This window comes from Arthrobacter agilis (assembly GCF_030816075.1).
Classification (GTDB): domain Bacteria; phylum Actinomycetota; class Actinomycetes; order Actinomycetales; family Micrococcaceae; genus Arthrobacter_D; species Arthrobacter_D agilis_E.
In genome coordinates this window covers 2393699-2848512 of sequence record NZ_JAUSXO010000001.1, presented here as the reverse complement: position 1 = coordinate 2848512, position 454814 = coordinate 2393699, and the positions used below count along the sequence as shown (strand labels likewise).

The window sequence follows — 454814 nt, the reverse complement described above, 5'->3', positions numbered from 1 at the left end:
GGCGAGGCCCGGACCCACGAGGCCGCCGAAGGCGGGGTAGTGTCCGCTGCCGCCACCGATGACGAGCGACACCGTGGGCTCCGCGGCACGGCCTGCGCGCACCACTCCACCCGGGACCGGCTGCACCCAGCGCGATGCTGCGGCCGCGAATCCTTCGATCATCTCGTCGACGAAGTCCTCAGGCTGGTTGAACAGGCGCGTCATTGCGGTTCCTCCCGGTTGAGTTTCCTAGATTCTATAGGATAAGCACAACCGGTGGAGAGTCCATATCCTCAGTGGATCCGGCGTCGCCAGTCGGCCGGCACGCGTCCTGCGGGGCCGGGGACGGGCTGGTCCGCAGGGCGGCTGGTGGGCTCCGCGAGGGCCGCGCCCTCCGCGAAATCCTGGGCGCGGTAGTCCCAGAACCAGTCCTCGCCCGGTTCGAACGACATGGCCAGGGGATGTCCCGCCGTCGCGGCGTGCCCGGATGCATGGCGGCCGGGGGAGCTGTCGCAGCACCCCACCTGGCCGCACGCAGCGCAGCGCCGCAGGTGCACCCACCACCCGCCGGACGCGTCGCAGTCCCTGCAGCCGGTGCCGGAAGGGGGCACGCTCGTGTCGATGGCGTCCGTCATGGTCGTCCTTTCCGAGGTGGTTGTCCCCGGTGCGGGGAGAGGGCGGGTGCGGTACGGAACGCGGCGACCGCCTCCGCGGGAACGGCCGCACCGGCCACGAACCCGTCGGGTCGCACGAGGTACAGCAGGCCCGGCGTGAGCGGGGTCCGCCGGGTCGTCGCGAAGGCGGAGAGGGGGAGCCCGAGCTCGGCGGCGGCGCCCTCGGCCTCACGCAGCACGGCGTCGTCCGCCGCGTACAGGTGCAGCTGCCAGGCGGAGGCCCGGAGCGAGCGGAAGTTGTCGCCGGTCCAGGGCAGGCGGCGGCCGATGACGGCGTCCCGGCGCCGGCCCCCGGACGGTCCGTCGCCGTCCATGCGGTAGTGGATGCGCACCTGGCCGAGGTATCCCGCGAGGCGGCGGCCGATCGGCAGGCGGGGGAGCACCGTGACGATGACGGGCAGCACCACCCGCGGCACGAAGCGGCGCACCAGGACCGCACTCCGCGACGTGGACGTGAGTCCGCGGAACACGGTGTCCGTGGTCTGCAGGAGGCGCACGGCCACGGGCCGCCGCTCGGCCTCGTACCGGTCGAGGAACGCGTCCGGGGCGGTCCCGCGGATGACGTCGTCGAGCTTGAACGCGAGGTTGTGGGCGTCCTGGAGCCCGGTGTTCATGCCCTGGGCGCCGACCGGGGAATGGACGTGGGCGGCGTCGCCGGCCAGGAACACGGAGCCGGTCCGGAAGTGCGCCGCGATGCGGTGGTGCACGCGGTAGGTGGAGAACCACCGGGAGTCCTCGTACGTGACGCCGAACCCCTCGGCCATGCGGCGGCGCGCGACCTCCTCGGTGACGGTGGCGCCGTCGTCGTCGCCGGCGGTGCCGATGAGGCGCTGCCCGGTCCGGCCGTCACCGGCGGGCCGCATGGGGAACGCGAGGAGGAACGCTGTGGCGCCGAGACGGACGTTGATGGACGTGGGGGCGAGCCCGCGGACCCCCACCGCGTCCACGAGGTAGAAGCTCTGCCGGCTGGTCGTCCCCTCGAAGGCCGTCCCGCACAGCGACCGGACGGTGGAGGAGGCCCCGTCGCAGCCGACCGCGAAGCGCGCGCGCACGGTGGACGACCCGTCAGGGCCTCCGACGACGGCGAGGACGCCGCCGTCGACCTGCTCCAGCGAGGCCAGCCGGTGCCGCCACCGCACCGACCCGCCGAGGAGGCGGAGGTTCTCGCCGAGGATCCGCTCGTTGGCGCTCTGCTCGAGGACGTAGAGGCCCGGGTACGGCGTGATGCCCTGGCCCAGCCGGCCCAGCGGGACGGGTGAGAACCCGGCGTGCTCGAAGCCCTGCCGGATCGACTCGACGCGCACCGCCTCGCCCTGTACCCGGTCGATGACGCCGAGCTGGTCGTAGATCTCCATCGACCGCGAGTGCACGCCGAGGGCGCGGGACTCCACCGTCGGTCCGTCCTTGCCGTCGATCACGAGGACACGCCTGCCCAGCTTCACCAGCCAGTTCGCCAACATCAGGCCCGTGGGGCCCGCTCCCACGACGAGGACCTCGACGTCCTCCCGTGCCTCGCCCTCGTGGAGCATCGTCGCCTCCGGTCCCGTTCAGCGTTCGAGGATGGTGCAGACGCACGCCCGGTTGCCCTCGGCGTCCGCGAGCACCGTGAAGGAGGGTGCCGCGTCGTCGTCGACCACGGTCCCCCCGGCGGCGACGGCGGCGGCGATGCGTTCCTCCGCCACGTCGTGCGGTACCCACACATCGAGGTGGAAACGCTGCCGCGGGGTCTCGTGCGCGTCGGTGTGCTGGAACCACAGCAACGGCACGCGTCCACCCGGATCCTCGATGTCATCGCCGTCCGCCGCACCGGCGTCCCCCGTCAGCAGGGCCGCCCAGAACGGGGCGACGGCCGCCACGTCCGCGGTGTCGAGGGCGAGCTCGACGACGGCGGGCGCCGCCGGATCGGCGCTGATGCCCTGCTCGGCGGCGATCGCGCTGATGCGCCGTGCGAGGTCGACGTCGCGCTCCGTGACCCCCGACACGTCGTGGCTCAGCAGCTTCACGTCGACGTGCGGATAGGTCAGCGTCACGTCGGGATGATGACCCGCGTCCTCCGCGAGCCCACCGATCGCCGAGACGAGTGCGAGCCCGGTGGCGAAGTCCCGCGTGAGGAAACGGGCGTGCAGCGCCTGCGCCAGTTTCCGCCAGTCATCGAGCCCGGCGTCGAGGATGTCCTGCGTGCTGAGGATCGTCATGCGGCAAGTATGGCGCGGAGTCGGGGCATGGAGAAGGGCTCCGGGGCGTCCTTCCGCACCAGCGGCACAGGCGCTCCGACCGGTTGTCGACAGGGGATCGCCCGAGCGCGTGATTTGACTCACGCGCAGCGACCGTTCAGGGTTTTAGGTCTGTCCTCATCCCCACCCACGCGCGCGCAGCACCGCTGCCTGTCCTGCGCTCGCGGAAGGAATCATCACCATGCCTGAATCCGCTTCCCCGGCGAAGGTCTCCGCGGCCCACGCCGTCGGCGACCAGCACCGGTCCCCGCACCTCAGCCGGTCCCTGAGCAACCGCCACATCCAGCTGCTCGCCATCGGCGGGGCCATCGGCACCGGCCTCTTCATGGGCTCCGGCAAGACCATCTCCCTCGCCGGCCCCTCCGTGATCTTCGTGTACATGATCATCGGCTTCATGCTGTTCTTCGTCATGCGCGCCATGGGCGAGATCCTGCTCTCCAACCTCGAGTACAAGTCCTTCAGCGACTTCGCCGGTGACCTGCTCGGCCCGTGGGCCGGGTTCTTCACGGGATGGTCCTACTGGTTCTTCTGGGTGGTCACCGGCGTCGCCGACATCGTGGCCATCGCGGGCTACGTGGACATCCTCGCGCCGGGCACCCCGCTGTGGATCCCGGCGCTCGTCACCCCCGTGGTGCTGCTGCTCCTCAACCTCCCGACCGTGAAGGCGTTCGGCGAGGCGGAGTTCTGGTTCGCCATCATCAAGGTGGTCGCCATCCTCGCGCTGATCGTCACGGGCATCGTCATGATCGCCACGCGCTTCCAGTCGCCCGGCGGCCAGGTGGCGGACCTCGCCAACATCTGGAACGACGGCGGCATGTTCCCGCACGGGCTGTTCGGCTTCATCCTCGGCTTCCAGATCGCGATCTTCGCGTTCGCGGGCATCGAGCTGGTCGGCACCGCCGCCGCGGAGACGAAGGACCCCGAGAAGACGCTGCCCCGCGCGGTGAACTCCATCCCCATCCGCGTCCTGCTCTTCTACGTCGGAGCGCTCGCCGTCATCATGGCCGTCAACCCCTGGCGGACCATCGATCCGGCCAACAGCCCCTTCATCGGCATGTTCACGCTCGCCGGCCTCGGGATCGCCGCCGTCGTCGTGAACCTCGTGGTCCTGACCTCGGCCGCGTCGAGCGCCAACTCGGGGATCTACTCGACGTCGCGCATGGTGTACGGGCTGGCGCAGGACGGCAACGCGCCCGCCTCCTTCGGTAGGCTCAGCTCCCGCAAGGTGCCGCAGAACGCCCTGCTGTTCTCCTGCATCTTCCTGCTGGCCGGGCTGATCCTGCTCTACTCGGGCGATTCCGTGATCGGCGCCTTCACGATCGTCACCTCGGTGGCCTCGGTCCTGACGATGTTCGTGTGGTCCATGATCCTGCTCAGCTACCTGGCGTTCCGGCGTCGCCGGCCCGCACTGCACGAGGCGTCGTCGTTCAAGATGCCCGGCTCCTCGTTCATGCCGTACGTGGTCCTCGCGTTCTTCGTGTTCATGCTGGTGGCCCTCGCCCAGGCGGAGGACACCCGCCTCGCGCTGGTCGTGGCGCCGCTGTGGTTCATCCTGCTGGGCATCGCCTGGTCCATGAACCGCAGGACGCCGCTCCAGCAGGCGCGCATCGAGGAGCACAGGGCCCTGGTGCGCAGCGAGCAGGCCGCACGCACACAGCCCTAGTCGCTGTGCTCGCGCTGAAGGACCGTCCCGCCCGGGGCGGTCCTTCGTGCGTCCCGGCCAAGGGCCGCCGTCGCGCCGGGCCTCCGGCGGCCGAGGAGGGCCGCGTTGAGGCCGCCGATGGCCGCGGCCGTCACGAGGCCGAGGAGGACGGCGGTCTGCAGATCGCGGCCCGCCTCGGTATGGGCCGCGACGAGGATCGGCGCCACCACCAGCACGGTCACAACGAACCAGAGGACCCTGCTCTGCACGAACCGCATGGCTCCGCCTTCCGTCGACCCGTCCAGCCTAGGGATGACGCCCGCCCGGCGCGTCATCCCTGAGTAGGAACGGTCGAGCGCCACCCGCCGTCCCGGACGGCGGCCGCGGCCTGCACAGGGCGCTGTCAGGGGCGGCTGCGACACTGGACGGATGGCCGAGAACAGGATCAGGCGCGGCCGGCGCGTCCTCGCAGCCCGCTTCGACGACGATCTGAAGGACCGCCTGCGCTCGGCGGCGGTCAATCCCCAGCTCCTGCTCGCTGCCAAGGCCGCCGTCGCCGCGGCGCTCGCCTGGACCATCGCACTCGCCGTCCCGGGGGAGGCATCCCGGTACCCGTACTACGCGCCGCTCGGTGCGCTGCTCGCGATCTACCCCACGGTCGCGGGGACCCTGAAATCCGGGCTGCAGACCGTCGCGGGCCTCACGATCGGGATCGTCCTGGCCCACGTGGCGGTCTGGGCAGGGGAACCGGACTGGGCGACGATCGCCTTCGTCGTCGGGGCGGGCGTGCTCCTCGCGGGCGCCCTGAAGCGGACGGCGGGCGGCGGCTCCGGGATCGCCTCCGCCGGGCTGTTCGTCCTCGTCATCGGCAACGAGAACCTCGGCTACTCACTGGGCTACTTCGTCCAGACCGTCGTGGGGGTGGGCGTGGGACTCGCGGTGAGCGCGCTGGTCCTGCCGCCCCTCAACGTGGACGACGCCGTGGGCCAGATGAGCCGGCTCCGGAGGACCGCCGCCCGGCAGCTGCAGGAGATGGGCGAGGCCCTCGAGGAGAACTGGGCGGCGGACGACCCGCGCTGGTCGGAGCGGCGGGACGACCTCACGGCGTCGGCCAGGAACGCGCGGGACGCACTGCAGTACGCGGACGAGAGCAGGAAGGGCAACGTCCGACGGCGCTTCCACCCGCACGACGTGCGGCGGGACTACCGGCACGTCGAGGTCCTCGAGGTCGTCGCGTCGCACACCCTGAACATCACCAACATGCTGCAGGACGCCCTCCACGGGACGTCCGCGGAGCACCCCCTCCCCGCCGTGGTCCGGCCACCCCTCCAGGAGGCCTTCACAGCGGTCGGGGACGTCCTGGACCTGTGGACGGTCGAGGAGAACGATGCCACGACGCTTTGCGTCGCCGAGCAGACCCTGAAGACGCTCGAGACCGCAGCGTACGAGTCGTCGTCGGCGACCGTCCCCTTCGGTGCGGCGGCCGCGATCGGCATGAACCTCCACCGCATCCTCCAGGCCGTCAAGCCCGAGCTGCGCATCGAGGGTGCCGCCTAGGAGGAGGAGAAGGGGAGGAGCGACGCCCTGGCGTCCCTCCTCCCCGTGGAGCCGCGACGGCTCAGGTCAGGTCGCGGGTCTTCGCGAAGCGGGCGATCGCCTTCTGCGTGGAGCGGTTGGTGAGCACCTGGATGGTGGTGCTCACGGCACCCGAGATGATGGCGAAGATCAGTGCGGAACGGAGGGTGTTCTCGAGTCCGTCCTTGCTCTTCGGCGGGGCCTCGCCCGTGATCTTCTCCCACAGGAAGTCGACGAGCTTGGTCCCGACGAAGCCGGCGCCTGCGCTGATGCCGACACCGAGCAGCTTGAACACCACGTTCATGGTTTCTCCTTCTGGTCCGAATAGTCCTCCGCCCAGCCTAGCCGCGCTCCGCCCCCGGCGCAGGGGTGGCCGGGCGGGTCACGGTTCCGCGTGACCGGAGCCCGGGCCGATGACCGGCCGGTGTAGGATCGGTAGCGCTCAAGCAACACACGACAGGGGAGCGCCGGCCCGCAGCATGCTGCAGGACCGGGCGCTGAGAGTGCGGACCGCCGCAGACCCTCGAACCTGATCCGGTTAGTACCGGCGAAGGGAGTCGAGTTCTCAGAGTGCACGGACGTCGCCGCGGCGACGGTCCGTTCCTCTCCCCTCCTGTATCCCAGGAGGACCTTCCATGGCATCATCCACAGCCCTCAGGGGCACCCCCGGATCCACCCGGCAGTGGCGCGTCGTCGACATCGTGGTGGCCTCGGTCATCGCCGTCGCCGTCGGCGTCCTGTTCTTCGCCTGGTCCGCCGGCTACTCGGGCATCAGCGTCCTCACCGCCGGGTTCCCGCCGCTCGGCGGCCTGTACACCGGGGGCTGGCTCGTCGCCGGCGTACTCGGCGGGCTGATCATCCGCAAGCCCGGCGCCGCCATCTACTGCGAGACCCTCGCAGCGGCGGTCTCGGCCCTCATCGGCACCCAGTGGGGCGTCGGAGTGCTGCTCTCCGGCGCCATCCAGGGCGCCGGGGCCGAGCTCGTCTTCCTGCTCTTCCTCTACCGCCGGTGGAACCTCCCCGTCGCGCTCCTCGCCGGGCTGGGGGCGGGCCTGGCGCTCGCCATCAGCGAGAACATCCTCTACAACGCACTCTGGACGATCGAGTTCAAGCTCCTCTACGTGCTGTTCGCCGGGATCTCCGGCATCGTCATCGCGGGCCTGCTGTCCTGGCTGGCCATGCGGGGACTCGCGAGGACGGGCGTCCTGTCCGCCTTCGCCGCCGGCCGGACGGCGGACGTGTGACCGCAGCCGACGGACCGTCCCCGGGCGCGGTGCACGTCCGCGCCCGGGGATGGGGGTGGCGCCACGCGGGCCGCAGGGCCTTCGCCGCCCGCCACCTCGACCTCGACCTCCGGCCGGGCGAGCGCGTCCTGCTGCTCGGGGCCTCCGGTGCCGGCAAGTCCACCGTCCTGCACGGCCTCGCGGGACTGCTCGGGAGCCACGACGAGGGCGAGCAGGAGGGCGAACTCCTGCTCGACGGCGCCCGTCCCGCCGACGCGCGGGGGAGGGCAGGGCTCGTCCTGCAGGATCCCGAGACGCAGGTGGTCCTCGCCCGCGTGGGCGACGAGGTCGCCTTCGCCGCCGAGAACCTCGCCGTGCCACGGGAGGAGATCTGGCGCCGCGTCGGCCGGGCGCTCGACGACGTCGGCCTCGACCTGCCGCTCGACCATCCGACCACCGCGCTGTCCGGCGGGCAGAAGCAGCGCCTCGCCCTCGCCTCCGTGCTCGCGATGGAACCCGGGCTGCTCCTGCTGGACGAACCCACCGCGAACCTCGACCCGGACGGCGTCCTGGAGGTCCGCGACGCCGTGGTCCGGGTCCTCGAGCGGACCGGCGCCACGCTCGTCGTCGTCGAGCACCGCGTGGCCGTGTGGGCGGACGTCGTGGACCGCGTCATCGTGCTCGACGCCGCCGGCGGGATCCTCGCCGACGGTCCCCCCGGCACCGTCCTGGTGCAGGAGGGCACCCGTGCGCGCCTCGCCGCGGCAGGCGTGTGGGTGCCGGGCCGGCAGCCTGACGTCCGCGGCCCGTTCCCCTCCGCGCAGGATCCCGCCGGGGAGCCGCTGCTCTCGGCGCGGGCCCTGGCCGTCGCGCGGACCCGGCGCGGCCCGGTCGCCGTCGACGACCTCGACGTGCAGGTGCGGTCCGGTGAGGCCCTGAGCATCACGGGCCCCAACGGCGCGGGGAAGTCGACGGCCGCCCTGACGCTCGGCGGCCTGCTGCGACCGCGCGCAGGACACCTCGAGGCCTCGCCGACCCTGGCGGGAACCGCCGGTGGAGACCCGTTCCGCTGGCGCTCCGCCCAGCTCGTCCAGCGCATCGGCACCGTCTTCCAGGAGCCGGAACACCAGTTCCTCACCGCGACCGTGGCCGACGAGCTCGCCTTCGGACCCCGCCAGGCCGGCACCGCCGATCCGACGCGCATCGGCACCGTGGCCGAGCGGCTGCGCCTCACGCACCTGCTGCAGGCCAATCCGTTCACCCTCTCCGGCGGGGAGAAGCGGCGCCTGTCCGTGGCGACGATGCTCGCCACGGCCCCGCGCGTGCTCATCCTCGACGAGCCGACGTTCGGCCAGGACGCCCTGACCTGGGCCGAACTCGTCACCCTCCTGCGCGAGCTGATCCGGGACGGCGTGGCCGTCCTGTCGGTCACCCACGACGCCGACTTCATCGCGGCCCTCGGCGGTGCCACCCTGCACATCTCCGGCGGGGCGGGACGGCTGGTGTCCCGATGAGCAGCGACTACCTGACCCCGGTCCTCACCGGCAGGACGCTCCTGCGGGCCAACCCGGTGTCCAAGCTCTTCGCCGCCACCGTCATCACGCTGGCACTCATGGCGAGCATCGACTGGGTCAGCGCGGCGGTGGTCCTGGGCTGCGAGCTCGTGCTCATGCCCCTGCTGGGCATCAGCGTCCGGGGCCTCGTCCGGCGGATCTGGCCCCTTCTCGTCGCCGCGGTGGTCGGCGCCTACGGCACGGCGCTCCTCGCGGAGAAGAGCGGCGCGGTTCTGCTCGACGTCGGGCCGTTCCTGTTCACCGAGGGGTCCGTGGCCGACGGCATCGCCGTGGGGCTGAGGGGGCTGGCACTCGCGCTGCCGGGCATCTTCGTCCTGCTCACCACGGACCCCACGGATCTCGCCGACGCCCTCGCGCAGAAGCTGCACCTGCCGCACCGCTTCGTGCTCGGAGCGCTCGCGTCGCTGCGGCTCGTGGGGCTGCTGGTGGAGCAGTGGGAGATGCTGGGGCTCGCGCGGCACGCGCGCGGCATCGGCTCGGACGGTTCCGTCGTCGCCCGCACCCGCAACCTGCTGGGGCAGTCCTTCGGGCTGATCGTGCAGGCCATCCGCCGGGCCACCCGCCTCGCGACGGCGATGGAGGCCCGGGGCTTCGGCGGCGGCACCCGCACCTGGGCGCGGGAGAGCACCTTCTCGCCCCTCGACGCCGTCGTCGCCGCCGTCGGGCTGCTCGTCGCCGCGGGCGCCGTGACGGCCGCCGTCCTGGCCGGGTCGTGGGACTTCCTGCTGTCCTGACCGCTCCGGCGCTGCGGGAAACGGAACGGGGGCCCGCCGAAGCGGACCCCCGTCAGGACACTGGAACCGACGCGGTACCTAGAGCACGTCCGAGAGGAACGACTTCAGGCGCGGCGTCTGCGGGTCGTCGAAGACGGCGGCCGGAGGGCCGGTCTCCACGACCACCCCGCCGTCCATGAACGTCACGGTGTCCGAGACGTTGCGCGAGAAACCCATCTCGTGCGTGACGACGACCATGGTCATGCCCCCGGCCGCGAGGTCCGCCATGAGCGCGAGGACGCCCTTCACGAGTTCCGGGTCCAGGGCCGAGGTCGCCTCGTCGAAGAACATCACCTCGGGGTCCATCGCCAGGGCCCGGGCGATCGCGACGCGCTGCTGCTGCCCGCCGGAGAGGTTGCCCGGCCGGGCGTCGGCCTTGTGCTTCAGTCCCACGAGGTCCAGTTGCGCGAGGGCCTTCTCCCGGGCCTCGTCGGCGGACATCCTCCGGAGCTTGCGCAGCGCCAGGGAGACGTTGTCCAGCACCGTCTTGTGCGGGAAGAGATTGAACTGCTGGAACACCATGCCGATACGCCGGCGCAGCTCGTCCGGGTTGTCCTTGAGCACGGACCGGCCATCGAGCAGGATGTCCCCCTGGTCGGGTTCGATCAGGCGGTTCAGCACGCGCAGCAGCGTGGACTTCCCCGACCCGGACGGGCCGATGACGGACGCCGTCGTGCCCTGGTCCACGTGCAGGTCGATGCCGCGCAGCACGTGGTTGGACCCGAAGGACAGGTGCAGGTTCTGACCCGTCAGGGTCCCGGATTCCTGGATCTTCACGCCTTCGCTCCTTCACCGATCTTCGCGGCCAGTTCGTCCGGTTCGGGTTTCTGCTTCTTGCCCACGCGGAGCCGGTTGTCGATGAAGTTCACGAGGTGGGTCAGCGGGATGGTCAGGCACAGGTAGAACAGCCCGGCCGCGATGAGCGGTGACAGGTTGCCGGTGTTGCTCGCCGCGTCGTTGCCGACCCGGAAGAGCTCGCGCTCACTGGCCACGAGGCCGATGAAGTAGACCAGAGAGGACTCCTTGATGAGCGAGATGAACTGGTTCACCAGGGCGGGCAGCACGCGCCGCACGCCCTGGGGGACCACCACGAGCTGCATGGACGCGCTGTAGCTGAAGCCCAGGGCGCGCGAGGCCTCCAGCTGTCCCTTCTCCACGCTCTGGATGCCGGAGCGGAAGATCTCGCCGATGTACGCCGAAGCGATCAGCGAGAGGGCGAGGATGCCCAGCGGGTACGGACTGGTGCTGCCCGTGAGCTGCCGGAGGATCGGACCCAGTCCCAGACCGATGAGCAAGATGATCACGACGGCGGGGAGCCCGCGGAAGATGTCCGTGTAGATACGCGCGATCCAGCGGAGCACCCGGTTGCGGGAGATCCCCATGATCGCGAGGATCATGCCGACGATCGTTCCGATGATCCCCGAGGCCAGGGCGAGCATGAGCGTGTTCGGGAGTCCGACGGTCAGGAGGTCCGGCAGGACGGCGACCATCGCCTCCCAGTCGAAGAAGGTCTTTCCGAGTTGTTCCAGGGCGTCCATGCAGGGACCGCTACTTTACGTCCACGGCTTTGCTGCCGGGCTTCCAGTCGGTGGGCATCTCGCGGTCCGGGTACCACTCCTGGGTGAGCTCGGTCCACGTGCCGTCGGCGATCACGGCGTCGAGACCCGCGTTCAGGGCATCGATGAGCGGCTGGTTCTCGCTGTTCACGGCGTACGCGGTGAAGTTCTCGGTGTTGATGATGGTCTCGGCGATCGTGGTGTCGTCGCCCTCCTTCACCTGGCCGGTGGCCTGCTGCGACGGTGCCACCCAGGCGTCCACCTGCCCGTTCTTCACGTTGGCGTAGACGGTGTTGTAGTCCGGGAATCGTACGGGTTCGAGGCCCAGGGTGTTGGTGACGTAGTCGTCCTGGACGGTGCCCTGGACCACGCCGATGCGCGTGCTCTCGGACAGGGAGTCGAAGCCGGTGACGGCGGAGTCGGTCTTCGCGACGACGGCCATGTAGCCGAAGTCGTAGCCGTTGGTGAAGCCGACGTTCTCGCGGCGGGCCTCCGTCGTGGAGATCGAGGAGGATCCGACGTCGTACTGCTTGTTCTGCACCTGGGCGAGGAGCGCCGAGAAGTCGGTGGAGGCGAACTCCACCTCGAGGCCCAGCTTGTCACCGATGGCGCGCAGCAGTTCGTTGTCGTAGCCGGTGAAGACGCCGTCCTTCAGGAAGATGTTCGGCGGGGCGTCCGAGAGCGTGCCGACACGCAGCGTGCCGTCGGTGATCAGGCCGAGGCCCGCCGTGTCGATCTCCTCGATCGGGGTGGTGGTCTCGGTCGTGTACTGGTCGAGCGACTGCTGGTCGCTGCCGGCCAGGGCGTCGGTGGTCTCGGTGGGTTCGCTGCTGCTGCTGCTGCCGCAGGAGACGGTGAGGGCGAGCAGGGGGACGGCGAGGGCCGCGAGGACCTTGCGGGAGAGGTTCATGGTGTCCTTCGTGCTGGCGGGCCCGGATGCGGGCCCACGGGGTGGGGTGCTGGGCGACGCCGGAGACCGGCGGGAGGGGACTGCTGGCTGCTGGGTGACATGCTCGCTGTTCTGGGCTGTGCGCGTCTGTGGCGGGCGGCCCCGGACGACACACCGGGACAGGACCGCACGACGCCGTACTTGCCTACCGGGGGACTGGACCCGGCGGCCGAATCTTCACCTGGAGCACCCCACTACGGGAGAGGGTTGCTGTCCAGCCGGCCAGGGCCTGAGGGCTGGAACTCTTGATTTGAGCAAAACGCTAGGGCAGCACGGAGCGCCGGGTCAAAACGGGACGGCGGCCGATCCGCCCCTTGACGCGGAATTCCGCGCATCAGGGCGCGCGATGTGGCGGAAATTACACGAAACGGTCCACGAGGTCGGTGAGTTCGGCGGTCAGGGCGGCGGAGGTGCGGAGCTCCTGCCCGTCGAGGGAGAGGACGGGCGCGAGGAGCCGGATGCTCGAGATGAGCCACACGGCGTCGGCCTCGAAGAGGTGGTGCGGTTCGAGCGGTCCGTAGCCGAGCTCCCAGCCCTGCCCCTTCGCCGCAGCGAAGAGCGCCGCCTGCGACGTGCCGGCCAGGATGCCGCTCTCGAGCTGCGGCGTGACGAGCGTCTTCCGCCCGTCGCGCTCGCGGGCGAGCAGCACGGTGGACGTGGGCCCTTCGAGGACCTTGCCGTCGGAGGAGGTGAAGATGACGTCGTCGGCGCCGGCGGCCTTCGCGTGGCGGATCGCGGCCATGTTCACGGCGTAGGAGAGGGTCTTGGCTCCCATGAGCAGCCAGGGCGCGCGCTGCGCCACGGTGCTGTCGTACCCGCGTTCGAGGAGGAGGACCCGCAGGCCCGCCGCGCGCTGCGCCAGCGTCGCCGCCGGGACCGGAGCCACCTGCACCCACGCCGTCGCCCGCCCCGCCCCCTCGACGCCGCGCGTGGCGACGAGCTTCACGACGGCGCTGGTCCTGTCGGGCTCGGCCGCCGCGAACTCGCGCAGGGCCGTGCGGACCGCCCGGCCCCAGGCGTCGGCGCCGGGCACGGCCAGGTCGAGGGCGGCGGCCGACGACGCGAGCCTCGCCAGGTGCGCCTGCTCCTTGCGGGGGGTGCCGTCGACGGCCAGCATCGACTCGAAGACGCCGTCGCCGCGGGTGGCACCGAGATCGGTCGCCATCAGCTGCGGCTGCGACGCGTCGGCCACCCGTCCGTCGTCATGGCCTGGGTCGAGGAACACGAGAACGGTCATGGCCCCCAGCGTAGCGGGCGGCACCGCGACCTCAGGCGAGTCTCACCTTCCGGCTGAACAGCTTCTGCAGCAGGATGAAGGCGAGGAGCAGGGCGCCGATCACGATGCGCGTCCACCAGGAGCTCAGCGTGCCCTCGTAGGAGATGAACGTCTGGACGATGCCGAGGACGAGCACCCCGGTGAGGGAACCGAGCACGTAGCCGTACCCTCCGGTGAGCAGCGTGCCTCCCACCACGACCGCGGCGATCGCGTCCAGCTCCAGCCCCGTGCCCGCAAGGCTGTACCCGGAGAGGCTGTAGAAGGAGAACAGGATGCCGGCGATCGAGGAGCACACCCCGCTGATCCCGTACACGAGGATCTTGGTGCGCGGGACGGCGAGGCCCATGAGCATCGCCGAGGACTCCCCGCCGCCGATGGCGTACACGGTCCGGCCGAAGCGCGTCTGGTGCAGGATGTAGAACGCGACGACGACGACGAGCAGGGCGATCAGGACACCGGGGGAGACGAACAGCTTCCCCACCAGCGGGATCCGCGCCTGGGCCATCGCCGTGAAGAACGGGTCCGTCACGGTGATCGAGTCGACGCTGATCACGTAGCAGAGCCCGCGCGCCAGGAACAGCCCGGCGAGGGTGACGATGAACGGCTGGATCTCGAAGACCTGGATCACGAGGCCCATGAGCAGGCCGAAGGTCGCGCCCGTCAGGAGCACGAGGACGATCACGGCGAACGGGTTCCAGCCGGCCTGCAGGAGGGACGCGGCGATCATCATGGAGAGCGCGACGACGGAGCCGACCGACAGGTCGATGCCCCCGGTCAGGATGACGAACGTCATGCCCACGGCGAGCACGATCAGGAAGGTGTTGTCGATCAGCAGGTTCAGGAAGACCTGGCCGGACAGGAATCCCGGGTACATGGCGGCGCCCACGGCGAACATCGCGAGGAACAGGCCCACCGTCGCGAGGGTGGGGGCGTAGCGCGCCTTGTCCTGGAGGCGGCTGATGCGGGAGCGGTCGAGCGGTGCCGACGTGCGGGTGAGGACGGACATCAGACGGCCACCTTGATCTGGGACTGCTCGGGCACGGGCCGCCTGCGGCGCCCGAAGAGGGTGCGGGCCCTGGTCGACTGCAGCAGGCACACGATGATCACGACCAGCGCCTTGAAGACCAGCGTCGCCTCGGGCGGGATGCCCAGCGTGTAGACGGTGGTGGTGAGGGTCTGGATGATGAGCGCTCCGACGAGCGTCCCCACCAGGCTGTACCGGCCTCCGGCCAGTGACGTGCCGCCGATGACGACGGCGAGGATGGCGTCCATCTCGATGTACAGGCCGGCGTTGTTGGCGTCCGCCGCCGTGACGTTCGAGCTGATCATGAGGCCGGCGACCGCCGCGCACAGGCCGCTGAAGATGTAGACGGTCCACGTGATGGTGCGGGCATCGAGCCCGGCGAGCCGGCTGGCCACCGGATTGATGCCCACCGCCTCGATGAGCGTGCCGAGGGCCGTGCGGCGGGTGAGCAGGCCGGCGACGGCGAAGGCGGCCGCCGCGATGAGGATCGAGATGGGCAGGCCGAGGAAGAACCCGGCGCCGATCGCCTGGTAGGAGTCGTTGGAGACGGAGATGATCTGGCCGTCGGTGACCAGCTGGGCCAGCCCCCGGCCGGCGGTCATGAGCACCAGCGTGGCGATGATGGGCTGGATCCCGATGACCGAGACCAGGAACCCGTTCCACGCCCCGAGGACGAGGCCCGCGACGACGGCGATCGCCACCCCGGTGGCGGCCGTCCGCAGGGACGTCGGATCGGGCGAGCTGTAGATGTACATGCAGGAGATCGCACCGGCGATGGCGGCGACCGCTCCCACCGAGAGATCGATGCCGCGCGAGGCGATGACGAGCGTCATGCCGAGGGCGATCAGGATGGTGGGGGCGCCGTTGCGGAGGATGTCGATGAGGCTCCCGTACAGGTGGCCGTCCTGGACGCGCACCGAGAGGAAGTCCGCACGGAACAGCTGGTTGAGCAGGAGCAGGAGGACCAGCGCGAGGACGGGCCAGGTGAGCCGGTGCTTCAGCAGCGCGCTCATGGGTTCGTTCCCGCGATGACCGTCATGACGTCTTCCATGGTGACTCCGTCGTTGGGTATGTCCGCCACCATCTGCCGGTCCTTGAGGATGGCGATGTGGTCGCTGAGGCGCAGCACTTCCTCGAGTTCCGCCGAGATGAAGACGACGGACATGCCGTCGGCCGCGAGGCTGCTGATGAGCCTCTGGATCTGCGTCTTCGCGCCGATGTCGATACCTCGCGTCGGTTCGTCGAGGATGAGCAGTTTCGGATTCGTGATGAGCCAGCGGGCGAGCAGCACCTTCTGCTGGTTGCCGCCGCTGAGGTCCCGGATCAGCGAGTCCTTGTTGGACGGCCGGATGTCGAGGGTCCTGATGAAGCGCTCGGCCAGCTCGTCCTGGGTGGCGCGGGGGACACGCCGCCACCAGCCCTTGCCGGCCTGCATCGCCAGGATCAGGTTGTCGCGCACCGAGAGGTCGCCGATCAGGCCCTCCTCCTTGCGGTTCTCGGAGGAGAACGCGATACCGCGGTCGATGGCGGAGCGCGGGGTGCGCAGGGTGCGGGGGGCACCGTCGATGTCCAGGCGACCCTGGTCGGCCCGGTCGGCACCGAAGAGCAGCCGGGCCGTCTCGGTGCGGCCCGACCCGAGCAGGCCCGCGAGGCCGAGGATCTCCCCGGCATGGACGGAGACGGTCACGTCCCGGACCGAGCCCTTCCTGCCGAGGCCCTCCGCCCGCAGGAAGGGGACCTCCTGCGTCCGGTCGGGCTGGCGTCGGCTCTCGGCCTCCTCGAGTTCCGCCAGGGCATCGAGTTCCTTGCCGATCATCTTGGTGATCAGCCCCATGCGCGGCAGCTCGGAGGTCAGGTACTCGCCCACGAGCCGGCCGTTGCGCAGGACCGTCATGCGGTCGGACACCTCGTACACCTGCTCGAGGAAGTGGGACACGAACAGGATCGCGACGCCCCGGGCCCGGAGCGTGCGGATCACCGAGAACAGCTGCTGGACCTCGTCCGCGTCCAGGCTGGAGGTGGGTTCGTCCAGGATCAGCACCCTGGCCTCCACCTGCATGGCGCGCGCGATGGCGACGAGCTGCTGGATGGCGATGGAGTGCGACGACAGGATGGACCGGGGATCGATGTGTCCCAGCTGCAGCTGCTCGAGGACCTCCTCCGCCCTCCGGCGGACGTTCCGCCAGTGGATCCCGCCGCGCCGGCGCGGCTCACGGCCGAGCAGGATGTTCTCCTCGACGGAGAGGTTGGGACACAGATTCACCTCCTGGTACACCGTGCTGATCCCGGCCGCCTGTGCCTGGGCCGGGGTGCTGAAGCTCTGCCGGTCGCCCAGCACGGTGATGGTGCCGCCGTCGATCGCGTAGACGCCCGTCAGCGCCTTGATCAGGGTCGACTTCCCGGCACCGTTCTCCCCCAGCAGGGCATGGACCTCTCCGGGGAACAGACGGAAGTCGACGTCGTCGAGCGCCTTCACGCCAGGGAAGGCGATGGAGATGCCCTTCATGTCCACCACGGGGACGGTCTCGCTCATGGGTGTGCGCTCCTCTGCCGAGGTGCGGCGGGACGTGCCCGCCGCACCCTGCTGTCCTGGTGGTCCGGCCGCCCCTCGGGACGGCCGGACCCGGTTGCTAGTACTCGCGGCTGGCGAGGACTTCCTTGGCCTGCTCGGGCGTGAAGGTGGTCTCCTCGGTGACGACCCGGGCCGGCACCTCCTCACCCGCGACGACCTTGGCCGCCAGATCCATGAGCTGCTCACCGAGGAGCGGGTTGCACTCGACGATGTAGTTGATCTTGCCGTCCGCGAGGGCGGTCATGCCGTCCTTCACGGCGTCCACGGTGATGATCTTGATGTCCTTGCCGGGCACCTTGCCCGCGGCTTCGATGGCCTCGATGGCGCCGAGGCCCATGTCGTCGTTGTGGGCGTAGACCACGTCGATGTCGGGGGTGTTCTTCAGGAACGCCTCCATCACCTGCTTGCCGCCGCTCCGGGTGAAGTCTCCGGTCTGGGACTGGACGATCTTCAGGTCCGGATCTGCGGCGATGGCGGCCTCGAAGCCCTCCTTCCGGTCGATGGCCGGGGCCGCCCCGGTGGTTCCCTGCAGCTCCACGATGTTCACGGGGCCCTCGGTCGAGGCCGAGTCCTCCACGAGCCACTCGCCGGCCTTCTTGCCCTCCTCCACGAAGTCCGAGCCGAGGAAGGTCTTGTACAGCGAGGTGTCGGAGGAATCCACCGAACGGTCCGTGAGGATGACGGGGATCTCGGCGTCCTTGGCCTCCTTCAGCACCGTGTCCCACCCCGACTCGACCACGGGGGAGAAGGCGATGACGTCCACCTGCTGCTGGATGTAGGACCGGATCGCCTTGATCTGGTTCTCCTGCTTCTGCTGGGCGTCCGAGAACTTCAGGTCGACGCCCGCCGACTTCGCGGAGTCCTGCACGGACTTGGTGTTGGCGGTGCGCCAGCCACTCTCCGCGCCGACCTGGGCGAAGCCCATCGTGATCGTGTCATCGGCGCCACCATCGGAGCCGCCACCGGCGTCGGACCCACCGCCGCAGGCCGTGAGGGCGAGGGTTGTGGCGGCGATGACCGCCACGAAGGATTTCCTGAACACTGCTGCCTCCTTGGAATCGGAACCACAGCAAGGGGCTATCTGCACCGTCGTTGCTGCAGGGGCGGGGAGCCCTGCGGCAATTGTGAACGGTAACAAATAGCGGGTCAAGGGATTGCGGCCACAATCCGGTAGCGATCTGCACAGGGCGCGGCACGACGGAGGCCGGGCCGCGAGCGGCCCGGCCTCCGGTAGGGGATCAGCTACTTCTGATCGCCGTCCTTGCCGTCGACGGCGTCCTTGGCCTTGTCCTTGGCCTGGTCCACCTTCTCGGGATTGTCCTGTGCGTAGTCCTTGGCCTTGTCAGCCATTCCACCAATGTCCGCCATAGACTCTGCTTCCTGTCGAACCGGTCCGCGGCCCGCCGTGGCTGCCGCGGTCTGACGCCTTCATCCTCCGCCTTCCGGAGCCGGTGCGGTACGGGCAGGATCCGGTTGACAAACGCCCTCCGGCGGGAGCGGGGAGGTCCCGGGACGCACCCGCAGGGCCGGTGCGTCAGGAGTGGCGGGACATCCTGTGGAGGAGGTGATCACGCACCATCGGCCACTCGTGGGCGAGGATCGAGTAGACCACGGTGTCGCGCAGCTCCCCGTTGGCGGCCCGGGTGTGGCTCCTGAGCACGCCGTCCTGCTTGGCGCCGAGGCGGGTGATCGCCTCGCGTGACTGGTGGTTGAGCCAGTGCGTGCGGAACTCCACCGCGGGGCAGCCGAGCACCTCGAAGGCGTGGCGGAGCAGGAGGTACTTGGACTCCGTGTTCGTGCCCGTCCGCTGGGCCGACGCGGCGTTCCAGGTGGAGCCGATCTCCACCCGCGGGGTCTCCCGGTCGATGTTCATGTAGGTCGTCATGCCGATGACCCGGCCGGCTGTGCCGCCGTCCGCAGCGAGCCGCGCGGTGAAGGGCAGCATCGACCCGGCGTCCTGCAGGGCGAGACGCCGGTCGATCTCGCGTCGCATGCCCTCCGGTGTGGGCACCGAGGTGTACCAGAGCTTCCAGAGCTCGCCGTCGCGGGCGGCCGCGACCAGGGCGTCGTGGTGCTCCGGGGCGAGCGGTTCGAGGACGACGCGGGTACCGCGCAGGGTGACGGGCTGGAGGGCGCTCATGGATCGACCCTAGCCGCGGCAGGCGTGCGTCACTGCCCCACGCGGCCGTCGATGCATTCCCGCAGCAGGTCGGCGTGCCCGCAGTGCCTCGCGTACTCCTCGATCCGGTGCACCAGCAGTTCCCGGACGGCGATCCCGTCCTCGCCGACGCGCTCGCCCAGGTCGCCGTGGGCGGCCAGCAGCGCATCGGTGGCGGACTGCTCGCGCTCCAGGTCGGCAAAGGCGCCCCCGACCACCGCCTCGTCGGCGACGGCGCCCTCGAAGTCGCCGTCCGCACCGCCGTACAGGGGCGGGACCCGCTCGTCCGGGGAGATCCAGCCGCGCCAGTCGCGCTCCACCTCGGCGAGGTGGCGGAGCAGGCCCAGCAGGGACAGGGTCGACGGCGGCACGGACCGGCGCGCCAACTGCTGCGGGGTGAGGCCCTCGCACTTCATCAGGAGCGTGAGCCGGTAGTCCGCGAGGTACTCGTGCAACGTCGCCGCCTCACCGTCGGGGCTCACCCCGTCGCTGTTCCGCGGATCGTCCTCCGGGTCCACCCACATGTCCGGGTAGACGCTCGCCCTGCTCCACCTGCCGGTCTCCTCGCTCATGGGCGCCATCCTGTCCCACCGCCGCCGCGCGCGCCAGAGGCCGCAGCCGTCAATGCTCGAAGTGGGTCTCGACGGGCTCCGTCTGCCCGACCGACGCGAGGATGGACGCGGCGAGGTCCCGGAGCTTCACGTTCCGGGTGGACGAGGCCCGCCGGAGGATCACGAACGCCTCCTGCTGGGTGCACCTGTTCTGGGCCATGATCGCGCCGACGGCGGTGTCGATCGTGGTGCGGGACGCCATCGCGGCCTTGAGGTTCCGGCTGTCGTCACTCAGCGCCGCGATGCGCACGGCCAGCTGCAGGGACCGGGAGGCATCGCGGGCCAGGCCCTCGGCCACCGCGATGCCCTTCTCGTCGAAGGTGTCGGGGCTGGTCGAGTAGAAGTCGAGGCCGGCGCTGGCCCCGTTCTCGAGCCGGATGGGGATCCCGAGCGCGGAGCGCAGCCCGTAGGCGGCGACGGCCTCGCCGTACTCGGGGAAGCGCCCGTCGGCCAGGAGATCCCGGATGTGCACGGTCTCGCCCGTGCGGGCGGCCCGGAGGCAGGGGCCGTCGTCGAAGCCGTACTGCACCTCGTCGACCTCCCGGGCGCGGTCGCTGCTGCTCGCGACGGTGATCATGGATCGCGGGCGCAGCAGCGTCACCCCGCAGAACACCTCGCCGTACAACCCGGTGAATGCCTTCGACGCCACGGTGGCGAGTCCGGTCAGGAAACCCTGGACGTCCTCGCTCTCGAGGACCATGTCCTGCAGGAGCGCCATGACCGGGTCGCGCTCGGTCTCGTAGGCGAGTTCGTCTTCGTCGGGCATGGGGCACGTGTCCATTCGTCGTTCACGGAAGGAGGGGCTCCCTGCTGAGCCGCGGTCGAGGGCCCGCAACGGGTCCCACTGCCAAGAAGTGTACGACCGGTGGTCGCGGGTACGCCTGCCGTGCCGCTCCTGTCCACCCCGCGGATGTCCCGGCGGCAGCCGTGCACGGCCGGCCCCGGAGTCCTAGGATGGATGGCAGCCGTCGGCGGCTCATGGCTCAAGCGTCCTGTGCTCGCCGACGAACGGAAAAGGAACCACCAGTGACCGATGCGTACCTCCAGCAATGGACAGCCCTTGAAGCCACGCGGGCGGCCGGCATAGCGCTCGAGCAGGTAGCCAGGGGCTACACGGCACTGGGCGGCACCCACGACGGGTTCGATGTCGAGGGATATCTCCGGGGGCTCACCCGGCTGCCGCGCCGTGACCGGGACCTGATCGCCCACGCCATCAACGAGATCATCGACTCCACCGGGTCCATGGCCGACGGTGCGCACTACAGCACCGACCGGGCGGCGATCTCCTCCGGCTTCGAGGACTACCTCCGGCCGCTCGTCACCGATCCCGACGGGTACGGGTTCGACCGCCGCGCGCTCCGCCCCCATGTCCAGGCCGGCAACGGGTCCGACGGCGGCCCGGCGGACGGCTCGTCCGACCTGACGGAGGATCAGGAGTTCCGGCGGCTGCAGGCCCTGTACACATCGGGCCTCCTGGACACCGGGGCCGAGGAGCGGTTCGACCGCCTGACCGCCCGGACCCGCGAATGGTTCGGCGTGAGTTCCTCCTCGATCGCCCTCATCGCGGAGGACCGGCAGGTGATCAAGTCCCTGGCCGGACCCATCGGCCAGGACCTGCCGCTCGAACTGTCCCTCTGCGCGGTCACCGTCACCGCCGACCGCACCCTGGTGATCCCGGACGCGCTGCTGGACGCCTCCTACCGGGACCACCCCCTCGTCACGGGTGGCCCGAGGGTCCGCCTGTACGCCGGGCACCCGCTGACCACGCTGGAGGGGTGGCGCATCGGTTCGCTGTGCGTCATGGACGACAAGCCGAGGGACTTCACGGAGAACGACGTCCGTGACCTGCGCGCCTTCGCCCAGCTCGTCCAGGACGAGATCTGGCGGGGTCCGGCCGCCTAGCCCAGGGCGCGGCGCACCGGATGCGGTGCGCTCCGGATCCGCACCCCACCCGGACCCCACCCGGGCCGCCGCAGGCCGGCAGCCCTGCAGGATGTCATTTGTGACGTCACGGACGGCCCGGGTTTGTCCGGCACCGGTTCCTCACCTACCGTCAACTCAAGAATCAAGAGTTCCAGCCAACGGCCCTGGCCGGCTGGACAGCAACCCTCTCCCGTAGTGGGGTGCTCCAGGTGAAGATTCGGCCGCTGGGCCAAGTCCCCCAGTCGGCAAGTACGGCCCCTCAGGCGCTGCGTCCCGACCGGCGCCCCGGGGACCTCCTCACTCGTGGAGCGATCATGCACGCACCCTGACGGCAGTGCCGGCCGCCCTGTGGCGCGCGACCAGCGCCCGGCCCCGCACCTCCCTGCCCCGCCACCCCGGTCGAGCCGTCCGCTCGGCCTGTCCCCATCCGAAGGAAGAACCATGCCCGTATCCCGCAAGCTCCTGGCTGCTGCCGTCCTCCCGTTCCTCGCCCTGACCGTCGCGTGCGGCCCCTCGGATGCGAGCGCCGGAGGGGAGACCGAGAAAGTCCGGCTCGGCGTCGTCGGGGCCAGCGACCCCGAATGGGCGGTGCTGACCGACGCGGCCGCGAAGGAGGGCATCGACCTCGAGGTCGTCGACTTCGCCGAATACACGCAGCCCAACCCGGCACTGAGCGAGAGTGAGCTCGACCTCAACCAGTTCCAGCACCTCGTGTACCTCGCCCGGTACAACGTCTCGAGCGGCGAGGAGCTCACGCCCGTCGGATCGACGGCCATCTACCCGCTGGGGCTCTATTCGACCAAGTACGGCTCGGTGGAGGAGATCCCCGAGGGGTCGACCGTCGCCGTGCCGAACGACGAGAGCAACCTGGCCCGGGGCCTGCTCGTCCTCCAGTCGGCGGGCCTCGTCACGCTCAAGGACGGCGGCAGCGCCTTCTCGACCATCGACGACATCGACGAGGCCGCGTCGAAGGTCGAGGTCACCACCCTGGACGCGTCCCTGACGCCGACGTCCCTGCCGGACGTCGCGGCGGCGATCATCAACAACGACTTCGTGCAGGACGCGGGACTCGAGTTCGACGACGCCATCGCGAAGGACGACCCGTCGGACCCGGCGGCCGCCGCCTACGTGAACGTCTTCGCCTCCCGTGCCGGCGAGGAGGACAACGAGACCTACCAGAAGCTCGTCAGCATCTACCAGGACACCCAGGAGGTCCTCGACGCCGTGCAGGAGACGTCCGGTGGTACCGCGGAGTTCCTGAAGGTCCCGGCCGACGAGCTGAAGACGTCCCTCGAGACGGTCGAGGAGGACACCCGCGCCCAGGGCTGACCACCCCGTCCCCGGCCGGCCGGCGCCGTGCGTGTGCCGGCCGGCCGCACCTCCCCTGCAGCAAGGACACCATGCCTCTCATCTCTCTCCGCAACGTCAGCAAGACCTTCCCGCCCGCGCGGCGCGGGGATGCCCCCGTCCACGCCATCGACAACGTCAGTCTCGACATCGAGGCCGGCGAGATCTACGGGATCATCGGGTACTCCGGGGCGGGCAAGAGCACCCTCGTCCGGCTGATCAACGCCCTCGAGAAGGCGACCGCCGGGGACATCGTCGTCGACGGCGTCCAGGTCACCGGCGTGCCCGACCGCCAGCTGCGACGCCTCCGCCTCGACATCGGGATGATCTTCCAGCAGTTCAACCTGTTCAGCGCCAAGACCGTCTGGAACAACATCGCCTACCCCCTTCGGGTGGCCGGCAGGAGCCGCGACGAGATCGCCGCGCGCGTCACGGAGCTGCTCGAGTTCGTCGGGCTGACCGACAAGGCGTCGAACTACCCCGAGCAGCTCTCGGGGGGCCAGAAGCAGCGCGTCGGGATCGCCCGTGCCCTGGCGACCTCGCCGAAGATCCTGCTCGCGGACGAGGCGACCTCGGCGCTCGATCCGGAGACGACGCACGAGGTCCTGCGGCTCCTGCGACGCGTGAACGAGGAACTGGGTATCACGATCGTGGTCATCACCCACGAGATGGACGTCATCCAGACCCTCGCCACGAAGGTCGCCGTCATGGACGGCGGGAGGATCGTCGAGGAGGGCGACGTCTTCGATGTGTTCTCCGATCCCCGCGAGGCCTCGTCCCGGCGGTTCGTCTCGACCGTGGTCCGCGGCATCCCCTCACCGGACGAGCTGTCGGCACTGCGCGAGCGGCACCGGGGGAGGATCGTGACCTTCTCGTTCCGCGACGGCGATTCGTCCCAGGCATCCGTGTTCGTGGACCTGGCGGCGGCAGGGATCGAGTTCGAACTCGTCTACGGCGGCGTCAACGACATCCGTGGACGGGCCTTCGGGCACCTCACCCTCGCACTCACCGGGTCGGAGAGCGTCATCGACGCGACGCTGCAGTACATGGACGGCCGGATCACCGTGAAGGAGCTCGCCTGATGGAAGACCTCGTACCCCTGGCCCCGCAACTCTGGGAGGCGACGTACGAGACCCTCTACATCGTGGGTCTCAGCCTGCTCTTCGGCGGCGCCGGAGGCCTCCTGCTCGGCATGGGCCTCTACACCACGAGGGCCGGAAGCATCCTCGGTCATCGCGGTGTCTTCGGGACCCTGAACGTCATCGTCAACATCTTCCGGCCCATCCCCTTCATCATCTTCCTCGCCGCGGCCCAACCCCTCGCCCGGGCGGTCACGGGGACGGGCATCGGCAACAGCGCCATCATCTTCACGCTGTCGCTCGCGGCGGCCTTCGGTATCAGCCGCATCGTGGAGCAGAACCTGCTGACCGTCCAGCCCGGCGTGATCGAAGCGGCGCGTTCCGTGGGCGCGGGCCGCCTGCGCATCATCCTCACGATCCTGATCCCGGAGGCGCTGGGGCCCCTGATCCTGGGGTACACCTTCATCTTCGTGGCGCTCGTGGACATGTCGGCGGTGGCGGGGTCCGTCGGCGGTGGCGGGCTCGGCACCTTCGCCATCCAGTACGGCTACCGCCAGTTCAATCCTGTGGTCACGTGGGCCGCCGTCATCGTGGTCATCCTGATCGTCCAGGTCATGCAGCTACTCGGCAACGCCGTGGCCCGGAAGGTGCTGCGCCGCTGACCCGGCGCCCGCCGGCCAGGGGCGGCTGCGCGAGGAGCGCAGCCGTCCGGGCCGGAAGGGTCCCGGGACCGTGTCCCGCCCCTCCACGAGCGCCAGGGTCAGCTGCCCGAGCAGGGGCGCGAACTTGGCTCCGTGGCCGGAGCAGGCGGACAGGACGGTGATGCCCTCTGCCCGGTCGATCACGAAGTCCTCGGTCGGGGTGTTCGTGAACAGGCAGGTGGTCTCCGCGTACGGTTCGGGCACGAGGCCCGGCAGGTGGCGCTCCACGTACGCGACCACACGCCGGCGGTTGTCCCCGGAGACCAGGCCGTCCTGCGCCGCGGCCGAGCGGATGCGCCTGCCGCCGTTGTACTCCGCCACCTTCTGCCCCGACCAGCCGGCGTCCCTGCCGCCCGGCAGGCCGTAGACGACCATGTCCTCCGTCCTGTGGATGAACGTGGGCCACGCCGCGCCGGGCCCCTCCGCGTACGGGAAGTGGTAGGCCTGCTCCTGGCGTACCTCCAGGGCGGGGAGCGCGGTGACGAACGCCTCCGGCAGGTCCAGGTCGCCGAGGAGGTCCGGGAGCCAGCCGCCCGCCGCCACGACGACCTGCTCCGCGTCGACCCACCGGCCGTCCCCGGCGTGCACGCGGTAGCCCCGGCCACGGCGGCGCACCCCGGTCACGCGCCACCCCTGCTCCAGGGCGGCCCCGTGGGCGCGTGCCTCGTCGAGCATGGCGACGACGGCGGCCTCGGCGTCGAGCACGCCCGCGCCGGGATGCCACAGGACCGGGGTCTCGAACCGCAGGGGCCAGCGTGCGGACGCCTCGGCCGGCCCGAGCAGCGCATGCTCCACGCCAGCTGCCGCGAGGACCCGTGCGAAGCCCTCCGGATCATGGCCCGCGCCGTGGTCGAGTGCGCCGGTGCGCGTGAGGAGGCGTGTACTGCCGGCGGCCTCCAGCTCGGCCCAGCCGCGGGCCGCCTCCCGGACCAGGTCCACATAGAGCCGCTCGGCGTAGGCGTAGCGGAAGATGCGCGCCGAGCCGTGGGAGCTGCCCCGGCGGTGGGCCGGGGTGTCCTGTTCCAGGACGACGACGTCGTGCCCGGCCTGCGCGAGCCGCCACGCGGCGGACGAGCCGGCCAGGCCCGCCCCGATCACGGCGATGCCCGTCATGGCGTGCTCCCTTCCGGCCCGGAGGTCCTGCGCCGGCGGGCGCCTGCGGCAAGGCTACCGGGTCACGTGCGGGCACTCCGGCTCACGTGTCGGCCGGGAATCCGGTCCCCAGGGCCGAGAGGACGCCGCGCGCCTTCGTGCGCACCTCGTCCCACTCCTCCTCGGGGTCGGAGTCGGTCGTGATCGCCCCGCCCACGCCGAGGGTCAGGTGGGTGCCGCCGTCGTCCTCACGGAGCACGAGGGTGCGGATGACGACGGCGAGGTCGGTGGCGCCCGTGAGGCTGAAATATCCGGCGGCGCCGGAGTAGGGGCCGCGCGGCGCCTGCTCGAGGCGGTCGAGGATGGCCATGGTGCTGATCTTCGGCGCCCCGGTCATGGAGCCGGCGGGGAACGCGGATGCGACGACGCCGGCCCGCGCGCTCCCGGGGCGCAGCCGGGCATCGATGGTGCTGACCATCTGGTGCACGGTGGCGTACGTCTCGATGTCGCACAACCGGCTGACCGTGACCGAGCCCGGGACCGCGTGGTGGGAGAGATCGTTGCGCAGGAGGTCCACGATCATGATGTTCTCCGCGCGGTCCTTCGCCGACGTCCTGAGGTCGTGGAGCAGCGCGGCGTCGGCGACGGGGTCGGCCGAGCGTCCCCGCGTCCCCTTGATCGGTTCGGCCCGCATGTGCCCGTCCGTGGTGAGCCGCAGGAAGCGCTCGGGCGAGGTGCTCGCGACGGCGAACCCCGGGAAGCGCAGGAAATGAGCGAACGGAGCGGGGTTCGTCACGCGCAGGCGGAGGTAGGTGTCCAGCGGGTCGAGGTGCTCCCCGCGCGCCGGGCGCGCCGTCAGCGACGTCGTCAGGCACACCTCGTAGGTGTTGCCCTCGGCGATCTCGGCCTGGGCCTGCCGGATCTTCGCCACGTACGCGTCCCGCGGATCGCGCACCGCGAAGTGCGGCCCCGGGTGCGGGCCCGGTGTCGGGGCGGGACCCGGTGCGGCGACGGCCTCCCGCGCGCGCGCCAGCCAGGCGTCCCGGTCCGCGTCGGGCCGTCCGTCGGAGAGGGTCAGGAGGAAGACGGCGCCGTCGGCGTGGTCGAGGACGACGGCGCGGCCGGCGAAGAGGAGCGCGGCGTCGGGCAGGCCCGCAGCGGACGGGCCGTCGGCACCACCCGTCTCGCGCTTGAGCTCGTAACCGAGGTAGCCCAGCCAGCCCAGCCCGAAATCGCAGGCGAGACCGTCGGGCACCCGCACGGCCCGCCGCCCCCACACGTCGTCGAGCCAGCGGAAGAAGGGCTCCCGGATCCGGGTGGTCACCGGACCGGCCACGAGGTCCGTGACGCCGTCCCGGTGCAGGGCCAGTTGCCCGAAGGCGCCGCCGGCGTCAGCCATGATGCTGAAGCGGCTGCGCCCGCCGGGGAGGAGGCGGGTCGGCGGGGCGGCCACCGGACCCGCCCCGGTGTCCTTCGGGACCGCCGCCGCGTCCGAACTGTCGAGCCAGGCCGCCGCAGGCGCGTCACGGTAGAGCGTCGAGAACAGGGCCGCCGCGTCCGGGACCGCCTCGAGGCGCTCGCAATCCAGCACCAGGCCGCGCCGTCCTGCGCGCTCGGGCGCCAGCAGCACCGTGCAGGAGGGCAGCCCGGTGAGCGCGAGGCGCACGGCCTGCGGCGACGGCGGCCCGTGATGGCCCTGCACCACGACGTCCGCGGCGGTACCGGGGTCGTCGGCCGCGAGCCAGCGGTCCTCCTGCTCGGCCCAGCGCTGCCAGTACGGGGCGTAGGCGTCGCCGTCGCGCTCGATCGCCGTGCGCCGCCGGACCGCCGCGTCGGCCTCCACCCAGATCACGGCGTCGAGGCGGTCACGCGCCGCTGCCGCCGCCGCGCCCACACCCTCGAGCAGCACGATCTCCGCCGCCGCCGTCGTGCGTTCCGCGCCGTCCTCTCCGCGCACCCAGTCCCAGGCGTTCCAGCGTGCCGTCCGTCCCGCCCGCAGGGGGGTGAGCACCCGCTCCACGTAGCGGCCGATCCCGGCGTCGAGTCCGTCCCAGCCGGGGTAGATGTCCTCGAGGTGGAAGAGGCTCACGCTGTGGTGCTCGCGCAGGAGGGCGGCGAGTTCCACGGCGAGGGTCGTCTTGCCCGCACCCGACCGGCCGTCGACGGCGATCAGCAGGGGCGGGGTGGCGGGCGCGGCACCGTGCGGGGTGCGGGGTGCGTCGGGCACGGTTCAGGCCAGGGCGAGCAGGGCGCCGACGCCCACGAACAGGGAACCGAAGGTGCGGTTGAGGATGGTCTGGCCACGCTCGTCCTCGGTGAAGCGCCGGAACGAGCGCGCGGTGCCCGCGTAGAAGAACCACATGACGAGGACGTCGACGACGACCACGGTGGCGGCCAGCACGCCGTACTGGCGCAGCAGCGGCTCCTCGGGCCTGATGAACTGGGGGATGAGCGCGAGGAAGAACACGATCGCTTTCGGGTTGAGCAGGTTCACCCACACGCCGCGGCGGAACATCGAGAGGGCGCCCTCGCTGCCCTGCAGGGCACGCACCTCGCTGTGGTCCGGTTTCGCGAGGAATCTCCGCACCCCGAGATACACGAGGTACGCGGCACCGGTGTACCGGATGAGGTGGAAGGCGAGGGGGGAGTTCGCGACGAGGAGACCGACCCCCGCACCGGCGATGCCGATGTGCACCAGCAGGGCCGCCTGCTGCCCGAGGATGCCCCACACGGAGCGGCGGAAACCCACCGCGAGGGCGTTGCTCATCGTGTTCACCGCGCCCGCGCCGGGCATGAAGCTGATGAGCGTCTGGGCGCCGAGCAGCGCCAGCCAGAGGGAGGGATTCACCCGTTCATGGTAAGCACCGCGCGTCAGTCGTCCGAACGGTCGGCGTCGAGCTCGTGGCGCACGAACCGCACGACGCCGTCCACCGCACCGTCGACCATCCTCCAGGTGGCCTCGAAGTCGCTCGCGTCGCCGTACCAGGGGTCGTAGATGCCGAGCTGCTCGAGCTCCGTGTCCGTGGTCGAGGGATCGAACTCGCGCAGGAGGTGGATCCTGTCGCGGGCGTCGTCGTCGGGTGCATCCCGCCGCAGCTCACGGTAGTGGTCCAGGTCGAGGGCGAGGATGAGGTCGCGTTCGTGGTACCAGCCCGGCTCGAACATCCGCGCCCGGTGCAGGTGGCTCTGGATGCCGAGCTCGGTCAGCTTCGCCGCCGCGCGCTCGTCGATCGGCCTGCCCGCCTCCCAGTCGGTGGTGCCCGCGGAGTCGACCACGACGTCGTCCCCCAGGCCGGCCTGGCCGAACGCGTGGGTCAGCATGAGTTCGGCCATGGGGGAGCGGCAGATGTTCCCGGTGCAGACGGTGACGATGCGGTACATCACGCCAGCCTAGCTGCGGTGCCCCTCCCGGCTCGGCCGGACGTCGTCCGGGCTCACCGTCCCGGCCGGTGCAGATCGACCTCGTCCGGTCGCCGGTCGAACGGGGAGAAGCCGTACGCCTCCCTGAAACGCCGGATCCAGCGCAGGCGCGCCAGTCCGAGGCGCATCCCCCACACGCCGGTCCCTCCGAGCCCTACGAGCATCAGGGCGGCCACCCACAGGGCGGCAGCGTCGCCGTCGCGGGCGTAGCCGCCGACGGCCGTGATCGCCAGGAAGACTCCGCCGGCCAGGAGCGCCACACCGAACAGGAGGGTGTTGCGGGGATTCCCGAAGGGATGGAAGCTGCCCTTGTGGTTCGGATGCGCCCAGGGGTACGGCTCCTTCAGGTGCGGTGGTACGTGCGCGTCCCACTGCCGGGGGCGCCAGAGCGGCGCCGTCATGCCGGGGCCCTCGTCAGGTCCTCGAGGTCGGCCCTGAGGACCGTCTCACCCACGGACGGCTTGCGGTGCTGTTCGCCGTCGGGCGCGACATGCGCGACGTCCCAGCTGTCGTCGTCGTTCCGGCGGACGAAGTAGTTCACCTCGTCGGTGAGCGTCGAGGAGCCGAAGAAGACGGCGGCGAGCCCGGGCCCGGAGACACCCCGGTCGACGACCTGCCGCAGCATGTCCACGTCTCCGGCCTCCGGGTCCTTGATGACGGCGAACCAGCTGCCGAGTGCGGCCGGCTGCAGCAGGACGGAGACGTCGGGCGCCTGGAAGTACAGTGCGAACTCGGGCTTCCGATCGTTCTGCAGGCCGATCTCGGTCCAGCGGTAGGACGCGGCGAGCGCGAAGGCCACGTACTCGGCGCCCGCGTTCGGCAGCACGTCATCGCCCTCGACACGGACGAGTCCCCTGGCCAGCAGGGAGGATGCGCCCGCGGCCAGGAGGACCGGTGTGGACATCTCCGGGCCCACCGTCAGCACGGTACGTGACTTCTCGGCTGCCGGTCCCGTGCCGAGCGAGAGCAGGTACGCGATCTCGGCGACGCCGAAGCCGAGGACCGCGGGCTCGGTGGTTCCCTGCGGGGTCCGTGGGGTGGTGGCTGTGTCTGTCACTCGGATGTCCTTCGGTCTTCGGGCAGGGCAGGTCGGTCGGGGGTCAGAACGGCCACAGGTCCTCGGCCTTGTCGGCGATTCCCTCGCCGAGGTCCTTGATGCCTTCGCCGACGGCTTCGACGCCGTCGCCCACGGCGTCTGCGGTCCAGTCGACGGCGTCGTGGAACACCGGGATGTGATCGTAGGCCAGTTCGCCCAGGGCGAGTCCGCCGGCCGCGAGCCCGAGTCCCAGGTTCACGGGGGGCGGGGTCATGAGGGCGGCGGCGCCCAGGACGGTGGTCGTGCCGTGCAGGGCAGCCCTGCCGTAGTCCTCGTTGCGGATGTCCTGGTACGTCGTGAGGGCCCCGAGCCCCACGCCGATCGGGCCGAGGGCCTTCCCGATGGCACCCAGCGGCGCCGCGAGCGACCCGACCCGTCCGGACAGCCCCTCGGGGAGGATGTTGCTGAGGCGCTGCAGTTCGGCTCCCCACCCCTTACCGCCGATGATCTCCGCGATGCGCTTGAGCTGGGCGCCCTGGGATGTTGCGCGGAGCGCGTCGTCGAGGCTCGCGAAACTGCCGGCCAGGCGCAGGTGGCTGTACAGCCTCGCAGCTGTGACGGGGAGACCGAGCCTGCCGCGCCACGTGTTGGCAGTGGAGTAGGCGCTGACGAGGCCTCCCAGGAATCCGCCTGCTCCGGCGAGCAGGCCGCCGAGCAGCCCGCCGGCCCCATCCGGCGCTCCTTCTCCGCCCGGCGCACCGGGGCCCGGGACCCCGCCCGGGCCGCTGCCCGAGCCGCTGCCCGGGATGGAGCCGGACCCCTGGTCGCTGGCGCCCTCCTGCTCGTCGGCGTTGGCACGCAGGGTGGTGGCGCCGTCGGTCAGGAAGGACTCCGCAGCGAAGATCCGCATGCGGTGGTCGGAGTTCCAGGTGGCACGGAAGCGGTCCGCATCGGAACCGTTCCAGTAGCCGGGCGCATTGACCCGCGAGGAGATCATGAGCGAGATACCGGACAACTGCTGCTGGGCCTGGCTGAAGCTCGCGGAGAGCTCCCTGAGCGCGGCGAGATCCGCGCCGATCGTACCGTTCGTCATCGTATGTTCCCCCGTGCGGTTGAGACCTGGTCGTCAGCCTACCGGGACGGCGGAGTTACGCGATGGGGAGGACTCCCCATCGCGTGTCCCGCCCTTCATCCCCGCGCGAGGATCTCCACGCTCGGCATCAGGAACACGCCGTCGTCGAGCCGCGACCACCTCCGCCACCCCTCGGCCAGCCGGTCGAGGGTGCGCTGGTCGGCGAGGCCCCGCTCGAGGGTCTGCCCCGCGAACGCCGAGTGCAGCACACGCTCGGCCCAGGAGTCGGCGAGGAAGCGGCGGTCCTCGGCGGTGGCGTACACCCAGGTCGTCGACGACACCTCGATCTCCGCGAAGCCCGCCGCCGCCGCCCACCCGGGAAGGCGGCGTCCGGCGTCGGGCTCCCCGCCGTTGCCGCGTGCCAGCGTGCGGTACAGCTCCCGCCACTCGTCGAGTTCGTCGACCACAGGGAACCAGGTCATCGCACCGAAGTCGGCCTCGCGGGCCGCGACGATCCCGCCCGGCCGGACGACGCGGCGCATCTCGCGGAGGGCCGCCACGGGGTCGGCCAGGTGCTGCAGGAGCTGGTGTGCGTGGACCAGGTCGAAGGATTCGTCGGCGGCGTCGAGGTCGTACACGTTGCCCTCGCGGAATTCGACGTTCGCGAGATCGGCGTGTGCCTCGGCGGCCTGCGCGACGACGTCGGCCGAGCTGTCGATGCCCGTCACCGAGCCCGGTGCCACGAGGTCGGCGAACCCTGCCGTGATGCTGCCGGGGCCGCAGCCGACGTCCAGCACGTCCAGCCCTGCTTCGAGGAAGGGCTCGAGGTAGGCGGCCGACGACGCGACGGTCCGCGCTGCGTGCGCGGCCGTGACGCTCGGGTGGTGTCCGTGGGAGTAGACCTCGTCGTTCATGCTCCGAAGGCTAACCGGCGGGAGGCCCCTCAGCCAGCGTCCACGTCGTCCAGCGCCACATCACGCGCCGCGACCGTGGCGTCGGTGACGTCCTGCAGCATGTCGCGCAGGAGCGTCAGCTGCTCCTCGGAGTACCGGTCGAAGACGGCGTTGATGTGGCGTGCGAGGGGCGCGAACAGCATCGCGCCCGTGGAGCGCGCCTTCTCCGTCATCTCGAGGTGCACCTGCCGCCGGTCCACGTCACTGCGCCGGCGGGTCACATGGCCCGCCGAGTCGAGACGGTCGACGAGGGCCGTGGTGGCGGGCGAGCTCAGGTTCAGTTCCTCCCGCAGCATGCCGGGAGTGACGGTCAGCCCGGCACGGGCAGCACCCATCATGATGCTCAGGGCATGGAGATCGGTGCGGTAGAGGCTGTCGCGTTCGCTCGCGACGTCCACGTAACGGTCCGTCTCCACGGTGAACTGCCGCAGCAGTGCCATGAGTTCTTCCCTCGCGGCCATGGGCCCTCGCCTTCTTTCCCCTCCAGTTTAGGCCGGTTCGCATTATCTCCATGATAGATATACTTTGCTGCAGAGATAACTTCGAGAGGGCAGGGAACTCCATGAGGAACAGATGGTTGAGGGTGCTGTTGCCCGCGGTCGTGGTGCTGGTCTGGCTGATCGGGGCGGCCGTCGGCGGTCCCACGTTCGGGCGGCTCGAGGAGGTCTCGAGCAACGATCAGGCGTCCTTCCTGCCCGCGAGCGCGGAATCGACGGAGGCCGGTGAACTGCAGCGGCGCTTCAGCGACTCCGATGCCATCCCGGCGGTCATCGTGGCGGAATCGGACACCGCGATCGACCCGCGGGACCTCGGCCCCTTCGAGGAGCTCGCGGCCACGCTCGGGGACGTGGAAGGGCTCGAGCCGCCGGCCGAGGGTGCGCCGGCGGTCGCGGGGCCCATCCCGTCCGAGGACGGGATGGCGGTGCAGTACATCGCCTTCGTCTCCTCCGACGCCGAACTCACCGACGTCGTGGGTGGACTGCGCACCGTCCTGGACGACGAACTGCCCGACAACGTCACCGGGTACGTGACCGGCCCCGCCGGGCTCACCAATGACCTCGTGGCTGCCTTCGGCGGGATCGACGGCATCCTGCTCGCCGTCGCGCTCGGCGCGGTGTTCGTCATCCTCCTCGCCGTCTACCGGTCCATCGTGCTGCCGTTCCTCGTCCTGCTGACCTCGGTGTTCGCGCTGGCGACGTCGATCCTGCTGATCTTCGGTCTCGCGAAGCTCGACGTGATCCAGCTCAGCGGCCAGAGCCAGGGAATCCTCTCGATCCTCGTGATCGGCGCGGCCACGGACTACGCGCTGCTGCTCGTCGCCCGGTACCGGGAGGCCCTCGTCGGGAACGAGACGCGGTGGGATGCCATGCGCGTGGCGTACCGCAGCTCCGTGGAACCGATCGTGGCGTCCGGCGCCACCGTGATCCTCGGCCTCCTGTGCCTGCTCTTCTCGGATCTCAACTCGAACCGGAGTCTCGGACCCATCGCCGCGATCGGCATCGCCTTCTCGCTCGCTGCAGCGCTCACGCTTCTCCCCGCACTCCTGCTGCTCCTGGGCAGGGCGGCCTTCTGGCCGCTGCGTCCGCGCTACAACCCCGAACTGGTGAGCGTCGCCGCACCCCACCACGGCCGGCATGCAGCCCCGACCGGGGCGGGCGCAGCGACCGGGCTCGAGCGGCTCACGGGCCTCTGGCGGCGCGTGGCCCTGCTCGTGGCCCGCCGCCCGCGGGTGTTGTGGATCGCGTCCCTGCTCATCCTCGTCGCCGGCACGCTCGGGCTCACCCAGCTCCAGGCCAGCGGCGTCCCCCAGTCCGCGGTGATCCTGACACCCTCCAATGCCGTCGACGGCCAGGAAGCGCTCGGGCGCCACTTCGACGCGGGCTCCGGAAGCCCCGTCTACGTCGTCGCGCCCGAGGCGGACCAGCAGGCGGCGCTCGATGTCGTCACGGCGCAGGAGGGCATCTCCGATGCCACGCTGACCGCCGACCCTGCCGGTACCGTCCTCGTCGAGGAGGGGCGCGTGCTCATCAGCGGCACGCTCGGGTACCAGGCCGACTCCGAGCAGGCCGAGGGCGTGGTGCGGGACCTGCGCACCGCGCTCGACGACGCCAGCCCCGACGCACTGGTCGGCGGGGTCACGGCGGTGGCGATCGATACGAACGACACCGCGCTCGCCGACCTCGTCAAGATCATCCCGATCGTGCTGGCCGTGATCCTCGTGGTCCTGATCCTCCTGCTGCGCTCCGTCCTGGCACCCGTGCTCCTCGTCGCGAGCGTGGCGCTCTCCTATGCCACGGCCCTCGGCGTGTCGGCGCTCGTGTTCAACAACGTCTTCGGGTTCGAGGGAGCGGACGCGTCGGTGCCGCTGTTCGGCTTCGTGTTCCTCGTGGCGCTGGGGGTGGACTACAACATCTTCCTGATGACCCGGGTCCGTGAGGAGTCCCTGCGCATCGGCACCCGGCCCGGCATCCTGCGCGGACTCGGCGTGACCGGCGGCGTCATCACCTCGGCGGGCGTGGTGCTGGCGGCGACCTTCGCCGCGCTGGGCGTGATCCCGATCCTGTTCCTCGCGCAGATCGCGTTCATCGTGGCGTTCGGCGTGCTGCTGGACACGGTGCTGGTGCGCTCCCTGCTGATCCCGGCGCTGGCCTACGACATCGGGCCGAAGATCTGGTGGCCGTCGGCGCTCGGCAAGGTGCCGTCCCCGCGGTAGACCGCCGCATGCTGGGAGTTTCCTGCACAGCAGCCGCACAGCTTCCGGAAAGGCGCGGTCTAGGTCGGGACGGGATGCTGGAGGGACGACGCACCCGCCAGGAGGACACCATGATCAGCTACCGACCGACCCCCGAGCTCACCCCGGGACGCAGGGGTTTCCGGGCCGCCGTCGGCGCGATGGCGCTGGCGGCGGTCCTCGGCACCACGGCCTTCGCACCGATGGGTGCCGAGGCCGCCGCCCCGGGACCGGACACCCGGGCCGCCGTCGTCGGTGCCACGGTGCCCGCCGACCCGGCCCTCGTGCGCCGCCAGGGCGCGGGCGGATCGCTCGGGCAGGCCACCGCATCGCCGCTCCGGACCTGAGCCGGCCCCGGTCCGCCCTCCGGCGTGGGGGATACTGGACCGCAACGCCCCGCCCCGTGCGGCCCGCGCCGGTTCCCGGAACGATCCCAGAACGACCCAGGAAGACACGATGGCCGACGCCTCGCACCACTCCATGACCGACAACCTGCCGCGCCTGGCGCACCCCGACGGCAGCCCCATCCGGGCGCTCGTCGTCGACGACGAGACGAGCCTCGCCGAACTCGTCAGCATGGGACTGCGCATGGCCGGCTGGAGCGTGACGACGGCGGACGACGGCGCCGCGGCGGTGTCCGCCGCGCGGGACTTCCGCCCCGACGTGCTGGTCCTCGACGTCATGATGCCGGGCGTGGACGGCATCGAGGCGCTCAAGAAGATCCGCACGTTCGCCCCGAACGTCCCGGCGCTGTTCCTCACCGCCAGGGACGCCGTCCAGGACCGCATCTCCGGGCTCTCCGCGGGCGGCGACGACTACGTGACCAAACCCTTCAGCATGGAGGAACTCCTGCTGCGTCTCCACCGCCTCGTCCAGCGCTCGGGCGTGGCGGCGTCGGATTCCGCCGAGCTGGTGGTCGGGGACCTCGTGATGAACGTCGACACCCGCGAGGTCACCCGTGGAGGCCAGGACATCGTCCTGACCTCCACCCAGTGGGAACTGCTGCGCTACCTCATGGAGAACCCGCGCCGCGTGGTCAGCAAGTCCCAGATCCTCGACAGCGTGTGGCACTACGACTTCGGCGGCCAGGCGAACATCGTGGAGCTCTACATCTCCTACCTCCGCAAAAAGATCGACGCGGGTCGCACACCCATGATCCACACGGTGCGCGGCGCCGGGTACGTCCTCAAGCCCGCGGCCCCGTGACCGCTTCTGGCGTCGCTCGTGGCACCCCGACCGCAGGCCGCAGGCCCCTGCACCTGCGGACCAAGCTGATCCTCGTGACCCTGGCACTGCTCACGGCGATCTGCGTCGCGATCGGCGTGCTCAGCCACCTCGCGATGAGCACCTACCTCACCGGTCAGCTCGACGACGCCCTCCGGCCGGCGGCGGGAAGGGCGGGGTTCCCCGGCGGACGCCCTCCCGGGGACGACCAGCAGCGGCCGTCGCGCGACGTCGACCCCGAGAACGCCGCCGGGCAGCGCCCGGGAACCCTCAACGCGGTGTTCGACGACGGCGAGGTACGGACCTCCGCGCTCGTCCAGGACGACGGCACCACGGACCCCCTCACCGTCGCCGACCTCGATCTGCTGGCCGCCCTCGATCCCGTGGCCGGTCCCGAGGAGCTGACCCTGAGCACCGGCCACTACCGCGTCGACGCGGTCGCCCTCCCGGGCGACGCGGGGAACTCCGGGGGAGCCGTGCTCGTCACGGGTCTGTCCACGACCGAGCGCGACAGCACGCTCGTGTCCCTCGACATCACCGTCGCCGGTCTCTCGCTCGCCGGGCTGCTGCTCACGGGTCTCGCCGGAACGGTGATCATCCGCCGGTCCCTGCGCCCGCTCGAGGAGCTGTCCGCCGTCGCGACCTCCGTCTCGCAGCTGCCGCTCTCCTCGGGAGAGGTGGCCATCCCCGTGCGCGTCCCTCCTGCCGTCGCCCGGCCCGGCACGGAGGTCGGCACCGTGGGGCTCGCACTCAACGGGATGATCGACCACGTCACCAGCGCCTTGCGCGCCCGCCAGTCGAGCGAGATGAAAGTGCGCCAGTTCGTGGCCGATGCCAGCCACGAACTCCGCACCCCGCTCACCTCGATCCGCGGGTACACCGAGCTGGTCCTGCTGAGCGAGACGGTCAGCCCCTCCGGCCGGTCCGCGCTCGAACGCGTGGACAGCGAGTCCAGGCGGATGTCCTCCCTCGTCGAGGACCTCCTGCTGCTCGCCCGCCTCGACGAGGGCCAGCGCGGCGAGGCATCCGACGTCGACCTCACGGAACTCGTCATCGAGACCACCAGTGACGCCCGCGTCGCGGCGCCCGGGTACGCCTGGAGCCTCGAGCTCCCGGACGAGCCCGTGGAGGTGCACGCCGTCGAGGCCGAGATCCGGCAGGTACTCATCAACCTGCTCTCCAACGCCTCCAGGCACACCCCGCCCGGCACAGCCATCGCCACGGCCCTCACGGTCACGGGCAGCACCGTCGGTGTCACCGTCACGGACTCCGGGCCGGGCATCGATCCGGCCTTCCTCGACACCGTCTTCACGCGATTCAGCCGGGGCGATGCCGCCCGATCGGCGGACGCCGGGAGCACGGGGCTCGGACTCGCGATCGTCCACGCGCTCGTCGAGGCCAACGGGGGCACGATCGGCGTGACCAGCGAGCCCGGCCGCACCCGGTTCCGCGTCGACCTGCCGCTCGCCCGACCGCCGGCGCAACCCCTCGCCGAGCCGGCCCGCGCGTCCGACCGGGAGCTGTGAACCGGCCCTGCACGGAAGCTCCTGTCGGCCCGACCCCGGGCCGCCCCCGGCCCGACCCCGGCGCCACGGACGCCGTGCGACGCCCGTGGCCTCCCGCTCTCCGGCACCGAAGCTCGATACGATCTACCCATGAACGACATCGCCGCCTTTCTTGACGCACGTATCACCGAGGACGAGAATGCGGCCCGCAGGGGCAGCCTGCCCGAGGAGGTGTGGGGCGTCGGAGGGTGGTACGACCCCCAGCGCGTCCTCGCTGAATGCCGGGGCAAGCGGGAGCTCCTCCGCTACGCGGTCGCCGAACTCGGGGCGTCGCAGCGCTCGGATGTCCTCCGGCTCCTCGCACTCCCGTGGACGGGCCACGTCGACTATCGGGCCACGTGGCACGCCAGGGCGGACACCGGGATGAAGGACGAACTGACCGCCTGATGGAACGGCCGGTGCGGGGCGCCCGGTCCCGGCCGGCCCGGCCGGGCGGCTGACGGAGCGGTCGCAACCACGATCCGCCAGCCTTCCGCAAGCTTTGCGCAAGAACATCGAGGGACTGCGCCGCGCGGTGCGCCCATCACTACGCTTGACCTGTGCCCATCCATCCCACCCCGCCCTCCGCCGGCCAGCACCAGGATCGCGGCACGACACCCCTCGGGACCGACGCCGCCCAGGTGCCGGACGCTCCCGGCAAGGCAGCGCAGCTCCTCGATCCGGCGGTCCTCCGGGACATGCGGCGGGACTTCTCCGACCCTGCGGCCGTGCAGCGGTTCGCCCGTGATTTCTGCGCCGACCTTCCGGGGAAGATCGACCGGCTGGATTCCAGGCTCACGGACGGGGACGCGGCAGGTGCCGAGGACGCCGTGCTCAGCGTGACGACCTCGGCGGCCATGGCGGGCGCACTGCGTCTCGGCCAGGCCGGGCGTGCGACCCAGCGCCTGATCGCGACCGGGAACCTCGAGGGTGCCCGGCGCACCGTGACCCTGCTGCGCGCCTGCGCTGCAGACACCATCCGCGAGTTCCAGGACGACCGCCCCGAGCACCCCTGACGCCCGCTCAGCGCGAGGTGGCGCTCCGCGGTACGATCCGGAAGCCCACGCCGCGCACGGTGACGATGAGGTCCGGATCCCCCTTGGTCCGCGCCAGCTTCTGGCGGAGGTTGGCGATGTGCACCTCGATGGCCCGTTCGTCCGTACGGCTCACGAAGTTGTAGCCCCGGTAGTCGCGGCCGCGTGAGATCCGCACCAGCTCCTCCTTGGTCCGCACGGCGCCGTTGCTCCGCATCAGCTCGTGCAGGAGGTTGAACTCGGTCTTCGTGAGCGGCAGCTCGACGCCGGCGCAACTCGCCGTGCGGGCCTCACCATCGACGACGAGGACGCCGTTCCGCAGGAGCGTGTCGGAGGACTCGAGGCGTTCGTCCTCCACCGGGATGCCCGCGGCAGCGGGAGCCGCGGACCGGGCCGGCGGCTGCTGCGCCACCAGGCCTGCGCGGGGCCTGCGGAGCATCGCGTCGATGCGCGCCCGGAGCTCCCGCGGCCGGAAGGGTTTCAGGACGTAGTCGTCGGCGCCGGCCTGGAGGGCGGTCAGGATGTCCAGTTCGTCGTCGCGTCCGCTGATGACGATCACGTAGCAGTCGGTGGTCGAGCGGATCCGGCGGAGGACCTCGTACCCGTCAATGTCGGGTAGCCCGATGTCGAGGGTCACCACGGTCGGATGCTCCTGGCGGACGACGTCGACGCCCTCGCGGCCGGTGGCCGCGTCGGTGACCTGGAAGCCGCCCTGCGCGAGGATGGCGGAGACCAGGTTGCGGATGTCGAGATCGTCCTCGATGACGACGGCCGCCCGGACGTCGCCGGGTCCGGAGCTACTCATGACGAGGCATCCCGTGATGGCTGTCGGCGGCGGAGGATGCGTGCCCGACGGCAGGCCATCCGGCCGATCGGGGCGCGATATTGAATTGGGGTGTCCGAGGCATACTCGTGGACCTGTTCTCTTCGGCGGCCCGGCTGACCGCATGGGTCCCGTGGCTTTGCGTCCCCGGCTCGCACCGGGTTTGCCTTTATCGACGAGCGGTTGCCCGCCCGACGATACTAGCAACCCCGACCGACACATCCGTGACGGCACGGTGCGCGGTCCGTGGCGTGCCGGGCGCGGTGCCGCGCGGGCACCGTGTCCGCCGGAACGGCGGCCGGCGGCACGACGGTCCGCCTCCCTGCTCCTACAGTGGGGAGGTGATCGCTACCGCCGCCGTCGGGTTCGCCACCGGACTGACCCTGATCGTCGCCATCGGATCGCAGAATGCCTTCGTGCTGCGGCAGGGCCTGCGGCGATCCCACGTGATGCTGGTCGTGGCGGTGTGCGCCAGTTCCGATCTCGTGCTGATCGTGCTCGGTGTCAGCGGGCTCGGGGCGGTCATCGAGCGGGCACCGGGCGTCCTCGAGGTGGTGCGCTGGGCAGGAGCGGCGTTCCTCGCCGGCTACGGCATCCTCGCGGCGCGCCGCGCGCTCCAGGGGGAGCACCTCGACGCCGACGGCGGGAGCACCACGATGTCGTGGCGTGCGGCCCTCGGAACCTGCCTCGCCCTCACCTGGCTCAACCCGCACGTGTACCTCGACACGGTCCTGCTGCTGGGGTCACTGGCGACCATGCACGGCACGCCGGGCAAGTGGTGGTTCGCCGCGGGGGCCGCCCTCGGGAGCCTCGTGTGGTTCTCCGCCCTGGGGGTCGGGGCCCGCTTCCTCGCGCCCCTCTTCGCCCGTCCATCGGCCTGGCGGGTCCTCGATGCGCTGATCGCCGTCGTGATGCTGGGGCTGGCCGTGATGCTCGTGCTGCGCTAGCGTCCGGGAGCACTGCACAGCCCCTGCACAAGAAGGGCACACGGCTGCCATAGGGCCGCTCCGTAGAAGTGGAGTATGCCGATCCACTCCGGGCCCCGCAGACCGGGCCGTCTCCGAACCACCGTCCTCGCGTCCTCCCTCGCCCTGACCCTCGCCGCCGGCGGGACCACGGCCTGGGCGCTCGACCGCTTCGTCATCGACAGGGTCGAGATCAGCGATGTGTCCGCGTACGAGGCGGCCCAGGCCGCCTCCACCGCAGACGCCACCCCCACCGCTACCGCGACAGCCACCGAAGCCCCCTCTGCGGCAGCCGACGTCCTGACCGACACGTCGTACGTGTCGGCGGACAGCAGTATCGGGATCTCCACCGTCGTCACCGGGTCCGGCGACGAGACGGTGACCTACTACGTCGCCGACGTCGAGCTGACCGACGCGACGACGCTCCGCTCGGCGTTCGCCGAGGACAGCTTCGGGGAGAACATCACCGAGACCACCTCGGCCGTCGCCGAGGCCAACGCTGCGGTCTTCGCGATCAACGGCGACTACTACGGCTTCCGCGACACCGGGATCGTCATCCGCAACGGCGTCGTCTACCGCGACGAAGGGGCCCGCCAGGGCCTCGCCTTCTACCGGGACGGCACCGTCCGGGTGTACGACGAGACCACGACGACGGCGGACCAGCTGCTCGCGGACGGCGTCTGGAACACACTCTCCTTCGGCCCGTCCCTCCTGGCGGACGGGGAGATCGCGGCGGGTATCGAGGACGTCGAGGTGGACACCAACGTCGGCAACCATTCCATCCAGGGCGAGCAGCCCCGCACCGCGGTCGGCGTGATCGACGAGAACCACCTGGTCTTCGTCGTCGTCGACGGACGCTCCGACGGCTACAGCGACGGCGTCACGATGACCGGGCTGGCCGAGATCATGCAGGGCCTCGGCGCCACGACCGCCTACAACATCGACGGCGGCGGCTCCTCCACCATGTACTTCGACGGCGAGCTGGTGAACAACCCGCTCGGCAGGGGCGAGGAACGCGGCACCTCCGACATCCTCTACATCGGGCAGTAGGGGAGCGACGGTGATCATCCTCATCCCCGCCTACCAGCCCGGGACCGCCCTGCCGCAGCTCGTGACCGACCTGCTCTCCGCGGATCCACGCCTGATCATCCTGGTGGTCGACGACGGCAGCGGCCCGGCCTTCAGCGCGGTGTTCGACGACGCCCGCCGTGCCGGGGCGACGGTGATCGGCTACCCGCGGAACCGCGGGAAGGGCCAGGCACTCAAGACCGGGTTCGGCTACGCGGAACGCCATCACCCGGGCCAGGACGTGGTCTGCGCCGATAGCGACGGCCAGCATGCCGTGCCCGACATCCTCTCCGTGGCGGAGGAGGTCCGGGCAGGCGATGACCGCACGATGGTCCTCGGCGAACGACGGTTCGACGGCGCGGTCCCGGCCCGCAGCCGCATCGGCAACGCCCTGACCAGGGCCCTGTTCCGCTCGGCGGCCGGAGGGGACCTGCACGACACCCAGACGGGGCTGCGCGGCTATCCGGCGCAGCTGGTGCCGTGGCTGCGCTCGGTCGGCGGCGACCGCTACGAGTACGAACTGAACCTGTTGCTCCGTGCCGGCCCGGCGGGCCACCGGATCGGCAGGGTGGCCATCTCGACCATCTACCTCGCCGGCAACGGCTCCTCCCACTTCCGTCCGCTCGTCGACTCCGTGCGGGTCTACGCACCCTTGCTCCGGTTCTCCCTGTCGTCGCTCGCCGCCTTCGGGGTGGACCTGGTGGCGTTCGTGGCCCTCGGGCTGCTGACGGACTCGCTGGTCCTGGCCGTCGTCGGTGCGCGGGTCGTCAGTTCGTCCGTGAACTTCCTCGTCAACCGGCGCTTCGTGTTCGGTGCCGGCCGGCACGCGTCGCAGCCGGGTGCCGCCCGCCGGTACTTCGCGCTCGTCGTCGCACTGCTCGCCGCGAACTACGCGGGGATCTTCGTGCTCACCGACCTCGGGGTCCCCGACGTCGCGGCGAAGGTCCTCACGGAGGCACTCCTCTTCGCCGTCAGCTTCGCCGCACAGCGGCGCTTCCTCGCCGTCCGGATCCCGGCGGCCGGGCACGGCGCACCGCCAGACCACCACCCGAACCGGCTCATAAGCCGTGCTGTGCCGTGACACAGCACCGGCACAGCCTCCACCCGCACCGTGGATACAGACCTTCCCACCGAACCCCGGAGAACACCCATGAACATCCTGATCCTCATCGCCGCCGACCTCCTGGCGATCACGCTCCTGACCTTCGGCCTGTACCTGCGGCGCCACCGACGCCGTGACCTGGTGGTCTCCTACCTCGGCATGAACGTGGGTGTCCTCGCGGTCGCCACGGCCCTCTCCGGCTCGGCGGCCGGCGTCGGCCTGGGACTCGGACTGTTCGGTGTCCTGTCGATCATCCGGCTGCGTTCCACCGAGCTCGCACAGCACGAGGTGGCCTACTACTTCTCGGCCCTCGCCCTCGGACTCATCGCCGGGCTCGGCGCCGAGCCGCTCTGGCTTCCCCTGGCGCTCATGGGCCTGATCCTCGCTGTCATGGTCATCGGCGACCACGCCCGGGTCCTGCCCGCCTACCGGCACCAGATCGTGGTGCTGGACCAGGCGATCAGCGACGAGGGAGTCCTCACCGCACGCCTGGCGGAGGTCCTCGACGCCAGGATCCACTCCGCGACGGTGTCGGAACTCGACCTCGTCAATGACAGGACGGTCGTCGAGGTCCGCTACGAGGCCGCCTCCATGCCTCCCCGGGCAGTGCCGGCGCCGGCAGTCACCCTGCCCGACAGCGCGGCCGGTACCACCTATCACACCGATCTCCCCGCGACGACGCCCGCCGCCGATCCCGCGGCTGTCCCGGCAGACGGGCCGGCGTCGCGACGGGCGGCGGAGGACACAGCCGATGCGGCCGTCCCTGCCGGTCGTCCGGCGAGGGCCGCGTGAACGGCGGGGACTTCGGCGGACTGGCTGCCCGGCCGCCGATCGGTCTCGAGGAACTGACCGGCGCCGCCGCCCTGCAGACCAGGATGGACCGGAAGTACGTGGTGGGAGCCCGCCGCGCGGCCGGCCTCGTCCGGGCCTTCGACGCCGACGTGAGGGTCCTCGAGATGCTCGGCCGGCGGTCCTTCGCCTACGACTCCGTCTACTTCGACACGGCGGGCCTCGACAGCTATCTGCTCGCCGCCCACGGCCGCCGCCGCCGGTACAAGATCCGTACCCGCACCTACGTGGACAGCGGCACGAGCTTCCTCGAGGTGAAGACCGAGGGCGCACGGGCCGCGACCGTGAAGGAACGCATCCCCTACGACCCCGCCGACAGCCACCGGCTGACCGGCGAGGGCCTCGCCTATGTCAACGAGACCCTGGCATGCGCCATCGGGTCGGTGCCCTCCGGGGCACTGGGACCCGTCCTCCAGACGAGGTACCGGCGCATCACGCTCTACCTGCCCGGCTCCGGAAGCCGCGCCACCATCGACCTCGGCGTCACCTGGCGGAAGCCCGACGGCCAGGCCTACGAGCTCGATGGTGCCGTCATCATCGAGACCAAGTCCGGCAGCGCCGCGAGCGCCCTCGACCGCCACCTCTGGGCCTCCGGTGTCCGCCCCAGCCGGATCTCGAAGTTCGCCACCGGCCTCGCGGCGCTCGACCCGGCACTCCCCGCCAACCGCTGGCACCGCACGCTGTCGACGTCCCTCCCGCTCCGCCCCCTCGACCGACCCTGACCAAAGGACTCCCCATGCGCACCTCCCCCCTCCTCCACGACACCCGGCACGGCTCTCAGGACCTCCGTCGCCGCCCTGGCCCTCACCCTCGCCCTCGCCGGCTGCAGCACGGGCACGGGCAGCGCCGGCAGCACCGGCGCCGGTACCTCGGTCTCCACACCGTCCACGGCGGGCACCCCCGAGGCAACGGCCACCGCCGGGGCGACCGACACGACCGACACGACCGATGTGACCGGCGCCGATGGGACCGCCGCCGTCGCCGCCTCCGCCATCACGGAGGACACCCACTACGACGACGACGACCTCACCTGGGACGCCGCCGAGGAGGTACCGGTGACCCTCGCCGACGGTGCCAGTACCGCGACCGGCGACGGCGTGAGCGTGGACGGCGACACCGTCACCGTCACCGCCGCCGGGACCTACCGCCTGTCCGGCACCCTCACCGACGGCCAGCTGGTCGTCGCGGCGGGGGAGGAGGGCGTGGTCCGGATCCTCCTCGACGGCGTGGAACTGACGAGCAGCACCGGCTCGCCCTTCGTCGTTTCGGGCGCGAACGAGGTCCTCCTGTATCTCGAGGACGGGAGCACCAACACGCTCACCGATGCCGGTGCCTACGCCGATACCGGCACCGACGCCCCGAACGCCGCCCTCTACTCGATGGCCGACCTCACCATCGGGGGCACGGGCTCCCTGACCGTGGAGGGGAACGCCGCCGACGGGATCGTCTCGAAGGACGGCCTCGTCCTCGCGGCCGGGGACGTCACCGTCGACGCCGTCGACGACGGCATCAAGGGCAAGGACTACATCGCCCTGCTCGGCGGCACCTGGGACGTGACGGCAGGCGGGGACGGCGTGAAGTCCACCAACGAGGACGAGGACGGGCGTGGCTGGTTCACCGTGTACGGCGGGCAGCTCGTGGTCTCCTCGGGCGACGACGGCGTCAAGGCCGCCACGCTCCTCACGGTCGATGCCGGCACGGTGGACGTCACCGGCTCTGTCGAAGGCCTGGAGGCACAGCACATCACGATCAACGGCGGCACGGTCGGGGTGACCTCGAGCGACGACGGCGTGAACGCCGCGGGCGGCTCGTCCTCCGCCGGCGGGATGGGCGGGATGGGAGGGATGGGCGGCGGCTCCATGGAGGTGGGCGACTACACGGTCACCGTGACCGGCGGGACCCTGACCATCGACTCCGAGGGCGACGGACTGGATTCCAACGGTGACGCGAGCATCACCGGCGGGACGGTCACCGTGAACGGGCCGTCGGGCGAAGGGAACGGCGCCCTGGACGTGAACGGCACCCTGACGGTCGACGGCGGGACCGTCGCCGCCGCCGGCAGCGCCGGCATGGCCGTCACGCCGGACGCGGCCTCCGCTCAGTCCGGGGTCCAGGTCACGTTCGGCTCCGCGCTCCCCGCCGGCACCGCCGTCCAGATCGCGACGGCGGACGGCACCGTCGTGGGGGCCTTCGTGACCGGCAAGGACACGGCCTCCCTCGTCTACTCCTCCTCGGCGATCACCGCGGGCGAGACCTACACGATCTACGCCGGGGGGACCACCACCGCGTCGGCGGGCATCACCGAGGGGACCCTCGACGGGGCGCAGGAACTCGGCACCGTCGTGGCAGGGGAGTACACGCAGGCCGCAGGGCCCGGCCGCCGCTGACCGCCACCGCCCGGCGAGGAGTGCTAGCCCTCGCCGTTGGCGTGTTCCTCGATCCAGTCGGTCGCGGCATCGGAGAGGAACACGCCGTCGGGTCCGCGCTCACCCAGCCACCAGGGGTCGGAGGCCACGAGGCCGCCCGCCCTGCTGATGTCCGCCACCACCTCGGGGCTGAGCGCCTCGCCGTTGTGCGCGATCAGCCAGTCCCGGGTCTGCGGTGTGACACCGTTCCACCACTGTTCGAGGTCCATGCCGGACAGTATTGCACCGGAGGCCCCGCCCGGCCCGGCATCGGGCGGGCGGGCGTCCGGTTCGACACCGGTCGCGGTGCCCGCCATACTCGACAGCGGCCGGGACCGATGTCCGGCGCCCTGCCCCTCCCCCTTCCCCTTCCCCTTCCCCTTCCCAGGAGAATCCCATGACCGCACCGTCCAGCACGCCGGGTACCCCGAAGGCCGTGCCGGTGGCAGGAAGGCCGTCGGTCCTGTTCGTCTGCGTGCACAACGCCGGCCGCTCCCAGATGGCCGCGGCATACCTGGAGCACCTGTCCGAGGGCCGCATCGAGGTGCTGTCCGCGGGGTCGCAGCCCGCCGACAGGGTCAACCCTGCAGCCGTCGAGGCCATGGCCGAGGAGGGCATCGACATCACGGCCGGGACCCCGACGCTCCTCACACCCGACGCCGTGGAGGCGTCCGACGTCGTCGTGACCATGGGCTGCGGGGACGAATGCCCGTACTTCCCGGGGAAGCGCTACGAGGACTGGGTGCTGGAGGACCCGGCCGGCAAGGGTGTCGACGCCGTACGGCCCATCCGCGACGGGATCCGGGTCCGTGTCCAGCAGCTCATCACCGAGCTGCTGCCTGCAGGCGGTGCCACCGGCGCGTAGCTACGCGTGCCCGGCGTCGTCCTTCCATTCCTGGATGATGCGCGGCGACGCGTGGATGCACATCATCCGCAGCGGGCCGTCGCCGTCGTTCGTGAAGCCGTGCCACACGCCGGCGGGCGCCACGACGGTGTCACCCGCCGCGCCATCGAGCGCCGCCGTGCCGAGCGTGAACCGGACATGTCCCTCGATCACCACCCACGTCTCGGTGTACGGGTGCCGGTGCAGGGAGACGGTGTCGCCGGGGTCGTTGTCCACCGCGAAGTAGGACACGGCGGAACCGAACGCCTCGCCGTCGAACCGGCGCGTCCTGCTGCCCGGCAGCGCGAGTTCCTCCTTCCTGATGGTGCGTGCCGGCGCGGCAGTGGCGGCGGCCGGGCTCGTGGTCCGGTGGTCCATGGATGCCTCCTGGTTCGATGCGACAGCGGGTAGACGCCGCGGACGCGCCGATCTCATCGCGATGGGCGGCATCATTGTGCCTCTTGCTATAGTGTGCGACGCACACTATAGTTTCGGGCATGGCAAACGATGAGGACCTGATTGCCGGGCACCTGCAGGAACTGCGGCGCGGGACGGTCGTCCTCGCATGCCTCACCCGGCTGCGCACCCCCGACTACGGGTACGCGCTCCTCGAGTCACTCGACGGCCTGGGCATCCAGGTCGACGCGAACACGCTCTACCCCCTCCTGCGGCGCCTCGAGAAACAGGGGCTGCTGACGAGTGAGTGGAACACTGCCGAATCCCGTCCGCGGAAGTTCTACCGGACGAGCCCGGCCGGCGACGACCTCGCCGCCACCCTCACGGCCGACTGGGACCGGCTGACAACCTCGCTCCATCGCCTCGCCGAAGGGGAAGTGCCATGACCACGTTGACCGATCGCTATGTGTGGGCCGCTGTGCGGACCGTCCCGGAGTCCCAGCGCTCCGGCCTCGACCCCGAGATCAGGGAGCTGATCGGCGACGCCGTCGATGCCCGCCTCGCCTCCGGCGAGGACTCTGCCGCCGCCGAGCGCTCGGCACTGGTCGGGCTGGGGGACCCGGAGCGCCTCGCGGCGGACTACGTGGACCGGCCCCTCACGCTCATCGGGCCGCGCTACTACCTGGACTGGCTGCGGCTCCTGAAGACGCTCGTCGCCATCGTGGTCCCCATCGCCGCCGTCGTCGTGCTGGTGGTGCAGCTCCTCACCTCGGGGAGCGTCGGGGGAGCGATCGGCGGCGCGGTGTCGACGGCGATCACCGCGACGGTGCACATCGGCTTCTGGACCACGCTGCTCTTCGTGGTCCTCGAGCGCAGCGGAACCGCCGACACCGGCATGGGGTGGACGGTCGAGCGCCTCCCCGAGCTGCCGGACCGCACGCGCGACGGGCGCCTGACCGAACTCGTCGCCTCCCTCGTCTTCCTCGCGCTCTTCGCCGGAGCGATCCTGTGGCAGCAGATCCGGTCCGTCGCCCTCGCCGACGACGGCAGCGCGATCCCCCTGCTCGACCCCGCCCTGTGGTCCTTCTGGCTCCCGTGGTTCCTGGCACTGATCGTCCTCGAGGCCGGCTTCGCCCTCTGGCTGTACCTGCGCGGCTGGTCCTGGTCCGCCGCCGTCGTCAATGTCGTCCTCAATCTCGCCTTCGCGGTCCCTGCAGTCCTCCTGTGGTCCGAGGGGCGGCTGCTCAACCCGGACTTCGTCGACGCCGTCGGCTGGGATCCGGCGGTCGCGACAGGCGGTGGCTGGACCGTCGTGTCCGTCGTCACCGGGGGGACGGTACTGATCGCGGCCTGGGACGTGGTGGACGGCTTCCTGAAGGCGCGGCGGGCCACGGTCCCGGCGCTGCGGCAGCCGGTTCCAGCATCGCGCTGAGGCGACCGGGCCGCCCGGAGCGGCGCCGGGGGCGGCGTACCGTGGGCTGATGGCAGCCACCGATCCCCGTCAGCAGCACATCGTCAGTACCCTCGTCGACGCCCATCAGGACCTGATGGGCGTCGACCCCCTGGCCTTCCGTGCCCGGTTCCGGAAGATGGCCGCGGATCCCTACGCCTTCTACCGCGGGAGTGCGTCCCTGTTCTATACCGACATGGCGCAGCTCGAGGACGCCTGGGCGGACGAGCGGACGAGCCGGGTGTGGATCCACGGTGACCTGCACGCCGAGAACTTCGGCACCTACATGAGCAACCAGGGCCGTCTCACCTTCGACGTCAACGACTTCGACGAGGCGTACGTGGGCCACTTCTCCTGGGACCTGCGCCGTTTCGTCGCGTCGCTGACCCTGCTGTGCTGGCAGAAGGCCCTGCCGTCCCGGGCGGTGCGGGAGCTCGCCCGTGTCTACCTCGAGGCGTACCTCGGCCGGGTCGCGGACTACGTGGAGGACGAGCGGTCCACCTTCGCCTTCGGGCTGGAGAACACGGCAGGACCCATCCACCGGGTCCTGCAGCAGGCCCGCGCCGCGCGGCGCACCCGGCTCCTCGATGCGCTCACGCTCATCGAGGACTACGAGCGTCAGTTCAGGGACGACGGCTCGATCAGGACGCTCGGCGACGACGAGCGCGCCGAGGTGGCGGAGGCCTTCGAGCGGTACCTGGAGACCATCCCCGACAGCGAACGCTCGCGCCGGCGCGTCTTCTACCGGGTGAAGGGCATCGTGGGCAAGAAGGGCTTCGGGATCGGCAGCGCCGGCCTGCCCACCTACAACGTGCTGATCGAGGGCTTCGACGAGGCGCAGGAGAACGACATCATCCTGACGATGAAGCAGTCGACCATCGCCGCTCCGAGCCGGATCGTCGAGGACCAGCGGGTCCGCAGCTACTTCGAGGACGACGGACACCGGGCCGTCGTCAGCCAGCGGTCCCTGCAGTCCCACACCGATCCGTTCCTGGGCCACACCAGCATCCGCGGCGTCTCGTTCGTCGTGTCCGAACTCTCCCCCTACAAGCGGGACCTCTCCTGGGACGACCTGACGGAGCCGGAGCAGATGGAACCCGTCCTCGAGGCGCTGGGCCAGGCCACCGCGAAGATCCACTGCTCCACGGACGAGGACAGCGACCACGATCTGGTGCCCTTCCGCACCGAGACCGCCATCCTCGACGCCGTCGGGCGATCGCGCGCAGGGTTCATCGACGACATCGTCGGGTTCGGCGAGGCCTATGCGAACACGGTGCGGGAGGATCACGCCCTGTTCGTCGACGCCTTCCGGGAGGGTCTCATCACCGCTGTCCCCGCTACCTGAGGAGAGGAGTTGAGTCAAGAGGACTCAACTTCGTTTTGATCCTGGACATCTCACGGCTATACTTGAGTGCAGAACGCTCAATCTACGCGCCCGGCGGATGAGCGCCTCGCAAATCCCGGGCAGTCGAAAGGAAATTGCATGTCACGTGCAGTAGGTATTGACCTCGGAACCACCAACTCGGTCGTCTCGGTCCTCGAAGGCGGCGAGCCCACCGTCATCGCGAACGCCGAGGGCGCGCGCACCACGCCCTCGATCGTCGCTTTCTCCAAGTCCGGCGAGGTCCTGGTCGGCGAGATCGCCAAGCGCCAGGCCGTCAACAACATCGACCGCACCATCGCCTCGGTCAAGCGCCACATGGGCACCGACTGGACCGTCGCCATCGACGACAAGAAGTACACGCCGCAGGAGATCTCGGCCCGCATCCTCCAGAAGCTCAAGACCGACGCGGAGAGCTACCTCGGCGAGAAGGTCACCGACGCCGTCATCACGGTGCCCGCGTACTTCAACGACGCCGAGCGCCAGGCCACCAAGGAGGCCGGCGAGGTCGCGGGCCTGAAGGTGCTGCGCATCGTCAACGAGCCCACCGCGGCAGCCCTCGCCTACGGACTGGACAAGGGCAAGGAAGACGAACTGATCCTCGTGTTCGACCTCGGTGGTGGAACGTTCGACGTCTCCCTCCTCGAAGTCGGCAAGGACGAGGACGCGTTCTCGACCATCCAGGTCCGCTCCACCGCCGGTGACAACCGCCTCGGTGGCGACGACTGGGACCAGCGCGTGGTCGACTACCTGCTGTCCCAGGCGAAGGCCAAGGGCGCGGACTTGTCGAAGGACAAGATCGCCCTGCAGCGCCTCAAGGAAGCTGCCGAGCAGGCCAAGAAGGAACTGTCCTCGGCGACGTCCACCAACATCTCCCTTCAGTACCTCTCGGTCACGCCGGACGGCCCCGTCCACCTCGACGAGCACCTGTCACGCGCCAAGTTCCAGGACCTCACCAAGGACCTGCTGGACCGCACCAAGAAGCCGTTCCAGGACGTCATCGCCGAGGCCGGCATCAAGGTCGCCGACATCGACCACATCGTCCTCGTCGGCGGTTCCACCCGCATGCCAGCGGTCAGCGAGCTGGTCAAGGAGCTCGCAGGCGGCAAGGAGCCCAACAAGGGCGTCAACCCGGACGAGGTCGTGGCCGTCGGAGCCGCCCTGCAGGCCGGTGTGCTGAAGGGCGAGCGCAAGGACGTCCTGCTGATCGACGTCACCCCGCTGTCCCTCGGCATCGAGACCAAGGGTGGGATGATGACCAAGCTCATCGAGCGCAACACCGCCATCCCCACCAAGCGCAGCGAGACCTTCACCACCGCGGACGACAACCAGCCGTCCGTCGCCATCCAGGTCTTCCAGGGCGAGCGCGAGTTCACCCGCGACAACAAGCCGCTGGGCACGTTCGAGCTGACCGGCATCGCGCCGGCCCCGCGCGGCGTCCCGCAGGTCGAGGTCACCTTCGACATCGACGCCAACGGCATCGTGCACGTGTCCGCGAAGGACAAGGGCACGGGCACCGAGCAGTCGATGACCATCACCGGTGGGTCGTCCCTCTCCAAGGAGGACATCGACCGCATGGTGCGCGAGGCCGAGGAGCACGCAGCCGAGGACAAGCAGCGCCGCGAGGCCGCCGATACCCGCAACGGTGCCGAGCAGCTCGCCTACTCGGTGGACAAGCTCATCGCCGACAACTCGGACAAGCTGCCCGAGGAGGTCCGCAACGAGGTCCAGGCCGATGTCGACGCCCTGAAGAAGGCGCTCGAGTCGCAGGACAACGACGCCGAGGTGAAGTCGGCCTTCGAGAAGCTGCAGGCCTCCCAGTCCAAGCTCGGCGAAGCGATCTACGCCTCCGCCCAGCAGGACGCGGGCTCCGCAGGTGGCGCCTCCAGCGACGACCAGCCGGCCGCCGAAGGCACCGACGAGGACATCGTCGACGCCGAAGTGGTCGACGACGACATCAACGAGAAGAAGTAGCCATGCCGCACCACGGAAACGAAGAAGAGCACGCGTCAGAGCCGGTGAGCTCATCCGATAACCGGAAGATCGACCCTGAGACGGGCGACGTCCGTGGGCAGCAGAACGACGCCGGTACACCGGCCGCGGAGGAGTCCGCGGCCGGTGGGCAGGCCGGTCCTGCCGGCGACGCCTCCGAGGGGGACGCCCTGGCACAGGCCGAGGCGATCCTGAACGAGGCCGGCGCCGAAGGGGACAACCCGGCGGTGGACGTCGTCGCGGAACTCCGCAACGACCTGCTCCGCCTGCAGGCCGAGTACGTCAACTACCGGCGCCGCGTGGAGCGGGACCGTGATGTCGCACGCGATCAGGCGGTCATCGGCGTCATCAACTCGCTGATGCCCGTCCTCGACGACATCGACGCCGCACGCCAGCACGGCGATCTCGCCGAGGGACCCTTCGCGGCCATCGCGGGCAAGTTCGAGAACGCCCTCAGGACGTACGAGCTCACCCGCATCGACGAGGTCGGCGTCGCCTTCGACCCGAACATCCACGAAGCGCTCATGCAGCAGCCGAGTGCGGACGTCCAGGCTGATAGCGTCAGCCAGATCCTCCGCGTGGGCTACCGCAAGGGCGAGCGCGTCCTCCGGGCCGCGCAGGTCATCGTGGCGGTTCCGGAGTAACTGAAATGCCGGGTGGGGCAGTCTTCCCGGGCCAACGAAATTCCTGCGCTCGCAGAGCTCGCTACGGAATATTGAAGGCCCTACAGAAGACGGCCCCACCCGTCTGTCCGTGACTGACCCGGGTGTCGATAGGACACCCGGCACACGGCGGGGATTCGGCCGGTCGTCCCGGCCCCTATATCTTTAGCAACATCTACGGAAGGAGACGCCAATTGGCTAGTCAGGATTGGGTCGACAAGGATTTCTACAAGATCCTGGGTGTCTCCAAGGACGCGTCCGCCACAGATATCAAGAAGTCGTACCGGAAGCTGGCGCGCAAGTACCACCCCGACCAGAACCAGGGTGACGCCGCATCCGAGAAGACGTTCAAGGACGTGTCGGAGGCCTACTCGGTGCTGTCCGACGACGAACAGCGCCAGCAGTACGACGCCATCCGTGCGATGGGCGGGGGAGCGCGGTTCTCCGCCGGCGGTGCCGGTGGTGGTGCCGGTGGTGGCGCGGGCTTCGAGGACATCTTCGGGAACCTGTTCGGTCAGGGGACGGGCACGCGCCAGCGCACCGGCTTCTCCAACAGCAACCTGCCCCCCGAGTTCGCCGACCTGTTCGGCGGCGGCGGTGCCGGTGGCGGCTTCCCCGGTGGCTTCCAGTCCACGCGTCCGCAGAAGGGCGCCGACCGCACCGCCACCACCTCCATCTCCTTCGCCGGATCCATCAACGGGACCACCATCGGCCTGCGCGAACCCTCGGGAGAGCAGATCGACGTGCGGATCCCCGCGGGCATCCGGGACGGGCAGAAGGTCCGTGTGAAGGGCAAGGGGCAGCCGGGACAGGCCGGTCCGGGAGACCTGATGGTCACCGTCTCCGTCAAGGAGCACCCGCTGTTCAAGCGCGACGGCGACAACATCCGGGTGCACGTACCGGTCAGCTTCCCCGAGGCCGCGCTCGGGGCCCAGATCGAGGTCCCCACGCTCTCGGGCGAGCTCGTGAAGATGAGGGTTCCCGCCGGCACACCGTCGGGCCGGACCCTGCGGCTCAAGGGCCGGGGTGTGAAGACCTCCAAGGGCACGGGGGATCTGCTCGTGACCGTCGACGTCACGGTCCCGCAGAACCTGTCCCGTGACGCCGAGGCCGCCGTGGAGTCCTTCCGGGAGGCCACGAAGGACGCCGACCCGCGCGCCGGCCTCGCCGCGAAGGCGCGCCTGTAACAGTAGATCCGAGCGACCGCCGGCAGCCCCGGCGACGGAAGGAGGCAGACCGTGGACTACACGATGCCCATCTATGTCATCTCCGTGGCCGCCGAACTCGCCGACATGCACCCGCAGACCCTGCGCCAGTACGACCGGCTCGGTCTCGTGACGCCGAGCCGGGCGCCGGGCCGGGCGAGGCGCTACTCGCAGAAGGACGTCGGGACGCTGCGCGAGATCCAGCGGCTCTCCCAGGAGGGCGTATCCCTCGAGGGGATCCGCCGCATCCTCCAGCTCGAGAACCAGGTGGCGGCCCTCCAGGCGCGCGTCACCGAGCTGTCCTCCGAGCTGTCCTCCCGCAGGGCCCACGCGGAGTCGAGCCGCGTGTTCGCCGCCGGGCTCGCGGGCGACGTCGTCACCCTGTCCCGCGGTCAGCGCCCGCGACCGCGCAGCCAGGCGCTCGTGGTGTGGCGCCCCGATACCGCGCGCACCGCGCACTAGCCGCTCCCGCTCGTGGCGCCCGCCGTCGTTCCCGGTTTCCGCGGCCCGTGTGCCGCGCAGACGGCGAGTCGCGCCCGGACACACAGGGTCGAGGCTGAAAGCCGTGACCGACGACGACCCCGCCCGGGGTGCCCTCGCCGCCGATCCCGGGTGGAATATGTCAGGACGCCCGGGCAAACTGGAGAGATGGAATTCCTCCCGGAGTCACGCCATGTTTGAGCTCTTCGTCGAAGCCCTCGCGATCGGGGCCGGTGTGCTCGCCGTCCTCGGTACCGGTACGGGCGTGGCCGGGTGGCTCGTGGTGCGCAAGGTCAGGCGGTCGCACATCATCGAACGCACCCGGGACCGCGGCATGCTGGCTGCGCGCGCCTACGCGCCGGACCGGCTGACGCGGGAGCCCGCGCGGCTCATCGGTGACCTCAGGCGCTCCTCCCGCGCCACCCATCTCGCCCTCGCGGAGGCCACGGCGCAGCGGCGTCCCGTCGGGGACCTGCCGCGCGCCGCCGCCGAGATCGACCAGGCGGCGGCCTCGCTCGAGAACCTGCTGAGGGCCGCCGACCGCGAGCCCAACCGGGCGCTGAAACAGGAGTGGACCACCGATCTCGCAGCACAGGCCCGGGCGCTCGACGAGCTCTCCGCCGATCTGCGCCGCTGCCTGCTGCAGACCTCGCGGTCCATCGACACCCTCCAGCTCGAGCAGGCCACCCACCGCCTCCGCACCGAGATCTCCGCCATGGCCACGTGGCGGGACAGCTACGGGAACCGGCAGACCTGGTGACCGGTTGGACTAGGTAGCCGCAACCCACTCACCGACCCGGGGGTCCTCCAGTGACGATCAAGCGCCGCATCACGCGCATCGTGCAGGCCAACCGTTACGCTGCGGCCGAAGCGAAGGAGGACCCGCGGGTCCAGGCGCAGAACGCGCAGCAGGCGCAGCGTGCCCTCCTCGACCAGGCGCGCCGGGGAGCCGCGGACGTCGCGGCCCATCACCACCGGGTGGGCCTGGCCGCGAACGAGGCCGCCGACTACGTGAACCGCGTCGAGGCCGCTGCCGCCGCCGCCGTGCAGCGGGGGGACGACGACGCCGCCCGGGCGGCGATCCGCGAGTCGATGACGGCACGGAGGCGCCTCGAGACCCTCACCCGGCAGTTGCACGAGGCGGAGCAGCAGGCGCGCCGACTCCACGACGACGTGCAGCGGCTCGAGCAGCGCGTGCAGCAGAACGCCATGGAGTACGACGCCATGCTCGCCCGACGGGCGGCCGCGCAGGCGGCCATCGGCGTCCATGACGCGCTGGCATCGTCCTCCCGCGAGGCGGCGGCGATCGACGCCGCCCGGCGCAGGGCCGAACTCGAGGTGCGGCGCTTCGAGGCCCAGGCCCAGGCCCGCGAGGAACTGTCCTGGACCGATCCCTCGTCACCGCGTCTCCAGCAGGCCTTCGAGGAACTCGAGGCGGACGCCGCCGCCCAGCAGGAACTCGAGGAACTCAAGCGGAGGAACGGCCGAGGCTATCCTCCCGTGCAGCGCTGAGCGCCCGCAGGAGGGCGTCGTCGACGTCCTCCTCATGCGCGAGCCGGATGCGCCAGGCGAACGGATCCGTCGTGCGAACCGGTTCGAGGGCGGGCAGGTCCGGGACCGCCAGCCGGAAGAACAGATCCACCGCGGTCCTGGTGCTCGGTGTGAGCTGGGCGAACTTCCGTCGCGGTGTCTGGAGCGAGACGTAGGTCTTGCGCATCTGGATGGTCACCCCCGGTGTCTGCCCGGCCCAGAGCAGGATCCTGTCGGCGACCGGCCTGAGGGCGGGCCGGTCGGCGTACTGCGCGGCGTACAGCTCGTCGGCGGATTGCCGGAAGACGTCGGGGAGTCCGAAGACCTCCCAGTCGATGCTCATCCGGTTGTACCCGGTGACGCCCTGGTCCTGCAGCCAGCGGGAGAGGTCCTCGCGGGTGGTGATCCCTGCCGAGCGGGCGTCCGTGGCCCAGTCCGCCGGGGTCCGGCCCGTGGTGCGGAGCAGCCGCGCCGCGTTCGTCCCGACCATCGACTGCCAGCTCAGCATCTCACCCATGCCCACACTGTAACGGGACCGGTACGGCGCAGGACGTGCCCGGATGCCTGCCCGGATGCGCCCCGGAAGGCGTTGCTACACTCGGCGCATGACTGAGCTGAGCGGTGCCCACGTCCTCGTCGTCGGCGCTACCGGGGTCCTCGGAGCCGAGCTGTCCCGCCAGCTCGCGGCGCAGGGCGCGCAGCTCACCCTGTCCGGCCGGTCCGGGGACAAGCTGGACGGACTGGGAAAGGAACTCGGGGACGCCGTCGTCGGTCGGGTTGCCGCGGATCTGGGCAGGCCCACCGGCCCGGCCGACATCGCCGCGGCCGTCTACGGCCGTGATCTGGACGGGCTGGTGTTCGCCTCCGGCGTCGTGGCCTTCGGCCCCGCCGTCGAGGTGGACGACGACACCCTCGACGAGCTCGTGCTCGTCAACCTGCTCGGCTACATGCGGCTCGTCCGCGCGGTCGCCCCCTCGCTCGGGAAGGACTCGTTCATCGCGCAGATCAGCGCCGTCGTCGCCGAGAGCCCGACCGCGAACATGGCGGCGTACTCCGCCACGAAGGCAGGGCTGAGCGCGTACGGGAAGGCGCTGACGCTCGAACTGCGCCGGCAGGGCGTGCGGGTCATCGACGCGCGTCCGCCGCACACCGAGACGGGCCTTGCCGCGCGGCCCATCGCCGGCGCGGCACCGAGGCTGCCGCAGGGCAAGGACCCGGTGGCCGTCGCCGCACGCATCGTCGCGGCCATCCGCGACGGTGAGCGGGACCTGCCCTCGTCGGCCTTCTAGGGCTGCCCGCCCGACGGCGGACCGGTCCTGCCCCGTGCGCCCGCCACGGGTGCGAGGGCGCTCGCGGCACAGGCCAGGGCCGCCGCCGAGAAGGCGACGGCAGTGCTGCCCGTCTGCAGGAGGAGCCCCGTGAGGGTTGCCCCGGCCGCCTGCCCGAGCACGAGGGCGATGAACAGGATCGCTGTCCCGGCCGCGCTGTCCGTGGCCGCTGCCGACGACCACAGGATCAGGACGGAGGTCGCCGCGGTGTAGGCCAGGCCGAAGAGGGCCGCAGCGGTGTAGGCGGCCGGGAGGGAGCCGGGCGCTGCCCCGACGAGCGCCGTCGCCGCCGCCGTGACGAGGGCCGACACCGGCCAGGTCACGGAGACGGGATGGGCGGCGAGCCGGCCCGCCACCGCGGCAGCCGCTGCCCCGCCGAGTCCCAGGGCGATCCACGCGCCGGCCGAGAGCGTCACGTCCATACCACCCGCCTGCTCGAGCGTGGCCCTGCCGTGGACCCAGACGGCGGCGCACCCGATGCCGAAGACGAAGGCCCCGCCGAGCGGCCTGGCCAGTCCGTCGACACTCGAGCGCGAGAAGAGCCGGGGCGCGGCCCGATCCGCGGGAGGACGGGCGCCGGGTAGGCCGGTCCTCCTGTCCAGCCGCAGGACGGCGAGCATCGACCCCGCGGCGAGAACCGCCACCAGCACCCAGGCCAGGCGCCATGCCTCGCCGAGCACGAGCGACAGGACGCCCGCGAGGACCACACCGAAGCCCGTTCCCGCATTGACCACCGACTGGACCCGCGACTGTCCCGCGGGGTGGGTGTTGCGGCGGACCAGTTCCACCATGGCGGGAGAGGCGAAGCCGGCTCCCATGCCGGCGAGGAGCACCCCTCCCGCGAACACCGCGGTGTTCTCGGCGCCGGCGATACCGGCGCTGCCCGTCGCCGCCGAGAGTCCTGCGAGCAGGACCACCCCGCGGGGGTGGAGGGACGCATGGCGGAAGCCGATGCCGGCGGCCACGCAGTAGAGGATCGAGGAGCCGGATGCCAGCAGTCCGCCCAGGGCGGGCGTCAGGGGAAACGTCGCGGAGAACGCCGGCAGGAACAAGCCGTAGCCGAGGCGCGCCAACCCATAGGTCACGGCGATGAGAGCCACGCCGGAGGTCGCGAAGAGCACCCGGGGGAGTCGGGACGGTGACTGTAACGCTCGTTTCATTGAAACGAACGTTATACCCTTGTCCCATGGCATCACAACCAACTGCCCGGGACCGGCTCCTCGATGCGGCGGAAGACCTGGCAGCCACGCAGGGGGTGAACATCACCTCCGTCGACGCGATCCTCGACCGCGCGCGGGTGTCACCCGCCACCCTCTATGCGCACTTCGGCAACAAGGAAGGCCTGATCACCGAGGCCCTGCGCCGCAGGCTCGCCCGGTGGGACACCACGTGGCAGGAGTGCATCGACGACGCCGACAGCCGCGAGGAGAAGCTGCTCGCAGTCTTCACGGCCCTCTCCCGCCACCGGCGAGCGCTCACCCCCTCGCGGTGGTGCGTGTTCCTGGGCGTCGCTGCGGAGACCCCGCACCCCGGGCGCGACCTGCAGGACACGCTCGCCGCCGATACCCGGCTGCTCCTCGGCCGGCTCGAGGACCTCGCCGGGCCCGTCGTGGGCGCGGAGCAGGCACCCCTCCTGGCGCGCCGGATCGTCCTGGTCTACACCGGGGTGCTCGGGATGATCCTCCGCGGAGCGGATGTGGACGCGGCCACCGCAGAGGGCCGCAGCATCGCCGCCCTGGCGCTGCATGCCGTCGGGGCGGCGGCACCGGCGGTCCGACGCTGACGCTCCCGCCGGCCGGAGCGCGCCTCACGCGAAGTCCTGTACCTTCCTCCACCCGGGATCGAGCGCATGCCGGGCGGACACGGGTCGACGTTCGCGTGCGGCCGCGTCGAGGACGTCCCGCCCGTTCTGGTCCTCCGAGTCCGAGTAGAAGTGGAACGTCCGTGCGCCCTTCGAGGTCTCGACCGCGACGAGCATCCCGCGGGGGCCGAGGGCGCGCACGAGAGCCTCCTCGAGCTCGTCCAGCGTCGCCAGTGCCTCGGGCCGGGGGAGGCCCCGTTCATCGGCGTCGAACGGGACGCGCAACGCGGTGTGCAGGTCGAAGCGGGGGTGGTCGATCCAGCGCAGCGGACGCAGGACCCGCACGAGGATCGGGTCGCCCGCCCCGAGCGTCCCCTGCATCACGAGCCAGCCCGGAGCGGGCAGTGTCCGCGCCAGTCCGGCCACCCGGGACGGCAGGTCCACGGCCGGGACGCTGTCCACGACGTCGTTCACGATGCAGTCCACGCGGCGCACCCAGCGTTCCACGTCGTCCTCCCCGAGCAGCCATTCGAGCAGCAGCACGCACAGGCCGTGCTCGTCGTCCCACTGGCCGGTGAACCCGGGGTTGTACACGGAGACGATGAACCCGTCGCCCTTGAGCGTCACGGCAGCGTGCACGCGGGTGCGGCTCAGGTCGAACGTCCTGCCGCGGTAGGTGATGGTGGAGTCGAGCATGTCCGGCCTGGCGCTGCGAGCGGGGATGAACTCCCAGCGCCGGCTCGACGGCGGCGACGCCCGGTACCAGCGCTCGGCCACGGGGCGCAGGGCGGGATCGCCTCCGCTGGACACGCACAGCGTGTGCTCGGCGTCGACGCCGGTCCGGGTCTCCCACTCGAGACCGTGGGCGATCGCCCTCACCTTCCGGGTCATCACGTCGACGTAGGCCTCGAAGTCACCGGCCCGGGTCGCGGTGGTCAGCAGATCCTCGCCCTCCTCGGCCCACCACTGCCAGAACGCGACGATGGGGTCCCCGCGGTGTGCGCGTCCGGGCCGTGCGCGTCGGCTGAAGAGTGCCATGGTCCCCGTTTCCCTGGTGTCCTCGGGTCAGCGACGGCGGTAGGTGAGGTCGAAGACCATCCGTCCGGCCTTGATCGCCTTGTTCTCGAAACTCGTGAGGGTCCGGCCCTCGAACCGCGGTGCCCACCCGCCCAGTTCGTCGATGCCCTCGTTGACGCCCGTGTTCCCGGTGCTCACCGGGTCGCGGCCCTCGCGCACCGGCGCGCCGCCCACCACGGACTCCACCCCGCTCTCCCACACCTGGGTGAGGGGGCTGGCGGTGCCCGCACGTTCGCCGTCGTGCAGGTTCTCGAAGTGCGCGCTCGCGTCCAGGACGGCACGCATCTGCACGGCGTAGCTGGACCAGTCGGTGGCCAGGCGGAAGATGCCGCCGGGCTCGAGGACGCGTGCCGCCAGGTCCACGTAGTCCTCCTTGACGAGCCGGCGCTTGTGGTGCCGGGCCTTGTGCCAGGGGTCGGGGAAGAAGGTCCACAGCTCGGCGACGGAGGACGCGGGGATCATGCCCGCGAAGGCCTCGGTCGCATTGACCTGAGCGGTCCGCACGTTCGTCAGGTCCTTCTGGCTGATCCGCAGCATGGTCTGGGCGAGTCCCGGACGATAGACCTCGAGGGCCAGGTAGTCGCGGTCCGGGTCGAGCTCGGCGGCATGCGTGATGGCCTCGCCGAGTCCCGAACCCACCTCGACGACGAGCGGTGCGGTCCGCCCGAAGGCCGTGCCGGCGTCGAACACGAACCCCGGGGCCACGGAGGTGTCCGCGTTCGCGACGCGCGGCACGTCGACGAGGAAGTCCTCGGCGAGTTCGTCCCACGCCTCGCGCCGCCGGCCCTGGAGGCGCGAGCCCCGACGGACGAAGGACACGGGCTGCGTGCGGTGCGGCTGGTCGGGGGTGTGTGCTTGAGGCTCCATCAGTCCCAAGGCTACCGGCAGCTCATCGGCGGGCACTGCACCCGTCCCGCCCTCCGGGCCGGCAGGCGGTGCTCTGGTGTGAGCAGGAGGACGGTGGCAGAGTGAGGTCACGAACCCGAGGAGGCGCGCGATGAATACGGGTTTTGGTCCGGTGTCGGCGGGATCGGGACGCGGTGGGGCCACCGGTGACCTGGCGACGCAGCTGAGCGAGCTCGCACGGGACCTCCGGCGGCAACCGGACGTGGACTCGACCCTCACCGGGATCGTCCACGCGGCTCTCTCGCTGATCCCGGCGGCCACCGCGGCATCGGTCAGCCTCGTCCGCGCACGCCGCCGCGTGGAATCCCGGGCCGCGTCCGGGGAGCTGCCCAGGATCATCGACGCCCTGCAGACGGAGACCGGTCAGGGCCCGTGCCTCGATGCGGTCTTCAAACAGCGGATCGTCCGGGTCCCCAACGTCCGGGACGATCCCCGCTGGCCCGACCTCGCGCAGCGCGCCTGGGATGCCGGGGCGCGCAGCATGCTCTCGTTCCAGCTGTCCGTGGACCGCGACAATCTCGGCGCCCTCAACCTGTACGGGTCGGAGGTCGGTGAATTCGGGGAGGAGTGCGAGCAGGTGGGCCTCCTCGTCGCCGCGCACGCCGCGATCGCGCTCGCCGATGCCCAGGAGATCTCGAACCTCACCGCGGCGCTCGTGAACCGGGACGTGATCGGCCAGGCCAAGGGCATCCTGATGGAACGCCACAAGCTCACCGCCCACGAGGCGTTCCTCGTCCTGTCCTCGGCGAGCACCACGACGAACACCAGGCTGATCGAGGTCGCCGAGCAGCTCGCGGCCCGCGGCGACCTGGCGGTCCGGCACCGTCAGGGCAGGCAGCCCCCGCCCGCCCACCCGTAGGCCGGCCGTGCCGACGGTGCGCCTCCCGGCCGGAGCCGGTGTCGGTTCTGCACCCTCACGCAGGGTCACCGTCGCGGCGGGAGGTCGCACGGGCCCGTCACGGACCGGGTGTCTCCGCCGTGTGACCTGCGCCGATGCGGGATCGGGGGCGTTCTGCTGGTAAACTGGGAACACTTGCCTGCGCAGGGCGGATCGGTTCCGCCAGTGAGATGCGCAGCCTGCGTCGCTAGAACGCATTCTTTTGTCCCGCATCCAGCTCCCGGCATCCGGAAGCGCGGTGGACACTGTCTGACTTTTCTTCGGCGAACCCCCGCACCGACCGGTGCCGGGGAGTATGAGAAGAAAGCTCGTGTACTTCACATGACTACTTTTGCTGCCCTCGGTGTGCCCAAAGCGCTGGTCGAGAACCTCGCCGCGCAGGGCATCACCGAACCATTCCCCATCCAGGTCAAGTCCCTCCCGGACTCCCTGGCCGGGCGCGACGTCCTCGGCCGCGGCCGCACCGGCTCGGGCAAGACCCTCGCCTTCGCGCTGCCGATGGTCGCCCGCCTCGCCGAGCAGGAAGCGGCCTACCGCCGCAAGCCCGGGCGCCCCCTGGCGCTCGTGCTCGCTCCCACGCGTGAGCTCGCCACCCAGATCAACGCCACCGTCGAGCCGCTCGCCAAGGAGCTCGGACTCAACACCACGGTGATCTACGGCGGCGTGTCCCAGCAGCGCCAGGAGAAGGCGCTGCGCGCAGGCGTCGACATCGTCATCGCCTGCCCGGGACGCCTCGAGGACCTGATGCGCCAGAAGCTCATCACGCTCGAGTCCGTGGAGGTCACCATCCTCGACGAGGCCGATCACATGGCCGATCTCGGCTTCCTGCCCGTCGTGAAGAAGCTCCTCGACACCACGCCCGCCGACGGCCAGCGACTGCTGTTCTCGGCCACGCTCGACAACGGCGTGGACAAGGTGGTCAACCGCTACATGACCAACCCCGTCACCCACTCGGTCGACGATCCGCAGGCCGCGGTCACCACCATGGAGCACCACGTGCTCATGGTCGGCGACCAGACCCAGAAGAAGCAGCTCATCGTCCAGCTCGCCTCGGGCACCGGGCGTCGCCTGCTCTTCATGCGCACCAAGCACCACGCCCGGAAGCTCGCCAAGACCCTGACCGATGCCGGCATCCCCGCCGTCGATCTCCACGGCAACCTGTCCCAGAACGCCCGGGACAGGAACCTGGCCGAGTTCTCCTCGGGCGACGTCCGTGTCCTGGTCGCCACCGACGTGGCCGCCCGCGGCGTGCACGTCGACGACGTCGAGCTCGTGGTCCACGTGGATCCGCCCACGGAACACAAGGCGTACCTGCACCGCTCGGGCCGCACGGCCCGTGCCGGCTCCTCGGGAACGGTGGTCACCATCACCCTGCCCGAGCAGAAGTCGGAGGTGCACAAGCTGATGAAGGCCGCAGGCGTGGACGTCGCGTTCGAGACCGTCAAGGCGACCTCCCCGCTGGTGCTGTCCCTGACCGGCGAGCTCGCGGAGAAGATCGATCCCCGCACCCGCGCGGCGCTCCTGGCGTCCCGTGAGTCCGCCCGCGGCGAGGGCACCTCGACCGGCGCCAACGCCGAGCGCAAGCGCGCCCGTCGCGGTGCGGCCGCCCCTGCGGCCGGAGGCCGTGGTGGACGCGGTGGGCGCGGACGCGTGTCCGCTGATCCGCAGGCGTCCCAGGGCAACCGGGCCGACCGCCGCAAGGACCAGCCGCAGGCACCCCGCTTCGGGTCCGACGCCGGTACCGCTCCGAGGACCGGCGGCTCGCGCCGCCGGGCAGACGAGCCCCGCACCGCCTCGGAGACGACGACGCGCAGCCGCCGTCCCGCCTCCGGCCAGCGTGTCGGTGACGCCGTCCGCCGCACCGCTGCGGGAGCCCCCGCCGCAGGCGGCCAGCGCAGCCACGCGCCGTCGTCGGCCCCGCGGACCGAGGGCGCACGCCGCGCCCCCGGTTCCCGCAGGGCGAGCGCGCCGGCGTCGAACGATCGCCGCACCCGCTGACCGACCCCCGGTCCCGGCACGACGGAAGGACCCCTACCCGGACGGGTAGGGGTCCTTCCTTTTGTCCGGAGGTGGTGCGCCCGTCCGGCGGGTGGGGAACAATGGGCGGATGAGCGCAATCCTGAACGTCATCTGGCTCCTGTTCGGCGGCATCTGGCTCGCCCTCGGCTACTTCGCGGCAGGGATCATCTGCTGCCTGCTGATCGTGACCATCCCGTTCGGCGTCGCGTCGTTCCGGATCGGCATGTACGCGCTGTGGCCCTTCGGCCAGACCGTCGTGAACCGGGGTGCCCGCACGAACGGCTTCACCGCGGTGGGCAACGTCATCTGGCTGCTCGTCGCCGGGATCTGGATCGCCATCGGCCACGTGCTGACGGCCATCCCGATGTTCGCCAGCATCATCGGGATCCCGCTGGGGATCGCCAACCTCAAGCTCATCCCGGTATCGCTGGCCCCGCTCGGCAAGGTGATCGTCCCGTCGTCGGGCACCTACCTGCCCACCTACCGCTAGGCGCCGCCGGCTCGGGCACCCGCGTCCAGCCGGGGTGCCCGGGGTGGAGCGACGCGCCGGGAGGCGCCGGTGCGTTCGAAGGCGGCCGCGAGTTCGAGCAGGCGCGTGTCGGCGTAGGCGGGTCCGGCGAACGTCAGGCCGACCGGCATCCGCAGGTCCTCGAGCAGTCCCATCGGGACGGTGACCGTCGGGATGCCCAGATGCCGTGGGACGAGGTTCCCGTTGGAGACCCAGACGCCGTTGCGCCAGGCGGTGTCGGCCGACGCGGGGTCCCGGTCGCTGTCCGCGGGCCCGATGTCCGCAGCCGCCGGGAAGACCACGGCGTCGAGCCCGTGCACGTCCATCCACTCGTCCAGGTCCACCCGCCGTGTCTCCTCGAGCCCCCGCAGCCCCTCCGCCAGGTGGGGGATGTCCGCGAGCCCGCTGATGCTGCGCCCGCGGATGTGCGCCGGGTACCCGGTGATGTCGTCGTCGAAGCCGTGATAGCGGTCCGGGAGGGCTCCTTCCGGTGGCGGGAAGATCGCCGGGCCGTCGACGTCGGCGAGGCTGGAGAGCGTCGGGTCGCCGTTGGCCTGCAGGAAGTCGTGCCAGGCCCACGAGGTCAGGTCGGTGATCTCCGTGCGCAGGAAGTCCTGGCTCACGAGTCCGCGCGTGGAGATGGTCGGTGCTCCCGGGCGGTCGCCCTCGTAGTGGGAGACCACGGGGAAGTCGACGTCCACCACCTCCGCGCCGGCGTCCTCGAGGTCGCGGCGGGCCGCCTCCCAGAGGGTGATGACCGACGCGCGGGTGGCGATGCGCTGTCCGGTCGGTCCGCCGATCCCGGGTGTCTCGGACGTCCCGGCAGCGGGGTCGGCGTTGATGTACATGCGGGGGACGCCCAGGCGGATGCCCGCCAGCACCCCGCGCGCCGCGGTCGCCGTGGCCGGGCGGAGGGCCGTGTAGGAAGCGGGCCGGAGCGCCGATGCAGGGGGGATGGGGAGCCAGGGCTGCATCCGCCAGAAGTCCCCGCGCGTCTCGGTGTCGTCCGCGACGATCACGTCGAGGACCTCGAGGAGGTCCGCCATGGTCCGGGCATGCGGCACCACCACGTCCATGGTGGGGACGAGGGGCCAGTTGCCGCGGACGGAGATGACCCCGCGGGACGGCGTGTACGCGCACAACCCGTTGTTGGAGGCGGGCGCCCGGCCCGAGGACCAGGTCTCCTCCGCGAGTCCGAAGGCGGCGAAGCTCGCGGCGGTCGCGGTCCCCGACCCGTTCGAGGACCCGGAGGCGAAGGCCGCGGTCAGGTAGTCGGCGTTGTAGGGGCTCTCGGCCCGGCCGTAGAGTCCGCGCTGCATGCCCCCGTTGGCCATGGGCGGCATGTTCGTGAGGCCGATCAGGACAGCACCGGCGCCGCGGAGGCGCCCGATGGTGAAGGCGTCCTGCCCGGCGACGAGATCCTCGAAGGCGGGTGACCCGGCCGCGACGGTCAGGCCCTCGACCTTGTAGCTGTCCTTCGCCGTGTAGGGGATGCCGTCGAGCGGGCCCAGGACCCGCCCCTCGGCACGACGGCGGTCCGACGCGCGCGCCTCGTCGAGTGCGTCGGGGTTCAGCACGACGACGGAGTTCAACCGGGGCCCGCCCCGATCGAACGCCTCGATCCGGCGGAGGTAGCCGGTGACGAGCTCCTCGCTGGTCGCCGCACCCGTCTGCAGGGCGTCCCTCAGCTCCGCGATCGTCGTCTCCACCACGTCGAAGGCCATCAGGCGCCGCCGCCCGTGCTGCGCGGGGCGGACGCGCCGATGATCGTGCGGCCGGTGCCGTCCGCGGCCACGGCCTGTTCGAGGACGGTCTCGGGCAGGCGCGGGACCTCATGGTCCCGCGCCGCGGGCAGCCGCTGTGCCGGGGGGATCGCCCGTCCGGGGGCTGCCTCCGTCGCGAGGGTGGACGTGCTGTCGTGGGGTCGGTGATGCACGGGAGTCCTTCCGGGACCGGGGGTGTCTGGACGGAGCGGGCGGGCTGCCGGAGGTGTCAGTCGGGAATTACGAGCGACGACGAGTCGCTGGTCAGGGTCCGGCCGCGGAAGAAGCCGGGGTCCCTCCGACGGACGATGAGCATCACGACGACGCCGGCCACGAGGATGCCGATACCGATGACGAAGACGAGTCCCACCCCGAAGAGCTCCGAACCGCTGCCGAACGCCGGGTCCCAGCTGTCCACTGCGGTCTGGAGGAAGACGACGATCAGTCCGATCCCCCCGAGCAGAGGTGCGCAGAGCCGGTACACGACGTTCCGGACGCTGCTGAACAGTGTCGCCCTGAAGTACCAGACGCAGGCCAGGGCGGTCAGCCCGTAGTAGAAGCAGATCATGAGGCCGAGCGCCTGGATGGTGTCGTTGAGGACGTTCTCGCTGATGATGCGCATCAGGGCGTAGAAGGCCGCCGAGACGACGCCGGAGAACACCGTCGCATAGACGGGCGAGTTGAAGCGCGTGCTGACCCTGGCGAACCGGGACGGCAGTGCCCGGTAGTAGCCCATGGCGAGGAGCGTGCGGGCAGGTGACACGAACGTGGACTGCAGCGAGGCCCCGCAGCTCGAGAGGACGGCGAGTGACAGCAGGATCGCGAACGGACCCATCACGGGCGTTGCGAGGGAGGTGAACACGTTCTCGGAGTTGTCCGGATTGTTCAGCCCGATCCCGGTGTCGCCGACGCCGGCGAACATGACGGTCGCGATGGACCCGAGGAGGTAGATCACGAGGATGGCGACCGCCGCGACGGTCGCGGCCAGGCCCGAGGTCCGGCGGCCGTTGGTGGCCTCCTCGCTGACGGTGAGGCAGACGTCCCAGCCCCAGAACGCGAAGATGGAGAGCGACAGGCCGGCGGCGAAGGCGGAGAAGCTCTCGATGCCGAAGGGGTTGAACCACTCCCAGCTGAAGGCGAGGCCGGAGGCGTTGCCGGCAGCGATGCGGGCGAAGGCCTGGACGGTGTACCAGGTGAGGACGAGCAGCTGGAAGCCGACGAGGACGTACTGCACCGTGCGCGTGGTGCGGATACCCCGGCAGGACACCCACACCGCAGCCGCCATGAAGACCAGGCAGGTGATGATGTTGACGGTCTTGTTCGTGGTCAGGTCCGCGATGGAGGCGTTCCCGGTGAGCTGTCCGATGAACAGGTAGAAGAAGTCCACGGCCACGCCGGCGAGGTTGGACAGGACGATGATGTTCGCCGCGAGCAGGCCCCAGCCGCCCATCCATCCGACGAAGGGGCCGAAGGCCTTCGTGACCCACGTGAAGGTGGTCCCGCTGTCCGGGGAGTCGGCGTTGAGCTCCTTGTAGGCGAGGGCGACGAGGAACATGGGGACGAAGCCGACGATGAAGATGGCGGGTAGGTGGACACCGATCTCCGCGACCGTGAGGCCCAGGGTGCTGGTCAGGACGTAGGCGGGCGCGATCGTCGAGATGCCGATGATGACGATGGCGAGCAGTCCGAGCTGGCCACGGGCGAGGCCCTTCGGTGATGTCCCCGTCTCACCGACGGCGCGGGCACCGGGGAGCGTGGTCTGGCTGGGCGTGGTGTTGGACACGATGGCAGGCCTTCTTCAGCAGGGTGGACGCCTCGTCGTCGAGTCGCCCACCGGGTTGGATCCGGCCGGAACGGATCCCGGCCGCAGGTGGGCGTGACCCGCACCTCAAAATGAATGGCATTCATTTACTCGGACCACTGTAGGGCGTGCCGTCGGCTTTGGGAAGGGCCCGGAAGCACGGGATCGGCCCCGGACGGCAGGAAGGGCCGCCACCGCCGGAGCGGTGACGACCCTTCCCGGTCGCGCGGTACTAGGACCCGGAGCCGGTGGACCCGTTGGCTGCGGCGGACCCGCCGGAACCGTTCATCGAGGACGTGCCGGCGTTCTTCATCAGATCGCCGAGGAGCGCGATGATGTCGAGCCCCGTGGTGTCCTTCACCATCTGGGTGGTCTGGTGGACGCCACTCGACACATTCCTGCTCAGCTGGCTCGCACCGTCGTTGGAGACCACGGTCATGGTGTCGATCGCCGCCATTGGTGCTGCGATCTCACGCGCCATCGCGGGAAGGACCTCGAGGACCTTCGACAGGATGGCGGCCTGGTTGAACTTCTCGTAGGCCTCGGCCTGCGCCGCGATGCCTGCTGCCTCGGCCTTGCCGCGCGCCTCCGTCGATCCGGCCTCGGCGTCACCGCGGGAGGCGATGACGGCTGCGTCGGCGCGGCCCCTGGCCTCGTTGATCGACGCCTCGGCGGTACCGCGTGCGGTGTTCGCGGCGGCGTCCGCCTCTGCTGCTACGCGGTCGCCCTCCGCGACGAGCTTGCGGCGGGCGAGATCCACGCGCGCCTCGATCTCGCTGGCCTCGGAGGCCCGGCGCCGCTCCTCGAGCTTCGCGTCGGCCTGCTGGATGAGGCGGTACTTCTCGGCGTCGGCGGGCTTGCGCACCTCCGTGTCGAGCTCGCGCTCGCGGAGCTCGGCACGCCGCTGGGCGACCTGCTGCTCGCGCATGATGACCTGCTCCTGCTGTTCCGCCTGGGCGAGCGGCCCGGCGGCATCGGCGCGCGCCTGGCGGGCGTCCGCCTCCTCCTTCAGTTCCGCACGGCGGATGATGAGCTGCTGCTGCGCGAGGGCCACCTGCTCGTCGGACAGGGCGCGGGCCTGCTCGGACTCCTGCATGGAGCGGGCCTCGGCGATCTTGGCGTTGCGCTCGGCCAGCGCCGCCTCGGGCCGGCCGAGGTTCTTCAGGTACCCGGAGTCGTCGTCCACGGACTGGATCTGGAACGTGTCGATCTCCAGGCCCTGGTTGTGCATGGAGTGCTCCGCCTCCTCCTTGACGCTCTTCGCGAAGGTGGCGCGGTCCCGGATGATCGACTCGACCGTCAGGGTACCCACGATGGAGCGCAGCGAACCCGAGAGCGTCTCCTGCGTGTAGTGGTCGATGGCGTCCTGCTGGTTCAGGAAGCGCTGGGCCGCCTTGCGGACGGCGTCGGCGTCCCCGCCGACCTTCACCTGGGCGACGCCCGTCAGGTGCAGCTTGATGCCGTTCTTGGAGATGCCCTCGATGCGCAGGGACACCTGGCGTGAGGCGAGGGACAGGGGATAGGCGCGCTGCGCGAAGGGGTTGATGAAGATGCGGCCGAAGACGACGCGCTGGCTGTCGGGGTCCGGCTGCCCCTTGCTGTCCCTCGACGAGATGATGAGTGCCTGGTCCGGGCTGGCGATGTGCAGAGCCATCCGGGCGAGCACGATGACGACGACGATGAGAACGAGCAATACCACCGCGCCGATGATGAGCGGGATGAACGTGAGATCCACTGCGACCCTTTCAACGGTCTTCGAATTGCCTCCGGCGCACCTGGTGGCGCCGGAGGATGATCAAGCTGTCGTGTTCACTGTGCTGATCTGACCCCCATGTCATCGAAGTGGATTCCCGCCGTTCCGGCGGGCGGTGGCTGTTACCCGGCGGCCCCCGTGAGGAACGCCTGCATGAGGGGGCCGCCGGAGGTGGATCCGAGCTCACCCTCCTCGACGAAGACGGCCACGGCGAGGTCGCCCTGCAGGGCCACCACCCAGGCGTGGGTGCGCGGCGGTGTCTCGCTGCCGAACTCCGCGGTGCCCGTCTTGGCCAGGACGGGCGCGCCCGGCACGTCCTTCAGCAGCTGCGCGCCGCCCTGCGCGACGACGGCGGCCATGAGCGTCTTCAGCGTCGAGGACTCGGCCGCGGTGAGGGCGCTGGGCGCGGCCTGCGCGGACGGTGCAGCGGAGGCCGACGGCGAGGCGTCGGTGGTCGGCGCGGCCGTCGCCGCGGCATCCTCGGACCCGGGGTCCAGGTCGGTGGACTCGCCGGCCGCGAGGAGCGTGGGCGTCACGCGCGTCCCCGCGCCGACGGACGCGGCCATGGTCGCGAGTGAGAGGGGGGAGACGAGGACCTCGCCCTGGCCGATCATCGCGGCGGCGTGGGCGGTCCCCTCCGCCTCCGTGGGCACGGAACCGAAGAACGCGGGCGTGCCGATGCTCGCCTCCACCCCGATACCGAGGTCGGTGGCGGCGGCCGCGAGATCAGCCTGGGTGATCGTGTCCCGTGCCGAGATGAACCCCGTGTTGCACGACTGCGCGAAGGTCTCGAGGAGCGGGATGGTGCCGAGGAACTGTGCGGGGTAGGTGCTGGCGTTGTTGAACGTCCGGCCGTCCACCGTCACCTCCTCGGAGCACTCGGTGGGTGACTCCGGCGTGAGGCCCTTTCGGAGGAGCGCGAGGCTCGTGGCCACCTTGAACGTGGAACCGGGCGGGTACTGGCCCAGCAGCGCCGTCTGCAGTCCGTCACTGCCCGGGCCGTTGGCGGCCGCGAGGATCTCGCCCGTGCTGGGCCGGACGGCCACGATCGACGACGCCGAGGGCTCGTCCGCGAGCACCTCCTCGCCGAGGGTCTGCAGGCGGGGATCGAGCGTGGTCGCGAGATCGGTGCCGTCCACGGCCGGCCGGGCGAACAGCTGCTGGGTTGGAGTGCCAGGGGCGTCGACCGGGGCCGCGTTCACCTCCAGGCCGGGAGTCCCGGCGAGCTGGGCGTTGTGCTGCAGCTGCAGGCCCCCGAGGCCGGTGATGTCGCCCGCGGTGACGGCGCCGTCGGACTGCTCCACGAGTTCCTCGGTGGCTTCGCCGACGCTGCCGAGGAGTTCGCGGGCGAAGGTGCGGGTCGGCGCGAGTTCGAGGGTGTCGGCCTGCCGGAGGGCGCCGGGGATGGCGTCGATCTGGGCGTCGGTCACCGTGCGGCCGGCATCGTCGCGCAGCACGAGCCCCACCACGAACGCCTCGGCGCCCGCGTCCGCGACCTGCTGCTCGTACTCGGCGGGGTCGAGCTCGAGCAGCGTGGCGAGGGCCCGCGCGGAAGCGGCCTGCTGGTCGGCGGGGACGCTCGTCTTGTCGATCCCGACCCGGATGACGGGCCGCTGCGTGACGAGGACCTCGCCGCGCGCCCCGGTGATGTCGCCGCGGTCGCCCGGCACGCGGGTCAGCGTCAGCTTCTCCTCCGGCAGGAGGTTCGGGACGAACACGGACGGTTCCCAGGCGACCTGCCACACGTCCTCGACGCGCGTAAGGTCCGCCGTCGTGCTGTAGGTCCAGTCGGAGTCCGTGGCGTCGAGGTCCCAGACGTAGTCGAGGGTCGCCGTCGCGCTGTCCTCGCCCGTCTCCTCCACGTCGTCGACCGTAACCTGCGGCGCGCCGGGCGCGAATCCGTCCGTGATGGTCGCGAGCTCACCGGTCACGGCGGCCGGTTCGACGGACGTGAAGGCGGACTGCCCGACGTCGAGCCGGGCGAGGCCCTCGGCCAGCGTGCGGGCCGCGTCCTCGGCCGTCGGACGGTCGCCGGTGCACGCCGCGAGGCTCACGGCGAGGACAGCGGTGGTCAGCACGGTCATGGCGCCCTGAAATTTCCCCATACGCCTCATTATGTCCGAGACGACCCCCCCGCCCGGCGCTTCGCCTCTCCGGCACGTCTCGCCCGCCGGATGCAGGGGAATATCCGACCCCTCCACAAAGTTGAGTCGAGTACACTCAATGTATTCGCATGACCCCTGGATCAGGACAGAAAGGATCCGCGCGTGGACACCAATTTCACCACCAAGAGCCGTGAGGTGCTGTCGGCTGCCGCCATGAACGCCTCCACGGCGGGCAATGCCCAGATCGAGACCCCGCACTTCCTCAAGGCCCTGCTGGACCAGCGGGAAGGCATCGCCGTCGCGCTCCTCAGGGCTGCGGGCGCCGACCCCGACACCGTGAGTGTCCAGGCGAGCTCCGCCATCAAGGCCCTGCCGTCGTCGTCGGGCTCGTCCGTGGCGCAGCCGCAGTTCTCGCGGGGCGCCCTGCAGGCGGTCAACGCCGCGAAGGAGGAGGCCGAGACCCTGGGGGACCAGTTCGTCTCCACTGAGCACCTCCTGCTCGCCCTCGCCGCCGACGGCGGAGCCGCGGGCGGCATCCTCCGGTCCTCGGGGCTCACGCGCGAGGCCCTGGCCGCGGCGCTGCCCGGCGTGCGCGGGGACCGCCGCGTGACCACCCCCGATCCCGAGAACACCTTCCAGGCCCTCGAGAAGTTCGGCGTGGATCTCACCGAGGTGGCCCGCAGCGGCAAGCTCGATCCGGTGATCGGGCGGGACGCCGAGATCCGCCGCGTGGTCCAGGTGCTCAGCCGCCGCACGAAGAACAACCCCGTCCTGATCGGCGAGCCGGGCGTGGGCAAGACCGCCGTCGTCGAGGGCCTGGCGCAGCGCATGGTCGCCGGGGACGTCCCGGAGTCCCTCCGGGGGAAGAGCCTCATCAGCCTCGACCTCGGCTCCATGATCGCGGGCGCGAAGTACCGCGGGGAGTTCGAGGAGCGGCTGAAGGCCGTGCTTGAGGAGATCCGCTCGTCCAACGGCCAGGTCGTCACATTCATCGACGAGCTCCACACCGTGGTCGGCGCCGGCGCATCCGAGGGTTCGATGGATGCCGGCAACATGCTCAAGCCCATGCTGGCGCGCGGCGAGCTGCGGCTCATCGGCGCGACGACGCTCGACGAGTACCGCGAGAACGTCGAGAAGGACCCGGCGCTCGAGCGCCGGTTCCAGCAGGTCTATGTCGGTGAGCCGTCGGTGACCGACACGGTCGGCATCCTGCGTGGCCTGAAGCAGCGCTACGAGGCCCACCACAAGGTGTCGATCGCGGATTCCGCGCTCGTCGCCGCGGCCACCCTGTCCCACCGGTACATCCCGGGCCGGCAGCTCCCGGACAAGGCGATCGACCTCGTGGACGAGGCCGCCTCGCGCCTGCGCATGGAGATCGACTCCGCACCCGTGGAGATCGATGAGCTGCGCCGGGCCCTCGAGCGGATGCGCATGGAGGAGATGGCACTCTCCCGTGAGAAGGACGAGGCGTCCCTCGAGCGCCTGCAGGCCCTGCGCGCGGAGATGGCGGACCGCCAGGAGGACCTCGACGGGCTGAACGCGCGATGGGAGTCCGAGAAGGCGGGCCTGAACCGCGTGGGCGACCTGAAGGCGTCCCTGGACGATCTGCGCTCGCAGGCCGACCGCGCCCAGCGCGAGGGCGACCTCGAGACGGCGTCCCGCATCCTCTACGGCGAGATCCCGCAGGTGGAGCGGCAGCTGCGCGAGGCGCAGGCCGCGGAGGAGCAGACCGTCGGCGGACCGGAACTGATGGTGGCCGAGGAGGTCACCGCCAACGACATCGCCGAAGTGATCTCCGCCTGGACGGGCATCCCCGCCGGTCGCATGCTGCAGGGCGAGAGCGAGAAGCTGCTGCACATGGAAGAGGTGATCGGTGCACGTCTGATCGGGCAGCAGAAGGCCGTGGCAGCGGTGTCCGACGCCGTCCGCCGTGCTCGGGCCGGCGTCTCCGACCCGAACCGCCCCACCGGTTCCTTCCTGTTCCTCGGCCCCACGGGTGTGGGCAAGACGGAACTCGCGAAGGCGCTCGCGGACTTCCTGTTCGACGACGAGCGCGCGATGGTCCGGATCGACATGTCCGAGTACTCGGAGAAGCACTCGGTGGCGCGTCTCGTCGGTGCGCCTCCCGGCTACGTGGGCTACGAGGAGGGCGGACAGCTCACGGAGGCCGTCCGGCGCCGCCCCTACAGCGTCGTGCTGCTCGACGAGGTGGAGAAGGCGCACCCCGAGGTCTTCGACCTCCTGCTGCAGGTGCTCGACGACGGCCGCCTGACGGACGGGCAGGGGCGCACGGTCGACTTCCGCAACGTCATCCTCGTGCTGACCTCGAACCTCGGCTCGCAGTTCCTCGTGGACCCGTCACTCGACGACGCCACGAAGCGCGCCGCCGTGATGTCCGCCGTGAACGCGAACTTCCGGCCCGAGTTCCTGAACCGGCTCGACGACGTCGTGGTGTTCGACCCGCTGAGCCTCGACGAGCTCTCCCGGATCGTGGATCTGCAGGTCAAGGCGCTGGCGGACCGGCTGCACGACCGGAGGCTCGAGCTCGACGTCAGCGAGGCCGCCAGCGAATGGCTCGCCCTCACCGGCTTCGACCCTGCGTACGGCGCACGCCCGCTCCGCCGGCTCGTGCAGCGCGAGATCGGCGACCGCCTGGCCCGGGGCATCCTCGCGGGCGAGATCGTCGACGGCGACACCGTCGTCGTCGACCGTCCGGAGCCGGACGCGGACGCCCTCGGGGATGCGGCGGACGGGGAGGGCCTGCTCGTGCACGCCGCGCGGTAGTTCCCCCGCACAGGACGAAGGGGAGGAACCCAGCCGGATTCCTCCCCTTCGTCGTGCCGTGCCGGGTCAGGGGCCGAGGAGGCTCCGGCTCAGGGTGCCGTCGTTCTCGACGACGGCGAAGCAGTCCACCCGGCGGTCGCCGTCGGCCCACGTCTCCGTCGTCGGCGTGGCACGGAGCAGGGTGACCTGGAGGTCCTCGGTGACGGCCTCCGGATCGATGCCGGCCGAGGCGCTCTCGCACGCGGCCTCGGCGCGCAGGCCGAGCTGGTCACGGCCGGGGAACTCGGCGTCGTCGGGATAGCTCTCGCTCGCCACGAGCTGCGCGTTGTGGGGTTCGGAGCAGTCCACCCGCGCCGCGTCCTCCGTGATCGCCGTGAAGTCGGCCAGGCATTCGCCGGCCGCGATCGACGACGGGTCGGTGCGCCCCTCGTCGTCTGATCCGCCGAAGAGTGTCACGAGCAGCCAGACGAGCAGCCCGAGGAGCACGACGGCGCCCCCGATCACCAGCAGGAGCGGCGCCTTGCTGCTGCTGGTGCGGGTCCTGTCGCGCAGGGGGAGTCCCTCGGAGGGATCCTCCGTCCCGCCGGACGCCTCGGGAACCCAGCCGGCCCGTGCCGAGGTGGAGCCACGTCCCGCGGAGTCCTCGGAGGCTCCCGTGGTTCCTGCGCTGCCGGTGGCTCCCGTGCCCCCGGAACCGGCTGCTCCTCCCGCTCCGATGAAGGCCGGATCGGTGCCCGGGTACAGGCCCGGGTGCCCATCACCGGGCTCGCCGCCCTGGGGCTGGAAGGCATAGGGACCGCCGGCCGGTTCCCCGGCGTCGCTGCCGGGCGCGGGGCCGTCGCCCGGCCCGGACGCGCTGTGCGGCGCGGGGTCCTCCACCTCGGGGACGGAAGCGCCGGGGCTGCCGGCGTCGGCCCCGGCGACCGTGCCCGGTGCGGCGTCGGGCGCGGGATCGGGTGCGGGGCCTGTTGCGGCGTCGGTATCCCCGGCCGCACCCCCGGCGGGCGCCGTACCCTCCGGTGCGGCATGGACGAGGGGGGCGTCCGCGGGCATGGGCCCGCCGACCAGCGTCCCGGTCTCCTCCGCTTCGGCGGCGACGGCACGGGCCTCGGCCGCCGCCTCGTCCAGCGACGCGGCCGCCGCGGTGTCCGTGCTGATCCGCGCCGGTTCGAGTGCAGGTTCGTCCAGATCGAGGGTCTCGGGGGAGACCGACAGCTCCGGTTCGAGGGCGTCGACGGCGACGTCGCCGTCGTCGAGGACCGAGGAGCCGTCGTCGAGGACCACGTCGTCGGGATCCACCACCGCCGGGCCGTCCGTCCCGTCGCGCCTGTCGGGCACGGGGCCGCGTCCGGACTCCCTCTGTGCCTGCTCCTCGTTGCTCATGGTGGGCCGCTGTCTCCTTGCATTCCTGGTGGCTCGCCGCCGGGGCGCTCCGGCGTGGCTCCGACTCTATCCAACATCGTCCGCGCACGGGCCCGGCGCAGCGCGGGTGCTCCACGCGGACCGGAGCGCCGTCGCGACGGCCCGCGAGCCGCCGACCGGAACCGACTCGGACGCCGGGGAAAGCATGTAACCTGTAGTTACGACAATTTGACCAAATACTCCGGGGCCTCGCTGCAGCCTTGGGCCTCGTGCCCCAGTGACCACCTCCGGATCGACGCACAAAGGGGGTCACGCCATGGGGCGCGGCCGTCAAAAGGCAAAAGCTACCAAGCAGGCCAGGGATATGAAGTACTTCAGCCCGGCCACGGACTATTCGGCACTGCAGCGAGAGCTCACAGGCCCGGGTAGTCGTGCTTCCACCCGACGTACCGAACCTCTCGAGCCGGTTGAACCGGACTACTCGGAGTACGAGGACAAGTACGCCGACGTTGTCGACGACGACGGCGAGGAGAGCGGCTCACGCCGCACCGGCTGACGCCCGGTCCGCCGACCTCCTGTGCACCACGGCGCATCGACCCTGCAGGGACGATGCGCCGTTCTCTGTGCCTGCGGGCAGGCGGGACCCGGTAACCGGTCCGCGCCCCGCACTGCGCCTGTACCCGCGCCCCGCGCTTCCACCCCGCGTTCCCGCACCCTCCGGGATGCTCAGGACGGTGAGGCGAGCAGGGACTGGAACGCCAGTTCCGCAGCACCGACGAGCAGGAGCTCGGGGCCGAGCGCGGCGCGACGGACCTCCACGCGGCCGGCGAGCGATTGCGCGTTCACGACGTCGGTGAGTTGATCGCCCCGGAAGGCGACGAGGGAGCCGAGGAAACCGCCGAGCACGATCAGCTCCGGGTCGAAGATGTTCACGAAGTCCACGAGGGCGACGGCGAGCAGTTCCAGTTGGCGTTCCGCCTCAGCCTGCACGGCAGCGGAGGGCTCGTCCGACAGCACCTGCTCCAGCGCCTCGATGCCGCCTCCCTCGAGGCCCGCGGCCCCGAGCAGCCGTTCGAGCCGCACCTCGGCATCGAGGCAGCCCGACCGGCCGCAGTGGCACGGGAAGCCGCCCGGGCTGACGAGCGTGTGGCCCAGCTCGCCGCCGTACCCCCGGCTCCCCACCAGCTGCGCTCCTCCCGTCACGATCCCGCCGCCGATACCGCTCGCGCTGCCGTTGAGATAGACGGCGTCGTCCACGCCCAGTGCTGCCCCGAAGATGCTCTCCGCGAGGGAACCGAGGGCGGCGTCGTTCGCCGCGACGGCCGGGAGTTCCAGGGCGCGGCCGAACGGCCCGGTCAGGTCGGCGTCCCGCCAGCCGAGGTGCGGCGCGACGAGCACGCGGCCCGTGCCGGCGTTGACGAGTCCGGGGAGCGCGATACCGACACCGAGCACCCGGTCGAGGCCGGTCAGGACAGGCCGGAGATCGGCCACGATGTCGCGGGTGAGCTCGACGGCGTCCTCGAGGGACGGCACGCCGCGGGTCTCCCGGCGCACGCGCCGGTGGACGTGGCCACCCAGGCCGACGACCCCGACGGTCAGCGCGTCGATGTCCGGGTTCACGGCGAGGACGGCGACGCCCGGATTGGCCCGCACGATGGGGCTCGGGCGGCCGACCCGGCCACCGACCGCCGGGTCCGTCTCATGGACGAGCTGCTTCTCCGTCAGGGCGGACACGAGGGCGCCGACGGTCGAGCGGTTGAAGCCGCTGCGGCGGGTCAGTTCCGACCGCGACAGCGGTCCGTGCCGGTGGACCATCGTGAGGATCTGCGACAGGTTCTGTGTGCGAAGGCCTTCCGTGCCGTTCGTCGCACCGGGTGATGACCGCACGGCCCTGGGTTCTCCTTCGTCCTGCAGGAGCCCTTCTGCGCACCTGGCGTGGCCCCTATCGTATCCAGACCGGCCGTGGCCGGGCGGAGGCGGCCGGTCAGGCCGCCTGTCCGGCGCGCTCGGACGGCGCAGCCGTGCTCTGGCGGACCACGAGGCTCGTGGCGAGGTCCAGCCGGAGGTTGTTCGGGCGCTCACCGTCCCGCAGCCGCAGCACCATGCGCGTGGCCTCCTCCGCCATCTGGATGAGCGGCTGGTGGACGGTGGTCAGGGCAGGGCTGGACCACTGTGCCAGCTGCAGGTCGTCGTAGCCCACGATCGACAGCTCGTCCGGTACCCGGAGCCCGATCTGGCGGGCGGCGTCGAGCACGCCCAGCGCCTGCAGATCGCTGCCCGCGAAGATCGCCGTCGGGGGGTGGGGGCTGCGCAGCAGGGAGAACGCGTGGTCCCGTCCGCCGTCCACGTGGAAGTTCCCGTAGCGGATGAAGTCCGGATCGATCGGCAGGGAGGCCATGCCCATGGCGGAGCGGTAGCCGTCGATCCGGGCCAGGGAGCACATCATGTCCTCGGGTCCGCTGATCGCGGCGATCCTCGTGTGTCCGAGGTCGATCAGGTGGCGGGTCGCCATCATGCCGCCCGACCAGTTGGCCGAGCCCACGGACGGGACATCGGGGGAGGGGTCTCCCGCCGGATCGATGATGACGAAGGGGATGGAGCGGGCGTCCAGCTTGCTGCGGAAGTCCTGCGGGAGGTCGGAGAACACGAGGACGACGCCGGCGGGCCGCCGCGACATCACGCCCTCGATCCACTCGGTGCCGGGAGCATGCCGGGTGCCCGTCTCCGTCAGGACCACGCTCATGCCGTGCTCGCGTGCGACATTCTCGACGCCCCGGATCAGTTCGAGCGCCCAGGCGCTCTCCAGCTCGTGGAAGACCAGCTCCACGAGTGCCGCCCTGGCCGCGGACACCTTGCGGCGCCGGTAGCCATGCTCCTCGAGGAGCACCTCAACTTTCGCTCGCGTTTTCGGTGACACGTCGGCTCGTCCATTGAGAACCTTGGAGATCGTGGACAGGGAAACGCCCGCCGCCGTCGCGAGCTGAGCGAGGGTGACGCGCGGTTCTTCCGCCGGAATCGACATGCGGCCAGCTTACATGCGGGGTTTGACGGGCCACCGCCCGCGTCGGCCGCGGTTTGTGACGGGCCACACATCTCATGTTGCGCATCCGGAGCCGCACTACATACACTCAATCCACTACATAACTTTCGATACTATTATCGAAACTTTCGAGAGGCGTTCAACGATGAACAACCGAACCTGGATGTCCCGCAGTCTTGCAGGCACCGCGGTCCTGATGCTCGGCCTCACCCTCGCAGGGTGCGGCGGTGGAGGCGGCGACGCGTCCAGCCGGCCCGAGAACGAGCTGCACCTGGCCGTGTACGGCGATGCCAGCAACAAGGTCGAGCAGGCCATGGTGGACAAGTTCAACCAGACCTCCGACGTCAAGGTCGTGCTCGACACGATCCCCGGCGCGGACTACCAGACCAAGCTGCAGACCATCATCGACACCGATTCCGCTCCGGACATCTTCTTCAACTGGGGTGGGGGCAGCATCGCGAACTTCGTGAAGGCCGATCTGCTGATGCCCCTCGACGACCTGATCGAGGAGGACCCGCAGCTGAAGGACGCCTTCCTGCCGTCGGTCTTCGACACGGCCGTCATCGACGACAAGAGCTACGGCATCCCGATGCGCGGAACCCAGCCCGTGATGCTCTTCAACAACTCCGACGTGCTCAAGCAGGCCGGCATCGATGCCCCTCCCGCCACCTGGGACGACCTCCTGGACGACGTCGAGAAGCTGAAGGCGGCCGGCGTGACGCCGATCGCGCTCGGCGGCGCCGACCAGTGGCCCACCCAGATGTGGTTCCAGTACGTCTTCGACCGCGTGGCCGGTGAGGGCCTGTTCCAGTCGGCGCTCGACGGCGACACGGACGTGTGGGACTCCGAGGAGAGCCGCGAGGCGCTCGGCAAGCTGCGCGAACTGATCGACGCAGGTGCCTTCGGCACCAACTTCGACTCCGTCAAGTTCACCGACGGCGGGTCTCCCACCCTGCTCTCCAGCGGCCGGGCAGGCTTCGAGCTCATGGGTTCGTGGGCCTACGCGACGCACCTGGATGCCAACCCCGAGTTCGCGGAGAACGTCCTCGGCTACAGCGAGTTCCCCGCCATCGAGGGCGGGAAGGGCGACCCCGCCAACCTCGCCGGCAACACGAACAACTTCTACTCGATCACCAAGAACACCCGATACCCCGAGGAGGCCGGTGAGTTCCTGAAGCTCATGTACTCGGACGAGTTCGTGCAGGAGCAGATCGCCATCGGCAACCTGCCCACCACCACCAACACGGAGGAGTTCCTCGACGAGGCCTCCAACCCGGAGTACGCGAAGTACCAGTTCGACCTCGTGAAGGACGCGCCCCACTTCCAGCTCTCCTGGGACCAGGCCTACCCGCCCGAGGCAACGGTGACCATCCACACCGCCGTGGCCCAGTTCTTCAGCGGCCAGATCGATGAAGACGGCTTCATCAAGGCCATGCAGAGTCTCTAGGACATCCCCATGACAACGCTTGCAACGCGCAGGCAGGCCGGGCCGGGCGGCTCCACTCCGAGCCGCCCGGCCCGCTCGGGCGCCTCCTCCGTGGGGCGTCCGGGCTTCGCCTGGGCCCTGCCCGCCACGATCTTCTTCGCCCTCTTCGCCCTCGTGCCGCTGGCCGCGGTCGCCGTCCTGTCCTTCACCTCGTGGAGCGGCCTCGGCGATCCGGAGTTCGTGGGGCTCGAGAACTGGGAGACGCTCGTCACCGATCCGGTGATGGTCAAGAGCCTCTGGCTCAGCCTGCTCTTCATCGTCCTCGGGGTGGTCACCCAGACGCCACTGAGCATCCTGCTCGGCGTGTGGGCGGCAGGCAACCAGCGCAACCGCGCCATCCTCAGCGCCATCTACTTCGTTCCGCTGCTCCTGTCCTCGGCCGCCATCTCCGTGCTGTGGCGTGCGCTGCTCGATCCGAACTTCGGCATCCCGGGGCAGCTGTCCTGGCTCTTCGGCGACGGCAACCTGCTCGGCACCCAGTCGGGCGCGATCGGCGTCCTGATCTTCGTCGGCATGTGGCAGTTCACCCCCTTCCACACCCTGATCTACCAGGGCGCGGCCAAGGGCATCCCGACCGTGCTGTACCAGGCGGCGTCGATCGACGGCGCGGGTATGGTGCGCCAGTTCTTCTCCATCACCCTGCCCCAGCTGCGGAACACGGCCATCACCTCGATCATCCTGATGGTCGTCGGTGGTCTGACGACCTTCGAGACGGTGCTCATCCTCACCAACGGCGGACCGGGCACCGACACCACCATCACGGCCTTCTACATGTACCAGGAGGCGTTCCAGAGCTTCGACTTCGGCGTCGGCAGCGCGATCGCGCTGGTGCTCGTCGTCGTCGCCACCCTGATCTCCCTCGTGGTGGTCAAGGTGTCCGGCTACGACAAGATGAACAGCTCGCTGGAAGGACTCTGATGAAGACCCGCCCCAATTACCTCGCCGGTATCGGCTCCTTCATCTGGCTGCTGATCGTCGCGATCCCCCTGTACGTGATGCTCTCGGGCACCTTCCAGACGCGTGAGGAGTTCGGGGACAACGGCCCGCTGTCCTTCCCCTCGAGCTTCACGCTGCAGAACTACGCGGATGCCATCACCAGCGGGTTCGGCCGGTACTTCCTGAACACGGTGGTAGTGACGGTCGGCGTCGTCGCGATCGTCCTGCTGCTCGTCCCGCCGCTCAGCTACGCGATCGTGCGCAGCCGGAGCCGTGCGGCGTCGTTCGTGTTCCGCTTCTTCCTGCTGGGGCTCGCGATCCCCGCGCAGGCCGTGATCGTCCCGGTGTTCTACCTGATCAACACGGTGGGACTCTACGACAACCTGATCGGCGTCATCCTCCCGACGGCGGCGTTCGCCCTGCCCATCTGCACGCTGATCCTCAGCGGCACGATGCGCGACATCACGGGCGAGCTGTACGAGGCGATGGCCATGGACGGCGCCAGCCCCGCCCGGGCCTTCTTCCGGCTGGTCCTGCCGCTGTCCAAGGGCGGGATCTCCACGATCGCGGTCTTCTCCGCGCTCCAGGCGTGGAACGGCTTCCTGTTCCCCCTGATCCTGACCCAGTCCGAGAGCACCCGCGTGGTGACCCTCGGCCTCTTCAACTTCCAGACCCAGTACGGCATCAACATCCCGGGGCTGCTCGCCGCCGTGACCCTCTCGATGGTGCCCGTGCTGCTCGTCTACCTGTTTGCGCGCCGCGCGCTTGTCCAGGGCCTCATGGGCGCTGGCGGAAAGTGATCATGACAGAAACAACACTCAACGACGCCCCCTGGCGGAACACCGCCGCCGCACCGGAGGACCGCGTCGACTCCCTGATCGGGGCGATGACCCTCCGCGAGAAGGTCGCCCAGCTCGTCGGCGTCTGGGTCGGCGCCAACACCGAGGGTGGCGAGGTCGCCCCGCACCAGCACGAGATGAACGACGCGCCGGACCTCGACGAGCTCCTGCCGAACGGCCTCGGCCAGCTGACCCGCCCCTTCGGCACCGCACCCGTGGAGCCGGGACTCGGCGCCCTGTCGCTGCAGCGCACGCAGGAGCGGATCACCGCCGCCAACCGCTTCGGCATCCCCGCCCTCGTGCACGAGGAATGCCTCGCCGGCTTCGCCGCCTGGAAGGCGACGGCGTACCCCGTGCCCCTCGCCTGGGGCGCCACGTTCAACCCCGAGCTGGTGCGGACCATGTCCTCGGCCATCGGGGCGGACCTCCGTTCGGTGGGCGTGCACCAGGGTCTCGCGCCGGTGCTCGACGTCGTCCGCGACGCCCGCTGGGGCCGGGTCGAGGAGACCATCGGGGAGGACCCCTACCTCATCGGGACCATCGCGACGGCGTACGTCCAGGGGCTCGAGCGTGCGGGGATCGTCGCCACCCTCAAGCACTTCGTCGGCTACTCGGCGTCGAAGGCCGGGCGCAACCTCGCCCCCGTCTCGATCGGTGAACGGGAGCGGGCCGACGTGCTGCTGCCTCCGTTCGAGATGGCGATCCGCGAATCCGGCGTGCGCTCGGTCATGCACGCCTACACGGACATCGACGGCGTCCCCACGGCGGCGGACGCCTCGCTCCTGACCGGGCTGCTCCGCGACACCTGGGGCTTCGACGGCACGGTGGTCGCCGACTACTTCGGCATCGCCTTCCTGAAGGAACTGCACCGTATCGCCTCGACACTCGGCGAAGCGGCGGGGGCGGCGCTGAGCGCGGGCGTCGACGTCGAACTGCCCACCGTGCACACGTTCGGTGAGCACCTTCTCGCCGAGATCGACGGCGGACGGGTGGAGGAGGGGCTCGTGGACCGTGCGCTCCGCCGGGTCCTGCGGCAGAAGCTGGACCTCGGTCTCCTGGACCCGGACTGGTCGCCGGTCCCACCGGCCCTCCACACGACCGACGCGGGCACGCCCGTCGTCGACCTCGACTCTGCCGGCAATCGCGCCATCGCCACCGAGCTCGCGGAACAGTCGATCGTCCTCGTGGGCAACAGCGGGATCCTCCCCCTCACCGGCGCGCCGCGCATCGCTCTGATCGGCCCCAACGCCGACACGCACCGCGCCTTCTTGGGCTGCTACTCCTTCCCCGCGCACGTGGGCGAGCAGCACCCCGAGATCGCGATGGGCCTGTCCATCCCGACGGTCGCGGACGCACTCCGGCGCGAGTTCGCCGACAGCGACATCACCCTCGCCGCCGGCTGCACGATCGACGGCACCGCGACGACGGGCTTCGACGAGGCGCTCGCCGTCGCCGGTGGGGCCGACGTCGTCGTCGCCGTGCTCGGTGACCGGGCGGGCCTCTTCGGCCGCGGCACCAGCGGCGAGGGCTGCGACGCCGAATCCCTCGCCCTCCCCGGCGTGCAGCAGCAGCTCCTCGACGAGTTGCTCGCGACCGGCAAGCCGGTCGTCGTCGTCCTACTGACCGGACGCCCGTACGCCCTCGGGTCCGCCGCGGCGGAGGCCGCCGCCATCGTCCAGGGATTCTTCCCGGGCGAGGAGGGCGCAGCGGCCGTCGCAGGTGTGCTGAGCGGACGGGTCAACCCGAGCGGACGCCTCCCGGTCAGCATCCCCGGCTCGCCGGGCGCCCAGCCCTCCACCTACCTCGCGGCACCCCTGGCCCAGGCCAGCGGGGTGTCCAACATCGATCCCAGCGCGGCCTTCGCCTTCGGACACGGCGTCGGGTACACGGACTTCACCTGGACCGATGCGGGGTCGACGACGGACTCGGCGCCCACCGACGGCGAAGCCACCGTCCACGTGACGGTGACGAATGCCGGGGAGCGCGACGGCGTCGAGGTGGTGCAGCTCTACCTGCACGACCCCGTGGCGTCCGTCGTCCGGCCCGTGCAGCGCCTCGTCGCCTATGCGCGCGTGCCCCTGGCCGCAGGAGCCTCGGCGCGGGTGGCCTTCACCGTCCCGGCGGACGTCACGTCCTTCACCGGACGGGACGGGCGGCGGATCGTCGAACCGGGTGCGCTCGAACTGCGGCTGGGAGCGTCGAGCAGCGACATCCGCGCTGCCCTGCCACTCACCCTGACCGGCGGCGTGCGGTCCGTGGACCACACGCGCAGGCTGCACTGCGACGTGCAGGTGGATGCTGCCTGAGGTCCCCCGCACGGCACGACCTGCAACCCGCTCCCGTCCACGGGGGCGGGTTGCCGTGTTCCCGGGACCGGACACCCATACCCGGACAGCGAGGTCCGGGCAAACGGCGAATCGATCACGACCGGGGGCGGCAGCCCTGCTCCCGGTGTCCGGCCCGAGGCTGCACCGGCACGCAGCGGCGCACTTCCGCGGGATGGCGGGGGCGAGGCAGTCGCCGGACCACCGCGTCGTCGCCTTCCTGCACGGAGGGCAACTTAAGGTGCTTGCGCTCCTCCGTCCCGGCCTTCACGGTAGTAAGCAGGCTGATCTTTCGTGGCGGTACCGCGGTGGCACCACGAAGGGTCGTTCCCATCTACCGAGGAGCAGCACCATCATGGCAACAGAGAACACATCGGGTGCACGCACTCCGCGCGGTCGGCGCGACGACGTGGTGGCCGCGGAGAAGGAGCGGTTCGGCGGCATCAAGTTCGGCTCGGCGTTCTTCGGCTGGCTGACGGCGATCGGGCTCACCGTGATCCTCAGCGCACTCGCGGCGGCGATCGGTGTCGGCATAGGTGCGTCGACGTCCGGGACGGCGGGCGAGGCCGCCAACCAGGCCCAGGAGAATGCCCAGACCCTCGGGATCGTCAGCGGGATCGTCCTCGCGGTCATCCTGTTCATCGCGTACTACTGCGGCGGCTACGTCGCGGGCCGCATGGCCCGGTTCGACGGCGCCAAGCAGGGCATCGCCGTCTGGCTGTGGGGCATCATCGTCGCGATCGTCCTGGCGATCCTCGCCGCCGTCGCAGGCAACCAGTTCAACGTCCTCGAGCAGGTCCAGGGTCAGCCCGCCATCCCCGTCGACGGCAGTGCGCTGACGGCGAGCGGTCTGATCGGTCTCGCCATCGCGATCCTCGTCCCACTCATCGGTGCAGTCCTCGGCGGCAAGGCGGGGATGCGCTTCCACCGCAGGGTCGACCAGGTGGGCATCGACCACCAGGCCGGACTCTAGCGGGCCTGCCGTCCGCGCCGGCGGACGGGAGCACGGACGACAGGAGGCACCACCCCGCACGGGATGGTGCCTCCTGTCGTCCGATCGAGGGCGAGGGCCTAGAACGTCACGGAACCCACCGCAGCGCCGTACTGCTCGCGGATCACCGGCCGATGATCCGCGGCGCGGTCCTCGACGGTCTCGACCGCCCACTGCGGACGCGATCCCGTCAGGGTCCAGGCCGCCTGCACGGCGGCTCCCCGGGCCACGTATTCGCCCGGGGCGGGGATCCGGACCGGCAGGTCGAACACCTGTGCCGCGACCTCCTGGACGGCGGCGTTCTGCGCGGCGCCGCCGATGAGCAGCAGGTGCCGCGGCACCACGCCGGCCGCACGCACGGCGTCCAGCGCATCCGCCAGTCCGCACAGCATCCCCTCGATGGCCGCACGGGCCATGTTGGCCCGGGTTGCCGAGGCGATGCTCAGGTTGTGGAAGCTCGCCTTCGCCGTCGGGAGGTTGGGCGTGCGCTCACCCTCGAAGTACGGCACGAGGACGACTCCGCCGGAACCCGGCGCGGCCTCGCGTGCCAGGTCGGCGAAGCCGTCGTGGTCCACCCCGAGCACGCCCGCGACCGAGGACAGCACGCGGGCCGCATTGAGGGTCGCCACGAGGGGGAGGAACAGGCCGCTGGCGTCGGCGAAACCGGCCACCGTCCCGGACGTGTCCGCCACGGCGTCGGCGGCGACGGCGAAGACCGTGCCGCTGGTGCCGAGGGACACGACGACGTCACCCTCCTCCGCCCCGAGGCCCAGGGCCGCGCCGGCGTTGTCGCCGGCACCGGGCCCCAGGACGATACGGCGGTCCGCCGACGCGAGGAACGAGGAATGCACGGAGCCTGCAGCCGCATCCGCCCGCAGGACGCGGGGGAGCACCACCACAGCCGGGTCGGGCTCGCCGCCGAGCTGCGCCTCGCGGGCAGGACGGCCGAGCATCTGCTCGAAGAGCGCGACGTCGTAGGCGTCCGTCGCGGGGTTCCAGTACCCGGTCCCGCTCGCATCCGAGCGATCGGTGACCAGTTCCCCGAGTACCGGGCCCAGGGGTGATTCCCCGTTGGGCCCGAAGCCGCGCAGCCGCCACGTCAGCCAGTCGTGGGGGAGCGCCACGGCAGCGATGGCCGGCACGACGTCGGGCTCGGCGTCCCGCACCCACCGCACCTTGGTGCCGGTGAAGGACGCCACGGGCGCGGATCCGGTGCGGGCGACGAGCTCGTCGACGCCCAGCTCACCGATGAGGTCGCGGGCGGCGCCTGCAGACCGTGTGTCGTTCCACAGGAGTGCGTCCCGCAGGACGCGTCCGTCGCGGCCCAGCAGCACCATGCCGTGCTGCTGACCCGCTATCGAGAGGGCGTCGACGTCGTCCCCGAGTCCGTCAGCACCGGACAGCGCTGAGAGCAGTGCCTGCCACCACGCCTCCGGGTCCACCTCCGTGCCCTCCGGGTGGAGGGCACGGCCGGTGCGGACCTCGGCACCGGTGGAGGTGTCGACGACGACGACCTTGCAGCTCTGGGTCGACGAGTCGACGCCGGCAACGAGGGCCATGGGTCAGCGGGCCCCGAGCAGGTGCTCGATGAAGAGCTGCTGGAGCTTCACGAAGCCGAAGCCCTTGCCGTTGAAGTAGGCACCGGTGTCGAACTCCTCGTAGGAGGCGCGGTCCGCACGCAGTGCCTCGTAGCCCTCGCCCTCGTTGAGGGTGGGCTCGTTGATCTCGGACACGCGGGAAGCGGCCAGCGCGGCCTGGACCTCGGGATCGGCGCGGAATGCTGCAGCGCGTTCCTTCAGCAGCAGGTAGGTCTGCATGTTCGCCGCGGCCGAGTCCCAGACGCCGTTCATGTCCTCGGTCCGGCTCGGCTTGTAGTCGAAGTGGCGCGGGCCGTCGTAGGACGGACCGCCGGCGGGGCCGCCGTTCTCGAGCAGGTCCACGAGCGAGAAGGCGTTCTGCAGGTCGCCGTGTCCGAAGACGAGGTCCTGGTCGAACTTGATGCTGCGCTGGCCGTTGAGGTCGATGTGGAACAGCTTGCCCTGGTAGAGGGCCTGGGCGATGCCGTGCGTGAAGTTCAGCCCGGCCATCTGCTCGTGGCCGGTCTCGGGGTTGATGCCCACGAGTTCCGGGCGCTCGAGGGTCTCGATGAAGGCCATCGCGTGCCCGAGGGTGGGCAGGAGGATGTCGCCGCGCGGTTCGTTGGGCTTGGGCTCGATCGCGAAGCGGATGTCGTATCCCTTGTCGGTGACGTAGTCGCCGAGCAGGTTGACGGCTTCGCGGTAGCGCTCGAGCGCGCCGCGGATGTCCTTGGCGGCGTCGTACTCGCTGCCTTCGCGGCCGCCCCACATGACGAACGTCTTGGCGCCGAGTTCCGCCGCGAGGTCGATGTTGTCGAGGACCTTGCGGAGGGCGAAGCGGCGGACGCCGCGGTCGTTGCTCGTGAAGCCGCCGTCCTTGAAGACCGGGTGGCTGAACAGGTTCGTCGTGACCATGGGCACGATCAGGCCGGTGGACTCGAGGGCGCCCTTGAGCCGGTCGATCTGCGCCTGGCGCTCGCCGGCGCTGGAGCCGAAGGGGAAGAGGTCGTCGTCGTGGAAGGTGATGCCGTAGGCACCGAGGTCGCTCAGCCGGTTGACGGCCTCGACGACGTCGAGCGGTGCCCGGGTCGCCGAACCGAACTGGTCCTGGGCTTCCCAGCCCACCGTCCAGAGTCCGAAGGAGAATTTGTCATCGCGTGTGGGCTCGATCGCCATTGAGTGCTCCAGGAAGTGTGTGTGACCAATATGTTGCCGTTACAAACATATTAGGTTTACGCCCAGAGTCAAGCGGGACTTCTCCGGACCGTCAGCCACCCATGGCCTGGACACTCGCCCGCTGGACGAGCCGGGTGGAGAGCTCGATGCGCGGGCTCTCCACCGTCTCGCCCCGGATGAGCCGGACGAGCGTCCGGGCGGCGAGGCTCCCCATCTCGGAGAGCGGTTGGCGGACGGTCGTCAGGGGCGGCGACGCCCACCCGGCCTCGGGGAGATCGTCGAATCCGATCACGCTGAGATCGTCCGGGATGCGCAGGCCCTGCTGTCGGGCCGCCTCGTACACGCCGAGCGCCATCTGGTCACTGGCGGCGAAGATCGCGGTCGGCCGTCCGGGCAGTGAGAGGAGCTCGGTCCCGGCGGCGAAGCCCGACGCGTAGTCGAAGTCGCCGTTGATGACGAGCGCGGGATCGAAGGGGATCCCGGCGGCGTCGAGCCCCGCCCGGTAGCCGTCGAGGCGCGCACGGCTGCACCAGAGGCCCGGGCGGCCCGCGACGAACCCGATGCGGCGGTGGTTCTGCTGGGTCAGGTGCTCGGTCGCGGTGACGGCGCCGGTCCAGTTGGTCGCCCCGATGGTAGGGACCTCGAGGTCCGGGACGCCGGCGGGGTCCACGACGACGACGGGCAGGTTGAGCCGCTGCAGTTCCGCGTGGAGGAACGAGTCGAGGTCGGTCGTCACGAGGATGGCGCCGTCGCTCGTCCTGGCGCCGAGGGTGTCGAGCCACTTGCGGGTGGAATCGGCGCCGCCCCTGCGGTGGATCGCGGAGACCACCACGGACACGCCCTCGGCGTTGAGGGACTCCTCGACGCCGCGGATGATCTCCACCGCCCACGGACTGTCGAGATCGTTGAAGACGAGGTCCACGAGCCCGGACGGCGCGGACTGCGCCGCTCCGCGCCTCCGGTACCCGTAGTCGCGGAGCAGGGCCTCCACGCGCTCACGCGTGGCCGGGGCGACGTCGGACCGCCCGTTGAGCACGCGGGAGACCGTGGGGATGGAGACGCCGGCCGCCGAGGCGATGGCGGAGATCGTCACCGCGGGCTGGGTGTTCTCCTGCACAGGTCCTCCTCCGGGCACCCGGGATCACCACTGCGCCCCCGACACCATTCCGACATGCGCCCTTGACCTCAAGGGCGCGGTGTTCCTAACCTACAGCAACGGTATTTCCGGAAAGTTCCGGAAAAGTTCCGATCAGAGGATCGGACAACCGCACCTCAGGTACCTCAAAGGAGAGCTCATGAAGGTCCATCACTCCATCGCAGCGGCGGTCCTCGCCTCGGCGATGATCCTTCCCACCGCGGTCCCCGCCTTCGCGGCCCAGGACCACAGGTCCCAGGCACCCGGGATCGAGAAGCAGGACACCCTCCGCCGGGCCGCCCCACGGGATCTCAAGATCGGGACGGCCGTCGCCGGCGGAGGCCACCACGAGACCCAGCCGTATCCGGCCCCGTTCCCCAACGACAAGGAATACCTCCAGCACCTCGCCGCCGAGTTCAGCTCCGTCTCGCCGGAGAACCAGCTCAAATGGGAGTACGTGCACCCGGAACGCAACACCTACCGCTTCGCCGAGATGGACGCCATCGTCGAGTTCGCGCAGCAGAACAAGCAGGTGGTCCGCGGACACACCCTGTTCTGGCACAGCCAGAACCCGGCCTGGCTCGAGGAGGGCGATTTCTCCAAGGAGGAGCTGCGGGCGATCCTCAAGGAGCACATCCAGACGGTCGTGGGCCGGTACGCGGGCAGGATCCAGCAGTGGGACGTCGCCAACGAGATCTTCAACGACAACGGCACCCTGCGCACCACCGACAACATCTGGATCCGCGAACTCGGTCCGGAGATCATCGGCGACGCGTTCCGCTGGGCCCACGAGGCGGACCCGAAGGCCAAGCTCTTCTTCAACGACTACGGCGTGGAAGGCATCAATGCGAAGAGCAATGCCTACATCAAGCTCATCCCGCAGCTGCAGGCCCAGGGCGTCCCCGTGGACGGCTTCGCCATCCAGGGCCACCTGAGCACGCGGTACGGATTCCCCGGAGACCTCCAGGCGAACCTCCAGCGCTTCGACGACCTCGGGCTGGAGACGGCCATCACCGAGATCGACGTGCGCATGGACGTGGCCGCCGGAACGCAGCCGACGGCCGGGCAGCTCGCCCAGCAGGCGACCTACTACCAGCGTGCACTCCAGGCGTGCGTGAGCGTGGACGAGTGCAACTCCTTCACCATCTGGGGCTTCACCGACAAGTACTCCTGGGTCCCGGTGTTCTTCTCCGGTGAGGGCGAGGCGACCGTGATGTGGAACGACTTCACCCGCAAGCCCGCCTACTACGCCCTGCAGGACACCCTCGAGCAGGCGTCCCCGGGGCGCGGCAACCGCTAGGCAGCACGACCGGCACGACCACCCAGCAGGCCGTGGCCCGCCCGAACCGGGCGGGCCACACCATCAAGGAGAACCATGAGACAACGACGTCTGATCGCAGGCGCCACGGCCTTCGGCCTGATCACGGGAGCCGGCGTGCTGACGCTCCCCGCTGCCCAGGCGGACGGGCCGTCCGTGCTGCTGAACGAGGATTTCGAGGACGGCAGCTTCACCCCGCTGACCCTCAACGGCGGATCCGCGCTGTCGGTGATCGACGCCGACGGCGACAAGGCCCTGCTGGTGCAGGGCCGCGCCAACGACTACGACGGCATCAGGACGCCGGCCGGCCTCCTGCAGGCGGGAGGCGCCTACACGTTCTCGGCCCAGGTCCGGCTCTCGGCGGCTGCGGGCACGACGACGTCGGCCCGCTTCCTCGTCGAGCCCGCCTACACCTGGGTCGGCAACACCACGGTCTCGGCGGACGCCTGGACCACCGTGACCGGAACCTTCAACGCCCCTGCCGGGGCGGACCCGGCGACCCTGCGGGCCTACCTCGGAACAGGAGACCTCGGTGCACCCTACGACTACCTCATCGACGACATCGTGATCACCGGGACGGCAGCACCCGGCGACGGCGGGGCCTGGCAGCCCACCCCGGATCCGGCGTTCGTCCCCGGGGGAGCCGCCAACCCGACGGCCACCCCCGTGACCGCGGCCCGCGGTACCGGCAACGCCGTCGCGCTGACGTTCGACGACGGGCCGAACCCGGGCGAGACCGCGGCCGTCCTCGATCTCCTGCGCGACAAGGGCATCACGGCCACGTTCTGCATCATCGGGCAGAACGTCGAGGCAGCGGGCGGCGCCGACCTGCTCCGGCGGATCGTCGCGGAGGGGCACACGCTGTGCAACCACGGCACCTCCTACGACGACATGGGCCCGTGGACGCAGTCGCAGGTCGAGGCGGACCTCAAGGAGAACCTGCGCATCATCCGGCGCGCCGCCGGGGACCCGACGCTGGAGGTGCCCTACTTCCGTGCACCGAACGGCAGCTGGGGCGCCACCGGCGATGTCGCCGCAGCACTCGGCATGCAGCCGCTCGGCCTCGGCAACGTCATCTTCGACTGGGACGGCAACGACCTCAGCGAGGCGACACTGATCGCGAACCTCCGCAGGGCGTTCACACCCGGCGCCGTGGTCCTCGCGCACGATGGCGGCGGCGACCGCTCGAACACCGTCAGGGCGGTCACGACCGTCGTGGGCGAGAAGCTCGCGGAGGGCTGGACGTTCACCCTGCCGGGCGGTGGCGCGGCCCCCGCTCCGGTCGCTGTGACCTCCGGTTTCGAGACCGGCACCGACGGCTGGACGGCCCGTGGCGACGGCGTCACCGTCGCCACGAGCAGCGATGCCCGCACCGGTAGCGGCAGCCTGCTCGTCACGAACCGCACGCAGCCGTGGCACGGCGCCGCGCTCGACGTGACGGCGGGACTCCCCGTGGGGGTCGCGGTGGAGGTCTCCGTGTGGGCGCGTCTCACCCCGGGCCAGGCGCCCGCGTCGCTCAAGGTGTCCGTCCAGCGGAACAACGGCGGCGGAAGCGCCTACGACGGCGTGGCCGGGGCCGGTGCGACGGTGTCGGCCGACGGCTGGACGCAACTGAAGGGTACCTACACCCTCGGCGCCGCCGCCGACAGCGCCCAGGTGTACGTCGAGGGCCCGGTGGGCCTGGACTTCCTGCTGGACGACTTCAGCCTCGCCCCGTTCGCGGAGAAGCCGATCCAGACCGACGTCCCGGGGCTGAAGGACGTGCTCGGAGCCGACGGGATCGAGCACGTCGGCGTGGCGATCGATGCGCGGGAGACCGTGGGGACCGCCGCGGACCTCGTGCGCCGGCACTTCAACGCCTTCACGCCGGAGAACGCGGGCAAGCCCGAGAGCGTGCAGCCGGTCGAGGGGCAGTTCGCCTTCACACAGCTGGACCAGCTCCTGGACTTCGCGGACGCCAACGACGTGCAGGTCTACGGGCACGTGCTCGCCTGGCACTCGCAGACCCCGGCCTGGTTCTTCAAGGACGGAGCACGTGAGCTCACGAACAGCCCGGCGGACCAGGCACTCCTCAAGGCACGCATGAAAGCCCACATCAAGGGCATCGCGGACCACATCGATGCCCGCTACCCCGAGGGGAACAGCCCCATCTGGGCCTGGGACGTGGTGAACGAGGTCATCGCGGACGGCGACACGGCCAATCCGCACGACATGCGTGACAGCCGCTGGTTCCAGATCCTCGGCGAGGGCTTCGTGGACGAGGCGTTCCGCCTGGCGGACCGCTACTTCCCCGAGGCGGCACTGTTCATCAACGACTACAACACGGAGATGCCGGAGAAGCGGGCCGACTACCTCGACCTGATCCGCGCCCTGAAGGCCAGGGGAGTGCCGATCGACGGTGTCGGCCACCAGGCCCACGTGGACGTCGCCCGGCCCGTGCAGTGGCTCGAGGACTCCATCGAGGCCGTCGAGGCACTGGACCCGGCACTCCTGCAGGCCATCACGGAACTCGACGTCAATGCCTCCACGGAGAACCAGGGCGCCGATGTCAGCGGCGCTCCCGCCGATCCGTACAGCCCGGCGTTCGAGGACGACGCGGACGCCGCGGCGGAGGTCGGGTACTACTACCGCGACCTCTTCGCGATGCTCCGGGAGCACAGCGCCTCCGTGGAGTCGGTGACGTTCTGGGGGATCAGCAACGCCCGCACCTGGCTGCGGACGTGGCCCATGGCCCGTCCCTGGGAGCAGCCGCTGCCGTTCGACGACGAGTTGCAGGCCACGCCGGCCTACTGGGGCATCGTGGATCCGTCCAGGCTGCCCGCCCGGCCCGCCGATGTGCTGCCGCCGCGGATCGCCGACCAGACGGACATCGCCGCCGTCTCCAACGGAGCCAGCGGTGCCAAGGTCGCCTACACGCTGCCGTCGGCCATCGACACCCTCGACGGCGTGGTGCCGCTCGTCTGCGCCCCGGCGTCGGGAACCCGGTTCCCGGTGGGCACCACGATGGTCACGTGCACGGCGACGGACGAGGCCGGGAACACCCGGACCAGCTCGTTCGACATCGTGGTGACCCGGAAGCAGGCGGGCAAGCGCTGACCGGGCCGCAGTGACCACGGCGAAGCCCCTGTCCTCACCGGAGGGCAGGGGCTTCGTCGTGCCGTCGGACCTGCCGGCCGAAGCCGCCGGTCCCGGGTCAGGGTCCGGACAGCTCTCCTGCGAGAGCCACCAGGTCCGGGACCTCGATGTCCGGCCTGGCGAACGAGGAAGGGTAGGCAGCGCCCGTGCGGTTGATCCAGGCCGTTCGCAGCCCGGCAGCGCCGGCGCCGTGGATGTCCCACGGGTGCGCGGCCACGAGCAGCATCTGCCCGACGGTGTGCCCGGTGCGGTGTGCCGCATACTCGTAGGCCTCGCGTGCGGGCTTCCAGCGGGGAGCGTCCTGGACGCTCAGGAGGCGGGACAGCTCGTCCCGGATCCCCCCTCGCCGGAGGAGGGACTCCGCGACCGAGGGTGCCCCGTTGCTCAGCGTCACCAAGGGGGCGAGACAGCCGAGCGCCCTGAGCCCGGGCGCTGCATCCGGGTGCAGGGGGAGATTCCTGAACACAGCCATGATCGAGTCGACCTGCTCCGGATACCGTCCCGGTCCGCAGGTCTCGGCCAGGAGGCCGCGCAGGCCGTCCGCGGCGAGGTCGGCGAAGTCCGGGTTGGTCCCGGCCGCCGTGAGCGCGAACCCGTCGCGCAGTACTTCGGCGAACCACGCCCGGGTGAGCGTGGCAGGCAGCCCGGCCCGGGTGAACGCCTCCGCGAGAGGGCCCAGGTCGGAGAGGGTCCCGTTGACGTCGAGGACGATGACGGACGGCGCGGTGCTCATAGGTCCTGTCCTTCCCTGTTCCGGGCGGCGTGCTGACGCCGGCGTCCCTGGACGCGCTCCGCCCCTAGGCGTAGGCGCCGAGCAGCCGCACCGATCCGCCGTCCACGCCCTTGGCGCCCTGCACGTAGTCCGGTCCGTCGGTGCTGCCGCCGCTCGCGGCACGCACACCACCCATGACCCAGGAGGGGATACCGGCCGCGTTGAGCTGGGCGAGCGCGGCGTCGGCGCCCCCGGCCCCGACGATCGCGACCATCCCGACCCCGAGGTTGAGGGTGCGCTCGAGGTCCGGCAGCGGAACGGAGCCGAGTTGGGCGACGAGCGTGAAGATCGGCGGGAGCTCCCAGGTGGAGCGGTCCACCGTGGCTTCCAGCCCGCGGGGCAGCACCCGCGCCAGGTTCGCCGCGAGTCCTCCGCCGGTGACATGACTGAAACCGTGGACCTGCGCGGCGTCGTTGCGGGCCAGCGCCAGGCAGTCGGACGCGTACACGCGCGTGGGCTCGAGGAGTTCCTCGCCGAGCGTCCGCCCGAGTTCGGAGACCTGGCGGTCCAGGGCCCACCCGGCCTGGTTGACGACGCGCCGCACCAGGGAGTACCCGTTCGAGTGCAGGCCCGACGACGCCATGCCGATCACGACGTCGCCCTCGCGCACGCGCTCGGGACCGAGGACGCGGTCCGCCTCGACCACGCCCGTCGCGGCGCCCGCGACATCGTACTCGTGCTCACCGAGCAGGCCGGGGTGTTCGGCGGTCTCGCCGCCCACCAGGGCGGTACCGGCGGCCGAGCAGCCGGCGGCGATGCCGCGCACGATGTCCGCGATGCGCTCAGGGACCACCTTCCCGCACGCGATGTAGTCGGTCATGAAGAGCGGCTCCGCGCCGACCACCACGATGTCGTCGACCACCATGCCCACCAGGTCGAAACCGATGGTGTCGTGGATGTCCATGGCCTGCGCGATAGCCACCTTGGTGCCCACGCCATCGGTCGACGTCGCGAGCAGCGGCCGCGTGTAGGTCAGGAGGCGGGACACGTCGAAGAGCCCGGCGAAACCGCCGACCCCGCCGAGGACCTGCTCGCCGTGCGTCGCCCGCACGGCGTCCTTCATGAGCTCGACGGCGCGGTCACCCGCTTCGACGTCCACTCCTGCACTGGCATACGTGATGGGGTCGGACACGCTCATACCCGCTCTCTCCTGTCGTCGTCGGTCAGTACGGCTTCGAACTCTGCGTCCGGTCCGGGATCGCATCCCGTGGCGCCGGACTTGTCGGCGGGATTGGAGCGCTCGAGCAGGTTCTTGCCCAGGCGGTCGTCGTCGGGCAGTTCGATCGGGTACGTACCGGTGAAGCATGCGGTGCACAGGCGCTCGCGGGGCTGCTGGGTGGCGGCGATCATGCCGTCCTCGGAGATGTACGCGAGGCTGTCGGCGCCGATGGACTTGCTGATCTCGTCGATCGCGGCGCCGTTGGCGATGAGCTCCGCGCGGGAGGCGAAGTCGATCCCGTAGAAGCACGGCCAGCGCACGGGTGGCGAGGAGATCTTCACGTGGACCTCGGCGGCGCCCGCCTCGCGCAGCATCCGGACCACGGCGCGCTGCGTGTTGCCGCGCACGATCGAATCGTCGACGACGATGATGCGCTTGCCGCGGATGACCGACTCGAGGGCATTGAGCTTGAGCCTGATCCCGAGCTGGCGGAGCGTCTGGCTGGGCTGGATGAAGGTGCGCCCCACGTAGGCGTTCTTCACGAAGCCGTGGGCGAAGGGGATGCCGGACTCCTCCGCGAACCCGACGGCGGCCGGGGTGCCGGACTCGGGGACCGGGATCACGATGTCCGCGATCGCCGAGTTCTCGCGGGCGAGCTGCCGGCCCATCTCCACGCGGGACTCGTACACCGAGCGCCCGGCGATCGCGGCGTCGGGCCGTGCGAGGTAGACGTACTCGAAGACGCAGCCCGCGGCGGTCGGTGAGGCGAAGCGGCTGCTGCGCACGCCGTCCTCGTCGATGGCGATGAACTCGCCGGGCTCGATCTCCCGGATGTAGCTCGCCCCGACGGTTGCGAGCGCCGCCTGCTCGGAGGCCACGACCCAGCCCCGCTCGAGGCGTCCGAGGACGAGGGGGCGCACGCCGTAGGCGTCGCGGGCGGCGTACAGCGTCCCCTCGTCCATGAACACGAAGCAGAAGGCGCCGCGGATGCTCGGCAGCAGTTCCATCGCGGTCTGCTCGAGCGAGCGGTCGTCGTCGCCGGCGAGCAGCGCGGTGACGAGGGCGGTGTCCGTGGTGTTGCCCTGCGCGAGTTCCCCGGCGCGGGGCTTCCCGTGGCGGGCGAGGACCATCTGGTAGAGCTCGGCGGAATTGGTGAGGTTGCCGTTGTGGGCGAGGGCGACCGTGCCCGCGGCGGTGGCGCCGAGCGTCGGCTGTGCGTTGGCCCAGTGCGAGGAGCCGGTGGTGGAGTAGCGGCAGTGCCCGACGGCGATGTGGCCGGTCAGGGTGTTGAGCGTGGCCTCGTCGAAGACCTGGGACACCAGTCCCATGTCCTTGTAGACGTTGATGCGGCGGCCGTCGCTCGTGGCGATGCCCGCCGATTCCTGCCCGCGATGCTGCAGCGCGTAGAGCCCGTAGTAGGTGAGCTTCGCCACCTCCTCGCCGGGCGCCCAGACACCGAAGACGCCGCAGGCATCCTGTGGTCCTTTTTCGCCGGGGAGAAGATCGTGGGAGAGTTGTCCGTCGCCGCGCACCATGTGGTCATTCTCTCACGGTGGGCGAAGCCGCCGGCGCGGCGGACCGTCGCGCCTCACGCCGAGGGCGTGGCCTGGCCCGCGATCCTCCCGATCAGCCGCTCCATGCGGGCGATGCCGACGAACCGGCCGGCGTTGTCGGTCACGAGCAGGGGAGCGAAGCGGGTGCTCCGATCCCGGGTGATCGACCGCGTGAGCGCTTCGTCGACGGGAGTGTCGACATTCACCACCAGTCCGGGGTCGACGACCTCCAGGCGTGCCGCCTCCTCGGTCAGCACGGCCACCGGCCTGCGCCCGTCGAGCAGCACGACGTCGGTGAGGAACGGGTCCGCGACGAAGAGCTCGGCGGCGGAGCGCGGCGAGGCCGCGGTGGTGGCCGGTTCGACCACGCCCCGCACCGTGGACGCGGGCGCGGTGCTGGACCGGGCCGACAGGCGCAGGGCGAGGTCCACGTCGAGCTGTCCCCAGGGTGGGGCCGGGCGCCCCACGAGGTAGCCCTGGACGAGCGGGACCCCCAGTGCGGCGAGGGCGTCGAGTTCCTCCACCCGTTCGATGCCCTCCGCGAGGATCCAGGCGTCGACCCGGCTCGCGAACAGCCCGAGCATCTCGATCAGTGCGCGTTTGGCCTCGTCGACGTCGATATCGCGCACCAGCTCACGGTCCACCTTGATCAAGGCGGGCCGGAGCGCGAGCAGGTGCTGCAGCCCCGCATACCCGGATCCGGCGTCGTCGACGGCGATCAGGGCCCCGGCGGCGCGCAGGGAGTCCAGATGCGGTTCGAGATCGAGGTACGAGTCGATGGGCGTCTGCTCGGTGAGCTCCACGATCACGCCGCCGAGGTGTCCCTGCTCGGCCCACACGTCCTGCACGGAGGACGACGACAGCAGGTGCGGCGACACGTTGACGGTCAGGAAGCAGTTCGGCGGCAGGCTGCGGCGATGCGCGAACGCGGCGCGCAGGGCAGCGGCCTCGAGCTCGGCGGCGCAGCCGGCCCGGCGTGCCCGGGCGAACCACACCTCGGGATCCTGCTCCTCGAAGCCCGGGAAACGGGCGAGCGCCTCGTAGCCCACCACCGTGCCGCGCGCCGTGTCGACGATCGGCTGGTAGGCGGAGGCCACGCCCTCACCCGTGCAGGCCCGGGCCAGCTCGGCGGCCCCGTCGTCCTGACCCGGTGCCTGCACGGAGGCGGGAGGCAGCGGGATCAGGCCGCGACGATGCTGCTGCGGACCGCGCCGACGAGGTCGGGTGGAAGGTCCGTCAGGCCGTGGGCGGAGGCGGCGTGCGCGCCCACGGAGGCGAGGATCTCGTCCTCGGAGGAGCACACCCAGCGGGCGTCACAGCCCGGTACGACGTCCCCGCATGCAAAGGCCTTCATGTCTCTCCCTCTTTCCCGACGGCGGTCGAATTCCTTCCGCTACTATCGCCGGGCGCTGGGGCGTCGTTAGCATTCCGCGGCAGGTCCTCGGGAGGGAGGGCCGGTCTCAGGCCGCGTCGTCGTCGTAGGTGCGCTCTGCCCGGGCACGCTCGGCACGCCTGATGCTGCGCCGGTCGACGACGAGCACCAGCAGTGCCGCGAGCAGGAGTCCGGGCAGGGCGAAGGCCACGGTGAAGAAGCCGAGGATCGATGCGCGCGTGAGCGTGGGATCCTCCGGGCCGGTGTACGCGACGACGAGCGCGACGAGGAAGCCGAGGAAGGCGCCCAGCAGCATGAAGGGCACGAACTTCGGAGCCCTCCGGATGGTCACCTCCCGATAAGCGGGTGCCGCGGGTGCCGCGGGTGCCGCGGGTGCCACGGGTGCCACGGGTGCCACGGGTGCCACGGGTGGCTGGGCCCGGCCGGGCGCTGCGTGGTCCTCGGGGGCGGGCCGACCGTCCGCCGGCGCCCGATCACCGCGGGTGTCGGGCTGCTCGGAGGTGCTGTGCGGCTGCTCGGGGGCGCTGTCCGGCTGGTCGGAGGTCATGCTTTAAGGCTACCGGGCGTCAGCGGTCGAGCCGGACGAGCTGGTAGCCCGCCTCGCTGAACACGAGCGTGTAGTCGGTCCCGGGATAGTGCTGTTCGGCGTGGGCCTCGGCGTCGGTCGGTCGGACGGCGCCCCAGCTCCAGTCGTCCGCGTCGACCACCAGGTAGTCCGGCGCCGGGTTGGTGTTGCCCAGCCAGTACACGCGCGTCTCGGGGGCGAGGTAGGCCATGAGCACCACGCCGCTCTCGACCGTCGACCCGGCGGGGATGAGATCCATCATGCGGTGGGCGGCGTCCCAGCGCCCGGACGGCCGGTAGGTCCCCGGGTCGGCGAGGATGGCGAACTTCTGGGCGGGCAGCAGCAGGAGGCAGGCGGCGACGGCGACGGGGACGCCCGCGAGGGCGGCGGTGCGGATCCACGGGCGCGGGTTCCTTCGGAGGAGGTGGACGCCGTCGACGAGGCCGAGGAAGAGCACGGGCATGAGGACCGCGCTGTAGTGCCATTCGGGGCCCCAGTACCATTCCTCGCTCGAGGCGAACCTCCACAGGAGCGTCGGCACCAGCACGAGGCCGAACGGGGAGCGGAGGAACAGGAGTCCGCCGGCGAGCAGGAGCAGCAGGAGCGTCTCGTACTTCGCGGTGCCGGAGACGAGGCCGACGACGGCGCCGGCGGGATCGCCGATCATCGCGCCGAGGTCTATCCGGTCGGAGTAGTCGTACTGGCCCGAAGCGTTGAGCGCGGGCAGGATCAGGCCGACCGAGACGACCAGCCACAGCGCGCCCCAGGCGGCCAGCCACAGCCCTGCGACCGTCCGGAGCCGCCAGGCGAGGACCAGTCCCAGTGCCAGGACGGTCAGCCCGAGGTCCTCCTTCACGAAGACGAGCAGCCCTCCCCACACGACGGCGGGGACCACGCGCCGCCGCAGCACGGCCTCGAGGCTCAGGGCGAGGAGGGGGACGGCGAAGGCGATCTCGTGGAACTGCGCGGCGACGGCGGACTGGAGGCCCCAGGACAGGGCGTAGGCGATCCCGACCGCGACCCCCGCGACCGGTCCGATGAACCGCATGCCCGCCCGGGCGACGACGGCCACCGAGAGCCCGAAGAGGAGGTCCTGCACGATCAGGAGGGTGAGCCCCGACGGCGCGATCGCGTAGGCGGGGGCCAGCAGCACCAGCAACGGGTGGAAATGGTCACCGAGGAGGTTGAAGCCCTCGCCCTTGATGGGCACGATCGGGGCGCCGAGCCCGGCGTAGGCCTTCGCGAGCTGTGTGAAGATCCCGAGGTCCCAGGACGGCGAGCTGAGCTGGTTCCACTGGGTCACGGAGAAGACGATGTAGAGGGCGGCCGCCGCGAGCCCGGTCAGCCACGCCGCGGCGGGCTGGCGGCGGACCGCTGCCACGGTGCGGACGCGGAGCACCCGCAGGCGGTCCGCGGCTCCGGCGGCTCCGGCGCGGCCGGGCACCGCCGTCGACCCGGCGCGCGCCGTTCCGACGGCACCGTGCTCCGCCCCGGGACCGCGGGCGGGCGCCGTCGCCGGTTCCCGCGATCGTCCTGGCCCGGATCGGCCGACGCTCACGCGCCGTGCCTGAAGAGCGGAAGCCAGGCGCTGAGATCGGCGCGCTGGCCCGACGCCGCGACCTTGCCGGCCGCGACCGCCGTGGGCCAGTCCGTGGTGCCCGTGACGAGGGCGAGCCAGGTGGCGGCATCGGTCTCGACGACGTTCGGGGGAGTGCCCCGTGTGTGGCGGGGACCCTCGACGCACTGGGTCACACCGAAGGGCGGCACCCGGACCTCCACGCTGTTGCCCGGTGCCAGGTCGGCGAGCTCCTCGAGGGTGAACCGCACGGCCGCCGCGAGTTCCGGCCGGCCGGCCGATCCGTCGGCCACCTGCTCCAGTGCCCGGTGCCCGTCCTCGGCGCTGATGCGTCGCCGTGCCATGGTCCTGCCGGCCCTAGTCGAGCAGTGCCATGACGGGGGCGGCGAGCCGCAGGCTGCCGACGGGGCGGCCGCCGCCGAGGACCGGCCGGACGACCTTCGCCAGGACGTCGCCCACCTTCTCGGCGTCGATGGCGCCGGAGGCGGCGAAGAGGGTCAGCCCCACGAGGGTCGCGGCCCGGGAACTGCCGTCCAGCACCTTCAGGGCCAGGGCCGCCCCGGTCGGAGCGGCCAGCACGAGGACGCCCTCCGCCCCGCTCTTGGCGATGATGCCGAGGTCCTCCATGACCACCGAGTTCTCCATGCCGTTGCCGTGCACGGCCCAGGGGTAGTCGAGCATCGCGGTGGCGATCGTCGCGGCGCGGGCGTCGGCGTGCTTGTCGGAGGGCGCCTTGGCGATCCTGCCGATGCCGCGCGCGAGGCCCGTCAGTGAGACGGCGGCCACGGGCGCGCCGCAGCCGTCCACGCCCCACGCCGCCACCGACTCCCCGGTGTACTCCTCGATGACCGAGGCCACCGATCGCTGGAGCGGGTGCGTGGGTTCGAGGTAGGTCGCGGTGTCCCAGCCGTTCTCCGTGCAGGCCCAGAGGAAGGCGGCGTGCTTGCCCGAGCAGTTGAACGCGATGCGCTGCTTGCCCTTGCCGCCTCGGACGAGCTCGTTGCGGGCCTCCTCGTCCTGCGGCCAGTCCGCGGGGCACTGGAGATCGTCCTCGGTGACACCCGCGGCATCGAGCATGGTGCGGACCACGTCCATGTGCTCGGCACTGGCCACGTGGCTCGCCGCGGCGAGCGCCACCTGGGGGCCGCGCAGCGGGACGCCGGCCTTCATGCTCGCGAGTGCCTGGAACGGCTTGAGCGTGGAGCGGGGGACGATCGGGCTGGTGATGTCCCCGAGTTCGGTCACCACGGAGCCGTCGGCGGCGAGGACGACGGCGGCACCCACGTGGCGGGACTCGATGAAGCCGTTGCGTTCGAGGACGGCGAGATCCACGGCGTCGGCCGTGGTGAAGGTGGAGGGCATGCTTCCAGTATTCCCTACTCGTGGTACCGGCCCGGGGCGGCAGGGCGGGCCTTGTCCTCCTCCGGATCGCCGTGCACCGTGATCGTTCCGGCCGGCCGTCCGCTCGATCCGGTTGAACCGTTGACTATCGCGTCCCCAGCCACGACAGTAAGAACACTTAGCTTCGCCCCTCCGGGGGCAAGTCTGGTCGCCGCTGGAAGCGTCCCTTTCCTCACGGAAACACACCCACATATCTCATGGCGGTACCGGTGGACTTCAAGGGTCTCGGTCTCTGGCTGGTCAGCCTGATCGATTCTCAGGAGAGAAGCATGAGCAAGTCGAACCGTCGGAAGGCAGGATCGGCGGCACTCGCACTGCTGGCCGGTATCGCCCTGGCATCGGCCGTGGTGGCGCCCGCCCCGGCAGCGGAGGGTGTGCCGGCGGGGCCGACCGCCCAGGGGCTCGGGTCGCAGGCCCGCCCGGACGTGAAGGTCTCGGAGGACCTGCAGACGCGCACGGGGCAGGTGTCGGTCTTCGTCCAGTTCGAGGGCAAGGGAGCCTTCGAGCAGACGCAGCCGGCGGAGGTGCGTGCCGGGCTGGCCGCGCCGGTGCCGCAGGTCGCCGCCGTCCAGGGCATCCGGGCCGGCATCGAGGCGCAGGCGGCGCAGGCCACGGCCGACGCCGGTGCCACCAGCCTGTACACCACCACCAACACGATCCCGGGGGTGGCCCTCACCGGGGACGCGGAGCGGATCCGCGCCCTGGCGGCCCGTCCCGACGTCCGGAAGATCACGGGCATCGTCCCCAAGACGCTCGACAACAAGGGCGGAGTCATCGACACCGAAGCCCTCGCGTCGTGGGTGCAACGCGACCAGACCGGTAAGGGTGTCACCATCGCGGTGCTCGACACCGGGCTGGACTACACACATGCAGGCTTCGGTGGCCCCGGCACGGTCGAGGCCTTCGCCGCGGCCAAGGCGTCCCCCACCCTTCCGGACGCCGCCTCCGGCCTGTACGACCCGGCGAAATTCATCGGCGGCTACGACCTCGTCGGGGACGCCTACAACGCGGACCCCTCGTCGCCGACCTACAGCCCCGTGCCCGTACCCGATACCAACCCCCTCGACTGCGAGAGCCACGGCTCCCACGTCGCCGGCACCGCCGCCGGCTACGGCGTCAACGCCGACGGCACCACCTTCCGGGGCGACTACTCGACGCTCACCGCCGACCAGGTCAACGGCATGCGCATCGGTCCGGGGACGGCACCGGACGCCGGACTCGTCAGCCTGCGCGTCTTCGGGTGCGAGGGATCGAGCGACGTCGTCGGTCTCGCGCTGGACTACGTCCTCGACCCCAACCAGGACGGCGACTTCTCCGACCGCGCGAGCATCGTCAACATGTCGCTCGGCTCGGATTTCTCCGCGTACGACGACCCCGAGATCGACATCGTCAACAGCCTGACCGAACAGGGCATCCTGTCCGTGGCCTCGTCCGGCAACGGCGGCGACGTCTTCGACAACGGCGGTTCGCCGGGCAGCGCCGGATCGGCCCTGACCGTCGCCAACTCCGTCGGATCGCAGGTCACCCTGGACGGAGTCGACGTCCTCGCGCCGGCAGACGTCGCAGGGCGCGCCGCCGGCCAGTACAGCGTCAACTTCGGCTACGCCACCGCCACCGAGGAGCAGCTGACGGGTGATGTCGTCGCAGCACCCGCCACCAACGCGTTCGGCTGCCAGCCCTTCGCGGCGGGATCCCTCGCCGGCAAGTGGGTCTGGCTGCAGTGGGAGGAGAATGGGGCGTTCCCCTGCGGATCGGGCGTGCGGTTCGACAACGCCCAGGCTGCGGGGGCCACGGGCGTGGTGCTCGATTCCCCCCGCTCCGTCTTCGCCGCCGGCATCGGCGGCAACGCGGGCATCCCGGGCGTGCAGTTCAACGCGGAGTCCTCCGACAGGCTCCGCCCTGCCGCCGTCGCCGGCACGCTCCGGATCCGTCTGGCCGCCGGGCTCGTGGCCACCTCGGTGGGCGCCTCGAACGCACTCGACACGCTGAGCGCCAGTTCGTCGCGGGGCGTCCACGGCTCGAACGGCGTGGTGAAGCCCGACGTCGCGGCCCCGGGGACGTCCATCGGCTCGGTGCAGGTCGGGACGGGCAACAGGCCGTCGGCGAAGACCGGTACCTCCATGGCGGCACCCAACGTGGCCGGCATCGCGGCCCTCGTCGTGGCCGCGACGGGCTACGACCCCCACCAGGTCAAGAGCATCATCATGAACACGGCGATGCACGATCTGCTCACCGCCGACGGGATCGTCCACGCACCGAACCGCACCGGTTCGGGCCGCGTCGATGCCCTCGGTGCCCTGGCCTCGAGCTCGTTCGCCTACGCCACCGAGGACCCAGCGTTGACCACGGTCGGCTTCGGTGTCCTCGAGGTCGCCGCCGATCCCGTGTCGCTGACCCGGCAGATCACCGTCGAGAACCACTCCGACGCCGCGGTGAGCTACACCGCGGAGTACCTGGCGGCCACGACGATGCCGGGCGTCGACATCTCGGTCACCGCCACCGGCACAGACTCCGCCACCGCGGATATCCCCGCGGACGGTACGACGACCTTCGACGTCGTCCTGTCCATCGCGGACCCGACCGTCCTGGCCAAGACCCTGGACCCGGCCGCGGAGAGGGTGCAGCTCGGGCTTCCGCGCCAGTACATCGCGGACGCGTCGGGACGCGTGCAGTTCACCAGCGACACCGCCTCGACGCTCCGGGTCCCGGTTCATGCCGCGCCCAAGCCGACCGCCGACCTGAGTGCCGGGGAGGCTCTCGCCTTCGACACCGCAGCGGACCTCGAGAGCGAGCTCACGTTCACGGGCCGTGGCCTGCTGCAGGGCGGCGCCGACTCGCTGTACGCATCGGTCGTCTCGCCGTTCGTCCTCGGTGCCGAGAGCGAGCGCCAGGAGTCCCTGCCGCTCGAGTCGCTGTACTCCCTCGACCTGAAGGCGGTGGGGGCCTCCTCCACGGTCCCGGGGCTGGTGGCTGCCGGTGGGGACCCCCTGGGCGGCACGCTGTCCATCGGGATCAGCACGTGGGCCAACTGGAACACGCTCACGAGCGCCCCCCAGCTCCTGGTCGAGATCGACGTCGACGGCAACGACGAGGCCGACTTCATCGCGAGGACCGGCCGCGCGGAGAACCTCGACCTGGTCCTCGTCGATCTCTACCCCGTGGCCGACGACGGGTCGATCGGCGGTGCCGTCGGGGGCGGTGTCGCCAACAACGTGGCAGGCAACATCGACACCAACCTGCTGGACTCGAACGTCGTGACCCTGCCGCTGCCCGTGGCCGCGATGGGTCTGGATCTCGCGGCCGGCGGGGCCATCTCCTACCGCGTCAGTACGCAGAGCGCGTTCAGCGTCGACGAGCAGGGCCAGACCGTCCCGGTGGACACCACGGACTGGATCGACTTCAGCGTCGCTCAGCCGGCGCTCTGGTTCGCGGGGGATGTCGCCGACACCAGCTTCATCGTGGCCGACGGGTCCACCCTGCGGGTCCACCGCGCGGCGGGGGACACCACCAGCCGGGGCCTGTTCCTGCACCACCACAACGCGTCCGGCGAACGCGAGGAGATCCTCGCGATCGAGTCGGGCCGGTAGCGCCGGGCGGGAGCCCTGCACGGGCGATCAGCGGGCCGAACTGCGCCCACCGGAGGGAACGGTCATCCGGTGGGCGCAGACCTGACGGAGCGGCCGGCTCCGGGTCCGGGGGTTCACCGGACGGTGAACTGCACCGTCTGCCAGCCCGACGCACCGTCGGGGACGGTCTCCGCGCGTTCCTCGGTCTGGAGCCCGTCCACGCGGTCCGTCGCCCGCGCCCGGACGGTGTGCAGCCCGGATTCGAGGGTGAGCTCGTGGGACCACTGCCGCCACGTGTCCACGGACGCCTCGGCCGCGAGCGTCACGTCCTCCCAGCCGCCGCCGTCCACGGACACCTCGACCCGGGTGATGCCGCGCTGCTGGGACCAGGCGACGCCGCCGATCATGACGGAGCCCGCGTCCACCGACGCGAAGGACTGCGGCACCTCGACGCGGGCCATGGTCTTGATGGGGCCCTCCTCGGACCAGCCGCGGTCCGTCCAGTACGCCGTCCTGTCGGCGAAGCGCGTCACCTCGAGGTCCACCACCCACTTGGTGGCCGAGACGTAGCCGTACAGGCCGGGCACCACCATGCGCACGGGGAACCCGTGTTCCACCGGCAGCGGTTCGTCGTTCATGGCGATGGCGAGGATGGCGTCGCGGTCGTCCTGGAGCACGGGCAGCGGGGTGGAGGCGCTGAAGCCGTCGGAGCTCGTGGACAGGACCATGTCGGCACCGTCGAGGGGCCTGGCCCGGGCGAGGACCTCGCGGAGCGGGTAGCCGAGCCACTTCGCGGTACCCGCCAGGTACCCGCCCACCGGGTTGGAGACGCAGGTGAGTGTGACGTGGCGTTCGATCAGGTCTGCGTCGAGGAGGTCCTGGAACGAGAGTTCGAACTCCTCCTCGACCATGCCGTGGACGCGCAGCACCCAGTCCTCGGTGGTGAGCTGCGGGACGCTCAGCGCGGTGTCGATCCGGTAGAAGTCGCCGTTCGGGGTGACGAAGGGTGTCACGCCCGCAACGGGGGACTGCACGCCGGCCGGAAGGGCGGGGGCGGGACTGGCGGGAGCGGGGAACCGCAGGCCGTCCCGCACCGCGGCGATATTGGTGCGGGCTCCCGCGAGCAGCCGCCCGCCACCCGCGGCCGCCCCGGCGACGACGGCGGTGACGCCGACCGCGGCGAAGAACCCGCGACGCGAGGCGGTGCGCGGAACCGCAGTCGCAGCAGTCGCTGCAGTCGCTGTAGTCGCTCCGGGGCGCTCGCCGTCGGGCGTCACGGGCGTCACCGGCGTCACGGGCGTCACGGAAGCCGAGGGAGCCGGGGACGGTGCGACGGTGGCGTGGCGCAGCCGCGCGACGAGCCACCGGAGGGCGAGCAGGCCCGCTCCGGTGCCGACGACGGTCGGCACGGCGTCGGGCAGCGAGGCCCCGGCCCGCGTCAGGACGCAGGCCAGGATGATGGCGCCCATCGCGAGGACGCCCGCCACGCCCAGCGCCCATCGGCGGAAGGCCACGATGCCGAGGACGGCCGCCAGGAGTGCGATCGTGATGCCCATGCCGACCAGCAGCGCCAGCTTGTCGTTGGTGCCGAACGTGTCGATCGCGAACTCCTTCAGCCACGGCGGGGTGAAGTCGATGAAGGTGGAGCCCATCGCGACGATCGGGGTGGCGCTCGCGCGGAAGAAGGCGCCGGCGAGCTCGGCGATCCCCAGCACCACGCCCGCCGCGAGGATTCCTGCCAGGGCGGCGAGGAGGGACGTACCGCGGCGGCGCTCGGTGAGGTTGCTCATGGAAAGTATTCGGAGAGGGGTGGAGGGGGTATGGGTACCGGGGCCGCCGTAACAGTGGAACCCCTCGGTGTGCGTCCGGCACGAGGGCTGGGTAGGCACCCACCCCTCCAGTACGCTGTCCTACTGTGAAGGTTCTTGTGCTGGGCCCCGGCGGCCGCGAACATGCCCTCGTCCGGGCCCTGCTGGCCGACCCGTTCGTCCGGGAGGTGCACGCGGCTCCCGGGAACGCGGGCATCGCGGAGGACGTCCCCACCCACGACGTCGATGCGAGCGATCCCGCGGTCGTCACGGACCTCGCACGCTCGCTCGGCTCCGACCTCGTGGTCATCGGCCCCGAGGCTCCGCTCGCCGCGGGTGTCGCCGACGCACTGCTCGACGCCGGCATCCCCGTCTTCGGCCCCACGAAGGCCGCCGCCCAGCTCGAGGCGTCCAAGGCCTTCGCGAAGCAGGTCATGGCCGCAGCCGGCGTGCCCACCGCGATGGCCCGCGTCGCCGCGACGGACGAGGAGGCGAGCGAGGCACTCTGCACCTTCGGCGCCCCCTACGTCGTGAAGGACGACGGCCTCGCCGCGGGCAAGGGCGTGGTGGTGACCGACGACCTCGACGCCGCCCGTGCCCACGCCTCGGCGTGCTTCGAGGCCGGCGGGACCGTGGTCATCGAGGAGTACCTCGACGGACCCGAGGTCTCGCTGTTCGTCCTCTCCGACGGACACACAGTGGTGCCGCTCGCTCCCGCCCAGGACTTCAAGCGCATCCACGACGGCGACCAGGGCCCCAACACCGGCGGGATGGGCGCCTACTCGCCGCTCGAATGGGTCCCGGCGACGCTCGTCGACGAGGTGCTCACCCGCGTCGCGCAGCCCGTGATCGACGAGATGGCGCACCGCGGGACGCCCTTCGCGGGGGTCCTCTACGTAGGCCTCGCCCTCACCTCGCGCGGCATGCGCGTCATCGAGTTCAACGCACGTTTCGGCGACCCCGAGACCCAGGCCGTGCTCGCCCGCCTCACCACACCGCTGGGAGGCGTGCTGCTCGCTGCCGCGAAGGGCACCCTCGACCAGATCGACCCGCTCAAGTGGTCCCCGCAGGCGGCCGTCGCCGTCGTGCTCGCGTCCGAGAACTATCCCGACGCCCCCGCGACCGGCCGGCGCGTCCGCGGCCTGAAGAAGGCTGCGAGGGTCGACGGCGCCCACGTGCTCCACGCGGGCACCGCGCTCGAGGACGGCAAGGTGGTCAGCGCCGGCGGACGGGTCCTCGCCGTCGTCGGACTCGGGGACTCCCTGGGGGACGCGCGGGCGACGGCCTACGAGGGGCTCTCCCGCATCGAGCTGGAGGGCGGACAGTCCCGCACGGACATCGCCCTCCGCGCGTCACGCGCCGAGGTCTCCGTGAGCGGACCGGCGGGGGCCCCGGCATGAGCGGCTTCGCACCCCCGCATCCGGAGCTCCCGGGCTGGCGGCACGTCTACTCCGGCAAGGTCCGCGACCTGTACGAGCCCGAGGACGGAACCGACGACGTCGTGCTCGTGGTCGCGAGCGACCGCATCAGTGCCTACGACCACGTGCTCACCACGGAGATCCCGGACAAGGGGCGTGTGCTGACGCAGCTCAGCCTCTGGTGGTTCGAGCGCCTCGCCGGCATCCCGAACCATGTGGTCGCCGCCGACGTGACGGGCGGGGTACCCGCGGAGGTCGAGGGCCGTGCCATGGTCTGCCGGAAGCTCATCATGTACCCGATCGAGTGCATCGCGCGCGGCTATCTCACCGGCAGCGGGCTGCTGGAATACCGGGCGTCGCGGACGGTCTGCTCGCTGCCGTTGCCCGAGGGCCTCGTGGACGGCTCGCGCCTGGACCCCGCCCTCTTCACCCCGTCGGCCAAGGCCGAGGTGGGGGAGCACGACGAGAACATCAGCTACGACACCGTCGTGGTGACCGTGGGCGACGACGCCGCGGCCCAGCTCCGCGCGCTGACGCTCGACATCTACACGCAGGCCGAGGCCATCGCCCGGGGGCGGGGGATCCTCCTCGCCGACACCAAGGTCGAATTCGGCCTCGACCCCGCGACGGGTCGGATCACCCTCGGCGACGAGGTCCTCACCCCGGACTCCTCACGCTTCTGGGACGCGGCGCTGTACGCACCCGGGCAGGCGCAGCCCTCGTTCGACAAGCAGTTCGTGCGCGACTGGCTGACCTCCGATGCCTCCGGGTGGGACCGGCACTCCGAGCCGCCGGCACTGCCCGCGGACGTCGTCGAGCGTACGCGTGCCCGCTACATCGAGGCGTACGAGCGCCTGACGGGCCGCACCTTCGCCTGACGGGCAGTAGCTTGGCCCGGCACACCCGCCGTCGTTCATGGTTTTCACGGTCAGGGTGCCGCGTCGGCGGCGTGTCGCGGCCGGACACGCTTCTCCGGGCGCAAGAACCGGGACGTACGACGACCCCGGACAACGACAACGGCGACGGCCATCGGGCGACGCCGCGCCGCATCACGGGGACGATGCACGCGGGCGGATCGTTCTCGTTGCGGTCCGGCGTGCAGTCCAGCCGGCGCCCGGGCCCTCGAGCCCGCCTTCACGACGGATCACCTCATTCGGTCCAGCTTTCCATTCGACACAGCGCCGTGCGGATCCTCAGGGCGACGGGCGGCACCGAACCATCGAGGAGCACAGTGAACAGCACCCAGCACACCCCGCACCGCCCGACAGCCGCACGACGCACGGCACGTACCGTCGCCGTCGTCACCCTGAGCGCCCTCCTGCTGCCGGCGGCGGGCGCCGTGGCCGCACCACCGCCGTCGTCCCTCGCGGCCGCGGTGTCCTCCCACCGGCAGCAGGACACCAGCATCCCGCTTCCCGGCGCATCCTCCGCCGAGGGCATCGCCAAGGGGAAGGGCTCCGCCTTCTACGCCGGGGACCTCGGCCGCGGCGACATCTTCCGCGGTGACGTCCGCGAGGGCACCGCCGAACTGTTCATCGACGCCCCCGAGGGCAGGGCCGCCGTCGGCCTCAAGGCCGATGTGAAGCACGACCTGCTGTTCGTCTCGGGCGGAGCGACCGGCCAGGCGTACGTCTACGACACCCGCACCGGTGACGCCGTCGCTGACTTCCAGCTCGCCACGGGCGACACGTTCATCAACGACGTCACGCTCACACGGGACGGGGCCTACTTCACCGACTCACGGAGCGCGACACTGTACCTCCTGCCGGTGGACGACGACGGCGCACCCGGCGAGCCGCGGACCATCACCCTGTCGGGACCTGCGGCAGCGGTGACGCCGGGCTTCAACCTCAACGGGATCACCTCGGTGGATCGTGGCCGGACGCTGATCGTGGCGCACTCGGCGAACCAGGCCCTCTACACCGTGGATCCGGAGACCGGGGAGAGCGCGGTCATCGAGACGGATGCGTTGCCGAACGTCGACGGCATCCTCGCCAGGGGGGACACCGTGTACGCCGTCCAGAACCGGAGCAACCAGGTCAGCCGGATCGACCTGTCGAGGGACCTCTCCAGCGGGGAGGTCGAGGACGTCATCACGAGCCCGCTGTTCGACGTGCCCACCACGGTGGCACTGTTCGGCAGGACGCTGGCGCTCGCCAACGCGAAGTTCGGCGCCGTGGATCCCGGCGGCTACGAGGTGGTGACGGTCCCCGCCCGCTGACCGACGACGGACATGCAGGAGGCCCGCCGGCTGATGCCGGCGGGCCTCCTGCATGTGGTCGGGGTGACAGGATTTGAACCTGCGGCCTCGTCGTCCCGAACGACGCGCGCTACCAAGCTGCGCCACACCCCGGTGCTGCTCCCGGCAGGTCGAACCACCCGGACGCAACTGTCCAAGGATAGCCGAGGATCAGCGGCGAGGAAAACCGGCGGGACGGTTCAGACCAGCGAGTCCTTCCACGCCGCGTGCAGCGTCGCGAATCGTCCCGTCCCGCCGATGAGTTCGGCGGGGGTCCCGTCCTCCACCACGCGGCCGTCGTGCACCACGAGCACGCGGTCGGCGATGGCCACGGTGGAGAGCCGGTGGGCGATGATGAGCGCCGTCCGGTTGCCGAGGAGCTTCTGCAGGCCCTCCTGCACGAGCCGCTCGCTCGGGATGTCCAGCGATGACGTCGCCTCGTCCAAGATGAGGACGGCCGGGTCGGCGAGGAACGCCCGGGCGAAGCTGATGAGCTGCCGCTGCCCCGCGGAGACGCGGCCGCCGCGCTTGTTCACGTCGGTGTCGAAGCCCTCCGGGAGGGCGAGGATGAAGTCCTCCGCCCCCACGGCGCGTGCGGCCGCGACGATCTCCTCCCGGTCGGCCTCGGGCTTGCCGAGGGCGATGTTGTCCGCCACGGACCCGCTGAACAGGAAGGCCTCCTGCGTGACCATGACGACGGCACGCCGCAGGTCGGCGGGCGCGAGGTCCCGGAGATCCACGCCGTCGAGCGTCAGGCTGCCCTCCGAGACGTCGTAGAAGCGGGCGATGAGCTTGGCGAGGGTCGACTTCCCGGCGCCCGTCTGGCCCACGAGGGCGACGGTCTGCCCGGCCCGGATCGAGAGGTCCATCGTGGGCAGCACCACGGGGCCGTTCCCGTAGCGGAAGCTGACGTCCCGGAACTCGACGGCCCCGCGCGGATCGGGCAGTGACACCGGGTGCTTCGGCGGCCGCACGGTGGGCACCTCCTCGAGGAGTCCGGACACCTTCTCGAGCGCCGCCGAAGCGGACTGGAACGAGTTGTAGAACATGGCCATCTGGTCCACGGGCTGGAAGAAGCGCTTGCTGTAGAGGAGCAGCGCCAGGAGCGCGCCCACCTCGAGCGTGCCGCCGAGGACCCTGAAACCGCCGAACACCAGCACGACGGCGACCGTCACGTTGCCGATCAGGACGAGTCCGGGCTGGAAGATGCCATTGAGGTTGATGGAGCGGACGGTAACCCTGCGGTAGTCCTCCGCCAGCTCGTCGTACCGTTCCGCGTTGACCTTCTCACGGCGGAACGCCTTGACGGCCCGGATGCCGGTCATCGTCTCGATGAAATGGACGATCAGCTTCGCGGACACCACCCGGGACTCGCGGTAGGCGATCTGCGAGTGCCTCTGGTACCAGCGGGCCAGGAGGAACATCGGCACCGCGGCCGCCAGGATCAGGAAGCCGGTCCGCCAGTCGAGGGCGAAGATGGTGGCCGCCGTGAAGAACATGAAGATGGCACCGGAGGCGAGTGAGCTGACACCCGAGTCCAGGAGTTCACGCAGCGCCTCGAGGTCCGAGGTCTGCCGGGAGATGATGCGCCCGGACGTGTACTTCTCGTGGAACTCGAGGCTCAACCGCTGGGTGTGGCGGAAGACCCGCACCCGGAGGTCCAGCAGCATCGCCTGGCTGAGCTGGGCCGTCGCCCGCACGTAGCCCGCGGTCAGGACGGAGGCCAGGACCGCGGCCAGGAGGTACGTGCCGCCGGCGGTCCACAGCAGCAGCGGATCACCCGCGATGAGGGCGGGCAGGGCGCGGTCGATGCCGAAGGCGATGATCGCGGGCCCGGCCACCCGGGCGGCCTGCGAGACGACGACCAGCAGGACCGTCCAGATGAACTGCCGGCGGTTGGGACGGATCAGTGACCCGAGGAGCCTGAAGGACCGTGACCGGACGGATTTGCTCCGGGCCCGGTCGAGCAGGACGTCGTCCTCGTCGAGCACGCCGGCCGCGGCCGTTGCCGGCTCGTCCCGGTCGCGGGGGGTCCCTCCGGGGGCTGCGGTGGTGCGGCTCATGCCAGCGCCTCCTCGTCGTCGTGCACGGGGTGTGGGAGGGGCTGCGCCGCGCGGCCCAGCTGCGCGATCTCCTCGTCGTCCAGGCTGGCGATGACGTACCGGTAGTGGTCGTTGCGGGCGAGCAGCTCCGAGTGCGTGCCGACGTCGGCGATGCGTCCGTCCTGCAGGAGCGCCACCCGGTCCGCAAGGGCCACCGTCGAGGGCCGGTGGGCGACGATGAGTGTCGTCGTGGCGCTCAGCACGGCGCGGAGCCCTTCCTCGACCCGTTCCTCGGTGGCGACGTCGAGTGCCGAGAGCGGGTCGTCGAGGACCAGGACCGTCGGTCGTGCGGCGATCGCGCGGGCCAGGGCGATGCGCTGGCGCTGGCCTCCGGACAGGCTGAGCCCCTCCTCCCCGATGAGCGTGTCCAGCCCCTCGGGCAGGTCGTGGGCGAAGTGCGCCTGCGCCACCTCGAGGGCCTCGGTGAGGACACGGTCGGCCTCCGCGCCGGTGGCATCGGAGCCCATGAGCACGTTGTCGCGCACGGAGCTGGAGAACAGCGTGGTGTCCTCGAAGGCGACGGCCACGAGCGTGCGGAGCTCCCCGAGCGAGAACTCCCGCAGGTCCACGCCGTCGATGCTGATGGTCCCGCCCGTGACGTCGTAGAGGCGCGGGACGAGCTGGAGGAGGGTGCTCTTGCCGCAACCCGTCACGCCGACCAGCGCCATGGTCTCTCCGGCGCGCAGGGTCAGGTCGATCCCGTCGAGGACGTCGCCGGCGTCCTCCTGCGCGTCGGGGTAGCGGAAGTGCACGGCGTCGAACATGACGGTGCCGCGCGGCGCCTCGAGATGCACGGGGGTGGCCGGGTCGGTGATGGTGTTCTCGGACTCCATGACCTCGTAGTGCCGGTCGATGGCCGTCTTCGCCGTGAAGGTCATGGCCAGGAGCGGCCCGATGAACTCCACGGGACCGGCGACGGCGGCGGCCGTGGCGAAGAAGGCCACGAGGGCGCCGATGGTGACATCACCGCTCGCGGCCAGCGTCACGCCGACCACGAGGGAGGCGCCGAGGGCGAGTTCGGGCAGCAGGGTCACGATCATGGAGAAGTTCGCCAGGGACCTGGCCTTGGAGATCTCCGTGCGGCGGAGTTCCTCGGCCTGCTCCTCGAAGTCCTCGAGCGCCTCGCGGCTGCGCCCGAACGCCTTGAGGACGCGGATCCCGTGCACCGACTCCTCGACCGTGGTGGCGAGATCGCCGGCCTGGTCCTGGCTCTTCCGGGACACCCGGCTGTACGAGGTGCGGAAGCGGTAGCCGTAGATCATCAGCGGCACGGCGGCCGCGACGAAGATCAGGGCGAGGGCCCAGCTCGTCAGGAACATGACGGTCACGCCCATCACCACGGTCAGCGAGGTCACCACCAGCATGATGAGTCCGAACGCCATCCAGCGGCGCATCAGGTTGAGGTCGCTCATCGCACGGGAGAGGAGCTGGCCGCTGCCCCAGCGGTCGTGGAACTCGATCGTCAGGTTCTGCAGGTGACGGTAGAAGGAGGTGCGCATGGCCGTCTCCACCGTCGTCGCCGGCGTGATGACGAACTGGCGGCGCAGCGCCACGAAGGTGGCCTCGAGGACCCCGAGGAGCAGGACGACGCCGGAGGCGATCCAGACCGTGCGGGCGGAGCCGCCCTCGGCCAGGGCGTCGTTGATGAGGACACGCAGCACCTGGGGGATGGCGAGCGCCATGACGCTCGCACCGAGGGCGCACAGCAGGCCGAGGAGGAGCCGCGGGATGATGGGCCTGACGTGTGGATAGAGACGTCCGAGCGATTCCCACAGGGTGTTCTGGTTCTTCATGCCATCTTTTCGGTGATCGATGGATATTGGTGTCCCTCAGCAACCATCCTAGGTCAGGAGGGCTGTAACGCCGATCACGTTACGGGAACCCGAAGAAGCAGGAAGTGGTGGCTAGCGAGTGCTCCGGGGGGTAAGGGTCAGGAGCACGGCCTCCGGGCGGCAGGCGAACCTGATCGGGGCGAAACGCGAGGTCCCGATGCCGGCCGAGACGTTCAGGGGCACGGAGCGGCCGCCCTGCTCCCACTGCGTCAGGCCGCGGGCCCGCCAGGTGGGCAGGTCGCAGTTGCTGATCAGGGCGCCGTAACCCGGGACGCACACCTGTCCGCCGTGCGTGTGGCCGGCGAGGATCAGGTCCGCCCCGCCCTCCGTGAAGTAGTCGAGCACGCGCTGGTAGGGTGCGTGCGCGACGGCGACCCGGATGTGGGGCGCCTCCGCGGAGGTACTGCTGCCCGAGGGGTAGGGCGCGTACCGGTCGCGGTCGAGGTGCGGGTCGTCGACGCCCGTGAAGTCGATGCGGAGGCCGCCGAACCCGACGGACTGCGCCCGGTTGGTCAGGTCCACCCAGCCGGCAGCACCGAAGGCGCTGAACATGTCCGCCCAGGGCAGGTCCTGGGCCGTGGACTCCTTCGGGGCGATCGAGGGGCCGGCGAAGTACCGCAGCGGATTCTTGAACACGGGGGCGTAGTAGTCGTTGGATCCGGGCACGAAGACGCCGGGAACCTTCAGGAGCGGTTCCAGTGCTTCGAGCAGGGGCCCCACGGCCTTCTTGTGGCTCAGGTTGTCGCCGGTGTTGACCACGAGGTCCGGCTTCAGGCCGGCGAGGCTCGAGAGCCAGTCCGCCTTCGACTTCTGCCCGGGCACCATGTGGATGTCGGAGAGGTGCAGCACCCGCAGGGGCGTCGCACTCTCGGGGAGGATGGAGAGGGTCTCCTCCCGCACCTGGTAGAGCGTGCGCTCCACGGTCGAAGCGTAGGCGAGGGTTGCGGCCGCGGTGGTCAGGGCGAGCCCTGCCGCCCAGCCGAGCGGTGCCCCGCTCCGGGATGTGGAAGTCGATTTCACGCTAGCCGTTGCCTCCGTCGTCGCCACTGGTGTCATTGCCGTTGCTGCTGGAGTCGTCGCTGCCGGCGCCCCCTCCAGTGGTACCACCCGCGGGGGCACCGGTGCCAGTGTCGCCGGTGCCGGTGGCGCCGGTGTTCGTCCCGATCCCGCCGGTGTTCGTGCCCGTGCCGTTCCCCGGATTGCCGGGGACGGACGGCCGGGCGGGATTGGTGGTGCGCTGGCCGCCGTTGATCATGCTGGCCGGCGGAGCGGCGAACGGCGTGCCCACGTAGAGGCCGGGGATCTGCTGCATGAAGCGGGCCCAGGACGGACCGGCGATGAGCGAGCCGTCGATCTCCGGGTACACCCGGCCGCCGATCTGCAGGCCGCCCAGCGAGCTGCCCTCACCCTCGGCCTGCCAGTTGCCGACCCAGCTCGCGGTGACCATGCCCGAGTTGTAGCCCATGAACCAGGTCTGCGAGCGTTCGTCGTTGGTGCCGGTCTTGCCGGCCATCGGGATGTCGCCGTACTCGAGCTGCGAGCCCGAGCCGACCTTCATGACCTCCTGCGTGGCCGTGTTGACGCCGCGGGCGACCTCCTTGGAGATGGTCTGCCGGCAGGAGGGGGCGGGGACGGGGTAGCTCGTCCCGTCCACAGCGGTCACCTCGGTCAGGGCCCTGGGCTCGCAGACCGTCCCCTCGTTGGCGAAGCCGCCGAAGGCCTTGGCCATGGACATGGGGGCCGCGGCGACACCGCCACCGATGAGGGCCGGCGGGTTGACCGACGGCGGGTTGAGGGACCCGTCGCTGCTGCTGGCGTCGTGGACGCCCATGTCGAAGGCGATGTCGCGGATGCGGCACAGGTCCAGCTGGCGGGCCGTCGCCATGGTGACGGTGTTCAGGGACTGCGCCAGGCCGTCGAGGACGGTGGTGTACCGGTAGTTCTTGTCGCCGTAGTTCTGCGGCGTGTAGCCCTTGAGCTCCGGTGTCGAGATGACCCAGTTGCCGCCGTCCATGCAGCTCGCGCGCCAGCGGTCGCCTTCGGGGTACGTCTTCTTGGTGCCGTCCACCACCTGGTTCAGGGCCTTGCCGGACTCGACCCACGCCGCGACGGTGAACGGCTTGTAGGTGGAGCCGGGCTGGAAGCCGCCGCCGCCGCCGAGGCTCTTGGCCGGGTCGCCGCCGTCGTACTCGTCCACGTTGAAGTTGAGCACCGTGTTGCCCTGGGCGGCCTCCGGGTTGTACCGGGTGTTCTGGGCCATGGAGAGGATGTTGCCGGTCTTCGGGTCGAGGCTCAGCATGGTGTGGCCGACCGCGCCGTCGGTGGTGTCGGGGTTCGCGGTCTCGTTCACGGCTGTCTGGGCGGCGGCCTGGACACGGGAGTCGAGCGTGGTCTTGATCGTCAGGCCCGAGCGGTAGAGGACCTTCTCGCGGTCCTGGGGCGTTTCGCCGTAGGCCGGGTCGTTGAGGATCAGGTGCGTGACGTAGTCGCAGAAGTAGGGTGCCTGGGCGGCGCCCACGCAGCCGTTCAGGGTCGGCGTGATGGCCAGCCCGAGATCGGTGGCGACGGCGGCGTCGTGCTCCTCCTGCGTGATCTTGCCGTGCGTGAGCATCGCGTCGATGACCAGGTTGCGCCGCTCGAGGGCGGCCTCGGGGTTCTCCGTGGGGCTGTAGGCCGTCGGGCCGTTGACCACGCCCGCGAGCAGTGCGCTCTGCGGGATGGTGAGGTCCTTGGCGTCCACGTTGAAGAAGTACCGCGATGCGGCCTGCACGCCGTAGCTCGTGCCGCTGAACTGGACGATGTTGAGGTAGCCCTCGAGGATCTCGTCCTTGCTGAGTTCCTTCTCCACGGCGATGGCGAGCTTCATCTCCCGGAGCTTGTCGCCGACGTTCTTGTTGCCGCTGAAGGTCGCCGTCTGGTCGTTCTGCAGGGCGGAGTAGATCAGGGTGTTGTTCACGAACTGCTGGGTGATGGTGGAGGCACCACGCGTCCGGTCGCTCGTCAGGTTGCTGGCGATGGCACCGAGGATGCCCTCGAGGTCCACGCCGCCGTGCTCGTAGTACCGGTAGTCCTCGATGGAGATCAGGGCGTCCTGCATGGTCTGCGACACCTGATCCAGGGTGACCGGCTGGCGGTTCTCCTCGTACAGGGTCGCGATGAGCGAACCGTCCGAGGCCTCGATCTTGGTCGGCTGCGCGAGTGCCTCGCGCTCCAGCTCGACCGGCAGTTCCTCGAAGAACTGCAGCGAGGCGGAGGCGCCGGTACCGGCGGCGGCGGCCACGGGCACGAGGAGGCCCGCGGCGAGCACACCCGCAAGACCGCTGATTCCGAGGAATGCGATGATCTTGCCGAGGGTGGTTGCCGTGTCGAAGAGGGGTGATTTGCGCGCAGCCATTATTCCAGTTTACAAGCACGCGCTAGGCTTTCCCCATGACCAAATGGGAGTACTCTACGATTCCGCTCATCATCCATGCAACGAAGCAGATCCTCGACCAGTGGGGCGAGGACGGGTGGGAGCTCGTACAGGTGGTCCCCGGACCGGACGGAAATGGCCTCGTGGCCTACCTGAAAAGGGAGAAGAGCTAGCAGTGTCTGCAGGAAATACCGCGGTTTCCGCCGTCGAGGCACGCCTCGCGGATCTCGGCATCGCGCTTCCCGAGGTGGCCGCGCCCGTCGCGTCGTACGTCCCCGCGGTGATCAGCGGCAACCACGTGTACACCTCCGGTCAGCTCCCGTTTATTGAGGGCAAACTCACAGCCTCGGGGAAGGTCGGCGCGCCCGACGGCGTCGACGCCGCGACGGCGACCGCCCTGGCCGCGACCTGCGCCGTGAACGCGCTGGCGGCGATCAGGAGCCGGATCGGCGACCTCGACCGCATCACCCGGATCGTGAAGGTCGTCGGCTTCGTCGCGTCCGATCCCTCGTTCGCCGGCCAGCCCGGGGTCATCAACGGCGCGTCCGACCTGCTCGGTGCCGCGCTCGGCGAGGCCGGGGTGCACGCGCGCTCCGCCGTCGGCGTGGCCGTCCTCCCCCTCGACTCGCCCGTCGAGGTCGAGGTCATCGCGGAGTTCGTCTAGGCCGTGGACCGGCTCAGCACCCGGCTCTTCCCCGTCGCTCCCGACCAGCGCACGGCGGCGCAGAGCTGGATCGAACACGGGGAGCGCACCCCCCTGAAGGCCCGGCAGGCGTCATCGGTGGTCCTCCTGCGTGACAGCGCGATCGGCACGGAGACCTATCTCTCCTACCGTCGGGGCAATTCGCCGCTCGGCGTGCTCGGGTTCCCGGGCGGGAGCATCGAGGAGTCCGACGACGACGACCTGCCCTGGTTCGGTCCCACGCCGGCGATGTGGGCGAAGGCCCTCGGCCTCGACGACCACCGTGAGGCCCGCCGGCACGTACTGTGCGCCATCCGCGAACTGTTCGAGGAGACCGGGGTGCTGCTCGCCGGACCCGACGCCTCGTCGATGGTGGAGGGGACGCAGGCGAAGGAGTGGATGAAGGCGCGTGAGGCGATCAACGAGGGCGAGTGCCGCTTCACGGACATCCTCGTGCGCCGCGGCCTGGGCGTCCGGACCGACCTCATCAAGCCGCTCTCGCACTGGCTGACACCGGACTTCGCGCACCGGCGCTTCGACACCCACTACTTCGCCGCAGCGCAGCCCGTGAACCAGGAGCCGAGCATCCTCGCGAGCAAGGGGGTCTGGGGTCAGTGGCGCTGGGCCGCGCAGGAGATCGCGGACCGAGACACCACGAGGCTCGGCGACGAGGTGGGACAGCCGAACACGGTGGGCCGCACCCTGAGCGAACTGGCCGTGCCCGCCGTCGAGATCATCCTCGAGAAGATCGGCTCCTCCCGCGGCTGTATCGCCTACCTCTCCCACAAGCGCCCCGTGAAGCTCTACCACCCGCGGCTGGCAGAGCACGACGGCGACCTCGTACTGCAGGTCGAGTGCCCGAAGCTCACCGAGGGCGGCTCGATGCAGCGAGGGCGCTGACACCGCTCCGTCCACCCCCGGTGGCGGGTGGTGTGACGGGGTCAGCGGCTGCGCTGGCGCAGCCGCTGGATGTCGAGGATGACGACGGCGCGTGCCTCGAGGCGGAGCCAGCCGCGCTGCACGAACTCGGCCAGTGCCTTGTTGACCGTCTCCCGGGACGCCCCGACGAGTTGGGCCAGTTCTTCCTGCGTGAGTTCGTGCGCCACGAGGATGCCGTCCGTCGCGGGGCGGCCGAAGCGGTCCGCGAGATCCAGCAGGGCCTTCGCCACGCGCCCCGGGACGTCGGAGAAGACGAGGTCGGCGAGCGACTCGTTGGTGCGGCGGAGGCGGCGGGCGAGCGCCTGCAGCAGCTGGGCCGACACCTCGGGACGCGTCTCGAGGAGGGTCCGCAGGTCCTCGTTCTTCAGGCCGGCGAGGCGCGTCTCCGAGACGGCGGTCGCCGTCGCGGTGCGCGGGCTCGGGTCGAACAGCGCCATCTCGCCGAACAGCTCGCCGGGGCCGAGGATCGCGAGGAGGTTCTCGCGCCCGTCCTGGGCGGTGCGTCCGAGCTTGATCTTGCCGGAGACGATGAAATACAGCTGGTCGCCCTGGTCGCCCTCACGGAAGACCGACGAACCGCGGGGCAGATCCACCTCGATCAGCTCGTCCGTCAGCGCCGCGAAGACGTCGTCGCCCAGCGATGCGAAGAGGGGCGCCCGGCGCAGTACCTCGATGTCCATGAATTCTCCTGATGCAATTGCGTCGTTCCGCGGCGGTCCCCGCTGTCTTCTGCTGTCCATCTTGCCGTACCGGAGCTGTTGTGACGACAGCTACACGGTCCCCTGGCCGGTATTCCGGCACTTCAGGGTTCGTTCACATGGTCCTGCCATGCTTGTTCCCATGCTGCGCGGCTAGAATCGCTCGCAGTGTCCGGAGGTGCGCGATCCTCCCGCCGTCCAGAGCCAGGAGAACGTACGTGCCCGAATTCAGCCTCGCGGGGTTCACGTTCCTCGACCTCGTGCTGGTGCTGGTCCTCCTCGGCTACCTCGTGACCGGGATCCGCAACGGCTTCCTCGTGACCCTCGGCGGTATCGCCGGCTTCGTCGCCGGGGCCGTCGCGGCGTTCTTCGCGATCCCCCTCGTCAGCGCGTGGGTGCCCGACAACCCCTGGCGCCTGATCGCGGTGATCGGCACCGTGGTGGTCCTCATCATCGTCGGCCAGGCCGTCGGCTCGGCGCTCGGCGCCTCGATCCGCCGCTGGTCCGACGTCCCGCCCCTGAGGATCGTCGACCGCCTCCTCGGCGGTGCCGTGAACGTCGTCGTCGCCGCCCTCGTGCTGTCGATGCTCGCGTTCAGCGTCGGGACCCTGGGCGTGCCCTTCCTGTCCCAGCCGCTGGCGGCCTCGCGGGTGATCCAGGGGATCGACGCGGCCACTCCCGGTCCGGTGCGCACCTGGCTGGCGCAACTGCGGACCATCGCGGTCGACGACGGCATCCCGACCATCCTCGAGAGCGTGGGTCCTGCAACGCCGGCGGAGGTGCCCGACGCCTCGGTGGACACCCCCGAGCTGGCGGCCGCGGCCGCCTCGGTGGTCCGCATCACCGGCACCGCGTTCCAGTGCGGCCAGAACCAGACCGGCTCCGGGTTCGTCGTCGCGCCGGGCCGGGTGATCACGAACGCGCACGTCGTCGCCGGCGTGAACGAGCCCGTGGTCGAGGTGCCCGGCGGGGGTGCGCTGCCCGGCCGGGTGGTGCAGCTCGACACGGCCCGCGACATCGCCGTCATCGCCGTCGACGACCTCCGCGCCGCACCGCTGCCGCTCGGGGACGAACTCGAGCCGGGCACGACGGCCGCGTTCGCCGGTTACCCCGCGGGCGGCCCGTACCGGATCCAGCCCGCGAGCGTCCAGGGGCTCTCGCCCGTGCTCGTCAACAACATCTACGGCGCCGACCCCCGGCCCCTCCAGATCTACAGCCTCGCGGCCAACGTGCAGCAGGGGAACTCCGGAGGGCCCCTGCTCGACCTGCAGGGCCACGTGGCCGGCGTGGTCTTCGCGAAGTCGACCGCCGACGCCCCCGTGGGCTACGCGCTGTCCCTCGAGGAACTGCGTCCCATCGCCGAGGGCGCGCCGAACCTGGCCGACGCCGTGTCCGCGGGCCAGTGCACGCGGGGCTAGGGCGGCCCTAGAGCCACTCGATGGACTGCCCGTGCGGTCCCGTGCGTGCCACCGACCGGCCGTTGTGCTGCAGCACGAACCTCCCGTCCTCCTCGCCCGGCACCTTCTCCATCGCTCCGGGCACGCCGTCGAGCGTGCCGTACCCCTCGTGCGAGAGCCAGTGCACCGGGCGCCCGCGGTCCGACACCAGCCGCAGCATGGTGTCCCGGAACCGGCGCCGCCCGTCCGCGTCCAGGTAGGCGAGGACGGCGCTGTGGAACACCACGACGACGGCGTCCGACGGGGCGCGGTGGACGAGCGGGACGACCTGCTCGTTCAGGTCGCCGCGGACGAGCAGCGGAGGGTCCGCCCGGACGACGCCGAGCGCCGCCCTCAGGCGTTCGGCACGGAAGGTGTGCTCGGGCCAGACGAGCGCCTCGAGCCAGCGGACGTCGTCGTCGTCCCGCGCGTCGAGCGGGTTCAGGTCGATGCCCGCACGCCAGGCCACGGGAGGCAGCGCTGCGGGCAGCGGCACGTCGCCGGCCACGGAACAGGCGAGCGGGGGTACGGGGGAGCCACCCTCGGGCTCGAGCGAGGGGCCGGGGGAGTAGGCGTACGCGTACCGGTCCGGGTAGAGGCACGCGCCGGCCGACGCCCCGACCTCGATCAGGGCCAGCGGCCTGCCCTCCCGGGCGCTGATCGCCGCGAGGCTCGGCAGGAGGACGGCGCAGCGCCCTGCCTCGTTGGTCTGGGTGGTCCGGGTCTCCATGACGTGGCGGATGTCCTGCCAGTGCTCGACGACGAACGCCCGGAAGGCGCCGTAACCGCCGAGGGGAGCTCCCACGAATCGCACCGCACCCAGGAACAGGACGGGCTGGCGCCGCGCGGGCGGGAGGGTGTCCAGGAGGGCGAGGAGCTCGTCGTCGTCGCTGACGCCGGTGCACCACTCGTCGTACTGCGGCGAGTACCCGCGGGCATCGACCTCCGCGAAGCGCCGGTAGCGCACGGATGTTGCAGTTCCGGTCCCGCTCATGGTTCCTCCGGTTTCGCAGGTATTTCCCGGGTGTTACCGGCGACGGCCGTACCACCTGTGATGCCAAATCGTAACCACTGATGCCCCCGAAATACGGCTGGCGGGCCGCCCGGAAGTTAGGCTCGTCACACGGATCAGCGCGTTCGCCGTCGTGGTCCCATGGCTACCGGTCCATCCGGTAGGAATCACTCGTCCACCAGGAGTACTACATGACCAATCGAGGCACATCCGTGCGCGGCGCAGGTTTCGCGAGGAAACGCGCGGCGCTCACCGCAGGGATCTCCATAGCAGCGCTCCTCCTCACCGGCTGCGTGCAGAGCCAGCGTGAGGAGAACACCGGGGCCGAGGGCGACGCCGCCGTCGATTCCACCTTCGTCTTCGCCGCGTCCGCCGACCCGAAGTCGCTGGACCCGGCCTTCGCCAACGACGGCGAGTCCTTCCGCGTCAGCCGCCAGATCTTCGAGGGGCTGGTGGGCGTCGAGGCCGGTACCGCCGACCCCGCGCCGCTGCTCGCCGAGTCGTGGGAGACGGCCGAGGACGGTCTCTCCACCGTCTTCCAACTCAAGGAGGGCGTGACCTTCCACGACGGCACCCCGTTCAACGCGGAAGCCGTCTGCTTCAACTTCGACCGCTGGTACAACTGGACCGGCATCCAGCAGGCCGAGACGACGTCGTACTACTACGGTTCCCTGTTCCGCGGCTTCGCCGACAGCCCCGAGAAGGCCGTCTACAAGTCCTGTGAGGCCAACGGCGACAACGAAGTCACCGTCAACCTCGCCAAGCCGTTCGCCGGGTTCATCGCCGCGCTCTCGCTGCCCGCCTTCGGCATGCAGAGCCCCACGGCGCTGGAAGAGTTCTCGGCCGACGAGATCGGCGGCACCGCCGAAGCCCCCTCGCTCAGCGAGTACGCGCTCGGCCACCCCGTGGGTACCGGCCCGTTCAAGTTCGACGCCTGGAACGTCGGCCAGCAGCTCGAACTGTCGATCTACGACGACTACTGGGGCGACAAGGGGCAGATCACCAAGACGATCTTCCGCATCATCGACGACCCCCAGGCACGCCGCCAGGCCCTCGAGGCCGGTGACATCGACGGCTACGACCTCGTGGCGCCCGCCGACACGCAGTCGCTGAAGGACGCCGGCTACAACATCACCCCGCGCGATCCGTTCACCATCCTCTACCTGGGCATGAACCAGGCCGTGCCGGAACTCAAGGACCCGAAGGTCCGGGAGGCCATCGCGTACGCGATCGACAAGGACGCGCTCGTGGCGCAGACCCTGCCCGAGGGCACGAAGGTCGCCACCCAGTTCATCCCCGAGGTCGTCGACGGCTACAACGAGGACGTCACGACGTACGACTACGACCCCGAGCGGGCCAAGGAACTGCTGGCCGAGGCCGGCTACCCGGACGGCTTCGAGGTCACGTTCAACTACCCGACGAACGTCTCCCGCCCGTACATGCCGACCCCCGAGCAGGTCTTCACCAACCTGCAGGCACAGCTCGACGAGGTGGGCATCACGGTCAAGCCGGCTCCCGCCGCCTGGTCGCCCGACTACCTGAACCAGGTCCAGGGCACCCCGGACCACGGCCTGCACCTGCTCGGCTGGACCGGCGACTACAACGACACCGACAACTTCATCGGCGTCTTCTTCGGCCAGGAGAAGCTCGAATTCGGCTTCGACAACCCCGAGCTGTTCGCGGCCCTCGACGAGGCCCGCGGCATGAGTGACCGGGACAAGCAGACCGAGAGGTACAAGGAGATCAACGAGCAGATCGCCGAGTTCAACCCGGCCATCCCGCTCGCGCACCCGGCTCCCTCGCTGGCCTTCGCGCCCCGCGTCACCTCCTACCCCGCGAGCCCCGTCAACGACGAGGTCTTCACGGACATCGAGCTGAGCGAGTAGCAACGACACGCAGCACGGGCCGGCCACTGATCCCGGTGGCTGGCCCGTGCGTGTGCCACCCCTGCCCGGCTCTCGCCGGTCGATTCGGAAGGACCTCCAGTGTTACGCGTCATCGGTAAGCGGATAGCCCTGCTCATCCCCACCCTGTTCGGCCTGTCCATCCTGCTGTTCCTGTGGGTGCGCAGCCTCCCCGGGGGCCCGGCCACGGCACTGCTCGGCGAGAAGGCCACCCCCGAGGCCGTCGCCCGGGTCAACGAGCTCTACGGCTTCGACCGCCCCCTCATCACCCAGTACCTGACGTACATCGGCAAGCTGCTGCAGGGCGATTTCGGCGTCTCCATCAACACCGGACGCCCGGTGCTCGAGGAGTTCGCCACCCGGTTCCCCGCGACACTGGAGCTCACCGTCATCGCCCTGATCTTCGCGATCGGTGTCGGCATCCCGCTCGGCTACCTCGCCGCGCGGCACTACGGCCGGTTCCTCGACCACGGCTCGGTGGTACTGAGCCTCATCGGCATCACCGTGCCGGTGTTCTTCCTGGCCTTCATCCTCAAGTACCTGTTCGCGATCCAGTGGTCCATCCTGCCGCCGGACGGCCGGCAGAGCCCGCGCATCGACGCGACCCACTACACCCAGTTCTACGTGCTGGACGGCCTGCTGACGGGCGAGTACGACGCCGCCTGGGACGCCTTCCTGCACCTGATCCTCCCCGGCCTGGCACTCGGCACCATCCCCCTGGCGATCATCGTGCGCATCACCCGCGCCTCGGTCCTCGAGGTGCAGAACGCCGACTACGTGCGCACCGCCCGGGCGAAGGGCCTGCTGGAGCGCACCATCCGCGGCAGCTTCATCCTGCGCAACGCCATGCTCCCCGTCGTCACCACGATCGGCCTGCAGCTCGGCCTGCTCATCTCGGGAGCGGTGCTCACCGAGACGGTCTTCGCGTTCAACGGCATCGGCCGGTTCCTGCGCGATGCCATCTTCGGGCTCGACTATCCCGTGCTGCAGGGCTTCATCATCTTCATCGCGATCCTGTACGCGCTGATCAACCTGATCGTCGACCTGTCCTACTCCGTCATCGACCCGAGGGTGCGTGTGCAATGAGTACCATCCTGCCTCCCGCCGCCGGTGGTTCAGCGGCCCCCACCGATCCCGCGCTCGACACCGGGGGAGGGACCGGCCTGTGGAAGGACGCGTTCCTCCGCCTCCGCCGGAACCCGCAGGCGATCGTGGGCGCCGTCATCATCGGCCTGTTCCTGCTCGTGGCCATCCTGGCCCCGATCCTCGCGCCCTACGGCGGCAACGACCTCCCGGGCCGTACGTCGATCACCCCCACCACCATCCCCGGGCCCGGGGAGATCGAGGGGTTCCCGCTCGGACTCGACCGCTTCGGCGGGGACGTCCTCAGCAAGCTGATCTGGGGTGCCCAGGCATCCCTGCTCATCGGCGTCGTCTCGACGGCGCTCGGCCTGGCGGGCGGCATGCTCCTCGGCGTGCTGGCCGGAGGCCTCGGCGGCTGGGTGGACAACGTGATCATGCGCTTCGTGGACATCCTGCTGTCCGTCCCGAACCTGCTCCTCGCGGTCAGCATCGCCGCCGTGCTGGGGCAGAGCTCCTACGCCATCATGATCGCCATCGGCGTCTCGCAGATCCCCATCTTCGCTCGGCTCCTGCGCTCCTCGATGCTGTCCCAGCGGGGCGCCGACTACATCCTGGCGGCGCAGACCCTCGGCCTCAGCCGCCGCACCATCACGATGAGCCACCTGCTGCCGAACAGCATGGGGCCGGTGATCGTGCAGGCCACCCTCACGCTCGCCACCGCCGTCATCGACGCGGCCGCGCTGTCCTTCCTCGGCCTCGGCGGCGGGCTGCCCCAGGCAGCCGAGTGGGGGCGCATGCTCACGTACGCCCAGGCCGAGCTGGCGGTCGCACCGCAGCTCGCCTTCCTGCCGGGTGCATGCATCGCCATCACGGCGCTCGGCTTCACGCTGCTGGGCGAATCGCTGCGCGAGTCCCTCGATCCGAAGACGCGCCGGAAGTAGGCGACGTCCGGCGCTGAAGCGGCCACCAGCCTCCGGGCTGGTGGCCGCTTCCGTAGGCCCTAGTGTCGCCTGTGCGCCTCGAGCCGGTCCGGGTCGAGGAGCAGGCCCGGGTCCCAGTCGCCCGTGGTCGCCGCTGCGGCGTAGGTGGCCCGCAGGAAGGCGAGCAGTGCGGCGTCCGGGTCCTCCGCCGTGCGCACCGCCTCGTACGGCAGCAGGAACTGGCGGTACTCGGAGCTGTAGAACGCGCCCGGAACATCGATCACGGTGTCGCGGTACCCCTCCGGTTCGGGGTAGGCGTAGGAGTAGAAGGCTCCCTCCTCCCCGCCGCCCGGCCAGAACCCGCAGCTGGACAGCTCGTGCGAGTAGCCCTCCTGCATCACCCAGTCGGCACAGTTCGGTGCGCCTCCCGGGTGGAGGGGCGCGGGCCGGCCGGAGAAACGCGTGCAGGCGAGGTCCATGGCCCCCCAGAAGAAGTGCACGGGGCTCACCTTGCCCAGGAATTCCGCGCGGAACCGGGTGAGGACCCGCTCGGCCTGGACGAGCTGCCGCCAGAACGCCGTGACGGCGTCGGGGTCGTAGGACGCATGCTGGTGGTCCTCGGCGAACGGGACGGCGGGGTCCACCTCCGTGGGGACCGGCCGGATCGGCGCGTCGATGCCGAGGTCGGCCAGGGCCTCCATGGTGTGCGCGTGGAATGCGGCCACGGACTGCGGCCCGAGGGGCACGGTCCGGTCCTCGCCGGAACTGCTCCGGACCACCAGCCGGTGGTCCACGACGTCCACCTCGATGTCGAACATGCCGGTCCGGTACGGGATGGGGGAGGTACCGAGTCCGCGCGGCGTCACGTACAGCGGCACCTGCCACCAGTGGTTGACCAGCGGGGCGTGCGCCATGCGGATCTTGCCGACCACCTGCAGCCACATGTGCAGTGTGGCCTGCGTGTCCTGCCAGTCCGCGACGCGCAGGGCGGGCCAGCCGTCCGCCCACCTGTCCGACCACCTGTCCGTCGTCGTGCCGCCCCTGCCGTCCTGCTCACCCATCGTGCCTCCCGCTGTCCGGTCCGACTGCTGCTCCCGCCACTGTAGGCGCCGACCGACACGCGCGCAGTCCATGACGCCGCGGTGCCACGCTCGCCTTGCTAGGGTGGCCCGGACGGATCCCGGCCGAGGCGGTGCGCGTACGCAGTGCGCGTTCCTCTCCGGGGTTACCCCGGGGCACGCAGACCGACCAGCACAGGGCGCCTCAGGCACCCGACTGCGCTCCGCGCAGCTCAGTGCCCGAACAGCAGGACAGGTCGGCCGGGATCCGTCCGCACGGCAGCACGGGTCCGACGAGCCGAGGGGGAGCCACGGACGGCACGGCAGCAGACGGCAGGGGAACCACCGACGGCCGGCGCTCCACTGGGAGCGAGGTCCGGCGCCACGGGCGCGCCGACGCGCAGGCTCCGGGGAAGCGCACCCCCCGGCAGACCGCATCCCACCCGCCGACGCCGGCATCCCACGTCCTCGCCCGCATACCCGGTCCGGACGCCCCCGGACTCGCTCTCCTCCTCGCACACGCGTTCCTCGACGCGTCCGGCTGGCAGCGTGAGGACCTGGTGCGGGCGGGCGCGGCGGTGCTCGGCGCCCGCCGGCGGTGGCTCGGCCCGTTGGTGCGAGCGACGCTGACGGGGTATCCGCGGAGGCCGGGAGGGGCACCCCGGGAACTGGCCCGCTGGATCGAGGCGCAACCGGTCTTCACCGACGCCGTCTCGACGGCGCGGGCCGCCGGCCGGCCGATCGTCCCGGCGCAGTACCTCGTGCGGGAACCGGACGCACCGGCCGCTGCGCGCGGTCACGCACCCGCCCTCGAGGCAGAGGGCCCTGTGGAGCAGGAGTCCAGGGACCTCGCCTGGCTCTCCCGGGACCTGAGGCTGCCGCCGGGCGAGCTCGACTGGTTCGCCGATACGCGGCACTGGAACCACCGGGCCGGGCCGCCGCTGCAGCACTACCGGTACGTGTGGCGCTCCCGGCCGGGGCGCGTCCCGCGGCTCCTCGAGGTGCCCGGCATCCGGCTCCGGACGGTGCAGCGCCGCGTCCTCGACCGGCTGCTCCTGCCGATCCCGCTGCATCCCGCGGCCCACGGTTTCGTGCCCGGGCGCAGCGCGCGCACCGGGGCGACGCCGCACACCGGCTGCGCCGTCGTGATCACGCTCGACCTCGTCTCGTTCTTCGCCCGCGTCCCGCCCGGCCGGGTGTTCGGCGTGCTCCGGCAGGCGGGCTACCCGGAGGCCACCGCCCACGCCCTGACCGGGCTCTGCACCCACTCGGTGCCGGAAGCCGTTCTCCGGTCGATGCCCGACGGCGGCACCGCCGGGGAGCGCTCCGGTCTCGCGCAGGCACTCCGGGCAGCCCACCTGCCGCAGGGGGCACCGTCGTCGCCCGCCCTCGCGAACCTCGCCGTGCGACGACTCGATGCGCGGCTCACCGGCTGGGCCGAAGCATCGGGCGGGGTGTACACGCGGTACGCCGACGACCTCGCGTTCAGCGGTCCGGCGGCCTTCGCGCGGCGCGCCGACGCTTTCGTCCGGGGCGTGGAGCGCATCGTCACGGACGAGGGTCACGCGGTGAATCCCCACAAGACGCGCGTCCGTGGAAGCGGCGTGCGGCAGACCGTGACCGGCGTCGTCGTCAACGCGCATCCCAACGTCACCCGGACGGAGTACGAGGCGCTGAAGGCGATCCTGCACAACTGCACGCTGCACGGGCCGGCGTCGCAGGCGCGCGGCCGGAGCGGGTTCCGCGCCCACCTCGAGGGGCGTATCGCCTGGGTGTCCTCGCTGAACGCGTCACGCGGGCAGAAGCTGCGTGACGCGTTCGAGCGGATCAGCTGGTGAGCCGCCCTAGGACGCGAGGTCCTCGTCGATCTTGAGCTCGTTGCCCGGGATGGAGGCGAGCAGCCTGCGGGTGTACGGGTGCCGGGGGTTCTGGAAGACCTCCTCCGAGCTGGCGGCCTCCACCAGCTCACCGTCCTTCATCACGCACACGTAGTCCGAGATGAGGCGCACCACGGCGAGGTCGTGGGAGATGAACAGGTAGCTCAGGCCCAGCTCGGACTGCAGGTCGCCGAGGAGCTTGAGGATCTGCGCCTGCACGAGCACGTCGAGCGCGGAGACCGGCTCGTCGCACACGATCAGTTCGGGCTGCAGGGCGAGGGCACGCGCGATCGCGACACGCTGCCGCTGCCCGCCCGAGAGCTCCGCGGGGTAGCGCCGCAGGGCGTTCTGCGGGAGGGACACCTGGTCCATCAGTTCCCGCACCCGTGCCGCGCGCTCCTTCTTCGAGCCGCGCTTGTAGGCGTTGAGCGGTTCCTCGACGATGCGCTCGATCGTGAACATGGGATTCAGCGAGGAGTACGGGTCCTGGAAGATCGGCTGCACGCGCTGGCGGAAGTCGTTGAGCTGCGCCTTGTCGAGCGTGGCCACGTCCATGCCGTCGAAGGTCATGGTCCCGGACGTCGGCTCGATCAGCTTGAGCAGCATCCGCGCGGTGGTGGTCTTGCCCGAGCCCGACTCGCCGACGATCGCGACGGTCTGGCCGCGCGGGACATCGAGCGTGACGTTCTTCGCCGCGTAGAAGTCCTCCTTGCTCCCGCGCCGCTTGTAGATCTTCGTGAGGTCGCGGATCTCCACGATGTTCGGGGGCGCGGCGTGCACGGGCTGGCCGGCGGTCCCGGTGGTCCCGGCGGACCCCGTGGCCCCGGCGGCCCGGACCGGCCGGTCCGACGCCGACGTCGCTGCATGCGCGCCCGCCGCTGCAGGTCCGGCCTCATGCCCGCCGTCGTGCCCGGTTTCATGGGAGGCGTCGTGGGACGTTTCATGCCCGCCGTCGTGCCCGGCGTCGTGGGAGGTTTCGTGCCCGGCTTCGTGCTCGGCGAAGACGGCCTCGGCCAGCTTCAGGCGCGAGGCGGCATCCGCCGTGAAGGCACCGGGCCGCAGCCGCACCGCGGCGACGCTCGGCGCCGCGCGGACGAGCGACTGCGTGTAGGGGTGCTGCGGATCGTTGAGCAGCTGCTCGGCCGGTCCGGTCTCGACCACGCGCCCCCGGTGCATCACGACGAGCTGCGAGGCCCGCTCCGCGGCGAGGCCGAGGTCGTGCGTGATGAGCAGGACGGACGTGCCGAGCTGCTCGGTCATCGTCTCGATCTGGTCGAGGATGGTGCGCTGCACCGTGACGTCGAGGGCCGACGTCGGCTCGTCGGCGATCAGGAGCCGCGGCTGGCAGGCGAGGCCGATCGCGATCAGCGCCCGCTGCCGCATCCCGCCGGAGAACTCGTGCGGGTACTGCTTCGCGCGCTCGCCGGCGTCGGGCAGCCCGGCGGCGGTCAGGACCTCGATGACCCGCTGCTTGACGTTCTTCTTGGTGGCCATGCCGTGGACCAGGAGCGTCTCGGCGACCTGCGTGCCGATCTTCGTCACCGGGTTCAGGTTCGACATCGGGTCCTGCGGGACGAGCCCGATCGCGCGGCCACGGATGGAGCGCATCTTCGCTTCCGGCAGGGTCGCGAGGTCCTGGCCCTCGAACAGGATGCTGCCCGAGGTCACCCGGCCGTTGCCGGGCAGCAGGCCGATGCATGCCATCGCCGTCGTCGACTTGCCCGAGCCCGACTCCCCGACGATCGCCAGCGCGCTGCCGCGCTTGAGGCTGAAACTCGCGTCCTCGACCGCGCGGACCTCGCCGTGCGTGGTCCGGAAGCTCACCGCCAGGTTCCGCACCTCGAGCAGGGGTGCGTCGGGGTTCTCGGGCTGGGTGGCCGCGCTTCCGGCGGGAGTGATGTCCGTCATAGCACCATCGTGCCCTATGGGAGGACCCGGAGCCGTCCGTGCGGCGGCGGCCTACGCTAACTTTTCGGGAACGATGCGGCGCCCGTGTCGGCGTCCGTGGCGGCTTCGGCGGCGTCGGCGGCCATGACGAGCCGGCGGGCGAGGTGGTCGACGGCCAGGCGGTAGCCGTCGATCCCCGCGCCGACGATCACGGTGTCGGCCACGCCGGAGATGTAGGAGTGGTGTCTGAACCCCTCGCGCCGGTGCACGTTGCTGATGTGCACCTCGACCACCGGCAGCCCGACGCCGGTGAGGGCGTCCCGGATGGCGATCGAGGTGTGCGTGAAGGCGCCGGCGTTGATGACGATCCCGTCCGACGTCGAGCGCGCCGCGTGGATGACGTCGATGATCTCGCCCTCGTGGTTGGACTGCATCGCCGTGGTGCTGCACCCTCGCTCCCGCGCGGTGTCCGCGGCGAGGCGGACGACGTCGTCGAGCGTCGCCGTCCCGTACACGGCCGGCTCCCGCGTGCCGAGCAGGTTCAGGTTCGGTCCGTTGATCACGAGGATGCTGGGCGTGCGCTGGGTCATGCCCTAACTATGCCGCACGCGCAGGGGCGGCCACGGGACCGGCCAGCCGCGCCCGCAGCCGCACCGCGCCGAACGCGCCCACCGCCGTCACGAGGCTCATGACGGCGAGGACGACGCCGGGGTGCCACCACGCGCCGTCCGTCACGATGCCGAACTGCTGCGTGATGGAGGGCGCGAAGCCGGCGATGATCGCGGCGATGCTGTAGGCGAAGGACAGCGCGGTGAACGCCGTCTCCGGCTTGAAGATGTCCGCCATGAGCCCGCCCAGCGCGGCCCAGCTCGCCGTCGGGAGGATGCCGCCGAGGATGATCGCCGCGATGTAGAGGGGCTCGGTGGCGATGCTGATGACCCAGTAGAGCGGGAAGGCGATGAGGGCCGTCCCGAGCGCGCCGCCCGCCACCACCTTCGCCGAGCCGATGCGCATCGCCAGGTAGCCGAACGCCGGGATGGTGACGAGCTGCAGGAGGGAACCCACGAGGGCTGCGTTCAGCACCGTCGCCTGGGACAGCCCGAGGGTGTCGGTCCCATAGGCCTGCGTGTAGGTCACCATCAGGAAGTAGGAGCCGATGCCGAGCACGGCGGAGGCGATGGCGATCACGATGGCGGCCGGCTGGGACTTCAGGACCTCGAGGAAGGGGACGCGGGGGAGGGCGTGGCTGCGGCTCGTCTCCTTGAACACCGGCGTCTCGTCGATGGCGAGCCGCAGGTAGATCGCGACCGCGAGGAAGGGGAAGGCGAGCAGGAACGGAATGCGCCAGCCCCAGGTGGTCATGACCTCGGGGGCCACGACGGCGAGGACCAGGAAGATGGCCGAGATCAGCATGGTGCCCACGGGGGATCCGAGCTGGGGGATCGAGGCGTAGAGCGCGCGCTTGCGGGGTTCGGCGTGCTCGGTCGCGATGAGGATCGAGCCACCCCACTCACCGCCGAGCGAGAGGCCCTGCAGCAGCCGCAGCACCGTCAGGATGATCGGCGCCCAGACGCCGATGGTGTTGTAGTCGGGCAGCAGCCCGACGGTGCCTGTCGCCAGTCCCATCAGGGTGATGGTCCAGATCAGGGTGCGCTTGCGGCCGATCCGGTCGCCGAGGTGTCCGAAGAGGATCGCGCCGAGGGGGCGTGCGACGAAGCCCATCGCGAAGACCAGGAACGCCGAGAGCGTCCCGGCGAGCGGATCCTGCTCGGTGAAGAACACGGTGTTGAAGACGAGCGCGGCAGCGGTGCCGAACACGTAGAAGTCGTAGGACTCGAGGGCCGTGCCGACGAACGAGGCTCCGGCGACGCGGCGGGCCATGCGCGGATTCGAGACGGGGGGCTGCTGCACGGTAGTGGACACGCTGAAATCATCCTCCGTCGTCCTCCGGGGGGCCACTTTTCAGGACGAACGTCACATCGGAGGTTCGGCCTCCGGCGCCTGCCGGCGTCGTGGCCCCCGCCTCAGGCCGGCAGGGGCGTGCGGAGGTGTGCGGCGATGATGGCCCGCCCCGCGGTCGTGAGCTGTTCGGTCACGGCGCTCGGATCGCCCATGTATCCGTGGACCATGGCGCCGTCGCGCAGCATGATGAGCTGGTCCGCCACGGCATCGGGCCGGTCCACGCCCAGCTCCGCCAGCAGGCCGGCGACGACGCCGTGCAGCCAGGACCGGTACCGCTCCACGGCGGCGCGGACCACGTTGCCCTCCGCGGGGTATTCGGCGGCGGCGTTGATGAACGTGCACCCGCGGAATCCGGGCCGGCAGGCGGCGTCCCCGTTGGCGGCGGCCAGCCGGAGCAGCACGGCGCAGGCGTCCCGGCCGGTCTCCCGCTCGGTGTCGAGGGCGGACTGCAGCCGTTCGAGCTGCGCATCGAGGTACGCCACCACGAGCTGGTCCTTCGACCGGAAGTGCCGGTAGAAGGTGACCTTGGTGGTACCGGCGTCGGCGATGACCTTGTCGGCGGAGACCGAGCGGATGCTGTTCTCCTCGAAGAGCCGGGTGGCCGAGGCGAGGAGGCGTTCGCGGACAGGCAGGGGGGCGTCCATCATGCTTCCCATCTTCGTCGTCGGAGGACAGCCGGCGAATTGCGCCGCTGTAGAGTTACTAGTTAGTCTACTAGGAAGCGGGTGGCCGACCAAGGCACCCCCGGAGAAAGGTTGGATGCGCATGAGTGCTCTGTACACGGCAGTGGCCACGGCGACGGGCGACGGACGCAACGGCAAGGCGCACACCGACGACGGACAGCTCGTCGTCGACCTCGCGGTGCCCAGGGAGATGGGCGGCGCCGGTGGGGCGACGAACCCCGAGCAGCTCTTCGCCCTCGGCTACTCCGCCTGCTTCCACAGTGCCCTGAAGCTCGTCGCGGGCCGCAGCAAGGCGAAGATCAGCGACACCGCTGTCACCGCCGAGGTGAGCATCAACCCTGTCGACGGCGGCGCGTTCCAGCTCGCCGTCGCCCTGCACGCCGAGATCGGCGGGGTGGACCAGGAGACGGCCGACGCGCTCGTCGCGCAGGCACACCAGGTCTGCCCGTACTCCAACGCGACGCGCGGCAACATCGAGGTCACGGTCGACGCCACGATCGGCTGACCCCGTACGGACACGAGAGGCCCCCGCTTCCGCGGGGGCCTCTCGTGTCTCCGGCTCCTCCGGAGCGCGGTATGTCCGCTACTTGCGCAGCGAGACGGCGATCTGCTGCATGATCGTCGGATCGGACAGTGTGGTCGCGTCGCCGACCTCCCGGCCCTCCGCGACGTCCTTGAGCAGGCGGCGCATGATCTTCCCGCTGCGCGTCTTCGGCAGTTCGGGGACCACCAGGATGTTCCGCGGCTTCGCGATGGGGCCGATCTCCTTGGCCACGTGGTTGCGCAGGGTCGTGACGATGTCGTCGTCGTCCTTCGCGGAACCCCGCAGGATGACGAACGCGACGACGGCCTCACCGGTCGTCTCGTCGGTCGCTCCGACGACGGCGGCCTCGGCGACCGACGGGTGGCTCACGAGGGCCGATTCGATCTCGGTGGTCGAGAGGCGGTGGCCCGAGATGTTCATGACGTCGTCGACCCGGCCGAGGAGCCAGATGTCGCCGTCGCTGTCCTTCTTGGCGCCGTCCCCTGCGAAGTACATCGCGTCGAAGCGCGACCAGTAGGTGTCCTTGAAGCGCTGCGGGTCACCCCAGATGCCGCGGAGCATCGCCGGCCACGGCTCGCGGATGACCAGGTAGCCGCCCGAGCCGTCCGGCACCGAGGCACCCATCTCGTCGACGACGTCGATGGCGATGCCGGGGACCGCCACCTGCGCCGAGCCCGGCTTGGTCGAGATCACCCCGGGCATCGGGGCGATCATGTGCGCACCCGTCTCCGTCTGCCACCAGGTGTCCACGATCGGGGCCTTGCCGCCGCCGATGACCTCCCGGTACCACATCCACGCCTCGGGGTTGATGGGCTCGCCGACGGACCCGAGGACCCGGATCGAGGAGAGGTCGTACTTCTTCGGGATGTCGCGGCCCCACTTCATGAACGTCCGGATGGCCGTGGGCGCGGTGTACAGGATGGACACCCTGTACTTCTCGATGAGCTCCCACCAGCGCCCCTGGTGCGGGGTGTCCGGCGTCCCCTCGTACATGAGCTGCGTGGCGCCGTTCACCAGCGGCGCATACGCGACGTAGCTGTGCCCGGTGACCCAGCCGATGTCCGCCGTGCACCAGAACACGTCCGTCTCGGGGTGCAGGTCGAAGGTGTTGCGGTGCGTGAACGCGGTCTGCGTGAGGTACCCGCCGGTGGTGTGCAGGATGCCCTTCGGCTTCCCGGTGGTCCCTGAGGTGTAGAGGATGAAGAGGGGGTGCTCGGCGTCGTGCGCGACGGCGGTGTGCTCGTCGGAGGCCGTGTCCACGACGTCGTGCCACCAGAGGTCCCGGCCCTCGGTCCAGTCGACGGGCTCGTTGTTCCGCCGGACGACGACGACGTTCGTGACGGTGTGGCCCTCCCGCTCGAGGGCGCCGTCGACTGCGGGCTTGAGGGCACTGGGCTTGCCGCGGCGGTACGTGCCGTCGGACGTGACCACGAGCTTCGCCTCGGCGTCGTCGATGCGACTGCGCAGGGCGTCCGCCGAGAAGCCGCCGAAGACCACGGAGTGGACGGCGCCGATCCGTGCGCAGGCGAGCATCGTGACGACTGCCTCGGGGATCATGGGCAGGTAGACGGCGACCCGGTCGCCCTTCTGCACGCCCAGGGACTCGAAGGCGTTCGCGGCCTTCTTGACCTCGCGGGTGAGGTCCGCGTAGGTGATCGTGCGGGTGTCGCCGGGCTCGCCCTCGAAGTGGATCGCGACGCGGTCGCCGAGGCCGGCCTCGACGTGGCGATCGAGGGCGTTGTACGCGGCGTTGACCGTTCCGCCGACGAACCACTTGGCGAACGGGGCATCCGACCAGTCGAGGGTCTCCGTGAAGTCCTGGTCCCAGGTGAGCAGTTCGCGTGCCTGCCTGGCCCAGAATTCGGTGCCCTGCTCGCGTGCCTCGTCGTAGAGCGACGGCTGCGCGACGGCGTTCGCGGCGAACTCCTCGCTCGGCGGGAAGCGGCGCTCCTCGTGCAGCAGGTTCTCGAAGGCGTCGCCCTGGCGATCGGCGCTCATGTTCTACCCCTTTGTGACGTGATCGATGACGTGGTCGGTGACGGACGGGACGCACGACGCCGGGTGGGGCGACCGCGCGTCGGCGCGCTCGTCGGCACGCCTACCAGCGTGCTTCAAGGGAACACTACCGAGTTCTCCGTGCCCTGTGTGCCCGTCGTCACAGCCTCTAGCCGAGCTGGGGTGATTGTGCGGCGAGCGGTGCGGATCCCCGCCCGTCGTCGGTGGAGAAGGCGCGGGCCGGTGGCTAGGGTGGAAGGAGGTATCCACGACCTGCAGCCGATGGCTGCCGGCGATGAGCGCTACGAACGGGAGTACACCATGACCGAAGCATCCGAGGGGAAGCGCGCCACCGGCGTCGCATCGGCGGGAGCACGGCCCGGCTCCGTGCACGGCGACGGTGCGTCCGTGACCGGCACGACGGGGTCCGACCCATCGGCCTCGGGCACGACGGTCGCCGGGACTCCGGGGTCGGACACCACGACGGCGGACGCTCCGGAAGGCGCGAGCAAGGCCGTCGCGGGTCCGTTCACCCTGCGGGAACTGATCTTCGGGGGAGGCGTGGCGCTCGTCTTCATCGGCACACTGCTGCCCTTCATCGGGGGCAGGGTCCTCTACACCAACTTCTGGAGCAGCGCGTCCCTCTTCTTCATCGGCATCGGCATCCTGCTGCCCGTCATCGCACTCGCACTGCTCGCAGCCCGCCGGCTGGGGAGCTCGGGGCTCCGGGTCGGGTCGCTGTCCGTCGACCAGTTCGCCTCGGTCGCCTCGGTCCTGGCCGCGACCTTCTTCTTCCTGCAGACCGCCACCGCCTACCAGGTCGGGCCCCTGGTCGCGCTGATCGGGTCTCTCGGCATGCTGGCCGCGACCGTCGTCGCGCCGTTCCTGCCCGTCCTCAAGGACGACTTCGCGGACCGTCCCGAGGTTCCCGCCCGTACGGCGGCCCGTCCCATCACCCCTGCGCGCCCCCGTCCGCCGAAGCCGGCCAAGCCCGCGCCGCAGGGGGAGACCGGATCGGTTCCCGGTGACACGGACGAACCGAGCCCGGCCAAAGTCAACCCGGCTGCCGCGGGTGTCCGCCAGAACGGTGCCGGCCTGTACGGCGCGGGCGGGGCGGGCGCCGTGGGTGCCGGTGCCGCTGCAGCCGGCCAGTCCGGCATGGAACGCGGGACCTCGACCCCGATCGCGTCCGGTACCGCGACCTCGTCCGGTACTCCGGCAGGCGAGGCCCGGGCCGACGACCGGTCGGCGGCCGGCCAGACGGGCGCCCACGCCGTCGGCTCCTCCTCCGGTGACGGCGCTACCGACGGTTCCGCCGTCTCCTCCGCCACCTCCACCCCCGCGCAGCCCGATGCGGCCCGGTCCGAGGCGACGCGCGTCCACGAGGTCGTCCGGGACGACGCGACGCGGAACCACGCGGCTGCCGATGCGTCCGTCGAGGAGAAGTCCCGGCAGGAACCCATCACGGCGACCCGCTCGGCCGACGAGGAAGCGGTCGTCGAAGCGTTCTGGTTCGCCGTCGGCTCCCAGCGGCCGGTCTACGACGAGCAGACCGGCCGGGAGGTCTTCCGCCTGCAGCCCGGAGACTGGGAAGTGGGTATCGAGGATCGCGGCAGCGAGTTCCTGGTCCAGGACAAGCGCACCGGTGCCGTCGGCATCCTGCGGGACCTGCGCAACATCGAGCGTGCCCCCCGCGACTGAGCCCTGCCCCTGCCATAGCCCGGGGTGGTCCGAGAAGTACCGCTGAGAAGGAGACACGTTCGTGGCAGGCAGGAAACCCAGGGTCGAGGAGGAGTCACCGGTCGCGCTCAAGCGCAGGGCGCGGAAGATCAACAGGATCCTGGGTGAGACCTACCCGTACGCGGTGGCGGAGCTCGACTTCCGGAACGCGTTCGAGCTGCTCGTGGCGACCGTCCTCTCCGCGCAGACGACCGATGTGAGGGTCAACCTCACCACGCCGGCGTTGTTCGAGCGCTACCCGGATGCGCGTTCCCTGTCGGAAGCAGACGAGATCGAACTGCAGGAGATCATCCGGCCGACGGGCTTCTACCGCGCGAAGGCCAACAGCCTCCTCGCACTGTCCCGGCGCATCGTCGACGAGTTCGACGGCGTGGTCCCCGCCCGTCTCGAGGACCTCGTCACCCTGCCCGGTGTCGGGCGCAAGACGGCCAACGTGGTGCTCGGGAACGCGTTCGGTGTCCCGGGTATCACCGTGGACACCCATTTCGGGCGGCTGGCCCGCCGGTTCCGGTGGACCACCTCCGAGGACCCGGTGAAGGTGGAGATGGACGTCGCGGCCCTCTTCGACCGCAAGGACTGGACGATGCTGTCCCATCACGTGGTGTTCCACGGACGACGGATCTGCCACGCCAAGAAGCCGGCATGTGCCGTGTGCCCGGTCGCCGCCCTGTGTCCGTCCTTCGGGGAAGGGGAGACCGACCCGATGAAGGCCGCGAAACTGCTCAAGTACGAACTGGCGCCGGGCCGGGAGGACCTGCTGGAGCTCATGCGTGCCGGACGAACCCGTGCCGAACTCCGAGACGCCGGGCACGGCCTGGGTGCCTAGGCCCCCGGTCGGAACGGCGTACGACGAGCTGACCGCCTGGGTGACGGAGAAGGTCGCCTCCGGGTCGGCCCTCGTCCAGCCCGGGGGGTGGCAGTTCGCCAGGCTGGATCCCGCCAAAAGCCGCCGGGCCGCGGTGCTCATCCTCTTCGGCGTCCGCGAGGGCGCTCCATCCGCGCCCGAGACCGCGGGCTTCGACCGCGACGACCTGGACATCCTCTTCGTGATGCGATCGGCGTCCCTGTCCAACCACCCGGGCCAGGTGGCGTTCCCGGGCGGCGCGATCGACCCGGAGGACGCGGACGAGGGCGCGGCGGCCCTCCGCGAGGCGCAGGAGGAGACGGGACTGGATCCCGCCGGCATCGACATCGTGGGGGCGCTGCCGGAGGTCGGCCTCCCCGTGAGCAACTTCCTGGTCACGCCTGTCGTCGGCTGGTGGGCGGAGCAGTCACCCGTGCACGCGGTGAGCGCGGCGGAATCGGAGGCGGTCTTCCGGAGCCCCGTGAGCCTGCTCCTCGACCCGGCACACCGACGGACGGCCGTGGTGCGGCGGAACGGGTTCGTCAGCCGGACACCGGCCTTCATCACGCCGGACGCCGTGATCTGGGGGTTCACGGCGTTGCTGCTGGACGCGGTGTTCGACGGGCTCGGCTGGACACGGCCGTGGGACCGGTCGCTGGAGATCCCGGCACCCCTGTGAGCCGAGCCTCACTTCGCGTCGGCGTAGGAGGAGACCGTGACGGTCGTGATGGAGAACTCGAGCGGGATGTCCCCGAAGATCAGGAGGGTCGCCGCGCGGGCGGCATCGTCGAGGATGGCTCCGGCCTCCTCCGCCCGGTCCGCCGGGACGTGCAGCACCACCTCGTCGTGGAGGAAGAAGGCGATACGGCTCCGCGGCTCCGGGATGGTGCTCGCGGCGAGGCGACGGCGGACCTCGGCGAGCCAGCACAGCGCCCACTCCGCTGCCGAGGCCTGCACCACGAAGTTCCGCGTGAAGCGGCCGCGGGCCCGTGCTGCGCCGTCCGCCCTGCGCTGTTCCTCCGCCGTCGTCGTGCGCTGCCGGGCCCGCCAGTCCTCCGACGCGGGCGGGCATCCCCGGCCGAGGTGGCTCGAGACGCCCTCGCCCGCCTCCCCGGCCCGCGCCGCGGCCTCGACCACCCCGATGGCGCGCGGGTAGGCGCGGGTCAGTTGGGGCATCAGTCGGCCGGACTCGCCGCTGGTGGCCCCGTACATGGCGCCGAGCATGGCGAGTTTCGCCTTCGCGCGGTCACCACCGAATCCCTGGTCGGCGATGCCCTGGTAGAGGTCCCGGCCCCGGGCCGCGGAGGCGAGCGCCGAATCCCTGCCAAGGGCGGCCAGGACCCTCGGCTCGAGCTGCGCGGCATCGGCGACGATGAAGACGTGGCCCTCGTCCGGTCTCACCGCGTCGCGCACCTGGTGGGGGATCTGCAGGGCTCCGCCACCGCGTGATGCCCAGCGTCCGGAGACCACGCCACCGACCACGTACTCCGGACGGAAACGGCCGTCGTGTACCCACGTATCGAGCCAGTTCCAGCCGTTGGCGGTCAGGAGCCGCGACAGTTTCTTGTAGGCCAGCAACGGCAGGATCGCCGGGTGCTGCTGACGCTCGAGTTCCCAGGACCGGGTCGTCTTCACCTCGATCCCTGCCCGGTGCAGTGCACGGAGGACGTCCTGCGGTGAATCCGGGTTGAGCGCGGGGTTCCCCAGAGCGGCCCGCAGCTCGCCGGCGAGCCGCTCCAGCTCCGCGGGGCGGGCGCCGTCCGCCGGCCGCGGGCCGAGGCTCCGTTCCAGCAGCTCCTCATGGATGTCCCGGCGCCAGGGGAGGCCCCAGAACTCCATCTCGGCGGCGATCAGGGCCCCGGCCGACTCGGCCGCGACGAGCAGGTTGAGGCGCCCCGCGTCGGCGGCGCCGGCGACGGCGGCCAGCTGGTCGCCCAGCTGCCCGACGACGTCGTCGAGGAACGGACCCGCCACGCCCTGCGGCTCGTCGAACAGCGACTGCTGGTTCGGCGCGGCCGGAAGCGGCGGCAGCGAGACCCGCGCCGGTTCCGTCCCGTCGTCCGTCTGCGCCGTCGCCCGCAGGGAGTCGATGTACGGGGAGGGACGGCACGCCGGCGCGTGCGCGAGGATGGCGCGGGTCAGGGTCAGGTCCCAGCAGCGGTCCACCGTGACACCGCCCGAGAGCAGGTCGGGATACCAGCGGCGCGTGCCCTCCCAGACCCAGCGCGGCCGCCGGACCTCGGCTTCCGCGACGGCGGCGGTGAAGCCGGCCCGGTCCACCACCACCGGATCGCCGATCGGCGCACCGCGGGCATCCAGGCTCTGGAGCGCCACCATGCCCCCGCCCCGATGGGGCGGCATCGGTGCCACGGCGATGTACATGTCCATATTCTCGGCGGTGGCGGTGTCATTCCTTCAATCCGCTCCTTGTCCACATAGCGGCGGGCGCGGGGGACCGATGGAGCGGGTGTCGCGACGCTGGGTGCATGAGGGACCAGGCCTGGACACCGAACGCCCGACGGCGGCCCGTGGTCCTCGCGGGCGGTTCCCAGTACGTGCAGGACCAGGTGGCACGGGCGTGCGCGGCTGCCGGGGTCGCCCCGGCCTTCGTCGGCGGACTCGGGGAGGCCCTGTCCCTGGACCCGGCCGTGCTGCTCGTCGGGCCAGACCAGGCCGAGGGAGGGTCGACCGGGCACCGGGAGGTCATCGTGGTGGGCGCGTCCGACGACGAGCCGAGGATCTGGGGTGCCGCGGCGAACCTCGCGTCGTCGCGGGTGGTCGTCCTGCCGCAGGGCGCCGGCTGGCTCGCCGAACACCTCGCCGGACGCCTGAACCCCGCAGCCGGCGGATCGGTGGTCGGCTTCCTCGGCGCGGCCGGCGGGTGCGGCGCCAGCACGTTCGCCTTCTGGTGCGCGCGCAGCCTGGCGCAGCAGGGGAGAGCCACCCTGCTGGTGGACGGCAACCCGCTGGCCGGTGGACTCGATCTCGCCCTGGGTCTCGACGAGCGTCCGGGGGTCCGCTGGAGCGACCTGCGGGAGCTTCGGGGAACACTGAATGCGGCACAGCTGAGGTCCGCGCTGCCGGCCGACGGCAACCTCTCGGTGCTGTCCCACTCCGCCGGTGCAGCGGACGGAGGCGAGGGGATGGCATCCGCGACCGCCGTCCTAGACGCCGCGCGGGGCGCGTTCGACCTGAGCGTCGTGGACCTCGGCGGCAGGAACCCCGTCGACCGCTCGCTGTCGTCCTCCTGCGACCACCTCGTGCTGCTCGTGCCGTCCCGGCCACGCAGTGTCGCGGCCGTGGACGATGTCCTGTCCGCCTACGGCTCCGTACCCGTCACGGTGGTGCTGCGCGGCCCGGTGCTCGACGGGCTGGACGCATGGCACGTGGCCGAGCTCACCGGGAGGACGGATCCGCTGCCGTACCTGCCCGTCGTGCGCGGGGCCGCGGCGGCGGAGGCCGGTGGCAGCATGCTCGGCTTCGCCCTGCCACGCAGGGTACGGAAGGTCGTCCGTACCGTCTGCGCCGGGCTGGAGAACACAGGATGAGCAGCGACGGCGGATCGGACGGGACGACGCGGCGGCAGGTGCGTCTCCTCGGGATGACCCCAGCGCGATCCGGCGGAGGAGATCGGACCGGTACCGGCCCGCTGCCGTTACGCGACCCGGAGGCGGTTTCGATGGTGGACGCCGTCCGCAAGGCCGTCCTGGCCGGGGACCTCCGCCCGACAGGGGCTGCGTTCGCCGATGCGGTGGGATCCAGCGGACGACTGCTCGGTTCGGAGGGCGCGCTCTCGGCCGTCGACCGGGTGAGGGCAGAACTGAAGGGGCTGGGCCCGCTGGAGCACCTCCTCGCCGAGGAGTCCGTCACGGACATCCTCGTCAACGGCCCCGGCGAGGTGTGGGTCGACGGCGCCACCGGCCTCCAGCGGATCGGTCGGCTCTTCACGACGGACGAGGAGGTCCGCGCCCTGGCCGTCCGGCTCGTCGCCGCAGGCGGGCGGCGACTCGACGACGGATGCCCGGCGGTGGATGTCCGCCTCGACGGACTGCGTATCCACGCCGTCCTTCCGCCCATCTCGACGTCGGGCACCCTGCTGTCCATCCGGATCCGGCGTCCGCGGGTGTTCTCCCTCGCGGAACTCGCCGCGGGCGGAACGGTGGCGGCCATGACGGCCGAGGCCCTGACCCTGATGATGCGAAGCCGCCTCAACTTCCTCATCAGCGGTGCGACCGGAACCGGCAAGACCACCCTGCTCTCCACCCTGCTCGGACTGGCCGGCCCTCATGAGCGTGTCGTGCTGGTCGAGGATGCCGCCGAGCTCAACCCCGACCATCCACACACCGTGGGGCTCCAGTCCCGCCATGCCAACCTCGAAGGCGCCGGGGTTCTCGACCTCACCGAACTGGTCCGGCAGGCCCTGAGGATGAGGCCTGACCGCCTCGTGGTCGGCGAGTGCCGGGGTGCGGAGGTGCGCGAACTGCTGGCGGCCATGAATACGGGGCACGACGGCGGCGGAGCGACCCTCCATGCGAACTCCGCCGAGGCCGTGCCGGCCCGACTGAGTGCGCTCGCAGCGCTCGCGGGGCTGACGGCCGACGCCCTCGCACTGCAGGCCGCGAGCGCCCTCGACGTGGTGGTGCACCTCGTGCGGGATGCTCGTGGTCGGCGGGTGGAGAGCATCGGCCTGCTCGAGCTGGGGCGGGGTGCCGCACTGACCGTCCGACCCGTCCTGACGGACTCCGGAGCGGGTTGCCGTCGTGCTGCCGGCTGGGAGGATTTCGCCCGTCGGGTGGGCTGGACCGGGGTCGCGTCGGTACCCGGTGCGCGGCACGCTGCCCCTTCGGCGCCATGACCGGGGTGGTCGTCGCCCTCCTGCTGGCGGCCGCGTGCCTGATCCTCGCGCTGCCCCGGGCAGCGCCGGGCCGGGTGCCCGGGGTGGCAGTCGTTCGCCAGGTCGGATCCAGGCCTCCGTACGGTTCCGGGCATGGCCGCGGCAGGGCCCGCAATCCCGGCAGGGGACGTGCCGTCGACCTGCATGAGCTACCGCTGTTCGTCCACCAACTCGCAGGGCTCCTCCGGGCGGGACGCCCGGCGCACGTCCTCTGGGCGGACATGGAGCGGGTCTATGGCGATGCCCCGACCACCTTCGCGAGCGCGGCGCTCCCCGTGATCGCCACCGCGCGCCGGGCGGCCGAGCTGGGCCTGAGCGTTCCCGATGCCCTGCGCGAGGCGACGGGGCGGGTCACGGATCCGACCGCGCGGGGGCAGTCGCATCAACGGCTCGCCCGTCTGTGGGTCGACCTGTCGGGGTGCCTGATCGTCGCCGAGCGCAGCGGAGCACCCCTGGCGGGGATCCTCGAACAGTACGCCGCGCAACTCGATGCCGACCTCGATGGTCTGTCGGCGCGGGAGACGGCGTTGGCCGGGCCGCGTGCCACGGTCGTCCTCCTCGCGTGGCTTCCGGTCGTCGGGCTGGCACTCGGTTTCGCGCTGGGGCTGAATCCCCTGGAGATCCTTCTGGGGTCGTTCCCCGGGCGGTCGGCTCTCGCCGCGGGCGTCCTGCTCATGATGGCCTCCCGCATCTGGTCACGCCGCCTCGTACGCCATGCGGAAGGGGGTGCGCCGTGATGGCGGGGGTCTCGGTGGCCCTGCTGCTCGCCGCGGGATCGGCCGTCCTCATGCTTTCCTCGGGACGCGCTCCGGGGTCAAACCGGGCAGCCGAGGGCGGTGTGGAGGGGCAGGGTCTCCGCGATGCCCCCTTGATGCTCGACCTGCTCGGTGCGATGGTCGCCGCCGGAGCATCGGTCGAGAGCGCCCTGTCGGTCGTTGCCGACGCCTGCGAACCCGGCGTGGGGGCAGCCCTGGAGCGGGTCTGCGCAGCACGGCTCCTGGGGGCTTCGTGGGAGTCGGCGTGGGAGTCGGTGTCGGAGCCGGTGTCGGAGCCGATGTCGACATCGGGGGGAGTGCAGGCAGGGGGATCGCCGGGGAGTCCCGCCGGTGGCGCGTGGTCCGGCCACCGTCGCCGCAGGCCCGGCGAGGTGCTCTTCGTCCCGCGCCGTGGGTCCGGCGGGGCGCTGCACGTCCCGCGCCGCGGTCGCGCCGGGCACTCTCCGGCGCAGACCGTCGCGGCGATTCGGGAAGGTCTACGGTTCGCCACCACCACGGGCGCGCCGTCGGCGGCACTCCTGCACGCGCACGCCGCGCAGCTTCGACGACGGCGGAATCGCGAGATCGACAGGATGGCCGCCGCGCTGGGCGTGCGACTCGTGCTGCCGCTCGGGCTGTGCTCGCTGCCGGCGTTCATCTGCCTCGGGGTGATACCCGTCGTCCTCGGTCTCCTGCCGGTCTTCTAGCCCTACCTCAAAAGCGCTTCAGCGGAAGGTCATCCAGGGACATCGTCCGGACCTGCCTCGGTTGCTCCGCCGGCCGATTCCGGCCGGCCCCGGAGTTCTGCAGATTCCTCGGCTGCTCAGGCTGCTCTGGGTCCGCTGGTTCCCCGGCTGCTCGGGCTGCTCTGGGTCCGCTGGTTCCCCGGCTGCTCGGGCTGCTCTGGGTCCGCTGGTTCCCCGGCTGCTCGGGCTGTTCTGGGTTCGCTGGTTCCCCGGCTGCTCGGGCTGTTCTGGGTTCGCTGGTTCCCCGGCTGCTCGGGCTGTTCTGGGTTCGCTGGTTCTCCGGCGGTTCTGGTTCCCCGGATTCCCCGGACTCGCAGGCTGCTCGGGATGACGGATGTTTCTCCTGCCGATGCCGCGAGTGGCGGGGTTATCCACTTACCCGGATCCACCGCCCGGTGCCCGGCGTGACAGCGCCAGAGTAGGGGAGCGGCGACCGTCGCTCACCCCACGTGGATCAGGTTCCGCGTCGACGAAGGAGATGTCATGGCAATGCGATCGCGCAACGGGACGGTGGAGGACCAGTCCTTCGGGGATCCGAGTGGCGTCAGCGTCGGCTTCGGGGACGATATCCCTCGGACGACCGGCGCCCATCCGAGCGGAGCCGCAGCCGGCGATCCGGGTCCGATCGGAAGGAGCACGCTTCCACGACGGGGCGCGGCGCGGGCGACGCCGGGAGGAACACTCGACCACGCCGGAGGTGCCTGTCCCATGGCGCCCCTCTCGGTGGTCCCGCCGTCACAGGATCTCCCGGACGGGCTCCTCCCGGTTCACCCGGTCGGTGCAGGCGGCCGTACCGGAGGTGGTCGTGCAGGAAGTGGTAGTACGAGTGCGAGTGCTCGTGCAGGAGGGGAGCAGTGCCGCGGCTGGCAGTTCCGGAGGGGTCGGAGGGGTGTCGGTGTATGGCAGTGCAGGCGGGAGCAACCCCGCGGCCGGCACCGTCGAAGGGGCTGGCGGGGCATCCGCGTATGGCAGTGAAGGAGGGAGCAGCACCACGCGTGGCACCACCGCCGGGATCTCGCCGGGGGCGACACCTGTCGATGACCGTGCAGCCAGACGCGCAGAGACGCGGCGCCGGAGATCGAACCAGAGGGCGATCCGCCATCGGCGGGACCCGTCGGAGGCGGAAGCAGGAATGGCGACTGCCGAATATGCGATCGCCACACTCGCCGCGGTGGGGTTCGCCGCGCTTCTCGTCGCCGTCCTGTCGAGCGGGGAGGTCAAAGGACTCCTGATGTCCCTGATCACCTCCGCGCTGAACTTCGGCTGATGCACGGCGGCCCGGGCAGGTCCGTGCGCGAAGGTGACGCCGGTGCATCCTCTGGGCCGCAGCTCAGGCCGCAGCTCCGGCCGCAGTCGCAGCCGGAGCGAGGGCAGCAGGGCTCGGTGACCGCCGAGGTCGCCGTCGTGCTCCCCGTCCTGGTCGTCCTGCTCGCGCTCCTGATCGGCACCGCGCAGGTCGGTGCCGTCCAGCTCCGACTCGAGGAGGCAGCCCGTGCCGGCGCCCGGGAGGTCATGCGGGGCGAGAACAGCGAGTCCGTGGAACAGACGGTCCAGCGGCTCGCGGGACGTCATGCATCGGTCCGGGTCATGTCCGGATCGGGGTGGACGACGGTGGAGGTGCGATCGACGGTCGAGGGCCCTGTCGTCGAACTGCTGGACATCGAACTGCATGCCTCGGCATCAGGGAAGGAGGAACACCGTGGGTAAGCAGGCACCCCGGGGCGCAGGGAACCGGCCGGATCCGGAGCGAGGTGCGGGAACGCTGCTGATGGCGGGACTGGCACTGCTGGCGTTACTCCTGATCGCCTCCGCGGCCCTCCTGCTGCAGGCCGCCGCGGGTGCGTCGAAAAGCTGCGACCGCAGCGGACCTGGCGGCACTGGCGGCGGCGGACGTCGCCAGGGGCCTCACACCCGGTGACCCCTGCAGGGCCGCAGAGGTGGTCGCGCGGCAGCATGGTGCGGTGATGCGGGCGTGTTCTGTCGGGACCACGGGGTCCGGGACGGCCATGATCCGGGTCTCGGTCGACGGGCGCGGCCTGTTGCCGGACGCGGTCGGCGCGGCGAGGGCGGGGCCACCGCCGTGAACAGGGCGAGCGACGGGGCCGGCGCAGGGCCGTCGACCGGCCGAGGCGGCCCACGACGGACAGCCCACGGAACAGACCTGGGACGGCGAGGACGGCTGCGTCGATCGTCGCCGGGAGAAGGACTCAGCCGCCCGTCGATGCACCGCCGCGGCCAGCGGCGGCGGGCCGCGCAGCCGCGACGGAGGCACCCGCCCCGTCGCCGTCTCCCGGCCCCGGTGCGACGTCGGACAGGTCGCCGCCGGTGGAAGCACCCGCGGCCTGATTGAGGATGAGGGACAACACCGCGACGGCGCCACCCTTGCTCAGCGGATTGTTCCTGTTCCCGCATTTCGGTGACTGCACGCACGAGGGGCAGCCGGACTCGCACTCGCATGCCTCGATGGCGTCGCGCGTCGCCGACAGCCAGGTGCGGGCCGCCTCGAACCCACGCTCGGCGAATCCCGCGCCTCCCGGGTGCCCGTCGTACACGAAGATGGTCGGCAGGCCCGTGTCGGCATGCAGTGCGGTCGACACACCGCCGATGTCCCACCGGTCACTCGAGGCGACCAGCGGCAGCAGCCCGATCGCGGCATGCTCGGCGGCGTGGAGCGCTCCGGGAAGCTCCTCCGCGAGGATCCCCTCGGCCTCCAGCAACTCGGGGCTGATCTCGAACCACACACTCTTCGTGAACAGGTCCCGGGCCTCGAGCTCCAGCGGTTCCTCGCCCAGGATCTCGTTGGACGAGAAGGCCTTGCGCTGGAAGGACACCACCTGGGTGGTGACCTTCACGTCACCGAAATTCGCGAGGACACCTCCCCACAACGCACTGACATCCCGGCCGATCACCTCGATCTGCGTGACGTCCCGGGCCTGTGTGTAGTAGTCCGGATGGGCACGGGCCACCACGGCACAGTGGTCCTGCTCGTCGAGTTCCTGGACGACGTACGTACGCCCCTGATGGACGTACACCGCACCAGGATGTGCCTGGTAGTGGCTCTGGGGCGAGTCCATCGTCCCGAGCAGGGCACCGGAGTCCGCCTCCACGATGTTGATCGGCCCGCCGCCGTCGGCGCGCAGGTTCACCATCGCGGCGGCGCTCTGGGGGTGCGTCCAGAACCAGCCGGCGGGCCGGCGCCGCAGGAAGCCCTGCTCGCACAGGGTGCCGAGCAGGGCTTCGGACGTCGCCCCGAAGAGGTCGAGGTCCGCCTCCGTCAGAGGCAGCTCGGCTGCCGCAGCGCACAGGTGCGGACCGAGCACGTAGGGATTGGAGGGATCGAAGACAGTGGCCTCGACGGCGAGGTCGAACACGGCCTCCGGATGGTGCACGAGGTAGGTGTCGAGGGGATCGTCGCTCGCCACGAAGGCGGCGATGGCGTCCTGACCGGACCGCCCGGCCCTGCCGATCTGCTGCATGAGGGAAGCGCGGGTCCCCGGCCACCCCGCCACGAGGACGGCATCGAGTCCGGAGATGTCGATCCCGAGTTCCAGGGCGGAGGTACTGGCCACGCCCAGCAGCTCGCCGCTGCGCAGGGATGATTCGAGGGCCCTTCGTTCCTCCGGCAGGTAGCCCGACCGGTAGGCGGCGATCCGGTGCGGCAGGCTCGGATGCACGTCCTCGAGCATCCGCCGGGTGGTCTGCGCGATGCTCTCCGCCCCACGCCGCGACTTGATGAACGCGATGGTCCTCACCTGCGAGGAGACGAGATTCGCGAGCAGGTCCGAGGTCTCGGCGATGACCGTCCGCCGGGACGGGGCACCGTTCTCGCCCTTCATGCCGGTGAGCTGCGGCTCCCAGAAGGCCACCGTGGTGGAACCGTGCGGTGAGCAGTCCTCGTCGACGGCCCGCGCGGGAGCACCGATCAGCCGGCCGAAGGAGGCGGCGGGTGCCGCCGAGGTCGCCGACGCACCGATGAACACGGGGTGCGCCCCGTAGCTCGCGCAGATCCGGCGGAGCCGCCGCAGGAGGTTCGCGACGTGGGACCCGAACACCCCCCGGTAGCTGTGTGCCTCGTCGATGATCACGAACTTGAGCCGCCGGAAGAAACGCGCCCACCATGTGTGGTTGGGGAGGATGCCGTAATGGAGCATGTCCGGATTGGCGAGGACCAGGTTGGCGTGGTCGCGGATCCAGCGCCGCGCACCGGACTCGGTGTCGCCGTCGTACGTGTCGGCCCGGACGGTGGGCAGCTTCAGCGCGTTGATGGCCGACAGCTGGTCCGCGGCCAGCGCCTTGGTCGGCGCGAGGTAGAGCGCCACCGATCCGTTGGGCGCGAGGGTGGCCCTGTTGGCCAGTTCGCTGCGGTGGATCTCGTCGAGTACCGGCAACTGGTAGCAGAGGGACTTCCCGGACGCGGTGCCCGTGGCGACGATGGTGTGCACTCCGTCGTGGGCGGAGGTGGCGCCCTCCACCTGGTGGCGCCAGGGCTCATGCACACCGCGGGCCGCGAAGGCGGACACGACGTCGGGGTGGGCCCATTCGGGCCACGGCGCGTGCTCGGCATCCCGCGCCGGGATCTCGCGGACATGCAGCAGCTGCTCAGGGTCGGGTCCGCCCCCGAGCAGGGGAATCAGGGAGTCGTGCGCAGCCACGCCGCCATTCTCCCATCGGCGTGCGGGCAGGGACGCTGGAAACGATGCTTATCCTCTGATGACGAACACATCGATCAGGTGCTGCCACCCGAGGAACTCGTACAGCGCACGCCCGTCGGCGGAGGCCATGAGCAGCCCGGTGGTGACGTCGTCCTCCAGGACCCCGGCGGTGAGGGCGCGCATGACGTAGCTGCCGAGTCCTCTCCGCCGGAATTCCTCCTCGGTGACGATCCGGTCGTAGACCGCGTACTCGCCGACCGCGGACACCGATCCCCGGGCCGCGAGGCGCCCATGGGAGTGCACCGTGACGCGGCGGCACGCCCCGTCACGGATGCGCCCGAGGACGAAGTCGTCGCCGGGCGCCCTCGGGTCCTCGACGTCCTGCCCGTGCATGTCGACCCTCATCAGGGATTGCTGACGGTCGGTCACGCGCATCCGGAGCGGGGCGGCTGCATCGATCAGCTCCTGCATGCGGCTGGTGACGACGGTCAGCACCCGCATCGGGTCCTGCCGGGTCTCGGCGGCCACGTCGAGGAACTGCTCCGTGGAGGGCTCGAAGAGGAAGTGCTCCGTCTGGTCCTGCTGGTCCGTCAGGAGCACGGAGGTGGTGCGGCCGTCGTCGTGCGGCTCGTAGCCCCGGCATGCTGACCATCCTGTGATCCATGTCCGGAGGAGTTCTCGGTCTACTTGTGCGCCCATGTGCTGAACCCTAGTTCTCGGCGGGCGGTGAAGGACATAGAGGGCCGCGAGCCTGACCGTTTCGAGACGCAAAGTAGGCTTTAAGTCGTGTCGATGAACCGTATTGCCCTCTATTACGCCTTTACGCCGCTGCCCGACCCCGAGGCGATCCGGTTGTGGCAGCGCGCTCTCTGCGAGAAGTGGGGCCTGCGCGGAAGGATCCTCATCTCGAAGGACGGCATCAACGGCACGGTCGGCGGAGAGATCGGCGCCGTGAAGCAATACGTCAGGACGACGCGCGAATATCCGGCTTTCAAGGGCATGGACATCAAGTGGTCCGACGGCGGTGCCGAGGACTTTCCGCGCCTGAGCGTCAAGGTCCGCGACGAGATCGTCTCCTTCGGTGCTCCCGGTGAACTGAAGGTCGACGGGAACGGCGTGGTCGGCGGTGGCACCCACCTCACGCCCGAGGAACTGCACGCGCTGGTCGACGCCCGGCGTGCAGCGGGGGAGGAGGTCGTGTTCTTCGACGGCCGGAACGCCCTCGAGGCGCAGATCGGGCGGTTCAAGGGCGCCGTGGTGCCCGACGTGCGGACCACTCACGACTTCGTCCGCGAACTCGATTCCGGCCGGTACGACGACCTCAAGGACAAGCCCGTCGTCACCTACTGCACGGGTGGGATCCGCTGCGAGGTGCTCTCCAGCCTGATGGTCAACCGCGGCTTCCAGGAGGTCTACCAGCTCGACGGCGGGATCGTCCGCTACGGGGAGAAGTACCGCGACGCCGGGCTCTGGGAGGGGTCGCTGTACGTCTTCGACAAGCGCATGCACCTCGAGTTCAGCGACGACGCCGTCACCCTCGGCAAGTGCGTGCGGTGCCACGCGCCCACGAGTACGTTCGAGAACTGCTCCAACCCGGTCTGCCGGAACCTCACCCTGTACTGTGCCGGGTGCGCCGCCGATCCCGCCACGCTGCGCTGCCCGCAGGGCTGCGAGTCGGACGAGGCCGAGGCGACGGCGGCGGGTGCCGCATGACCACCGTGCAGAACCCCGAGTTCGGTGACGACGTCGAATCTGCCCCGTCGAGCCGCGACCTCGCGGCGCTCGAAGCCCTCGCCGCGGACCTGGCAGCGCTCGACTACACGGTGGACGGTGTCGGCTCGCTCCTCGGCGGCCCCGCCTACTCCGCCCTCGGCCGCGGCCAGCTCGCGCCCGCCCTCCTCGAGGCCCGGCGTCTCCTCGACGGTGACGGCAGCGCGGATGACGGCGGCGCGGATCACGGCGGCCGCCATGAGGCTGACGCGGCCGGCGCGGCCGGTAAGGCGGAGGGCGGCGTCGACGGCGGCCGCGAGGGTGCCGGCACCGGCACGGGCGACGGCAATGCCGCAGCCTCCGGTGGTGACACCCGCGCCGTCCCGGTGCTCCTGTGGCTCCTCGGGGAGGACGTGGCGGAGGACGATCTGCGGGCGGCGTTCCCCGGGACAGGGGTGGCCGGGCTCGAACGGCTCAGGCTCATCGAGCGGACGCACGCGGATCCCCCGACCGCGGAGCCGGACACGGGAGGTACGCCCGGCCATGTGGGGCGAGGACCGGTCGACGCGCCCGCCGGCCCCGCCGACACCGGCCAGGGGACACCGCCCTCCTGGCGCGCCGCCGTCGAGCTGCGCCCCTACGCCTCGGACGTCGGCGGCCACCTCTGGGTGGCCAGCGATCTCGGCTCGGAGCAGCGCCCGGGGCCCCTGCGCCACGACCACGTCCTGGGCATCGGCGGGGCGTCGCTGACCCTGGCGCAGGCCGTGATGAGGACACCCGTGGACCGCGCTCTGGACCTCGGCACCGGCAGCGGCATCCAGGCCTTCCACCTCCTCTCCCACGCCCGCCACGTCACCCTGACCGACATCTCCGAGCGGGCGCTCGCCTTCGCGCGCTTCAACCTCCTGCTGAACGCACCGGCCCTGGGCCTCGACGCGCAGCGGCCGGAGGAGCGGGTCAGCCTCCGCCGCGGCAGCCTGCTCGAGCCGGTCGAAGGGGAGCGGTTCGACCTCGTGGTGTCCAATCCTCCCTTCGTGATCACGCCACGCACGGGTGACCCTGCAGCGTCCTACACTTACCGCGACGGCGGCCTCGCCGGTGATTCCATCGTCGAGACCCTCGTCCGGGAGCTTCCCGGGATCCTGACCCCGGGTGGGGCGGCGCAGTTGCTCGGCAACTGGGAGATCACCGAGGGGACCGGCTGGGACCGGCGGATCCGAGGCTTCGTGGCCCCCGGTACCGACGCCTGGATCATCCAGCGCGAGCAGCTGACACCCGTGCAGTACGCGGAGACCTGGCTGCGGGATGCCGCCGAGAACAGGGACCGCGATACCTACCTGCGGAGCTTCGCGGCCTACCTCGCGGACTTCGCCTCACGGGACGTCGAGGGCATCGGCTTCGGATCGATCTGGCTGCGGCGCCCCGAGAACCCCAGCGACCTCGTCCGGGTGACGCTCGAGGAGATCACGCACGAGATCGAGCAGCCCGTGGGCCCCCACCTCGCTGCCGCCGTCGGGCGCGGCGACTGGCTCGCCGAGCACACCGAGCAGGCCGCGTCGGGCATCGGGATCGCCGACGAGTTCCTGCTCGTGGCCGACGACGTCACCGAGGAACGGCACCAGCGTCCCGGTGCGGAGCACCCCGGGGTCATCCTGCTGCGGCAGGGGGCCGGTCTCCGCCGGACCACCCTCCTGAGCACGGAGCTCGCCGGCTTCGTGTCCGCGTGCGATGGCGACCTCACCGCGGGGCAGATCGCGGGCGCCCTCGCGATGCTGCTGGACCGGCCGGATGCCGCGTTCACCGCGGAACTGCTGGTGGATGTCGAGCAGCTCATCCGCGAGGGCTTCCTGATTCCGGCCCCCTGAAACCAGCGGTTACCCTTGTGCAGGTACTCATGACGCATACTGTGAGGTGAGGCCGGCAGCGCGAGCCGGACCGGATGCCCGCGTTCCTGACCCGGCATCGCACCCGTATATATAGGAGAGAAGTGCCGACCAAGGCCACGGACAAGAAGCACGGCAAGAAGCTCGTCATCGTTGAGTCCCCCAGCAAGATCAAGAGCATTTCGGGCTATCTCGGTGAGGGTTTCCAGGTCGCGGCGTCCATGGGGCACATCCGTGACCTCCCGCAGCCGTCGGACCTCCCCGCGGAGTTGAAGAAGTCCTCCGTCGGCAAGTTCGCGGTGGACCTCGACAAGGACTTCGAGCCGTACTACGTGGTCTCCCCGGAGAAGCGGAAGACCGTGGCCGAGCTCAAGGCGGCCCTCAAGGACGCCGACGAGCTCTACCTCGCCACCGACGCCGACCGCGAGGGCGAAGCCATCGCGTGGCACCTGCTGCAGGTCCTGAAGCCGAAGGTCCCCGTCTACCGCCTGACCTTCGGCGAGATCACCAAGGAAGCCGTCACCCGCGCCCTCGGCGAACTGCGCGACGTCGACATCCCCATGGTCGACGCCCAGGAGACCCGACGCATCCTCGACCGCCTCTACGGCTATGAGATCTCCCCCGTCCTCTGGCGCAAGGTGGCCCGCGGGCTGTCCGCCGGCCGCGTGCAGTCCGTCGCGACCCGCCTCGTCGTCGAACGGGAACGCGAGCGCATGGCGTTCCGCGCGGCGTCGTACTGGGATCTCACCGGCACCTTCACGCCCGCCGACTCCTCCAAGGGCAGCGCCTTCCCGGCCAAGCTCGTCGCCGTCGACGGCAGCCGTATCGCCTCCGGCAAGGACTTCTCCGACCGCGGCGAGCTGAAGGCCGCCAACGCCGTCCGGCTCGACGAGGAGGCCGCCCGCTCCCTCGCAACGGGCCTGGAGAGCGCCGCGTTCGAGATCCGGTCCGTCGAGACCAAGCCCTACACCCGCCGTCCCGCCGCTCCGTTCACCACCTCGACCCTGCAGCAGGAGGCCGCCCGCAAGCTGCGCTTCAGCTCCAAGGTGACCATGCAGGTGGCGCAGCGGCTGTACGAGAACGGCTACATCACCTACATGCGTACCGACTCGTCGGCGCTCTCGGACCAGGCCATCAACGCCGCCCGCCGCCAGGCCTCGGAGCTGTACGGCCCCGAGTACGTGCCCGAGGCGCGTCGCGTGTACAAGGGCAAGGCCAAGAACGCGCAGGAGGCGCACGAGGCCATCCGCCCCGCGGGTGACTCGTTCCGGACCCCCGCCCAGGTGGCGAAGTCCCTCCGGGGCGACGAGTTCCGCCTGTACGAGCTGATCTGGAAGCGCACCGTCGCCTCGCAGATGGCGGACGCCAAGGGATCGACGGCGTCGCTGCGCCTCGGCGCGCGGAGCGCTGACGGCCGGGACGCCGAGTTCGCGGCCTCCGGCACGGTCATCACGTTCCGCGGCTTCCTGGCCGCCTACGAGGAGGGCCGCGACGCCGACCGCACCGAGGACGGGGCGGATGACGACGCGCAGGGCACGCGCCTGCCCAACGTCGCGAAGGGCGACCCGCTGGGTGCGACGGCGATCGAGGCCGTCGGCCACGAGACCTCGCCGCCCCCGCGTTACACCGAGGCATCGCTCGTGAAGGTGCTCGACGAGCGCGGTATCGGGCGCCCCTCGACCTATGCCGCGACGATGTCCACCATCATGGACCGCGGCTACGTCACCTCACGCGGGCAGGCCCTCGTACCGAGCTGGATCGCGTTCTCCGTGGTGCGCCTGCTCGAGGAGCACTTCAACGACTACGTCGACTACGACTTCACGGCGGAGCTCGAGGAGGACCTCGACCGCATCTCCCGCGGCGAGGCCGGCCGCGTGGAGTGGCTCAACCACTTCTATTACGGCGACCGCAAGGACACCGGGCTGCACACGATCGTCGAGGAGCTCGGCGAGATCGACGCGCGCCGCATCAACTCCGTGGAGATCGCGGAGGGCATCACGCTCCGTGTGGGCAAGTTCGGCCCGTACCTCGAGAAGCCGCTGCCGCCGGACGCCCCGGAGGGCACGGAACCGCAGCGGGCCAACGTCCCCGAGGACCTCGCCCCGGACGAGCTGACGGCCGAGAAGGCCCTCGAGCTCATGGAGGCACCCACCTCGCAGGAGCGCGTGCTCGGCACGGATCCGGAGACGGGCCGCACCATCGTGGCCCGCGACGGCCGCTACGGCCCGTACGTGATCGAACTGATCCCTGAGGTCACCGCAGAGGAGCTCGCCAGCCAGCCGGTCGAGTACTACAAGAACGGCAAGCCCAAGCCGCCGAAGAAGCCCGCGAAGGTGAAGCCGCGTACGGGCTCGCTCTTCAAGTCGATGTCGGTGGACACCGTCACGCTCGAGGACGCCCTCAAGCTCATGAACCTGCCGCGGGTCCTCGGGAAGGACGAGGACGGCACGGAGATCACGGTGCAGAACGGCCGCTTCGGCCCGTACCTGAAGAAGGGCAGCGACTCGCGGTCCATCGGCTCGGAGGAGGAGATCTTCACGATCACTCTCGACCAGGCGCTGGAGATCTACAAGCAGCCCAAGCAGCGTGGCGGACGGACGGTCACCCCGCCGCTCGCCGAGTTCGGCGACGACCCCGTGAGCGAGAAGCCCATCGTGGTGAAGGACGGCCGCTTCGGCCCCTACATCACCGACGGGACCACCAACATCACGGTGCCGGGGAGCATGGCCATCGAGGAACTGACGCGTGAGCAGGCGATCGACATGCTCGCCGAGAAGCGCGCCAAGGGCCCGGCGCCCAAGAAGACCACGCGGCGGGCGCCCGCCAAGCGCAAGGTCGCGGCGGGCAAGTAGCCTGCGACGGAGCGCGGAGACAGAAGACAAGCGGGAGTAGAGCTGGAAGCGCAGGGACAATGCGGCTAGGTGTACTGGACATAGGGTCGAACACGGTTCATCTGCTCCTCGTGGATGCCCATCCGGGTGGCCGCCCGGTGCCTTTCGCGTCCCACAAGAAGCCCCTGCAGCTGGTGGCGTACCTCGAGGAGGACGGCAGCATCTCGCGGAGGGGGCAGGACGAGCTCGTCGGGTTCGTCCGTGAGGCTCGCGCGTTCGCCACGGGGCACGACGCCGAGGACTTCCTCGCGTTCTGCACCTCCGCGATCCGCGAGGCCGCCAACGGCAGCGAGGTCCTGGCCCGCGTGCGGGAGGAGACCGGCGTCGACCTCCAGGAGCTCTCGGGCGACCAGGAGGCCGCGGTGACCTTCCAGGCCGTGCGCCGCTGGTACGGCTGGGGTGCGGAGTCCATCCTCAACCTCGACATCGGCGGTGGCTCCTTCGAGATGGCGATGGGTACCGACGAGCTCCCCGAGGTGGCACTGTCCGTGCCGCTCGGCGCCGGGCGGCTCACGCGGGACTGGCTGCAGGGAGACCCTCCCTCGGCCAAGAGCGTGAAGGAGCTGCGCCGCTACATCAGGGCGACGCTCCGTGAGGCCGTACCGCAGTTCGCGCACCTCGGGCAACCCCACCTCGTCGCGGGCACCTCCAAGACCTTCCGGTCCCTCGCCCGCATCGCCGGTGCTGCGCCCTCGGCCGCCGGTCCGTTCGTCCGGCGGGAACTGCGGCGTGAGGACCTCACGCTGTGGACCAAGCGGCTGGCCGCGATGAGCACCGCGGACCGCACCAACCTCGACGGCGTCTCCGAGCTGCGTGCGCCGCAGGTACTCGCCGGTGCGCTCGTGGCCGAGTGCGCCCTCGAACTGTTCGACGTGCCGTCCATGGACATCTGCCCCTGGGCGCTGCGCGAGGGACTCCTGCTGCGGCGGTTCGACACGAAGATGTTCGACGCCGACGAACCACTGCCGGGAGCCGGCGTGGGGCACGCCCAGCTCGACTCGATGCGCCGCACATCCCTGTCCAGGGGGGCCTGACATGGCGGAACCCGCCGGCGGTCTGCCCGCCATCCCGGTGGCCCTGTCCAGTGCCTCCGTGTATCCGCTCGCGGTGCACGACGCCTTCGCGCTGGCGCAGGACCTGGGCTACGACGGCGTGGAGGTCATGGTCACCAACAACTCCGTGAGCCAGGACCCGGACCAGCTCGCCGTCCTCAGTGAACGGTACGGCATGCCGATCTTCGCCATCCACGCGCCGACGCTGCTCCTGACGCAGCAGGTGTGGGGCAAGGCGTGGACGAAGATCGAGCTGTCCGCTGCCATGGCGGCCGAGGTCGGCGCCAGGACCGTGGTCACCCACCCGCCGTTCCGCTGGCAGACCGGGTACGCGGAGGAGTTCCCGGAGGGGATCGCGCGGGTCGCTGCGGAGTACGGCGTCGAGATCGCCGTCGAGAACATGTACCCGTGGAAGGTCCGGGGCCGCGAGGCGAAGGCGTACCTGCCGCACTGGAACCCGATCCCGGAGCCCTACGAGCGCATCACCTGGGACTTCTCGCACGCCGCGATCGCCGGCATGGACTCGTACGAGGAGATCCGCGCCCTCGGTAGCCGGCTCGCCCACGTGCACCTGACGGACGGCACGCCCAACGGCAAGGACGAGCACCTGCTGCCGGGCCAGGGGGAGCAGCGGTGCGCCGAGGCACTCGGTCATCTCGCGGCGTCGGAGTGGGACGGCGTGGTGGCCGTGGAGGTGAGCACCCGCCGTGCACGGGGCGCGGGGGAACGCGAGGAGTGGCTCGCGGAGACACTGCGCTTCGCCCGGGAACACCTCCGCCACTGAGGCTCCGCCGACGGATTAACGGACGTCCGCCAGGACGTCCATTAAAAGGAATGGCGCCGGTGGACAGTCCAGATGTTGGGGGAATCATCTGGTGCCACCGGCGCCCGACCGGATCAGGAATTCCGGTCTCACTCGCACCCTTATGAGGTACCTGCAACAGTAGGGCGCCTCCTTGTACCGCAGCACCGAGAACGCTGGGAGAAGGCTGGAAGCGGGTCGTGGCAGGATGGGGCCATGACACCTCCCGCGCAGCGCATCGCCTTCCTGGGATGCGGATCGATGAACGAGTCCATCCTCGCCGGGCTGCTGGCAGCCGGCCTCGACCCCGCACTGGTCACCGCCACCGTCCGCCGGTCGGCCCGGGCCGCCGAACTGGCGGAGCGCCACGGCGTGACGGCCCTGGCCACCGCCGACGACGACGCCGCGAACGTCACCGCGGTGCGGGACGCCGACGTCGTCGTGCTGGGCGTCAAGCCCGTGGGTGTCGTCCCGCTGGCCCGCGAGATCGCGACCGCCCTCAAACCGTCGGCCGTCGTACTGAGCGTCGCGGCCGCCGTGTCCATCGCGATGATCGAGGCCGCCCTGCCCGAGGGCCAGCCCGTCATCCGGTCCATGCCCAACACGCCGTCACGCCTCGGCAGGGGAGTGCTGTCCATCTCCGCAGGGTCCTCCGCGGGCCCCGCGCTCATGGCGCAGGCGCGCGACCTCCTGCGGCCCGCGGGCACCGTCGTCGAGATCCCCGAGGAGCAGGTCGACGCGCTCTCGGCCGTCAGCGGATCGGGCCCCGCCTACGCGTTCTACCTGGCCGAGGCGATGGCCGCCGCCGGCGTCGAGCTCGGGCTCGACGCCGGTTTGTCGGAGCTCATCGCCCGGGAGACGGTTGCGGGTGCGGGCTTCATGCTCGCCGAGGAGGGCGCCGACGCCGCAGCCCTCCGCCGGGCCGTCACCAGCCCCAACGGCACCACGCAGGCGGCCATCGAGACGTTCGAGGCGCGGGACCTGGCAGGGGTCGTCACCGACGGAGCCCGCGCGGCGACAGCGCGGGCCGCGGAGATCACCCGCGGGTTGGCGGCCCCGCCGTCGTCCTGACCTGCGGTGAGGCCCACACCGCCAGCAGGGCGACCGGGAGCACCACGCCGAGGCCCGTGAAGAGCCGCAGCGGCAGGGGCCCCTCGCCCGACACCGTGCCGGTGAGCGTCAGGGTCACGGTGATCGAGGAGAACAGCATCACCGGGACGAGGGCTGCGAGCAGCACCCGGCCCGTCCATCGCCGCGCTCCCGTATGCCGTCGGGCGTACACGTAGCCGACCGGGAACACGAGCGCGATCCACACCCAGTGGTGGAACCAGGAGATCGGCGAGATCGCGAGCATGACCACGGCGTTCGCGGTGATGGCGCGGAGGCCGTCGCCGTCCTGGCCGGCCCGCCGGATCGCCACATAACCGACGGCGACGACGGCCAGGGACGCCAGCAGCCAGACGGGCCGCTGCACCGCGGCGGCCAGCCCGGACTGCGCGACGAGCGAGTTGAGCGAGACGTTGTAGAGATCGGCCGTGGCCCCCACGCGTGAGGCGTCGAACAGCGCGTCCAGCCAGAAGGCAGCGGACTCCCGTGGCGCCAGGAGCCGCCCGACGGCGACGGTCCCGGCGAACGCCGCCGCCATCCAGGCCAGCGACCGCCAGTCGCGGCGGGCGAGGAACACCAGGCCGAAGGCCAGGGGCGTCAGTTTGATGCCGGCGGCGATCCCGACCAGCACGCCCGAGGGCAGGCGGGTGGACCGCAGCAGGTCGGCGAGGATCAGCACCATCAGGAGCGCATTGACCTGCCCGAAGCCGAGCCCCTCCCGCCACGGGCCGCTGATCCCGATGAGCAGCATCGCCGCGAGGACCGCCGCCGGAGTCCGCCAGGCGTGCCGCGGGCCGGCAGGGGCCGCGGCCTGCAGGTAACGCACGACCACGACGGCCACGCCGACGAGGCAGAGGCACGAGAGCGCCGTGACCACCCCGAGGGCCGCCGGCGCCGGGAGCAGCGCGAGCGGCACGAAGAGGATCGCGGCGAACGGTGGATACGTGAAGGGCAGGCCGCGCGTGTCCGTCTGGATGAGCGCGTCGTCGTAGAGTTCCTTGTCTCCGGCCCGCCCGAGCAGCGCGAGCGCGCCCTCCCGGTACACGGACAGGTCGAGCCCGTGGATCTGCGCCGCGAGGACGACCACGGCGAGGACGACGGCGCCGGCGAGCGATGCCGCCAGCCGCAGGGGCCCGGACCGTCCCTCGGCCGGCGTCGACGGTGCGGCTCCGGACCCGCGCGGGTGCGGCCCGCCGGGGCCCGGCGGCCGCGCCGCCTTCCGGGGCGCAGTACCGCGCACCCTAGGGCCGGCCGGCAAAACGCTCGAGGAGGTCCACGTGCCCGGACACGATCAGCATGTCCCGGCCGGAGACCTTCGTGTCCGGCCGGGCGTAGGTGAAGTCCTCGCCCGGCGACTTCACGCCCACCACGGTGACGCCGTACTTCGAGCGCACGGAGGACTCCGCGAGCGTGAAGCCCTGCGTCTCCTTCGGCGGGTACATCTTCACGATCGCGAAGCCGTCGTCGAACTCGATGAAGTCCAGCATCCGCCCGCCCACGAGGTGGGCGGCGCGCTGTCCGGCGTCGGCCTCGGGGTAGATGACGTGGTTGGCGCCGATGCGCTTGAGGATCTTGCCGTGCGACGGCGTGATGGCCTTGACCCACAGGTGGTCGATGCCGAGGTCCACGAGATTGGCCGTGATCAGCACACTGGACTCGATCGAGGTCCCGACCCCCACGACGGCGGCCGAGAACTCCTGCGCACCGAGCTGGCGGAGCGAGTCGATGTTCGTCGCGTCGGCCTCCACGACGTGCGTGAGGATGCTGGCGAACTTCTGCACGAGCTGCGGATCACGCTCGATGGCGAGGACCTCGCGGCCCTGCCGGACGAGCTGCTCGGCGGTGGCCGCACCGAACCGGCCGAGGCCGATCACGAGGACGGGTGCGTTGTGGGCGGGTCTTTCAGCCAATGATCGGCCTCTCGTCGGGGTAGCGGTACAGCGTGCTGCGTTGCCTCAGCGCGAGGGCCGAGGCGAGGGTGATGGTGCCCATGCGCCCTGCGAACATGAGCGCGGACAGGACGTACTTGCCCTCCGGCGGCAGTTCGGCGCTGAGGTTGGTGCTCAGGCCGACGGTCGCGAAGGCGGAGATCACCTCGAAGACCACCTTGTCGAGGGTCTCGCCGGAGATCGCGAGGATCAGGCCGCTGCCCACCAGGACGAGGGTGGCGCCCATGAAGATCACCGAGATCGCGACGCGCATCGCGCCCGGGGGGATGGTCCGGCCCCAGGCGCGGACGTCGCTGTCACCGCGTGCCTCGGCGACGATGGCGAGGAACATGACGGCGATCGTGGTGACCTTGATGCCTCCGGCCGTGGACGCCGAGCCGCCGCCCGCGAACATCAGTGCGTCCGTCAGGAGCATCGTCGTGGTGTTCATGTCGTTCTGGTCCACGAGGTTGAAGCCGCCGGAGCGCGTCATCACCGAGGCGAACAGGGCGTGGATAGTCTTGTCGGCCACGCTCAGGTTCGCGATGGTGCGCTGGTTCTCCCACTCGAGGAATCCCCAGGCGAACGTGCCGGCCACCAGGAGGATCAGGGAGACGAACACCGTGAGCTTGGCATGCAGCGTCCACTTCCTGAAGTGGTGGCGCACCTGCACGAGCACCATGACGACGGGGAAGCCGAGGCTGCCGAGGAAGACGCCGACCATGAGCGGCGTCAGGATCCAGAGATCCGTCTCGTAGGGCACCAGGCCGTCGCTGTGGGGGGTGAAGCCGGCGTTGTTGAAGGCGGAGATGGAGTAGAAGACGCCGTGCCACAGCGCCTGCCACCAGGGTTCGCCGAGCATCATGAACCGCGGGATGAGCACGACGGCGAGCACGATCTCGATGACCACGGAGGTGGTGATGACGATCCGCAGCAGCGTGCCGATCTCCCCGAGGCGGCTCGCGTTGTTGAGTGCCTCCTGGGCCAGCAGCTTGCCGCGTACGCCGAGCCGCTTGCTCACGATCAGGGCGAGGAGCGTGGCGAGGGTCAGGGTGCCCAGTCCGCCGATGAAGATGCCGAGGAGGATCACCAGCTGGCCGAAGAACGACCAGTGCGTCGCGGTGGACACGACGGTGAGGCCCGTGACGCAGACGGCGGACACCGCGGTGAAGAAGGCATCGTGCAGGGGCGTGACCTGCCGGCTGCTGGTCGCCACGGGCAGGCTGAGCAGCAGCGTGAAGAGCAGGATCACGGCGGTGAAGATGAAGAGGGCGAGGCGTGCGGGTGAGCTGTTCGCGAAGGAGTCGATGAAATCGCGGACCGAGGCCAGCAGCCTGACGTACCCGTTCCGATCGTCCTTCAGCCACCGTGGCTGTTGACTTAGCATTGACGCCCGCTCTGCCCCGTTTGCTGGTCCTTCCGCCGAAGCGGCACCGTGTCGACCCGTGCCGGTCCCGGTGGATCCGACAGGTCCTGATTGTCCCTTGCAGTAGTAAAGCATCCCATCGGGGTACGTCGTCGGAATATCGCCGATCGCGTACCCTTGCAGGGATGTCTACGCACTCCAGGTCAGCGGTGCCCCTCCAGGTCGTCTGGGCCGAATCGATGCTGGCCTACGACTTCGGCGGGCAGCACCCCATGAACCCGGAGCGGCTGCACCTCACCGCCCGCCTCGTGCGCGAGTGCGGCCTGCTGGACCTGGACGGCGTGACGGTCGCCGATCCGTTCGTCGCCTCCGACGAGGACCTCGCGACGGTCCACAGCGCCGAGTACATCAACGCCGTGCGGCAGGTGAGCCGCAACCCCGGGACCTCCGACGCCGCACGGGGGCTGGGCACCGAGGACAACCCGGCCTTCGCCGGCATGCACGAGGCCAGTGCCCGGCTCGCGGGCGGGTCGCTCGGCGCCGCGGACGCGATCCTCGGCGGCACGGCCGTCCGGGCCGTCAACTTCGGTGGCGGGATGCACCACGCCGCCCGGTCGAGGGCCAGCGGCTTCTGCATCTACAACGACGCCGCGGCCGCCGTGCAGCGCCTGCTCGATCGCGGAGCGCAGCGGGTCCTCTACATCGACGTCGACGCCCACCACGGCGACGGCACCCAGAGCATCTTCTGGAACGATCCCCGGGTGATGACCATCTCGCTCCACGAGACGGGCATGAGCCTCTTCCCGGGCACGGGCTTCGCCAGCGAGACCGGCGGACCGGACGCGGAGGGGTCTGCGGTGAACGTGGCCCTGCCCACCATCGCCGGGGACGCCGCCGTCCTGCGGGCCTTCCACGCCGTCGTCCCGCAGCTCGCCGCGGCTTTCGCGCCCGACGTCATCGTGAGCCAGCACGGCTGCGACTCCCACCGGGAGGATCCCCTCACGAACCTCCGGGTCAGCGTCGACGCGCAGCACGCGATGATGGTCGCCGTACGGGACCTCGCCGACCGCCTGTGCGAGGGCCGGTGGATCGCCACCGGGGGAGGCGGGTACGCCCTCGCCAGCGTCGTGCCGCGGTCCTGGGCCCTGCTCGTCGCCGTCGCGGCGGGGGCGGCCACCGGTCCGAGGACCCCTGTGCCGGAGGCGTGGCGCCAGTACGTCCTGGACCGGCACGGCGTGGATGCCCCGCACCTCATGGGTGACGGCGCCGACACGTGGTGGCGTTCCTGGGAGATCGGCTACGACCCCAACGACGAGCTGGACCGCACGGTGATGGCCACACGGAAGGCCGTGTTCCCCCTGCACGGGCTCGACCCCTGGTTCGACTGACCACGCGCCGCCACAGGATGCCGTGAGGCGCATATATCGCTAGGGTGGGCGAATGGGAATCGATGATGTATTCGCCGTCATCGCCGAAGGCACGCGCCGCCAGATCCTGCGGCACCTGCGCGACGGCGACAAGGCGGTGGGCGAGCTCGTGGTGGAGCTGCAGGTGAGCCAGCCGACGGTGTCCAAGCACCTGAAGGTCCTGCGGGAAGCAGGTCTCGTGACCATGAGGGCCCAGGGCCAGAAGCGGTACTACTCGCTGGACCCCGCACCCCTCGGGCACGTGCGCGCGTGGCTCGCCGGATTCGATCCGGAGGAGGTCCGGGAGTCCTCGCCGGCCGACGCCGTCCCGGAGCGCGACGTCCTGCCCGAGCCGGTGCCCGAGACCGTCTCCGACGCCCTCGACGCCGCAGGTCCGGAGCAGGAGGGGGCCGACGTGCTGGCAGCGGCGGTCCTCGCCGGACCGGGACCGGCGGAGATCGAGATCCCCAGGCCCCAGATCGGCAGGACGATGGGGCGCGCGGCCGAACGGGCTGCGGACCTGCTCTCGCAACTGCGTCGTCGTCGCGACCCGTCCTCGTAGGTCTCCTCCGAGGTCCGGTCGCAACGGCTCGCCGGTGCTGCGCAGGCCGCAGCGGGGCTTTCACTTCTGTCCCACCAGCCACTACAGTGGACCCTTAGACGGATAATCCTTTTGCTACAAGGCGCCACGCCGAACGGTCGCCCCGGGGTAAGCTTCTCGATGCCGGTCTCAGGGTGAAGAGCTGGCCTCCATGCAAAGGAAAAGTGGTGAGATGGCAGACGGGAAGTCCTTCTCGGATGTGCAGTTCCTGACGGTCGCCGAGGTGGCCGACCTTCTGCGCGTATCGAAGATGACCGTGTACCGACTCGTCCACGCGGGAGACCTTCCGGCGGTACAGTTCGGCCGCTCCTACCGCGTTCCCGAATCCGCCGTCGGGGATTTCCTGCGCAGCGCCCAGGTCGACGGGCAGTCCGCCAGCGCCTGAGCCTGCGGCGGTCCGGGCTGTTCGCCAAACGGATGTACCCTGTTAAGGAGCGTTTTGGGCGGGCTTTCGCCCGCCCGTCTGTGTGCATCAACCAGGGCGACTGCCATCAGGCACTCGCCATCCGCCACCAGTGCTGGCCCACCGGCTTCCGGCCGTGGTCCGTGCTGGCACCACGACAGTCTGTGAGGACTTTATGGGTTCAGTAATCAAGAAGCGCCGCAAGCGTATGGCCAAGAAGAAGCACCGCAAGCTGCTTCGCAAGACCCGCCACCAGCGCCGCAACAAGAAGTAGCCAGCCGTCCGGCCACGAGCCGGCGCGCCGACCGGCCCGGATCCCCGCCCTCGTGGCGGGGAGCCGGGCCGCTCTCGTTCCCCCTGGTGATCCGGTGCGGTGTCAGCGGCTCCTGAAACGGGAGAATCCGCGCCACAGGCCGTAGATCGACCCGGCGACGGTGGCCGCACGCAGCCCGAGCGTCGCGGCGCGCCGGCCGCTGCGGAAGTCGTACACGGGCCAGTTGTTCGCGCGGGCATGGCGGCGCAGCCTGCTGTCCGGATTGATCGCGACGGGGTGCCCGACGACGGTCAGCAGGGGGATGTCGTTGTAGGAGTCGCTGTAGCCCCAGCAGCGCGCGAGGTCGAGGTTCTCGCGTTCCGCGAGGACCAGGATGGCGGCGGCCTTGGCCGGTCCGTGCAGGAACTCCCCGACCAGCTTGCCCGTGTAGAGGCCGTCCGCCACCTCTCCCACCGTCCCGAGGGCGCCGGTCAGGCCCAGTCGGCTGGAGATGACTCCCGCCACCTCCACGGGTGTCCCCGTCACCAGCCAGACCTGCCGGCCGGAGGTGAGGTGCTGCTCGGCCAGGGCACGGGCGCCCGGCCAGATCTTCGACGCGATCATCTCGTCGTAGACCTCTTCGCCGAGCGCCAGGATGTCCTCGTGGGCGATCCCGATGGCGAAGGCGAGGGCCGCGTCGCGGACCGAGTTCACGTCGGTCATGGTCTCGCCGCGCATGATGAAGCGCAGCTGCTTCCAGGCCAGCCCCGCGGCGAAGCGCAGTGTGAAGGCTTTTCGCTGGTACATCTTCCGCGCCACGTGGAAGAGGCTCGCTCCCCGCATCAGCGTGTTGTCGACGTCGAAGAACGCGGCCTCGCCCTTAAGCGGTGCCGGAGGCTCTGGGATGGGCTGCGTGCCCCGGGCGGCGTCCGGCATGTTCGTAGTGTAGTTCTTCCCTCCCACCCTTCCCTCAGGCCCCTCGCGGCGGCGCGGCAGTACCGTGGAGGCATGGAACCACCAGTCGAGACGCCGGGTCCCGGCGTCGTGCTCCTCACCCGCCCCGAGTGCCACCTGTGCGATGACGCGCGGGCCGTGGTGGCGCGCGTGACCGCCGACTCCGGACTCGGCTGGCGCGAGCTCTCCGTGGCCCAGGCGCCCGCGCTCGGCGCCCGCTTCGCCGAGGAACTGCCCGTCCTGTTCATCGACGGCGTGCAGCGTGATTTCTGGTCCATCGACGAGGGCAGACTGCGCCGCCTGCTGTCCCGCACACCGGGTAGCTGAGCCGGGAAGAGGTGCCGGCCGCCGGCTTGGTGAGCCCGGACCGTCGGCATACAGTGGGGGTACTTCCGCCCCTCGACGACGAGGGACCGGAGGGTCCGCCCGCCCATCGCGGACGGTGGCGCTAGCAACGGAGCCGATGACAGTGACAACGCCGGACATGCCAGGCCTTCATCCCGTCGGGGACGGCCCGCGCCACATCCCGCCCGCGTCCGTGGCCCGCCTCACCATCTACCTGAGGGCCCTCAACGCGCTGCTCGCGGAGGGCATCGAACGCGTGTCCTCCGAGGAGCTGGCGGACGCCGCCGGCGTGAACTCGCCCATGCTCCGCAAGGACCTCTCCCACCTCGGGTCGTACGGCACGCGGGGCGTCGGCTACGACGTGCAGGTCCTCACCCGGCAGATCTCCATCGCCCTCGGACTCACGCTCGACTGGCGCGTGGCGATCATCGGGGCGGGAAACCTCGGCCGGGCGCTGGCAGGATACTCCGGCTTCGTCTCGCGGGGCTTCGAGATCGTGGCGATCTTCGACGCCGACCAGCTCGTCGTCGGAGCGGAGGTCGGGTATCTCCGGGTCAGTGCCGTGGACGACCTGGAAGCGGTACTGGAGCGGACGCGCACCAATATGGCGGTCCTCTCCGTCCCCGGACCGGTCGCGCAGGAGCTGTGCGACCGGCTGGTCGCGGCGGGCATCTCGAGCATCCTCAACTTCGCGCCCGTGGTGCTGCAGGTGCCGCCGCACGTCCAGGTGCGCAAGGTGGACATGGCCACGGAGCTGCAGATCCTGGCCTATCACGCGCAGAGGGCGCAGGAGCCGGACCTCGGTCCGATCTCCCGCGCCCAGTAGGAGGCGTGGGCCCCGCTCAGTACCCGAGCTTCTGCGGCGCGAAGTAGGGCCGCGCCGGCTTCAGCCACGTCATCGCGACGCCGGCGACGCCGAGGAGCATCACGATCACGCTGAAGGTCGTCGCGAGCCCGGAGGTCTCGGGGATCGTCTGACCGCTCGCCGCGACGGCCTCGCTCGCAAGGGGCATGAGCAGGAGGGTCGCGGCGACCCCCAGGACGTCGAGCACGGCCAGGACGGTCGCCGTGATGCGGGCCCAGTTCTGACCCCTCCGGATGAAGATCGCCAGGACCACGTAGACGGCGGCGAAGACGACGGCGACCACCAGTCCGAAGGCGATGCCGACGGACGCACCGGGCATGTCGGGCACCTGCGAGGTGAGTGACGAGATGATGGACGACACGAAGTACAGGGCGCCGGCGGCCAGGATCAGGTAGTAGGCCCGCATCACCTCCTTCGGAGCCGGTCCCTTGTCCGCCTGCTGCGACAGTGCTCCGCCGCCCGGATAGGCGTAGCCCGAGGGCTGGCCCGCCTGGGAGCCGTACTGGCCGGACTGCCCGTACTGGGTCGGCTGGCCGGACTGGCCGTACTGGCCCGGCTGTCCCTGCTGGCCGTACGGGCCAGGCTGTCCCGGCTGTCCCTGCTGCGGGTACTGGCCCGGCTGTCCCTGCTGCGGGTACTGGCCCTGCTGCCCGTGCGGGCCTGCCGGGTCCTGGCTGCTGCTGCTCGTGCCGGGCGGGTTCCAGGCCTGCCCCTCGCCCTGGCCTGTGCCCGGGTTGTCCTGTGGCGTACTCATGTCGGCGTCCTCCGATGCGCTCTTGCGCCGGTGCCCCCATGGACGTACCCGGCGTGGATGTGATGACTGCAAGAGTAGTTCGTCGGTTCCGGACCGGGACAGGCCTTAACGCCGACGGCCGGCACCGTCGGGGGAGACGGTACCGGCCGGGGTGGGGCGGCTGCGCCGCGCCGGATCAGACCGTGACGTCGGCGGGGGCCACGAAGGCGGCCTCGATGGTGATGGTCACCTTGTCGCCGACCAGGACGCCGCCGGCTTCGAGGGCCGCGTTCCAGGTGAGGCCGAAGTCCTTGCGGGAGATGGTGGTGGAGGCGGAGACACCGGCGCGGGTGGCACCGAAGGGATCCACGGCGACGCCGTTGAACTCGGCGTCGAGCACCACGGACTTGGTGATGCCGCGGATGGTGAGGTCGCCGTTGATGCGGTAGGTCTCGCCCGAGCCCTCGTGGGAGGTGGAGACGAAGGTCATCTCGGGGTATTCCTCGACGTCGAAGAAGTCGGCGCCCTTGACGTGGCCGTCGCGGTTCGCGTCACCCGAGGTGAAGGACGCCGTCCGGATGGTCGCGGAGATGCTGGAGTCCTCGAGGGTGGATCCGACGGTGAGCGAGGCGTCGACATCCCCGAAGGAGCCGCGCACCTTGCTGATGCCGGCGTGGCGGACGCTGAAGCCGACCTCGCTGTGGGCGGGGTCGAAGGACCAGGTGCCGGGGGTGAGGCTGGAGGGAACGGTCATGATGAGCTCCTGAGGTGGGCCGGAAGAGGTGTACGCCTTAGATAAGTATGCGTATGCATGATTTATTCCACGAATCAGTAAAATCTTCAACTAATGTGCCGGGAAGTCCGCTCAGGCACTGGAGCCGCCGATTCGCCGTCGTGCGCGCGTATGCGGGAAACTGGAGGAATGCAGCGATCAACCGTCCACCTGGTGCGCCACGGTGAGGTCTACAACCCCGAGGGTGTCCTGTACGGCCGGCTCCCCGAATTCCACCTCTCCGACCTGGGGCGGCGCATGGCCGAGCAGATGGCCGGCCACTTCGAGGAGCGGCTCCGCGGAGGGGCCAATATCGTGCACCTCGTCGCGTCCCCGCTGATCCGTGCGCAGGAGACGGCGCAGCCCGTGGCGGAGGCACTCGGGCTCGCCATCACCACGGACCCCCGCATCATCGAGGCGGAGAACCGGTTCGAGGGGATGTCCCGGATCAAGAGCCGGATCCGCCAGCCGCGCTACTGGCCGCTGCTGGTCAACCCCTTCCGGCCCTCGTGGGGAGAGCCCTACGCCCGGCAGGCCGAGCGCATGCTGGTGGCGATACAGGACGCGCGTCGCAGCGCGGTCGAGCTCGCCGGCGACGCCGAGGGCCGACCCGCCGAGGCGATCCTGGTGAGCCATCAGCTTCCCATCTGGGTCACGCGGCTCGCCGCCGAGCACCGCCGCCTGTGGCACGACCCGCGCCAGCGCGAATGCACCCTCACCTCGATCACCTCGCTCGATTTCGTCGGCGACACCATCGAGCGGGTCCGCTACGCGGAGCCCTGTGCCGACCTCCTGCCCGGTGCGGCGAATGTCCCCGGCGCGTAATAGAATTACTACACGTCGTAGAAAACAATGGAAGAAGCCGTGACCCGAAGCATCCGCTCCACGAAGCGTCCCCGCCTGCTCACACTGGGCATGGCGCTGGCTCTCGCCGTGCCGGTTTCGCTCGTGGTGACGTCGTGCGCGGCGGAGGACCCGCTCGCCCAGCAGGCGGCGGCGGGCGACGGCAAGAACTACATCGCCGGTGACGGGTCCGTCACCGAGTACGCGGAAGCGGATCGGGGAGAGCCCGTCGAGGTCTCCGGTGACCTGTTCGACGGCACGTCCGTCTCGAGTGCCGCATGGGACGGCCAGGTCACGGTCCTCAACTTCTGGTACGCCTCCTGCGCCCCCTGCCGCGAGGAGGCTCCGAGCCTCGTCGCGCTCCACGACGAGTTCGCACCGCAGGGTGCCGCCTTCTACGGCGTGAACATCCGCGACGAGCGGGCGACCGCCGAGGCCTTCGAGCGCAGCTTCGGCATCCCGTACGGCAGCTTCGACGACAAGGACGGCGGGGTGCTGCTCGACATGACGCAGTACGTGCCGCCCCAGGCCGTCCCCACGACGATCGTCCTCGACCGCGAGGGGCGGGTGTCCGCGCGGATCCTCGGACTGGCGGACCGCAGTACGCTCAAGGCCCTGATCGACGATGCCCTCGCCGAGTAGCGCGTCCGCCGCGCCGTGCCGATGAACCTCCCGACGATCGTGCCGGCGGGGCCACTGACCACGTCCCTCCCGCTCGCAGCGGGGAACGGCTTCGCCGACGCCGTCCTCAACGGCTCCATGCTCCTCGCCCTGCCGGTGGCCCTGCTGGCGGGGCTCGTTTCCTTCGCCTCGCCCTGCGTCCTGCCGCTGGTGCCCGGGTACCTCGGGTACGTCACCGGACTGACGGGGGTGGACCTCGAGAAGCAGAAGAGGGGGCGCATGGTCGCCGGGATCGGCCTGTTCGTCCTCGGTTTCTCGGTGGTCTTCATGGCCTACGGCACGCTGTTCGGTCAGCTCGGTGCGTTCCTGCGCGTCTCCCAGGGCTGGCTCATCCAGGTGTTCGGCGTCGTCGTGATCCTCCTCGGCATCGTCTTCATGGGCGGCCTGTCCTGGTTCCAGCGCGAGAGCCGGGTGCACGCGAGGGTACCGGCAGGGCTGCTGGGAGCCCCACTGCTCGGCGTGACCTTCGGACTCGGGTGGGCGCCGTGCATCGGCCCCACGCTCGGCGCCGTCCAGCTGCTCGCGATCTCCGGTGATGACGCCACGGCCCTCAAGGGTGCTGTGCTTACCTTCGTCTACTGCCTGGGTCTCGGCCTGCCGTTCCTGCTGATCGCGCTCGGTGTGCGTCGCGGGATGGGGGCGCTCGCCTTCTTTCGGAAGCACCGGCTGCTGCTGCAGCGGGCGGGCGGCGGGATGCTGGTGCTCGTGGGCGTCCTCATGGTCAGCGGCGTCTGGAACCTCCTCATCACCCAACTCCAGGACCTGCTGATCGGCACCGTGGTCCTGCCGATCTGACCGGGTGGTCCGCCACCCACCGACACGACACGAGCACCGACACGAGCACCGACACCAGCACCGACACGACGATGGAAAGGCCACAGTGAAGCAGGACGTTTCAGAGGACACGAGGGACGGGGCGGGCGCCACACGCGCCGAACCCGACGTCGTCCTGCCCTCGCTCGGATTCCTCGGCACCCTGCGGTGGGTCTGGACGCAACTGACGAGCATGCGGACCGCGCTGTTCCTGCTCCTGTTGCTCGCCGTCGCGGCCGTGCCCGGCTCGCTGTTCCCGCAGCGGCCCGCGAATCCCGCCGTCGTCACGCAGTACCTCCAGGACAACCCCGACACCGGGCCCGTCCTCGACTGGTTCCAGCTCTTCGACGTCTACTCGTCGGTCTGGTTCTCCGCGATCTACCTCCTGCTCTTCATCTCGCTCATCGGCTGCGTGATCCCGCGCGCCGCCGCACACTTCCGGGCCGTCCGCTCGAAGCCGCCGCGCACGCCCAAGCGGCTCTCCCGGCTGCCCGTGTACGGCACGCTCGAGGTGCCCGCCGGACAGGCGCGGGACACAGGACTCACCCCCGCCGCCGCTGCCGAGCAGGCCGCCGCGCTGCTGAAGAAGCGCGGGTACCGCGTGGACGTGCGCGACGCCGGGACCGACCGCCCGTCGGTCGGCGCCGAGCGTGGCCTCGCCAAGGAGTTCGGCAACCTCGTCTTCCACACCTCGCTGATCGGCGTCCTGGTCTCGGTCGCCGTCGGCGGGCTCTTCGGCTACAACGGGCAGAAGGTCATCGTCGAGGGCGACAGCTTCGTCAACACCCTGATCGGCTACGACAGCTTCAACCCCGGGTCCAACTTCTCGGACGATCAGCTCGCGCCCTACTCCATCCGCCTCGACTCCTTCGACGTCCGCTTCGACCGGGAGCAGGTGAGCCACTACGGCCAGCCACTCGACTTCACGGCCAAGGTCACCACCCAGGACGGCCCGGGCGAGGACGAGGAGCAGCAGGTCCTCAAGGTCAACGCGCCGCTCACCATCGGCGGCACGAACGTATACCTCGTCGGCAATGGTTACGCACCCGTCGTCACCGTCCGCGACGGCGAGGGCAACATCGCGTCCCAGGGGCCCGTCGTCTCGGTTCCGTCCGACGCCCTGTACACATCCCTGTTCGTCCTCAAGGCGCCGGACGCCAAGCCGGACCAGCTCGGCTTCGTGGGGTTCTTCCTGCCCACCGCGTTCGTGGACGAGGAGGGCGTCTCCTTCTCGCGGGACCCCGACCCGTTCAACCCGCAGCTCAACCTGAACTCCTACTACGGGGACCTGGGGCTCGATGACGGAACCCCCGAGAACGTCTACGTCCTCGACACCGAGGACCTGACGGAGCTCAACAGCCGGAACAACGACGCCGGCGGCATCGTGCTCGCTGTCGGCCAGACCTACGATCTGCCCGAGGGCAAGGGCTCGGTCACGTTCGACGGGCTCAAGCGCTACGTCGCGCTCGACATCCACCACGACCCGGGCGAGGCGGGTGCCCTCGTCTTCGCGACCCTCGCGCTGCTCGGGTTGACGGCGTCCCTGTTCATCGGGCGTCGGCGGCTGTGGGTGCGGACCGGGGAGCACCCGGACGGGCGCCTCATGCTGGAATACGGACTGCTTGCACGCGGCGAGGACCCCCGGCTCGTCGCCGAGGGCAAAGCCATCGAGACATTGCTGGCGGACCGCTTGTTGGTGCCGTCCGGCACCGCGGGGGACCATAGGGAGCAGGAGGCCGCGCAGTCGGCAGCAGGCTCCGGGCACGCGCCACACAACGCAAAGGACAACTGATGCCACAACCAGTCAATGCCGAGCTCGGGCAGGTCAGTGAGCTCTTCATGCTGCTGGCCTCCATCGCCTACGTGGTGGCCCTGATCTTCTTCGTGCTCGACCTCGTGAGGTCCAGCGCGACCATCGGTGCGCTCGAGTCCCGCCTCGCCGGTCAGGCCGCCCCGGCGCGGGCTCTCGCGGGAGTCGGTGCGCGCGGCGCAGGGTCGACGACGGACGCCGGTACGACGCCGACGACGGCCGACGATTCCATGGACTACGGCTCCGGACCCCGGCGTGGACGGGCCCGCGTGGCCGTCTCGCTGACCGTCCTGGCCGCGGTGATCCACGGTGCCGCCGTTCTCACGCGCGGCCTCGCGGCCCACCGTGTGCCCTGGGGCAACATGTACGAGTTCTGCACCACCGGTGCCTTCCTCGTCGCACTCATCTTCCTCATCACGCTCACCCGCAAGGACCTCCGCTTCGTCGGTTCCTTCGTAGTGGGGCTCGTGGTGATCATGCTCTGCGCCGCGACGGTCGGCTTCCCGACGCCCGTCGCCCGCTTGATCCCTGCCCTGCAGAGCTACTGGCTGATCGTGCACGTCTCCATCGCCGTCGCGTCCTCGGCGCTCTTCACCATCACGTTCTCCATGTCCGTGCTGCAGCTCCTGCAGACCTCCCGCGAAGCCAAGCTGCTCGCGGGCAAGACTGACAACGCCAGGTTCCTGCGCCTGGTGCCGTCCGCGCTCAGCCTCGAGAACCTGTCCTACCGCCTCAACGCCGTCGCGTTCGTCGGGTGGACCTTCACCCTGATGGCCGGTGCCATCTGGGCGGAGCAGGCCTGGGGACGTTACTGGGGCTGGGACACCAAGGAGGTCTGGACCTTCGTGATCTGGACGGTCTACGCCGGTTACCTGCATGCCCGTGCGACGCGCGGCTGGACGGGCACGCGTGCGGCCTGGCTGTCGATCGTCGGGTACCTCTGCATCGTGTTCAACTTCACGATCGTGAACATCTACTTCTCGGGACTGCACAGCTACGCCGGTGTCTAGCCGGACGGGCACCGGAGACACGAGAGAGCCCCGCGGCATCGGCCGCGGGGCTCTCTCGTGTCCTGGGGTCCTCCCGTGGCGGAGCCGCCGATGGGCGGGGCCGTCGAGCGTGGTGCCCGGGGGCGGACGCCACCGCGCGGAGAGCCACGGTGGGCGTCACCGGGGATGCGCGTCGACCCCGGCCAACGATGTCCATGGCCGTCAGCCGACCACCGTCAGCCACAGCCGTCCGTTGTCCACCTCAGCAGACCTCCGTCAGCCACAGCCGTCCGTTGTCCACCTCAGCAGACCTCCGTCAGCCGACGTCCGTCAGCCGGCCGGCGGGAGGATCGGGGCGGGGCGGCATCGAGGACTCCGGCCCCGGGGACGACGGGCGCGTCAGGGCCGGTGCACGCCGGCGGGGCCCGATCCGGCGTCGTCGTTGCCCTCGCCGTCGTGCTTGTCCTCCCGGGCGGGGGAGTCCTTGCCGGTCTCGCCGGCCTTCGCCTCGCGGTCCTTCTGCTCCTGCTCGCGCCGGCGCCGCTCCTCCTCGCGGGCCCGCTGCCAGCGCTGCGCCTCGAGGTTCTGCAAGAAGGCGGGGTCGTCGTCCGGAGCGGTGGGCTGGCGGGGTGCGGGCCGTCGTGGCCCGGACGGCCCCTGCTTGCGGGGGCGGCCGAAGAGGAACCACATCCCTGCGCCGATGATTGGCAGCACCAGGATGGTGATGAACCACGCGGTCTTCGAGATACTCCGCACCTCGTGTTTTCGGCTCATGACACAGTCGATCAGCGCGTAGATGACGACGGCGACCGCCAGGATCGCGGCGAAGAGCAGGAGGCGGGGCATGCGCCAATTGTAGGCGAGTAAACTTGGAGCGTGGCCTTCCTCAAATTCACCGCCCTGCGCCTGCTGCTGATCATCGTCTTCTACGTGGCGTGCGTGCTGCTGGGCCTCGGGCTGTTCCTCTCGGCGGTGGTCGCAGCGATCCTCGCCTGGTGTGTGACGTACCTCTTCGCCCGGAACCTGAGGGACGCCGCCGCGGCGACACTGCAGCGCCGCTTCACGCCGGGAGCGCCGCCCGTCCGCACGGCCGTGGAGCTCGACGACGCCGCCGCCGAGGACGCCCTGGACCCCAACACCCCCGTGAACGTGGACCGCAAGCCGCGGGGTACCGCGGCCTGACCGGTTCCTCCCCGGCGGGTGCGCCCGTCTAGGCGAGGGCCGTGGTCACCACGATCCCGGCGGCGAACAGGACGCTGAACGCGAGGTTGATCAGGCCCGTCTGCTTCAGGACGGGGATCAGGCTCTTGCGCTTCTTGCCCTTCAGCATCAGCCAGCTGGGCATCAGGCAGGCCGGGACGAGCAGCAGGACGAGCAGTACCCACGGGTAGTCGTTGATCAGGAACAGCGGCAGCAGGATGGCCGCAGCGAGCATCATGACGTAGCTGATGCGTGCCGGCGTGTCCCCGAGCCGGACGGCGAGCGTGCGCTTGCCCACCGCGCGGTCCGTCGGGATGTCGCGCACGTTGTTGGCCATGAGCAGTGCCATGGCGATGAGCCCCGTGCTGACGGCTCCGATCCACGCTGCCGCGCTCAGCCGGTCCGCCTGGGTGAAGGTGGTGCCCAGCGTCGCGACGAGCCCGAAGAACACGAAGACGAAGAGGTCGCCCAGGCCGAGGTACCCGTACGGGTTCTTGCCCCCGGTGTAGCCCCAGGCGGCGGCGACGCAGCCCACGCCCACGAGCACCAGTACCCACGCCTGCGAGAGCAGGATCAGCGCGAGGCCTGCGAGCACGGCGAGGCCGAAGCAGGCGAAGGCTGCGGCCTTCACCTGCTTCGGCCGCGCGACCCCGGATCCGGTGAGCCGCAGGGGTCCGACGCGTTCGTTGTCCGTGCCGCGGATGCCGTCCGAGTAGTCGTTGGCATAGTTCACGCCGACCTGCAGCAGGACTGAGACGATCACCGCGAGCACCGCGTTGAGGGGTTTGAACGAGCCGAGTCCGTACGCGGCGGCGCTTCCGATGATCACGGGTGCGAAGGCCATCGGCAGGGTGCGGGGGCGGGCTCCTTCAAGCCATTGTGCGGCAGTCGCCACGGAGAGGTCCTTGTCGTCGGGTCGGGCGGGCTACGGGTGTGCGTCGAACGCCTAGGCGCGTTCGAGGAGCGTGGAGATGGTGCGGCGGTCGGGTTTGCCGCCGGGCAGCAAGGGTAAGGCGTCCAGGGTGACGATGGCCTTGGGGACCGCGTGTGCCCCCAGTTCGACGTGGACCGCCTGCCGGATGACCTCGGTGTCGACGTCTCCGACGACCGCCGCGGCCACGGCGGTGCCCCACTCCTCGCTGGAGATGCCGAGGACCATGGCCTGCTCCACCCCGGGCAGCGCCTCGATGACGTCGGAGACCTTCGTCGCCGACACCTTCAGTCCGCCCGTGATGATGACGTCGTCGAGCCGGCCGTGCACGGTGACCGAGCCGTCGAGGGCCACCTCGCCGGCATCGTCGGTGACGAACCAGCGCTCACCCGCATTGAAGACGAACTTCTCCTCGGTGAGGTCCGGCGCATTGAAGTAGCCGTCGGCCAGGACGGACCCGCCGATGCGCAGGCGGCCGTCCACCGCACGGAGTTCGACGCCGTCGAGGGGCGTGCCGTCGTAGACGCACCCGCCGCAGGTCTCGCTCATGCCGTACGTCTCGACGACCTTCAGATCGTGGCTGCGGGCGAGCGAGCGCAGCGACGCACCGGCCGGTGCCCCTCCGAGGAGGATCCGGTCGAAGCGGCGCAGCACCCGGAGCGTCTCCGGCGACGGATCGGCCAGCAGCCGGTGGAGCTGCGTCGGGACGAGCGAGGTGAACCGGACCCGGTCGGTCAGCTCCGCCGCGGCGCTCGTGAAGGCCTCGGGCGTGAAGCCCGCGGAGGTGTCCATGACCCACGGTTGCGTCCCGGCGAATAGGGACCGCACGAGCACCTGGAATCCGGCGACGTAGTGCACGGGGAGCGTCAGGAGCCACTGGCCCTCCGCCTTGAGCGCGAAGGCCGTGCCCATCGCGGACGCGGCGAGGGCGTCGACGCTGAGCATCGTCTGCTTCGGGATGCCCGTGGATCCGGAGGTGCTGATCACGGCGGCGATCTCGTCGTTCGGCAGGGCGCCGTCGAAGGTCTGGTCCGCCCGCACGTGGGGTGCGACGGCAGGGCCCTCGCCCGCGAGCGCGGCGGCGAGGGGCTTGAGCAGTTCGAGGGGATCGAAGCCCTCGGGGGTGTGGACGGGCAGGAGTTCCACGCCGCTCCTAGAAGTAGTAGGGGAACGGGGACCAGTCCGGGGCGCGCTTCTCGAGGAACGCCTCCTTGCCCTCCACCGCCTCGTCCGTCATGTACGCCATGCGGGTCGCCTCGCCCGCGAAGACCTGCTGGCCCGCCAGGCCGTCGTCCGGCAGGTTGAACGCGAATTTGAGCATGCGGACGGCCTGCGGACTCTGGCGGGCGATGTCGGCAGCGTACTCGAGCGCCACGTCCTCGAGGGCCGCGTGATCCACGGCCTCGTTCACAGCGCCCATCTCCACCATGTCCTGTGCGGAATACTCACGCGCCAGGAAGAAGATCTCCCGCGCCTTCTTCTGCCCGATCTGCCGGGCCAGAAGGGCCGAGCCGTACCCGGCGTCGAAGCTTCCCACCGTCGCATCGGTCTGCTTGAACCGGCCGTGCTGTGCCGAGGCGATGGTCAGGTCCGCCACGACGTGCAGGCTGTGCCCGCCGCCGGCCGCCCAGCCGTTGACGACGGCGATGACCACCTTGGGCATGGTGCGGATGAGCCGCTGGACCTCGAGGATGTGCAGGCGACCGGCACGCGCCGGATCGATGGTCTCCGTCGTCTCGCCCTCGGCATACCGGTAGCCGTCCCGCCCCCGGATGCGCTGGTCACCGCCGGAGCAGAAGGAATGGCCGCCGTCCCGGGGGCTCGGACCGTTGCCGGTGAGCAGGACGGTCGCGACGTCGGGGGACATGCGGGCGTGGTCGAGGGCCCGGTAGAGCTCGTCGACAGTGCCCGGGCGGAAGGCGTTGCGCACCTCGGGGCGGTCGAAGGCGACGCGCACGGTGGGCAGGTCCCGGACCACTGCGCCCCCGGCGTCGCGCTCCACGGCCCGGTGGTACGTCAGGTCCGTGAAGTCCTCGAACCCCTGGACGACCCGCCAGCGGGTCGGGTCGAAGATGTCGGATACCTTGGCGGGAAGCTCTGAAGTCACCCGTCGAGTCTAGCCGCGCAGCACAGGGCGGCGGCCCCGGCCCCCGCCGTCACGCGATGCAGAACTCGTTGCCCTCCGGGTCGAGCATGACGTACCACGTATGGGGGCCCTGCGAGTGCCGTTCCACGTAGCGGGCGCCCCTCGCCTCGAGCCGCGCACGCTGTTCGTCCCGGTCCGAGCCGGCGAGGTTGATGTCGACGTGCATGCGGTTCTTGGCGGTCTTCGGTTCAGGGACCGGCTGGAAGAGCATGCGCTCGCGGCCCGGTCGCCCCACGTCGGCCGCTCGGCAGATCGCCGTGCCGTCCTTCCAGACACGCCTGCCGTGGCGTTCGATCACGTCGGACTCGCGGGCATGGCCCTCGGCGATCATCCTGTCCAGGAACGCCTCGTCGGTGGGCTCCACCACCCAGTCGAGGGTCTCCGCCCACCAGTCTGCCTGGGCGTGTGGGTCCTTGCAGTCGACCGAGATCTGGATGGAGAAGGGCATGGCGACAGGCTAGGTCCCACGGCACGGTTTCGGAAGGCCCGGAAGGCGGTGCTCCGCGCGGGCCGGGCCTAGCACCGGGGCCGGTCGAGGTCCACGGCGTTCCGCACGGCGGAGTAGTACCCGTCCCGGTAGCCCTCGGCCGTGGGATGCAGATTGTCGGTCGCCTCGGCACGGAGGGTGATCCAGGGCGCGGGGGAGCCGAGGCCGTGGCCCTCGAAGGCCCTGACGGCGTCGACGAACACGAAGCGGTGGGCCGCGGCCCGGTCCTGGATCACCGCATTGAGTTCGTCCGTCCCCGCGTTGAACGCCTCCTGGGAGGCCAGGGGGATGAGCGCGTTCCCGAACTCCGGCGAGAAGAGGTGCGGGTACCCGGTGACGAGGACGGTGGCGTCGGGCGCCGCGGCACGGATCTCCCCGTAGAGCGCGTCGAGGTCGGCCGCCAGCGCGGGCAACGCCGTCGTGTTCTTCGAGGCGATCACCTCCGCACAGGTCGCGGCCGGCTGCGAGGCGCAGGCCGAGGCAGCCTCGCCGAACCCGGCGTCGTTCCCGCCGGCCGAGATGCTGACCAGTCCGGTCTCACCGGACAGCGCGCCGGAGGCGACGACCTCCGCCAGCTGCTCCGGCAGGTCGACGGCCCCACCGGGGTCCGTGGCGGCTCGCGCGCCGGCGCACGTGACGTCGGCGGTCAGTTCCACCTGCTCCTCCCCATCGAGCAGGCCGGGCAGGCCGAACGGGGACCGGCCGCAGCTGCCGGTGTAGGACCCGGCGCCGAATCCCGAGGCGTAGGAGTCACCGAGGGCGACATAGGACAGGGGGACCTCCGGCTCGGCCGCCGCCGGGCCGGCCGCGCCTCCGAGCATCGCGCTCGCGGCGAGGGCGACGACGGCGAGGCGTAGCACGCGGAACCCGGACGGCGAGGGGGCTGGTGTCATCCCTCCACGCTAGCGGCCGGGATGGGCCTGTCGAGGAGCAGATTGGTGATGCGGAGTGTGCACAGCCGCTGCCCCGCCTCGTCGGTGAGCAGCACCTCGTGGGTGGTGAGGGTGCGGCCGAGGTGAAGCGGTGTCGCCGTGATGGTGACCGTCCCCTCCCGGGCGCCCCTGTGGTGTGTCGCCGAGACGTCCACGCCCACGGCCGTCTTGCCGAGCGTCGAGGCATGGATCACCGCGGCCCACGAGCCGACGGCCTCACCGACGGCCAGCGAGGCGCCACCGTGCAGGAGCCCGAACGACTGGCGGTTGCCGGCCACCGGCATGGTCGCCACGACACGCTCGACCGACTGTTCCAGGATCACCACGCCCATCTTCTCGTCGAGTTCGCCGAGAACGATGGTCCAGGGGGAGGGTTCGTGCGACATCGGGGAGGTGCTCCTGGTTCGGGAAAGGGGGTGGTCGTCCGTCACTCTAGCGGTGCGTCCGTTGCTCCCGGGGACGGGCTCCGGATAACAATCGGATCACGCGGAGCCCTGCAGGTAGCTTCTGACCTGCGGCGATGATGTGAGCAGTGGGAATTCCCGGGCCGTGGAAGCGCTCCCACTTGACAGTGCCGTGGGTCACAGTCAGGATGGTGCGACAGCGTGAGAGCGCTCCCATCGGAACTGATCTCCCGGTCGGATCCCGACCTCGGGCTGTGAACACCCACTCGCACCGGCGGTGGGTTCCGGGTGCTCCCGGAGCCCACCACCGCCACTCCAGTCCTGGCACAGGCCCGATCAAGGGCCCCAGCCGCGTCCCGTCCGGATACCGCGCCCAGGAAGCACCACCCAGACCCCGCTGCACCCGGCGGTGGGATCCAACCCTGACAAAGGAGTCATCCGTGCACAGCAGAGCACGTATCACCGCACTTTCCGCCGCGGCGGCATGCCTCGCCCTGGCCCTCACCGCCTGCGGATCCGGCGGATCGGACAATGCCGGCGTCGAAGGCGAGACCGGCACCGAGGACGTCACCCTGTCCGTCGGCACGTTCAACGAATTCGGCTACGAGGAACTCTTCACGGAGTACGAGGAGCTCAACCCGAACGTCACCATCGAGCACAAGAAGGCAGCGACCTCCAACGAGGCCCGCGACAACCTCACCACGAGGCTCGCCGCCGGCTCGGGCCTGTCGGACATCGAAGGTATCGAGATGGACTGGCTCCCGGAGCTGCTCGAGTACTCCGACCAGTTCGCGGATCTCAAGGATCCTGCCGTCGAGGGCCGCTGGCTCGACTGGAAGGAAGCCGCCGCCACCACCGAGGACGGGCAGCTGATCGGGTACGGCACCGACGCCGGACCCGAGGCCGTCTGCTACCGCGCGGACCTCTTCGAGAAGGCCGGACTGCCCAGCGACCGTGAGTCCGTCGCGAAGATGCTCGAGGGTGACTGGCAGAACTACTTCGACGCGGGCAAGAAGTTCGTCGCGGCGAGTGACGGCACCGCCTGGTTCGATTCCGCCGGAGCCACCTACCAGGGCATGATCAACCAGGTCGAGAACGCCTACGAGGACAAGGACGGTACGGTCATCGCGACCGATAACGCCGACGTCAAGGACATCTACGAGCAGGTCCTCCAGGCCTCGGTGGACGACGGACTCTCCGCGCACCTGACCCAGTGGGAGGACGACTGGACGGCCAGCTTCCAGTCCGACGCCTTCGCCACGAAGCTCTGCCCGGGCTGGATGCTCGGCATCATCGAGGGCAACGCCAAGGGCATCGACGGCTGGGACATCGCGGATGTCTTCCCCGGCGGCGGCGGCAACTGGGGCGGGTCCTACCTGACCATCCCCACCCAGGGCGCCCACCAGGCCGAGGCCAAGAAGCTCGCCGAGTGGCTCACCGCCCCGGAGCAGCAGATCAAGGCCTTCGAGTCGAAGGGCACCTTCCCCAGCCAGGTCGAAGGGCTCGAGAGCGACACGCTGCTGGGCCAGACCAACGCGTTCTTCAACGACGCCCCCACCGGTGAGATCCTCGCCAACCGGGCCAACGCCATCGAGGTCCGTCCGTTCAAGGGGCCGAAGTACTTCCCCATCAACGACGCCATGCAGCAGGCCCTGACCCGCGTCGACGTCGACAAGACCGACGACCCCGCCTCCTCCTGGGAGAAGTTCGTCACCGCTGTAGGCGCTCTGTAGCCCATGGCCGTCACGGACCGGGTCCAAACCCCACCTCCCAACACGAATCAGCCTGCCTCACGTGACAAGAGCGTGAAGCGGCTGGCCTTCTCCCAGAAGGTGTCGAAGTGGGACGTCAAGCTGTCCCCGTATCTCTACATCTCGCCGTTCTTCGTCCTCTTCGCGATCACGGGCCTGTTCCCCCTGCTCTACACGGCATGGGTCTCGCTCCACACCTGGAACCTCATCGGGGGCCAGGGGAAGTTCACCGGACTGGAGAACTACGAGTTCGTCCTCGCGCAGCCGTTCTTCTGGAACGCGGTAGGTAATACGTTCAGCATCTTCCTCCTCTCGTCCGTCCCGCAGGTCGTCCTCGCCATCGCCATCGCGGCGGTGCTCGATGCGAACCTCCGGGCCAAGACGTTCTGGCGGATGGGCGTCCTCGTGCCTTTCGTGGTGGCCCCCGTGGCCGTTGGGTTGATCTTCAACAACCTCTTCGCTGACCAGGCAGGCCTGTTCAACGAGGTGTTGACGGGGATGGGGCTGGACCCGGTCCGCTGGCACTCCGACTCGCTCGCGAGTCACACGGCGATCGCCACCATGGTGAACTTCCGCTGGACGGGCTACAACGCCCTGATCTTCCTCGCCGCCATGCAGGCCATCCCCCGGGACGTCTACGAGGCGGCGACGATCGACGGCGCCGGGCGGCTCCGCCAGTTCGTCTCGGTCACCGTCCCGATGCTCCGCCCCACCATCATCTTCGTGGTGATCACCGCCACGATCGGCGGCCTCCAGATCTTCGACGAGGCGCGCGTGTTCGACCAGGCGGGCCTCGGTGGCGCGGACCGCCAGTGGCAGACCCTCACCATGTACATCTGGGAGCTCGGCTGGGGCCAGCGCAACTTCGGCAGGGCCTCGGCCGTCGCCTGGCTGCTGTTCCTGATCATCGTCCTCATCGCGATGGCCAACTTCCTCATCACCCGCCGCATCGCTAGCCAGGGAGGCCGACGATGAGCTCCATCCCCATGATCGAACAGACCGCGGGCAAGGGGGCCGCACGCGCGGCCCAGCGGGGCCTCGGCTCCCGGCGCCGCGGCGCCCCCGGCGGCACCATGCGCCGGCCCGGGTTCCTGACCTACGGATTCCTCGCGGCGGTGATCCTCGGCTCGGTGTTCCCGCTGTGGTGGTCCTTCCTGGTGGGAAGCCATGACAGCTCGGTCATCAGCAAGGGCGTGCCCCTGGTGCCGGGCGGTAACTTCCTCGCCAACGCGGCCAGCGTGCTCGACACCATCCCGTTCTGGAAGGCGCTCGGCAACAGCATCCTCGTCTCCACCGTCACGGCGGTGTCCGTGGTCCTGTTCTCGACCCTCGCCGGATTCGCCTTCGCCAAGCTCCGTTTCCGGGGCAGCAAGGGCCTGCTGGTGTTCGTGATCGCCACCATGGCGGTCCCCACCCAGCTGGGTGTGGTGCCGCTGTTCATCGTGATGGCGAAGCTCGGCTGGACCGGATCGCTTTGGGCCGTCATCGTGCCCGGCGTCGTCACGGCCTTCGGGGTGTTCTGGATGACGCAGTACCTGCGGGACGCCCTGCCGGACGAGCTCATCGAGGCCGTCAGGATCGACGGCGCGTCCATGATCCAGGCGTTCTGGTACGTCGGCCTCCCGGCCGCCCGGCCCGCCGCGGCGATGCTCGCGCTCTTCACGTTCGTCGCGACATGGACCAACTTCTTCTGGCCGTTCATCGTGCTGGATCCGTCCAACCCCACCCTCCCGGTGGCACTGCAGCTGCTCCAGGCCGCGCACTTCGTCGACTACTCGATCGTGCTCGCCGGAGCCGTGCTCTCCACCATCCCCCTGCTGCTCCTCTTCGCAGTGGCGGGACGTCAACTCGTATCAGGAATCATGCAAGGAGCAGTCAAAGGATGAGCAGCACCGAGATCACCTTTCCCGAGGGCTTCCTCTGGGGTGCGGCGACAGCGGCATACCAGATCGAGGGCGGGGCGCAGGAGGGCGGCAGGGGGCCGTCCATCTGGGACACGTTCTCCCGCGTCCCGGGAGCAGTGGTGGACGCACACAACGGGGACGTCGCGTGCGACCACTTCCACCGTTCGGCGGAGGACGTCGCACTGATGAAGAGCCTCAACCTGCAGGCGTACCGCTTCTCGACGTCGTGGTCCCGCTGCATGGCGGACGGCGTCACGCCGAACACCGAGGGCATCCGCTTCTACTCGCGGCTCGTGGACCAGCTCCTCGAGGCCGGTATCAAGCCGTGGCTCACCCTCTACCACTGGGACCTGCCGCAGGCCCTCGAGGACAAGGGTGGCTGGACCAACCGCGACACCGCCTACCGCTTCGCCGAGTACGCCGCGGTGATGCACGAGGCCCTGGGCGACCGGGTGCGCATCTGGACCACCCTCAACGAGCCCTGGTGTGCGGCGTTCCTCGGCTACGCCGCCGGCGTGCACGCGCCGGGGCGCCAGGAGCCGACGGCGGCCCTCGCCGCCGCGCACCACCTCCTGCTCGGTCACGGACTCGCGACGCAGGAGCTGCGCCGCCGGGACGCGGACGCGACCCTCGGCATCACGCTCAACCTCACCGTGCCGGACCCCGTGGACCCGGACAGCGCGGAGGACCGCGACGCCGCCCGCCGCATCGACGGGCAGTTCAACCGCATCTTCCTCGACCCCGTGCTGCGCGGCGCATACCCGGAGGACGTCCTCCGGGACGTCGAGCACCTCGGGATGGCCGAGCACATCCGGAACGGCGACCTCGACATCATCGGCACGCCCATCGACGTGCTGGGCGTGAACTACTACCACGGCGAGGCCGTCACCAAGGCGCCGTCGGGCGAGGCGGCACCGCAGGAGGGCCACGCGCCGCTCGAGCGCCCGGTCTCCTCTCCCTACGTCGCGGCGCACGGTGTCCGTTCGGTACCGCGCGGCCTGCCCGTCACGGCGATGGACTGGGAGGTGCAGCCCGACGGGCTCCGCCGCCTGCTCAACTGGCTGCAGGACGAGTACACCGGGCCTGCCGGCATCCCGATCTACATCACGGAGAACGGTGCCGCCTACAATGACGCCCCGGACGACTCCGGTTTCGTGGACGACCAGGACCGCCTCGGCTTCTTCGACGTCCACGTGCGGGCCATGAAGGACGCGATCGACGACGGCGTGGACCTCCGCGGCTACCTCGCGTGGTCGCTCATGGACAACTTCGAGTGGGCCTGGGGCTACCACCAGCGCTTCGGCCTGGTGCGCGTGGACTACGAGACACAGGAGCGCACCCCGAAGGCGAGCGCCCTCTGGTACGCCCGCCTGGCGGCCTCCAACACGGTGCCCGACGCCTCGTCGCCGGACGCCGAGCGGGCGGGTGTCGTATTGTCGAGGTGATGAAAACGTCCCCACCCCGGCCGCTGCGCCAGGTCACCGCTCGCTCGAGCCCCACGCTCGAGGACCTCGCCGTGGCAGCCGGGGTGTCACGTTCCACCGCCTCCCGCGCCATCAACGGGGGAGACCGCGTCAGCCCCGAGGCCCAGGCGGCGGTGGACCGCGCGGTCATCGACCTCGGGTACATCCCGAACCGGGCCGCGCGCAGCCTGGTGACCCGCCGGACGTCCTCCATCGCCCTGGTCATCCCGGAGCCCGACGTCCGCGTCATGATGGATCCCTTCTTCGCCGTCGTCATCACCGGCATCACGGAGGCCCTCCGGGAGACCGACGTGCAGTTGGTGCTGCTGATGTCGAGGACCGACGACGACTCCTCCCGCACCCTGCGCTACCTGCGCGGGGGGCACGTGGACGGGGCGATCGTCGTCTCGCACCACAAGGCCGACTCCTGGGCGAGGTCACTCGCCGAGACCGGTCTTCCGACCATCTTCATCGGGCGCCCGTGGGACACCACGTTCGACGTGACGTATGTGGATACGGACAACGTCGGCGGCGGGCGGCTGGCCGCGCAGCACCTCGCCGGCATCGGCCGCCGTCGCCTCGCCACGGTGGCCGGACCCGCCGACATGACCGCCGCCGTCGACCGCCTGCGCGGCTGGAAGGCGGGCCTGGCGGAGGCCGGACTGCCCGAGGGGCCCGTGGTCCACGCCGACTTCACCACGGACGGCGCGGCCACCGCGGCGCGACAGCTCCTCGCCGAGGATCCCGAGATCGACGGCATCTTCGCCGCCTCGGACCTCATGGCGCTCGGTGTGCTCGAGGCGCTCCACGCCGCCGGGAAGACGGTGCCGGGGGACATCGCGCTCATGGGCTACGACAACCACGCCGTCGCCGAGACGGCGGCGACGCCGCTCACCACGATCACCCAGCCCATGGTCCAGATGGCCGTGAAGGCGGGAGCGATGCTCCTGGAGGAGATCGAGGCCCCGGGCTCGCACCCGGAGCCCGTCATCTACTCCACGGAACTGGTGGAACGCGCGAGCACCTCCGTGGCGCCCACGGCGTCCGCGGCGAACGCGTAGTCCCAGGCGACGTCGCGCCACCGGGAGTAGCGTCCGCTGGCGCCGCCGTGGCCGCCGTCCATCTCCGTCTTGAGGACGATCGGCTCGGTGCCCGTGGCGGTCTCGCGCAGCTGCGCGACCCACTTGGCGGGCTCCACGTACAGCACGCGCGTGTCGTTGTAGCTCGTGACGGCGGCGATCCTCGGGTACGCGACGGGGCGCACGTTCTCGTAGGGCGTGTACTCCTTCATGTAGCGGTACACCTCGGGGTCGGTGATCGGGTTGCCCCACTCCTCCCACTCGAGCGCCGAGAGCGGCAGGTCCGGGTCGAGGATGGTGGTCAGCGCGTCCACGAACGGGACCTGAGCCACGATCGCCCGGTACTTCTCCGGCGCCAGGTTGGCGACGGCGCCCATGAGGAGACCTCCCGCGGAACCGCCCATCGCGGCGATCCGTGACGGATCCGCCCAGCCCGAGTCGCCGAGGTACGTGGTGGCGTCGACGAAGTCGGTGAAGGTGTTCTTCTTGGCCAGCTTCTTGCCCTGCTCGTACCAGCTGCGGCCCATTTCACCGCCGCCGCGGATGTGCGCGGTGACGAACACGATGCCGCGGTCCAGGAGGGAGAGCCGGGCGATCGAGAAGGCGGGGTCCATGCTGACCTCGTAGCTGCCGTACGCGTAGACGACCGCCGGGTTGGTGCCGTCCTGGGCGAGGTCGGTCCGCCGGACGACGGAGAGCGGGATCAGTGTGCCGTCGGCTGCCGGTGCCCAGTGACGCTCGGCCACGTAGTCGGCGGGGTCGTACCCGCCGCGCACCTCGGTCTCCTTGCGCAGTTCCAGCGACCCGTCCTCGAGGACGTAGTCGTAGACGCGCGGGGGCGTGAGGTACGAGGTGTACGACAGGCGGATGATCGGGGAGTCGAACTCGGCGTTGGCGAGGTTGCAGGTGAAGAGCTCCTCGTCGAAGTCGGGTTCGGCGGGCAGCCCCTGCTCGGGCGTGCCGAGGCCGGCCAGCGGCAGGACCTGGACGCGCTCGATGGTGTCCTTGCGGACCGAGAGCACCAGGTGGGTGCGCGTGACGGAGACGCCGTTGATGCGGACGGCGTCGTCGTGCGGGATGACCGTCGTCCACTCCTGCTCGGCGAGCGGCCGGGAGAACTGGTCCTCCGGGACGAGGCTCACCATCGAGTTCCTCGCGTCGCGGTCGTGGGTCAGGAGGTAGTGCCGTACTCCGTCGATGGTGAGGGGTTCGGCGTCGTACAGGATGCGTTCGTCGCGGGAGATGAGCGGGGTCAGGCCGGCTTCGGGGTGCTCGAGGTCGAGGACGCGGTACTCGCTGTACTCCGAGCAGCCGATGCTGATGAGGAGCTGCGTGCGGTCGGCCGAGACCTCGAAGCCCGTCCACATGGCGACGTCGTCCTCCTGGTAGACGAGTGCGTCGTCGGCCACGGGCGTGCCGAGGACGTGGGACCGCACCTGGTAGGGGCGCCAGGAATCGTCGACGACGGTGTAGTAGACGCGGCTCCCGTCGGGGGAGAAGGACAGCCCGTAGAAGACGTCCGGGATCTCGTCCGGCAGGAGCTCCCCGGTCGTGAGGTCCTTGATGCGGAGCGTGAAGCGCTCGTCGCCCGCGTTGTCCTCGCAGTACGCCAGCAGCGTGCCGTCCTCGGTCACGGAGAGGCCGCCCAGGGAGAAGAAGGGCTTGCCCTCGGCGAGCTCGTTGCCGTCGAGCATCACCTGCTCGCCCGGCACGGGCTGCCCGGGGACCACCTCGGGCGGCGTCCAGTCACGGCGCAGGTCGCCCGTGTCCTCGGCGGCCACGCGGCACTGGATGCCGTACTGCTTCCCCTCCTCCGTCCGGGAGTAGTACCACCAGCCCTTCTTGCGGGCGGGGACGGAGAGGTCCGTCTCCTGCGTGCGGTCCTTGATCTCGTTGAAGATGGCCTCGCGCAGCGGTTCCTGGTGCCGCGTGACGGCCTCCGTGTAGTCGTTCTCTCGCTCGAGGTACCCGATCAGCTCGGGGTTCTCCTTCTCGCGCATCCACTCGTAGGAATCCACGAAGGTGTCGCCGTGGTGGGTGCGCTCGACGGGCACCTTCCTGGCCGGGGGCGGGACGGGGACTTGGAGCACGGTGGCGTCGACGGTCATGGCTCCCATCTTGCCACTGCCGCTCCGGGCGTCCGCCCCGGCGGCGCGGCCCCGGTCCTGCCGCGCCGTCCTGGTTGACCGTGCCGAACGGGCATGCAATTCTGGAGCGGGCCTTTACAGAACGAACGTTCGGTAATTCGGCCGGAGAACAGCGTGCGGGACCTGCGACGACGAGGGAGACGACCATGGCCGAGGCATTCCTGGTGGGGGGTGTCCGCACCCCGGTGGGCCGGTACGGCGGAGCGCTCTCCAGCGTCCGGCCCGACGACCTCGCGGCGCTCGTGCTCGACGCCGTCGTCCGGCGTGCCGGCGTGGACCCGGCGGTCGTGGACGAGGTGATCCTCGGCAACGCCAACGGTGCTGGCGAGGAGAACCGGAACGTGGCGCGCCTCGCTGCACTGCTCGCGGGCTTCCCCGACAGCGTGCCCGGCATCACGGTCAACCGTCTCTGTGCCTCCGGGCTCTCGGCCATCATCATGGCCTCGCACATGGTGAAGGCGGGGGCCGCGGACATCGTCGTCGCAGGTGGCGTCGAGTCCATGAGCCGCGCGCCCTGGGTCCTCGAGAAGCCGGACAGACCCTTCGCGAAACCAGGTGCCCTGCTCGACACCTCGATCGGCTGGCGCTTCACCAATCCCCGGCTCGCAGCGCGGGACAAGGCCACCTACTCCATGCCCGAGACGGCGGAGGAGCTCGCCGCACTGGACCGGATCACCCGGGACGACGCAGACGCCTTCGCGCTCCGCTCCCACCAGCGGGCGCTCGCGGCCATCGAGGCCGGACACTTCGCCGACGAGATCGTGCCCGTCCAGGTGAACCGCGGGAAGACGTCGTCCTCGGTGGACACCGACGAGGGACCGCGTGCCGACACGACCCTCGAGGTCCTCGCGGGACTCCGTCCCGTGGTCCGGCCGGACGGGATCGTCACGGCCGGCAACTCGAGTTCGCTCAACGACGGCGCCTCCGCCGTCATCGTCGCCTCGGAGGACGCCATCCAGCGGTACGGCCTGGCTCCGCGCGCCCGCATCCTCGACGGCGCCTCGGCAGGCGTCCCCCCGGAGATCATGGGTATCGGCCCCGTCCCGGCGACGCGGAAGGTCCTCGAGCGTGCGGGTCTGACGGTCGCGGACCTCGGCGCCGTCGAACTCAACGAGGCGTTCGCCACGCAGTCCCTCGCCTGTATCCGCCGCCTCGGCCTCGACGAGGGCGTCGTCAACCGTGACGGCGGGGCGATCGCCCTCGGCCACCCGCTCGGCTCGTCGGGTGCGCGCATCGCCGTCACCCTGCTGGGCCGGATGGAGCGCGAACTCCAGGGCCCGTCCCGGCGGCTCGGACTCGCGACGATGTGCGTCGGCGTCGGCCAGGGCACCGCGATGCTCCTCGAGGCCGTCTGATGCCGTCAGCACTGAAGCTCACCGAGGGCGCCGGCTCGAATGTCCTCGTCGTTGAGCTGCACCGCCCCGAGGCGCGCAACGCGATCGACCGCCGGATGGTCGACGAGCTGCACGCGGTCTGCGCCGACCTCGAAGCGGCGCCCCGCACCCTGATCCTGACGGGGTCCGACGGCGTCTTCGCCTCGGGAGCCGACATCGCCGAACTGCGCGAGCGCCGCCGTGACGACGCCCTGGCAGGCATCAACTCGACGCTCTTCGCCCGCATCGCGGCGTTGCCCATGCCGGTCGTCGCGGCCCTCGACGGCTACGCGCTCGGTGGTGGCGCCGAACTCGCGTTCGCCGCCGACTTCCGCCTCGGGACGCCGCGGCTGCGGATCGGCAACCCGGAGACGGGCCTCGGCATCCTCCCCGCGGCCGGGGCCACCTGGCGCCTGAAGGAGCTGGTGGGGGAGCCGCTCGCCAAGGAGATCCTGCTCGCCGGCCGCATCCTCACGGCCGAGGAGGCCCTGGCTGCCCGGCTCATCACCGCGATCCACGCACCGGAGGACCTCCTGCAGGCCGCGCACGAGCTCGCCGACCGCATCGGCCGACAGGACCCCCTGGCCGTCCGCATCACCAAGAGTGTGTTCCACGCACCGAGGGACGCGCATCCGGTGATCGACCAGCTGGCGCAGGCCGTCCTCTTCGAGTCGGAGGCCAAGTTCGACCGCATGCAGCAGTTCCTGGACCGGAAGAGGACCTCATGAGCGATCTCCCCCTCGGCGTGCCCGCGCGCGTCGGCGTGCTCGGTGGCGGACGGATGGGCGCGGGCATCGCGCACGCCTTCTGCCTCGCCGGCTCCGGCGTGGTCGTCGTTGAGCGTGACGATCCCGCCGCCACCGCAGGCCTGGACCGTGTCCGGCAGGCACTCGCGCGCAGCGTGGACCGCGGCACGACCGCGGAACCGCTGGCGGAGCTGACCCGCCGCGTGACGGTGTCCACCGACTACGGGTCGTTCTCCTCCTGCGACCTCGTCGTCGAGGCGGTCCCCGAGGACCTCGGGCTCAAGCGCCGGGCGCTGCGGGAGGTCGAGGACGTCCTCGACGGCGACGCGTGGCTCGCGACGAACACCTCCTCCCTGTCCGTCGACGCGCTCGCCGAAGCCCTGCGGCGCCCCGAGCGGTTCTGCGGCCTCCACTTCTTCAACCCCGTGCCCGCCTCGACCCTGATCGAGGTGGTCCTCGGCGCCCGGACGTCCCCGGAGCTCCAGGCCGCCGCGCGGTCCTGGGTGGATGCGCTCGGCAAGACGCCCGTCGTCGTGCGGGACTCCCCGGGCTTCGCGAGCTCCCGGCTCGGCGTCGCGATCGCCCTGGAGGCCATGCGGATGCTCGAGGAGGGCGTGGCGAGCGCGGAGGACATCGACGCCGCGATGGTCCTCGGCTACAAGCACCCGGTCGGGCCGCTCCGGACCACCGACATCGTGGGGCTGGACGTCCGCCTCGGGATCGCGGAGTACCTCGCCTCCACCCTCGGCCCGCGCTTCACCCCACCCGCGATCCTGCGCGAGACGGTGGCCCGGGGCGACCTCGGCCGCAAGAGCGGCCAAGGCTTCTTCACGTGGGACGACGCGCCGCCGTCGTCCGCTCCCTGACCCGAGCACACCCGTACCAGCACCAGGACAACCCAGCGAAAGGCGAGCGGACATGACCACCGCCCCGGAACGAGTACAGATCGACGTCGTCCCCAGCTTCATCGAGGACGCCTGGTGGACGCCGGAGAGGACTGCCGCGGACGACGACGGGACAGTGGTCCGCGACGCCAGCACGGGCGAGGAGCTCGCCGTCGTCAGCACGGCCGGCATCGACACCGCTGCCGCCGTCCGCTTCGCGCGGACCACGGGCCAGGCCGCACTCGGACGGTTCACCTTCCACGAGCGTGCCCTGAAGCTCAAGGAGCTCGCGCAGTACCTGAACGCGCACCGCGAGCCGCTGTACGAGCTGTCCGCGAAGACCGGGGCCACGAAGGTCGACTCGATGGTGGACATCGACGGCGGCATCGGGGTGCTCTTCACCTTCGGGTCGAAGGGGCGCCGCGAGCTGCCCAACTCCCACGTGATCGTCGACGGACCGCCCGAGGTGCTCTCCAAGGACGGTTCCTTCCTCGGCACGCACATCCACACGCGCATCCCCGGTGTCGCCGTGCAGATCAATGCCTTCAACTTCCCGGTGTGGGGCATGCTCGAGAAGCTGGCCCCCGCCTTCCTCGCCGGTGTGCCGACCATCGTGAAGCCCGCGACGCCCACCGGATTCCTGACCGCCGCCGTCGTGAAGCTCATCATCGGCTCGGCGATCCTGCCGGCCGGTTCGCTGCAGCTCATCTCCGGGCCGGCGCGCGACGTCCTCGATCACCTCGACTACCGGGACCTCGTGTCCTTCACCGGCTCGGCGTCGACGGCCAACCACCTCAAGTCCCACCCGTCGGTCGAGCGGGGCGGGGTGCGCTTCACCTGCGAGACGGATTCGCTCAACGCCGCGATCCTCGGCCCGGACGCGGCGCCGGGCACGCCCGAGTTCGACGCCTTCGTGAAGTCCCTGGTCACCGAGATGACGGTGAAGGCGGGCCAGAAGTGCACGAGCATCCGCCGGTCCATCGTGCCGCAGGCGCTGGTCGACGACGTCGTCCGGGCCGCCGGGGAGCGGATCCGCTCCCGGGTGAGGCTCGGTGATCCGCGCGCCGACGGCGTCACGATGGGCGCGCTCGCGTCGCTCGCACAGCTCGAGGGCGTCCAGGACGCGGTGCGGGAGCTGATCGCCGGCGGTGCGTCCGTGGCGTTCGGCTCACTCGACGCACCCGACGTCGTGCTCGCGGACAACACGTCCGGCAAGGCGCCGGGAGGGGCCTTCATGGAACCCGTGCTGCTCACGTGGAAGGACGTGGAGGCCGGCGCACTGCACTCGGTGGAGGCCTTCGGCCCGGTCGCCTCGGTCATCGGCTACGACGACCTGCCGCACGCCGTCCGCCTGGCCGCCCTCGGGTCCGGGTCCCTCGTCGCCACGGTCTGCACGAACGATCCGGCGGTGGCACAGGAACTCGTGCTCGGGATCGCCGCGCACCACGGCCGCGTCCTGATCCTCAACCGTGAGGACGCCCGCACCTCCACCGGGCACGGCTCGCCCGTCCCGCACCTCGTGCACGGCGGGCCCGGGCGTGCCGGCGGTGGCGAGGAGCTCGGCGGCATGCGCTCGGTGCTGCACCACATGCAGCGCACGGCCGTGCAGGGATCGCCGAACATGCTCACCAGCATCACGGGCGAATGGCACACGGGTGCCGACCGCCGGTTCGACGACGGGCACCCGTTCCGCAAGGACCTCGCCACGCTGCGCATCGGCGACGCGGTCCGCTCCGGGCTGCGGCGGGTCACGCTCGAGGACATCGCGGCGTTCGCCAAGACCACGGGCGACACCTTCTACGCCCACACGGACGAGGAGGCAGCCGCCGCCAACCCCTTCTTCCCGGGCATCGTTGCCCACGGCTACCTGCTGTTGTCCTGGGGTGCGGGGCTCTTCGTGGATCCCGCGCCCGGGCCCGTGCTGGCGAACTACGGCCTGGAGAACCTCCGGTTCATCACGCCGGTCGCCGCGGGGGATTCGATCCGCGTGACACTGACGGCCAAGCGGATCACGCCACGGGAGACGGACGAGTACGGCGAGGTGGCGTGGGACGCCGTCCTGCACAACCAGGACGACGAGATCGTGGCGACCTACGACGTCCTGACCCTCGTGCGGAAGTAGCGCCGAAGCAGCGCCGCCACTGCGCGTCCGGCGCTACCGCCGGACGCGCAGCGGTCCGCCCGTCGGGTGGCATGGTCGGCCCTGGCCTGCCCCGTAACGGAGCGGCGCCCGGCGCTGAGCGGCCGCCCTGCCCCGTGGCGGAGCGGTGCCCGGCGCTGAGCTGCTGGCCCACCCCGTGACGGCGTGGAGCTGCTGCCCCGCCCCGTGGCGGAGCGGTTACCGCCGGTGGAGCCCGTCGAACACCATGACGATGACGTCGTCGGCCAGCTTTTCGGCCGACAGGGGTCCGCCCGGCCGGTACCACTCGACGATCGAGTTGATGGTCCCGAAGATCAGGCGCGTGGTGGTGCGGGGGTCGATGTCGCTGCGGATGGACCCCTCGTGGCGGGCGGCGTCCACCAGGGCCGCCACCTCGCGGTCGAACGTGCGCCGTCGCTCCAGTGCCTCGCGCTCGATCTGCGTGTTGCCGCGCAAGCGCAGGAGCAGGGTCACGAAGGGGAGCCGTTCGGTCAGGACGGCGATGGTCCCGCGGAGGACGAACTCCAGGCGTGCATCGGCGGCGCCGGCAGCAGCCCCTGGCGCGGAGAGCACCGCCTCGAGACCGCCGAGCGCGTGGTCGAGGGCGAGCCGCAGCAGTTCGCCCTTGGACGGGACGTGGTGGTAGATCGCCGACTTGCTGATGCCGAGCTCCTCGGCCAGCATCCCCATCGACGTCGCCTCGTAGCCGTGACGGTTGAAGGCCGTGACCGCGACGGCCAGGACCGACTGCTGGTCGTAGCCCGGGCGCCCGCGGCGGGTGGGGGACGGCGTGGGGTCGGCGACGGTCATGCTGTCATTTTTGCACGACCGTTCGGTCGGCCGGCCGTTGACCCTCCGTGGCTGCCCTCCCTATACTGAACGAACGGTCGGTAAATAAACCGGGCGTCCAGACGAGCGAGGCAGGCACCATGACGACGACAGTGACGAACCCGGGAAGCCGTGTGGACGACGCCGCCGGGGAACGGCTCTTCAACGAGATCATCGCCCGGGACTCCCGGATCGAGCCGCGTGACTGGATGCCCGCGGACTACCGCAAGTCGCTGACCCGGCAGATCTCCCAGCACGCGCACTCCGAGATCATCGGCATGCAGCCCGAGGCCAACTGGATCACCCGGGCGCCGTCCCTCAAGCGCAAGGCCGTCCTCATGGCCAAGGTGCAGGACGAGGCGGGCCACGGCCTCTATCTCTACTCGGCCGCCGAGACCCTCGGTACATCGCGTGACCGCATGACCGAGGACCTGATCGCCGGCAAGGCACGCTACTCGAGCATCTTCAACTACCCCGTGCTGACGTGGGCGGACATCGGTGCGATCGGCTGGCTCGTCGACGGAGCGGCGATCTGCAACCAGGTGCCCCTCTGCCGTGCCTCCTACGGACCCTACGGACGGGCCATGGTGCGCATCTGCAAGGAGGAATCCTTCCACCAGCGGCAGGGCTTCGAGATCCTGCTCGAGCTCGCCAACGGCACCCCGGAGCAGCGCGCCATGGCACAGGACGCCGTCGACCGCTGGTACGCGCCGTCGCTCATGATGTTCGGGCCTCCGGACGAGGAGTCGCCCAACTCGCAGAAGTCGATGGAGTGGAACATCAAGCGCTTCTCCAACGACGAGCTGCGCTCGCGCTTCGTCGGCATGATGGTCGAGCAGATCAGGGTCCTCGGGCTGGAACTGCCCGACAAGGACGTCCGATACAACGAGGAGACCGGCCGCTGGGAGCACGGACCCCTCGACTGGAACGAGTTCAGGGAGGTCCTCGCGGGCCGCGGGCCGTGCAATGCGCAGCGCATGGAGCGGCGCCGGGAGGCCCATGAGGAGGGCGCCTGGGTGCGGGAGGCCGCAGCGGCCTATGCCGCGAAGCAGGCAGCCGGGCGCGCGACGGCGAAGGTGGCCTAGGATGACCGGCGGATCGACGACAGGTGACGACGGCGCGACGGCGCCGTCCACGGGCCCGCAGGAAGCGCGCGCCGCATGGCCGCTCTGGGAGGTCTTCGTGCGGTCCTCGCGCGGGCTCTCCCACGTCCACGCGGGATCCCTGCATGCCCCGGACGCCGAGATGGCCGTCCGCAATGCCCGGGACCTCTACACGCGGCGCAACGAGGGCGTGAGCCTCTGGGTGGTCCCGGCGTCGGCCGTCGTGACCAGCGACCCCGACGCGAAGGACGCGTTCTTCGAGTCGCCGCAGGGCAAGGACTACCGGCACGCCACGTACTACACGAAGAGCGAGGGGGTGAAGCACCTGTGAGCGAGGCGAATGCCAGCGCCACCCGCATCACCCCGGGCAACGCGCTGCGGCCCGAGGACATCGCGCTGCTGGAGGCCCGGCCGGACGACGCCGTGGCGCAGTACGCGCTGTGGCTGGGCGATGACGCCCTCATCCTGGCGCAGCGTCTGGGCTGGTGGATCTCCCGGGCGCCGGAGCTCGAGGAGGACGTCGCGCTCGCGAACATCGCTCTCGACCAGATCGGGCACGCCCGGTCCTTCCTGACCTACGCGGGACGCGCCTGGGACAGGACGGAGGACGACCTCGCCTACTTCCGGCGGGAGCCCGAGTTCCGCTCCGTGCACCTCGTCGAGCAGCCCAACGGCGACTTCGCCCGCACGATCGCGCGGCAGCTCGTTGTCGCCCTGTACCAGTGGGAGCTCTACTCGCGACTCGTCGGTTCGACCGACCCGACGCTCGCGGCGATCGCCGCGAAAGCCGTCAAGGAGGTCGACTACCACCGTGACCACAGCATCCAGTGGGTGCTCCGCCTCGCGCTCGGCACCGACGAATCACGCCGCCGCATGATCGCGGGCCTCAAGCTGACCTGGCCCTACGTCGACGAACTGTTCGTGGACTACCCGCTCATCGACGAACTCGGCGGCGCAGGGGTCCGGCCCAGCACCCTCCGCGCGCCGTTCGACGCGGCGATCGCGGCCGTCCTCGACGAAGCCGGGCTCGAGCTGCCGGCCGTGCCCGGGGCGGTGGGTGGAGGCCGCCTCGGCCGCCACAGCGAACACCTCGGCTATCTCCTGGCCGAACTGCAGGTGCTCGCCCGCGAGCACCCGGGAGCGTCGTGGTGATGGTCGCCGACCTGCGTCCCGCTGCCGGGACGGACGCCGCCGTCTGGGACATCGCGGCCACCGTCTGCGACCCGGAGATCCCCGTCCTCACCATCGAGGACCTGGGCGTCCTCCGCGACGCCCACGTGGCCGAGTCCGGCCAGGTGCTCGTGACGATCACGCCGACCTACTCGGGATGCCCTGCGATGGACGCCATCCGCGACGACGTGACGGCAGCGCTCCACCGTGCCGGGTACGACGACGTCGCCGTCCGCCTCACGCTCTCGCCGGCCTGGACCACCGACTGGCTCACCGACGACGGCAAGGCCAAGCTCGAGGAGTACGGCATCGCGCCGCCCACGGGGAAGGCGGCGGCCGGCCCCGTGCGGATCGGACTGAGCGTCAAGTGCCCCCAGTGCTCCTCGCTGGACACCCGGGAGCTGACACGCTTCGGATCCACCTCCTGCAAGGCGCTCTACGTCTGCACTTCCTGCAGGGAACCCTTCGACTACTTCAAGGTGCACTGATGGCCGTCGTCCTCGCCCCCTCGACCAAACGGCGTAGCGCCTTCCACGCCCTCACCGTCCGCAGCGTCCGCCGCCTCACGGAGGACGCCGTCGAGGTCACCCTCGACGTGCCCGCCGACCTGCAGGACAAGTACGACTACCTCCCCGGCCAGTACGTGGCCCTGCGCACCACGCTGGATGTCGACGGCGAGCCGAAGGAGGTGCGGCGCAGCTACTCGATCTGCGCCGACCCTCGACCCGGCGAACTGCGCGTCGCGGTCAAGCGCGACCTCGGCGGTGTCTTCTCCACCTGGGCCAACGAGTCGCTGAAGGCCGGGGACACCCTCGACGTGATGAGCCCGCTCGGGCAGTTCACGCCGCGGACGACGCCGGGGGAGCAGGCTGTCTCCCTGGTCGCCGTCGCGGCCGGTTCCGGCATCACGCCGGTGATCTCGATCGCCCGTTCGATGCTCGCGAGTGGTCCGCACGTCCGGTTCGACCTCGTGTACGCGAACCGCGCCGCGATGGACGTCATGTTCCTCGAGGAGCTCGCGGACCTGAAGGACCGCTACCCCTCCCGCTTCGCGGTCCATCACGTCCTGTCGCGCGAACAGCGCATCTCGCCGCTGCTCTCGGGACGCATCGACGCCGAGAAGCTGGAGAAGCTGCTCGGCACCGTCATCGCGACCGACCGCGTGGACGAGTGGTTCCTCTGCGGGCCCTTCGAGCTGGTCCAGCTCTGCCGGGACTTCCTGTCCGCGCGGGGTGTGCCGGCGGACGCCGTGCGCTTCGAGCTGTTCACCACGGGTGAGCCGGCCCGGCCCGAAGGCAGCATCGGCCGGCCCGTGGCGCCGGACGCCGGCGGTGAGAACTACACCATCTCGTTCAATCTCGACGGGCTCCAGGGATCCGTGCAGAGTCCCACGCATGCGCGTGAGTCGATCCTCAACGCGGCGCTCCGGGTGCGCCCCGATGTCCCCTTCGCCTGTGCCGGTGGAGTGTGCGGCACCTGCCGGGCGAAGCTCGTCCAGGGCACCGTGGCCATGGAGGAGAACTACGCCCTGGAACCCGACGAGATCGCCGCCGGCTATGTCCTCACGTGCCAGTCCCACCCGACCAGCGACGCCGTCACCGTCGACTACGACGCCTAGGAGCGCCTCCATGTCCGCACGACCGACGCCGTCGAGCAGCGACCCCACCTCCATGGTCCGGCTGACCGTCACGGACGGCATCGCCGAGGTGGTGCTCGACGCCCCGTACCGGCTCAACGCCGTGGACGAGGAGGCGCTCGCCGACCTCGCCTCCGCCTACGACGACGCCGCCGCCGGTGTGCGTGGGGGAACGGTCCGGGCCCTGGTGCTGCGGGGAGAGGGCCGTGCGTTCTGCGCCGGGCGGAACCTCGGCTCCATCGAACCCGGGTCCGACGACGCCCACGCCTTCCTCGATGCCGCGCTGACACCGCTGCTGCGGATGATGGCGGACTTCCCCGCGCCGACCTTCGCCGCTGCGCAGGGCGCCTGCCTCGGCGTCGGGCTCGGCCTGCTCCTCGCGACGGACGTGGTGTACGTGGCGGAGGACGCGAAGATCGGCTCGCCCTTCGCGAATCTGGGGCTCGCCCTCGATTCGGGCGGACACTGGCTGTTCACGGAGCGGCTCGGTCCGCACCGCGCCCTCGACCTCATGTACACGGGGGAGCTCATGAGCGGCGCCGAAGCCGTCGCGGGAGGACTGTTCAGCCGGGCAGTACCCGCGGCGGACCTGCTCGATTTCACCCGGTCCCGGGCGGCCCGGGCCGCGCAGGGGCCGCTGCAGGCCTTCGTCGCCTCGAAGCAGCTCGTCGGCCGGATCCGCGACGAGCGCCTCGGCCTGTGGGATGCCATCCGCGGGGAGAACGACGTGCAGGGCGTGCTCGGGGTCTCGGACGACTACCGCGAGGGCCTCGAGGCGTTCAGGGAGAAGCGGGCGCCGCGCTTCCGCTGACGGGCGCCCGGCTCACGACCTCCGGCGGACGGAGTGATGTCCACGCGCCCGGTGATCCCCGGTGCCGCGGGAACCGGTCCGGTCGTCACACTGCGAGATCGAGGGCCGCGCTGCTCCCCAGGGCGCGCGCGAGTTCACCGGCGGACCGGCGTGCACGCTCGTGGAGAGCGTGCGAATCTGCCTCGCCGGCCCAGTCGGGGGCCGTGGCGAACACCGACGTGGGTACGACGGCGGCCCGCAGGTAGGCGAACAGCGGCCGCAGCGCGTGATCCAGCATCAGCGCGTGGCGGAGGCTCCCGCCCGTCGCGCCGATGATCGTCGGGGTGCCCACGATCGAGGCCGGATCGAGCAGGTCGATGAACGCCTTGAACATGCCGCTGTAGGAGCCGGCGAAGACGGGCGTGACGACCACGAGGGCGTCGGCGGCGCCGACGGTCGTGAGCGCTTCCCGGAGGCGGTCGCTGACCGGGCCGGTGAAGGCCGCAGCGATGTCGCCGAACAGCTCACGGAGCTCGATCACCTCGGGTTCCACCTGCGTTCCGGTGGAGGCGAGCGCCGTCACCGCCTGGTCGGTGAGCAGGTCGGCCAGCAGCCTGCTGGACGAGGGCGTTCCCACCCCCGCCGCGAGGACCACGAGCCTGACCCTCTCCGGCGCCGGTCGGACGGTCCCAATTTCATACGTATGCATGTAGTGCTCAACGCGGCGCTGTCCGGCATTCCCTCGGAGGGCCGGGTCAGGGCGTCGGCAGGATGAACAGACCCTCGACGACCTGCTCGAAGTAGGCAGGATCGGCGGCAACCGCCGACGGGCAGGTGATGATGGTGCTCACCACGCCGCCGCTTGCCGGCATCGCCCGGGTGGCCACGAAGCGCACCCCCTCCTGCCCGTCGAGCGTCAGTCCGGGGAGGGTGGTCGTGGCGAGTTCCAGGGTGGGGGCGCCCGGGACATCGATGCCGAGCGGCACCGTGCCGGCGATGCCGTCCGTCCCCACGCCCTCGAGTTCCGCGAAGTAGTCCAGCAGGACGGTCATGTAGCTGAGTGTGGCCGTGGCATCGCTCGTGAGGTCCTCGTCGCCCTCGAGCGACTCCATGAACGCCTGCTCGAGTGTCATGTCGCACCCGTTCGCGTTGCTGAGGAACGAGATGCCCTCCGCGGGCAGTTCGTCGAGCACCCACGGGTCCGGGGGCAGGCTCCAGGACGGAGGCGTGGTGAAGGACGCCGAGACGTCGAGCGGCTGCCAGGCCGGGACGTCGATGGCGGCCCCGGCGGTCGGGTCGTCGACGCCGGAGTCGTCGGTGGACCGGGGGGCGGCGATCGCCGTCGGGCCCCCGGCTCGAATCCGTTGCCGGCTCCGGCGGTCAAGCCGATGACGACCAGCGTCACCACGATGCTGATCACGCCGACGAACAGCACGCCCCCTCCGATCAGCACCCAGCCCCAGACGGGCAGACCACCGCGCCGGGAGGCTGTCCTCCCGGGCGGCGGTCGGGTCCGCTGTAGGGGTCGGGCCCGTCGTAGGGGCCGGGCGCCCTGGATTCCGCCGTGCCGTAACGGTCGTGCGGCCGTGCGGTGCCCGACAGGTACGGGCTGGATCCGTCCGCATGGCCTGGCTGCCCTGCCGGCTGCCCGGAGGGGCGGTGCCGTGCCGGGGCGGCGGGCGCGGGTGCCTGGAACACGGGAACTGGGCTCTGTCGGGTCGGCTGGTAGGCGAACGGCCCCGGCGGGATCGGCGGGATCCCTCGGTATCCGTGTCCGTGTCCGGCGCGCCGTCCGTCGTCGTCCTCCAGGCCGCGCGAAGAATCGGTGTCCGTCATTGTTCCCCCAGTGAAGATGTCAGTTGTGCCGGCGCAGCGAGCCTGCCCCGTCATTATGCAGGCGCACCGGGGGGAACGCGATGGGTAGGACTGCCATGGGGTCCGACGGTCGGCGGCTCAGCGCGTGTCGAGGTCCTCGAAGACGAGGAAGGTCTGGGTGTCGAGCACACCCGGCATGGACTGGAGCTGATCGAAGATCACGCGGCGCAGCCCCACGTTGTCCTCCGCCCGCACCAGCAGGATCACGTCGAAATCGCCGCCGACGAGCGCGATGTGGTGGACCTCCGGGACGTTCCGGAGCTTCTCCCGGAGTTCCCGCCAGGAGTGCTGCCGCACTTTCAGGGTCACGTAGGCGGATGACCGGAGGCCCGCCTTCGCCGGGTCGATGATCGCCGTGAAGCGAGTGACGACGCCGCCCTCGGTCAGCCGCGCAATGCGCGAGTACGCGTGGGCGCGGGAGATATGCACCCGCTCGGCCACGGAGGTGACGGACTGTCGGCCGTCCCTCGTCAGTTCAGCGAGGATCTTCCGATCGACGTCGTCGAGGGTTCCGTCCATCACGTGTCCACGCTCCTTCGCGTAATCCAGCTCACACTGCCAATTCGTCCAAAGAATACCGTCAATCGATCGCAATCATCCAGAGTCCTGCAAGTTCATGGATACAAAAGGAGCCCGCTGACCATACTGGATCTACACAGCATCCAGCGCCGGAGCTACCGTTCCCTGCTGGAAGAGGCGCCGCCTGTGCGGCCCGTGATGGAGGCGGAATGAGTACGGCAACGAACGAAGGACGCGGAACCCTGATGGGCGGAGCGCCCGGCGGAACACCGTCGACGGCGGCGCACGCCCTGCTCCCCTCGGTGGATCCCGTGCAGCTCGTGGATCCCGACGGGCACGCGAGCCACGACGAGCGCTACCCCCTTCCGGACGGCCGACGGTTGCTGGACGCCTACGGTCGCCTGGTCGCGGGACGCCGGATCAACGACCAGGCCAATGCACTCGTCCGTCAGGGGCGGCTGGCGGTCTACCCGTCGTCGCACGGCCAGGAGGCGTGCCAGGTCGCGGCCGCCGTCGTCCTCGGGGAGGAGGACTGGCTGTTCCCCACCTACCGCGATACCGTCGCCGTCATCACGCGCGGCGTCGATCCGCTCGAGGTGCTCACGTTGCTGCGCGGCGACTGGCATGCGGGCTACGACCCCTACGAGCACCGCGTCGCGACGCAGGCGACGCCGCTCGCCACGCAGCTGCTGCACGCCGTCGGCGTCGCCCACGCCGCGAAACTGCGGGGCGAATCCACAGTCGTCCTGGCCATGTGCGGTGACGGTGCGACGAGCGAGGGGGACTTCCACGAGGCCCTGAACTTCGCCGCCGTCTTCCACGTCCCCGTGGTCTTCTTCATCCAGAACAACGAGTTCGCGATCTCCGTGCCGTTGAAGAACCAGACCGTGGCTCCCTCCCTGGCCCACAAGGCCATCGGGTACGGCATGCCCGGGGAGCGCGTGGACGGCAATGATCTCGCTGCGCTCCTCGCCGTGCTGGGCGCCGCCGTGGACAGGGCGCGCGACGGCGGCGGCCCCTCGCTGGTCGAGGCGCACACCTACCGCATGCAGGCACACACCAATGCGGACGACGCCACCCGGTACCGTTCCGCCGACGACGTCGAGCGCTGGGTACCGAAGGATCCCATCGTGAGGATGCGCGCCTACCTGCGCGGGCTGGACCTGCTGACGGACGAGGGCGAGCGGATCCTCGCCGACGAAGCGGACGTCGTCGCCGCCGCGATCCGCGCGGGGCTCAACACGGAGGTCGATGTGAACCCGCAGGAGCTCTTCGAGTACGTGTACACGGAGAAGACGTCGCAGCTGCGCGAGCAGGCCGCACTGCTGCGCGAGGAACTGGAGCGCGACGCGGACGCGGCAGCGGCCGGGACCGGCGGCTCGATGGAAGGGGACCAGCGATGACGCAGACCACGGAGGCTCCCGCGCCGGGCATCGGCGGCCGGGCGGGTGCCGGAGCAGTGCCGGCGCCCCGGGCCACGACGTTCGCCAAGGCACTCAATGCCGCCCTCGCAGATGCCATGGAGGCCGACGCCGCCGTGCTGATGTTCGGCGAGGACGTCGGCCCGCTGGGCGGCGTCTTCCGCATCACCGACGGCCTCACGGCACGCTTCGGCGAGGAGCGCTGCTTCGACACGCCCCTCGCAGAGGCCGGCATCATGGGCATGGCCGTGGGCATGGCGATGAACGGCATGAAGCCGGTGGTCGAGATGCAGTTCGACGCCTTCGCCTACCCGGCCTTCGAGCAGGTGGTCAGCCACGTCGCGAAGATGCCGAACCGCACCAAGGGCAAGGTGCGCCTGCCGATCGTCATCCGCATCCCCTACGCCGGAGGGATCGGCGGGGTCGAGCACCACTGTGACTCGTCCGAGGCCTACTACGCCCACACGCCGGGTCTCACGGTGCTCGCCCCGGCCACGGTCCGCGACGCCTACTTCATGCTGCGCGAGGCCATCGCGTCCCCCGACCCCGTCGTGTTCCTCGAACCGAAGAAGCTGTACTGGTCCAAGGAGGAGGTGGACCTCGCCGAGCTCCGACGCACCTTCGACGACGGAGAGGCACCGCGCAGGATCGGACGCGCCGTCGTCGCACGTCCCGGCACCGACGCGACCCTCATCAGCTACGGGCCCTCCGTCCCGACGGCGCTCGCGGCAGCTGCGGCGGCGGCCGAGGAGGGGCGCTCGATCGAGGTCATCGATCTCCGCTCCATCGTCCCGTTCGACGACGAGACGGTCTGTGCGAGTGTCCGACGGACCGGTCGTGCCGTCGTCGTCGCCGAAGCCCCCGGCTTCGCGTCGGTCGCGTCCGAGATCGTGGCTCGCGTCCAGGAGCGTTGCTTCCACTCGCTCGCCGCACCGGTGCTCCGCGTGACCGGTTTCGACATCCCGTACCCGTCGCCCAAGCTGGAGCACTTCTACCTGCCGAGCGTCGACCGCATCCTCGACGCCGTCGACGACCTCCAGTGGGAGGACCGGCCATGAGCGCGCCGACCATCGGTTCCGGACTCGTCGTCTTCGCCCTGCCCGACTTGGGTGAGGGCCTGACCGAGGCCGAACTCGTCTCCTGGCTCGTCGCCGAGGGTGACGCCGTCGCCGTCGACCAGCCGATCGCCGAGGTGGAGACCGCGAAGTCCGTGGTCGAGGTGCCGTCGCCGTTCGCCGGTACCGTCGCCGTCCTGCACGGCCGCCCGGGAGAGGTGCTCGATGTCGGGGCGCCGTTCCTGTCCGTGCGACCGGAAGGAACCGTTGCGGCCACGCTTGAAGGCGGCGCTGCAACCGGCCCTGTCTCCCGATCTGCTTCCGGGCCGGCCGGCCGGCCGAGCGCCGGGGCCCCAGCTGCGCCGGCCGCCGGGAACGCACCTGCCGTCGCGGACGCGGCGTCGGCGATGCGCGAGGACTCCGGCGTGCCGGTCGCGGCCACGCATCCGGACGGCGAGCCGACGGCGAATGAGGGTTCGGGCAATGTCCTGATCGGGTACGGCACGCCCGGTGGCCTCACGGGCGGACGGCGGCGTCCCCGCCGGACGTCCTCACGCTCCGGCGGAACGCCTCCCGCAGGCGCCGTCGGAGCGCCCGCCACTGCGGCAGCTTCCGGTCCCTCCAGCTCCGCTCCGGCCGGCGTGGACCGCACGGCGGTCGCCGCCCCCCTGTGCGTCTCACCGCTCGTGCGGAAACTGGCGCGCGACCACGGCCTGCGCCTCGAGGGTCTTCGCGGTTCGGGGGAGAAGGGGCTCATCCTGCGCCGCGACGTCGAGCAGGCCATCGCGGCACTGTCGCACGTCGGTGACGCCGCCCGACCCGTCGTGGAGCGCGCCGCCGCGTCTCGCGCCGACGGGGTGGAGACGGTTGCAGCGGCTGACTCCAGGTCGGGGCTGACGGTCCTCGAACGCATCCCCGTCCGGGGCGTCCGCCGGACGATTGCCGAGGCGATGTCCCGCAGCCGGCGCGAGATCCCCGAGGCGACCGTATGGGTGGACGTGGACGTGACGGCCCTCGTCGAGCTGCGCGAAGGGATGAAGCGGAAGACCCCCGACGCCGTGCCCGGGATCCTGTCCTTCGTGGCCCGTTTCGTCGTCGCCGGCCTGGCCCGGTACCCGGAACTGAACAGCAGGGTGGCGACGCTCGACGACGGCAGCCTGGAGATCGTCCGTGTCGAGGGTGTCAATCTCGGCATCGCCGCGCAGACGGACCGGGGTCTGGTCGTTCCTGGCGTCCGCCGTGCGGACACCATGTCCGCACGGGAGCTCGACGCGGAGATCCGCCGTCTGGCAGCCCTCGCCCGGAGCGGCAAGGCGACGCCCGCCGACCTGTCGTCCGGCACGTTCACCCTCAACAACTACGGGGTGTTCGGCGTGGACGGCAGTGCTGCGATCATCAACTACCCGGAGTCGGCGATCCTCGGCATGGGCCGGATCATCGACCGGCCGTGGGTGGTCGATGGGCAGCTCGCCGTGCGGAAGGTGACCGAACTGACGCTCGCGTTCGACCACCGCGTCTGCGACGGCGGTACCGCCGGAGGATTCCTGCGGTTCGTCGCGGACGCGATGGAGAACCCCGGAGCGATGCTCGCGGACCTCTGACCGGCGGAACGAATCGGAGAAGGCGGCTCAGGCGCCGTCGGGATCGCCCAGCAACCCCCGCTGGGCGAGGTCCGCTTCCGCCGACGATCCCTCCGGCAGGGGATCCGTGGCAGGCGGCACGTCGTCGGGCACATAGTCCTTGAGGCCGATCGCCACCTCCTCGCGCTCGGCGGCGAGGGCGAGGGCATCGTCGTCGACGTGGTCGTCGGACTTCCCGTGCGTCTGGCGCGAGGGGCGGGGCAGGGCGTCGTTGTCGGGGTTGAGATCGTCCAGCGTGGGGAACTCTTCGTTGATGTCAGCCATGCTTCCACCCTAGGAACGCGCGGCACAGGGGTCGAGCCGCAGTTCACGGAGCCACGAGCCTTTCACCGGGCGGTCCCGCGGCCTATGATCCATGCCGGTCCCGGTCCCGGTCCCGGTCCCGGTCCCGGTCCCGGTCCCGGTCCCGGTCCCGGTCCCGGTCCCGGTCCCGGTCCCGGTCCCGGTCCCGGTCCCGATGCGGATGCGGGCGTGCCTACGCTCCGTCGCGCGGTGGCGGTGCGTCGAGGCACAGCCGCACCTCCACCGGCGCACCGAAAGCGATCGAGCTGATCTCCCGGGCTATATCCAGTGCGCGCTGTTCGGTGTCGACGTCGACGATCCAGAAACCCTGGACCGAATCCGCCGTCCTGGCGTGGGAGCCCCGCCGCACGCTGTCGGTGACGACCCAGCCGTTCCCGGGCGCATCCAGTCCCTGCTCGACGACGAGCTCACCGGCACTGCGGAGCCGGACATCGATGTCCTTCATCTGCTGGATCATCCGGGCCATCGCATCGGCGGCAGGTGACGGCTGTTCCTCATCGGCGCCGAAGGTCTGGAGAAGATACTTCATAGTCCCGGGATCATAATCTGCGGCGGGGCGCTCTTCCAGGGGCGCGCTTTCAGGGGCGCGACCCGGAGGCCCGGACCAGGGCCAGGGCTTCGCTACCCCGCGTCCCACTCCGCGCCTCTTCGCTATGTCCGGTACCGAATCCGTGCCGCCGCGCCCTCACCCGCGGTGTCGTTTCCCCTGGGCCCGGACGAGGACCCGTCGTCGGTGGGGCGTCCGCTCCTCCTCACAGGGTGCCCCGGTCCCCGTCGCGCGAATGTCGGGGTCTGCGAGGGGACCGTTCGCCCTTCGCCCCGGCCGCTACCGATGCGCCCTTGTCGATGGGCGCGCCACACTGCACCAAGAGTGCACGCGCGTGCCCGGCTGTGATCGCCGACCGGCGCACGTGGTGAAGGTCATCGGCGCCGGGTGAGCATAGTGTGCCCATACTGGGAGTGTCGGAGCAGGCGCATCCCGGTGATGCGGCCGGTCCGGCAGAGCGGACACACCCGACGGTGGGGCCGTGGGCATCCCCTTGGCGGTCAAGCAGCCGGCCGCCGGAGGGGTGTCGCCCGTCCTGCCCGTGGCGCAGCCCGTGCGCGCCGTCCAGCACCTGCCCACCCGTGCCCGGGCAATCTTGAGGTGAGGTTCCGGGTGGACCTGGACCGCGGTGGTGCATAGTGGGAGCACCCGGGAGGATGTCCCCGAACCCGTTCGCGGACTCCGCCGGATACACCGAAGAGCCTCGTGCACGGACGTGGGAGTCATTCCGTCCGTCAAGCAGCCGGCGCGCGGGAGGACTTCGGCGGTTCCTCCTCCTTCGCGTGTATCGCTCCGGACGATGCCCAGGAATTGTAAAGACCGCCCAGCGGAACGGCAAGCACTGTCACCTGCCGCGACCGTGGGTGGAGGATGGGGAACGAGGAAGCTGCGCCGCGGTGAGGTCCCGATCAGGATCTGCTTGCTGGGAAGTGCACGTACGCGACGAAGCGCTCGAGCGAAACCCCCGCGGGTTCGGCTCCGGATCCGTACTCATCGCACAGTGAAGGATGTACATCCCATGAACAAGATGCGTCTGCTTGCAGTACCAGCCCTCGCCGTCGGCGCCGTCGCCCTGGCAGGGTCTCCGGCCATGGCCGCCGATGGCACCTACTCGTCGACCCTCGGCCAGCTCAACGGCACGACGGGAAGCGGCACCGTCACCCTCGACGTCGTGGGTGACCAGGCCACGATCAACCTCCAGGTGTCCGGCCTCGCCCAGACGTTCCAGGGCGCTCCGTACCCGCACGTCCAGCACATCCACGGCGGAGCGGCCGGTGTCTGCCCCACTCCGGCCAACGACGCCAACGGTGACGGCATCATCAGCGTCACCGAGAGCGCCCCCAGCTACGGTGGCATCCTCGCGACGGTCACCACCTCCGGACCGACCAGCCCGGCGGAAGCCCTGAACCTCCAGCTGGGCGGGCAGGGCGGGAACTACGCCATCCAGCGCACCTTCACAGTGGACGCCGCCACCCTGGCGGAACTCGACGCGGGCAGGGCCGTCTTCAACGTCCACGGACTCGATCCCGCCACCACGCCGTCGACGCCGGAGGCGTTCAACGCCCCGAGCGATCTCGACCCGTCGCTGCCTCTCGGGGCGACCTCGCCGGCGCTGTGCGGCACCCTCGTGAAGACCCAGATGGGCGCGATGCCGTCCGGCGGGGCCGATACGGGCGCCACTGTGGAGTCCTCCTCCAGCCAGCTCGGGATGATCGCCCTCGGTGGGGGCCTCGTGTTGGCGGCAGCGGCAGGTGGCACCTACGCGGTGCGTCGGAGCCACGCAAGGGCGTAAGGGCACAGCTCCGGGTCCTGCGGAGCCCCACAGGCAGAACGGAACCGGCTGGAGAACGGGTGCCGGCGGGGAAACGGGTCCGAGCAGGGCGGCCGAACGGACGGACAGCAGGGAGGACCGAACCCTGTAGGTCGAACGGAATCCTGCCGGTAGAACGGAGGCCGGCGACGACCGCATCCACTCACGGGTGGACGCGGTCGTCGCCGGCACCCCATGGGGCAGGTGGGCCGATCCGCCCCTCGTGTCATCCCCGCCCGTGGGCGACCGTAGGGTGGGGTTGGTGATCGAATCGATGAAAGCCGCCCCTTGGGAGACGAGCACCCGTGACGGCTTCGTCCGGGTCCGTGGAGCCAGTGAGAACAACCTGCGTGGAGTCGACGTCGACTGCCCCCGGGACGCCGTCGTCGCCTTCACGGGTGTGTCGGGTTCGGGGAAGTCGTCGCTGGCGTTCGGAACGATCTACGCGGAGGCCCAGCGCCGCTACCTCGAATCGGTGGCACCCTATGCGCGCAGGCTCATCCAGCAGGGAAACACACCCCACGTCCAGGCCATCACAGGGCTGCCGCCCGCGGTCGCCCTGCAGCAGCGCCGCGGCACCCCGAGCGTGCGCTCCACCGTCGGGACGCTGACCACCCTCTCCAATTCACTCCGCATGCTGTACTCCCGCGCCGGGACGTATCCCGCCGATGCCGCGGGCAGGCTGGAGTCCGACGCCTTCTCGCCCAACACGGCCGCGGGCGCATGCCCGCGCTGTCACGGGCTCGGCGTGGCGCGCGACGTCACCGAGGCGACACTCGTCCCGGACCCGTCCCTCACGATCCGTGAGGGCGCCATCGCCGCCTGGCCCGGTGCCTGGCAGGGCAAGAACCTCCGCGACGTCGTCAGCGAACTCGGCCACGACATCGACGTCCCCTGGCGTGAGCTCCCGGAGGAGACACGATCCTGGCTCCTGTTCACCGAGGAACAACCCGTCGTCCAGGTCACCCCGCAGCGCGACCGTGTGGCGAAGCCCTACAAGGGGCGGTTCTGGAGTGCGAAGAGCTACGTCATGCACACCCTGCACGACTCCCAGAGCCAGCAGATGCGCGACCGCGTGCTGCCGTTCATGGACTCGGGCCCCTGCGGTCTCTGCGGGGGCAGCGGACTGCGTCCCGAGGCGCTCGCCGTGACGTTCGGAGGCCTCACCATCGCCGAGACGAACGCGCTGCCGCTGGAGGACCTGGCCGCCCACCTCGAACCTGCGGCGACCCTCGAACATCCGACCGCGGCACACCGGTCGTCCAGTTCGGGTGAGGGCACGGAGGTGTCGGTCACCATCAGCAGGGACCTCGTGCAGCGGCTCGCCGTCCTGGTGGACCTCGGCCTCGGCTACCTCAGCCTCAGCCGGGCGACGCCCACCCTCTCGCCGGGCGAGATGCAGCGCCTGCGGATCGCCACACAGCTGCGGTCCGGGCTCTTCGGCGTGGTCTACGTACTCGACGAACCCTCCGCGGGCCTCCATCCGGCCGACGTCGAGCCGCTCCTCGCCGTCCTCGAAGCCCTCAAGGACGCCGGGAACACCGTCTTCGTGGTGGAGCACAACATGGACGTCGTGCGGCGGTCGGACTGGATCGTCGACGTCGGCCCTGCAGCGGGGGAGGGCGGCGGCACCATCGTGTACAGCGGGCCCGCCGACGGGCTCGCCGACGTGCCCGCGTCCGTGACGGCCCCCTTCCTCGCCCGAACAGCCCCGGCCACGACGGAAGAGGGCGAACCGCGGGAGCCCGCAGGCTGGCTGCGGCTCGAGGGTATCCACCGCCACAACCTGCGGGGGCTCGACGCCGACTTCCCCGTCGGGGTCCTGACCGCCGTGACCGGTGTCTCCGGTTCGGGCAAGTCCACGCTGGTGGGCAAGGTGCTCGCCGAAGCGGTCGGCGCCCATGTCCGGGATGAGACGCCGAGTGACGTCGAGGCGGACGACGACCCCCCCGGGGCGGCCACCGTCGTCGGACGCGTCCGGGGGCTCGAGGACATCGACCGCCTGGTCAGCGTGGACCAGAGGCCGATCGGACGGACGCCACGCTCCAACCTCGCCACCTACACAGGGCTCTTCGATGCGGTACGGAAGGCCTTCGCGGCGACTCCCGAGGCGAAGGCGAAGGGGTTCGGTGCCGGTCGGTTCTCCTTCAACGTGCAGGGCGGCCGTTGCGAGACCTGCCAGGGCGAGGGCTTCGTGTCGGTGGAGCTCCTGTTCCTCCCCGGGAGCTACGGGCCCTGCCCGGTATGCCATGGCGCCCGCTACAACGAGGAGACGCTGACGGTCACGCTCAGGGGGCGCACCATCGCCGATGTCCTCGGGATGACGGTCGACGACGCCGCGCTGTTCTTCGCGGATCTCCCGGGGGTGGCCCGTTCGCTCGCCACGCTCCGCGAGGTGGGGCTCGGGTACCTGCGGCTCGGCCAGCCGGCCACCGAGCTGTCGGGAGGTGAGGCGCAGCGGATCAAACTCGCCACCGAGCTGCAGCGCGCACGACGCGGGCACACGCTGTACCTGTTGGACGAACCGACGACCGGCCTGCATCCCGCGGATGTCGTCCTGCTCCTCGCGCAGCTGCGGAAGCTCGTGGAGGCTGGCAACACGGTGATCGTCGTGGAGCACACCATGGCTGTCGTAGCAGCGGCCGACTGGGTGATCGATCTCGGTCCCGGCGGCGGTTCGGCGGGCGGGAGCATCGTCGCGACGGGCACGCCGCAGGACGTGGCGGCGCTCCGGTCGGGTACGAGCGTCACGGCCCGCTACCTCGCGGCCCATCTGGAGGGCCGTCCGGTGGCGTGACACGACGTCGTGCCGCTGCGCCGTCCCTCCTGTGCCGCTGCGTCGAGCGTGCGCCGGAACGAGGGGCCTCCGGTGATGTGACACGACGTGCTGGTGCTGCACCTCGACGCGCGCCGGAACGAAGGCCGTCCGGTGGTGTGAGGGGTCTCGCCCCTGTTCCGCGGCACCAGGAGCGACCGCCTGAAGGCCGCCGACGCAAAGGTGCGCACCGCCGCCAGAGCTGCAGCAGCTACACGAGTGCCGTGGCAGCAGGCCACGCCGTGGCCAGAGCTGCAGCAGCTACACGAGTGCCGTGGCAGCAGGCCACGCCGTGGCCAGAGCTGCAGCAGCTACACGAGTGCCGTGGCCGGAGCCGCAGCAGCTACACGAGTGCCGTGGCAGCAGGCCATACCGTGGCCGGAGCCGCAGCAGCTACACGAGTGCCGGCGCGAAGTCGGTGCGCCCCGGTACCCTGTCGTCGAGCGACCGCCATGCGGCTTCGAGGATCCCGACCGCGAGGCGCGTGTCCTCGAGCGGGTAGCTGAACGGCACCCGGAGGAAGCGTTCGAAGACGCCGTCCATGCCGAAGCGCGGGCCGGCGCCGAGCAGCAGCCCCCGGTCGCGGGCGGCGAGGGCCAGTTGGGAGCTGACCGGCGCGCCGAGGTTCACCCAGGTGGAGAGGCCGCCGGCGACGTGCGGGACCTTCCAGTCCGGCAGCGCCTCGTGGAGGAGGTCCTCGAGCTGGCCACGACCCTCGGCCAGCTGCTTCGCACGGAAGCGCAGCAGCTCGTCGTAGCTACCGAGGAGTTCGAGGGCGATGAGCTGTTCGAGGATCGGCGTCCCGAGGTCCTGCGCGTACCGTGACTGGACGAGCCGGCGGATCAGGGCCTCGTCCGCTCGGATCCAGCCAATCCGCAGCCCGCCCCACACGGTCTTGCCCATCGATCCGATCAGGACCGCCGGTCCGTAGGCTGCCAGGGGCGGTAGGGCGTTCCCGTCGATCCTCAGTTCGGCCATCGTCTCGTCCGCGACGACAACGGTGTCCTGCCGCTCCGCCGCGGCCATCAGCCGTTCACGCTGGTCGACGGGCATGACGGCGCCGGTCGGGTTGTGGAAGTCCGGCATGACGTAGGCCATCGCCGGGCGACCCCGCCGGAAGGCCTGCTCGAGGCCGTCATCGTCCCAGCCGAGCGCGGTATCGACCGGGACGGGCACGAGGCGTCGCCCGGCCGAACGGAGCGCCTCGTAGGCGTGCGGGTAGCTCGGTGCCTCGACGAGCGCCGTGCCCCCCGGGGCGAGGAGCATGCGGGCGAGCAGCGAGATGGCGTGCTGGGCGCCGAGCGTCACCATGATCTGACCGGGCGATGTCGGGACGCCGCGCGCCGCATACCTGTCGGCAAGGGCCTGTCGCAGCCGGGGGAGTCCGAGCGGGATCGTAACCGTTGCCGTTCAGATAGGCGGGGAGCTCGCGGGCAGCCTTCGAAGCCGCCTCGCCCACCTGCGGTGCTGCGGGGAGGGCCGCCTTGCTGAGGTCCAGGACGATGCCGTCCCCGCCGTCGACGGTCGGCGCGCCGCGTCCGGGCATGGCGACGACGCTGCCCGAGCCCCGCGTGCTCTCCAGATATCCCGCGGACCGCAGGCGGGCATACGCCGCGGCCACCATGGTCCTGCTGACGCCGAGCTGCGTGGCGAGCTCGCGCTCGGCCGGCAGACGTGCACCCAGCGGGATCCGTCCGTCGAGGGCGAGCAGCCTGATGCGGTCGGCCAGAGCGCCGTAGGCGGGCCCGGACGTACGCCAGGCGCCGAGCTCCATCGTGAGTCGACGGGCCGGAAGAACGATCATAAGGCCACGATGACACAATTGGCTTCTTGAAGTAAGTCCAATCAGCCGATCTACTGGACTCATGACGTTCCTCGGTGCCCGGCGTGGCCTGCAGCTCATGATCGGTGTCTTCCTCTACGGGTTCTCCCTCGCGATGATGATCCGCGCCACGCTCGGTGTGTCACCCTGGGATGTCCTCGGCCAGGGCGGATCGCTGCGGACCGGCATCCCGTTCGGCTTCATGACCAACATCATCGGGCTGATCGTCCTGCTGCTCTGGATACCGCTCCGGCAGCGCCCGGGCGTCGGCACGGTGTTCAACGTCCTGCTGGTGGGGCCGAGCGCCGAGGTGGGGCTTGCGATCCTGACCGAGCCGGACCGGCTCTGGGCGCGGATCCTGCTGTTCACGGGAGGGCTTGTGCTGCTGGCAGTCGCGAGCGGGCTCTACATCGGTGCCCGCCTCGGCCCCGGACCGCGCGACGGCCTCATGACCGGCCTGCATACCCGGTTCGGCCTGCCGATCTGGCTCGTCCGCACTGCGATCGAGGGGACCGTGCTGGTGCTCGGCTGGCTGCTCGGCGGGTCGGTCGGTCTCGGCACCGTCGCCTTCGCGCTCCTCATCGGCCCGCTCATCAACATCGCGCTGCCGATCTTCCGCGTGCCCGAGCGTCCCGGCGCGAGGCCCAACGCCGCCGTCGCGTGAAGCCCGACGTCGTCAAGCCGACGTCGGTGTTCACAGCAAGCGTGGTGCCTGCGGTAGTCGTCCGCCCGCAGATGGCCGACGTCGGTGCCCACAGCAAGCGTGGTGCCTGCGGTTGTCGTCCGCAGGCATGGAGCCGATGCCGGCGCACGCAGCGCGGCCCCGGACCCGTCGCCCGGCCGACCCCGGCAGGAGGTAGGCGCACGCCGCGTCTCGTCGGCATCCGGTGCGGGCCGACCTAGACTGGAACCCCTGCCGTAAGCGAGAGGAATTCATGACCACCGACGTCCCCAGCGCCGACACCCGCAGCCCCTGGCGCGAGCTCGCACCGGGTATCTACATGCTGCGGGCAGGGTTCCGGATGAACGTCGGGCTCGTCGTCGGCACCGAGAGGGCCCTCGTCGTCGATACGGGAGCGGGGCCCATCAGCGCCGCGGAGGTGTACTCCCATGTTCGGGATGTCACCGCGCTGCCGCTGATCGTGGTCAACACGCACGCGCATGCCGACCATTTCTTCGGCAACAGCTACTTCGCAGCCCAGCGTGTGGAGGAGTTCTGGGCGACGTCGCGCTGCAGTGCGGTCCAGGCGGAGACCGGCGAGGAGCAGCGCACACTGGTCGCCGCCGTCGAGCCCGCCATGGCTGCAGGCGACGGCGCACACGCCGGCATCCTGCCTGCGAACCGGCTGGTGGAGGGTAAGCCCGTGGACCTCGACCTCGGCGATGTGTCCGTGACGCTGTTCCATCTCGGCCGGGGCCACACCGATCATGACCTCCTGGTCGGCGCGGGCAACGTCCTCTTCACCGGAGACCTCGTGGAGGAGGGTGCCGATCCGGTCTTCGAGGACTCGTTCCCCATCGACTGGGTGCGCACACTCGGCAAGATGGCAGCGCTCGAGGACCTCTACGACGTCTTCGTGCCCGGTCATGGCGAGCCCGTCGCCGTCGAGGAGGTCGTCACCCAGCTGAACAAGATGCGCAGCGCCATCCGTGTCACGAGGACGGCGATGGACGAGGCTTCGGTGGACATGACCAAGGCCATCCCGATCCTGCCGTACGGCCCGGAGCAGTCACGGGCGCTCCTGATCCGCCTGCGCACGCTCGCCCACTGGAGCTGGCTGACGCGCAAGCATTAGCACGCACAGCCGGGATCCGACGTGTGATCTCGATCGTACCGGCGGCGGTTGTAGCGGTCTCTGCCGTGTTCCTACGCTTGAACCATAGACGGACGGGTTAGCAGCGGCCCTTCGAAGTTCTCCTGAAGGAGCCGCTATGTCGGAACGCCCCATGCTCACACCCCTGCCCCAGGTCCTCGAGAACCCCGAGCACCACACCGCCGACCTGCCGGTGCAGCTCCCCGCCTACAACCCCGCCGACCTGCGCCACGGCGTCGTCCACTTCGGGGTCGGCGGATTCCACCGTGCCCACCAGGCCGTCTACTTCGACGAACTGGCGGGCAGGGGACTCGCCATGGACTGGGGCGTGATCGGTGTCGGCCTGCACCGCCGGGAGATGAAGGACGTGCTCGAGCGGCAGGACAACCTCTACACCGTCATCGAACGGGGGGCGGAGGAGGACTCCGCGCGCGTCATCGGCTCCATGGTGGACTACCTGTACGCGCCCGAGGACCCCGAGGCCGTCCTCGCCACGCTCGCGAGCGAACGCACCCGGCTCGTGACCCTGACCGTGACCGGCTCCAGCTACCACGTGGATCCCGTGACCGGGGAGTTCCAGGCCGAGGACGAGGACATCGCGGAGGACCTCGCGCACCCGGAGCGGCCCGCCACCGTGTTCGGCTACATCGTGGAGGCTCTGCGTCGTCGCCGCGAGCAGGGGCTCCCGCCGTTCACCGTCCTGCCGTGCGACAACATGCAGCGCGGTGGCGAGGTGGCGCGCACCGCCGTCGTCTCCCTCGCCCGCCTGCGGGACGCCGACCTGGCCGAGTGGATCGACCGCGAGGGCGCGTTCCCCTCGAGCATGGTGGACCGCATCACCCCGACCACGTCGCCCGGGGAACGGGACGCCATCGTGAACCGGTTCGCCCTCGACGACGGTTGGCCCGTGCTCACCGAACCCTTCGCACAGTGGATCATCGAGGACTCCTTCTGCAACGGGCGGCCTCCCCTCGACGAGGTCGGCGTGCACTTCGTGGACGACGTCGAGCCCTTCGAACTCATGAAGACCCGCCTGCTGAACGCAGGCCACTGCGCGCTCGGCTATTACGGCCTCCTCCTGGGGTACCGCACCACCGCGGAGGCCATGGCCGACGACGTCGTCCGCGGCTTCCTGACCGCGTTCCTGGACGAGGTCATCCCGCTCCTGCCGGCCGTCCCGGGGATCGACCTCGGGGAGTACCGCGACTCCCTGCTCGGCAGGCTGTCGAACGCCTCCATGGAGGACCAGCTGGAGCGGCTCACACGTCGCAGCTCCACGAAGGTCCCCGACTACGTGCTGCCGTCCCTGCTCGCGGCGCTCGATCAGAACAGCGCCCACCGCATGCTGCTGCTGACCATCGCAGGCTGGTTCCGCTACCTGCGCGGCGTCGACGAGCAGGGGGCCGAGTACGACGTGCAGGACGCCCGGGCTGACGAGATGCGCCCACTCGCCGAGGACGGACGGTTCGACGAGTGGATCGGCGACGCCTCGGTCTTCGCCGATCTCGCCGACCGGAAGGACGTCGTGGAGGAGTTGCAGGAGCTCGTGGACCAGCTGGACGCCCGGGGAGTGCGTGCCGTCCTCGACGCCGTGACCGGTGCGTCTGCCGGTACAGATGCCGACCCCGATGCCCACCCTGATGCCCGCCCCGACGCCGGGGCCGCGTCCGACGCGGGCGCAGCTTCTGCCCGTGCGGGGACCGCCCCGTCGCGGCTCGATCCGGCTGCTGTCCGCGTGATCCTGTGTGACGCGGACGGCAACCTGTTCCCCTCCGAGGACATCGCTTTCGAGGCGTCCACCGACGTCACGAACCGGCTCGCCGAGGACGTCGGCGTACCCGTCCGCTTCGAGCCGGAGGAACTGCGCCAGGCGACGCTCGGGAAGAACTTCCGGCGTGTGGCCGCCGAGCTGACCGAGCCGGACAGCGAGTGGCCCGGCCCGGCCCGACAGCTCGGCGACGAGGAGCTGGAGCAGTGGATCTCGGAGGAGAAGCACGTGGTGAGCGAGCACCTGCGCTCCACCCTCGAGCCCGACACCGAGATCAGTCACGCCCTTCAGGAACTCAGCCGCCACTTCGAGCTCGCAGTGGTCAGCTCGAGCGCCACCTCGCGGCTCCAGGCCTCCTTCGAGGCCACGGACCTGGGGCGCTTCTTCCCCGGGAACCGGGTGTTCAGCGCGGAGGACTCCATGCCGGAGCCCGTCAGCAAGCCCGACCCTGCGGTGTACCTGTTCGCCCTCGAGCAGCTCGGGGTGTCCGCCGACGCGTCCCTCGCCATCGAGGACTCGGTGACGGGTGCGACGTCGGCGGTCGCGGCCGGGTGTCCCACCATCGGCAATGTCTGCTTCGTCGCACCCGAAGAGCGCGAGGAGCGACGACGCCAGCTCGAGGACGTCGGAGTCGTCGCGGTCGTCGAATCCTGGTCCGAGGTGCTCGAACTCCTCGCACCGGAGCCGGCCGTCAGTGCCGGCGCCACCCGCTGAGCACCGGTAGCCCATATGCGAAGGGACCGGTCGGCTGCGTTCCGCGGCCGGCCGGTCCCGTGTCCGGGGTCTCCAGGTCAGGCCGGGACGGTGGAATCCCCGAACACGGTCCGGTCGAGGAACACGTTGCGGAACTTGCCCTCGGGGTCCATCCGCCGGGCAAGGGCCCTGAAATCCTCGAACCGCGGGTAGAGCGGCGCGAGCTGCGCGGCGTCCGCCGCGAACAGCTTGCCCCAGTGCGGGCGCGCACCGAACGGTGCCAGTGCGGACTCCACCTCGGGCAGGAGGGCTTCTACCTCCGGCTGCAGCGGCTTCCAGGTGAAGTGCAGGCCGATCCCGGCCCGCTGGTGGTTGTTGCTCATCCACAGGTCGTCCGCAGCCATCGACCGCACCTCGGAGACCTGCAGCAGCGGCGTGAGCCTGGGTGCGAGGGCACGCATGGCCTCGATGGCGGCGACGGCGTGCTCGCGCCCCACGAGGTACTCGGTCTGCAGTTCCTCGCCGTTGCTGGGGGTGAAGGCGAGGCGGAAATGGGCGAGACGGTCCGACCATGGCCCGGGCACACCGAGTTGCTGCGTGCAGTGGTCCGCGGCGACGCCCGGTACCGGATGGTACGCACGGTCCGCGGGCACGCCTCCGTAGAACGTGCGGGGTGCGGGCGTGCCGCTGTCCATCCTGGTCTTGAGCCAGGCCTGGCCGATCGTGTCGCCTGACCAGTCGGTGAACAGGCTGACGCTGTACGCGGAGGACGTCGCGGCGTCGTAGTCCGCGAGGACGGCGTCCCACGGCACGTCTGTGAACACGTCCTGGCGCACGTCGAAGGACGGTTCGATGCGCAGGGTCACGCGATGGACGACGCCGAGCGCGCCGAGGTTCACCACCATGCCGTCGAAGTCGGCGTCGCCCTTCGCCACCGTGAGCACGTCGCCGGATGCCGTGACGAGTTCGAGCCCGACGACCGCCGTGGCGAGGTTGCCGTTGGCGTCACCGGAACCGTGGGTGGCGGTGGCGATGGCACCGCCGACCGAGATGTGGGGGAGCGAGGCCAGGTTGTGGATCGCGAAGCCTCGGCGCTGCAGGTGTTCCGCGAGGACGCCGTAGCGCAGGCCCGCGGCGACCGTGACGGTGAGTGCGTCGTCGTCGATCTCGACGCCCGGATCGAGGACATCCAGGGACACGAGCGTCCCGGGGCTGTCGGCGATGTCGTTGAAGGAGTGGCGCGAGCCGAGGGCCCTGATGCGGGAGGCTCCGGCCACGGCGCGCTGCAGCTCCGCGAGCGAGGTGGGGTGTTCCATCGTCCGGGCACGGTACTCGTAGTTGCCCGCCCAGTTGAGCCGATCCCGTACCTGTTCCTCGATCATGGTGGTCCTTGCCTGCCCGGTGTCGCGACGATGGGAGAGATGCTGCACACTCCGTCCGTGGCGGGTGCCCGCCCATACTACAACGTTGTAGACTCACCTCACGCGTGGCGTACAGGGCATCACGGGTGGACTGAGGGAGCGGCATGGCGGCCACATTGAAGGACGTTGCGCTGGCGGCCGGCGTCTCGATCAAGACCGTCTCCAACGTCATCAACGACTACCAGCACATCCGCGCCGACACGAAGCAGCGGGTCATGGATGCCATCGCGGAGCTCGGGTACAGCCCCAATCTCTCGGCGCGCAGCCTGCGCTCGGGCAAGACCGGCGTGATCGGGCTCGCCGTGCCGGAACTCTCGCTGAGCTACTTCGCCGAACTCGCCGATTCCATCATCAAGGCCGCCGAGCGCCGTGGCCTCAAGGTCCTCATCGAGCAGACGGGTGGCGACCGGTCCGTCGAACTCGAGATCCTGTCCAGCCCGCGGCTGCAGATGACCGACGGCCTGCTGTTCAGCCCTCTCGGGATGTCCAACGAGGACGCCCACCACCTGAACGTGAACTTCCCGCTGGTCCTCCTCGGCGAGCGGATCTTCGGCGGCCCCACCGACCACGTCACCATGAGCAACGTCGAGTCGGCGCAGGCCGCGACCGCGCACCTGCTGTCCAAGGGGCGGCGCCGCATCGCCGTCGTCGGTGCACACGAGGGCGAGGTCATCGGCTCGGCGGGGCTCCGGCTGCAGGGCTACCGGCAGGCGCTCGAGGAGGCGGGCATAGGGTTCGCTCCCGAGCTCGTGGCCTACACCACGTTCTGGCACCGTGCCAACGGCGCCAGGTCCATGCGGGAGCTGCTCGACGCCGGCGTCGAGTTCGACGCCGTGTTCGGCATGAACGACACCCTGGCCCTCGGGGCGATGCGCGTGCTGCAGGAGGCGGGCCGCAGGATTCCCGACGACGTCGCCGTCATCGGCTTCGACGACCTCGACGAGGGCCGGTACTCGCTGCCCACCCTCTCCACGATCGACCCCGGCCGGGACGAGATCGCCGATACGGCCGTGCGTGTGCTGCAGGAGCGTATCTCCGGGCGTGACGGCGACACCCCGCCGCGGGAGATCGAGGCACGCTTCCAGGTGATCGAACGGGAGTCCTCGGCGCTGCCCGCCTGACGCTCGGGCCGCGGCGGGGAAATGTGCCGCAGGAGGCTTGACAGGTGCCGACACCACTCTGCATGCTTTCTCTACATCGTTTACCTACAACGATGTAAACGACGGAACCGACACTTGTAGAGCCCTCGCACAGCGGTGGAACTGCAGGAGGACGAACCCGGATCAAGGAAGATTCGAGCGGGCGCAGCACCTTGTGCCCGGCGATCCTCCTCCCTGCAGCACCCGGACCGGCCGCCCCTGGGCGGACCACGGTGGATCATCACCGCGAGAGGAAGCAAGAGATATGAAAGCCAAGTTCCTGGCATCGGCAGGCATCGTCGCCGCCACTGCCGTAGCACTGACCGGCTGCTCCGGAGGAAGCGGAAGCGGCGGCGGAGGCGGCTCCGAAGCTGCGTCCTGCACCAACACCATCGTCAACGCCGAGGCCCCTCAGGTCACCGTCTGGGCCTGGTACCCCGCGTTCAACGAGGTCGTCGACCAGTTCAACAACGCGAACGACGACGTCCAGATCTGCTGGACGAACGCCGGCCAGGGCAACGACGAGTACACGAAGTTCTCCACCTCCATCGAGTCCGGCTCGGGTGCCCCCGACGTCATCCAGCTCGAATCAGAGGTCCTCTCCAGCTTCACCATCCGTGATTCGCTCGTGGATCTCACGGAGTTCGGCGCCAACGACGTCAAGGCGGACTACGCCGAGGGCGCCTGGGAAGACGCGAGCAGCGGCGACGCCGTCTACGCCATCCCCGTCGACGGCGGACCCATGGGCATGATCTACCGCCAGGACCTCTTCGATGCCGCAGGCATCGCAGTGCCGACCACCTGGGAGGAGTTCGAGGCAGCGGCCCGGAAGCTGAAGGAGTCCGGCAGCGGCGCGGTCATCGGGGACTTCCCGACCAACGGCCGCGCCTTCAACCAGGCGCTCTTCGCCCAGGCCGGTTCCGTCCCGTTCGAATACGACTCCGCGAACCCGCAGGAGATCGGTATCAACGTCAACGACGACGGTGCGAAGAAGGTCCTCGAGTACTGGGACGGCCTCGTGAAGGACGGCCTCGTCGCCACCGATGACGCTTTCACCGCCGACTACAACACCAAGCTCGTCGATGGCTCCTACGCCGTCTACCTCGCCGCGGCCTGGGGCCCCGGCTACCTGCAGGGACTCTCCGACGCCGATCCGACCGCCGTCTGGCGCGCGGCGCCGCTCCCGCAGTGGGACGCAGCCAACCCCGTCCAGGTGAACTGGGGCGGCTCCACCTTCGCCGTAACGGAACAGGCGAAGGACAAGGAGCTGGCAGCGAAGGTCGCCATGGGCATCTTCGGCAACGAGGAGGGCATGAACCTCGGTGTGGACAAGGGAGCACTCTTCCCGTCCTACGCACCGGTCCTCGACTCCCCGGAGTTCGCCGACAAGGAGTACGAGTTCTTCGGCGGACAGCAGATCAACAAGGACGTGTTCCTCGACGCTGCTGCAGGCTACGAGGGCGCGACCTTCAGCCCGTTCCAGAACTACGCCTACGACCAGCTCACCGAGCAGATCTACGCGATGGTCCAGGGCGAGAAGGACGCGAGCCAGGCGCTCGACGACCTGCAGGCTTCGCTGGAGCAGTACGCGACCGAGCAGGGCTTCACCATCAAGTAGCCCACGGGAGGGTGCCCGCCAGTATGCGGGCGCCCTCCTTGCCGCTCCCGGTGGAGTCCGTCCACCCGACATCCTTCCCATAGCTCGAGGAAAGACCACCATGGCCACGACCACCGCGCCGACGTCGTCACACCCCGCCGAGGCAACCAACCAGGTCAAGCACCGCCCGGACAGGAACTACCGGCGCAAGCAGCGCTGGGGATGGCTGTTCGTGGCGCCCTTCGCCCTCATCTTCCTGACCTTCCTCATTCTTCCGCTGGTCTATGCCTTCCGGATGAGCCTCTTCACCAGCACCCTCGCGACCGGCAACAAGTTCGTCGGCGGCGACAACTACATCAAGGCGTTCTCCGACCCGATCTTCCTCCAGGGCCTCGGTACCGTGGCGAAGTTCGCCCTGATCATGATCCCGGCCCAGATGCTCGTGGCACTCGTCGCGGCCCTCGTCCTCGACAACCTGGCCACCTGGGCCTCGAAGTTCTCCCGCCTGATGATCTTCATCCCCTATGCGGTCCCCGTCGTCATCGGTGCCCTGATGTGGGGCTTCCTCTACAGCCCGCGCTTCGGACCGGCCAGCAGCATCTTCGGCATCTTCGGTCTGACCGCACCGGACTTCCTGGCACAGGACAACATCTTCGGCAGCCTCGTGAACATCGTCACCTGGCAGTGGGCCGGCTACTACATGATCATCATCTACGCGGCGCTGCGCGGCATCGACCCGGGGATCTACGAGGCTGCTGTGCTCGACGGCGCCTCCGACCGGCAGATCGCCCTGCGCATCAAGGTCCCGATGATCTCGTCCTCCCTGGTCATGGTGGTGATCTTCGCCCTGATCGGCACCCTCCAGTTCTTCACCGAACCGCAGGTCCTTCGAGGAGTGGCGCAGGGAGCCATCCCGGTGTCGTACACACCGAACATGTATGCGTTCACGCTGGCTTTCTCCTACAGCCAGTTCAACTACGCCTCCGCCATCTCGTTCGCACTGGGGATCGTCGTGTTCGTCTTCTCCTTCATCTTCCTCTTCCTGACCCGCAAGCAGAGCGGACTGAAATAAGCCATGGCACTCGTCACAGACACCCCACAGCGGCGGGACGGCCGGAGAGCCCGCGGCTCCGCAGCACGGAACAGGGCTCGCAACGGCGGCCCCAGGATCGGCTCCCACATCTTCCTGCTGATGCTCGTCATCTACTTCGTCACCCCCCTCTGGTGGCTGACGGTCGCGAGCACCAAGGACACCGCGGGCCTGTTCGGCGGATCCGGCGGGCCGCTCTGGTTCGACGACGGATTCCACTTCTTCAGCAACCCCCAGGGCCTGTTCGAACGGCAGGACGGCATCTACTGGCGCTGGCTCGGCAACTCGTTCCTCTACGCGATCTCCGGCGGCGTGGGTGCCACCGTTCTGGCGGTCCTCGCCGGCTACGGCTTCGCCAAGTACAACTTCCGCGGACGGGGGGCCTTCTTCGGCATCCTGCTCGGTGCGGTCATGGTGCCCCTGACGGCGCTCGTCATCCCGACCTTCGTCCTCCTGAGCTCGGTCGGGCTCGTCAACACCATCTGGGCCGTCATCCTGCCCTCACTGCTGAGCCCGTTCGGCGTGTACCTCATGCGGGTCTTCGCCCAGGAGGCCGTACCGGACGAGCTCCTCGATGCCGCCCGGATCGACGGCGCGGGCGAGATCCGCACGTTCTTCCAGATCGCGCTTCCGCTGTTGCGCCCGGCGATCGTGACGGTGCTCCTGCTGTCCGTCGTCGGGACCTGGAACAACTTCTTCCTGCCCCTCGCGGTCCTCAGTGACCCGCTGCTGCTGCCCGTCACGGTCGGCCTCAACGGCTGGCAGGCGTTGTCCAACGCCGGCAGCGGCGGCGAGGCGCTGTGGAACCTGATCACCACGGGCGCCTTCATCTCGATCATCCCGCTGATCATCGCCTTCCTCTCCCTCCAGAAGTACTGGCAGGGCGGGTTGTCGCTGGGCTCGCTCAAGTAGCCCGCACCCCGCTCCACCACACGCCACCCTGAACAGAAAGCAGCCCGATGCAGAACGCACGCCTCACGCTCGACCCCTCCTTCACGGTCGGGCCCATCAACCGCAACATCTTCGGCGGGTTCGTCGAACACCTCGGCCGCCACGTCTACGACGGCATCCACGAACCCAGCCACGCGACCGCTGACGACGAGGGCTTCCGCCAGGACGTCATCGAGCTCGTGAAGGAGATGGGCGTGTCGACCATCCGCTATCCCGGAGGGAACTTCGTCTCCGGTTTCCGCTGGGAGGACAGCGTGGGGCCGCGCGAGGAGCGCCCCACCCGCCTCGACCTCGCCTGGCACTCCACGGAGACCAACCAGGTGGGCATGCACGAGTTCGCCTCGTGGCTGCAGAAGGTCGACAGCGACCTCATGCTCGCCGTGAATCTCGGTACGCGCGGCACCTCCGAAGCCCTCGAACTCCTCGAGTACTCGAACCTGCCCAAGGGCACCGCACTCGCCGACCAGCGCATGGCCAACGGCCGTCCCGACCCGTTCGACGTCAAGATCTGGTGCCTGGGCAACGAGATGGACGGCCCGTGGCAGCTCGGGCACCGGTCAGCGGAGGATTACGGCAAGCTCGCGGCCATCACGGCCCGGGCCATGCGCCAGCTCGATCCGTCCATCGAACTCGTGGCCTGCGGCTCGTCGAGCGCCCACATGCCGACCTTCGGCGAATGGGAGCGTGTGGTGCTCTCGCACACGTACGACGTCGTGGACTACATCTCCTGCCACGCCTACTACGAGGAGAAGAACGGGGACCTCGGTTCCTTCCTCGCCTCCGCCGTCGACATGGACTCCTTCATCGAATCCGTCGTCGCGACCGCCGACCACGTGAAGGCCGTCCGTGGCAGTTCGAAGACCATCAACATCTCCTTCGACGAGTGGAACGTCTGGTACATCAGCCGGTTCGAGAACGTCGACAAGATCGAGGGCCTCGACAACTGGCCCGTGGCCCCGCGCCTGCTCGAGGACTGCTACTCGGTGGCCGACGCCGTCGTGTTCGGCAACCTGATGATCTCGCTGCTCAAGCACGCGGACCGCGTCACCTCGGCCTCGCTAGCGCAGCTCGTCAACGTGATCGCCCCGATCATGACCGAGCCGGGCGGGCCGGCCTGGCGCCAGACCACGTTCTTCCCGTTCTCCATCACCTCGAAGCTCGCGCAGGGTTCCGTGCTCGAGCTCAAGCTCGACGCCGGCACGTACGAGACCAGCGACTACGGCACCGTGTCCCTCGTGGACGCGGTGGCCACGCACGACGACGCGACGGGCGCCACCGCCGTCTTCCTCGTCAACCGGTCCCAGACCGAGGAGACGACCGTGACCATCGACGTCGCGGCACTGAACGGGTTCAGCAGTGTGACGGCGCAGTCGCTGTACGATACGGACGTGTATGCCAAGAACACCCTCGAGGAGCCCGAGCGCGTGACCATGAAGACCAACACCTCAGCGAAGCTCGACGGCGGCGCCGTCACCATCACGCTTCCGCCCGTGTCCTGGACGGCCGTAAGCCTCGCATGAACCACCCCGAATACAGGATCGAGGGCGGCGGCTACACGGCCGTCGTCCTCGGTCTCGGTGCCGCAGTCCGCGAACTCACCCACGAGGGGCGGCCCCTCGTGGTCGGCTTCGGAGCCGACGAGGAGATGCCCAACTTCCGGGGCGCCTTCGTGGCCCCATGGCCCAACCGGATCGCGGACGGGCGCTACACGTTCGACGGCGTCGACTACGAACTGCCGGTCAACGAGCCCGAGCGCGGCACCGCCCTCCACGGACTCGTCTTCGACATCCCCTGGACGCTCGTGGAGCACTCGGAGTCCGCAGTGACGCTCGGGTGCACCATCGAGCCGCGTGAGGCCTACCCCTTCACTGTCGCTCTGCACGCCCGCTTCAGTGTGGGCGAGGAGGGCTTCAGGAGCGTCATCACCGCCCTGAACACGGGATCACGGCGCGCACCCTACGGTGTCTGCCCCCACCCCTACCTCGTCGCCGGACCGTCGCCCCTCGACGAGTGGGTGCTCGAACTCCCCGCGTCGACCGTCCTGACGGTCACCCCCGACCGACTGCTGCCCGTGGCGAAAGAGCCCGTGGAGGGCACGCCGTTCGACTTCCGGGCGGCACACGCCATCGGGGACGTGCAGATCGACCACGCGTTCACCGACCTCACGCCGGATGCCTCCGGTCTGGCGACGGTCCGCGTGACCGATCCGCGGCATGGAACCGGTGTCGCGATGGTGTGGGACGAGAGCTGCCCGTGGGTACAGATCCACACGGCCGATCTCCCTCGCAAACCCGAGAGCACCCGCCTGGGACTCGCCGTCGAACCCATGACGTGCCCGCCCGATGCCTTCAACACCGGTGAGGACCTCGTGGTCCTCGAGCCTGGTGCCACGCACCGCGCGGGCTGGATGATCACAGCCCTCTAGCCGTCCCCGGCGGACCTGGGGCGTCGAGGTGTCCTCGGCGGTCCGGTGGGCAGAAGAGCCCGGCGGCCCTGTGCCGCTGCCGGTCGCTTCCGTCGTTCCGTCCACTGCGGGTCGCCTCCGTCGAGGTGTCCTTGGCGGTCGCTGGGCAGAAGAGCCCGGCGGCCCTGTGCCGCTGTCATCGCCGGTCGCCTCCGTCGTCCCGTCCGCTGCCGGTTGCCTCCGTCAAGGTGTCCTTGGCGGTCGCTGGGCAGAAGAGCCCGGTGGCGGCCCTGTGCCGCAGTCATCGCCGTCGCCCCCGTCGTTCCGTCCCCTGCCGGTCTCGCCTCCGTCCTGCCGTCCGCTGCGGGCCGATGGCCGTGGTGTCGCAGGTCAGAGGCGAGCGAGCGGGCGGTCCTGGCCGGTGTCGGCGTCCCGCGCTGCCAGGGCGAGCAGTTCCGCGGTGATCGCCTCGCGCGAGTCGGCGGCCTGCACGATGTAGGACGCCGGATAGGTCTCCAGGCGCCGGTACGCCTGCTGCAGCGAGTCGAGACCCGACGGGGTCTCGCGGTCCGTGCCCCGTCGGTTTACCCGCTCGACGGCGATCTCGGCAGGCAGTTCGAAGTGCGCGACGACGTCGGGAGCGGGCATGGCGCGCTGAAGCCACGGGATGATCACACCCCGCGGAAGACCGCGTGCCTCACGGAGGGCGAGCTGGCAGTCGAGTCCGCGGTCGAGGATGGCGACGCCGTCGAACCGGGACAGCTGTACCTCGTTCAGGAGCACCCTGACCACGCGGGTGGTGGTCTCCAGGAAGTCCTGCAGCCGGGGTCCGGGCGTCCACCCGACGGCGTCCCACCAGCCGGCCATGGTGCGCCGCCCGGCCGGGTTCTTCAGCACGAGTGCGGTGCCGCCCCGCGCATGGATGGCCAGGGCGAGATCATGGGCTGCCGTGCTCTTGCCGGCACCGTCGATGCCGGTCAGCAGGATGCGCACGGGATGGACCTTTCGTGGAGGTGGTCCTTTTTTCAACGGGTCGCTGCGGTGCCCCGTTCCCTGCAGGTGCGGTGCAGCGGATCCGTCCGGCGGTAGTGTCGTGTCAGTCGCACCGCCGACGACGGGGGAAGAGCCATGTGGGACACGATCAGCGCAGCGGTCGCCGCGGCGGGGAGCCTCCTGACGGCCGGCGTCTACTTCGCCTTCGCCGCGATGGTGATGCCCGCCCTTCGTCCGGACGCACGGACCGGGGTGGCGGCCATGCGTGCGGTCAACCGCTGGGCGGTACGCCCGCCCTTCATGATCCTCTTCTTCGGTACGGCGGTGCTGAGCGTCGTGGTGCTGGTGATCAGCCTCCTCGGCCGTGAGCTACTGGCGGGCGTGGGAGCCGCGGGCTACCTGGCGGGCGTCGCCATCACAGTGTTCGGCAATGTCCCATTGAACGACGGACTCGACCGTGCTGCGGAGGCCGGCGGATCGGCCCGCGCGGACGACGAGGCCGCCTGGGCCGCATTCGCCGGGCCCTGGGAGAGGCTGAACCTGGCCCGCGCCGTCGTGTCGGCGCTCGGTGGTGCGCTCCTTCTGCTGCATGTACTGGTCTGAGGAACGCGAACCGGTGCCGGCGGCATGGCGGCGCACAGGCTCGTCACACGACGGTGCGTTCCTGGAGCGCGGTGAGCAGTTCCAGTTCCTCAGTCCGTGTCAGACCCGCCCTCCGGTCTCGCTCGAGACCGCGGCCACGTTCGTCGTCGAGCGTGTCCTGCAGCGTCCCGTGGAGGTCCCTGAGCTTGCCGCCGGCCGCGCGGAAGGCGGCGTTGCTGCGTCGGCTGAAGCCCGCGAAGTCCTCCGGGAGCCACAGCGGGAGCGATCTCGGGCCCGCCCAGTAGGCCACGCCCTGTGCCACGAGCCACTCCGCTTCGGCCTCCACCACGTCACCCGAGTGCCCCGCAACCGACCGTGCCTGCGTGAGGACATCACCGAAGGTGTGGATGTCGCCGACAGCGTTGACGGCTCCGACGGTTCCCGAAAGCCCCGCGGTGACGACCCAGGCCGCGAGGTCCCGTACGTCGATGATCTGGACGTAACGGTCCGCGAGAGTGGGTGCGAGCACGTCCTTCCGGGCAGCGAGGGCGCAGCGCGAGACCCAGTAGCCGAACCGGTCACTACGGTCTCCCGGCCCGGCGATCAGGCCGGCGCGGACGGTGAGGAGACGGTCCGCGAGCGCCGCAACGGACGCCTGCTCGCAGAGCACCTTGGCTGTGGCGTAGTCGTCCGCACCCTCCGCCGTCGCGTCTACCAGGCCTGCCGACTCGTCCGCCCCCGGTTCGGCGTTGGAGGCGTACGCGGAACAGGAGGAGATCAGCGTCCAGTGGGCGGCCCTCTCCGCGAGGGCTTCGAGCGCCCCGCTGACATGGTCGATGTTCCACGAGATCTCGATGACCTCGTCCCAGTCGGTGCCGAGGACGTCGTCGTAGGCGCCGGATGCCGAGCGGTCGACGGCGATGAGACGGGCTCCCGGTGGTGGCGGCCCTGAGGTACCCCGGGCCAGGCAGGTGACGTCGTGAGCATCTGCGACGAAGTGGGCGGCGAGCTCACGGCCGAGCCATGCAGTGCCACCGAGGATCAGGATGCGACTCATGCACCCACTCAACAGGAAAGGGTCCTGCCTGTCATCGTTTCTGCTGGTGCGGCGCTCTGGGCGCTTCCTGAACGTCCGGTGACTCAGGTGACTCAGGTGACCCCGGTGGGCTCGTCGATTCGACCACGCGAGCCGCCAGCAAACGGGCCTCGCGCAGCCGCTCCGGCGGGCACGAGCCGACGGGAGGCATCGAGAATTCGACGTGTCCGTTGTCGCCCGGGTGCCGGGAGAGGGACTTCCCGCCACTGCGATGGACGCACGGCAGGGCGAGCACGATCCCGCCGGCGGCGATCAGGAGGAGGGGATAGCCCCGGACACCGGCGAACAGGGCGAGTATTCCGAGGGAGAGGCTGAGGGTGCCGAGGAGAGCAAGGAATTTGGTGATCATCACACGTCCGTCGTCGTTGACTGATTGTGGTGGCACCGATAGTACTCCCCGCAGTGCCGTGCGCTGCACCCGCGCGGCTGTGTCATCCCGTCAGGACGGAACCGCTGTCCTGCCTCGGTGGGGGTGGGTGGTGATCCTGGCGAGTCGTACCTCAGCAGATCACCACGGCGCATCACCCTTCCCGGCGTACGGGCCGGGGCTGGCGGTCGGCTCAGGTAGGCCGGGCTCGAACCGGGTCGGACGTGCCGGACGGATCGGGCGGGGCAGCCGGTCGGCCCAGATGTGTCAGTCTCGAATCGGGTCGGTCAGCTCAGGTAGGCAAGGCTCGAATCGGGTCAGACGTGCCGGCCCAGCCCACCCCGGGTCAGGTCAGCCCGGGTCAGGTCCGGGTCGGGTCGGCCCGGGTCAGGTCAGGATGCGCTGATAGAGCAGGTGGTCCTGCCAGGAGCCCGCGATCCGGAGATAGGACGACGCCAGACCGATGAGCGTGAATCCGGTACGGGCCAGGACAGCCCTCGACGGTTCATTCTGCGGCAGGACGGACGCCTGGACCCGGTGCAGTCCCAGATCCTCCCGTGCGTACCCGATCGCCGCTCCGAGTGCAGCCGAACACACGCCGCGCCCCTGGAGGCCGGAGTCCACCCAGTAGCCGATGTGCGCATTGAGGAAGGGGCCCCGGACGATACCGGTCAGGGTGATGGTGCCGACGATGCGATCGCCCGCCGTCAGGACCCATGGGACATCGGTGCCCGCCCTCAGCCCCACGAGGCTGCCCGCGATCTGTTCAGCCTGGCCTGCGGTGGTGAAGAAGGCGTCGTCGCGGGACGGCTCCCAGGGCGCCAAGTGGTCGCGGTTGTCACGGTAGGCCCGGGCGAGAGCGGCGGCATCGTCCGACGTGAGCAAGCGCATGCGGACCGAGGCCGGCAGGGTGGGAGGAGACACCCGGGCAACAGTAGTGGAAATGGGTGGAGGGGGCTCGACCCGGGGAAGCCGGCATTGCTCGCGACCTGCACCCTCAGGCAAGCCGCTCGGCCGATGCGACAGGCTTCGCCCGTCACAGGTTCACGCCCGTGAGCTGCATCCACGATTGTTCTTCCGGCCGATCCTTCCGGTGTCACGGATCGCGACCGGCTGACCGACGGATCGGCGGATCGGCGGATCGGAGAGTACCTGCGAGGGCGGACGGTCAAGTCTCGGAGGGAACCTGCCTGGAACCCGAGCGCCTGCCTTTGATTCTTTCGGCCGTTGCTGGGCGCCCTTCCGGCTCCCGTCGGCCGCTGGCACACTGGTCCCATGGCAGGAGAGCCCGACACCCGGGTCGACGACTACATCGCAAAGCTGCCGCCGTGGCAGCAGGCCATCTGCCGCAGCGTGCGCCGGCTCGTGCACGAGGCGGATCCTGAGGTGCAGGAAACGATCAAGCGCACGAGGCAGCCCTACTTCGTGCTCGACGGGAACGTCTGTGCGTTGCTGGCCGCCAAGGACCACGTCAACGTGTTCCTGTACGACGGCGGGCTGGCGCCCGATCCCCACGGGATCATCACGGGCGGCGCCACCAACTCCACAGGACGGACGGTCGCCCTCCACGAAGGTGGACCGTTCGACGAGGACGCGCTGCGAGAGATCTTCAGGGCGATCATCGCTGACAACCGTGACGGTGGTTGGCGCAGCATCAAGAAGCGTGCAAGCCTAGGCGAATGAGCTCGTTCGAGGACATCGTCACGCCCGCGGGCACCCTCTCTGCCTATGTGGCGCGCCCCGAAGGACCGGTGAAGGGTGGACTCGTCCTCATCCACGAGGTGTGGGGGCTCGTGGGCCACACTCGTGATGTCGCGGACCGTTTCGCTCGGGAAGGCTATGTCGTCGTCGCACCGGATCTCCTCGCTGACCAGGGCATCACCGAGGAGAACACCGCCGGCATCGGCGAGGCCATCGCCAATCCGGATGAAGCAGCGCGTAACGAGGCACAGCCGAAGCTCCGGGCACTCCTGGCGCCCCTACGGAACCCCGAGTTCGGTTCGCTCACCACCCAGCGGGTCCAGGCGTGTTTCGCGTTCCTGTACGACGATGCCGACGTCGCAGGACGCGTGGGGGTCACCGGATTCTGCTTCGGCGGAACCTACAGCTTCTCCCTCGCCATCCACGAGCCGCGTCTGCTGGCGTGTGTTTCCTTCTACGGCCATGCCTCGTTCTCGGACGACGAACTGGCAGGCATCAAGGCGCCCGTCCTGGCCTTCTACGGCCAGGACGACGACGCCCTCATCGCCGAACTGCCGGCACTCGAGAGCGCGATGGGTGGTGCAGGTGTCGACTTCACGGCGAAGATCTATCCGGATGCCGGCCACGCGTTCTTCAACGACACGAATCGCTTCGCGTACCGGCCCGGCCCGGCCGAAGATGCCTGGAACCTGACCCTGGAGTTCCTCACGCGGCATGTCGCCTGATCCACCGGCGCGACGACGTTCCGACGGCCGCGGACGACCGCCTCATCTCAGGCCCTCCTACCTCCTGCTGGTATTCCTGGGTGGGATGGGTGGAACGCTGTCCCGCTTCGGTCTCGCCGGGGTTCTTCCGGCTCCTGCGGGCCTACCGTTGGGGATCTTCCTGATCAACATCGTGGGGGCCTTCGCTCTCGGACTGCTGCTCGGGGCCCTGGCACGACATGGCCCCGACGAAGGGCGACGTCGGGCTCTCCGCCTGCTCTTCGGCACGGGTTTCCTCGGCGGCTTCACCACGTACAGTGCGCTCGCCGTCGACTCCGCCCTGCTCCTCGGCTCAGGCCGGGTGATGGAGGGTCTCGCCTACCTCTCCGTGTCGGTGATTGTCGGGCTTGCGGCGGCGGCAGCCGGCCTTGCCGTCGGTGCTCGTGTCCACGGTGGCCCGAGGGATAGCCCGAGCGATGGCTCAGGCCGCGGTCCGGGAGCGCCGTCAGGAGCCACATCATGAACGGGTCGGTGGTGCCGGTGGCCACAGTGGTCCGGTTCGTTCGCCGTGGCCCGAGCGATGGCCCGAGCGATGGCCCGAGCGGTGGCTCAGGCAGCGGACCCGGAGCGCCCTCAGGAGCCACGCCATGAGCGCCTCCGTCATGAGCCTGTCTGTCGTGCTGATGCTCGGCATCGCCGGTGGGTTGGGGGCCGTTGCACGTTTCATGCTCGACGGCTTCATCTCGCCGATCCGGGGCGTAGTGCCGATCGGCACGATGGCGGTCAACATCAGTGGCTCGCTGGTGCTCGGGGTCCTGACCGGGCTGGTCCTCGCCGTGGCGCTGCCTTCCTCGTGGCTGCTCGTCGGCGGGACGGGTTTCCTCGGCGGGTACACGACGTTCAGTACGGCGAGCAGTGAGACCGTACGCCTGATCCAGGCCGGTCAGACCCGGGCAGCACTGCTTTCGGGGGTCGGAACAGCGCTGGCGGCTCTGGCCGCCGCGGGTCTCGGTCTGGTGATCGGGTTCGTCGCGGCGCGGATGGGCGGGCTGTGAAAGTCGGCGGTGCGGTACCGCGGGCGGATGACACCGTTCGAGGTGGGCGACCCGCGTCACCGTGGCCGGTTCTGGGGCCCCGCGTCACCAAGGCCTGGCTCTGAAGCGCCGCGTCACCAAGGCCTGGCTCTGAGACGCCGCGTCACCAAGGCCTGGCTCTGAAGCGCCGCGTCACCAAGGCCTGGCTCTGAAGCGCCGCGCCACTAAGGCCGGGTTTCCAGGCTCCGGTTCCAGCACAGGGTTTCAGGCCTGCTCATCAAGCCCCGGCTCTTCGTCCCAGGTCAGCCGGGCTGTCTCAGGCGACTCGTGTTCCCAGCCGGTCGGAGGGTTCTCCTGAAGAGGGATCCACTCCGTTGCACTGGCGAGCTCGTGGTGGACCGCACGCCCTGCCTGCCAGTACACGTTTCTTCGCGGATTTCTGGTCCGTCGTCGGTGGGCTGGTGGGGTGAACCAGGGGATGCCGTTGCGGGTTTCGATGGTCCAGGTTCCCTGGTGGATGAGGTGGTGGTGTCGTGAGCACAGCAGCACCCCGTTGTCGAGGCTGGTCGAGCCGCCGTGGGACCACGGCGTGAGGTGGTGGGCTTCGCACCAGCTGGCGGGGATGGTGCAGTCGGGGAAGGCGCAGCCCTTGTCCCTGGCGACGAGTGCCCGGCGCAGGTGGGGTGGGAAGAGCCGTTGGGCGCGTCCGACGTCGAGGACCTGGCCGGAGCCGCCCAGGACCAGGGGGATGAGGTCGGCGTCGCAGGCGAGTTTGCGGATGGTGCTGGCGGTGATCTGTTCGGCGAAGACGGCGTGGCCGGCGTGTTCTGTCGCGCCGGTGAGGTCCTTGTAGTCGATGGTCACCATGACCTGGGGGCGGTGCCCGCCTGTTGCGGGCAGACCGGTGGTGGACAGGGCGATCCTGCAGGCCGAGACCAGGCCCTCGAGGAGACGCTGGGCCCGGGTCGGGCCTGCCGGGTCGGGTGCGCCCGAACGGGGAGCTGAGGTGGCACCAGCACTGGTCGTGGGTGCGCCTGCACCGGCATCTGACGTGACATCAGCACTGGCTGCGGGAGTGCCTCGCGTGCATCCCGAGGCGCCGATGCTCGTCCGACCGGCCGCCTGCATCGGCGCCTCGGCTGCAGTCTCCGATACGCCGCTGCCCCCGGCGTCGGCCGCTGCATCGTCTGGCGTCCCGGATGCCGCCGGCCCCCAGGGCCCGGACGCCGCGCTGTCGTCCGGTTGGTCGTGTCGATCGGGTTGCTCGGAGGATCCGCGCGGATTGGCAGTCGCATTCATGACCGTTGCGAGCTGCTCGAACTGCTCATCCGTCGCACCGATCTCCAGGACGTGCAGGCCGTGGCGACGGCCCTTGAGGAACACACCCTGCCGGGCCCGCAGCACCTTCTCGGTGGGCTCCTGACCGTCCTGATCGAGCACCGATTCCCAGCGACGGGCTAGCACCCGCAGGACGTCCTCGTCGGACTCGATCGCCTGCCGGGTCAGGTGGTGCTCCATGTTCTCGAGTTGCTCCCGCGTCGCGAAGGACTGCACACGCTCAAGGGCCTGGGCTACGACGGCCATCGCCCGCCCGCTGATGGCGAACGAACCCGCGGCCTCGCCCAGAGCCTCCAGCCGCGGTGGGAGCGGGTTCCCCGACGGCGACAGGGACGGCAGCACGACCGCGGCCAGACTGAGCCGCCGCTTCGCCTCGGTGCGGCTGATGTCGATCGTTTCCCGCAGGAATTCCGCGCAGTTCCTGGACGTGCGACCGGCGTCGGAGGACGAGTCGGAGAGGGGACCCTGGACCGCTGATGCCGCTTCTCCAGGACCGGCTGTGGTGGAGCTGCCCGGATCCGACGCGAGGCCATGATGATCCGCTATCCGCGCCGCGAGGATCTGCAGGTGATCCACGACCTTCGACACCTGCTCCACGTCGAGCACGAATTGAAGGGCGTCCTCCCGCGCCAGAAGGTGGTGGTACTGCGCAAGCCCACGCGCGCAGTCGCCGAGGACGGCGCGGGCCTCATCCAGGGAGGACCCTGGCTGGGAGAGCTTCTTGATCGGTGTGACGCCCATGACCCGATGTTATCGAACATGCGTTCTATTAATCACGGCCGAAGTGCGATTGTGGAGGGGTAGTGGGGGACCGGATATCCACAGGACGATCGATGGCGGAGCTGCCCGCACCCGTCAGGGCTTGTCGATCACCAGGTGACGGACGCCGTCGACGGTGAGGATCTGACGATCCCCCTGATCGGTGAGGCAGAGCAGCACGGCGGTACAGGTGGGACACCGCAGCACCATGCCGGGTGCCTTCGCATAGAGCAGCGCCGCAGCCAGCGGACCGGAGGACCCGCAGCCCGCGCACGTGCACTCGGCGCTAGTGAGATCCGAGACGAACTGGTCGAGGGCCCCGGCGAGGGCGTTGCCGTCGAGATGGTCCTGGTCGAGGGGATACTGCTCCGTGCTGTCCATGACGATCCTTTCCTAGCCGCCGTACCGTTCGGTCCGGATCCGGCCGGCGTCGTGCCCGTCCTCGACGAGCCACGCTGCAACGGCCTCGACGAAACCCGTCGAGCCGCAGATGTAGATGGCCGGCGCATCGGCCGGCGGGAAGCAGGACGCCGTGACGGCCTCGTGCGTGAGGCGACCGACCCTCTGGCCGTCCGGCGCCTCACGGGAGTAGGCGATGTCGATCATCACCTGCGTGTCCTCCTGCTCGATGACGGCGAGTTCGCCCCGGTAGAACACGTGCTCGGGGCTGCGCACCGAATAGAGCAGTCGCGTAGGTGCCGCCGACCGGGCCTCGGAGTGCGAACGGAGCATCGCCATGAGCGGCACGACGCCGGACCCTCCGGCGATCAGCTGCAGCGGACCCGCGAGATCAGGCGTCCACGTGAACCAGCCTCCCACCGGTCCACGGACCTCCAGCTGGTCGCCGACGGACAGGACTCCGACGAGGAAGGGGGAGACCTCTCCGTCGTCGAGCTCCTCGACCGTCAGTTCCAGCTCACGCGGAGGTACCCAGGCCGCCACTGAATACGAGCGCACCGCCTGGTAGCCGTCCTCGGCCGTGAGCCGCAGGTCGACATGCTGGCCGGGTACGCCGACGACGGCATCGGGGAAGCGGAGCCTCACGGTCCGCGCACGGGCGGTCTCGGGGCGGACCGCACTGACTTCTACGACCTGCCACGTCCGCTTCACCAGTAGCGTTCCTCACGCCACGGATCGCCGTACATGTTGTAGCCGTTCGTCTCCCAGAAGCCGGGGAGGTCCTGCTCCATCAGGCGGATGCCGTTCACCCACTTGGCGCTCTTCCAGAAGTACAGGTGCGGCACCAGCAGCCTCGCCGGGCCGCCATGCGCAGGCGCAAGGGGCTCGCCGTCGAACTCGTGGACGATCCAGGCCTTGCCGTCGAGGAGATCGTCGAGCGGGACGTTCGTCGTGTAGCCACCGTAGGAGTGCACCATCGTGTACTCGGCGTCGGACTCCACGTCCTCGAACAGCGTGTCGAGGGAGACCCCGCGCCACCTGGTCCCGAGTTTCGACCAGTGGGTCACGCAGTGGATGTCGGTGGTGATGTCCTCCTGCGGCAGTGCCTGCAGCTGGTCCCAGGTCCACTGGTGGGCCTCGCCTGCGCCGGCGTCGATCCGGAAGGTCCAGTCCGCGAGGAGGACGTGGGGAGTGGGGCCCGCGGAGAGGACGGGGAAACTGTCGGTGAGGTACTGGCCGGGCGGGAGGTCCGCGTCCCGGTTCTGCCGCCTGCCGGTGAAGCCTGAAGTCGGTATAGCCATGCGGTACTCCCGCCAGGGTAGGGCGCGCCGGATCGATGGTACGAAAACGTAGTGCAACTGTTCGGCGCTGTCCAGAGCACGACGTCGAGGGGTTCCCCGCGCACTAGGGTGGAGGAGTGCCCAAGGAGACCTTCGATCTGCGTGCGATCGCGGTGGGAGCCTACGGTCCGTCGCTGCTGTACGGAGTCGCTACCGGGGCCATCCTGCCCGTCATCGCCCTGACGGCACGCGACCTCGGCGCCGACGTCGCCACTGCGGCGCTGGTCATCACGCTGTCCGGTATCGGCTCGCTCGTCACCAATGTCCCCGCCACCCTGATCGCCACGCGCTTCGGTGAGCGGAAGGCTCTCGTGGGGGCGGCCCTCTGGTGTGCGGCGGCGATGTTCCTGGCGCTGGCGGCCCCCACCCTCCCGGTATTCGCCGCTGCCGTCTTCATGGTGGGCATGGCGGGCGCGGTGTTCGGCCTCGCGCGCCAGAGCTATCTGACCGAAGCGGTACCCGCACACTTCAGGGCACGCGCGCTGTCCACGCTCGGCGGGGTGACGCGCATCGGTGTCTTCGTGGGCCCCTTCGCCGCCGCCCTCGCGATGAGCGCGCTCGGGCTCGACGGCGCCTACTGGGTAGGGGGTGTCGCGAGCCTGGTCGCTGCTGCCCTGAGCTGGCGCGTGCCCGAGCTCGAGGCTCCTTCGCGCACAGCCTCCGGGACCCCGGTGATCGGCGACGCACCGGTCGCCGGGCCGGCACCGACGGTGCGTTCGGTCATGCGCAGCCATGCCCGCATCTTCGTCACCGTCGGCATCGGGGTGCTGCTCATCGCCGCCGTCCGCGCCACGCGTCAGGCGGTGCTGCCCCTGTGGGCGGAGGACATCGGGCTGGATGCCTCGGCGACCGCCCTGATCTACGGGCTGTCCGGAGCCATCGACATGCTGATCTTCTACCCCGCCGGCAAGGTCATGGACGTCAAGGGCCGGCGCTGGATCGCCGTCCCGTGCATGCTGATCATGGGCACCGCCCTCGCGCTGCTGCCGCTCACGGACGACGCGGTGGGCCTGCTCCTGGTCGCGCTGCTCATCGGTTTCGGGAACGGTATCGGCTCGGGCATCGTCATGACGCTCGGCGCGGACCTGTCGCCGTCACCCGGACGCCCGCAGTTCCTCGGTATCTGGCGCCTGCTCACGGACACGGGGACCATGGGCGGTCCAGCACTGCTGGCCCTCGTGACCGCGCTGGCCACGCTCTCGGCGGGCATCTGGGCGACGGCGGTGCTCGGCTTCCTCGGTGCAGCGGTCCTCTGGTACTGGATCCCGCGCGCTGCCCCCGGTTCCGCCGAACCGGCGGTGACGCGCGCCTGACGCGCGCCTGACGCGCCGGGGTTCCCCGGACTCAGCGCCGCCCGCGACGGACGATGGCGCGGACCCCCAGGACGGCTCCCGCCGCGGCAGCCACCCACGGCCCGGCCACGACGATCGGGTCGATCCACTGGTGGTTGACGTCCACCCGCTTCCTGCCGAAGCGCGACGCCACACCGTGCCGGCGTCCCTCCGACAGCACACCGGTCTCGGTGATGGGGTTGTCCGGCCGCAACCTGACGAACGAGACCGCGTGCGCACCCCAGGCGTCCACGCGGTCACCGAGCAGCAGCAGCAGCCAGTGTGCCGCACGGCCCTCACCGTAGCGGTAGGCGTAGCGCCGGATGCTGCCCGAGACCCCGTGCAGCGGGGAGCTCGTGCCGAAGACGGGCGTGAGCCGGCCATGCTCGATCGAGCGTTCGCGGCCCTCCCGGCCGGGCTGCTCCTCCGGGTAGTCCCAGTGCGCCCCCGTGCTCCCGGGATCGTAGACCTCGCGGGGGTACGACGGGCGGTCCTTCCGGTCGAGGTCCACGCCCCACCCGGGGATCCGGGCACGCAGCGCCTCGGCCGTGGGGATGTCCTTGGGCTTGTTCGCGACGTAGGGCGTCTGGGGCCCGGATGCTGCCATGGTGCTCTCCTAGCTGGGGTTCGCGATGATGAGCGGCTTGATGCAGTTGTCGAGCTTCGCCGAGAACATGTGGTACCCCTCGGCGATGTCCGCGAGGGGGATACGGTGCGTCACGATGTCGTTGGGCTTGAGGTAGCCGTTCTGGATGTGCTCGAAGAGGCGGGGCCACTGCCGCTTCACCGGCGTCTGGTTCATGCGCAGGGTCAGCCCCTTGTTCAGTGCATCACCGAACTTGACCGCGCTGAAGATGGGGCCGTAGGCGCCGACGACGGACACCGTCCCGCCCTTCCGTACCGAGTCGATGGCCCAGTTCAGGGCGACGGGCGATCCGCCCTGGAGCTTGAGCTTGGTCCCCGTGACCTGCTGGAGGAAGTTGCCGTCCGCCTCCGCGCCGACGGCGTCGATGGCCACATCCGCACCGAGGAAGTCGGTGGTCCGCTTCATCTCGACGACGATGTCGTCGTACTCCGCGAAGTTGAAGGTCTCCGCCTGGGCGAAGGTCCGCGCCTTCTCGAGCCGGTACTCGAGGTGGTCGATGACGATCACCCTGCCGGCTCCCATGAGCCAGGCGGACTTCGCCGCGTAGAGGCCCACGGGGCCGGCACCGAACACCACCACGGTGTCGCCCTCGGTGATGCTTCCGAGCTGCGCCCCGAAGTACCCGGTCGCCAGGGCGTCGGTGAGCAGCACGGCGTCCTCGCTGTCCATCCAGTCCGGGATGATGGCGGGCCCGACGTCCGCGAACGGCACGCGCACGAACTCCGCCTGCCCGCCGTCGTACCCGCCCGTCGTGTGCGAGTAGCCGTAGATGGCGCCCACCGCCGTCGCATTCGGGTTGACGTTGTGGCAGTTCGAGAACAGGCCACGCGCGCAGAAGTAGCAGGACCCGCAGTAGACGTTGAACGGCACCATCACCCGGTCACCGCGCTTGATGTTCTGCACCGACGGCCCCACCTCCTCGACGACGCCGATGAACTCGTGGCCGAACGTGTGACCGATCCGCGTGTCCGGCATGAGTCCGTGGTAGAGGTGCAGGTCGGAGCCGCAGATCGCCGCCGTCGTCACCCTGACGATGGCGTCGTTCGGATGCTCGATCCTGGGCATCGGCTTCTCCTCGACCCTGATCTTGTAGGGCCCGCGGTACACCATGGCTTTCATCGGTCGCTTCTCTCCGTCGCTGGTCCGGCCAGCGTTGCACCGTCCATCCCGTGCTTCAACGGGTGGGGCGTGTGCGGAAAAGGGCGTGCGGGGCGGCCCCGGGGGTGTTACGGACGCTGTCCCCGGACGGCCGTCCTGCCGGCCTGCGCGGCGAAGAGCCGGCCCGCGGCGGCCGCCAGCGTGAAGCCGACGCCGATGATCCACATGAGCCCCCACCAGAAGAACAGGGGGACGTTCGCCGTCCCGGGCTCGGGCGCGGGACCGACGGCATGCACGGAGACGTAGAGCACCGCGGACACGGCGAGCCCGCCGAGTCCCAGGACCCAGCACAGCACCAGCCACCAGCGCGACGACGCCCAGTGCGCGCCGAAGCCCTCCCAGTTGTTCCAGTGCTCGCCCGTCCGCATGACGACGAGGCCACCGAGGAGCGTCCACGTGCCGACGACGAGGAGGGCGGCGACCACGTCCGCAGGGCGGTGCCACAGGTTGATGAAGGTCGCGGCCCCGGCGAGGACGGAGTAGGCGCCGCCCAACGCCGCGGCAGCCGGACGCCACCGCGGCGTCACGATCACGAAGATGGCTGCAGCAGCCGAAGCCGCGAGCGTCGTATGCCCCGACGGTAATGAATTGAAGGCCAGTGTCGCCACGCCGCGGTCCGGCCGGTCGAAGACCACGTTCTTGAGGAGCTGCGTGGTCAGGTTCGACGCCAGGATGACCGCGACGGCGACCGCCGCCGCCCCGTACCGCTTCCGACGGAGGGTGACGAAGAGGATGGCCGCGGCCGCGAGGACCACCGAGATGGTGGGCAGCGTGTCGAGGAACCGCAGGAACGGCAGTTGCGTATCGGGTGCCGCGACCCCTGCCTCACGCCAGGCGGACTCGTCCGCGAACTGGCCCGTCGTGGTGCGGACGAACGCCCAGTACGTCCAGCCGAGCGCCGTCGCGCAGGCCACGGCCGCCAGCACGAACAGCAGCGGTGAGCGTGCTGCCCGGTCCGGTCCGGTGGAGGTTCGTTGCGACGACATCGCCTCCATGCTGTCACACGATCCTCCGCGTCCCGTCACCCTCCCGTGACCTCCCACCGGTCTCCCAGCGGCCTTCCGGCGGCTCCCGTAGCCTGAGGTCGTGCATCCGCAACAGCCCTTCCCACCGTCGCTGCCCCTGCCCTCCCTCGAGGAGCTGACCGCCTCCGCGCGCGTCGTCTCGGTGCCCATGCGCGTCCGGTTCCGCGGCGTCCTCCTGCGCGAGGCCCTCCTGCTCCACGGCCCCGCCGGGTGGGGTGAGTTCTGTCCCTTCCTGGAGTACGGCGACGCCGAGTCCGCCGCGTGGCTCGCATGCGCCGTGGAGGCCGCGTGGCACGGGTTCCCGGAGCCCGTGCGTGCATCGGTGCCGGTCAACGCGACAGTCCCCGCCGTCGGGCCGGCCGACGTCGAGGGTGTGCTGACCCGCTTCGGCGCCGTGGGCGCGGTCAAGGTCAAGGTCGCCGAGAAGGGCCAGGCACTGGCGGACGACGTCGCGCGGGTCGCCGAGGTGCGGCGGCTCCTGCCCGACGCCGGGATCAAGATCGATGCCAACGGCGGCTGGACGGAGGAGCAGGCGCTCGATGCCGTCGACGCCCTCGGCCGCTTCGGCCTGCAGTACGTGGAACAGCCCGTGGCGGACATCCCCGGGCTGCGGGCCGTGCGGCTCGAGCTGCGCCGCCGGGGGGAGGGGATCCTCGTCGCAGCGGACGAGAGTGTGCGCCGGCAGGAGGATCCGCTGCTGGTGGCCCGGGAGGACGCCGCCGACCTCCTCGTCATCAAGGCGCCCCCGCTCGGCGGTGTCCGGAGGGCGCTGTCCATCATCGCGTCCGCGGGCCTGCCGGCGGTGGTGAGCTCCGCCCTGGACACGTCCGTCGGGATCCGTGCCGGCGTCGCGCTCGCCGCTGCCCTGCCGGAGCTGCCCTACGCCTGCGGGCTCGCCACGGTGTCGCTCATGGCGGGAGACGTCACCGACGATCCGCTCGTGCCCGAGGAAGGGCGGCTCACGGTACGAGACGTCGACGTCTCGGCGGACCGGCTGGACCGCTTCGCCGCGTCCCCGGACAGGAGGCAGTGGTGGCTGGAACGCCTCGGACGCGCCCACGCCGTCCTCGTCGCCGCGCGGGGGGACGCTCCTGCCTAGGACGGGTCGCGGAAGCGACACGGGAAAATCACACCCCCGAAATACAGGCACAACACGAGCGGGATAGGTTAGATCGTCAATGGTCTTGTGAGAGGAGCAAACCCTTGACAACTTCGGAATCGCTTCCCCGCCCGGTGGTGGGCCTGACGTCCTACCTCGATCCCGCCGTCACCGAGGGCTGCGGAACGGTCGAGGCAGCCTTCCTGCCCCAGAACTACCTCGCACCCGTCCTCGCGGCCGGGGCCATCCCCGTGCTGCTCCCGCCCCAGGGAACCGACGGCGGCGTCGTCGAACAGCTGCTGCCGAGGCTCGACGGCGTGATCGTCGTCGGGGGCTGGGACGTGGATCCCGCCCGCTACGGCGCGGAGCCGCACGCGGAGACGGATGCGCCGCACCGGCTCCGCGACGCCTGGGACCACGCGGTGGTCCGTGAGGCGGTGCGCACCGACCTGCCGCTCCTCGGGATCTGCAGGGGCGAGCAGATGCTCAATGTGGCGCTCGGCGGCTCGCTGCACCAGCACCTGCCCGACCAGCCCGGTGCAACCGTGTACCAGCTCGGCGATCACCGGTTCAACCGGATCCCGGTGGACCTCCGCCCGGGCTCGCAGGTCGCCCGGGTGACGGGTGCCACCCGCCTCGACGCCGTCCCGGTCTCCCACCACCAGGCCGTGGACCGCCTGGGGCCCGGGCTGGTGGCCTCGGCGTGGAGCCACGACGGTGTCGTGGAGGCCATCGAACTGCCCTCCAGCCGCTTCTGCATCGGCGTCCAGTGGCACCCGGAGCAGAGCCCCACCGAGACGGCCCTGTTCGACGCCTTCGTGCAGGCCGCACGCGAACGGCAACTGGCACGCGCCCTGCCGCTGCACCTCGACAGCGCCCTGGAGGCGGCGCTCCCGGCGAGCTAGCAGGCCCGGACGGGCCGGTCCTGTTCGGCCGCCGTTCACGCGCCATTCACCGCTCGACACCCCGACTGTTCAGCTGCCCTCGACAGGGTGGACGGTAACGCCGTTCATCCTGTCGAGAGGGACCCTCCATGACCGAAACCACGCGCCGCCTGCTGCCCATGCTCGGCCACACCACGGGGAAGCGCAGTGCCGTGACCTGTGCCCTCAAGTGCGACAACGCGTGCTCCGACGCCGTCTGCAACACGTCGGGCAACAGCTACTTCCGGGACCTCGTCTCCCGCGAATTCTCCCGCCGCAGCACCCTCGGCGCGGGCGCTGCGGGCGCGCTGACGCTCCTCGTGGGGATGCAGGCCGGAGCGGGCTCCGCACAGGCCGCCCCGCCTCCGGGCAAGGGCTACCTGAAGAGCAACCTGCCGTTCGACGCCATCGCGCCCGTCGATGCCCTGGTGGACGATCTGACGGTGCCACAGGGCTACGGCTGGAAGCCCGTCATCCGCTGGGGGGATCCGCTCTTCCGCGCCTCGCCGGCCTTCGACGCCGAGCACCAGAGCGCCGCGGCGCAGGCGCAGCAGTTCGGGTACAACTGCGACTACACCGACGTCCTCGAGATCGCCGGCAGCAAGGGCCGCCGCGCGGTGCTGTTCGCCAACCACGAGTACACGAACGAGGCCATCATGGTGCCCCCGACCACGCCGGCGGCCGAGGTCCGCGGGATCGGGAAGGCCGCCCACGGGCTGTCCGTCGTCGAACTCGAGCGCAGGAACAGCAACAAGCCGTGGTCCTACGTCCAGGGCGCCCCGCTCAACCGCCGCTACCTGACCACTACCCCGTACGAGGTGACGGGCCCCGCCGCCGGCTCCGACCTGCTGAAGACCAGGGACGACCCCGCGGGCCGGACCGTCCTCGGGACCCTCGGCAACTGTGCCGGTGGCACCACCCCGTGGGGCACGATCCTCTCGGGCGAGGAGAACTTCAACGGCTACTTCGTGGCCGGCGGCACGAGCGACGGCGACCGCCGCTACGGCATCACCAGCAAGCCGACGGCGCGTGGCTGGGAGATCGACGAGCCACGCTGGGACACCCGCAACGCGGGCTACGAGAACGAGAAGCACCGCTTCGGCTACGTCGTGGAGATCGACCCGTTCGATCCCACCTCCACACCGAAGAAGCACTCCGCGCTCGGCCGTTTCAAGCACGAGGGCGCCAACGTGACCGTCGCCGCTGACGGCCGTGTCGTGGCCTACATGGGGGACGACGAGCGCTTCGACTACCTGTACAAGTTCGTGTCCACGAACACGGTCCGGCCGGGGACGAGCCCGGCCGCGCGCAGGGCCAACATGACGCTGCTGAGCGAGGGCTCGCTGTATGTCGCACGCTTCCAGGGCACCTCGGTGGCCGAGATCGACGGCAGCGGCACCCTCCCGTCTGACGGCGCGTTCGACGGCGTGGGCGAATGGCTGCCGCTGCTCATCGACAACAAATCCGTGGTCGCGGGCATGACGGCGGAAGAGGTCTGCGTCCTCACGCGCCTCGCGGCGGACAGGATGGGAGCCACGAAGATGGACCGCTGCGAGGACGTCGAGCCGAATCCGCGGACGGGCAAGGTGTACGTGGCGTGCACCAACAACACGAACCGCGGCGTGGGCGCCAACGCCGCCGCCGACGAGGCGAACCCCCGCACGCAGAACCGCGACGGGCACGTCGTGGAGCTCACGGAGGCGGGCGGCAACGCGGCCGGCACGCGCTTCACCTGGAACCTGCTGCTCGTCTGCGGCGATCCCGCGCGCAACCCCGCCACCTACTTCGCCGGCTACCCCGTGGACAGGGTCTCCCCGATCTCCTGCCCCGACAACGTGGCGTTCGACTCGGCGGGCAACCTCTGGATCTCCACGGACGGCCAGCCGGGCACGGTGGGCTACGCCGACGGCCTGTTCAAGGTGGCCCTGGAGGGTGCCGACCGTGGCCGGGTGCAGCAGTTCCTCGCGGTACCGCGCGACGCCGAGACGTGCGGCCCGGTCATCCACGACCAGGACGGCAGCGTCTTCGTGGCGGTCCAGCATCCGGGCGAGGACGGCAGCTGGGCGGCGCAAGCCTCGCTGTTCCCCGACTACGTGCCGCTCGGCGGCCGCCCCGCTCGCGGAGAGGCCGCCGTCCCGCGCCCGTCGGTGGTCCAGGTGTACAGGGCGTCCGAGGGCCGCCGCGACGAGGACCACTCCGGCCGCGGACGGGCACGGCAGGGCACGCCGCGCCGCTAGGCCCGGTCGGTGCGGGGCCGCCACGACGGACGGCGCCGGACGCGCAACCGGGGCGCACCTCCGCCCCGGGTGGGGGGTGCGCCCGGCCGCGGATGGAAGGATGGACCGGTGACCCACGAAGCGCCCGAACCGGCAGCCACGCCTGAAGCCCCCCTCGATTCCGCGACGTCGGCCGCCCGGGCCGTCCGTGCCCTGGTGGCGGGCGGCGTCGTCGACGTCGTCGTCGCGCCCGGCTCGCGCAGCGCACCGCTCGCGTACGCGCTGGCGGAGGCCGAGGCGGCCGGCCTGGTGAGGCTGCACGTGCGGATCGACGAACGGTCCGGCGCGTTCACCGCCCTGGGCCTCGCGCTCGGTGCACGGCGTCCGGCCGCCGTGGTGACGACGTCGGGCACCGCCGTGGGCGAGTTGCTGCCGGCCGTGATGGAGGCGAACCATGCGGCCGTGCCGCTCGTGGTCGTGTCCGCCGACCGGCCCGCCGAGCTGCGCGGCACCGGGGCCAACCAGACCACCGTGCAGCCGGGCCTGTTCGGCGTGCACGTGCGTGCCGGCATGGACGTCCCGGCGGGGGACGATCCGGGGCGGGCGGTCACCGACGCCCTCCGCGCCGCCGTCGGTGCGCCCGTGGAGGGTGTGCCGACGCGTCCGCCGGGCCCGGTCCACCTCAACCTCGCCTTCCGCGACCCACTCGTGCCCGGGGGCGACGGCGGCGACCGGGACGAGACGCTGCCGGGGGACGGGCCGGCGGAGACGCCGATGCGCATCGGCAGCGTGCCGACGACCGGCACCGCCGACCTCCCCGATCCCGCCGGTGCCGGCGGTCTTCATATCCCGGACGACAGCAGGACCGTCGTCGTAGCCGGTCACGGGGCCGGAGAGCTCGCCGCCGTCTTCGCCGCGCACCTCGGCCTCCCGCTGCTCGCCGAACCGTCGTCGAACGCCCGCTTCGGCAGCAGCGGCATCGCCCCGTACCGGCTGCTCCTCGAGCACCTCGGCCCGGCCATCACGCGCGTGGTGACCTTCGGCCGTCCGACCCTGTCCCGACCGGTCACCGCACTGCTCGCGCGGCCCGATGTCGAGCACGCCCTGTACCTGCCCGAGCCCGTCGCCTGGTTCGAGGAGGGGCGCCGTCCCGAGCGCATCATCGACTCCCTGCCCGAGCTGCTCACCTTCGCAGGACGCGGCGAGGACGGCTGGCTGCAAGCCTGGCGGCAGGCGGGTGCGACGGCGGAGGCCGCGATCCAGTCCCTGCTCGCCGGCGAGGAACGGCTGACGGGACTGCACGTCGCCGACGCCGTGTGGGAGCACACGGACGGCAACCTGGTGCTCGGCTCCTCCAACCCCATCCGCGACGTGGACCTCGTCGCCGCCACCGACTGGCATCCGCTGGAGGTCTTCGCCAACCGGGGGCTCGCCGGGATCGACGGCACCGTCTCGACGGCCACGGGGATCGCCCTCGCCGCCGGCATCCCCACGCGCGTGCTCCTGGGGGACGTCACGTTCCTGCACGACGCCGGCGGGCTGCTCCTCGGCGCCGGCGAGGCGCAGCCGGACCTGCAGATCGTGGTCCTCAACGATGGCGGCGGAGGCATCTTCGGGCTGCTCGAACACGGCGCGGACACGACGACGGCACGCTACGGTGCCGCCGTCGAACGCCTCTTCGGTACCCCGCACACCGTGGACATCGCATCGCTCGCCGCCGCACACGGCGTGCCCTACGAGCGGGCGGGGACCCTGGCGGAGCTGGATACGGCGATGGAGCGGCCCATCACGGGCCGCTCCATCCTCGAGGTCCGGACAGAACGCACCACGCTCCGGACCCTGCATGCACGCATCCGCCGGGCGGTCGCGGACGTCACCGCACCGTAGGCCCGCGGCCCGTTCCTGTCGTCAGAGGACCTTCGACAGGAACAGCCTGGTCCGCTCGTGCTGGGGGTTGCCGAGGACGTCCTCGGGCTTGCCCTGCTCCACCACCACACCGCCGTCCATGAACACCACGCGGTCGCCGACCTCGCGGGCGAAGCCCATCTCGTGCGTGACGACCATCATGGTCATGCCTTCCCGGGCCAGCTGCTTCATGACCTCGAGCACGTCGCCGACGAGCTCCGGGTCCAGGGCGCTCGTGGGCTCGTCGAAGAGCATCATGTCGGGGTCCATCGACAGGGCGCGGGCGATGGCGACGCGCTGCTGCTGGCCGCCGGAGAGCTGGGACGGGAAGGCATCGGCCTTTTCCGCGAGCCCCACCTTCGCGAGGTTCCTGCGGGCGATCTCCGTGGCCTCGGCCTTGCCGCGCTTCTTGGCCCGCTGCTGCGCGAGCGTCAGGTTCCTCAGCACGGTCAGGTGGGGGAAGAGGTTGAACTGCTGGAAGACCATGCCGATGCGCGTGCGCACGCCGTCGAGGTCCGTCTCGCTGTCCGTGATGTCGACGCCCTCCACCATGACCGTGCCGCTGGTGGGCTCCTCGAGCCGGTTGACGCAGCGCAGCAGCGTGGACTTGCCGGAGCCCGACGGGCCGATCACGCAGACCACCTCGCCCTGGTCCACATGGAAGTCGATGCCCTTCAGCACCTCGTTGCTGCCGAAGTTCTTGCAGAGCGCCCGGACCTCGATCGCGGGGGCTGCCGCGGTACCCGATGCTGCCTGGGCCACCGGAATCACCGGCCTCTCTTGTTGTGTCGTTCGAGCTTGGCCACCAGCTGGGTGAGCGGGAGCGTGATCACCAGGTACATCAGTGCGGCCACCACGAGCGGTGTCGCGTTGGCCTGGCTGGTGAGGGCGTCACGCGCGAACGTGGTTAACTCGCGGTCCCCGATCGCCATGCCCGCGATGAACAGGAGCGAGGTGTCCTTGATGAGGATCACGAGCTCGTTGGTCAGGGGAGGCGTGATGATCCGGAACGCCTGCGGCAGGACGACGGTCACCATGGTCCACGCCGGATTCATGCCGAGGGAGCGTGCGGCCTCGACCTGACCCTTGGGCACGGCCTCGATGCCCGCGCGGATGGTCTCGGCGATGTACGCGGCGGACACGACGATGAGTCCGATCAGGCCGGCCCCGGCGTTGCCGCCCGGTGGACGCCACCCGATGGCGATCGGCAGGGCGTAGGCGAAGCCGAAGATCACCAGCAGCGCGGGGAGCCCGCGGAACAGTTCGATGTACACGGTGGCGAGCCAGCGGTACGGCAGCACCGGGGAGAGCTTCATGAGCGCCAGCAGGAGGCCGAGCAGCATGCCGCCGACGAACGCGATGGCCGTGTATACGACGGTGTTCTTCGCGGCGATCGTGACGACTTCGGGGAAGGTCGACAGGGCGACGTCGAGATTCAGGAAATACGGCTGGATCCGGCCCCAGTCGACGGCGAGGATGACGAACAGGACGACGGCGACGAACACCGCGTAGAGGACGCCCTGGATGAGGCGTCTGCGTGTCGAGCGTTTCACGCGGGGTACTACCTTCCTTCGGGAAGTGGCACCCGCGCGGCCGGACGTCGGAGCGACGGGCCGCGCGGGTCGGACGGGCTACTCCGCGAAGTAGGAGTCGTAGATTTCCTGGTACTTGCCGTTGTCGCGCAGGGCGGTGAGCTGCTCGTTCACAGCGGTGACCAGCGCCTCGCTGCCCTCCTTCGCCATGATGAACCCGTACTTCTCGTCCGTCGGGTACTCCTCGGCGATCGTGAAGGAGCCGTCCTCGGTGTGGCCGAGATTCACCGGCAGGTCCTGCAGCAGCGCATCGACGTTGCCGGCCTGGATCGCGGCGTACATCTCCGCGTCCGAGGGGAACTGGACCAGTTCGGCGTCCGGTGCGTTCTTCGATGCGTAGGTCTCACCGGTGGTGCCCTGCTGGACGCCCACCTTCTTGCCCGCGAGGTCGTCGATCGACGCGACGTCGGAGCCCTTGGGAACGAGGAGGGACTGCAGCGAGTCGTAGTAGGGGTCCGAGAACGCGAGGTTCGCCGCGCGCTCCTCCGTGATGGTGACGGCGCTGGCGCCGATGTCGCACTGGCGGGCGGCGAGGACGGCACCACTCTGCAGGCCGTTGAACTCGACGTCCTGCACCGAGAGCTCGAGGTCCATGCCGGACGCGATCTCCTTCATGATGTCCATGTCGAAGCCGGTGTACTCGCCGTTCTCCTCGAACTCGAAGGGCGGGTAGGGGATGTCCGAGCAGACGGTCAGGGCGCCCTCGGACACGAGGTCCAGGCCGCTGTCCCCACCGGATCCGGCGTCGTCGGAGCCTCCGCCGCAGGCGCTCAGCGCGAGGGCGCCGGCGGCCACGACGGCCAGCATTGCGGATTTCTTGGAAAGCATGGGTACCTCACTAAAGCGGACGGGATGCACGGGAAAAAGGTCCTGCTGATTGTAACGACGAAAGTGGGATGTGCATCACGGGCTACGCCCATTGCCTATTGGTAACCAGAGCTGCCCGCCGTCCCGGGCCCCTCCTCAGCGCGACAGGCCGAGGGCCTCGATCATGGGCCGGAACTTGCTCCAGGTCTCGGCGAGTTCCGCTTCGGGCTGGGAACCCTCGACGATCCCGCACCCCGCGTACAGCCTCACCCGGGTGGGCGTCTCGACGACGGCGCCGCGCAGCGCGATACCCCATTCACCGTTGCCGCCGGCGTCGATCCAGCCCACCGGGCCGGCGTACGGGCCGCGCTGGAGATGCTCGAGCTCGCGGATGAGCGCCCCGGCCACCGTCGTCGGCGTGCCGCACACGGCAGCGGTGGGATGCAGCGCCTGCACCAGGGCCAGCGACGTCGGCACCAGGCCGTCCTCGTCCACCGTCAGCTGCGCCATCACGTCGGAGGCGAGATGCCACACGTTGGGCAGCTGGAGGACGAAGGGCTCGCTGTGCGAGGTCATGGAGCTCGTGAAGGGTCCGAGCGTCTCGGTGAGCGAGTCGATGGCGATCTGGTGCTCGTGGAGCTGCTTCTCCGAGCCTGCGAGCACGCGGGTGGCGTAGCCGGGGTCGTCCGCGGGAGCGCTGGCACGGTCCAGCGTGCCCGCGAGCACGCGTGCCCGGGCGGTGCTGTCCTCGACCTTGATGAGCATCTCCGGCGTCGACCCGATCAGGCCGTCCACGGCGTAGGTCCAGCAGTCCTCGTACCGGACCGCGAGCTCGCGCAGCACCTGGGCCGTGGCCACGGGGGTGTCGAGGTGGGCGACGACGTCGCGGGCCAGCACGAGCTTGCTCAGTTCACCCGCCCGGACATGCTTCACACCCTCGGCGACGGCGACCTTGTACTGGTCCTCCGAGAGGACACCCGGGCCGAGGCGGTCACCCGGGCTGGGGGAGCGGCCGGCGTCGGGCTCCACGAGGTAGGCGGCGAGGGCCGCCTCGGCCGCCTCGGCGGTGAGTTCGGCGTCGGCGTCGTCGGTGATGTAGGTGAGCCAGCTCATCCCCTCACTGCAGCCGACCACCACCTCGGGGACGATCAGGCGCGACTCGTGGGCGGACGTCTTCGAGAAGGCGAAGGAGCCGAAGGCGATGAGTCCCGACCCGGGGACCGAGAGTTCGTCCAGCACCTCCGCGCCGGCGAGCTCGCGCCGCCACCACTCCTGGGCCCGCGTGAAGCGGTCCGGCCCCGTCACGGTGAAGCGCGCGGTCTCGCCGTAGGCGACGAGCCCGCCGCCGCGGCGGATCCAGGTGTGGGCGTCGTTGCGGACCACGTACTCGAGGAGGCCTGTCCGGGGGTCCATGCTGCCGTGCGCCACCGTGATGCTGCGGAGGCCGCGGGAGTGTCCGGGCGCAGGCGTCAGCGCGGTGAGGGACGGTGTGCTCATGATGCTTCAAGCCTACTCCGCGGTACCCCGGGAGATCGGTGCGGACCGGTGAGATGCCGCACGTCGTCGAGGGGACGCTGCCGGTTGCCGCGGACCGAAGGTGCTGGTCGGGTACCGTGCCGTTGTTTGAGACAATGGCGAGGTGAATCGTGCATCGCTGGAGAAGCGTCCTGACGAAGTGGCAGCCATGTTCGACGACGTGGCCCCCCGGTACGACGTCGTCAACGACGTCCTGTCCATGGGACAGACGCGCCGATGGCGGCGCATCGTGGTGGACGCCGTCGGCGCGGAGCCCGGCCAGCGCGTGCTGGACCTCGCTGCGGGCACCGGCACGTCGAGCGAACCCTACGCCGACGCCGGGATCGACGTCGTCGCCTGCGACTTCTCACTCGGCATGCTGAAGGTCGGCAAGCGCAGGCGGCCCGACATCGCGTTCGTGGCCGGCGATGCGACGAACTTGCCCTTCGCCGACGACTCCTTCGACGCGTCGACCATCTCCTTCGGGCTCCGCAACGTCAACGAGCCGAAGAAGGCGCTCGCCGAGATGCTGCGCGTCACCCGGCCGGGAGGACGGCTCGTCATCGCCGAGTTCTCGCAGCCCACGGTCGCCCTCTGGCGCACCACCTACACCGAGTACCTGATGCGCGCGCTGCCGGCGATCGCCCGGAAGGTCAGCTCGAACCCCGACGCCTACGTCTACCTCGCGGAGTCGATCCGCGCCTGGCCGAACCAGGACGAACTCGCGGGCTGGCTCGCCGAGGCCGGCTGGCAGGACGTCGAATACCGGAACCTGAACGGCGGGATCGTCGCCGTCCACCGCGCCACCAAGGCACCCGCCGCACCCGGCGAGGAGCCGCTCCGACCCGGACAGGTCCGCCTGCGCCGCACGTCCGCGGCCGCGTAGATGACCGTCCTGATCGTCGGCGCGGGCCCGGCGGGATCCACTGCGGCGTACTACCTCGCACGCGCGGGCATCGAGGTCACGGTGCTCGAGAAGACCTGGTTCCCCCGCGAGAAGGTGTGCGGTGACGGACTGACGCCCCGCGCCACCCGCGAGCTGCAGCTCCTCGGCCTGCCGCACGACGAGAGCGAGGGGTGGCGCCGCAACAAGGGCCTCCGCCTCATCGCGGGAAAGCGCACCGTGGAGGTGCCCTGGCCCGAGCTCAGCGACTTCCCCGACTACGGCCTGGTCCGCACGCGCCTCGGCTTCGACGAGGCGCTGGCGCAGCATGCCCGTACCGCCGGTGCCACCATCCTCGAGGGACATGCCGTGACCGCCGCGCTGCGCGACGATGCCGGCCGGGTCACCGGGGTGACGGCGAACGTGCTCGACGCCGACGGGCGCAGGACGGGCGAGACGCGCACCTTCACGGCCGACGTCGTGCTCGCCGCCGACGGCAACTCGACGCGCACCGCCGTCAGCCTCGGACTGCAGAAGCGCGACGACCGGCCCCTCGGCGTCGCCGTGAGGACGTACTTCACCAGCCCGCGCACCGACGATGACTGGATGGAGGGGTGGCTCGAGCTCCCCGACGCCACCGGCAAGCCGCTGCCCGGCTACGGCTGGGTCTTCGGTGTCGGTGACGGCACCTCGAACGTGGGCCTCGGGATCCTCAACTCGTCGGCGGAGTTCGGCAAGCTCGACTACAAGCAGGTCCTGCGGGACTGGACCGCGGGCATGCCCTCCGAGTGGGGGTTCACGCCCGGGAACCAGGTCGGCGAGATCCGCGGCGCGGCACTGCCCATGGGCTTCAACCGCACGCCGCACTACAGCCCCGGGCTGCTGCTGCTCGGGGACGCCGGCGGCATGGTGTCGCCGTTCAACGGCGAGGGGATCTCCTACGCGATGGAATCGGCGCGGTACGCCGCCGAGTTCATCGAGCGGGCACAGGGCGTGGGCTCGCCGCTCGGACGCGACCAGGTGATGTCCGGCTACGCGCCCCATGTACGGGCGCAGTGGGGGAGCCACTTCACGCTCGGGCGCGTCTTCGCGCAGCTGATCGGCAAGCCCGCCGTCATGTCCCTGGCCCTCCGCACCGGCATGCCGGTGCCCGTGCTCATGCGGTTCGTGGTCCGGATGCTCGCCAACCTGACGGACGCGGGCGGCCGCGGCTTCGAGGACCGGGTCATCCACCTGCTCGAATCGCTCGTGCCACCCACCTCGAACCAGCCGTCCCTGACCGGCTATCTGCGTGCGCAAAGCGCCGCCCCACTTGGTTAGGCTTAGACGGTGACACAATCCTTCAACCCCGGGTGGACCAGCGTGGGCCACGCCAGCGCGCTGGACACCGCGGACATCCCGGACGCAGGTGCCCTGCGCCTGCCGCCCGGCTTCGCCCTCATCGCCGAGGACCCGGACCTGGGACCCTCCGTCTCGTCGTGCCTCGCAGAGGTGGAGAAGCAGCTCCGCGAGGCCATCGCCAACTCCGATCCCCTGGCCGACGCCACGAGCCGTCACCTCGTCGAGGCCGGCGGCAAGCGGATCCGCCCCCTGCTGACGATCCTCGCGTCGCACCTCGGCAACCCGGCCCGGGCCAAGGTGGTGCAGGCGGCCGTCGTCGTCGAACTGACGCACCTCGCCACGCTGTACCACGACGACGTCATGGACTCCGCCCCCTACCGCCGCGGAGCCCCGACGGCGCACGAGGTGTGGGGCAACTCCGTGGCCATCCTCACCGGCGACCTCATCTTCGCGCGGGCCTCGATCCTCGTCTCCGAACTCGGCGGCGAGGCGCTCGGCATCCAGGCGCGGACCTTCGAGCGGCTGTGCCTCGGCCAGCTGCACGAGACGGTCGGTCCACGCGAGGGCCAGGACGACCTCGAGCACTACCTCTCCGTGATCGCCGACAAGACCGGCTCCCTCGTGGCCGCCTCGGGGCAGCTCGGCGCGATCTTCGCGGACACCCCGCGGGAGGTCGTCGACGTCATGGTCTCCTACGGAGAGAAGGTCGGTGTCGCCTTCCAGCTCGCCGACGACGTCATCGACGTCACGGGCCTGAAGGTGAAGTCCGGCAAGGCCCCCGGGACGGACCTGCGGGAGGGCGTGCCCACCCTGCCGGTCATCCTGCTGCGCCGTGCCGCAGCGGCGGGCGACCAGTCGGCGGCCGACGTCGTCGCGCTGGTGGACGGCGACCTCTCCTCGGACGAGGCCCTCGCCGAGGTGGTCGCCGCCGTGCGCGCGCATCCGCAGACGCAGGAGGCCTGGGCCGTGGCGCAGCGGTGGGCGGACGATGCCGTGGCCGCCCTCAGTCCCCTGCCGGACAGCGTCGTCAAGCGTGCGCTGGCCAGCTTCGCGCAGGCCGTGGTCAGCAGGGACGTCTAGCCCCGCCCGGCGCCGGCCGTCCACTCTCCCGTCGTCGTTCCTGCCTTTTGCGCTCGACGGGGCGGTATCCCGGCGTGTCGTCGGGCGACACAGGCTCGAGCCGGCGAAAACCGGGAACGACGACGATTCCGCAGCCGTCGCTACCGCTTCGGGAGGAACGCCCTCAGCTCGTCGGCCTTCCGCGCCCTCACGGCCGGGTCCACGATGGGGCGCTTCGGCGTGAAGTAGAAGCCGTCGTCGTGCCAGCGGGGGAGGACGTGCTGGTGGTAATGCCAGACGTGCTGGCTGCCGGCGGGCTCGTTGTGCTGCCGCGTGGAGACGCCGTCCGGGGTCCAGGCGAGCTTGATCGCGATCGCGATGTCCCGGGTGAGCGTCATGATGCGGGCGGCGACGTCGTCGGGCAGTTCGTAGAGCAGCTCGACGTGCTCGCGCGGGGTGATGAGCACGTGGCCGGGGTTCGGCTCGAAGCCGTGCGAGGCGATGAAGGCCAGCACCAGGTCGTCGGAGTAGATGACGTCACCCGGGCGGCACAGGTTCCTGGGGTTGCTGAAGTCCCCGCGCGCCAGATCGCAGAAGGGGCATAGGTAGCCCTCGGGAGCGTGGTGGACGAACTCCATCAGTTGTCCTCGTCCTCCTCGAAGACCCATTCGAAGAGGTCGAGCACGTACTCGCTGAACGTGCCCTCCTCGCTCTGCCACTCCCCGCGGGCGTTGTTGCGCCGCCACACGATCGGATCGGGGACGTCGAGCTGGTCGGCCCGCATGCCCCACGTGAACTGCTCGTCCTCGTCCTCGAGGAAGAGCAGATAGCCGTCCTCGATCTCCAGCTCGTCCGGGTCCCAGAAGAAGTGGAACGCCTCCATGATGTCCTCGGTCGCGCCGACGGCACGGTAGAACTCGCGGAGGGCGAGCGGCAGGCCGAAATCCTTGCCCTCGAGCAGTTCGGCGAGCTCCTCTTCGGACAGGCCGTCCTCCTCGACCCACTCGTCCTCGAAGTACTGGGGCACCAGGGCGCGGAATTTGTCGGAAAACAGCTCAGTCACAAGTACTCCAGGAGTGGTGGTGGGGGATGCTCTCATCCTAGCCCGACGCCTTCCGGCCACGGACTACTTTCGCGCGGCGGCCGTCCTTGCCGCGAGCGGCGCATGCCACCCGTACCGCCATGCGAGCATGCGCAGGGAGAACACGAGCGAGGCTGCGACCATCCCGGTGACGAGCGTGAAGGATCCCGTCAGGTACAGCACGGTGACGATGGTGGCGCCCAGCATCGCCGGGAGGGCGTAGATGTCACGCGGGTCGAAGAGCTGCGGGATCTCGTTGGCGACGACGTCCCGCAGCAGACCCCCGCCCACAGCGGTCGTCACGCCCAGCAGCCCGGCCGATACCGGGTGCAGGCCGGCGTCAAGGGCCTTCACGGTGCCGGTGATGCAGAACAGGGCGAGCCCCGCGGCGTCGAAGAGGACCAGGACGCGCTTGACGCGCTCGACGCCGGAGAAGACGAAGTACACCAGCACCGTCGCGAGCAGCGGAGGCAGCAGGTACAGCGGTTCGGTGAACGCCGCCGGCGGGACGTCGATGATGAGGTCACGGGCGACTCCTCCTCCGAGCGACGCGAGGGAGGCGAGCAGGAGGGACCCCACGAGGTCGAACCCCTTGCGGACCGCCAGGAGCGACCCGGAGACGGCGAAGAAGAAGACCCCGAGGAGGTCGGCGGCGAGGGCGATGTGTGAAGCGGTTTCCATGTCTTCCTTCGGCGGACCGGCGCTGCTGCGGGTGGGCGCCACCCGTCGGTCGACCGGCGGGCCCGAAGCCCTGACCAGCATGACAGAGGCGGCGGCGCCGCTGCGCGTCGCCGGTACCCGGGCGGCCACCGCGCACCCGGCACTAGGCTGACCCCATGACGAGCGGACACCCAGCAGGTACGGACACCGTCGAACCGAGTGCGCAGGACGGCTCGCGGGCCATGCGCCTGGCGTCCCGGCTGATCGGCTTCCTCCCCACCAAGAAGAACCTCAACGGAACCGACTGGGTGAACGCGAAGTACCCGAGCCGCACGTACCCCTCGATGGCGGCCATCCCCTGGACCTTCAGGCAGACGCACACCATCCAGGAGAAGCGGATCGACGGCGTCCGCACCATCACCGTCAGGCCCCTGCTCGGAGCGACGCGCTCGCACATCATCTACACGCATGGCGGCATATACATCAACGAGTTCGGCCGCCCGCACTGGTGGATCATCGCGGAACTGACGAAGCGGACGGGCGCCGCGGTCACCGTGCCCCTCTACCGCCTGGCCCCGGAGAGCACCTACCGGGAGGCGTTCCCCTACCTGGTCTCCGTCTACCGTGACGTCCTCGTCACGGCGAATCCCGAGGACGTCACGCTGATGGGTGATTCCGCAGGCGGCGCACTCGCCATCGCGCAGCCCTGGGCCTTCCGGGATGCCGGGCTGCCGGCGCCCGGCCGCGTCGTCGCCTTCTCCCCATGGCTTGACGTCACGGGCACCAATCCGGAGATCCCGAAGTACGACGCCGTCGATCCCATGCTGTCCGTGCCCGGCGGTGTCCAGGCCGGACTGTGGTGGTCGGACGGCGACGATCCGAGGACGCCGCTGGTGAGCCCTGCCTGCGCTCCCGCCGACCTGCTGGCCACGGTGCCCGTCACGCGCATCTACCAGGGCACACGGGACGTGTGCATGGCCGATGCGACGGTCTTCCGGGACCGGGCGGTCGCGGCGGGCGCCGACGTCACCCTGAAGGTCTACCCGGGCGGATTCCACGTGTTCCCCGCCTTCCCCCGCCTGCCCGAGTCCAGGGACGTCTATACGGACATCGCCGCGTTCCTCGGCCGGCCGGCCCTGCCCTAGCCGACCGCCGATCGCGGTGGGGCTTCGGCCCGGCGAGGACGGCCCTGCTTGGGCCCCGCGCGGAGGGGAGTCCGGCGTGGAGGGGAATCCGGCCCTGCGGGCCGCCGATCGCGGTGGGGCTTCGGCCCTGCTGGGGCAGGGCGCAATGGCAGCCGGTGCTCCCGGGGTAAGCACGCCACGCTGGGCTCCCCGTCGCGGCCCGACGATCACTCCACGATCACTGCACGACCGCCGCACTGTTGCACAGAACTTGATGGGAACTTTAGGTGGGTCACTGCTTTCATCGCCCTGGATCGACGGGCTGCGCCGCTAGTCTGTGGAAGCCGGTGAGCAGAAACCGGCCTCTTTGCCGTTCCGACGGACGGGCTCGACGATGGACGGGGAAGGCCAGAGAATGGACAGGGTGCTTTCCTACCTGACGCTCAACACCCGGCAGTTCCACGAGCTGACCCTCCGCGGGCGCGTCATCCTCAGCCAGCTCCCGCTCTCCCTGACGGTGCTGCTCATCGTCGTGAGCGGTGTCCTGTTCCACCGGGACCTCCTCGCGAGCGGGCCCTTCCTGGTCGGCGTGGGTCTCCATGCTGTGCTGCTGGCCCTGTGCGTCCTCGTGCCGTGGGACCGCCTCCCGCATGCCACCTTCCTGGTCATCCCGCTCCTCGACTTCATCCCCATCGGGTTCATGCGCTACGGCGCGGGTACGGTGATCACCGGTGTCGGCCTGCTCGCCGTGTTCCCCGTGATCTGGCTCGCCGCATCGGGGCTGTTCCCGCGTGCTGCCCTCGCGGTGGGCTTCCTGGCCTCGCTCGGCATCGTCTGGGTGCCGGTGTTCGCCACGGATGTCGAGGTCAACTCGCAGACCCTCACCCAGTCCTTCCTCCTGCCCTTCATCATGCTGGCGATCGGCGTGACCATCCGGGTGATGACGGCCAGCATGATGGCCCAGCAGGAGGTGGTGGAGGAGAAGGACCGCGCACTGCAGCTGCTGCTCGAGGAGAGCGCCCGGCGTGAACGCCTGCTGGAGACCGTGGTCAACAGCGTCGACATCGGCCTGATCGCCCTCGACGAGGCCGGCCGCCCGATCCTGGCGAACCGCAAGCTCGAGAGGTTCCGGGCGCTCGCGGGCGGGACCGGGGACACCGCCGAGTCGGATCTCCGCATCTTCCAGCAGGACGGCGAGACGGTGCTCCCCGCAGCCCGCCGGCCCACGCGCCGCGCAGCCGACGGCCAGGTGTTCTCCGACTACCTCCTCTGGTGGGGGGACCGACCGGCGCAGCGCGTGCTCTCCACCTCGTCCCGCCAGATGACCAACCAGGCGGGCACCCGCGAGGGATCCGTGGTCACGTTCAACGATGTCACCGAGCTCGTCACCGCCCTCAACGCGAAGGACGAGTTCGTCGCGACGGTGTCCCACGAGCTGCGGACGCCCCTCACCGTGATCAGGGGCTATCTCGAGCTGCTGACCGGCATGCCCGACCTCGAGCCCACCGTCGCGTCCGGTCTCGAAGTGGTGTCGCGCAACTCGGAGCGCCTCCACAAGCTCGTCATCGACCTGCTCTCCGCGGCGGAGGGCCCGCCCGAGGTCACGCCGGTGCCCACCGACTTCTCGGAGCTCGTCAGCCGGCACGTCGCGACGGCCGAAGAGGGCAACGGCAACCCCCTGGTGCGCTTCGAGGACCACACCTCCCCGGATCTCGTGGCCCTGTGTGACGCCTCACGGATCGGCCAGGTGCTGGACAACCTGCTCTCGAACGCCATCAAGTATTCGCCGGGTGGAGGCCGTGTGACCGTCCGCGCCACCGCGGTGGACGGCGAGGTGGAGTGCAGCGTGACCGACGAGGGCAGCGGCATGTCGCCCGAGGAGCTGAAGGGCGTGTTCTCGAAGTTCTTCCGCACCTCCGGGGCCCGCAATGCGGCCATCCCCGGCGTCGGCCTCGGCCTGGCGATCTCCAAGGCGATCGTGGAACGGCACGGTGGGACCATCACGTGCCGCAGCGTCGAGGGCGTGGGGTCCACCTTCACGTTCCGGCTGCCGCTCGCACACATCAGCCAGGACCAGCAGCTCCAGTCACAGTAGCCCGGGCGAAAGTGCCGGGCTCGCCGGTTGCTCAGGTGAAAGCGCGGTCGACCGCGCCGACGGGCGGGCCGGCGAAGCCCCGGTGAACCGAGGAAGGCGTGGCCGATTCCGCCGACGGGCGGGCCAGTGAAGGCCCCGGGCGGGCGGAAGCGCCGCCTGCCACCCCTACGGACGCGCCGGACCCAGATCGACCGCGACCGTGGTGCCGCCACCCGGTGTCTCCGTCACGCTGATGGACCCGTCGTGGGCGCTGGCGATGCGGGCGCACGTCGCGAGGCCGATCCCGTTGCCGGCAGGCTCCCCGTCACGGTGCAGGCGCACGAGTGGCTCGAGCACGCGCTGGCGGTCGGCCGGATCAATCCCCTTCCCGTGGTCGATCACACGCAGCACCTGGGTCTCGCCCACGCTCGCGACGACCTCGATGCGAGGCGGACCACCCGGGGTGGAGTACTTGATCGCATTGGACACGAGGTTCTGCAGGAGAGCCGTGACCTGCGCCTGGTCCACGTGGAGTTGTGCGTCCTGGACGGCGATGAGGGCGTCGGAGGCGCTGCTGAGCGGCAGCACGTCCTGCAGGACGGCGTTCATCAGCGTGCTGAGGCGGACCGGCCGGCGGCTGATCGCCCCGCCGACACGGGAGAACGCGAGGACGTCCTCCACCGTGGTCAGCATGCGGCTGGCACTGCCGCGGATGATGCTCAGGTAACGCGCGGCCGGCCCGGAGGATCCGATGTCGGTGTCGTCCTCGCCGAGCTCGGCGTACCCGAGGATCGCGGTGAGGGGGTTCTTCAGGTCGTGGCTCACACGCGCGGCGAAGCCGGCGAGGTCCTCGTTGCTGCGCCGCACCACCTCGAGCGCCTCGACCAGTCTCCGTGTCCTGAACTGCAGCTCCAGGACCTCCACCACCTGGCGCGCGAGGATGTCGAGGCCCTCCTGCTGTTCGGCGCCGAACCCGAGCACCTCGGGGGAGAAGACGCACAGGGAGCCGAGCGCGTGTCCCTCCTGCGTGACGAGGGGCACCGACGCGTAGGAGCGCACGGTGGCGATACCGCCGTTGACGAAGGGGTTGTCCGCGAAGCGGGGGTCACGGGACGCATCCGCGAGCGCCGTGATGGAGCCCGAGGTGAAGACCTTCGAGCACATCGAGTCCTCGCGGGCACAGACGGCGGCGTCCACGCCGACGGCGGCGATCTGGTGCTGCTGGTCGGCGGTGATGATGTTGATGACACCCGCCTCCATCCCGCTCACGCGCACGGCCAGCTTGACCAGGTTCAGGAGTTCAGGGGGCGTCTCGTAGTCCAGCCGGTCCACCGGGGTGCCGTCGGTCTCGCCGTAGGGAAGCCGGTAGTCCTGAAGGACCGCCTGTCGGGCGAGCTCCTGCAGATCCAATTCGTCGGCATGAAGCAGTGACATGCGAACCCCCGTAGAACCTTGAGACCGGTGCGTACGGATCCCACTATTCCATGCACGTCCAGCCCGGGCCGGCTGCCGGGCCCTCCCGCGCCGTGACGGACGGCCTACGGGGACTCCGGGGTCGACTCAGCCGAGCGCCCTGATCCGCAGTGCCAGGTAGAGATGCACGCGGTCCGCGGTGACGGCAGGGTCATAGCCCGTGAGCGTGACGACCTGCTGCAGCCGATAGCGGACGGTGTTGCGGTGGAGACCGAGGGCTGCGGCGACGGCGGCCACGGAGCCGTCGAGGTCGAGGTAGCGCTGCAGCGTGGCCAGGAGACCGGCGCCGTGGGCCTCGTCGAAGGCCTCGAGCGGCTTCAGGGTCTCGGCGGCGAGATCGGCGAGGGGCACGTCGGCGCTGGTCATGAGCAGCGACGTGAGGCTCAGCCGGTCCGCGATATTCAGGGCCTGGCCCCGCTGCAGGGCCTCGCGGGCCTCGAAATAGCTCCAGCGCAACCCGTTGGGCTGGGCGTACGTCCCGCCGACCCCTATCCGGGCCGTGAGACCGGCGCCGTGCAGGTAGCGGCCGAGGTCGGCGGGATCAGGCGTGGCACCCGCGGGGAGGACGAGGACGAGGCGCTCGTCGACGAGGCCCGCCGACACGCCGTTCCACCCGTCGGGCAGGGGCAGCGTGCGTAGCGCCCGCCGCTGCCCGGAGGCGACGTCGACGATCAGCACGCCGTGGCGCAGTGCGGTGTCGATACCGGCCCCGGCCAGCCTCGCCGCTGCCTCCGCACCGGCGAGCGTACCGCGCACCACGTCCTCAAGCAGCTGGCCGACGGCGTTGCGCACGCCCGTCCGGTTCCGGGCCTGGTTGGTCAGCTCCACCGAGATGAGGTTCTGCGCGTACTCGACGACGGCCGCCCGGCCGTAGGGCTCCGCGATGGCGAGCGTGCAGCGGTCCTTCAGACCGGTGGCGATGGGGAGCCGGTGCCACGGCGTCGGTGCATCAGGTGCATCAGCGGTGGCGGAAGCGCCGACCGTACCCGCCGTGCCGCGCGCCCCAGGATCGGACACGCCCCCGGCGACGCCAGCGGCGCGGCCTTCGGCGACGTCAGCGGCGCGGCCGCCGGCGCCGGCGCCGGCGCCGCCGACACCGACACCGAGGACACCGTGGACACCGCCGGCACCGCCGGCACCGCGGGCTCCGGGGGTGCCTCCGCGTCCCGGGGAGCTGGAGGCCCCCGCGATCCGCGCACCGTACTGGAACAGGGCGACGTCGGTGCCGAGCATCCGGGCGAGCTCGCCGAGGAGCGCTTCGAGACCACCGGGCCCGAGCAGCGCCGATGCCAGGACCGCGTGCCCCTCGAGGAGTTCCTCCAGGCCGGCGAACCGATCGGCCGACAGGGCATCGGCCACCCTCTTCCCGATGGCGATGAAGGGGACCTCGTAGGGTACGCGGAAGGCGGGCAGTCCGACGTCGTCCGCCTCCGCGAGCACGGCGGTGGGGATCCGCTGGTGGGTGAGGCCCACCCCGAAGCCGATGGCGAGTGCTCCCGCCTCGTGCGCCCGCCGGACGAAGGCCCGCTGGGCTGCCCCGGTCTTCAGTCGCACGCCCGTGGTCAGCACCACCTCGGCCCCGTTGAGGAACGGGCGTGGATCCTCCAGCTCCGTCACCGCGACCCACTCGATCGGATGCGGGGGAGCCGCTGTACGTCCTTCAGCGACGAGGCCCAAGGCCGCATCGGTCAGGAGATCGGTGAGGGTGATGGCCATACGACCAGCATAGGTGTCCGCTGTACTCCTGCACGGACGCTACCGGGATGCTCTGTGCAGATATCCGTGGCAGTGGCGGGGTTCGGCCCGGTAGCGTTCTCTCGAAACCCGCGGCCCGGACACATCCGGGTTCCGCGCGGACCTGACCTCGTGAAAGGCACTGCACCGTGGCTGAGACCCTTCAGAACTACATCGACGGAGCGTTCGTGACGCCCGTCGGCACCGAGCTCCTGGACATCGTCAACCCGACCAACGGTGAGGTCGTCGCGCAGTCGCCCGTGTCCTCGCCCGCCGACGTCGACGACGCCATGCAGGCAGCGGCACGTGCCTTCACCACGTGGAAGCGGACCACCCCGAGCCAGCGCCAGCTCCTGCTGCTCAAGCTCGCCGACGCCGTCGAGGCTGCGAGCGACGAGCTCGTCGAGGCGCAGCACCGCAACACCGGCCAGGTACGCGAGATGATCGCCGCGGAGGAGGTGGCCGCAGGTGCCGACCAGCTGCGGTTCTTCGCCGGTGCCGCGCGCATCCTCGAGGGCAAGTCCGCCGGCGAGTACCTCGAGGGCCACACCTCGTTCGTGCGCCGGGAGCCGATCGGCGTCGTCGCGCAGGTGGCGCCCTGGAACTACCCGTTCCTCATGGCGATCTGGAAGATCGGACCGGCGCTCGCCGCCGGCAACACCGTCGTCCTGAAGCCCAGTGACACCACGCCCGAATCCACCCTCGTCCTCGCGCGCCTCACGCAGGGCATCCTGCCCGACGGCGTCCTGAACGTGGTGCTGGGCACCGGTGAGACCGGCGCCGCCATGATCGAGCACCCGGTCCCGGGCCTCGTGTCCATCACGGGTTCCGTGCGTGCGGGCATCGCCGTCGCCACCAGCGCGGCGAAGGGCCTCAAGCGCGCCCACCTCGAACTCGGCGGCAAGGCGCCCGCCGTCGTCTTCGCGGACGCGGACCTGAAGAAGAGCGCCGCGGCGATCGCCGAGTTCGCCTTCTTCAACGCCGGCCAGGACTGCACGGCGATCACGCGCATCCTGGTGCAGGAGGAGGCGCACGACGAGTTCGTCGCCGCGATGGTCGAGCACACGGCCACGCTGAAGACGGGCAGCGCCGACGACTCCGAGAACTACTTCGGCCCGCTCAACAACATCAACCACTTCAACGCCGTCAACGCCGTCATCGACGCGCTGCCGGCACACTGCAGTATCGCGACCGGAGGCCGACGCGCCGGCGACAAGGGCTACTTCTTCGAGCCGACGATCATCACCGGCGCACGCCAGGACGACTCCGTGGTGCAGCAGGAGACGTTCGGGCCGATCGTCACCGTGCAGACCTTCACCACCGAGCAGGAGGCCGTGGAACTCGCCAACGGCGTGGACTACGCCCTCGCCTCCAGCGTCTGGACCACGGATCACGGGACCGCGATGCGCGTCTCGCGTGACCTCGACTTCGGCGCGGTCTGGATCAACACCCACATCATGCTCACCGCCGAGATGCCGCACGGAGGCTTCAAGAACTCCGGCTACGGCAAGGACCTCTCCATGTACGGCGTGGAGGACTACACCCGCATCAAGCACGTCATGAGCGTGCTGGACGCCTAGCCGTCCCCCCGAGATAAGGAACCCACATGACTACCTTCGCAACCACCCCCGGCACCGCCGCGCCGCGTTTCCGGCTCGAGCAGAAGCGCCGCATCAACGGCGACTTCCCCGGTCCCAGGTCCACCGAACTGGCTGCGCGCCGCGCCGCCGTCGTCGCCAAGGGCGTCGCCTCCGGCGTGCCCGTCTACGTGGCGGACGCCGACGGCGGGATCATCCACGACGTCGACGGCAACTCCTTCATCGACCTCGGCTCCGGCATCGCCGTGACGAGCGTCGGCGCCTCCGATCCCGCCGTCGTCGGCGCCGTCAAGGAGCAGGTGGAGCACTTCACCCACACCTGCTTCATGGTCACGCCCTACGAGGGCTACATCGCCGTCGCCGAGCAGCTCGCCGAGCTGACGCCGGGCGACTTCGAGAAGCGGACCGTCCTGTTCAACTCGGGGGCCGAAGCCGTCGAGAACGCCGTGAAGGTCGCGCGCCTCGCCACCGGCCGTGACGCCGTCGTGGCCTTCGACCACGCCTACCACGGCCGCACGAACCTGACCATGGCGCTCACGGCCAAGGCCATGCCCTACAAGACGAACTTCGGTCCGTTCGCGCCCGAGATCTACCGCATGCCCATGAGCTACCCCTTCCGTGAGGAGAACCCGGACATCACGGGTCCCGAGGCGGCCCAGCGGGCGATCACCATGATCGAGAAGCAGATCGGCGCCTCGTCGGTCGCCGCCATCATCATCGAGCCGATCCAGGGTGAGGGCGGCTTCATCGTGCCCGCGGACGGCTTCCTCCCGGCCCTCGCCGAGTGGGCCACCGCGAACGGCGTCGTGTTCATCGCGGACGAGGTGCAGTCCGGCTTCTGCCGTACCGGCGAGTGGTTCGCGGTGAACCACGAGGGCGTGGTGCCCGACCTGATCACCATGGCCAAGGGCATCGCGGGCGGCATGCCGCTCTCGGCCGTCACCGGTCGCGCGGACCTGCTCGACGCCGTCCACGCGGGCGGACTCGGCGGCACCTACGGCGGCAACCCCGTGGCCTGCGCCGCAGCCCTCGGCGCGATCGAGACCATGAAGGAGCAGGACCTCGCGGGCCGCGCACGCCACATCGAGGAGCTCGTCACGGAGCGCTTCGCCGCCCTCCAGGCGGACCTGGGGGAGCAGAGCATCATCGGCGAGGTCCGCGGTCGCGGCGCCATGCTGGCGCTCGAGTTCGTGGAGCACGGCAGCAAGGCCCCCAACGCCGAGGCGACCAAGGCCATCGCCGCCCAGTGCCTGCGCGAGGGCGTCATCATCCTCACCTGCGGTACCTACGGCAACGTGATCCGCCTGCTCCCGCCGCTCGTCATCACCGACGAGCTGCTGGCCGACGGACTCGACGTGCTCGAGCGCGCGATCCGCTCCGTCGACGCCGGCTGAGCACCGGTAGCGACCGCGAGAACGGCGAAGGCCCCGCAGCACTGCTGCGGGGCCTTCGCCGTCGAACGGGTGGGTTCAGCCGACCGGGATGAGTGCCCGGTACTGCGGGTTCTCGGCCAGGAAGGCCTGGGCGTGCTGGCAGTAGGGAACGGGGGCGAGGCGGCGGCGGTGGGCGCTCAGCAGTGCCTCGCGGACGAGGACGGGCTCGAGGCCGGCGTTGCCGTAGGTGGGCCCGACCACGGTCTCCAGCAGGCGGATGCGGCCGGCCCTCATGTCGTACTTCACGTAACCGACCATGATGCCGTCGTGGAACAGTTCGAAGCGCGAGCTCACGGTGTTGTCGCGGAACTTCTCGCGCAGCTTCGCGCTCTCGGTCCGTTCGGCGGCACGTGCGTTGCGGGCATCGAGGGCCTCGACCACGGCCTCGTAGTCCTCCCGGACGCCGAACGGCGGGAAGTCGCCGTCGAGGATGCGGTAGAGCTGGTTGGACAGGATCCGGAGCTCACGCGTCGTCACGGTGGACAGGTCGGACGGGACCTCGGGTGCTTCGGGTCCGCTGGAACCGATGGTCCCGGGAACTTCGGCGAACTCGATGTCCTGCAGGTCCGACGGGGTGCTCACGTCGGGTCCGGTCTGCTGGGGAAGGGTGTCGGGGGAAAGCGGTGCAATTGTCATGGCGACCTCGGAAATCTGTCATTCTTCGGGCCGCTTCTTGACCGCCCTCTGAACCTAACAGCTACTTCGCGATCCGTAAAGCTAGGGCGTCTAGCAATCAGCAGGCTCATCGACCGTCCGGGGACCGGCATGCGCCGCGGATCAGGACGAGTAGGCGGCGAGCTGCTGCCGGAGCCCGGTGATCATCCCGTCCAGTCCCGCGCGGAAGGCGGCATCGGCTGCGGTCTCGGAACCCGCGGCGGCGCTGGCGCTGCGCACGGCGGCCGTGAATACGGGGAAGCGGTCCGCGAGTGTGCCCGAGTCGAAGATGTCGCCGGGTGCCGTGACGTCGAGCGCCGAGCCGTAGATGAAGGACTCCAGAGCGACGATCGCCGGCACGATGCGATCCTCCGGCCACCCCGCGCGCTGGAACCCGCGGGCCACCTCCTCGTACATGCGTAGCGTCTCCGGCGCATCGGTGACGGGCATGACGGCGATGACCGGGACGAGCGGCGCATGGCGGGCGAAGATCTCGCGATAGGACCAGGCCCAGCGCCGCACGGCCTCGTCCCAGGGCTGGTCCGCGAAAGCGTCGAACTCGACCATCGTCATGACGTGGTCCTGCACCCAGCCGAGCACTTCCTGCTTCGACTCCGCATGGTTGTAGAGCGCGGACGGCGCCACCCTCAGCCTCCGTGCGACGGCCGACATCGTGAGCCCCGCGTAGCCCTCGCTGGCGATGAGCTCGAGCGCCGCATCGGTGATGCGTTCCTTCGACAGGACGCTCCGGGGAGGACGCCCGGCGCGTCGCGGCGCCGGCGTTGCTGCTGTCATGGAACGTGCCTCCTGTTGCCGTGGCGTTAACTCTACGGTCGTTCCCTTCCCTCGCGGGTCGCCCGTGGCTATAGTAGGGCAAAATAATGAATGTCATTCATTTTGTGGTCCGCGTCATGCGGCCCGGGAGGATCCCATGAACACCATCGAGCGCGACGTCGTCATCATCGGAGCAGGCCCTTCGGGCCTGACCGCAGCACGCGAGCTGACGAAGGCCGGCCACACGGTCGCCGTCGTCGAGGCACGGGACCGGGTGGGCGGGCGCACCCACACGGACGTCATCGACGGCGCGGTCCTCGAGGTGGGCGGCCAGTGGGTGTCCCCGGACCAGACCGCGCTCATCGGCCTCCTCGACGAGCTGGGGATGGACACCTTCCCCCGCTACCGGGAAGGCGACTCCGTCTACATCGGTCCCGACGACAGGCCGGTGCGGTACTCGGGCGAGATGTTCCCCGTCAGCGACTACACCCGTGAGGAGATGACACGGCTCATCGACATCCTCGACCGGCTCGTCGCCGAGGCCGGCCCGGAGGCGCCGTGGAACCACCCCGATGCCCGTGCCCTCGACACCATCTCCTTCCACCACTGGCTGCGGCAGCAGTCCGACGACGAGGAGGCCTGCGACAACATCGGGCTCTTCATCGCGGGTGGCATGCTGACCAAGCCCGCGCACTCCTTCTCCGCCCTGCAGGCGATCCTCATGGCCGCGACCGCCGGCTCCTTCTCCAACCTCGTGGACGAGGACTTCATCCTCGACCGGCGCGTTGTCGGCGGCATGCAGTCCGTCTCGGAGCGGATGGCCGCGGACCTCGGGGAGGACGTGATCCTCTCGAGCCCGGTGCGGACGCTGCGCTGGAGCGGCATGGACGGGCGCGACGGCGTCACGGTCGTCTCCGACACGACGACCGTGCACGCTCGGTACGCCGTCGTCGCCGTCCCGCCGAACCTGTACTCGCGCATCAGCTACGACCCGCCGCTGCCACGCCGCCAGCACCAGATGCACCAGCACCAGTCGCTGGGACTCGTCATCAAGGTGCACGCGGTCTACGCGACGCCGTTCTGGCGCGAGGAAGGACTCTCAGGGACCGGCTTCAGCGCCGGCTCCATCGTGCAGGAGGTCTACGACAACACGAACCACGAGGACCCGCGCGGAACCCTGGTGGGCTTCATCTCCGACGAGAAGGCCGACGCCATGTTCGAGCTCCTGCCGCACGAGCGCCGCGAGCGCATCCTCGGCTCGATCGCGGGCTTCCTCGGCCCGCAGGCCCTCGAACCCGAGGTCTACTACGAGTCGGACTGGGCGTCCGAGGAGTGGACCCGCGGCGCCTACGCCTCCAGCTACGACCTCGGCGGGCTGCACCGCTACGGCCGTGACCAGCGCACACCGGTGGGGCCGATCTACTGGTCCTGCTCCGACATCGCGGCCGAGGGCTACCAGCACGTGGACGGCGCCATCCGCATGGGGCAGCGCACCGCGGCCGCGGTCCACCGCGCGCTCGCGTCCGGGCTTCAGTCGGCCGGTACCGTGAAGGAGGCCTGAGCATGCGCTACATCGTCGGGTACACCGCTGACGAACGCGGACACGACGCCGTCTGCCTCGCCGTGGCGCTCGCCCGGCGCCAGGACGCGACCCTCGATCTCGTCCTCGTGACGCCCGAGCACTCCCTCTACGCCGGCACCTACCCGCCGGACAAGGGCTTCGACAGCCTGCTGTCCGAACAGATGCGCGAGTGGATGGACGACGGACTGGCCCTCGTGCCCGACGACGTCCAGGCACGCGGCGTCGTCGTCCGGGCCGAATCGAACGCGGAGGGCCTCATCCAGGCCGCCGAGGACACCGAGGCGTCCCTGATCGTCATCGGCGCCAGCTCACGCGGCCTCGCCGGCCGGTTCAGCGTCGGCAACGTGGCCCGCAGCCTGCTCCACGCCTCGCCCGTCCCCGTGGCGCTCGCCCCCCGGGACTACCGCCGCACCGACCCCGTCACGCGCCTCACCTGCGCCGTGGGCCGGCGGGCCGGAGCGGACGCCGTCATCTCCGTCGCCGTGTCCTCGGCACGCCGTCGCGGCCTGCCGCTGCGTCTCGTCTCGCTCATCGCGCTCGACGCCGGCCAGCCGGACCCGGGCGGAGCGGAGGACGAGGCGAACCGGCGGCTCGCCGAGGCGGCGTCGTCGCTGGCGGCCGGTGGTCGTGTGAGCGTCGAGACCGCGCGCGGTGCGTCCGTCGAGGAAGCCATCGAGTCCATGGCCTGGGACGAGGGGGAGGTGCTGCTGGTCGGTTCCAGCCGCCTCGCGCAGCACGCGCGGATCTTCCTCGGGTCCACGGCCGCCAAGATCCTGCGTACGCTGACCATCCCCATGGTCGTCGTCCCGCGTACGTACGCAACGCCCGGCACCACTTCCGGCCCGGGCGCCTTACCCACAGAGGCGGACGCATGAGTATCGACGAGACAACACAAAGGGGATCAGGGCTCAGCAAGAAGGGTCTCGATTCAGGGACCGTCGGCCTGCTGGGTGCCGTCGTCATCGGGGTGTCCTGCGTGGCCCCCGCCTACACCCTGACCGCGGCCCTCGGCCCCACGGTCGCGGAGGTCGGCGTGCACCTGCCCGCCATCTTCCTCATCGGCTTCATCCCCATGCTGCTCGTGGCCCTCGGCTACCGCGAGCTGAACAGCTCCATGCCGGACTCCGGGACGTCTTTCACCTGGGCCACGCGGGCCTTCGGCCCGTGGATCGGCTGGATGGGCGGGTGGGGTCTCATCGCCGCGACCGTCATCGTGCTGTCCAACCTCGCCGCCGTCGCTGTCGACTTCTTCTACCTCCTGCTCTCACAGGTGCTGGGCAATCCCTCGATCGCGGAGCTCACCCTGAACCTGCCGGTGAACATCGCGACGACGCTCGTGTTCATCGCCCTCGCCTGCTACATCTCCTACCGGGGCATGGAAGCCACCAAGATGGTGCAGTACGTGCTCGTCACCTTCCAGCTCGTGGTGCTCGCGTGGTTCGCCATCGCAGCGTTCGTCCACGTCGCGAACGGCACCGCCTTCGACGCCACGAGCATCAGCGCGGACTGGTTCAACCCCTTCGCCGTCGGCTCGTTCTCCGCCTTCGCCGCGGGCGTCTCGCTCTCGATCTTCATCTACTGGGGCTGGGACGTGACGCTCACGATGAACGAGGAGACCACCGACCCCGACAAGACGCCGGGCCGTGCGGGAGCACTGACGGTCGTCGTGATCGTGATCGTCTACCTCACGGTGGCTCTGGCGACCCTCGCCTACGCCGGGGTGGGCGACGGCGAACTCGGTGCGGGCAACCCGGACAACCAGGAGAGCATCTTCGCGACGCTCGCCGGCCCCGTCATGGGTCCCTTCGCCATCCTCATGTCGATGGCCGTGCTCAGCTCCTCCGCAGCATCGCTGCAGTCGACGTTCGTCTCGCCCGCACGCACGCTGCTCGCCATGGGTCACTACAAGGCGCTGCCGAAGGGGTACGGGCGCATCAGCCCGCAGCACAAGTCCCCGAGCTACGCGACCGTCGCAGCGGCCGTCGCCGCCGCCGGGTTCTACGTGTTCACGCGCCTGGTGTCGGAGAACGCCCTGTGGGACACCATCACGGCACTCGGCCTCATGATCTGCTTCTACTACGGCATCACCGCGCTGGCGTGCGTCTGGTACTTCCGCGCCCAGGCCTTCGCGAGCGCCCGCAACGTCTTCTTCAGGTTCCTCGCACCCCTGCTCGGCGGCGTGATCCTGCTGGTCATGTTCTTCAAGACGGCCGTCGACTCCATGGACCCCGAGTACGGCTCCGGGTCCGAGCTGTTCGGGATCGGGATGGTGTTCGTCCTCGGGATCGGCGTGATCCTCCTCGGGGCGGTGCTCATGCTGGTGTGGTCGCGCATCAATCCGGCGTTCTTCCGCCAGGAGGTGCTGACGCGGGGGTCGGCCCCGCAGGAGTAGCGGCGCGGGTCCACCCGCACCGCCGTCCTGCAGGATCCCGGCAGCACGCAGCCGGCGCCCGTGGGGACTGCCCGTGCCACGCACGGCCGACCCGGGACTTGGGACCGAGGGCGGACCCGTCGTGTGTGCGCGTCATGCGGAGAAATGCGGCGGTGTGCAGGTCCCGTGGAGCCGGTGCGCGCCTAGCATTTCCCGTATGGAGGGACGCCGCACGCGGGCAACCGGGACCGCTCGGCACGCAGCCCTCGACGTCGTCGAGGAGCGGGCCGCGGCGATGTGCCGCAGCGAGCAGCGCGTCTGCCGGATCCTCGCCCGACGGATCGATCCGGCGATGGAACCCGCCGCCTACAGCGTCCTGACAGCGGCCCGCATGCTGGGTCCCTGCCGGGTGACCGACCTCGCCACGACGCTGGGCATGGGGACGCCCGGGGTGAGCGGCCATGTGGCGGCGCTGCAGCGGCTCGGCCTCGTGGAGCGCGGCCCGACGGGCGGCGACGAGCGGTCGCACCCGGTGGTCCTCACGCAGGAAGGCGCGCGGCGGATCGACGAGGCCCGGCTGGGCCGGCGGCAGGCCTTCCGGCGGCAGCTCGACGGCTGGGCGGCGGCCGACGTCGTCGAGCTCGTCGGCCTGCTCGCGCGGTTCAATGCGGCGTACCTCGCGGCCGAGGTGCCGGAGGTGCCGCGGGAGACCGGGGAGACCGGACTGCCCCGTCCCGCACACGCCTGACCGGACCTGACCTGACCTGACCGGGCCCGACCGGACCGGACCTGACCTGACCGGGCCCGACCGGACCCGACGGTCGCGCCCACCCCTGACCGGACCCGACCTGACCCGACCTGACCCGACCTGACCGGACCCGCCCGGAGCCGCCCGGACCTGACCGGACCTGACCGGACCTGACCGGACCCGACCGGACCCGAGCGGTCCGGGCAGGGCTTCCGGGAGCACCGGCCGGTCAGTAGAGTGACGCCAGCCAGACCTCGCGCGGTGGCGGTGGTCCTTCGAGAATCGGGGCAGCATGAGCCAGTTCCCAGTCGACAGCCGCCCGCACGGGGAGCCCGCGGAGCGGTCCGGGAAGGGCCTGGCGGCGGGCGCACTGGGACTCTGGGAATCGACGGTGATCGGGCTCGCCTCGACGGCGCCGGTGTACTCCCTCGTCGCGACCCTCGGATTCGTCGTCCTGGCCGTCGGGGCCCAGGCCCCGATCGCCTTCGTCCTCGCGTTCATCCCGATGGTGTTCATCGCCTTCGCCTACCGGGAACTCAACGAGGCGGTCCCCGACTGCGGCACCTCCTTCACCTGGGCCACCAAGGCCTTCGGGCCCTGGGCCGGGTGGATGGCGGGGTGGGGCGTGGCCGTGGCGGGCATCATCGTGCTGGCGAACCTGGCGCAGGTGGGCGGCACGTACCTGTGGCTCCTCGTCGGCGACGGCTCGCTCGCGGAGGACCCGCTGGTGGTCACGATCACCGGGGTCGTCTTCATCGCGCTCATGACGGTGGTGAGCTACCGCGGCGTGGAGATCGGAGCGAAGCTGCAGAACGTCCTGCTCGGCGTCCAGTACGCCGCGCTGGTGCTGTTCGTGGTCCTCGCCCTCGCCGGCGCGGCCGGTGGGACGGCGGAGACGGCCACACCGCCGTCCTGGGACTGGTTCAACCCGTTCGCGTTCGAGAGCGTTGAGGGCTTCACCGAGGCGATCCTCCTGGCCCTGTTCGTCTACTGGGGCTGGGACGCCTGCCTGGCCCTGAACGAGGAGACCAGGGACGCCCGCCGCATCCCCGGCCGTGCGGCGCTGCTGTCCACCGTTCTGCTCCTCGTGACCTACGTGGGCGTGACGGTCGCGGCCATGATGTACGCGGGTGTGGGGGAGGAGGGGATCGGCCTGGGCAACGAGGCCAATGCCGAGGACGTGTTCCTCGCCCTCAAGGACGCCGTCCTCGGGCCCTGGTTCTGGCTGCTCGTGGTGGCCGTCCTGGTCTCCGCGGTCTCCTCGACGCAGACCACCATCCTGCCCACCGCGCGCGGCACGCTGTCCATGGCCGTGTACAGGGCCCTGCCCGCCCGCTTCGGGGAGGTGCACCCCCGGTTCAGGACACCCTCGTTCTCCACCCTCGTGATGGGTATCGCGGCCATCGCCTACTACGTCCTCATGACGGTCATCAGTGAGAACATCCTGGCCGATTCCATCCTGTCCCTCGCCCTGGCCATCGCGTTCTACTACGCGATCACCGGCTACGCGTGCGTGTGGTACTTCCGGCGTGAACTGTTCACCTCCGGCCACAACGTCGTGTTCCGCTTCCTGCTGCCCCTGATCGGCGCCGTCCTGCTCACCGCGGCGTTCATCAGGTCCGCGATCGACATGGCCGACGTCGAGTACGGCTACAGCGTGCTGTTCGGCATCGGCGGGACATTCGTCACGGGGATCGGCTCGCTGGTCCTGGGCCTCGTCCTCGCGGTCGTCTGGCGCAGCAGGCCCGGCTCCCGGCCCTTCTTCCGGGGCCGGAGCCTGAACGAGGACACCCCGGTACTGGTCCCCGACTCGCCCGACGTGTACAGGCGCTCCATCGACGGCGGGCTCTCCTGATGCGGATCCTGATCATCGGCGCGGGCGGTGTCGGCTCCGCGGCGGTCCGGATCGCCGTGCGCCGCACCTTCTTCGATCGGCTCGTGATCGCCGACTCCGACCCCGCGCGTCCCCAGGCGCTCGTCGACGAGCTGCAGGACCCCCGCCTCGTGGCGGCGTCGGTGGACGCGTCATCGGCGGAGGCCGTGACCGCCCTCGTGCTGGAGCACGGTGCCACGCACGTCCTCAACGCGGTGGACCCGCGCTTCGTGATGCCGATCTTCGACGGGTGTTTCGAGGCGGGTGCCACCTACCTCGACATGGCGATGAGCCTCTCGGCGAAACACCCGGAGCAGCCGTACGAGAAGACGGGGGTGCTGCTCGGGCAGGCGCAGTTCGACGCCGCCCCGCAGTGGGAGGCGGCGGGCCGGCTCGCCCTGGTGGGGATCGGCGTCGAGCCCGGGCTCTCCGACGTGTTCGCCCGTCACGCGGAGGACGAGCTGTTCTCGTCGATCGACGAACTGGGCGTCCGCGACGGGGCGAACCTGACGGTCGACGGCTACGGGTTCGCGCCGTCGTTCTCCATCTGGACGACCATCGAGGAGTGCCTGAACCCGCCGGTGGTCTTCGAGCGGGACCGGGGCTGGTTCACCACCGAGCCGTTCAGCGAGCCCGAGGTGTTCCACTTCCCCGAGGGCATCGGGCCCGTGGAGTGCGTGAACGTGGAGCACGAGGAGGTGGTCCTCATGCCCCGCTGGACGCGGGCCCGGAGGGTGACGTTCAAGTACGGGCTGGGGGAGGAGTTCATCGACGTCCTGCGGACCCTCCACAGGCTCGGACTCGACTCCACCGAGCCGCTCCGGGTGAAAGACGTCTCCGTCTCACCCCGGGACGTGGTCGCGGCGGCCCTGCCCGATCCCGCCACGCTCGGCGACCGCATGCACGGGAAGACCTGCGCGGGCGTCCTCGTGACGGGACGGGGGAAGGACGGTGCGCCGCGGTCCGTGTACCTGTATCACGTCGTCGACAATGCATGGACGATGGCGGAGTACACCTCGCAGGCCGTCGTCTGGCAGACCGCCGTGAACCCCGTGATCGCGCTCGAGCTGCTGGCGACAGGCCGGTGGCAGGGAAGCGGCGTGCTCGGCCCGGAGGCCTTCGACGCGCGGCCCTTCCTGGACCTGCTGGCCGCAGACGCTCCTGCGGGCTACGGCTCACCCTGGGGGATGGAGGAGCGCTGAGGCGGCCCGCCCCATCCGGACGGGCCGCGCCGGCTCGCTCAGGCGGGGGCGGACACCGGTTCGGCGCTCTTGGCGACCCGGGGCTGGCGGCGGACGGTCCGGAGCATGTCGACCGTCAGGAGGATGAGGGCCACCCACACGAGGCTGAAGCCGATCCATCGTTCGAACGGCATGTCCTCGTGGAGTACGAGCAGCGCGAGGAGGAACTGGAGCACGGGGGCGAGGTACTGCAGGAGACCGATCGTGGTCAGGGGGAGGCGGCGGGCGGCAGCGCCGAAGAAGATGAGGGGCACGGCGGTGATGATCCCGGAGGCGGCCATGATCCAGAAGTGGCCCGTCCCCTCGCTCACCAGCGTGGCGTCACCGGTCGAGGCCAGCCACAGCATGACCGCCACGGCGATGGGTGTCAGGACGAGTGTCTCGATGCTCAGGCTCGAGACGGCGTCCACGCGCGAGCCCACCTTCTTCTTCGCGAACCCGTACAGGCCGAAGGAGAACGCCAGCGACAGCGCGATCCAGGGCACCGCACCATAACCGACGGCGAGCACCACCACCGCGAGGATGCCGATGCCGATCGCCGTCCACTGCAGGGGCCGCAGCTTCTCCCGCAGCACGATCACGCCGAGAAGTACCGAGACGATGGGATTGATGAAGTAGCCCAGGGCGGCTTCGATGGCCTGGCCGGACGTGACGCCGTAGGTGTAGACGAGCCAGTTGACGGCGATCAGCAGCGCCGCCACGGTGAGCGTCCCGACGATCCGCGGGGTGCGCAGGGCCGCCAGCACCGGCCGCCAGGACCGCAGGGCGGTCAGCAGGAGGGCGCAGAAGATGAGCGACCACATGACGCGGTTGGCGACGATCTCCACGGGCCCGGCCGGCGAGAGGATGAGGAAGTACAGCGGCAGCAGACCCCACAGGCCGTAGGCGCCGACGCCGAAGAGGATACCGACGGAGTTCTCGCTCCGCGCCGGACGACTGACCTTCGTACCTGTTCCGCTCACGAGGTCGTGAACCGAGCGGTGCGAACGTTTATTCCCGGGCGCCGGTTCCCGTCACCGCCGCACCACGGGAGGGAGGAGATCCCCGCCACTGTTTTACGCGGTCCCGCCCCACGGGATTTAGAATAGGGAAATGTGCGCTTATTTCTGCGCGACGGTATCCACCAGGATCAATCCCACCGGGAAGAAGGCTCATCAGTGTCTACCTCAGCTGCGGCACGACCGTTGCGGGTCGCGATCATCGGCGCCGGTCCGGCAGGCGTCTACGCCGCCGACATCCTGACGAAGTCGAACGAGGTGCAGGGCGGTGACTTCGCCGTCAGCATCGACCTGTTCGACCAGTACCCCGCACCCTACGGTCTCATCCGCTACGGGGTGGCACCGGACCATCCGCGGATCAAGGGCATCGTCAACGCCCTGCACAAGGTGCTGGACCGCGGTGACATCCGGTTCCTCGGCAACGTCAACTACGGCCGGGACCTCACGCTCTCCGACTTCCGCCGCTTCTACGACGCGGTGATCTTCGCGACGGGCGCCATCAGGGATGCCGATCTGGACATCCCCGGCGTCGAGCTCGACGGATCCTTCGGCGGGGCCGACTTCGTGTCCTGGTACGACGGCCATCCGGACGTCAGCCGGGACTGGCCGCTCGAGGCGCGGGAGGTCGCGGTCATCGGCAACGGCAACGTGGCCCTCGACGTCGCCCGCATCCTCTCCAAGCACGCCGACGACCTGCTGTCGACGGAGATCCCGGACAACGTCTACCAGGGGCTGAAGGGGTCGCCCGTCACCGACGTCCACGTCTTCGGCCGCCGCGGTCCCGCCCAGGTGAAGTTCACTCCGCTCGAGCTCCGCGAACTGTCCCACTCGCGCGACGTCGACATCGTCCTGTACCCCGAGGACTTCGACTTCGATGCGGGGTCCGAGGAGCAGATCGCCACGAACAACCAGACGAAGACCATGGTGAAGACGCTCACCAACTGGCTCGTCGAGGATGAGCCGACGGGCGCGTCCCGCCGCCTGCACCTCCACTTCCTGCACGCGCCCGTGGAGATCTGCGATTCTCCCGAGACGCCCGGCAAGGTGGCGGGCATGAAGTTCGAGCGGACCGAGCTGACCGGTGACGGGAACGTGCGCGGGACCGGGGAGATCGTCGAGTACCCCGTCCAGGCCGTGTACCGCGCGATCGGCTACTTCGGATCCGAGCTGCCCGAGGTCGGCTTCGACGAGAAGCGCGGGGTGATCCCCAACGAGGGCGGCCGCGTGATCGACGAGCAGGGGCAGCCCGTCCCCGGCATCTACGCCACCGGGTGGATCAAGCGCGGTCCCGTCGGCCTCATCGGGCACACCAAGGGTGACGCGCTGGAGACCATCGGGTTCCTCCTCGAGGACCGGCTCAACCTCCCCCCTGCCGAGGACCCGTCCGAGGACGCCATCGTCAACCTCCTCGAGGAGCGCGGCGTCCGCTACACCACGTGGGACGGCTGGCTGAAGCTGGACGCACACGAGCTGAAGCTCGGCGCGAACTTCGTGAACACCTCCGGCAATGCGGAGCTCGTCCGCGAACGTGTGAAGCTCGTACCGCGTGAGGACATGGTCGCCATTTCTCGCGGCGAGTAGTACCGCTACACTGTGACCTGTCCCACGCTGTCACCTGGGACAGGTCACGAAGCGGAGTGCCGATGTCGTCGTCCCGTTCCATCCCTGTAGCGGAGCTGTCCTCCGTCGCCCTGCAGCAGCGGGCGCTGTCCGCTCACGAAGCCCTGGACCAGGGCGTGAGCGTCGAGGGCAAGCTCCGGGGAATGGTGCGGGAGTCCTGGCTCAGGTCCCTGACCTTCCTCCCGAGCCCGTCCACGGCGCGAGCCCGGCTCTTCTGTTCGGAAGAGGAACTCGAGGCCTACCGTCAGGGCCACCCTCTCGCAGCGATCATGCCCGTGATCGACCGGCTGCTCGTCCAGCCGAGCCTGGAAGCCGGGATGCTCGTGGCCGTCGGCGACGAGAACGGCACACTCCTCTGGGTCGATGGTGACCGCGAACTGCGCCGCCGGGCAGAGGGGATGCTGTTCGTACCCGGAGCCGACTGGTCGGAGGCGACCGTCGGGACGAGTGCGCCGGGTACGGCCCTGGCCCTCGATCGCAGCGTGCAGATCGCGGGGGCGGAGCATTTCAGCCCGCAGGTGCATCCGTGGAGCTGCACCGCGGTACCCCTGCATGATCCGGATTCCGGGACGGTCCTCGGTGTCATCGACATCACCGGCACCGCGGACGCCGTCGGCACCCACACACTGTCCCTCGTGGAGGCGACGGTCGCCGCAGCGGAGGCGCAGCTGAGCATCCACCGGCTCCAGGGCCGCCTTCCGAGGACGAAGCGCATCCGGCCGGCGCGCGTGCCGGCCGCCCTCTACCGGAACAGCCTGCAGGTCCTGGGAACGGACCACGGCGTGGTGCATGCCGGGGGAGCCTCGCTGGAGCTCAGCCTCCGCCACGCGGAACTGCTGACCCTGCTGGCCCTGCACCCCGAGGGCCTCACCGCCGATCAGCTCGCCACGATGGCCTACCCGGAGGACGCCTCCGGAACCACCGTCCGGGCAGAGATGCTGCGGCTGCGCAAGGTCCTGGCCGAGCACGGCAGGGCGATCGTCCCGCAGTCCCGGCCCTACCGCCTGCCGGGCGAGCTGGTCGTCGACGCCGTCCAGGTGCTGAACTACCTGCACAGGGGAGCGCACCGCATGGCGCTCGCGATCTACCGGGGACCCGTCCTCCCCCGATCGCAGGCCCCCGCCATCACCCGCCTCCGCAGCGAGGTCTCCACGCTGCTGCGCGACGCCGTCCTCACCGACGGCGCCCCCGAGACGGTCCTGGACTATCTCGCGCTCACGGAGGCGGAGTACGACGTCGAGGCATGGCAGCTGGCGCTGCGGATCCTGCCCCGACGCTCACCGCGGCGAGCTGTCGTCGTCGCCCACACGGAGTGGCTCGAGGCGGAACTAGGGGTCCCGCCGTCGTTACTCACAAGTTCTCCGAAATTTCGTTAGCGAATCGCAATGATCAGTCGCAATCAGCCCTGTGATCGGGCTAACGTTGTCCCCGGTGGCAGGGTATCCGACGGGCTGGAAAGACCGTCGGTCGAACGCACCGTCCGCATGGCAACTTCAAGGGGATTTTCGTGACGCAGGCTGCTCAGCACCCGGGTACGGCAAGGGTGCGGACACGGAGTGCCCGTACCGCGCGCACGAAGATGAACGCGAGCCTGGCGATGGTCGTGTGCTTCGTCGGCTTCCAGGGCGTCGTCCCGCAGTCATGGGATGCCGCTGCCGCGTCGTCCCCGCAGGGCGTAGCGGGCTCCGGCCAGGCCACGGCGGACGGCATCCGGCCCACGGGCGTGGTCGGTTCCTCGTTGCTCCTGCCCCTGGGGGAGTCGGACGCCCTCGACCCGCTCGATCCTCGCACCCCCAGCACCGGCGCCGCGGCGAAGAAGGCCGGTTCCGCTGCTGTGAGCCCCGCCGTGTCCGCGACGGGCGTCTCCGCCCGCCCGCCGGCCGGAGGCCTCTTCGCGCCACTCGAAGGGCTCACCCCGAGCTCCCCGTTCGGGTCCCGCACGAGCCCCATCACTGGAGAATCCGGCGAGTTCCACACGGGCCAGGACTACTCGGCGCCCTGCGGTACCCCGGTCTACGCCGCCGACGCCGGAACGGTGCGTGCCGTGGGCTGGCACCCGTGGGGCGGTGGCAACCGCGTGGAGGTGGACCACGGCAACGGCCTCATCACGAGCTACAACCACCTCCGCGGCATCTCGGTCAGGGCCGGCGACACCGTCAAGGGTGGTGATGCGCTCGCGGAGGTCGGCACCACGGGCGCCTCGACCGGCTGCCACCTGCACTTCGAGACGATCCTGAACGGCGAACACGTCAACCCGCTGCGCTGGAGGTTCGTCGCCTCGCAGCACACGGCCCGGAAGGGCGAGCTGCAGGACTTCTCGCCCGGGGGTGACGGCGCTGCGGACATCCCGGTCTGGGCGCAGTCCTCCACCCGTTCCGATCAGCCGGGTCCGGTAGCGGAGGCGCTGCCCGTGACCTCCGGTGTCGCCGGAAGTGCCGGCGCCGCCTCGACCCAGGACCGCGCCGAGCCCACGGCGCCTGCTGGAACGCGGCCTGGCCGTGGTGACGCTGCTCCGGTTCCGAGCACCCCTGGGAAGACCGATGCGAAGACCCCGGATGTAACAACGCCGGGCAAGACGACTCCGGGTGGAAAGACCCCGGACAAGACGACTCCGGGTGGGAAAACTCCGGATGGAAAGACCCCGGACAAGGCGACTCCGGGTGGGAAGACCCCGGACAAGGCGACTCCGGATGTAACGACGCCGGGCAAGACGACTCCGGGTGGGAAGACCCCGGACAAGACGACTCCGGACGAGACGGCTTCGGGAGCTACCGACCCGAGCGGAACGACGTCTCCTGCCGAGTCAGCCCCGGGGTCAGGGACGCCGGGAGCGACGCAGCCTGCCGGTACGACGCCGGACCCGGGCACGCCTGCAACGCCGGAGCCGGGTACGCCTGCACCGACGACGCCGGGTACGCCTGCACCGACGACACCGGGCACGACGCCGGACCCGGGCACGCCTGCACCGACCCCTCCGAGCACGACGCCGGGTACGCCTGCACCGACCACTCCGGGCACGACGCCGGACCCGGGCACGCCTGTAGCGCCGGAGCCGGGTACTCCTGCGCCGACGACGCCGGGTACTCCTGCACCGACCCCTCCGGGCACGACGCCTCCTGCGGCGGGCACTGACCCCGAGCCGTCGTGTGACACCGATCCGTCGACGCCCCCGGCAGGAGAAGCCACCCCGGGCACCACTCCGGAGTCGGGCACGGAGCCCGCGCCGAGTACTGCCCCCACCCCTGGTGTCGACCCTGCAGCGGCTGGGGAGGCCGCCCCGGGCGAGGACGCCGATGCCACCGACCCGTCGTGCGACGAGCCGGGTACGCCTGAACCGGACACCGGTGCCGCTCCCGCCGCCGTCCCGGGCCAGGGAGGGCCGGCCACGCCTGCACCGGCAGCGCCGGTCGTGGCAGCGGTGGCTCCGGCCGGCGACCGGGGTTAGCCCCGGGTCCTGCCGGGGCCGGGCACCCTGCGGGGTCCGCCGAGCATGCAACGTTGATGCAACCTTCCGCCTCCTAGGCTGTGCACCAGGGACGACGACGTCCTGCACACCGGAGTTCAAGGAGTTGGATGATGACTGTTTATGCCCAGCCTGGCCAGGACGGATCGAAGGTCAGTTTCAAGCCGAGGTATGAGAACTGGATCGGCGGCGAGTGGGCTCCACCCATCAAGGGCCAGTACTTCGAGAACATCTCCCCGGTGACGGGCAAGCCCTTCTGCGAGGTGGCCCGCGGCACTGCCGAAGACATCGAGCTGGCGCTCGACGCGGCCCACAAGGCTGCACCCGCCTGGGGCAAGACCTCCGCAGCGGAGCGGGCCATGGTCCTCAACCGGATCGCCGACCGCATGGAGGAGAACCTCGAGATGCTCGCGGTCGCCGAGACCTGGGACAACGGGAAGCCCGTGCGGGAGACGCTCGCTGCGGACCTGCCCCTCGCGGTCGACCATTTCCGGTACTTCGCCAGCGCCATCCGGGCCCAGGAGGGCCACCTGTCCCAGCTCGACGAGGACATGACGGCCTACCATTACCACGAGCCGCTCGGCGTCGTCGGGCAGATCATCCCGTGGAACTTCCCCATCCTCATGGCCACGTGGAAGCTCGCGCCCGCCATCGCCGCAGGCAACGCCGTCGTGCTGAAGCCCGCCGAGCAGACGCCGTCGTCCATCCTCGTGCTCATGGAACTGATCAGCGACATCCTTCCCGCGGGCGTCGTGAACGTCGTGAACGGCTTCGGGGTGGAGGCGGGCAAGCCGCTGGCCTCCAGCAAGCGCATCCGGAAGATCGCGTTCACCGGTGAGACGACCACGGGCCGCCTGATCAGCCAGTACGCGAGCCAGAACCTGATCCCGGTCACGCTCGAGCTCGGCGGCAAGAGCCCGAACATCTTCTTCTCCGACGTCGCCGAGAGCAACGACTCGTACTACGACAAGGCCCTCGAGGGCTTCGCGCTGTTCGCGCTGAACCAGGGCGAGGTCTGCACGTGCCCATCGCGCGCTCTCGTGCAGGGCTCCATCTACGACTCGTTCATGGCGGACGCGATCGCCCGCGTGGACAAGATGGTGCAGGGCAACCCGCTGGACACGGACACGCAGGTCGGCGCCCAGGCCTCCAACGACCAGCTCGAGAAGATCCTCTCCTACATGGACATCGGCCGCCAGGAGGGTGCGAAGGTCCTCATCGGCGGCGAGCGCAACCTCCTCGACGGCGATCTCGCCGAGGGCTACTACGTGAAGCCCACCGTGTTCGAGGGCACCAACAACATGCGGGTCTTCCAGGAGGAGATCTTCGGTCCGGTCGTGTCGGTCACCCGGTTCAACGACTACGCCGAGGCCCTCGAGATCGCCAACGACACCCTCTACGGTCTCGGTGCCGGCGTCTGGTCGCGGAACGGGAACATCGCCTACCGCGCCGGGCGGGACATCCAGGCGGGACGGGTGTGGGTGAACAACTACCACGCCTACCCCGCGGGAGCCGCGTTCGGAGGATACAAGTCCTCGGGCATCGGCCGCGAGAACCACGCGATGATGCTCGATCACTACCAGCAGACCAAGAACCTGCTGGTCAGCTACTCGGAATCCAAGCTCGGATTCTTCTAGGAGGAGCCATGACCGTCGAAGCCTCGGTGACCATCCCGGGGGAGACCTTCTCCCGGGTGGCGCTCACCGACAGCGCCGTCGAACTGCTGGACAAGCTGTGGCTGATCCACGGGCCGCTGATGTTCCACCAGTCCGGAGGGTGCTGTGACGGCTCGTCGCCCATGTGCTACCCGGCGGGCGAGTTCATCACCGCCGAGGCGGACGTGCTGCTCGGTGTCCTCGACATCTCGCCCGGTGCGGCAGGACGCACAGGTGCGGTCACGCCCGGTGAGGCGGCCGACGAACCGCGGCTCATCGACTTCTGGATGTCGCGGGAGCAGTTCGAGTACTGGCGCCACACGCACCTGACCGTCGACGTGGTGCCAGGACGGGGGAGTGGCTTCTCAGTGGAGGCTCCGGAGGGGAAGAGGTTCCTCATCCGCTCCCGCCTCATGGGCTAGGTGGTACCGGAAGGGGTCGGCGCGCAGGCGCCGGCCCCTTCCGTCATGACTGCCCGACGATGCTGTTCCCGGCCGGATCGGGCGGCCCGGTGTGCACAGGGTGCCCGGGATCGACCGCGAGGACGATACCGAGGAGATCGGTCAGTGCATGGCCGAGCTTCGGGTCCACGAGCTCGTAGCGGGAGCGCCGGCCCTCGGGCACCGACACCACGAGGCCGCAGCCACGCAGGCAGGAGAGGTGGTTGGACAGGCTCTGCCGGCTCACGCCGAGCAGCCCGGCCAGATCGCTGGGGTATGCGGGCGCATCCCGCAGCGCCACCAGGATGCGCACGCGCGTCGGGTCGGACAGCGCGGTACCCACGCGCTGCAGCACGGACGTCGACGTCAGGGTCTGCAGCATCAGTGGCTCAGCTCCGTCTCGTGGGGGACGTGGCCCAGGGGTTCGATCTGGAATGTGCAGTGGTCGATGCTGACGGCGAAGTGCTCGGCCACGCATTCCTGGAGCTGGTCGAGGACGGCGTGGGCGGACCCGTCGCGGTAGCAGCCGTCGTCGACGACGATATGCGCTGTGAGCACCGGCAGTCCCGTGGCGATCTGCGTGATGTGGAGGTCGTGCACATCCCGCACCTGCGGGAGCCGTGCGATGTGGGTCCGCACCTCCTCGAGGTCGATGCCGGCGGGGGTGGACTCGAGCAGCACGTCGATGGTCTCCCGCAGCAGCTTGAGGGTCCGCGGGATGATCAGGGCGCCGATGAACAGGGCCACGACGGCGTCGGCCCGCATCCAGCCCGTCAGCGTGATGACGACGGCGGCGACGATCACCGCGACGGAACCCAGTGCGTCGTTGAGCACCTCCAGGAAGGCGGCCCTCAGATTGAAGGTCGCGGAGCGGTGCCGGGAGAGGAGGGCGAGGGCGGCGAGGTTGCCGGCGAGGCCGATCGCCCCGAAGACGATCATCTCGGGAGCGGCGACGTCCTCCGGGCTGATCAGGCGCCTCACGCCCTCGATGAGCACATACGCTCCGACGGCCAGCAGGAAGGCCGCCTGCAGCAGGGCGGCGATCACCTCCGCCCGCCGGAACCCCCAGGAGCGGCGCGGGGTGGCGGGCCGGACCGAGAGGGTCGCCGCACCGAGCGCCATGGCCAGGCCCGTGGCGTCGGTCAGGACGTGCACGGAGTCGAAGAGCAGGGCGAGGCTGCCCGTCCACAGTGCACCGATGATCTGGAGCACGAAGACGGCGAGCGTGATGGCGAGGGCGCCGGTCAGCGGACCGCGTCCGGCCGCGCTCGCTGGTGCGTGGTGATGGGAACCCATGCCTCGATAGTACAGCGTTGCGTGAACCTTAGGTGCTGAACCGGGTCACTGGTACGGTGGCGGTCTCTGACCGACCGGACGGCTCGTCACCCTCGAGCGCCGTGCCGTGTGAGGCAGGAGGGCACCCATGGCCATGAAGGACAGGCGCGACCTGGACGACGACAACTGGGTCGCCCCACGGGACGATATCGCCCTCAGGCTGAGCGACCTGGCGCGGTCCCTCCAGCGTGAGAACTCCGAGGACGCAGTCCTCGAACAGCTGGTCCGGGCTGCTGTCACTCTGGTGCCGGGCGCCGACGAGGCCTCGATCACCCTGGTCACCGGACGCCACCGGGTGCAGTCCCGGGCTCCGTCCGGGAACCTCGTCCGTACCCTCGACGAACTCCAGGAACGCACGAGGGAAGGGCCGTGCATGAGCGCGGTCTACGAGGAGCAGACCGTGACCGTGCCGGACCTGCGGACCGAGCAACGCTGGCCGAGGTTCTCCGCGAAAGCGACGGAAGCCGGCGCCGGCAGCATGCTCTGCTTCCAGCTGTTCGTCGAGGGGGACAACCTGGGGGCGATGAACCTCGTGGGGCGCTCGGCCCACGCCTTCACGGAGGAGTCCGACTACGTCGGTTCGCTGGTCGCGTCCCACGCCGCCGTCGCCTTCGCCGACGCACAGAAGCTCCATCAGTTCAAGGACGCCATCGCCACCCGGGACCTGATCGGCCAGGCCAAGGGCATCCTCATGGAGAGGTACGGCATGACGGCCGGCCAGGCGTTCATCATGCTGGTCCAGGTGTCCACGACCTCGAACGTGAAGCTCCTGACGGTCGCCGAGGAACTGGCCACCACGGGCAGCCTCCCGGTGCGGAACCGCGGGCGGACCTGAGGGGCCCGCACGTCACCCTGTGATGCCGTGCTGCTGCAGCCAGAGTTCCAGCACGCCGAGCTGCCACAGCATGTTGTTGCCGCCGGGACTGTAGTGGACGTTCGGGTCGTCGAGCAGCCGGTCCACGTACTCCGCACGGAACAGCCCGCGATCCTTCGCCTCCGGGGCCCGGAGGGCGTCGCGCACCGTCGTGAGCAGCGGTTCGGCGAGGTACTTGACCGGCGGGACCGGGAAGTAGCCCTTGGGCCGGTCGATCACCTCGGCCGGGATGATCTTCCGTGCGATGTCCTTCAGGATGCCCTTGCCGCCCTGCGTCGCCTTCAACTCGGGCGGGCACTGTGCCGCCAGGCGGACGAGGTCCTGGTCGAGGAAGGGGACGCGGGCTTCCAGGCCCCACGCCATGGTCATGCTGTCCACGCGCTTCACCGGGTCGTCCACCAGCAGCATGTGCGTGTCGAGGCGCAGGACCGCGTCGAGCGCCGTCTGGGCACCCGGGGCCCCCAGATGGGCCGCCAGCAGAGCCCGGCTCACGTCCGTGGGCACCAGCCACTCGGGTTCGACGACCTCGGCGATGTCCTCGTGGCTCCGGTCCACGAACGCCCCCGTGAAGGCGTCCAGGGCCGCGTCGCGCGGAACGGTCCCGGCGGGCTGATGGTAGGCGTACCCCGCGAACACCTCGTCGGCGCCCTGGCCGGACTGCACCACCTTGATGTGTTCGGAGACGGTCTTGGACAGCAGGTAGAACCCGGTGACGTCCTGCGTACCCATGGGTTCGGTCATCGCGCCGATGGTGTCCTCGATGGCGGGCACCAGTTCGCTGCCGGCGATGTGGATCCGGTGATGCCGGGTGCCGTACTTCTCGGCGATGAGGTCCGAGTACCGGAACTCGTCACCCTCCTCGCCGCCCGCGCCGTCGAACCCGATGCTGAAGGTACTGAGCCCTTCCTGCCCGAGCTCGGCGAGCAGCGCGACGATCAGGCTCGAGTCGACGCCGCCCGAGAGCAGCACGCCGACCGGGACGTCCGAGACGAGGCGCCTGCGGACGGCGGTGGTCAGCGCGTCGTGGAGGGCTTCCTGCCAGTCGCCGGCGGTCCAGTCGGACCTGTCCGGGTCGCGGACGTAGTCGGGCTTCCAGTACACGCGGTCCCGCTGCCCGCCGTCGGCATCGATGACCCGCACGGTAGCGGGCGGCAGCTTCCGCACGCCCCGCAGGATGGTCCGGGGCGCGGGGACGATCGAGTGCCAGCTGAGGTAGTGGTGGAGGCTCACGTCGTCGATCGAGGTGTCGATACCGCCGCCGGCCACCAGGGCGGGGAGCGTGGAGGCGAAGCGGACCCGGCCGGGAAGGTCCGCGACGTAGAGGGGCTTGATGCCGAGCCGGTCACGGGCCAGGACGACGCGCTGCCGGGGTTCGTCCACGATCGCGACGGCGAACATGCCGACGAGGTGGTCCACGAAGTCCTCGCCCCAGCGGCCGTAGGCGCGCAGGATGACCTCCGTGTCGCTCGTGGAGGAGAACACGGCGTCACCGCCCAGTTCGGCCCTGAGCTCGGGGTAGTTGTAGATGCAGCCGTTGAACACGATGGTCAGCCCGGAGGCGGGGTCGTGCATCGGCTGGGCGCCGGCGTCGCTGAGGTCGATGACGGTCAGCCGCCGGTGGCCGAGGGCCACCCACCCGTTGGTCCAGCTCCCGTGCCCGTCGGGCCCCCGCGCCTCCATGGACGCGGTCATCCGCGCCACCGGTTCCTGCTCGGCTCGGGTGCCCCTGAAGGCGATCTCCCCGGCGATTCCGCACATGTCCTGTCCTCCTGTTGATCATGGGTTCCGCCTCTCCGGGGAACTCCTGGTGTATCGGCCCGCGTCCCTACCTCCTGGGGTGCGCGGCCTCCGGTTCGTCGGACGGTTTCGGCACCAGCTGCGCCGTCGCCTCCGACATGAGGTCCATCACCAGGGCGATGCGCCCGGTGTCGTGTCCGTGCCGGTGCATGACCCGTCGGAGTTCGGCGAGGGCGTCGCGGAGCGGCGGGATCTCGGCCTGCTGGATCACCGCGGGCAGCGCGGAGCAAAGCCAACAGCCCGCACCGTGGAGCGGTGCGGGCTGTTGGTGGGAGAGGCCTGGGGCGACGCAGGGGACGGCAGTCGCTCCGATGAAGAGCCGGGAGCACCTCTGGTTCGAGGTCTCTCGGAGGAACTCGGCCACTCCCCGCTGGAGACGATTGGCCTCATGGAGTCCGCCCGAACTGCGCAGCGGGTCGTGGCGGACCCCGGAGGATTTACGAAGCATGCTTATTGTCTATCACCGGGTCCATCGACGCCGGGCGTAAACTTTCCGATTGCGCCCGGGCCGCCGACGCCCCGCCTAGCGGTCGACGCCCGACATGTCCGCGTAGCGGTCGCCCGCCGGAGCGGCGACGGCGTCGAGCCGGGCGAGGTGCTCCTCGGTGAGCACGAGGGCGTCCGCAGCGACGTTCTCCTCGAGGTACCGGACCTGCTTCGTCCCGGGGATCGGGGCTATGTCGTCGCCCTGCGCGAGCAGCCACGCGAGCGCGACCTGGCCCGGCGTGGCATCGAGCTGCCGCGCGACGTCGTCCACCTGTTCCACGATCCGGATGTTGGCCTGCAGGTTGTCCCCCGCGAAGCGCGGATTGTTGCGGCGGAAGTCGGTCTCGTCGAGCTGGTCGACCGAGCGGATGGTGCCCGTCAGGAAACCCCGCCCGAGGGGGGAGTAGGGGACGAAACCGATGCCGAGTTCACGCACGAGCGGCAGGATCTCCTGCTCCGGGTCCCTGCTCCACAGCGAGTACTCGGTCTGCAGCGCCGTCACGGGGTGGACGGCGTGTGCCCTGCGGATCGTCCCGGGTGCCGCCTCGGACAGGCCGATATGGCGGATCTTGCCCTCCTGCACGAGCTGCGCCAGGGCGCCCATGGTGTCCTCGACGGGCACCGACGGGTCCATGCGGTGCTGGTAGTAGAGGTCGATGTGATCGGTTCCCAACCGCCTCAGCGATCCCTCGACGGAGAGGCGCACATTCTCGGGGCTCCCGTCGAGCCCTCCGGCGTCGCCCGCCGTGTGGCGGATGGTGCCGAACTTCGTGGCCAGCACGACGTCGTCGCGCCTGCCCCGGAAGGCCCGGCCAAGCAGTTCCTCGTTGGTGTACGGCCCGTACATCTCCGCGGTGTCGAAGAAGGTGACCCCGAGGTCGAGTGCGCGGTGGAGGGTGGCGATCGACCCGGCGTCGTCCTGTCCGCTGCCGGTGTAGAACGCCGACATGCCCATGCAGCCGAGGCCGAGCCGGGACACCTCGAGACCGGAACCGAGGGAGATGGTCTTCATGGAGACGCCTTTCATCGAGGGGGACGCGCGGAGGGGAGTCGTGCCCCGGCCAGAGTACGCCGCGCCGGGGATGCGTGGCAGGCGGAGCCCGCCATGACTTTCGTTGCACGGTGTGCAATTTTTCGCCTACGCTGGAACAGTGCTTGAGACGACCGAGAATGCGGAGCCCGTGGGCCGCCGCGAGCAGAACAAGATCGACACGCGACGTGCCATCGCGGACGCCGCCTTCGAACTCGCCCTGTCCGTGGGACCCGGGTCGTTCACCGTGGACCAGATCGCGGTGCAGGCCGGTGTCTCACGCCGCACGTTCTTCAACTACTTCCACAGCGCCGAGGACGCCCTGACGGTCCGCACCGACGGGTTCCTCGAACTGGCCCTCGAGGTCTTCGGCCGGATGCCCCAGGACGAACCGCTGTTCGATTCCATCGTCCGGGCGTTCACCGAGACCACACGGATGGAGGGCCTGTCCCAGCACGGCGCACTGTTCCGCATGGCGAGCGCCAACCCCGATCTCCTGCGGGCGCAGCTGCACTCCTGGGAGCGGGCGGAGGTCCGGATCGTCGGGGGACTGCGCAGCCGCCTGGGTGCCGAGGCATCCGATCTCTATCTCACCGCCCTCGTCGGCAGCGTGCTCTCCTGCACCAAGGCGGCGATGCGGAACTGGGCGGCGAACACCCCCGAATCCGCTCCCGACTCCGGGCGGCAGCTCGAAGAGCGCATCCTCTCGGCACTGACCATGCTGCGTGACGGTTTCTCCGATCCCGCGGCCGGACCCGACGGCGTCCCGCCCTCGGGCGCCTGATCCCTCCCAGCCCTTCGTCCGTCTTCTCCCCGCTAGGAACCCCCAATGGCTTTTCTGCTCTACCGACTCGGTTCGTTCGCCTTCCGGCGGCGGTGGTGGGTCGTCTCCGCATGGCTGGCGATCATGCTCGCCGTCGGCGGCGCCGCCGTCGCCTTCTCCGGCACCCTGACCAATAACTTCACCATCCCCGGCACCGAGTCGCAGCGCATCTCGGACCAGCTGCGGCAGGAACTGCCCGAGGCCGTGGGCGGCACGGGCACCGTGGTGTTCACGACCGACGACGGCGCCGCCTTCTCGGCCGAGCAGCGCGACGGCGTCCAGTCCGCGCTCGCCGCGATCGCCGGGCTCGACGGCGTGCGGGGTGTCGTCGATCCGTTCGACGTCGCCGACCAGGTGGCGGCCGGAGCTTCCGAGCTCGAGGCCGGGCGCGCCCAGTTGGAGGCCAGCGAACAGCAGCTGACCGCCGGCGAGCAGCAGCTCGAACAGGGCCAGGCCCAACTCGACGCACAGCGCGCACAGTTCGACCAGGCCCGCGCCCAGCTCCCCCCGGCGCAGGCAGCGGCCACGGAGCAGCAGCTCCAGCAGGGCCAGGCCCGGCTCGACGCCAGCCGGACCGAGCTCGAGTCGGGGCGTGAGGAGTTCGAGACGGGCAGCACCGAACTGGACCTCGCGCAGCGGCAGCTCGACGCCGGCTCCGGCGTGCGCCTGCTGTCCGAGGACGGCACCACCGCTGTGGCCAGCGTCCAGTTCGAGCAGCAGATCAACGGCGTCTCACCGGAGCTGCGCGAGTCCGTGCAGGAGGAGGCCGCCGCGGCCGAGTCCGCCGGCGTGACCGTGGACTACAGCAAGGAGATCGTCGAGGACGTCTCCGGCATCGTCGGCGCCACGGAGGCCATCGGCCTCGCCGTCGCCGCCATCGTACTCATCCTGATGCTCGGCACCCTGATCGCCGCCGGGCTCCCTCTCCTCATGGCCATCGTCGGTGTCGGCGTGGGCGTGGGCATCACGTTCGCCCTGTCGGGCCTCATCGAGATGAACAGCATCTCGCCGGTCCTCGCCCTGATGCTCGGCCTCGCCGTCGGCATCGACTATTCGCTGTTCATCGTGAACCGGCACCGCACCCAGCTCCTGCGTGGCATGGAGATGCAGGAGTCGATCGCCCGGGCCACCGGCACCGCCGGCAACGCCGTCCTCTTCGCCGGCATCACCGTGATCGTGGCGCTCGCCGCGCTCGCGGTGCCCGGTCTGCCGTTCCTGACCGTCATGGGCCTCTCCGCCGCCGGCACCGTCGCGGTGTCCGTGCTCGTGGCCCTGACCCTCACTCCGGCCCTGCTCGCCATCATGGGGCGGCGGGTCATCTCCAAGCGCCGCTGGGCGAAGACCCGTGGGCACAAGCACTCCGCGGCCGCACCGCTCGACACCGAGAGCGGGGCATCCCTGGCGGACGAGCGTGCGGCGAGGGGTGCCGGCTGGGGCGGCTTCGCCACCCGGAAGCCGGTCCTGACGGTCCTCGCGGGCGTGATCCTGCTCGGGGTCATCGCCATCCCGGCGGCGCAGCTGCGCGTGGGACTGCCCGACGGTGGGACCGAGCCCGCCGATTCGACCGCCTTCCAGGCCTACAGCACCATCGGTGACAAGTTCGGCGCCGGGACCAACGGCCCGCTGATCGTCGTCGGGTCCCTGCCGGAGACGGCGGACGAGGCGGAACTCACGGCGTTGCAACTCGACGTCAACGACCTGCTGCGCGAGATGCCGGACGTCGCCGCCTCCGTCCCCGCCACCGTGAGCGAGAACGGCCGGACGGCGATCTTCCAGGTCATCCCCGAGGAGGGCCCGGCCAGCGAGACCACCGAGAATCTCGTACGGGACCTCCGCGCAGCCACCGATGACGTCGAGGACCGGACGGGCGTCGCCATCGCCGTCACCGGCCAGACGGCGGCCAATATCGACGTGTCCGCCAAGCTCATGGAGGCGCTGCCGCTCTACCTCGGCATCGTCGTGGGCCTGTCGCTGATCCTGCTCCTGCTGGTGTTCCGCTCCATCCTCGTGCCCATCATCGCCACGGCCGGATTCCTGCTCTCGCTGCTGGCGAGCTTCGGGGCGACGGTGGCCATCTACCAGTGGGGCTGGCTGGGTGATTTCTTCGGGATCACGAACCCCGGTCCCATCCTGAGCTTCCTGCCGATCATCCTGATCGGTGTGCTCTTCGGCCTCGCGATGGACTATCAGATGTTCCTGGTCTCCGGGATGCGGGAGGCCTACGTCCACGGCGACGATCCGAAGGCCGCGGTCCGGATCGGCTTCAGCCACGGCGCACGCGTGGTCACGGCCGCCGCGATCATCATGGTCTCGGTGTTCGCGGGCTTCGTGTTCTCCCACCTGGCCATGGTGCGGCCCATCGGTTTCGGGCTCGCGTTCGGCGTGCTGCTGGACGCCTTCGTGGTCCGCATGACCCTGGTCCCGGCGACCATGTACCTGCTGGGCCGGCACGCCTGGTGGCTGCCCGCCTGGCTCGGGCGGATCCTCCCGGACGTCGATGTCGAGGGCGCGAAGCTCCAGCGCGACGAGCGCGCCACGCACGACGAGCGCTCCGACCGCGACGAAGAGGAGAAGGAGTCCGTGCGCGTCTAGCCCGGTCCCGGTGCGCTCTGGTCCGAGCCAACCTCGTCCGCTCTGGTCCGGACCGGCCGGGACGCCGCCCCGGCCGGTCCGGTCGGCCGTGACGGTGTCCCGGCCCCGGACCCACAGGCCCGTGCTGTCGTCGTCGCGCGGAGCTGGACGCAGCCGAAGCGGGAGGGCCACCCGCTGGGGTCACCGCGCCGTTCTGTACCCCATTTCCCCCGAGATGGCCGTCGCGATGTGCTGCACCGGCAGGACGAGCTCGCGCATGCGCTCCGCGGGCAGGTAGGGAGCCGTCGCCGAGACGCTGATGGCGCCCACGATGGATCCCGAGCCGTCGCGGATCGGAGCCGCCACGCAGCGGATCCCCGGCTCGTTCTCCTCCATGTCGTACGAGTAACCGCCCTTGCGGTAGTGGTTCATGCGCGTGACGAACTCCTCCTCCGCCCTGATGCCCGCCTTGCGGGCCGCGGGCGAGGCCGCGGTTGCGTCCACCGGCGTCTCCGCGCGCCAGCGTTTCGCCCAGCCGGCGGCATCGTCGTCGAGCAACAGCGCCTTGCCGATTCCCGTGCGCGTCAGCGGCATGCGAAGCCCGACGCGTGAGCGCATCTCCGCGCCCCGCTGACCCGGGATCTTCATCAGGTAGAGCACCGACCCGTCCTCCCGGACCGCCAGGTGCACGGTGTCGAGCACCTGGCCCGCCAGGTCGTCCAGATGGGGACCCGCGACAGTGGTCAACGGGTTGGAGAGGAGAGCGCCGAAACCGAGCTCGATCAGGGTGGAGCCCAGGCCCAGGCCCGCGGGAGTGTCCCGCAGGTAGCCCTCGCTCCTCAAGGCCTGGAGGAGGCGATGCACGGTACTGCGCGGCAGTCCCGTGGCGACCTGGAGTCCCTGCGCATCCTTCGTGCCCTCCGCGACGAGGCGGACGAGCGCCAGACCGTTCAGCAGCGTCTGGGCACCCTTCGGAGCGTCACCCGTCGTCGATGTCGCGTTCATCGTCCCACTATATGGGTTTAGGTTGAACAGTGTGGGACGCGGATCCTAGGTTCGGTGCATGCGCTCCTCTACTCCTCCCGGACAACCCGCCCTGGTGGCGCTCGACTGGGGTACGTCCTCACTTCGTGCCTGGGCGCTCGATCGCGACGGTGCCGTCCTGTCGACCACGACCTCCCGCGACGGCCTGCGTGCTGTCGGCGAGCGTGCGGCGGCCTCGCAGCTGCCGCCTGCCGACGCGTTCGCCCGGACACTGGCAGCGCTGTCCGACACGCTGGGAGCGCCCGGCGTACGTGCGCTGGCCTGCGGTATGGTCGGTGCCGACGGCGGCTGGACGACGGCCGGGCGGCTCGATCTCCCGATCCCGGCAACAGCCGGCGCCCTCGAGCCGACCATGGTGCCGGCTGCCTCACCGGCGGTCGGCATCGTTCCCGGGCTGAGGGCCACCCCGGATGCGACGGGCTCGTGCGATGTCATCCGCGGCGAGGAGACCCAGGTCCTCGGGGCCCTCGCCCGCCTGGGCGATCCGGTCGACGTGACCCTCGTACTCCCGGGGACCCATACCAAGTGGCTCCGCGTGGCCGACGGCGACATCGTGGACTTCACCACCGTCATGACCGGCGAACTGCACGCGGCGTTGCTGGACGCCACGATCCTCGGCGACCCTGCCCGACGCGCCGACGCCGGTGACGTGGCGGGCCCGCCACGGACAGACCTCGAAGCGTTCGACGCCGGCGTTGCGCACGCACTGTCCCACCCCGCCCAGCCGTTCGCCGCGCGCCTGTTCAGCGCGCGTACCCGCTACCTGTCCGGCGAACTGGCACCCACCGGCATCTCCTCCTACCTGTCCGGCCTGCTGATCGGGGACGAGACGGCCGCCATGCTCCCGGCGGCCCTGGCCGCCGAAGCCCCGCTGGCCCTGTGCGCCGATGGTCCGCTGGGCGGTCTGTACCAGCGGGCCCTGTCCACCCAGGGCGTGACCGCGCCGTTGCTCGAGGACACCGCCCTCGACGGGCTGCGTGCCGTCGCCCGGGCCTGGGGCCTCCTGCCCCCTGCCCTTCCCGCTCCCTCCATCCCCTCCGCCTAAGGATCCCCATGTCTTCCACGCCCACCGGACTCATCGCCATCCTGCGGGGGCTCACCCCCAGCGAGGCACCCGCGATCGGACGCGCCCTCTACAGCGCCGGTGTGCGTATCCTCGAGGTCCCGCTCAATTCCCCCGATCCGCTCGAGTCCATCCGCCTGCTGCGGGAGGACCTGCCGCAGGACGCCCGCGTCGGTGCCGGCACCGTACTCACCCGTGCACAGGTGGCCGACGTCGCCGCGGCCGCCGGCGAGCTGATCGTGTCCCCCAATGCCGATACGGATGTCATCGCAGCCGCGGTGTCCCGGGGCCTGCTCAGCTACCCCGGCGTCGCCACGCCCACCGAGGCCTTCGCCGCGCTCGGCGCCGGCGCGACAGCCCTGAAGATCTTCCCCTCGGAGACCGTCGGGATCGCCGGGATGAAGGCGTGGTCCTCGGTCCTTCCCGCCGGCACGCAACTGCTGCCCGTCGGCGGCATCGACGACCGGACGCTCACGCCCTGGTTGCAGGCCGGAGCCGGGGGAGCGGGCATCGGCTCCTGGCTGTACACACCGGGCCGATCCGCCGAGGAGGTCTCCGCGCGGGCGGCGTCCCTCGTGGACGCGTGGAACGCACACCTGGCCGCGTGAACCACTGCCCGGTCATCCGACAGGCGACCCATCCACGGGAGGCCGCGGCCCGGCAGGACCCGGAACAGGGATCGGGCGGCTTCAGCGCAGCAGGTGGGCGTAGCTGAAGTGATGGTTGTCCCCGGCGCTCTGCGCCCGGGACAGGGGGACGAAGTAGCACCGGAGGAGGAGCCCCGCGTCCGAACCGGGGCTGGGCAGCCCGGCGGCTCCGGTGACCCTGTGGTCCCAGGACGACCGCGGGTCGTCGGTCTCGGCCGCGAAAAAGACCGTGACCGTGCCGGCACCGGTCGCACCCGCCGGAAGCTGCGCGACGCCGACCCCCACCAGGGGGCCGGTGATGACGAGCCCGGTCTCCTCGAGGACCTCGCGCCGGGCGGCGGCATCGAGCGTCTCGCCGGCGTCGACGCCGCCGCCGGGCACCTGCGTCCCGGCGTCGGGGTGGTGGACGTGGTCGAAGACCAGGACCTCCCGGTCCGGGCCCCGTCCCCGCAGGACGTAGGCCGCCGCCCGGACGCGGGACGGCACGGGACCGCCACTGCCCGTCACTCCGGGCGCTCCGTCAGTCACCGGGGCCGCTGCTCCGTCGCTCATCGCTCCACCGTAGCTCCGTGCCGTGCCGTGCCGTGCCGTGCCGTGCCCGTGGTGCCGTGCCGGCGCGGTCACGCGCCGAGGTAGCGCCCGGGCCGGTGGTTGAGCGCCAGCACGAGGTTCAGCAGCACGGCCCCGACCGCGGACAGCAGGACGTTCCCGGGCGGGACGACGGCGAGGGCGGCGACGACGACGGTCGTGTCGAGCACCATCTGTACGTAGCCCGCCCGCCAGCCCAGGCGCTCCTGCAGGAGGAGGGCGAGGATGTTGAAGCCGCCGAGGCTCGCCTTGTGCCGGAACAGGATCAGGAGCCCGACGCCGGCGAGCAGGTTCCCGCCGAGCGCCGCGTAGAGCGGGTCGAGGGTCAGGTTCCCGAGTGCCAGCGGGTGGAGGTTGGACAGCCCCGAGACGAGCGCGACGGCGGCGATGGTGCGGAGCGTGAAGTTCCAGCCCTTCTTCCAGACCGCCAGGGCGAAGAACGGTACGTTGACGGCGAAGAACAGCACGCCGAAGGGCAGGCCGCCCGCGTAGCTCAGGAGCAGGGCGAGGCCCGCCGTCCCGCCGGTGACGGCACCGCTGGCCTTCAGCAGGAACAGGCCGAGGGACACCGTGAAAGTGCCCGTGACGATCCCCAGGATGTCCTCCAGTACGGAGTGGCGGACGATGCCGTCCTCTCCCTCGGGGTCGGGGCGGGGCGCTGTGGTGTCCATGGCGGCAAGCTATCACCGGCGCACGAGGCGGGACGCGCGGGTCCCCGTGGATGTGGGGGAACGCACAGGATACCGGTGCGGTAAAGGCCTGGAAGGCACCGTGTTGCGCCCGGTAATCCGTTGTGGGGTACCTGCGGCACGGAGCAGGGTGGACCTATGGCAAAGGTACTCAAACCCCTCACGGAGCAAGTTGTCGTCATCACCGGGGCGTCGAGCGGGATCGGGCTCGTCACCGCCAGGATGGCGGTGCAGCGCGGAGCCGCCGTCGTGCTCGCCGCCCGGAACGCGGACGCGCTCCGCACGCTGGAGGAGGAGCTCCGCGCAGCCGGAGGGCGCGCGCACCATGTGGTGGCCGACGTCGGGCGGCAGGAGGACGTCGGCCGCATCGCGGACGCCGCACGGCAGGCCTTCGGGGGTTTCGACACCTGGGTCAACAATGCGGCGGTGTCCATCTTCGGGTCCGTCGACGAGGTGTCGATCGAGGACATGCACCGCATGGTCGACACCAACTACTGGGGTGTCGTCTACGGCTGCCGTGAGGCCGTGGCCCAGTTCAAGGGCAGGACCGGCTCCTCCGGGGCGATCGTCAACGTGGGCAGCGTCTTCGGGGACCGCGCCACCCCGGTGCAGTCCACCTACGCCAGCGCCAAGCACGCCGTGCACGGCTGGACGGACGCGCTGCGGATGGAGATGGAGGCACAGGGCGTACCGGTGAGCGTGACGCTGCTGCATCCGGGGCGCATCGACACCCCCTACAACGAGCACGCGCAGAGCTATCTCGACCAGCAGCCCGCGCACCGGGGCATGATCTACCCGCCCGAGGCCGTGGCCGAGGCCATCCTGCACGCCGCCGCGCATCCCACCCGCGACCTGTTCATCGGTTCGCAGGTGAAGATCGGAGTCGTGGCCGCCGCGCTAGCCCCGCGGCTCATGGACCGCATCATGGAACGGCACATGTACCGTTCCCAGCACGCGGACCGGCCGTCGAGGCGCACCGGCGACAGTGCCCTCCACCGGGCCGGTTACGGGCTGCACGAGCGCGGGACCCACGAGGGATGGGTCCGCGGCCGGAGCTACTACCTCAAGGCCGAGAAGCATCCGGTGCTGACCACGGTCCTCGTCGCGGCCGCCGTCGGCACGGTCGTGTCGCGAGCCGGCGGTCGACGCCGGGAGTAGGAGGGCGAACGATGCCGGCCATCAGCCGCCGGTCCCGGACGGCGCACCTAGGCGCTCGGCACCGTGCTGTCCGCGCCGTGCAGCACGGAGGACAGCCAGCCCCGGGCTTCTCCGGTGTCCACGAAGTAGCGTGTCCGGCTGCGGGACTGCGCGATGAAGGCGGCGAGCACCCGATCCACGGGGTCGCGTCCGGTCAGGGCGATCGGTCCGCGATGGCGGTAGGCGATGAGCAGGTGCCGCGCGGGCGGAGTGATGTGCCGGATCAGGTTGAGGTGCACGAGCACCGGCGCGCTGTGCCAGCCGGGGAAGTGCGTGATCGTGTTCGCGAGGACGTCGAGTTCGGCCGGGCCGACCCCGATGTCGGGCCGCCACACGACCTCCAGGATCCCCGCGTCCGAAAGGATGGTGAAATCGTGCCGGACGGTCGCGTCGTCGATGGTGGCCTCCGTTCGTCGGCGCCCGGCCGCCGCTCCTGTCTGCAGTCTCCCACTGCCGGCGCGCTCCGGCTACACGGCTCGCTGGGAGTGCCCGGCGACCCGCCAGGCCTCGACCTCCGCAAGCAGCACCGCCCGCCGGTTCCCGTCGAGGAAGGCCGACCGCACCGAGTTCGCGGCGAGCAGCGCCTGGTCGTCGATGCTGAGATCGAACGCCCCGACGAGAGCTGCCAGGTTGTCGTCCACGTAGCCGCCGAAGTAGGCGGGATCATCGGAATTGACGGAGACGTTCAGGCCCCGGGCGAGCATCGCCGGCAGCGGGTGGTCACCGATCGACGGGACGGCGCGGAGGCGGACGTTCGAGAGCGGGCAGACCGTCAGCGGTACGCCGTCGGCGACGAGCCGCTCCACGAGCGCATCGTCCTCGAGGCAGCGGATACCGTGGTCCAGCCGGTCCACCCGCAGGACGTCGAGGGCCTCCCACACGTAGCCGGGCGGGCCCTCCTCGCCCGCATGCGCGATGCACTTCAGGCCCGCGGCGCGTGCGACGTCGTACACCTCCGCGAAGAGGGACGGCGGGTACCCCACCTCGGCCGAGTCCAAACCGATCCCGACGATCGGGGCCTGCATCGCGATGAGGTCCTGCAGGACCCCGAGCGCCTCCGTTGCGGGGCGGTCGCGCAGGAAGGCGGCGATCAGCGACGAGCTGATGCCGTGGTCGGCCTCGCTCGTGGCCAGGGCCGCAGCCACGCCGTCGACACATGTCTCGAGGGCCACACCGCGGGCGAGGTGCGCCTGCGGATCCAGCATGATCTCCGCGTGCCGCACACCGGCCGTAGCGGCCCGCCGGAGATACGCCCGTGTCATGTCGGTGAAGTCCGCCTCGGTGCGCAGCACGTCCATGTTGGCGTAGTAGAGGTCGAGGAAGGACTGCAGATCCGTGAACGCATAGCGGGCGGCCAGGTCCGCTGCGTCGGCGTAGGGCAGGCGGATCCCGTTGCGGTCGGCGAGCGCGAAGATGAGCTCCGGCTCGAGGGTCCCTTCGATGTGGAGGTGCAGTTCGGCGCAGGGAAGTGGCGGCATCGTCCCAGCCTAGGAGGGACGGGTGCCGATGGTCACCCGCCGGAGTGCCCGGCGCGCCGGGTGGGCGCCGCGGGCAGGAGCGCATCCCTGCCGCCGGCAGCGCAGTGGGGGACATGGAGAAGGGCGGACCCGTTCGGATCCGCCCTTCTCCGTCAGTCGCAGGAGCCCCTAGTAGAGGGCGGCCTCCGACTCCGTGGCCGGCGTGACGCCGTGCCCGAGGTTCGCCGCCAGCTTCGCGCCGAGCTCGGCGTCCACGTTCGCCCAGTACTGGACGGCACGCGCACGGATCTCGTCGCTCTGCACACCGCCCACGGCGCCCGTGATCGTCTCAAGGAAACGTGCACGCTGCGCGTCGTCGAACACCTCGCGGTACAGCGTCCCGGCCTGGCCGAAATCGTCGTCCTCGGCGTGCAGCGAGTGGGCCGCACGCACGAGGTCGCCGTCGTTCTCCCAGCCGCCGTGCTCACCGTACTGCGCGGGATCAGCTGCGGGGCCGCCCACGGAGTTCGGGGCGTAGACGGGCGTCGACGCCGTATTGAAGTAGTAGCGGGCCGCACCGTCCTTCGAGTAGTTGCGCACCTCGTTCTTCGGCATGTTCACGGGCAGCTGCGCGTGGTTGGTGCCCACACGGTAGCGGTGCGCGTCCGCGTAGGAGAAGATGCGGGCCTGCAGCATGCGGTCGGGGCTCGCGGCGATGCCGGGCACGAAGTTCGACGGAGCGAACGTGGCCTGCTCGATCTGCGCGAAGTAGTTCTCCGGGTTGCGGTTCAGCGTGAGCTTGCCGACCGGGATCAGGGGGTAATCGCCCTGCGGCCAGACCTTCGTGAGGTCGAACGGGTTGAAACGGTAGGTCTTGGCATCGTCGTAGGGCATGATCTGGACCTTGAGGTCCCAGCTCGGGTGGTTGCCCTTCGCGATGTTCTCCGAGAGGTCGCGCAGGTGATGGTCGGCATCGGAACCGGCCAGTGCCTCGGCCTCGTCGACCGTCAGCACCTCGTGGCCCTGGTTGGACTTGAAGTGGTACTTGACCCAGAACTTCTCGTTGGACTCGTTGATCCACATGTAGGTGTGCGAGCCGTAGCCGTTCATGGTGCGCCACGAGTTCGGCAGGCCGCGGTCGCCCATCAGCCAGGTCACCTGGTGGGCGGACTCGGGGCTGAGGGTCCAGAAGTCCCACTGCATGTCGGCGTCGCGCAGATTGGTGCCGGGCAGGCGCTTCTGCGAGTGGATGAAGTCGGGGAACTTGATGCCGTCGCGGATGAAGAACACCGGGGTGTTGTTGCCCACGAGGTCGTAGTTGCCCTCGGAGGTGTAGAACTTGAGGGCGAAACCGCGGGGATCGCGCCACGTGTCGGGGGAGCCCTGCTCGCCCGCCACGGAGGAGAAGCGGAGGAGGGTCTCCGTCGTCGTGCCCTTCTGGAAGAGCGCGGCACGGGTGTACATGCTGACGTCCTCGGTGGTCTCGAAGACGCCGAACGCTCCGCCGCCCTTGGCATGGACCACGCGCTCGGGGACGCGCTCGCGGTTGAACTGTGCGAGCTTCTCGATGAGGTAGTGGTCGGTCAGCGGGATGGCGCCGTCGCGGCCGAGGGCCGACGAGTTGCTGTCATCGATGACGGGGGCGCCGGACTGCGTGGTGCTGAAGTTCGCGGACATAGTGCTCCTATTCCTAGGGGTTGGGGATCAGTGGTGGCTGGGGGCTGCCGGGCGGCAGTCGTCGCAGAGGCCCTGGTAGAGGACCTCCGCGATCTGGATGGTCATGCGGGAGGCGCCGGGCGACCACTCGGGGGTCAGGCAGGGCGCGTGCCCCACGGCGCAGTCGACGTCCTCGATCCGGCCGCACCCGGTGCACACGGCGTGGTGGTGGTTGTCGCCCACACGCGTCTCGTAGCGGGCAGGGGAGTGTGGCGTCTCGATGCGGCGCAGCAGGCCGAGGTCGGTGAGGTCGGCGAGGATCACGTAGACGGACTGCACGGTGATGTGCGGGAGGTCGGCGCGGACCGCGGCCGCGACGTCGTCGGCCGTGGCGTGCGGCGCCTGCTCGACGGCGGCCAGGACGGCGAGGCGTTGGCGCGTCACGCGCCGGTCCGCCGCGTGCAGTGTGGCGGACCATCGGGCCTCCCGGGGCCCGGGCATCGCACTGGTCTGCATCATGGCGTCAGTCAAGCAGTAAATCTGAGAAACTCATAATAAGGCGGGACTAACTTGCGCCCCACGCGCCGCGTGCTGTGGGTACCGTGGAAAGGGTGGATCTCTTCAAGCGGGGCCGGGCCTGGATGCTGGACTACGCGTACGTCGGCTTCTGGCAGGTGCACGGTTTCCTCTTCAGGGTGGACCCCGCGCAGTACCTGACCCCCGCCCCCGGCGCTCCCGGGGGCAAGGCCCCCGTGCTCCTCATCCCCGGGATCTACGAGACCTGGCAGTTCATGCGGCCCGTCGCGGACCATCTGCACCGGGCAGGCCACCCGGTCCACGTGGTCCAGAAGCTCGGCTACAACCGGGGCACCGTGGAGGCCATGGCCCAGCTCGCCGCGGGCTACCTCGAGGAGCAGGACCTCACGGACGTCGTCATCGTCGCCCACAGCAAGGGTGGCCTGGTCGGCAAGTTCCTCATGACCATGTCCAGTACGGCGCAGCGGATCAACCGGCTCGTGGCCGTGAACACGCCGTTCTCCGGATCCGTCTACGCCAACTTCTTCTTCCTGCCGAGCATCCGGGCCTTCTCGCCGCACGACCGCACGCTGCGGATGCTCCTGGCCAACCTCGACCTGAATACCCGGATCACCTCCATCTACGGGCGGTTCGACCCCCACATCCCCGGCGGCAGCTTCGTCGAGGGCGCCCGGAACGTGCAGCTCGAGACGATGGGCCACTTCCGGCCCATCGCCGATTCCCGGGTGCTGCAGGAGATCGACCGGGCCATCGAAGCCGGGGACACCGACCCCGCCTGAGGGTGGCGCCGACGCACCAGGGCGGGCCGGGCGGGCAGGGCGGGATCCGCACGGCACAGGATGCCCGCGGCGGGAGGCCGAGGCGCTCCCGGGAGGCAGATGGCGCCCCAATTCGTTGCCGGAGCGAATTACTTTCACGGTAGACTCCTCCCCGTGCCACGACTCCTCGCCGACATCACCCCGCTCAGGGAGTCTCCCGCATTCCGCCGCCTGTACGTCGGCACGGCCCTCTCGGCCATCGGCACGCAGCTCACGATCGTGGCCGTCAGCCTGCAGGTCTACTCCCTCACGCAGTCCACCCTCAGCGTGGGCCTGCTCAGCCTCTTCGCGCTTGTGCCCCTCGTCGTCGCGGGGCTGTACGGCGGCGCGATCGCCGACGCACAGGACCGGCGCGCGGTCGCGCTGTATTCGGGGCTCGCGCTGTGGGGCACCACCATGGCCATCGCCGCGCAGGCCTGGATCGGCCTCGACAACGTCTGGCTGCTCTATCTCCTGATCGCCGTGCAGTCAGGGGCGGCGGGGATCAACCAGCCCACGCGCAGCTCGATCATCCCGCGGCTCGTCCGGCCCGCGCTGCTGCCCGCGGCCAACGCGCTCAGCATGATCACGTTCGGCCTGGCCTTCACCGTCGGACCGCTGCTCGCCGGGCTCCTCGTGGCGCAGGTGGGCTACGCCTGGACGTACACCATCGACGTCGTCACCTTCACCTTCGCGCTGTGGGCGGTATTCCGGCTCCCGCCCCTGCCGCCCGAGGGGCCCACCCGCCGGGCCGGCCTCGCCACGGTACTCGAGGGGTTCCGCTTCCTCGGGACACGGCCGAACATCCGCATGACCTTCATCCTCGATCTCATCGCCATGATCACCTCCCAGCCGCGGGCGCTGCTGCCCGCGGTCGGGGCCGTGCTCATCGGGGGAGGCGAGCTGACCGTCGGCATCCTCCTCGCCTCCAGCGCCTTCGGATCGGTGCTGGCGGGCCTCTTCTCCGGGCCCCTCGGCCGGATCCACAACCACGGCCAGGCGGTGGTGTGGTCCATCGTGGGCTGGGGCGCCTCGGTTGCAGGCTTCGGGCTGGTGGTCGTCATGGCGGGCTCGTCCTCCCTGCCCACGCCCGGTGAGGGGGAGTTCTCCGCCTGGCTGCTGCCCGCAGCCTTGTGCCTGGTCCTCGCGGGCATCGCGGACTCGGTCAGCAGCGTGTTCCGCAACACGATCCTCCAGTCCGCCACCCCGGACGCGATGCGCGGCCGCCTGCAGGGCGTCTTCATCGTCGTCGTCGCCGGGGGGCCCCGCCTGGGGGACATGGTGGCCGGCGGCCAGGCCGCCTGGCTGGGGGAGGGCTGGACCGCCGTCGTCGGCGGCATCGCGTGTGCCGTGCTGGTCCTCGCCGTCGCCCGCCGGCAGCCGCGCTTCCTCGCCTACGACTCCCGACGTCCCCAGCCCTGAGCCCGCCCGCCCCCGTAGGATGAGGGGAACGGGCCGCTCCGACCCTCCGTTGTACTGACGGACCGCCCGGCCTCCACCAGCCTAGGAGTTCTCAGTGCACAACCATTTCAACGGTGCCAAGACGGCGTTGTTGTTCGGTGCCCTCATGGGCATCTTCCTCGTGTTCGGCGCCGTCATCGCGGGCGCGACCGGCAGCTCGTCGTTCATCTGGCTGTTCGCCCTGCTCGGTGTCGGGTCGATCGCCTACAGCTACTGGAACAGCGACAAGATCGCGATCCGCAGCATGCGCGCCGTCGAGGTGACGGAGCAGCAGGCTCCCGCCATGTACCGGATCGTCCGGGAGCTCAGCGGCCGGGCCGGCAAGCCCATGCCGCGGCTGTACGTCTCGCCGACCATGGCGCCGAACGCCTTCGCGACGGGCCGCAACCCGGAGAACTCCGCCGTGTGCTGCACGCAGGGCATCCTGCAGCTGCTCAACGAGCGTGAGCTGCGCGGCGTCCTCGGGCACGAACTGATGCACGTCTACAACCGCGACATCCTCACCGGGTCCATCGCGGCGGCCGTGGCCGGCGTGATCACGTCCGTGGCGCAGATGTTCGCGTTCACCGGCATGATGGGCGGCAACCGGAACCAGGGCGGCAACCCCATCGTGGCCCTGCTGCTGGCCTTCCTCGCGCCCCTGGCCGCGGGGCTCGTCCAGACAGCGATCGGCCGTACCCGCGAGTTCGACGCCGACGAGGACGGCGCCGCCCTCACGGACGACCCGCTGGCCCTCGCGTCGGCGCTCCGCAAGCTCGAGAGCGGCACCCAGCGCGCCCCGCTGCCGCAGGACCAGCGTCTCGTGAACACCTCGCACCTCATGATCGCCAATCCGTTCAAGGGCGGCGGTGTGGGCCGGCTGTTCGCGACGCACCCGCCCATGGACCAGCGCATCGCGCGCCTCGAGGGCATGGCCGGGCGCCCGCTCAGCTGAAGATCCCGCTCAACCGAACATCCCTCCGGTACGACGACGGCGGCCCCACCGGGTGGGGCCGCCGTCGTCGTCCAGTGATCCGTCGGGCGGATCAGCGCATGTTCACGAACTGGAGGTCTGCCTCGTCGAAGTTCTTGAGCAGCGCCATGGTGGCCTGCAGATCGTCCCGTGACTTGGAGCTGACGCGCAGCTCGTCGCCCTGGATCTGGGACTTCACGCCCTTGGGCCCCTCGTCGCGGATGAGCTTGTTGATCTTCTTCGCGATGTCCTGCGCGATGCCCTCCTTGATGGAGGTCTCGAGGCGGAACTCCTTGCCCGAGGGGAACGGCTCACCCGTGTCCAAGGACTTCAGGGAGATGCCGCGCTTGATCATCTTGGACTGCAGGACGTCGAGCACGGCCAGGACGCGCTCCTCCGAGTTCGCCTTCATGAGGATCTTCTCGCCGCTGAAGTCCACCTCGGCGCCGACCCCCTTGAAGTCGTACCGCTGGGCGATCTCCTTCTGCGCCTGGCTCAGCGCGTTGGCGACCTCCTGCTTGTCCACTTTGCTTACGACGTCGAACGTGGATTCGCTCGCCACGGTGCCTCCTCGGGGTGGTTGGGTGTCTTGGGTCCAAGAATATCCGCAACCCCTGCCCGGCGGTGCGGGGCCCTCACAGGCGACGCTCAGGAAGCGCAGGGCACGCGCACACGCTCCGATGGCACCGTGGGAGACATCCACCGCACCTCGAGGAGCCCGCACGATGTCCGAGACGCCACGCCGCCGCTACCAGATCCGACTCCGCAGGGCCGTGGCGGGATCCTTCCTCGCAGCAGCCACGGCTGCGACGCTCACGGGGTTCACAGCGGCTCCGGCGCTCGCGGTGCCGCCCCGCGTCCAGGCGGTGAGCGCGGACACGACGGACTACGAGGCCGGCGACGTCATCCTCGGGCTGGACTCGGCCGCGGCGGTGACCGTCGCGTCGCCGCTCGCCGTCGCGGGAGTGGCGCCGTCCCCGGCGGAACGGCTCGCAGGGGTGCGCGCGGACCTCGACCGGGCCGTCCTGCTGCGCATGGTCACCCCCGCGCAGGCCGACGGTTTCTACGCGCAGATCGAACGCCGGGTGGCTGCGGGACTCTAGCCCGCGGTCCGATTCGTCACCGGGCCGGTTTGTGGGTAAAGTTGTCTTGCCCGCGCTTGCTGCGGGTGGTCTTCACTGAAGACGTTCGGCAGATTACCCGAGCGGCCAAAGGGGGCTGACTGTAAATCAGCTGGCAACGCCTACGGGGGTTCGAATCCCTCATCTGCCACAGCAAGGAAGGGCCCGCTCCATCGGAGCGGGCCCTTCGCCGTTAATGCTCCAGCAGCAGCCGCCGCGTGTCGGGCGAGATCGCCTTGTCGAAGACCGTGCAGGCCGCACCGACCGCACCCACATCGGTCCCGAACGCCGTACCCTCCACCCGGATGTCCGCAGTGTGCGGGGCGACCGTGAGGCCGCGCAGGGCACGTGGCACGAGATCGAGGTACGCCTCCGAGAGCGCCGGCCAGTAGGGGCCACCGAAGATGACGCGATCGACGTCGAGGGCATTGGTCAGCACGGAGACGGCCTTCGCGATACGCCTCGCGGAGCGGTCGATGATCGCCCCCGCCGCGGCGTCGCCGCCCCGTGCCTCCGCGCAGAGTCGCAGGAACGCCGCCTCCACCGCTCCCGGGTCCGCCCTGTTCACGCCCTCCGGGTGCACGCCGGCGCGGATCGCCTCCTCGACCAGGTTCCGGGGCATGCACGTCACCGCGACACAGCCGCGCAACCCGCAGAAGCAGTCCGGGCCGGTCGGGTCCACCACGATATGCCCCACCTCGCCCGCGTTCTGGCTGGTGCCCCGCAGGACGGCGCCGCTGTACACGAGGCCCATGCCGACACCGGTGCCCAGGTACACGAAGATGAAGTTCTCGGGCGAGTCGCTGTGGCTGCCCCAGATCTCGGCCACGGCCGTGGCCGCCACGTCCTTCTCGAGGACCACCGGGAAGCCGGTCGCCGCACTCAGCGACTCACGCAGTGGAACCCGGTCCCAGCCGAGCAGGTACGGCGGATCGACGACGATGCCGCGGACCGGATCGATGGGGCCGGGGGAGGCGACCCCCACCCCGAGCACACGCTCGGGATCGACCCCGGCTTCCGCCAGGAGGGCCGCGACGGCGTCGCCCATCTCCTGGATGACGACGTCCGCGTCCGGGGTGAGCGGTGTGCGTCGCGTGGAATGCGCGACCACCCTGCCGCTGAGGTCGAGGATCACGAACGTGATCACGGCCGGATCCAGGTGCACGCCGACGGCGAACCTCGCCGACGGGTTGAGCGCGAGGACCGTGCGCGGCTTGCCCCTGCCGTTCTGGACCTTGCCCGACTCGATCACGAGCTCCTGCTCCAGCAGGCGCCGCGCGATGTTGGACAGGGTCTGCGCCGACAGTCCCGAGATCGTCGCCAGTTCCACGCGGCTGAGCCCCGTGGGGGAGCGCCGGATGGCGTCGAGCACCACGGTCTGGTTGAAGTCGCCCATGCGGGGGAGATTGGTGCCCCGGCGGATGGCCGGTCCCGGTGCAGCGCTCAGGGTACGACCTCCGTGTCCGATGGGGGCGGCGTCATCAGCCGGTGACAGCAAATCTTAGCGTGACGAGTTGGAACGGCCGGAGGACGAGATGCACGCCGTCGCCGTCCCGACGCCTGATGGCGGTGTCCTCCAGCGGCCGTTCGAGCAGGTCGGTCTCGACCACCGAGGAGTGCGGGAAATCCGCGCTGAGCATGCCCCTCGACCGGCGCCCGTAGGCCTCGTACAGCCGCACCACCACGTCGCCCGAGCCATCCTCGGCGAGCTTCACGGCCTCTACCACGTGGCCCGGGGCGTCGAGCCGGACGAGCGGTTCGATCGCCGTCCGTGCCACCTCGGGAACGGTGCGCAGCGGCAGGTTCAGCCGGTACCCCTCGGCCACGGCGTCGGGGATGTCCGCTCCCAGCAGGACCGAGACCTCCATACGGTGGCTGCCCTGGTCCGCAGCGGGGTCGGGGAACACGGGCGCCCGCAGCAGCGAGAGCCGGACGGTCGTCGTGGTCGCACGGCCGGCCGTGGTGCGGGTGGTGTCGTGCCCGTAGGTGGAGTCGTTGGCGATGGCCACGCCGTAGCCCGGCTCGCCGACGTGCACCCACCGGTGTGCCACCGTCTCGAAGCGCGCCGCGTCCCAGGACGTGTTCGCGTGGGTGGGACGGTGGATGTGCCCGAACTGGATCTCCGACGTCGCGCGCTCGGCGTGGACGTCGAGGGGGAACGCCAGCTTGAGCAGCTTCTTCTGCTCGTGCCAGTCCACCTCGGTGCTGATGTCCAGCCTCGGTGCGGAGGCGTCGAGAGCGAGGTGCTGCACGACGCGCGAAGCACCGAAGGCCCGTTCAATGCGCAGCGCCTGGCCGGCGGGGCCGTCGACGATGTCCAGCGCGGCGACGTCCACCAGGTCCGTGGTGTTCCTGCGGTAGTGCTCGTCGATGTCCCACGCGTCCCACTGTGTGGGTGTGTCGCGGTGCAGCTGCAGCAGGTTCGCGGCGGACCCGGCGGGTACGAGCTCGCGTTCCGCGGCCCTGTCCCACAGGGATCGGACGAGGCCCGCGGAGTCGACCTCGACGCGGACGGCCTCGTTCTCCAGGCGGAAGCCGTCGCCGGTCCGGGTGACGGTCCGGGGGGCCCGGGCCGGCTCCGTGCCCGCGCCCAGGGGGCCGACGCCGGCCACGGCGAAGGGTGACGCGTTGAGGACGGCGGTGTGCGGGCCCTGCCCCAGGAGGGCGCGTGCCGCGGTCTCGATGACGGCCCCGAGCCGCACGGCCACGTCGTCGTAGTTGCGCTCGGCCTCCTGATGCACCCAGGCGATGGAGGTGCCCGGCAGGATGTCGTGGAACTGCTGCAGGAGCACCGTCTCCCACGTCGCCCGGAGGTCCTCGGCCGGGTAGGGCACTCCCGCGCGGACGGTCGCCGTCGTCGCCCACAGCTCCGCTTCACGCAGCAGGTGTTCGGAGCGGCGGTTGCCCCGCTTCGTGCGCGCCTGGGAGGTGTAGGTACCACGGTGGAATTCGAGGTAGAGCTCGCCGGACCAGACCGGGGGCTCCCGGTACTCGGCCTCGGCGGCCTCGAAGAACGCCCGCGGGCCGCTCAGCTCCACCGTGGGTGATCCTTCCAGCGAGCGGGTGCGACGCGCCGCGGCGATCATCTCGCGGGTGGGCCCGCCACCGCCGTCACCGTGGCCGAAGGGGACCAGCGACGTCGTGCCCAGGCCCTTCTCCGCGTACTGCCGTTCGGCCCGGGCGAGCTCCTCGGCTCGGAGGTCCGAGTTGTAGGTGTCCACGGGCGGGAAGTGCGTGAAGATGCGGGACCCGTCGATGCCCTCCCACCGGAACGTGTGGTGCGGCATCCTGTTGGTCTCGTTCCAGGAGATCTTCTGCGTGAGGAACCACCGCGCACCCGCTGCGGCCATGACCTGCGGGAGGGCTGCGGAGTACCCGAACGAGTCCGGCAGCCAGACCTCCTCGCATTCGATCCCGAACTCGCGCAGGAAGAAGGTCTTGCCGAGGACGAACTGCCGTGCGAGGGCCTCGCCGCCGGGCAGGTTCGTGTCCGATTCGACCCACATGCCGCCCACCGGCACGAAGTTCCCCGCCGCCACCTTCTCCTTCACGCGGTCGAACAGCTCGGGGTAGGACCGCTTGAGCCACGCGTACTGCTGGGCCGAGGACGCCGCGAAGACGAAATCGGGGTTCTCGTCGATGAGGTCGCAGACGTTCGAGAAGGTCCGTGCGACCTTCCGCACGGTCTCCCGGGTGGGCCACAGCCAGGCGGAGTCGATGTGCGCATGCCCCACGGCGTGGAGGTGGTGTGCGCTCGCCGATGCCGGCTTCGCGAGGGCGGGCCCGAGGACGGACCGGCCGAGCCCGGCGGTTCCCGACACGTCGTCGGGATCCATGGTGTCCACCATGCGGTCCAGTGCGTGGAGGATCTCGGCGCGCCGCTGCGAGGACGCCGGGAGCTGTCCCACCAGCCCCAGGAGTGCGTCCACGTCCTGCTGCAGTTCCCAGACCGGCAGATCGAGGAGTCCCACCTCGATCCCCGCGAGCCGGTACAGGCGTGCGTCACCCGCCGTCGCCTTGTCACCGTAGGGGGTGGGGACGAAGAGGAAGTCCTGGGCGACGTTCGGGTTCGCGGCCGCCTCGATGTAGACGTCCACCTCCCCGCCGAAGCCGGCATCCAGTCCGACGCTCCGGTTCAGCGGCTCGACGGCCTTGATGATCCTGCCGGACGGGCCGTACACCGTCCCCTCCGCCTGGAAGCCCGGCTGCTCGCCGGTGAAACCGAGGTCGACGACGAGCTCGACCCGGACGTCCTCCTCGTCCGCCCACGCGGCAGGGACCTTGCCCTCGGCGTGGAACCACACGGTGCCCCAGGGGCGCCCCCACATCATGCCGTGCTCGGCGGGCACGAACCGCTGCCCGACGGCTTCGGCGAAGGGCACCGGTTCATCGGGCACCTCCCACCAGGTCAGCGCGAGCGGTGCTGTGCTGCGGTACAGCGCGGACACGAGGCGCTCGCCGCGGAACCGCCGGACGCGGGCTTCGACGAGAGTGGAGTCGTAGTGCATGGATCTGCCTTTCGGGCGGGTGGGGCGGCGGGCCGACGGGGCGGGGGGACGGTTCAGCCCTTGATGGCTCCGGCGGTCGCGAAGGAACCGCCGATGCCCTTGGTGACGAGCACGTAGAGGACGATCACGGGCAGTGAGTAGAGCAGGGAGAAGGCCGCGAGCTGGCCGTAGGCGACGCTCCCGTACTGCCCGAAGAAGTTGAACACCGTCACCGCTGCGGGTTGCTTGTGGCTCGAGAGCAGCAGGATGAACGGGATGAAGAAGTTCCCCCAGGCCTGGATGAAGACGAAGATGAACACCACGGCCAGGCCCGGACGCATGAGGGGGACGACGACGGTGCGCAGCGCCTTCATCGCGCTCGCGCCGTCGATCCAGGCCGCCTCCTCCAGGCTCACCGGAACGGAGTCCATGAAGTTCTTCGTCATCCAGATGGCCATGGGCAGCGACGTCGCGGCCATGAAGAGCGCGACGGCGGGCACGCTGTCGAGCTGGCCCAGCCGGACGAACATGCTGTAGACGGGCACCATCATGGCCGTGATCGGCAGGCCCGTCCCGAACAGCACCCCGTACAGGAACGGCTTGTTGTACCGGGCCTGGTACCGCGAGAGCGGGTACGCGGCGAGCACGGCGGCGAGCACGGTGATGACGGCGCACCCGGCGGACAGCAGGAAGCTGTTCCACAGGGGCCACAGCGTCTGCCCGGGCGTCAGCACGGCCGTGAAGTTGGCGAGGGAGAACTGCTCGGGCATCGCGAGGGACGCACTGGCCCCGGTGTCGAGCGAGGCCAGGACCAGCCAGGCGAGCGGCAGCAGGAACAGGGCGGCGACGGCGAGCAGGACCGCGGACGCGACGCCCCGGGACACGGTCCGCCTCGGTGAGGCGACGGAGATGCTCATGCTGTGTCTCCCGGCTTGAGGACGCGGATGTAGAGGAAGGAGAACACCGCGCCGATGAGCAGCATCACCGTGGCGATCGCCGTGCCGTAGCCGATCTTGCCCAGCCCGAACGCCTCGGCGTAGGCGAACAGCGGAAGGGTGCTGCTGCGCTGGTTCGGGCCGCCGCTCGTCATGACGAAGATCAGGGTGAACACGGAGAGGGTCTGCAGGGTGATCAGCATCAGGTTGGTGGAGATGCTGTTCCTGATCATCGGGATGGTGACGAAGATCAGCCGCTTCCAGCCGCCCGCGCCGTCGATCACCGCGGCCTCCGTGATCTCCGGAGCCACGTCGTTCAGCGCGGCCTCGTAGATCATCATGGAGAAGGCCGTACCCCGCCAGATGTTCGCCAGGATCACGGACGCCAGGGGATAGGCGAAGAGCCACTCGACCGGTTCGAGGCCCACCGACGCCGTCAGCGTGTTCAGGGTGCCGTCGCTGCTGAAGAACGCATAGCAGGCGAAGGCCGCCACGATCTCCGGAAGGACCCACGCGGTCACCACGGTGGTCGCGACGATGGACCGGACGATCTTCGGGGCGGTGGCGGTGAGCAGGGCCAGCCCCAGTCCGAGGAAGTTCTGCCCGATCACCGCGGAGACGATGAGGAAGACGACCGTCAGCCACACCGCGTTCGGGAAGTCCGGGTCGCTCAGCAGCGCGACGTAGTTGTCCAGGCCGACGAAGCGCGGCTCGGAGGCCGCCCTGCCCGAGAGGGAGGCATTCGTGAACGAACCCCAGATCGACCACAGCACGGGGCCGAGCATGAACAGCAGGAGGAGGACGACGGCGGGCGCCAGGGGGATGGCGCGCCGGGCGGCCCGTCCCCTGGGGACGGGCCGCCCGGAGGAGGGTGCGGGCCGCACCGTCGGCGGCCCGTCCTCCCGCAGGGGTCGTGCCGGCGTGGTGGTCATCCCCGGAGGACGTTGTCTTCGCCGACGAGGGACGTCACGGCCTCGTCATAGGCCGCTGCGGCCTCCTCGACGGACTGCTCGCCCGTCATGACCGCCTCCATCGCCTGCTGGATGCTGCCGGAGATCTCGGCGTAGTCGGACGTGGTGGGGCGGTAGTGCGTGACCTCCACGAGGTCGCTGAAGAAGCCGCTGACCGGGCTCGATCCGGTGAAGGCCGGGTCCTCGGCCACATCGCTGCGGACCGGGACCTGGGACGCGTTGACGTTGTAGGACAGGCTGTTGTCCTTGTTGAGCGCGGTGCTGACGAACTCGAACGCCGCATCCGGGTTCCCGCTGCCCGATCCGACGGCGAGCGTCCAGCCCCCGGACATGCTCGTGGCTCCGGGGTCCTGCCCGTCCTGGGTGGGCATGGGGGTCACCCCCATCACGTCCGACCATTCCGGCCATGGGGCGGGGCCCCCCTCGAGCCAGCTCCCGGCGATCCAGGAGCCGTCGATCGATGCGCCGACCTTGTCGGTCGGGTAGCCCTCGCCGTTGAGCTGCTGGTAGTAGTTCGAGTCGAGGGCCGTGGCGACGTCCGGACCCAGGTCGCCGACGTAGACGTCCGAGATGAACTGCAGTGAATCCCTGAAGCCCTGGGAGCCCACCACCCACTTGCCTTCGTCCGTGTCGTACAGCGTGTCGTCGGTGCCGTAGAGCAGCATCTCGAAGCCCTGCATCGACGCGGCCTCGCCCATGCCGGTCCCGGAATAGATGTTGAACGGTACGGCGTCGGGGATCGCGGCCTTCACGGTCTCCGCCGCGTCGAGGACGTCCTGCCAGGTCTTCGGTTCCCACGGGATCGGGAGGCCGGCCTGCTCGAAGACGGCCTTGTTGTACCAGAGCGCACGCGTGTCGGTGCCCATGGGCACCGCATAGGTCTTGCCGTCGGACCCCGCTCCGGCCTGCTTCGCGCTGTCGATGAAGGCCGTATCCCAGTCCTCCCATTCCGCGAGGTACTCGTCGAGTGCCAGGAGATAGCCCGCCTCGGCATCGGGGCGCACACGGAAACTGTCCTCGTAGAAGACATCCGGCGCCGTGTCCGGTGAGCGCTGCATGAGCGCGAGTTTCGTGGCGTAGTCGTTCTCCTCCGCCTGGATGGGCTCCAGTTCGACCGTGATGTCGGGGTTCGCCGCTTCGAAGTCCTGCTTCGCCTTCTTCATCAGGGCATCGACCTGCGTGTAGGTGGCGGTGGTCTGGTAGGCCACCGTGATCGACTCGTCTCCGGCGCTGTCCCCTCCACCGCTGCCCTCGGGCGCACATCCGGTGGCGCCCAGGATCAGGAGGGGGATGGTGGGCGCTGCCCACAGGATGGACTTTCGCATGGTGCTCCTTTGCTCCATTCGGTACTCACGGCGTCCGCGTCCCCGGACCTCGATGTCCGGCGGTCGGGTAGTGGGGACGACGGCCGGTGGGGTGCGTCGCCGTTCGGATAAGTAAAGCGAATGGAGTAATTCATGTCAACGGTTCAGGCGTGGTCCGGCTGCGTCAAGCATCTGCGCGGACGGCCATCCGGGCCGGGGTGCACTCCGAAGTACCGGTACGCATGCCTACAGTGGGATTCCGACGCCGGGGAGGCCATCATCAGTGGTACGCAGGGTGCGCGCATCGGCTGGCTCGACAGCCTGCGCGGAGCGGCCATCCTCCTGGTCGTCGTGCTGCACGCGGGGGAGGCGCTGCGTGTCGCCGTCGGGTCGACGCCCGGTCTCGACCAGTTCAACCTCTTCCTCGAGCCGTTCCGCATGCCCGTGCTGATGTTCCTCTCGGGGATCCTGCTGCCGCAGTCCCTGGCCAAGTCCGGGCGCCGGTACTTCGCGGGCAAGGCCTCCCGGGTGGCGTGGCCCTACGTCCTGTGGTCGGTGATCACCCTCGCGGCGACCGGTGAGCTCGGCCCCGTCCGGATGGCCGAGGTGCTCTATCGTTCGCCGACCTACCTCTGGTACCTCTGGTTCATCCTCGTCTTCTACGCGCTGGCCTATCCGCTGCGGCGCGTCCCGCCCCTCTGGATCGCAGGATCTGGCCTGGCGCTGTCGTTCGTGCTGCCGCATGCCTCCCGGCCCGGGACCATGGCGTTCCTCGCGGGCTTCTTCTTCTTCGGCGCCTGGTGCGCACGTTCCGCGCCACTGGTGCAGCGGACCATCGGCAGGCCCTGGGTCCTGGCGATGGCGGCAGCCTCGGCGGTCACCGTGGGAGTCCTCAATGTCGCCGGGAGGGACGTGCTGTACCGCGGCGAGTTCGTCTGGGGTGTCGTCGGGGCCCTCGGCGTCGTGTGCTGGGCCTTCCCGCGGCTGGGTGCCAATCGTGCGACGGCGGCCCTCGAATTCGTGGGGCGCCACTCCATCGTCTTCTACGTGGTGCACCTCGCGCCCATCATGGTGACGCTCGCCCTCGCCGACGCCGCCGGCCTTGCCGGGACGTGGCTGCTGCCGCTGCTCCTGGTGACGGGAGTGGGGATCCCGCTCGGGATCGCCTGGGTGTATTCCACCCGGGAGCACGCGTCGGTCGATCTCCTGTTCGAGGCGCCGGCCCTCGGGCGGCGCGCGGCGGTGACCGGGGTCGGTGCCCGCCGGTCTCGGGCCTGAGCCGACCGCCCCCGATCCCCTCAGGTCCGGGTGAGGACGGTCCTCAGCAGGTGGTCCTTCGCCGGCCCCGTGACATCCCAGGAGTATTCGATGGTGACCGGCGACGTGATGACGAAGTCGACCCGGTAGGTGTCCGGGGCGCAGTGGTGCTCGTCGCGTGCGGCGCCAGGGCGGAGGTCGAGGCGGCACAGTACCCGTCCGTCCGGGAAGGTGACGGTCAACCCGCCGTCCCCGCCGTCCCCGGCATCGATGCGGTACGAGCGGGAGGCCGGGCCCTGGAACGAGGCCCAGCGGACCGTGCCCTCCTCGTCCCACCGCAGGCCGCCGCGGTCGGGCGTGAACAGGGTGGTCCCCGAGAAGGTGCCGGTCGTGCCGACGGCCCGGTCCAGGAGGGTACGTTCGGTGGACCAGGTCCCGGCGAGGAAGGCCATCGGGTCCTCGACGCCCGTCCCGCGCGTTGCTGCAGCCTCCATGGTCCCCTCCCGTCGATCGTCCTACGCTAACCCGGGCCGCACCGCCGCGGACCTTGCCGTGAACCCCAATTTATGTTAGGCTACCTAACTATGAGCCTCTCCACGGATCCCCGACTGCTTGCCCTTGCACAGTCCTTCCGCACCACGCTGCGCCATGCCGTCTACCTCAGCCGCTCCATGGACAGCGACGGAGAGCTCACCACCATGCAGATGAGCACACTGAGCATGGCCGCCGAGCAGCCCCTGCGCGTCAGCCGCGTCGCCGCGAACCTCGGCATCCGGGTGCCCTCGGCCACCGAGCAGATCATCAAGCTCGAGCAGGCCGGCCTCGTCCGCCGTCAGCCGGATCCCACCGACTCGCGCGCCGTCCTCGTGCAACTCACGGACAAGGGCCGCGAGGCCTGGACGGCGGCCGGTACACGCCGCAACGAGAGCGTCGCCGCCCTGCTCGACCAGCTCGACGACGACGAGAGGGCCACGCTCGCCGCGGCACTGCCCATCATCGAGAAGCTCACCTCCACCACCTGACGTACACCCCTCGGGCGCCACCGAGCGCACCCGGGCACACCGTCCGAACCCACCTAGGAGTACCCGCGTGACCACCCACGTCCCGGCGCAGGCAGCACAGCCGGCATCGGTCCTCACGGAGGAGAAGCAGTCCTTCTTCCGCCAGCCCAAAGCCGTCTGGGCCACGGCACTCGCGGCCGGTGTTCGCCTTCATGGGCATCGGCCTCGTCGACCCCATCCTGCCCGCCATCGCCGAGAATCTCGACGCCTCGCCGAGCCAGGTGTCGCTCCTCTTCACGAGCTACTTCCTCGTCACGGCCGTGGCGATGCTCGTCACCGGTTTCATCTCCTCCCGCATCGGCGGCAAGAAGACGCTCCTGCTCGGGCTCGGCCTGATCGTCGTGTTCGCGTCGCTCTCCGGGCTCTCCGGTGACGTCGCCACCCTGGTCGGTTTCCGGGCCGGCTGGGGACTCGGCAACGCCCTCTTCGTGGCCACGGCGCTCGCCGTGATCGTCGGTGTCGCCAGTGGTGGCACCGCGACCGCAATCATCCTCTACGAGGCCGCACTCGGCCTGGGCATCTCCCTCGGCCCCCTGCTCGGCGCCCTGCTCGGTGGCTGGCAGTGGCGTGCACCGTTCTTCGGCACCGCAGCGCTCATGGCTGCTGCCTTCATCGCCCTCACGATCCTGCTGCCCGCTACCCCGAAGCCCGCCGCCAGGACCTCCCTCCGCGACCCGCTCGTGGCGCTCGGCCACAAGGGCCTGCGCACCACGGCGTCCAGCGCGCTGTTCTACAACTACGGCTTCTTCACCATCCTCGCCTTCACGCCCTTCGTCCTCGGCATGGATGCGTACGGGATCGGCGCGGTCTTCTTCGGCTGGGGCCTCATGGTCGCCATCTTCTCCGTCCTCGTGGCACCCGTCCTGCAGCGCAGGCTCGGCACCACGCGCGTGCTGCTCCTGACCCTGGGTGGCCTCGCGCTCGACCTCGTGGGCCTCGCCATCGCCGCGGATCACTCCGTGACGGCCGTCGTCGTCCTGGTGATCGTCTCGGGCGCGCTGCTCGGCATCAACAACACGCTCTACACCGAACTGGCCATGGGCGTGTCGGACGCACCGCGGCCCGTGGCATCCGCCGGCTACAACTTCGTCCGCTGGATGGGCGGAGCGCTCGCGCCCTTCGCGGCGACGAAGCTCGCGGAGATCTACAACCCGCAGACCACCTACGCGGTGGCAGCGGTCATGGTGGTCGTGGCGGGCGCCGTGGTCCTCGCCGGTCGCGCCTCGCTGACGCACGCCGCCGAGGTCTAGGAGCCGGGCGGCGACGGCGTCATCCCGCCAGGATCGACGCCGTCGTCCCGTCCTCCACCCCGGCGTAGTACCGGTCGAGCACGGCCCTGAACCACGGCTCCTGCGGAGCGGCCCGGTCGAAGAGCGTCATGGAGGACTGAAGCTTGCGGGCATCGATCCCGCCGAGCACCTCGACCGGGTCGCTGCCGTCCAGCGTGAGGAGGGCGTGGACGCTCTCCATCAGTCGTGGTCCCAGCACGGGGTGCGTGAGGTACGCGCGGGCTTCGTCGAGCGAGCGGATCGCGTACCGGACGGACGTGGGGCTGCTCCCGAGCCCTGCGATCTGCGGGAAGACGAACCACATCCAGTGCCCCGTCTTGCGCCCTCGCTGCAGTTCGGCGAGGGCCTCCCCGTAGGTGCCGTGCGCATCCTGCGCCTCGACGAAGCGCGCCAGGTCGTGGGGATCGTCGCTCACTCGTGTCTCCGTTGCTCGTCGGGCGGGGATTCTTCATCGGTAGCGAACACACCTGACAAGGACGTCCACGGGTCGCTAGCGTTGAGGGATGTCGACAATCAATATCACCGAGGCAAGCTTCCCGGAAACCATCGAGGGCAACGACATCGTGTTCGTTGACTTCTGGGCCGACTGGTGTGGGCCGTGCAAGCAGTTCGCACCGGTGTACGACGCCGTGTCGCAGCAGCACGAGGACGTCACCTTCGCGAAGGTGGACACCGAGGCCGAGCAGTCGCTCGCTGCCGCCGCGGGAATCACCTCCATCCCCACGCTGATGGCGTTCCGCGAGAAGGTCCTCGTCTTCTCCCAGCCCGGCGCTCTCAACGCGACCCAGTTCGGCGAACTCGTCGAGGCCGTGAAGGGCCTGGACATGAAGGCCGTCCACGAGCAGATCGCCCAGCAGCGCGCCGAGGGCGCCCCCGCCTCCGACGCGCAGTAGCCGTCCCGCAGGACCAGGAAAGCCCCGCACTCGCGTGCGGGGCTTTCTGCGTCCGGGCGGGGTTCTCGGCGTCCGGCGGGGGACTAGGCGGTCCGGTCGGAGCGGACCACGTCGACGGGCTGTGCGAGCAGCGCGCTGAGCGATTCGTTGAGGTCCTGGACGGCGGCACCGCGCAGGTGCGTGTCCAGCAGTTCGGTGGACTCCCACTGCTCGGTCAGGACGATGCGGTCCTCCTGCGCCTCGGTGATCTCGTACCGGATGCAGCCGGGCTCCTGCACCACCTGTTCGATGGCGATGTCCAGGGCGAGCTTCACACGGAAGAACTCGCCGTCGAGCGGGATGAACACGGCGGTGACGTCTACGGGTCGGGTCATCCTCCAACCCTAGCGGCGGCGGTGGTCCTCGGGGGACAGGCGCGGACCGTACGTCTGCTTCCGGAACCCGCTCGCATACAGGGTCCTCACCACGCGCTGCCGCTGGCCCTTCCACGGCTCGAGGAGCTCGATCATCCCGGCGTCGTCGGTGCGCCTCCCCGTGAGCGCCGCGCCCACGTAGGCCGCGAGATGGTAGTCGCCCACGGAGATGGAGTCGGGGCAGCCGTGGGTCCGCTGCACCACCTCCGCCACGGTCCAGACGCCGATGCCGGGAACGGAGCGCAGCCCCGCCCGCACGGCCTCACCCCCGGGCTGGGAACCGAGGCGCTCGAGACCGCTCGCCACCAGGGCTGCCTTGAGGATCGTCGTCGAGCGCTTCGCGTCCACCCCGGCCTTGTGCCAGTCCCAGGAGGGGATGCGGCGCCACTGCTCCGCCGTCGGCGGCAGGCGGAGACCTGCGGGTGCGAGGCCCCCGGCGTCGGGGGCCGGATCGCCGTAGCGGGTCAGCAGGTAGCGCCAGGAACGCTTGGCCTCGAGGTTGGTGACCTTCTGCTCGAGGATCGCCCGGGCGATCGTGTCGAGCATCCGGCCGGACGCGGGCAGGCGCAGTCCGGGGTTCAGGTACCTGCCCTTCCGGGCGAGCTCGGGCAGCGTCGCCGAGAAGGCGGCGCTGTCGAAGGCACTCCAGTCGTCATCGGCGCCGAGCAGGCGGGGGACGGACTCGAGCGCCAGGGCAGCCCCTGAACCCCACGCCGTCGCCTGGATGCACCCCTCGTTGAGGGAACCGCGCTGCCGCAGGGCCAGCGTCACCGGCCCGTCGGCCGTGCGGTAGGCGATCCAGTGGTCCGGGCCCTGGACGATGAAGGAGGGGTCGTACGCCCCGCACTGCAGGGTGCCGACCGTTCCCGCCAGGTTGTAGGGGCCGTCCGGGAGCCACTCCGCGGCCTCCGCACCCGACGGCACGACGGCGGGGGCAATGGTCATGCATCCATGGTGTCACGGTGCCCGCACCGTGTCGGGCCCGGACGGCGTGGCGCGGATGGAGTTGCGGCGTGGCGCTGCTCCACCCGGCCGGACGACACCCGTCGGACGACACTGGCCGGACGACATCCATCGGACGACACCCGTCGGATGACACCCGCGACGTTCGTCCGTCCCGCGTCCGCGTCGGCTACCGGTCGGCGATGGCGGCGGCGATCGTCGCGCCGAGCGACGACGTCGTCCCCGTGCCGCCGAGGTCGCGCGTCAGCGCGTCGCCGCCGGCGGCGAGCACCGATTCGATGGCCGAGAGGATGCCCGCCGCGGCGTCCGCCTCGCCGAGGTGCTCCAGCATCATCGACGCACTCCAGATCTGGCCCACCGGGTTGGCGATCCCCTGGCCCGCGATGTCCGGCGCGGAACCGTGGACCGGCTCGAAGAGGCTGGGGAAGGTGCGGTCCGGATTGATGTTGCCGCTGGGTGCCACGCCGATCGTCCCCGTGCAGGCGGGTCCGAGGTCCGACAGGATGTCCCCGAAGAGGTTGCTGGCCACCACCACGTCGAACCAGTCGGGGTGGAGCACGAAGTTGGCGCACAGGATGTCGATGTGGAACTTGTCCGTGCGGACGCCGTCGTACTGCGCCGCCATCGCCTCCACCCGCTCGTCCCAGTAGGGCATGGTGATCGAGATGCCGTTGCTCTTCGTCGCCGAGGTCAGGTGCTTCTTCTCCCGCTTCTGGGCGAGGTCGAAGGCGTACCGCAGGATGCGGTCCACACCCGTGCGCGTCATGACGGTGTCCTGGATGACCGTCTCCCGGTCGGTGCCCTCGAACATCCTGCCGCCCACGCTCGAGTACTCGCCCTCCGTGTTCTCGCGGACCACGTAGAAGTCGACGTCCCCCGGCTTCCGGCCCGCGAGGGGGCTGGTGATGCCCGGGAGCAGCCTCACGGGGCGCAGGTTGACGTACTGGTCGAAGGAGCGCCGGAACTGCAGCAGGCTGCCCCACAGGGACACGTGGTCCGGCACGACGTCGGGCCAGCCCACGGCCCCGAAGAAGATCGCGTCGAAGCCGCGTAGCTCCTCGAACCAGCCGTCGGGCAGCATCTGCCCGTGCTGGAGGTAGTACTCGGCGCTGGCGTAGTCGAACTCGACGGCGTCGACGGCGAACCCGTACCGGTCAGCCGCCGCACGCAGCGAGCGCAACCCCTCCGGCATGACCTCCTTGCCGATGCCGTCCCCGGCGATGACCGCGATCCTGTGGGTGTTCGTCATGACTGGGTCTCCTCATCGGTGTACGGCGTCTCGTCCCAGCCTAGGCTCGCGCCCCCAGCAACCACAGCACGACGACGGCCGACGGCAGCAGCACGGCGGTGACCAGGAGGCCGGCCACGGCGAACGGCACCCACCGGATGGTGATGCCGAGCGAGCGGAGCCGCTCGGCCCAGAGCAGCGTCGCGAGCGATCCCCAGGGCGTGACCAGCGGGGCGAGGTTCACCCCGATCAGCAGCGCCGCGAGGCGGAGCGGGGACCCGGCGACCGGTTCCAGGGCGAGGTAGGCCGGCAGGTTGTTGACCGCGTTGGCGCCTGCCGCGCCGACGGCGGCGAGCTGCAGCAGGTCCGCGAGCCCCTCTCCCTCCCCGGCGAGCGGTGCCACGAAGGCGGCCAGGCCCTGCACCTGTGCGGCCGTGACGAGCACGAAGAGGCTGAGGGCGAGGACGAGCGGGTTGACGGGGATCAGCCGGACGGTCAGCGCACCCCTGCGCCGGATGGCGAAGAGGACGGCCAGGACGACGGCGGCGGCACTCGCGCTCAGCGCCACCGGGATGCCGCTGACCAGGGCGGGGAGGAGGAGCGCGAGGACGGCGTAGCCGCAGCGCAGCAGCACCCGGTCCTCGGCGGCGCGTGGAGGGGCGGGGGAGAAGCTCCCCGAGAGCTGTCGCCGGAAGATCGCGTACAGGACGAAGCACGGCACGACGACGCCGACGATCGCCGGCCCGTACACGAGCCCGGCGAAGGCGGCCGGGCTCAGCTGCAGCTTCTCCTGCACCAGCAGGTTGGTGAGGTTGGACACGGGGAGGAGCAGCGACGCCGTGTTGGCGAGCCACACGATCGTCACCGCGAACGGCAACGGCGGCAACCCGGCCCGGCGCGCGAGGAGCACCACGAGCGGGGTGAGCAGGACCGCCGTCGTGTCCAGGGAGAAGAAGACGGTGCAGACGACGGCGAGGAGCACGGTGACGAGCCACAGGACGAGGACGCGGCCGCGGGCGAGGCGCGCCGAGGCCGAGATGACGCGCTCGAAGACCCCTGCGGAGAACAGGAGGTCCGTGACGACGGTCATGGCGGTCACGAAGAGCAGGATCGGCCAGATCCGGGTCCATAGTTCCAGCAGGTCCGGACCGGGCAGCAGCCCGCTGACGACGCACGCCACGGCGAGGGCCGGCAGGACCGCGCGCAGGACAGTCCGACGAGTCAAGGGCGGCCTCCGTTCCGCGGGAAAGTATCGCACGACTCCCGGGGCGTCCGGCGCCGGGCCGTTCAGCGTCCTGCGGCGTAACGGCGGCGCGGCGCTGGGCGCGGCAGCCGGTAGCGTTGTAGGCATGAAGTACGCCAATTCCATTGTTGACCTGATCGGCAACACCCCGCTGGTCAAGCTCAACTCCGTCACCGACGGCATCGCAGCCACCGTCCTCGCGAAGGTCGAGTACCTCAACCCGGGCGGGTCGGTGAAGGACCGCATCGCGGCGAAGATCATCGACGCCGCCGAGGCCGAGGGGAAGATCAAGCCCGGCGGCACCATCGTCGAACCGACCTCCGGCAACACCGGTGTCGGGCTCGCCCTCGTCGCCCAGCAGCGCGGCTACAAGTGCGTCTTCGTGGTGCCCGACAAGGTGGGCGAGGACAAGCGCAACGTCCTCAAGGCCTACGGTGCGGAGGTCGTGGTGACCCCGACCGCCGTCGCACCCGACAGCCCCCAGTCCTACTACGGTGTCTCCGACCGGCTCGTCCGCGAGATCCCCGGCGCCTACAAGCCCGACCAGTTCTCCAACCCGAACGGGCCCCTGAGCCACTACGAGACCACCGGCCCCGAGATCTGGAACGACACCGACGGCAGGCTCACGCACTTCGTCACCGGCGTCGGCACGGGCGGGACCATCACCGGTACCGGCCGGTACCTCAAGGAGGTCTCCGCGGACCGCGCCGGCGGGCCCGTGCGCATCATCGGCGCCGATCCGGACGGCTCGATCTACTCGGGCGGGACCGGGCGACCCTACTTCGTCGAGGGCGTCGGCGAGGACATGTGGCCCGATTCCTACGACCCTTCGGTTCCCGACGAGATCCACGGCGTCACCGATGCCGAGAGCTTCGAGATGACCCGGCGCCTCGCCCGCGAGGAGGGCCTGCTGGTCGGCGGATCCTGCGGCATGGCGGTCGTCGCGGCACTGCGCGTCGCCAAGGACCTGACCGCCGACGACGTCGTCGTGGTCCTCCTGCCCGACGGCGGCCGCGGCTACCTCGGGAAGATCTTCAACGATGACTGGATGAGGTCCTACGGCTTCCTGGCCGGCGGTGACGACGCGAGCGTCGCGGAGGTGCTGCGCACCAAGAGCGGCTCCCTGCCCGACCTCGTGCACACCCACCCCACCGAGACCGTCCGCGACGTCATCTCGCTCATGGACCAGTACGGCGTGTCCATGGTCCCCGTGCTGTCGCAGGAACCCCCGGTGAAGATGGGCGAGGTGCTGGGCTCGGTGGACGAACGGTCCCTCACCGCGAAGATCTTCCACGGCGAGGCGAAGCTGACGGACAAGATCTCGGAGCACATGGACGCGAAGCTGCCCCTCATCGGGTCGCTGGAGTCCATCGGCACCGCCCGCGAGCGTCTCCAGGACAGCGACACGCTGATGGTGACGTTCGTCGGGTCGCCGGTGGGAATTCTTACGCGCCATGACTTGCTGACATATATGAGCAAGTAGCCCACTCCCACCAGGATCCTCAGGAGCATCGTGACGCACCCGAACGCCCAGGGTTTCAACACCCGGGCCGTCCACGCAGGCCAGACCCCCGACCCCACGACGGGAGCGGTGATCCCGCCCCTGTACCAGACCACCACGTTCGCGCAGGACGGCATCGGCAAGCTGCGCAACGGCTACGAGTACGGGCGCGGCACCAACCCCACCCGTGATGCGCTGCAGTTCCAGATCGCGGCGCTCGAGGGCGGCAGCCATGCCTTCAGCTTCTCGTCGGGCCTCGCTGCGGAGGACGCGCTGATCCGTGCCGCCCTCCGGCCGGGCGACCACATCGTCCTCGGCAACGACGCGTACGGCGGCACGTATCGCCTGATCGACCGCGTCCTGTCCCAGTGGGGCATCACCAATACGGCCGTGGACATGGCGGACCCGGACGCCGTCCGGGCCGCCATCGCCGCGAACAACACGAAGATGGTCTGGGTCGAGACGCCGTCGAACCCGATGATGAAGATCACCGACATCGCCGCGACCGCGCAGCTCGCGCACGACGCCGGTGCCCTGCTCGTGGTCGACAACACGTTCGCCTCGCCCTACCTGCAGCAGCCGCTCACGTTCGGTGCGGACGTCGTCGTGCACTCGACGACCAAGTACATCGGCGGGCACTCGGACGCCAGCGGCGGGGCCGTCGTCGTGAACGACGACGAGCTCGCCGAGAAGATCGGCTTCATCCAGTTCGCCGTCGGCGCCGTGTCCGCACCCATGGAGGCCTGGCTCACCACCCGTGGGCTCAAGACCCTCGGCGTGCGCATGGACCGGCACTCCTCGAACGCCACGGCGATCGCCCGCTGGCTCCAGGACCAGGACGAGGTGGAGCGCGTCTACTACCCCGGTCTGCCCGAGCACCCCGGCCACGACCTCGCCGCAGCCCAGATGAAGGACTTCGGCGGCATGATCTCAGTGACGTTCAAGGGCGGGGCGGAGGCCGCGAAGAAGGTCGCCGAATCGACGCACGTCTTCCTGCTCGCGGAGTCCCTCGGCGGCATCGAGTCGCTGATGAACTACCCGTCCGACATGACGCACGCATCGGTCAAGGGCACCGAACTGGCGGTCCCGGAGAACCTGGTCCGCCTGTCCGTCGGGATCGAGGACCTCGAGGACCTGATCGCGGATCTCGAGCGGGCCATCTCTTCCCTGCGCTAGTTCCTGATGCGAAGGGCCCCTCCTGCCGGAGGGGCCCTTCGTGTGTCCGGACCGGGGCGATCCGGCATCGGGCCGCTGGCGCCCGGACGTGCCGGTCCGGGCGCTAGCGCGAACCCGGCAACCGGAAGCGTTTCCTCGCCTTCGGCTGGGTCAGCTGGAAGTAGTCGCTGCTCTGCGGCAGCCACAGCAGCAGCACCGCGACGAGCATCGCCGCCGCGATCAGGGACAGGCCCGGCGTCCCGCGGACGATGACGGGCACGCCGACGATGATCCCGATGGTGCTCAGCAGCTCGCGGGCGCTCCTCCTGCCCCGGCGCAGCGGGAGCAGGAGGAGCAGCTGCAGGACGGCGAGTGCCCCGAAGAGCGCCCCGAGCCCGATGAAGCCTGCCCGCTCGAGGTCCTGCACCGCGGCCGACGTGATGAAGGTGCCGGCCGCGATGAGCAGCAGCACCGAGATCACGAGTTCCAGGATGATCGCCGCGCGCAGCGGAAACGGCCGTGGCGGCAGCGGTTCCGTCCGGGGACCCATCGGTGCGGCCGCCTAGCCCCGCGGCGCTACGGTGCCGCTGCGGGTCCCGGTGTCGTAGGAGTAGACCTCCGTGCCGCCGATCCACACCTGCAGCGCCCGCTGCATCACGTCGAGCGGATCACCGCTCCAGAGCACCAGGTCCGCGTCCTTGCCGACGGCGAGCGAACCGAGGCGGTCCGCGAGCCCGAGGACCTTCGCGGGGTTGATCGTGATGGAGCGCAGCGCCGTCTCCCGGTCCAGGCCCTCCTTGATCGCGAGGGTTGCCTGGTGCACCAGGAAGTTGATCGGGATCACGGGGTGGTCGGTGATGATCGAGATCTCCACGCCGGCCCGGGCGAGCTTGCCGGGATTGGCGATGGAGCGGCCCCGCAGCTCCACCTTGGACTTCGTGGTGAACAGGGGCCCGATCAGCACGGGGGTGCCACGCTCCGCCAGCACGTCGCCGAGGAGGTGCGCCTCCGTGCCGTGGTCGAGGACGAGGTCGTACCCGAACTCGTCGGCGATCCGGAGGGCGGTCGCGATGTCGTCCGCGCGGTGCGCGTGCTGGCGCCAGGGGATCTCGCGCCGCAGGACCATGGCGAGGGCCTCGAGGTGGGGGTCGCGGGCGTTCTCGTCCGCCTTGCCCATGTAGTTCTGGGCCTTCATGAACGCCTCGCGGATGACGAGGGCGGTACCGAGGCGTGTGGACGGCATCTTGCCCTTGCCGCCGTACACGCGCTTCGGGTTCTCGCCGAGCGCGGACTTCAGGCCGCTGGGGGAGCGCAGCACCATCTCCTCGAGGTAGCGCCCGTGCGTGTGGAGTGCGACGGCGAGACCGCCGATCGGGTTGCCGGAGCCGGGGTTCACGTTGACCGTGGTCACACCGCCGGCGAGGGCGTCGTCGAACCCGGGGTCGTAGGGATTGATCGCGTCGATCGCACGGACGCCGGCGGTGTTCGGTTCGGTCATCTCGTTGGTGTCGTCGCCGGCCGTGCCCTCGCCCTCCTCGTGCGTACCGAGGTGCACGTGGGCGTCGACGAAGCCGGGGAGCAGCCACTTGCCGCCGGCGTCGATCACGGTGGCGGCGTCGGGCACCTCGACGGAGGGGCCGAGGGCCGAGATGCGGCCGTCCTCGACGAGGACGGTGCCGTCGAAGGGCTCGCCGTCGATCGGGACGACGTGCGCATTCGTGATGGCGATGGGTGCGGCGGGGGTGGTTCCGCTGGAGGAGGGCATCGGTGCAGGAGCCTTTCGGGGTCGGGCAGGGTGATTTCCAACATACCCGCCCGCGGGCGGTACCCCGGGGGCCGTGCCTACACTGGATGAGCCGTTCCCGGGGTTCCACCCGGCCGGTACAAGGACCCCGCCCTTCGGAAGGAAAGCATGAGCCAGCGCAGTACCCCGGCGACGGTCCGGGCGCTGGGCCTCGTCGCGGCGGTGGTCGTGGCAGGGGCCCTGGCCGTCTGGGCGTTCGCCTGGGCCGATTTCATCGGTCTCGATTTCAGGGTCTACCGCATGGGCGGGCAGTCCGTGGTCGACGGCGACGGCTCCCTCTACACGCGGTCCTTCGGCGAGGGCGAGGGCTCGCTCCTGTTCACCTACCCGCCGTTCGCCGCCCTGGGGTTCACCGTCCTGACACTCGTGAGCGCGGAGACCGGCGCCGTCCTCTTCGTGGGCGTGTCCGTGCTCATCGCCGCCGTGACGTCCCTGCTGATCACGCGGTACCTCGGCGGCTTCCGCGGCCTGCGGGACGTGGTCGCCCATCCCACGGCACTGCCCCTCGCGATCGCGGGGACCGGCCTGGTCTGCCTGCTCGGTCCGTGGCGCGAGACCATGGCCTTCTCGCAGGTCAACATCCTGCTGTTCGCGATGATCGCCGCCGACCTGCTCTCCGGCCCGCACCGGCGGATGCCCACGGGTCTGCTCACGGGCATCGCCGCCGGCATCAAGCTGACGCCGCTGGTCTTCGGCCTGTATTTCCTGGTGCGCGGCGAGTGGAAGCAGCTCTTCACCATGGCCGCGGGTTTCCTCGGGACCATCGCGCTCGGCTTCCTCCTCCTGCCGGCCGAGTCGACGACGTACTGGCTGCAGATGCTCCGCGACACCGGACGGATCGGCGGTGAGGGCTATGTGGACAACCTCTCGGTCCGCGGCGCCATCCTCCACTTCCTGGGGCCCGACTTCCCCGCCACGGTCCCGTGGCTCGTTCTCTCACTCCTGCTCGTCGCCGCGACCGCCTACGTCATCCGGACCTCGGCACGCCGCGGGGACCGCTTCCTGCCGATCGCCATGACGTCGCTGCTCATGCTGCTGATCTCGCCCATCTCGTGGTCCCACCACTGGGTGTGGATCGTCCTGGTGCTGGCCGTGCTCGCCGGTCAGGCCGCGAAGCTGCCGGCGGAGCTGCGGTCCTACCGTGCGTCGGCGGCCGTCCTCCTCGTGGTCACCCTCCTGGTCTTCGTCTATTCGCCGAAGACGATCGGCCTGCTGCTCGGCGCAGAGGACCTGGACTCGCAGCTGACCACCGGCTGGCTCATGGCCTCCAGTGCGGGCGTGTTCTGCGCCCTCGCCATCGCCGTCTTCTGGGTCCTCCTGTCACGGACCCTGCAGCTGCGCGCGGCCGGCGCGGGGACCGGGCAGGTGCCGGGATCCGGCCGTGCGGCGGACCCGGCGGACAGCGTCGACGCCGCCCCCGGCCTCCGCAACCGCTGATGGTCGCGACGGCCCGGCGTACCCTCGCGGCTCCCGTCAGCCGTCCGCGGGTCATCGCGGGCTGCGCGGTCGCCCTGATCCTGCCCCCGCTGCTCGAGGTCGGCGTCTTCATGGCGGGCAACTCGCTGCTCGCCGTCGATGTCCTGTTCCAGCTCGCAGGTGTCATCGCCGTCGCCCTGATCGGAGGCCTGTGGCCCGCCCTGCTGGCCGCCCTGTGGAGCAGCATCATCCTGAACTACACCTCCACTGAGCCCTTCGGCTCGCTCGAGATCTCCGACGCGGAGAACGTGCTCACGGTGCTGATCTTCATCACCGTCGCGACGACGGTGTCACTCGTCGTCGGGCTCTCCGCCCGCCGGTCGCGGGAGGCGGTCCTCGCGCAGCAGGAGGCGGCACTGCTCGGGGAGCTGGCGCGCGGTGCCCTGGCGGAGGAGGACACGCTGCAGGGTTTCCTGCGCCATGTCCAGGCCCAGTTCGACGTCGAGGCCGTGGCGCTGTTCGGGCCGGCGGAGCCGCAGGACGCCGGTCCAGCGGGCACTCCATCGAGGGCTGCCGTGCGGGAGCGCAAGGCCCTCGCCGTCCGGGCCCTGCCGCGCCCGGCGGACACCCCGGGCGGATCACGGCGCCCCGACACCGTCCCCCCGGGTCGAGAGCAGGGTTCAGAGCGGGGTCCAGGGCGGACTCCGGAACAGAGTCCCGGGCAGGGGGTCCGGCCGGGAGTGACGCAGGCCGTCGGAGCGGGTGCCGGAGCGGGTGCCGGAGCGCAGGAGGGCTCGACGCCTCCGGACGTCTGGACCGTCGACACCGCCACCGTGCTCGAACCCGTCGACGGCGACTTCTCGCTCGCACTGTACGGGCACCAGCTGTCGGCACGGGACCGCGGCCTCCTGACCGCGTTCGCCGGACAGCTGCGGTCCATGCTCCAGCGGCAGGAACTCCTCGCGAGCACCCGGACTAACCGCCGGCTCGTGGAGGGCAACGTGATGCGCACGGCGATCCTCCGCTCGGTGTCCCATGACCTGCGGACACCGCTCGCCGGTATCAAGCTCGCCGTCAGCAGCCTCCGGCGGTCCGACGTCAGCTTCTCCCAGGAGGACGAGGACGAACTGCTCGAGACCATCGAGGACTACTCGGACCGGCTCGACGCGCTCGTGAACAACCTCCTCGATATGTCGCGCATCAGCGGGGACGCCGTGAACGCGCACGTGCAGCCGTTGAAGTGGACGGACGTCGTCGGACCCGCCCTCGCCAATGTGCCCGAGGACCGCGTGCGGGTGTCCATCCCGCCGAACCTGCCGGCCATCGAGGCCGACCCGGGGCTGCTGGAGCGGGTGCTCGCGAACATCGTCGAGAACGCCGTGAAGTACGCCCCGGACTCGCTGATCGAGGTCACGGCCTCCATCGGGGGAACCGGCAGGGCGCTCATCGACGACTTCCCCGCGAGCGAACTGCGCGTCATCGATCACGGCCAGGGCGTGTCGCGGGACGACGTCGCCACGATGTTCCGCCCGTTCCAGCGCCTCGACGACGCGCCGTCGGGCGCCGGTGTGGGGCTGGGCCTGGCCGTCGCCAAGGGGTTCACCGAGGTCATGGGGGGCGTCCTCGACGCCGAGCAGACACCGGGCGGCGGGCTCACGCTCGTGATCCGCCTGCCCATCTCGACAGGAGCGGGCCGGTGACGCGCGTGCTGGTGGTCGACGACGAACCGCAGCTCCTCCGCGCCCTGGAGATCAACCTCCGAGCCTACGGCTACCAGTGCGTCACGGCGGTCGACGGCGAGACAGCGCTCGCCGCCGCGTCGGAGCACCATCCGGACATCATCGTGCTGGACCTCGGCCTGCCGGACCTCGACGGGGTGGAGGTCATCCGCCGGATCCGCGGGTGGTCGCAGGTGCACATCATCGTGCTGTCGGCCCGCCACGGGTCGCAGGACAAGGTCGATGCCCTCGACGCCGGCGCCGACGACTACGTGACCAAGCCCTTCGGCCTCGACGAGCTGCTCGCGCGGCTCCGCGCGGCGGCCCGGCGTGCCGCCGTCGAGGCCGACGCGCCCGTGCTCGAGACCCCTGACTTCCTGCTCGACGCCGGGGCCCGCCGCGTGGTGAGGGACGGGAAGGACGTGCGGCTGACGCCCACGGAGTGGAAGATCGTGGATCGGCTGATCGCGCACCCGGGCCGGCTCGTCTCGCAGCAGCAGCTCCTCCTCGACGTCTGGGGTCCCGCCTACGCCAAGGACGTGCAGTACCTCCGCGTGTACATGGCGCAGCTGCGCAAGAAGCTCGAACCCGATCCGGGCTCGCCCCGCTACTTCGTAACCGAGAGCGGCATGGGCTACCGGTTCGAGCCGTGAGCCGCGAGTCGTGGGCCGCGGGGCGGGAGGCAGGCGGCGCCGCATAGGATGGTCGCCATGACCACTGGCACCCTCCTCGCCGTCTGTCGCGTGCACGCACTGCTGCCCACGAAGGACTCCACGGGGGTGACCGCGATCGACAAGCGCCCGGTCGAGGGGCCGGTGAACGTCCACCCGCTGGGCCTCACCGGCGACGTGCAGGCCAGCCGCAAGCACCACGGCGGTCCCGTGAAGGCGCTCTACGCCTACGCGCAGGACGACGCCGACTTCTGGGCCCGCGATCTGGGACGCGACATCCCGCCGGGCCTCTTCGGGGAGAATCTCCGCGTGGCCGGCATCGACGCCTCGAACGCCGTGATCGGCGAACGCTGGGCCATCGGCGCCCAGGTGGTGCTCGAGGCGACCATGCCGCGCACGCCGTGCGTGAACTTCGCACGCTACCTGGGGGAGCGGTCCTGGGTCCGGCGCTTCGCGGAGGCCAACCGCGTCGGCACGTACCTGAGCGTCGTGTCGAAGGGCGCGATCACCGCGGGCGACGCCGTCCGCCTCGTCAGCGTCCCCGAGCACGGGGTCACCGCGGCGCAGGTGTACGCGGGGCTCGACGGGCAGCAGGCGCAGCGGCTGCTCGACGCCGCAGCGGCCGGTCACCTCGCCCTCACCCCGCAGGTGCGCAAGGCCGCGCTGCAGGGGCTGAGGGTACCCGCTCCGGCCTGACGTGCCGAAGGTCACGCGCCGGGCGACCTCTCCGGTGAACGGAGGGGGGCGGACGTGCCGTAGACTGGAGGTATCCCCCACACCGGTATTCCCTTTATTTCCGCCCCTTAGGGCCGGATAGGTTGTGTTGGGGCTCGGAGCGAAGACTCGCGAGCAGATTCATCAGGGAGCGCCGGCGAGAAGAAAAGTCACACATCACTGCTGTGAGAGCAGAGAACAGGTGTGACAGGAAGTCCTGCCGCGGGATTGAAACAGTGCCGGATTTCTACGTTCACTCGGCCCTGCGGTCTCCCGCCAGGCCGTCCGGCACCTATCTGGAGGACTCTTTCCCGTGCCTGAAAACCTGTTCGAAAACGTCACCGACACCACGCCCGACGCCGAAGCCACCGCAGCGGTCCCCGCTGTCGAGTCCGACGACGACGGCGTCACCGTCCGCTTCACCGACCTGAACCTCGACGGTCGCGTCCTCGCCGCACTGTCCGACGTCGGGTACGAGAAGCCGTCACCCATCCAGGCCGCCACCATCCCGGCACTGCTCGAAGGCCGCGACGTCGTCGGCCTCGCGCAGACCGGTACCGGCAAGACCGCCGCGTTCGCCATCCCCGCGCTGTCGAAGATGGCAGAGCTCGCCGACGTCAACGGCGGCCCCAGCAAGAACACGCAGGTCCTGGTGCTCGCACCGACCCGCGAACTCGCACTGCAGGTGGCCGAGGCCTTCACGTCCTACGCCAAGCACATGGAGGGCTTCACCGTCCTCCCCGTCTACGGCGGATCGCCCTACGGCCCCCAGCTCACCGGGCTCCGCCGCGGCGCGCAGGTCGTCGTGGGTACCCCCGGCCGCGTGATCGACCACATCGAGAAGGGCTCGCTCGATCTGTCCAACCTCGAGTACGTCGTGCTCGACGAGGCCGACGAGATGCTGCGCATGGGCTTCGCCGAGGACGTGGAGAAGATCCTCTCCTCGACGCCGGCGGAGAAGCAGGTTGCACTGTTCTCCGCGACCATGCCCCCCGCCATCCGCCGCATCGCCAAGAAGTACCTGAACGATCCGGCCGAGATCTCGGTCAAGGGCAAGACCACCACGGGCACCAACACGCGCCAGCGCTACCTGCAGGTCATGGGCCCGCACAAGCTGGACGCGATGACCCGCATCCTCGAGGTGGAGGACTACGACGGCATCATCGCCTTCGTCCGCACCAAGATGGCTACCGAAGACCTGGCGGACAAGTTGCGTTCACGGGGCTTCTCGGCTGCAGCCATCAACGGAGACATCCCCCAGCAGCAGCGTGAGCGCACGGTCGAGGCCCTGCGTGACGGCAAGATCGACATCCTCGTCGCCACGGACGTCGCAGCCCGTGGCCTCGATGTGGAGCGCATCTCGCTCGTCGTGAACTACGACATCCCGCACGACACCGAGTCCTACGTGCACCGCATCGGCCGTACGGGCCGTGCCGGCCGTTCGGGTGACGCGATCCTCTTCATCACCCCGCGTGAGAAGTACCTGCTCCGTTCGATCGAGAAGGCCACGCGCCAGCCCGTCGAGCAGATGCAGCTGCCCTCCACGGCAACGATCAACGAGCTGCGCCTCGGCAAGTTCGCGGACAAGATCACGAAGACCCTGGCCACCGAGGACGTGTCCCTGTTCCGCGATCTCATCGCGAACTACGAGCGGGAGCACGACGTCCCCGCCGCGGAGATCGCTGCCGCACTCGCCGTCATGGCGCAGGGCGGCCAGCCGATCCTCGTGCAGGACATCCCCGTCGCTCCCGCCGGCCAGCGTGAGCGCGCCGAGGGACGCAAGGACGCCTTCGGGTCGCGTGGCCCCACGCGCACCCTCACCGAGGGCAACGCCACCTACCGCATCGCGGTGGGCCGTCGCCAGCGTGTGATGCCCGGCTCCATCGTCGGTGCGATCGCCAATGAGGGTGGCCTGTCCTCCTCGCAGATCGGCGGCATCGACATCCGTGCGGACCACAGCCTCGTGGAGCTCCCCGCAGACCTGTCGAAGGACCAGCTGCGGGCATTGTCCAAGACGCGCATCGGCGGCGAGCTCATCCACCTCGAGCTCGACAAGGGCCGCAAGCCCGCGGGCAACCGCGGCGCGGGCGAGTTCAAGAAGCCCTTCAAGAAGGACTTCCCGAAGCGCGACGGCGACACCCGCTTCACGGGTGAGGCCAACCGCAAGCCCCGCCAGGGCAAGGGTGCCGGCGCCGGATCGGGGCGCTCCAGCGCCCAGTCCGAGCAGTGGTAGGACCTAGCTAGGCGACCCCGCCGGGCCCGTGCACGCACGGGCCCGGCGCGGAATCGGGGTCCGCCCGTTCGGGCGGCTGTCGATTTCACTTCAGCGGCAGGGTGCTGGTAAAGTTTCTTGCTGTTGCCCCCCTAGCTCAGTGGTAGAGCGCGTTCTTGGTAAGAACGAGGTCACCGGATCGATTCCGGTGGGGGGCTCATGAATGAGGGGCCCGTGACGATCCTAGGATCGGTGCGGGCAGCCTCATTTAGGGCGGTGTAGCTCAGCTGGTTAGAGCGCACGACTCATAATCGTGAGGTCGTGGGATCGAGTCCCACCACCGCTACAGGCAAGGCCTCGGAACCCCGGTTCCGGGGCCTTCTCTGTGTCCGGAGGGGTTCTCCGGACACGGATCCTCCGGGGTCGGGGTTACGGTAGCCGGATGGGGATCCTTCGAAGCCTGGGCACCGTCGTGCTCGCCGTGCCCGTCCTCGTGGCGTGCTCGCCGCAGACCGGCACGGCAGGGTTTCCCGAGGGCGCCCGGGTGGACTACCAGCTCGGCGGTGCCTACGCGCCGCCGGAGGGCGTCGGCGTCGTCGTCCGTGACGCCTCCGACGACCCGGCCGACGGCCTGTACTCGGTCTGCTACCTGAACGCGTTCCAGACACAGCCCGGGGAGCAGGGCCCCTGGCTGGCCGGTGGCCTCGTCCTCGAGGTCGACGGCGTGCCCGTGGCGGACCCGGCCTGGCCCGACGAGTACTTCCTCGACACCGGGACCGAGGCCAGGCGTGCGTCCATCGCCGAGAGGATCGGGACGGGACTGCAGTCGTGTGCCGACCGCGGGTTCGACGCCGTCGAACTGGACAACCTGGACTCCTACGCCCGGTCCGGGGGGCGTCTGACCCTCGCCGACAACCTCGACCTGGCGACGACGCTGGCAGGCAGGGCCCACGGCCTCGGCCTGCTGGTGGGACAGAAGAACGCAGCGGAGGACTCCGCGGCGCTGAAGGAGGCCGGGTTCGACTTCGCCGTCGCCGAGCAGTGCATCGAGTTCCAGGAATGTGCGGCCTACCGGGACGTCTATGGCGAGGCCGTCCTGGCGATCGAGTATCCGGAGGAGTCCGGCATCGGGGATCCGTGTGACGTGACGGACCGGCCGGCGTCGACGGTGCTCCGCGACCGGGAGCTGGTTCCACCGGACGATCCCGGGTACCTCTACCGGGCCTGCTGAGGTCCGGTGGACACCGCCGGGTCCCGCGTCGGCCGCGCGGCGGAGGACGATACGCGCCCGCGGCTCAGTCGCCCTTGACGTTGATGATCTGCCGGAGCGTGTGGCGGACGTCCACCAGGTCGCGTGCGTCCTGCATGACGACGTCGATGTCCTTGTAGGCCGCCGGGATCTCGTCGAGGAACGCCGGGGTGTCCCTGAACTCGATGCCGCGCATGGCTGCGCGGAGCTGGTCCTGTGTGAAGGTCTTGCGTGCCCTGGTGCGCGAGTACTCCCGGCCGGCCCCGTGCGGCGCCGAGTCCATGGCCTCCCTGTTCCCCTTGCCCGTGACCACGTAGGACCGGGTCCCCATCGAGCCCGGGATGAGCCCGGGACGGCCGGGGTCCGCCGCGATGGCGCCCTTGCGTGAGAGCCAGACGTCCTTCCCGGAGTGGGTCTCGCGGTGCGTGTAGTTGTGGTGGCAGTTGATCCGTTCGCGTTCCTCCACCGGGCCGCCCACCCAGTCCGTGAACTGCCGCACGACCCGGTCCATCATCTCCTCGCGGTTGAGCAGGGCGAATTTCTGTGCCCACAGGAGCTCGCCGATGTACCGGTCGAACGCGGGTGTCCCCTCCTCGAGGTAGGCGAGGTCCTGGTGGGGGAGGCTGATGGAGTGCCGGGCGCAGTGGTCCTGCGCCGCCCGGATGTGGTGCTGGGCGATCCGGTTCCCGATGCCCCGTGACCCCGAGTGCAGGAACAGCCAGACGTCGTCCTCCTCGTCGAGGGACACCTCGATGAAGTGGTTGCCCGACCCGAGCGTCCCGAGCTGCAGCCGCCACTGCTTCACGTAGTCGGCGGGGTCGAAGCCGGCGGACCGGGCGTCCCGTTCGAGGGCGTCGATGCGGGGCTGGGCCGAGGCGCTCACGCGCTTGTTGTTGTTGCCGGCCGAGAGGGGCACGGCCCGTTCGATCGCCTCCCGCAGCACCCGCCGGTCAAGGCGCGCCACGTCCCGGGCGGTGTGGCCCGTCCGGACGGCGACCATGCCGCAGCCGATGTCCACGCCCACCGCCGCCGGGATGATCGCACCGAGCGTGGGCAGGACGGACCCGACGGCGCAGCCCAGGCCCAGATGGGCGTCGGGCATGGAGGCGAAGTGCGGGAACACGAACGGCATGGAGCTCGTCATCCGGTTCTGCGCGAGTGTCGCGTCGTCGATGACGCTCGCGAAATTGACGTACTTCTCCGTGATCCACTGCATCCGTCGAGGCTATCGAGGGGCCGGGTGGCACCGCACGTGGTGCGGACTTCCACCCGGGCCCTTGCGCACGCCTCAGCGGAGGCGCACCGCATGCACCACGGCGTCGCTGATCCTCACGTCGCGGCCGTCCGCCGTCCGCTCGACCCGCGGACGGGACTCGCACACGCGGACCTCCCACGCGTCGTCGAGCAGACCGGCGATCTCCTGCGGCGTGTGGAAGAGATCGGCCTGATGGGGCCGTCCCACGCCGGAGTGCAGGTCCGACGGATCGTGGGCGACGATCAGGAGGCTGCCGCCGACGCCGACGAGCGCCGCCAGCGCACGGAACACCCGGGAGCGCTCCGGGTCCGGCAGGTGCATGAACTGGACGGAGACGAGGTTGAGGCCGTCGGGGAGGTCCGGCGAGGCCAGGAGGTCCACCTGACGCCACGCGAGCCGCTCCGCGACCGACGCGTCGAGTTCCAGGGTCTGTGCGCGGGCCCGGTCGAGCGCGACGGCGGAGACGTCGACGCCGAGGACGTGCCACCCGCGCGCGGCGAGCCAGACGGCGTCCGCTCCCTCCCCGCAGCCGACGTCGAGCGCCCGGCCCGGCGGCAGGGTCTCCGCGACGGAGACGAGCTGCCGGTTCGGCAGGCCGCTCCAGATGCGCGGGCGCTGCCGGTAGCGGTCGTCCCAGAACTCCTGCGTGTACTCAACCAGCACGGCGGACCCCTTCCCCAGGCCTCGAACCGGCGGGCGCGAGGGCACCGCCGGTCACCCCATCATCCAGCCCGTGGCGACGCCGGCCAAGGACGCGCTCCGAGACCTCCGCCTCCGTCGGGGGTGAAAACGGCCCCCGGAAGCCCTCGACGGCCCAGGCGTGTCCTCCTGCACGAGGTCGGCGTTGATCGCGGCGCCCGCCATGGTGCCCTCGGCCGCCGCGACGATCACCTGTGCGGAGAGGTTCGAGACGTTCCCCGCGACGAAGAGGCCCGGCACCGACGTCGACCCCATGGGGCCGCCGGCGAGGGAGTGCCCCATACCGGTCGGGTGCTCCTGTGCCACCAACCCGAGCGGTTCGAGCAGGGTGCTCCGGGCCTCCATGCGGGTCCCGACGGCGAGGGCCTGCAGCGGGAAAACGGTGCCACCCTCCACGGTCACCCCCGTCAGGACGCCGTCCGCCGCGTCCACGGACACGACGGCGCCGTCGACCACGCGGATGGAGCGGGCAGCCAGCCGGTCCCAGTCGTCGTCGCTCGGCAGGACGGTGTCGTTGAGGAAGAACGTGATGTCGTCCGACCACTGCCGGAACAGGAGGGCCTGGTGGACGGACAGGGGACCCGTGCCGAGCACGCCGATGCTCCGGCCACGGATCTCGTAGCCGTGGCAGTAGGGGCAGTGCACGACGCCGGCACCCCACTGCTCCCGCAGTCCGGGGATGGCCGGCAGCCCGTCGGTGAGGCCGGTGGCGACGAGCAACCGCCGGCCACTCACGCTTCGGCCGTCGGCCAGGTCCACGGTGAAGCCTTCACCGGTGTGCCGCACCGCGACGGCTCCGGCGTCGACCAGGGTCGCGCCGAAGGACTCCGCCTCGGTGCGGCCGGCGTCGAGCAGGGCGCGCGGGCTCATGCCCTCGCGGGTGAGGAAGCCGTGCACTCCGCGGGCGGGAGCGTTGCGCGGCCGGCCGTCGTCGACGACGATCACCGATCGGAGCGCGCGGCCCAGCGTGACCGCGGCGCTCAGGCCGGCGGCCCCGCCTCCGATGACGACGACGTCGTAGCGGTCCTTCAGGGGTCGGCTGGTGGGTGCCATGGTGGGATCCGTTCTCTTGTGCGAATGGTCCAAGCATCCGCCGGAAGCGCAACCGTGGCAATGTTTGTTGCTGGTATGGCAAGATAAGGGCCATGACCTCGGATCTCGACGCGGTGCTCGACGCCGTCGGCCCCCGCCTCCGGGCACTCCGGACCCAACGCAACCTGACGCTCGGTGACGTGTCCGCCGCATCGGGGGTCTCCGTGAGCACGCTCTCCCGGCTCGAATCAGGGCAGCGAAGGCCCAACCTGGAGATCCTGCTGCCCATCGCGCAGCTGTACGGCGTGCCGCTCGACGACCTCGTGGGTGCGCCGCCCGCCGGGGACCCCCGCGTGCACCTGCGGCCCATCACGCATCACGGGATGACGGCGATCCCGCTGACCCGGCGTCCCGGCGGCGTACAGGCCTACAAGATGGTGCTCGCCGGGGATGCGCGCGGCACGGAGCCCGATCTCCGGGTGCATGAGGGCTACGAATGGCTGTACATCCTGGACGGGTCCCTCCGGCTCGTCCTGGGCGAGAACGACTTCGTGCTCGGGCCCGGGGAGGCGGCCGAGTTCGATACGCGTACGCCCCACTGGTTCGCGAGCGCGGACGGACGGGCCGTGGAACTCATCAGTCTCTTCGGCCGGCAGGGGGAGCGGATGCACCTCCGTGCGCGGCCGAAGCGGTCGTGAACCGCCGCAAGGCGTCGTCGGGGAGCGAATAGCCAGCTTGCTTATCGTTTGGCGCGTTCCTAGGCTGGAAACGGTACGACACGCACGCTCTACGCAAGGGAGAACAGCATGTCCGAACACGACATCTCAGGCAAGAAGGTCGCATTCCTGCTGACGGACGGAGTCGAGCAGATCGAACTCACGAGTCCGTGGAACGCGGTCAAGGAGGCAGGCGGTGTCCCGACGCTCGTGTCGCCGAAGACCGGCACGCTGCAGGGTTTCGACGGCGTGGACAAGGGCGAGACGTTCGAGGTGGACCTGGCGGTCGCCGACGCGTCCGCCGACGACTACGACGCACTGGTCCTGCCGGGCGGGGTGGTGAACGCCGACTTCCTGCGCGTCGACAAGGACGCACAGGCCTTCACCCGGGCCTTCTTCGAGCAGCACAAGCCCGTGGCGTCCATCTGCCACGGGCCCTGGCTGCTCATCGAGGCAGGAGTGGTCGGCGGACGCGACCTGACGTCCTACCACACGCTCGCCACGGACCTGAAAAACGCCGGTGCCAACTGGAGCGACGAGGAGGTGGTCGTGGACCAGGGTCTGGTCACGAGCCGCAGTCCCGGCGACCTGGAGGCCTTCAACGACAAGCTCCTCGAGGAGATCGCGGAAGGCCCCCACGAGGGCCAGACGGCATAGCCGCACGGTCGGCCCGCGGTACCCTCCCGTCACGTCGACCCGGGATGGCTGCGCACCGGCGCAGCCGTCCCGCGGATAGCCAAGTACACGTCCGGTGCGGCACGATCAGGGCATGACCGACCTGCCCTTCTCCATCCAGCCGATGCTCGCCAAGGCCGTGGATGCCGTCCCCGAACCCGGCAGTGCTCCGGGTGGCCTCGTGTACGAACCGAAGTGGGACGGCTTCCGTGCGATCGTGAAGATCGAGGACGGCACCTGCGAGATCGGCAGCCGCGGCTCGAAGACACTGACGCGCTATTTCCCCGAACTCGTCGAGGCCCTGCTCGAGAACCTGCCGGCGCGCTGCGTCGTGGACGGGGAGATCGTGGTGCGCCGGGGTGAACCCGGCGCCGAACGGCTGGACTGGGACGCCCTGTCCCAGCGCATCCACCCCGCGGAGAGCAGGGTGCGCCTCCTGGCCGAGGAGACGCCGTCGTCGTTCGTGGCCTTCGACCTCCTCGCCGTCGGGGACGACGATCTGACGGCCGTACCCTTCGCCGAGCGGCGCCGCTCCCTGGCGGACATCGGCACCTCCTTCTCGTCCCCGGTCCACTTGTCGCAGGTCACGCACGACGTCGACGTGGCGCGGCGCTGGCTCGTCGAGTTCGAGGGCGCGGGCCTCGACGGCGTGGTGGCGAAGCCGCTAGGCGCCGCGTACGAGCCGAACAAGCGGCGCATGCTCAAGGTCAAGCACCACCGCAGCGCGGACACCGTGGTGCTGGGCTACCGGGTGCACAAGTCAGGGCAGGGCGTCGGTTCGCTGCTGCTCGGGCTGTACGACGACGCCGGCGAGCTGCGGAACGTCGGCGGGATCTCGGCGTTCTCGGACAGGCGGAGGCTGGAACTCGTCGAGGAGCTCGACGCCGATGTGCTGCGCAACGACGACGGCGAGGCCGAACTGGGCGAGACCGAGCGCAGCCGCTTCGCCTCAGCGCGGGACGTGTCCTACATCAGGCTCCGGCCGCGGCGCGTCGTCGAGGTGCGGTACGACCAGATGGACGGCGACCGCTTCCGGCACACGGTGCAGTTCGACCGCTGGCGGCCCGACCGTGAGGCGCGCTCCTGCACCTTCGAGCAGCTGGAGCTCCCGGCGGCGTACGACCTCAGCAGGGTGCTCGCGTGAGTGCCGGGTCTCCGACCGATAGTGGGGGTGCCCGCGCCTAGGCTGGCCACGTGAGCTCCACCTATCTCTGCAGCGGCGTGACCTGGCACGGTGCCGGGCGGGTCCTGTCGCTGCGCGAGGTGCCCGAGGCGTCCGCCGTCGGCACTCCCGCGGCGGAACAGGGCCTGCGCGAGCTCGCCCTCGCCCCCGGCACGCGGCTGGCGTTCGAGGTTGCGGCAGCAGGGCGGTACTGCCTCGGATTCCATCGGGTGCACGGGCGCGATGATCGCACCTGGGTGCCGTGTGCGGATCAGGCTCCGGCCGATCGGGGCTCCCAGTGCGCACGGTGCTTCGCCCAGGACGATGTTCGGTTCATGCACGACATCCATCGCTCCGGGATCGCTCCGGCGGGCCTGAAGCGCTACCTCGACCAGCCCCACTGGCTGTATGTCGCGACGTTCGCCGACGGCTCCACCAAGGTAGGGACGGCATCGCACCCGAGGAAGTACGCGCGCCTCGTGGAGCAGGGCGCCGTCGTCGCGCAGTTCGTGGCGCTCGCCGACGACGGTCGGGTGGTGCGGGTCCTCGAGGACGAGGTGACGCGGAGCGTCGGCCTCCAGCAGGCCGTGAGGTCCGGGACGAAGGCCGCGTCGCTGTGCGCTCCCCTTCCTGCGGTGCAGCTCCAGCGCATCAACGACGGGTTCGCCCTGGCGGCCAGGGGGTTGTTCCAGGGCGGCATGGATGTCGAGGGCTTCGAGGTCGTGCACGAGGAGTTCGACCCGCCGTCGACCTGGTCCGCGATGCTCTCCCGCAGGGGCCTGCAGCCGTACCCGGATCCGCTGGACCGCGGGCAGCACGGATTCACCGTGGCCGACGTCATCGGGCCCTCGGCCGTCGTGACGATCGACGGCACCGATCTCCTGTTCGTCGCGGACCTCGCGCAGCTCAAGGCGAGGCGCCTGCGATTCGGGGACTTCAGCACAGCGGTCCCTGCCGTCCAGGAAGCCCTGTTCTGAGAGCCGGTCCCGCTCGGCAGTAGAATCGGATCATGCTGAATACGCCCTGGGAGACCGGTTCGGACCTGTACCGCAAGCTGGTGGTCTCAGCGCTGGTGACCACGGCGATCGGTATCGTCATCGCGGTCATCGGAGCGGCCACCGGGCAGGGTGCCCTCGTGTTCACGGGTATCCCGATCATCGTCGTCGGCATGGTGTGCCACCTGGCGGGCATGGTGGTCCGCTCGCGCGACGTCCGCCGCCGCATGAAGGACCAGCGCTGACCCGCTACCGGTCGGCGCCCGGCGTCGTACCCCCACCGCCCACGTACCGCAGGTAATGCCGTACGCCGCTTCCATCGGAGGACCCATGACCATCAATCCCGACCTGCAGGGGCGCAGCTACCCCGCGGGAGAGACCTACTCCGTGGGCCGTGAGGCCATCCGCGATTTCGCGCGGGCCGTGAAGGCGACGCACCGTGCGCACTACGACGTCGACGCCGCAGCTGCTCTCGGTCACGCCGACCTCGTGGCGCCGCCCACGTTCGCCATCATCGTGGCCCAGCGGGCCGATGCGCAGCTCATCGGCGACCCGAGCGCCGGCATCGACTTCACCCGCGTGGTGCACGCGGACCAGCGCTTCATCCATCACCGGCCGATCATCGCCGGGGACCAGCTGGTGGCCGAACTGCACGTGGACCAGGTGCGCGCCATGGGGGGCGGGGCGATGATCACCACACGGGCCGAGATCACCACCATCGACGGAGAACCGACGGCCACCACGACGTCGTCGATCCTCGTCCGCGGAGAGGACCAGTAACCATGGCAGTGTCACTCGCGACCCTCGAGGTCGGTCAGCAGATCGGCTCCACCACCATCGGCATCACCCGGCAGGACCTCGTGCGGTACGCCGGGGCATCGGGCGACTTCAACCCCATCCACTGGAACCAGGCCTTCGCCGAGGGGGTCGGACTGCCCGGTGTCATCGCCCACGGCATGTTCACCATGGGTGCCGCCGTCCAGCTCGTGACCGACTGGGTGGGAGACCCGGCCGCTGTCGTCGACTACCAGACGCGCTTCACCAAGCCCGTCGTCGTCGACGACACCACGGCGCAGCCCGGCGAGCCCGGGGCGGTCGTCGAGGTGGCCGGCGTCGTCGGTGCGGTCGACGCGGACGCGTCCACGGCCCGCATCGACCTCACCGTGACGTTCGCGGGGCAGAAGGTCCTCGTGAAGGCGCAGGCCGTGGTGAGGCTTCCATGACGGCCCCGATGACGGGGACGCGCCTCGCGGACCTGACGACCGCGCGCGTCGGAGGTCCTGCGCGGACGCTCGTCGAGGTCTCGACCGAGCAGGAGATCGTGGAGGCGGTCCGTGCGGCGGATGCGGTCGGTGAGCCGCTGCTCATCATCAGCGGCGGGTCCAACCTGCTGATCGGCGACGACGGCTTCGACGGCACCGTGGTGCACATCAGGTCCACGGGCTTCACGGTCAACGACGACGACGCGACCTGCGGCGGCGTCATGGTCAACGTGCAGGCCGGCCATGACTGGGACGACCTGGTCCGCTACACCGTGATGCACGCGTTCTCGGGACTCGAGGCGCTCTCCGGTATCCCCGGGTCCACGGGCGCCACGCCCGTGCAGAACGTCGGGGCCTACGGCGCGGACGTCTCCCAGACCATCGCCACCGTGCGGACCTACGACCGCGAGACCGACCGCATCAAGAGCTTCACCAACTTCGAGTTGCAGTTCGGCTACCGCGACTCCCTCCTGAAGCGCAGCACGGTGAACGGCTCGCCGCGCTACGTGGTGCTGTCGGTCGAGTTCCAGCTCGGACTGGGACGCCTGAGCAAGCCGATCCGGTATGCGGAGCTCGCCCGTGCGCTCCGCATCGACGTCGGAGCCCGTGCCTACGCGAACGACGTGCGGCGGGAAGTGCTCAAGCTGCGACGGGGCAAGGGCATGGTGCTCGACGGACCGGACGCCGACACCCGGAGTACCGGCTCGTTCTTCACGAACCCCATCGTCACCGAGGACGTCGCCGACCGCCTGCCGGAGGACGCTCCGCGGTACCCCTCCGGGCGGGACGGTCGGGTGAAGCTCAGTGCTGCCTGGCTGATCGAGCATGCCGGCTTCTCCAAGGGCTTCGGACTCGCCGACGACGACGGACATGCCGCGGCGGGCGGGCGTGCGTCGCTGTCGACGAAGCACACGCTCGCCGTGACCAACAGGGGAGGCGCATCGGCGTCGGATCTCCTGGCCGTGGCCCGCCTGGTCCGTGACGGCGTGGAGAAGGCGTTCGGTATCCGGCTGGAGCCGGAGCCGCTGTTGATCAACTGCACCCTGTAGGCCTCCTCCGCGTGGTGCAACGGGGCGCGGCGTAGCCGGGCGCGTGGCTGGGCTCATGACAGGCGCGCCTGCGCGCCGACGCCTTTGCCTGTCAGAGGGCGGGGGAGCGCCGGGCCTGCTCCGCAGCGGCGCGTGTGAGGACGACGTCCTCCCAGCTGTCCTCCCGCTGCACGAGCTGCCGTGAACACAGCCACTGTGCGAGGCGCGATGCCACGCTGATCTGTGCCAGCCGATCGTGGAAGTCAGGGAGGAGATGCGGGGCGGCGAGGAAGTCGGGCAGGGCGTGCAGCAGGTCCCGCGCGCCCATGACCTGCACGTAGGGGGTCTCCGTCCCGAACTGTCGCTCGAGGGCCAGCAGTTCCTGCTCGCCGTCCGTCAGCCGGGCCGCGGCGACCAGCTCGAGGTAGTCGCGGAGATGGCCCTGTACGCGCTCGTACCGCAGCAGGCTCTCTGGGTGCTGCACGTGACCGCTCGCCGCAAAGAAGCGCCGGAGGATGGTGTCTGCGTTCACGTTGTCCATGCGCTCATCCTGCACGGGCCCTCCGACCTTTTGTGTCCCAGCGTCGATGCTCCGTGACTGCTCCTCCACACCCGAGGTGTGGCCGCCGGGTGTGGAGGAGCAGTGGTCCACCTCTCCTCCACAATGGCGGTCCACCCTTCGGAATAGTAAGTACGTTCGATAAAATCGGGTATGGCTATCGCACCGATCGAGGACCCCGAGGAGACTGACGTCTCCCTGAGGCTCGTGCGCTCGGTTCTGGTGCGTGTGGCCGAGGGACTGGCCGGGTCCGGCCGGACCCTGTCGACGGGCGAGACGGAGCAGACGCTCGTCGGTATCGAGGACATCTCGCGGATCGTCGACCATCTGCAGGTCCTCGCCGCAGGTATGGCGGAAGAGGCGGACCTCGCTGCGGGGCATCAGCGGACCGGCGTCGGCTCGCTCCAGGAAAGGGCAGAACAACTCGTCCGGGGAGCGGGTCCGGCCGGCACTGCTGGAGGTCCTGCTGGGGGTGCTGGGGCCGGTACCGGCCCTGCGGACGGCTCTGACGGGGGAGCGGACCCCGAGGGGCACACCGGTGATGGTTCTGGGGACGGCGCTGGCCGGAACCGCTTCCGGAACTGCGCGGACTACCTTCGGGCACGGCTGGGGATCAGCCGAAGCGAGGCCAAGCGCCGTCTGGTTCTGGCGCACAACGTGGTGCCCGGTGTTGCTCGGTCGGGGAGTCCTGTCGGTCCGCCCCTGGCGGTCCTTGGTCGTGCGCTGGGTTCGGGCACCGTGAGCGGGCGTGCGGCCACCATCATCTGCTCCTCGGTGGAACGGGTCAGATGCGTCGCTCGTCCTGAGCAGTTGGCGTCGATGGAGCAGCATCTGACGCTGCAGGCAGTCGAGTCCGACGAGGACGTCCTGCGTGTCGTCGCACGCCGATGGGAGATGGTCCTGGACCAGGACGGCCAGGAACCCACCGAGAAGGTCCTGCGGACACGGCAGGGAGTGTTCCTCCGAGGCCGGCGGCACGGGCTGCACATCCTCGAGATCGGTGCCACCGACGAACAGTTCGAGCAGCTGGCCACGGTCATGAATACCGCCACCAATCCCCGTGCAGCCAGGACGCTCGCTGCTTCCGCAACGGTCGCGCACCCCGGGACGCCAGGTGTCCCCGGAGCGCTCGATGGCGCCGGTGATCCTCACCTCCTCGGAGACTCCGGGGCGTCGCAGGGCGACGAAGACCGCGCATCGTCAGTTGCGGACGCCATCGAAGCTCCCACCCGGGCGCAGAGCATGCTCGACGGTCTGGTAGGTGCGTGCCGGATCGCCCTCTCCACCACGCACCTGCCGGCGACCGGCGGGCACAGGCCGCAGGTGATGGTGACGATCGACTACAGGGACCTGGTGGCAGACGTGGAAACCCTTGCCCACCCGGACGTGCTGTCAGGAGTCCCGGACACCGGCAGCTGGAGCCCGTCGGTGGGTGGCAGCACCATGGGCGGTTCGGATGCGCTGGAACGGGTCCGAAGGGCTGGACACGGCGCACCGTCGCGCGGTGCTCGAACCGGTGGTCCGGCGGATCGACCCGGAACCGGGCGGGCCGTCTTTACCGAGCACCTGAGCGCCCGCAGTATCCGCCGGATCGCATGCGACGCCGACATCGTCCCGCTCGTGCTCGGCGGTGAGGGGCAGGTCCTCGATATCGGCAGAGCTGCACGCCTGTTCCCGCCTCACCTGCGCCGTGCCCTGGTCGCGAGGGACAGAGGATGCGCGTTCCCGGACTGCACCATCCCTGCGAGTTGGTGCGAAGCACACCACATGACGCCATGGTCGCGCGGGCGGGATGACGAGCATCGACAACGGGGTCCTGCTGTGCGCGCACCATCACCACGTCATCCACCTCGGCCAGTGGGCAGTGGCAGCGCACAACGGCATCCCGTGGTTCACGCCACCTCCCCACGTGAATCGCCGCGGTACCGCTGCCCGGCGCAACAGGTACTGGCACGCCCAGCCCGGTCGCAGCGATGCTGATGGCGGTGCCAGCGGTCCATCGTTGCTCGGCGTCGCTCCGCAGGCCTAGGCCCGGCGAGCGACGCGCCGTCGCTCGTCCTCGTGGGCTCCGCGCAGGAGATCCATCACGGCGGGCCCCGTCCGGCTACCCGGGTTCACGATGGCCACCCAGCCGAGGTGACCGTAGACCGGATGCAGCAGGATCGTGTCGGCCCGACTGGGATCAGGATCATCCACTCTGTCACCCGTGAGCTCCCGGGCCCTCGCCGACCCGACGTGGATGTTCAGTCGCCACCGGCCCTCCGCATCGAGGTTCGAGAGTGTGTCGTCGGGGTAGTCCTTCGTGACGATCGTCGCGTAGGGCTGGGTGCGCTGCGGCACGGTTCCATCGGGCGAGTAGTAGAAGAAGTGGTCACCCCACGCGATCGGGGGAGTACCGTCGCCTTCGCGGGGCGCCACCTCCAGCACCCCGTCGAATGTCCTGATCGCCTCGATGATCTCGTCCATGCCCATGATCCAGTATCACCGCCGTCCGCCACGGCGGACGGGCGTCACACCGTTGATTCGCCCGGCATGGCCGGATGGATCACGGAATGGCGATGACGTGCGCTAGAGGTTGCCGGTGGCGATCATCAGCATCCGGCGCAGCGGCTCGGCCGCACCCCACAGCAGTTGGTCGCCGACGGTGAAGGCACTGATGTACTCGGGGCCCATCTCCAGTTTGCGGATGCGCCCCACCGGGACCTCCAGGGAGCCTGTGGCCGCGACGGGCGTGAGTCCCGCGAGGGTGTCCACCTTCGTGTTCGGGACGACCCGCACCCACTCGTTGTCGGCTGCGATGATCGACTCGATCTCGCTCACCGGCAGATCCTCGGTCAACTTCAGGGTCAGCGCCTGGGAGTGCGATCGCATGGCACCCACGCGGACACACAGGCCGTCGAACGGAATGCGGGTGTCCGTTCCGAGGATCTTGTTCGTCTCCGCACCGGCCTTCCACTCCTCCTTCGACTGTCCGTTGCCGAGGTCGCTGTCGATCCACGGGATCACCGAACCCGCCAGGGGGACGCCGAACTGGGAGGCCTCGAGGCTCGGGTGGCGTTGCTTGGCGAGGATCGCCCGGTCGATGTCCAGGATGGCCGAGGCGGGATCATCGAGGTTGAGGGCGACCGTCCCGTGAAGTGCGCCGAACTGGTTCAGGAGTTCGCGCATGTGCCGCGCTCCACCGCCCGACGCCGCCTGGTAGGTCATGGAGGTGCCCCACTCGACGAGCCCGTTGCGGAAGAGCCCGCCCAGACCCATGAGCATGCAGGAGACCGTGCAATTGCCGCCGATGAAATCGCGGACACCGCTGGCGAGCGCAGCATCGATGGCAGATCGATTCACAGGATCGAGCACGATCACGCTGTCCTGTGCCATGCGGAGCGTCGACGCGGCGTCGAGCCACAGGCCCGACCACCCCGCATCACGCAGCTTCGGGTACACCTCGGACGTGTAGTCACCACCCTGCGCGGTCACGATGATCGGCAGCTTCGCGAGGATCTCGACGTCGTACGCGTCCTGCAACGTACCCGCACCCTCGGCGAAGGACGGCGCCGCGCCGCCGGCGGCCGACGTCGAGAAGAACACAGGGTTGATACGGGCGAAATCGCCCTCGTCCTGCAGGCGTTGCATGAGGACCGAGCCCACCATGCCGCGCCAGCCCACGAATCCGACGGACGGCAGGGCGGAACTCTCGGGTGCTGAAGTCATGCTTTCCAGTTTAGGCGGTGCGCTCGCTAAGCCGCCCTTTGTGAAGGGGCGCCGCTGCGGTCAGGGTGGCGCAGGGCCGGGGGGCCCGGTCCTCACGCCGCTGCGCCGCGCCTCTGGCCCGGTCCTGCTGCCTGCGCGGAGGCTATCCGATGGACGACCATGTCCGCCGGGATGATCAGCAGCCACAGGTACATGGCGACTCCGGGCACCACGAAGGCGACGGGGATGCTCGCAGCGAATACCAGCGGTACGGGAAGCAGCGCCCGCAGCACGTAGCGGTAGAGGTCACGGTCGACGGCGGGCGCCATGAGCCCTGCCCGCCACGCATACGCCCACACCAGATTCAGCATCGAGTAGACACCCGCGACCACCGCCGCATAGACCACCACGGGCCAGGGCGACGCCTTGCCGCCGTACTCGCTGAGCAGGCTGGTCGGTAGAGGAAGCACGGCGACGAAGAAGAGCAGGAGCAGATTCAGGACCTGCAACCGGAAGTCGTAGCGGACAATCACGCTGAACTTCCGGTGGTGGTTCAGCCAGGCGCTACCGATGACGGCGAAGCTGAGTGCGAAGGAGAAGAAATGCGGCAGTTGCTGCACCAGGGCAGCACCGACCTGATCGGGTGGAAGGCCGTCCGGCACTTCCAGGTCGAGGACGAGGAGCGTCATGGCGATGGCGAACACGGCGTCGCTGAAGAACACGGTCCGTTCGGTGGAGTCACCCCGGGTGAGCAGTACCTTGTACCTGGACCTGAGGTCCTTCCGACCCGGTGGTTCGTCCTCGGCGTGCGGCACCGTCCGAGCCTAGCTTCTCGGCCGGACCTAGGATAGGCGGATGAACGAGGTGCCTCGCGGACAGCGACGCGGCACGGCACGAGGACCCGGAAGGCTTGCGAGCACCGTGGTACTCCTGGGCCAGCGTGTCCTCTTCCTCGCGGTGGTGGTCCTCTCCGGATGGGCCATCTACGCGCTGTTCCTGGACGAGGTGGACGACGGCGACCGCCAGCCCTGGGTGTTCGTGATCATCTGGGCGCTCGCCGCCTATGTCCTGGTGCCGCGGATCAACCGGTTGCTCACCCGGATCTACGTCCCCGACTACTTCATCGGACGGACCCGCACCGCCGACGGACTCCTCGGCGACCCGATCAACCTCGCCGTCATCGGCAGCACCGAGAGCCTCCGGACCGCCATGGTGTCGTCCGGCTGGACCGAGGCCGATCCATTGACGTTCCGGAGCGGCTGGCGGATCACCAGGTCGTCGATCCTACGCAGAAGCTACCCCTCGGCCCCTGTGAGCCCACTGTTCGTCTTCGGCCAGAAGCAGGACCTCGCCTTCGAGCAGGAGGTGGCCGGCAACCCGGCCCAACGGCACCATGTGCGCTTCTGGGTGTGTCCGCCGGGCTGGGTCCTCCCGGGCGGCTTCGACGTCGACCTCGTGGGGGCAGCGACCTTCGACCGCAGCGTCGGCCTGTCCCTGTTCACCTTCCAGGTGACCCACAAGATCGCCGAGCGGACCGATGACGAGCGGGACTGGGTGGTCACCAGCCTGGGACCGAGGGCCGATGTCCACACGGTCCGCCACTTCTCGACCGGCTACCACAGCCGGAACGGAGGTGGGGATGCCATCGAGACGGACGGCGACCTGCCCATCCTGACCCTGACCTCGACGGATCAGCGGGCCGACCGCGCGTCGTGAGGGTCCGGACGGCTCCTCGGGGTCGAGCGACGGGCAAGGGCCAGGAGATGGGGCAGGGGGTAGGAGAGCGGCCGGGCCCAACTGACCGACAGCCCGGCCGACGGGCCCGAGACAATACGCGCCACCCGGGCAGGTCAGGCCGTGCCTGGTGCGGCCTCCTGTGCGGACCGGGTCCAGAGGCTGATGCGGTACCGGATCCCGGTGGAGGACTCGAGCCAGCCGGCTTCCGGCGTCAACGCCGCCAGCGCCCATTCCGCGCCCAGGGACGGCGCCACGGTGTCCCCCTCGGTCGCCGACTCAACGACCGTGACGAGCGCCGCGTTGGCCCGCTCCATGGCGTCCGCGTAGATCTGGCCGCCACCGATCACCCAGATCTCCTCGGCACCCGGAGCGGCCTGTGCCGCCTCGAACGCGGCGTCCAGGGAGCCGACGACGACGGCGCCCGGCAGGTCGGTGCCCGAACGGGACACGACGATGTTCGTCCGGTCCGGCAGGGGCCTGGATCTCAGGGGGAAGGACTCCCAGGTACGGCGTCCCATGATGACGGGGTGTCCGGTGGTCGTGGCCTTGAAGTGCGCCATGTCCTCGGGCACGTGCCAGGGGATGCCGCCGTCCTTGCCGATCACACCGTTCTCGGTCTGTGCCCAGATCAGGCCGATCACGGAACGCGACCCGACGGCGTCGGTCACGCTGAGGCTGCCGGGGGAGGTTGCCTCGCTCATACCGCCACCGGGGCCTTGATCGTGGGGTGGTGCTGGTAGTCGACCACGTCGAAGTCCTCCAGGGTGTAGTCGAAGATGCTGTCCGGCTTCCGCCTCAGCTCGATGCGCGGGTACGGGTACGGCTGCCGGCACAGCTGTTCGGCGACCTGCTCCACGTGGTTGTCGTAGACGTGGACGTCACCGCCGGTCCAGATGAACTCTCCGGGCTCGAGACCGGTCTGCTGCGCCACCATGAGGGTCAGCAGTGCATAGGAGGCGATGTTGAAGGGCACGCCGAGGAACGTGTCGGCGGACCGCTGGTACAGCTGGCAGGAGAGCCGTCCCGGGCCACCGTCGACACCCGGCGTCACGTAGAACTGGAAGAACACGTGGCAGGGGGGCAGCGCCATTTTGTGCAGCTCCGAGACGTTCCACGCCGAGACGAGGTGCCGGCGGGAGTCGGGATTGGTCTTCAGGGCCTCGACCACCTGGGCGATCTGGTCGATATGACCGCCGTCGGGCGTGGGCCAGGAGCGCCACTGGACGCCGTAGACCGGACCGAGCTCGCCGTCGTCGTCCGCCCACTCGTTCCAGATGGACACGCCGCGCTCCTGGAGCCACCGGACGTTCGAATCTCCCCGCAGGAACCAGAGCAGTTCGAGCGCCACGGATTTGAAGTGCACGCGTTTGGTGGTGATGAGGGGGAAGGATTCGCTGAGGTCGAAGCGGAGCTGCCGGCCGAAGACGCTGCGTGTGCCGGTGCCCGTCCTGTCGCTCTTCGCCGCGCCGTTCGCCATCACGTCGCGCAGCAGGTCCTCGTATGGGGTGGGGATGGGGGTGCTCACCCGGTCAAGTCTAGGCGAAACGCCTCGCCCGCCGGAGGCTGCGGCGGCTGCCTGTGGGCCCGCGCCGACACACCGCTGCCCGACCTCCTCCAGGCCACGGCCGGACCGCGCTCAGTCGTCGTACGCACGGAACTGCTCCACCGACACGATGCGCCCGGGGTTCGCGCTGCTCACCTGGCAGATCACCGCTTCGCCCGGAGCGAGGTACGGGTCGTCGACAGGGAGGAGCTGCCGCAGTCCTGCCGGCATGTGGTCGCCCAGCACCGCGAAGACGAGCGGCAGCACGGGACGGTGCGTGCAGAGTGCCACGGGCCGCCGCTTGTCGAAGACCCGCTCGACGGCGGCCTTCGCGCGTCCCGGCCTGCGGGCGGCGTCGTGCTCCGTGAGGGCGTCGACGAGCTTGAGCTTCGCACTGCGCTGGTTGACGTAGGGGGAGATGGTCTGCACGCAGCGCTCCCACGGGCTGCTCACCACGCGCTCGGGATTCCACGCCTGGAGCAGGCGGCTCACGGCGATGGCCTGCCGCCGGCCGGTGGCGGCGAGGGGCCGATCACCCTCGGCCCGGCTCCAGGAGGAACGCGGCTTCGCCTTCGCGTGCCGCACCACGATCAGCGGCCACGTCTGGAGGTCCTTGGCCGCATGTGCTGCCACGAGGGCGTCCAGCGGCTCGACGTCGGACGGGTTGCTCAGCATGTCGCGTGCCTCCTCCGGCGACACCCACTGCACCCGGTCCACCTCCTTGCCGTCCGGTACGGGCCGCAGGCGATCGGTTCTCGCCGCCCAGTACAGGACGACCTTGTCGCGCGAGGACACCGGGTAGGTGATGGTGGCGAGCGGGATGCCGAGCTTGACGCTGAGCCCCACTTCCTCGAAGGTCTCGCGGATAGCACACTCCGGCGTCGTCTCTCCCGGATCGAGCTTGCCCTTCGGCCACGACCAGTCCCGGTAACGGGGCCGGTGGATGATCAGGACCTGGAGCTGGCCCTTCTCGATCCGCCAGCAGAGCGTCCCGGCGGCGATGACCTCGCCGCCGCCCTGGGTGGAAGCGGCGGAGGTGCTCTCTGTCGATGTGGCCATCAGCGGCGTGACACCGCACGCTGCCGAGCCCGCGAGGCGAGCAGCCAGGACTGGATGTCCTCGAGGGGGGCGCCGTCGTCGTCCTTGTGGTGGCGTGTCCAGCAGCCCGTCTCGTCGAGGTGCCAGCTGGAGACCCCCGGATCCATGTAGCGGTCCATGAGGCTCATCAGGTAGGAGATGTCCTCGGGTGCACTGAGCTGCACGAGGGCCTCGACACGGCGGTCGAGGTTGCGGTGCATCATGTCCGCGGAGCCGATGAACACCGCCGGCTCGCCACCGTTCGCGAAGGCGAAGACGCGTGAGTGCTCGAGGAACCGTCCGAGGACGGAACGAACCGTCACGTTCTCGCTCAGGCCCGGGACGCCCGGCCGCACCGAGCAGATGCCGCGGACGATCACGTCCACCTTCACCCCGGCCTGCGACGCACGGTAGAGCGAGTCGATGATCGCCTCGTCCACCATCGAGTTGACCTTGATGACCACGCGGGCGGCGCGGCCTGCCTGCTTGTTGGCGATCTCCCGTTCGATCCGGTCGATCAGGCCCGAACGGACGGAGCGCGGCGCGACCAGCAGTCGCTTGAACGTGGACTTCGGGGCGTACCCGGAGAGCTGGTTGAACAGCCGCGAGAGATCCTGGCCCACCTGCTCGTTGGCGGTGAGCAGACCCAGGTCCTCGTAGTACCGGGCGGTCCGCGGGTGGTAGTTGCCCGTGCCGATGTGGCAGTAGCGGCGCAGGCCGTCGATCTCCTGCCGCACCACCAGGGAGAGCTTGCAGTGCGTCTTCAGGCCCACGATGCCGTACACCACGTGCACGCCGGCCTGCTCGAGCTTCCGGGCCCAGGAGATGTTGGCCTGCTCGTCGAAGCGGGCCTTGATCTCCACGAGGGCGAGCACCTGCTTGCCGGCCTCGGCGGCGTCGATCAGGGCGTCGACGATCGGCGAGTCGCCCGAGGTGCGGTAGAGGGTCTGCTTGATGGCCTGGACCTTGGGGTCGGCTGCCGCCTGCTCCAGGAACGCCTGCACCGACGTCGAGAACGAGTCGTACGGGTGGTGCAGCAGGATGTCACGCCGGCGCATCGCGGCGAAGACGTTCGCCGCCTTCGAGGTCTCGCTCTCGTTGAGGTGGCGGCTCGTGTGCGGGACGTGCTTCGGGTAGTGCAGGTCACCCCGGTCGATGCCAGCGATCACGCTGAGCCCCCGCAGGTCCAGGGGAGCGGGGAGGGTGTACACCTCGTCCTCCTCCACCCCGAGCTCCCGTGACAGGAGCGCACGGATGCTCGGATTGATGTCCGTGGTCACCTCCAGACGCACGGGCGGGCCGAACCGGCGGCGCAGGAGCTCCTTCTCGAGGGCCTGCAGGAGGTTCTCGGCGTCGTCCTCCTCGACCTCGAGGTCCTCGTTGCGCGTGACACGGAACAGGTGGTGTTCGAGGACCTCCATGCCCGGGAAGAGCTGATCGAGGTGGACGGCGATGACCTCCTCGAGCGGGATGAAGCGCGCGATGCGCCCGGCGACGTTGCCGGCACGCGGTCCGTCGACGGACATGAGGCGTGGCAGCTGGTCGGGCACCTTGACGCGCGCGAAGAGCTCCTTGTCGCTGACCGGGTTGCGGACCACGACCGCGAGGTTCAGGGACAGCCCCGAGATGTACGGGAAGGGGTGCGCGGGGTCGACGGCCAGCGGGGTGAGGATCGGGAAGACCTTCTCGGCGAACATCTTGTGCAGCTCCGCGCGCGCGGTCTCGTCGAGCTCCTCCCAGGTGGTGAGGTGGATCTGCTCCTCGGCGAGCGCGGGCCGGATGTGCTCGGCGAACACCGCTGCGTGGCGCTGCTGCAGCTGGTAGCCGTCATTCATGATCTTCTCGAGCTGCTCGATGGGACTGAGCCCGGCGGCGGAAGGCACGGCCAGTCCGGTGGCGATGCGCCGCTTCAGGCCGGCGACCCGCACCATGAAGAACTCGTCGAGGTTGGACGCGAAGATGGAGAGGAAGCTGACCCGCTCCAGGAGGAACAGGTCGGGGTCCTCGGCCAGTTCGAGGACGCGGGCGTTGAAGTCGAGCCAGCTGATCTCCCGGTCCAGGAAACGGTCGGGGCGGATCTCGCCGGACGGCAGGAGGCTCGGAGCGAAGTCCGGGATGTCGATGCGGTCCTGGGTCGCCCGGGCTGGAGCCGTCTCGGACGATCCGTACAGGGACGCGCTCCGGCGTCGTGTCTCATCCATTGCGTCTCCTGCAGCGTGGGCGGGCATGGGCTCGTGCCCGGCCCTGCAGGCCGGGACACGCCTCGGAAACCACCTTACAAGGTGGGTAACGCCCGTTTGCCCGCGTACATGACGTCGACGTCCCACCGGGTGAAACCGAGCTTCCGGTACAGGGCGACGGCCGCCGTGTTGTCGGCGTCGACGTACAGCATGATGGCCTGCAGGCCCCTGCCGTGGAGGTACTCGATGCCCGCGACGGTCAGCGCCTTGCCGAGGCCCAGGCCCTGCGCCTCGGGGGTCACGCCCACCACGTACACCTCGCCCATGGGCGGGTGTGCGCCGAGGCCCGCGTGCACCTTCGTCCAGTGGAAGCCGAGCAGGGTGCCGTCCTCCTCCCGCACGGCGAGCAGGAAGCCGTCGGCGTCGAACCACTCCTCGTCCATGCGTGCCTCGAGGTCGGCGCGGGTGGTGGCGCCCTGCTCGGGGTGATGGGCGAACGCCGCGGCGTTGGCTGCGAGCCACGCCTCCTCGTCCTGTCCGCGCACGAACGGCCGCAGCACGACGCCGTCGGGCAGGCGCACCTCCGGCACGGACTGCTCGGCGGCCGCGCGCGTCAGGCGCATCCGCCACAGCTCGCGCACGGGGACGAAGCCGAAGCGTGCGGCGAGGTCCGCGGCCGCGGAGTGGTTCCCGTGCGACCAGCCCTGCAGATCGCTGATCCCCTCGGCCAGGACGGCCTCGATGAGCGCGGTGCCGGCGCCCTCGCCCCGGCAGTCGGGCCCGACGACGAGTTCGAGGACCGCACCGTCCGCGCCGCGGGTGATGACGGCCACGCCGGCCAGCTCGCCGTCCTGCTGCCCTGCGGTACGCGCCGTGAAGACGAGCAGGCGATCGCCCGCACCGTCCGCCCGGAGGGTGAGGAGGGTCTGCTCGGACAGGGGCGGGTTGCCGTCCGCCTCCGCTGCTGCGGCCGCGAGCCGTCGGACGTCACCGAGGACGGACGACCCGGGCGCGCCTGCGATCCGCTCGACGGACCAGGTGGGGACAGGCTGTGCGACGGTCATGCGCCCAGCCTAGCCCTGCCCGTCGAGGGGTTTGGCGAGTGATGCCCCGTACGGTAGTCTGGTGCTCGCTCGAGGGGGATGCGCCAGTGGGGCGCCCGCGATACGTTCGACCCGTATGTCCTCCACCACGGTTCCATCAGGAACAAAGAAGCCCCTTCCACCTGCGGGTGGAAGGGGCTTCTTCGTGTCCGGGCCTCAGGCGTCCTGGTCGACCGAGCTGCGGTCCTCGGGCAGGCGGGTCAGCGTGAAGCGGTACCCCACGTTCCGTACCGTCCCGATGAGCTGCTCGTGGTCGGACCCGAGCTTCGCGCGCAGGCGCCGCACGTGCACGTCCACGGTGCGCGTGCCGCCGTAGTAGTCGTAGCCCCACACCTCGTGCAGGAGCTGATCACGCGTGAAGACGCGGCCCGGATGCTGCGCCAGGTACTTCAGCAGCTCGAACTCCTTGTACGTGAGGTTCAGCGGTTCCCCGCCCACGCGTGCGGTGTAGCTGGCCTCGTCGATCACCACGCCCGAGGCATGGATCTCCGTGCTCGTCTCCTCGCCCGCCGCCGCCGACCGTGCGATGACGAGGCGCAGCCGCGCCTCCACCTCCGCGGGGCCGGCCGAGTCGAGCACGACGTCGTCCGCGAGCCAGTTCGCGGCCACCGCCGCCATGCCGCCCTCGGTGAGGACGAGGACGAGGGGAGCGCTGAGGCCGGTGGCCTTGAGGAGCTGGGTGAGGGAGCGGGCGCCGACGAGGTCCTTCCGGGCATCCACCAGGACGACGTCGCACGGGTCGGTGTCGAGCAGGGCCGTGGGCTCCGCCGCGAGGATGTGCACCTTGTGGTTGAGCAACTCGAGTGCCGGCAGGATCTCGACGGACGAGCCGGTGGTGTTGGTCAGCATCAGGATGTGCGGCATGTGTCCTCCACGGGTAGGGAACGCGCATCATCGGGCAGTGGCGCCCCCGTTCCTGGTCCGGAGCCGGGAGGCGGTAGAGATTTCGACAAGTATAGCCGCAGCCCTGTGAGGGATCCCACGCGCCCTCCTCCCTCCGTACGCGGGTTTTCGCGCCGCCAGTATGCGTAGGGCAGTATTGCTGGGGTGAAGAGGACGAGTGTGGCCGCAGCGGCCGGAGCCGCAGCGCTGGCGACCGCGGCGATCGTCGCGTCCTCCTACATCTCCCACTCCGCGGTGGCGATCGTCACGGCGGTCGCGTGCATCCTCACCGCCGTGGGGTGGCCGTACATCCTGCGCGTACCCGCCCGGAAGAGCCTGTCGACGGCGATCGGGCTGAGCGCCCTGCTCGCCGTCGTCCTCGCCGGTATCACCCCAGGCCCGTCCTTCCTCACCTGGTTCCCAGCATCCGTGGCCCTCGGGGTCGGTGCCGTCTTCATGATCCAGCTCCTCCGCGGCACCGGGCAGAGCCTCCGGCTGGAATCGACGCTCGGAGCGAGCTCCGGGGCCGTCGTCGTCGGCATGGGTTCGGGCTGGGTGGCGGCCGACCGCCTCGGCGCGAACGCCGCCGACTCCGGGATGACGCTCGTGACCGGGGTCAGTGTCCTCATCGCTATCGCCGTCTGCCTCCTTCCCTTCCCGGACCGGCTCGTGGCGCCCGTCGCCGTCGCCCTCGCGGCGCTCGCCGGACCTCTCGGGGCAGCCCTGTTCACCGATGTGCCGGCCCTGGCCGCCGGGGTCGTGGGACTCGCCTGCGGCGTGGTGATCGCGGGGACCCGCCGGCTGCTCGTCGGACGGGAAGCACCGCTGGCGGTCCTCGCGGCCGTCGCCGCCGGAGTCGCGCCGGTCCTCGCGATCGGCGCCGTCGTGTATTTCCTCGACAAGCTGTTCCTCACCTGAGCACAGATTCGCGGGCGCCGGGTGCTGCCGGCACCTGTCCGGTGGCCCACGGACCGGGCGTTAGGATGGGAGCATGTCCATCCTTGCTCTTGAAATCTTCTTCATCTCGCTGCTGGTCGTCGCCGGTCTCGGCATGGCGGGTTTCGCAGCCCTTGTCATCACGCGCCTCTACAAGGGCCAGAAGTAGCCGACCGACCGGGAGTCCCCATGTCGATTGACCTGCCCACCGACCTCACGCCCGAACTCGTCCCGCTGTCGTGGCTCCTCGGAACCTGGGAGGGGACGGGGATGCTCGGTGAGGGAACCGCCGATTCGGAGCGCTTCTCCCAGCGGGTCACGTTCTCGCAGAACGGCCTTCCCTACCTGCAGTACACCGCGGAGTCGTGGCTCATCGACGAGCAGGGCTCGCAGCTGCGGCCGCTCTCCGTGGAGACGGGCTTCTGGGCGCTCGATCGCAAGCTGAACGACGCGGACGTCGGCCCGGGGCTAAGCCCCGCGGACATCGTCCCGTCCCTCAAGACCGCCGACGAGGTGGAGCAGTTCCGCAACGCGGCGGGCGGCTTCGACATCACCGCGACGATCGTCCACCCCGGCGGCATCGCGGAGCTGTACTACGGCAGTATCAAGGGCCCCCAGATCCAGCTGAGCACCGACCTGGTGATGCGTGGCCAGCACTCCAAGGAGTACACGGCGGCCACCCGCCTGTTCGGCCTGGTGGAGGGCAACCTCTACTGGCGCTGGGACGTGGCCGCCGACGGCAACTCCCTGGAGGCCCACGCCTCCGCCATCCTGAAGAAAGCCTCCTGAGCGCCGCCGTACTGCGCGCCACCGGCTCCACCAGCACCGCGGAATAGTCCCGCCCGGAAGGCGTTATACCGTCATGACCTCGCACAGCCCTTTCCTCAGCCGATCCGGAGCCGTCGAAGGCGGCGGAGCGGACGCCGGGGTGGCGTCCCACTACGGCGACCCCTTCCGGGAGCAGCGACTCCTCGCCGACGGGCAGGCCGTCGTCGATCTCTCGCAGCGCGGCGTCGTGACGGTCTCCGGGCCGGACCGCCTGAGCTGGCTCAACACGCTCTCCTCCCAGCTGCTCCTCGGCCTGCAGCCCGGGCAGAGCTCCGAGACCCTGCTCCTCACCGTGCAGGGCCGCATCGAGTACGCGGCGCACGTCGTGGACGACGGCGCCACCACGTGGCTCGTCACCGAAGGCGGTGAGGCCGCCCCGCTCACCGCATTCCTCGAGCGTATGAAGTTCATGCTCCGCGTCGAGATCACCGACGCCACCGACGCCTGGGCGGTCCTCGGGGCCACCCGGGCCCTTCCCGGACTGGGCGACGACGTCGTGGTGTGGGAGGACCCCTGGCCCGCCGTCGGGACGGGTGGCTACGCCTACTCGATCGTCGACGACGCACATCCCGGACGGGAGCGGCCCTGGTTCGAGTACCTCGTGCCGCGGAACGGGATCGAGGACGCCGTCGCCTCGACGGGTCTGGCCCTCGCCGGTTCGCTCGCGGCCGAGGCCCTGCGGATCGCCGCGTGGCGGCCGCGGCCCGGTTTCGAGACCGACGAGAAGACCATCCCGCACGAACTGGACCTCATGCGCACGGCCGTGCATCTCGCGAAGGGCTGCTACAAGGGCCAGGAGACGATCGCACGCGTCCACAACCTCGGGCATCCGCCCCGCCGGCTGACGTTCCTGCACCTCGACGGGAGCCAGCACACCCTCCCGGCCCCGGGCAGCCCCGTCATCAGTGAGGGCCGCACCGTGGGCCGGGTCACCTCCGTGGGCCACCACTACGAGATGGGCCCCATCGCCCTCGCCGTCCTCAAGCGCTCCGTGGACGCCTCGGCGGACCTCCTCGTCCAGGACGGGGAGGAACGCTATGCCGCAGGCCAGGAGGTCATCGTGGCACCCGACGCGGGGCAGGTCGTCGGGCGGGCGACGGGCTTCCTGAAAGCACCGCGATGAGCGCCGGGAACGACGGCGGCGTGCCGGACGGTGCAGGTCCACGGCCCGGCGGCGGTACACCGCGGGGCGGCAGCAGGACGATGCCTGACGGCAGCACAGCGCCCGGCCCTGAGGCAGCGTCCGGCGATGGTGCGGAGACCGCGACCGGTCCGCAGGACGATGCCGGGGCCGCAGCCGCGATCGCCCTAGCGCACGCCCTGTTCGATGCTGCCCGGCAGGGCGACACCGCGACCCTCGTGCGGTACCTCGATGCGGGTGTGCCGTTCACGCTGACGAACACGGCCGGCGACAGCCTCCTGATGCTCGCCGCGTACAACGGGCACCCGGGCATCGTGCGTGATCTCCTGGCCCGCGGCGCCGACGCCGACCAGGCCAACGACCGCGGGCAGACGCCCCTGGCCGGAGCCGTCTTCAAGGGCCACACCGACGTGGTGCGGCTCCTCGCCGGAGCGGGAGCCGACCCCGATGCAGGGACGCCGTCGGCGCGTGCCGCCGCCGAGCTGTTCGGGCGGACGGAGCTCCTGGAGCTGTTCGGCCGGTAGGGCGGTTCAGCGCGTGAGGTGTCGCGCCCTCACCGCTGGTCGAAGGCCACGGACGTCTGCGTCCCCGCGAAGACGAAGCCCGCCCGACGGGCCGTCCGCTGCGATGCCGTGTTGTCCGTCCGTGCACGCCACTGGGGTACGAGCCCCGCGGCCATCGCCTCCTCGACCGCGACGGCCGCCACACGCCCCGCATAGCCCTTGCGCCGTTCCTCCGGCGGTGTGATGGCGGCGACGTGCGCCAGGATGCCCTCCCAGATGTCGTAACCGGCGCCGGCCAGCGGTGTGGGCTCCGCGCCGCCCTCGCCGTCGCTCCCGTGCACCAGGACGAAGGGGTACTCGACCCCGCCGAGGCCGGCCTCGGCGACGTCGTCGGGCGGACACCTGCGCTCGAGCGCGCGGACGAGCGCAGTCTCGCTCGAGACGACGGCGGACGGCTCGTCGAACTGCGGCAGGGCGTCGCAGAAGTACAGCTGGGCCTCACCGAGCCCGCGTCCGCCATGGTCACGGGTGAGCGTGAGCAGCGTCGACGTGCTGCGCAGTTCCGGACCGGGCAGGTCCCGCCCGGCGTCGACGGCCCAGCCCGGCCCCCTGAGGATCTCGCGCCCGAACAGGGTCACGAAGGTCACCACGGAGGCGTCGTCGTCGATGCTGTACAGGCGTCCCGGGTCCCCGTCGCCGAGCGCCCCGTCGTCGAGTCCGAGCAGCCGCGACCACGCGAGCTGGATGATCGAGATGGTGCCCGGGTCGAGGTCCATCGGTCAGCCGAAGAGGATGGCGGCTTCGTCGTACCGGTGCTGCGGAACCCGCTTCAGGTTCCCGAGCGCCGCTTCGAAGCCCACGTGGGCGATCTCCGTACCGTTGAGCGAGACCATGGTGCCCCACAGCTCGTCGCTGACCGAGTCCACCGCCGCCATGCCGAGGCGCGTGGCGAGCACTCGGTCGAACGACGTGGGGACGCCGCCGCGCTGGATGTGCCCGAGGATCGTCGCACGGGTCTCGATGCCCGTCCGTGCCTCCAGCTCCGGCGCGAGCTGGTCCGCGATGCCGCCGAGGCGGGGCCGGCCGAAGGTGTCCAGTCCGCGTTCGGAGTGTGCCTGCTCCATGTGCGAGGGGACGAAACCCTCGGCGACGACGACGAGCGGGGCGCGGCCTCGCGCGTTGGCGTCGGAGACCCACTCGGCGATCTGCTCGATGCTGGTCTGCTGCTCGGGGATCAGGATGGCGTGGGCGCCGGACGCCATTCCGGCGTGCAGTGCGATCCAGCCCACGTGGCGGCCCATCACCTCGGCGATCATGCAGCGGCTGTGCGACTCGCCGGTGGTGCGCAGCCGGTCGATGGCCTCGGTGGCGATCTGCACGGCGGTGTCGAAACCGAAGGTGTAGTCGGTGGCGTCGAGGTCGTTGTCGACGGTCTTGGGGACCCCGACGATCTTGAGGCCGAGGTCCGTGAGGCGCTTGGCGGCGGCCAGAGTGCCCTCGCCGCCGATCGCGATCATCGCGTCGATCCCGAGGCGCTCGAGGTTCTCCTTGATGGCGTCGGCGCCGCCGTTGCCCTCGAAGGGGTTGGTGCGGGAGGTCCCGAGGATGGTGCCGCCCTGCTTCGAGATCCCCCTCACAGCGTGCCGCGGGAGGTCCATGACGTCGCCCTCGACGACGCCCCGCCACCCGTCACGGAAGCCGACGAACTCCTGCCCGTGCACCTTGATGCCCTTGAGTACGGCACCGCGGATGACGGCATTGAGCCCGGGGCAGTCGCCGCCGCTGGTGAGGATTCCGATCTTCATATGGCGTGGGGTTCCTTTGACGAGGTGGTTGATCCATCCGGAGCACGCCGTCGGGCCCGACTATGATTCTAGACACACCGCGGCCCGGCGGCCGACGCTGCGCCGGGCCACCGCTCGCGGACACCCGGCGCTGCGTGCACCGCCGACCCCGTAGGCTGGGGACCGTCCGGCGCACCAGGGGCTCCAGCCCCTACGATGCGCGCCCAGCCGGTCCGAGGAGGACACCCGCAGTGCCCCAGGCAGGTTTTGCGCCAGCGGCGCTGCGCATGGTCCACATCTCCCGCCCCGTCCTCTGGATCAACACCCTGGGCACCGGTGTCGTCGGGATGTGGCTCACCGGCACGTTCTGGCAGGTCGAGGCGCTCGCGCTCCTGATCTGGCTCACGCTGCCGTTCAACCTCCTCATCTACGGCGTCAACGACATCTTCGACCAGGACACCGACGCCCTCAACCCCCGCAAGGGCTCGCTCGAGGGCGCCCGGATCAGGGCCTCCGAGGTCCGCGCCATATGGCTCGCCGTCCTCGTCACGAACGTCCCGTTCCTCGCCTGGTTCGCGCTGACCCTGCCGCCCGCGGCCCTTACCTGGATAGCGCTCTACGCTCTCGTCTTCGTCTTCTACTCCGCCCCGCCGCTGCGCTTCAAGGCGCGGCCGTACCTCGATTCGATCAGCAACGCCGCCTATGCGTTCCCGCTGGTCCTCGTCCCGTACGCGCTCGGTCATGAGCCCGTGTGGGCTGCCGCCGTCGGTCTGATGGCCTGGAGTGCGGCGAAGCACACGTACGACGCCGTGCAGGACATCGACGAGGACAGGGGAGCGGGGATCACGACGACCGCGGTGCGGCTCGGGGTGCGTGGCGTCGTCGCCTGGAGCGGCGCGTGGTGGGCCGTCTCGACCGTGTGCTTCGCCCTCGTGAACATCCCGGTCGCCGTCGTGAACGCCCTGATCGCCGGATGGCTCCTGTGGGGGCTGTACAGGGACCCGCGCCCCGCGACGGGGCACCGGCTGTACCGCTACTCGATCGCGTTCCCGTACGTCGCGGGGACCGTCGCGGGCGTCCAGCTCGTCGTCGCGCTGACGCTGGGGCTGTACCGATGAGCCGGGTCGTCGTCGTCGGCGGCGGGATCGGTGGCCTCACCGCGGCCGCACTGCTCGGGCGCGCGGGCCACAGCGTGACGCTGCTCGAGGCCTCCGGTCATGTGGGTGGCAAGAGCCGCCGCATCGAGGTCGCGGGGCAGCGCATGGACACCGGGCCGTCGCTCCTCACCTTCCCTGCCGTGTGGCAGGAGCTCCTGGCACTGCTCGACGCCGTCGCGCCGTCCGAAACAGCACCCCCGGATACCGCACCGTCCGCCGTCGCTCCGTCCATCGTTCCGCCGTCCGGAGCGACGGGGTTGTCCGGCGCGGCGGGCTCGGCCGATATCGCGGACCTGCGGCTCGCACGCCTCGAGGAGGTGGGCACGTACTACTACCGCGGCGAGCAGTGCCCGCTGCCCGTGCCCGAGGGGCACCCCTGGCACGAGGCCTGGGTGCGCTTCGCGGCCGAACACGGCATCCTCGGCGGGGACGTGGCACGCCTGCTCACCACGGGACCGCTCGACACCGCGGCCTACCCCGCGCTGACCCGGCTGGGACGGCTGTACGGGCGCAGGCTCACCACACGCAGCTACCTCGACAGCCTGCCGTGGCTGCCCGACGGCCTGCGGGAGGTCATCGCGATCCACACCCTCAACGCCGGTGTGAGCCCCACCCGTACGCCGGCCCTGTACGCGAGCATGCCCGCCATCATGGCGCAGGATGGCGTGTGGATCCCGGAGGGCGGCATCTACGAGCTGGTGCTGGCCCTCGAACGGCTCGCGGTCGACGCCGGCGTCGAGATCCGCACGGGCGAGCCCGCACAGCGCATCGGGCGACGCCGGGTCGTCACCGCGACGGGCACCTACCCTGCCGACGCCGTCGTCAGCGCCCTCGATGCGCACCGCCTCGGCGGGCTCCTCGCGGGCCGCGCGCCCAGGATCCCCCGGAAGCTCACCTGCTCCGCCGTCGGCATCTACGCCGTCCTCGCCCGGCCGCTGCCCGAGGGGACGAGCCGCCACGGCGTGATCATGCCGGACGACCCGGCGGCCCTGTACGCCAGCCTCGAGGCCGGCGACGAGCCCCGCCAGACCATGGCGTTCGCCAACTACTACCCGGCGCACGGGGTGTACCCGAACGCTTCGGCGACCCTCGCACTGCTCCTCACGGCACCCGCGAACGGGAAGACGTACTCGCTCGAGGACCCGTTCGTGCGGCGTGAGCTCGACAGGACGACGCGCGTCCTGGGGCTGCCCGAGCCCATCGAGGAGTACTTCGGCGAGCACGAGATCCTCGATCCCGGCTACTTCGGTGAGCAGGGTTCGGCCGGCGGCGCCCTCTACGGGGCCGTCCGTCCCGCCTGGATGAGCGGACCGTTCCACGTGCCGCCCTACTCGGATCCGGTGCGGCCGTGGCTGTGGCGCGTGGGGGCCTCGGTGCATCCCGGGGGAGGGCTGCCGGCGGTGCTCGGCGGGGCCATGATGTCCACGCAGAAACTCCTGGCACGCCTCGACCCCGAGAGGTAGGGCGGCATGCCGCGTCAGGAGCGCGGCGCGGCCTCCACCGGTTCGTCGCTCTCCCGTGGCGCGTGGGCTGTCTCGGCGAGCTGCAGGCGACGGCGGACCAGCAGGACGATCAGTGCGGCCGCGAGGACGGCGGGGAACAGGAGCCCCGAGAAGACGCACACCCCCAGCCACAGGAACATCGAGACGAGCAGGCTGTCGACGAGCCCCGGTCGCAGTGGCGCCGCTGTGAGCCGTCGCCCCCCGATCCAGGTCAGGAGGGCCGACGCGATGAGTCCGGAGATGAGCCACCCGACGTAGTTGGAGAGGGGCACCCCGTAGTAGGGGCCGCCGTCGGGCCAGATCCAGAAGCCGAGCGCTGCAGCTCCCGGATCCAGGACGCCGTCGACCACCACCAGCAGCAGCCCGCCGAGGACGATCCTCCGCAGGACGGTCCCGGTCCCGGACACCACGGCGACCGCGCCGATGACCAGCGGGACGTACGAGAGCGGCAGCAGGTACGGCACCAGGCCGAGGATCGTGGGGCCGAGCGGATCGCCGTAGTAGAACTCGCCGTAGGGGTATCCGGTCGCCACCCCGAAGCCCTCGATCAGGTAGCCGAAGACGGCGATGGCTGCGAGCGCCGCGGCCCCTCGCGCTGCACCGAACTGCCGGACGAGGGCGATGAACGCGGGCAACGCGATCAGCAGGTTGAAGCCGTACGAGGCGTATTCGGCACCCTCGACGTCGGGGAACCGCACCACGAAGTAGCCGGAGATGAAGAGGAAGGCGCAGGACGCGATGAGCAGGCGCGGGAAGGCGTGGGCGGGGGTGGTCTTCGGCACGCTGTCCATCCTCGCAGGTCACACGGCGGAAGGGACATCCGCGGCATGCGCGGATGTCCCTTCCGTGGGTGGTGCAGGGGCCCTAGCGGCGGAGGAGCTTCTCCAGGACGATGGTGCCGTCGGTCGCGGGGAGCAGCAGCCACAGGACGAGGTAGAGGGGGAGTCCGATGAACGGCAGGAGGAAGCTGAGCAGCATCCCGATGCGCACGTAGCTCACGCGCCAGCCGTACTGCCGGGCGATACCGGAGGCGATACCGCCGAAGATGCCACCCGGCGCCCGTTTGACGGGGGATGAGCGGAGGATCTGGTAGAAGGACTGCATGGTGTGCCTTTCGGGTCGTATGGGGTCGTATGGGGGAGGTGCGCTGTGGTCAGTAGGTCGAGGGGCCGTCGTCGTCCTCCGACGTCGGCCGTGTCCGTAGTGACAGGATGCCACCCGCCACCAGCGTGAGCCCGACACCGACGAGCAGGCCGAGGGCCACGATCACCGGGTCGATGGTCAACGCGATGAACTGGCTGACGAGGAGCAGGACGGCGACCGCGAGGAGAAGGGCTCCCCAGACGATGGTGACGACGCGCGCGCGGCGCTTCGGTCGGTTCAGTGAGGTGCTCATGGGGTGTCTCCTGCGGGGGTGCCGGGGCTCGGGGTGGGGGTGCTGTCGGGGGAGGTGTCGATGCCCGGCGACGTCACGACGGTGACGTCGCTCAGGGCGCCCCGCACGTCGAGGATGAGCGTGGCCCCGGTCGCATCGGGGTTCAGCTCGCCCTTGCTCAGTTGCAGGACGCCGCCGTCGCCGTCGAACCGCGGTGACGGCGTGTCGGAGTCCGACGCCGTCCCCTGGGCGTCGGCGCTACCCAGCGCCATCCGGGTGCGTACCTCGACCGGTACGTCCTCGGGGACCACCACCGTGACGTCGCTGGCCAGCGAGTTCACCGGTACCACGACGTCCCGCGCCGGCCTGGGCAGGTCGGCGAGGTCGATCGTGGTCTGCGCGGCCAGGACGCTGTACCCGTCCGAGGCTGCCTGCAGCGATGCCGGCACGGTTCTCGACTCCTGTGCCACGATCCACGTTCCGCCGACCAGGGTGAACGAGGCGATGAGAGCCCCGATCGTCGCGAGGGCCGCCGTCAGGCCGACGAGCCCCGAGGTGCGGCCCCGGAGGCCCAGTGCGACGACGCCCAGGGCGAGGACGATCGCTGCCGTGGAGAGTGCCACGACGGCCGCGTTCGAGACATCGAGGACATTCATGTAGTCGAAGGCGAGGACGATGGCGGCGACGGTCACCGCCGCGCCGATGAGGAGTGCCGTGGCGGACCCGGAGGGGCGGGGCGGTCGGTTGTCGACCGCCCGAGCCTTCCGGCCCGGAGCGCCGGCGTCGAGGGTCCCTGCTCCCGGATAGGCCGAGACCTCGGACCAGCCCTGGTAGGGCTGGTAGGGCTCGTACGGCTGCGGGTAGGCACGGGTCTGCGTGGAGGCGTCGGGCCGGTACGGCAGCGGTACCGTCCGGTACGCATCCGGGTCCTGGACGGCGTTGCGGTCGTCGTCCTGTCCGTCGCTGTCCTGTCCGACGTCGGTCCCGTCGGAGGAGGACCCTCCTGACGAGGATCCGGCGGACGAGGACCCGGCCGCGTAGGTCGCGCTCCCGAACGTCCGGACGGGATCTCCCGAGTCGTCGGGATCCTCGGACTCGGCCGAACCGGTAGGACCATACGAGCTGTCAGAGCTGTCAGAGCTGTCAGAGCTGTCGGAACCGCCGGTACCGGCGGAGCCCATAGGTCCGGTAGGTCCGGTGGGACCGGCTGAGCCCGTAGGTCCGAAGGGACCGGCTGAGGGACCGGCTGAACCCGTAGGCCCGAAGGGGCCGGTGGGACCGGCAGGGCCGGGTCCGCCGGAGGCCGGCGGTGCGGCCGGCCCGAACGGTGCAGGCCCGGAAGGGGGAACCGGACCACCACCGGGACCGCCACCGTAGCCGTTGGGTCCATGACCCGGCATTCCCGGACGGACTCCACCGCCGCTGGACCGGTTGACGATCCAGTACACGAAGAGGATGACGGCGGCGATCCAGAACAGCGTCCAGATCAACCCCCCGCCGTCCCCGCGGAAGGGGACGTTGGGGCCCCACAGCCCGATGGTCACCAGGACCGCGGCGCCGGTCAGCCCGGAGGTCCAGGAGCCCCGGCCGGCCTGCTCGAGGTGGATGCGTCCGTCGGGCTCGGGGAGTAGAGCCCACGCGAGTCCGTACAGCAGCACGCCGATGCCGCCGAAGACGGCCAGGACCACGATCAGTCCCCGGACGAGGGCCAGGTCCAGGCCCGTGCGGCGGGCCACGCCGCCGGCCACTCCGCCCAGCCAGCGGTCGGGTGCCCGCGTGACGTCCAGCCCGCGGATCCAGCGGTAGAACGCCGACGAGGTGGGAGGTCCCGCTGGATGCGGTGCGGCCGGTTCTTGCTGCCAGGACGGCCCGCCTGGGTTCGGTGCTGAGGTCATGCCTCCATGCTTCCGTGGGAAACGGGGCCGCGGTATCGGGGCCGACCCTGATTGAACCCTGAGAACGCCCTGATTCCTCTCCGGGAGCAGCCCCGAGGAGGCTCCCGTATGTTGTGATGTTGCTATGAGACCACCGCTGCTGCGCAGATCCGACGGCGTCATCGCCGGAGTCTGCGCCGGGCTCGCGGTGCACCTGGGCGTCTCACGGTCCTGGGTCCGTGTGGGCATGGCCCTCCTGACCCTCGCCTCGGGCGCCGGCATCCTGCTGTACGCCTGGCTCTGGATCTTCGTCCCCACCGCGGCGGACAAGGCTGCGGAGGCGGGCCGGAAGAGCGGCCCCGCGGCCTTCATGGACGCTGTCGGTACGGATGCCGGGCGTCTCGGGGGTTCCGACGGAGCGGCGGGGCCGGCTCCTGGGCGTGCACGCACCCCCGCCTCCCCGGGGACGGCCGGTCTCCTCGATGCGGAGTCGTGGCGCGAGCGCACCCTGAGCGCGGGCCGCCGGGAGATCCTGTTCGGTACGGCCCTGCTCCTCGCGGCGGCCGTGCTCGTGGTGCAGCTGCTCGGGGTCCAGATCAACTGGGGCTTCCTCGTCCCGATCGCGGTCGTGGCGACGGGCGCCGCCCTGGCCTGGGCGCAACTGGACGAGGTGCGCCGGGCCACGGTCATGAACCGTGCGGGAGCTGGACGGTTCGGCGGAACGCTGCGGCTGCTCGCGGGCATCGTGCTCGTGGTGACGGGTGTGCTCGTCGCCCTGTCCAGCAGCGGCTCGTGGACCCTGACGGTCGCCACGCTCGTCGCGGTGCTCGCCGTCCTCGCCGGGGTGGGCCTGGTCCTCGCCCCGTGGGGCCTGAAATTCTGGCGCGACCTCGAGAGGGAGCGTGCGGGCCGCGTGCGGGAGACCGAGCGCGCGGAGATCGCAGCCCACCTGCACGACTCCGTCCTGCAGACCCTCGCGCTCATCCAGAACCGCGCCGATTCGGAGACCGACGTGCTGCGCCTGGCCCGGGCCCAGGAGCGTGAACTGCGTCAATGGCTCTTCGCCGATCCCGCCCGTGACCCGGGTAGCCTCGCCGAGCGCCTGCGCGGCATGGCAGGCGAGATCGAGGACCTCTACGGCCACCCGGTCGCCGTCGTGGCCGTGGGCGACGCCGCCCTCGGGCCCGCCGAGGACGCCCTGGCACAGGCGGCACGGGAGGCCATGCTCAATGCCGCGAAGCATGCGGGGGTCGCGGTGTCCGTCTACCTCGAGGCAGGCAGCGATGCCGTCGAGGTGTTCGTCCGGGACCGCGGACCCGGGTTCGACCCGGCGGCCGTCCCGCCGGACCGCCTCGGGATCCGCGAATCGATCCACAGCCGCATGACGCGCCATGGCGGCTCGGCCGCCCTGCGGAGCGATGCGGACGGCACCGAGGTGCGGCTGCGGCTGCCCAGCGCCGTCGGGCGCAGCGCCTAGGCCGTTCGTCTAGGCTGGCGGCAATGACGCAAGGCGCCGAGTTCCCACCGCGCGGGACGGACACGGGACGACGGACACGGGACGACGAGAGGCTGCAGGACGGCCGGGGAGGGGTATCGATGGACAGCGACGACCCGCTGACGGAGACGGCGGTGCCCGCCACGGTGTCCGTGGTGATCGTCGACGACCACGGGATCTTCCGCTCGGGCCTCCGCGCGGCGCTCGGGCCGGTCATCCGTGTGCTCGGTGAGGCCGCGACGGTGGAGGAGGCCGAGGCCGTCATCACGTCCACGGCGCCGGACGTCGTCCTCCTCGACGTGCACCTGCCGGGCGGACGCGGCGGCGGCGGCGCCGAGGTCATCCACCGGTGCGCCAAACGCGGGGCGGCGTCCCGGTTCCTCGCCCTCAGCGTCTCCGACTCCGCCGAGGACGTCGTCGCCGTCATCCGCGCCGGCGCCCGCGGCTACGTCACCAAGACCATCTCGGGGCCCGAGATCACCGACGCGGTCCAGCGCATCGCCTCGGGCGACGCCGTGTTCTCCCCGCGCCTCGCCGGGTTCGTCCTCGATGCGTTCGGAACGGCGTCCGTGGCCGTCGACGACGAGCTCGACCGCCTCTCGGCACGCGAACTGGAGGTCATGCGGCTCATCGCGCGCGGCTACAGCTACAAGGAGACGGCGAAGGAACTCTTCATCTCCGTGAAGACGGTGGAGACCCACGTGTCCGCGGTACTCCGGAAGCTGCAGCTGTCCTCACGCCACGAGCTGACGCGCTGGGCCACGGAGCGCAGACTGCTCTGAGGTCGCCCCGGGACTAGCGCGCTGAGCCCAGGAACTCCTGGAGGCGAGCGACGCCGGTCGCGAGGTCCTCGTCACCGAGGGCGTAGGACAGCCGCAGGTAGCCACTGGGTCCGAAGGCCTCGCCGGGCACGACGGCGACCTCCACCTTCTCGAGGATCAGCGCGGCGAGCTCGGCGGACGTCGCGGGCACCACCCCGTCGAAGCTGCGGCCGAGCAGCGCCCGCACGTCCGCATACGCGTAGAAGGCGCCGTGCGGCGTGGGGCACTCCACGCCCTCGATCTCGTTCAGCGCCGAGACCATCGCCCGACGGCGGCGGTCGAAGGCCACCTTCATCTCGTCGACGGCCGTCAGCGGTCCCGAGACCGCGGCCAGTGCCGCCATCTGCGGGACGTTCGACACGTTCGACGTCGCGTGCGACTGCAGGTTCGTCGCGGCCTTCACGAGGTCCGTCGGGCCGACCATCCAGCCCACACGCCAGCCGGTCATCGCGTAGGTCTTCGCGACACCGTTGAGGATGACCACCTTGTCACCGAGGGACGGCGCCGCCGTCGCGATCGAGGTGAACGGCAGGCCGTCGTACGTCAGGTGCTCGTAGATCTCGTCCGTCACGACCCAGAGCCCGCGCGCCGCAGCCCATTCCCCGATCTCCCGCACGGCGTCCGCGCCGTACACGGCGCCCGTCGGGTTCGACGGCGACACGAACAGCAGCACCTTCGTGCGCGGCGTCAAAGCGGCCTCGAGCTGGTCGACCGTCACGAGATAGCCCTGCTCGGGGCCGGCGAACACCTCGACGGGCACGCCTCCCGCGAGACGGATGGCCTCCGGATAGGTGGTCCAGAACGGGGTGGGCACGAGGACCTCGTCCCCCGGATCGAGGAGGCCCGCGAAGGACTCGTAGACGGCCTGCTTGCCGCCGTTCGTCACGAGCACCTGGGCGGGATCCACCGCGTACCCGGAGTCACGCAGGGTCTTCTCGGCGATCGCCTGCTTGAGCTCGGGGAGCCCGCCGGCCGGGGAGTACCGGTGGAACCTGGGCTGGCGTGCAGCCGCGATCGCCGCCTCGACGATGTAGTCCGGAGTGGGGAAGTCGGGCTCACCCGCGCCGAACCCGATGACCGGGCGTCCGGCCGCCTTCAGCGCCTTGGCCTTCGCGTCGACAGCCAGCGTCGCCGACTCCGCGATCGAGTCGATCCGCCGGGAGATCCGGGGGAGTGCTGCGCGGAGTGAGTCGTCGGTCGTCGCGTTCATCGGGTCCCGTTCCGTGAGGGTCTGCTGTCAGCTTCCAGCTTAGGTGCTGGCACCTGCGGGGCCCCGACCGGAGGCGTCACGGTGCCGCAGGAACCGCGCGCGAGCCGCGGAGAACGCCGTCCGGACGCCGATCGGGGCGCCCGGTTCGACGTTCCGCCGGTGAGTGCGTAGACTTGTTCCTCGGTGTTGAAACACCATGATGGATCGTGCCCTCGACGGGCCGTCCGGAATGGAAGCTGTACGTCTTCAAAACCAAAGGGTAGTGGCGCAATTGGTAGCGCAGCGGTCTCCAAAACCGCAGGTTGCAGGTTCGAGTCCTGTCTGCCCTGCGCGTAGCCTTCGCAGGTAGCTGGCGAAGGCACGGCAGAAAAAGATCACGAAGCCCCGGCGCAGGCACAGGCCCCGCGCGGCGGTAAACATGATCAGCTGGGGGCGCCACTGGTGGTCCGGCTGGAACACCACACAGATTGATGAGGTTGACGGTGACCGATACGGCTGCGAGCAGCTCCAAGGGAAGCCCCGCCGAGAAGAAGGCTCCCCGACGCGGGTTCTTCGGACGCATCATGCTGTTCATCCGCCAGGTCCTCGCGGAGCTGGGGAAGGTCGTCACACCAACCCGCCGGGAACTGGTTCGATTCACCATCACCGTCCTCGCCTTCGTGGTCATCATGATGCTCGTCGTGACCGCCCTGGACCTCCTGTTCGGGGCCGGCGCGGTATGGGTCTTCGGCGACAACTGATCCCGACCGCAGGAATGCACGCTCCGGTACGGCTGTTGACGTGTCGGATTGAGTACAGGCAAGCAAGACAACTTTCGAAAGCAGGCGGCTAGGTGTCCGAGCAAGAACTCGAACGGCAGATCACTCCCGAAGATGGTCTGGAGAACGAGGAGTACGCAGTAGAGGCGGACTCCGACCTCGACGTGCCTGCTGAGGATTCCGGCGCCTACCCCTCCGCCACCGATGTCACCGCCGAGGACGGGCTCCTCGCGGACGACGTCGAGGCCGACGCCTCGGACGCGGCCGACGCCGACATCGAGGCGACCGCCACGGACGCCGTCGACGAGGCCGCCGGCTCGATCGACGAGGCCACCGGGTCGGAGGGCGACGACGCCCCCGCCGAAGAGGCTCCGGACCCGGTCGCCGACTTCAAGGCCAAGCTCCGCCGCCAGGAGGGTGACTGGTACGTCATCCACTCCTACGCCGGCTACGAGAACCGCGTGAAGGCGAACCTCGAGACCCGCATCCAGACGCTGGACATGGAAGATTACATCTTCGAGATCCAGGTACCGATGGAAGAGGTCGTCGAGATCAAGAACACCACGCGGAAGATCGTCAACCGCGTGCGGATCCCCGGCTACGTCCTGGTCCGGATGGACCTCACCGACGAGTCCTGGGGTGCGGTCCGGCACACGCCGGGTGTCACCGGCTTCGTCGGCAACGCCCACAACCCTGTCCCGCTGAGCCTCAACGAGGTGTTCTCGATGCTCGAGCACACCATCGTCCACACCGACGCGGAGTCGGGCAAGCCGGTGCAGCCGCAGTTCACCCCGGCGACCGTCAACTTCGAGGTCGGCGAGTCCGTCACCGTCAACGAGGGGCCCTTCGAGACCCTCCCGGCGACCATCTCGGAGATCAAGCACGAGTCGCAGCAGCTCGTCGTGCTCGTCTCGATCTTCGAGCGCGAGACGCCTGTCACGCTCTCGTACAACCAGGTCACCAAGATCCAGTAAAGCTTCGGCGCCACCCGGCTTGCTTGGTCGGGGAGCGCCGTCAGGCCGTCACGCCAGAACGGCCACCACCCCGCAGGACGCTCCTGTCCGGCGGGAACGCAATGCAAGAGAAGGACCCTTTCATGGCCCCCAAGAAAAAGGTCACCGGCCTCATCAAGCTGCAGATCAACGCAGGCGCCGCCAACCCGGCTCCTCCGATCGGTCCCGCGCTTGGCCAGCACGGTGTCAACATCATGGAATTCTGCAAGGCGTACAACGCCGCGACGGAATCCCAGCGTGGAAACGTCATCCCCGTGGAGATCACGGTGTACGAGGACCGCTCGTTCACCTTCATCACCAAGACCCCTCCGGCCGCCGAGCTGATCAAGAAGGCTGCCGGCGTCGCCAAGGGCTCCGGTACGCCTCACACGGTGAAGGTCGCGAAGCTGACCAACGCCCAGGTCGAGGAGATCGCCACCATGAAGATGGAAGACCTCAACGCCAACGACGTGCAGGCAGCGGCGAAGATCATCGCCGGCACCGCCCGTTCCATGGGCATCACGGTCGAGGGCTGACAGCCCCACCACCCCGCCCGTGTCCGGTACCTCCGGACGAGGGCACACCACCATTTCACAGCACGACGGCACCGCGGGAGCGGGACGGCGTGAGTGGCAGGGCCCGGCGCGGTCCGACGACCACGACTGCATAAGGAGAACAAGCAGATGGCACAGCGCAGCAAAGCATACAAGGGAGCTGCCGCGAAGATCGAGGCGGACAAGCAGTACGCCCCCCTCGAAGCGGTAGTCCTCGCGAAGGAGACCAACCCGTCGAAGTTCGACGCGACGGTGGAGGTGTCCTTCCGCCTCGGAGTGGACCCCCGCAAGGCGGACCAGATGGTTCGCGGCACCGTGAACCTCCCCCACGGCACCGGCAAGACCGCCCGCGTCCTGGTTTTCGCGACCGGTGACCGGGCAGAGGCCGCCATCGCGGCCGGCGCCGACTTCGTCGGTTCCGACGACATGATCGAGAAGGTCTCCGGCGGTTGGACCGACTTCGACGCAGCGGTCGCGACCCCCGACCTCATGGGCAAGGTGGGACGCCTCGGAAAGATCCTGGGCCCCCGCAACCTGATGCCCAACCCGAAGACCGGCACGGTCACGGCGGACGTCGCCAAGGCCGTCACCGACATCAAGGGTGGAAAGATCGACTTCCGCGTCGACAAGCACTCCAACCTCCACTTCATCATCGGGAAGGTCTCCTTCGACGAGCAGAAGCTGGGCGAGAACTACGCCGCTGCACTCGAGGAGATCCTCCGCCTGAAGCCGTCGGCTTCGAAGGGCCGCTACATCCAGAAGGCCACGGTCTCCACCACCTTCGGTCCCGGCATCTCCGTCGACCCGAACGTCACCAAGGTGTTCACCGTCTAGGTCGACCACCCGAGAGAGCCCCGCGGCATGCGCCGCGGGGCTTTTTCGTGTCCGCCGCCAACAGTGGTTGAGTAATCCCAATCACTGGACCTATGCTGGGCCGATGGCCATCACGATCGAGCAGCTCCCGATCCCCGCGACCCTCGACGCCTCAGGGGGAGACTTCGCACGGAGCGCCGCGGTCAGCAACGCGGTGGAGAGCGCGCTGTGGGGCCACGACGACTTCCGGCTGGAGGTGGAGGAACGCCTCACCCTGATGCAGCCCACCCCGGACCGCGAGCGCGTGCTCGGTGTGGCGCGGGAGGACGGCGCCATCGTCGCGAACGCCCGCCTCAGTATCCCGCAGCGCGACAACCTGCGGACGGCCTACCTCCAGATCGAGGTGCTGCCCGCACACCGGCGGCGCGGCACGGCCACGGCCCTGCTCGCCTTCATCGAGCAGCAGGCGGCATCCCGAGGGAGGGCCGTCCTCATGTCCTGGAGCGACGCGCGCGTGGACGGGCCCGACGGATCGGGGGCGCGGTTCCTCGTGCCGCCGACGGGGGCCGGCGGATTCCCTGCCGACGACGCCTCGGCCGTCCTCGCCCTGCGCTCGGGCTTCGATCTCGTCCAGGTGGATCGCCAGAGCGTCCTCGAGCTCGCCGGGCTGCGGGGGAGCGCGGCCGCGCCGCACGGTCTCGCCGCGCTGGAGTCCGGGGCCGCTGCGACGGCCCCGGGGCGGTACGCGCTCCTCACCTGGACGGGCCGGTGCCCCGATCATCTGGTGGAGGACTATGCGCTCCTGCGCCGGCGCATGAGTACGGACCCTCCGCTCGGTGGCTTCGCCCAGGAGGAGGAGCTGTGGGATGCGGCGCGCATCCGGCAGACGGAGGAGACGGCACTCGAGGTAGGCACCTCGAGCCTCGTCTGCGCGGTGCGGCACGAGACGACCGGGCACCTGGTGGGGCACACCATCCTCGAGCGTTTCGCCTCGAGACCGGCCGTGGTGTACCAGGAGGACACGCTCGTGCTGAAGGAGCACCGCGGGCACCGGCTCGGGATGCGCCTGAAGGCGGCGAACCTCCGGCGGGCGCTCGTCGAGTGGCCGGACGCGCAGCGCGTCTACACCTGGAACGCCGAGGAGAACACGTTCATGCTCGACGTCAACGTGGCCCTCGGCTTCCGACCGGCGGGACGCACCGCAGGATGGCAGAAGGTCCTGCCGTAGCGACGGGGCGGGCGGGGCCCCACGATTTGGTCGGCCCGCCCGCGTCGCGTACGCTTGGAGGACCAAAGACCGTCGGTCGATCCACCTCCGCTTCCTCAGAGTGCATCCGTGTGCTCACCGGAAGAAGGACGAAGATCCGAAAGTTCCCGTGAGGGACGGCCTACGCAGGTGATACGAAGCTCCTCTCCACCGGCCCCGCGCCCGTGTCGAGCAAGGCCCCGTGCATCTGCGCGGGGCGTTTCCATTGGGGCTGGAAAACCGGCGCATATCCCCGGAAGGAGGGTTATGGCAACGCCAACCAAGGTTTCTGCAGTGGATGAGATCACCACCGATTTCAAGGATTCCACCGCCGCTGTCCTGACCGAATACCGCGGGCTCACCGTCGCTCAGCTCAAGGACCTGCGTCGTGCCCTCGGCAACGACAACAAGTTCTCCGTCGTCAAGAACACCCTGACCGGCATCGCGGCGAAGGAGGCGGGCATCGACGCGTTCGACGGCCAGCTGTCCGGACCCACCGCGATCGCCTTCATCAAGGGTGACGCCGTCGCTGCAGCCAAGAGCCTCACGGATTTCGCGAAAGCCAACCCGAAGCTCGTCATCAAGACCGGAATCTTCGAGGGCAAGGCCCTGAACGCCTCCGAGGTCGTCGCCCTGGCGGCCCTCGAGTCGCGCGAACTCCAGCTCGCCCGGGTGGCAGGTGTCCTCAAGGCGCCGATGTCCGCCCTGGCTCGCACCGTCGATGCACTGCGCATCAAGCTCGAGGAGGAAAGCGGCGCTGCACCTGCAGCCGACGCTGACGCTCCTGCAGCCGAGGAGGCCGCTGCTCCCGCAGAGGCCGCCACGGAGGCTCCCGCCGAGGAAGCCGCAGCAACCGAAGCGAACTAGTTTCACTTCGCCCCACACACTCCGGTGCAGTGCACCACTACAGGAAGGACGCCTCCCATGGCGAAGCTCACCAACGAAGAGCTCATTGAAGCTTTCAAGGAACTGTCCATCATTGAACTCTCGGACTTCGTAAAGCTGTTCGAGGAGACCTTCGATGTCACCGCTGCTGCCGTTGCAGTCGCAGGCCCCGCCGGCGGCGGCGCCGGCGAAGCAGCCGAAGAGGAGCAGACCGCGTTCGACGTCGTCCTCGAGGCTGCCGGCGACAAGAAGATCGCAGTGATCAAGGAAGTTCGCGCGCTCACCTCGCTGGGCCTCAAGGAAGCCAAGGACGTTGTCGACAGCGCCCCCAAGGCAGTCCTCGAAGGCGCCACCAAGGAAGCCGCAGAGAAGGCCAAGGAGGCCCTCGAGGCCGCCGGCGCCACCGTTACCCTCAAGTAACACAGCTGTATCCGCGGCCGGCCTCCGCCGGAACCGCTGCAGGACGGAAAGACCCCCGCTTCACTCGAAGCGGGGGTCTTTTCGCGTCGTGGGTGCCGGCCGGTGGTCCGGCGCGGCCGCTCAGCGCCAGAGCAGGAGTGCCTCGCCCTGGCCGCCGCCGCCGCACAGGCTCACTGCCGACCTGCCGCTGCCGCGCCGTGCCAGCTCCATCGCCGCGTGCAGGGCGAGCCGCGTGCCGGAGGCGCCGATCGGGTGGCCCAGGGCGATGGCCCCGCCATGGATGTTGCATTTCTCCAACGGGTAGTCGAGGTCCTTGAGCGACTGGACCGCCACGGACCCGAACGCCTCGTTGATCTCGATGAAGTCCAGATCCGCGGGCATCCAGCCGGCGCGGTCGAGGGCCTGCCGGATGGCGGCCGAGGGCTGGGAGTGCAGCGTGTTGTCCGGTCCCGCGACCTGCCCGGGCGGCCCGACGACGGCGAGTACGGTGAGTCCCGCCTCCTCGGCGTAGGCGCGCGTGGTGACGACGAGTGCGGCGGCGCCGTCGGACAGGGGCGAGGAGTTGCCTGCCGTGATGGCGCCGTCCGGGTTGAACGCGGGGCGCAGCTTCGCGAGCGTCTCGACCGTGGTCGCCGGCCGGATCCCCTCGTCGGCGGTGAGGACGACGTCGTCGCCCTTCCTCTGCCGGACGGCGACGGGGACGATCTCCTCGGCGAGCACCCCGCCGTCGGTCGCGGCCGCCGCGCGCCGGTGGGAGGCCGCCGCGACCTCGTCCTGGGCGGTGCGGGGGATCTCGAGGCGCACGTTGCCGCGCTCCGTCGAGGCTCCCATGGACTCGTCGTCGAACGCATCGGTCAGGCCGTCGTGGGCCACGGAGTCCAGGGCCTGCAGGGAGCCGTAGGTCCAGCCCTGGCGGGAGCCCGGCAGGAGGTGCGGCCCACGGGTCATCGACTCCTGGCCGCCGGCCACGACCACGCGGGCCTCGCCGCTGCGGATGAGCCGGACGGCGTCGATCACGGCGGTCAGGCCGGAGAGGCAGACCTTGTTCACGGTGACGGCGGGGACGGTCCAGGGGATGCCGGCCTTGACCGCGGACTGCCGTGCCGGGTTCTGGCCGCAGCCTGCCTGCACCACGTGGCCCATGATGACGGCGTCGACCGCGGCGGGTTCGACGCCCGCGCGGTCCAGGGCGCCGGCGATGGCGAGCGCGCCGAGCTCGACGGCGGTGAAGGAGGCGAGCTGTCCGTTGAGGCGCCCGAGGGGTGTCCGGGCTCCGCCGACGAGGACGACGTCGTCGGGCGTTGGCGTGGGTGTCGCCATGGCGAAACTCTCTTTCGTCGTTGAAATGGTGCCGCTATCAGCGTAGGTGCTGCAGACCCGTTCCCCCTGCTGCCGGGGTCAGGCAGACCCGCGCGGGCCCGGGCCGTCGGCGCCCTGCGGGTAGAGCAGGGGGAGCTGGAGCGTGAGCCAGGGGCTGAAGGCCCACGGTGTCGCGGTGACCGCGCGGACGAGGTGCGGGGCGTCCACCCACTGGAAGTCCATGACCTCCTCGGGCAGGGGGTCCACGGCGCTCTCGGCGACGGCGGTGTAGACGGGGCAGATCTCGTTCTCGACGATGCCCGACGCATCGACGGCGCGGTACCGGAAGTCCGGGAGCGCGGGCCGGATGTCCCGGACCGTGAAGCCGAGCTCCTGGGTGGCACGGCGGTTCACCGCGTCCTCGAAGGCCTCCCCGGGGGCGGGGTGGCCGCAGAAGGAGTTGGTCCACACGCCCGGCCACGCCTTCTTGGACAGGGCCCGCCGGGTCACGAGGATGCGCCCGGCATCGTCGAACACGTGCGTGGAGAAGGCGAGGTGGAGGGGTGTGTCGAGCGTGTGGACGGTCGACTTCTCGTGTGTCCCACGGGGGGTGCCGTCCTCGGCCAGCAGCACCACGAGCTCGGTCTCCGCGCCCGTCCGGTCCGATCCTGCCGCGTCCTGCCGCGTGGTCCCTGCTTCGCTCGCCATCGTGGCACCCTTTTTTCGCCGGTGGTCCGGCCGGCGGGTCCGCCTGCGCCGGGCAGCCCATCGGGCTGCCTGCGCCCCGCATTTCGTCAGGAGCGCAGTATCCGTTGTTTACTTTACCTATGGACATGGACACCCTGCTCGTCGAGCCCGGCGGGCTCGAGCAGGTCGAGGATGCCCTCGGGCGATTCTTCGAGGAGTCCAAGGTCCGCGCGGCGAAGATCGGTCCCGGCTACCACGCCCTGTGGGAGACCCTCGAACGGTGCACCGCCGGCGGCAAGCGGTTCCGCCCCCGCATGGTCATGTCCGCATACCAGATGCTCGGCGGCCGGGACATCGAGAACGCCGCCGAACTCGGCGCGGCCTTCGAACTGCTGCACACGGCCCTGATCGTGCACGACGACGTGATCGACCGGGACTTCGTCCGCCGCGGCATCCCCAACGTCTCCGGGCACTACCGCAGCGTCGCCGAGGGTGCAGGACTGTCCCCCGAGGGGGCACGCCACGTGGGGCTGTCGGCCGGGGTGATCGCGGGCGACCTCGCGCTGTCCAACGCCTACCGGCTGCTCGAGCGCATCGAGGCACCGACCGCCACGCGCCGCCGCCTCGGGCAGATCCTCGACGAGGCGGTCTTCGCCTCGGCCGCGGGAGAGTTCCTCGACATCGAGTCCTCGCTGGATCCCGCCATGCCTCCCCTCGAGGACATCGTGCAGATGGCCCGGCTGAAGACCTCCGTCTACTCCTTCGAGGGACCGCTGCAGGCCGGCGCCGTCCTCGCGGGCGCCGACGAGGAGGTCATCGGGCGGCTCGGCGACTTCGGACGCGACGCCGGGATCGCCTACCAGATCGCGGACGACCTGCTGGGTGTCTTCGGCAACGAGACACGCACCGGGAAGACCAACTGGGGTGACCTGCGCGAGGGGAAGCGCACCGCCCTGATGTCCTTCGTCGCGGACCGCCCGGAGTGGAGCAGCATCTCCTCGCTGGTCGGCAGTCCCGGAATGTCCGCCTCGGACGCCGACTACGTCCGGCGCATCCTCGTCGACAGCGGCGCCCGGGACTACTCGGCGGATCTCGCGGCGGACTACGCGTCCCGGGCCCGCACCCACCTCGAGTCCGGTGCCGTACCGCCGGCGCTGCGCACGGCTCTCGAGCCCGTGGTGACGGCCGTCGTGGACCGGGTGCGCTGAGTGGGCGTCCGGGACTCCCTCGCGCGCTACGACGCTGCCGCCTATCGGACCTCCGCCGAGGTGATCCGCTCCTACTCGACGTCCTTCGGACTGGCCGCGCGCACCCTGGACCGCGCCACGCGTGCGCACATCGAGGCGGTGTACGCGCTCGTCCGCGTGGCCGACGAGATCGTCGACGGCGCCGCGGCCGGGGCGGGCGTCCCGGCCGCCGGGGTGGAACGGCTCCTCGACGACCTCGAGCGCGAGGCCGAGCAGGCGATGGCCACCGGGTACAGCGCCAACCTCGTGGTGCACGCCTTCGCGGTGACGGCGAGGAGCACCGGGATCGGCACGGACCTCACGCGGCCCTTCTTCGCCTCGATGCGCGCGGACATCACCCAGCGCGAGCACACCCCCGAGTCCTTCGACCTGTACGTGTACGGGTCGGCCGAGGTCGTCGGGCTCATGTGCCTGAAGGCCTTCCTCGTCGGACGGCCGGTGACCCCCGAGCAGGACGCCGTCCTCGTGGACGGGGCGCGGCACCTCGGCGCCGCCTTCCAGAAGATCAACTTCCTGCGCGACCTCGCAGAGGACTTCTCGACCCTCGGGCGCAGCTACTTCCCGGGCGTCCGCCCCGGCAGTTTCGGCGAGGCAGACAAGATCCGCCTGCTCGACGACATCGATGAGGACCTGCGGATCTCCGCCGCCGCGCTCCCGGGCCTGCCCGCCACGCCCCGCCGCGCCGTCGCCCTCGCCCAGGGCCTGTTCACCGAACTCGCGGCCCGGCTCCGGCGCACCCCCGCCTCCGAGCTCCTCCGAGCACGCATCCGGGTCCCCAACCCGGTGAAGTTCCGCATCCTGGCGCAAGCCTTCACCGGTCGCGCGATACCGGAAGCCACCGCGCAGGAGAGGACGGCATGACCGCACAGCAGAGCGAGCGTTCCCGGGTGGGCGGACAGGACGTCGTCGTCATCGGCGGCGGGATCGGCGGCCTGGCCACCGCAGCCCTGCTGGCGCGGGAGGGCCACCGCGTCACGCTGCTGGAGAAGCGCGACCGGGTCGGCGGCCGCGCGGGGTCCTGGGAACAGGACGGCTTCCGCTTCGACACCGGTCCCTCCTGGTACCTGATGCCCGAGGTCATCGACCACTTCTTCAAGCTGATGGGCACGAGCGCCGACGAGCAGCTCGACCTCGTGAAGCTCGACCCGGGCTACCGCGTGGTCTTCGAGGACGGGCTCGACACCGTCGACGTGCCCGCGGACCGCGAGGCCGTCACGAAGCTCTTCGAATCCCTGGAGGCCGGAGCGGGGGAGCAGCTCTCCCGGTACCTCGACTCGGCCGAGGACGCCTACGAGATCGCCAAGAAGCGCTTCCTCTACTCGACCTACCAGTCGTTCCTGCCGTTCCTGCGCCCCGATGTCCTGAAGCGGCTCCCACGCATCGGTGCGCTGTTGCTGCAGCCACTGCAGTCCTTCGTCGAGAAGCGCTTCACGGATCCCCGCATCCGGCAGATCCTCGGCTACCCGGCCGTGTTCCTCGGCAGCTCGCCCTTCGACGCGCCGAGCATGTACCACCTCATGAGCCACCTCGACCTCGATGACGGCGTGCTCTACCCCATGGGGGGCTTCACCACCCTCATCGAGGCGATGCGCCGCGTCGCCGTGGCTGCCGGCGTCGAGATCCGCACGGGCGCCGACGTCACCGCGATCGACACCGACCACCGCACCCCCGGACGCTCCCCGCTCGATCGCCGGGCGGCCAGCGTGCGCGCGGTCACCTACCGCAGCGGCGGCACCACGACGTCCATCGGTGCCGACATCGTCGTCTCCGCCGCGGACCTCCACCACACCGAGACCACGCTGCTGCCGACCGGCCTGCAGACCTACCCGGAGACGTACTGGGAGAAGCGCGTCCCCGGGCCGAGCGCCCTCCTGCTCTACCTGGGCGTCCGGGGCGGGCTGCCGCAGCTCGAGCACCACACGCTGCTGTTCACCACCGACTGGCGCGACAACTTCGGCCGGATCTTCGGCAAGGAGACCTCCGTCCCCTCGCCGGCGTCGCTGTACGTCTGCCGGCCCAGCGCCACCGACGACTCCGTGGCGCCGGAGGGCCATGAGAACGTCTTCGTCCTCGTGCCCATCCCGGCCGACGTGACGATCGGCAGGGGAGGCCTGGCGGGCGGGGGAGACGCCCGGGTGGAGGAGATCGCCGACGCCGTCATCGGGCAGATCGCCACGTGGGCCGGCATCCCGGATCTCGCGGAGCGCGTCGTCCTGCGCCGCAGCTACGGTCCGCAGGACTTCGCGGACGATCTCAACGCCTGGCGCGGCACCTCGCTCGGACCGGCGCACATCCTGAAGCAGAGCGCGTTCTTCCGGGGCTCCAACCGGAGCGCGAAGGTCGACAACCTGTTCTACGCCGGCAGCTCCACCGTGCCGGGGATCGGCATCCCCATGTGCCTGATCAGCGCGGAGCTCATCGTCAAGCGGCTGCGGGGTGACACCAGCACGGGGCCGCTGCCGGAGCCGGCAGCCCGCTAGGTCTCCCCGGCGGCCGGAGGGTACCGCCCTCACTTCCTCCCCACGAGGCGCGGCGGGCTTGACGCACGAAGGGGAGAGGGGTATTGGACATTACGCCGTGGGTGGCGTAATGTAGTTCTTTGCGTCTTCCCTCTAAACCTCAGCCTTCATATAGCGGTGGGCTTTGCTCTGCTCTCGTCGTTGACCTGGCCTCCTGGTGGGGAAGGGCGCGAGCAGACCCGGTGAGCACTGAGATCCCCGCAGCATACTGCGGTGGCGGTGCTGAGGCGAAAGCGCTGACAAGCCTGACGGTCTGTGGAAGGATCCCTCTTGGTCGCCCCGAGCACCTCTAATAATGCAACCGCTACCAGCCAGGTCGACGCCGACGGCGCCGCACCCCGGCTCTCATTCGCAAAGATTCACGAACCGCTTGAAGTTCCCAACCTCCTCGCCCTGCAGACGGACAGCTTCGACTGGCTCGTCGGCAACGAGCGCTGGAAGGCCCGCGTTGAGGAAGCGCTGGAAAAGGGACTGCAGGGTGTAGCCACGACCTCCGGTCTGGCCGACATCTTCGAGGAGATCTCCCCGATCGAGGACTTCCAGGGCACCATGTCCCTGAGCTTCTCAGAGCCCGAGTTCGCGGACCCCAAGTACACCATGGCCGAGTGCAAGGATCGCGATGCGACCTACTCCGCGCCGCTGTACGTCAAGGCCGAGTTCATGAACAACAACACGGGCGAGATCAAGCAGCAGACCGTCTTCATGGGCGACTTCCCCCTCATGACCGACAAGGGCACCTTCGTCATCAACGGCACCGAGCGCGTCGTCGTGTCGCAGCTCGTCCGTTCACCGGGTGCCTACTTCGAGCGCACGGCCGACAAGACCAGTGACAAGGACATCTTCAGCGCGAAGATCATCCCGTCGCGTGGTGCCTGGTTCGAGCTCGAGATCGACAAGCGCGACCAGGTCGGCGTGCGCCTCGACCGCAAGCGCAAGCAGTCCGTCACCGTGCTGCTGAAGGCCCTCGGCTGGACCGAAGGCCAGATCCTGGAGGAGTTCGGCCAGTACGACTCCATCCGCGCCACCATGGAGAAGGACGCGACGGAGACCCGCGAGGACGCCCTCCTGGACATTTACCGCAAGCTGCGACCGGGCGAGCCCCCCACGGTCGAGGCTGCCCAGACCCTCCTGGACAACCTGTACTTCAACCCGAAGCGCTACGACCTCGCGAAGGTCGGCCGGTACAAGATCAACCGCAAGCTCGGCATCGACAAGGACCTCACGGATTCCGACGCCTCGGTGCTGAACATCGACGACATCGTCGCGATGATCAAGTTCCTGGTCGCCCTGCACGCCGGTGAGAAGACCCTCGGCGGCAAGCGTGACGGCGGCGACGTCGAACTCCGCGTCGAGGTCGACGACATCGACCACTTCGGCAACCGCCGCATCCGCGCCGTCGGCGAGCTCATCGAGAACCAGGTCCGCACCGGCCTGTCCCGCATGGAGCGCGTCGTCCGCGAGCGTATGACGACCCAGGACGTCGAGGCGATCACGCCGCAGACCCTGATCAACATCCGCCCCGTCGTGGCCGCGATCAAGGAGTTCTTCGGAACCTCCCAGCTCTCGCAGTTCATGGACCAGAACAACCCGCTGGCCGGACTGACGCACAAGCGTCGCCTGTCCGCGCTGGGCCCGGGTGGCCTGTCCCGTGACCGCGCCGGCATGGAGGTCCGTGACGTCCACCCGTCGCACTACGGCCGCATGTGCCCCATCGAGACCCCTGAAGGCCCGAACATCGGCCTGATCGGTTCGCTCGCCTCGTACGGCCGGATCAACGCGTTCGGCTTCATCGAGACCCCGTACCGCAAGGTAGTCGACGGTCTGGTCACGGACCAGATCGACTACCTGACCGCCGACGACGAGGTGGAGCGCCTCATCGCCCAGGCGAACGCGCCCCTCGACGCCGACAACACGTTCACCGAGGACATGGTCCTCGTGCGGACGCGTGGTGGTTCGGGCGAGCCCGTGCTCGTCGAGCCCGGCGAGGTCGAGTACATGGACGTCTCCCCGCGCCAGATGGTGTCCGTCGCGACCGCGATGATCCCGTTCCTGGAGCACGACGACGCCAACCGCGCCCTCATGGGTGCGAACATGCAGCGCCAGGCCGTGCCCCTGCTCCGTTCCGAGCGTCCCCTCGTGGGCACCGGCATGGAGAAGAACGCCGCCGTCGATGCCGGTGACGCCGTCACCGCGACGAAGGCCGGTGTGGTCAACGAGGTGTCGGCCGACCTGGTCAGCGTCCTCAACGACGACGGCACCGAGACGAACTACCCGATCATGAAGTTCGCCCGCTCGAACCAGGGCAACGCGTACAACCAGCGCGTCCTGGTCTCCGAGGGCGACCGCGTCGAGTACAACACGATCATCGCCGACGGTCCCTCCACGGACCAGGGCGAGCTCGCGCTCGGCAAGAACATGCTCGTGGCGTTCATGTCCTGGGAGGGTCACAACTTCGAGGACGCGATCATCCTGTCGCAGCGCATCGTCTCCGACGACGTCCTGACGTCGATCCACATCGAGGAGCACGAAGTCGATGCCCGCGACACCAAGCTCGGTGCCGAGGAGATCACGCGTGACATCCCGAACGTCTCCGAAGAGGTCCTCGGTGCGCTCGACGAGCGCGGCATCATCCACATCGGTGCCGAGGTCGAGGCCGGCGACATCCTCGTCGGTCGCGTCACCCCCAAGGGCGAGACGGAACTGACCCCCGAGGAGCGCCTGCTGCGCGCCATCTTCGGCGAGAAGAGCCGCGAAGTCCGCGACACCTCGCTGAAGGTCCCCCACGGTGAGTCGGGAACCGTCATCGGTGTGCGCATCTTCGACCGCGACAACGACGACGAGCTGCCCCCGGGCGTCAACCAGCTGGTCCGCGTGTACGTGGCGCAGAAGCGCAAGATCACGGACGGTGACAAGCTCGCGGGCCGCCACGGCAACAAGGGCGTCATCTCCAAGATCCTCCCGATCGAGGACATGCCGTTCCTCGAGGACGGCACGCCCGTCGACATCGTCCTGAACCCGCTCGGCGTCCCCGGACGCATGAACGTGGGCCAGGTCCTCGAGATCCACCTCGGCTGGGCAGCCAAGCAGGGCTGGAAGATCGAGGGCGAGCCGGAGTGGATGAAGAACCTCCCGAACCTTCCCCGGGAGATCGCCACCACCACCGTCGCGACCCCCGTGTTCGACGGCGCGACCGAGGACGAGATCGTCGGCCTGCTCGGCTCGACGAACGTGACCCGTGACGGACAGCGCCTCATCGGCGAGTCCGGCAAGGCGCGCCTGTTCGACGGCCGCTCCGGCGAGCCGTTCCCGGACCCGATCTCCGTCGGCTACATGTACATCCTGAAGCTCCACCACCTGGTGGACGACAAGATCCACGCGCGCTCCACCGGCCCGTACTCGATGATCACGCAGCAGCCGCTGGGTGGTAAGGCACAGTTCGGCGGCCAGCGCTTCGGTGAGATGGAAGTGTGGGCCCTCGAGGCCTACGGTGCGGCGTACACGCTGCAGGAACTCCTGACCATCAAGTCGGACGACATCCACGGACGCGTCAAGGTGTACGAGGCCATCGTCAAGGGCGAGAACATCCCCGAGCCGGGCGTTCCCGAGTCCTTCAAGGTGCTGATCAAGGAAATGCAGTCGCTGTGCCTGAACGTGGAGGTCCTCTCCACCGACGGCACGACGATCGAGATGCGTGACTCGGATGAAGAAGTCTTCCGGGCCGCGGAGGAACTGGGCATCGACCTCTCACGGGCCGAGCCGAGTTCCGTCGAAGAGGTCTAGGTATCGCGTACCGGTCCAGTCCGGTACCCGGAACGGCGGCCACGAAATTTCTGGCGGCCGCGGGCGGCCTTGAAATATTAAGGCCGCCTTCCTCCGGGCACCTCCCTGGACCGGTGCGGGCCTGGCCCTTCGCCGCACCCCACAAGACTTCAAGAATTTAGAGAACAAAGAGAGAACAGGGACCATATGTCCAGCGAATCCTCCTTCGGCCTCATGCAGATCGGCCTCGCCACCGCGGATGAAATCCGTGGCTGGTCGTACGGTGAGGTCAAGAAGCCGGAAACCATCAACTACCGCACGCTCAAGCCCGAGAAGGACGGCCTCTTCTGCGAGAAGATCTTCGGCCCGTCCCGGGACTGGGAGTGCTACTGCGGCAAGTACAAGCGCGTGCGCTTCAAGGGCATCATCTGTGAGCGCTGCGGCGTCGAGGTGACGCGTGCCAAGGTGCGCCGTGAGCGCATGGGCCACATCGAGCTCGCTGCTCCCGTCACGCACATCTGGTACTTCAAGGGCGTCCCCTCGCGCCTCGGCTACCTCCTCGATCTCGCTCCCAAGGACCTCGAGAAGGTCATCTACTTCGCCGCCTACATGATCACGTCGGTCGACGAGGAGAACCGCCACGCCGAACTGCCGAACCTCCAGGCCGAGCACGACCTCGAGAAGAAGCAGATGACGGACCAGCGCGACTCCGACATCGCCGCGATCGCCAAGGACCTCGAGGACGAGCTCGCCCGCCTCGAAGGCGAAGGTGCGAAGGCCGCCGACAAGAAGAAGGCCCGCGACTCGGCCGACCGCCAGATGGCGAACGTCCGCAAGCGCGCCGACGCCGACATCGAGCGCCTCGTCCAGGTGTGGGAGCGCTTCAAGAGCCTCAAGGTCGCCGACCTCGAGGGTGACGAAGGCCTGTACCGCGAACTGCGCGACCGCTACGGACTGTACTTCGAGGGCTCCATGGGTGCCGAGGCGATCAAGAAGCGCCTCGAGAACTTCGACATGCCCGCCGAGGCCGAGCTGCTGCGCGACATCATCCAGAACGGCAAGGGCCAGCGGAAGACGCGCGCCCTGAAGCGCCTCAAGGTGGTCAACGCGTTCCTGACGACGACGAACAGCCCCCTGGGCATGGTCCTCGACGCCGTGCCGGTGATCCCGCCGGAACTGCGCCCGATGGTCCAGCTCGACGGTGGCCGTTTCGCGACGTCCGACCTGAACGACCTGTACCGCCGCGTCATCAACAGGAACAACCGCCTCAAGCGCCTGCTCGATCTCGGTGCGCCCGAGATCATCGTGAACAACGAGAAGCGCATGCTGCAGGAAGCGGTCGACTCCCTGTTCGACAACGGCCGTCGTGGCCGTCCCGTCACCGGACCGGGCAACCGTCCCCTGAAGTCCCTCTCGGACATGCTGAAGGGCAAGCAGGGTCGTTTCCGCCAGAACCTCCTCGGCAAGCGCGTCGACTACTCGGGCCGTTCGGTCATCGTCGTCGGCCCGCAGCTGAAGCTGCACCAGTGTGGTCTGCCCAAGCAGATGGCCCTGGAGCTCTTCAAGCCGTTCGTGATGAAGCGCCTGGTGGACCTCAACCACGCGCAGAACATCAAGAGCGCCAAGCGCATGGTCGAGCGGTACCGCCCCCAGGTCTGGGACGTCCTCGAAGAGATCATCACCGAGCACCCCGTGCTGCTGAACCGTGCACCCACCCTGCACCGCCTCGGCATCCAGGCGTTCGAGCCGCAGCTCGTCGAAGGCAAGGCACTCCAGCTCCACCCGCTGGTCTGCGGTGCGTTCAACGCGGACTTCGACGGCGACCAGATGGCGGTGCACCTGCCGCTGAGCCCCGAGGCCCAGGCCGAGGCGCGCATCCTGATGCTCTCCTCGAACAACATCTTGAAGCCGTCCGACGGCCGTCCGGTCACCCTGCCCTCGCAGGACATGATCATCGGTCTGCACCACCTCACCACCAAGCGTGAGGGGAGTGCCGGCGAGGGTCGCGTCTTCACCAGCCCGTCGGAGGCCATCATGGCCCACGACGCCGGTGAGCTGCACCTGAACTCGGTCGTCCGGATCCGCGTCCCCCGCTTCGTGCCCAGCGCCGATATCGCTGCGCCCGAGGGCTGGGAGCCCGGTACCCCCGCGCTGATCGAGACCTCCCTCGGGCAGGTCCTGTTCAACGACACCCTCCCCGAGGACTACCCCTGGGTGGAGAAGGTCGCCGACAAGGGCCAGCTCTCGACGATCGTCAACGACCTCGCCGAGCGCTACCCGAAGGTGGTCACGGCGGCGACGCTGGACAACCTGAAGGACGCCGGTTTCTACTGGGCGACCCGCTCGGGCGTCACCGTCGCGATCTCGGACATCTCCGCGCCGATCAACAAGGCCGGCATCATGGAGGGCTACGAGACGCAGGCCGCCAAGGTCCAGTCGCAGTTCGACAAGGGCCTCATCGCCGACGAGGAGCGCCGCCAGGAGCTCATCGACATCTGGAACAAGGCGACCAACGAGGTTGCCGCCTCGATGCGCGACGCGATGCCGAAGGACAACACCATCAACCGCATGGTGTCCTCCGGTGCCCGTGGTAACTGGCTGCAGGTCCGCCAGATCGCCGGTATCCGTGGCCTCGTGGCCAACCCGAAGGGCGAGATCATCCCGCGTCCGATCAAGTCCTCGTACCGCGAGGGCCTGTCGGTCCTGGAGTACTTCATCGCCACGCACGGTGCCCGTAAGGGCCTCGCCGACACCGCCCTGCGTACGGCCAACTCGGGTTACCTGACCCGTCGCCTGGTCGACGTCTCCCAGGACGTCATCGTCCGCGAGGACGACTGCGGGACGGAGCGTGGCCTGAAGGTCACCATCGCCGTGCCGAACGCCGACGGTGAGCTGGTGCTGCACGAGGAGGTCGAGAACTCGGCCTACGCCCGTACGCTGGCCACCGACGTCGTCGACTCGAAGGGTGCGGTGCTCGCTGCCGCGGGCTCCGACGTCGGAGACGTGCTCATCGGTGAACTGTTCGAGGCGGGTATCTCGGACATCAAGGTCCGCTCCGTGCTGACCTGTGAGTCCAGCGTCGGTACGTGTGCGCTCTGCTACGGCCGGTCCCTCGCGACCGGCAAGACCGTGGACATCGGAGAGGCCGTCGGCATCATCGCCGCACAGTCGATCGGTGAGCCCGGCACGCAGCTGACCATGCGTACCTTCCACACCGGCGGTGTGGCCTCCGCGGAGGACATCACCCAGGGTCTGCCCCGTATCCAGGAGCTTTTCGAGGCGCGTACCCCCAAGGGTGTCGCCCCGATCTCCGAGGTCGCAGGGCGCGTCACCATCGAGGATGCCGAGAAGCAGCTCCGCCTGGTGGTCACCCCCGACGACGGTTCCGAGGAGATCGCGTACCCGGTCCTGCGCCGTGCGCGCCTCCTGGTCGCCGACGGGGACCACGTCGAGGTCGGGCAGCAGCTCGTCTTCGGTGCGGTGGACCCGAAGCAGATCCTGCGTATCCTCGGCCCCCGCAAGGCCCAGGAGTTCCTGGTCGACGAGGTGCAGCGCGTGTACCGCAGCCAGGGTGTGGGTATCCACGACAAGCACGTGGAGGTCATCGTCCGCCAGATGCTGCGTCGCGTCACCGTGATCGAGTCCGGCGAGTCGGACCTGCTCCCCGGTGAGCTGGCCGAGCGTCGCCGCTTCGAGGACGAGAACCGCCGCGTGGTGTCCGAGGGCAAGAAGCCGGCCTCCGGCCGGCCCGAGCTCATGGGTATCACCAAGGCGTCGCTCGCGACCGAGTCGTGGCTGTCGGCCGCTTCCTTCCAGGAGACCACGCGTGTCCTCACGCAGGCCGCCATGGAAGGCAAGAGCGATCCGCTGCTCGGCCTCAAGGAGAACGTGATCATCGGTAAGCTCATCCCGGCCGGTACCGGCCTGGACCGCTACACGAAGGTCACGGTCGAGCCCACCGAGGAAGCCAAGGCGAACCTCTTCACCGGTCCGAGCGCGTTCAGCGACTTCGACTACGCCGGTGTCGAGGGTGGCATGAGCCCCGAGTTCCACGCCATCCCGCTGGACGACTACGACATGGGCAACAGCGACTTCCGCTAGGAAGACCGCGACGGTGGTACCGGCTCCGGCCGGCACCACCCTGCCTGGGAAGGCCCCGGACCGACCTCGGTCCGGGGCCTTCCCCGTTCCCGCCGGAGGGCCCTACCACACGGGGACGGTGCTCCCCGCACGGGCCGGCACCCGATCTCTGGTAGACTGGGGACCAATTGTTTGTGTGGCAGTGGATCGGCGTTGCGAAACGTATCTCCGTGTTGTACGTAGGTTGTACAACGAATGCCACATTTTCGCACGCCTACAGTCGTTCTGCGGCAGGTTGTCCGTCGGCGGTGCGCCAAACGACTGATCATCCCGATCTCTGGATGGTGCGGCCCTGCGAAGCCGCCCTGACCGCGGAGTAGGGCGACAGGAAACTCATCTTCAGACATTACGGAGAACACGAAAGTGCCTACGATTAACCAGCTGGTCCGCAAGGGCCGGTCACCTAAGGTCTCCAAGACCAAGGCGCCCGCACTCAAGGGCAGCCCCATGAAGCGCGGCGTCTGCACCCGCGTGTACACCACCACCCCGAAGAAGCCGAACTCGGCTCTCCGCAAGGTCGCCCGTGTGCGCCTCAACGGTGGCATCGAAGTGACCGCCTACATCCCGGGTGTCGGCCACAACCTTCAGGAACACTCCATCGTGCTGGTGCGCGGCGGCCGTGTGAAGGACCTCCCCGGTGTCCGCTACAAGATCGTCCGTGGCGCGCTGGATACCCAGGGCGTGAAGAACCGCAAGCAGGCTCGTAGCCGCTACGGCGCGAAGATGGAGAAGAAGTAATATGCCTCGTAAGGGCCCGGCCCCCAAGCGGCCGCTCGTTGTCGATCCCGTCTACGGTTCGCCCCTGGTCACGCAGCTGATCAACAAGGTGCTCGTCGACGGCAAGAAGTCCACCGCGGAGCGCATCGTCTACGGTGCCCTCGAAGGTGCACGCGCCAAGTCCGGCGGCGACCCCGTCGCAGCCCTCAAGAAGGCCATGGACAACGTGAAGCCGACCCTCGAGGTCCGCTCACGCCGTGTCGGTGGCGCGACCTACCAGGTCCCCGTCGAGGTCAAGCCCGGTCGTTCGACCGCCCTGGCCCTCCGCTGGCTCGTCGGCTACTCGAAGGCTCGCCGCGAGAAGACGATGACCGAGCGCCTGCAGAACGAGATCCTCGACGCCTCCAACGGCCTCGGTGCCGCAGTCAAGCGCCGCGAGGACACCCACAAGATGGCCGAGTCCAACAAGGCCTTCGCACACTACCGCTGGTAGCCCAGGCTCCCGGCCGGGCCGCCACCCACAAGGGGCGGTCCGGCCGCTAGGCCAGCAGAACTCCATTCTCGTCAAAAGGGAGACACCGTGGCACAGGACGTGCTTACCGACCTCAACAAGGTCCGCAACATCGGCATCATGGCCCACATCGATGCCGGCAAGACCACTACTACCGAGCGCATCCTGTTCTACACGGGTGTAAACCACAAGATCGGCGAGACGCACGACGGTGCCTCCACCACCGACTGGATGGAACAGGAGAAGGAGCGCGGCATCACCATCACGTCTGCCGCCGTGACCTGCTTCTGGGAGAACAACCAGATCAACATCATCGACACCCCCGGGCACGTCGACTTCACCGTCGAGGTGGAGCGCTCCCTGCGCGTCCTCGACGGCGCCGTCGCCGTGTTCGACGGCAAGGAGGGCGTCGAGCCCCAGTCGGAGACTGTCTGGCGTCAGGCCGACAAGTACGAGGTCCCCCGCATCTGCTTCGTCAACAAGATGGACAAGCTGGGCGCCGACTTCTACTTCACCGTCGACACCATCATCAGCCGCCTGGGTGCCAAGCCCCTCGTGCTGCAGCTCCCCATCGGTGCCGAGAACGACTTCATCGGCGTCGTCGACTTGCTCTACATGCGTGCCCTCGTGTGGCCCGGCGATGCCAAGGGCGACGTGACCATGGGCGCGAAGTACGAGATCCAGGAGATCCCCGCCGATCTCCAGGCGAAGGCCGAGGAGTACCGCGCGACGCTCGTCGAGACCGTCGCCGAATCGTCCGACGAGCTCATGAACAAGTACCTCGAGGGCGAAGAGATCACCATCGAGGAGCTGAAGGCCGGCATCCGCAAGATGACGATCAACTCCGAGCTCTACCCGATCCTCTGCGGCTCCGCGTTCAAGAACCGCGGCGTGCAGCCGATGCTCGACGCCGTCATCGACTACCTGCCCTCGCCCCTGGACGTCCCCCCGATGATCGGTCACGATCCCCGGAACGAAGAGGTCGAGCTGACGCGCAAGCCCAGCACGGAAGAGCCGTTCTCGGCCCTCGCGTTCAAGGTCGCCACGCACCCCTTCTTCGGGCAGCTGACCTTCATCCGCGTCTACTCCGGCCAGATCTCGGCCGGTACGCAGGTGACGAACTCCACGAAGACCAAGAAGGAGCGCATCGGGAAGCTGTTCCAGATGCACGCCAACAAGGAGATCCCCGTCGAGGAAGCCCTCGCCGGTCACATCTACGCGGCGATCGGCCTGAAGGACACCACCACCGGTGACACCCTGTCCGATTCGGCGAACCAGATCGTCCTCGAGTCCATGAGCTTCCCGGAGCCCGTGATCTCGGTGGCCATCGAGCCGAAGACCAAGGGCGACCAGGAGAAGCTGTCCACAGCCATCCAGAAGCTGTCGGCCGAGGATCCCACCTTCCAGGTGTCCCTCAACGAGGACACCGGACAGACGATCATCGCCGGCATGGGCGAGCTCCACCTGGACATCCTCGTGGACCGCATGCGCCGCGAGTTCAAGGTCGAGGCGAACGTGGGCAAGCCCCAGGTCGCCTACCGCGAGACGATCAAGCGCGCGGTCGCCAAGCACGACTACACGCACAAGAAGCAGACCGGTGGCTCGGGCCAGTTCGCGAAGATCCAGATCGCGATCGAACCCCTGGACACGTCCGAGGGCGAGCTCTACTCGTTCGACAACAAGGTCACCGGTGGCCGCGTGCCTCGCGAGTACATCCCGAGCGTCGACGCGGGCATCCAGGATGCACTCAACGACGGTGTCCTCGCGGGCTACCCCGTGGTCGGCATCAAGGCGACCCTGCTCGACGGTGCCTACCACGACGTCGACTCCTCGGAGATGGCGTTCAAGATCGCCGGCCGCATGGCGTTCAAGGAGGCCGCGCGCATGGCACAGCCCGTGCTGCTCGAGCCCCTCATGGACGTCGAGGTCCGCACCCCTGAGGAATACATGGGTGAAGTCATCGGTGACCTGAACTCCCGCCGTGGCCAGATGCAGTCCATGGAGGACGCGAGCGGTGTGAAGGTCATCCGCGCCCACGTGCCCCTGTCGGGCATGTTCGGCTACATCGGCGACCTGCGGTCCAAGACCCAGGGCCGTGCCGTGTACTCCATGCAGTTCGACAGCTACTCGGAGGTCCCGAAGGCAGTGGCCGACGAGATCATCCAGAAGACGCGCGGCGAGTAGCCCCTCCCGGTAACGGGATCCCGGGGGACGGGCCGGCCTGTCCAAGGGCAGGCCGGCCCGTCCTCCAGCCGCCGGACCACCGGTCCGGCGGTGAACGGCAATTTCATCAAAACCAAAAGCCCCCAGTAGACTTGCATGAGTTTCAGCTGCGAAAAGCGCGGCTGGGAAGCAGATCTTCTCAAACGTTCTAGGAGGAACCCGTGGCGAAGGCAAAGTTCGAGCGGACTAAGCCGCACGTTAACATCGGCACCATCGGTCACGTTGACCATGGAAAGACGACGTTGACGGCTGCCATTTCGAAGGTGCTGTACGACAAGTACCCCACTCTCAACGAGCAGCGTGACTTCGCGTCGATCGACTCGGCTCCCGAGGAGAAGCAGCGCGGCATCACCATCAACATCTCGCACGTCGAGTACCAGACCGAGAAGCGCCACTACGCACACGTAGACGCCCCCGGTCACGCCGACTACATCAAGAACATGATCACCGGTGCTGCCCAGATGGACGGCGCGATCCTCGTTGTCGCCGCCACCGACGGCCCGATGGCCCAGACCCGCGAGCACGTCCTGCTCGCCCGCCAGGTCGGCGTCCCCTACCTGCTGGTCGCGCTCAACAAGTCCGACATGGTCGACGACGAGGAACTCCTCGATCTCGTCGAGATGGAGGTGCGTGAGCTCCTCAGCTCGCAGGGCTTCGACGGCGACGACGCTCCTGTCGTCCGCGTGTCGGGCCTCAAGGCGCTCGAAGGCGACGCCGAGTGGGTCAAGTCCGTCGAGGACCTGATGGAAGCCGTTGACAACAACGTTCCTGACCCCATCCGCGACAAGGACAAGCCGTTCCTCATGCCTGTCGAGGACGTCTTCACGATCACCGGTCGTGGAACCGTCGTCACGGGCCGCGCCGAGCGTGGAACCCTCGCCATCAACTCCGAGGTCGAGATCGTCGGTATCCGTCCGGTCCAGAAGACCACGGTCACCGGTATCGAGATGTTCCACAAGCAGCTCGACGAGGCCTGGGCCGGCGAGAACTGTGGTCTGCTGCTCCGCGGCATCAAGCGCGAAGACGTAGAGCGTGGCCAGGTCATCGTGAAGCCGGGTTCCATCACCCCTCACACCGACTTCGAGGCCAACGTCTACATCCTGGCGAAGGACGAGGGCGGGCGTCACAACCCGTTCTACTCCAACTACCGCCCGCAGTTCTACTTCCGTACCACGGACGTGACCGGCGTCATCACCCTCCCCGAGGGCACCGAGATGGTCATGCCCGGCGACAACACCGAGATGTCCGTCGAGCTCATCCAGCCCATCGCGATGGAAGAGGGCCTCGGCTTCGCCATCCGCGAAGGCGGCCGCACCGTCGGTTCGGGACGCGTCACCAAGATCCTGAAGTAATTCGGTATCACCCAGCCGGCGGGCTCTGACCCGTTGGCGAGAAGAAGACCCCCGTCGGATGTCCGGCGGGGGTCTTCTCGTGATCGGGGCGGGGGAGCGGAGGGAAGGTAGCGCGGATCACCCATACCGCCATTCCTCCCGGTTCGCAATCATCGCGGTAATCTGCCACACTGGATAAGTTGTTCAAGCGCCTGCGCGCGCGGTTCGAGACTTCTTCCCGGTCAGGATAATGCCTGATGCAGGGAGCGGGTCCGCCGAGGCGCGGGGCCCAAATGAAATCCACCCCGTCCGGCCGAGCCGGAAGCAGCGGAGCGTGTGTGTCCACGATGTGCGACACGCCCGAGCGCGGGGGTCGGAGCCCTGGCAGGGTGAGGAACCCGGATCCTTCCGGATTCAGCCTGTTCAGGAAGCGCCGTACAACGGGCGCACGAAATGTACGAATGTACCGGAACTGCTTCGGCAGTGAGAGAGAGAGTCGAGACGCCATGGCGGGACAGAAAATCCGCATCCGGCTGAAGTCATATGACCACGAGGTCATCGATGTTTCAGCACGGAAGATCGTTGAGACGGTGACGCGCGCAGGCGCAACGGTAGTGGGCCCCGTGCCCCTGCCCACGGAGAAGAACGTATTCGTTGTCATCCGGTCCCCGCACAAGTACAAGGACAGCCGTGAGCACTTCGAGATGCGTACTCACAAGCGTCTGATCGACATCATTGACCCCACGCCCAAGGCCGTCGATTCGCTGATGCGTCTCGATCTGCCCGCGGACGTGAACATCGAAATCAAGCTGTAAGGGAGAGCGGATACTCATGTCTACTTCACTTACGCGTCAGGTCAAGGGCCTGCTGGGCACCAAGCTCGGCATGACCCAGGTCTGGGACGAGAACAACATCCTCATCCCTGTCACCGTCATCCAGGCGGACTCCAACGTCATCACGCAGCTCCTGAGCGCGGACAAGGACGGCTACACCGCCGTCCAGATCGGCTTCGGCCAGATCGACCCGCGCAAGGTCACCAAGCCGCTCGCAGGCCACTTCGAGAAGGCAGGCGTCACGCCCCGCCGCCACGTCGTCGAGCTGCGCACGTCCGACGCCGACTCCTACTCGCTCGGTCAGGAACTCTCCGTCGAGATGTTCGAGGCCGGCCAGACGGTCGACGTCATCGGCACCACCAAGGGCAAGGGCTTTGCCGGCGTCATGAAGCGCCACGGTTTCCACGGCGTCGGTGCCTCGCACGGTGCCCACAAGAACCACCGCAAGCCCGGTTCCATCGGTGGAGCATCCACCCCCAGCCGCGTCTTCCGTGGAATGAAAATGGCAGGCCGCATGGGTGCCGTTCGTCAGACCACGCTGAACCTCCGGGTTCACGCTGTCGACGCCGAGAAGTCGCTGCTGCTGATCAAGGGTGCCGTCCCCGGCGCCCGCGGCCAGGTCGTCCTCGTACGCACCGCCGTGAAGGGAGCATAGCCACATGGCTGCCAACACTGTCCAGGTCGATCTCCCCGCGGAGATCTTCGACGCACAGACCAACGTGCCGCTGCTGCACCAGGTCGTCGTCGCCCAGCTCGCTGCCGCCCGCCAGGGTACGCACAAGACCAAGACCCGCGCCGAGGTCAGTGGCGCCGGCCGCAAGCCGTTCAAGCAGAAGGGAACCGGTCGCGCCCGCCAGGGTTCGATCCGCGCCCCCCACATGACCGGCGGCGGCATCGTCCACGGGCCCACGCCCCGCGACTACAGCCAGCGCACCCCCAAGAAGATGATTGCTGCCGCCCTGCGCGGAGCCCTCTCGGACCGGGCACGCAACGGCCGTATCCACGTCCTCGAGTCCCTGGTGACCGGCGGCAAGCCGTCCACCAAGGGTGCCATCGAGACCCTGCGCGCGATCTCCGAGCGGCCCCGCCTGCTCGTGGTCATCGAGCGCGCCAACGACGTCGCCGCACTCTCCGTGCGCAACGTCCCCGAGGTACACGTCCTCTACGTAGACCAGCTCAACACGTACGACGTGCTGGTCTCCGATGACGTCATCTTCACCAAGGCCGCCTACGACCAGTTCGTCGGCGCGTCTGCTGTCATCTCCGAGGAGGATGCCAAGTGAGCGGCACCATCGCAAAGGATCCGCGCGACGTCGTCATTGCACCCGTCGTCTCGGAGAAGAGCTACGGCCTGATCGACGAAGGCAAGTACACCTTCCTGGTCGACCCCCGCTCGAACAAGGAAGAAATCAAACTGGCGGTCGAGAAGATCTTCTCCGTGAAGGTCGACTCCATCAACACCATCAATCGGGTTGGCAAGCGCAAGCGCACCAAGTTCGGCTGGGGCCAGCGCAAGGGCACCAAGCGTGCCATCGTGTCCCTCAAAGAGGGCACGATCGACATCTTCGGCGGTCCGCTCTCCTAGAGCGGAGACCACTTTAACGAGGAATTGAGTTATGGGAATCCGTAAATACAAGCCGACAACCCCGGGCCGTCGTGGCTCGAGCGTTGCCGACTTCGCTGAAATCACACGGTCGACGCCGGAAAAGTCGTTGGTCCGTCCCCTTCCCAAGAAGGGTGGACGTAACAACACCGGTAAGATCACGACCCGCCACAAGGGCGGTGGACACAAGCGTCAGTACCGCCTGATCGACTTCCGCCGCCACGACAAGGACGGCGTCGACGCCCGCGTCGCGGAGATCGAGTACGATCCGAACCGCACCGCGCGCATCGCCCTCCTGCACTACGTCGACGGCACCAAGCGCTACATCATCGCGCCGAACAAGCTCAAGCAGGGCGACTTCGTCGAGGCCGGCGCCGGGGCTGACATCAAGCCCGGCAACAACCTGCCGCTGCGGAACATCCCCGTGGGTACTGTCATCCACGCCGTCGAGCTCCGCCCAGGCGGCGGCGCGAAGATGGCACGCTCCGCCGGTGCGTCCGTGCAGCTCGTCGCCAAGGAAGGCCGCTTCGCCCAGCTGCGACTGCCCTCCGGCGAGATCCGCAACGTCGACGTCCGCTGCCGCGCGACGATCGGCGAGGTCGGCAACGCCGAGCAGTCGAACATCAACTGGGGCAAGGCCGGCCGTAACCGCTGGAAGGGCATCCGCCCGACCGTCCGCGGTGTCGCCATGAACCCGGTCGACCACCCGCACGGTGGTGGCGAGGGCAAGACCTCCGGTGGACGCCACCCGGTCAACCCGAACGGTAAGGCCGAAGGCCGTACGCGTCGCCCCAACAAAGAGAGCGACTCACTCATCGTGCGTCGCCGTCGTTCCGGCAAGAACAAGCGATAGGAGCCTGGAGACATGCCACGCAGCCTGAAGAAAGGCCCCTTCGTCGATCAGCACCTTTACGTAAAGGTCGCTCGCGAGAACGAATCGGGCACGAAGAACGTCATCAAGACGTGGTCCCGCCGCTCCATGATCGTCCCCGACATGCTCGGGCACACGATCGCGGTGCACGACGGACGCAAGCACATCCCGGTGTTTGTCACCGAGTCGATGGTCGGGCACAAGCTCGGCGAATTCGCTCCCACGCGGACTTTCCGCGGCCATGTTAAGGACGACCGCAAGGGCAAGCGCCGCTAGGCGCTGCTCTTACGGCTAAGACGAGAGAAGGAAAGCAATGGAAGCCAAGGCTATTGCGCGTCATATCCGCGTAACGCCTATGAAGGCCCGGCGCGTCGTCAACCTTGTTCGTGGTAAGCAGGCGAATGAGGCTCTGGCTATTCTGAAGTTTGCCCCACAGGTTGCTTCGGAGCCGGTATTCAAGGTGGTCCAGTCGGCAGTCGCCAACGCCCGCGTTCTCGCGGACCGTGACGGCGTCGCCTTCGACGAGGACAACCTCATCATCAGCGAAGCATTCGTCGATGAAGGCCCCACGATGAAGCGGTTCCGTCCGCGTGCCCAGGGCCGCGCGTACCGCATCAACAAGCGGACCAGCCACATCACGGTTGTCGTCGCTACCCCTCAGAAAGTGGAGGTCCGCTAAGTGGGACAGAAAGTAAACCCGCACGGGTTCCGACTCGGCATCACCACTGACCACCGGTCACACTGGTTCGCCGACAGCAACAAGCCGGGCCAGCGCTACCGTGACTTCGTCCGCGAAGACATCAAGATCCGCCAGCTCATGTCGACCGGCATGGACCGCGCCGGCATCGCGAAGGTCGAGATCGAGCGCACCCGCGACCGTGTCCGCGTGGACATCCACACGGCACGTCCCGGTATCGTCATCGGCCGCCGTGGAGCAGAAGCGGACCGCATCCGCGGCGAGCTCGAGAAGCTCACCGGCAAGCAGGTCCAGCTGAACATCCTCGAGGTCAAGAACCCCGAGATCGAAGCCCAGCTCGTCGCCCAGGGCATCGCCGAGCAGCTCTCCTCACGCGTGGCCTTCCGCCGCGCGATGAAGAAGGCCATGCAGTCCGCACAGCGTGCCGGCGCCAAGGGCATCCGTGTCCAGTGCTCCGGTCGCCTGGGTGGCGCCGAGATGAGCCGTTCGGAGTTCTACCGCGAGGGACGCGTGCCCCTGCACACGCTCCGCGCCAACATCGACTACGGCTTCTTCGAAGCGAAGACCACCTTCGGCCGCATCGGCGTGAAGGTCTGGATCTACAAGGGTGACGTCACGGCGAAGGAACTCGCAGCCCAGGCTGCAGCAGCTCCTTCCCGCGGCCGCGGTGGAGACCGTCCGGGCCGTGGCCCCGCCGGCGCCGATCGTGGAGGCGACCGTCGTCGTCGCGCACCTGAGCGCTCCGAGGGCCAGGGTGCGTCAGCACCCGCCGAGACCGCCGCAGCTCCGGCTGCGACTGAAGGAGGACAGGCTTAAATGCTTATCCCGCGTCGCGTCAAATTCCGCAAGCAGCACCACCCGGGTCGTTCCGGCGCTGCAACCGGCGGTACCGAGGTCAGCTTCGGCGAGTGGGGTATCCAGGCTCTGAGCCCGGCATACGTCACCAACCGCCAGATCGAGTCCGCTCGTATCGCCATGACCCGCCACATCAAGCGTGGCGGCAAGGTCTGGATCAACATCTATCCGGACCGCCCGTTGACCAAGAAGCCTGCCGAGACCCGCATGGGTTCCGGTAAGGGTTCGCCCGAGTGGTGGGTGGCCAACGTCAAGCCCGGACGTGTTCTCTTCGAACTGTCCGGCGTTTCCGAAGAGGTAGCCCGCGAAGCCCTGCGCCTCGCGATCCACAAGCTGCCGTTGAAGGCACGCATCGTGCGTCGTGAGGGTGGTGAATAGTTATGGCTCTGGGTTCAAAGGAACTGGCAACAGACCAGCTGGACGGCTTCGATAAGGACCGCCTGGTGGAAGAACTGCGCAAGGCCAAGGAGGAGCTGTTCAACCTCCGTTTCCAGTCGGCCACCGGCCAGCTCGAAAGCCACGGTCGCCTTCGTTCGGTGAAGCGCGACATCGCCCGCATCTACACGGTGCTGCGCGAGCGTGAACTGGGTATCCGCCCCGAGGTCGTCGCTCCCGTCGAGGAAGCGAAGCCCGCGAAGGAGGAGAAGCCCAAGAAAGCCAAGAAGGCCTCCAAGGACGCACCGTCCGTGGACACCGAGGCTTCTGAGGAGGACGCCAAATGAGTGAGCAGCAGAGCGAGACGACCGTAGGAACCGAGAAGGCCGTCCACGACGCCGACTCGCGCGGCTACCGCAAGGTACGCCGTGGCTACGTCGTGTCGGACAAGATGGAGAAGACCATCGTCGTCGAGGTCGAGGACCGCGTGAAGCACGGCCTGTACGGCAAGGTGCTTCGCCGCAGCTCCAAGGTCAAGGCGCACGACGAGCAGAACACCGCCGGCATCGGCGACATGGTCCTGATCAGCGAGACCCGCCCCCTGTCCGCCACCAAGCGGTGGCGCCTGGTCGAGGTCATCGAGAAGGCCAAGTAACACCTGAGCAGTAACGGGGCCGGTTCCGCCGGCCCCACCGGAGATGCCCCGGACACGATTTCGTGTCCGGGGCATTTTCGCGATACCATGAGAATCTTGTCTGTCTGGTGGGCTGGCGCATGCCCTCTCGAGGTCACCCTCGCCGGGTCTCCTTCCCAGGGTTCCTTCACACCGGGCAAATAGGCAAAAGCCCGATAATCTTGTTCACCACGAATCCACTGTGCACGAGTTCCACGCACAGCCGCGCGCCCCGGCGCGCACGTGCTGAGTACCAGTATTACGGGGCCCACCCATATCCGTTCCGCAAGGCTCGATGAGAGAACCGGCGCGACGACAGGAGTTATCAGTGATTCAGCAGGAGTCGCGGCTAAAGGTCGCCGACAACACGGGGGCCAAGGAAATCTTGACCATCCGCGTTCTCGGAGGATCCGGGCGCCGCTACGCAGGCATCGGCGACGTCATCGTCGCCACCGTGAAGGACGCGATCCCGGGCGGCAACGTCAAGAAGGGCGACGTCGTCAAGGCGGTCATCGTCCGCACCAAGAAGGAACGCCGCCGCGCGGACGGTTCCTACATCAAGTTTGATGAGAACGCAGCAGTGATCCTGAAGAACGACGGCGACCCCCGCGGTACCCGTATCTTCGGCCCTGTCGGTCGCGAGCTCCGCGACAAGCGTTTCATGAAGATCATCTCGCTGGCGCCGGAGGTGCTGTAGTCCATGGCACAGAAGACAAAGCTCAAGATCAAGAAGGGTGACCTCGTCCAGGTCATCACCGGAGCCAAGCAGGAGCGCGGCGGAGACCGCGGCAAGCAGGGCAAGGTCCTGAAGGTCTACCCGGACACCAACCGTGTCCTCGTGGAAGGCATCAACCGGATCACCAAGCACACCAAGGTCGGGCAGTCGCAGCGCGGCACCAAGACCGGTGGCATCGAGGTGGTCGAGGCCCCCGTGCACATCAGCAACGTCGCGGTCGTCGATCCCGAGACCAAGAAGCCGACCCGCGTCGGATACCGCACCGAGACCGTCGAGCGCGACGGTCGCGAGCGGGTCGTCCGCATCCGCGTGGCCAAGTCATCAGGGAAGGATCTGTAATGACTGTCGAAACCGCAGAAACCCGGGTTCTTCCCCGTCTCAAGGCGCGCTACGCGTCCGAGATCAAGGCCGCCCTGCAGGAAGAGTTCAACTACGCCAACGTCAACCAGGTCCCGCGCCTGGTGAAGGTCGTCGTGAACATGGGTGTCGGTGACGCCGCCAAGGACTCCAAGCTGATCGACGGGGCCGTCAAGGACCTCACCGCGATCACGGGCCAGAAGCCGCAGGTCACCAAGGCCCGCAAGTCCATCGCGCAGTTCAAGCTCCGCGAAGGAATGCCCATCGGCGCACACGCGACCCTGCGTGGCGACCGCATGTGGGAATTCACGGACCGCCTGATCTCCCTCGCACTGCCCCGTATCCGCGACTTCCGCGGCCTGAACGGCAAGCAGTTCGACGGCAACGGCAACTACACCTTCGGCCTCACGGAGCAGTCCATGTTCCACGAGATCGACCAGGACCGTATCGACCGGGTGCGTGGCATGGACATCACCGTCGTCACCACCGCCAAGACCGACGCCGAGGGCCGCGCGCTCCTCAAGGCGCTCGGCTTCCCGTTCAAATCCGAAGATTAATCTAACTACGTTGCAGGTCCGCTCCAGCAGGCACCCCGTGTGCCGGCCGGACTCCGGAAACCGTTTCGAGGAAGGGCAAGAGCCCACATGACAATGACAGATCCTGTCGCAGACATGCTCACGCGTCTGCGCAACGCAAACTCGGCTTACCACGACTCCGTGTCCATGCCGTACAGCAAGCTGAAGGCCCGCGTCGCGGACATCCTGAAGGCCGAGGGCTACATCGCCGGCTGGAAGGAAGAGGAAGCGGAGGTCGGCAAGAAGCTGACCATCGACCTTAAGTTCGGACCGGACCGCCAGCGTTCCATCGCCGGCATCCGCCGTATCTCCAAGCCGGGTCTGCGCGTGTACGCCAAGTCCACGAACCTGCCCCACGTGCTCGGCGGCCTCGGCATCGCCATCCTGTCCACGTCCTCCGGTCTGCTGACTGACCGCCAGGCATCCAAGAAGGGTGTAGGTGGGGAAGTCCTCGCCTACGTCTGGTAACGGGAAAGGGAAAGAAAAATGTCACGTATTGGACGTCTCCCCATCACCGTTCCCGCCGGTGTCGATATCGCTGTCAACGGCAACGAGGTCACGGTCAAGGGCTCGAAGGGCGAGCTGAGCCACACGGTTCCCAGCCCCATCGAGGTCTCCCTGAACGAGGGCATCCTCACCGTCACGCGCCCGAACGACGAGCGCGAGTCGCGGTCGCTCCACGGCCTCACCCGCACGCTGATCTCCAACATGATCGTCGGAGTCACCGAGGGCTACAAGAAGAACCTCGAGATCGTGGGCACGGGTTACCGTTGTGCAGGCCAAGGGCAGCGACCTGGAATTCGCTCTGGGTTACAGCCACCCGGTCGCCGTCAAGGCTCCCGAGGGCATCACCCTGACCGTCGACAGCCCCACCAAGCTCTCGGTCGCAGGCATCAACAAGCAGCAGGTCGGCGAGGTCGCTGCAACCATCCGCAAGCTGCGCAGGCCTGACCCGTACAAGGGCAAGGGCATCCGCTACGCAGGCGAGATCATCCGCCGCAAGGTCGGAAAGGCTGGTAAGTAACCATGGGTCTGAGCATCAACAAGAAGCGCAGCTCGAAGAGCAAGTCCGCCTCGCGTGGACGCCGCCACCTCCGGGTACGCAAGCGCGTCTCGGGTACGGCTGTCCGTCCCCGCCTGGTCGTCAACCGTTCGGCCCGCCACGTCTTCGTGCAGGTCGTCGACGACACCAAGGGCATGACTGTCGCATCAGCCTCCACCCTCGAAGCGGACCTCCGTGCATTCGACGGTGACAAGACCGCCAAGGCCAAGCGCGTTGGCGAACTCGTTGCAAAGCGTGCCATGGCTGCCGGCGTCGAGGCGGTCGTCTTCGACCGTGGCGGCAACAAGTACCACGGTCGCGTTGCAGCAATCGCAGACGGCGCACGTGAAGGTGGGCTGGCACTGTGACCGAGGAGAACAAGGCAAAGGGAGCCCCATTGAATACGGCTACAGAGCAGCCCGCGGCGGACGCTCCGGCTGCAGGCACCACCGAGACCGCGTCGGCTGATGCGAACCGCGGCCGTGGCAACACCCGTGGTGGCGAGCGCGGCGGCAACTCCCGCGGTGGCGAGCGTGGCGGCCGTGGCCGCGACGGGCGCGACGGCGGCCGCAACGACGACAAGGACAAGTTCATCGAACGCGTCGTCACCATCAACCGTGTCGCCAAGGTCGTCAAGGGCGGCCGGCGCTTCAGCTTCACCGCCCTCGTGGTGGTAGGCGACGGCAACGGCATGGTCGGCGTCGGCTACGGGAAGGCGAAGGAAGTTCCCCTCCGCCATCCAGAAGGCCGTCGAGGAAGCCAAGAAGACGATGTTCCGCGTTCCGCGCATCGGTGGCACCGTCCCGCACCTGGTGCAGGGCGAGGCAGCAGCCGGCGTCGTGCTTCTCCGTCCCGCCTCCCCGGGTACCGGCGTCATCGCCGGTGGTCCGGTGCGTGCGGTCCTCGAGTGCGTCGGTATCCACGACGTCCTCTCCAAGTCGCTCGGTTCCGCGAACGCCATCAACATCGTTCACGCGACCGTTGACGCGCTGAAGCGCCTCGAAGAGCCCCAGGCAGTCGCGGCCCGCCGCGGCCTGCCGCTCGACGAGGTCGCATCCCACCAGATGCTGCGCGCGATCGCAGCTCAGAAGGCAGGTGCGTGATGACCGCGATCACCCCGAAGAACGTGCTCGTGAGCACGGCGAAGCTGGAGATCACCCAGATCAAGTCCGCCATTGGCGGCAAGCAGAACCAGCGCGACACGCTGCGGTCGCTCGGTCTGAAGCGGATCGGCCACACCGTGGTCCGTGAAGCTGACGCCGTCACCGTCGGCATGATCAACACGGTTCCGCACCTCTTGAAGGTTGAGGAGGCCAACTAATGGCAGAGAACAACACCGCGGCTCCGGCCGCAACCGAGGCCAAGGCCGAGCGCGTCCACGCACTCAAGGTCCACCACCTCCGCCCCGCACCGGGTGCCAAGACGGCGAAGACCCGTGTCGGCCGTGGTGAGGGTTCGAAGGGTAAGACCGCAGGCCGTGGCACCAAGGGAACCGCAGCCCGCTACCAGGTGAAGGCAGGATTTGCCGGCGGCCAGCTGCCGCTGCACATGCGACTTCCCAAGCTGCGCGGCTTCAAGAACCCGTTCCGCGTCGAGTTCCAGGTCGTGAACCTGGACAAGCTGTCCGAGCTCTACCCGGCCGGCGGCGACGTCACGGTCGAGAGCCTGGTGGCCAACGGTGCCGTCCGCAAGAACCAGCCCGTGAAGGTGCTGGGGACCGGCGAGATCACCGTGGCCGTCAACGTCTCGGCTGACGCCTTCTCCGCATCCGCTGCAGAGAAGATCACCGCAGCCGGCGGGACCGTCACCGAGCTGTAGGTCGTCCGGCGTCCCTCTCCCGGTGCGTCCGGGGGAGGGATGCTGTGATCCATGGCACGGAGGAACTAGACTCTTGGTGGGCCGACGTCGATCGGCCCACCAGGAGTCTTTTTTTCGGCTCCAGCCACCCATTCCCCGCCGGTTCTCTCTCACCGGTGACCAACCGTTAGACTCGGTTGTTGTGTACGGTCCGCCTCAGGACCAACAGACCTTCAGGAGGACGCTTGCTTAGCGCTATTGGCCGGGCATTCCGGACGCCAGACTTGCGGCGCAAGCTGTTGTTCACGCTGGGAATCATCACCATCTTCCGGCTCGGGGCCTTCATCCCCGCCCCGGGCGTCGACTACGGCAACGTCCAGCAGTGCCTCCAGCTCGGGAACACCGAGGGCGGGCTCTACCAGTTCGTCAACCTCTTCAGCGGCGGAGCACTGCTCCAGGTCTCCATCTTCGCGCTGGGGATCATGCCGTACATCACGGCCAGCATCATCACGCAGCTCCTCCGGGTGGTCATTCCCCGCTTCCAGGAGCTGCACGAGGAAGGCGCCCAGGGCCAGTCCCGGCTGACCCAGTACACGCGCTACCTCACCATCGCCCTCGGCCTCCTGAACGCCACGACCCTCGTCTCGCTGGCCCGCTCGGGTGCACTCCTCGGCAACTGCCCGGTGCCCCTGATCCCGGACGACTCGCTGATCACCATCGTCCTGCTGATCATCACGCTGACCGCCGGCACCGGCCTCATCATGTGGATGGGCGAGCTCATCACCGAGAAGGGCGTGGGCAACGGCATGTCGCTGCTCATCTTCACGGCCATCGCCGCCGGTTTCCCCACCTCGCTCGGCGAGATCCTCCGCACCCAGGGCGCCACGGTCTTCGCCTTCGTGCTCGCGATGGGCGTCGTCGTCGTCGCCCTCGTCATCTTCGTGGAACAGTCGCAGCGCCGCATCCCCGTGCAGTACGCCAAGCGGATGGTCGGTCGTCGCACCCTCGGCGGGAGCAGCACCTACATCCCCATCAAGGTCAACATGGCGGGTGTCATCCCCGTGATCTTCGCGTCCTCGATGCTCTACCTGCCGAGCCTCATCGCCCAGTTCAACACCCCCCAGGACGGCACCGCGCCGGCCGAGTGGGTCAACTGGATCACCACCTACCTGACCAGCGGCGACCACCCGCTGTACATGGCGCTGTACTTCCTCCTGATCGTGTTCTTCACGTACTTCTACGTGGCCATCACGTTCAACCCGGACGAGGTGTCCGAGAACATGAAGAAGTACGGGGGATTCATCCCCGGCATCCGTGCCGGTCGTCCCACCGCCGAGTACCTCCAGTACGTGCTCTCCCGCATCACGCTGCCCGGCGCCGTGTACCTCGGCCTCGTGGCCCTGATCCCGCTCATCGCGCTGGTCGCCATCGGCGCCAACCAGAACTTCCCGTTCGGTGGCACGTCGATCCTCATCATGGTGGGCGTGGGACTGGAGACCGTGAAGCAGATCGACGCCCAGCTCCAGCAGCGTCACTACGAAGGGTTGTTGCGTTGACGAGAATGCTGATCATCGGTCCCCCCGGATCGGGCAAGGGCACCCAGGCCGCACGGATCTCCGAGCGCCTCGGCGTGATCGCGATCTCCACCGGCGACATCTTCCGTGACAACGTCCGGCGTGAGACGCCGCTCGGCGTCGAAGCCAAGAAGTACATGGACGCCGGGGACTTCGTGCCGGACAGCGTCACCAACAGCATGGTGCGCGACCGCCTCGCGGCCGACGACGTCCGGGAGGGCTTCCTCCTGGACGGCTACCCGCGCACGGCGGCGCAGGTCGCCGAACTCGACGACATCCTGCGCGAGAACGACCTCGAGCTCGACGTGGTCCTCCAGCTGACCGCCGACGACGAGGAGCTCGTGAAGCGGCTCCTCGGGCGTGCAGCGCTGGACGGGCGCTCCGACGACAAGGAGCAGGTGATCCGCCACCGCCTCGGTCTCTACCACGACCAGACGGAGGCCGTCGTCTCACGCTACGACGAACGCGGCATCGTGACGAAGGTCGACGGCATCGGCACGATCGACGAGGTCACCGAGCGCGTCATGGCAGCACTCACCGTCCCGAGCTAGGACCCCGCATGTTCAGCCAGCCCAAGATCGAGTACAAGACGACCGCCCAGATGCTCGCGATGCGCGATGCAGGGCTGGTGCTGTCGCGGGCCCTCGACGAGACGGTGGCCGCGGCCGCCGTGGGCGTCACGACGGCGCAGCTGAACGAGGTCTTCGAAGGCGTGCTCCGGGAGGAGGGCGCGACGTCGAACTTCCTCGGCTACCACGGCTTCCCGGCCAGCGTCTGCACCTCCGTCAACCACGAGGTCGTCCACGGCATCCCGGGCGGCTACACCCTGCAGGACGGCGACATCATCTCGATCGACGGCGGCGCCGTGGTCCGTGGATGGCACTCCGACTCCGCGCGTACGCTGATCGTCGGCACGCCACGGCCCGAGGACGTCCGGCTGTCGGACGTCACGGAAGAGGCGATGTGGCGGGGGATCGCGGCCCTGGCCTCCGCCCGGTTCGTCGGCGACATCGGCTCGGCCATCGACGACTACGTCTCCTCCGTCCCCGGACCGGCCCTCGGGATCCTCGAGGACTACGTGGGGCACGGCATCGGCACCCAGATGCACCAGGCGCCCGACGTCCTGAACTACCGCAGCAGCCACCGCGGGCCGAAGGTCCGGCCCGGCCTGTGCCTCGCCATCGAGCCCATGCTGGTCCAGGGAGGCCTCGAGACGGCCGTGCTCGACGACGACTGGACCGTCGTCACCACCGACGGCAAGCGGGCATCCCAGTGGGAGCACAGTGTCGCGGTGCACGGGGGCGGCATCTGGGTGCTCTCGGCGCCGGACGGGGGAGCGTCACGGCTCGAACCCCTCGGCGTCACGCCGGTCGCGCTGCAGGACTGACCCGGCCGGCCCGCGGGACGCACCTCGCCGGGCGCCCCAGACGGTGGGGAGCGCGCCCCAATTTAACTATCCGCGGACGGTAGCGTAGAGTTGTCTGTTGGTTGTCTCTGCTTTCCGTGCCCATTTGGGCTCCGGAGACCTGCCCGCGAGACGAGCTCCGGCTCCCTGCGGGTCCGACAATCAAAACCCCAAACCCGCCCGCCACGCAACTGGTGGGCATAGACGTTAGCGGAGGATATGGCCAAGAAAGACGGTGTCATTGAGATTGAAGGCACTGTGAACGAGGCGCTGCCCAACGCGATGTTCCGCGTTGAGCTGGCCAACGGACACATTGTTCTCGCCCACATCTCGGGCAAGATGCGTCAGCACTACATCCGGATCCTCCCCGAGGACCGGGTCGTGGTGGAACTGAGCCCGTACGACCTCACCCGGGGCCGTATCGTCTACCGCTACAAATAAGAACGAACGCAAAGGAAAACCATGAAGGTCCAGCCGAGCGTGAAGCGTATCTGCGAGAAGTGCCAGGTGGTTCGCCGCAAGGGCAACGTCCTCGTCATCTGCGAAAACCCGCGCCACAAGCAGCGCCAGGGCTAAGAACCTCGTCCCGAGGTTCTTCCCACGCGTAGAAGTATCCCAACGGCAGAACAGCGTTCCGCGAGGAACGTACACCCCCGGCTCGGAGGCCGGGGACCGGAACACGTGTTCCGGGGACGTTCTGCTCCAGACCTCCGGTACCACCAAAGGAGCACCGCCACATGGCACGTCTCGCTGGCGTAGACATCCCCCGCGAAAAGCGGGTAGTCATCGCGCTTACCTATATCTACGGCGTGGGCAAGACCCGTGCAGAGAAGACGATCGTCGACACGGGGATCTCCCCGAACACGCGCGTCAAGGACCTCACCGACGTCGAGCTGGTCCAGCTCCGCGACTACATCGAAGGCAACTTCAAGGTCGAGGGTGACCTCCGCCGCGAGGTTGCAGCCGACATCCGCCGCAAGGTCGAGATCGGCAGCTACGAAGGCATTCGGCACCGCCGCGGCCTTCCCGTACGTGGACAGCGTACGAAGACGAACGCCCGTACCCGCAAGGGCCCGAAGCGTACGGTCGCAGGCAAGAAGAAGGTCGGACGCTAGTCCCTCATGGCACCCTAACCGGGCTCGCTATCGCTCGCCCGGCCAGGGAACCCGGCCATCAGGGGCCCATCCGCAGGTTGATCCTTTCAATCCGCGGACAGCTCCGATCAGCTGATCACATGCTTTACCCAATACCTTCGTAGGAGAAGTAATGCCCCCCAAGACTCGTGGAGCGGTCCGTAAGCCGCGTCGCAAGGACAAGAAGAACATCGCGCTCGGTCAGGCGCACATCAAGAGCACCTTCAACAACACCATCGTGTCCATCACGGACCCGAGCGGTGCGGTCATCTCCTGGGCCTCGGCCGGCGAGGTCGGCTTCAAGGGCTCCCGCAAGTCCACCCCGTTCGCCGCGCAGATGGCCGCCGAGGCCGCTGCGAAGCGCGCACAGGAGCACGGCGTCAAGAAGGTCGACGTGTTCGTGAAGGGCCCGGGTTCGGGCCGCGAGACCGCGATCCGCTCGCTGCAGGCCACGGGCCTCGAGGTCGGGTCCATCTCGGACGTCACCCCGAGCGCGCACAACGGCTGCCGCCCGCCCAAGCGCCGCCGCGTCTAACCAGACGTGCCGGTCACCGTGCCGCCCTGCAGGACCTCCGCGGTCCGGCAGGGCGGTTCGGTGCCGTTCCAGCAGCTTTTGAGCCGGCTGACCCGCAGTCCCGCCCATTTCGAAGCGTCATATAGCGGATGCTTCCTGAAAGGATATGTAAGTGCTTATTGCACAGCGCCCCACCCTGACTGAAGAAGTAGTCGCCGACAACCGTTCGCGGTTCGTCATCGAGCCCCTCGAGCCCGGTTTCGGCTACACCCTCGGCAACTCGCTCCGCCGCACGCTCCTGTCCTCCATCCCGGGTGCTGCCGTGACGAGCATCCGCATCGACGGAGTGCTCCACGAATTCACCACGGTTCCCGGGGTGAAGGAGGACGTCACCGAGATCATCCTGAACATCAAGAACCTCGCCGTCTCCTCGGAGCACGACGAGCCGGTCGTCGCCTACCTGCGCAAGCAGGGTCCCGGCGTCGTCACCGCCGCTGACATCGCGCCCCCCGCCGGCGTCGAGTTCCACAACCCGGATCTCCACATCGCGACCCTCAACTCGAAGGGCAAGTTCGAGCTCGAGCTGACCATCGAGCGTGGACGCGGCTACGTCTCGGCATCGCAGAACAAGTCCGGCGACTCCGAGATCGGCCGCATCCCGGTCGACTCGATCTACTCGCCGGTCCTGAAGGTGACCTTCCGCGTGGAGGCGACCCGTGTGGAGCAGCGCACCGACTTCGACAAGCTGATCGTCGACGTCGAGACGAAGGACGCGATCGCGCCCCGTGACGCCGTCGCTTCCGCAGGCACCACCCTGGTGGAGCTGTTCGGTCTCGCCCGCGAGCTGAACACCGCCGCCGAGGGCATCGAGATCGGCCCGTCGCCGACGGACGCGGCACTCGCCGCGGACATGGCGCTGCCGATCGAGGACCTCGAGCTGACGGTCCGCTCGTACAACTGCCTCAAGCGCGAGGGCATCCACTCCGTGGGTGAGCTCGTTGCGCGCTCCGAGGCCGATCTCATGGACATCCGCAACTTCGGCGCGAAGTCCATCGACGAGGTCAAGGCGAAGCTCGTGGAGCTCGGTCTGTCCCTGAAGGATTCCCCTCCAGGCTTCGACCTTGCCGCCCGCGCTGCCGCCATCGAAGAGGACGACGCCGTCTACGGCGACGAAGAGCTCTAAAACGCTACCTGTCCGTCCGTCGCTCCCCGGAGCGGCGGACGGACACCCTAATGAGGAGAAAGAACCATGCCCACACCCACCAAGGGCCCACGTCTCGGAGGCGGTCCGGCGCACGAACGCCTGATGCTCGCCAACCTGGCCGCCTCACTGTTCGAGCACAAGCGCATCACCACCACGGTGACGAAGGCCAAGCGCCTCCGGCCCTACGCCGAGCGCCTGGTGACCTTCGCGAAGAAGGGTGACCTCGCCTCGCGTCGTCGCGTCCTCGCGGTCATCAGCAACAAGAGCATCGTCCACGAGCTGTTCACGGACATCGCCCCGGCCGTCGCCAACCGCGAGGGTGGCTACACCCGCATCACGAAGATCGGCAACCGCAAGGGCGACAACGCCCCCATGGCCGTCATCGAACTGGTGCTGGAGCCCATGTCCGCCAAGCAGTCCGTGGTCGCCGAGGCCGAGCAGGCCAAGTCTCCCGCCGCCGCAGCACCGGTCACCGAAGCGCCGGCATCGCCGGAGTCGGCAGATTCCGTCGACTCGGCCGAGTCCGCTGAATCGGCCGAGTCGGCCGAGTCCGCGGCATCCGCCGACGAGGTCGCAGCCGAGGACACCACGGTCGACGCCGAAGCAGGCGCCGCTGACGAGGTCGTCGTCGTCGAGGGTTCGGTCGAGGACGAGAAGAAGTAATTCTTCCCTCCCGACGCACACCATGATCACCCAGAAGCCCGCCGTCCCTCCCCGGGACGGCGGGCTTCTGCGTGTCCGGCTCGACATCGCCTACGACGGCGCCCTGTTCTCGGGGTGGGCCGTGCAGCCCGGGCTCACCACCGTGCAGGGCGTCCTCGAGGAGGCGCTCTTCACGCTCCTGCGCCGCCCGGTGCGGCTGACCGTCGGCGGCCGGACCGACGCGGGCGTCCACGCCCGCGGCCAGGTCGCGCACGTCGACCTCACACCGGGGGAGTGGCACGGCATGGCACGCGGTCGCGACGTCGACCCGGCCGACGCTTTCCTCCGCCGGGTCACCGGCACCATCAACCGGGTCCTCACGGACGGCATCACGGGGCGCGGACGCTCCGTCCGCAACTCCGTGCCCGCCGTCGTCGTCCGGGCCGCCACGCGCGCGCCCGAGGGGTTCGACGCCCGCTTCTCGGCGCTCTGGCGCCGGTACAGCTACGCGATCGCGGACACCGGAACCGGCCAGGATCCGCTCCGGAGGCACACCACCCTCTGGTACCCGGCGCCCCTCGACGTGGCGCGACTGAACGAGGGGGCGGGGCACCTGCTCGGCATGCAGGACTTCGCCGCGTTCTGCAAACCGCGTGAGGGCGCCACCACCATCCGCGAACTGCAGCGGTACGCGTTCGCGCGCGGCCACGACGGCGTCATCACCGCCACCGTGCAGGCCGACGCCTTCTGCCACAACATGGTCCGTGCGCTCATCGGGTCGACGCTGAGGGTCGGGTCGGGGGAGATGCCCCCGGTGTGGCTCGCGGATCGCCTCGCCGCCCGGCTCAAGGACGCCCGCTCGATCCTCGCTGCGCCGCACCCGCTCGTCCTCGAGGAGATCGCGTACCCGGGCGACGGGGAGGTCGGCGCACGCGCCGACCTCACCCGGTCACGGCGCACGGCCGAACACCTGGCGCTATCACAGGCCTCGACCGACGACGACTGAGACGGCCGGGACCGCGTCCGCGCCCAGACGGGCCGCCCTAACCCAGCAGGGCCAGGCTCGCGAACGCGGCGAGGAGCATGCCGGGGCCGAACGGGAACGTCGACCCGCGGGACCCGCGGCGCAGCAGGAGCACCGCGAGGCCGACCACGCCGCCGAGGAGGAATCCGCCCAGCAGGGTCCCCAGCCAGGCCGCGGACCCGCCCCAGCCGCCGAACAGGCCCAGCACGGCTGCGAGCTTCACATCCCCCATGCCGAGGCCCCCTGCCGAGATGAGGGCGAGGAGGAGGTAGACGGCGCAGAGGGTGGCGCCGCCGGCCGCCGCGCCGGCAAGCCCGCTCCATCTCCCTGTACCGGCCGCGGCGACGAGGAGCAGCGGCACGGAGACGGCTGTGAACCGCAGGAGGACGGCGTCGGGCAGCAGCGCCGATCGCAGGTCGATGGCTCCGAGCAGGACGCCGAAGGCCGCGAGCACGGCGAGCAGCGGCCCGTTCCAGGGCTGGCCGTTCACCGCGCTCCCCGCGCCCGCCAGGAGGCCTGCGAGCACCGAGAGCGGCAGGCGTCGCGACGCCGGCAGGGCCGTGCGCGGATCCCGTCCCGCCAGGGTGAACAGGGCATACCCCAGGCCCGCGGCGAGGACGCCGGTCAGGAGATGCGGGAGCATCTAGACGGATTCCCCGATGGAGTCCTGGGGCATGCGGCTCACTTCGCCGTTGACGGGCAGGGTCACTGTGAAGCGGCTGCCCTTGCCGGGTGCACTGACGCAGTGGATCGATCCGCCGTGGCTCTCGACGATGGACTTGGTGATCGCCAGACCGAGACCGGCGCCGTCGATGTCGGCGCTGCGTGCCGCCGGCGTGCGGTAGAAGCGGGAGAAGACCTGCCGGGCCTCCTGTTCCGTCATGCCCATGCCCCGGTCCTCGACGTGCAGGTCGATCGTGGATTCGGATTCCTCGGCACGGATGGTCACCACTCCGCCGTCCGGGGAGTACTTGATGGCGTTCGAGAGCAGGTTGTCCAGCACCTGGGAGATCCTGAGGGGATCGATGAGCGTCCACAGGGGTGTCTGGGCATTGGTCTTCAGTTTCACGCCGTTCTTCTGGGCGCGGAACCTGTTGGACCGGACACTCATCTCGATCAGGGCCGCGAGGTCCACGGGGCGCGGATGCACCCGAACGCGGTCGCCGGCGGTCGAGAGGAGATCGGCGACGAGGTGGAGGACCCGCTCGGCGTTGCGTCCCGCCACGTCGACGTAGCCTCTGAGGTGGCCGGGCAGCGGGTGCTCGTCCTCCATCACGAGTTCGAGGTAGCCGAGCACCGAGGTCAGGGGCGCATGGAACTCGTGGGAGATGTTCGAGATGAAGGCATCCTTCGCGGTGACGGCCTCGACCAGCTCCGTGACGTCGCTGCAGGCGATCAGGGCGCCGGCGATACTGCCGTCCGCGTTCTTGATGGGGCGTGCTGCGGTCGAGAGGGCCCGCTGGGCGTCGCCGTCGCCCACCCACACCAGTTCGTCGGCGAACGTCTCGCCCGTGAGGGCACGGTAGACCGGCTGCCTGTCCACCGCCAGCGGTGTCACGCGGTCCGCGCCCACCATGCTGCCCCCCTGGCCGTCGTCGTGACCGGAGAGCCGGTTGAACAGTTCCTGCTGGCGGTTCGTGAGGGTGGTGTTGCCGTGGGCGTCGACGGCGGTCAGCCCGACGTCGACGGTGTTGAGGATCGCCGTGAGGACCCGCTCACGGTCGATGGCGGCGCGGAGGAGGTCGTTGAGCTCCCGGTCCTTGCGCTCGATCTCGATCTCCCGGGCCTGCGCACCGGAGATCATCACGCGGATGGTGACCGCGATGCACAGCATCACGATCGGCAGCAGCAGGACGCCCAGGTAGGACCGCAGCTGCGCGGGATCGAAGGACCCCAGCAGGGGCCATGACGTCACGAGCAGCGAGCCGAGGACGGTCAGCGCCAGCGACACCCACGGCGGCAGGGAGGAACGCATCAGCCACAGCACGGGGAAGACCGCCAGGACGCCGAGGGCCGGCTGGACCTCCAGGGCGCCGGTGCGGACCAGGGCGATCGCGACGAAATCCAGGATCGGAACGATCAGCAGACTGCCGCGCGGCAGTTCGTGCCACGGCACGATGACCGACAGCGCCAGGAGCACCAGGATCATCGACAGTCCCAGGTCGAACGCGGGATCGGAGGTCAGGCCGGGCCTGAGGAGGGGGGCGGACACGGCGATGACGACGACGATGACGGTCAGGGGGATCTGACAGAGCACCACGGAACGGCTGATGCTCGCCTTCGAGGCCACCGCGCGCCACCGCACGGCTCCGGCGTCCCTAGGCACGCACTTTCCGGGGAAAGAGGAAGAACCGCATGATGAAGAACTTTCCGACGCTGAGACCTACGTACTGCTCCCATTATGTAGGCAGGTCCGCGTTTTGGGATGCAAGGCGGCACGATTCCCCGTTTCCGCCGTGCACAATGGGGATCATGATGAGTAGAACCAGTTGCAGCGCAGGTCAGAGGGGGGTCGGAGGTCGATGAGCGATCCGGGGGTGGCAGTGGTCATCGAGGACGACGCCGATGTGCGGAATCTCGTGGGGGCCGTTCTCAGGCAGTCGGGCTTCGACGTGCACGTGGCACCGGACGGGAGGGCAGGCGTCGAACTGGTCCGGACCCTCGATGCCTCGGTGGTCACCCTGGACGTCGGTCTCCCCGACATCGACGGCTACGAGGTGCTGCGGCGTATCCGCGCCTTCAGCACCTGCTACGTGGTGATGCTGACCTCGCGCGGCGACGAACTCGATACCCTCACGGCCCTGCAGTCGGGGGCCGACGACTACCTCACCAAGCCGTTCCGGCCGAGGGAGCTCCGGGCGAGGATCGCGGCGATGCTGCGCCGCCCGCGCATCGCCCCGGACCAGGCGCCCCCCGCCGCCCCCGTCACGACGCCGGCGCCCGAGGTCGCACCCGCTGCGGTGGGCGTGACGCCCACCGTCGTCGAGCACAACGGCCTGGCGCTGAACGCGGCCGCGCGCACCGTGGTGCTCGACGGGCGGGACCTGCCGCTGACCCGGAGCGAGTTCGACCTCCTCAACGAGATGCTCAAGAGCAACGGCGCCGTGCGGACCAAGGCGGATCTGGTGCGGGTGGTCCGCGGTGACTACTACGGTGAGGACACCTATATCAGCGACTCCGACGAGCGCGCCATCGAGGTGCACATCGGCAATCTTCGCCGGAAGCTCGAGGAGGACCCCAAGAGTCCGCGCTGGCTGCAGACCGTGCGGGGCGTCGGTTACCGGCTCACACCGGTTCGTTCCTGACGCCGCTGGTCCTGCTGGTCGCCTAGCCTGCCGCCAGGTAGCGGGCCTCGAGTTCGAGGATGGTGTCCAGGCCGCAGCGCTCGATGGCGGGGAGGGCGCGGCGGGCGGCATCGAGGTCCGACGCGGTGACGGACGCCTCGAAACCGGCGGCAAGGGCTGAGAGCCGTGCGGCACCGATCATCGCGGACGAGTTGCGGAGGCTGAGGGCGGCGTCGAGCGCAGCGGGGATGTCGCGGTTCCCGATCGAGTTCTCGAGACGGAGGTAGCGATGCTCGAATCCGGCGATGTAGTCGCGGGCGAAAGCGCGGGCAGGCCGGGCGTCGTTCAGCTGCCGCTCGAGGTGGGCCAGGACGGCGAGGTCCAGCAGCGGCAGGCTCTTGGGGGCACTATTCGACGGCACTCCCTCAGGCTACGGCCGGGGTCTGACCGTTCACGGTGAAGCCGGCCGATACTGAGCGAGAAATGCGCAAGTGCTGACCGGGAGGCGGCTTTCGGACCGCCCTCCGTCGAACTCCTCACGCGGATGGACCGGCTCACCCGCCCGTGCGGGCGACGACGGCGGACACGGGTGACGGTACACCGCCGGCGCCCTCCCCGTGGATGCGCCCGCCCGGCGTCGTGCCGGCCCGGCCGCGGCGGAAGAAGGCGAAGGCCACGAGCCCGAGCGACCCGAGCAGCGTGGCCGCGAGGAGGCCGGGGTCGAGGGACGGAGTCGGAGAGGGTGCGCTCCCGCCTCCAGCGACCGCGGTGACGGCCGCGACAGCACCGGCCGCCAGCCCGAGCACGACACCGCCGACGGCCACGGCCGCGCCGGACAGCCCGGCGCCCACCGTCGGGTCCGGCGCCCCGTCCGGCCCGGGGTCCTCGGCAGCCCGGGCCGTACGCGCCACCGGTGGCGTGGCGGGCAGCAGGACGCCGGCCGCCGCCAGGAGGCAGGGCACCAGGAGCAGCCACGCGAGGGGGGCGAGCGGAGCGCCCAGCGGGTCGACCGCCGCCGTCGCGATCGAGGATCCCGGCGGTGCCGCGGCGCGGAGCGAGGCAGCGAGCGGCACCGGATCGGGTCCGGACACCCAGTGCTCGAGCGGCACCGCAGGGCCCGCCTCGGTGGCGAGCAACGCGTAGGAGACGGCACGGAGGTCCGCGAGGGCGCCCGCCCCGCCCACGAGGCCGGGCAGCACGGGCTCCACGGATGCGACGACGGCGTCCACGGCGGTGCCGTTCACCAGCAGTTCGAGAGCATCGCCCTCCCGTGCCCCGGCGGAGGCTGTCGTGGCGACGGGCACGGGATCCAGGGCGACGCGCGCCGCGAGCCGGACCGTCAGCGACCCACGGGGCAGGGTGGCCACGGCGAAGCCTGCTCCGTCGTCCGGTGCCACCACCCCCGCCTCGGCGGTCCCGGGGAGCGATGGCACGACGACGAGGTCCGATGCGGCGCCGAAGCGACTCTCGCCGGATCCGATGCCGGCGTCGGAGGACGAACGCAGGAGCGTCAGGAAGAAACCCCCACCCGGCGTCGGCGACCCCTCGGGCGACGCCACGACGAAGTCGAGCGCCGCGACGGCCTCGGCACGCACGCCCTCGGGGACGGTGAAGGACAGCGAGTGCTGCTGGGTCTGGCCTGCGGTGAGGGAAGAGCGTGCCCGCGGGGACTTTCGTGAGGGCGCCGTCCTCACGTTCGACCCATGCGGCGACGGCGACGCGGAGAGCGCGTTGCGAACCGGCCGCCGGCGTCCCGAACGGTTCGGTGGCCAGCTGGAGGCGCACCTGACGCGCGGCCGGCCGGAGATCGAGTGCCGGCTCGGGTGCAGGGATCGTGGCGCGCAGCGCATCCCCCAACCGGTCGGCGTCGAGCCCGTCCTCCCGGGGGAGCACCGCGGACAGCGAGGCCGCATCGACCGCGACCAGTTCCCCGGCGGTACCCCGCAGATCGAGGGCGGTCCGCAGCACCCGGGACGACGCCGCCCCGTCGGGCACGGCAAGGGCGGCGGCCTCGTCGTCGCTACCCGCCGGGACCAGGACCTGCACATCGCCCCCGGTGGCGAGACTCGCCGTCGAGCGTGCGGTGGCGTCCGCGCTGCCCACGGCAGCGCTCCCGAGCAGCCCGGCACCCGTGGCGAGCACCACGGCGAAGACCGCTGCGGACCATCGCAGGCCCGCACGGCCTGACGCGGCGGACCCCGGCCGAGGGTGGCCACCGCGAGGACGGTGGAACACGCGCGGGAGCGTCGCTGCGAGGAGCAGGGATGCCACGGACAGGGCTACGGCGGGAGCCACGGACAGGGGCGGCAGGTTCCCGCGGGTGCCGGTCACGAGGGGGAGGACGACGGCGAGGGCGACGGTGCCGACGGCGCCGACCGATGCCGGGACCAGCCGGCCCGGCGGGAGGGCCACTTCCTGCGCCAGGGGCTTCCGCAGGCGGGCGCAGGCCACCGCCCCGAGCAGGGCCACGAGGATCGCCCCGTCGAGTGCGAGGTTCACGGCCCGCCGCTGTGATCCGGCCACCTCGGAGAGGACGGGCGCGAGGTCACCGGTCAGCGTGGCGCCTGCCAGCCCGGCAGCCGACCGTTCGAGGTCCGAGGCGAGCCCCGCGAGCCGCCCGGCGGCATCCTCGAGACCATGGACGGAGGGGTCCTCCGGCAGCGTGAACTGCCAGCCGAGGACCGCCGGTGCGGAGAAGCGCGGCAGGTCCGCGGCCGCCACGGCGACGATCAGGGTCGAGTTTCCATCGACGGCAGCACCTTCGAGCAGCGCGGCATCCGGGCCCGGGGCGGCTGCGCCGACGACCCGGAGGCGCACCGTGCCCTCCGTCCCCGTCACCGCCAGCGTGTCCCCGTCGGACAGTCCCAGGCGCCCTGCGGACGCCGCCGCAATGGTCACGGGTACGACGCCGTCGCTGCCACTCTCGCTGTCGCTGTCGCTGTCGCTGTCGCCGTCGCTGTCGCCGGGTACGCCGGCCTGCCGGCCCACCGCCGTGACGCGGAGGCCCGCCGGGAGGTTCACGGCCGAACCGCCCGAGGCGAGGACGTCGACGGCGGCGCTCGCCGACCACTCGCGCACGGAGAGGGCGGGAGACAGGTGCTGGAGCGTCGGCGCGGCCGGCAGCCGCTGATCCGTCCCGGGACCGACCGGCACCGAGAGCTCGGCGGATGCGCCAGCGGCACGGGGGGAGGCGCTCAGCGCTGCGTCGGACGCAGCCCGAGGATAGACGAGGAGCACGGTGATCACGACGGCGGTGAGTACCGCGGTGAGTGCCGCAGCGGGACGGCTCCAGGAGGTGGCAGGATGTGGGGACAGGTCCAGCGTCCGCTTCCCCACGTAGAACCCTCCCCGGCCTCTTTTCCGTCATCCTATCCAGCAGCCGGGCGGTCTCCGGCTCATTTTGACCCACAGCAGCGCGGCAGGCTATCCTTGGAAGTCGTTGTGCGTATCCCTTCTCGATACGTCTGCGCCCCACGGAGCGGTTCAGTTGCAGAACCACCTGGCCCGGGGGCGGAGCCGAGATCCACGGGATGACTGGTCGTATTTCAGCCCTCACCTGAAGTTCCGGTAGCGCATGAATAAGCTGAGCCCGCGGGCACGGAGATCTTCCGTGGATGCGGGCGACACCGAAATAGAAACGAAGGCCATAACCGTGCGTACGTACACCCCGAAGCCAGGCGACATCAACCGCCAGTGGCACGTAATCGATGCAACCGACGTCGTCCTCGGCCGTCTTGCCAGCCAGACCGCAATCCTGCTCCGCGGAAAGCACAAGCCGACCTTCGCTCCCCACATGGACATGGGCGATTTCGTCATCATCATCAACGCCGAGAAGGTCGCCCTCACCGGCTCCAAGCTCGAGCAGAAGCGCGCCTACCGCCACTCGGGTTACCCGGGCGGCCTGAAGTCGACCAGCTACGTGGAACTCCTGGACAAGAACCCGGAGCGCGCAGTCGAGAAGGCTATCCGCGGCATGCTTCCCAAGACCTCGCTCGCCGCTCAGCAGATCGGCAAGCTGAAGGTCTACCGCGGCGCTGAGCACCCCCACGCCGCGCAGCAGCCGCAGACGTTCGAAATCACCCAGGTCGCCCAGTAGTTCTGGCCACCAGTACTAAGAAATCACTTCAAGGAGAACCGTGGCTCAGAACACTGAAGAGCTGAATGAACCGACTGAGGAGCTCACGAGCTACACCTCAGAGTCCACCGAAGCCGGCGAGACCACCGCGAAGGAGCGCCCTGCGCTGACCGTCGGCGGCGGAGCCGTCGGACGCCGCAAGGAAGCTGTCGCCCGCGTGCGCCTCGTCCCCGGCACCGGCAAGTGGATCGTCAACGGGCGCGAGCTCGCGGACTACTTCCCGAACAAGCTGCACCAGCAGGAAGTCAACGACCCGTTCAAGCTCCTCGAGCTCGACGGCGCCTACGACGTCATCGCCCGTATCCACGGTGGTGGCCCCTCCGGCCAGGCCGGTGCCCTCCGCCTCGGTGTCGCTCGCACGCTGAACGAGATCGACCGCGAGAACAACCGCCCCGCCCTCAAGAAGGCAGGCTTCCTGACCCGTGACGCCCGCGTCATCGAGCGCAAGAAGGCCGGTCTCAAGAAGGCACGCAAGGCGCCTCAGTACTCCAAGCGCTAAACCCTGGGACACGCGCAGATGCCCGTCCGGACTATCCGGACGGGCATCGTGCTTTAACCTGTTTGAGGACCCGCCCGAGCGGCCCTTGCTACTGCACTTAGGATGATCGTTGATGAGCAAATTATTCGGCACCGACGGTGTGCGCGGTCTGGCCAACGGACTGATCACGGCGGAACTGTCCCTGCACCTGGCCCAGGCGGCCGCCGTCGTCCTCGGGCACAATGCCGTCGACGGCGGGCGCCGCCCCACCGCCGTGATAGCCCGGGATCCCCGTATCAGCGGGGAGTTCATCGCGGCGGCCGTCGAAGCCGGCCTCGCCAGTTCCGGCGTGGACGTCTACGACGCGGGCGTGCTGCCCACCCCGGCCGCGGCCTTCCTCGTCGCCGACCTCGACGCGGACTTCGGCGTCATGATCTCCGCCTCCCACAACCCGGCGCCGGACAACGGCATCAAGTTCCTCGCCCGCGGCGGCAACAAGCTCAGCGACGCCCTCGAGGACGCCATCGAGGCCGAGATGGCCAGCCCCAGGCTCCGCCCGGTGGCCGGCGACGTCGGACGCATCCAGCGGTTCGCCGACGCCGAGGACCGCTACGTGGTGCACCTGCTCCAGACCCTGCCCAACCGGCTCCAGGGCCTCAAGGTCGTCATCGACTGCGCACACGGTGCTGCGAGCGGCTGCTCACCCGAGGTCTTCCGGAACGCCGGCGCGGACATCGTGGTCATCGGCGCCGCCCCGGACGGCGTGAACATCAACGACGGCTATGGATCCACGCACCTCGAGAAGCTGCAGGAAGCCGTCCTCGAGCACGGCGCCGATCTCGGTATCGCCCATGACGGCGACGCCGACCGCTGCCTCGCCGTGGACCACGAGGGCACCGTGGTGGACGGCGACCAGATCATGGCCGTCATGGCCCTTGCCATGAGGGACGCCGGCAAGCTCAAGGACGACACCCTCGTGGCCACCGTGATGAGCAACCTCGGACTGAAGATCGCGCTCCGCGAGGCGGGCATCACCATCAAGGAGACCGCTGTGGGCGACCGCTACGTCCTCGAGGGGATGCGCGACGGCGGCTTCAGCCTCGGCGGCGAGCAGTCCGGCCACGTCATCTTCGCCGACCACGCCACCACGGGGGACGGCGTGCTCACCGGCCTCCAGCTGGCGGCGCGCATCACCGGGACCGGCAAGAGCCTCAAGGAACTCGCTGCCGTCATGACGAGGCTTCCGCAGGTACTCATCAATGTCCGGGGGGTAGACCGTACGGCGGCCGACTCCGACGAGGGCGTGCAGGATGCGGTCCGCGAGGCGGAGGCCGTCCTCGGCGAGACCGGCCGCGTGCTGCTGCGTGCGTCCGGGACGGAGCCCGTGGTGCGGGTGATGGTCGAGGCGACGGACATCGGGACGGCCCAGCGCATCGCCGACCAGCTCGCCGCGACAGTGCAGGAACGACTCTCCCTCGAGCCGGCCGTCTGACCCGTCTGACCGCCTGACCCGCCTGACCGCCTGACGGACCATGGCGCCGGCGTCACGCCGGCTGGATCGCGGCGCTCCGCACGCAGGTCGGGACCAGGGACCGGCACGGCCGCCGGCATCCGGATCCCGGCTGAGCAACGCCCGAGAGCAGGCGCGTGACCGCGGCGTCGTACCGGTCCAGGGCGATCGCCGCGATCGCCGGATCCGGCAGCAGCGGTTCGCTGACGACGTCGGCCCCGGCCTTCGCCAACTGGTCGTGGAAGTACCCGGGAGCCAGCAGGTAGGAGGCCAGGGCCACGGGGCCCGGCCCGGCCGGACGGTAGGACGCGACGGCCTCGGGCACGGATGGCGAGGCCTTCGAGCCGAAGCCCGCCTGCACGGTCCCCGTGCGGCCCTCGGCGAGGACCGCGAGCACCTCGGCGACATCCTCTGCCGCGCAGGCGTCGGAAGATCCTGCGGCAGCGAGGACCACGGGGTCACCGTCGGACACGCCCGCCTGGAGCAGCCGCTGCTGCAGTACGGAGGCCAGGCGCGGATCGGGGCCCAGCGGCAGCGCGGACACGGTGCCCGGCCTGCTCGCAGCCGCCCGGGCGATGTCCACCTTCACGTGGTAGCCGACGGAGAGCAGCAGGGGGACGATGACCGCCGCTCGCCCGGGCCGGAGCGACGCGACGACATCCACGAGATCGGGCTCCTGCACATCGACGTACGCCTCGAGCACCTCGAGCCCCGGACGCAGGGCCGAGATCCCGGCGCGCACGGCGTCGATCTCGAGGCGCCCACGGACATTGTCGGTGCCGTGCGAGCAGGCGATGAGGACAGGCGCCCGGGAGTCGGACGGGGAAGCGGTCATGGCAGCCATTGAAGCAAACGCGGCGACTTCAGGCGGCAACGCCCACCTCGACGACCCCGTCCACGCACCGGACGGGGTACGCGCGCAGGCCCGCCCCGCCGGACAGGCACACCCCGGTCGCCAGGTCGTAGACCTCCTTGTGCAGGGGAGAGGCGATCGTCGGCGTGGTGCCGCGCGATCCCACGATGCCGCGCGCCATGACGGCGGCCCGCGTCCGGGGATCGATGTTCCCCACGGCGTGGAGCCGGTTGCCCGGAAGCCGGAACAGGGCGACCTGGTCCCGGCCCACGAGAGCTGCCTCCCCCCAGCATTCCTCGAGGTCGTCGAGATGGCAGACCGCCACCCAGCGGGCGCTGGATGCGGCAGGACGCTGGAGTACGAGCTCGGTCATGGCATTCCCCTCGGTGGCGTTCGGTGGGACCAACGCTAGCCAGCCGGTGTGTCGCCTGCGTCCCGGCGCTGTTGCGGACGGGTAACGTGCGGCTCACCGGCCCTCCGACCGTCCGTGAGCCCGAAGTTAACTTTGCGATACATCCGCGACACACAGGAGTAATTGCCCCTTCGTACGGTGGAACCGGACGCGGGACCACCCCGGCCCCGGACGGAAGGCAGACCATGAGCGAGAACCGAGCAGCCCGGCCCGCCGACGCCGTCCCGGTGCCCGACCGGCGGATCGTCGTCGTCGGGGGCGGGCCCGCAGCCCACCGGTTCGTCGAGGCCCTGTGGCGGCGCGGCACCGACGGCCTCTCCGTCACAGTGCTCACCGAGGAGCCGCACGCGCCCTACGACCGCGTCGCGCTGAGCAGCGCGCTGACGGGCGACGTCGACCTCGGCCTCGGTGAGCCGCTCATGTGGCGCGAACCGGCCATCCGGCTCGTCACGGGGGAGCGCGCCGTCCGGCTGGATCTCGCGGCACGGTGCGTCGTCGGCGCGTCGGGCGAGAAGTACGCCTACGACGACGTCGTGCTCGCCACCGGATCCGACGCCGTGCGGTTGCCCCTGCCGGGCGGGGAGCACGCCGCGGTGTACAGGACGCTCGACGACGTGCAATGGCTCCGCGCGGAGACCGCACGCCTGGCCGCCGGACTCGGCAGGGCCCCGCGCGCCGTCGTCCTCGGCGGCGGGCTCCTCGGCCTCGAGGCCGCCGGCGGGCTGCAGCAGCTCGGCGCCGCGTCGACCGTCGTCAACCGGGCCGCATGGCTCATGAACGCCCAGCTCGACCAGGGCGGCGGACAGGCGCTGGGCCGCCTCATCGCGGCCGAGGGACTGGGTATCCACTGCGGCGGGTCGCCGACGTCCATCGAGACGGACGACGACGGCCGGGTCACGGGCGTGGCACTGTCCGACGGCGCGGTGCTGCCGGCCGACCTCGTGGTCTTCGCGGTCGGCATCCGGCCACGCGACGAACTCGCGCGGGACGCGGGGCTCGAGGTGGCTCCCCGCGGGGGTGTGGTCATCAGCGCGGCATGCGAGACGGCGATGCCGGGAGTGTGGGCGATCGGCGAGGTGGCCAGCTACGAGGGCGTCAGCATGGGCCTCGTGGCACCCGCGAACGCGATGGCCGAGGTCTGCGCCGACGGGATCCTCGGCGGCGTGTCCACGTTCCCGGGCTTCGACACCGCCACGAAGCTCAAGCTCTCCGGCGTCGAGGTCGCGAGCTTCGGAGATGCACTCGCCGACACCGAGGGCAGCCTGGAGATCGTCTACGCGGACCCGGCGCGCGGGCTCTACCAGAAGCTCGTGGTCACCGACGACGCGAAGACGCTGCTCGGCGGCATCTTCGTCGGCGACGCCGCACCCTACTCCGCCCTGCGGCCCCTGCTGGGCCGGGAGCTGCCCGCGGAGCCGGGTGCGTACCTGTCCTCGGCCGGTGGCGGCGAGGCACCGCCGTCGGACCTGCCCGACGACGTCATCCTCTGCTCGTGCAACAACGTGACCGCGGGCGCCTGCCGCTCGGCGGTCCACGGGGTGGGGGAGGACGGCGGCGCCGCGGACGCGGCACTGGACATGCCCGCCCTCAAGGCCTGCTCACGGGCCGGGACCCAGTGCGGCTCCTGCGTGCCGATGCTCAAGAAGCTGCTCGACGCCGAGCTCACCAAGGCCGGCCGCACGGTCCCGAAGGGTATCTGCGAGCACTTCGCGATGTCGCGGCCCGAACTGTTCGAGGCCATCCAGGCCCTCGACCTCGGCTCCTTCCAGGACATCCTCGGCCGCTTCGGCGCGACGGACGAGGCCAGGGCCGGCCACGGCTGCGACATCTGCAAGCCGGCGATCGGCTCGATCCTCGCCACGCAGCGCGGGGAGTACGTGCTCGACGGCGGCCGCGGCACGCTGCAGGACACCAACGACCGCGCCCTCGCGAACATGCAGCGCAACGGCACCTACTCGGTGGTGCCGCGCATCCCCGGCGGGGAGATCACGCCCCGGAAGCTCGCCGTGATCGCGCAGGTCGCCGAGCAGTTCGGCCTGTACGTCAAGCTGACCGGTGCGCTGAGGATCGACCTCTTCGGGGCCCGGCTGGAGCAGCTGCCCGAGATCTGGAAGATCCTCGTGGAGGCCGGGTTCGAGTCCGGGCAGGCCTACGGCAAGGCCCTGCGGAACGTGAAGTCCTGCGTCGGGTCCACCTGGTGCCGGTTCGGCGTGCAGGACTCGGTCGCCATGGCGATCGACCTGGAGCTGCGCTACCGCGGGCTCCGCGCACCCCACAAGTTCAAGATGGGTGTCTCGGGTTGCGCCCGGGAGTGCGCCGAGGCCCGGAGCAAGGACGTCGGCGTGATCGCCACCGACCAGGGCTGGAACCTGTACGTCGGCGGCAACGGCGGGTTCCAGCCCGCCCACGCGCAGCTGCTCGCCCAGGACCTCGACGGCGAGACCCTCATCCGCTACATCGACCGGTACCTCATGTACTACATCCGCACGGCGGACCGCATGCAGCGGACCGCCCGCTGGATGGACGATCTCGAGGGCGGCCTCGACCACGTGCGCGACGTGGTCGTGAACGACTCCCTCGGGATCGCCGGTGACCTCGAGGCCGCGATGGCCCGGCACGTCGAACACTACGAGGACGAGTGGGCGGCGACGCTGAAGGACCCCGACCGGCTCCGCCGCTTCCGGTCCTTCGTCAACGCCCCAGACGCCGCGGACCAGTCGATCGTCCTTGTGGAGGAACGCGGCCAGCAGCGCCCCGCGACCCCTGCGGAGATCGAGGCCGGTGCCGGCCGCGTGGGCCTCGGTACGGCGATCCCCGTCCGCACCGCAACCGGAACCCTGGAGGGCTGAAGCGTGCACCTGGACCTCGATCCGGCAGGCCGGCGCGTGGTGGTCGTCGGCGGCGAGCGGGCCTCGCGCAGGGCTGTGGCACGGTACCGGGCGGCAGGCGCCGAGGTCATCGCCTGCACCACGTTCGCACCGGCGGTCCCCGACGACGCGGTTCCCGTCGACGCCGTCCTCGACGGCGCCGCGCTCGCCGTCGTCGTGGACGGGCTCCCTGAGTCCGTGGCCGACGCCGTCCGCGCTGCGTGCCGTCGCACCGGCACACTCCTCAGCACCGAGCCGGCGGCCCGGGAGTCCGGTGCGGTGACCCTGGTGGGCGGTGGTCCCGGCGCCCTCGGGCTCCTGACCCTCGACGCGGTCGCAGCACTCCGGGAGGCCGACGTGGTGCTCTACGACCGGCTCGCCCCGACGGACGCGCTCGCGGAGCTCGCGCCGGCGGCGGAACTGGTGGACGTCGGCAAGCTCCCCGGCCACCACCGGGTCCCGCAGTCCGGCATCAACGACCTCCTGGTGCGCCATGCGCTCGCCGGACGGTCCGTGGTGCGGCTCAAGGGTGGCGATCCCTTCGTGTTCGGCCGCGGCAGCGAGGAACTCGCCGCGTGCCTCGAGGCGCGGGTACCGTGCCGCGTGATTCCCGGCGTCAGTTCGGCGATCTCCGTGCCGGCCGCCGCCGGCATCCCCGTCACGCACCGCGATGTCAGCCATCTGTTCACCGTCGTCTCCGGCCACGCCCCGCTGAGCGATGAGGAGCACCTGCACCTGGCAGGGCTCGGGGGGACCCTCGTGGTCCTAATGGGCGTCTCGACGCTGCCGCAGCTCGTCGCCGGCCTCGGCGGGGCCGGGATGCGGCCGGACATGCCGGTCGCCGTCGTCGAGCGCGGGTACAGCGCGTCCCAGCGGACGACGGCGGGGACCCTCTCGACGATCGTCACCGCGGCCGGCGCCGCACGGTGCCAGTCGCCCGCGGTGCTCGTGATCGGCGAGGTGGTGCGGGTGGGGCTGGACCTGCAGGGCGGTGCGGCACATCTCGCCCGGCTGACCGAATCGCTGGCATCATGACCGAGACCATCCGCGTGGACGGCTCCGGCGGACAGCTTGCGGGCTTCCGGATCGGGGTGACCTCGGACCGTCGCTCGGGTGACCTGATCGACGCGCTCGAGCGGCGCGGCGCCTGGGTGTTCCACGCACCGGCGCTGAAGATCGCGCCCATCGCCGAGGACGTCGAACTGCTCGCGGACACGGCGGCCATGGTGTCCGCACGCCCGGACCTGTTCCTCATCACCACCGCGTACGGGATGCGCCGGTGGTTCGAGGCCGCGGACGCCGCAGGGCTGGGCGACGACCTCCTCGAGGTGCTCGGGGCGGGCCGGATCTACGTCCGGGGCCCGAAGGCCAGGGGCGCGGTACGGGCGGCGGGACTCGACGACGTCGGCATCAGTTCCGACGAGACCACGGCCACGCTCGTGGACGAGCTGGTGCAGAAGGACCTGTCAGGGCTGACCATCGGTGTCCAGCTGCATGCCTACGCCGACGCCCATCAGTTGGCACGGCTCCGGGCGTCCGGCGCGACGCTCCTCACCGTCACGCCCTACCGGTGGATCAAGCCGGAGGGTTCCGAGCGGCTGCCCCGGCTCATCGACGCCGTCTGCACCGGGCAGCTGGACTGCGTCACCTTCACCAGTGCCCCCGCCGTCGACGCGCTGTTCAGCACCGCCGCCGAGCAGGGGCTCGAGGAGGAACTGATCCAGCGGTTCCGGCGCAGCGTCCTGGCCGCCGCCGTGGGCCCGGTGACCGCGCAGCCTCTGATCGACGCCGGCATCGAGCCGATCGTTCCCGAGCGTTTCCGGATGGGCGCGCTGATCCGGCTGGTCTGCGACCATCTCGCCGAACACCACGTGGAGCAGCTCAGGACGCCGTCCGGCTCCATCGAGGTGCGGGGCAGGTCGGTCCGGGTGGACGAGGTCCAGGTGGACCTCGCACCCGCGCAGCTCGTCCTGTTCAAGGCGTTGCTGTCCGCGCGAGGTGCCGTCCTCAGTCGTGACGCGCTGACCGGGTTGCTGACCAGCACCGGTGCCGGCCATGCGCTCGACATGAATGTGAACAGGTTGCGCAAGTCCCTGCCCGACCCCGGCCTGGTGGAGACCGTGGTGAAGCGCGGGTACCGCCTGCACGTGTAGGCGGTACCCCACCCGGGCTCCGGCCCGGACCCGTACCCGTACCCGGACCCCGACCCGGGGGAGGTCCGCGGCCTCCCGCCGCGGCTCAGGATGCCACCGCGACCGCGAAGTGGTGCTCGATCACCGCGCGGATGTCGTCGTGGCATCCGCCGCAGCCCGTCCCGGCCCGCGTGCCCGCGGATACCTCCGGGACGGAGGAGCACCCGCCGGCGACGGACTCCTGCACGGCGCCGCGGGTGATCCCCGCACATCGGCAGAGGGTCGCGTCCGGTCCGGGAGGCAGCGCCGCGAGCACCCCTTCGGCGCTGTCGAGGCTGAGCAGGCTCGACCGGTCCGCCGGCAGTTCGCTCCGGCGCTCGAAGAGCAGGACCAGTTCGGCGCCGGTCCGCGGCATGCCCACGCACACGAGGCCCGTCAGGACGCCGTCGCGCGTGACCATTTTCGCGTAGCGGCCGTGCCCGGGGTCCGCCCAGACGGCGACGGCGAGACCGGGCTCGATCGTCCACGGATCGGCGTCGGTCTCGCCGGCGGTGACGGCGTCCACGCCGTGTGCCTTGAGGACCAGGACGGCGTCCCGCCGCTCGGGAGGTCCGGCGGCCGCGGCAGGCCGACCCGAGAGTTCCGCCACGAAAGCGAGGCCGAGCTGGTCCGCCTGCTGCCAGCCCGGACCGAGGAGGCCCGGGGGAGCGGTGGTCCCGGAGCATGCCGCGCAGGTGCTGACCCCACAGCAGACCTCGGCGCAGTCGCCGATCGCCCAGACGCCGCCGGTGCCGAGGGCCCGGAGCTCGTGGTCGACGAGGATGCCGTCCGCGGTCGCGAGATCGCACCCGTCGGCGAGCTCGGTGCGCGGCCGTACTCCGCAGGCGAGCACGAGGGCACCGCCGTCCACCCGGGCACCGCCCTCGAGGGCGAGTGCGGAGAAGCGGCCGTCCGTGAGGCAGATGCCTGCCGAGGTCCCGGCGACCACTGTGATGCCCGCCCTGGCCAGCGCCGACCCCAGGACCCGGGCACCCTCCCCGAGGAGCCGTTCCATGGGCGAGCGTCCGGAGTGCACGAGGGTGACCCGTCCCCCCTCCTCCGCGGCGGCGAGGGCCGCCTCGATGCCGAGGATGCCGCCGCCGAGCACCACGATGCGCTGCTGCGCGGCCAGGGCCGCGGCCACGGCGCGGGCGTCGTCGAGGTCGCGGAGGAAGCCGACGCCCGGCGGGAGCCGGTGGGCGTCGTCGAGGCCGTCGAGCCGCGGCAGGACGGGACGGGATCCGGTGGCGAGCACGAGGCGGTCGTACCCGAGGGCCCGGCCGTCGGCGAGCAGGACCCGCCGGTAGGGCCTGTCCACCCGGACCACGCGCGTTCCGAGCCGCACATCGACGCCGGCGGCCGACAGAGCTCCTGCGTCGGCGAGGCGGATTGCCGTTTCCCGGATGCGGCCGACGGCCACGTCCGCGACGAGGACCCGGTTGTAGGCGGCGTCGTCCTCCTGCCCGATGACGGTGAGGGCCACGCGGCCGGCGGCGACGAGTGGTTCGAGGTGCTCGACGAACCGCGCCGCGACGGGCCCGAAGCCCACCACGATGATCCGCTCGGGCCCGTTCGCGCCGGTGCTCATGCGATGGCCTCCAGCCGACCGGCTCCCGCGGGACGGACGGGCCGGGCCAGGGACGAGACCCGCACGGGCGTCGTCTTGAATTCGGGCATCCCCGAGACCGGGTCCGTGGCGCTGCCCGTGAGCAGGTTCGCGCTGCCCGCCCCCGCGTAGTGGAAGGCGAGGAAGACGGTGTCCTGGCGGATGTCGGGCGTGAGGTCCGCCAGGGCATGGGCCTCACCGGAGGTGCTCGTGACGACGACGGGATCACCGTGGGCGATGCCGAGATCCCGCGCCGTGGCGGGGTGGAGCTGGAGGCGCGCCGCCGGCTGCGCCGCGAGGAGTTCGGGGACGCGCCGCGTCTGGGTGCCCGACTGGTAGTGCTCAAGGAGGCGGCCCGTGGCCAGGAGCAACGGGGCGGGAGCACGCGCACCGACCGGATCGGGGCGGGGCGAGACGGGGACCAGCAGGGCACGTCCGGCCGGGTGGGCGAAGGCCTCGAGGAACAGGCGGGGGGTGCCGGTGCTGCCGGCGGGGTAGGGCCAGTAGGCCGGCTCCCCGCCGTCGAGCACGGTGTAGTCGAGGCCGGAGTAGTCCGCGATGCCGCCGGCGCTGGCGCGGGCGAGCTCGTCGAACATCGTCTCCGGGTCCTCGCTGAACAGGGACGGAGCCGCCAGCAGCCGGGCGAGCTCCTGCAGGACCCACAGTTCGCTGCGCGCCCCGGCGGGTGGCGGGACGGCGGCCCGCCGGCGCAGCACCCGGCCCTCCAGGTTGGTCACGGTGCCCTCCTCCTCGGCCCACTGCAGGACCGGCAGCACGATGTCGGCCATCGCCGCGGTCTCCGACAGGAAGAAGTCCGAGACGACCAGGAGGTCGAGGGAGCGGAGCCCTGAGATCACCGTCGACGCGTCCGGGGCCGAGACCGCGATGTTGGCGCCGTGCACGAACAGGCACCGGGTGCCACCCGGGGCGCCGAGGGAGGCGAGGAGTTCGACGGCCGGGAGGCCGGGGCCGGGGATCGCCGCCTCGGGCACCCCCCACACGGCGGCGACGTGTGCGCGGGCCGCGGGATCGGTGATCCTCCGGTAGCCGGGCAGCTGGTCCGCCTTCTGCCCGTGCTCGCGCCCGCCCTGCCCGTTGCCCTGGCCGGTGAGCGTCCCGTACCCGCTGTGCGTGGTCCCGGGCAGGCCGAGGAGGAGGGCGAGGTTGATGGCGGCGGTGGTGGTGTCGGTGCCGTCCGCATGCTGCTCGATGCCCCGCCCGGTGAGGATGTAGGCGCCGGGACCCCCGGCCGCTCCGCTGCGGGCTCCCGCCGCGAGCCGCCTCGCCGTCGCGCGGAGCGTCGCCGCCGGGACGCCCGTGATGCCTGAGACGCGCTCCGGCCACCAGCGCGCGAGACCGCGTACGACGTCGTCGTACCCGCGTGTGCGGGCCTCGAGGTAGCGGCCGTCCTCGAGCCCCTCCGCGACCACCACATGCGCCAGACCGAGCAGGAGCACGAGGTCCGTGCCCGGTGTGGGCTGCAGGTGGATGCCCCTGCCCTGGTCGGTCAGCCGTGCCGTCGCCGAGCGGCGGGGGTCGACGACGATCAGCCCACCGGCGGACTGCGCGCCCCGCAGGTGCTGGACGAACGGCGGCATGGTGTCGGCCGCGTTCGAGCCGAGGAGCAGGACCACCGAGGCGTCGTCGAGGTCCGCGAGCGGGAAGGGCAGGCCGCGGTCGACGCCGAAGGCCCGGTTCCCGGCCGCTGCCGCGGAGGACATGCAGAAGCGGCCGTTGTAGTCGATGCGGGAGGTGCGCAGCGCGAGCCGGGCGAACTTGCCGAGGGTGTAGGCCTTCTCGTTGGTGAGTCCGCCGCCCCCGAACACCGCCACGGCGTCCCGGCCGTGCTGTGCCTGGATGCTGCGCACCCGATCGCTGATCAGGTGCAGGACCTCGTCCCACGTCGCTTCCTGCAGGTCGCCGACACCGTTCCGGACCAGGGGCGCGGTGAGGCGGTCCGGATGCCGGAGCAGTTCGCCGGCGGACCAGCCCTTCCGGCACAGGCCACCGCGGTTGGTGGGGAAGGCGCGGCCGGTGACCGTGACGCCGTCGTCGTCCGGTGCCGCGGTGACGGTCATGGCGCACTGGAGGGCGCAGTAGGGGCAGTGCGTGGCGTGCCCGGCGCCGGTCTGCTGCAGCATCGGTCAGACCGTGCCGAGCGGCGAGGAGCGGCGGAGGTAGCAGAACCAGGTGACCGCGAGCATCAGGACGTACCCGCCGACGAAACCGTAGAACGCGCCGTCGTAGCTGCCGGACGCGCCCTTCGAGGCGTTGAGGACCTGGGGGATGAGGAAACCGCCGTAGGCGCCGACGGCCGAGATGAGGCCCAGGGCCGCTGCCGACTTCCGGGCCGTGCTGACCGATTCCCGCAACTCCTCCGATCCGGCCGCGGCTCCCCGCCGGGCGAAGATCACGGGGATCATCCGATAGGTGGCGCCGTTCCCGGCTCCGGCAGCGGCGAACAGGACGAGGAACAGTCCGAGGAAGAGCCAGAAATTGGCCAGGGGCAGGGTCCAGACGACGGTGAGGGCGATCGTGGCCAGGACGGCGAAGGCACACACCGTGATGAGGGCCCCACCGAACCGGTCGGCCAGGCGTCCGCCGAAGGGCCGGGAGAGGGAGCCGACGAGGGGGCCGAGGAAGGCCAGGCCCAGCGTGACCGGGCCCATGGAGATCTGGGAGAAGGCGGGGAAGGTATCGGCGATCAGCTTCGGGAACACGCCGGCGAAGCCGATGAACGAGCCGAAGGTGCCGATGTACAGCAGCGCCATGATCCACAGGTGTGGTTCGCGCACCGCTGCCAGGGAACCCGCAAAGTCGCTCTTCGCGCTCGACAGGTTGTCCATGTACTTCCAGGCGCCGAAGGCGGCGATCAGGATCAGGGGTACCCAGAGCCAGCCGGCGAGCGGCAGGTTCAGGGTCGCGGCGGCACCGAGCACGACGGCGATGGGCACCACGAGCTGTGCGACGGCGGCACCGAGGTTGCCGCCCGCGGCATTCAGGCCGAGCGCCCAGCCCTTCTCGCGTGCCGGGTAGAAGAAGGTGATGTTCGCCATGGAGCTGGCGAAGTTGCCGCCACCGAAGCCTGCGAGAGCCGCGACGGCGAGCATCACGCCGAACGGGGTCTCCGGGTTCGAGACGCAGAGCGCCAGTCCGCTGCTCGGGATCAGCAGGAGGAGGGCCGAGATGATCGTCCAGTTCCTCCCACCGAACCTCGGGACCATGAAGGTGTAGGGGATGCGGAGCGTCGCACCGACGAGGGACGGCATGGAGATCAGCCAGAAGATCTGCGAGGTCGTGAACGTGAAGCCCGCAGCGGGGAGGTAGACGACCACGATGGACCAGAGTTGCCAGACCACGAAGCCGAGGAACTCGCAGGCGATGGACCAGCGCAGGTTGCGCCTGGCGATGGACTTGCCGACACCGTTCCACTGGGCGGTGTCCTCGGCGTCCCAGTTGTCGATCCAGCGGCCGGGCCGGTGGCGCAGCTGTGCCGCGCTCGCCGGCGGAGCCGCGGTCAGGGTGGGCGTTGGTGCGTCGTCGATGCTCACGGGTCCTCCAGGGGCTGGTGTGCCTGCTTTCCCCCGACGCTAGTGAGCGCGCGTTTCCGGTCACGGCGTGCCGCGTAAACGCTCCGTGACGTTCACCTATCCACGCCCCGGCGAGGATGTGAGAACTTCCGCCGAGCGGGATCCCTCGACGACGGTGGCGGAGGGCACCTGACGCGCCACGCCGCCAGGGCACCCGTCAGGGCACCTGGCAAAGCACCCGGCACATCGACCAGCGCACGCTCGACCCGCGGGCATTGCGGGGCGACCCCGGAACGGGGGATTCTGGGTCGGTCGAATCATCACCGTCTTCGGGAAAGGCCGTCGCATGAAGATCCTCGTCACCGGATCCACGGACGGGCTGGGCCTCGCCGCTGCCGAGACCCTGATGGCGCAGGGGCACGCCGTCGTCGTACACGCCCGCAACGAGGACCGCGCCGCCGGTCTCGCCGCCCTGACGGCGCAGGGAGCCGCTCTGGTGGTGGGAGACCTCGAGGACCGGGACGCGGTGGCGCGGATCGCGGCGGAGCTGAACGCGGCGGAGCCACCGGAAGCCGTGATCCACAACGCCGGGGTCTGGAGCGGCCGTGCCGTGATGCCCGTCAACGTCATCGCACCGTATCTCCTCACCGCCCTGCTCGACGGCCCGCGACGCCACGTCTACCTCAGCAGCGGCTCCCACTACAGCGGGCATGCCAGGCTCCAGGGCGTGGACTGGACCGGTACCGTGGCCGGCTCCTACGGCGACAGCAAGCTCTTCCTCACGGCCTTCGTCGCGGCGCTCGCACGCGTGCGCCCGGACCTCCTGGCACACGCCGTCGATCCGGGGTGGGTGCCCACCCGCATGGGCGGCCCCGACGCGCCGGACGATCTCGACCTCGGCCACCGGACCCAGGTGTGGCTGGCGACGAGCGATGACCCCGACGCCCTCACGAGCGGCGGGTACTGGTTCCACCGTGCACGGCGTGCGCCGCACGAGGCCGTGCACGACACCGCGTTCCAGGACGACCTGCTCCGCGTACTGGCCGCGGAGACCGGGGTCGCGCTGCCCGCGGGTCAGTAGGAGGGCGCTGCGGGGAGGCCGAAGTGCTCCTCGAGCGTCTGCGTACCCGCCGCCTTCATCGCCAGCGAGACATCCCTGCCCACGTACCGGAAATGCCACGACTCCGCGGAGAAACCCGTGATCTCGTGGAACCCGAGCGGGTAGCGGAGGATGAACCCGAAGTCCGCCGCATGGGCTGCCGCCCATTGACCGGCGGGGGTGTCCCGGAAGCAGAGGACGAGCGTGCAGGCGCCGTCCGCCTGCCCGATGTCGAACGCGAGCCCCGTCTGGTGCTCGGAGTACCCGGGCCGCGCCGAGACGGTGTCCGCACCCGCGGCGTCACCGTACTGCGCCACCCAGGAGGCGTACGTCGATTCCTGGGTGGCGAAGGAGCGGTAGCCGCTGACGAGGACCAGCCCCACGCCATCGTCCCCCGCCGCAGTGAACATCTGCTCCACGGCCGCTGCGACATCGGGACGCAGGAGCGCGTTCTCGGTGGCCGTCGCAACACCGGGCTGCCGCAGGTCGGCGGGAGCGAAGTCGAGCGGCACGAGGGGACGGCGCTTGTTCACGACGACGTCGACGGCGCCAGGATCCGTGTGCCCGACCGCTGCCGGGACAGCCGTCGCCGGCGGGGTCGTGGTCGGCGACGCCGTGGCCGTCGGCGAGGGATCCCGCTGGACCGGGGCCGGAAGCGCCCCTGGCGAGGCGTCCCCGGTGGGAGTCGGCTCTCCGGTGGGCGGACCGGACGTCGGCGCGCCACCCGTGGCGGCAGGGCCGGAGGGCTCTGTGGCGTCCGGCGAGGAGACGGTCGCTGCCGGGTCGGGGCCCGAGCAGGCAGGAAGCGCCAGCGCGATGAGCAGCATCGCCGCGAGCCCCCGGCGGCGCATCCTCAGGTCTTCCGCAGGAGCATGCGACGCACGGAGTGGTCGGCGTCCTTGGTCAGGACCAGCTGCGCCCGTCCACGCGTGGGCAGCACGTTGGTCACGAGGTTCGGCTCGTTGATGCGCTCCCAGATGCCCTTGGCGGTCCGACGCGCCTCCTCGTCGCTGAGACGCGCATAGCGGTGGAAGTACGACTCGGGATCGGCGAACGCACTGGACCGCAGGGACTGGAACCGGTCGATGTACCACTGCTCGATATGGGCGGTCTTCGCGTCCACGAAGATCGAGAAGTCGAAGAAGTCGCTTACGGCCAGTCCGGTGATGCCGTCGGTCCGCGGCCGCGCGGGTGCCAGCACGTTGAGTCCCTCGACGATCAGCACATCCGGTCGCCGCACCACGATCTCCCGGTCCGGCACGATGTCGTACGTGAGGTGGGAGTAGGACGGCGCCCGGACCTCGGCCGCCCCGCTCTTGACCGCGCTGACGAAGCGCAGCAGCCGGCGGCGGTCGTAGGACTCGGGGAACCCCTTGCGCTGCATGAGCCCGCGGCGGTGGAGTTCCGCGTTCGGGTACAGGAAACCGTCCGTCGTGATGAGTTCCACGTCCGGGGTGCCGGGCCAGCGCCGCAGCAGCTCACGCAGCACCCTGGCCGTCGTCGACTTGCCGACCGCCACGGAGCCGGCGACGCCGATCACGAACGGCGTCCGGGTGGTCGTCTCGCCGAGGAACGTGTTGGTGGCCGCATGGAGCTGTCCCGCTGCGGCCGTGTACAGGTTCAGCAGCCGGGACAGCGGCAGGTACACCTCGCGCACCTCGTCGAGGTTCAGTGCGTCGCCGAGTCCGCGGAGGCGCTGCACGTCCTCGAAATTCAGCGGGCTCTCGATCTCGTGCGACAGGCGGGACCACATCTGGCGGTCCAGTTCGACGAAAGGGGTGAAGGATTCGGCACTGGTGGCCTGCTGCGTGCCCGTGCGTGTGTCACTCACCTCATGATTCTGCCCGGTGCCTTACGCATTAACAAACGCAGCCACCGGTACGCTAGGTGACATGTGCGGAATTGTGGGCTATGTAGGCCGGGACCACGGCCAGGGAACGTCGGCGCTTGACTCGGTCGCCCCGGCGTTCGAACGGGAAGCAGCGGAGGCGCGCCACGGCGCGCTCGACGTCGTGATGGAGGGCCTTCGCCGGCTCGAGTACCGCGGGTACGACTCCGCGGGTGTCGCCGTCATCACGCCGGCGGGCATCGAGTCGCGGAAGAAGGCCGGGAAGCTGACCAACCTCGTCGGCGAACTGGCGGCAGACCCGCTGCCGCGCTCGCTGACGGGGATCGGCCACACCCGCTGGGCCACGCACGGCGGGCCCACCGACCAGAACGCCCACCCGCACCTGGCCGACGACGGCAGGCTCGCCCTGATCCACAACGGCATCATCGAGAACTACGCCGAGCTGAAGGCCGAACTGACGGGTGAGGGCCTGACCTTCATCTCCGACACCGACACCGAGGTGGCCGCCGGGCTCGTCGGCTACCTGTACCGCGGCCTGGTGGAGAGCGGCGCCGAGGGCGACCTGCTCACGCTCGCGCTGCAGCAGGCCTGCCAGCGTCTCGAGGGTGCCTTCACCCTGCTCGCCATCCACCAGGACCAGCCCGGCACCGTCGTCGCGGGCCGCCGCAACTCCCCGCTCGTCGTCGGTCTGGGCGACGGCGAGAACTTCCTCGGCTCCGACGTCTCGGGTTTCATCGATTTCACCCGCCGCGCCGTCGAACTCGGTCAGGACCAGATCGTCAGCATCACGCCCGACGAGGTGACCATCACCGACTTCTTCGGCGCTCCCGCCGAGGGCACCGAGTTCCACGTCAGCTGGGACGCCGCCGCGGCGGAGAAGGGCGGTTTCGACTCCTTCATGGAGAAGGAGATCCACGACCAGCCGGACGCCGTCGGCCAGACCCTCCTCGGGCGCTCCGACGTCTCGGGCAACCTTGTGCTCGACGAACTGCGCATCGACGAGGCGATCCTGCGCTCGGTCGACAAGATCGTGGTGCTCGCCTGCGGTACCTCCGCCTACGCCGGGCAGGTGGCAAAGTACGCCATCGAGCACTGGTGCCGCATCCCCACCGAGGTGGAACTGTCGCACGAGTTCCGCTACCGGGATCCGATCGTGAACGAGAAGACGCTCGTCGTCGCCGTCTCGCAGTCGGGCGAGACGATGGACACGCTCATGGCCGTGCGGTACGCCCGTGAGCAGGGCGCCAAGGTCGTCGCGATCTGCAACACCAACGGATCCACCATCCCGCGCGAATCGGACGCCGTGCTCTACACGCATGCCGGTCCGGAGATCGCCGTGGCCTCCACGAAGGCGTTCCTGGCGCAGATCACCGCCGCGTACCTGCTGGGCCTCTATCTCGCGCAGCTGCGCGGCAACAAGTACCGCGACGAGATCGCGGACGTGCTGAACGACCTGGCCACGATCCCGGCGAAGATCCAGTCGATCCTCGACGACGCCGACAAGGTCAAGCAGCTCGGCGCGGACATGGCCAACGCGAAGTCGGTGCTCTTCCTCGGCCGGCACGTCGGCTTCCCCGTCGCGATGGAGGGCGCCCTCAAGCTGAAGGAGCTGGCCTACATCCACGCCGAGGGCTTCGCCGCCGGTGAGCTGAAGCACGGCCCGATCGCCCTGATCGAGGAGGGCCAGCCCGTCGTGGTGGTCATGCCGTCGCCGAGCACCCGCGACTCGCTGCACGCGAAGGTCGTCTCCAACGTCCAGGAGATCCGGGCTCGCGGCGCGGTCACGATCGTCATCGCCGAGGAGGGCGACACGTCCGTCGAGGCCTACTCGGAGCACGTCTTCTACGTTCCCGCGTCGCCGACACTCCTCGCCCCGCTGCTGACCACCGTGCCGCTGCAGCTCTTCGCGCTCGCCCTCGCCAGCGCCAAGGGCTACGACGTGGACCAGCCGCGCAACCTGGCGAAGTCGGTCACGGTTGAGTAGTCCCCGCCGGGTGCCGCCGCACAGCAGTGCTGCGGCACCGTGCGGGGCCCCGGCATGATCGTCGGGATCGGCGTCGACGTCGTGGACATCGAGCGTTTCCGGCAGCAGCTCGAGCGGACCCCGGCCCTCCGGGAGCGATTGTTCGTGCCCTCGGAGCGAGGGCTCAACACGCGGTCGCTGGCTGCCCGCTTCGCCGCCAAGGAGGCCATCGCCAAGGCCATCGGCGCGCCCGTGGGCATGAACTGGCAGCACTGCACCATCGAGGTCGACGACACCGGCGCACCGTCCGTCGTCGTCGACGGCACTGTCGCGGACGCCGCGCGGGCCCGCGGCGTCGAGACGTGGCACCTGTCCATCAGTCACGACGGCGGCCTTGCCACGGCCATGGTCGTCGCGGAAGGCCGGGCGCGGACAGGGTCAAAATAGTAACCGTGCTGATTATCGGCCGGCTTACCGCTAGGCTCGACCATATGCTGTCTGCCTTTTCCGGGGGTGACGTCCGCGCTGCGGAGGGCCCCCTCATCGATGCCGGGCTCGGGGATGCCCTGATGCAGAAGGCTGCCCACGGGCTGTTCACCGTGGTACTCGGGATGCTGCGGGACGGTGGGCGCGGCGTCTACGGTGCCACGGCCGTCGTGCTGGCCGGCAGCGGCAACAACGGTGCCGACGCCCTGTACGCGGGGGAGCGGCTGCTGCGCCGTGGGGTCGCGGTCCTGGCCGTCCTCACCTCCGAGCGCGTCCACGCCGCATCGCTCGGGGCGTTCCTCCGTGCCGGCGGCACGAGTGTCCGGCTCGACGGCGCCGACCCCGGTGCACTGGCGCTGCACGCCGCCGGCGCCGATGTCGTCATCGACGGCATCCTCGGAACGGGCGGCAGCGGGGGACTCCGCGGGCACGCGTCCGCCTTCGTCGAAGCCTTCAACGACCTCGCGGGGCCGCGCGGTACGCGATCGGCCCTCGTGGTCGCGTGCGACCTCCCGAGCGGGATCGGTGTCGACACGGGGCGCGTGGACGGCCCGCTGCTCGACGCCGACGTCACGGTCGCCTTCGGGGCCGCGAAGCCCGGGCTCCTCCTCGGAGCGGGTGCCCTGGCCGCCGGAGAGGTGGACGTCGTCGACATCGGCCTCGACCTCGCGGCCTTCACCCCCGCCGTCCGCACCCTGCTCGACGCCGATGTGGCCGCCCTGCTGCGCGCCCCCACGCCGCACGACCACAAGTACTCGCGGGGTGTGCTGGGCATCGCCGCAGGCTCCGCCCGCTACCCCGGTGCGGCCGCGCTGGCCGTCGGGGCGGCGCTGGCGACGGGGCTCGGTATGGTGCGCTACCTGGGTCCCGGCGAGGTCGCGTCCCTCGTCCACCAGCGCAATCCCGAGGCCGTCGCGTCCACCGGCTCCGTCGACGAGGCGCGGTCGCAGGCATGGCTCGTGGGCCCGGGCGCGGTCGACGACCACGACCAGCGCCGGCGCGCTGCGGACGCCATCGCCTCCGGACTCCCCGTCGTCGTGGATGCCGGCGCGCTCCCCGAGGTACCCGAGCGCGTGGGACCCCAGGTGATCCTGACGCCGCACGCCGGGGAACTGAGCGGGCTCCTCGCCGCGCGCGGTGTCGACGCAGACCGGTCCGCCATCGAGGCCGAGCCGGCGCTCTTCGCGCTCCGGGCCGCCGAGACGACCGGTGCCACGGTGCTGCTCAAGGGCTTCACGACCGTCGTCGCGGCGCCGTCGGGCACGCTCTTCGCGCAGACCGATGCGAGCCCCTGGCTGTCCACCGCCGGCTCCGGCGACACGCTCTCGGGCATCCTCGGGGCGCTCGCGGCGACGCTGGCCGAGGACGACGGCGCGGCGGCCCGCGTGGGGGTCGCCGACGAGGACCTGTGGGCAGCCGTCGCCGCCGCGGGCGCCGCCATCCACGGACGCGCCGGCCGGCGGGCCGCGCTCCGCGGGCCGATCGTCGTTTCCGACCTGCCCACCGACATCGGCGCCGTGATGGCGCACCTCTACGAGGAGCGTCGCCTAGCCGCCGTGATGTGAGGAGTGGGCGGCGCAGTTAACCGCGCCGACAGATGAATGCGCTATGTATGGAACACAGGGACGGGGCACCAGGACCCCGCAGCTTCACGAGTACCACCGAGGCCGCCCGCGGGCGGCCACGGCAGAAGACACCAAGGAGAACTGATGGAATTATGGCCCGGCGATGCGTATCCCCTGGGAGCTACCTACGACGGCACGGGGACGAACTTCGCGCTTTACAGCGAGGTCGCGGACCTCGTCGTCCTGTGCCTCTTCGACGATGACGGCACGGAGACCTGTGTCGAGCTGAAGGAGGTCGACGGCTACGTGTGGCACGGTTACCTGCCGCACGTGACCCCCGGACAGAAGTACGGCTACCGGGTCCACGGGCCCAACAATCCGGCCGAGGGACACCGCTGCAACCCCAACAAGCTCCTCCTGGACCCCTACGCGAAAGCCATCTCCGGTGATCTCGACTGGGACCAGGCACTGTTCGGCTACAACTTCGGCGACGAGCACTCGGTCAACAACGACGACTCCGCGGCGCACATGATGCTCGGCGTCGTCGTCAATCCCTTCTTCAACTGGGACGGCGACCGCATGCCGCGCACGCCCTACCACCAGTCGGTCATCTACGAGGCCCACGTCAAGGGCCTCACGCAGCTGCACCCGGACATCCCCGAGGAGCAGCGCGGCACCTACGCCGGCATCGCGCACCCGTCCGTCATCGCGCACCTGCAGAAGCTCGGCGTCACGGCGATCGAGCTCATGCCCGTGCACCAGTTCGTCAACGACAGCACGCTGCAGGAGAAGGGCCTCTCCAACTACTGGGGCTACAACACGATCGGCTTCTTCGCGCCGCACAACAAGTACAACTCCTCCGGCGACCAGGGCGAGCAGGTCCAGGAGTTCAAGGCCATGGTGCGCGAACTGCACCTCGCCGGCATCGAGGTCATCCTCGACGTCGTGTACAACCACACGGCCGAGGGCAACCACATGGGTCCCACCATCTCGATGCGCGGCATCGACAACGCCTCCTACTACCGCCTGGTAGAGGACGACAAGCAGTACTACATGGACACCACGGGAACGGGCAACTCCCTCAACGTGGGTAACCCCCACTCCCTGCAGCTGCTCATGGACTCGCTGCGCTACTGGGTCACCGAGATGCACGTGGACGGCTTCCGCTTCGACCTCGCCTCGGCCCTGGCCCGCGAGTTCTACGAGGTGGACCGACTCTCGGCCTTCTTCGAACTCGTGCAGCAGGACCCGATCGTCTCGCAGGTCAAGCTCATCGCCGAGCCCTGGGACGTCGGACCCGGCGGCTACCAGGTGGGCAACTTCCCGCCGCAGTGGACCGAGTGGAACGGCAAGTACCGCGACACGGTCCGCGATTTCTGGCGTGGCGAGCCCTCCAGCATCGGCGAGTTCGCCTCGCGCCTCACCGGCTCGGCGGACCTCTACGAGCACTCGATGCGCCGCCCCGTGGCGTCCATCAACTTCGTCACCGCACACGACGGCTTCACGCTGCGGGACCTCGTGTCCTACAACGAGAAGCACAACGAGGCCAACGGCGAGGACAACAACGACGGCGAGTCGCACAACCGGTCCTGGAACGGCGGGGTCGAAGGCCCCACCGACGATCCGGAGGTGCTGGCGATCCGCGTCCGACAGCAGCGCAACTTCATCGCGACCCTCCTGCTCTCGCAGGGCGTGCCGATGCTGCTGCACGGTGACGAGCTCGGCCGCACGCAGGAGGGCAACAACAACACCTACTGCCAGGACTCCGAGCTCAGCTGGGTGCACTGGGACAAGATGGACCAGCCGCTGCTCGAGTTCACTGCCGCGGTCAACCGTCTCCGCTCGGAGCACCCCACCTTCCGGCGTCGCCGGTTCTTCGACGGGCGTCCCGTGCGTCGCGGCGAGGGCGAGGCCCTGCCGGACATCGTGTGGCTCGACACCGCCGGCGACCTCATGGCTCCCGAGGACTGGAACAGTGGCTTCGGCCGCTCGATCGGTGTCTTCCTCAACGGCCAGGGCATCCAGGGGCGCGACGCCCGCGGCCAGCGGATCGTGGACGCCAACTTCCTGCTGTACTTCAACGCGCACGATGAGGCCGTGGACTTCACGATCCCTTCGGACGAGTACGGCGCATCGTGGGACGAGGTGATCGACACCGCCGGCAAGTACGCCGACAGTGACGCGATACCGGCCGGCAAGACCATCTCGGTGGAGGGCAAGTCCATGGTGGTGCTGCGGGTGCACACCGAGGTCGAGGATCTCGACCACTCGGTCGCGGCGTCCCTGGCGATCCTCGCCAACGAGGTCACGGCGAAGACCGGCACCCCCTAGCACTCCCCGTACAGGTACACCCATCCACCCGTCCCAGGAGGACCCCCACGTGTTGACACCGAAATCCACCTACCGGCTGCAGATCCGGAGCGAATTCGACCTGCATCGGGCTGCGGCCCTGGTGCCGTATCTGCACGACCTCGGGGTGGACTGGGTGTACCTGTCACCGATCCTGACGGCGGAGAAGGGGTCCGGCCACGGCTACGACATGACCGACCCCACCGCCGTCGACCCCGACCGCGGCGGTCCCGGCGGCCTCGCTGCGCTCAGCGAGGCCGCCCGGGCCGCGGGCATGGGGGTGCTCGTCGACATCGTGCCCAACCACATGGGCATCGAGACGCCCGCCGACAACGCCTGGTGGTGGCAGCTCCTCAGGGAGGGCCGTACCTCGCGCATGGCGGAGGCGTTCGACGTCGACTGGGACGCCAACGGCGGGCGGATCCGCGTCCCCGTCCTGGGCGACGGCGACGACGAACTGGACCAGCTCGCGGTCGTCGACGGTGAGCTGCGCTACTACGACAACCGGTACCCGATCGCCGAGGGTACGGCGCATCCGGGTGACACGGGTGCCGAGGTGCATGCCCGCCAGCACTATGAGCTCGTGAACTGGCGCCGCGCCGACCGCGAACTCAACTACCGGCGCTTCTTCGGCGTGAACACCCTCGCGGGCCTGCGCGTCGAGGTGCCGTGGGTGTTCCAGGAGAGCCATAGCGAAGTGAGGCGATGGTTCGACGAGGGCCTCGTGGACGGCCTGAGGATCGACCACCCCGACGGCCTCGCCGATCCCAAGGGCTACCCTCGACGACCTCCGCACCCTGACCGGCGGCGCGTACGTCCTCGTCGAGAAGATCCTGGAACCGGGGGAGGAGCTCCCCGGGGACTGGGCCACCGAGGGGACCACCGGGTACGACGCGCTCGCGGACATCGACCGGCTCTTCACCGATCCGGCGGGCGAGCACGCGCTCACCGCGTCCGTGCCCGTGGCCCCGTTCCACGAGATGATCCACGGCACCAAGCGCGGCATCACCGACGGCATCCTCCACTCCGAGGTGCAGCGTCTGACGCGGCTCGTGCCGGCCGCCGCGGGACTCGAGGCCGACGCCGCAGCGGACGCGATCGCAGAACTGCTGACCTGCTTCCCCGTCTACCGCAGCTACCTCCCCGGTGGCGCGGAGTACCTCGCCGAGGCGGTGCGGGACGCGCAGGTGCGCCGGCCCGATCTCGCGGACACGATCACCGCGCTGCACCCGCTCCTCAATCCCTTCCTCGACGGCACCGGAGACGGTACGGGAGACGGCACGGGAGAGCTGACCGAGCTCGCCCGGCGGTTCCAGCAGACCTCGGGCATGGTCATGGCGAAGGGCGTGGAGGACACCGCGTTCTACCGGTACTCGCGCCTCGTCTCCCTCAACGAGGTCGGCGCGGACCCGGGGATCTTCTCGGTCGACCCGCTGGAACTGCACCGGCGCCTGCTTCGGCGCGAGACGGACAGCCCGCTGGCCATGACGACGCTGAGCACCCACGACACGAAGCGGAGCGAGGACACCCGCGCCCGCATCTCGGTCCTCTCCGAGGTGGCCGAGGAGTGGACCGCCCTCCTCGCCCGGCTCGAGGAGCTCGCCCCCGTGAACGACCCCACGTTCGCGCCGCTGCTCTGGCAGTCGCTCATCGGTGCCTGGCCGCTCAGCCGGGAGCGTGCGCACGCCTACGCCGAGAAGGCGTCCCGCGAGGCCGATCTCAGCACGCACTGGACCGCCCCGGACGAGGACTTCGAACGCGGGATGCATGCCGCCGTGGACGCAGCCTTCGACGACGGCGCCGTCTCCGGCATCATCAGCGGCTTCGTCGAGCGGATCCAGGCGGCGGGATGGTCCAACTCGATCGGACTGAAGCTGCTGCAGCTGACCATGCCGGGTGTTCCGGACGTCTACCAGGGCACGGAGTTCTGGGACACGTCGCTGGTGGACCCCGACAACCGCCGCGAGGTGGACTACGACGCACGCCGGCAGGTGCTGACCGACCTCGCCTTCGGCGCCCTGCCGCAGATCGGAGCGGACGCGCACGCCAAGCTGCTCGTCGTCTCCCGCGCCCTGAAGCTGCGGCGCGACCGTCCGGAGCTCTTCACCGGATACACGGCCGTCGCAGCGTCCGGTGACGCCGCCGACCACGTGTTCGGGTTCGACCGCGGCGGTGCCGTCACCCTGATCACGCGCCTGCCCCACGGGCTGGCGCAGCGCGGCGGGTGGGGGGACACCACCCTGCAGATCCCGGCCGGCAGCTACACGTGCGTGCTCACCGGCACCGCCGTCACCGGAGGCACCGTGCGTGCAGCCGACCTCTTCTCCACCTTCCCCGCAGCCCTACTGGTCCAGGAGGACGCAGCATGAGTTCACCGTTCGACGTCTGGGCGCCCCGCGCCGAGTCCCTGACCCTCGTGGCGGACGGCACGCACTACCCGATGACGCAGGGCGAGGGCGGCTGGTGGCACCCGACCGACGCGCCGCCGTCGTCGGACATCGCCTACGGGTACCTCGTCGACGGCTCCGACACCCCGGTCCCCGACCCGCGCTCGCGCCGCCAGCCCGAGGGCGTGCACCAGCTCTCGCGCACCTTCGACACGACGGCGCACGAGTGGCAGGACGAGTCGTGGCAGTCCCCGGGCCTCACCGGCGGGGTCATCTACGAGATGCACCTCGGCACCTTCACGCCCGAGGGGACGCTCGACGCCGCGATCGGCAAGCTCGACCACCTGGTGGACCTCGGGGTGCAGTTCGTGGAACTGCTGCCCGTGAACGCCTTCAACGGCACCCACAACTGGGGCTACGACGGCGTGCTCTGGTACGCCGTGCAGGAGACCTACGGCGGTCCCGCCGCATACCAGCGGTTCGTCGACGCCGCACACCAGAAGGGCCTCGGCGTCATCCAGGACGTCGTCCACAACCACCTGGGCCCGAGCGGCAACTACCTCGGTCTCTTCGGCCCGTACCTCACCGAGGGGATGTCGAACACGTGGGGCGATTCGCTCAACCTCGACGGACCGCAGTCGGACGAGGTGCGGAACTACGTGATCGAGAACCTGGCCCTGTGGTTCAGGGACTACCACGTGGACGGCCTCCGGCTCGACGCCGTGCACGCGCTCCACGACGAGCGCGCCGTCCACATCCTCGAGGAGTTCGCGACACGGACCGACGAGTGGGCCGAGGAGCTCGGGAAGCCGCTGTTCCTCATCGCCGAGTCCGACCTCAACAATCCGCGCCTCATCCAGAGCCGCGACGTCGGGGGCTACGGCCTCGCCGGGCAGTGGAGCGACGACTTCCACCACGCGGTGCACGTCAACCTCACGGGCGAGACGGAGGGGTACTACGCCGACTTCGACTCGGTCGGCGCGCTGGCGAAGGTCCTCGAGAAGGGCTTCTTCCACAACGGCACCTACTCGTCCTTCCGTGAACGTCACCACGGCCGCGAGATCGACCCGTCACGGGTGTCCCCGCTCCAGCTCGTCGTCGCGACCCAGAACCACGACCAGATCGGCAACAGGGCCGCCGGTGACCGCATCAGTGCCACCTTGAACCCGGCACAGCTCGCGCAGGCGGCCGTCCTGAACATCCTCGGGCCCTTCACACCGATGCTCTTCATGGGCGAGGAGTTCGGGGCGTCCACACCGTGGCCGTTCTTCACCTCGCACCCGGAGCCGGAGCTCGGCAAGGCCACGGCCGAGGGGCGGCTCAAGGAGTTCGAGCGGATGGGCTGGCGCCCGGAGGACGTGCCCAATCCGCAGGACCCGGAGACCTTCGCGTCCGCCAAGCTGAACTGGGCGGAGGCCGGGCAGGGGCACCACGCCGAACTGCTCGCCACGTACCGCGACCTCATCCGGCTCCGCCGTTCGCACCCCGAACTGCACGACGCCGATTTCGGCAGCGTCTCCGTCGACTTCGACGAGGAGGACCGCTGGCTCGTCCTGCACCGGGGCAGCACCGTCGTCATCCTGAACCTGGGTGACGCCATGGTGACCGTGCCCGTCCGGGGTGCCGACGCGGAAGTGCTCCTGTCGACGGTCGACGGCGTCGGGCTGCTCGCGGACACGGTGCAGCTCCCGCCCCATGCGTCGCTCGTCCTCCGCCCGGGCAGGGCGTAGTCCGGGGGCATAGTTCAGGACTGTGCAAGGGTTCCGACAGGACTGACCCCGGGGGCGCCGAACGGTCGGCGCCCCCGGGCATACTGGGCGGGACACTCTTCCCTGCGCCGGATCGGGTCCCGTCGCCCTCGCCGGCGGGGCCGGTGACCGCCGGGAGCGGTACCCGGACGGCACGAGGCGGCAAGGACACATGACCCTGGACACGACGACCCTGCAGATCGCATTCGGGGCCATCGCCATCACGCTCTTCGTGCTCTTCTACACGGTGTCGTTCCGCCAGACGCGCTCGGCCTACAGCGCCTGGTGGTGCGCGGCGATCGCCCTCTTCTTCACGGGGACCACCAGTTACCTGCTGGACGGAACGGCGCACCAGGTCTGGGCCAACCCCCTGGGCAACACGCTGCTGGTCATGGGGGCGGTGTGCGTCTGGGCAGGAGCCCGGACCCTGCGTACGAGCAGGCCGGCATGGCTGCAGCTGACGGCGGCGCCGCTGCTCACGCTGCTGGCCTCGGCACTCGACGACCCCGCCGCCGATTCGTGGTCCGGCGGTGCGGTGTTCCTCGGGATGATGGCGCTGAGCATCGGCCTCGCCTCCTGGGAGCTGTGGCGCCTGCCGAGCAGCTACAGCAAGGTCCAGGCTCCCCTCGCGGTCTCCTCCGGCCTGGTGGCGATCCTCTACCTGGCACGGTGCCTCGCGTTCGTCATCGAGGGCCCCGACGGCTACGTCTTCACCACCTACTTCGGTTCGGGCACCACCACGCTGGTCACCATGCTCCTGCTGGTCGTCGTGTCCTTCAGTGCGGCAGCGCTGAGCGCCGAGCAGATCGCCACCGATCTCCGGGCGCGCGCCGACCGCGACGCGCTGACCGGGCTGCTCAACCGATCGGGTTTCCTCGACCTCGCCGCCACCCATACCGACCGTCTCGCCCGGGCGGATCGCCCCGGCACGCTGATCCTCGCGGACCTCGACTTCTTCAAGGCCGTGAACGACACGCACGGGCACGCGGCGGGGGACACCGTGCTGCAGACCTTCGCCGAGGCCTGCACCGAGACCGTCCGGTCCACGGATCTCGTGGGGCGCTACGGGGGCGAGGAGTTCATCTTCCTGCTGCCCGGTGCCTCGGTCTCCCGGAGCGAGGACATCACCCGGGCGGTGAGCCTGGCCCTCCGCGGACACTCGACCCCCGGAGGGTTCGAGATGCCGACGGTCAGCTACGGCATCGCCGCGATCGAAGCGAGCGACTACGACCTGGACGCCGCGATCGCCGCGGCGGATCGGGCGCTCTACGCCGCGAAGGCCAGCGGCCGCGACAGGTCCGTCCGGGCCGTCGGCCCGGCGCTGGAGCAGGGGCGCGACTCCTCCGCAGGCCCAGCGGGCCCGCCCGGCGCCTGATCGGGGGATGCTGCCCCGACCGACCGACCGACCGACCGGGGACCGACCGACCGCCCGACCGGGGTAGGGACAGGGCGGCACGGCATCCGGTGGAGGCATCCCTCGGACTCCGGCGTGCGGGCGCCCCGCTATCGCTTGTCGCCGGCGCCGGCCGCGCCGATCGCGGTGTGCAGGTCCCGTAGTGCCTGCTGCACCTCGCCGGCGGGCCGGGGGAGGGCCTGCTCGACGGCGGTCAGGGCGGACCGGAAGTGCCGGCCTGCCGTGTCATGGACCTCCCGGCCCGCGTCGGTGAGCGTGATGCGGTAGGACCGGCGATCGTCCGGGTGGGGAACCTGCCGGACGTGCCCTCGTGCGACCAGCCGCTTGACGTGGCTGGACACCGTGGTGGCCGGGGCGGACATCCACCGGGCGAGGTCGCCCGGGCTGATCTCTCCGGACTGCCGCAGCACGGAGTAGACGGCGAAGTCCTCGGCGTCCAGGCCGCTGCCGGCCAGTGCGCCGTCCAGCAGCGCGATGGCCGCGCGGGAGGTGAGCCAGGTGTCGAAGAGCACGTTCGACTCCTCGCCCTTGACAGAATTACTGCGATCTCGCACTATCTCTCCCATGCAAAAGTATTACGAAATCGTAGCATCGGCGGCCGTGACGGTGTGGCGTGCGATGGTCCGTGCCCGGGTGGTCGTCGCCGTCTGGCTCCTCTTCGGGCTCAGCGCGCTGGCCATGTTCGGCCTCCCCGGCCTCCCCGGTCTGACCGGCGCGGTGCCCCGGGCCTGCCACGGGCGGAGCGCGCTGGATGTGCGCGGCCACTGGACCGCCACGGACGCACGGGACTTGGTCGCGGCCTGCGGGGCCGGGGGACGGGCGGCCTATCTCCGGCTGGAACTGCTCGATCTCGCGTACCCGCTGCTCGGCGGCCTGGCCCTGCTGCTCGTGTCCGCCCTGGTGATCCGGCGCCTGCCCGGCCGGGCATGGCGACTCCTGCTGGTCCCCGCCGTGGCGATGACCGTGCTCGACTACGGCGAGAACGCGATGGTCTGGCACCTCCTGTCGACGTGGCCCGCCGTCGGGGACCTGCCCGCACACCTCGGAGGGGCCGCGACCGCAGCGAAGCGCGCCGCGGGCCTGGCGGCCTACCTCGCCGTCCCGCTGCTCCTGCTCGCCGTCGGTGTCGACCGCCGGGTCCGGGCTCGGGCCGGAGCGGCGGTCCCGTCCCGGCCATGACATCATCGATGGATGGACCAGGAGACTCGACGCATCATGCGGGCCGACGCCCGCCACGCCTGATGCTGCAGTTCCGCAGTGCCGCTCCGGGGGACTGGCCCGCCCTCTGGGCCATCATGGAGCCGGTGGCCCGGGCGGGTGAGACCTACTGCTGGGACACGTCCATGGACGAGGCTGCCGGTCGGCTCGAGTGGCTCCCGGGGGCGGACGGAACCGATCCCACGCTCGTCGTCCACGTGGCCGTCGACGCGGAGACCGATCGCGTGGTGGGCACGGCACAGCTCCACGCCAACCGGGGCGGCAACGGGGCGCACGTCGCGAACGCCTCCTTCCTGGTGGCGGCCGACGCCGGCGGCCGGGGTGTCGGCCGCGCCCTCGCCGGCCACGTGCTCGACGAAGCGCGTGCGGCGGGTTACACGGCCATGCAGTTCAACGCCGTCGTCCAGACCAACGAGCGCGCCGTCGCCCTGTGGGTCTCCCTCGGATTCGCGATTATCGGGACGGTCCCGGGGGCGTTCCTGCACCCCTCGGCCGGACCGACAGGACTCCACATCATGCACCGTTCCCTCTAGGTGCCGAAGACGGAGTCCCGGCGGGACAGCGCTCCCCGACGACAGGTCGCACCGCGTGTCCAGGACGCATCCTTCTCCGACCCGCGCTGAACCGTTCGCACGTCCGCACGTCGGGCCGTCCGCACGTCGGGCCGTCCGCACGTCGGGCCGGGACGTGCCGCTTGCACGCACGGGACACAATGGGGCATGACCTCGACATCGCCTGTCCACGATCCGCTGCTCGGTGCCTGGGCGGTCCTCGGTGAACCCCGCGTGACCGCCGAGCTGGCGAGGTCCGGCGTCGGCTGGATCGGCCTCGACGCGCAGCACGGGCATTTCGACGACCGCTCCCTCCGGGACACGCTCGGTCTCCGCCCGTCGGGTGCGGCCCCGATGCTCGTCCGCGTCGCCGCCAACGACGCGGCGCTGATCGGGCGGGCGCTCGACGCGGGAGCGGACGGCGTCGTCGTCCCCCTCGTGGACAGCGTGGCCGACGCCGAGCGGGCGGTGGCCGCGAGTCACTATCCCCCGGCCGGCGCGCGCAGCTGGGGGCCCCTGAACGGCAGCCGCCCGATCCACGGCCCGGGCTCCGACAGCGGCCCGCACGCCGTCCCGCTGTGCGCCGTGATGATCGAGACCGCTGCCGCGCTGGACGCCGTCGAGGCGATCGCCGCGGTCCCTGGTGTCGACATGATCTTCGTCGGCCCGTTCGACCTCTCACTCGCGCTCGGCCTGCAGCCCGATGACCTGCTCGCGGCGCACGCAGGGGAGGACGCGCACCTCACGCGGATCACCCGCGCCTGCAAGCACGCCGGGATCACCGCCGGCGCCTATGCCGGGACACCCGAGCGGGCCGCCCTGCTGGCCGCAGCGGGCTTCGAGTGGATCGCCGCTACCACCGACGCCGCCCTGCTGTCCCTGGGGGTCGGGGAGGTACGCCGGCGGGTGCTGTCGGACGGGGCGGCTCAGCCGGCCCAGGAGGCCTTCAACGCGGGGAACGCCTCCTCGTAGCCGGCGAGCGCCGCCCTCGCCGCGTGGAAGGAGTCGACCAGCGGGTGCCCGGCGAGGGCCCGGAGGGCGGCATCGCGGTCCCGGTGCACCGCCGCACGCACCGTGTCCTGCTCGACGGCCTTGACCGCCGCCATCAACCCGAGTTGGTGGGCGGTCAGGGGTGCCGCGGGCAGGGGACGCGCCCCGGCCGCGTCCACGACGGACGGCACCTCGACGACCGCATCCGCCGGCAGTCCGGGGAACGCCGATCCGTTGCGCACATTGAGGATCAGCTCCGCACGCCGGCCCGTGAGCAGCGCCCGCATGACCTGCAGTGCGACGCGTTCGTAGCCGCCGCCGGCGAGGTCCGCCTCGTCGCGTTCCTCGTCGTCGGTCCGGGCCTCGGCGAGGTAGCCGGACTCCCGCTCGAGCCGCGCCGCTTCCCACACGGCGGCGGGGTCCTCGGCGGCGACGAGCCGGGGGTACAGGTCCCGCTGCTGGTCCCGCAGGATCTCCCCGCGCGTCCGGTCCGCAGCGCCGATGGAGCGGAGCGCCTCCCGGTGGAAGTAGTAGTAGAAGAGGTACTCGTTGGGCAGTGCACCGAGGATCCGGAGCAGGTCCGGGCCGAAGAGCCGCCCCTCCTCGAAGCCGGCCAGACGCAGCGGATCGGCGAGCAGCCCCGGGAGGCGGTCCGTGCCGCCGTCGTGGAGCCCGCGGAGCCAGCCCAGGTGGTTCAGTCCCACGTAGTCGACGCCGGCCAGCGAGCCGTGCAGGTCGACTCCGGCGGCCCGTGCGGCGCGCGCCACGAGGCCCGAGGCCGAATCGCAGATCCCGACGACCCGCGGACCCAGGATCCCGGACAGCGCCTCGGTGACCATCCCGGCGGGGTTCGTGAAGTTGACGAGCCACGCGTCCGGCGCGACGTCGCGCATGGCCCGCGCCACCTGCATCATGTCGGGGATGGAGCGGAGGGCGTAGGAGATCCCGCCGGCGCCGACGGTCTCCTGCCCGAGGAGCCCCGCGGCCAGGGCCACCCGCTCGTCGAGGATGCGCCCCTCGGTCCCTCCGCTGCGCACCGCGGCGAAGACGACGTCGGCGCCCGGCAGCGCGTCCTCGAGGCGGTCCGCGACGCGCACCGACGGCCGGGGAACACCACCCGTGTGCGGCAGGCCCCCGAGCACCCGTGCGATGGCCCGCGCGCGCTCCGGTTCGGCGTCGAGCAGCACGACGTCGGACACGAGCCCGGCGAACGGGCCCTCCGCGAGCGCGCGGTACACCAGCGGCACACGGAACCCTCCGCCGCCCACGATCACGAGGCGCGCACCGGTTCCGACCGTCTGGGCCAAGGTTCGTCCTGCTTTCGTCGTGGGTGTCGCCGGGCTGCTGCTACCGGGGCTCGAAACAGGGCTTTCGGGCTGCGGGTCGCCCCGCGACCGGCTCCTGGGAAGTATTCTGCCGTACATGCTCCAACAGCACCGTTTCGATCCGCTGGCGGCCACGCGCAGCCCCGACGGACCCGAATTCGACCTCCTGCTCGCCGGACAGGTGTTCTTCGACATCATCTTCACGGGCCTCGAGCAGTTGCCGTCCCCCGGCACGGAGGTGTGGACCGAGGGCATGGGGTCGGGGCCGGGCGGAATCGCCAACCAGGCCATCGCCGCGAGCCGACTGGGCCTGCGCACCACCCTCGCGGCAGCCTTCGGGGACGACGGCTACGGCCAGTTCAACTGGGACGTGCTGCAGGACCAGGAGCACGTCGACCTCTCCCGGTCGCGCGTGTTCGGGCGCTGGCATTCGCCGGTCACAGTGTCCCTCTCCGTGCATCAGGACCGCTCGATGATCACGCACGGGCACCCCTCCCCGCTGAGCGCCACCGAACTGATCGGGACGCCGCCGTCCTGCCGTGCCGCCATCGTCAGCCTCGGGCGGGAGGTGGAGCCCTGGGCCGGCGCGGCCGCCGCCGCCGGCACCAAGCTGTTCGGCGACGTCGGCTGGGACGCGGCCGGGGAGTGGGCGCCCGAGACGCTGGCCTCGCTCGAGCATTTCCATGCGTTCATGCCCAACGCCGCCGAGGCGATGGCCTACACCCGGACCGACGACCCGTGGGCCGCCCTGTACGCGCTCGCGGACCGCGTGCCCGTGGCCGTCGTGACGGTCGGCCAGCAAGGGGCGATGGCGATCGATTCGGAGACGGGGGAGGAGGAGTGGGTGCCGGCGCTCCCCGTGTCCGCATACGACCCGACGGGTGCTGGCGACTGCTTCGGGGCGGCCTTCGTCATGGGCGATCTCGCGGGCTTCCCGCTCGCGGAACGCCTCCGCTTCGCGAACCTCTGCGCGTCGCTCTCGGTCCAGCACGTCGGGGGTTCCCTGGCGGCGCCGGGGTGGGGGGACATCGCCGACTGGTGGCATCGGGTCAATGCCGGGCGCGACGGCGTGCGGCGCCAGTGGCTGCGCCGGTACGCCTTCCTCGAGGACCTGGTGTCCGACGTCCCGACGGAGGCCCTGCGCCGGGCGACGGCGACCATGGCCCGCCAGTCCGACGCCTCGCCGCCGGGCCGTCCGGCCGTTCCGGGCCAGGGTGAAGATCGGGGCGGTGAGCCGGCGGACGGCCGGGGCGACACCTGTTCGCGCTGAGACCTGTCCGAGCTGAGCCGGGACGCCGCTGAGCCGGACGACGCCGGGTCCCGGGCCGGTCAGCCCTGCAGGGCCGCGGCCTCGCCGAGCCAGCGTGCGTACAGGGCCCACGGGTCGACGACGCCCGCCGCGAGCCGCCCGACGTGCTCCTCGAGGTCGGGTGCCGCCGTGAACCACTCCGAGCGGTCGAGGCGCAGGGCGGCGAACTGCTCGTGCCGGCGCCGCTCGACGAGCCGGTCGCCGCGTTCGAACGCCAGGACCTCGTCGTGCCAGATGCGTGCGAGGCGCTGGCGCGGGTTCGCCGTCGTCCCGATCTTGATGCGGTCCCGGAACCGGAGGTAGTAGACGACGTCGACGCGCGGGGGCGGCAGGCCGTCGTCGAGGACGTCGCCGACCCGCCATTCACAGGCCGCGCACGCCCAGCCCGAGGGATACCGCACGCCGATCCGGGAGCCGCACGCCCGGCAGGGTGACGGCAGGAGGTCGGTCGTCCCCCAGTGGGCCTCCGACCAGTCGGCGACCGACGCGACGTGCGCCGGGCAGAGCGGGAAAGGGGCACCGCCGGTAGCCCTGCCGCAGGCCTGCCCCGCAGCGTCCGGGAGGATGCACACGGTGGCGGCGGGCGGAGGATCGAACACGCCTTCGATTGTTCACCCTCCGTCCCGGCCGATCAACCCGGAGCGCTGCCGTGCAAGCTGGCAGAATAGGGCGGGTGACTTCCACCGAACGTGTTGCAGAGATCGACCTCGACGCCCTGCGGCACAACATCCGGCACGTGCGCGACGTCGCCCACCCCGCCCGGGTGATGGCCGTCGTGAAGGCCAACGCCTACGGGCACGGCGCCCTCCCGGTCGCCCGGGCCGCCCTGGAGGCGGGCGCCGCCTGGCTCGGCGTCGCACACGTCAGCGAGGGCGTCGCCCTGCGGAAGGCCGGCATCGAGGCCCCCATCCTCGCCTGGCTGCACACCTCGGGTACCGACTTCACCTCCGGCGTCGAACACGGCCTGGACCTCGGCATCTCCGGGTGGGAACTCGAGCATGTCGTCGCGGCCGCCCGCGAACTGGAACGACCCGCGATCGTGCACCTCAAGATCGACACGGGCCTCGGCCGCAACGGCTGCCCGCCGGAGCAGTGGGACGCCCTGCTCAGCCGGGCCGTGTCCTATC

At 70.2% G+C, this 454814-nt stretch carries 427 protein-coding genes, 5 tRNA genes, 5 pseudogenes and 4 riboswitches (2 of these 441 running past the window's edge); of the genes and pseudogenes, 259 read left to right on the top strand and 178 right to left on the bottom strand.

Features of this window, described 5'->3' with window-relative positions; all coding sequences use genetic code 11:
- The 4 genes from QFZ50_RS13255 to QFZ50_RS13240 all read right to left on the bottom strand — a co-directional run.
- Positions 1-204: the beginning of a dihydroxyacetone kinase family protein gene (locus QFZ50_RS13255; protein WP_307084898.1), read on the bottom strand. 1536 nt of this gene lie to the left of the window's left edge; the window shows 204 of its 1740 coding nt (coding positions 1-204); the start codon lies at positions 202-204; its stop codon lies beyond the left edge, outside the window.
- A 68-nt stretch (positions 205-272) separates the two neighbouring features.
- Positions 273-614: a UBP-type zinc finger domain-containing protein gene (locus QFZ50_RS13250; protein ID WP_307084896.1), complete on the bottom strand. Its 342-nt coding sequence runs from the start codon at positions 612-614 to the stop codon at positions 273-275.
- On the bottom strand, positions 611-2182 hold the full coding sequence (locus QFZ50_RS13245; RefSeq protein WP_307084894.1) for an FAD-dependent monooxygenase: 1572 nt from the start codon (positions 2180-2182) through the stop codon (positions 611-613). The genes QFZ50_RS13250 and QFZ50_RS13245 overlap by 4 nt, the downstream gene beginning before the upstream one ends.
- An 18-nt stretch (positions 2183-2200) precedes the next feature.
- The gene (locus QFZ50_RS13240; protein ID WP_307084892.1) at positions 2201-2848 is read right to left on the bottom strand and encodes a 4a-hydroxytetrahydrobiopterin dehydratase; all 648 of its coding nucleotides are present in this window, start codon (positions 2846-2848) and stop codon (positions 2201-2203) included.
- A 220-nt stretch (positions 2849-3068) separates the two neighbouring features.
- On the opposite strand from QFZ50_RS13240, the gene cycA reads away from it, so the two are divergent.
- Positions 3069-4550 carry a D-serine/D-alanine/glycine transporter gene (gene cycA / locus QFZ50_RS13235; protein ID WP_307084891.1) on the top strand — a complete coding sequence of 494 codons (1482 nt, stop codon included), beginning with the start codon at positions 3069-3071 and terminating at the stop codon, positions 4548-4550.
- On the opposite strand, the gene QFZ50_RS13230 is transcribed toward cycA, so the two are convergent.
- Positions 4547-4807, bottom strand: coding sequence for a hypothetical protein (locus QFZ50_RS13230; RefSeq protein WP_307084888.1), 261 nt, complete (start codon positions 4805-4807; stop codon positions 4547-4549). The genes cycA and QFZ50_RS13230 overlap by 4 nt on opposite strands.
- Before the next feature lie 151 nt (positions 4808-4958).
- Between QFZ50_RS13230 and QFZ50_RS13225 the strand changes: the two genes are divergently transcribed.
- Entirely contained in the window at positions 4959-6086 is a 1128-nt protein-coding gene (locus QFZ50_RS13225; protein WP_307084886.1) for an FUSC family protein, read from the top strand.
- A 61-nt stretch (positions 6087-6147) separates the two neighbouring features.
- Here the strand turns inward: QFZ50_RS13225 and QFZ50_RS13220 are convergent, their stop codons facing one another.
- A complete protein-coding gene (locus QFZ50_RS13220) occupies positions 6148-6408 on the bottom strand; it encodes a DUF4235 domain-containing protein (RefSeq protein WP_307084884.1) in 261 nt (86 codons plus the stop codon).
- A 144-nt stretch (positions 6409-6552) separates the two neighbouring features.
- A riboswitch (TPP riboswitch) is annotated at positions 6553-6677 on the top strand.
- A 62-nt stretch (positions 6678-6739) separates the two neighbouring features.
- Between QFZ50_RS13220 and QFZ50_RS13215 the strand changes: the two genes are divergently transcribed.
- The 3 genes from QFZ50_RS13215 to QFZ50_RS13205 are packed head-to-tail and all read left to right on the top strand — an operon-like array spanning position 6740 to position 9635.
- Complete coding sequence (locus QFZ50_RS13215) at positions 6740-7348, top strand: ECF transporter S component (protein WP_307084882.1); 609 nt, start codon at positions 6740-6742, stop codon at positions 7346-7348.
- Entirely contained in the window at positions 7345-8841 is a 1497-nt protein-coding gene (locus QFZ50_RS13210) for an ABC transporter ATP-binding protein (RefSeq protein WP_307084879.1), read from the top strand. The genes QFZ50_RS13215 and QFZ50_RS13210 overlap by 4 nt, the downstream gene beginning before the upstream one ends.
- Positions 8838-9635, top strand: coding sequence for an energy-coupling factor transporter transmembrane component T family protein (locus QFZ50_RS13205; RefSeq protein WP_307084876.1), 798 nt, complete (start codon positions 8838-8840; stop codon positions 9633-9635). The genes QFZ50_RS13210 and QFZ50_RS13205 overlap by 4 nt, the downstream gene beginning before the upstream one ends.
- A 78-nt stretch (positions 9636-9713) precedes the next feature.
- Here QFZ50_RS13205 and QFZ50_RS13200 read toward each other — a convergent pair whose 3' ends face one another.
- From QFZ50_RS13200 to QFZ50_RS13145, 12 genes are all read right to left on the bottom strand, one after another.
- The gene (locus QFZ50_RS13200) at positions 9714-10451 is read right to left on the bottom strand and encodes an amino acid ABC transporter ATP-binding protein (RefSeq protein WP_307084875.1); all 738 of its coding nucleotides are present in this window, start codon (positions 10449-10451) and stop codon (positions 9714-9716) included.
- On the bottom strand, positions 10448-11212 hold the full coding sequence (locus QFZ50_RS13195) for an amino acid ABC transporter permease (RefSeq protein WP_307084872.1): 765 nt from the start codon (positions 11210-11212) through the stop codon (positions 10448-10450). The genes QFZ50_RS13200 and QFZ50_RS13195 overlap by 4 nt, the downstream gene beginning before the upstream one ends.
- Before the next feature lie 10 nt (positions 11213-11222).
- Positions 11223-12140 (bottom strand): ABC transporter substrate-binding protein, encoded by a 918-nt coding sequence (locus tag QFZ50_RS13190; RefSeq protein WP_307084870.1) that lies wholly within the window; start codon positions 12138-12140, stop codon positions 11223-11225.
- 171 nt (positions 12141-12311) lie between these two features.
- Positions 12312-12430: riboswitch (SAM riboswitch) on the bottom strand.
- A gap of 107 nt (positions 12431-12537) precedes the next feature.
- On the bottom strand, positions 12538-13416 hold the full coding sequence (locus QFZ50_RS13185; protein WP_307084869.1) for an aminodeoxychorismate lyase: 879 nt from the start codon (positions 13414-13416) through the stop codon (positions 12538-12540).
- A 31-nt stretch (positions 13417-13447) separates the two neighbouring features.
- Positions 13448-14461 carry a galactofuranose ABC transporter, permease protein YjfF gene (gene yjfF, locus QFZ50_RS13180; protein ID WP_307084867.1) on the bottom strand — a complete coding sequence of 338 codons (1014 nt, stop codon included), beginning with the start codon at positions 14459-14461 and terminating at the stop codon, positions 13448-13450.
- Positions 14461-15492 carry an ABC transporter permease gene (locus tag QFZ50_RS13175; RefSeq protein ID WP_307084864.1) on the bottom strand — a complete coding sequence of 344 codons (1032 nt, stop codon included), beginning with the start codon at positions 15490-15492 and terminating at the stop codon, positions 14461-14463. Before QFZ50_RS13175 ends, yjfF begins: the two co-directional genes overlap by 1 nt.
- Positions 15489-17012, bottom strand: coding sequence for a sugar ABC transporter ATP-binding protein (locus QFZ50_RS13170; RefSeq protein WP_307084863.1), 1524 nt, complete (start codon positions 17010-17012; stop codon positions 15489-15491). Before QFZ50_RS13170 ends, QFZ50_RS13175 begins: the two co-directional genes overlap by 4 nt.
- 97 nt (positions 17013-17109) lie before the next feature.
- The gene (locus QFZ50_RS13165) at positions 17110-18093 is read right to left on the bottom strand and encodes an ABC transporter substrate-binding protein (RefSeq protein WP_307084861.1); all 984 of its coding nucleotides are present in this window, start codon (positions 18091-18093) and stop codon (positions 17110-17112) included.
- A gap of 200 nt (positions 18094-18293) precedes the next feature.
- Positions 18294-18401, bottom strand: a complete 108-nt coding sequence (locus tag QFZ50_RS13160) for an Rv0909 family putative TA system antitoxin (protein ID WP_307084859.1) — start codon at positions 18399-18401, stop codon at positions 18294-18296.
- Between the two features lie 184 nt (positions 18402-18585).
- Positions 18586-19191 (bottom strand): GNAT family N-acetyltransferase, encoded by a 606-nt coding sequence (locus QFZ50_RS13155; RefSeq protein ID WP_307084857.1) that lies wholly within the window; start codon positions 19189-19191, stop codon positions 18586-18588.
- A gap of 29 nt (positions 19192-19220) precedes the next feature.
- Positions 19221-19781 (bottom strand): mycothiol transferase, encoded by a 561-nt coding sequence (locus QFZ50_RS13150; protein ID WP_307084855.1) that lies wholly within the window; start codon positions 19779-19781, stop codon positions 19221-19223.
- A 49-nt stretch (positions 19782-19830) separates the two neighbouring features.
- Positions 19831-20586, bottom strand: coding sequence for a GAF and ANTAR domain-containing protein (locus tag QFZ50_RS13145; RefSeq protein WP_307084853.1), 756 nt, complete (start codon positions 20584-20586; stop codon positions 19831-19833).
- 260 nt (positions 20587-20846) lie between these two features.
- Between QFZ50_RS13145 and QFZ50_RS13140 the strand changes: the two genes are divergently transcribed.
- The 4 genes from QFZ50_RS13140 to QFZ50_RS13125 all read left to right on the top strand — a co-directional run bounded on the left by QFZ50_RS13140 (position 20847) and on the right by QFZ50_RS13125 (position 24831).
- Positions 20847-21722, top strand: coding sequence for a GAF domain-containing protein (locus tag QFZ50_RS13140; RefSeq protein WP_307084851.1), 876 nt, complete (start codon positions 20847-20849; stop codon positions 21720-21722).
- A 161-nt stretch (positions 21723-21883) separates the two neighbouring features.
- Positions 21884-22001, top strand: a riboswitch (SAM riboswitch).
- Between the two features lie 183 nt (positions 22002-22184).
- Positions 22185-23072, top strand: coding sequence for a MetQ/NlpA family ABC transporter substrate-binding protein (locus tag QFZ50_RS13135; protein WP_307084849.1), 888 nt, complete (start codon positions 22185-22187; stop codon positions 23070-23072).
- 71 nt (positions 23073-23143) lie between these two features.
- The gene (locus QFZ50_RS13130) at positions 23144-24172 is read left to right on the top strand and encodes a methionine ABC transporter ATP-binding protein (protein WP_307084847.1); all 1029 of its coding nucleotides are present in this window, start codon (positions 23144-23146) and stop codon (positions 24170-24172) included.
- Positions 24172-24831, top strand: a complete 660-nt coding sequence (locus QFZ50_RS13125; protein ID WP_307084845.1) for a methionine ABC transporter permease — start codon at positions 24172-24174, stop codon at positions 24829-24831. Before QFZ50_RS13130 ends, QFZ50_RS13125 begins: the two co-directional genes overlap by 1 nt.
- Here QFZ50_RS13125 and QFZ50_RS13120 read toward each other — a convergent pair.
- From QFZ50_RS13120 to QFZ50_RS13080, 9 genes are all read right to left on the bottom strand, one after another.
- On the bottom strand, positions 24790-25983 hold the full coding sequence (locus QFZ50_RS13120; protein ID WP_307084843.1) for an FAD-dependent oxidoreductase: 1194 nt from the start codon (positions 25981-25983) through the stop codon (positions 24790-24792). The genes QFZ50_RS13125 and QFZ50_RS13120 overlap by 42 nt on opposite strands.
- An 82-nt stretch (positions 25984-26065) precedes the next feature.
- Positions 26066-28189, bottom strand: coding sequence for an aminodeoxychorismate synthase component I (gene pabB, locus QFZ50_RS13115; RefSeq protein ID WP_307084841.1), 2124 nt, complete (start codon positions 28187-28189; stop codon positions 26066-26068).
- A 3-nt stretch (positions 28190-28192) separates the two neighbouring features.
- Entirely contained in the window at positions 28193-28810 is a 618-nt protein-coding gene (locus tag QFZ50_RS13110; protein ID WP_307084840.1) for a LysE family transporter, read from the bottom strand.
- Between the two features lie 23 nt (positions 28811-28833).
- Entirely contained in the window at positions 28834-29343 is a 510-nt protein-coding gene (locus QFZ50_RS13105) for a low molecular weight protein-tyrosine-phosphatase (protein WP_307084839.1), read from the bottom strand.
- 53 nt (positions 29344-29396) lie between these two features.
- Positions 29397-29783 (bottom strand): phage holin family protein, encoded by a 387-nt coding sequence (locus QFZ50_RS13100; RefSeq protein WP_307084836.1) that lies wholly within the window; start codon positions 29781-29783, stop codon positions 29397-29399.
- The gene (locus QFZ50_RS13095) at positions 29780-30439 is read right to left on the bottom strand and encodes a hypothetical protein (protein ID WP_307084834.1); all 660 of its coding nucleotides are present in this window, start codon (positions 30437-30439) and stop codon (positions 29780-29782) included. The genes QFZ50_RS13100 and QFZ50_RS13095 overlap by 4 nt, the downstream gene beginning before the upstream one ends.
- Positions 30440-30482: 43 nt before the next feature.
- Positions 30483-31511: a hypothetical protein gene (locus QFZ50_RS13090; protein WP_307084832.1), complete on the bottom strand. Its 1029-nt coding sequence runs from the start codon at positions 31509-31511 to the stop codon at positions 30483-30485.
- A gap of 95 nt (positions 31512-31606) precedes the next feature.
- Complete coding sequence (locus tag QFZ50_RS13085; RefSeq protein WP_307084830.1) at positions 31607-32404, bottom strand: methyltransferase domain-containing protein; 798 nt, start codon at positions 32402-32404, stop codon at positions 31607-31609.
- 29 nt (positions 32405-32433) lie between these two features.
- Positions 32434-32904: a MarR family winged helix-turn-helix transcriptional regulator gene (locus QFZ50_RS13080; RefSeq protein WP_307084828.1), complete on the bottom strand. Its 471-nt coding sequence runs from the start codon at positions 32902-32904 to the stop codon at positions 32434-32436.
- Between the two features lie 101 nt (positions 32905-33005).
- Between QFZ50_RS13080 and QFZ50_RS13075 the strand changes: the two genes are divergently transcribed.
- The 6 genes from QFZ50_RS13075 (at position 33006) to QFZ50_RS13050 (ending at position 38958) form a co-directional block, all read left to right on the top strand.
- A complete protein-coding gene (locus QFZ50_RS13075) occupies positions 33006-35156 on the top strand; it encodes an MMPL family transporter (RefSeq protein ID WP_307084827.1) in 2151 nt (716 codons plus the stop codon).
- 110 nt (positions 35157-35266) lie between these two features.
- Positions 35267-35521 carry a hypothetical protein gene (locus tag QFZ50_RS13070; RefSeq protein ID WP_307084825.1) on the top strand — a complete coding sequence of 85 codons (255 nt, stop codon included), beginning with the start codon at positions 35267-35269 and terminating at the stop codon, positions 35519-35521.
- 109 nt (positions 35522-35630) lie between these two features.
- A complete protein-coding gene (locus QFZ50_RS13065; protein WP_307084823.1) occupies positions 35631-36380 on the top strand; it encodes a response regulator transcription factor in 750 nt (249 codons plus the stop codon).
- Positions 36377-37924 (top strand): sensor histidine kinase, encoded by a 1548-nt coding sequence (locus QFZ50_RS13060; RefSeq protein WP_307084821.1) that lies wholly within the window; start codon positions 36377-36379, stop codon positions 37922-37924. The genes QFZ50_RS13065 and QFZ50_RS13060 overlap by 4 nt, the downstream gene beginning before the upstream one ends.
- A 129-nt stretch (positions 37925-38053) precedes the next feature.
- Positions 38054-38350: a DUF6221 family protein gene (locus tag QFZ50_RS13055; protein WP_307084819.1), complete on the top strand. Its 297-nt coding sequence runs from the start codon at positions 38054-38056 to the stop codon at positions 38348-38350.
- Between the two features lie 152 nt (positions 38351-38502).
- Positions 38503-38958, top strand: coding sequence for a hypothetical protein (locus tag QFZ50_RS13050; RefSeq protein ID WP_307084817.1), 456 nt, complete (start codon positions 38503-38505; stop codon positions 38956-38958).
- A 7-nt stretch (positions 38959-38965) separates the two neighbouring features.
- Here QFZ50_RS13050 and QFZ50_RS13045 read toward each other — a convergent pair whose 3' ends face one another.
- Positions 38966-39781, bottom strand: coding sequence for a response regulator transcription factor (locus QFZ50_RS13045; RefSeq protein WP_307084815.1), 816 nt, complete (start codon positions 39779-39781; stop codon positions 38966-38968).
- Positions 39782-39902: 121 nt separating this feature from the next.
- A riboswitch (cyclic di-GMP riboswitch) is annotated at positions 39903-39977 on the bottom strand.
- Positions 39978-40140: 163 nt separating this feature from the next.
- Here QFZ50_RS13045 and QFZ50_RS13040 point away from each other — a divergent pair.
- From QFZ50_RS13040 to QFZ50_RS13015, 6 genes are all read left to right on the top strand, one after another.
- Entirely contained in the window at positions 40141-40746 is a 606-nt protein-coding gene (locus QFZ50_RS13040) for a LysE/ArgO family amino acid transporter (protein WP_307084812.1), read from the top strand.
- A gap of 75 nt (positions 40747-40821) precedes the next feature.
- Positions 40822-41814 carry a phosphodiester glycosidase family protein gene (locus QFZ50_RS13035; RefSeq protein ID WP_307084811.1) on the top strand — a complete coding sequence of 331 codons (993 nt, stop codon included), beginning with the start codon at positions 40822-40824 and terminating at the stop codon, positions 41812-41814.
- Between the two features lie 10 nt (positions 41815-41824).
- Positions 41825-42913: a bifunctional glycosyltransferase family 2/GtrA family protein gene (locus tag QFZ50_RS13030; protein ID WP_307084809.1), complete on the top strand. Its 1089-nt coding sequence runs from the start codon at positions 41825-41827 to the stop codon at positions 42911-42913.
- Between the two features lie 69 nt (positions 42914-42982).
- Positions 42983-43726: a DUF4956 domain-containing protein gene (locus QFZ50_RS13025; RefSeq protein WP_307084807.1), complete on the top strand. Its 744-nt coding sequence runs from the start codon at positions 42983-42985 to the stop codon at positions 43724-43726.
- Positions 43723-44505 (top strand): polyphosphate polymerase domain-containing protein, encoded by a 783-nt coding sequence (locus QFZ50_RS13020; protein WP_307084805.1) that lies wholly within the window; start codon positions 43723-43725, stop codon positions 44503-44505. The genes QFZ50_RS13025 and QFZ50_RS13020 overlap by 4 nt, the downstream gene beginning before the upstream one ends.
- 228 nt (positions 44506-44733) lie before the next feature.
- Positions 44734-46170 (top strand): carbohydrate-binding domain-containing protein, encoded by a 1437-nt coding sequence (locus QFZ50_RS13015; RefSeq protein ID WP_307084803.1) that lies wholly within the window; start codon positions 44734-44736, stop codon positions 46168-46170.
- Positions 46171-46193: 23 nt separating this feature from the next.
- On the opposite strand, the gene QFZ50_RS13010 is transcribed toward QFZ50_RS13015, so the two are convergent.
- The gene (locus QFZ50_RS13010; protein WP_307084801.1) at positions 46194-46418 is read right to left on the bottom strand and encodes a hypothetical protein; all 225 of its coding nucleotides are present in this window, start codon (positions 46416-46418) and stop codon (positions 46194-46196) included.
- A gap of 167 nt (positions 46419-46585) precedes the next feature.
- Between QFZ50_RS13010 and QFZ50_RS13005 the strand changes: the two genes are divergently transcribed.
- The gene (locus tag QFZ50_RS13005) at positions 46586-47053 is read left to right on the top strand and encodes an arsenate reductase ArsC (RefSeq protein ID WP_307084799.1); all 468 of its coding nucleotides are present in this window, start codon (positions 46586-46588) and stop codon (positions 47051-47053) included.
- On the opposite strand, the gene QFZ50_RS13000 is transcribed toward QFZ50_RS13005, so the two are convergent.
- On the bottom strand, positions 47054-47449 hold the full coding sequence (locus QFZ50_RS13000; protein WP_307084798.1) for a cupin domain-containing protein: 396 nt from the start codon (positions 47447-47449) through the stop codon (positions 47054-47056).
- 119 nt (positions 47450-47568) lie between these two features.
- Here QFZ50_RS13000 and QFZ50_RS12995 point away from each other — a divergent pair, with 119 nt between their 5' ends.
- The 9 genes from QFZ50_RS12995 (at position 47569) to QFZ50_RS12955 (ending at position 56149) form a co-directional block, all read left to right on the top strand.
- Positions 47569-47913 carry a PadR family transcriptional regulator gene (locus tag QFZ50_RS12995; RefSeq protein WP_307084796.1) on the top strand — a complete coding sequence of 115 codons (345 nt, stop codon included), beginning with the start codon at positions 47569-47571 and terminating at the stop codon, positions 47911-47913.
- A complete protein-coding gene (locus QFZ50_RS12990; protein WP_307084794.1) occupies positions 47910-48899 on the top strand; it encodes a hypothetical protein in 990 nt (329 codons plus the stop codon). The genes QFZ50_RS12995 and QFZ50_RS12990 overlap by 4 nt, the downstream gene beginning before the upstream one ends.
- A 49-nt stretch (positions 48900-48948) precedes the next feature.
- On the top strand, positions 48949-50262 hold the full coding sequence (locus tag QFZ50_RS12985; protein WP_307084792.1) for a DUF2252 domain-containing protein: 1314 nt from the start codon (positions 48949-48951) through the stop codon (positions 50260-50262).
- A 138-nt stretch (positions 50263-50400) separates the two neighbouring features.
- On the top strand, positions 50401-52272 hold the full coding sequence (dnaK, locus tag QFZ50_RS12980) for a molecular chaperone DnaK (RefSeq protein ID WP_307084791.1): 1872 nt from the start codon (positions 50401-50403) through the stop codon (positions 52270-52272).
- Between the two features lie 2 nt (positions 52273-52274).
- The gene (locus tag QFZ50_RS12975) at positions 52275-52934 is read left to right on the top strand and encodes a nucleotide exchange factor GrpE (protein WP_307084789.1); all 660 of its coding nucleotides are present in this window, start codon (positions 52275-52277) and stop codon (positions 52932-52934) included.
- A gap of 212 nt (positions 52935-53146) precedes the next feature.
- Positions 53147-54139, top strand: coding sequence for a DnaJ C-terminal domain-containing protein (locus QFZ50_RS12970; protein WP_307084787.1), 993 nt, complete (start codon positions 53147-53149; stop codon positions 54137-54139).
- A 63-nt stretch (positions 54140-54202) separates the two neighbouring features.
- Positions 54203-54619, top strand: coding sequence for a heat shock protein transcriptional repressor HspR (locus QFZ50_RS12965; RefSeq protein WP_307086810.1), 417 nt, complete (start codon positions 54203-54205; stop codon positions 54617-54619).
- 211 nt (positions 54620-54830) lie between these two features.
- On the top strand, positions 54831-55397 hold the full coding sequence (locus QFZ50_RS12960; RefSeq protein WP_307084785.1) for a hypothetical protein: 567 nt from the start codon (positions 54831-54833) through the stop codon (positions 55395-55397).
- Positions 55398-55447: 50 nt separating this feature from the next.
- The gene (locus tag QFZ50_RS12955) at positions 55448-56149 is read left to right on the top strand and encodes a PspA/IM30 family protein (protein ID WP_307084784.1); all 702 of its coding nucleotides are present in this window, start codon (positions 55448-55450) and stop codon (positions 56147-56149) included.
- On the opposite strand, the gene QFZ50_RS12950 is transcribed toward QFZ50_RS12955, so the two are convergent.
- Positions 56106-56684, bottom strand: coding sequence for a hypothetical protein (locus QFZ50_RS12950; protein ID WP_307084782.1), 579 nt, complete (start codon positions 56682-56684; stop codon positions 56106-56108). The genes QFZ50_RS12955 and QFZ50_RS12950 overlap by 44 nt on opposite strands.
- Positions 56685-56772: 88 nt before the next feature.
- Between QFZ50_RS12950 and QFZ50_RS12945 the strand changes: the two genes are divergently transcribed.
- A complete protein-coding gene (locus tag QFZ50_RS12945) occupies positions 56773-57456 on the top strand; it encodes an SDR family NAD(P)-dependent oxidoreductase (RefSeq protein ID WP_307084780.1) in 684 nt (227 codons plus the stop codon).
- Here QFZ50_RS12945 and QFZ50_RS12940 read toward each other — a convergent pair.
- Complete coding sequence (locus QFZ50_RS12940) at positions 57453-58616, bottom strand: MFS transporter (RefSeq protein WP_307084779.1); 1164 nt, start codon at positions 58614-58616, stop codon at positions 57453-57455. The two genes, QFZ50_RS12945 and QFZ50_RS12940, sit on opposite strands and share 4 nt — an antisense overlap.
- 65 nt (positions 58617-58681) lie before the next feature.
- Here QFZ50_RS12940 and QFZ50_RS12935 point away from each other — a divergent pair, with 65 nt between their 5' ends.
- On the top strand, positions 58682-59278 hold the full coding sequence (locus QFZ50_RS12935) for a TetR/AcrR family transcriptional regulator (RefSeq protein ID WP_307084777.1): 597 nt from the start codon (positions 58682-58684) through the stop codon (positions 59276-59278).
- A gap of 24 nt (positions 59279-59302) precedes the next feature.
- Here QFZ50_RS12935 and QFZ50_RS12930 read toward each other — a convergent pair whose 3' ends face one another.
- On the bottom strand, positions 59303-60334 hold the full coding sequence (locus tag QFZ50_RS12930; protein ID WP_307084776.1) for a DUF695 domain-containing protein: 1032 nt from the start codon (positions 60332-60334) through the stop codon (positions 59303-59305).
- Positions 60335-60361: 27 nt separating this feature from the next.
- A complete protein-coding gene (gene trmB, locus QFZ50_RS12925; RefSeq protein ID WP_307084774.1) occupies positions 60362-61240 on the bottom strand; it encodes a tRNA (guanosine(46)-N7)-methyltransferase TrmB in 879 nt (292 codons plus the stop codon).
- 130 nt (positions 61241-61370) lie between these two features.
- Here trmB and QFZ50_RS12920 point away from each other — a divergent pair, with 130 nt between their 5' ends.
- From QFZ50_RS12920 to QFZ50_RS12910, 3 genes are all read left to right on the top strand, one after another.
- Positions 61371-62138 carry a GAF and ANTAR domain-containing protein gene (locus QFZ50_RS12920; protein ID WP_307084772.1) on the top strand — a complete coding sequence of 256 codons (768 nt, stop codon included), beginning with the start codon at positions 61371-61373 and terminating at the stop codon, positions 62136-62138.
- A gap of 360 nt (positions 62139-62498) precedes the next feature.
- On the top strand, positions 62499-64175 hold the full coding sequence (locus QFZ50_RS12915; protein ID WP_307084770.1) for a DEAD/DEAH box helicase: 1677 nt from the start codon (positions 62499-62501) through the stop codon (positions 64173-64175).
- A gap of 109 nt (positions 64176-64284) precedes the next feature.
- Positions 64285-64686, top strand: coding sequence for a YccF domain-containing protein (locus QFZ50_RS12910; protein ID WP_307084768.1), 402 nt, complete (start codon positions 64285-64287; stop codon positions 64684-64686).
- Here the strand turns inward: QFZ50_RS12910 and QFZ50_RS12905 are convergent.
- The 5 genes from QFZ50_RS12905 to QFZ50_RS12885 all read right to left on the bottom strand — a co-directional run bounded on the left by QFZ50_RS12905 (position 64683) and on the right by QFZ50_RS12885 (position 72126).
- Positions 64683-66428, bottom strand: a complete 1746-nt coding sequence (locus QFZ50_RS12905; RefSeq protein ID WP_307084766.1) for an amidase — start codon at positions 66426-66428, stop codon at positions 64683-64685. The two genes, QFZ50_RS12910 and QFZ50_RS12905, sit on opposite strands and share 4 nt — an antisense overlap.
- Positions 66428-66640 carry a hypothetical protein gene (locus QFZ50_RS12900; protein WP_307084764.1) on the bottom strand — a complete coding sequence of 71 codons (213 nt, stop codon included), beginning with the start codon at positions 66638-66640 and terminating at the stop codon, positions 66428-66430. Before QFZ50_RS12900 ends, QFZ50_RS12905 begins: the two co-directional genes overlap by 1 nt.
- 56 nt (positions 66641-66696) lie before the next feature.
- Positions 66697-68250, bottom strand: a complete 1554-nt coding sequence (locus tag QFZ50_RS12895) for an APC family permease (RefSeq protein WP_307084762.1) — start codon at positions 68248-68250, stop codon at positions 66697-66699.
- Between the two features lie 250 nt (positions 68251-68500).
- A complete protein-coding gene (locus tag QFZ50_RS12890; protein WP_307084759.1) occupies positions 68501-70003 on the bottom strand; it encodes a flotillin family protein in 1503 nt (500 codons plus the stop codon).
- 140 nt (positions 70004-70143) lie between these two features.
- Entirely contained in the window at positions 70144-72126 is a 1983-nt protein-coding gene (locus QFZ50_RS12885) for a penicillin-binding transpeptidase domain-containing protein (protein ID WP_307084756.1), read from the bottom strand.
- 162 nt (positions 72127-72288) lie between these two features.
- Here QFZ50_RS12885 and clpB point away from each other — a divergent pair, with 162 nt between their 5' ends.
- Entirely contained in the window at positions 72289-74910 is a 2622-nt protein-coding gene (gene clpB, locus QFZ50_RS12880) for an ATP-dependent chaperone ClpB (RefSeq protein WP_307084753.1), read from the top strand.
- A 66-nt stretch (positions 74911-74976) separates the two neighbouring features.
- Here the strand turns inward: clpB and QFZ50_RS12875 are convergent, their stop codons facing one another.
- The gene (locus QFZ50_RS12875; RefSeq protein WP_307084751.1) at positions 74977-76293 is read right to left on the bottom strand and encodes a septum formation family protein; all 1317 of its coding nucleotides are present in this window, start codon (positions 76291-76293) and stop codon (positions 74977-74979) included.
- 295 nt (positions 76294-76588) lie between these two features.
- Here QFZ50_RS12875 and QFZ50_RS12870 point away from each other — a divergent pair, with 295 nt between their 5' ends.
- Entirely contained in the window at positions 76589-76828 is a 240-nt protein-coding gene (locus QFZ50_RS12870) for a DUF3073 domain-containing protein (RefSeq protein WP_307086808.1), read from the top strand.
- 170 nt (positions 76829-76998) lie between these two features.
- On the opposite strand, the gene QFZ50_RS12865 is transcribed toward QFZ50_RS12870, so the two are convergent.
- Complete coding sequence (locus QFZ50_RS12865; RefSeq protein ID WP_307084748.1) at positions 76999-78159, bottom strand: ROK family transcriptional regulator; 1161 nt, start codon at positions 78157-78159, stop codon at positions 76999-77001.
- Positions 78160-78256: 97 nt separating this feature from the next.
- Positions 78257-79294, bottom strand: coding sequence for a LacI family DNA-binding transcriptional regulator (locus QFZ50_RS12860; protein ID WP_307084745.1), 1038 nt, complete (start codon positions 79292-79294; stop codon positions 78257-78259).
- A 163-nt stretch (positions 79295-79457) separates the two neighbouring features.
- Here QFZ50_RS12860 and QFZ50_RS12855 point away from each other — a divergent pair, with 163 nt between their 5' ends.
- The 5 genes from QFZ50_RS12855 to QFZ50_RS12835 all read left to right on the top strand — a co-directional run bounded on the left by QFZ50_RS12855 (position 79458) and on the right by QFZ50_RS12835 (position 85870).
- Positions 79458-80759, top strand: a complete 1302-nt coding sequence (locus QFZ50_RS12855) for an extracellular solute-binding protein (protein WP_307084743.1) — start codon at positions 79458-79460, stop codon at positions 80757-80759.
- Between the two features lie 9 nt (positions 80760-80768).
- Positions 80769-81716 carry a carbohydrate ABC transporter permease gene (locus QFZ50_RS12850; RefSeq protein ID WP_307084741.1) on the top strand — a complete coding sequence of 316 codons (948 nt, stop codon included), beginning with the start codon at positions 80769-80771 and terminating at the stop codon, positions 81714-81716.
- Positions 81716-82534 carry a carbohydrate ABC transporter permease gene (locus QFZ50_RS12845; RefSeq protein ID WP_307084739.1) on the top strand — a complete coding sequence of 273 codons (819 nt, stop codon included), beginning with the start codon at positions 81716-81718 and terminating at the stop codon, positions 82532-82534. The genes QFZ50_RS12850 and QFZ50_RS12845 overlap by 1 nt, the downstream gene beginning before the upstream one ends.
- Positions 82535-82536: 2 nt before the next feature.
- Positions 82537-84879, top strand: coding sequence for a beta-xylosidase/alpha-l-arabinosidase (locus QFZ50_RS12840; RefSeq protein WP_307084738.1), 2343 nt, complete (start codon positions 82537-82539; stop codon positions 84877-84879).
- Positions 84880-85252: 373 nt separating this feature from the next.
- On the top strand, positions 85253-85870 hold the full coding sequence (locus QFZ50_RS12835) for a hypothetical protein (RefSeq protein WP_307084736.1): 618 nt from the start codon (positions 85253-85255) through the stop codon (positions 85868-85870).
- Between the two features lie 98 nt (positions 85871-85968).
- On the opposite strand, the gene QFZ50_RS12830 is transcribed toward QFZ50_RS12835, so the two are convergent.
- The 3 genes from QFZ50_RS12830 to QFZ50_RS12820 form a co-directional block, all read right to left on the bottom strand.
- Entirely contained in the window at positions 85969-87447 is a 1479-nt protein-coding gene (locus QFZ50_RS12830) for a xylulokinase (RefSeq protein ID WP_307084735.1), read from the bottom strand.
- 3 nt (positions 87448-87450) lie between these two features.
- On the bottom strand, positions 87451-88641 hold the full coding sequence (xylA, locus tag QFZ50_RS12825; protein WP_307084732.1) for a xylose isomerase: 1191 nt from the start codon (positions 88639-88641) through the stop codon (positions 87451-87453).
- A 91-nt stretch (positions 88642-88732) separates the two neighbouring features.
- The gene (locus QFZ50_RS12820) at positions 88733-89758 is read right to left on the bottom strand and encodes a LacI family DNA-binding transcriptional regulator (RefSeq protein WP_307084730.1); all 1026 of its coding nucleotides are present in this window, start codon (positions 89756-89758) and stop codon (positions 88733-88735) included.
- Positions 89759-89936: 178 nt separating this feature from the next.
- On the opposite strand from QFZ50_RS12820, the gene QFZ50_RS12815 reads away from it, so the two are divergent.
- Together QFZ50_RS12815 and QFZ50_RS12810 are read left to right on the top strand one after the other, a co-directional pair.
- Positions 89937-91076, top strand: a complete 1140-nt coding sequence (locus QFZ50_RS12815; protein ID WP_307084728.1) for an endo-1,4-beta-xylanase — start codon at positions 89937-89939, stop codon at positions 91074-91076.
- Between the two features lie 75 nt (positions 91077-91151).
- Positions 91152-94190, top strand: a complete 3039-nt coding sequence (locus QFZ50_RS12810) for an endo-1,4-beta-xylanase (RefSeq protein ID WP_307084726.1) — start codon at positions 91152-91154, stop codon at positions 94188-94190.
- A gap of 97 nt (positions 94191-94287) precedes the next feature.
- Here QFZ50_RS12810 and QFZ50_RS12805 read toward each other — a convergent pair whose 3' ends face one another.
- From QFZ50_RS12805 to QFZ50_RS12765, 9 genes are all read right to left on the bottom strand, one after another.
- The gene (locus QFZ50_RS12805; RefSeq protein WP_307084725.1) at positions 94288-94962 is read right to left on the bottom strand and encodes a haloacid dehalogenase type II; all 675 of its coding nucleotides are present in this window, start codon (positions 94960-94962) and stop codon (positions 94288-94290) included.
- Between the two features lie 64 nt (positions 94963-95026).
- Complete coding sequence (gene purM, locus QFZ50_RS12800; protein ID WP_307084723.1) at positions 95027-96139, bottom strand: phosphoribosylformylglycinamidine cyclo-ligase; 1113 nt, start codon at positions 96137-96139, stop codon at positions 95027-95029.
- On the bottom strand, positions 96136-97695 hold the full coding sequence (gene purF, locus QFZ50_RS12795) for an amidophosphoribosyltransferase (RefSeq protein WP_307084721.1): 1560 nt from the start codon (positions 97693-97695) through the stop codon (positions 96136-96138). Before purF ends, purM begins: the two co-directional genes overlap by 4 nt.
- A 53-nt stretch (positions 97696-97748) precedes the next feature.
- Positions 97749-98873, bottom strand: a complete 1125-nt coding sequence (locus tag QFZ50_RS12790; protein ID WP_307084719.1) for an EAL domain-containing protein — start codon at positions 98871-98873, stop codon at positions 97749-97751.
- 20 nt (positions 98874-98893) lie between these two features.
- Positions 98894-99067: a DUF1059 domain-containing protein gene (locus QFZ50_RS12785; protein ID WP_307084716.1), complete on the bottom strand. Its 174-nt coding sequence runs from the start codon at positions 99065-99067 to the stop codon at positions 98894-98896.
- 106 nt (positions 99068-99173) lie between these two features.
- On the bottom strand, positions 99174-99653 hold the full coding sequence (locus QFZ50_RS12780) for a hypothetical protein (protein ID WP_307084714.1): 480 nt from the start codon (positions 99651-99653) through the stop codon (positions 99174-99176).
- A 19-nt stretch (positions 99654-99672) separates the two neighbouring features.
- Positions 99673-101229: a DUF2079 domain-containing protein gene (locus QFZ50_RS12775; RefSeq protein ID WP_307084712.1), complete on the bottom strand. Its 1557-nt coding sequence runs from the start codon at positions 101227-101229 to the stop codon at positions 99673-99675.
- Positions 101226-101591, bottom strand: a complete 366-nt coding sequence (locus tag QFZ50_RS12770; RefSeq protein WP_307084710.1) for a sterol carrier family protein — start codon at positions 101589-101591, stop codon at positions 101226-101228. The genes QFZ50_RS12775 and QFZ50_RS12770 overlap by 4 nt, the downstream gene beginning before the upstream one ends.
- A gap of 13 nt (positions 101592-101604) precedes the next feature.
- Positions 101605-102609 (bottom strand): asparaginase, encoded by a 1005-nt coding sequence (locus QFZ50_RS12765; protein ID WP_307084709.1) that lies wholly within the window; start codon positions 102607-102609, stop codon positions 101605-101607.
- 308 nt (positions 102610-102917) lie between these two features.
- Between QFZ50_RS12765 and QFZ50_RS12760 the strand changes: the two genes are divergently transcribed.
- A complete protein-coding gene (locus QFZ50_RS12760) occupies positions 102918-106235 on the top strand; it encodes a S8 family serine peptidase (RefSeq protein ID WP_307084707.1) in 3318 nt (1105 codons plus the stop codon).
- 113 nt (positions 106236-106348) lie between these two features.
- Here the strand turns inward: QFZ50_RS12760 and QFZ50_RS12755 are convergent, their stop codons facing one another.
- Positions 106349-108004, bottom strand: a complete 1656-nt coding sequence (locus QFZ50_RS12755; RefSeq protein ID WP_307084705.1) for a molybdopterin-dependent oxidoreductase — start codon at positions 108002-108004, stop codon at positions 106349-106351.
- A gap of 125 nt (positions 108005-108129) precedes the next feature.
- Between QFZ50_RS12755 and purD the strand changes: the two genes are divergently transcribed.
- The 3 genes from purD (at position 108130) to QFZ50_RS12740 (ending at position 111661) form a co-directional block, all read left to right on the top strand.
- Positions 108130-109422, top strand: coding sequence for a phosphoribosylamine--glycine ligase (gene purD, locus QFZ50_RS12750; protein ID WP_307084703.1), 1293 nt, complete (start codon positions 108130-108132; stop codon positions 109420-109422).
- Entirely contained in the window at positions 109419-110318 is a 900-nt protein-coding gene (locus QFZ50_RS12745; RefSeq protein ID WP_307084700.1) for a phosphoribosylaminoimidazolesuccinocarboxamide synthase, read from the top strand. The genes purD and QFZ50_RS12745 overlap by 4 nt, the downstream gene beginning before the upstream one ends.
- Positions 110319-110671: 353 nt before the next feature.
- Positions 110672-111661, top strand: a complete 990-nt coding sequence (locus QFZ50_RS12740; RefSeq protein ID WP_307084697.1) for a hypothetical protein — start codon at positions 110672-110674, stop codon at positions 111659-111661.
- Between the two features lie 55 nt (positions 111662-111716).
- Here QFZ50_RS12740 and QFZ50_RS12735 read toward each other — a convergent pair.
- From QFZ50_RS12735 to QFZ50_RS12715, 5 genes are all read right to left on the bottom strand, one after another.
- Positions 111717-111793, bottom strand: a tRNA-Pro gene (locus tag QFZ50_RS12735).
- Positions 111794-111879: 86 nt separating this feature from the next.
- Complete coding sequence (locus tag QFZ50_RS12730) at positions 111880-113742, bottom strand: ABC transporter ATP-binding protein (protein ID WP_307084695.1); 1863 nt, start codon at positions 113740-113742, stop codon at positions 111880-111882.
- Positions 113739-115574: an ABC transporter ATP-binding protein gene (locus QFZ50_RS12725; RefSeq protein WP_307084693.1), complete on the bottom strand. Its 1836-nt coding sequence runs from the start codon at positions 115572-115574 to the stop codon at positions 113739-113741. The genes QFZ50_RS12730 and QFZ50_RS12725 overlap by 4 nt, the downstream gene beginning before the upstream one ends.
- 111 nt (positions 115575-115685) lie before the next feature.
- Positions 115686-116669 (bottom strand): metallophosphoesterase, encoded by a 984-nt coding sequence (locus QFZ50_RS12720; RefSeq protein ID WP_373462276.1) that lies wholly within the window; start codon positions 116667-116669, stop codon positions 115686-115688.
- Positions 116635-119007, bottom strand: coding sequence for a transglycosylase domain-containing protein (locus tag QFZ50_RS12715; RefSeq protein WP_307084691.1), 2373 nt, complete (start codon positions 119005-119007; stop codon positions 116635-116637). The genes QFZ50_RS12720 and QFZ50_RS12715 overlap by 35 nt, the downstream gene beginning before the upstream one ends.
- A 35-nt stretch (positions 119008-119042) precedes the next feature.
- Between QFZ50_RS12715 and QFZ50_RS12710 the strand changes: the two genes are divergently transcribed.
- From QFZ50_RS12710 to QFZ50_RS12700, 3 genes are read left to right on the top strand one after another with little or no spacing between them, the layout of a single operon-like run.
- Positions 119043-119198, top strand: coding sequence for a DUF4177 domain-containing protein (locus QFZ50_RS12710; RefSeq protein WP_108724255.1), 156 nt, complete (start codon positions 119043-119045; stop codon positions 119196-119198).
- Positions 119199-119200: 2 nt separating this feature from the next.
- Positions 119201-119689: a RidA family protein gene (locus QFZ50_RS12705; RefSeq protein ID WP_307084688.1), complete on the top strand. Its 489-nt coding sequence runs from the start codon at positions 119201-119203 to the stop codon at positions 119687-119689.
- A 3-nt stretch (positions 119690-119692) separates the two neighbouring features.
- Entirely contained in the window at positions 119693-120607 is a 915-nt protein-coding gene (locus QFZ50_RS12700) for an NUDIX hydrolase (protein WP_307084686.1), read from the top strand.
- A gap of 41 nt (positions 120608-120648) precedes the next feature.
- On the opposite strand, the gene QFZ50_RS12695 is transcribed toward QFZ50_RS12700, so the two are convergent.
- Positions 120649-121326 carry a Crp/Fnr family transcriptional regulator gene (locus QFZ50_RS12695; protein WP_104050098.1) on the bottom strand — a complete coding sequence of 226 codons (678 nt, stop codon included), beginning with the start codon at positions 121324-121326 and terminating at the stop codon, positions 120649-120651.
- Between the two features lie 236 nt (positions 121327-121562).
- On the opposite strand from QFZ50_RS12695, the gene QFZ50_RS12690 reads away from it, so the two are divergent.
- On the top strand, positions 121563-122762 hold the full coding sequence (locus QFZ50_RS12690) for a MarP family serine protease (RefSeq protein WP_307084683.1): 1200 nt from the start codon (positions 121563-121565) through the stop codon (positions 122760-122762).
- Between the two features lie 7 nt (positions 122763-122769).
- Here the strand turns inward: QFZ50_RS12690 and QFZ50_RS12685 are convergent, their stop codons facing one another.
- Positions 122770-123774: a DUF2332 domain-containing protein gene (locus tag QFZ50_RS12685; RefSeq protein ID WP_307084681.1), complete on the bottom strand. Its 1005-nt coding sequence runs from the start codon at positions 123772-123774 to the stop codon at positions 122770-122772.
- Between the two features lie 209 nt (positions 123775-123983).
- Between QFZ50_RS12685 and QFZ50_RS12680 the strand changes: the two genes are divergently transcribed.
- The 3 genes from QFZ50_RS12680 to QFZ50_RS12670 all read left to right on the top strand — a co-directional run bounded on the left by QFZ50_RS12680 (position 123984) and on the right by QFZ50_RS12670 (position 127720).
- A complete protein-coding gene (locus tag QFZ50_RS12680; RefSeq protein ID WP_307084679.1) occupies positions 123984-125678 on the top strand; it encodes an ABC transporter substrate-binding protein in 1695 nt (564 codons plus the stop codon).
- 99 nt (positions 125679-125777) lie between these two features.
- The gene (locus QFZ50_RS12675) at positions 125778-126782 is read left to right on the top strand and encodes an ABC transporter permease (protein ID WP_307084677.1); all 1005 of its coding nucleotides are present in this window, start codon (positions 125778-125780) and stop codon (positions 126780-126782) included.
- Positions 126779-127720, top strand: a complete 942-nt coding sequence (locus QFZ50_RS12670) for an ABC transporter permease (RefSeq protein ID WP_307084675.1) — start codon at positions 126779-126781, stop codon at positions 127718-127720. The genes QFZ50_RS12675 and QFZ50_RS12670 overlap by 4 nt, the downstream gene beginning before the upstream one ends.
- A gap of 59 nt (positions 127721-127779) precedes the next feature.
- Here QFZ50_RS12670 and QFZ50_RS12665 read toward each other — a convergent pair whose 3' ends face one another.
- Entirely contained in the window at positions 127780-128760 is a 981-nt protein-coding gene (locus QFZ50_RS12665; RefSeq protein ID WP_307084673.1) for a DUF5996 family protein, read from the bottom strand.
- Positions 128761-128993: 233 nt separating this feature from the next.
- On the opposite strand from QFZ50_RS12665, the gene QFZ50_RS12660 reads away from it, so the two are divergent.
- Complete coding sequence (locus QFZ50_RS12660) at positions 128994-130595, top strand: reverse transcriptase family protein (RefSeq protein ID WP_307084670.1); 1602 nt, start codon at positions 128994-128996, stop codon at positions 130593-130595.
- A 6-nt stretch (positions 130596-130601) separates the two neighbouring features.
- Here QFZ50_RS12660 and QFZ50_RS12655 read toward each other — a convergent pair whose 3' ends face one another.
- The 4 genes from QFZ50_RS12655 to QFZ50_RS12640 all read right to left on the bottom strand — a co-directional run bounded on the left by QFZ50_RS12655 (position 130602) and on the right by QFZ50_RS12640 (position 135130).
- Entirely contained in the window at positions 130602-132542 is a 1941-nt protein-coding gene (locus QFZ50_RS12655) for a dipeptide ABC transporter ATP-binding protein (protein WP_307084669.1), read from the bottom strand.
- A 56-nt stretch (positions 132543-132598) separates the two neighbouring features.
- The gene (gene aroQ / locus QFZ50_RS12650) at positions 132599-133111 is read right to left on the bottom strand and encodes a type II 3-dehydroquinate dehydratase (RefSeq protein ID WP_307084666.1); all 513 of its coding nucleotides are present in this window, start codon (positions 133109-133111) and stop codon (positions 132599-132601) included.
- 7 nt (positions 133112-133118) lie between these two features.
- Positions 133119-134444 (bottom strand): MFS transporter, encoded by a 1326-nt coding sequence (locus tag QFZ50_RS12645; RefSeq protein WP_307084664.1) that lies wholly within the window; start codon positions 134442-134444, stop codon positions 133119-133121.
- Between the two features lie 101 nt (positions 134445-134545).
- On the bottom strand, positions 134546-135130 hold the full coding sequence (locus tag QFZ50_RS12640; RefSeq protein WP_307084663.1) for a TetR/AcrR family transcriptional regulator: 585 nt from the start codon (positions 135128-135130) through the stop codon (positions 134546-134548).
- Between the two features lie 118 nt (positions 135131-135248).
- On the opposite strand from QFZ50_RS12640, the gene QFZ50_RS12635 reads away from it, so the two are divergent.
- Positions 135249-135671, top strand: a complete 423-nt coding sequence (locus QFZ50_RS12635) for an organic hydroperoxide resistance protein (protein ID WP_307084661.1) — start codon at positions 135249-135251, stop codon at positions 135669-135671.
- Positions 135672-135749: 78 nt separating this feature from the next.
- Here the strand turns inward: QFZ50_RS12635 and acs are convergent, their stop codons facing one another.
- The gene (gene acs / locus QFZ50_RS12630; protein ID WP_307084659.1) at positions 135750-137708 is read right to left on the bottom strand and encodes an acetate--CoA ligase; all 1959 of its coding nucleotides are present in this window, start codon (positions 137706-137708) and stop codon (positions 135750-135752) included.
- A gap of 240 nt (positions 137709-137948) precedes the next feature.
- On the opposite strand from acs, the gene QFZ50_RS12625 reads away from it, so the two are divergent.
- The 3 genes from QFZ50_RS12625 (at position 137949) to QFZ50_RS12615 (ending at position 140968) form a co-directional block, all read left to right on the top strand.
- Positions 137949-139406: a hypothetical protein gene (locus QFZ50_RS12625; RefSeq protein ID WP_307084657.1), complete on the top strand. Its 1458-nt coding sequence runs from the start codon at positions 137949-137951 to the stop codon at positions 139404-139406.
- Between the two features lie 61 nt (positions 139407-139467).
- The gene (gene nth / locus QFZ50_RS12620; RefSeq protein ID WP_307084655.1) at positions 139468-140271 is read left to right on the top strand and encodes an endonuclease III; all 804 of its coding nucleotides are present in this window, start codon (positions 139468-139470) and stop codon (positions 140269-140271) included.
- Positions 140264-140968: an NUDIX hydrolase gene (locus tag QFZ50_RS12615; RefSeq protein ID WP_307084653.1), complete on the top strand. Its 705-nt coding sequence runs from the start codon at positions 140264-140266 to the stop codon at positions 140966-140968. The genes nth and QFZ50_RS12615 overlap by 8 nt, the downstream gene beginning before the upstream one ends.
- Positions 140969-140976: 8 nt before the next feature.
- Here QFZ50_RS12615 and QFZ50_RS12610 read toward each other — a convergent pair whose 3' ends face one another.
- Positions 140977-142671, bottom strand: a complete 1695-nt coding sequence (locus QFZ50_RS12610; protein WP_307084651.1) for a bifunctional 3'-5' exonuclease/DNA polymerase — start codon at positions 142669-142671, stop codon at positions 140977-140979.
- A 104-nt stretch (positions 142672-142775) separates the two neighbouring features.
- Here QFZ50_RS12610 and ssd point away from each other — a divergent pair, with 104 nt between their 5' ends.
- From ssd to QFZ50_RS12575, 7 genes are all read left to right on the top strand, one after another.
- Positions 142776-143837 (top strand): septum site-determining protein Ssd, encoded by a 1062-nt coding sequence (ssd, locus tag QFZ50_RS12605; protein ID WP_307084649.1) that lies wholly within the window; start codon positions 142776-142778, stop codon positions 143835-143837.
- 131 nt (positions 143838-143968) lie between these two features.
- Entirely contained in the window at positions 143969-145144 is a 1176-nt protein-coding gene (locus QFZ50_RS12600; protein ID WP_307084647.1) for a TadA family conjugal transfer-associated ATPase, read from the top strand.
- On the top strand, positions 145141-145920 hold the full coding sequence (locus QFZ50_RS12595; RefSeq protein WP_307084645.1) for a type II secretion system F family protein: 780 nt from the start codon (positions 145141-145143) through the stop codon (positions 145918-145920). Before QFZ50_RS12600 ends, QFZ50_RS12595 begins: the two co-directional genes overlap by 4 nt.
- Positions 145920-146645 (top strand): hypothetical protein, encoded by a 726-nt coding sequence (locus tag QFZ50_RS12590; protein WP_307084643.1) that lies wholly within the window; start codon positions 145920-145922, stop codon positions 146643-146645. Before QFZ50_RS12595 ends, QFZ50_RS12590 begins: the two co-directional genes overlap by 1 nt.
- A gap of 373 nt (positions 146646-147018) precedes the next feature.
- A complete protein-coding gene (locus tag QFZ50_RS12585) occupies positions 147019-147951 on the top strand; it encodes a DUF4244 domain-containing protein (RefSeq protein ID WP_307084641.1) in 933 nt (310 codons plus the stop codon).
- 116 nt (positions 147952-148067) lie between these two features.
- A complete protein-coding gene (locus QFZ50_RS12580) occupies positions 148068-148391 on the top strand; it encodes a TadE family type IV pilus minor pilin (RefSeq protein WP_307084639.1) in 324 nt (107 codons plus the stop codon).
- A gap of 131 nt (positions 148392-148522) precedes the next feature.
- A complete protein-coding gene (locus QFZ50_RS12575; protein ID WP_307084637.1) occupies positions 148523-148768 on the top strand; it encodes an Rv3654c family TadE-like protein in 246 nt (81 codons plus the stop codon).
- 123 nt (positions 148769-148891) lie between these two features.
- Here the strand turns inward: QFZ50_RS12575 and QFZ50_RS12570 are convergent, their stop codons facing one another.
- Together QFZ50_RS12570 and QFZ50_RS12565 are read right to left on the bottom strand one after the other, a co-directional pair.
- Positions 148892-151336: a DEAD/DEAH box helicase gene (locus QFZ50_RS12570; RefSeq protein WP_307084635.1), complete on the bottom strand. Its 2445-nt coding sequence runs from the start codon at positions 151334-151336 to the stop codon at positions 148892-148894.
- Between the two features lie 48 nt (positions 151337-151384).
- Positions 151385-152035 carry a GNAT family N-acetyltransferase gene (locus QFZ50_RS12565; RefSeq protein WP_307084633.1) on the bottom strand — a complete coding sequence of 217 codons (651 nt, stop codon included), beginning with the start codon at positions 152033-152035 and terminating at the stop codon, positions 151385-151387.
- A gap of 87 nt (positions 152036-152122) precedes the next feature.
- Between QFZ50_RS12565 and trhO the strand changes: the two genes are divergently transcribed.
- From trhO to proC, 6 genes are all read left to right on the top strand, one after another.
- Positions 152123-153049 (top strand): oxygen-dependent tRNA uridine(34) hydroxylase TrhO, encoded by a 927-nt coding sequence (trhO, locus tag QFZ50_RS12560; RefSeq protein WP_307084631.1) that lies wholly within the window; start codon positions 152123-152125, stop codon positions 153047-153049.
- Positions 153046-154911 carry a class I SAM-dependent methyltransferase gene (locus tag QFZ50_RS12555; protein ID WP_307084629.1) on the top strand — a complete coding sequence of 622 codons (1866 nt, stop codon included), beginning with the start codon at positions 153046-153048 and terminating at the stop codon, positions 154909-154911. The genes trhO and QFZ50_RS12555 overlap by 4 nt, the downstream gene beginning before the upstream one ends.
- Positions 154912-155033: 122 nt before the next feature.
- Positions 155034-157781, top strand: coding sequence for a type I DNA topoisomerase (gene topA, locus QFZ50_RS12550; protein WP_307084627.1), 2748 nt, complete (start codon positions 155034-155036; stop codon positions 157779-157781).
- Between the two features lie 59 nt (positions 157782-157840).
- Positions 157841-158854, top strand: a complete 1014-nt coding sequence (locus QFZ50_RS12545) for a Ppx/GppA phosphatase family protein (protein WP_307084625.1) — start codon at positions 157841-157843, stop codon at positions 158852-158854.
- A 1-nt stretch (position 158855) separates the two neighbouring features.
- A complete protein-coding gene (locus QFZ50_RS12540) occupies positions 158856-159656 on the top strand; it encodes a sugar phosphate isomerase/epimerase family protein (protein ID WP_307084623.1) in 801 nt (266 codons plus the stop codon).
- Positions 159657-159890: 234 nt separating this feature from the next.
- A complete protein-coding gene (gene proC, locus QFZ50_RS12535) occupies positions 159891-160745 on the top strand; it encodes a pyrroline-5-carboxylate reductase (protein WP_307084621.1) in 855 nt (284 codons plus the stop codon).
- On the opposite strand, the gene QFZ50_RS12530 is transcribed toward proC, so the two are convergent.
- From QFZ50_RS12530 to QFZ50_RS12520, 3 genes are read right to left on the bottom strand one after another with little or no spacing between them, the layout of a single operon-like run.
- Positions 160711-162021, bottom strand: a complete 1311-nt coding sequence (locus QFZ50_RS12530; protein ID WP_307084619.1) for a glycosyltransferase 87 family protein — start codon at positions 162019-162021, stop codon at positions 160711-160713. The genes proC and QFZ50_RS12530 overlap by 35 nt on opposite strands.
- A gap of 1 nt (position 162022) precedes the next feature.
- The gene (locus QFZ50_RS12525) at positions 162023-162691 is read right to left on the bottom strand and encodes a potassium channel family protein (RefSeq protein WP_104050125.1); all 669 of its coding nucleotides are present in this window, start codon (positions 162689-162691) and stop codon (positions 162023-162025) included.
- Positions 162684-164096 carry a TrkH family potassium uptake protein gene (locus QFZ50_RS12520; protein WP_307084617.1) on the bottom strand — a complete coding sequence of 471 codons (1413 nt, stop codon included), beginning with the start codon at positions 164094-164096 and terminating at the stop codon, positions 162684-162686. Before QFZ50_RS12520 ends, QFZ50_RS12525 begins: the two co-directional genes overlap by 8 nt.
- 164 nt (positions 164097-164260) lie before the next feature.
- On the opposite strand from QFZ50_RS12520, the gene QFZ50_RS12515 reads away from it, so the two are divergent.
- The 4 genes from QFZ50_RS12515 to QFZ50_RS12500 all read left to right on the top strand — a co-directional run bounded on the left by QFZ50_RS12515 (position 164261) and on the right by QFZ50_RS12500 (position 166759).
- On the top strand, positions 164261-165463 hold the full coding sequence (locus QFZ50_RS12515; RefSeq protein ID WP_307084615.1) for an acetoin utilization protein AcuC: 1203 nt from the start codon (positions 164261-164263) through the stop codon (positions 165461-165463).
- Positions 165464-165515: 52 nt separating this feature from the next.
- On the top strand, positions 165516-166043 hold the full coding sequence (locus QFZ50_RS12510; protein WP_307084613.1) for an ArsR/SmtB family transcription factor: 528 nt from the start codon (positions 165516-165518) through the stop codon (positions 166041-166043).
- A 211-nt stretch (positions 166044-166254) separates the two neighbouring features.
- A complete protein-coding gene (locus tag QFZ50_RS12505; RefSeq protein WP_307084610.1) occupies positions 166255-166467 on the top strand; it encodes a helix-turn-helix domain-containing protein in 213 nt (70 codons plus the stop codon).
- Positions 166468-166660: 193 nt separating this feature from the next.
- Entirely contained in the window at positions 166661-166759 is a 99-nt protein-coding gene (locus tag QFZ50_RS12500; protein WP_003792170.1) for a 30S ribosomal protein bS22, read from the top strand.
- Between the two features lie 102 nt (positions 166760-166861).
- Here QFZ50_RS12500 and QFZ50_RS12495 read toward each other — a convergent pair whose 3' ends face one another.
- Positions 166862-167674: an HAD family hydrolase gene (locus QFZ50_RS12495; RefSeq protein WP_307084607.1), complete on the bottom strand. Its 813-nt coding sequence runs from the start codon at positions 167672-167674 to the stop codon at positions 166862-166864.
- Between the two features lie 72 nt (positions 167675-167746).
- Here QFZ50_RS12495 and QFZ50_RS12490 point away from each other — a divergent pair, with 72 nt between their 5' ends.
- Both QFZ50_RS12490 and QFZ50_RS12485 read left to right on the top strand, forming a co-directional pair.
- Positions 167747-168019 (top strand): glutaredoxin family protein, encoded by a 273-nt coding sequence (locus QFZ50_RS12490; RefSeq protein WP_307084605.1) that lies wholly within the window; start codon positions 167747-167749, stop codon positions 168017-168019.
- A 136-nt stretch (positions 168020-168155) separates the two neighbouring features.
- The gene (locus tag QFZ50_RS12485) at positions 168156-168863 is read left to right on the top strand and encodes a redox-sensing transcriptional repressor Rex (RefSeq protein ID WP_307084603.1); all 708 of its coding nucleotides are present in this window, start codon (positions 168156-168158) and stop codon (positions 168861-168863) included.
- A gap of 16 nt (positions 168864-168879) precedes the next feature.
- On the opposite strand, the gene QFZ50_RS12480 is transcribed toward QFZ50_RS12485, so the two are convergent.
- Both QFZ50_RS12480 and QFZ50_RS12475 read right to left on the bottom strand, forming a co-directional pair.
- Positions 168880-169656, bottom strand: a complete 777-nt coding sequence (locus tag QFZ50_RS12480; protein ID WP_307084601.1) for a hypothetical protein — start codon at positions 169654-169656, stop codon at positions 168880-168882.
- A 175-nt stretch (positions 169657-169831) separates the two neighbouring features.
- Positions 169832-170389 carry a YceI family protein gene (locus QFZ50_RS12475; RefSeq protein ID WP_307084599.1) on the bottom strand — a complete coding sequence of 186 codons (558 nt, stop codon included), beginning with the start codon at positions 170387-170389 and terminating at the stop codon, positions 169832-169834.
- A gap of 168 nt (positions 170390-170557) precedes the next feature.
- Here QFZ50_RS12475 and QFZ50_RS12470 point away from each other — a divergent pair, with 168 nt between their 5' ends.
- From QFZ50_RS12470 to ccsB, 5 genes are all read left to right on the top strand, one after another.
- Positions 170558-171232, top strand: coding sequence for a histidine phosphatase family protein (locus tag QFZ50_RS12470; RefSeq protein WP_307084597.1), 675 nt, complete (start codon positions 170558-170560; stop codon positions 171230-171232).
- Positions 171233-171271: 39 nt separating this feature from the next.
- Complete coding sequence (locus QFZ50_RS12465) at positions 171272-171892, top strand: TlpA family protein disulfide reductase (RefSeq protein WP_373462275.1); 621 nt, start codon at positions 171272-171274, stop codon at positions 171890-171892.
- A 117-nt stretch (positions 171893-172009) separates the two neighbouring features.
- Positions 172010-172726, top strand: a complete 717-nt coding sequence (locus QFZ50_RS12460) for a cytochrome c biogenesis CcdA family protein (RefSeq protein WP_307086804.1) — start codon at positions 172010-172012, stop codon at positions 172724-172726.
- A gap of 85 nt (positions 172727-172811) precedes the next feature.
- Complete coding sequence (gene resB, locus QFZ50_RS12455) at positions 172812-174536, top strand: cytochrome c biogenesis protein ResB (protein WP_373462274.1); 1725 nt, start codon at positions 172812-172814, stop codon at positions 174534-174536.
- Entirely contained in the window at positions 174536-175564 is a 1029-nt protein-coding gene (gene ccsB, locus QFZ50_RS12450; RefSeq protein WP_307084595.1) for a c-type cytochrome biogenesis protein CcsB, read from the top strand. The genes resB and ccsB overlap by 1 nt, the downstream gene beginning before the upstream one ends.
- A gap of 378 nt (positions 175565-175942) precedes the next feature.
- Here the strand turns inward: ccsB and QFZ50_RS12445 are convergent, their stop codons facing one another.
- Positions 175943-176389, bottom strand: coding sequence for a PLD nuclease N-terminal domain-containing protein (locus QFZ50_RS12445; protein WP_307084593.1), 447 nt, complete (start codon positions 176387-176389; stop codon positions 175943-175945).
- A 30-nt stretch (positions 176390-176419) separates the two neighbouring features.
- Between QFZ50_RS12445 and QFZ50_RS12440 the strand changes: the two genes are divergently transcribed.
- The gene (locus tag QFZ50_RS12440; protein ID WP_307084591.1) at positions 176420-176725 is read left to right on the top strand and encodes a DUF4229 domain-containing protein; all 306 of its coding nucleotides are present in this window, start codon (positions 176420-176422) and stop codon (positions 176723-176725) included.
- Positions 176726-176753: 28 nt separating this feature from the next.
- Here QFZ50_RS12440 and QFZ50_RS12435 read toward each other — a convergent pair whose 3' ends face one another.
- The 6 genes from QFZ50_RS12435 to QFZ50_RS12410 form a co-directional block, all read right to left on the bottom strand.
- Entirely contained in the window at positions 176754-177638 is an 885-nt protein-coding gene (locus QFZ50_RS12435; protein WP_307084589.1) for a 1,4-dihydroxy-2-naphthoate polyprenyltransferase, read from the bottom strand.
- A 51-nt stretch (positions 177639-177689) separates the two neighbouring features.
- Positions 177690-178820, bottom strand: coding sequence for an AMP-binding protein (locus QFZ50_RS12430; RefSeq protein WP_307084587.1), 1131 nt, complete (start codon positions 178818-178820; stop codon positions 177690-177692).
- Positions 178821-178827: 7 nt separating this feature from the next.
- Complete coding sequence (locus QFZ50_RS12425; protein WP_307084584.1) at positions 178828-179781, bottom strand: 1,4-dihydroxy-2-naphthoyl-CoA synthase; 954 nt, start codon at positions 179779-179781, stop codon at positions 178828-178830.
- A 49-nt stretch (positions 179782-179830) separates the two neighbouring features.
- Positions 179831-180268, bottom strand: coding sequence for a VOC family protein (locus QFZ50_RS12420; protein ID WP_307084582.1), 438 nt, complete (start codon positions 180266-180268; stop codon positions 179831-179833).
- A 68-nt stretch (positions 180269-180336) separates the two neighbouring features.
- Positions 180337-181200 carry an SGNH/GDSL hydrolase family protein gene (locus tag QFZ50_RS12415; protein ID WP_307084580.1) on the bottom strand — a complete coding sequence of 288 codons (864 nt, stop codon included), beginning with the start codon at positions 181198-181200 and terminating at the stop codon, positions 180337-180339.
- Positions 181197-181625, bottom strand: coding sequence for a hotdog fold thioesterase (locus QFZ50_RS12410; RefSeq protein WP_307084577.1), 429 nt, complete (start codon positions 181623-181625; stop codon positions 181197-181199). The genes QFZ50_RS12415 and QFZ50_RS12410 overlap by 4 nt, the downstream gene beginning before the upstream one ends.
- A 458-nt stretch (positions 181626-182083) precedes the next feature.
- Here QFZ50_RS12410 and QFZ50_RS12405 point away from each other — a divergent pair, with 458 nt between their 5' ends.
- Genes QFZ50_RS12405 through QFZ50_RS12385 form a run of 5 tightly spaced genes read left to right on the top strand, consistent with a single transcriptional unit; the run spans position 182084 to position 187822 of the window.
- Positions 182084-183376, top strand: coding sequence for an ABC transporter substrate-binding protein (locus QFZ50_RS12405; RefSeq protein WP_307084575.1), 1293 nt, complete (start codon positions 182084-182086; stop codon positions 183374-183376).
- 3 nt (positions 183377-183379) lie between these two features.
- On the top strand, positions 183380-184369 hold the full coding sequence (locus QFZ50_RS12400) for a carbohydrate ABC transporter permease (RefSeq protein WP_307084573.1): 990 nt from the start codon (positions 183380-183382) through the stop codon (positions 184367-184369).
- Positions 184366-185280 carry a carbohydrate ABC transporter permease gene (locus QFZ50_RS12395; RefSeq protein ID WP_307084570.1) on the top strand — a complete coding sequence of 305 codons (915 nt, stop codon included), beginning with the start codon at positions 184366-184368 and terminating at the stop codon, positions 185278-185280. The genes QFZ50_RS12400 and QFZ50_RS12395 overlap by 4 nt, the downstream gene beginning before the upstream one ends.
- Entirely contained in the window at positions 185277-186743 is a 1467-nt protein-coding gene (locus tag QFZ50_RS12390; RefSeq protein WP_307084568.1) for a GH1 family beta-glucosidase, read from the top strand. The genes QFZ50_RS12395 and QFZ50_RS12390 overlap by 4 nt, the downstream gene beginning before the upstream one ends.
- Positions 186743-187822, top strand: a complete 1080-nt coding sequence (locus tag QFZ50_RS12385) for a LacI family DNA-binding transcriptional regulator (protein ID WP_307084566.1) — start codon at positions 186743-186745, stop codon at positions 187820-187822. Before QFZ50_RS12390 ends, QFZ50_RS12385 begins: the two co-directional genes overlap by 1 nt.
- On the opposite strand, the gene QFZ50_RS12380 is transcribed toward QFZ50_RS12385, so the two are convergent.
- Positions 187753-189948, bottom strand: a complete 2196-nt coding sequence (locus QFZ50_RS12380) for a S9 family peptidase (protein ID WP_307084564.1) — start codon at positions 189946-189948, stop codon at positions 187753-187755. The two genes, QFZ50_RS12385 and QFZ50_RS12380, sit on opposite strands and share 70 nt — an antisense overlap.
- Positions 189949-190133: 185 nt before the next feature.
- On the opposite strand from QFZ50_RS12380, the gene QFZ50_RS12375 reads away from it, so the two are divergent.
- Genes QFZ50_RS12375 through paaZ form a run of 4 tightly spaced genes read left to right on the top strand, consistent with a single transcriptional unit; the run spans position 190134 to position 195112 of the window.
- Complete coding sequence (locus tag QFZ50_RS12375; RefSeq protein WP_307084563.1) at positions 190134-191342, top strand: thiolase family protein; 1209 nt, start codon at positions 190134-190136, stop codon at positions 191340-191342.
- Positions 191342-192088: an enoyl-CoA hydratase/isomerase family protein gene (locus tag QFZ50_RS12370; protein WP_307084560.1), complete on the top strand. Its 747-nt coding sequence runs from the start codon at positions 191342-191344 to the stop codon at positions 192086-192088. Before QFZ50_RS12375 ends, QFZ50_RS12370 begins: the two co-directional genes overlap by 1 nt.
- Complete coding sequence (locus QFZ50_RS12365; protein ID WP_307084558.1) at positions 192085-192972, top strand: 3-hydroxyacyl-CoA dehydrogenase family protein; 888 nt, start codon at positions 192085-192087, stop codon at positions 192970-192972. The genes QFZ50_RS12370 and QFZ50_RS12365 overlap by 4 nt, the downstream gene beginning before the upstream one ends.
- Positions 192973-193024: 52 nt before the next feature.
- Complete coding sequence (paaZ, locus tag QFZ50_RS12360; protein WP_307084556.1) at positions 193025-195112, top strand: phenylacetic acid degradation bifunctional protein PaaZ; 2088 nt, start codon at positions 193025-193027, stop codon at positions 195110-195112.
- A 216-nt stretch (positions 195113-195328) separates the two neighbouring features.
- Here the strand turns inward: paaZ and QFZ50_RS12355 are convergent, their stop codons facing one another.
- Complete coding sequence (locus tag QFZ50_RS12355) at positions 195329-195940, bottom strand: TetR/AcrR family transcriptional regulator (protein ID WP_307084554.1); 612 nt, start codon at positions 195938-195940, stop codon at positions 195329-195331.
- A 119-nt stretch (positions 195941-196059) separates the two neighbouring features.
- Between QFZ50_RS12355 and paaA the strand changes: the two genes are divergently transcribed.
- Genes paaA through QFZ50_RS12325 form a run of 6 tightly spaced genes read left to right on the top strand, consistent with a single transcriptional unit; the run spans position 196060 to position 200678 of the window.
- The gene (paaA, locus tag QFZ50_RS12350) at positions 196060-197043 is read left to right on the top strand and encodes a 1,2-phenylacetyl-CoA epoxidase subunit PaaA (RefSeq protein ID WP_307084552.1); all 984 of its coding nucleotides are present in this window, start codon (positions 196060-196062) and stop codon (positions 197041-197043) included.
- 1 nt (position 197044) lies between these two features.
- On the top strand, positions 197045-197392 hold the full coding sequence (paaB, locus tag QFZ50_RS12345) for a 1,2-phenylacetyl-CoA epoxidase subunit PaaB (RefSeq protein WP_307084550.1): 348 nt from the start codon (positions 197045-197047) through the stop codon (positions 197390-197392).
- Positions 197389-198213, top strand: coding sequence for a 1,2-phenylacetyl-CoA epoxidase subunit PaaC (paaC, locus tag QFZ50_RS12340; RefSeq protein WP_307084548.1), 825 nt, complete (start codon positions 197389-197391; stop codon positions 198211-198213). The genes paaB and paaC overlap by 4 nt, the downstream gene beginning before the upstream one ends.
- Positions 198213-198719 carry a 1,2-phenylacetyl-CoA epoxidase subunit PaaD gene (paaD, locus tag QFZ50_RS12335; RefSeq protein ID WP_307084546.1) on the top strand — a complete coding sequence of 169 codons (507 nt, stop codon included), beginning with the start codon at positions 198213-198215 and terminating at the stop codon, positions 198717-198719. Before paaC ends, paaD begins: the two co-directional genes overlap by 1 nt.
- Positions 198719-199849: a 1,2-phenylacetyl-CoA epoxidase subunit PaaE gene (gene paaE / locus QFZ50_RS12330; RefSeq protein ID WP_307084545.1), complete on the top strand. Its 1131-nt coding sequence runs from the start codon at positions 198719-198721 to the stop codon at positions 199847-199849. Before paaD ends, paaE begins: the two co-directional genes overlap by 1 nt.
- 52 nt (positions 199850-199901) lie before the next feature.
- The gene (locus QFZ50_RS12325) at positions 199902-200678 is read left to right on the top strand and encodes an enoyl-CoA hydratase/isomerase family protein (RefSeq protein ID WP_307086802.1); all 777 of its coding nucleotides are present in this window, start codon (positions 199902-199904) and stop codon (positions 200676-200678) included.
- A gap of 85 nt (positions 200679-200763) precedes the next feature.
- Here the strand turns inward: QFZ50_RS12325 and QFZ50_RS12320 are convergent, their stop codons facing one another.
- From QFZ50_RS12320 to QFZ50_RS12310, 3 genes are all read right to left on the bottom strand, one after another.
- Positions 200764-201366 (bottom strand): CE1759 family FMN reductase, encoded by a 603-nt coding sequence (locus QFZ50_RS12320; protein WP_307084541.1) that lies wholly within the window; start codon positions 201364-201366, stop codon positions 200764-200766.
- A gap of 46 nt (positions 201367-201412) precedes the next feature.
- On the bottom strand, positions 201413-201850 hold the full coding sequence (locus QFZ50_RS12315) for a hypothetical protein (protein ID WP_307084538.1): 438 nt from the start codon (positions 201848-201850) through the stop codon (positions 201413-201415).
- A gap of 760 nt (positions 201851-202610) precedes the next feature.
- Positions 202611-203051 (bottom strand): Lrp/AsnC family transcriptional regulator, encoded by a 441-nt coding sequence (locus QFZ50_RS12310; protein WP_307086801.1) that lies wholly within the window; start codon positions 203049-203051, stop codon positions 202611-202613.
- 245 nt (positions 203052-203296) lie between these two features.
- Between QFZ50_RS12310 and pdhA the strand changes: the two genes are divergently transcribed.
- Genes pdhA through QFZ50_RS12295 form a run of 3 tightly spaced genes read left to right on the top strand, consistent with a single transcriptional unit; the run spans position 203297 to position 207128 of the window.
- Positions 203297-204454 carry a pyruvate dehydrogenase (acetyl-transferring) E1 component subunit alpha gene (gene pdhA, locus QFZ50_RS12305; protein WP_307086800.1) on the top strand — a complete coding sequence of 386 codons (1158 nt, stop codon included), beginning with the start codon at positions 203297-203299 and terminating at the stop codon, positions 204452-204454.
- Positions 204451-205530, top strand: a complete 1080-nt coding sequence (locus tag QFZ50_RS12300) for an alpha-ketoacid dehydrogenase subunit beta (protein WP_307084536.1) — start codon at positions 204451-204453, stop codon at positions 205528-205530. The genes pdhA and QFZ50_RS12300 overlap by 4 nt, the downstream gene beginning before the upstream one ends.
- Positions 205527-207128 (top strand): dihydrolipoamide acetyltransferase family protein, encoded by a 1602-nt coding sequence (locus QFZ50_RS12295; protein ID WP_307084534.1) that lies wholly within the window; start codon positions 205527-205529, stop codon positions 207126-207128. The genes QFZ50_RS12300 and QFZ50_RS12295 overlap by 4 nt, the downstream gene beginning before the upstream one ends.
- 27 nt (positions 207129-207155) lie before the next feature.
- Here the strand turns inward: QFZ50_RS12295 and QFZ50_RS12290 are convergent, their stop codons facing one another.
- Complete coding sequence (locus QFZ50_RS12290) at positions 207156-207431, bottom strand: hypothetical protein (RefSeq protein ID WP_307084532.1); 276 nt, start codon at positions 207429-207431, stop codon at positions 207156-207158.
- 211 nt (positions 207432-207642) lie between these two features.
- Entirely contained in the window at positions 207643-207999 is a 357-nt protein-coding gene (locus tag QFZ50_RS12285) for a YciI family protein (RefSeq protein ID WP_307084530.1), read from the bottom strand.
- Positions 208000-208498: 499 nt separating this feature from the next.
- On the opposite strand from QFZ50_RS12285, the gene QFZ50_RS12280 reads away from it, so the two are divergent.
- The 3 genes from QFZ50_RS12280 (at position 208499) to uvrA (ending at position 212624) form a co-directional block, all read left to right on the top strand.
- The gene (locus QFZ50_RS12280; protein ID WP_307084528.1) at positions 208499-208621 is read left to right on the top strand and encodes a hypothetical protein; all 123 of its coding nucleotides are present in this window, start codon (positions 208499-208501) and stop codon (positions 208619-208621) included.
- Between the two features lie 414 nt (positions 208622-209035).
- Complete coding sequence (locus QFZ50_RS12275; RefSeq protein ID WP_307084526.1) at positions 209036-209809, top strand: CHRD domain-containing protein; 774 nt, start codon at positions 209036-209038, stop codon at positions 209807-209809.
- Positions 209810-210101: 292 nt separating this feature from the next.
- Complete coding sequence (gene uvrA, locus QFZ50_RS12270) at positions 210102-212624, top strand: excinuclease ABC subunit UvrA (protein ID WP_307084524.1); 2523 nt, start codon at positions 210102-210104, stop codon at positions 212622-212624.
- Positions 212625-213035: 411 nt separating this feature from the next.
- Here the strand turns inward: uvrA and QFZ50_RS12265 are convergent, their stop codons facing one another.
- The gene (locus QFZ50_RS12265) at positions 213036-214016 is read right to left on the bottom strand and encodes an aminotransferase-like domain-containing protein (protein ID WP_307086798.1); all 981 of its coding nucleotides are present in this window, start codon (positions 214014-214016) and stop codon (positions 213036-213038) included.
- Between the two features lie 235 nt (positions 214017-214251).
- Positions 214252-214416, bottom strand: a pseudogene (locus QFZ50_RS12260) (GntR family transcriptional regulator); the annotation flags it as partial.
- Positions 214417-214507: 91 nt separating this feature from the next.
- Between QFZ50_RS12260 and yczE the strand changes: the two are divergent.
- The 3 genes from yczE (at position 214508) to QFZ50_RS12245 (ending at position 218760) form a co-directional block, all read left to right on the top strand.
- The gene (yczE, locus tag QFZ50_RS12255; RefSeq protein WP_307084523.1) at positions 214508-215128 is read left to right on the top strand and encodes a membrane protein YczE; all 621 of its coding nucleotides are present in this window, start codon (positions 214508-214510) and stop codon (positions 215126-215128) included.
- A 271-nt stretch (positions 215129-215399) separates the two neighbouring features.
- A complete protein-coding gene (locus QFZ50_RS12250) occupies positions 215400-216260 on the top strand; it encodes an MBL fold metallo-hydrolase (protein WP_307084521.1) in 861 nt (286 codons plus the stop codon).
- 136 nt (positions 216261-216396) lie between these two features.
- Complete coding sequence (locus QFZ50_RS12245; RefSeq protein ID WP_307084519.1) at positions 216397-218760, top strand: HAD-IA family hydrolase; 2364 nt, start codon at positions 216397-216399, stop codon at positions 218758-218760.
- 77 nt (positions 218761-218837) lie between these two features.
- Here the strand turns inward: QFZ50_RS12245 and QFZ50_RS12240 are convergent, their stop codons facing one another.
- The gene (locus QFZ50_RS12240) at positions 218838-220121 is read right to left on the bottom strand and encodes an FAD-binding protein (protein ID WP_307084517.1); all 1284 of its coding nucleotides are present in this window, start codon (positions 220119-220121) and stop codon (positions 218838-218840) included.
- 143 nt (positions 220122-220264) lie between these two features.
- Between QFZ50_RS12240 and QFZ50_RS12235 the strand changes: the two genes are divergently transcribed.
- From QFZ50_RS12235 to QFZ50_RS12210, 6 genes are all read left to right on the top strand, one after another.
- Entirely contained in the window at positions 220265-221281 is a 1017-nt protein-coding gene (locus QFZ50_RS12235) for a LacI family DNA-binding transcriptional regulator (protein ID WP_307084515.1), read from the top strand.
- Between the two features lie 283 nt (positions 221282-221564).
- Positions 221565-222917, top strand: a complete 1353-nt coding sequence (locus QFZ50_RS12230; RefSeq protein WP_307084514.1) for an ABC transporter substrate-binding protein — start codon at positions 221565-221567, stop codon at positions 222915-222917.
- 100 nt (positions 222918-223017) lie between these two features.
- Positions 223018-223968, top strand: coding sequence for a carbohydrate ABC transporter permease (locus QFZ50_RS12225; RefSeq protein WP_307084512.1), 951 nt, complete (start codon positions 223018-223020; stop codon positions 223966-223968).
- A 3-nt stretch (positions 223969-223971) separates the two neighbouring features.
- Positions 223972-224898, top strand: coding sequence for a carbohydrate ABC transporter permease (locus QFZ50_RS12220; RefSeq protein WP_307084510.1), 927 nt, complete (start codon positions 223972-223974; stop codon positions 224896-224898).
- 47 nt (positions 224899-224945) lie between these two features.
- Complete coding sequence (arfA, locus tag QFZ50_RS12215) at positions 224946-226457, top strand: arabinosylfuranosidase ArfA (RefSeq protein WP_307084509.1); 1512 nt, start codon at positions 224946-224948, stop codon at positions 226455-226457.
- Positions 226454-227362 carry an aldose 1-epimerase family protein gene (locus QFZ50_RS12210; protein WP_307084507.1) on the top strand — a complete coding sequence of 303 codons (909 nt, stop codon included), beginning with the start codon at positions 226454-226456 and terminating at the stop codon, positions 227360-227362. The genes arfA and QFZ50_RS12210 overlap by 4 nt, the downstream gene beginning before the upstream one ends.
- Before the next feature lie 369 nt (positions 227363-227731).
- Here the strand turns inward: QFZ50_RS12210 and QFZ50_RS12205 are convergent, their stop codons facing one another.
- A complete protein-coding gene (locus tag QFZ50_RS12205) occupies positions 227732-228334 on the bottom strand; it encodes a thymidylate kinase (RefSeq protein WP_307084505.1) in 603 nt (200 codons plus the stop codon).
- Between the two features lie 135 nt (positions 228335-228469).
- Between QFZ50_RS12205 and QFZ50_RS12200 the strand changes: the two genes are divergently transcribed.
- Positions 228470-228937 (top strand): anthrone oxygenase family protein, encoded by a 468-nt coding sequence (locus tag QFZ50_RS12200; protein ID WP_307084504.1) that lies wholly within the window; start codon positions 228470-228472, stop codon positions 228935-228937.
- A 43-nt stretch (positions 228938-228980) separates the two neighbouring features.
- Here QFZ50_RS12200 and QFZ50_RS12195 read toward each other — a convergent pair whose 3' ends face one another.
- Complete coding sequence (locus QFZ50_RS12195; protein WP_307084502.1) at positions 228981-229973, bottom strand: NAD-dependent epimerase/dehydratase family protein; 993 nt, start codon at positions 229971-229973, stop codon at positions 228981-228983.
- Positions 229974-230175: 202 nt separating this feature from the next.
- On the opposite strand from QFZ50_RS12195, the gene QFZ50_RS12190 reads away from it, so the two are divergent.
- Positions 230176-230385, top strand: a complete 210-nt coding sequence (locus tag QFZ50_RS12190) for a hypothetical protein (protein ID WP_307084500.1) — start codon at positions 230176-230178, stop codon at positions 230383-230385.
- A 381-nt stretch (positions 230386-230766) separates the two neighbouring features.
- On the opposite strand, the gene QFZ50_RS12185 is transcribed toward QFZ50_RS12190, so the two are convergent.
- Complete coding sequence (locus QFZ50_RS12185) at positions 230767-231303, bottom strand: GNAT family N-acetyltransferase (RefSeq protein ID WP_307084498.1); 537 nt, start codon at positions 231301-231303, stop codon at positions 230767-230769.
- A gap of 351 nt (positions 231304-231654) precedes the next feature.
- On the opposite strand from QFZ50_RS12185, the gene QFZ50_RS12180 reads away from it, so the two are divergent.
- From QFZ50_RS12180 to crcB, 4 genes are all read left to right on the top strand, one after another.
- The gene (locus QFZ50_RS12180; RefSeq protein WP_307084496.1) at positions 231655-232062 is read left to right on the top strand and encodes a DUF1801 domain-containing protein; all 408 of its coding nucleotides are present in this window, start codon (positions 231655-231657) and stop codon (positions 232060-232062) included.
- Positions 232059-232805, top strand: a complete 747-nt coding sequence (locus QFZ50_RS12175) for a dienelactone hydrolase family protein (RefSeq protein ID WP_307084494.1) — start codon at positions 232059-232061, stop codon at positions 232803-232805. The genes QFZ50_RS12180 and QFZ50_RS12175 overlap by 4 nt, the downstream gene beginning before the upstream one ends.
- Positions 232795-233307 carry a fluoride efflux transporter FluC gene (locus QFZ50_RS12170; protein WP_307084493.1) on the top strand — a complete coding sequence of 171 codons (513 nt, stop codon included), beginning with the start codon at positions 232795-232797 and terminating at the stop codon, positions 233305-233307. Before QFZ50_RS12175 ends, QFZ50_RS12170 begins: the two co-directional genes overlap by 11 nt.
- Before the next feature lie 124 nt (positions 233308-233431).
- Positions 233432-233839 (top strand): fluoride efflux transporter CrcB, encoded by a 408-nt coding sequence (gene crcB / locus QFZ50_RS12165; protein ID WP_307084492.1) that lies wholly within the window; start codon positions 233432-233434, stop codon positions 233837-233839.
- Positions 233840-234082: 243 nt separating this feature from the next.
- On the opposite strand, the gene QFZ50_RS12160 is transcribed toward crcB, so the two are convergent.
- The 4 genes from QFZ50_RS12160 to QFZ50_RS12145 form a co-directional block, all read right to left on the bottom strand.
- Positions 234083-235897: an HNH endonuclease signature motif containing protein gene (locus tag QFZ50_RS12160; protein WP_307084491.1), complete on the bottom strand. Its 1815-nt coding sequence runs from the start codon at positions 235895-235897 to the stop codon at positions 234083-234085.
- Between the two features lie 114 nt (positions 235898-236011).
- Positions 236012-236296 carry a DUF6510 family protein gene (locus QFZ50_RS12155; protein WP_307084490.1) on the bottom strand — a complete coding sequence of 95 codons (285 nt, stop codon included), beginning with the start codon at positions 236294-236296 and terminating at the stop codon, positions 236012-236014.
- Between the two features lie 12 nt (positions 236297-236308).
- The gene (locus tag QFZ50_RS12150) at positions 236309-237025 is read right to left on the bottom strand and encodes an FAD-binding oxidoreductase (protein ID WP_307084489.1); all 717 of its coding nucleotides are present in this window, start codon (positions 237023-237025) and stop codon (positions 236309-236311) included.
- Positions 237022-237615, bottom strand: a complete 594-nt coding sequence (locus tag QFZ50_RS12145) for a sulfite oxidase-like oxidoreductase (RefSeq protein ID WP_307084487.1) — start codon at positions 237613-237615, stop codon at positions 237022-237024. The genes QFZ50_RS12150 and QFZ50_RS12145 overlap by 4 nt, the downstream gene beginning before the upstream one ends.
- A gap of 116 nt (positions 237616-237731) precedes the next feature.
- Here QFZ50_RS12145 and QFZ50_RS12140 point away from each other — a divergent pair, with 116 nt between their 5' ends.
- Positions 237732-238967 carry an MFS transporter gene (locus QFZ50_RS12140; protein WP_307084486.1) on the top strand — a complete coding sequence of 412 codons (1236 nt, stop codon included), beginning with the start codon at positions 237732-237734 and terminating at the stop codon, positions 238965-238967.
- 31 nt (positions 238968-238998) lie between these two features.
- On the opposite strand, the gene QFZ50_RS12135 is transcribed toward QFZ50_RS12140, so the two are convergent.
- The 3 genes from QFZ50_RS12135 to QFZ50_RS12125 all read right to left on the bottom strand — a co-directional run bounded on the left by QFZ50_RS12135 (position 238999) and on the right by QFZ50_RS12125 (position 241775).
- The gene (locus QFZ50_RS12135; protein ID WP_307084485.1) at positions 238999-239592 is read right to left on the bottom strand and encodes a hypothetical protein; all 594 of its coding nucleotides are present in this window, start codon (positions 239590-239592) and stop codon (positions 238999-239001) included.
- Between the two features lie 9 nt (positions 239593-239601).
- Positions 239602-240750, bottom strand: coding sequence for a zinc-dependent alcohol dehydrogenase (locus QFZ50_RS12130; protein WP_307084483.1), 1149 nt, complete (start codon positions 240748-240750; stop codon positions 239602-239604).
- A gap of 107 nt (positions 240751-240857) precedes the next feature.
- The gene (locus QFZ50_RS12125; protein ID WP_307084482.1) at positions 240858-241775 is read right to left on the bottom strand and encodes a phosphatase PAP2 family protein; all 918 of its coding nucleotides are present in this window, start codon (positions 241773-241775) and stop codon (positions 240858-240860) included.
- Between the two features lie 100 nt (positions 241776-241875).
- Between QFZ50_RS12125 and QFZ50_RS12120 the strand changes: the two genes are divergently transcribed.
- The 4 genes from QFZ50_RS12120 to menD all read left to right on the top strand — a co-directional run bounded on the left by QFZ50_RS12120 (position 241876) and on the right by menD (position 247939).
- Positions 241876-242913, top strand: a complete 1038-nt coding sequence (locus tag QFZ50_RS12120) for an o-succinylbenzoate synthase (protein WP_307084480.1) — start codon at positions 241876-241878, stop codon at positions 242911-242913.
- A gap of 104 nt (positions 242914-243017) precedes the next feature.
- Positions 243018-243818, top strand: coding sequence for a gamma-glutamyl-gamma-aminobutyrate hydrolase family protein (locus QFZ50_RS12115; protein WP_307084478.1), 801 nt, complete (start codon positions 243018-243020; stop codon positions 243816-243818).
- A 128-nt stretch (positions 243819-243946) separates the two neighbouring features.
- Positions 243947-246073: a PhoX family protein gene (locus tag QFZ50_RS12110; protein ID WP_307084476.1), complete on the top strand. Its 2127-nt coding sequence runs from the start codon at positions 243947-243949 to the stop codon at positions 246071-246073.
- A 108-nt stretch (positions 246074-246181) separates the two neighbouring features.
- The gene (gene menD, locus QFZ50_RS12105) at positions 246182-247939 is read left to right on the top strand and encodes a 2-succinyl-5-enolpyruvyl-6-hydroxy-3-cyclohexene-1-carboxylic-acid synthase (protein ID WP_307084474.1); all 1758 of its coding nucleotides are present in this window, start codon (positions 246182-246184) and stop codon (positions 247937-247939) included.
- A gap of 21 nt (positions 247940-247960) precedes the next feature.
- Here menD and QFZ50_RS12100 read toward each other — a convergent pair whose 3' ends face one another.
- The 4 genes from QFZ50_RS12100 to QFZ50_RS12085 all read right to left on the bottom strand — a co-directional run bounded on the left by QFZ50_RS12100 (position 247961) and on the right by QFZ50_RS12085 (position 251853).
- Positions 247961-248719 (bottom strand): amino acid ABC transporter ATP-binding protein, encoded by a 759-nt coding sequence (locus tag QFZ50_RS12100; protein ID WP_307084472.1) that lies wholly within the window; start codon positions 248717-248719, stop codon positions 247961-247963.
- 5 nt (positions 248720-248724) lie between these two features.
- Positions 248725-249510 (bottom strand): amino acid ABC transporter permease, encoded by a 786-nt coding sequence (locus QFZ50_RS12095; protein WP_307084469.1) that lies wholly within the window; start codon positions 249508-249510, stop codon positions 248725-248727.
- 78 nt (positions 249511-249588) lie between these two features.
- Positions 249589-250377, bottom strand: coding sequence for a transporter substrate-binding domain-containing protein (locus QFZ50_RS12090; RefSeq protein ID WP_307084467.1), 789 nt, complete (start codon positions 250375-250377; stop codon positions 249589-249591).
- A gap of 135 nt (positions 250378-250512) precedes the next feature.
- Positions 250513-251853, bottom strand: a complete 1341-nt coding sequence (locus tag QFZ50_RS12085) for an isochorismate synthase (protein ID WP_373462273.1) — start codon at positions 251851-251853, stop codon at positions 250513-250515.
- A 142-nt stretch (positions 251854-251995) separates the two neighbouring features.
- Between QFZ50_RS12085 and QFZ50_RS12080 the strand changes: the two genes are divergently transcribed.
- The 3 genes from QFZ50_RS12080 to QFZ50_RS12070 are packed head-to-tail and all read left to right on the top strand — an operon-like array spanning position 251996 to position 255175.
- Positions 251996-252757 carry a demethylmenaquinone methyltransferase gene (locus QFZ50_RS12080; RefSeq protein WP_307084465.1) on the top strand — a complete coding sequence of 254 codons (762 nt, stop codon included), beginning with the start codon at positions 251996-251998 and terminating at the stop codon, positions 252755-252757.
- Positions 252758-254074, top strand: a complete 1317-nt coding sequence (locus QFZ50_RS12075; RefSeq protein WP_307084463.1) for a geranylgeranyl reductase family protein — start codon at positions 252758-252760, stop codon at positions 254072-254074.
- A gap of 9 nt (positions 254075-254083) precedes the next feature.
- Complete coding sequence (locus tag QFZ50_RS12070; RefSeq protein ID WP_307084461.1) at positions 254084-255175, top strand: polyprenyl synthetase family protein; 1092 nt, start codon at positions 254084-254086, stop codon at positions 255173-255175.
- A gap of 140 nt (positions 255176-255315) precedes the next feature.
- Here the strand turns inward: QFZ50_RS12070 and QFZ50_RS12065 are convergent, their stop codons facing one another.
- From QFZ50_RS12065 to QFZ50_RS12055, 3 genes are read right to left on the bottom strand one after another with little or no spacing between them, the layout of a single operon-like run.
- Positions 255316-255792: an HIT family protein gene (locus tag QFZ50_RS12065; protein WP_307084459.1), complete on the bottom strand. Its 477-nt coding sequence runs from the start codon at positions 255790-255792 to the stop codon at positions 255316-255318.
- Positions 255792-256253, bottom strand: coding sequence for a hypothetical protein (locus QFZ50_RS12060; RefSeq protein ID WP_373462272.1), 462 nt, complete (start codon positions 256251-256253; stop codon positions 255792-255794). The genes QFZ50_RS12065 and QFZ50_RS12060 overlap by 1 nt, the downstream gene beginning before the upstream one ends.
- 27 nt (positions 256254-256280) lie before the next feature.
- Positions 256281-256916, bottom strand: a complete 636-nt coding sequence (locus tag QFZ50_RS12055) for a trimeric intracellular cation channel family protein (RefSeq protein ID WP_307084455.1) — start codon at positions 256914-256916, stop codon at positions 256281-256283.
- Between QFZ50_RS12055 and QFZ50_RS12050 the strand changes: the two genes are divergently transcribed.
- The 3 genes from QFZ50_RS12050 (at position 256915) to QFZ50_RS12040 (ending at position 260114) form a co-directional block, all read left to right on the top strand.
- On the top strand, positions 256915-257067 hold the full coding sequence (locus QFZ50_RS12050; protein ID WP_307084454.1) for a hypothetical protein: 153 nt from the start codon (positions 256915-256917) through the stop codon (positions 257065-257067). The genes QFZ50_RS12055 and QFZ50_RS12050 overlap by 2 nt on opposite strands.
- A 4-nt stretch (positions 257068-257071) precedes the next feature.
- Complete coding sequence (locus QFZ50_RS12045) at positions 257072-258040, top strand: alpha/beta hydrolase (RefSeq protein WP_307084453.1); 969 nt, start codon at positions 257072-257074, stop codon at positions 258038-258040.
- A 394-nt stretch (positions 258041-258434) separates the two neighbouring features.
- A complete protein-coding gene (locus QFZ50_RS12040; RefSeq protein ID WP_307084452.1) occupies positions 258435-260114 on the top strand; it encodes a sensor histidine kinase in 1680 nt (559 codons plus the stop codon).
- Between the two features lie 165 nt (positions 260115-260279).
- Here QFZ50_RS12040 and QFZ50_RS12035 read toward each other — a convergent pair whose 3' ends face one another.
- Positions 260280-261527: a sensor histidine kinase gene (locus QFZ50_RS12035; RefSeq protein WP_307084451.1), complete on the bottom strand. Its 1248-nt coding sequence runs from the start codon at positions 261525-261527 to the stop codon at positions 260280-260282.
- A 126-nt stretch (positions 261528-261653) separates the two neighbouring features.
- The gene (locus QFZ50_RS12030) at positions 261654-263282 is read right to left on the bottom strand and encodes a PucR family transcriptional regulator (RefSeq protein ID WP_307084450.1); all 1629 of its coding nucleotides are present in this window, start codon (positions 263280-263282) and stop codon (positions 261654-261656) included.
- A gap of 167 nt (positions 263283-263449) precedes the next feature.
- Between QFZ50_RS12030 and QFZ50_RS12025 the strand changes: the two genes are divergently transcribed.
- Positions 263450-264880 (top strand): gamma-aminobutyraldehyde dehydrogenase, encoded by a 1431-nt coding sequence (locus QFZ50_RS12025; RefSeq protein ID WP_307084449.1) that lies wholly within the window; start codon positions 263450-263452, stop codon positions 264878-264880.
- Between the two features lie 26 nt (positions 264881-264906).
- Positions 264907-266292 carry a 4-aminobutyrate--2-oxoglutarate transaminase gene (gene gabT / locus QFZ50_RS12020; protein WP_307084448.1) on the top strand — a complete coding sequence of 462 codons (1386 nt, stop codon included), beginning with the start codon at positions 264907-264909 and terminating at the stop codon, positions 266290-266292.
- 75 nt (positions 266293-266367) lie between these two features.
- Here gabT and QFZ50_RS12015 read toward each other — a convergent pair whose 3' ends face one another.
- Positions 266368-266967, bottom strand: coding sequence for a GNAT family N-acetyltransferase (locus QFZ50_RS12015; protein WP_307084447.1), 600 nt, complete (start codon positions 266965-266967; stop codon positions 266368-266370).
- 141 nt (positions 266968-267108) lie between these two features.
- Complete coding sequence (locus QFZ50_RS12010; RefSeq protein WP_307084446.1) at positions 267109-267780, bottom strand: TetR/AcrR family transcriptional regulator; 672 nt, start codon at positions 267778-267780, stop codon at positions 267109-267111.
- A 136-nt stretch (positions 267781-267916) separates the two neighbouring features.
- Here QFZ50_RS12010 and QFZ50_RS12005 point away from each other — a divergent pair, with 136 nt between their 5' ends.
- From QFZ50_RS12005 to QFZ50_RS11980, 6 genes are all read left to right on the top strand, one after another.
- Entirely contained in the window at positions 267917-269320 is a 1404-nt protein-coding gene (locus QFZ50_RS12005) for a flavin monoamine oxidase family protein (RefSeq protein ID WP_307084445.1), read from the top strand.
- A gap of 2 nt (positions 269321-269322) precedes the next feature.
- The gene (locus QFZ50_RS12000) at positions 269323-270216 is read left to right on the top strand and encodes a universal stress protein (RefSeq protein WP_307084444.1); all 894 of its coding nucleotides are present in this window, start codon (positions 269323-269325) and stop codon (positions 270214-270216) included.
- Positions 270213-271733: an APC family permease gene (locus QFZ50_RS11995; RefSeq protein ID WP_307084443.1), complete on the top strand. Its 1521-nt coding sequence runs from the start codon at positions 270213-270215 to the stop codon at positions 271731-271733. The genes QFZ50_RS12000 and QFZ50_RS11995 overlap by 4 nt, the downstream gene beginning before the upstream one ends.
- A 196-nt stretch (positions 271734-271929) precedes the next feature.
- Complete coding sequence (locus tag QFZ50_RS11990; RefSeq protein WP_307084442.1) at positions 271930-272460, top strand: MarR family winged helix-turn-helix transcriptional regulator; 531 nt, start codon at positions 271930-271932, stop codon at positions 272458-272460.
- Positions 272461-272752: 292 nt separating this feature from the next.
- The gene (locus QFZ50_RS11985; RefSeq protein WP_307084440.1) at positions 272753-274315 is read left to right on the top strand and encodes an APC family permease; all 1563 of its coding nucleotides are present in this window, start codon (positions 272753-272755) and stop codon (positions 274313-274315) included.
- Positions 274315-275535: a saccharopine dehydrogenase family protein gene (locus QFZ50_RS11980; RefSeq protein WP_307084438.1), complete on the top strand. Its 1221-nt coding sequence runs from the start codon at positions 274315-274317 to the stop codon at positions 275533-275535. The genes QFZ50_RS11985 and QFZ50_RS11980 overlap by 1 nt, the downstream gene beginning before the upstream one ends.
- A 38-nt stretch (positions 275536-275573) precedes the next feature.
- Here the strand turns inward: QFZ50_RS11980 and rarD are convergent, their stop codons facing one another.
- Positions 275574-276536, bottom strand: a complete 963-nt coding sequence (gene rarD / locus QFZ50_RS11975; protein WP_307084437.1) for an EamA family transporter RarD — start codon at positions 276534-276536, stop codon at positions 275574-275576.
- Between the two features lie 195 nt (positions 276537-276731).
- On the opposite strand from rarD, the gene QFZ50_RS11970 reads away from it, so the two are divergent.
- The 5 genes from QFZ50_RS11970 to QFZ50_RS11950 all read left to right on the top strand — a co-directional run bounded on the left by QFZ50_RS11970 (position 276732) and on the right by QFZ50_RS11950 (position 283732).
- Complete coding sequence (locus QFZ50_RS11970; RefSeq protein WP_307084436.1) at positions 276732-278153, top strand: FAD-dependent oxidoreductase; 1422 nt, start codon at positions 276732-276734, stop codon at positions 278151-278153.
- A gap of 62 nt (positions 278154-278215) precedes the next feature.
- Entirely contained in the window at positions 278216-279568 is a 1353-nt protein-coding gene (locus QFZ50_RS11965) for a GAF domain-containing protein (protein ID WP_307084433.1), read from the top strand.
- A 131-nt stretch (positions 279569-279699) separates the two neighbouring features.
- Positions 279700-281637: a peptidoglycan DD-metalloendopeptidase family protein gene (locus QFZ50_RS11960; RefSeq protein ID WP_307084431.1), complete on the top strand. Its 1938-nt coding sequence runs from the start codon at positions 279700-279702 to the stop codon at positions 281635-281637.
- Between the two features lie 131 nt (positions 281638-281768).
- Positions 281769-283292 (top strand): acetaldehyde dehydrogenase ExaC, encoded by a 1524-nt coding sequence (gene exaC / locus QFZ50_RS11955; RefSeq protein ID WP_307086793.1) that lies wholly within the window; start codon positions 281769-281771, stop codon positions 283290-283292.
- An 8-nt stretch (positions 283293-283300) separates the two neighbouring features.
- Entirely contained in the window at positions 283301-283732 is a 432-nt protein-coding gene (locus QFZ50_RS11950; protein ID WP_307084429.1) for a DUF779 domain-containing protein, read from the top strand.
- 43 nt (positions 283733-283775) lie between these two features.
- On the opposite strand, the gene QFZ50_RS11945 is transcribed toward QFZ50_RS11950, so the two are convergent.
- The gene (locus QFZ50_RS11945) at positions 283776-284129 is read right to left on the bottom strand and encodes an ArsR/SmtB family transcription factor (RefSeq protein ID WP_307086791.1); all 354 of its coding nucleotides are present in this window, start codon (positions 284127-284129) and stop codon (positions 283776-283778) included.
- A gap of 2 nt (positions 284130-284131) precedes the next feature.
- On the bottom strand, positions 284132-285046 hold the full coding sequence (locus QFZ50_RS11940) for a cation diffusion facilitator family transporter (RefSeq protein ID WP_307084427.1): 915 nt from the start codon (positions 285044-285046) through the stop codon (positions 284132-284134).
- Positions 285047-285173: 127 nt separating this feature from the next.
- Between QFZ50_RS11940 and QFZ50_RS11935 the strand changes: the two genes are divergently transcribed.
- Positions 285174-285920 (top strand): GAF and ANTAR domain-containing protein, encoded by a 747-nt coding sequence (locus QFZ50_RS11935; protein ID WP_307084425.1) that lies wholly within the window; start codon positions 285174-285176, stop codon positions 285918-285920.
- A gap of 12 nt (positions 285921-285932) precedes the next feature.
- Here the strand turns inward: QFZ50_RS11935 and QFZ50_RS11930 are convergent, their stop codons facing one another.
- The 3 genes from QFZ50_RS11930 to QFZ50_RS11920 form a co-directional block, all read right to left on the bottom strand.
- Complete coding sequence (locus tag QFZ50_RS11930) at positions 285933-287717, bottom strand: N-acetylglutaminylglutamine amidotransferase (RefSeq protein ID WP_307084424.1); 1785 nt, start codon at positions 287715-287717, stop codon at positions 285933-285935.
- Between the two features lie 67 nt (positions 287718-287784).
- On the bottom strand, positions 287785-288204 hold the full coding sequence (locus QFZ50_RS11925; RefSeq protein ID WP_307084422.1) for a hypothetical protein: 420 nt from the start codon (positions 288202-288204) through the stop codon (positions 287785-287787).
- Between the two features lie 75 nt (positions 288205-288279).
- A complete protein-coding gene (locus QFZ50_RS11920) occupies positions 288280-289254 on the bottom strand; it encodes an aldo/keto reductase (RefSeq protein ID WP_307084420.1) in 975 nt (324 codons plus the stop codon).
- A gap of 139 nt (positions 289255-289393) precedes the next feature.
- Between QFZ50_RS11920 and QFZ50_RS11915 the strand changes: the two genes are divergently transcribed.
- A complete protein-coding gene (locus QFZ50_RS11915; RefSeq protein ID WP_307084418.1) occupies positions 289394-290056 on the top strand; it encodes a TetR/AcrR family transcriptional regulator in 663 nt (220 codons plus the stop codon).
- 45 nt (positions 290057-290101) lie between these two features.
- The gene (locus QFZ50_RS11910; RefSeq protein WP_307084416.1) at positions 290102-292687 is read left to right on the top strand and encodes an MMPL/RND family transporter; all 2586 of its coding nucleotides are present in this window, start codon (positions 290102-290104) and stop codon (positions 292685-292687) included.
- Positions 292688-292867: 180 nt separating this feature from the next.
- On the opposite strand, the gene QFZ50_RS11905 is transcribed toward QFZ50_RS11910, so the two are convergent.
- Positions 292868-293671 carry an IclR family transcriptional regulator gene (locus QFZ50_RS11905; protein ID WP_307084413.1) on the bottom strand — a complete coding sequence of 268 codons (804 nt, stop codon included), beginning with the start codon at positions 293669-293671 and terminating at the stop codon, positions 292868-292870.
- Positions 293672-293729: 58 nt separating this feature from the next.
- Here QFZ50_RS11905 and QFZ50_RS11900 point away from each other — a divergent pair, with 58 nt between their 5' ends.
- The gene (locus tag QFZ50_RS11900) at positions 293730-294755 is read left to right on the top strand and encodes a 2-dehydro-3-deoxygalactonokinase (protein ID WP_307084411.1); all 1026 of its coding nucleotides are present in this window, start codon (positions 293730-293732) and stop codon (positions 294753-294755) included.
- Between the two features lie 8 nt (positions 294756-294763).
- Entirely contained in the window at positions 294764-295381 is a 618-nt protein-coding gene (locus tag QFZ50_RS11895; protein ID WP_307084410.1) for a 2-dehydro-3-deoxy-6-phosphogalactonate aldolase, read from the top strand.
- Between the two features lie 81 nt (positions 295382-295462).
- On the opposite strand, the gene QFZ50_RS11890 is transcribed toward QFZ50_RS11895, so the two are convergent.
- Together QFZ50_RS11890 and QFZ50_RS11885 are read right to left on the bottom strand one after the other, a co-directional pair.
- Positions 295463-295972: an NUDIX hydrolase gene (locus QFZ50_RS11890; protein ID WP_307084408.1), complete on the bottom strand. Its 510-nt coding sequence runs from the start codon at positions 295970-295972 to the stop codon at positions 295463-295465.
- Positions 295973-296040: 68 nt separating this feature from the next.
- Positions 296041-296679 (bottom strand): YitT family protein, encoded by a 639-nt coding sequence (locus QFZ50_RS11885; protein WP_307084406.1) that lies wholly within the window; start codon positions 296677-296679, stop codon positions 296041-296043.
- A gap of 156 nt (positions 296680-296835) precedes the next feature.
- Here QFZ50_RS11885 and QFZ50_RS11880 point away from each other — a divergent pair, with 156 nt between their 5' ends.
- A complete protein-coding gene (locus QFZ50_RS11880) occupies positions 296836-297855 on the top strand; it encodes an SDR family oxidoreductase (protein WP_307084405.1) in 1020 nt (339 codons plus the stop codon).
- Positions 297856-297902: 47 nt separating this feature from the next.
- Here the strand turns inward: QFZ50_RS11880 and QFZ50_RS11875 are convergent, their stop codons facing one another.
- The 4 genes from QFZ50_RS11875 to QFZ50_RS11860 form a co-directional block, all read right to left on the bottom strand.
- The gene (locus QFZ50_RS11875; protein ID WP_307084403.1) at positions 297903-298229 is read right to left on the bottom strand and encodes a hypothetical protein; all 327 of its coding nucleotides are present in this window, start codon (positions 298227-298229) and stop codon (positions 297903-297905) included.
- A 132-nt stretch (positions 298230-298361) separates the two neighbouring features.
- Positions 298362-299372, bottom strand: a complete 1011-nt coding sequence (locus QFZ50_RS11870; RefSeq protein WP_307084402.1) for an adenosine deaminase — start codon at positions 299370-299372, stop codon at positions 298362-298364.
- Between the two features lie 168 nt (positions 299373-299540).
- The gene (locus tag QFZ50_RS11865) at positions 299541-301028 is read right to left on the bottom strand and encodes a catalase (protein ID WP_307084401.1); all 1488 of its coding nucleotides are present in this window, start codon (positions 301026-301028) and stop codon (positions 299541-299543) included.
- 27 nt (positions 301029-301055) lie between these two features.
- Positions 301056-301526 carry a Fur family transcriptional regulator gene (locus tag QFZ50_RS11860; RefSeq protein WP_307084400.1) on the bottom strand — a complete coding sequence of 157 codons (471 nt, stop codon included), beginning with the start codon at positions 301524-301526 and terminating at the stop codon, positions 301056-301058.
- A 92-nt stretch (positions 301527-301618) separates the two neighbouring features.
- Between QFZ50_RS11860 and QFZ50_RS11855 the strand changes: the two genes are divergently transcribed.
- The 3 genes from QFZ50_RS11855 (at position 301619) to htpX (ending at position 304736) form a co-directional block, all read left to right on the top strand.
- Positions 301619-302323, top strand: coding sequence for an alpha/beta fold hydrolase (locus QFZ50_RS11855; RefSeq protein ID WP_307084399.1), 705 nt, complete (start codon positions 301619-301621; stop codon positions 302321-302323).
- Positions 302324-302476: 153 nt separating this feature from the next.
- Positions 302477-303763 (top strand): MFS transporter, encoded by a 1287-nt coding sequence (locus tag QFZ50_RS11850; RefSeq protein ID WP_307084398.1) that lies wholly within the window; start codon positions 302477-302479, stop codon positions 303761-303763.
- 94 nt (positions 303764-303857) lie between these two features.
- On the top strand, positions 303858-304736 hold the full coding sequence (htpX, locus tag QFZ50_RS11845) for a zinc metalloprotease HtpX (protein ID WP_307084397.1): 879 nt from the start codon (positions 303858-303860) through the stop codon (positions 304734-304736).
- 91 nt (positions 304737-304827) lie between these two features.
- On the opposite strand, the gene QFZ50_RS11840 is transcribed toward htpX, so the two are convergent.
- Positions 304828-305316, bottom strand: coding sequence for a YajQ family cyclic di-GMP-binding protein (locus QFZ50_RS11840; protein ID WP_307084396.1), 489 nt, complete (start codon positions 305314-305316; stop codon positions 304828-304830).
- 163 nt (positions 305317-305479) lie between these two features.
- Between QFZ50_RS11840 and QFZ50_RS11835 the strand changes: the two genes are divergently transcribed.
- On the top strand, positions 305480-305857 hold the full coding sequence (locus QFZ50_RS11835) for a hypothetical protein (protein WP_307084395.1): 378 nt from the start codon (positions 305480-305482) through the stop codon (positions 305855-305857).
- 87 nt (positions 305858-305944) lie between these two features.
- Positions 305945-306026 (top strand) — tRNA-Tyr (locus QFZ50_RS11830).
- Between the two features lie 42 nt (positions 306027-306068).
- On the opposite strand, the gene QFZ50_RS11825 is transcribed toward QFZ50_RS11830, so the two are convergent.
- The 5 genes from QFZ50_RS11825 to QFZ50_RS11805 all read right to left on the bottom strand — a co-directional run bounded on the left by QFZ50_RS11825 (position 306069) and on the right by QFZ50_RS11805 (position 313593).
- Entirely contained in the window at positions 306069-307271 is a 1203-nt protein-coding gene (locus QFZ50_RS11825; RefSeq protein ID WP_307084393.1) for an ROK family transcriptional regulator, read from the bottom strand.
- An 85-nt stretch (positions 307272-307356) separates the two neighbouring features.
- Positions 307357-310383, bottom strand: a complete 3027-nt coding sequence (locus QFZ50_RS11820) for an alpha-mannosidase (RefSeq protein ID WP_307084391.1) — start codon at positions 310381-310383, stop codon at positions 307357-307359.
- 53 nt (positions 310384-310436) lie between these two features.
- On the bottom strand, positions 310437-311279 hold the full coding sequence (locus QFZ50_RS11815; RefSeq protein WP_307084390.1) for a carbohydrate ABC transporter permease: 843 nt from the start codon (positions 311277-311279) through the stop codon (positions 310437-310439).
- Positions 311276-312229, bottom strand: a complete 954-nt coding sequence (locus QFZ50_RS11810) for a carbohydrate ABC transporter permease (protein WP_307084388.1) — start codon at positions 312227-312229, stop codon at positions 311276-311278. Before QFZ50_RS11810 ends, QFZ50_RS11815 begins: the two co-directional genes overlap by 4 nt.
- A complete protein-coding gene (locus tag QFZ50_RS11805) occupies positions 312226-313593 on the bottom strand; it encodes an extracellular solute-binding protein (protein WP_307084386.1) in 1368 nt (455 codons plus the stop codon). The genes QFZ50_RS11810 and QFZ50_RS11805 overlap by 4 nt, the downstream gene beginning before the upstream one ends.
- Before the next feature lie 132 nt (positions 313594-313725).
- On the opposite strand from QFZ50_RS11805, the gene QFZ50_RS11800 reads away from it, so the two are divergent.
- Positions 313726-314850, top strand: a complete 1125-nt coding sequence (locus QFZ50_RS11800) for an acyltransferase family protein (RefSeq protein WP_307084383.1) — start codon at positions 313726-313728, stop codon at positions 314848-314850.
- A 20-nt stretch (positions 314851-314870) separates the two neighbouring features.
- Here QFZ50_RS11800 and QFZ50_RS11795 read toward each other — a convergent pair whose 3' ends face one another.
- Positions 314871-315323 (bottom strand): DUF6314 family protein, encoded by a 453-nt coding sequence (locus tag QFZ50_RS11795; RefSeq protein WP_307084381.1) that lies wholly within the window; start codon positions 315321-315323, stop codon positions 314871-314873.
- Between the two features lie 90 nt (positions 315324-315413).
- Between QFZ50_RS11795 and QFZ50_RS11790 the strand changes: the two genes are divergently transcribed.
- A complete protein-coding gene (locus QFZ50_RS11790) occupies positions 315414-315851 on the top strand; it encodes a MarR family winged helix-turn-helix transcriptional regulator (RefSeq protein WP_307084379.1) in 438 nt (145 codons plus the stop codon).
- 67 nt (positions 315852-315918) lie between these two features.
- Positions 315919-317140: pseudogene (locus QFZ50_RS11785) on the top strand (MFS transporter).
- Positions 317141-317159: 19 nt separating this feature from the next.
- Here QFZ50_RS11785 and QFZ50_RS11780 read toward each other — a convergent pair.
- A complete protein-coding gene (locus QFZ50_RS11780; RefSeq protein ID WP_307084376.1) occupies positions 317160-317594 on the bottom strand; it encodes a DUF1810 domain-containing protein in 435 nt (144 codons plus the stop codon).
- An 88-nt stretch (positions 317595-317682) separates the two neighbouring features.
- Here QFZ50_RS11780 and trxA point away from each other — a divergent pair, with 88 nt between their 5' ends.
- Positions 317683-318072 (top strand): thioredoxin, encoded by a 390-nt coding sequence (gene trxA, locus QFZ50_RS11775; RefSeq protein ID WP_307084375.1) that lies wholly within the window; start codon positions 317683-317685, stop codon positions 318070-318072.
- 83 nt (positions 318073-318155) lie between these two features.
- On the opposite strand, the gene QFZ50_RS11770 is transcribed toward trxA, so the two are convergent.
- The 4 genes from QFZ50_RS11770 to QFZ50_RS11755 form a co-directional block, all read right to left on the bottom strand.
- Positions 318156-318446 (bottom strand): putative quinol monooxygenase, encoded by a 291-nt coding sequence (locus QFZ50_RS11770; RefSeq protein WP_307084373.1) that lies wholly within the window; start codon positions 318444-318446, stop codon positions 318156-318158.
- Positions 318447-318455: 9 nt separating this feature from the next.
- On the bottom strand, positions 318456-319430 hold the full coding sequence (locus tag QFZ50_RS11765; RefSeq protein ID WP_307084371.1) for a DNA-3-methyladenine glycosylase family protein: 975 nt from the start codon (positions 319428-319430) through the stop codon (positions 318456-318458).
- 187 nt (positions 319431-319617) lie between these two features.
- A complete protein-coding gene (locus QFZ50_RS11760) occupies positions 319618-320697 on the bottom strand; it encodes a tartrate dehydrogenase (RefSeq protein ID WP_307084370.1) in 1080 nt (359 codons plus the stop codon).
- Positions 320698-320737: 40 nt separating this feature from the next.
- Positions 320738-321901: an SLC13 family permease gene (locus tag QFZ50_RS11755; RefSeq protein ID WP_307084368.1), complete on the bottom strand. Its 1164-nt coding sequence runs from the start codon at positions 321899-321901 to the stop codon at positions 320738-320740.
- 124 nt (positions 321902-322025) lie between these two features.
- On the opposite strand from QFZ50_RS11755, the gene QFZ50_RS11750 reads away from it, so the two are divergent.
- Complete coding sequence (locus tag QFZ50_RS11750; protein WP_307084366.1) at positions 322026-323402, top strand: cystathionine beta-synthase; 1377 nt, start codon at positions 322026-322028, stop codon at positions 323400-323402.
- Positions 323403-323432: 30 nt separating this feature from the next.
- Entirely contained in the window at positions 323433-324596 is a 1164-nt protein-coding gene (locus QFZ50_RS11745; RefSeq protein WP_307084364.1) for a cystathionine gamma-synthase, read from the top strand.
- 103 nt (positions 324597-324699) lie between these two features.
- Here the strand turns inward: QFZ50_RS11745 and QFZ50_RS11740 are convergent, their stop codons facing one another.
- Positions 324700-325125, bottom strand: a complete 426-nt coding sequence (locus QFZ50_RS11740; protein ID WP_307084363.1) for a hypothetical protein — start codon at positions 325123-325125, stop codon at positions 324700-324702.
- 12 nt (positions 325126-325137) lie between these two features.
- Positions 325138-326340 carry an amidohydrolase gene (locus tag QFZ50_RS11735; protein ID WP_307084361.1) on the bottom strand — a complete coding sequence of 401 codons (1203 nt, stop codon included), beginning with the start codon at positions 326338-326340 and terminating at the stop codon, positions 325138-325140.
- A 147-nt stretch (positions 326341-326487) separates the two neighbouring features.
- Here QFZ50_RS11735 and QFZ50_RS11730 point away from each other — a divergent pair, with 147 nt between their 5' ends.
- The 8 genes from QFZ50_RS11730 to QFZ50_RS11695 all read left to right on the top strand — a co-directional run bounded on the left by QFZ50_RS11730 (position 326488) and on the right by QFZ50_RS11695 (position 334341).
- Positions 326488-327816: a glycosyltransferase 87 family protein gene (locus QFZ50_RS11730; protein ID WP_307084359.1), complete on the top strand. Its 1329-nt coding sequence runs from the start codon at positions 326488-326490 to the stop codon at positions 327814-327816.
- Positions 327816-329495, top strand: coding sequence for an ATP-binding protein (locus QFZ50_RS11725; protein ID WP_307084357.1), 1680 nt, complete (start codon positions 327816-327818; stop codon positions 329493-329495). Before QFZ50_RS11730 ends, QFZ50_RS11725 begins: the two co-directional genes overlap by 1 nt.
- Positions 329492-330166 (top strand): response regulator, encoded by a 675-nt coding sequence (locus tag QFZ50_RS11720; RefSeq protein WP_307084355.1) that lies wholly within the window; start codon positions 329492-329494, stop codon positions 330164-330166. The genes QFZ50_RS11725 and QFZ50_RS11720 overlap by 4 nt, the downstream gene beginning before the upstream one ends.
- 57 nt (positions 330167-330223) lie before the next feature.
- The gene (locus QFZ50_RS11715) at positions 330224-330880 is read left to right on the top strand and encodes an MOSC domain-containing protein (protein ID WP_307084351.1); all 657 of its coding nucleotides are present in this window, start codon (positions 330224-330226) and stop codon (positions 330878-330880) included.
- 331 nt (positions 330881-331211) lie between these two features.
- The gene (locus tag QFZ50_RS11710; protein ID WP_307084349.1) at positions 331212-333131 is read left to right on the top strand and encodes a DEAD/DEAH box helicase; all 1920 of its coding nucleotides are present in this window, start codon (positions 331212-331214) and stop codon (positions 333129-333131) included.
- Between the two features lie 125 nt (positions 333132-333256).
- Positions 333257-333328: transfer RNA gene (locus tag QFZ50_RS11705), tRNA-Thr, on the top strand.
- Positions 333329-333382: 54 nt separating this feature from the next.
- A tRNA-Met gene (locus tag QFZ50_RS11700) sits at positions 333383-333456 on the top strand.
- 96 nt (positions 333457-333552) lie between these two features.
- Positions 333553-334341: an endo alpha-1,4 polygalactosaminidase gene (locus QFZ50_RS11695; RefSeq protein ID WP_307084347.1), complete on the top strand. Its 789-nt coding sequence runs from the start codon at positions 333553-333555 to the stop codon at positions 334339-334341.
- 64 nt (positions 334342-334405) lie between these two features.
- Here the strand turns inward: QFZ50_RS11695 and QFZ50_RS11690 are convergent, their stop codons facing one another.
- The 3 genes from QFZ50_RS11690 to QFZ50_RS11680 all read right to left on the bottom strand — a co-directional run bounded on the left by QFZ50_RS11690 (position 334406) and on the right by QFZ50_RS11680 (position 337366).
- The gene (locus QFZ50_RS11690) at positions 334406-335575 is read right to left on the bottom strand and encodes an RtcB family protein (protein ID WP_307084345.1); all 1170 of its coding nucleotides are present in this window, start codon (positions 335573-335575) and stop codon (positions 334406-334408) included.
- Positions 335576-335647: 72 nt separating this feature from the next.
- Positions 335648-336277, bottom strand: a complete 630-nt coding sequence (locus QFZ50_RS11685; RefSeq protein ID WP_307084343.1) for a class I SAM-dependent methyltransferase — start codon at positions 336275-336277, stop codon at positions 335648-335650.
- 51 nt (positions 336278-336328) lie between these two features.
- Positions 336329-337366 carry an NAD(P)/FAD-dependent oxidoreductase gene (locus QFZ50_RS11680; protein ID WP_307084341.1) on the bottom strand — a complete coding sequence of 346 codons (1038 nt, stop codon included), beginning with the start codon at positions 337364-337366 and terminating at the stop codon, positions 336329-336331.
- 92 nt (positions 337367-337458) lie between these two features.
- Here QFZ50_RS11680 and QFZ50_RS11675 point away from each other — a divergent pair, with 92 nt between their 5' ends.
- The 8 genes from QFZ50_RS11675 (at position 337459) to QFZ50_RS11640 (ending at position 343204) form a co-directional block, all read left to right on the top strand.
- Positions 337459-338043: a helix-turn-helix domain-containing protein gene (locus QFZ50_RS11675; protein ID WP_307084340.1), complete on the top strand. Its 585-nt coding sequence runs from the start codon at positions 337459-337461 to the stop codon at positions 338041-338043.
- Between the two features lie 108 nt (positions 338044-338151).
- Positions 338152-338718, top strand: a complete 567-nt coding sequence (locus QFZ50_RS11670) for a type 1 glutamine amidotransferase domain-containing protein (RefSeq protein WP_307084339.1) — start codon at positions 338152-338154, stop codon at positions 338716-338718.
- 112 nt (positions 338719-338830) lie between these two features.
- Positions 338831-339880 (top strand): ATP-dependent DNA ligase, encoded by a 1050-nt coding sequence (locus tag QFZ50_RS11665; protein WP_307084338.1) that lies wholly within the window; start codon positions 338831-338833, stop codon positions 339878-339880.
- A gap of 50 nt (positions 339881-339930) precedes the next feature.
- Entirely contained in the window at positions 339931-340875 is a 945-nt protein-coding gene (locus QFZ50_RS11660) for a DUF2797 domain-containing protein (RefSeq protein ID WP_307084337.1), read from the top strand.
- Positions 340876-340907: 32 nt separating this feature from the next.
- A complete protein-coding gene (locus QFZ50_RS11655) occupies positions 340908-341138 on the top strand; it encodes a hypothetical protein (RefSeq protein ID WP_307084336.1) in 231 nt (76 codons plus the stop codon).
- 85 nt (positions 341139-341223) lie between these two features.
- The gene (locus tag QFZ50_RS11650) at positions 341224-341673 is read left to right on the top strand and encodes an FAS1-like dehydratase domain-containing protein (protein WP_307084334.1); all 450 of its coding nucleotides are present in this window, start codon (positions 341224-341226) and stop codon (positions 341671-341673) included.
- Between the two features lie 2 nt (positions 341674-341675).
- On the top strand, positions 341676-342116 hold the full coding sequence (locus QFZ50_RS11645; protein WP_307084332.1) for a MaoC family dehydratase: 441 nt from the start codon (positions 341676-341678) through the stop codon (positions 342114-342116).
- 8 nt (positions 342117-342124) lie between these two features.
- Positions 342125-343204, top strand: a complete 1080-nt coding sequence (locus QFZ50_RS11640; protein WP_307086790.1) for a UDP-N-acetylmuramate dehydrogenase — start codon at positions 342125-342127, stop codon at positions 343202-343204.
- Positions 343205-343295: 91 nt separating this feature from the next.
- Here QFZ50_RS11640 and QFZ50_RS11635 read toward each other — a convergent pair whose 3' ends face one another.
- On the bottom strand, positions 343296-343724 hold the full coding sequence (locus QFZ50_RS11635) for a hypothetical protein (protein WP_307084331.1): 429 nt from the start codon (positions 343722-343724) through the stop codon (positions 343296-343298).
- 171 nt (positions 343725-343895) lie between these two features.
- Here QFZ50_RS11635 and QFZ50_RS11630 point away from each other — a divergent pair, with 171 nt between their 5' ends.
- Positions 343896-345722, top strand: a complete 1827-nt coding sequence (locus QFZ50_RS11630) for an HNH endonuclease signature motif containing protein (protein WP_307084329.1) — start codon at positions 343896-343898, stop codon at positions 345720-345722.
- 45 nt (positions 345723-345767) lie between these two features.
- On the opposite strand, the gene QFZ50_RS11625 is transcribed toward QFZ50_RS11630, so the two are convergent.
- The 3 genes from QFZ50_RS11625 to QFZ50_RS11615 all read right to left on the bottom strand — a co-directional run bounded on the left by QFZ50_RS11625 (position 345768) and on the right by QFZ50_RS11615 (position 348244).
- The gene (locus QFZ50_RS11625) at positions 345768-346208 is read right to left on the bottom strand and encodes a DUF6194 family protein (RefSeq protein ID WP_307084327.1); all 441 of its coding nucleotides are present in this window, start codon (positions 346206-346208) and stop codon (positions 345768-345770) included.
- A gap of 102 nt (positions 346209-346310) precedes the next feature.
- The gene (asd, locus tag QFZ50_RS11620) at positions 346311-347450 is read right to left on the bottom strand and encodes an aspartate-semialdehyde dehydrogenase (protein ID WP_307084325.1); all 1140 of its coding nucleotides are present in this window, start codon (positions 347448-347450) and stop codon (positions 346311-346313) included.
- 92 nt (positions 347451-347542) lie between these two features.
- Entirely contained in the window at positions 347543-348244 is a 702-nt protein-coding gene (locus tag QFZ50_RS11615) for a TMEM175 family protein (protein ID WP_307084323.1), read from the bottom strand.
- A 40-nt stretch (positions 348245-348284) separates the two neighbouring features.
- Between QFZ50_RS11615 and QFZ50_RS11610 the strand changes: the two genes are divergently transcribed.
- Complete coding sequence (locus QFZ50_RS11610) at positions 348285-349145, top strand: LssY C-terminal domain-containing protein (RefSeq protein WP_307084321.1); 861 nt, start codon at positions 348285-348287, stop codon at positions 349143-349145.
- A 134-nt stretch (positions 349146-349279) separates the two neighbouring features.
- On the opposite strand, the gene QFZ50_RS11605 is transcribed toward QFZ50_RS11610, so the two are convergent.
- The 6 genes from QFZ50_RS11605 to QFZ50_RS11580 form a co-directional block, all read right to left on the bottom strand.
- Positions 349280-349867, bottom strand: coding sequence for a dihydrofolate reductase (locus QFZ50_RS11605; RefSeq protein ID WP_307084319.1), 588 nt, complete (start codon positions 349865-349867; stop codon positions 349280-349282).
- Entirely contained in the window at positions 349864-350643 is a 780-nt protein-coding gene (locus QFZ50_RS11600) for a thymidylate synthase (RefSeq protein ID WP_307086788.1), read from the bottom strand. Before QFZ50_RS11600 ends, QFZ50_RS11605 begins: the two co-directional genes overlap by 4 nt.
- A gap of 159 nt (positions 350644-350802) precedes the next feature.
- Complete coding sequence (locus QFZ50_RS11595) at positions 350803-351768, bottom strand: NUDIX hydrolase (protein ID WP_307084317.1); 966 nt, start codon at positions 351766-351768, stop codon at positions 350803-350805.
- The gene (locus QFZ50_RS11590; RefSeq protein ID WP_307084315.1) at positions 351768-353987 is read right to left on the bottom strand and encodes an RNA degradosome polyphosphate kinase; all 2220 of its coding nucleotides are present in this window, start codon (positions 353985-353987) and stop codon (positions 351768-351770) included. The genes QFZ50_RS11595 and QFZ50_RS11590 overlap by 1 nt, the downstream gene beginning before the upstream one ends.
- 74 nt (positions 353988-354061) lie before the next feature.
- Positions 354062-355030: a mycothiol synthase gene (mshD, locus tag QFZ50_RS11585; protein WP_307084314.1), complete on the bottom strand. Its 969-nt coding sequence runs from the start codon at positions 355028-355030 to the stop codon at positions 354062-354064.
- A 195-nt stretch (positions 355031-355225) separates the two neighbouring features.
- Complete coding sequence (locus QFZ50_RS11580; RefSeq protein WP_307084312.1) at positions 355226-355933, bottom strand: winged helix-turn-helix transcriptional regulator; 708 nt, start codon at positions 355931-355933, stop codon at positions 355226-355228.
- 183 nt (positions 355934-356116) lie between these two features.
- Here QFZ50_RS11580 and QFZ50_RS11575 point away from each other — a divergent pair, with 183 nt between their 5' ends.
- From QFZ50_RS11575 to QFZ50_RS11560, 4 genes are all read left to right on the top strand, one after another.
- On the top strand, positions 356117-356869 hold the full coding sequence (locus QFZ50_RS11575) for a hypothetical protein (protein WP_307084310.1): 753 nt from the start codon (positions 356117-356119) through the stop codon (positions 356867-356869).
- A 207-nt stretch (positions 356870-357076) separates the two neighbouring features.
- Entirely contained in the window at positions 357077-357676 is a 600-nt protein-coding gene (locus tag QFZ50_RS11570) for an FABP family protein (protein WP_307084308.1), read from the top strand.
- 73 nt (positions 357677-357749) lie between these two features.
- Positions 357750-358838: a CAF17-like 4Fe-4S cluster assembly/insertion protein YgfZ gene (gene ygfZ / locus QFZ50_RS11565; RefSeq protein ID WP_307084306.1), complete on the top strand. Its 1089-nt coding sequence runs from the start codon at positions 357750-357752 to the stop codon at positions 358836-358838.
- Positions 358839-358918: 80 nt separating this feature from the next.
- The gene (locus QFZ50_RS11560) at positions 358919-359380 is read left to right on the top strand and encodes an ankyrin repeat domain-containing protein (RefSeq protein ID WP_307084304.1); all 462 of its coding nucleotides are present in this window, start codon (positions 358919-358921) and stop codon (positions 359378-359380) included.
- Between the two features lie 29 nt (positions 359381-359409).
- Here QFZ50_RS11560 and QFZ50_RS11555 read toward each other — a convergent pair whose 3' ends face one another.
- Complete coding sequence (locus QFZ50_RS11555; protein ID WP_307084302.1) at positions 359410-360135, bottom strand: GNAT family N-acetyltransferase; 726 nt, start codon at positions 360133-360135, stop codon at positions 359410-359412.
- Positions 360136-360138: 3 nt separating this feature from the next.
- Positions 360139-361164 carry a 6-phosphofructokinase gene (locus QFZ50_RS11550; protein WP_307084300.1) on the bottom strand — a complete coding sequence of 342 codons (1026 nt, stop codon included), beginning with the start codon at positions 361162-361164 and terminating at the stop codon, positions 360139-360141.
- A gap of 230 nt (positions 361165-361394) precedes the next feature.
- On the opposite strand from QFZ50_RS11550, the gene QFZ50_RS11545 reads away from it, so the two are divergent.
- Positions 361395-362261, top strand: a complete 867-nt coding sequence (locus tag QFZ50_RS11545) for a UbiA family prenyltransferase (protein ID WP_307084298.1) — start codon at positions 361395-361397, stop codon at positions 362259-362261.
- Positions 362258-363763, top strand: a complete 1506-nt coding sequence (locus QFZ50_RS11540; protein WP_307084296.1) for a phytoene desaturase family protein — start codon at positions 362258-362260, stop codon at positions 363761-363763. The genes QFZ50_RS11545 and QFZ50_RS11540 overlap by 4 nt, the downstream gene beginning before the upstream one ends.
- 14 nt (positions 363764-363777) lie before the next feature.
- Here the strand turns inward: QFZ50_RS11540 and QFZ50_RS11535 are convergent, their stop codons facing one another.
- The 4 genes from QFZ50_RS11535 to QFZ50_RS11520 form a co-directional block, all read right to left on the bottom strand.
- Positions 363778-364584, bottom strand: a complete 807-nt coding sequence (locus QFZ50_RS11535; protein WP_307084294.1) for a carotenoid biosynthesis protein — start codon at positions 364582-364584, stop codon at positions 363778-363780.
- Positions 364585-364666: 82 nt separating this feature from the next.
- Positions 364667-364906, bottom strand: coding sequence for a PspC domain-containing protein (locus QFZ50_RS11530; protein WP_307084292.1), 240 nt, complete (start codon positions 364904-364906; stop codon positions 364667-364669).
- 49 nt (positions 364907-364955) lie between these two features.
- Complete coding sequence (locus QFZ50_RS11525; protein WP_307084290.1) at positions 364956-365198, bottom strand: hypothetical protein; 243 nt, start codon at positions 365196-365198, stop codon at positions 364956-364958.
- Positions 365195-367072: a PspC domain-containing protein gene (locus QFZ50_RS11520; RefSeq protein WP_307084288.1), complete on the bottom strand. Its 1878-nt coding sequence runs from the start codon at positions 367070-367072 to the stop codon at positions 365195-365197. Before QFZ50_RS11520 ends, QFZ50_RS11525 begins: the two co-directional genes overlap by 4 nt.
- 124 nt (positions 367073-367196) lie before the next feature.
- On the opposite strand from QFZ50_RS11520, the gene QFZ50_RS11515 reads away from it, so the two are divergent.
- Entirely contained in the window at positions 367197-368528 is a 1332-nt protein-coding gene (locus QFZ50_RS11515; protein ID WP_307084286.1) for an ATP-binding protein, read from the top strand.
- 119 nt (positions 368529-368647) lie between these two features.
- Positions 368648-369328 (top strand): LuxR C-terminal-related transcriptional regulator, encoded by a 681-nt coding sequence (locus tag QFZ50_RS11510; protein ID WP_307086786.1) that lies wholly within the window; start codon positions 368648-368650, stop codon positions 369326-369328.
- Positions 369329-369341: 13 nt separating this feature from the next.
- Here QFZ50_RS11510 and QFZ50_RS11505 read toward each other — a convergent pair whose 3' ends face one another.
- Entirely contained in the window at positions 369342-370577 is a 1236-nt protein-coding gene (locus QFZ50_RS11505; RefSeq protein ID WP_307084284.1) for a pyridoxal phosphate-dependent aminotransferase, read from the bottom strand.
- Between the two features lie 256 nt (positions 370578-370833).
- On the opposite strand from QFZ50_RS11505, the gene QFZ50_RS11500 reads away from it, so the two are divergent.
- The 8 genes from QFZ50_RS11500 (at position 370834) to rplL (ending at position 376245) form a co-directional block, all read left to right on the top strand.
- Positions 370834-370906: transfer RNA gene (locus QFZ50_RS11500), tRNA-Trp, on the top strand.
- 153 nt (positions 370907-371059) lie between these two features.
- Positions 371060-371317: a preprotein translocase subunit SecE gene (secE, locus tag QFZ50_RS11495; protein WP_307084282.1), complete on the top strand. Its 258-nt coding sequence runs from the start codon at positions 371060-371062 to the stop codon at positions 371315-371317.
- Positions 371318-371409: 92 nt separating this feature from the next.
- Positions 371410-372309: a transcription termination/antitermination protein NusG gene (gene nusG / locus QFZ50_RS11490; protein ID WP_307084280.1), complete on the top strand. Its 900-nt coding sequence runs from the start codon at positions 371410-371412 to the stop codon at positions 372307-372309.
- Positions 372310-372431: 122 nt separating this feature from the next.
- The gene (gene rplK / locus QFZ50_RS11485) at positions 372432-372863 is read left to right on the top strand and encodes a 50S ribosomal protein L11 (protein ID WP_087030133.1); all 432 of its coding nucleotides are present in this window, start codon (positions 372432-372434) and stop codon (positions 372861-372863) included.
- Positions 372864-373010: 147 nt separating this feature from the next.
- Positions 373011-373715, top strand: coding sequence for a 50S ribosomal protein L1 (gene rplA / locus QFZ50_RS11480; protein WP_307084277.1), 705 nt, complete (start codon positions 373011-373013; stop codon positions 373713-373715).
- A gap of 103 nt (positions 373716-373818) precedes the next feature.
- Positions 373819-374922 carry a GNAT family N-acetyltransferase gene (locus QFZ50_RS11475; RefSeq protein WP_307084275.1) on the top strand — a complete coding sequence of 368 codons (1104 nt, stop codon included), beginning with the start codon at positions 373819-373821 and terminating at the stop codon, positions 374920-374922.
- Positions 374923-375207: 285 nt separating this feature from the next.
- The gene (rplJ, locus tag QFZ50_RS11470; protein WP_105032935.1) at positions 375208-375807 is read left to right on the top strand and encodes a 50S ribosomal protein L10; all 600 of its coding nucleotides are present in this window, start codon (positions 375208-375210) and stop codon (positions 375805-375807) included.
- 57 nt (positions 375808-375864) lie between these two features.
- Complete coding sequence (gene rplL, locus QFZ50_RS11465; protein WP_307084273.1) at positions 375865-376245, top strand: 50S ribosomal protein L7/L12; 381 nt, start codon at positions 375865-375867, stop codon at positions 376243-376245.
- Positions 376246-376365: 120 nt separating this feature from the next.
- Here the strand turns inward: rplL and QFZ50_RS11460 are convergent, their stop codons facing one another.
- Entirely contained in the window at positions 376366-377565 is a 1200-nt protein-coding gene (locus tag QFZ50_RS11460; RefSeq protein ID WP_307084271.1) for an acetyl-CoA C-acetyltransferase, read from the bottom strand.
- Between the two features lie 78 nt (positions 377566-377643).
- Entirely contained in the window at positions 377644-378252 is a 609-nt protein-coding gene (idi, locus tag QFZ50_RS11455) for an isopentenyl-diphosphate Delta-isomerase (protein WP_307084269.1), read from the bottom strand.
- A 119-nt stretch (positions 378253-378371) separates the two neighbouring features.
- Here idi and QFZ50_RS11450 point away from each other — a divergent pair, with 119 nt between their 5' ends.
- The 39 genes and pseudogenes from QFZ50_RS11450 (at position 378372) to QFZ50_RS11260 (ending at position 412570) form a co-directional block, all read left to right on the top strand.
- A complete protein-coding gene (locus tag QFZ50_RS11450) occupies positions 378372-379439 on the top strand; it encodes a polyprenyl synthetase family protein (protein WP_307084267.1) in 1068 nt (355 codons plus the stop codon).
- A complete protein-coding gene (locus tag QFZ50_RS11445) occupies positions 379440-380339 on the top strand; it encodes a phytoene/squalene synthase family protein (RefSeq protein ID WP_307084265.1) in 900 nt (299 codons plus the stop codon).
- Entirely contained in the window at positions 380336-381958 is a 1623-nt protein-coding gene (crtI, locus tag QFZ50_RS11440) for a phytoene desaturase family protein (protein WP_307084263.1), read from the top strand. Before QFZ50_RS11445 ends, crtI begins: the two co-directional genes overlap by 4 nt.
- Before the next feature lie 309 nt (positions 381959-382267).
- Entirely contained in the window at positions 382268-385777 is a 3510-nt protein-coding gene (gene rpoB / locus QFZ50_RS11435) for a DNA-directed RNA polymerase subunit beta (protein WP_307084261.1), read from the top strand.
- Between the two features lie 186 nt (positions 385778-385963).
- Entirely contained in the window at positions 385964-389857 is a 3894-nt protein-coding gene (locus tag QFZ50_RS11430) for a DNA-directed RNA polymerase subunit beta' (RefSeq protein WP_307084259.1), read from the top strand.
- 402 nt (positions 389858-390259) lie between these two features.
- On the top strand, positions 390260-390634 hold the full coding sequence (rpsL, locus tag QFZ50_RS11425) for a 30S ribosomal protein S12 (RefSeq protein WP_026545668.1): 375 nt from the start codon (positions 390260-390262) through the stop codon (positions 390632-390634).
- A 1-nt stretch (position 390635) separates the two neighbouring features.
- Positions 390636-391106, top strand: coding sequence for a 30S ribosomal protein S7 (rpsG, locus tag QFZ50_RS11420; protein WP_043440595.1), 471 nt, complete (start codon positions 390636-390638; stop codon positions 391104-391106).
- A gap of 87 nt (positions 391107-391193) precedes the next feature.
- Complete coding sequence (gene fusA / locus QFZ50_RS11415; RefSeq protein ID WP_307084256.1) at positions 391194-393308, top strand: elongation factor G; 2115 nt, start codon at positions 391194-391196, stop codon at positions 393306-393308.
- Positions 393309-393508: 200 nt separating this feature from the next.
- Positions 393509-394699: an elongation factor Tu gene (tuf, locus tag QFZ50_RS11410; RefSeq protein ID WP_105032927.1), complete on the top strand. Its 1191-nt coding sequence runs from the start codon at positions 393509-393511 to the stop codon at positions 394697-394699.
- A gap of 485 nt (positions 394700-395184) precedes the next feature.
- Positions 395185-395493 carry a 30S ribosomal protein S10 gene (gene rpsJ / locus QFZ50_RS11405; protein WP_026531952.1) on the top strand — a complete coding sequence of 103 codons (309 nt, stop codon included), beginning with the start codon at positions 395185-395187 and terminating at the stop codon, positions 395491-395493.
- A gap of 16 nt (positions 395494-395509) precedes the next feature.
- On the top strand, positions 395510-396166 hold the full coding sequence (gene rplC, locus QFZ50_RS11400) for a 50S ribosomal protein L3 (protein ID WP_104050961.1): 657 nt from the start codon (positions 395510-395512) through the stop codon (positions 396164-396166).
- Between the two features lie 4 nt (positions 396167-396170).
- On the top strand, positions 396171-396794 hold the full coding sequence (gene rplD, locus QFZ50_RS11395; protein ID WP_307084253.1) for a 50S ribosomal protein L4: 624 nt from the start codon (positions 396171-396173) through the stop codon (positions 396792-396794).
- On the top strand, positions 396791-397096 hold the full coding sequence (rplW, locus tag QFZ50_RS11390; protein WP_104179310.1) for a 50S ribosomal protein L23: 306 nt from the start codon (positions 396791-396793) through the stop codon (positions 397094-397096). Before rplD ends, rplW begins: the two co-directional genes overlap by 4 nt.
- 31 nt (positions 397097-397127) lie before the next feature.
- Entirely contained in the window at positions 397128-397967 is an 840-nt protein-coding gene (gene rplB, locus QFZ50_RS11385) for a 50S ribosomal protein L2 (protein ID WP_104050959.1), read from the top strand.
- A 12-nt stretch (positions 397968-397979) separates the two neighbouring features.
- Positions 397980-398261, top strand: coding sequence for a 30S ribosomal protein S19 (gene rpsS, locus QFZ50_RS11380; protein ID WP_026549122.1), 282 nt, complete (start codon positions 397980-397982; stop codon positions 398259-398261).
- A 37-nt stretch (positions 398262-398298) separates the two neighbouring features.
- Positions 398299-398664: a 50S ribosomal protein L22 gene (gene rplV / locus QFZ50_RS11375; RefSeq protein WP_307084246.1), complete on the top strand. Its 366-nt coding sequence runs from the start codon at positions 398299-398301 to the stop codon at positions 398662-398664.
- Positions 398665-399498 carry a 30S ribosomal protein S3 gene (gene rpsC, locus QFZ50_RS11370; protein WP_043440623.1) on the top strand — a complete coding sequence of 278 codons (834 nt, stop codon included), beginning with the start codon at positions 398665-398667 and terminating at the stop codon, positions 399496-399498. It begins immediately after the preceding gene.
- The gene (gene rplP / locus QFZ50_RS11365; protein ID WP_049829176.1) at positions 399499-399915 is read left to right on the top strand and encodes a 50S ribosomal protein L16; all 417 of its coding nucleotides are present in this window, start codon (positions 399499-399501) and stop codon (positions 399913-399915) included.
- 2 nt (positions 399916-399917) lie between these two features.
- The gene (rpmC, locus tag QFZ50_RS11360; protein ID WP_104050955.1) at positions 399918-400259 is read left to right on the top strand and encodes a 50S ribosomal protein L29; all 342 of its coding nucleotides are present in this window, start codon (positions 399918-399920) and stop codon (positions 400257-400259) included.
- The gene (rpsQ, locus tag QFZ50_RS11355; protein WP_307084242.1) at positions 400256-400567 is read left to right on the top strand and encodes a 30S ribosomal protein S17; all 312 of its coding nucleotides are present in this window, start codon (positions 400256-400258) and stop codon (positions 400565-400567) included. Before rpmC ends, rpsQ begins: the two co-directional genes overlap by 4 nt.
- Before the next feature lie 346 nt (positions 400568-400913).
- Positions 400914-401282 carry a 50S ribosomal protein L14 gene (rplN, locus tag QFZ50_RS11350; protein WP_049829173.1) on the top strand — a complete coding sequence of 123 codons (369 nt, stop codon included), beginning with the start codon at positions 400914-400916 and terminating at the stop codon, positions 401280-401282.
- 3 nt (positions 401283-401285) lie between these two features.
- Positions 401286-401660 carry a 50S ribosomal protein L24 gene (gene rplX, locus QFZ50_RS11345; protein ID WP_307084240.1) on the top strand — a complete coding sequence of 125 codons (375 nt, stop codon included), beginning with the start codon at positions 401286-401288 and terminating at the stop codon, positions 401658-401660.
- On the top strand, positions 401660-402235 hold the full coding sequence (gene rplE, locus QFZ50_RS11340; protein WP_307084238.1) for a 50S ribosomal protein L5: 576 nt from the start codon (positions 401660-401662) through the stop codon (positions 402233-402235). Before rplX ends, rplE begins: the two co-directional genes overlap by 1 nt.
- An 87-nt stretch (positions 402236-402322) precedes the next feature.
- Positions 402323-402721, top strand: coding sequence for a 30S ribosomal protein S8 (gene rpsH, locus QFZ50_RS11335; RefSeq protein WP_043440638.1), 399 nt, complete (start codon positions 402323-402325; stop codon positions 402719-402721).
- Positions 402722-402739: 18 nt separating this feature from the next.
- Positions 402740-403277: pseudogene (rplF, locus tag QFZ50_RS11330) on the top strand (50S ribosomal protein L6).
- A 2-nt stretch (positions 403278-403279) separates the two neighbouring features.
- A complete protein-coding gene (rplR, locus tag QFZ50_RS11325) occupies positions 403280-403663 on the top strand; it encodes a 50S ribosomal protein L18 (protein WP_307084236.1) in 384 nt (127 codons plus the stop codon).
- Positions 403660-404398 (top strand): annotated as a pseudogene (rpsE, locus tag QFZ50_RS11320) (30S ribosomal protein S5). Before rplR ends, rpsE begins: the two are co-directional and overlap by 4 nt.
- A complete protein-coding gene (gene rpmD, locus QFZ50_RS11315) occupies positions 404398-404616 on the top strand; it encodes a 50S ribosomal protein L30 (RefSeq protein ID WP_307084234.1) in 219 nt (72 codons plus the stop codon). The pseudogene rpsE and the gene rpmD overlap by 1 nt, the downstream one beginning before the upstream one ends.
- The gene (gene rplO, locus QFZ50_RS11310; protein WP_307084233.1) at positions 404616-405113 is read left to right on the top strand and encodes a 50S ribosomal protein L15; all 498 of its coding nucleotides are present in this window, start codon (positions 404616-404618) and stop codon (positions 405111-405113) included. Before rpmD ends, rplO begins: the two co-directional genes overlap by 1 nt.
- Positions 405114-405337: 224 nt before the next feature.
- Positions 405338-406648: a preprotein translocase subunit SecY gene (secY, locus tag QFZ50_RS11305; protein ID WP_307084232.1), complete on the top strand. Its 1311-nt coding sequence runs from the start codon at positions 405338-405340 to the stop codon at positions 406646-406648.
- A gap of 5 nt (positions 406649-406653) precedes the next feature.
- A complete protein-coding gene (locus QFZ50_RS11300; protein ID WP_307086784.1) occupies positions 406654-407217 on the top strand; it encodes an adenylate kinase in 564 nt (187 codons plus the stop codon).
- Positions 407218-407225: 8 nt separating this feature from the next.
- Entirely contained in the window at positions 407226-408053 is an 828-nt protein-coding gene (gene map, locus QFZ50_RS11295; RefSeq protein ID WP_307084231.1) for a type I methionyl aminopeptidase, read from the top strand.
- A 237-nt stretch (positions 408054-408290) separates the two neighbouring features.
- Entirely contained in the window at positions 408291-408512 is a 222-nt protein-coding gene (infA, locus tag QFZ50_RS11290; RefSeq protein WP_019481515.1) for a translation initiation factor IF-1, read from the top strand.
- Between the two features lie 21 nt (positions 408513-408533).
- Positions 408534-408647, top strand: coding sequence for a 50S ribosomal protein L36 (rpmJ, locus tag QFZ50_RS11285; RefSeq protein ID WP_026531446.1), 114 nt, complete (start codon positions 408534-408536; stop codon positions 408645-408647).
- A gap of 161 nt (positions 408648-408808) precedes the next feature.
- Positions 408809-409186, top strand: coding sequence for a 30S ribosomal protein S13 (rpsM, locus tag QFZ50_RS11280; protein ID WP_307084227.1), 378 nt, complete (start codon positions 408809-408811; stop codon positions 409184-409186).
- Between the two features lie 151 nt (positions 409187-409337).
- Complete coding sequence (gene rpsK, locus QFZ50_RS11275) at positions 409338-409739, top strand: 30S ribosomal protein S11 (protein WP_026531448.1); 402 nt, start codon at positions 409338-409340, stop codon at positions 409737-409739.
- 151 nt (positions 409740-409890) lie between these two features.
- Complete coding sequence (locus QFZ50_RS11270; RefSeq protein WP_307084226.1) at positions 409891-410901, top strand: DNA-directed RNA polymerase subunit alpha; 1011 nt, start codon at positions 409891-409893, stop codon at positions 410899-410901.
- A 66-nt stretch (positions 410902-410967) separates the two neighbouring features.
- The gene (rplQ, locus tag QFZ50_RS11265; protein ID WP_307084225.1) at positions 410968-411585 is read left to right on the top strand and encodes a 50S ribosomal protein L17; all 618 of its coding nucleotides are present in this window, start codon (positions 410968-410970) and stop codon (positions 411583-411585) included.
- A gap of 22 nt (positions 411586-411607) precedes the next feature.
- Complete coding sequence (locus QFZ50_RS11260) at positions 411608-412570, top strand: tRNA pseudouridine synthase A (RefSeq protein WP_307084224.1); 963 nt, start codon at positions 411608-411610, stop codon at positions 412568-412570.
- A 37-nt stretch (positions 412571-412607) separates the two neighbouring features.
- Here the strand turns inward: QFZ50_RS11260 and QFZ50_RS11255 are convergent, their stop codons facing one another.
- Together QFZ50_RS11255 and QFZ50_RS11250 are read right to left on the bottom strand one after the other, a co-directional pair.
- A complete protein-coding gene (locus tag QFZ50_RS11255) occupies positions 412608-413231 on the bottom strand; it encodes a prepilin peptidase (RefSeq protein ID WP_307084222.1) in 624 nt (207 codons plus the stop codon).
- Complete coding sequence (locus QFZ50_RS11250; protein ID WP_307084220.1) at positions 413232-414914, bottom strand: sensor histidine kinase; 1683 nt, start codon at positions 414912-414914, stop codon at positions 413232-413234.
- Between the two features lie 196 nt (positions 414915-415110).
- Between QFZ50_RS11250 and QFZ50_RS11245 the strand changes: the two genes are divergently transcribed.
- Positions 415111-415893, top strand: a complete 783-nt coding sequence (locus QFZ50_RS11245) for a response regulator transcription factor (protein WP_307084218.1) — start codon at positions 415111-415113, stop codon at positions 415891-415893.
- A gap of 22 nt (positions 415894-415915) precedes the next feature.
- On the opposite strand, the gene QFZ50_RS11240 is transcribed toward QFZ50_RS11245, so the two are convergent.
- Positions 415916-416293 carry an Hpt domain-containing protein gene (locus QFZ50_RS11240; RefSeq protein ID WP_307084215.1) on the bottom strand — a complete coding sequence of 126 codons (378 nt, stop codon included), beginning with the start codon at positions 416291-416293 and terminating at the stop codon, positions 415916-415918.
- A 133-nt stretch (positions 416294-416426) separates the two neighbouring features.
- Positions 416427-417566, bottom strand: coding sequence for a hypothetical protein (locus QFZ50_RS11235; RefSeq protein ID WP_307084212.1), 1140 nt, complete (start codon positions 417564-417566; stop codon positions 416427-416429).
- Between the two features lie 37 nt (positions 417567-417603).
- Between QFZ50_RS11235 and QFZ50_RS11230 the strand changes: the two genes are divergently transcribed.
- The 6 genes from QFZ50_RS11230 (at position 417604) to glmM (ending at position 421977) form a co-directional block, all read left to right on the top strand.
- Positions 417604-418059 (top strand): hypothetical protein, encoded by a 456-nt coding sequence (locus QFZ50_RS11230; protein ID WP_307084210.1) that lies wholly within the window; start codon positions 417604-417606, stop codon positions 418057-418059.
- Positions 418060-418098: 39 nt separating this feature from the next.
- Complete coding sequence (locus QFZ50_RS11225) at positions 418099-418386, top strand: hypothetical protein (protein ID WP_307084208.1); 288 nt, start codon at positions 418099-418101, stop codon at positions 418384-418386.
- Positions 418387-418690: 304 nt separating this feature from the next.
- A complete protein-coding gene (locus QFZ50_RS11220) occupies positions 418691-419002 on the top strand; it encodes a hypothetical protein (RefSeq protein WP_307084206.1) in 312 nt (103 codons plus the stop codon).
- A 522-nt stretch (positions 419003-419524) separates the two neighbouring features.
- A complete protein-coding gene (rplM, locus tag QFZ50_RS11215; RefSeq protein ID WP_307084204.1) occupies positions 419525-419968 on the top strand; it encodes a 50S ribosomal protein L13 in 444 nt (147 codons plus the stop codon).
- Between the two features lie 40 nt (positions 419969-420008).
- Positions 420009-420506 (top strand): 30S ribosomal protein S9, encoded by a 498-nt coding sequence (gene rpsI, locus QFZ50_RS11210; protein WP_307084202.1) that lies wholly within the window; start codon positions 420009-420011, stop codon positions 420504-420506.
- Between the two features lie 112 nt (positions 420507-420618).
- Positions 420619-421977, top strand: coding sequence for a phosphoglucosamine mutase (gene glmM, locus QFZ50_RS11205; RefSeq protein WP_307084199.1), 1359 nt, complete (start codon positions 420619-420621; stop codon positions 421975-421977).
- A gap of 52 nt (positions 421978-422029) precedes the next feature.
- On the opposite strand, the gene QFZ50_RS11200 is transcribed toward glmM, so the two are convergent.
- The gene (locus tag QFZ50_RS11200; protein ID WP_307084197.1) at positions 422030-422839 is read right to left on the bottom strand and encodes a sirohydrochlorin chelatase; all 810 of its coding nucleotides are present in this window, start codon (positions 422837-422839) and stop codon (positions 422030-422032) included.
- A 19-nt stretch (positions 422840-422858) separates the two neighbouring features.
- Positions 422859-423221 (bottom strand): nitrite reductase small subunit NirD, encoded by a 363-nt coding sequence (nirD, locus tag QFZ50_RS11195; RefSeq protein WP_307084195.1) that lies wholly within the window; start codon positions 423219-423221, stop codon positions 422859-422861.
- Positions 423222-423445: 224 nt separating this feature from the next.
- Here nirD and nirB point away from each other — a divergent pair, with 224 nt between their 5' ends.
- Genes nirB through QFZ50_RS11180 form a run of 3 tightly spaced genes read left to right on the top strand, consistent with a single transcriptional unit; the run spans position 423446 to position 428280 of the window.
- Complete coding sequence (gene nirB / locus QFZ50_RS11190; protein ID WP_307084192.1) at positions 423446-426109, top strand: nitrite reductase large subunit NirB; 2664 nt, start codon at positions 423446-423448, stop codon at positions 426107-426109.
- Between the two features lie 3 nt (positions 426110-426112).
- Positions 426113-427162 (top strand): uroporphyrinogen-III C-methyltransferase, encoded by a 1050-nt coding sequence (gene cobA / locus QFZ50_RS11185; RefSeq protein WP_307084190.1) that lies wholly within the window; start codon positions 426113-426115, stop codon positions 427160-427162.
- Positions 427159-428280 carry a uroporphyrinogen-III synthase gene (locus tag QFZ50_RS11180; RefSeq protein WP_307084187.1) on the top strand — a complete coding sequence of 374 codons (1122 nt, stop codon included), beginning with the start codon at positions 427159-427161 and terminating at the stop codon, positions 428278-428280. Before cobA ends, QFZ50_RS11180 begins: the two co-directional genes overlap by 4 nt.
- A gap of 85 nt (positions 428281-428365) precedes the next feature.
- Here the strand turns inward: QFZ50_RS11180 and QFZ50_RS11175 are convergent, their stop codons facing one another.
- From QFZ50_RS11175 to QFZ50_RS11165, 3 genes are read right to left on the bottom strand one after another with little or no spacing between them, the layout of a single operon-like run.
- Positions 428366-429886: an FAD-dependent oxidoreductase gene (locus QFZ50_RS11175; protein WP_307084186.1), complete on the bottom strand. Its 1521-nt coding sequence runs from the start codon at positions 429884-429886 to the stop codon at positions 428366-428368.
- Positions 429883-432045 (bottom strand): molybdopterin oxidoreductase family protein, encoded by a 2163-nt coding sequence (locus QFZ50_RS11170; protein ID WP_307084184.1) that lies wholly within the window; start codon positions 432043-432045, stop codon positions 429883-429885. The genes QFZ50_RS11175 and QFZ50_RS11170 overlap by 4 nt, the downstream gene beginning before the upstream one ends.
- Positions 432046-432048: 3 nt before the next feature.
- A complete protein-coding gene (locus QFZ50_RS11165; RefSeq protein WP_373462314.1) occupies positions 432049-433449 on the bottom strand; it encodes an MFS transporter in 1401 nt (466 codons plus the stop codon).
- A gap of 331 nt (positions 433450-433780) precedes the next feature.
- Between QFZ50_RS11165 and QFZ50_RS11160 the strand changes: the two genes are divergently transcribed.
- Positions 433781-434515, top strand: coding sequence for an SDR family NAD(P)-dependent oxidoreductase (locus tag QFZ50_RS11160; RefSeq protein WP_307084182.1), 735 nt, complete (start codon positions 433781-433783; stop codon positions 434513-434515).
- Here the strand turns inward: QFZ50_RS11160 and QFZ50_RS11155 are convergent.
- Both QFZ50_RS11155 and coaA read right to left on the bottom strand, forming a co-directional pair.
- The gene (locus QFZ50_RS11155) at positions 434509-435384 is read right to left on the bottom strand and encodes a M15 family metallopeptidase (protein ID WP_307084180.1); all 876 of its coding nucleotides are present in this window, start codon (positions 435382-435384) and stop codon (positions 434509-434511) included. The two genes, QFZ50_RS11160 and QFZ50_RS11155, sit on opposite strands and share 7 nt — an antisense overlap.
- Positions 435385-435386: 2 nt before the next feature.
- Entirely contained in the window at positions 435387-436364 is a 978-nt protein-coding gene (gene coaA / locus QFZ50_RS11150; protein WP_307084178.1) for a type I pantothenate kinase, read from the bottom strand.
- Positions 436365-436425: 61 nt separating this feature from the next.
- On the opposite strand from coaA, the gene glmS reads away from it, so the two are divergent.
- From glmS to QFZ50_RS11115, 7 genes and pseudogenes are all read left to right on the top strand, one after another.
- A complete protein-coding gene (gene glmS / locus QFZ50_RS11145; RefSeq protein WP_307084176.1) occupies positions 436426-438366 on the top strand; it encodes a glutamine--fructose-6-phosphate transaminase (isomerizing) in 1941 nt (646 codons plus the stop codon).
- A 54-nt stretch (positions 438367-438420) separates the two neighbouring features.
- The gene (locus tag QFZ50_RS11140; protein WP_307084174.1) at positions 438421-438792 is read left to right on the top strand and encodes a holo-ACP synthase; all 372 of its coding nucleotides are present in this window, start codon (positions 438421-438423) and stop codon (positions 438790-438792) included.
- Positions 438793-438836: 44 nt separating this feature from the next.
- Complete coding sequence (locus tag QFZ50_RS11135; RefSeq protein WP_307084172.1) at positions 438837-440396, top strand: bifunctional ADP-dependent NAD(P)H-hydrate dehydratase/NAD(P)H-hydrate epimerase; 1560 nt, start codon at positions 438837-438839, stop codon at positions 440394-440396.
- A gap of 144 nt (positions 440397-440540) precedes the next feature.
- The gene (gene glgX, locus QFZ50_RS11130; RefSeq protein ID WP_307084170.1) at positions 440541-442727 is read left to right on the top strand and encodes a glycogen debranching protein GlgX; all 2187 of its coding nucleotides are present in this window, start codon (positions 440541-440543) and stop codon (positions 442725-442727) included.
- A gap of 49 nt (positions 442728-442776) precedes the next feature.
- Positions 442777-445114: pseudogene (gene treY, locus QFZ50_RS11125) on the top strand (malto-oligosyltrehalose synthase).
- Positions 445111-446862: a malto-oligosyltrehalose trehalohydrolase gene (gene treZ, locus QFZ50_RS11120; protein ID WP_307084168.1), complete on the top strand. Its 1752-nt coding sequence runs from the start codon at positions 445111-445113 to the stop codon at positions 446860-446862. Before treY ends, treZ begins: the two are co-directional and overlap by 4 nt.
- 190 nt (positions 446863-447052) lie before the next feature.
- Positions 447053-448255 (top strand): GGDEF domain-containing protein, encoded by a 1203-nt coding sequence (locus QFZ50_RS11115; protein ID WP_307084167.1) that lies wholly within the window; start codon positions 447053-447055, stop codon positions 448253-448255.
- Positions 448256-448383: 128 nt separating this feature from the next.
- Here the strand turns inward: QFZ50_RS11115 and QFZ50_RS11110 are convergent, their stop codons facing one another.
- On the bottom strand, positions 448384-448806 hold the full coding sequence (locus QFZ50_RS11110) for a MarR family winged helix-turn-helix transcriptional regulator (protein WP_307084165.1): 423 nt from the start codon (positions 448804-448806) through the stop codon (positions 448384-448386).
- A gap of 88 nt (positions 448807-448894) precedes the next feature.
- On the opposite strand from QFZ50_RS11110, the gene QFZ50_RS11105 reads away from it, so the two are divergent.
- The 3 genes from QFZ50_RS11105 (at position 448895) to QFZ50_RS11095 (ending at position 451035) form a co-directional block, all read left to right on the top strand.
- Complete coding sequence (locus QFZ50_RS11105) at positions 448895-449473, top strand: hypothetical protein (protein WP_307084163.1); 579 nt, start codon at positions 448895-448897, stop codon at positions 449471-449473.
- 62 nt (positions 449474-449535) lie between these two features.
- Positions 449536-450045 (top strand): GNAT family N-acetyltransferase, encoded by a 510-nt coding sequence (locus tag QFZ50_RS11100; protein WP_307084161.1) that lies wholly within the window; start codon positions 449536-449538, stop codon positions 450043-450045.
- Between the two features lie 186 nt (positions 450046-450231).
- The gene (locus QFZ50_RS11095; RefSeq protein WP_307084159.1) at positions 450232-451035 is read left to right on the top strand and encodes an HpcH/HpaI aldolase family protein; all 804 of its coding nucleotides are present in this window, start codon (positions 450232-450234) and stop codon (positions 451033-451035) included.
- Here QFZ50_RS11095 and QFZ50_RS11090 read toward each other — a convergent pair.
- Positions 450990-452360: a family 4 glycosyl hydrolase gene (locus QFZ50_RS11090; protein ID WP_307084157.1), complete on the bottom strand. Its 1371-nt coding sequence runs from the start codon at positions 452358-452360 to the stop codon at positions 450990-450992. The genes QFZ50_RS11095 and QFZ50_RS11090 overlap by 46 nt on opposite strands.
- Before the next feature lie 115 nt (positions 452361-452475).
- Here QFZ50_RS11090 and QFZ50_RS11085 point away from each other — a divergent pair, with 115 nt between their 5' ends.
- Complete coding sequence (locus QFZ50_RS11085; RefSeq protein ID WP_307084155.1) at positions 452476-453648, top strand: PfkB family carbohydrate kinase; 1173 nt, start codon at positions 452476-452478, stop codon at positions 453646-453648.
- Between the two features lie 59 nt (positions 453649-453707).
- On the opposite strand, the gene QFZ50_RS11080 is transcribed toward QFZ50_RS11085, so the two are convergent.
- Positions 453708-454286: a GIY-YIG nuclease family protein gene (locus QFZ50_RS11080; protein ID WP_373462271.1), complete on the bottom strand. Its 579-nt coding sequence runs from the start codon at positions 454284-454286 to the stop codon at positions 453708-453710.
- Positions 454287-454360: 74 nt separating this feature from the next.
- On the opposite strand from QFZ50_RS11080, the gene alr reads away from it, so the two are divergent.
- Positions 454361-454814: the 5' end (the start) of an alanine racemase gene (gene alr / locus QFZ50_RS11075; RefSeq protein WP_307084153.1), read on the top strand. 710 nt of this gene lie beyond the right edge of the window; only the first 454 of its 1164 coding nucleotides appear in the window; it begins with the start codon at positions 454361-454363; its stop codon lies beyond the right edge, outside the window.

Coding starts and splice junctions, on each gene's coding strand:
- QFZ50_RS13250 (WP_307084896.1), bottom strand. CDS start 614: ATGACGGACGCCATCGACACGAGCGTGCCCCCTTCCGGCACCGGCTGC.
- QFZ50_RS13245 (WP_307084894.1), bottom strand. CDS start 2,182: ATGCTCCACGAGGGCGAGGCACGGGAGGACGTCGAGGTCCTCGTCGTG.
- QFZ50_RS13240 (WP_307084892.1), bottom strand. CDS start 2,848: ATGACGATCCTCAGCACGCAGGACATCCTCGACGCCGGGCTCGATGAC.
- cycA (WP_307084891.1), top strand. CDS start 3,069: ATGCCTGAATCCGCTTCCCCGGCGAAGGTCTCCGCGGCCCACGCCGTC.
- QFZ50_RS13230 (WP_307084888.1), bottom strand. CDS start 4,807: ATGCGGTTCGTGCAGAGCAGGGTCCTCTGGTTCGTTGTGACCGTGCTG.
- QFZ50_RS13225 (WP_307084886.1), top strand. CDS start 4,959: ATGGCCGAGAACAGGATCAGGCGCGGCCGGCGCGTCCTCGCAGCCCGC.
- QFZ50_RS13220 (WP_307084884.1), bottom strand. CDS start 6,408: ATGAACGTGGTGTTCAAGCTGCTCGGTGTCGGCATCAGCGCAGGCGCC.
- QFZ50_RS13215 (WP_307084882.1), top strand. CDS start 6,740: ATGGCATCATCCACAGCCCTCAGGGGCACCCCCGGATCCACCCGGCAG.
- QFZ50_RS13205 (WP_307084876.1), top strand. CDS start 8,838: ATGAGCAGCGACTACCTGACCCCGGTCCTCACCGGCAGGACGCTCCTG.
- QFZ50_RS13195 (WP_307084872.1), bottom strand. CDS start 11,212: ATGGACGCCCTGGAACAACTCGGAAAGACCTTCTTCGACTGGGAGGCG.
- QFZ50_RS13190 (WP_307084870.1), bottom strand. CDS start 12,140: ATGAACCTCTCCCGCAAGGTCCTCGCGGCCCTCGCCGTCCCCCTGCTC.
- QFZ50_RS13185 (WP_307084869.1), bottom strand. CDS start 13,416: ATGACCGTTCTCGTGTTCCTCGACCCAGGCCATGACGACGGACGGGTG.
- yjfF (WP_307084867.1), bottom strand. CDS start 14,461: ATGTCCGTCCTCACCCGCACGTCGGCACCGCTCGACCGCTCCCGCATC.
- QFZ50_RS13175 (WP_307084864.1), bottom strand. CDS start 15,492: ATGAGCGCGCTGCTGAAGCACCGGCTCACCTGGCCCGTCCTCGCGCTG.
- QFZ50_RS13170 (WP_307084863.1), bottom strand. CDS start 17,012: ATGAGCGAGACCGTCCCCGTGGTGGACATGAAGGGCATCTCCATCGCC.
- QFZ50_RS13160 (WP_307084859.1), bottom strand. CDS start 18,401: ATGGCTGACAAGGCCAAGGACTACGCACAGGACAATCCCGAGAAGGTG.
- QFZ50_RS13155 (WP_307084857.1), bottom strand. CDS start 19,191: ATGAGCGCCCTCCAGCCCGTCACCCTGCGCGGTACCCGCGTCGTCCTC.
- QFZ50_RS13150 (WP_307084855.1), bottom strand. CDS start 19,781: ATGAGCGAGGAGACCGGCAGGTGGAGCAGGGCGAGCGTCTACCCGGAC.
- QFZ50_RS13145 (WP_307084853.1), bottom strand. CDS start 20,586: ATGCCCGACGAAGACGAACTCGCCTACGAGACCGAGCGCGACCCGGTC.
- QFZ50_RS13135 (WP_307084849.1), top strand. CDS start 22,185: ATGCCCGTATCCCGCAAGCTCCTGGCTGCTGCCGTCCTCCCGTTCCTC.
- QFZ50_RS13130 (WP_307084847.1), top strand. CDS start 23,144: ATGCCTCTCATCTCTCTCCGCAACGTCAGCAAGACCTTCCCGCCCGCG.
- QFZ50_RS13125 (WP_307084845.1), top strand. CDS start 24,172: ATGGAAGACCTCGTACCCCTGGCCCCGCAACTCTGGGAGGCGACGTAC.
- QFZ50_RS13120 (WP_307084843.1), bottom strand. CDS start 25,983: ATGACGGGCATCGCCGTGATCGGGGCGGGCCTGGCCGGCTCGTCCGCC.
- QFZ50_RS13105 (WP_307084839.1), bottom strand. CDS start 29,343: ATGTACCGCATCGTCACCGTCTGCACCGGGAACATCTGCCGCTCCCCC.
- QFZ50_RS13100 (WP_307084836.1), bottom strand. CDS start 29,783: ATGACGGCGCCGCTCTGGCGCCCCCGGCAGTGGGACGCGCACGTACCA.
- QFZ50_RS13090 (WP_307084832.1), bottom strand. CDS start 31,511: ATGACGAACGGTACGATCGGCGCGGATCTCGCCGCGCTCAGGGAGCTC.
- QFZ50_RS13085 (WP_307084830.1), bottom strand. CDS start 32,404: ATGAACGACGAGGTCTACTCCCACGGACACCACCCGAGCGTCACGGCC.
- QFZ50_RS13080 (WP_307084828.1), bottom strand. CDS start 32,904: ATGGCCGCGAGGGAAGAACTCATGGCACTGCTGCGGCAGTTCACCGTG.
- QFZ50_RS13075 (WP_307084827.1), top strand. CDS start 33,006: ATGAGGAACAGATGGTTGAGGGTGCTGTTGCCCGCGGTCGTGGTGCTG.
- QFZ50_RS13070 (WP_307084825.1), top strand. CDS start 35,267: ATGATCAGCTACCGACCGACCCCCGAGCTCACCCCGGGACGCAGGGGT.
- QFZ50_RS13065 (WP_307084823.1), top strand. CDS start 35,631: ATGGCCGACGCCTCGCACCACTCCATGACCGACAACCTGCCGCGCCTG.
- QFZ50_RS13055 (WP_307084819.1), top strand. CDS start 38,054: ATGAACGACATCGCCGCCTTTCTTGACGCACGTATCACCGAGGACGAG.
- QFZ50_RS13045 (WP_307084815.1), bottom strand. CDS start 39,781: ATGAGTAGCTCCGGACCCGGCGACGTCCGGGCGGCCGTCGTCATCGAG.
- QFZ50_RS13035 (WP_307084811.1), top strand. CDS start 40,822: ATGCCGATCCACTCCGGGCCCCGCAGACCGGGCCGTCTCCGAACCACC.
- QFZ50_RS13025 (WP_307084807.1), top strand. CDS start 42,983: ATGAACATCCTGATCCTCATCGCCGCCGACCTCCTGGCGATCACGCTC.
- QFZ50_RS13010 (WP_307084801.1), bottom strand. CDS start 46,418: ATGGACCTCGAACAGTGGTGGAACGGTGTCACACCGCAGACCCGGGAC.
- QFZ50_RS13005 (WP_307084799.1), top strand. CDS start 46,586: ATGACCGCACCGTCCAGCACGCCGGGTACCCCGAAGGCCGTGCCGGTG.
- QFZ50_RS13000 (WP_307084798.1), bottom strand. CDS start 47,449: ATGGACCACCGGACCACGAGCCCGGCCGCCGCCACTGCCGCGCCGGCA.
- QFZ50_RS12995 (WP_307084796.1), top strand. CDS start 47,569: ATGGCAAACGATGAGGACCTGATTGCCGGGCACCTGCAGGAACTGCGG.
- QFZ50_RS12990 (WP_307084794.1), top strand. CDS start 47,910: ATGACCACGTTGACCGATCGCTATGTGTGGGCCGCTGTGCGGACCGTC.
- QFZ50_RS12985 (WP_307084792.1), top strand. CDS start 48,949: ATGGCAGCCACCGATCCCCGTCAGCAGCACATCGTCAGTACCCTCGTC.
- dnaK (WP_307084791.1), top strand. CDS start 50,401: ATGTCACGTGCAGTAGGTATTGACCTCGGAACCACCAACTCGGTCGTC.
- QFZ50_RS12975 (WP_307084789.1), top strand. CDS start 52,275: ATGCCGCACCACGGAAACGAAGAAGAGCACGCGTCAGAGCCGGTGAGC.
- QFZ50_RS12965 (WP_307086810.1), top strand. CDS start 54,203: ATGCCCATCTATGTCATCTCCGTGGCCGCCGAACTCGCCGACATGCAC.
- QFZ50_RS12960 (WP_307084785.1), top strand. CDS start 54,831: ATGTTTGAGCTCTTCGTCGAAGCCCTCGCGATCGGGGCCGGTGTGCTC.
- QFZ50_RS12950 (WP_307084782.1), bottom strand. CDS start 56,684: ATGGGTGAGATGCTGAGCTGGCAGTCGATGGTCGGGACGAACGCGGCG.
- QFZ50_RS12945 (WP_307084780.1), top strand. CDS start 56,773: ATGACTGAGCTGAGCGGTGCCCACGTCCTCGTCGTCGGCGCTACCGGG.
- QFZ50_RS12935 (WP_307084777.1), top strand. CDS start 58,682: ATGGCATCACAACCAACTGCCCGGGACCGGCTCCTCGATGCGGCGGAA.
- QFZ50_RS12930 (WP_307084776.1), bottom strand. CDS start 60,334: ATGGCACTCTTCAGCCGACGCGCACGGCCCGGACGCGCACACCGCGGG.
- trmB (WP_307084774.1), bottom strand. CDS start 61,240: ATGGAGCCTCAAGCACACACCCCCGACCAGCCGCACCGCACGCAGCCC.
- QFZ50_RS12920 (WP_307084772.1), top strand. CDS start 61,371: ATGAATACGGGTTTTGGTCCGGTGTCGGCGGGATCGGGACGCGGTGGG.
- QFZ50_RS12915 (WP_307084770.1), top strand. CDS start 62,499: ATGACTACTTTTGCTGCCCTCGGTGTGCCCAAAGCGCTGGTCGAGAAC.
- QFZ50_RS12910 (WP_307084768.1), top strand. CDS start 64,285: ATGAGCGCAATCCTGAACGTCATCTGGCTCCTGTTCGGCGGCATCTGG.
- QFZ50_RS12905 (WP_307084766.1), bottom strand. CDS start 66,428: ATGGCCTTCGACGTGGTGGAGACGACGATCGCGGAGCTGAGGGACGCC.
- QFZ50_RS12885 (WP_307084756.1), bottom strand. CDS start 72,126: ATGGGGAAATTTCAGGGCGCCATGACCGTGCTGACCACCGCTGTCCTC.
- QFZ50_RS12875 (WP_307084751.1), bottom strand. CDS start 76,293: ATGAGCAACGAGGAGCAGGCACAGAGGGAGTCCGGACGCGGCCCCGTG.
- QFZ50_RS12870 (WP_307086808.1), top strand. CDS start 76,589: ATGGGGCGCGGCCGTCAAAAGGCAAAAGCTACCAAGCAGGCCAGGGAT.
- QFZ50_RS12860 (WP_307084745.1), bottom strand. CDS start 79,294: ATGTCGATTCCGGCGGAAGAACCGCGCGTCACCCTCGCTCAGCTCGCG.
- QFZ50_RS12855 (WP_307084743.1), top strand. CDS start 79,458: ATGAACAACCGAACCTGGATGTCCCGCAGTCTTGCAGGCACCGCGGTC.
- QFZ50_RS12850 (WP_307084741.1), top strand. CDS start 80,769: ATGACAACGCTTGCAACGCGCAGGCAGGCCGGGCCGGGCGGCTCCACT.
- QFZ50_RS12845 (WP_307084739.1), top strand. CDS start 81,716: ATGAAGACCCGCCCCAATTACCTCGCCGGTATCGGCTCCTTCATCTGG.
- QFZ50_RS12840 (WP_307084738.1), top strand. CDS start 82,537: ATGACAGAAACAACACTCAACGACGCCCCCTGGCGGAACACCGCCGCC.
- QFZ50_RS12835 (WP_307084736.1), top strand. CDS start 85,253: ATGGCAACAGAGAACACATCGGGTGCACGCACTCCGCGCGGTCGGCGC.
- QFZ50_RS12830 (WP_307084735.1), bottom strand. CDS start 87,447: ATGGCCCTCGTTGCCGGCGTCGACTCGTCGACCCAGAGCTGCAAGGTC.
- xylA (WP_307084732.1), bottom strand. CDS start 88,641: ATGGCGATCGAGCCCACACGCGATGACAAATTCTCCTTCGGACTCTGG.
- QFZ50_RS12815 (WP_307084728.1), top strand. CDS start 89,937: ATGAAGGTCCATCACTCCATCGCAGCGGCGGTCCTCGCCTCGGCGATG.
- QFZ50_RS12810 (WP_307084726.1), top strand. CDS start 91,152: ATGAGACAACGACGTCTGATCGCAGGCGCCACGGCCTTCGGCCTGATC.
- QFZ50_RS12805 (WP_307084725.1), bottom strand. CDS start 94,962: ATGAGCACCGCGCCGTCCGTCATCGTCCTCGACGTCAACGGGACCCTC.
- purM (WP_307084723.1), bottom strand. CDS start 96,139: ATGAGCGTGTCCGACCCCATCACGTATGCCAGTGCAGGAGTGGACGTC.
- purF (WP_307084721.1), bottom strand. CDS start 97,695: ATGGTGCGCGGCGACGGACAACTCTCCCACGATCTTCTCCCCGGCGAA.
- QFZ50_RS12785 (WP_307084716.1), bottom strand. CDS start 99,067: ATGAAGGCCTTTGCATGCGGGGACGTCGTACCGGGCTGTGACGCCCGC.
- QFZ50_RS12780 (WP_307084714.1), bottom strand. CDS start 99,653: ATGACCTCCGACCAGCCGGACAGCGCCCCCGAGCAGCCGCACAGCACC.
- QFZ50_RS12770 (WP_307084710.1), bottom strand. CDS start 101,591: ATGGCACGGCGACGCATCAGCGCCGAGGACGGGCACCGGGCACTGGAG.
- QFZ50_RS12765 (WP_307084709.1), bottom strand. CDS start 102,609: ATGCCCTCCACCTTCACCACGGCCGACGCCGTGGATCTCGCCGTCCTC.
- QFZ50_RS12760 (WP_307084707.1), top strand. CDS start 102,918: ATGAGCAAGTCGAACCGTCGGAAGGCAGGATCGGCGGCACTCGCACTG.
- QFZ50_RS12755 (WP_307084705.1), bottom strand. CDS start 108,004: ATGAGCAACCTCACCGAGCGCCGCCGCGGTACGTCCCTCCTCGCCGCC.
- QFZ50_RS12745 (WP_307084700.1), top strand. CDS start 109,419: ATGAGCGGCTTCGCACCCCCGCATCCGGAGCTCCCGGGCTGGCGGCAC.
- QFZ50_RS12730 (WP_307084695.1), bottom strand. CDS start 113,742: ATGAGCCGCACCACCGCAGCCCCCGGAGGGACCCCCCGCGACCGGGAC.
- QFZ50_RS12725 (WP_307084693.1), bottom strand. CDS start 115,574: ATGAAGAACCAGAACACCCTGTGGGAATCGCTCGGACGTCTCTATCCA.
- QFZ50_RS12720 (WP_373462276.1), bottom strand. CDS start 116,669: ATGACACCAGTGGCGACGACGGAGGCAACGGCTAGCGTGAAATCGACT.
- QFZ50_RS12715 (WP_307084691.1), bottom strand. CDS start 119,007: ATGGCTGCGCGCAAATCACCCCTCTTCGACACGGCAACCACCCTCGGC.
- QFZ50_RS12710 (WP_108724255.1), top strand. CDS start 119,043: ATGACCAAATGGGAGTACTCTACGATTCCGCTCATCATCCATGCAACG.
- QFZ50_RS12695 (WP_104050098.1), bottom strand. CDS start 121,326: ATGGACATCGAGGTACTGCGCCGGGCGCCCCTCTTCGCATCGCTGGGC.
- QFZ50_RS12685 (WP_307084681.1), bottom strand. CDS start 123,774: ATGAGCGGGACCGGAACTGCAACATCCGTGCGCTACCGGCGCTTCGCG.
- QFZ50_RS12680 (WP_307084679.1), top strand. CDS start 123,984: ATGACCAATCGAGGCACATCCGTGCGCGGCGCAGGTTTCGCGAGGAAA.
- QFZ50_RS12670 (WP_307084675.1), top strand. CDS start 126,779: ATGAGTACCATCCTGCCTCCCGCCGCCGGTGGTTCAGCGGCCCCCACC.
- QFZ50_RS12665 (WP_307084673.1), bottom strand. CDS start 128,760: ATGGGTGAGCAGGACGGCAGGGGCGGCACGACGACGGACAGGTGGTCG.
- QFZ50_RS12655 (WP_307084669.1), bottom strand. CDS start 132,542: ATGACGGACATCACTCCCGCCGGAAGCGCGGCCACCCAGCCCGAGAAC.
- aroQ (WP_307084666.1), bottom strand. CDS start 133,111: ATGACCCAGCGCACGCCCAGCATCCTCGTGATCAACGGACCGAACCTG.
- QFZ50_RS12640 (WP_307084663.1), bottom strand. CDS start 135,130: ATGATGGACGCCCCCCTGCCTGTCCGCGAACGCCTCCTCGCCTCGGCC.
- QFZ50_RS12635 (WP_307084661.1), top strand. CDS start 135,249: ATGAGTGCTCTGTACACGGCAGTGGCCACGGCGACGGGCGACGGACGC.
- acs (WP_307084659.1), bottom strand. CDS start 137,708: ATGAGCGCCGATCGCCAGGGCGACGCCTTCGAGAACCTGCTGCACGAG.
- QFZ50_RS12610 (WP_307084651.1), bottom strand. CDS start 142,671: ATGTACATCGCCGTGGCACCGATGCCGCCCCATCGGGGCGGGGGCATG.
- ssd (WP_307084649.1), top strand. CDS start 142,776: ATGAGGGACCAGGCCTGGACACCGAACGCCCGACGGCGGCCCGTGGTC.
- QFZ50_RS12600 (WP_307084647.1), top strand. CDS start 143,969: ATGGTGGACGCCGTCCGCAAGGCCGTCCTGGCCGGGGACCTCCGCCCG.
- QFZ50_RS12595 (WP_307084645.1), top strand. CDS start 145,141: ATGACCGGGGTGGTCGTCGCCCTCCTGCTGGCGGCCGCGTGCCTGATC.
- QFZ50_RS12590 (WP_307084643.1), top strand. CDS start 145,920: ATGGCGGGGGTCTCGGTGGCCCTGCTGCTCGCCGCGGGATCGGCCGTC.
- QFZ50_RS12585 (WP_307084641.1), top strand. CDS start 147,019: ATGTTTCTCCTGCCGATGCCGCGAGTGGCGGGGTTATCCACTTACCCG.
- QFZ50_RS12565 (WP_307084633.1), bottom strand. CDS start 152,035: ATGGGCGCACAAGTAGACCGAGAACTCCTCCGGACATGGATCACAGGA.
- QFZ50_RS12555 (WP_307084629.1), top strand. CDS start 153,046: ATGACCACCGTGCAGAACCCCGAGTTCGGTGACGACGTCGAATCTGCC.
- QFZ50_RS12545 (WP_307084625.1), top strand. CDS start 157,841: ATGCGGCTAGGTGTACTGGACATAGGGTCGAACACGGTTCATCTGCTC.
- QFZ50_RS12540 (WP_307084623.1), top strand. CDS start 158,856: ATGGCGGAACCCGCCGGCGGTCTGCCCGCCATCCCGGTGGCCCTGTCC.
- proC (WP_307084621.1), top strand. CDS start 159,891: ATGACACCTCCCGCGCAGCGCATCGCCTTCCTGGGATGCGGATCGATG.
- QFZ50_RS12520 (WP_307084617.1), bottom strand. CDS start 164,096: ATGCTAAGTCAACAGCCACGGTGGCTGAAGGACGATCGGAACGGGTAC.
- QFZ50_RS12515 (WP_307084615.1), top strand. CDS start 164,261: ATGTCTACGCACTCCAGGTCAGCGGTGCCCCTCCAGGTCGTCTGGGCC.
- QFZ50_RS12510 (WP_307084613.1), top strand. CDS start 165,516: ATGGGAATCGATGATGTATTCGCCGTCATCGCCGAAGGCACGCGCCGC.
- QFZ50_RS12505 (WP_307084610.1), top strand. CDS start 166,255: ATGGCAGACGGGAAGTCCTTCTCGGATGTGCAGTTCCTGACGGTCGCC.
- QFZ50_RS12500 (WP_003792170.1), top strand. CDS start 166,661: ATGGGTTCAGTAATCAAGAAGCGCCGCAAGCGTATGGCCAAGAAGAAG.
- QFZ50_RS12495 (WP_307084607.1), bottom strand. CDS start 167,674: ATGCCGGACGCCGCCCGGGGCACGCAGCCCATCCCAGAGCCTCCGGCA.
- QFZ50_RS12490 (WP_307084605.1), top strand. CDS start 167,747: ATGGAACCACCAGTCGAGACGCCGGGTCCCGGCGTCGTGCTCCTCACC.
- QFZ50_RS12485 (WP_307084603.1), top strand. CDS start 168,156: ATGACAGTGACAACGCCGGACATGCCAGGCCTTCATCCCGTCGGGGAC.
- QFZ50_RS12480 (WP_307084601.1), bottom strand. CDS start 169,656: ATGAGTACGCCACAGGACAACCCGGGCACAGGCCAGGGCGAGGGGCAG.
- QFZ50_RS12475 (WP_307084599.1), bottom strand. CDS start 170,389: ATGACCGTTCCCTCCAGCCTCACCCCCGGCACCTGGTCCTTCGACCCC.
- QFZ50_RS12470 (WP_307084597.1), top strand. CDS start 170,558: ATGCAGCGATCAACCGTCCACCTGGTGCGCCACGGTGAGGTCTACAAC.
- QFZ50_RS12460 (WP_307086804.1), top strand. CDS start 172,010: ATGCTCCTCGCCCTGCCGGTGGCCCTGCTGGCGGGGCTCGTTTCCTTC.
- ccsB (WP_307084595.1), top strand. CDS start 174,536: ATGCCACAACCAGTCAATGCCGAGCTCGGGCAGGTCAGTGAGCTCTTC.
- QFZ50_RS12445 (WP_307084593.1), bottom strand. CDS start 176,389: ATGCCCCGCCTCCTGCTCTTCGCCGCGATCCTGGCGGTCGCCGTCGTC.
- QFZ50_RS12420 (WP_307084582.1), bottom strand. CDS start 180,268: ATGCCCTTCTCCATCCAGATCTCGGTCGACTGCAAGGACCCACACGCC.
- QFZ50_RS12415 (WP_307084580.1), bottom strand. CDS start 181,200: ATGACACCAGCCCCCTCGCCGTCCGGGTTCCGCGTGCTACGCCTCGCC.
- QFZ50_RS12410 (WP_307084577.1), bottom strand. CDS start 181,625: ATGTCGCACGAACCCTCCCCCTGGACCATCGTTCTCGGCGAACTCGAC.
- QFZ50_RS12400 (WP_307084573.1), top strand. CDS start 183,380: ATGGCCGTCACGGACCGGGTCCAAACCCCACCTCCCAACACGAATCAG.
- QFZ50_RS12395 (WP_307084570.1), top strand. CDS start 184,366: ATGAGCTCCATCCCCATGATCGAACAGACCGCGGGCAAGGGGGCCGCA.
- QFZ50_RS12390 (WP_307084568.1), top strand. CDS start 185,277: ATGAGCAGCACCGAGATCACCTTTCCCGAGGGCTTCCTCTGGGGTGCG.
- QFZ50_RS12385 (WP_307084566.1), top strand. CDS start 186,743: ATGAAAACGTCCCCACCCCGGCCGCTGCGCCAGGTCACCGCTCGCTCG.
- QFZ50_RS12380 (WP_307084564.1), bottom strand. CDS start 189,948: ATGACCGTCGACGCCACCGTGCTCCAAGTCCCCGTCCCGCCCCCGGCC.
- QFZ50_RS12375 (WP_307084563.1), top strand. CDS start 190,134: ATGGCCGAGGCATTCCTGGTGGGGGGTGTCCGCACCCCGGTGGGCCGG.
- QFZ50_RS12370 (WP_307084560.1), top strand. CDS start 191,342: ATGCCGTCAGCACTGAAGCTCACCGAGGGCGCCGGCTCGAATGTCCTC.
- QFZ50_RS12365 (WP_307084558.1), top strand. CDS start 192,085: ATGAGCGATCTCCCCCTCGGCGTGCCCGCGCGCGTCGGCGTGCTCGGT.
- paaZ (WP_307084556.1), top strand. CDS start 193,025: ATGACCACCGCCCCGGAACGAGTACAGATCGACGTCGTCCCCAGCTTC.
- QFZ50_RS12355 (WP_307084554.1), bottom strand. CDS start 195,940: ATGACCGTCGCCGACCCCACGCCGTCCCCCACCCGCCGCGGGCGCCCG.
- paaA (WP_307084552.1), top strand. CDS start 196,060: ATGACGACGACAGTGACGAACCCGGGAAGCCGTGTGGACGACGCCGCC.
- paaB (WP_307084550.1), top strand. CDS start 197,045: ATGACCGGCGGATCGACGACAGGTGACGACGGCGCGACGGCGCCGTCC.
- paaD (WP_307084546.1), top strand. CDS start 198,213: ATGGTCGCCGACCTGCGTCCCGCTGCCGGGACGGACGCCGCCGTCTGG.
- paaE (WP_307084545.1), top strand. CDS start 198,719: ATGGCCGTCGTCCTCGCCCCCTCGACCAAACGGCGTAGCGCCTTCCAC.
- QFZ50_RS12325 (WP_307086802.1), top strand. CDS start 199,902: ATGGTCCGGCTGACCGTCACGGACGGCATCGCCGAGGTGGTGCTCGAC.
- QFZ50_RS12320 (WP_307084541.1), bottom strand. CDS start 201,366: ATGCATACGTATGAAATTGGGACCGTCCGACCGGCGCCGGAGAGGGTC.
- QFZ50_RS12310 (WP_307086801.1), bottom strand. CDS start 203,051: ATGGACGGAACCCTCGACGACGTCGATCGGAAGATCCTCGCTGAACTG.
- pdhA (WP_307086800.1), top strand. CDS start 203,297: ATGGGCGGAGCGCCCGGCGGAACACCGTCGACGGCGGCGCACGCCCTG.
- QFZ50_RS12300 (WP_307084536.1), top strand. CDS start 204,451: ATGACGCAGACCACGGAGGCTCCCGCGCCGGGCATCGGCGGCCGGGCG.
- QFZ50_RS12295 (WP_307084534.1), top strand. CDS start 205,527: ATGAGCGCGCCGACCATCGGTTCCGGACTCGTCGTCTTCGCCCTGCCC.
- QFZ50_RS12290 (WP_307084532.1), bottom strand. CDS start 207,431: ATGGCTGACATCAACGAAGAGTTCCCCACGCTGGACGATCTCAACCCC.
- QFZ50_RS12285 (WP_307084530.1), bottom strand. CDS start 207,999: ATGAAGTATCTTCTCCAGACCTTCGGCGCCGATGAGGAACAGCCGTCA.
- QFZ50_RS12275 (WP_307084526.1), top strand. CDS start 209,036: ATGAACAAGATGCGTCTGCTTGCAGTACCAGCCCTCGCCGTCGGCGCC.
- uvrA (WP_307084524.1), top strand. CDS start 210,102: ATGAAAGCCGCCCCTTGGGAGACGAGCACCCGTGACGGCTTCGTCCGG.
- yczE (WP_307084523.1), top strand. CDS start 214,508: ATGACGTTCCTCGGTGCCCGGCGTGGCCTGCAGCTCATGATCGGTGTC.
- QFZ50_RS12250 (WP_307084521.1), top strand. CDS start 215,400: ATGACCACCGACGTCCCCAGCGCCGACACCCGCAGCCCCTGGCGCGAG.
- QFZ50_RS12245 (WP_307084519.1), top strand. CDS start 216,397: ATGTCGGAACGCCCCATGCTCACACCCCTGCCCCAGGTCCTCGAGAAC.
- QFZ50_RS12240 (WP_307084517.1), bottom strand. CDS start 220,121: ATGATCGAGGAACAGGTACGGGATCGGCTCAACTGGGCGGGCAACTAC.
- QFZ50_RS12235 (WP_307084515.1), top strand. CDS start 220,265: ATGGCGGCCACATTGAAGGACGTTGCGCTGGCGGCCGGCGTCTCGATC.
- QFZ50_RS12230 (WP_307084514.1), top strand. CDS start 221,565: ATGAAAGCCAAGTTCCTGGCATCGGCAGGCATCGTCGCCGCCACTGCC.
- QFZ50_RS12225 (WP_307084512.1), top strand. CDS start 223,018: ATGGCCACGACCACCGCGCCGACGTCGTCACACCCCGCCGAGGCAACC.
- QFZ50_RS12220 (WP_307084510.1), top strand. CDS start 223,972: ATGGCACTCGTCACAGACACCCCACAGCGGCGGGACGGCCGGAGAGCC.
- arfA (WP_307084509.1), top strand. CDS start 224,946: ATGCAGAACGCACGCCTCACGCTCGACCCCTCCTTCACGGTCGGGCCC.
- QFZ50_RS12210 (WP_307084507.1), top strand. CDS start 226,454: ATGAACCACCCCGAATACAGGATCGAGGGCGGCGGCTACACGGCCGTC.
- QFZ50_RS12200 (WP_307084504.1), top strand. CDS start 228,470: ATGTGGGACACGATCAGCGCAGCGGTCGCCGCGGCGGGGAGCCTCCTG.
- QFZ50_RS12195 (WP_307084502.1), bottom strand. CDS start 229,973: ATGAGTCGCATCCTGATCCTCGGTGGCACTGCATGGCTCGGCCGTGAG.
- QFZ50_RS12180 (WP_307084496.1), top strand. CDS start 231,655: ATGGCAGGAGAGCCCGACACCCGGGTCGACGACTACATCGCAAAGCTG.
- QFZ50_RS12175 (WP_307084494.1), top strand. CDS start 232,059: ATGAGCTCGTTCGAGGACATCGTCACGCCCGCGGGCACCCTCTCTGCC.
- QFZ50_RS12170 (WP_307084493.1), top strand. CDS start 232,795: ATGTCGCCTGATCCACCGGCGCGACGACGTTCCGACGGCCGCGGACGA.
- crcB (WP_307084492.1), top strand. CDS start 233,432: ATGAGCGCCTCCGTCATGAGCCTGTCTGTCGTGCTGATGCTCGGCATC.
- QFZ50_RS12160 (WP_307084491.1), bottom strand. CDS start 235,897: ATGGGCGTCACACCGATCAAGAAGCTCTCCCAGCCAGGGTCCTCCCTG.
- QFZ50_RS12155 (WP_307084490.1), bottom strand. CDS start 236,296: ATGGACAGCACGGAGCAGTATCCCCTCGACCAGGACCATCTCGACGGC.
- QFZ50_RS12145 (WP_307084487.1), bottom strand. CDS start 237,615: ATGGCTATACCGACTTCAGGCTTCACCGGCAGGCGGCAGAACCGGGAC.
- QFZ50_RS12135 (WP_307084485.1), bottom strand. CDS start 239,592: ATGGCAGCATCCGGGCCCCAGACGCCCTACGTCGCGAACAAGCCCAAG.
- QFZ50_RS12130 (WP_307084483.1), bottom strand. CDS start 240,750: ATGAAAGCCATGGTGTACCGCGGGCCCTACAAGATCAGGGTCGAGGAG.
- QFZ50_RS12125 (WP_307084482.1), bottom strand. CDS start 241,775: ATGTCGTCGCAACGAACCTCCACCGGACCGGACCGGGCAGCACGCTCA.
- QFZ50_RS12110 (WP_307084476.1), top strand. CDS start 243,947: ATGACCGAAACCACGCGCCGCCTGCTGCCCATGCTCGGCCACACCACG.
- QFZ50_RS12090 (WP_307084467.1), bottom strand. CDS start 250,377: ATGCTTTCCAAGAAATCCGCAATGCTGGCCGTCGTGGCCGCCGGCGCC.
- QFZ50_RS12085 (WP_373462273.1), bottom strand. CDS start 251,853: ATGAGCACACCGTCCCTCACCGCGCTGACGCCTGCGCCCGGACACTCC.
- QFZ50_RS12075 (WP_307084463.1), top strand. CDS start 252,758: ATGACCGTCCTGATCGTCGGCGCGGGCCCGGCGGGATCCACTGCGGCG.
- QFZ50_RS12065 (WP_307084459.1), bottom strand. CDS start 255,792: ATGGAGTTCGTCCACCACGCTCCCGAGGGCTACCTATGCCCCTTCTGC.
- QFZ50_RS12060 (WP_373462272.1), bottom strand. CDS start 256,253: ATGAGAGCATCCCCCACCACCACTCCTGGAGTACTTGTGACTGAGCTG.
- QFZ50_RS12050 (WP_307084454.1), top strand. CDS start 256,915: ATGTCTTCCTTCGGCGGACCGGCGCTGCTGCGGGTGGGCGCCACCCGT.
- QFZ50_RS12055 (WP_307084455.1), bottom strand. CDS start 256,916: ATGGAAACCGCTTCACACATCGCCCTCGCCGCCGACCTCCTCGGGGTC.
- QFZ50_RS12045 (WP_307084453.1), top strand. CDS start 257,072: ATGACGAGCGGACACCCAGCAGGTACGGACACCGTCGAACCGAGTGCG.
- QFZ50_RS12040 (WP_307084452.1), top strand. CDS start 258,435: ATGGACAGGGTGCTTTCCTACCTGACGCTCAACACCCGGCAGTTCCAC.
- QFZ50_RS12035 (WP_307084451.1), bottom strand. CDS start 261,527: ATGTCACTGCTTCATGCCGACGAATTGGATCTGCAGGAGCTCGCCCGA.
- QFZ50_RS12030 (WP_307084450.1), bottom strand. CDS start 263,282: ATGGCCATCACCCTCACCGATCTCCTGACCGATGCGGCCTTGGGCCTC.
- gabT (WP_307084448.1), top strand. CDS start 264,907: ATGACTACCTTCGCAACCACCCCCGGCACCGCCGCGCCGCGTTTCCGG.
- QFZ50_RS12015 (WP_307084447.1), bottom strand. CDS start 266,967: ATGACAATTGCACCGCTTTCCCCCGACACCCTTCCCCAGCAGACCGGA.
- QFZ50_RS12010 (WP_307084446.1), bottom strand. CDS start 267,780: ATGACAGCAGCAACGCCGGCGCCGCGACGCGCCGGGCGTCCTCCCCGG.
- QFZ50_RS12005 (WP_307084445.1), top strand. CDS start 267,917: ATGAACACCATCGAGCGCGACGTCGTCATCATCGGAGCAGGCCCTTCG.
- QFZ50_RS12000 (WP_307084444.1), top strand. CDS start 269,323: ATGCGCTACATCGTCGGGTACACCGCTGACGAACGCGGACACGACGCC.
- QFZ50_RS11995 (WP_307084443.1), top strand. CDS start 270,213: ATGAGTATCGACGAGACAACACAAAGGGGATCAGGGCTCAGCAAGAAG.
- QFZ50_RS11990 (WP_307084442.1), top strand. CDS start 271,930: ATGGAGGGACGCCGCACGCGGGCAACCGGGACCGCTCGGCACGCAGCC.
- QFZ50_RS11985 (WP_307084440.1), top strand. CDS start 272,753: ATGAGCCAGTTCCCAGTCGACAGCCGCCCGCACGGGGAGCCCGCGGAG.
- QFZ50_RS11980 (WP_307084438.1), top strand. CDS start 274,315: ATGCGGATCCTGATCATCGGCGCGGGCGGTGTCGGCTCCGCGGCGGTC.
- QFZ50_RS11965 (WP_307084433.1), top strand. CDS start 278,216: ATGTCGTCGTCCCGTTCCATCCCTGTAGCGGAGCTGTCCTCCGTCGCC.
- exaC (WP_307086793.1), top strand. CDS start 281,769: ATGACTGTTTATGCCCAGCCTGGCCAGGACGGATCGAAGGTCAGTTTC.
- QFZ50_RS11950 (WP_307084429.1), top strand. CDS start 283,301: ATGACCGTCGAAGCCTCGGTGACCATCCCGGGGGAGACCTTCTCCCGG.
- QFZ50_RS11940 (WP_307084427.1), bottom strand. CDS start 285,046: ATGGGTTCCCATCACCACGCACCAGCGAGCGCGGCCGGACGCGGTCCG.
- QFZ50_RS11935 (WP_307084425.1), top strand. CDS start 285,174: ATGGCCATGAAGGACAGGCGCGACCTGGACGACGACAACTGGGTCGCC.
- QFZ50_RS11930 (WP_307084424.1), bottom strand. CDS start 287,717: ATGTGCGGAATCGCCGGGGAGATCGCCTTCAGGGGCACCCGAGCCGAG.
- QFZ50_RS11925 (WP_307084422.1), bottom strand. CDS start 288,204: ATGCTTCGTAAATCCTCCGGGGTCCGCCACGACCCGCTGCGCAGTTCG.
- QFZ50_RS11920 (WP_307084420.1), bottom strand. CDS start 289,254: ATGAAGACCATCTCCCTCGGTTCCGGTCTCGAGGTGTCCCGGCTCGGC.
- QFZ50_RS11910 (WP_307084416.1), top strand. CDS start 290,102: ATGGCTTTTCTGCTCTACCGACTCGGTTCGTTCGCCTTCCGGCGGCGG.
- QFZ50_RS11905 (WP_307084413.1), bottom strand. CDS start 293,671: ATGAACGCGACATCGACGACGGGTGACGCTCCGAAGGGTGCCCAGACG.
- QFZ50_RS11900 (WP_307084411.1), top strand. CDS start 293,730: ATGCGCTCCTCTACTCCTCCCGGACAACCCGCCCTGGTGGCGCTCGAC.
- QFZ50_RS11895 (WP_307084410.1), top strand. CDS start 294,764: ATGTCTTCCACGCCCACCGGACTCATCGCCATCCTGCGGGGGCTCACC.
- QFZ50_RS11890 (WP_307084408.1), bottom strand. CDS start 295,972: ATGAGCGACGGAGCAGCGGCCCCGGTGACTGACGGAGCGCCCGGAGTG.
- QFZ50_RS11885 (WP_307084406.1), bottom strand. CDS start 296,679: ATGGACACCACAGCGCCCCGCCCCGACCCCGAGGGAGAGGACGGCATC.
- QFZ50_RS11880 (WP_307084405.1), top strand. CDS start 296,836: ATGGCAAAGGTACTCAAACCCCTCACGGAGCAAGTTGTCGTCATCACC.
- QFZ50_RS11870 (WP_307084402.1), bottom strand. CDS start 299,372: ATGCCGCCACTTCCCTGCGCCGAACTGCACCTCCACATCGAAGGGACC.
- QFZ50_RS11865 (WP_307084401.1), bottom strand. CDS start 301,028: ATGTCCGCGAACTTCAGCACCACGCAGTCCGGCGCCCCCGTCATCGAT.
- QFZ50_RS11860 (WP_307084400.1), bottom strand. CDS start 301,526: ATGATGCAGACCAGTGCGATGCCCGGGCCCCGGGAGGCCCGATGGTCC.
- QFZ50_RS11835 (WP_307084395.1), top strand. CDS start 305,480: ATGTCCGAGACGCCACGCCGCCGCTACCAGATCCGACTCCGCAGGGCC.
- QFZ50_RS11825 (WP_307084393.1), bottom strand. CDS start 307,271: ATGGGCGACTTCAACCAGACCGTGGTGCTCGACGCCATCCGGCGCTCC.
- QFZ50_RS11820 (WP_307084391.1), bottom strand. CDS start 310,383: ATGCACTACGACTCCACTCTCGTCGAAGCCCGCGTCCGGCGGTTCCGC.
- QFZ50_RS11815 (WP_307084390.1), bottom strand. CDS start 311,279: ATGAGCATCTCCGTCGCCTCACCGAGGCGGACCGTGTCCCGGGGCGTC.
- QFZ50_RS11810 (WP_307084388.1), bottom strand. CDS start 312,229: ATGACCACCACGCCGGCACGACCCCTGCGGGAGGACGGGCCGCCGACG.
- QFZ50_RS11805 (WP_307084386.1), bottom strand. CDS start 313,593: ATGCGAAAGTCCATCCTGTGGGCAGCGCCCACCATCCCCCTCCTGATC.
- QFZ50_RS11800 (WP_307084383.1), top strand. CDS start 313,726: ATGTCAACGGTTCAGGCGTGGTCCGGCTGCGTCAAGCATCTGCGCGGA.
- QFZ50_RS11795 (WP_307084381.1), bottom strand. CDS start 315,323: ATGGAGGCTGCAGCAACGCGCGGGACGGGCGTCGAGGACCCGATGGCC.
- QFZ50_RS11790 (WP_307084379.1), top strand. CDS start 315,414: ATGAGCCTCTCCACGGATCCCCGACTGCTTGCCCTTGCACAGTCCTTC.
- trxA (WP_307084375.1), top strand. CDS start 317,683: ATGTCGACAATCAATATCACCGAGGCAAGCTTCCCGGAAACCATCGAG.
- QFZ50_RS11770 (WP_307084373.1), bottom strand. CDS start 318,446: ATGACCCGACCCGTAGACGTCACCGCCGTGTTCATCCCGCTCGACGGC.
- QFZ50_RS11765 (WP_307084371.1), bottom strand. CDS start 319,430: ATGACCATTGCCCCCGCCGTCGTGCCGTCGGGTGCGGAGGCCGCGGAG.
- QFZ50_RS11760 (WP_307084370.1), bottom strand. CDS start 320,697: ATGACGAACACCCACAGGATCGCGGTCATCGCCGGGGACGGCATCGGC.
- QFZ50_RS11750 (WP_307084366.1), top strand. CDS start 322,026: ATGAAGTACGCCAATTCCATTGTTGACCTGATCGGCAACACCCCGCTG.
- QFZ50_RS11740 (WP_307084363.1), bottom strand. CDS start 325,125: ATGGGTCCCCGGACGGAACCGCTGCCGCCACGGCCGTTTCCGCTGCGC.
- QFZ50_RS11735 (WP_307084361.1), bottom strand. CDS start 326,340: ATGCCCTCCTCCAGCGGAACCACCCCCGCCGCACCCATCGCCATCACG.
- QFZ50_RS11730 (WP_307084359.1), top strand. CDS start 326,488: ATGAGCCAGCGCAGTACCCCGGCGACGGTCCGGGCGCTGGGCCTCGTC.
- QFZ50_RS11725 (WP_307084357.1), top strand. CDS start 327,816: ATGGTCGCGACGGCCCGGCGTACCCTCGCGGCTCCCGTCAGCCGTCCG.
- QFZ50_RS11715 (WP_307084351.1), top strand. CDS start 330,224: ATGACCACTGGCACCCTCCTCGCCGTCTGTCGCGTGCACGCACTGCTG.
- QFZ50_RS11695 (WP_307084347.1), top strand. CDS start 333,553: ATGGGGATCCTTCGAAGCCTGGGCACCGTCGTGCTCGCCGTGCCCGTC.
- QFZ50_RS11690 (WP_307084345.1), bottom strand. CDS start 335,575: ATGCAGTGGATCACGGAGAAGTACGTCAATTTCGCGAGCGTCATCGAC.
- QFZ50_RS11680 (WP_307084341.1), bottom strand. CDS start 337,366: ATGGCACCCACCAGCCGACCCCTGAAGGACCGCTACGACGTCGTCGTC.
- QFZ50_RS11675 (WP_307084340.1), top strand. CDS start 337,459: ATGACCTCGGATCTCGACGCGGTGCTCGACGCCGTCGGCCCCCGCCTC.
- QFZ50_RS11670 (WP_307084339.1), top strand. CDS start 338,152: ATGTCCGAACACGACATCTCAGGCAAGAAGGTCGCATTCCTGCTGACG.
- QFZ50_RS11665 (WP_307084338.1), top strand. CDS start 338,831: ATGACCGACCTGCCCTTCTCCATCCAGCCGATGCTCGCCAAGGCCGTG.
- QFZ50_RS11655 (WP_307084336.1), top strand. CDS start 340,908: ATGCTGAATACGCCCTGGGAGACCGGTTCGGACCTGTACCGCAAGCTG.
- QFZ50_RS11650 (WP_307084334.1), top strand. CDS start 341,224: ATGACCATCAATCCCGACCTGCAGGGGCGCAGCTACCCCGCGGGAGAG.
- QFZ50_RS11645 (WP_307084332.1), top strand. CDS start 341,676: ATGGCAGTGTCACTCGCGACCCTCGAGGTCGGTCAGCAGATCGGCTCC.
- QFZ50_RS11640 (WP_307086790.1), top strand. CDS start 342,125: ATGACGGGGACGCGCCTCGCGGACCTGACGACCGCGCGCGTCGGAGGT.
- QFZ50_RS11635 (WP_307084331.1), bottom strand. CDS start 343,724: ATGGACAACGTGAACGCAGACACCATCCTCCGGCGCTTCTTTGCGGCG.
- QFZ50_RS11630 (WP_307084329.1), top strand. CDS start 343,896: ATGGCTATCGCACCGATCGAGGACCCCGAGGAGACTGACGTCTCCCTG.
- QFZ50_RS11625 (WP_307084327.1), bottom strand. CDS start 346,208: ATGGACGAGATCATCGAGGCGATCAGGACATTCGACGGGGTGCTGGAG.
- asd (WP_307084325.1), bottom strand. CDS start 347,450: ATGACTTCAGCACCCGAGAGTTCCGCCCTGCCGTCCGTCGGATTCGTG.
- QFZ50_RS11610 (WP_307084321.1), top strand. CDS start 348,285: ATGAACGAGGTGCCTCGCGGACAGCGACGCGGCACGGCACGAGGACCC.
- QFZ50_RS11605 (WP_307084319.1), bottom strand. CDS start 349,867: ATGAGCGAGGCAACCTCCCCCGGCAGCCTCAGCGTGACCGACGCCGTC.
- QFZ50_RS11600 (WP_307086788.1), bottom strand. CDS start 350,643: ATGGCGAACGGCGCGGCGAAGAGCGACAGGACGGGCACCGGCACACGC.
- QFZ50_RS11595 (WP_307084317.1), bottom strand. CDS start 351,768: ATGGCCACATCGACAGAGAGCACCTCCGCCGCTTCCACCCAGGGCGGC.
- QFZ50_RS11590 (WP_307084315.1), bottom strand. CDS start 353,987: ATGGATGAGACACGACGCCGGAGCGCGTCCCTGTACGGATCGTCCGAG.
- mshD (WP_307084314.1), bottom strand. CDS start 355,030: ATGACCGTCGCACAGCCTGTCCCCACCTGGTCCGTCGAGCGGATCGCA.
- QFZ50_RS11580 (WP_307084312.1), bottom strand. CDS start 355,933: ATGCCGCACATCCTGATGCTGACCAACACCACCGGCTCGTCCGTCGAG.
- QFZ50_RS11570 (WP_307084308.1), top strand. CDS start 357,077: ATGTCGATTGACCTGCCCACCGACCTCACGCCCGAACTCGTCCCGCTG.
- ygfZ (WP_307084306.1), top strand. CDS start 357,750: ATGACCTCGCACAGCCCTTTCCTCAGCCGATCCGGAGCCGTCGAAGGC.
- QFZ50_RS11560 (WP_307084304.1), top strand. CDS start 358,919: ATGCCTGACGGCAGCACAGCGCCCGGCCCTGAGGCAGCGTCCGGCGAT.
- QFZ50_RS11555 (WP_307084302.1), bottom strand. CDS start 360,135: ATGGACCTCGACCCGGGCACCATCTCGATCATCCAGCTCGCGTGGTCG.
- QFZ50_RS11550 (WP_307084300.1), bottom strand. CDS start 361,164: ATGAAGATCGGAATCCTCACCAGCGGCGGCGACTGCCCCGGGCTCAAT.
- QFZ50_RS11540 (WP_307084296.1), top strand. CDS start 362,258: ATGAGCCGGGTCGTCGTCGTCGGCGGCGGGATCGGTGGCCTCACCGCG.
- QFZ50_RS11530 (WP_307084292.1), bottom strand. CDS start 364,906: ATGCAGTCCTTCTACCAGATCCTCCGCTCATCCCCCGTCAAACGGGCG.
- QFZ50_RS11525 (WP_307084290.1), bottom strand. CDS start 365,198: ATGAGCACCTCACTGAACCGACCGAAGCGCCGCGCGCGCGTCGTCACC.
- QFZ50_RS11520 (WP_307084288.1), bottom strand. CDS start 367,072: ATGACCTCAGCACCGAACCCAGGCGGGCCGTCCTGGCAGCAAGAACCG.
- QFZ50_RS11515 (WP_307084286.1), top strand. CDS start 367,197: ATGAGACCACCGCTGCTGCGCAGATCCGACGGCGTCATCGCCGGAGTC.
- QFZ50_RS11510 (WP_307086786.1), top strand. CDS start 368,648: ATGGACAGCGACGACCCGCTGACGGAGACGGCGGTGCCCGCCACGGTG.
- QFZ50_RS11505 (WP_307084284.1), bottom strand. CDS start 370,577: ATGAACGCGACGACCGACGACTCACTCCGCGCAGCACTCCCCCGGATC.
- rplK (WP_087030133.1), top strand. CDS start 372,432: ATGGCCCCCAAGAAAAAGGTCACCGGCCTCATCAAGCTGCAGATCAAC.
- rplA (WP_307084277.1), top strand. CDS start 373,011: ATGGCACAGCGCAGCAAAGCATACAAGGGAGCTGCCGCGAAGATCGAG.
- QFZ50_RS11475 (WP_307084275.1), top strand. CDS start 373,819: ATGGCCATCACGATCGAGCAGCTCCCGATCCCCGCGACCCTCGACGCC.
- rplJ (WP_105032935.1), top strand. CDS start 375,208: ATGGCAACGCCAACCAAGGTTTCTGCAGTGGATGAGATCACCACCGAT.
- rplL (WP_307084273.1), top strand. CDS start 375,865: ATGGCGAAGCTCACCAACGAAGAGCTCATTGAAGCTTTCAAGGAACTG.
- QFZ50_RS11460 (WP_307084271.1), bottom strand. CDS start 377,565: ATGGCGACACCCACGCCAACGCCCGACGACGTCGTCCTCGTCGGCGGA.
- idi (WP_307084269.1), bottom strand. CDS start 378,252: ATGGCGAGCGAAGCAGGGACCACGCGGCAGGACGCGGCAGGATCGGAC.
- QFZ50_RS11450 (WP_307084267.1), top strand. CDS start 378,372: ATGGACATGGACACCCTGCTCGTCGAGCCCGGCGGGCTCGAGCAGGTC.
- crtI (WP_307084263.1), top strand. CDS start 380,336: ATGACCGCACAGCAGAGCGAGCGTTCCCGGGTGGGCGGACAGGACGTC.
- QFZ50_RS11430 (WP_307084259.1), top strand. CDS start 385,964: ATGTCCAGCGAATCCTCCTTCGGCCTCATGCAGATCGGCCTCGCCACC.
- rpsG (WP_043440595.1), top strand. CDS start 390,636: ATGCCTCGTAAGGGCCCGGCCCCCAAGCGGCCGCTCGTTGTCGATCCC.
- rpsJ (WP_026531952.1), top strand. CDS start 395,185: ATGGCGGGACAGAAAATCCGCATCCGGCTGAAGTCATATGACCACGAG.
- rplC (WP_104050961.1), top strand. CDS start 395,510: ATGTCTACTTCACTTACGCGTCAGGTCAAGGGCCTGCTGGGCACCAAG.
- rplD (WP_307084253.1), top strand. CDS start 396,171: ATGGCTGCCAACACTGTCCAGGTCGATCTCCCCGCGGAGATCTTCGAC.
- rplB (WP_104050959.1), top strand. CDS start 397,128: ATGGGAATCCGTAAATACAAGCCGACAACCCCGGGCCGTCGTGGCTCG.
- rpsS (WP_026549122.1), top strand. CDS start 397,980: ATGCCACGCAGCCTGAAGAAAGGCCCCTTCGTCGATCAGCACCTTTAC.
- rplV (WP_307084246.1), top strand. CDS start 398,299: ATGGAAGCCAAGGCTATTGCGCGTCATATCCGCGTAACGCCTATGAAG.
- rplP (WP_049829176.1), top strand. CDS start 399,499: ATGCTTATCCCGCGTCGCGTCAAATTCCGCAAGCAGCACCACCCGGGT.
- rpmC (WP_104050955.1), top strand. CDS start 399,918: ATGGCTCTGGGTTCAAAGGAACTGGCAACAGACCAGCTGGACGGCTTC.
- rpsQ (WP_307084242.1), top strand. CDS start 400,256: ATGAGTGAGCAGCAGAGCGAGACGACCGTAGGAACCGAGAAGGCCGTC.
- rplX (WP_307084240.1), top strand. CDS start 401,286: ATGGCACAGAAGACAAAGCTCAAGATCAAGAAGGGTGACCTCGTCCAG.
- rplE (WP_307084238.1), top strand. CDS start 401,660: ATGACTGTCGAAACCGCAGAAACCCGGGTTCTTCCCCGTCTCAAGGCG.
- rpsH (WP_043440638.1), top strand. CDS start 402,323: ATGACAATGACAGATCCTGTCGCAGACATGCTCACGCGTCTGCGCAAC.
- rplR (WP_307084236.1), top strand. CDS start 403,280: ATGGGTCTGAGCATCAACAAGAAGCGCAGCTCGAAGAGCAAGTCCGCC.
- rpmD (WP_307084234.1), top strand. CDS start 404,398: ATGACCGCGATCACCCCGAAGAACGTGCTCGTGAGCACGGCGAAGCTG.
- rplO (WP_307084233.1), top strand. CDS start 404,616: ATGGCAGAGAACAACACCGCGGCTCCGGCCGCAACCGAGGCCAAGGCC.
- QFZ50_RS11300 (WP_307086784.1), top strand. CDS start 406,654: ATGCTGATCATCGGTCCCCCCGGATCGGGCAAGGGCACCCAGGCCGCA.
- map (WP_307084231.1), top strand. CDS start 407,226: ATGTTCAGCCAGCCCAAGATCGAGTACAAGACGACCGCCCAGATGCTC.
- infA (WP_019481515.1), top strand. CDS start 408,291: ATGGCCAAGAAAGACGGTGTCATTGAGATTGAAGGCACTGTGAACGAG.
- rpmJ (WP_026531446.1), top strand. CDS start 408,534: ATGAAGGTCCAGCCGAGCGTGAAGCGTATCTGCGAGAAGTGCCAGGTG.
- rpsM (WP_307084227.1), top strand. CDS start 408,809: ATGGCACGTCTCGCTGGCGTAGACATCCCCCGCGAAAAGCGGGTAGTC.
- rpsK (WP_026531448.1), top strand. CDS start 409,338: ATGCCCCCCAAGACTCGTGGAGCGGTCCGTAAGCCGCGTCGCAAGGAC.
- rplQ (WP_307084225.1), top strand. CDS start 410,968: ATGCCCACACCCACCAAGGGCCCACGTCTCGGAGGCGGTCCGGCGCAC.
- QFZ50_RS11260 (WP_307084224.1), top strand. CDS start 411,608: ATGATCACCCAGAAGCCCGCCGTCCCTCCCCGGGACGGCGGGCTTCTG.
- QFZ50_RS11255 (WP_307084222.1), bottom strand. CDS start 413,231: ATGCTCCCGCATCTCCTGACCGGCGTCCTCGCCGCGGGCCTGGGGTAT.
- QFZ50_RS11245 (WP_307084218.1), top strand. CDS start 415,111: ATGAGCGATCCGGGGGTGGCAGTGGTCATCGAGGACGACGCCGATGTG.
- glmM (WP_307084199.1), top strand. CDS start 420,619: ATGAGCAAATTATTCGGCACCGACGGTGTGCGCGGTCTGGCCAACGGA.
- QFZ50_RS11200 (WP_307084197.1), bottom strand. CDS start 422,839: ATGGCTGCCATGACCGCTTCCCCGTCCGACTCCCGGGCGCCTGTCCTC.
- nirD (WP_307084195.1), bottom strand. CDS start 423,221: ATGACCGAGCTCGTACTCCAGCGTCCTGCCGCATCCAGCGCCCGCTGG.
- nirB (WP_307084192.1), top strand. CDS start 423,446: ATGAGCGAGAACCGAGCAGCCCGGCCCGCCGACGCCGTCCCGGTGCCC.
- QFZ50_RS11180 (WP_307084187.1), top strand. CDS start 427,159: ATGACCGAGACCATCCGCGTGGACGGCTCCGGCGGACAGCTTGCGGGC.
- QFZ50_RS11175 (WP_307084186.1), bottom strand. CDS start 429,886: ATGAGCACCGGCGCGAACGGGCCCGAGCGGATCATCGTGGTGGGCTTC.
- QFZ50_RS11170 (WP_307084184.1), bottom strand. CDS start 432,045: ATGCTGCAGCAGACCGGCGCCGGGCACGCCACGCACTGCCCCTACTGC.
- QFZ50_RS11160 (WP_307084182.1), top strand. CDS start 433,781: ATGAAGATCCTCGTCACCGGATCCACGGACGGGCTGGGCCTCGCCGCT.
- QFZ50_RS11155 (WP_307084180.1), bottom strand. CDS start 435,384: ATGCGCCGCCGGGGGCTCGCGGCGATGCTGCTCATCGCGCTGGCGCTT.
- glmS (WP_307084176.1), top strand. CDS start 436,426: ATGTGCGGAATTGTGGGCTATGTAGGCCGGGACCACGGCCAGGGAACG.
- QFZ50_RS11140 (WP_307084174.1), top strand. CDS start 438,421: ATGATCGTCGGGATCGGCGTCGACGTCGTGGACATCGAGCGTTTCCGG.
- QFZ50_RS11135 (WP_307084172.1), top strand. CDS start 438,837: ATGCTGTCTGCCTTTTCCGGGGGTGACGTCCGCGCTGCGGAGGGCCCC.
- glgX (WP_307084170.1), top strand. CDS start 440,541: ATGGAATTATGGCCCGGCGATGCGTATCCCCTGGGAGCTACCTACGAC.
- treZ (WP_307084168.1), top strand. CDS start 445,111: ATGAGTTCACCGTTCGACGTCTGGGCGCCCCGCGCCGAGTCCCTGACC.
- QFZ50_RS11115 (WP_307084167.1), top strand. CDS start 447,053: ATGACCCTGGACACGACGACCCTGCAGATCGCATTCGGGGCCATCGCC.
- QFZ50_RS11100 (WP_307084161.1), top strand. CDS start 449,536: ATGCTGCAGTTCCGCAGTGCCGCTCCGGGGGACTGGCCCGCCCTCTGG.
- QFZ50_RS11095 (WP_307084159.1), top strand. CDS start 450,232: ATGACCTCGACATCGCCTGTCCACGATCCGCTGCTCGGTGCCTGGGCG.
- QFZ50_RS11085 (WP_307084155.1), top strand. CDS start 452,476: ATGCTCCAACAGCACCGTTTCGATCCGCTGGCGGCCACGCGCAGCCCC.